This is a genomic window from Pontibacter sp. FD36 (assembly GCF_015686655.1).
Taxonomy (GTDB): domain Bacteria; phylum Bacteroidota; class Bacteroidia; order Cytophagales; family Hymenobacteraceae; genus Pontibacter.
Genome location: NZ_JADPMP010000005.1, coordinates 1 through 347,124, shown reverse-complemented (window position 1 = coordinate 347,124; position 347,124 = coordinate 1). Strand labels below are relative to the sequence as shown.

General features: G+C 49.3%; 296 protein-coding genes, 2 tRNA genes and 1 riboswitch. Of the genes, 166 read left to right on the top strand and 132 right to left on the bottom strand.

The window, feature by feature from the left end:
* Positions 1-102: 102 nt before the first annotated feature.
* The 3 genes from I0P70_RS09365 to I0P70_RS09355 form a co-directional block, all read right to left on the bottom strand.
* A complete protein-coding gene (locus tag I0P70_RS09365; protein ID WP_196116997.1) occupies positions 103-729 on the bottom strand; it encodes a DUF4274 domain-containing protein in 627 nt (208 codons plus the stop codon).
* 5 nt (positions 730-734) lie between these two features.
* Positions 735-1,322, bottom strand: a complete 588-nt coding sequence (locus I0P70_RS09360; protein WP_196116995.1) for a hypothetical protein — start codon at positions 1,320-1,322, stop codon at positions 735-737.
* An 80-nt stretch (positions 1,323-1,402) separates the two neighbouring features.
* Positions 1,403-2,050, bottom strand: a complete 648-nt coding sequence (locus I0P70_RS09355) for a hypothetical protein (RefSeq protein ID WP_196116992.1) — start codon at positions 2,048-2,050, stop codon at positions 1,403-1,405.
* Positions 2,051-2,276: 226 nt separating this feature from the next.
* On the opposite strand from I0P70_RS09355, the gene I0P70_RS09350 reads away from it, so the two are divergent.
* The 4 genes from I0P70_RS09350 (at position 2,277) to I0P70_RS09335 (ending at position 8,632) form a co-directional block, all read left to right on the top strand.
* Positions 2,277-3,482, top strand: a complete 1,206-nt coding sequence (locus I0P70_RS09350; RefSeq protein ID WP_196116990.1) for an NADH-quinone oxidoreductase subunit D — start codon at positions 2,277-2,279, stop codon at positions 3,480-3,482.
* 146 nt (positions 3,483-3,628) lie between these two features.
* The gene (locus I0P70_RS09345; RefSeq protein WP_196116988.1) at positions 3,629-4,486 is read left to right on the top strand and encodes a phosphatase PAP2 family protein; all 858 of its coding nucleotides are present in this window, start codon (positions 3,629-3,631) and stop codon (positions 4,484-4,486) included.
* A 78-nt stretch (positions 4,487-4,564) separates the two neighbouring features.
* Positions 4,565-6,979 (top strand): DUF5686 and carboxypeptidase-like regulatory domain-containing protein, encoded by a 2,415-nt coding sequence (locus I0P70_RS09340; protein WP_196116986.1) that lies wholly within the window; start codon positions 4,565-4,567, stop codon positions 6,977-6,979.
* 141 nt (positions 6,980-7,120) lie between these two features.
* Entirely contained in the window at positions 7,121-8,632 is a 1,512-nt protein-coding gene (locus I0P70_RS09335; RefSeq protein ID WP_196116984.1) for an NAD(P)H-hydrate dehydratase, read from the top strand.
* Here I0P70_RS09335 and I0P70_RS09330 read toward each other — a convergent pair.
* The 11 genes from I0P70_RS09330 to I0P70_RS09280 form a co-directional block, all read right to left on the bottom strand.
* The gene (locus tag I0P70_RS09330) at positions 8,629-9,513 is read right to left on the bottom strand and encodes a UbiA family prenyltransferase (RefSeq protein WP_196116982.1); all 885 of its coding nucleotides are present in this window, start codon (positions 9,511-9,513) and stop codon (positions 8,629-8,631) included. The two genes, I0P70_RS09335 and I0P70_RS09330, sit on opposite strands and share 4 nt — an antisense overlap.
* A 113-nt stretch (positions 9,514-9,626) precedes the next feature.
* The gene (locus I0P70_RS09325) at positions 9,627-10,199 is read right to left on the bottom strand and encodes an inorganic diphosphatase (RefSeq protein ID WP_007653328.1); all 573 of its coding nucleotides are present in this window, start codon (positions 10,197-10,199) and stop codon (positions 9,627-9,629) included.
* Positions 10,200-10,246: 47 nt separating this feature from the next.
* Complete coding sequence (gene pafA, locus I0P70_RS09320) at positions 10,247-11,950, bottom strand: alkaline phosphatase PafA (protein ID WP_196116980.1); 1,704 nt, start codon at positions 11,948-11,950, stop codon at positions 10,247-10,249.
* Positions 11,951-12,119: 169 nt separating this feature from the next.
* Complete coding sequence (atpG, locus tag I0P70_RS09315) at positions 12,120-13,007, bottom strand: ATP synthase F1 subunit gamma (protein ID WP_007653332.1); 888 nt, start codon at positions 13,005-13,007, stop codon at positions 12,120-12,122.
* Between the two features lie 68 nt (positions 13,008-13,075).
* The gene (gene atpA / locus I0P70_RS09310; protein WP_196116978.1) at positions 13,076-14,656 is read right to left on the bottom strand and encodes a F0F1 ATP synthase subunit alpha; all 1,581 of its coding nucleotides are present in this window, start codon (positions 14,654-14,656) and stop codon (positions 13,076-13,078) included.
* Positions 14,657-14,658: 2 nt separating this feature from the next.
* Complete coding sequence (atpH, locus tag I0P70_RS09305; protein WP_196116976.1) at positions 14,659-15,216, bottom strand: ATP synthase F1 subunit delta; 558 nt, start codon at positions 15,214-15,216, stop codon at positions 14,659-14,661.
* Between the two features lie 52 nt (positions 15,217-15,268).
* Positions 15,269-15,763 (bottom strand): F0F1 ATP synthase subunit B, encoded by a 495-nt coding sequence (locus I0P70_RS09300; RefSeq protein WP_007653343.1) that lies wholly within the window; start codon positions 15,761-15,763, stop codon positions 15,269-15,271.
* Positions 15,764-15,896: 133 nt separating this feature from the next.
* Positions 15,897-16,160: an ATP synthase F0 subunit C gene (gene atpE, locus I0P70_RS09295; RefSeq protein WP_007653345.1), complete on the bottom strand. Its 264-nt coding sequence runs from the start codon at positions 16,158-16,160 to the stop codon at positions 15,897-15,899.
* Between the two features lie 37 nt (positions 16,161-16,197).
* Positions 16,198-17,211, bottom strand: a complete 1,014-nt coding sequence (gene atpB, locus I0P70_RS09290) for a F0F1 ATP synthase subunit A (RefSeq protein WP_196116974.1) — start codon at positions 17,209-17,211, stop codon at positions 16,198-16,200.
* Positions 17,212-17,255: 44 nt separating this feature from the next.
* The gene (locus I0P70_RS09285; RefSeq protein WP_196116972.1) at positions 17,256-17,639 is read right to left on the bottom strand and encodes a hypothetical protein; all 384 of its coding nucleotides are present in this window, start codon (positions 17,637-17,639) and stop codon (positions 17,256-17,258) included.
* Between the two features lie 4 nt (positions 17,640-17,643).
* Positions 17,644-17,874 (bottom strand): AtpZ/AtpI family protein, encoded by a 231-nt coding sequence (locus tag I0P70_RS09280; protein WP_007653348.1) that lies wholly within the window; start codon positions 17,872-17,874, stop codon positions 17,644-17,646.
* Positions 17,875-18,170: 296 nt separating this feature from the next.
* Here I0P70_RS09280 and I0P70_RS09275 point away from each other — a divergent pair, with 296 nt between their 5' ends.
* Genes I0P70_RS09275 through uvrC form a run of 3 tightly spaced genes read left to right on the top strand, consistent with a single transcriptional unit; the run spans position 18,171 to position 25,212 of the window.
* On the top strand, positions 18,171-21,071 hold the full coding sequence (locus tag I0P70_RS09275; RefSeq protein WP_196116970.1) for a tetratricopeptide repeat protein: 2,901 nt from the start codon (positions 18,171-18,173) through the stop codon (positions 21,069-21,071).
* Position 21,072: 1 nt separating this feature from the next.
* The gene (locus I0P70_RS09270) at positions 21,073-23,379 is read left to right on the top strand and encodes a penicillin-binding protein 1A (protein ID WP_196116968.1); all 2,307 of its coding nucleotides are present in this window, start codon (positions 21,073-21,075) and stop codon (positions 23,377-23,379) included.
* A gap of 12 nt (positions 23,380-23,391) precedes the next feature.
* On the top strand, positions 23,392-25,212 hold the full coding sequence (gene uvrC, locus I0P70_RS09265) for an excinuclease ABC subunit UvrC (RefSeq protein ID WP_196116957.1): 1,821 nt from the start codon (positions 23,392-23,394) through the stop codon (positions 25,210-25,212).
* 216 nt (positions 25,213-25,428) lie between these two features.
* Here the strand turns inward: uvrC and gldN are convergent, their stop codons facing one another.
* The 9 genes from gldN to lipB form a co-directional block, all read right to left on the bottom strand.
* A complete protein-coding gene (gene gldN / locus I0P70_RS09260; RefSeq protein ID WP_007658785.1) occupies positions 25,429-26,286 on the bottom strand; it encodes a gliding motility protein GldN in 858 nt (285 codons plus the stop codon).
* A gap of 25 nt (positions 26,287-26,311) precedes the next feature.
* Entirely contained in the window at positions 26,312-27,910 is a 1,599-nt protein-coding gene (gldM, locus tag I0P70_RS09255; protein WP_196116955.1) for a gliding motility protein GldM, read from the bottom strand.
* Between the two features lie 51 nt (positions 27,911-27,961).
* Positions 27,962-28,762: a gliding motility protein GldL gene (gene gldL, locus I0P70_RS09250; RefSeq protein ID WP_196116953.1), complete on the bottom strand. Its 801-nt coding sequence runs from the start codon at positions 28,760-28,762 to the stop codon at positions 27,962-27,964.
* A 77-nt stretch (positions 28,763-28,839) separates the two neighbouring features.
* On the bottom strand, positions 28,840-29,859 hold the full coding sequence (locus I0P70_RS09245) for an SUMF1/EgtB/PvdO family nonheme iron enzyme (protein WP_007658788.1): 1,020 nt from the start codon (positions 29,857-29,859) through the stop codon (positions 28,840-28,842).
* A gap of 224 nt (positions 29,860-30,083) precedes the next feature.
* Positions 30,084-31,043: a type IX secretion system membrane protein PorP/SprF gene (locus tag I0P70_RS09240; protein ID WP_196116950.1), complete on the bottom strand. Its 960-nt coding sequence runs from the start codon at positions 31,041-31,043 to the stop codon at positions 30,084-30,086.
* A 156-nt stretch (positions 31,044-31,199) separates the two neighbouring features.
* A complete protein-coding gene (locus tag I0P70_RS09235) occupies positions 31,200-31,991 on the bottom strand; it encodes a uroporphyrinogen-III synthase (protein ID WP_007656327.1) in 792 nt (263 codons plus the stop codon).
* A gap of 60 nt (positions 31,992-32,051) precedes the next feature.
* Positions 32,052-33,179, bottom strand: coding sequence for a DUF4271 domain-containing protein (locus tag I0P70_RS09230; protein ID WP_370583194.1), 1,128 nt, complete (start codon positions 33,177-33,179; stop codon positions 32,052-32,054).
* Positions 33,180-33,250: 71 nt separating this feature from the next.
* Positions 33,251-33,655, bottom strand: coding sequence for a hypothetical protein (locus tag I0P70_RS09225; RefSeq protein WP_196116949.1), 405 nt, complete (start codon positions 33,653-33,655; stop codon positions 33,251-33,253).
* Positions 33,656-34,393: a lipoyl(octanoyl) transferase LipB gene (gene lipB / locus I0P70_RS09220; protein ID WP_230392087.1), complete on the bottom strand. Its 738-nt coding sequence runs from the start codon at positions 34,391-34,393 to the stop codon at positions 33,656-33,658.
* Between the two features lie 147 nt (positions 34,394-34,540).
* On the opposite strand from lipB, the gene I0P70_RS09215 reads away from it, so the two are divergent.
* Positions 34,541-34,903 (top strand): YraN family protein, encoded by a 363-nt coding sequence (locus tag I0P70_RS09215; RefSeq protein ID WP_196116947.1) that lies wholly within the window; start codon positions 34,541-34,543, stop codon positions 34,901-34,903.
* Here the strand turns inward: I0P70_RS09215 and I0P70_RS09210 are convergent.
* Entirely contained in the window at positions 34,900-35,802 is a 903-nt protein-coding gene (locus I0P70_RS09210; RefSeq protein ID WP_196116945.1) for a toxin-antitoxin system YwqK family antitoxin, read from the bottom strand. The genes I0P70_RS09215 and I0P70_RS09210 overlap by 4 nt on opposite strands.
* Before the next feature lie 225 nt (positions 35,803-36,027).
* Positions 36,028-37,851: a molecular chaperone HtpG gene (gene htpG, locus I0P70_RS09205; protein WP_196116943.1), complete on the bottom strand. Its 1,824-nt coding sequence runs from the start codon at positions 37,849-37,851 to the stop codon at positions 36,028-36,030.
* A 298-nt stretch (positions 37,852-38,149) separates the two neighbouring features.
* Between htpG and I0P70_RS09200 the strand changes: the two genes are divergently transcribed.
* From I0P70_RS09200 to I0P70_RS09185, 4 genes are all read left to right on the top strand, one after another.
* On the top strand, positions 38,150-38,476 hold the full coding sequence (locus I0P70_RS09200; protein WP_196116941.1) for a hypothetical protein: 327 nt from the start codon (positions 38,150-38,152) through the stop codon (positions 38,474-38,476).
* Positions 38,477-38,713: 237 nt separating this feature from the next.
* Positions 38,714-41,083, top strand: a complete 2,370-nt coding sequence (locus tag I0P70_RS09195; RefSeq protein WP_196116940.1) for a TonB-dependent receptor — start codon at positions 38,714-38,716, stop codon at positions 41,081-41,083.
* A gap of 57 nt (positions 41,084-41,140) precedes the next feature.
* On the top strand, positions 41,141-41,707 hold the full coding sequence (locus I0P70_RS09190) for a hypothetical protein (RefSeq protein ID WP_196116938.1): 567 nt from the start codon (positions 41,141-41,143) through the stop codon (positions 41,705-41,707).
* 271 nt (positions 41,708-41,978) lie between these two features.
* The gene (locus tag I0P70_RS09185) at positions 41,979-42,506 is read left to right on the top strand and encodes a hypothetical protein (protein ID WP_230392086.1); all 528 of its coding nucleotides are present in this window, start codon (positions 41,979-41,981) and stop codon (positions 42,504-42,506) included.
* A gap of 140 nt (positions 42,507-42,646) precedes the next feature.
* Here the strand turns inward: I0P70_RS09185 and I0P70_RS09180 are convergent, their stop codons facing one another.
* On the bottom strand, positions 42,647-43,279 hold the full coding sequence (locus I0P70_RS09180) for a YdeI/OmpD-associated family protein (protein WP_196116937.1): 633 nt from the start codon (positions 43,277-43,279) through the stop codon (positions 42,647-42,649).
* A 126-nt stretch (positions 43,280-43,405) separates the two neighbouring features.
* Between I0P70_RS09180 and I0P70_RS09175 the strand changes: the two genes are divergently transcribed.
* Both I0P70_RS09175 and I0P70_RS09170 read left to right on the top strand, forming a co-directional pair.
* Positions 43,406-44,647: an MFS transporter gene (locus I0P70_RS09175; RefSeq protein ID WP_196116935.1), complete on the top strand. Its 1,242-nt coding sequence runs from the start codon at positions 43,406-43,408 to the stop codon at positions 44,645-44,647.
* A 162-nt stretch (positions 44,648-44,809) separates the two neighbouring features.
* The gene (locus I0P70_RS09170; RefSeq protein WP_196116933.1) at positions 44,810-45,136 is read left to right on the top strand and encodes a DUF4286 family protein; all 327 of its coding nucleotides are present in this window, start codon (positions 44,810-44,812) and stop codon (positions 45,134-45,136) included.
* A 152-nt stretch (positions 45,137-45,288) separates the two neighbouring features.
* Here the strand turns inward: I0P70_RS09170 and I0P70_RS09165 are convergent, their stop codons facing one another.
* From I0P70_RS09165 to I0P70_RS09150, 4 genes are all read right to left on the bottom strand, one after another.
* Positions 45,289-45,762, bottom strand: coding sequence for a GNAT family N-acetyltransferase (locus I0P70_RS09165; RefSeq protein ID WP_196116931.1), 474 nt, complete (start codon positions 45,760-45,762; stop codon positions 45,289-45,291).
* 299 nt (positions 45,763-46,061) lie between these two features.
* Complete coding sequence (locus tag I0P70_RS09160; protein ID WP_196116929.1) at positions 46,062-46,805, bottom strand: acyl-[acyl-carrier-protein] thioesterase; 744 nt, start codon at positions 46,803-46,805, stop codon at positions 46,062-46,064.
* A 119-nt stretch (positions 46,806-46,924) separates the two neighbouring features.
* On the bottom strand, positions 46,925-47,368 hold the full coding sequence (locus I0P70_RS09155) for a DUF5362 family protein (RefSeq protein ID WP_196116926.1): 444 nt from the start codon (positions 47,366-47,368) through the stop codon (positions 46,925-46,927).
* 148 nt (positions 47,369-47,516) lie between these two features.
* A complete protein-coding gene (locus tag I0P70_RS09150; RefSeq protein ID WP_196116925.1) occupies positions 47,517-49,706 on the bottom strand; it encodes a prolyl oligopeptidase family protein in 2,190 nt (729 codons plus the stop codon).
* Between the two features lie 436 nt (positions 49,707-50,142).
* Between I0P70_RS09150 and I0P70_RS09145 the strand changes: the two genes are divergently transcribed.
* A complete protein-coding gene (locus tag I0P70_RS09145; RefSeq protein ID WP_196116923.1) occupies positions 50,143-50,799 on the top strand; it encodes a 2OG-Fe(II) oxygenase in 657 nt (218 codons plus the stop codon).
* A 100-nt stretch (positions 50,800-50,899) separates the two neighbouring features.
* Here I0P70_RS09145 and I0P70_RS09140 read toward each other — a convergent pair whose 3' ends face one another.
* A complete protein-coding gene (locus I0P70_RS09140) occupies positions 50,900-51,901 on the bottom strand; it encodes a sugar phosphate nucleotidyltransferase (RefSeq protein WP_196116921.1) in 1,002 nt (333 codons plus the stop codon).
* Positions 51,902-52,065: 164 nt separating this feature from the next.
* On the opposite strand from I0P70_RS09140, the gene I0P70_RS09135 reads away from it, so the two are divergent.
* From I0P70_RS09135 to I0P70_RS09120, 4 genes are all read left to right on the top strand, one after another.
* Positions 52,066-52,644 (top strand): LemA family protein, encoded by a 579-nt coding sequence (locus tag I0P70_RS09135; RefSeq protein WP_196116919.1) that lies wholly within the window; start codon positions 52,066-52,068, stop codon positions 52,642-52,644.
* 91 nt (positions 52,645-52,735) lie between these two features.
* A complete protein-coding gene (locus I0P70_RS09130; protein ID WP_076421397.1) occupies positions 52,736-53,173 on the top strand; it encodes a TPM domain-containing protein in 438 nt (145 codons plus the stop codon).
* 6 nt (positions 53,174-53,179) lie between these two features.
* Entirely contained in the window at positions 53,180-53,962 is a 783-nt protein-coding gene (locus I0P70_RS09125) for a YgcG family protein (protein ID WP_196116917.1), read from the top strand.
* Between the two features lie 167 nt (positions 53,963-54,129).
* On the top strand, positions 54,130-56,862 hold the full coding sequence (locus I0P70_RS09120; RefSeq protein ID WP_196116915.1) for an ATP-binding protein: 2,733 nt from the start codon (positions 54,130-54,132) through the stop codon (positions 56,860-56,862).
* On the opposite strand, the gene I0P70_RS09115 is transcribed toward I0P70_RS09120, so the two are convergent.
* The 3 genes from I0P70_RS09115 to I0P70_RS09105 form a co-directional block, all read right to left on the bottom strand.
* Positions 56,859-58,238: a sigma-54 dependent transcriptional regulator gene (locus I0P70_RS09115; RefSeq protein ID WP_196116914.1), complete on the bottom strand. Its 1,380-nt coding sequence runs from the start codon at positions 58,236-58,238 to the stop codon at positions 56,859-56,861. The two genes, I0P70_RS09120 and I0P70_RS09115, sit on opposite strands and share 4 nt — an antisense overlap.
* Positions 58,239-58,422: 184 nt before the next feature.
* Positions 58,423-58,998 (bottom strand): hypothetical protein, encoded by a 576-nt coding sequence (locus tag I0P70_RS09110; RefSeq protein WP_196116912.1) that lies wholly within the window; start codon positions 58,996-58,998, stop codon positions 58,423-58,425.
* 205 nt (positions 58,999-59,203) lie between these two features.
* Entirely contained in the window at positions 59,204-59,830 is a 627-nt protein-coding gene (locus I0P70_RS09105; protein ID WP_230392085.1) for a hypothetical protein, read from the bottom strand.
* Between the two features lie 234 nt (positions 59,831-60,064).
* Here I0P70_RS09105 and polA point away from each other — a divergent pair, with 234 nt between their 5' ends.
* Positions 60,065-62,905: a DNA polymerase I gene (polA, locus tag I0P70_RS09100; RefSeq protein ID WP_196116908.1), complete on the top strand. Its 2,841-nt coding sequence runs from the start codon at positions 60,065-60,067 to the stop codon at positions 62,903-62,905.
* Between the two features lie 119 nt (positions 62,906-63,024).
* Here the strand turns inward: polA and I0P70_RS09095 are convergent, their stop codons facing one another.
* From I0P70_RS09095 to I0P70_RS09085, 3 genes are all read right to left on the bottom strand, one after another.
* Positions 63,025-64,659 carry an SGNH/GDSL hydrolase family protein gene (locus I0P70_RS09095; protein WP_196116907.1) on the bottom strand — a complete coding sequence of 545 codons (1,635 nt, stop codon included), beginning with the start codon at positions 64,657-64,659 and terminating at the stop codon, positions 63,025-63,027.
* A 164-nt stretch (positions 64,660-64,823) separates the two neighbouring features.
* Complete coding sequence (locus I0P70_RS09090; protein WP_196116906.1) at positions 64,824-66,185, bottom strand: SGNH/GDSL hydrolase family protein; 1,362 nt, start codon at positions 66,183-66,185, stop codon at positions 64,824-64,826.
* A gap of 18 nt (positions 66,186-66,203) precedes the next feature.
* Positions 66,204-67,442: an OmpP1/FadL family transporter gene (locus I0P70_RS09085; RefSeq protein ID WP_196116904.1), complete on the bottom strand. Its 1,239-nt coding sequence runs from the start codon at positions 67,440-67,442 to the stop codon at positions 66,204-66,206.
* A gap of 234 nt (positions 67,443-67,676) precedes the next feature.
* On the opposite strand from I0P70_RS09085, the gene I0P70_RS09080 reads away from it, so the two are divergent.
* Positions 67,677-68,585 carry an NAD(P)/FAD-dependent oxidoreductase gene (locus I0P70_RS09080; protein ID WP_196116901.1) on the top strand — a complete coding sequence of 303 codons (909 nt, stop codon included), beginning with the start codon at positions 67,677-67,679 and terminating at the stop codon, positions 68,583-68,585.
* Here the strand turns inward: I0P70_RS09080 and I0P70_RS09075 are convergent.
* The gene (locus I0P70_RS09075) at positions 68,582-69,427 is read right to left on the bottom strand and encodes a cyanophycinase (RefSeq protein WP_196116899.1); all 846 of its coding nucleotides are present in this window, start codon (positions 69,425-69,427) and stop codon (positions 68,582-68,584) included. The two genes, I0P70_RS09080 and I0P70_RS09075, sit on opposite strands and share 4 nt — an antisense overlap.
* Before the next feature lie 343 nt (positions 69,428-69,770).
* Here I0P70_RS09075 and I0P70_RS09070 point away from each other — a divergent pair, with 343 nt between their 5' ends.
* The 3 genes from I0P70_RS09070 to I0P70_RS09060 are packed head-to-tail and all read left to right on the top strand — an operon-like array spanning position 69,771 to position 70,393.
* The gene (locus tag I0P70_RS09070) at positions 69,771-69,947 is read left to right on the top strand and encodes a hypothetical protein (protein WP_196116897.1); all 177 of its coding nucleotides are present in this window, start codon (positions 69,771-69,773) and stop codon (positions 69,945-69,947) included.
* Positions 69,948-69,999: 52 nt separating this feature from the next.
* Positions 70,000-70,176, top strand: a complete 177-nt coding sequence (locus I0P70_RS09065; protein WP_196116896.1) for a hypothetical protein — start codon at positions 70,000-70,002, stop codon at positions 70,174-70,176.
* Between the two features lie 52 nt (positions 70,177-70,228).
* Positions 70,229-70,393 carry a hypothetical protein gene (locus tag I0P70_RS09060; RefSeq protein ID WP_196116894.1) on the top strand — a complete coding sequence of 55 codons (165 nt, stop codon included), beginning with the start codon at positions 70,229-70,231 and terminating at the stop codon, positions 70,391-70,393.
* Positions 70,394-70,571: 178 nt separating this feature from the next.
* Here I0P70_RS09060 and I0P70_RS09055 read toward each other — a convergent pair whose 3' ends face one another.
* Positions 70,572-71,219, bottom strand: coding sequence for a hypothetical protein (locus tag I0P70_RS09055; protein ID WP_196116892.1), 648 nt, complete (start codon positions 71,217-71,219; stop codon positions 70,572-70,574).
* A gap of 204 nt (positions 71,220-71,423) precedes the next feature.
* A complete protein-coding gene (gene arfB, locus I0P70_RS09050) occupies positions 71,424-71,840 on the bottom strand; it encodes an alternative ribosome rescue aminoacyl-tRNA hydrolase ArfB (protein WP_196116890.1) in 417 nt (138 codons plus the stop codon).
* A 134-nt stretch (positions 71,841-71,974) separates the two neighbouring features.
* Between arfB and I0P70_RS09045 the strand changes: the two genes are divergently transcribed.
* The 4 genes from I0P70_RS09045 (at position 71,975) to I0P70_RS09030 (ending at position 77,524) form a co-directional block, all read left to right on the top strand.
* The gene (locus I0P70_RS09045) at positions 71,975-72,886 is read left to right on the top strand and encodes an alpha/beta fold hydrolase (protein ID WP_196116888.1); all 912 of its coding nucleotides are present in this window, start codon (positions 71,975-71,977) and stop codon (positions 72,884-72,886) included.
* Between the two features lie 132 nt (positions 72,887-73,018).
* Positions 73,019-73,996, top strand: a complete 978-nt coding sequence (locus I0P70_RS09040) for a TIGR03885 family FMN-dependent LLM class oxidoreductase (RefSeq protein ID WP_196116886.1) — start codon at positions 73,019-73,021, stop codon at positions 73,994-73,996.
* Between the two features lie 88 nt (positions 73,997-74,084).
* On the top strand, positions 74,085-75,164 hold the full coding sequence (locus I0P70_RS09035; protein ID WP_196116884.1) for a site-2 protease family protein: 1,080 nt from the start codon (positions 74,085-74,087) through the stop codon (positions 75,162-75,164).
* 137 nt (positions 75,165-75,301) lie between these two features.
* On the top strand, positions 75,302-77,524 hold the full coding sequence (locus tag I0P70_RS09030; protein WP_230392084.1) for a T9SS type A sorting domain-containing protein: 2,223 nt from the start codon (positions 75,302-75,304) through the stop codon (positions 77,522-77,524).
* 49 nt (positions 77,525-77,573) lie between these two features.
* Here I0P70_RS09030 and I0P70_RS09025 read toward each other — a convergent pair whose 3' ends face one another.
* Positions 77,574-78,038 (bottom strand): Hsp20/alpha crystallin family protein, encoded by a 465-nt coding sequence (locus I0P70_RS09025; protein ID WP_196117046.1) that lies wholly within the window; start codon positions 78,036-78,038, stop codon positions 77,574-77,576.
* Between the two features lie 614 nt (positions 78,039-78,652).
* Between I0P70_RS09025 and I0P70_RS09020 the strand changes: the two genes are divergently transcribed.
* The 5 genes from I0P70_RS09020 to I0P70_RS09000 all read left to right on the top strand — a co-directional run bounded on the left by I0P70_RS09020 (position 78,653) and on the right by I0P70_RS09000 (position 85,918).
* Positions 78,653-79,570, top strand: a complete 918-nt coding sequence (locus I0P70_RS09020; protein WP_230392083.1) for a DUF3667 domain-containing protein — start codon at positions 78,653-78,655, stop codon at positions 79,568-79,570.
* An 18-nt stretch (positions 79,571-79,588) separates the two neighbouring features.
* Positions 79,589-80,974: a dGTP triphosphohydrolase gene (gene dgt, locus I0P70_RS09015; RefSeq protein WP_196116883.1), complete on the top strand. Its 1,386-nt coding sequence runs from the start codon at positions 79,589-79,591 to the stop codon at positions 80,972-80,974.
* A 9-nt stretch (positions 80,975-80,983) separates the two neighbouring features.
* A complete protein-coding gene (locus I0P70_RS09010) occupies positions 80,984-82,189 on the top strand; it encodes a hypothetical protein (protein WP_196116881.1) in 1,206 nt (401 codons plus the stop codon).
* Between the two features lie 295 nt (positions 82,190-82,484).
* The gene (locus tag I0P70_RS09005) at positions 82,485-83,822 is read left to right on the top strand and encodes a pitrilysin family protein (protein WP_196116879.1); all 1,338 of its coding nucleotides are present in this window, start codon (positions 82,485-82,487) and stop codon (positions 83,820-83,822) included.
* Between the two features lie 11 nt (positions 83,823-83,833).
* Positions 83,834-85,918 (top strand): insulinase family protein, encoded by a 2,085-nt coding sequence (locus tag I0P70_RS09000; RefSeq protein ID WP_196116878.1) that lies wholly within the window; start codon positions 83,834-83,836, stop codon positions 85,916-85,918.
* Between the two features lie 177 nt (positions 85,919-86,095).
* Here I0P70_RS09000 and I0P70_RS08995 read toward each other — a convergent pair whose 3' ends face one another.
* Positions 86,096-87,016: a DUF72 domain-containing protein gene (locus I0P70_RS08995; RefSeq protein WP_196116876.1), complete on the bottom strand. Its 921-nt coding sequence runs from the start codon at positions 87,014-87,016 to the stop codon at positions 86,096-86,098.
* A gap of 320 nt (positions 87,017-87,336) precedes the next feature.
* On the opposite strand from I0P70_RS08995, the gene I0P70_RS08990 reads away from it, so the two are divergent.
* Positions 87,337-87,981, top strand: a complete 645-nt coding sequence (locus tag I0P70_RS08990) for a septal ring lytic transglycosylase RlpA family protein (protein ID WP_196116874.1) — start codon at positions 87,337-87,339, stop codon at positions 87,979-87,981.
* Positions 87,982-88,090: 109 nt separating this feature from the next.
* Here I0P70_RS08990 and I0P70_RS08985 read toward each other — a convergent pair whose 3' ends face one another.
* The 5 genes from I0P70_RS08985 to I0P70_RS08965 all read right to left on the bottom strand — a co-directional run bounded on the left by I0P70_RS08985 (position 88,091) and on the right by I0P70_RS08965 (position 92,820).
* On the bottom strand, positions 88,091-88,798 hold the full coding sequence (locus I0P70_RS08985; protein ID WP_196116872.1) for a hypothetical protein: 708 nt from the start codon (positions 88,796-88,798) through the stop codon (positions 88,091-88,093).
* Positions 88,799-88,824: 26 nt separating this feature from the next.
* Positions 88,825-89,682, bottom strand: a complete 858-nt coding sequence (locus I0P70_RS08980; RefSeq protein ID WP_230392082.1) for a DUF4097 family beta strand repeat-containing protein — start codon at positions 89,680-89,682, stop codon at positions 88,825-88,827.
* A gap of 50 nt (positions 89,683-89,732) precedes the next feature.
* A complete protein-coding gene (locus tag I0P70_RS08975) occupies positions 89,733-90,521 on the bottom strand; it encodes a HEAT repeat domain-containing protein (protein WP_196116869.1) in 789 nt (262 codons plus the stop codon).
* Positions 90,508-91,020, bottom strand: coding sequence for an RNA polymerase sigma factor (locus I0P70_RS08970; RefSeq protein ID WP_196116867.1), 513 nt, complete (start codon positions 91,018-91,020; stop codon positions 90,508-90,510). Before I0P70_RS08970 ends, I0P70_RS08975 begins: the two co-directional genes overlap by 14 nt.
* Before the next feature lie 114 nt (positions 91,021-91,134).
* Entirely contained in the window at positions 91,135-92,820 is a 1,686-nt protein-coding gene (locus tag I0P70_RS08965) for a S41 family peptidase (RefSeq protein WP_196116865.1), read from the bottom strand.
* 332 nt (positions 92,821-93,152) lie between these two features.
* Here I0P70_RS08965 and I0P70_RS08960 point away from each other — a divergent pair, with 332 nt between their 5' ends.
* The 10 genes from I0P70_RS08960 to I0P70_RS08915 all read left to right on the top strand — a co-directional run bounded on the left by I0P70_RS08960 (position 93,153) and on the right by I0P70_RS08915 (position 106,103).
* Entirely contained in the window at positions 93,153-94,799 is a 1,647-nt protein-coding gene (locus tag I0P70_RS08960; RefSeq protein WP_196116863.1) for a TldD/PmbA family protein, read from the top strand.
* Positions 94,800-94,939: 140 nt separating this feature from the next.
* Positions 94,940-96,256, top strand: coding sequence for a TldD/PmbA family protein (locus tag I0P70_RS08955; protein ID WP_007652633.1), 1,317 nt, complete (start codon positions 94,940-94,942; stop codon positions 96,254-96,256).
* Positions 96,257-96,383: 127 nt separating this feature from the next.
* Complete coding sequence (locus tag I0P70_RS08950) at positions 96,384-97,001, top strand: DUF4159 domain-containing protein (protein WP_196116861.1); 618 nt, start codon at positions 96,384-96,386, stop codon at positions 96,999-97,001.
* Between the two features lie 144 nt (positions 97,002-97,145).
* Positions 97,146-98,141, top strand: coding sequence for a MoxR family ATPase (locus I0P70_RS08945; RefSeq protein WP_196116859.1), 996 nt, complete (start codon positions 97,146-97,148; stop codon positions 98,139-98,141).
* Positions 98,142-98,231: 90 nt separating this feature from the next.
* Positions 98,232-98,771, top strand: coding sequence for a hypothetical protein (locus I0P70_RS08940; RefSeq protein ID WP_196116857.1), 540 nt, complete (start codon positions 98,232-98,234; stop codon positions 98,769-98,771).
* Between the two features lie 11 nt (positions 98,772-98,782).
* Positions 98,783-99,682: a DUF58 domain-containing protein gene (locus tag I0P70_RS08935; RefSeq protein ID WP_196116855.1), complete on the top strand. Its 900-nt coding sequence runs from the start codon at positions 98,783-98,785 to the stop codon at positions 99,680-99,682.
* 47 nt (positions 99,683-99,729) lie between these two features.
* Entirely contained in the window at positions 99,730-100,470 is a 741-nt protein-coding gene (locus tag I0P70_RS08930) for a class I SAM-dependent methyltransferase (protein WP_196116853.1), read from the top strand.
* 30 nt (positions 100,471-100,500) lie between these two features.
* Positions 100,501-102,015 (top strand): BatA domain-containing protein, encoded by a 1,515-nt coding sequence (locus I0P70_RS08925; protein ID WP_196116850.1) that lies wholly within the window; start codon positions 100,501-100,503, stop codon positions 102,013-102,015.
* The gene (locus tag I0P70_RS08920) at positions 102,015-104,204 is read left to right on the top strand and encodes a DUF4175 family protein (RefSeq protein ID WP_196116849.1); all 2,190 of its coding nucleotides are present in this window, start codon (positions 102,015-102,017) and stop codon (positions 104,202-104,204) included. Before I0P70_RS08925 ends, I0P70_RS08920 begins: the two co-directional genes overlap by 1 nt.
* Before the next feature lie 84 nt (positions 104,205-104,288).
* Positions 104,289-106,103 carry a hypothetical protein gene (locus I0P70_RS08915; RefSeq protein WP_196116847.1) on the top strand — a complete coding sequence of 605 codons (1,815 nt, stop codon included), beginning with the start codon at positions 104,289-104,291 and terminating at the stop codon, positions 106,101-106,103.
* Positions 106,104-106,200: 97 nt separating this feature from the next.
* Here I0P70_RS08915 and I0P70_RS08910 read toward each other — a convergent pair whose 3' ends face one another.
* Positions 106,201-107,025 carry an alpha/beta fold hydrolase gene (locus I0P70_RS08910; protein WP_196116845.1) on the bottom strand — a complete coding sequence of 275 codons (825 nt, stop codon included), beginning with the start codon at positions 107,023-107,025 and terminating at the stop codon, positions 106,201-106,203.
* A gap of 359 nt (positions 107,026-107,384) precedes the next feature.
* On the bottom strand, positions 107,385-109,523 hold the full coding sequence (locus tag I0P70_RS08905) for a sensor histidine kinase (protein ID WP_230392081.1): 2,139 nt from the start codon (positions 109,521-109,523) through the stop codon (positions 107,385-107,387).
* Between the two features lie 147 nt (positions 109,524-109,670).
* Here I0P70_RS08905 and I0P70_RS08900 point away from each other — a divergent pair, with 147 nt between their 5' ends.
* The 5 genes from I0P70_RS08900 (at position 109,671) to I0P70_RS08880 (ending at position 116,660) form a co-directional block, all read left to right on the top strand.
* Positions 109,671-110,435, top strand: a complete 765-nt coding sequence (locus I0P70_RS08900) for a LytTR family DNA-binding domain-containing protein (RefSeq protein WP_196116841.1) — start codon at positions 109,671-109,673, stop codon at positions 110,433-110,435.
* Between the two features lie 248 nt (positions 110,436-110,683).
* A complete protein-coding gene (locus tag I0P70_RS08895; protein WP_196116839.1) occupies positions 110,684-112,240 on the top strand; it encodes a sodium:solute symporter in 1,557 nt (518 codons plus the stop codon).
* Positions 112,218-113,270: an alpha/beta fold hydrolase gene (locus I0P70_RS08890; RefSeq protein ID WP_196116837.1), complete on the top strand. Its 1,053-nt coding sequence runs from the start codon at positions 112,218-112,220 to the stop codon at positions 113,268-113,270. The genes I0P70_RS08895 and I0P70_RS08890 overlap by 23 nt, the downstream gene beginning before the upstream one ends.
* Positions 113,271-113,309: 39 nt before the next feature.
* Positions 113,310-115,811, top strand: a complete 2,502-nt coding sequence (locus I0P70_RS08885; RefSeq protein ID WP_196116835.1) for a TonB-dependent receptor — start codon at positions 113,310-113,312, stop codon at positions 115,809-115,811.
* 81 nt (positions 115,812-115,892) lie between these two features.
* Complete coding sequence (locus I0P70_RS08880; protein WP_196116833.1) at positions 115,893-116,660, top strand: 3-hydroxybutyrate dehydrogenase; 768 nt, start codon at positions 115,893-115,895, stop codon at positions 116,658-116,660.
* A 90-nt stretch (positions 116,661-116,750) separates the two neighbouring features.
* Here the strand turns inward: I0P70_RS08880 and I0P70_RS08875 are convergent, their stop codons facing one another.
* The 7 genes from I0P70_RS08875 to I0P70_RS08845 form a co-directional block, all read right to left on the bottom strand.
* On the bottom strand, positions 116,751-118,745 hold the full coding sequence (locus tag I0P70_RS08875; protein ID WP_230392080.1) for an OmpA family protein: 1,995 nt from the start codon (positions 118,743-118,745) through the stop codon (positions 116,751-116,753).
* Positions 118,746-118,764: 19 nt separating this feature from the next.
* Positions 118,765-119,718, bottom strand: coding sequence for a type IX secretion system membrane protein PorP/SprF (locus tag I0P70_RS08870; protein WP_196116832.1), 954 nt, complete (start codon positions 119,716-119,718; stop codon positions 118,765-118,767).
* Between the two features lie 26 nt (positions 119,719-119,744).
* Positions 119,745-123,941 (bottom strand): ice-binding family protein, encoded by a 4,197-nt coding sequence (locus I0P70_RS08865; RefSeq protein WP_196116830.1) that lies wholly within the window; start codon positions 123,939-123,941, stop codon positions 119,745-119,747.
* A gap of 464 nt (positions 123,942-124,405) precedes the next feature.
* Positions 124,406-125,365: a type IX secretion system membrane protein PorP/SprF gene (locus I0P70_RS08860; protein ID WP_196116828.1), complete on the bottom strand. Its 960-nt coding sequence runs from the start codon at positions 125,363-125,365 to the stop codon at positions 124,406-124,408.
* Positions 125,366-125,370: 5 nt separating this feature from the next.
* On the bottom strand, positions 125,371-129,126 hold the full coding sequence (locus tag I0P70_RS08855; protein ID WP_196116826.1) for a gliding motility-associated C-terminal domain-containing protein: 3,756 nt from the start codon (positions 129,124-129,126) through the stop codon (positions 125,371-125,373).
* Positions 129,127-129,762: 636 nt separating this feature from the next.
* A tRNA-Met gene (locus tag I0P70_RS08850) sits at positions 129,763-129,839 on the bottom strand.
* 85 nt (positions 129,840-129,924) lie between these two features.
* Positions 129,925-131,727 carry a POTRA domain-containing protein gene (locus tag I0P70_RS08845; RefSeq protein ID WP_230392079.1) on the bottom strand — a complete coding sequence of 601 codons (1,803 nt, stop codon included), beginning with the start codon at positions 131,725-131,727 and terminating at the stop codon, positions 129,925-129,927.
* Positions 131,728-131,905: 178 nt separating this feature from the next.
* On the opposite strand from I0P70_RS08845, the gene hemW reads away from it, so the two are divergent.
* The 3 genes from hemW (at position 131,906) to I0P70_RS08830 (ending at position 134,298) form a co-directional block, all read left to right on the top strand.
* A complete protein-coding gene (gene hemW, locus I0P70_RS08840; RefSeq protein WP_196116823.1) occupies positions 131,906-133,033 on the top strand; it encodes a radical SAM family heme chaperone HemW in 1,128 nt (375 codons plus the stop codon).
* A gap of 70 nt (positions 133,034-133,103) precedes the next feature.
* Positions 133,104-133,514, top strand: a complete 411-nt coding sequence (locus I0P70_RS08835) for a hypothetical protein (RefSeq protein WP_007655133.1) — start codon at positions 133,104-133,106, stop codon at positions 133,512-133,514.
* A gap of 13 nt (positions 133,515-133,527) precedes the next feature.
* On the top strand, positions 133,528-134,298 hold the full coding sequence (locus I0P70_RS08830) for a cyclase family protein (protein ID WP_196116812.1): 771 nt from the start codon (positions 133,528-133,530) through the stop codon (positions 134,296-134,298).
* A gap of 181 nt (positions 134,299-134,479) precedes the next feature.
* Here I0P70_RS08830 and metF read toward each other — a convergent pair whose 3' ends face one another.
* The 4 genes from metF to rplU all read right to left on the bottom strand — a co-directional run bounded on the left by metF (position 134,480) and on the right by rplU (position 140,340).
* Positions 134,480-135,436: a methylenetetrahydrofolate reductase [NAD(P)H] gene (gene metF / locus I0P70_RS08825; RefSeq protein WP_196116810.1), complete on the bottom strand. Its 957-nt coding sequence runs from the start codon at positions 135,434-135,436 to the stop codon at positions 134,480-134,482.
* A gap of 48 nt (positions 135,437-135,484) precedes the next feature.
* Positions 135,485-139,192, bottom strand: a complete 3,708-nt coding sequence (gene metH / locus I0P70_RS08820; RefSeq protein ID WP_196116801.1) for a methionine synthase — start codon at positions 139,190-139,192, stop codon at positions 135,485-135,487.
* Positions 139,193-139,263: 71 nt separating this feature from the next.
* Positions 139,264-139,373: riboswitch (SAM riboswitch) on the bottom strand.
* A gap of 320 nt (positions 139,374-139,693) precedes the next feature.
* Positions 139,694-139,963 (bottom strand): 50S ribosomal protein L27, encoded by a 270-nt coding sequence (rpmA, locus tag I0P70_RS08815; RefSeq protein ID WP_076421363.1) that lies wholly within the window; start codon positions 139,961-139,963, stop codon positions 139,694-139,696.
* A 68-nt stretch (positions 139,964-140,031) separates the two neighbouring features.
* Positions 140,032-140,340 (bottom strand): 50S ribosomal protein L21, encoded by a 309-nt coding sequence (gene rplU / locus I0P70_RS08810; protein WP_007657183.1) that lies wholly within the window; start codon positions 140,338-140,340, stop codon positions 140,032-140,034.
* A gap of 660 nt (positions 140,341-141,000) precedes the next feature.
* Between rplU and I0P70_RS08805 the strand changes: the two genes are divergently transcribed.
* The 4 genes from I0P70_RS08805 to I0P70_RS08790 all read left to right on the top strand — a co-directional run bounded on the left by I0P70_RS08805 (position 141,001) and on the right by I0P70_RS08790 (position 147,585).
* The gene (locus I0P70_RS08805) at positions 141,001-141,960 is read left to right on the top strand and encodes a ribonucleoside-diphosphate reductase small subunit (RefSeq protein ID WP_196116792.1); all 960 of its coding nucleotides are present in this window, start codon (positions 141,001-141,003) and stop codon (positions 141,958-141,960) included.
* Positions 141,961-142,309: 349 nt separating this feature from the next.
* Complete coding sequence (locus tag I0P70_RS08800; RefSeq protein WP_196116789.1) at positions 142,310-144,691, top strand: ribonucleoside-diphosphate reductase subunit alpha; 2,382 nt, start codon at positions 142,310-142,312, stop codon at positions 144,689-144,691.
* 173 nt (positions 144,692-144,864) lie between these two features.
* Positions 144,865-145,743, top strand: a complete 879-nt coding sequence (locus tag I0P70_RS08795; protein ID WP_196116779.1) for a hypothetical protein — start codon at positions 144,865-144,867, stop codon at positions 145,741-145,743.
* A gap of 405 nt (positions 145,744-146,148) precedes the next feature.
* Complete coding sequence (locus tag I0P70_RS08790; RefSeq protein WP_196116777.1) at positions 146,149-147,585, top strand: amidohydrolase family protein; 1,437 nt, start codon at positions 146,149-146,151, stop codon at positions 147,583-147,585.
* 12 nt (positions 147,586-147,597) lie between these two features.
* On the opposite strand, the gene I0P70_RS08785 is transcribed toward I0P70_RS08790, so the two are convergent.
* From I0P70_RS08785 to I0P70_RS08770, 4 genes are all read right to left on the bottom strand, one after another.
* Positions 147,598-148,041, bottom strand: coding sequence for a hypothetical protein (locus I0P70_RS08785; RefSeq protein ID WP_196117036.1), 444 nt, complete (start codon positions 148,039-148,041; stop codon positions 147,598-147,600).
* A gap of 89 nt (positions 148,042-148,130) precedes the next feature.
* Positions 148,131-148,487 (bottom strand): hypothetical protein, encoded by a 357-nt coding sequence (locus I0P70_RS08780; protein ID WP_196116766.1) that lies wholly within the window; start codon positions 148,485-148,487, stop codon positions 148,131-148,133.
* Between the two features lie 305 nt (positions 148,488-148,792).
* Complete coding sequence (locus I0P70_RS08775; RefSeq protein ID WP_196116764.1) at positions 148,793-149,455, bottom strand: OmpA family protein; 663 nt, start codon at positions 149,453-149,455, stop codon at positions 148,793-148,795.
* A gap of 150 nt (positions 149,456-149,605) precedes the next feature.
* Positions 149,606-151,294 carry a T9SS type A sorting domain-containing protein gene (locus I0P70_RS08770; protein WP_196116762.1) on the bottom strand — a complete coding sequence of 563 codons (1,689 nt, stop codon included), beginning with the start codon at positions 151,292-151,294 and terminating at the stop codon, positions 149,606-149,608.
* A 413-nt stretch (positions 151,295-151,707) separates the two neighbouring features.
* Between I0P70_RS08770 and I0P70_RS08765 the strand changes: the two genes are divergently transcribed.
* From I0P70_RS08765 to I0P70_RS08740, 6 genes are all read left to right on the top strand, one after another.
* A complete protein-coding gene (locus I0P70_RS08765; RefSeq protein WP_370583195.1) occupies positions 151,708-152,154 on the top strand; it encodes an Hsp20/alpha crystallin family protein in 447 nt (148 codons plus the stop codon).
* Between the two features lie 849 nt (positions 152,155-153,003).
* Positions 153,004-153,309: a hypothetical protein gene (locus tag I0P70_RS08760; RefSeq protein WP_196116750.1), complete on the top strand. Its 306-nt coding sequence runs from the start codon at positions 153,004-153,006 to the stop codon at positions 153,307-153,309.
* 40 nt (positions 153,310-153,349) lie between these two features.
* The gene (locus I0P70_RS08755) at positions 153,350-154,099 is read left to right on the top strand and encodes a hypothetical protein (RefSeq protein ID WP_196116748.1); all 750 of its coding nucleotides are present in this window, start codon (positions 153,350-153,352) and stop codon (positions 154,097-154,099) included.
* Positions 154,100-154,107: 8 nt separating this feature from the next.
* A complete protein-coding gene (locus I0P70_RS08750) occupies positions 154,108-154,806 on the top strand; it encodes an alpha/beta fold hydrolase (RefSeq protein WP_196116746.1) in 699 nt (232 codons plus the stop codon).
* A gap of 39 nt (positions 154,807-154,845) precedes the next feature.
* Positions 154,846-155,247 (top strand): septal ring lytic transglycosylase RlpA family protein, encoded by a 402-nt coding sequence (locus I0P70_RS08745; RefSeq protein ID WP_196116745.1) that lies wholly within the window; start codon positions 154,846-154,848, stop codon positions 155,245-155,247.
* A gap of 112 nt (positions 155,248-155,359) precedes the next feature.
* The gene (locus tag I0P70_RS08740; RefSeq protein WP_196116743.1) at positions 155,360-155,722 is read left to right on the top strand and encodes a hypothetical protein; all 363 of its coding nucleotides are present in this window, start codon (positions 155,360-155,362) and stop codon (positions 155,720-155,722) included.
* 145 nt (positions 155,723-155,867) lie between these two features.
* Here I0P70_RS08740 and I0P70_RS08735 read toward each other — a convergent pair whose 3' ends face one another.
* From I0P70_RS08735 to I0P70_RS08710, 6 genes are all read right to left on the bottom strand, one after another.
* Positions 155,868-156,623: a ZIP family metal transporter gene (locus tag I0P70_RS08735; RefSeq protein ID WP_196116741.1), complete on the bottom strand. Its 756-nt coding sequence runs from the start codon at positions 156,621-156,623 to the stop codon at positions 155,868-155,870.
* A 6-nt stretch (positions 156,624-156,629) separates the two neighbouring features.
* The gene (locus tag I0P70_RS08730) at positions 156,630-157,364 is read right to left on the bottom strand and encodes a bifunctional 2-polyprenyl-6-hydroxyphenol methylase/3-demethylubiquinol 3-O-methyltransferase UbiG (protein ID WP_196116730.1); all 735 of its coding nucleotides are present in this window, start codon (positions 157,362-157,364) and stop codon (positions 156,630-156,632) included.
* Between the two features lie 174 nt (positions 157,365-157,538).
* Complete coding sequence (locus I0P70_RS08725; protein WP_196116728.1) at positions 157,539-157,838, bottom strand: hypothetical protein; 300 nt, start codon at positions 157,836-157,838, stop codon at positions 157,539-157,541.
* A 101-nt stretch (positions 157,839-157,939) separates the two neighbouring features.
* Positions 157,940-158,497 carry a hypothetical protein gene (locus I0P70_RS08720; RefSeq protein WP_196116726.1) on the bottom strand — a complete coding sequence of 186 codons (558 nt, stop codon included), beginning with the start codon at positions 158,495-158,497 and terminating at the stop codon, positions 157,940-157,942.
* Positions 158,498-158,572: 75 nt separating this feature from the next.
* Positions 158,573-159,430 (bottom strand): carboxylating nicotinate-nucleotide diphosphorylase, encoded by an 858-nt coding sequence (gene nadC, locus I0P70_RS08715; RefSeq protein WP_196116724.1) that lies wholly within the window; start codon positions 159,428-159,430, stop codon positions 158,573-158,575.
* 66 nt (positions 159,431-159,496) lie between these two features.
* Positions 159,497-159,919 (bottom strand): DUF4783 domain-containing protein, encoded by a 423-nt coding sequence (locus I0P70_RS08710; protein ID WP_196116722.1) that lies wholly within the window; start codon positions 159,917-159,919, stop codon positions 159,497-159,499.
* Between the two features lie 317 nt (positions 159,920-160,236).
* Between I0P70_RS08710 and gpmI the strand changes: the two genes are divergently transcribed.
* The 3 genes from gpmI (at position 160,237) to I0P70_RS08695 (ending at position 163,976) form a co-directional block, all read left to right on the top strand.
* Positions 160,237-161,769: a 2,3-bisphosphoglycerate-independent phosphoglycerate mutase gene (gene gpmI, locus I0P70_RS08705; RefSeq protein WP_196116720.1), complete on the top strand. Its 1,533-nt coding sequence runs from the start codon at positions 160,237-160,239 to the stop codon at positions 161,767-161,769.
* Complete coding sequence (locus I0P70_RS08700) at positions 161,753-162,346, top strand: hypothetical protein (RefSeq protein WP_196116718.1); 594 nt, start codon at positions 161,753-161,755, stop codon at positions 162,344-162,346. Before gpmI ends, I0P70_RS08700 begins: the two co-directional genes overlap by 17 nt.
* Positions 162,347-162,482: 136 nt before the next feature.
* Positions 162,483-163,976 (top strand): M43 family zinc metalloprotease, encoded by a 1,494-nt coding sequence (locus I0P70_RS08695; protein WP_196116716.1) that lies wholly within the window; start codon positions 162,483-162,485, stop codon positions 163,974-163,976.
* Between the two features lie 13 nt (positions 163,977-163,989).
* Here I0P70_RS08695 and I0P70_RS08690 read toward each other — a convergent pair whose 3' ends face one another.
* The 4 genes from I0P70_RS08690 to prfA form a co-directional block, all read right to left on the bottom strand.
* A complete protein-coding gene (locus tag I0P70_RS08690) occupies positions 163,990-164,415 on the bottom strand; it encodes a secondary thiamine-phosphate synthase enzyme YjbQ (protein ID WP_196116706.1) in 426 nt (141 codons plus the stop codon).
* 356 nt (positions 164,416-164,771) lie between these two features.
* Entirely contained in the window at positions 164,772-166,142 is a 1,371-nt protein-coding gene (locus I0P70_RS08685) for a hypothetical protein (RefSeq protein WP_196116703.1), read from the bottom strand.
* 33 nt (positions 166,143-166,175) lie between these two features.
* A complete protein-coding gene (locus I0P70_RS08680) occupies positions 166,176-166,571 on the bottom strand; it encodes a hypothetical protein (RefSeq protein ID WP_196116701.1) in 396 nt (131 codons plus the stop codon).
* Positions 166,572-166,687: 116 nt separating this feature from the next.
* Complete coding sequence (gene prfA, locus I0P70_RS08675; RefSeq protein WP_196116699.1) at positions 166,688-167,764, bottom strand: peptide chain release factor 1; 1,077 nt, start codon at positions 167,762-167,764, stop codon at positions 166,688-166,690.
* A gap of 186 nt (positions 167,765-167,950) precedes the next feature.
* On the opposite strand from prfA, the gene I0P70_RS08670 reads away from it, so the two are divergent.
* The 3 genes from I0P70_RS08670 to I0P70_RS08660 all read left to right on the top strand — a co-directional run bounded on the left by I0P70_RS08670 (position 167,951) and on the right by I0P70_RS08660 (position 169,287).
* Positions 167,951-168,574 (top strand): DUF3365 domain-containing protein, encoded by a 624-nt coding sequence (locus I0P70_RS08670; RefSeq protein ID WP_196116697.1) that lies wholly within the window; start codon positions 167,951-167,953, stop codon positions 168,572-168,574.
* Positions 168,575-168,720: 146 nt separating this feature from the next.
* Complete coding sequence (locus I0P70_RS08665; protein ID WP_196116695.1) at positions 168,721-169,041, top strand: co-chaperone YbbN; 321 nt, start codon at positions 168,721-168,723, stop codon at positions 169,039-169,041.
* A gap of 3 nt (positions 169,042-169,044) precedes the next feature.
* Positions 169,045-169,287, top strand: a complete 243-nt coding sequence (locus I0P70_RS08660; RefSeq protein WP_007659864.1) for a hypothetical protein — start codon at positions 169,045-169,047, stop codon at positions 169,285-169,287.
* Positions 169,288-169,373: 86 nt separating this feature from the next.
* Here the strand turns inward: I0P70_RS08660 and I0P70_RS08655 are convergent, their stop codons facing one another.
* The 9 genes from I0P70_RS08655 to rbfA form a co-directional block, all read right to left on the bottom strand.
* Entirely contained in the window at positions 169,374-169,982 is a 609-nt protein-coding gene (locus I0P70_RS08655; protein WP_196117034.1) for a TetR/AcrR family transcriptional regulator, read from the bottom strand.
* Between the two features lie 157 nt (positions 169,983-170,139).
* Positions 170,140-170,823 (bottom strand): carotenoid biosynthesis protein, encoded by a 684-nt coding sequence (locus I0P70_RS08650; protein ID WP_196116693.1) that lies wholly within the window; start codon positions 170,821-170,823, stop codon positions 170,140-170,142.
* Positions 170,816-172,312, bottom strand: a complete 1,497-nt coding sequence (gene crtD, locus I0P70_RS08645; RefSeq protein WP_196116691.1) for a 1-hydroxycarotenoid 3,4-desaturase CrtD — start codon at positions 172,310-172,312, stop codon at positions 170,816-170,818. Before crtD ends, I0P70_RS08650 begins: the two co-directional genes overlap by 8 nt.
* Positions 172,313-172,448: 136 nt before the next feature.
* Positions 172,449-172,859, bottom strand: coding sequence for a hypothetical protein (locus I0P70_RS08640; protein WP_230392078.1), 411 nt, complete (start codon positions 172,857-172,859; stop codon positions 172,449-172,451).
* Positions 172,860-173,238: 379 nt separating this feature from the next.
* The gene (locus tag I0P70_RS08635) at positions 173,239-176,172 is read right to left on the bottom strand and encodes a DEAD/DEAH box helicase (RefSeq protein ID WP_196116687.1); all 2,934 of its coding nucleotides are present in this window, start codon (positions 176,170-176,172) and stop codon (positions 173,239-173,241) included.
* Positions 176,173-176,340: 168 nt separating this feature from the next.
* Positions 176,341-177,030: a hypothetical protein gene (locus I0P70_RS08630; RefSeq protein WP_196116685.1), complete on the bottom strand. Its 690-nt coding sequence runs from the start codon at positions 177,028-177,030 to the stop codon at positions 176,341-176,343.
* Positions 177,031-177,071: 41 nt separating this feature from the next.
* A complete protein-coding gene (locus I0P70_RS08625; RefSeq protein WP_196116683.1) occupies positions 177,072-178,295 on the bottom strand; it encodes an FtsX-like permease family protein in 1,224 nt (407 codons plus the stop codon).
* Between the two features lie 219 nt (positions 178,296-178,514).
* Positions 178,515-179,324: a bifunctional 2-polyprenyl-6-hydroxyphenol methylase/3-demethylubiquinol 3-O-methyltransferase UbiG gene (locus tag I0P70_RS08620; protein ID WP_196116681.1), complete on the bottom strand. Its 810-nt coding sequence runs from the start codon at positions 179,322-179,324 to the stop codon at positions 178,515-178,517.
* A gap of 17 nt (positions 179,325-179,341) precedes the next feature.
* Positions 179,342-179,737, bottom strand: coding sequence for a 30S ribosome-binding factor RbfA (gene rbfA, locus I0P70_RS08615; RefSeq protein ID WP_196116679.1), 396 nt, complete (start codon positions 179,735-179,737; stop codon positions 179,342-179,344).
* Positions 179,738-179,882: 145 nt separating this feature from the next.
* On the opposite strand from rbfA, the gene I0P70_RS08610 reads away from it, so the two are divergent.
* Positions 179,883-181,247: a hypothetical protein gene (locus I0P70_RS08610; RefSeq protein WP_196116677.1), complete on the top strand. Its 1,365-nt coding sequence runs from the start codon at positions 179,883-179,885 to the stop codon at positions 181,245-181,247.
* Positions 181,248-181,262: 15 nt separating this feature from the next.
* On the opposite strand, the gene rpiB is transcribed toward I0P70_RS08610, so the two are convergent.
* From rpiB to I0P70_RS08565, 9 genes are all read right to left on the bottom strand, one after another.
* The gene (gene rpiB / locus I0P70_RS08605; protein WP_196116675.1) at positions 181,263-181,700 is read right to left on the bottom strand and encodes a ribose 5-phosphate isomerase B; all 438 of its coding nucleotides are present in this window, start codon (positions 181,698-181,700) and stop codon (positions 181,263-181,265) included.
* A gap of 4 nt (positions 181,701-181,704) precedes the next feature.
* Positions 181,705-182,547, bottom strand: a complete 843-nt coding sequence (gene tatC, locus I0P70_RS08600; protein WP_196116673.1) for a twin-arginine translocase subunit TatC — start codon at positions 182,545-182,547, stop codon at positions 181,705-181,707.
* A 35-nt stretch (positions 182,548-182,582) separates the two neighbouring features.
* Positions 182,583-183,857 (bottom strand): serine hydroxymethyltransferase, encoded by a 1,275-nt coding sequence (glyA, locus tag I0P70_RS08595; RefSeq protein WP_196116671.1) that lies wholly within the window; start codon positions 183,855-183,857, stop codon positions 182,583-182,585.
* Between the two features lie 217 nt (positions 183,858-184,074).
* Positions 184,075-189,954 (bottom strand): IPT/TIG domain-containing protein, encoded by a 5,880-nt coding sequence (locus tag I0P70_RS08590; RefSeq protein WP_196116669.1) that lies wholly within the window; start codon positions 189,952-189,954, stop codon positions 184,075-184,077.
* 1,070 nt (positions 189,955-191,024) lie between these two features.
* A complete protein-coding gene (locus I0P70_RS21340) occupies positions 191,025-193,595 on the bottom strand; it encodes a T9SS type A sorting domain-containing protein (protein ID WP_230392077.1) in 2,571 nt (856 codons plus the stop codon).
* 400 nt (positions 193,596-193,995) lie between these two features.
* A complete protein-coding gene (locus tag I0P70_RS08580; RefSeq protein WP_196116656.1) occupies positions 193,996-194,691 on the bottom strand; it encodes a metallophosphoesterase family protein in 696 nt (231 codons plus the stop codon).
* A gap of 95 nt (positions 194,692-194,786) precedes the next feature.
* Complete coding sequence (locus I0P70_RS08575) at positions 194,787-195,026, bottom strand: hypothetical protein (RefSeq protein WP_196116654.1); 240 nt, start codon at positions 195,024-195,026, stop codon at positions 194,787-194,789.
* Positions 195,027-195,123: 97 nt separating this feature from the next.
* Entirely contained in the window at positions 195,124-195,360 is a 237-nt protein-coding gene (locus tag I0P70_RS08570; RefSeq protein WP_196116652.1) for a hypothetical protein, read from the bottom strand.
* Positions 195,361-195,511: 151 nt separating this feature from the next.
* A complete protein-coding gene (locus tag I0P70_RS08565; RefSeq protein ID WP_196116649.1) occupies positions 195,512-196,372 on the bottom strand; it encodes an SDR family oxidoreductase in 861 nt (286 codons plus the stop codon).
* Positions 196,373-196,496: 124 nt separating this feature from the next.
* On the opposite strand from I0P70_RS08565, the gene I0P70_RS08560 reads away from it, so the two are divergent.
* From I0P70_RS08560 to I0P70_RS08535, 6 genes are all read left to right on the top strand, one after another.
* Positions 196,497-196,742: a 4a-hydroxytetrahydrobiopterin dehydratase gene (locus tag I0P70_RS08560; protein ID WP_196116647.1), complete on the top strand. Its 246-nt coding sequence runs from the start codon at positions 196,497-196,499 to the stop codon at positions 196,740-196,742.
* Between the two features lie 94 nt (positions 196,743-196,836).
* Positions 196,837-197,529, top strand: coding sequence for a 16S rRNA (cytidine(1402)-2'-O)-methyltransferase (gene rsmI / locus I0P70_RS08555; protein ID WP_007659189.1), 693 nt, complete (start codon positions 196,837-196,839; stop codon positions 197,527-197,529).
* 153 nt (positions 197,530-197,682) lie between these two features.
* Positions 197,683-198,921 carry a DUF4105 domain-containing protein gene (locus I0P70_RS08550; protein WP_196116645.1) on the top strand — a complete coding sequence of 413 codons (1,239 nt, stop codon included), beginning with the start codon at positions 197,683-197,685 and terminating at the stop codon, positions 198,919-198,921.
* Positions 198,918-199,721 carry an inositol monophosphatase family protein gene (locus tag I0P70_RS08545; protein ID WP_196116643.1) on the top strand — a complete coding sequence of 268 codons (804 nt, stop codon included), beginning with the start codon at positions 198,918-198,920 and terminating at the stop codon, positions 199,719-199,721. Before I0P70_RS08550 ends, I0P70_RS08545 begins: the two co-directional genes overlap by 4 nt.
* A 122-nt stretch (positions 199,722-199,843) precedes the next feature.
* Entirely contained in the window at positions 199,844-200,020 is a 177-nt protein-coding gene (locus I0P70_RS08540; RefSeq protein ID WP_196116641.1) for a FeoB-associated Cys-rich membrane protein, read from the top strand.
* Positions 200,021-200,237: 217 nt separating this feature from the next.
* Complete coding sequence (locus I0P70_RS08535; protein ID WP_196116639.1) at positions 200,238-200,576, top strand: hypothetical protein; 339 nt, start codon at positions 200,238-200,240, stop codon at positions 200,574-200,576.
* 56 nt (positions 200,577-200,632) lie between these two features.
* Here I0P70_RS08535 and I0P70_RS08530 read toward each other — a convergent pair whose 3' ends face one another.
* The 6 genes from I0P70_RS08530 to I0P70_RS08505 form a co-directional block, all read right to left on the bottom strand.
* Positions 200,633-201,559, bottom strand: coding sequence for a mechanosensitive ion channel family protein (locus I0P70_RS08530; RefSeq protein ID WP_196116637.1), 927 nt, complete (start codon positions 201,557-201,559; stop codon positions 200,633-200,635).
* Positions 201,560-201,598: 39 nt separating this feature from the next.
* Positions 201,599-202,621, bottom strand: coding sequence for an SPASM domain-containing protein (locus I0P70_RS08525; protein ID WP_196116624.1), 1,023 nt, complete (start codon positions 202,619-202,621; stop codon positions 201,599-201,601).
* A gap of 88 nt (positions 202,622-202,709) precedes the next feature.
* A complete protein-coding gene (locus I0P70_RS08520; RefSeq protein ID WP_196116622.1) occupies positions 202,710-203,897 on the bottom strand; it encodes a hypothetical protein in 1,188 nt (395 codons plus the stop codon).
* A gap of 204 nt (positions 203,898-204,101) precedes the next feature.
* On the bottom strand, positions 204,102-205,517 hold the full coding sequence (locus tag I0P70_RS08515) for a TlpA disulfide reductase family protein (protein WP_230392076.1): 1,416 nt from the start codon (positions 205,515-205,517) through the stop codon (positions 204,102-204,104).
* A gap of 194 nt (positions 205,518-205,711) precedes the next feature.
* Positions 205,712-207,097, bottom strand: coding sequence for a DNA repair protein RadA (radA, locus tag I0P70_RS08510; RefSeq protein ID WP_196116620.1), 1,386 nt, complete (start codon positions 207,095-207,097; stop codon positions 205,712-205,714).
* A 64-nt stretch (positions 207,098-207,161) separates the two neighbouring features.
* On the bottom strand, positions 207,162-210,098 hold the full coding sequence (locus tag I0P70_RS08505; RefSeq protein ID WP_196116618.1) for a CHASE domain-containing protein: 2,937 nt from the start codon (positions 210,096-210,098) through the stop codon (positions 207,162-207,164).
* A 267-nt stretch (positions 210,099-210,365) separates the two neighbouring features.
* Here I0P70_RS08505 and I0P70_RS08500 point away from each other — a divergent pair, with 267 nt between their 5' ends.
* From I0P70_RS08500 to I0P70_RS08425, 16 genes are all read left to right on the top strand, one after another.
* Complete coding sequence (locus I0P70_RS08500; protein ID WP_196116606.1) at positions 210,366-211,082, top strand: hypothetical protein; 717 nt, start codon at positions 210,366-210,368, stop codon at positions 211,080-211,082.
* Positions 211,083-211,193: 111 nt separating this feature from the next.
* Entirely contained in the window at positions 211,194-212,591 is a 1,398-nt protein-coding gene (fumC, locus tag I0P70_RS08495) for a class II fumarate hydratase (RefSeq protein ID WP_196116604.1), read from the top strand.
* Positions 212,592-213,010: 419 nt separating this feature from the next.
* Positions 213,011-214,033: a hypothetical protein gene (locus I0P70_RS08490; protein ID WP_196116603.1), complete on the top strand. Its 1,023-nt coding sequence runs from the start codon at positions 213,011-213,013 to the stop codon at positions 214,031-214,033.
* 167 nt (positions 214,034-214,200) lie between these two features.
* The gene (locus I0P70_RS08485; RefSeq protein ID WP_196116601.1) at positions 214,201-214,701 is read left to right on the top strand and encodes a GbsR/MarR family transcriptional regulator; all 501 of its coding nucleotides are present in this window, start codon (positions 214,201-214,203) and stop codon (positions 214,699-214,701) included.
* A gap of 47 nt (positions 214,702-214,748) precedes the next feature.
* Positions 214,749-215,114: a hypothetical protein gene (locus I0P70_RS08480; RefSeq protein ID WP_196116599.1), complete on the top strand. Its 366-nt coding sequence runs from the start codon at positions 214,749-214,751 to the stop codon at positions 215,112-215,114.
* Between the two features lie 19 nt (positions 215,115-215,133).
* The gene (locus I0P70_RS08475) at positions 215,134-215,511 is read left to right on the top strand and encodes a hypothetical protein (RefSeq protein WP_196116597.1); all 378 of its coding nucleotides are present in this window, start codon (positions 215,134-215,136) and stop codon (positions 215,509-215,511) included.
* Positions 215,512-215,606: 95 nt separating this feature from the next.
* Positions 215,607-216,569, top strand: coding sequence for a hypothetical protein (locus tag I0P70_RS08470; protein ID WP_196116595.1), 963 nt, complete (start codon positions 215,607-215,609; stop codon positions 216,567-216,569).
* 21 nt (positions 216,570-216,590) lie between these two features.
* Positions 216,591-217,049, top strand: coding sequence for a hypothetical protein (locus I0P70_RS08465; RefSeq protein WP_196116593.1), 459 nt, complete (start codon positions 216,591-216,593; stop codon positions 217,047-217,049).
* Positions 217,050-217,108: 59 nt separating this feature from the next.
* Complete coding sequence (locus I0P70_RS08460; protein ID WP_196116591.1) at positions 217,109-217,588, top strand: YdeI/OmpD-associated family protein; 480 nt, start codon at positions 217,109-217,111, stop codon at positions 217,586-217,588.
* Positions 217,589-217,638: 50 nt separating this feature from the next.
* Positions 217,639-218,169: a GNAT family N-acetyltransferase gene (locus tag I0P70_RS08455; RefSeq protein ID WP_196116589.1), complete on the top strand. Its 531-nt coding sequence runs from the start codon at positions 217,639-217,641 to the stop codon at positions 218,167-218,169.
* Between the two features lie 138 nt (positions 218,170-218,307).
* A complete protein-coding gene (locus I0P70_RS08450; protein ID WP_196116586.1) occupies positions 218,308-219,084 on the top strand; it encodes an SDR family NAD(P)-dependent oxidoreductase in 777 nt (258 codons plus the stop codon).
* A gap of 105 nt (positions 219,085-219,189) precedes the next feature.
* Positions 219,190-219,585, top strand: a complete 396-nt coding sequence (locus I0P70_RS08445) for a methionine-R-sulfoxide reductase (RefSeq protein WP_196116584.1) — start codon at positions 219,190-219,192, stop codon at positions 219,583-219,585.
* Positions 219,586-219,608: 23 nt separating this feature from the next.
* A complete protein-coding gene (locus tag I0P70_RS08440; RefSeq protein ID WP_196116582.1) occupies positions 219,609-219,920 on the top strand; it encodes a peptide-methionine (R)-S-oxide reductase in 312 nt (103 codons plus the stop codon).
* Positions 219,921-220,007: 87 nt separating this feature from the next.
* Complete coding sequence (locus I0P70_RS08435) at positions 220,008-220,394, top strand: diacylglycerol kinase family protein (protein WP_196116580.1); 387 nt, start codon at positions 220,008-220,010, stop codon at positions 220,392-220,394.
* A gap of 200 nt (positions 220,395-220,594) precedes the next feature.
* Positions 220,595-220,996: a hypothetical protein gene (locus I0P70_RS08430; protein WP_196116578.1), complete on the top strand. Its 402-nt coding sequence runs from the start codon at positions 220,595-220,597 to the stop codon at positions 220,994-220,996.
* A 2-nt stretch (positions 220,997-220,998) separates the two neighbouring features.
* The gene (locus I0P70_RS08425) at positions 220,999-221,475 is read left to right on the top strand and encodes a DinB family protein (protein WP_196116576.1); all 477 of its coding nucleotides are present in this window, start codon (positions 220,999-221,001) and stop codon (positions 221,473-221,475) included.
* A 122-nt stretch (positions 221,476-221,597) separates the two neighbouring features.
* Here the strand turns inward: I0P70_RS08425 and I0P70_RS08420 are convergent, their stop codons facing one another.
* Positions 221,598-222,389 carry a DUF4382 domain-containing protein gene (locus I0P70_RS08420; RefSeq protein ID WP_196116574.1) on the bottom strand — a complete coding sequence of 264 codons (792 nt, stop codon included), beginning with the start codon at positions 222,387-222,389 and terminating at the stop codon, positions 221,598-221,600.
* Between the two features lie 146 nt (positions 222,390-222,535).
* The gene (locus I0P70_RS08415) at positions 222,536-225,562 is read right to left on the bottom strand and encodes an AsmA-like C-terminal region-containing protein (protein ID WP_196116573.1); all 3,027 of its coding nucleotides are present in this window, start codon (positions 225,560-225,562) and stop codon (positions 222,536-222,538) included.
* Positions 225,563-225,669: 107 nt separating this feature from the next.
* On the opposite strand from I0P70_RS08415, the gene I0P70_RS08410 reads away from it, so the two are divergent.
* Positions 225,670-226,686: a PorP/SprF family type IX secretion system membrane protein gene (locus tag I0P70_RS08410; protein ID WP_196116563.1), complete on the top strand. Its 1,017-nt coding sequence runs from the start codon at positions 225,670-225,672 to the stop codon at positions 226,684-226,686.
* Positions 226,687-226,749: 63 nt separating this feature from the next.
* Positions 226,750-227,985, top strand: a complete 1,236-nt coding sequence (gene gldJ, locus I0P70_RS08405; RefSeq protein WP_196116553.1) for a gliding motility lipoprotein GldJ — start codon at positions 226,750-226,752, stop codon at positions 227,983-227,985.
* 74 nt (positions 227,986-228,059) lie between these two features.
* On the opposite strand, the gene I0P70_RS08400 is transcribed toward gldJ, so the two are convergent.
* Positions 228,060-228,653: a ComF family protein gene (locus I0P70_RS08400; protein WP_370583192.1), complete on the bottom strand. Its 594-nt coding sequence runs from the start codon at positions 228,651-228,653 to the stop codon at positions 228,060-228,062.
* A gap of 194 nt (positions 228,654-228,847) precedes the next feature.
* Between I0P70_RS08400 and I0P70_RS08395 the strand changes: the two genes are divergently transcribed.
* The 12 genes from I0P70_RS08395 to I0P70_RS08340 all read left to right on the top strand — a co-directional run bounded on the left by I0P70_RS08395 (position 228,848) and on the right by I0P70_RS08340 (position 244,047).
* On the top strand, positions 228,848-229,201 hold the full coding sequence (locus I0P70_RS08395) for a carboxymuconolactone decarboxylase family protein (RefSeq protein ID WP_196116551.1): 354 nt from the start codon (positions 228,848-228,850) through the stop codon (positions 229,199-229,201).
* A 105-nt stretch (positions 229,202-229,306) separates the two neighbouring features.
* The gene (locus I0P70_RS08390) at positions 229,307-229,657 is read left to right on the top strand and encodes a hypothetical protein (RefSeq protein WP_007656657.1); all 351 of its coding nucleotides are present in this window, start codon (positions 229,307-229,309) and stop codon (positions 229,655-229,657) included.
* Positions 229,658-229,754: 97 nt separating this feature from the next.
* Complete coding sequence (locus I0P70_RS08385; RefSeq protein ID WP_196116550.1) at positions 229,755-230,516, top strand: exodeoxyribonuclease III; 762 nt, start codon at positions 229,755-229,757, stop codon at positions 230,514-230,516.
* Between the two features lie 157 nt (positions 230,517-230,673).
* Positions 230,674-233,982: a DUF4175 family protein gene (locus I0P70_RS08380; RefSeq protein WP_196116548.1), complete on the top strand. Its 3,309-nt coding sequence runs from the start codon at positions 230,674-230,676 to the stop codon at positions 233,980-233,982.
* Between the two features lie 31 nt (positions 233,983-234,013).
* The gene (locus I0P70_RS08375) at positions 234,014-234,439 is read left to right on the top strand and encodes an ATP-binding protein (protein ID WP_007656655.1); all 426 of its coding nucleotides are present in this window, start codon (positions 234,014-234,016) and stop codon (positions 234,437-234,439) included.
* Entirely contained in the window at positions 234,423-234,851 is a 429-nt protein-coding gene (gene ybeY, locus I0P70_RS08370; RefSeq protein WP_196116546.1) for an rRNA maturation RNase YbeY, read from the top strand. Before I0P70_RS08375 ends, ybeY begins: the two co-directional genes overlap by 17 nt.
* Before the next feature lie 67 nt (positions 234,852-234,918).
* Positions 234,919-236,781 (top strand): tRNA uridine-5-carboxymethylaminomethyl(34) synthesis enzyme MnmG, encoded by a 1,863-nt coding sequence (gene mnmG, locus I0P70_RS08365; RefSeq protein ID WP_196116532.1) that lies wholly within the window; start codon positions 234,919-234,921, stop codon positions 236,779-236,781.
* Positions 236,782-237,669 (top strand): bifunctional 2-polyprenyl-6-hydroxyphenol methylase/3-demethylubiquinol 3-O-methyltransferase UbiG, encoded by an 888-nt coding sequence (locus I0P70_RS08360; RefSeq protein ID WP_196116531.1) that lies wholly within the window; start codon positions 236,782-236,784, stop codon positions 237,667-237,669.
* Between the two features lie 76 nt (positions 237,670-237,745).
* On the top strand, positions 237,746-239,356 hold the full coding sequence (locus I0P70_RS08355) for an Ig-like domain-containing domain (RefSeq protein ID WP_196116528.1): 1,611 nt from the start codon (positions 237,746-237,748) through the stop codon (positions 239,354-239,356).
* Positions 239,357-240,939: 1,583 nt separating this feature from the next.
* Complete coding sequence (locus I0P70_RS08350) at positions 240,940-243,018, top strand: cation:proton antiporter (protein WP_196116526.1); 2,079 nt, start codon at positions 240,940-240,942, stop codon at positions 243,016-243,018.
* The gene (locus tag I0P70_RS08345; protein ID WP_196116523.1) at positions 242,990-243,496 is read left to right on the top strand and encodes a DUF4385 domain-containing protein; all 507 of its coding nucleotides are present in this window, start codon (positions 242,990-242,992) and stop codon (positions 243,494-243,496) included. The genes I0P70_RS08350 and I0P70_RS08345 overlap by 29 nt, the downstream gene beginning before the upstream one ends.
* Before the next feature lie 92 nt (positions 243,497-243,588).
* Positions 243,589-244,047 carry a hypothetical protein gene (locus I0P70_RS08340; RefSeq protein WP_196116521.1) on the top strand — a complete coding sequence of 153 codons (459 nt, stop codon included), beginning with the start codon at positions 243,589-243,591 and terminating at the stop codon, positions 244,045-244,047.
* Between the two features lie 308 nt (positions 244,048-244,355).
* On the opposite strand, the gene I0P70_RS08335 is transcribed toward I0P70_RS08340, so the two are convergent.
* Positions 244,356-245,492, bottom strand: a complete 1,137-nt coding sequence (locus tag I0P70_RS08335; protein ID WP_196116519.1) for a hypothetical protein — start codon at positions 245,490-245,492, stop codon at positions 244,356-244,358.
* A 228-nt stretch (positions 245,493-245,720) separates the two neighbouring features.
* On the opposite strand from I0P70_RS08335, the gene I0P70_RS08330 reads away from it, so the two are divergent.
* The 5 genes from I0P70_RS08330 (at position 245,721) to I0P70_RS08310 (ending at position 254,919) form a co-directional block, all read left to right on the top strand.
* Positions 245,721-247,223, top strand: coding sequence for a glycine--tRNA ligase (locus I0P70_RS08330; protein WP_196116517.1), 1,503 nt, complete (start codon positions 245,721-245,723; stop codon positions 247,221-247,223).
* Between the two features lie 448 nt (positions 247,224-247,671).
* Complete coding sequence (locus I0P70_RS08325; RefSeq protein ID WP_196116515.1) at positions 247,672-247,833, top strand: hypothetical protein; 162 nt, start codon at positions 247,672-247,674, stop codon at positions 247,831-247,833.
* A 601-nt stretch (positions 247,834-248,434) separates the two neighbouring features.
* On the top strand, positions 248,435-250,849 hold the full coding sequence (locus tag I0P70_RS08320) for an RND family transporter (protein ID WP_230392074.1): 2,415 nt from the start codon (positions 248,435-248,437) through the stop codon (positions 250,847-250,849).
* A 1-nt stretch (position 250,850) separates the two neighbouring features.
* A complete protein-coding gene (ileS, locus tag I0P70_RS08315) occupies positions 250,851-254,204 on the top strand; it encodes an isoleucine--tRNA ligase (RefSeq protein WP_196116512.1) in 3,354 nt (1,117 codons plus the stop codon).
* A 94-nt stretch (positions 254,205-254,298) separates the two neighbouring features.
* Complete coding sequence (locus I0P70_RS08310) at positions 254,299-254,919, top strand: lipoprotein signal peptidase (RefSeq protein ID WP_196116499.1); 621 nt, start codon at positions 254,299-254,301, stop codon at positions 254,917-254,919.
* A 79-nt stretch (positions 254,920-254,998) separates the two neighbouring features.
* Here the strand turns inward: I0P70_RS08310 and I0P70_RS08305 are convergent, their stop codons facing one another.
* Positions 254,999-255,661: an HAD family phosphatase gene (locus I0P70_RS08305; protein WP_196116497.1), complete on the bottom strand. Its 663-nt coding sequence runs from the start codon at positions 255,659-255,661 to the stop codon at positions 254,999-255,001.
* Between the two features lie 107 nt (positions 255,662-255,768).
* Here I0P70_RS08305 and I0P70_RS08300 point away from each other — a divergent pair, with 107 nt between their 5' ends.
* From I0P70_RS08300 to I0P70_RS08265, 8 genes are all read left to right on the top strand, one after another.
* Positions 255,769-257,604: an ABC transporter ATP-binding protein gene (locus tag I0P70_RS08300; RefSeq protein WP_196116494.1), complete on the top strand. Its 1,836-nt coding sequence runs from the start codon at positions 255,769-255,771 to the stop codon at positions 257,602-257,604.
* Positions 257,605-257,792: 188 nt separating this feature from the next.
* Positions 257,793-260,051, top strand: a complete 2,259-nt coding sequence (gene rnr / locus I0P70_RS08295) for a ribonuclease R (protein WP_196116492.1) — start codon at positions 257,793-257,795, stop codon at positions 260,049-260,051.
* Between the two features lie 7 nt (positions 260,052-260,058).
* On the top strand, positions 260,059-261,033 hold the full coding sequence (locus I0P70_RS08290) for a polyprenyl synthetase family protein (RefSeq protein WP_196116480.1): 975 nt from the start codon (positions 260,059-260,061) through the stop codon (positions 261,031-261,033).
* A gap of 215 nt (positions 261,034-261,248) precedes the next feature.
* A complete protein-coding gene (locus I0P70_RS08285) occupies positions 261,249-261,878 on the top strand; it encodes a rhomboid family intramembrane serine protease (RefSeq protein ID WP_196116478.1) in 630 nt (209 codons plus the stop codon).
* A 101-nt stretch (positions 261,879-261,979) separates the two neighbouring features.
* Positions 261,980-262,453: a fasciclin domain-containing protein gene (locus tag I0P70_RS08280; protein ID WP_196116461.1), complete on the top strand. Its 474-nt coding sequence runs from the start codon at positions 261,980-261,982 to the stop codon at positions 262,451-262,453.
* 121 nt (positions 262,454-262,574) lie between these two features.
* Positions 262,575-263,006, top strand: coding sequence for a hypothetical protein (locus I0P70_RS08275; protein WP_196116459.1), 432 nt, complete (start codon positions 262,575-262,577; stop codon positions 263,004-263,006).
* 190 nt (positions 263,007-263,196) lie between these two features.
* Positions 263,197-264,975 carry an SLC13 family permease gene (locus I0P70_RS08270; RefSeq protein ID WP_196116457.1) on the top strand — a complete coding sequence of 593 codons (1,779 nt, stop codon included), beginning with the start codon at positions 263,197-263,199 and terminating at the stop codon, positions 264,973-264,975.
* Positions 264,976-265,143: 168 nt separating this feature from the next.
* Positions 265,144-265,932, top strand: a complete 789-nt coding sequence (locus I0P70_RS08265; protein ID WP_196116454.1) for a DUF2490 domain-containing protein — start codon at positions 265,144-265,146, stop codon at positions 265,930-265,932.
* Between the two features lie 50 nt (positions 265,933-265,982).
* Here I0P70_RS08265 and I0P70_RS08260 read toward each other — a convergent pair whose 3' ends face one another.
* Positions 265,983-267,839: an ABC transporter ATP-binding protein gene (locus tag I0P70_RS08260; RefSeq protein ID WP_196116452.1), complete on the bottom strand. Its 1,857-nt coding sequence runs from the start codon at positions 267,837-267,839 to the stop codon at positions 265,983-265,985.
* A gap of 305 nt (positions 267,840-268,144) precedes the next feature.
* On the opposite strand from I0P70_RS08260, the gene I0P70_RS08255 reads away from it, so the two are divergent.
* From I0P70_RS08255 to I0P70_RS08245, 3 genes are all read left to right on the top strand, one after another.
* Positions 268,145-270,658, top strand: a complete 2,514-nt coding sequence (locus I0P70_RS08255; protein ID WP_196116450.1) for a DUF3857 domain-containing protein — start codon at positions 268,145-268,147, stop codon at positions 270,656-270,658.
* A gap of 141 nt (positions 270,659-270,799) precedes the next feature.
* The gene (locus I0P70_RS08250; RefSeq protein WP_196116448.1) at positions 270,800-271,732 is read left to right on the top strand and encodes a hypothetical protein; all 933 of its coding nucleotides are present in this window, start codon (positions 270,800-270,802) and stop codon (positions 271,730-271,732) included.
* A gap of 27 nt (positions 271,733-271,759) precedes the next feature.
* Positions 271,760-272,212: a hypothetical protein gene (locus tag I0P70_RS08245; protein WP_196116446.1), complete on the top strand. Its 453-nt coding sequence runs from the start codon at positions 271,760-271,762 to the stop codon at positions 272,210-272,212.
* 610 nt (positions 272,213-272,822) lie between these two features.
* Here I0P70_RS08245 and I0P70_RS08240 read toward each other — a convergent pair.
* Genes I0P70_RS08240 through I0P70_RS08230 form a run of 3 tightly spaced genes read right to left on the bottom strand, consistent with a single transcriptional unit; the run spans position 272,823 to position 276,566 of the window.
* Positions 272,823-273,872 carry a glutathione synthetase gene (locus I0P70_RS08240; protein ID WP_196116444.1) on the bottom strand — a complete coding sequence of 350 codons (1,050 nt, stop codon included), beginning with the start codon at positions 273,870-273,872 and terminating at the stop codon, positions 272,823-272,825.
* 25 nt (positions 273,873-273,897) lie between these two features.
* The gene (locus I0P70_RS08235; protein ID WP_196116442.1) at positions 273,898-275,772 is read right to left on the bottom strand and encodes a flavohemoglobin expression-modulating QEGLA motif protein; all 1,875 of its coding nucleotides are present in this window, start codon (positions 275,770-275,772) and stop codon (positions 273,898-273,900) included.
* Positions 275,757-276,566, bottom strand: a complete 810-nt coding sequence (locus I0P70_RS08230; RefSeq protein WP_196116440.1) for an N-formylglutamate amidohydrolase — start codon at positions 276,564-276,566, stop codon at positions 275,757-275,759. Before I0P70_RS08230 ends, I0P70_RS08235 begins: the two co-directional genes overlap by 16 nt.
* Before the next feature lie 232 nt (positions 276,567-276,798).
* Between I0P70_RS08230 and I0P70_RS08225 the strand changes: the two genes are divergently transcribed.
* The 5 genes from I0P70_RS08225 to I0P70_RS08205 all read left to right on the top strand — a co-directional run bounded on the left by I0P70_RS08225 (position 276,799) and on the right by I0P70_RS08205 (position 280,202).
* Positions 276,799-276,981 (top strand): hypothetical protein, encoded by a 183-nt coding sequence (locus I0P70_RS08225; protein ID WP_196116437.1) that lies wholly within the window; start codon positions 276,799-276,801, stop codon positions 276,979-276,981.
* Positions 276,982-277,043: 62 nt separating this feature from the next.
* Positions 277,044-278,621 (top strand): rhomboid family intramembrane serine protease, encoded by a 1,578-nt coding sequence (locus I0P70_RS08220; protein ID WP_230392073.1) that lies wholly within the window; start codon positions 277,044-277,046, stop codon positions 278,619-278,621.
* A gap of 83 nt (positions 278,622-278,704) precedes the next feature.
* Positions 278,705-278,914: a hypothetical protein gene (locus I0P70_RS08215; protein ID WP_196116435.1), complete on the top strand. Its 210-nt coding sequence runs from the start codon at positions 278,705-278,707 to the stop codon at positions 278,912-278,914.
* Between the two features lie 6 nt (positions 278,915-278,920).
* Positions 278,921-279,292: a hypothetical protein gene (locus tag I0P70_RS08210; protein ID WP_196116433.1), complete on the top strand. Its 372-nt coding sequence runs from the start codon at positions 278,921-278,923 to the stop codon at positions 279,290-279,292.
* A 178-nt stretch (positions 279,293-279,470) separates the two neighbouring features.
* Positions 279,471-280,202 (top strand): head GIN domain-containing protein, encoded by a 732-nt coding sequence (locus I0P70_RS08205; protein ID WP_196116426.1) that lies wholly within the window; start codon positions 279,471-279,473, stop codon positions 280,200-280,202.
* A gap of 71 nt (positions 280,203-280,273) precedes the next feature.
* Here the strand turns inward: I0P70_RS08205 and I0P70_RS08200 are convergent, their stop codons facing one another.
* The 4 genes from I0P70_RS08200 to recF all read right to left on the bottom strand — a co-directional run bounded on the left by I0P70_RS08200 (position 280,274) and on the right by recF (position 283,943).
* Positions 280,274-281,653, bottom strand: a complete 1,380-nt coding sequence (locus I0P70_RS08200) for a M28 family metallopeptidase (protein ID WP_196116425.1) — start codon at positions 281,651-281,653, stop codon at positions 280,274-280,276.
* Between the two features lie 147 nt (positions 281,654-281,800).
* Positions 281,801-282,361, bottom strand: a complete 561-nt coding sequence (locus I0P70_RS08195) for an acyl-CoA thioesterase (RefSeq protein ID WP_196116424.1) — start codon at positions 282,359-282,361, stop codon at positions 281,801-281,803.
* A 97-nt stretch (positions 282,362-282,458) separates the two neighbouring features.
* Complete coding sequence (locus tag I0P70_RS08190) at positions 282,459-282,782, bottom strand: DUF721 domain-containing protein (protein WP_196116423.1); 324 nt, start codon at positions 282,780-282,782, stop codon at positions 282,459-282,461.
* A 54-nt stretch (positions 282,783-282,836) separates the two neighbouring features.
* A complete protein-coding gene (recF, locus tag I0P70_RS08185) occupies positions 282,837-283,943 on the bottom strand; it encodes a DNA replication/repair protein RecF (protein ID WP_196116422.1) in 1,107 nt (368 codons plus the stop codon).
* A 132-nt stretch (positions 283,944-284,075) separates the two neighbouring features.
* Between recF and pdhA the strand changes: the two genes are divergently transcribed.
* The 3 genes from pdhA to ribH all read left to right on the top strand — a co-directional run bounded on the left by pdhA (position 284,076) and on the right by ribH (position 286,616).
* On the top strand, positions 284,076-285,122 hold the full coding sequence (gene pdhA, locus I0P70_RS08180) for a pyruvate dehydrogenase (acetyl-transferring) E1 component subunit alpha (protein ID WP_007658325.1): 1,047 nt from the start codon (positions 284,076-284,078) through the stop codon (positions 285,120-285,122).
* 118 nt (positions 285,123-285,240) lie between these two features.
* On the top strand, positions 285,241-285,960 hold the full coding sequence (locus I0P70_RS08175; RefSeq protein ID WP_196116420.1) for a tol-pal system YbgF family protein: 720 nt from the start codon (positions 285,241-285,243) through the stop codon (positions 285,958-285,960).
* A 179-nt stretch (positions 285,961-286,139) separates the two neighbouring features.
* Positions 286,140-286,616, top strand: a complete 477-nt coding sequence (ribH, locus tag I0P70_RS08170) for a 6,7-dimethyl-8-ribityllumazine synthase (RefSeq protein WP_196116418.1) — start codon at positions 286,140-286,142, stop codon at positions 286,614-286,616.
* 90 nt (positions 286,617-286,706) lie between these two features.
* Here ribH and I0P70_RS08165 read toward each other — a convergent pair whose 3' ends face one another.
* On the bottom strand, positions 286,707-287,303 hold the full coding sequence (locus tag I0P70_RS08165) for a DUF3575 domain-containing protein (protein ID WP_196116416.1): 597 nt from the start codon (positions 287,301-287,303) through the stop codon (positions 286,707-286,709).
* A gap of 347 nt (positions 287,304-287,650) precedes the next feature.
* Here I0P70_RS08165 and I0P70_RS08160 point away from each other — a divergent pair, with 347 nt between their 5' ends.
* The 11 genes from I0P70_RS08160 (at position 287,651) to recJ (ending at position 300,831) form a co-directional block, all read left to right on the top strand.
* Positions 287,651-288,040, top strand: a complete 390-nt coding sequence (locus I0P70_RS08160) for a TraR/DksA C4-type zinc finger protein (RefSeq protein WP_007658330.1) — start codon at positions 287,651-287,653, stop codon at positions 288,038-288,040.
* Positions 288,041-288,052: 12 nt separating this feature from the next.
* Positions 288,053-288,613, top strand: a complete 561-nt coding sequence (gene scpB / locus I0P70_RS08155) for an SMC-Scp complex subunit ScpB (RefSeq protein WP_196116414.1) — start codon at positions 288,053-288,055, stop codon at positions 288,611-288,613.
* A 90-nt stretch (positions 288,614-288,703) separates the two neighbouring features.
* Positions 288,704-290,518, top strand: a complete 1,815-nt coding sequence (locus tag I0P70_RS08150) for a pseudouridine synthase (RefSeq protein WP_196116412.1) — start codon at positions 288,704-288,706, stop codon at positions 290,516-290,518.
* A 3-nt stretch (positions 290,519-290,521) separates the two neighbouring features.
* A complete protein-coding gene (locus I0P70_RS08145; RefSeq protein ID WP_196116410.1) occupies positions 290,522-291,241 on the top strand; it encodes a type III pantothenate kinase in 720 nt (239 codons plus the stop codon).
* Positions 291,234-292,529: a hypothetical protein gene (locus I0P70_RS08140; protein ID WP_196116408.1), complete on the top strand. Its 1,296-nt coding sequence runs from the start codon at positions 291,234-291,236 to the stop codon at positions 292,527-292,529. Before I0P70_RS08145 ends, I0P70_RS08140 begins: the two co-directional genes overlap by 8 nt.
* A gap of 94 nt (positions 292,530-292,623) precedes the next feature.
* Positions 292,624-293,160 carry an LPS export ABC transporter periplasmic protein LptC gene (lptC, locus tag I0P70_RS08135; protein WP_196116406.1) on the top strand — a complete coding sequence of 179 codons (537 nt, stop codon included), beginning with the start codon at positions 292,624-292,626 and terminating at the stop codon, positions 293,158-293,160.
* Entirely contained in the window at positions 293,160-293,333 is a 174-nt protein-coding gene (locus I0P70_RS08130) for a hypothetical protein (RefSeq protein WP_155800937.1), read from the top strand. The genes lptC and I0P70_RS08130 overlap by 1 nt, the downstream gene beginning before the upstream one ends.
* 13 nt (positions 293,334-293,346) lie before the next feature.
* Positions 293,347-294,645 carry a hemolysin family protein gene (locus tag I0P70_RS08125; protein ID WP_196116404.1) on the top strand — a complete coding sequence of 433 codons (1,299 nt, stop codon included), beginning with the start codon at positions 293,347-293,349 and terminating at the stop codon, positions 294,643-294,645.
* 74 nt (positions 294,646-294,719) lie between these two features.
* The gene (locus I0P70_RS08120) at positions 294,720-296,825 is read left to right on the top strand and encodes a peptidylprolyl isomerase (RefSeq protein ID WP_196116401.1); all 2,106 of its coding nucleotides are present in this window, start codon (positions 294,720-294,722) and stop codon (positions 296,823-296,825) included.
* 140 nt (positions 296,826-296,965) lie between these two features.
* Complete coding sequence (locus I0P70_RS08115; protein ID WP_230392072.1) at positions 296,966-298,801, top strand: tetratricopeptide repeat protein; 1,836 nt, start codon at positions 296,966-296,968, stop codon at positions 298,799-298,801.
* 275 nt (positions 298,802-299,076) lie between these two features.
* Complete coding sequence (gene recJ / locus I0P70_RS08110; protein WP_196116399.1) at positions 299,077-300,831, top strand: single-stranded-DNA-specific exonuclease RecJ; 1,755 nt, start codon at positions 299,077-299,079, stop codon at positions 300,829-300,831.
* Positions 300,832-300,883: 52 nt separating this feature from the next.
* Here the strand turns inward: recJ and I0P70_RS08105 are convergent, their stop codons facing one another.
* Entirely contained in the window at positions 300,884-301,168 is a 285-nt protein-coding gene (locus I0P70_RS08105) for a hypothetical protein (protein WP_196116397.1), read from the bottom strand.
* A gap of 73 nt (positions 301,169-301,241) precedes the next feature.
* Positions 301,242-302,105 carry a glycoside hydrolase family 25 protein gene (locus I0P70_RS08100; protein WP_196116395.1) on the bottom strand — a complete coding sequence of 288 codons (864 nt, stop codon included), beginning with the start codon at positions 302,103-302,105 and terminating at the stop codon, positions 301,242-301,244.
* 200 nt (positions 302,106-302,305) lie between these two features.
* Here I0P70_RS08100 and lptB point away from each other — a divergent pair, with 200 nt between their 5' ends.
* Complete coding sequence (gene lptB / locus I0P70_RS08095; RefSeq protein WP_196116392.1) at positions 302,306-303,037, top strand: LPS export ABC transporter ATP-binding protein; 732 nt, start codon at positions 302,306-302,308, stop codon at positions 303,035-303,037.
* Positions 303,038-303,150: 113 nt separating this feature from the next.
* Complete coding sequence (locus I0P70_RS08090; RefSeq protein WP_196117014.1) at positions 303,151-304,650, top strand: GH3 auxin-responsive promoter family protein; 1,500 nt, start codon at positions 303,151-303,153, stop codon at positions 304,648-304,650.
* Positions 304,651-304,998: 348 nt separating this feature from the next.
* Here I0P70_RS08090 and I0P70_RS08085 read toward each other — a convergent pair whose 3' ends face one another.
* From I0P70_RS08085 to gltX, 4 genes are all read right to left on the bottom strand, one after another.
* On the bottom strand, positions 304,999-305,373 hold the full coding sequence (locus I0P70_RS08085; RefSeq protein WP_196116389.1) for a hypothetical protein: 375 nt from the start codon (positions 305,371-305,373) through the stop codon (positions 304,999-305,001).
* 54 nt (positions 305,374-305,427) lie between these two features.
* Positions 305,428-306,195, bottom strand: a complete 768-nt coding sequence (locus I0P70_RS08080; RefSeq protein ID WP_196116387.1) for a TIGR00266 family protein — start codon at positions 306,193-306,195, stop codon at positions 305,428-305,430.
* A 44-nt stretch (positions 306,196-306,239) separates the two neighbouring features.
* Positions 306,240-306,608 (bottom strand): hypothetical protein, encoded by a 369-nt coding sequence (locus tag I0P70_RS08075; protein ID WP_007658382.1) that lies wholly within the window; start codon positions 306,606-306,608, stop codon positions 306,240-306,242.
* Positions 306,609-306,743: 135 nt separating this feature from the next.
* A complete protein-coding gene (gene gltX, locus I0P70_RS08070; RefSeq protein ID WP_196116385.1) occupies positions 306,744-308,285 on the bottom strand; it encodes a glutamate--tRNA ligase in 1,542 nt (513 codons plus the stop codon).
* 165 nt (positions 308,286-308,450) lie between these two features.
* Between gltX and I0P70_RS08065 the strand changes: the two genes are divergently transcribed.
* Positions 308,451-309,473: a YihY/virulence factor BrkB family protein gene (locus I0P70_RS08065; protein WP_196116383.1), complete on the top strand. Its 1,023-nt coding sequence runs from the start codon at positions 308,451-308,453 to the stop codon at positions 309,471-309,473.
* Between the two features lie 118 nt (positions 309,474-309,591).
* Here I0P70_RS08065 and I0P70_RS08060 read toward each other — a convergent pair whose 3' ends face one another.
* Positions 309,592-310,275, bottom strand: a complete 684-nt coding sequence (locus I0P70_RS08060; protein ID WP_230392071.1) for a CbrC family protein — start codon at positions 310,273-310,275, stop codon at positions 309,592-309,594.
* Positions 310,276-310,447: 172 nt separating this feature from the next.
* Positions 310,448-310,828, bottom strand: a complete 381-nt coding sequence (locus I0P70_RS08055; RefSeq protein ID WP_076421295.1) for a RidA family protein — start codon at positions 310,826-310,828, stop codon at positions 310,448-310,450.
* A gap of 49 nt (positions 310,829-310,877) precedes the next feature.
* Here I0P70_RS08055 and I0P70_RS08050 point away from each other — a divergent pair, with 49 nt between their 5' ends.
* Entirely contained in the window at positions 310,878-311,561 is a 684-nt protein-coding gene (locus tag I0P70_RS08050) for a 3-hydroxyacyl-CoA dehydrogenase family protein (protein ID WP_196116381.1), read from the top strand.
* Positions 311,562-311,632: 71 nt separating this feature from the next.
* On the opposite strand, the gene glmS is transcribed toward I0P70_RS08050, so the two are convergent.
* The 3 genes from glmS to I0P70_RS08035 all read right to left on the bottom strand — a co-directional run bounded on the left by glmS (position 311,633) and on the right by I0P70_RS08035 (position 315,741).
* Positions 311,633-313,468 carry a glutamine--fructose-6-phosphate transaminase (isomerizing) gene (gene glmS, locus I0P70_RS08045; RefSeq protein ID WP_196116379.1) on the bottom strand — a complete coding sequence of 612 codons (1,836 nt, stop codon included), beginning with the start codon at positions 313,466-313,468 and terminating at the stop codon, positions 311,633-311,635.
* A gap of 94 nt (positions 313,469-313,562) precedes the next feature.
* Complete coding sequence (locus tag I0P70_RS08040; RefSeq protein ID WP_196116377.1) at positions 313,563-314,942, bottom strand: DUF4270 domain-containing protein; 1,380 nt, start codon at positions 314,940-314,942, stop codon at positions 313,563-313,565.
* Positions 314,926-315,741: a glycogen/starch synthase gene (locus I0P70_RS08035; RefSeq protein WP_076421293.1), complete on the bottom strand. Its 816-nt coding sequence runs from the start codon at positions 315,739-315,741 to the stop codon at positions 314,926-314,928. The genes I0P70_RS08040 and I0P70_RS08035 overlap by 17 nt, the downstream gene beginning before the upstream one ends.
* Before the next feature lie 136 nt (positions 315,742-315,877).
* On the opposite strand from I0P70_RS08035, the gene panC reads away from it, so the two are divergent.
* The 7 genes from panC (at position 315,878) to I0P70_RS08000 (ending at position 321,809) form a co-directional block, all read left to right on the top strand.
* The gene (gene panC / locus I0P70_RS08030; RefSeq protein WP_196116375.1) at positions 315,878-316,732 is read left to right on the top strand and encodes a pantoate--beta-alanine ligase; all 855 of its coding nucleotides are present in this window, start codon (positions 315,878-315,880) and stop codon (positions 316,730-316,732) included.
* A gap of 97 nt (positions 316,733-316,829) precedes the next feature.
* Positions 316,830-317,177, top strand: coding sequence for an aspartate 1-decarboxylase (gene panD / locus I0P70_RS08025; protein ID WP_007655433.1), 348 nt, complete (start codon positions 316,830-316,832; stop codon positions 317,175-317,177).
* A gap of 9 nt (positions 317,178-317,186) precedes the next feature.
* Positions 317,187-318,230 carry a lysylphosphatidylglycerol synthase transmembrane domain-containing protein gene (locus tag I0P70_RS08020; protein WP_196116373.1) on the top strand — a complete coding sequence of 348 codons (1,044 nt, stop codon included), beginning with the start codon at positions 317,187-317,189 and terminating at the stop codon, positions 318,228-318,230.
* Positions 318,214-318,702, top strand: coding sequence for a D-glycero-beta-D-manno-heptose 1-phosphate adenylyltransferase (gene rfaE2, locus I0P70_RS08015; RefSeq protein WP_196116362.1), 489 nt, complete (start codon positions 318,214-318,216; stop codon positions 318,700-318,702). Before I0P70_RS08020 ends, rfaE2 begins: the two co-directional genes overlap by 17 nt.
* Positions 318,703-318,717: 15 nt before the next feature.
* Entirely contained in the window at positions 318,718-319,395 is a 678-nt protein-coding gene (locus tag I0P70_RS08010) for a zinc metallopeptidase (protein WP_007655427.1), read from the top strand.
* 192 nt (positions 319,396-319,587) lie between these two features.
* A complete protein-coding gene (locus tag I0P70_RS08005) occupies positions 319,588-320,727 on the top strand; it encodes an acyl-CoA dehydrogenase (protein ID WP_196116360.1) in 1,140 nt (379 codons plus the stop codon).
* Positions 320,728-320,885: 158 nt separating this feature from the next.
* Positions 320,886-321,809 (top strand): helix-turn-helix domain-containing protein, encoded by a 924-nt coding sequence (locus tag I0P70_RS08000; protein ID WP_076421288.1) that lies wholly within the window; start codon positions 320,886-320,888, stop codon positions 321,807-321,809.
* Here the strand turns inward: I0P70_RS08000 and I0P70_RS07995 are convergent.
* The 3 genes from I0P70_RS07995 to I0P70_RS07985 are packed head-to-tail and all read right to left on the bottom strand — an operon-like array spanning position 321,792 to position 323,540.
* Positions 321,792-322,556 (bottom strand): geranylgeranylglyceryl/heptaprenylglyceryl phosphate synthase, encoded by a 765-nt coding sequence (locus I0P70_RS07995; RefSeq protein ID WP_196116357.1) that lies wholly within the window; start codon positions 322,554-322,556, stop codon positions 321,792-321,794. The genes I0P70_RS08000 and I0P70_RS07995 overlap by 18 nt on opposite strands.
* Entirely contained in the window at positions 322,534-323,169 is a 636-nt protein-coding gene (locus I0P70_RS07990) for a hypothetical protein (RefSeq protein WP_196116355.1), read from the bottom strand. The genes I0P70_RS07995 and I0P70_RS07990 overlap by 23 nt, the downstream gene beginning before the upstream one ends.
* A complete protein-coding gene (locus I0P70_RS07985; RefSeq protein WP_007653047.1) occupies positions 323,166-323,540 on the bottom strand; it encodes a phage holin family protein in 375 nt (124 codons plus the stop codon). The genes I0P70_RS07990 and I0P70_RS07985 overlap by 4 nt, the downstream gene beginning before the upstream one ends.
* A gap of 152 nt (positions 323,541-323,692) precedes the next feature.
* Between I0P70_RS07985 and I0P70_RS07980 the strand changes: the two genes are divergently transcribed.
* Positions 323,693-324,790 carry a tetratricopeptide repeat protein gene (locus I0P70_RS07980; RefSeq protein WP_196116352.1) on the top strand — a complete coding sequence of 366 codons (1,098 nt, stop codon included), beginning with the start codon at positions 323,693-323,695 and terminating at the stop codon, positions 324,788-324,790.
* On the opposite strand, the gene I0P70_RS07975 is transcribed toward I0P70_RS07980, so the two are convergent.
* Both I0P70_RS07975 and I0P70_RS07970 read right to left on the bottom strand, forming a co-directional pair.
* Positions 324,787-325,293 (bottom strand): TlpA disulfide reductase family protein, encoded by a 507-nt coding sequence (locus I0P70_RS07975; RefSeq protein ID WP_196116351.1) that lies wholly within the window; start codon positions 325,291-325,293, stop codon positions 324,787-324,789. The two genes, I0P70_RS07980 and I0P70_RS07975, sit on opposite strands and share 4 nt — an antisense overlap.
* A gap of 279 nt (positions 325,294-325,572) precedes the next feature.
* Positions 325,573-325,648: transfer RNA gene (locus tag I0P70_RS07970), tRNA-Phe, on the bottom strand.
* Positions 325,649-325,816: 168 nt separating this feature from the next.
* Here I0P70_RS07970 and I0P70_RS07965 point away from each other — a divergent pair.
* From I0P70_RS07965 to I0P70_RS07950, 4 genes are all read left to right on the top strand, one after another.
* Positions 325,817-327,190, top strand: a complete 1,374-nt coding sequence (locus tag I0P70_RS07965) for a (Fe-S)-binding protein (RefSeq protein WP_196116348.1) — start codon at positions 325,817-325,819, stop codon at positions 327,188-327,190.
* A gap of 48 nt (positions 327,191-327,238) precedes the next feature.
* Positions 327,239-328,057 carry a (Fe-S)-binding protein gene (locus I0P70_RS07960; protein ID WP_230392070.1) on the top strand — a complete coding sequence of 273 codons (819 nt, stop codon included), beginning with the start codon at positions 327,239-327,241 and terminating at the stop codon, positions 328,055-328,057.
* Between the two features lie 168 nt (positions 328,058-328,225).
* Positions 328,226-328,708 carry a hypothetical protein gene (locus tag I0P70_RS07955; RefSeq protein WP_196116346.1) on the top strand — a complete coding sequence of 161 codons (483 nt, stop codon included), beginning with the start codon at positions 328,226-328,228 and terminating at the stop codon, positions 328,706-328,708.
* A gap of 25 nt (positions 328,709-328,733) precedes the next feature.
* Positions 328,734-330,683 (top strand): OmpA family protein, encoded by a 1,950-nt coding sequence (locus I0P70_RS07950; protein ID WP_196116344.1) that lies wholly within the window; start codon positions 328,734-328,736, stop codon positions 330,681-330,683.
* 93 nt (positions 330,684-330,776) lie between these two features.
* Here the strand turns inward: I0P70_RS07950 and I0P70_RS07945 are convergent, their stop codons facing one another.
* A complete protein-coding gene (locus I0P70_RS07945) occupies positions 330,777-331,319 on the bottom strand; it encodes an outer membrane beta-barrel protein (RefSeq protein WP_196116341.1) in 543 nt (180 codons plus the stop codon).
* A gap of 62 nt (positions 331,320-331,381) precedes the next feature.
* Positions 331,382-331,930, bottom strand: coding sequence for an outer membrane beta-barrel protein (locus I0P70_RS07940; protein ID WP_196116339.1), 549 nt, complete (start codon positions 331,928-331,930; stop codon positions 331,382-331,384).
* 225 nt (positions 331,931-332,155) lie between these two features.
* Between I0P70_RS07940 and I0P70_RS07935 the strand changes: the two genes are divergently transcribed.
* Together I0P70_RS07935 and I0P70_RS07930 are read left to right on the top strand one after the other, a co-directional pair.
* Positions 332,156-333,325 (top strand): AIR synthase related protein, encoded by a 1,170-nt coding sequence (locus tag I0P70_RS07935; protein WP_196116336.1) that lies wholly within the window; start codon positions 332,156-332,158, stop codon positions 333,323-333,325.
* Between the two features lie 171 nt (positions 333,326-333,496).
* A complete protein-coding gene (locus I0P70_RS07930) occupies positions 333,497-334,237 on the top strand; it encodes a DUF4476 domain-containing protein (protein ID WP_196116333.1) in 741 nt (246 codons plus the stop codon).
* 241 nt (positions 334,238-334,478) lie between these two features.
* On the opposite strand, the gene I0P70_RS07925 is transcribed toward I0P70_RS07930, so the two are convergent.
* Positions 334,479-335,471 (bottom strand): AraC family transcriptional regulator, encoded by a 993-nt coding sequence (locus I0P70_RS07925; protein WP_196116331.1) that lies wholly within the window; start codon positions 335,469-335,471, stop codon positions 334,479-334,481.
* Positions 335,472-335,665: 194 nt separating this feature from the next.
* Between I0P70_RS07925 and I0P70_RS07920 the strand changes: the two genes are divergently transcribed.
* The 3 genes from I0P70_RS07920 to I0P70_RS07910 all read left to right on the top strand — a co-directional run bounded on the left by I0P70_RS07920 (position 335,666) and on the right by I0P70_RS07910 (position 341,680).
* Positions 335,666-338,701 carry a SusC/RagA family TonB-linked outer membrane protein gene (locus tag I0P70_RS07920; protein ID WP_230392069.1) on the top strand — a complete coding sequence of 1,012 codons (3,036 nt, stop codon included), beginning with the start codon at positions 335,666-335,668 and terminating at the stop codon, positions 338,699-338,701.
* Positions 338,702-338,728: 27 nt separating this feature from the next.
* A complete protein-coding gene (locus I0P70_RS07915) occupies positions 338,729-340,246 on the top strand; it encodes a SusD/RagB family nutrient-binding outer membrane lipoprotein (RefSeq protein WP_196116329.1) in 1,518 nt (505 codons plus the stop codon).
* Positions 340,247-340,321: 75 nt separating this feature from the next.
* Positions 340,322-341,680, top strand: coding sequence for a PepSY domain-containing protein (locus I0P70_RS07910; RefSeq protein WP_196116327.1), 1,359 nt, complete (start codon positions 340,322-340,324; stop codon positions 341,678-341,680).
* Positions 341,681-341,882: 202 nt separating this feature from the next.
* Here I0P70_RS07910 and I0P70_RS07905 read toward each other — a convergent pair whose 3' ends face one another.
* Positions 341,883-342,380 (bottom strand): DUF4293 domain-containing protein, encoded by a 498-nt coding sequence (locus I0P70_RS07905; protein WP_196116325.1) that lies wholly within the window; start codon positions 342,378-342,380, stop codon positions 341,883-341,885.
* A 64-nt stretch (positions 342,381-342,444) separates the two neighbouring features.
* Between I0P70_RS07905 and I0P70_RS07900 the strand changes: the two genes are divergently transcribed.
* The 5 genes from I0P70_RS07900 to I0P70_RS21460 all read left to right on the top strand — a co-directional run bounded on the left by I0P70_RS07900 (position 342,445) and on the right by I0P70_RS21460 (position 347,112).
* A complete protein-coding gene (locus I0P70_RS07900; RefSeq protein WP_196116323.1) occupies positions 342,445-343,644 on the top strand; it encodes an acetyl-CoA C-acyltransferase in 1,200 nt (399 codons plus the stop codon).
* Between the two features lie 173 nt (positions 343,645-343,817).
* Positions 343,818-344,363 carry a GAF domain-containing protein gene (locus I0P70_RS07895; protein WP_196116321.1) on the top strand — a complete coding sequence of 182 codons (546 nt, stop codon included), beginning with the start codon at positions 343,818-343,820 and terminating at the stop codon, positions 344,361-344,363.
* A 68-nt stretch (positions 344,364-344,431) separates the two neighbouring features.
* On the top strand, positions 344,432-345,199 hold the full coding sequence (gene truA, locus I0P70_RS07890; protein WP_196116319.1) for a tRNA pseudouridine(38-40) synthase TruA: 768 nt from the start codon (positions 344,432-344,434) through the stop codon (positions 345,197-345,199).
* 1 nt (position 345,200) lies between these two features.
* A complete protein-coding gene (locus I0P70_RS07885; protein ID WP_196116316.1) occupies positions 345,201-346,508 on the top strand; it encodes a cystathionine gamma-synthase family protein in 1,308 nt (435 codons plus the stop codon).
* Between the two features lie 472 nt (positions 346,509-346,980).
* Positions 346,981-347,112: a hypothetical protein gene (locus I0P70_RS21460; protein WP_255530949.1), complete on the top strand. Its 132-nt coding sequence runs from the start codon at positions 346,981-346,983 to the stop codon at positions 347,110-347,112.
* The last annotated feature ends 12 nt before the right edge of the window (positions 347,113-347,124 follow it).

The following is a 347,124-nucleotide window of genomic DNA, read 5'->3' as shown; positions in this document are numbered from 1 at the left end:
ACTTCTTCCAACTTAAAACCCATAACGCGTCGCACGGTCAGTGCAACCACGGCTTCATTGTGGGCACTTCGTACCCAACGAAGCCTTAGTTGTTATATGCTGTTATTTTTTCCGTTTCAACCTTTTGGCTGCACGTTTGGCTTCTTTGCGTTTACGTTGCCATTGCCAAATTTTATGTTGAATTATCCCTAAGCTAATTATATTAAAACCAGTTGTTGGCATTTTGAGTTCTTCAGGGATATTCCACTCAACATTTTGTTTACTCCAATCTACATTTTGTACTTTCTCCGTTGGGTCATACTTCAAATTTGACCTTCTAAATTCCTTGTTATTAAATTTTTCAACAATTCTTTTTAGAAGCAAAAATATATCCTTTTCAGATTCAGCAATTTCCTTTTCAGATTTATCAAAATAAGAGTCAGGTTCTGCTGACCAAAATATTAAAGATGCAGTTCCTTTGTCACATTTATGACTTTCTATTATCCACTTTAGAATTTCACCATTATTATCCCAGTTGTAGTTTTGAGCAAGATAATATTGTTCAGTTGAGTTGAGCTTTTCAAAAAGTTTATAATCGGGCAAGAAATCTTCATCTTCATTATTGAAAGAAAATTCAATAAAGTTTTCGTGTATAAGTCTTTCTTTGTTAGGCAAGATTATCATTAAATTCTTATTTGTAATTGCATACAGCGTTCTGGTATAACGGATGGCAAGGCGTAGCCGAAGCATACCTGCTATACTTTGTTGTGGTTTGGCATTTTTATTTCAACTAGTTTGTCAGCTTTTGGCAGGAAGCGCTTTCCGTTAAAGGTTGGCACATTCATTTCTATTGCAGCTCCCCCACGTGTTTTGATTTCTTCCTGTACAATCTGGTGCAGTCGCTCTGCTCCCAAGGGGTCCATACCTGTAACATCATAGATAATACAGCTACTATGTTCAAGTGCCATCAATGTAGCCAATATCCGCCTTGGATTTCCTGCCAAACCCCTAATTCTCCAGTCAGCACTTACCTGCGCCTTTTCCATGATAGATTCTACCGTTTGATTGGAGTCTTTGAATTCTTTTTGAACTAAATGACGCACCAAGTCCCTTCCCAACAATCTATCAATTAGTGTCACCTTAAATGAAGTATGCTCAACAAAGACGAAGGACTTTAAAAGCTCCACATTGGGATTTTGCTTTTTTCCAGTCAGGTAGTCTTTCAGGATTAGCTCGAACTCCAAAGACTCTACCAACAGTGACATAAGCTCTCCCTGATTCAGTTCAAATTCTGGAAGATGTCTGCCTTCTATTAGAGCTTCTTTTGTCCTTAATACTACCATCTTTTCTTAATCCTGCTATGCCACAACGGTTTTACTATGGTGCGTTTATGCACTATAGGTTTGGTTAGCTCTATTAGCTTTTAAGTAAATGAGATATAATACCAGTTACCTTTAACCTTGGACAAACCTGTTATTTGGTACCCATTCAGTCTGTAGTTCTCCTGTTTGTAGAGTTCTTCTAAACCTGAAGGAGTAATATAGGCTAATCCGTACCCATTGTCGATGAAGCGACTAAAAATAAAGAGTGTAATAAATTTATCTTTTTCTATTTCTCTTACTCCAGTGTTTTCACTCAAAGATATCAAAGAGCTTTGAAAGGTGTCCGAGTTGAGGGGGCTGATTTGCCTGTCTGTCCCCCTTCTGTATGCAACTGAATCCTGAAACAGGCCCAAAGAAAGATTGGTTGTATCATTATGAAGTGTTGCCACAATTCCTGAGAAGAACTTGTCCTTCTCTTCTAGATAATTCCTAGTTGCAGTCTTCCACAATTCTAAGTGGCTTAAAGCAATTGTTAGAGCTATATATCCTAGCACAATCACGCCCTTATATTTTAATCTGTAGGTTAAATTTAGAATAAGTATGGTGGATGCAATGAAAACAACAGTTCTTTGAAGTCCATTTGTAAAAGAGCTTGGAAAGTCCTGTGAAGCCAGCAATAACTTGTAAGCCAACAACATCAATGTTATCAGAACAATACTAATATTCCTTATACTTGGCTTAATCTTCATTATTACCTATTGGAGCTAACTTGTAGCTAAACGGAATTAACATCCGGTTTTTTGTCGTTTTTGACAGATAACCGGAACCGGATTACCGAATATACTATATATGAAGCTTTATATACAATTTTGGCTTCAGTATTTCCACACAAAACTCCTTCTCCATAATTCCCCCATTTTTCCGAACTTTGCTTAACTTTCTACTTTTCTAACTTTTTAACTTTCTACCTCTCCCTTGTCTACCACGCACAAAGAGTACTTGCTGCAATCGGAGCCGAACAAGTTCAGCCTGGATAATCTGCGGGCGGGCGAAATGATCGTGAACATGGGGCCGCAGCACCCGAGCACGCACGGTGTCCTGCGCCTCGAGGTGGTTACAGACGGGGAGATCATTACCAATGTAGCGCCACACATCGGCTACCTGCATCGCTGCTTCGAGAAGCACGCCGAGAGCATGGCCTACAACCAGACCATCCCCTACGTGGACCGCATGGATTACCTGGCCGCTATGAACTCCGAGCATGTGTGGTGCATGGGCGTGGAGAAGTTATTGGGTATAACCGATCAGATTCCGAAGCGGGTAGAGTACATCCGGGTGCTGGTAGCAGAGCTCAACCGATTGGCTTCGCACTTTCTGGCGATTGGTACCTATGCCATTGATATTGGAGCTTTCACACCGTTTTTGTGGCTGCTGCGCGACCGGGAGCACATCCAGCGCCTTCTTGAGTGGACAAGTGGAGCCCGCATGCTCTATAACTACATTTGGGTAGGTGGCCTGTACTATGACCTGCCTATCGGCTTTGAAGAGCGCTGCCGTGAGTTTATCAACTACCTGCAACCCAAGCTCGACGAACTCGATACCATCCTGCTCACTAATAAGATTTTCATTGACCGCACTGCCAACGTAGGCGTGCTGCCGCTGGATGTAGCCATTAACTACGGCTGTTCCGGCCCGATGCTGCGCGGCTCCGGCCTGCGCCACGACCTGCGCCGCGTCGATGGGTATAGCGTATACCCTGAGCTGGAATTTGAAGTGCCAATCGGCGAAGGCATCATGGGCAGCACCGGCGACTGCTGGGACCGCAACTATGTGCGGGCACTCGAATGCCGCGAGTCTGTTAAGATCATCAGCCAATGCCTTGATGTACTGCTCGGCGAGCACAAGCGCACCCCAGACTTTGATCCGCAGGCGGCCTGCCCCAAGAAAATGCGCATGACCGGCACACAGGAACTTTACTTCCGGGGCGAAACGCCTCGTGGCGAGCTGGGTTACTTTTTCCGCACCACCGATCGCAGCGACGTGCCTTTCCGCTGCCATGGCCGTGCTCCAAGCTTTGTGAACCTATCTGTACTGCCCGAAATAAGCCGCGGCTGCATGGTAGCCGACCTGATCGCTATTGTAGGCTCCGTGGATATCGTGCTGGGCGAAGTGGACAGGTAAACTACTTGCTGCTTCGGGCAAAAGTACATGTTACGGCATGCTATGTGGACCCCTCTTAAAACTCATGCTACTCTTAATCGTTAAAAATTAGGGAGGTGTTGATTGATGCACTTCAGAATGCCAGATGAATTTCCTATAGCAAGTATATGAGACTAAACCAGCTATTCACTGTACACTTACTTTGGCTCACAATCCTGCTAGGTCCTACCATGGCAACTGCCCAGGTAAAACCTTCCAAAAAGCCCGGTCCTGACACGCTCCGGGCTATTTCCGTAGACCCACGTTTCTTCGTACCCCCTGGCGACACGGTACTCCCCGGTCAGAAAAAGCCTTTCACAGAATCGCAGCGACTGGAGGGTGACAACAAGCGTTACCTCAAGCGAGCCGTTATACCTGCCGTCGCATTGATAGGTGCCGGTATCTATACCATGGGAGGAGATGGTATCCTGAACAGCGATGATGTCTTTAACTACCGTCACAGAGTATTCCCTAAGTTTGCAACCAACGCTGATGATTTTGCCATGCTGGCCCCTTTGGTAGGTCTCTATGGCTTCAACATTATTTCGTCTCAGAACAGGCACGAACTCGGGCGCCAAACATTGCTGCTCCTTTCTTCAGGAGCATTGGCATCGGCTATTGTGTGGCCCACCAAGAAACTTACTGACAGAGACAGACCTAACGGCAAGCCCTATGCCTTCCCCTCCGGTCACACGGCCTACGCCTTCACGATCGCTACTTTTATGGATAAGGAGTTCCGGCACAAGAGCCCTTGGGTAAGTGTGGTGAGCTATGGTATAGCTGGTGGCACTGGTGTGCTGCGTGTGCTGAACGATGCCCATTGGTTATCTGATGTGCTGGCTGGTGCAGGTGTAGGCATTATATCCGTGAACACGGTTTACTGGGTACAGGCCAAACTCACCAAGGGCGGCGGTCTGAACACAGCCATGTACCCTACTGTGCTGCCAAACGGGCAGATGGGCATGGCCATGTCGGTGACTTTCTAAACATTCATCCTGTACATCAGGTATAGTTTGGCGTCTCTCTGTCTATGGGGAGGCGCCAATTCTTTTTATATTTACTGCATGCCAACACTTCGACTGCTCCTGCTACTGCAACTTCTGCTCTGTACCGCCACCTCTCTGGCGCAGGTATACAATGTGCAGGGCACAGTGCGCGATGCCAACACCCGGGAGCGGCTACCTTTTGTAAGCATCGTGGTAAACGAAGGTGAAACAGGCACTACCTCTAACCTGGACGGCCAGTACCAGCTCCGGCACAACCGCCCCATCACCAGCCTGCGCTTCAGCTATGTGGGCTATACCCCGCAAGTGGTGCCGGTTGATTCGATGTCGCAGCTTGACATCGCCTTGCGGCCTTCGGCGGCCCAGTTGCAGGAAGTCGTTATCCGGTCAGGTATAAACCCGGCGCACCGCATTATCCAACTGGCCAACCAAAACCGTGACCGCCACCGCCTCGAAAACATTCCGGCTTATACCTACCGCACTTACAACAAGTTTATCCTGACTGCCAACGCACCGGATGATCTCGACCTGAGCGATACGCTGCGCCTGGCAGAGCAGGACTCTTCTTTTTTGCGCATGCGCAACCTACTGACCAGACAGCACCTCTTCCTGATGGAGAGCATCACCGATTATGCGCAGCTAGGCAAAAATCTTTCAAAAGAGACCATCCTGGCAACACGGGTGTCCGGGCTGCAGCAACCTAGCTTTGGCGTAGTGGCTGCTGAGGCGCGGGAGTTCTCGGTGTATGATGATATGCCGGTGTTCTTCGGGAAGCGCTACCTGAGTCCCCTGAGCAATGGCAGCATCAGGCGCTATGACTTTGTGCTACAGGAAACGGCAGTAGTCGGAGCTGACACGGTCTTCATCATCTCCTATGCACCCCAACCCGGCAAAAATTTCAATGGCCTGAAAGGATTGCTCTACATCAACAGCGATGGTTGGGCCGTGCAGAACGTGCTGGCTGAGTCGCACGCTGATGACAAAAGAGGCCTAAAGCTGCAACAGCAATTTGTGAAAGTCGATAACCGGCAGTGGTTTCCTGCTGAGTTGGATGTGGAGATAACTGTGCAGCAGATCTACATGCGAGGGCACCAGCCGTACGGACACATTCGTACCTACATCACAAACGTAAACCTGGACCCGCCCCTGCGCCGTAGCGATTTTGGCGTGATCGCCCTGCAGCAGCGCTCCGATGCCTGGCGACAGCCGGAGCAACTCTGGCAGCAGTACCGCCCCGACTCTCTTTCAGCAAAAGAGCAAACTACTTACCAGCGCCTCGACAGTGTGGGACAGGCCCAAAAGCTGGACCGCACCATCCGCACGATGGAGTACCTCATGGCCAAACAACTGCCCATCGGCCCCATCAGTCTGGACCTGAACCGCCTGCTTAAAGTAAGTCGGTTTGAAGGACTGCGACTAGGTATAGGCGCCCATACTAACAACCTGCTTTCGGAGCGCTTTACGGTTGGTGGCTACTGGGGCTACGGCCTGCGCGACAAGGAACATAAATACGGGACTGATGCCGCTGTCAAGCTGCACAAACCTTCTGAACTCACGCTTTCGGTCGCTTATACCGAGGACGTAGAGGAGCCAGGAGGGCGTCGCCTGCCATTTCAGGAGCGTGCACTGCTCCGCGACCTGCGCCCGGCATTGCTGCCTCACCTGGACTACACCACCCAGCGAAGTGCCGGCCTGAGTGGGCGCATGCTGCGCTATGTGCAGTGGCAGGCAGGTATACGACAGGAGCAACGCCGCCCTACACTGCCGCTTTACACGCCCGAGTCAGGTATAGCAATGCCGGAATTCAACCTGGCTGAAACGACAGCAGGTATACGCTTTGCCTATGGTGAGCAGTATATGCAGCTATTTAACCGCACGATGCCCATGCCGAGCCGCTACCCTGTGCTCTGGTTGCAGTACACGCAAGGCATAGACGCTTTGGAGAGTGACGGCTATACCTACAACAAAATCGACTTGCGTGCTGAAGGAGCTTTCCGGCAGCGCAGCTTAGGAGAGACCAGCTTTGTGTTGGCAAGCGGCTTAATACAGGGCGATGCGCCTTTTGTGAGTCTGTACAATGGCTACGGCAGCTACAGCTCCAACTACAACGTGTATGCAGGTGAAGGATTTGAGACGATGCGCCCATACGAGTTTTTTTCTGATCGCTACGTGGCCCTGTTCCTGCGCCAAGACCTGGGTAAGCGCCTGCTCAACACCAAGCTCTTCAAGCCTGACCTGGTACTCGTGCAGAACATGGGCATCGGCGATCTACGTCAGTCTATACCTGATTTAGAACCGCTCGAGTACAGCAACATGCGCAAAGGCTTTTTCGAATCCGGCCTGATGCTCAACAACATCATCAGTTCTGCCTTCTCTGGTGTTGGAGTAGGCGCATTTTACCGCTACGGCCCCTACGCGCTGCCACAAGCTAAAGACAACCTCAAAATCAAACTGACGGCAACACTGGCTTTTTAGGTATGGGCTTAATTAGAGCAAGATAGATCATGGTCTTAACATGGTGGCTTACGCTTCTATACCTTGTAGTAGCGAACTGATAAATGTGAGCTTACAAAATGCGTATAACTATCTTCAGGTTCAGAAGTATAAAAATAACGTATGAAAATCCTATCCGCCCAACAAACCCGTGAAGCTGACGCCCAGACCATCAGCGAGGAAGGTATTGCTTCAGAAGAATTGATGGAACGGGCGGCGCGTGCCTTTACGGGCTGGTTAGAAAACAAATTTACACCGGAACGCCCTGTGTACATTTTTTGCGGCCCCGGAAACAATGGCGGCGATGGACTGGTGGCAGCCCGGCTCCTGCACCAGCGCCTCTACGATGTAAAGCTCTACCTGGTAAACGACGGCGGCCAGACGTCCACGGATTTTCAGATCAACCTGGAGCGACTGCCCCACGAAGTGCCTCCACACCAGATCAGCAGCAAAGATGACCTGCCTGCTATACTTGACAAAGCCTGTGTGATCGATGCCTTATTCGGCACCGGTCTTTCCAGACCTGTCACCGGACTCTATGCCGATGCGATCAATTGGCTAAATGAGTACAGCAACTGCACCGTCTCCATTGATATACCTTCGGGTTTGTACACCGATAAGCAAACGCCAGTAGAAGGAGCGATTGTGCAGGCGGATCATACGGTAAGCTTCGAGTTGCCGAAGCTCGCTTTTTTTCTGCCACAGCATGAGCAGTACGTAGGAGAATGGCACATCGTCAGTATTGGCCTGAGTCCGATATACCTGGCGAAGGCGGAGTCGAACTTCCATTATGTGACCCAAAAAGAGATTCAGCAGCTGCTAAAGCCTCGCACCAAATTCTCACACAAAGGTACCCACGGACATGCCCTGCTGCTTTGCGGAGGCTATGGCAAAATAGGAGCGGCTGTGCTAGCGGCCAGGGCCTGCCTGCGTAGCGGCGTTGGACTACTCACTGTGCAGACTCCTGCCATTGGCTATGATGTGCTGCAAACGGCTGTGCCGGAGGCCATGCTTTTACCTGACAACAACCGCAGGCGTTTATCCGGGCTGCCGGAGTCTATAGAAAAATTTGATGCTATCGGTATAGGCCCGGGAATAGGAACTGAGCGCGTCACCAAAACCATGCTGGGCCAATTGCTGGCTACCTCTGAGCTGCCCCTGGTCATCGACGCTGACGCCATCAACCTGATCGCCAGCAGCGACAAACTCAAGGTGCAGCTTCCAAAAGAGAAGGTTATCTTCACGCCGCACCCCAAAGAGTTTGAACGGCTAGTCTGCAAAAGCAACAATGAATATGAAAGGCTGGAGGAATTGCGTGAATTCTGCAGGGTATACCAATGCTACATGGTGCTCAAAGGAAGTCATTCGGCCATCGCTACACCGGATGGGGACATTTACTTCAACACTTCAGGCAATGCAGGTATGGCCACAGGCGGAACCGGCGATGTGTTGACCGGCATTCTGACAGCCCTGGTAGCGCAGGGCTATACCCTAAAAGAGGCTTGTCTACTGGGCGTATACCTGCACGGGCTGGCCGGTGATCTGGCCAAAGGAACGGTAGGAGAGATCGCTATGATCGCGTCGGATGTGATACAACATTTGCCTCAGGCTTACCAGCACCTGAGCCGTTCTTAGCTCACGGCCAGGTATACGAAAGCAAAATGCACCAGCATAGCACCATCGGCTAATAAGGCATAGTAGATTCTGGGTTTTTCTTCGGAAGCATTCCATACGATCAGTCCGGCTACCAGGGCAGCACTCATTAAGCTGATCAAGATTGCTCCTTGCTCCGTCAACAGTACCAGCAGCAGGTATAGCAATAGAAGCCCGAGGGACAAATACCGTGTATAGTGCTCGCCTAGCAAACCGGGAAAGGTGAGGGTGCGGGTGCGGCGGTCGTAGGTATAGTCGCGGATGTCGAACAGCAGGGCCAGTGCCAATATAAAGAGGAAACGCCGCACCCAGATCAGTATTACTTGACTGTCTAACTGCACTGCTGCATCAATTAAAGGAAAAAGCACTGTTACGGCAGACCAGACCAGCGCAATCAAAAACACCTTCAACAGCGGCACACTCCGGAAAGGTTTGATGCGGCCTCTTCCCAAAGGCACGGTATAACCTACTGAGATAAGCGCCAGTGCCAGCACAAACCACAGGTTAATCCGGAGTTCGTACAGGAAGAACAGGACTACCGCCCCTGCCAAACTAAGCAATGCCAGCACGGTCAATTCCCGCTGATGCCGTATGCTCCAGGATTGCCCCGCTATACTTGTACCCCACCCGCGCCAGGTGCGCTGCAGGCTGCTGGTGTTGTAGGTAAAGAGTGTTGCCAGAAACACAAAGCCCGCCATTGGGAGCGATACTTCATTGCCCGTCAGCAGATAGGTCTCTACTGTCAACCCGAAAGCGCAGAGCGAAATGAACACACTGCTGTAGAGAAAGGCTTCTATACCTGCTCTAAGCCAACTTGCCAGTGGCTGTTGGCGCCTTATCCCGCTGTGTTCTTTTTCTGGCATTCTTCTCTGCAAGTTCGCAATTCAGGTACGGCTTTCAAATGCTGAACGGCTGTAAATAAAAAAGCCTGACACAGGTTTTACCCCACATCAGGCTTTACAGGAAAAGTAAAAGTTTAGATTGTGCTCTTTGGTGCAGCTTCACCGAAGGTAGCGTCATACAGTCTGATGCTCTCTTTGATGATCTCGTAAGCTGGCTCACGACCCAGGAACTGCTCTACAATCACTTCTTTGTGCTCCAGCTTCTTATAGTCTTCGAAGAAACGGCGCATCTCCAGCAGGGTGTGCGGAGGAAGTTCTGAGATATCGTTGATGTGACGTACAGACATGTCGTTGTTAGCCACTGCGATGATCTTGTCGTCTTCTTCGTTGTTATCGATCATACGCATCACACCGATCACCTTCGCATCGATCAGGCACATGGGTACTACGTCAAGCGAACAGATCACCAGGATATCCAACGGGTCTTTATCGTCGCAGTAAGTTTTAGGTATAAAGCCATAGTTGGCTGGGTAGTTCACCGAAGAGAAAAGTACGCGGTCCAATTTCAGCATGCCACTCTCTTTGTCCAGCTCGTACTTTGCTTTCGAACCTTTCGGGATTTCAATAATAGCAGTAACGACTGCCGGGGCCTCTTCACCATAGCTCACACTATGCCATGGGTTATTTTTTTCTAAATTCTCCATCATATATTCTTTCTTAAAAGCTGTCGTCTACTTCGTCCCGACAGGTATTGTTACTTCATTAATTCTTGCAAGGGGCGCCCCACACTTCCATTCGGTTCCTGTATGTACAGCCACGACGCAATAGTAGGGGCAATATCTGCTACCGCTGTTTCAACGGAGCTTTCGCCCGGCTTTACTTTCCAACCGTACCATACCAGCGGCACGTGGGTGTCATAGTTACCGTAAGAGCCATGTGTCGTGCCTTTCTGAGGTCCGCTGCCATAGCCTTCGAACCAACCTGGCTGGAGTACCACGATCACGTCGCCGGAGCGCTGTGCATTGTAGCCGCTCTCCAGGCGCGACATCATACCGCCAGCCCAACCGGATCGCTGTATAGCTTCGCCCGTTATGGCTCTCGCCACACCATCAAAACGCATCACATAGTTGGCGGCCGCTTCCTGTACTTCTATTCTCGTTAGCTTCTTGCCTTCTATTGTCTTACGGTCCAGGTATACCTGCTGGTTGGTGTAGCGTTCCACCCAGCGGCCTTTGCCAAACCGTTTGTTCAAATGCTGCTCCAGTGAGTCGCGCATGATGCCGGAGGTAGCTATACCTGCCGGGATGTTAAGCGACTTCATGTAAGCCGGCACATGGGCTGCGCCATGGTCTGCTGTTAGGAAAATCAGAACATTATCTTTCCCGATTTCTTTTTCAAGCAGGTTGATCAGCTCTTCGATCTCACGGTCAAGGCGCAGGTATATATCCTGAGCCTCTATTGAATTCGGCCCAAATGAGTGTCCGACATAGTCTGGTGTGGAGTAGCTCAGCGCCAGAAAATCGGTGAAATTGCCTTTTCCTAAATTCTCGCCACGTAAGGCTGCTTTGGCAAACTCGGTTGTCAATGTATTGCCTGCAGGTATAGAACGGATCAGCTCGTAATCCTTCCCACGAATGGCCGGGATGTTATGCGGGAATACAGGTCTTTCTTCACCTGGCAATGCACGCTCCCAGTCCATATCATCTGCTGTGCTCTCGGTATACTGCTCAATTGGCAGCAGCGTATTCCATACCTCACTTAGGAGCTTATCCGGATGCTTTTGATTATTAAACTCCTGTACCCAGCTTGGTAAGGTGTTCGCATAAAATGTACTCGTGATCCAGTTGCCGGAAGGAGAGTCAAACCAGTAAGCTCCATTTGCGGTATGGCCAGCCGGCAGAATAGATCCTCTGTCTTTCAGCGCTACACCAATAACTTTTGACTGCATATTGTTTGATAGTCGCAGTTCGTCGGTGATGGTGGTAGTCAACAGATTTCGAGGTGACATCAGACCAGCATCTGAAGTACTCCCTACGGTTTTGACGCTGGTATCCTCCACGCAGTACATGGATTTACCTGTTGTTCTATCATACCAGGAGTTACCAACAATACCATTAAGGGCAGGTACACTACCGGTATACACCGAAGCATGGCCTGGTCCCGTGTAAGTGGGCACGTAGCTGTATTGGTTGTTCTTGAAGTTAAAGCCTTGTCTTACCAGTCTTTTAAAACCGCCTTCGCTGTACTTATCCCAGTAGCGATACAGAAAATCGTAACGCATCTGATCCACCACAATACCAACGATCAGTTTTGGACGGCCTTCAACGCCTATCACAGGCTGCTTTCCCTGCTCTCTTGCTACACTTGGGCTATTAGTGGTCGTGCAAGCCTGCACAGTAATTAAAAGTACTGCTGCTACTATTGTCTGTATGCCGGATCTAAAACCGCTTAACTTCATGTGTATGTTGTTGAGTTTCTCAAATATAGGGAACACTTTCCAACTAATCGGCTAGCATACATTCCTGTATTCGATGTTTTAACAAAAATATAACACACTGTATTATATCCCCAAAAAAAGAACGCCCACCTGGTGTGATGGGCGTTGCTTCAATATTTGGTATTTGCTTTTATTTTGCTGCAAGCGCCTCTGCACCACCCACGATCTCGAGAATCTCCTTCGTGATGGCCGCCTGACGCGTCCTGTTATAGGTCAGCTTCAGCTCTTTCAGCAGTTCGCCTGCGTTTTCCGTCGCTTTGTCCATGGCAGTCATACGGGCACCGTGCTCGGAGGCGTTAGACTCCAGAACCGCTTTGTATACCTGAATCTTGAGTGACTTAGGGATAAGCTCCTCAATGATCTGCTCTTTAGATGGCTCAAAGGTATAGTCAGATACCATGCTGCTGGCGGTTTCCTCTACAGGCTTGTCTTCAATAGGCAGGAACTGCTCGTTGCGCACGATTTGTGTCGCTACGTTTTTGAATTCATTGTAGATGATGTCCACCTGATCAAACTCACGGGCAACAAAACCATCCATGGCACGTTCCGCAGCAAGGCGTACAGTGTCAAAGGACAGGTTAGCGAAAGTGCCTGTGAAGTCACCAATCACTTTGTAACCACGCTTGCTCAGTGCTTCAGCACCTTTACGGCCAATCGTCAGGAAAGTAAGGTTACCTGACTCCAGCTGGCTACGGTATTTGCCTTGGGCCAGTGTATTGGCTGCCTTGATAATGTTCGAGTTAAAAGCGCCAGCCAAACCACGGTCAGATGTTACCACGATTACAAGTACTCTGTTCGCTTCACGCTTTTCAGAGTAGATGTTCGATACAGAACCTTCTGTCAGCTGAGAAAGATTGGTCAGGATACCGCTCAAACGCTGCGCATAAGGGCGCATACGCAGGATGTTGTCCTGAGCACGTCTCAACTTGGCAGCCGCCACCATTTTCATGGCTTTGGTGATCTGCTGTGTTGACTGTACCGATGTGATGCGGCTTCTAACCTCTTTTAAACTTGCCATATTATGTATGTTATGAGCATAAAGTTAGAGACCGCTTTCATCAGCAGTCTCTAACTCATAACCAACTATTACTTTTTGTAACGGGCAGAAAGCTCTCTGGCTACCTGCTTGATAACACCTGTTGTCTCGTCGTCCAGCTTTCCAGCCAGCAGCGCGTTCAGAGTGTCCTGGTGCTGAGCACGCATTGTGCGCAGGAAGTCTTTCTCGAAAGTTCTAACTTCATTCACAGGCACGTTGTCCAACAGACCGTTTGTAGCGCAGTAGATAATAGCTACCTGCTCAGAAACTGATACTGGAGAGAACTGTGGCTGCTTCAGGATCTCGAGGTTACGACGACCACGCTCAATTGTCAGCTTAGTCGCAGCATCCAGGTCAGAACCGAATTTTGCAAACGCTTCCAGTTCACGGAACTGCGCCTGGTCCAGCTTCAGGGTACCAGATACTTTCTTCATCGCCTTGATCTGAGCGTTACCACCCACACGCGATACAGAGATACCTACGTTGATCGCAGGACGGATACCTGAGTTGAAGAGGTTAGTCTCCAGGAAGATCTGACCGTCAGTGATCGAAATTACGTTCGTCGGGATATAAGCAGAAACGTCACCAGCCTGCGTCTCGATGATTGGAAGAGCGGTCAATGAACCACCACCTTTCACGAGGTGCTTGATAGACTCTGGCAAGTCGTTCATGTTACGAGCGATCTCGTCAGATGCGTTTACCTTAGCGGCACGCTCCAGAAGGCGAGAGTGCAGATAGAATACGTCACCAGGATAAGCTTCACGCCCTGGAGGACGACGCAGCAGAAGAGACACTTCACGGTAAGCAACGGCCTGCTTAGAAAGGTCGTCATAAACAACCAGTGCAGGACGGCCGGTATCACGGAAGAACTCACCGATAGCGGCACCAGTAAATGGCGCAAAGAACTGCATTGGAGCTGGATCAGAAGCAGAAGCCGAAACAACTACTGTGTAATCCATCGCACCACCTTCAGTCAAAGACTTCACTACCTGTGCTACAGTAGAAGCTTTCTGACCTACGGCCACATATATACAGAATACAGGCTGTCCTTTTTCGAAGAACTCGCGCTGGTTCAGGATTGTGTCAATCGCTACGGCAGACTTACCTGTCTGACGGTCACCGATGATCAGCTCACGCTGGCCACGGCCGATTGGAATCATGGAGTCGATCGCCTTGATACCAGTCTGCATTGGCTCGTTTACCGGCTGACGGAATACCACACCTGGTGCTTTACGCTCCAGTGGCATTTCGTACAGGTCACCAGCAATCGGACCTCTACCGTCGATTGGCTGACCCAGTGTGTTTACCACACGGCCAATGATGCCATCACCTACTTTTACAGAGGCGATACGGTTCGTTCTTCTTACAGTGGCGCCCTCTTTGATTTCGCTGTAGTCGCCAAGCATTACGGCACCTACGTTGTCTTCTTCCAGGTTCAGAACAAGCGCCTGAAGTCCGTTCTCAAACTCTAATAGCTCACCAGACTGTGCTTTGGAAAGGCCATAGATACGAGCGACACCGTCACCCACTTGCAGTACTGTACCTACTTCTTCCAATTCTGCCTCAGAACGGAAGCCAGATAGCTGCTCTCTTAGTATGGCTGATACTTCGTCAGGTCTTACTTCTGCCATGATTATAATTTATTGATATAGGGGTTGTCTTTAAATTTATTTCTCAGCTTGTTCAGGTTATACTTCACAGAGCTGTCAATCTGCTGATCGCCAACACGCAGTACGAAACCACCGATGAGTGACGGATCAATTTTTTCTTCTAATTCTACGCGTTGGCCTGTCTGGGCTACCAGACGCTGACCTAGTTCGTTGCGAAGCTCTTCTGACAATGGTACCGCTGTCGTTACGCTGGCAGTGGTGATACCTTTGTACAGGTTGTACTGGCTAACAAACTCCGGCGCAATAAACTCCAGCACCGACTCACGGCCTTTGCGGGCTACAATGCTGAAGAAAGCTAGGGTCAGGTCATTTACCTTGCCTTTGAACAGTGCGTTGATCACTGCCAGCTTCTTGTCTGATTTCACAACCGGGTTGCGCATCAGGAGTCTCAAGTCTCTGCTTTGGTCAAGCACTTTGGCGAACATGTCCATGTCCCCCTTCACTTGCTCCAGAACACCTTTCTCCTGTGCCAGTTCAATCAGTGACTTTGCGTATCTCGAAGCAACTCTTATTTCTGACATATTGCTTTATTATGGCCTTTACACGTAAACGGTGGCAGGCTATGTGATACGATTAGTTAAGCGTTACTTCGTTGATATAATCTTTAGCCAGCTCTTGCTGTGCCTGTGGATTGCTTAGTTCCTTGCGCAGGATACGCTCAGCGATGTCCACTGAAAGAGCAGCAGCCATGTTCTTCACTTCTGTGATAGCAGCGCGCTTCTCATTCTCGATAGACTCACGTGCTTGGGCGATCATGCGAGAGCCTTCTTCGTTAGCCTTCTGTCTTGCAGTTTCTACTAGGGCGTTACCAGCATCAGAAGCTTCTTTCAGGATCTTGTCACGCTCCATACGGGCTTCTGCCAACAGCTTCTCGTTCTCTGCTTTCAGACCCTGCATCTCCAGCTTTGCTTTTTCAGCAGCGCTCAGTGCATTTTCAATAGAAGTCTCACGCTCGTGCAGGGCGTTCATGATCGGCTTCCAGGCGAACTTGGAAAGCAGGAACAGCACGATGATGAACGTCACCGTCTGCCAGAAAATTAAACCTATACCTGGGGTTACTAATTCCATTGTGTATGAATTTGAATAATTAGGTTCTAATCAGTTCACCGGCTCTTCACCGGCATTGCTTTTAACTATTTAACTATTTTGGATCTCTCCGTCCGGACCATGCGTCCGGACGAGAGACCAATTACAAAGGATATTAGCCTTTGAAAGAGATTAGCAAGCAAACTACCACACCGAACAGTGCAACACCTTCGATAAGGGCAGCCGCGATAATCATAGCAGTCTGGATCTTACCACCAGCTTCTGGCTGACGCGCGATAGACTCCATGGCTGAACCACCGATTCTACCGATACCCAAACCAGCGCCAAGGGCAACCAGACCAGCACCGATACCGGCACCCATGATAGCCAAACCGAAATCGGTTGTAGCTGCTACTGCTTGAAGCAAAATTGCTAACATAATTATAGTTATATATAGTTAAAAAATAAAAAACAGATTAATGATGCTCGTCACCGTGATGCTCTTCTACCGCGCCACCGAAATACATCGCTGAAAGCAGGGTGAAGATATAAGCCTGAAGCAGGGCCACGAACAGCTCAAGGAAGTTCATGAAGGTAGCAAACGCCACGCTCAAAGGACCTACTGCAATGCTCTGGAAAATAAAGATCAAGCTAAACAGGGACAGGATGATAATGTGACCTGCTGTGATGTTGGCAAAAAGACGAACCATCAGGGAGAATGGCTTGGTAATGATACCAATCAATTCAACCGGGATCATGATCGGAGCTAGCCACACCGGAACACCTGGCGTAGCGAAGATGTGCTTCCAGTAGTTTTTGTTGCCGCTAAATACGGTGATCAAAAGTGTCAGTGTAGCCAGTACCAATGTAACAGCGATGTTACCAGTCAGGTTAGCGCCACCTGGCATCAAACCAAGCAGGTTGTTGAACCAGATAAAGAAGAACACTGTCAGCAGGTATGGCATGTAGCGCTCATACTTCGGACCGATGTTCGCCTTGGCAATCTCGTCACGGATAAAGATAATGATCGGCTCAAAGAAAGACTGAATGCCTCTTGGCGCTTTGCCGTTGTTTTTCTTGTAGCTTCCGGCGATTGTGAAGAACACTGCAAAAAGCAGAGCCACACTAAGGAAAAGAGAAGCAACGTTTTTAGTAATAGAGATGTCAATCAGAGAAGACTGGTCAGCGGCTGGCTGTCCGTTGGCATCAGCACGATAGATGTGACCGTGGCTCACCATGTAGCCTTCATAAGGCACCAGCTCGTGATTCTCGTCATAGAAGTTACTTGATGAAAACACCTTTGGAGTACCGTTATCGATCAGGATAACAGGCAGGTATAGCGTTACGCCATCGGCAAAATGCCAGTTGTAATCATCCGCGATGTGATGGGTGATCATATCGCCTGGCTTGAACTCGCCGCCTTCAACCGGAGCCTCTGCAGAAGCAGTGATCGTCAGGAAGGAAAACAGTAAAATAAATAACTTCTTCATTAAGAGAGATTTAGAAGCAAATTTAAAATCCGCAAATGCTATTCTTAGTTTTGCTTTTTCAATTGCGGTGCGAAGTTAGTTATTAAGCTGTAGATTTCAAACCCGGTAAATAGAAAATATAAGGCAAAGAAGTTGAAAACGAACTGTAGCTCATTTTCAGAGTACATGAACACATAAATAAAAATGACGGCAATGCTGAGGATCATCCGGAAACCCATAGAGCCAAAGTAGTACAACTGAAAGTTATCGGGGTCGTAGCCAACTCCCAGTCGTGACACATAAAAGGCCAGCGCCGTGACTACCACCATAAAGCCTAAAGTATACCAGATCAGTGGGTGCAATAGCGCTGTGCCGGTATAAAAGGAGAGTAAGCCAATACCGATGCTCACGACACCTGTAAAAATGAGGAGGTTTTTGAAGAATTTCACTGCTTTACTTTTTACTTAATGAGATAATTACCAATACCATAGAGGCTACTACGGCCACTACCAGCAGCACAATCGTCATCCAGGGGTTCTCGTTGCCCATATAGTCGTCCAGCTTGGAACCTGCCCAGGCGGCCAGCACCATCGCCCCGATCATCTGAAAGGCCAGCCCTGAGTACTTCAGGTACGACTTAAACGATTCTTCACCCTTTGGCTTTTGATCATCTGCCTGTGACATGCGCTGCTTTGTTTTTCAAGGATTTGCAAAAATACGCTTTTTTCATGGGCTTCTCTGCAAATCAGTTTTATTTCGCCAGCTTTTTAAGGTGCCTCAAATGCCTTCTGAGGGCTGAAACCATTTCTTATTTTCTATAGTTCAATACCGGGCTTCAGGCTTTATCCACAGCCCCTTACATAATTGGCATATTATTGTATTTTTGTAGATGGCTTGAGGCTTGCGCCTTATCCTGGCCCGGATACTTTCAGGTATAGCCAGGCCGTTATAATGAAATAGGCGGCCCGGCCGCCTTATATATGCTGCACACGATCGATACTTTGAGCAAAAACCCATCATATATTCTCTTCTTGCTGTCCTGCCTTATACTGGCTGGCTGTTCTGCTGAGCGCAACAATCCGCTTAGCAAGGCTTATCATAACACGACAGCCCGCTACAATGGCTATTTTCTGGCGAAAGAGAAGCTTGAGGCGATCGAAAAGAGCATACAGGACCAGACGGTTTATGACTACAACCGCCCACTGCCTATTTTCCCGCCCATTGACTCTGCGACATTTAAAGCACACGCAGCCGATTTGGAGGATGTAATCAAAAAGGCCTCTTTCCCGATTCAGTACCACCCGAACAGCAAGTGGATCGACGACAGCTACCTGGTCATCGGCAAGGTGCGCTTTTACGAGCTTAATTTCCCGGAAGCCGCCCAGACTTTCCGGTATGTGAACTCCACAGGCAAAGACCGCCATGTGAAACACGAAGCGCTAGTATGGCTGATGCGTTCTTTCCTGAAGCTTGGCGAGACAGACAATGCCTGGCAGGTGTCGGAGTTTTTGCGCAAAGAGCGCCTGAATCGCGACAATGCCCGCGAGCTATACCTGGCCCGCGCCCAATACCACCTGATGCAGGGCGATACCGCCGCCGTGATCGAAAACCTGGACCTGTCGCTGCCGAACTTTACGGATCGGGATGACCAGTCGCGCGTGCGTTTCTCACTGGCCCGGCTATACCAGGATCGTGGCCAAAGCAAGGAAGCCTATCAGCAGTACAGCCGCATCCTGCGTCGCAACCCGCCTTACGACCTGGGTTTTTTTAGCCGTCTATACCTGGGCCAGGTATCGGAGCTTGACGATGCGCAGGACCTGAACCGTATTGCGGGTTATTACCAGAAGATGCTGCGCGACGAGAAAAACACCGAGTACCGCGACAAGATCTACTATGAAATGGCCGTGTTTGAGCGCCGCCAGCAGCACTACGACAAAGCGCTACAGAACATTGAGCAATCTCTGAAAACTCCGGGCTCTATACCTAACCAGAAAGCCTATACCTACCTGCTGGCCGGTGAGATCTATTTTGAGAACCTGAACAAGTACGATCTGGCGCAAGCCTATTACGACAGCGCCGTGCAGGTATACCCGCAGCAGGCAATAGAGTATGAGCAAGTGCTCGAGCGACGCAATGTGCTGGCAGATTTCACGAAGCAGTTTAACACGATACAGCTACAGGACAGCTTGCAGCAGTTAGCCGCTATGAGCGAAGGCGAGCGCCTGGCCTTTGTGCAAAACATAGTGCAGCAGGAAGAGGAAATGCGGCAGCAGGAGCAGGCTCGCCAGTTGGAACAGGATAAGCAACGCAAGGCCCGACGCGCACAGGAGCAGCAGGCAGCCGTAACAGTCGGAGGCCGCAATAATCCGAACGCAGCCTTAGGCGCCGGCAATACAGGCGGTGTATTCTATTTCGACAACCCGGCGGCAATGGCCACTGCCCGATCTGAATTCGTGAGGCGCTGGGGCGACCGTCCGTTGCAGGACAACTGGCGACTCCTGAGCCGTGGCGAAACCGTGGGGGGCCAGGAAGAAGCCGTAGCGATGGAGCAACCTGCTGAAGCTGCAGAAGCTGAAACAGAAGAAAACCGCTCTGCCCGCTTGCAGACGCAGGTGGAAACATACCTGCAAAATATCCCGACCACGACACTGGCCATACAGCAGTCAGAGAAACTGCTGGAGGACGCTATGTTCCGCCTGGCCAACATCTATGCTCAAAAGCTCAATTCTCCGGAACAGGCCACTGCTACATACGAGAAGTTCTTGCAGCGTTTCCCGCAATCCGAATATGCAGCCGAGGCGCACTACAGCCTATACCTGATCTACAGCCGAGCCGGCAACGAACAGAAGGACACCTATTACGCTAAGATCAAGCAGCAGTTCCCAAACACGATCTACGCGAAGCTGGTAGACGACCCGAACTACATGAGCCAGAACGCCCTGGACAATATCAAGGCACATGCGCTCTATGATTCTGCTTATGCACAGTATGAGCGAGCCGAATACCAGCAAGCGACTGCTTTGCTCAAGGAATTGAGCCAGGTATACCCGCTTAATGACATTCCTGACAAAGTAGCCTTCCTACATGTGATGATCACTGCCCGCTCTGAAAGACCCGAATTGCTTCAACAGCAACTGCTGGCCTTTAAGCAGCAGCACCCATCTAGTCCGCTAACCCCGCGTGCAGACGAGTTGCTAAAGCGCTACCAGGACCTGGAGAGCAAGCAACAGCTCCGTCAGGAAGCTCCCGCTCCCCCTACAGCACAGCTAACCGACGAGCGCACACCGGAGCAGCGGGTCAACAATAGCATCGCACTGGCATCTGCACGTGAGCGCAATGCGGCCCTGCAACAGCAGCGTTCTGCCAAGGCGCTTCCTATACCTGATACAACGGCTACCGATCGCTCTGACACGACGGCCACTGCTCAGGTTGGCACGCCTTTGGATGTACCAGCGGTGACTCTGGATACAGCGACGGCACAAGCACCCGAGGCACAGCCTCCTGCCGCTGATCCGCTGGCTTATACCAGTGCTCCCGATTCGGCATACTATTTTGTGATGCTGTACCCGACAGAGCATGCTGCTTTTAAAGATATTGAGGCAAAGTATGAGAAGTATAACAACACCTATTTCCGCAACCAGAAGCTAACGTTGGCTCAGCAGCCATTCGACGGCAACAGAGGGGTGCTGCTGCTGCGCGCTTTCCCTAACATGAAAGAGGCACAGGCTTATAACATCAAACAAAAAGCACCTCAATCCCCGATTGGCAGAATTAGAGGCGTAGAATTCATTACCTTTGCAATATCATCCGACAACTGGCAGAAGTTGCTTCAGAAGAAGGATGTAGAAGAATATCTGAATTACTTCAGAACGAATAATTAACATGGCAACAACCACCCGCCCAAAACCAAAAACGGTATTCCCTAAGGTCATTTCCACACTGTGGCTTCTCTTCCTGAGTGGCCTGGCTGTGTTCATCCTGTATATTTATGCGGTCAGCGTCAATTTCCTGAACCTGTTCGGTGACCTGCCCAACATGCGTACGCTCGAAAACCCGAAGAGCGCCCTTTCCTCTGTGCTTTATTCTGCCGATAACAAAGAGCTGGGCAAGTACTTCCGTGAAAACCGCACCCCGATCGAGTATGCTGACCTGCCCGAAAACTTTGTGCATGCCTTGATGGCAACAGAGGACATCCGGTTTGAGGAACATTCAGGTATAGACCCTGAGGCCATGGCCCGTGTTGCCGGAGGTATACTAATAGGCAGCTCCAAGGGAGGGGGTAGTACCCTGACGCAGCAGCTCGCCAAAAACCTGTTCCGTACCCGTGGCGAAGAGCTAAACAATGGTTACCTGAATGACAAGCCAGGCTTCCGTATGCTTATTCACAAAACAAAAGAGTGGATCATGTCGGTGAAGCTGGAGCAGTCTTATACCAAGCAGGAAATCATGATCATGTACCTGAACATTTTCGAGTTCGGGAGTAATGCCTTTGGTTTGCAGTCTGCCGCCAAGACCTTCTTTGGTAAAGATGCGAAGGACCTGGAAGTGCAGGAGTCAGCGGTGCTGGTTGGCTTATTTAAGAACCCGAACCACTATAGTCCGAAGTTTAATCCGGAAAATTCGAAGCATCGCCGCAACGTGGTGCTGTCACAGATGGTGAAGTACGGCTACATGACACAGGCCGAGTACGACAGCCTGAAAGAAACTGATATCAAGCTTAAATACCGTGTCGAGAACCAAAACATCGGTCTTGCACCCTATTTCCGTACCGAAGCCAGTAAGTTTTTGCTGAAGTGGTGCCGCGAGAATGGCTACGACCTCTATGCCGACGGACTGAAGATCTACACCACTATTGACTCCCGCATGCAGACTTATGCGGAGCAGGCAGTAGAGGAGCATATGAAAGATCGCCAAAAAGAGTTCTTTGCACACTGGAAAGGCCGCAACCCCTGGATTGACCGCCAGGGCAAGGAAATCCCGAACTACCTGGAGAATGCCATTAAGCGTACCGACCGCTACCGCAATCTGAACAGACGCTTCGATGGCAACCAGGATTCTATTAACTACTACCTGAATAAGAAAATCCCGATGACCATCTTTACTTATGATGGAGAAAAGGAAGTTCAGATGAGTCCGCTTGACTCGCTCAAGCATTACAAGCATTATCTGCAAACTGGTTTCATGGCTATGGAACCACAAACAGGTCATATCAAGGCCTGGGTAGGCGGCATCAATTACAAGCACTTCAAATATGACCACGTGAAGCAGGGTGCTCGCCAGCCTGGTTCTACGTTCAAACCGTTCCTGTACACTGCCGCTATCGAGAATGGCTATTATCCTTGCTACGAGGTGCTCGATACGCAGGTATGTATACCGCTGGGTGACGGTACAATGTGGTGCCCTAATAATGCCGACAACAAGTTCTCTGGTGAGAAGTTCACGCTGCGCAAAGCGATGGCGCAGTCTGTTAACTCTATCTCTGCCTTCCTTGTAAACAAACTTGGAGCCGAAACACTGGTTAAGACCGCTAAGCGTATGGGCATCTCAACACCACTGGAAGCTAATCCTTCGTTGGCGCTTGGTGTGAATGATGTGACACTTTATGACATGGTTGGTGCGTATGGCACCTTCGTGAACAGTGGAACCTGGGTAGAGCCAAACTTCATCACTCGCATTGAAGATAAGCATGGCAATGTGCTGCACGAATTTGTGCCGAAGACGGTAGACGCCCTGAGTGAAGAAACTGCTTACATGATGGTGCACATGCTCAAGGCTGCAGCAGAGCCGGGCGGTACTGCTTACTATGGCCTGCGTCACCGCAACGGACTTAAGAATGAGATTGGCGGTAAAACGGGTACAACCCAAAACTACTCTGATGCCTGGTTCATGGGTATAACGCCTGACCTGGTAGCAGGTGCCTGGGTTGGTGGTGACGACCGTTCTATTCACTTCCGTACCATTGCACTGGGTCAGGGCAATAAACTGGCCATGCCGATCTACGGAAACTTCCTCCAGAAGGTATACGCCGACAAGACTTTAGAAGCTACAAGAGATCCTTTCCCTAAACCTTCTACGCCTTTATCGGTAGAATTAGATTGTTCTAAGTATAACAACGGCATGTCAGTAGACTCCGTTCAGCAGGATCAGTTCTATCAAACACCTGCCCCGATCGACTTAGATGCTTTCTAATGAAATTTGAGCATGGCTGCAAACGAGAAGTTGCGGGAGAAGATTTCCCATTTACCACATAAACCGGGCATTTATAAGTTCTTTGATGATGAAGGCATCATCTATGTAGGCAAAGCGATTGATATCAGGAAGCGTGTCAGCTCCTATTTCAATCGCTCTGCCCAGCATAACAAAAAGACGCTAAAGCTGATCTCCAAGATCAAGGACATAGAGTTCACGATTGTGGATACAGAAGCTGATGCTTTTCTGCTCGAGAACAACCTGATCAAGCAGTACCAGCCCAAGTACAACATCTTGCTGAAAGACGGGAAGACGTATCCGTACATCTGCATTGTAAATGAGCGGTTCCCCAGAGTAATCAGCACCCGCAACAAGATCAATGACGGTTCCCGTTATTTTGGTCCTTATCCGAGCGGCACTACTATGCACATCGTGCTCGACCTGATCCGTACCTTATACCCCCTGCGTACCTGCACCTACAACCTGTCTCCCGAAAATATTGCTGCTGGCAAGTTCAAGGTATGCCTGGAGTATCATATCGGTAACTGTAAGGGCCCGTGCGAAGATCTTATAGATGAAACTACTTATAACCAGTACATTGCTCAGATCAAGAATATACTTTCAGGCAACCTCTCGATAGCAAAGAATTTTTTTAAGGAGCGGATGGCGATTGCAGCGGCTGACTATCAGTATGAGCAGGCACATCGTTACAAGCAAAAGCTTGATCTGCTGGAAGACTATCAGGCTAAGTCCACTGTTGTAAGCAACACACTTTCCAACATCGATGTCTTTTCGATTACATCAAACGAGAAGTGTGCTTTTGTGAATTACCTGAAAGTAATGAATGGCTCAATTATACAGACACAGTCACTGGAGCTACACAAAAAACTGGATGAGTCAGATGAAGAGCTGCTGGCTTCTGTGATTGTACAACTGCGCCATGAGTTTGAAAGCACTTCCCGTGAGATCATCACGAATATTGAGCTTTCCTTGCCGCTCGATAACATCACCATCACGCAGCCACAGATAGGTGATAAGCGCAAGCTCCTGAACCTTTCGATGAAGAATGCCATGTACCTTCGCAAAGAGCGTGAAGGACGTCAGGAGCAGAATAAGAGCCTAGGAGAGCAGCGTGAACTCCGTGTACTGGAAACATTGAAAAAAGACCTCCGGTTAACTGAGCTTCCCCGACAAATCGAGTGTTTCGACAACTCCAACTTTCAGGGTGACAACCCGGTTGCGTCGATGGTCTGCTTTAAAAATGGCAAGCCAAGCAAAAAAGACTATCGCCACTTCCATATCAAATCTGTTGTTGGCCCGAATGACTTTGAGTCGATGTATGAAGTGGTGACACGTCGTTATCGCCGTCTAATTGAAGAGAAGCAGCCTCTGCCGCAGCTAATTATCATCGATGGTGGCAAAGGCCAGCTGAGTTTTGCTGTGCAGGCTTTGAAAGACTTAAATCTGTGGGGTCAGATTGCGATTGTAGGTATAGCCAAGCGCCTAGAGGAGATTTTCTACCCGGGTGATAAGCTTCCACTTTACATCGATAAAAAGTCTGAGTCATTGAAGCTTATTCAACGATTACGCAACGAGGCACACCGATTTGCGATTACTTTTCACCGTTCCCGCCGAGATGCTGGCACCTTGAAGACCGAATTGACGGATGTGAAAGGTATAGGTCCGAGTACCGCTGATGCACTACTTCAGAAATTCAGGTCAGTAAAGAAACTAAAGGAACTTACACTTACAGAATTAACTGCTGAGGTAGGTCAGCGTAAGGCGCAGATACTTTACGATTACTTTCATAATGCTGAAGGTACTTCTTCTTAATCAGGTTTTTCGACCTTATTATCACTACTCTATTAATCTCTCAGTTATACTGTACTGTATTCTTTAGATAGAAACTGCGTACTGCTCCTGTTAGATAATTTTGCTATTGGTACTAAGGTCTGTCAGCTATACCTGTTCTTCCAACACCCATCAAGTTTTCTAAATAAAAAAGGGGAGATCTTTTCAGATCTCCCCTTTTTTATGATTGCCTTACAATTAGTAGCTCCACAGGCTGTATTCGTACTCGATCAACGCTTCAAGCGCTTCCTGAGCAGCTAATAGTCCTTTCTTACCACCACCGTAGATATCACCCAGTGCTCTGTCGTTCGGGTTAGATATTTTGGTGATGTAAGAGCTAAACAGCCACAGATCAAAAGCATCAGCCAGGTTCTTGTGCTGTGCATCGTTCTGTGCGTTGTACCAGATAGCAGTTTCAGGATTGTTTCTGAAAACCTTTACCAGATCACTCATTTTAAAGCTACCTACTGTTTGCTCAAAACCAAGTGGGTTAAGCGTAGATGGCACTTTAATGCTGATCGTCTGTATATCGTGGTACATACGAGAACGCTTCTTGTCGAACACTACGTTCTCTTTCAGCTCCAGCAAGTATAGCTGCTTTGCAAAGTACTCGTTGCTTACAGGACCAGTCTCTTGGGTAGCAGTTGTGCCCAGGGCAGCTCCCCATGCGTCATCGTCTTCCTCTTCCTGACCGAAACCAGCTGCGATTTCTTCCTCTGTTAACCCACCGCCCATATCTTTGGCAGTCATGTTAGCCAGGAATTCCTCTCTGGTAAGTGGTACATTTACAGAATCTGTCTTATAGGCCACCAACTCTCCGCTTTTTACAGCGTCGATCAAAACTTTGGTGATCTCTCTGTTTTCAGAAAACAAAGGTCTGTTTTGCTTTTCGCGCAAGTCGATCTTACGCCAAACCGTTTTCTTAAACAACACATCAGACTCCGGAATAGGTCTTGCTGATGGATTACTGGACTGCGTGGTAGACACTTGCTGTGCTACTGCTCCGTAAGAGAGCATCATACCAGCTGCTACACCTATTACTTTGATAAGTTTCATACTCCTTGTAAGCTTCTAATCTTAATTAGTTAAGTGGGATAGTGAAGATACCGTCGCCTGTTGGTTTCGCGTCTACAGGATTGCCCTGATAGTTCAGACGCTTCACTTCCATTACTTCGATCGTAACACGGTCACCTTTGGCAGCTTTAGAGGCAAAACGGCTCAGGTCACCTGTTGGGCTAGAGAACTCAGCCTGATCAACTGGGTTAGAACCTCTTACCAGGAATGCTCTCCACTTCGTTACTCTATAACGTGCTTCCTGTGGCAAAAATTGCTTAAAGCCTTCGTCAGCGATCGCCTGTATTTCTACTGCTCTGATGCCTTGTGCTGGCAAACCTCTCTTCTGGTCTACTGGTCTTCCGTTCACTACAGTCTGCAGTGATGGTCTTGGCACTGGACGAACTTTGAAAGTTTCTGTACCAATGGCGTTACCACCGCTGCTCACGTTAAGCTTCACTTCAGTAGTAGTTGGGATTACTGTTACCTGACCTTTCTTAGCACCTTTGATGGCAGAGCCACCCGCTGCTGAGAAACTAGGATCGTAAACCGCACCAAGTGCTGGTACCTGTACGTTCAGTTCGTTAGCACAACCCAGGTATAAGGCCTGCACTGCTGCAGATTGTACCTGAATTACTGGCTTCGCTACGATGTACTCTTCTGTTACGTCCAGTACTTCCTGCTCACCATTCTTGTCAATGATAACCTGACCTTTCCAAGTCTGCTTTGAGTTACCATCAGCATCGTAGTTAGAGGCAGCGGCCGTGAATTCAATCTGACCTTTACCGTCTACTACATTAATCGGCTTACCCTGGAACGTCATCTTTGGCGTGATCGCATCAGAAGAAGCGGCGATAAACATGTCAGCTTTGTACTTAGTACCAGCAGCTACTGTCTTAGACTCAGCACGAGCCATCGCAAAGATTTTCTCGAACTTGATGATGTCAGCACCTACTTTTTGAGCAAGGTTCTGCAGGGCATCCGCCTCGTACTTCAAGATCTCTGCTTCTTTCTGAGAAAGTGTTGCAAGCGCAGCTACCAGTGGAGTAGCCTCGAAGTTCAACTGAGCAAAGTCTTTGTTACGCTGGCTACGGTCTTTTGCAGCCATTGGGTCAGTTTTGCCGTCACGTGCCAGGATGTCCGGCATGCTTGGGTTGTACTGCTTCATGAACTTTGCATAGTTGTTCAAACGCTGCTCTAGCTCGTAAGCGGCACCGTTCTTAGCACTTGCAGGTCCAATCATAGTCATAGCAACCTGATCTTCTGCACTAGGGTTTGAGTATCCGGTTTTCTCCTCGTTCTCTCCACCAGTTCTTTCGATCAGTGTCGCGCGCAGACCACGGATATACTCTACCAGTTCACCTGTTTCTTTTCTAACAGCATTGGCGCTCTCGAGTACAGTTTTGTCTTTGTCTCGGTTACCACCTTCGCTGACCTTGGATTTAATATTCGTTACAACTCCGCTATTGTCAGTCTGCGTTTTATTGTTGACGTCCATAAGACTCTCATCAATAAACTGAAACTTTAACAGGATAGCAGAGTTCACTTGCAGGGCGAGAAGTGCGGTCAGTACCAGGTACATCATACCGATCATCTTCTGCCGTGGTGTCTCTTTTCCTCCAGCCATTTTCTACTTAGTTACTGTTGTTTTCTTGTTGATTTAGGAAATGATGCGCAATTAGCCTTTCATAGCTGTCAGCATGTTACCGTACACTGTGTTCAGTGAGTGTAGGTTATGCGTCAGTTTAGAAACCTCTTGCTTGAACTGCTCAGTGTCTTTGCTGGCATCGGTCAGGTTTTCCATGGCCATGCTCAGGTTACCGTAGAACTTGTTCATTGCTTTCAGGTGGTTGTTAGCATCCTGAAGCTCCATTTCGTAAACAGCATTTAAAGCACCTAAGTTTCTTGTCATGCTCTGTACTTGCGTATGATACTCCTGCGCATCATTAGTAGCAACAGCCATTTTAGACAGTGCATCCGCTGTTGTAGCATAAGCTTCAGTAATGCGACCCAGTTGGTCACCGGCAGCTTTCACGCGTACACCGTACTCGTTAGTAGCAGCAGTAGCCTGGCTCAGGTCAGCCATTTGAGCAGCTGTCTCGCTCAGTCTGTTCAGACCAAGACCCAGTGAATTGATTGTAGCAGGCGTAATGTCTGCTTCACGCATCATTTTGTCAAGCTCCTTTGTTGCAGAAGGACCATTGTTTGAAGCTGTGGTTGGGATAAGCGCCTCACCAGCGTAGTCATCAGCCAGTTGTGGGTATACTCTTGCCCAGTCTGGATCGTGTGGCTGTGGTTGGAATGCACTCAGGGCAAAGATTACGGCCTCTGTACCAAGACCTACAATCAGCATGATGTCGGCACCTGGCCAGTGCTGAATTTTAAACAATGCTCCGATAATTACGACTGCGGCACCAAGACCATACACTTTGGGCATCAACACGTCGTACAAGAAACTGCGACCTCTAGCTTTGCTCATTTTGTTTTCAAAAATTAAATGTGAACGATTGGGTATTAAATTGTTTAGTTTTTAACTGTAAAGAACACTTCTATTGACTATCTGAACTCTCTTCCTGAAGAACGTCCCAGGTAGATCATCGCGTTACGGAAACCGATATACGATCTGGCTGAGTCCTGATATTCGAAGTTACGGGTGCCAGTTTCAAGGAAGTATGCAATATCTTTCCAAGAGCCGCCTCTTACTACTTTGCGAGGCTCGTTATCATCATAGTAAACCGGGTTCAAGTCCCAGGTAATCGGAACAGTAGCATCAGCGTAGGCATCTTCGCACCACTCCGCTACGTTACCGGCCATGTCATACAGACCAAAGTCGTTCGGGAAGAACTGAGCTACAGGAGCTGTATAGGTAAAGCCATCGCTGTAGTAATCACCACGACCTGGCTTAAAGTTAGCTAGCAAACAGCCTTTGGCATTGCGCAGGTATGGACCACCCCAAGGGTAAGTTGCCATATCGCGACCGCCTCTGGCAGCGTATTCCCACTCAGCCTCAGATGGCAGACGGAATTTCGGCATTGGGGCCATTCCGTTATCAGCGTTGGCCTGGTTCTTATGCTTCGTTCTCCAATCAGAGAAATACTTGGCAGCAAACCAGTTCACACCTACCACCGGATATTCATCAAATGCAGGGTGAGAAAAATAGTATTCCATCAAGGGGTCACCCATGTGGTAAGTGAAGTCACGCACCCAAACAGTTGTGTCCGGATACAGGCTTGTCATCACAAAGTCTTCGCCCAGAATATCGATCGAGTCATTGACCATTACTTCAATGAACTGACGGTATTCGTTGTTCGTAATCTCGGTTTCGTCCATATAGAAGCCGCCTATTGTTACCTGCTTGTTCAGGTTCGCCATAGTTGCCGCTATATCCTGATCAGCCTGGCCCATATGGAAGGTTCCGCCCGGGCAGGCAACCATGCCGTAAGGTACAGCTTGTGGATTGTAGTCTGGTCGATCCTCTGCGCCTACTAGGTCGCCTTGCGGTCCTCTTCTTAACCCACAACTCGCAAGCAGTACCACCGCCAAAGCGAAGGAAGACAGCTTTAATAGTTTGTTCATGATGACTTTGGAAAAAGTAAATTTTTTAGCAATTATTTATGCACACTATTTCTGGTGTAGCAAATATATTGAGAATTAGAAATAAAACAAAAACAATTAAATTTCTCACTATTAATAATTTTTTAACGGTACTATATCAAGATTTATTGTACCATATTAAAATTATTTAACTGTATTTTTTCAAGAATACAGCTTTTCAGTGATAAATACAATATCATGAAAATTTATTTAGTGAAATTATAGCGAGGGGTTCGCACTGGCGGCCTGAACCGAACAACAGGCTCAGGTAATCGATAGGAAACCATCACTTCATGTGATGTTGGGGCTTTGGCCACTTTATTAAATGTTGTGAGATCTAATGCATATCCTACCCGCAGCGCGTTATCCTGTAACATCGCTATACCCACAAGCGCACTAACAGCTTCCTGATGCCGAAAATTCAATCCGCCCCAATATTTTTCATCAAATGTTATGCGGGCGCCTGCATCAAACGAAAATGTCTCTGTATCATGCTTTAAGAGGGCTGTAGGAGTAAGTACCAGCTGGTTGGTAAGCGGCAAATGGTAGCCTCCTGTCAGGTAGATATGGTTTTCGCCTACTACGCGGCCGCCTCCTGTGTTATCAACGTCCATAAACTGGTAGCTGGAGCGCAGCAGATTGGTGACGCCAGCGCCTGCGTAGAAGCGTTCTGACTCATACCAAAGGCCGCCTCCCATGTCAAATTTGGAATCGGAGCTGTTGAATGGGATGTTCGGGTCGCCTTCGTCAATGAACCGGTAGCTGCCTTTTCTTATATTATTTATATTACCCTGCACACCTATACCCAACTTGCCTTCGCCCACATTCAGGTGGAAGGAGTAGGAGATGGCGGCTTGCTGGATGCGGGTGTTTGCGATCTGATCTTGAACGAGTGTGAGACCTACGCCGCCCTTCAAAAGCCGCACCGGGGTATGGGCGGTCAGGAGCAATGTGCGCGGCGAACCGCCATCATCGAAGGAGGCGTCGTAATTCAGCCACTGGTAGCGGTAGATCGATTGTATTTCAGGGCGGTTGGTTATACCTGCGTAAGCCGGACTGATATACATGCCGTTGAATCCGTAATGGGTAAACTGAGGCTGCTGCTGAGCCCAGGAGTTCAGGTGGCAGATAAACAGCAACAAAACGGCAGGTATAATCTTTTTCATAGAATGTTGCAGCTAAGCATGCGTTAACTGGACGTTAAAGAGCCAGAGTTGAACCAAATATATATATTAAACAGTAAAACGCAAAAGCAAGCAGATGGTTGATTCTACTTGCTTTTGCGTTTTACTGTTTTAATCCTGCCTGTTTAAAAGCCTGATTTATTTCTTTTGGTTCTGGATGTACACCTCGATCGCTCCCGTCATGGATGGTGCGTTCGGCATTGGTGCCTCAATGTCAAGCTCCAGACCGGCATCGCGCACTGCCTTGGCCGTGGTTGGCCCAAAAGCTGCTATGCGGGTATTGTTCTGCTTAAAGTCAGGGAAGTTGATAAACAGCGAGCTGATGCCTGAAGGACTAAAGAAGGCGATGCAATCATAGGTCACATCGTCCAGATCCGACAGGTCGGCTGCTACTGTCTTGTAGATAACCGCCTCTGTGTGCTTGATCTTATTTGTTTTCAGGAAGCCCGGGATATCGTCTTTGCGTATGTTAGAGCAAGGGTACAGGAACTTCTCGTTCTTGTGCTTCTTGATCACCTCAAAGAGATCCTTGGCCGTTTTCTCGCCTACAAACAACTTACGCTTGCGCAGAGTGATGTATTTCTGCAGGTAGTAGGCCGTCTGGTCAGAGATACAGAAGTACTTCATATCTGCCGGCATTTCGATCTTGCTCTCCTGGCAAATTCTGAAAAAGTGGTCTACTGCGTTGCGGCTGGTGAAAATTACAGCCGTGTGCGACAGAATGTCCACCTTATCCTTGCGAAACTCTTTGTAGGAAACAGGCTCTACCTCAATAAACGCCCTGAAATCAACCTTGATGCCGTACTTTTCTGCTATCGAGAGATAAGGAGAGTTGTCGGTAGTAGGCTGTGGTTGCGTTACGAGTATACTCTTGATCGGAATACTGTGTCTTTCAGGATTTGCCCAAGCCTTTTCTTTACTTTCAGCCATAGAGTATGGAAGTCTGTTTTTATAATTTAAGCCGTACACTGAAGCCCTCAATTTGTGTTTTTAAAAGTTAAACACGATAAACTTCAGCATGATGGCCAACGGAATCACTTCTGTGGCGCAAAGGTAAGAAAATAAATGCAAATTTATCACAGAAGTCTGCTTATTTACTGTCACAAACACACGAATAATCGTGATTACCAGCAACAAGAGTACCGCCATACTCGAAACCGTGAGCACGGTGTCAGGAGCCACTTGGTTAAGCGAAAGGTATAGCAGCATGACCACCGGTAGAAAAAGGCCCAAAAACAACAGAGAACGCAGAAACTCACTGAATTGAACCTGCACAATCTGCTCCAACCCAAAAATATAACCCATCACTTTCAGGAAAAGGTACTTTAGCAGGATGACAGCGAAAATTAGGAAGGTATAGAACAGGATTTTGGTCGTGATATCGGACTCAGACACCGGAAAAAGACGGTTAAAGATGCGCACATGCTGCACATTGGTATGAATAGCCGCTATTAGCAACGCCATGGACATCGAAAAAGCAACAATAAACAACACTCCTGACCAGGTACCAAGCGGCTTGGTCAGAATCCCTTCATCCAGAGACCTTGTGCGCCAGAAGGATTGCACCCCGAATACGGCTTGGAAGTCAGAAGGGAAAGTAGTTTTAAGGCTACCGTACAGCAAGCCGATCAGCAGCATGAAAATGATAAATGCATTCTGATTGACATACTCCCGCAGCCGCACCGAGAAGCTCCCCTGCATTGTTTCGTTATCGTTTCGCTCTGCCTGCACCCGGTTGCGGAACGACCCTACATTGGGGTGCTGCGACGGATGCCACACTGACAAAAGATAGCGGCCATTCACAGGCTTCACCCGCTTGTTCCACGTGGCCAGGTCAAAGGTATAGTTGGAAGTGGAATCCGCCGTGAAGATCAACTGGTTGTTCAAAAACAGACACAGGTCCTTTTGGGCAGTAAATTCTATCACAAATGGCTTAGAGGGCGCCATGGTCACCCACTGGTGCACCGCACTGTATCCGCCATGCAGAGTGGTGGCATAGGGCACCAGGTCACTGGATCCGGCATCGTATACCTGCCAGTTCCCGTTCAGGGTGTTCTTCTGCTCCAGCGGCAGCACCTGCGCCTGCAATGGCCAGGTCAGCGCCATTAACAGCAGCACAAGCCCGAAGCTATATCTTATGCGGTTTGTGAAATACACGGTCTGGGTGAAAAAATTGGAGAAGCTATACCTTAAGAATGCAGCACACCCTGCATTTGTAGCATGCTGATGTCAATCAGGTGCTCGTCGGTAATGGAATCGGGCACGAACACAAAGCGCTTGTCATAGATCTTGCCGTCGATGTAGTAGCTTACCCAATACTCGTTGTTGAGCTTGAACACGGACGGGTCGATCACCTCCACCTGTACAAAGCTCTTGGCCTCTACACGCTCAAACATGTGTCGCAGCACGGAAGTCTTTACTTCTTCGTCTTCTATAGTGCCATAGCCTTTGGATGTGACAAACACATTTTCGAGTGCCACACTGTTGTTGTTGATCAGGTACACGTTCCAGGTGCGCTCTTCTGGCAACTCGCCTGTGAAAGCAATGGCCACAGCCACACCCTGAACCGGAGTAAAATCAATATCTTTCTTCATTTAATCTTTTGTAATGCCTGCCTCGAACAGAGTAGCCAGGTGGCCCAGTAGCTTTTCCTCTACCTCTGCCATCGGCAATTCGCGGCCCAGCTCTTTTGCCAGCGACGTTACCTGCTTGTCAGTAATACCGCAAGGTACGATGTTATTAAAATAATCTAAATCGGTGTTGATGTTAAAAGCGAAACCGTGCATGGTTACCCATCGGCTGCACTTCACACCCATGGCGCAGATCTTGCGCGGATTCTTCTGCTCCACATGGTCCAGCCACACGCCGGTGAGGCCAGGTATACGGCCCGCTTCTATCCCGTAATCCTTCAAAGTCAGGATAATCGCCTCTTCCAAGAAGCGCAGGTATTTGTGAATATCGGTAAAGAAGTTGTCGAGGTCCAGAATAGGATAGCCCACGATCTGCCCCGGGCCATGGTAAGTAATATCGCCGCCACGGTTGATCTTATAGAAAGTAGCACCTTTCGCCTTCAGCCCTTCTTCATTTATAAGCAAATTGGACTCGTGCCCGCTCTTGCCCAAGGTATAGACATGCGGATGTGAGCAGAAAAGCAGATAGTTAGGCGTTACCTCCTGCGCTTCGGGAGCGGCCGTGCGGTTACGGGCCTTCATCTCCAGTATACCTGTAAAGAGCTTATCCTGGTAGTCCCAGGCCTCTTTGTAGTCAATCAGCCCCAGGTGCTCAAATTGTATGGTTTTGTTCTGTGACACGTCTTTTCTCCCTTCTTTCAAGGTATAGCTCAAAGCCAAATATGATGCTGGCGGGTACGCTATACCTCTAGTTTTAGACAAAGATACGGCCGTCTGGGGGTATACGCAAACGGCAACTTGGGCAGTACCTGTAAAACCACCTGCCGCTATTATAAGTTTAAAGCTCTTATGACGACCCCGCAAGCACCTCATCTCTCTACCGGGGCCAACGGCGAAGACCTGGCCTGTGACCTGCTGCACCAGAAAGGCTATCGCATCCTGCAGCGCAACCTACGTATGGGCAAAGCCGAGATTGACATCATTGCCCGCCAAAACGATACATTGGTGTTTGTAGAAGTGAAAACCCGGACGAATGATGATTTTGGTTATCCGGAGGAGTTTGTGAACCGGCGAAAGCAGCGGATGATTCTCAACGCAGCTGACTCATACATCTTAAAAACAGGCTGGCAGGAAGACATTCGCTTCGATATCATTGCGATCACGATGAGCAACCCGCCGGAGCTGTTCCACATTGAAGATGCCTTTCACTAACGCGCTGAAGCCCGCTTGTCCAGCTTATCTTTCTCAAATATAAGTGTGCCATGGCGATCGTATTGCTTGACCAGGTATGGCTCTGACTGCGGTTCGTAAGGCGTTTTGGGGTACTGGTACTCGTATTGGCGGCGGGCTCTAAAATCGAAGTGCTTCACCCAGAGGCCTACTTTGCGCCCCTTCTGGTACTGCCCCATCCATTCCAGCTGACCATTTTCGTAGAAGCGGTAATAAGTCCCCTGCACCTCACCATAGGCATAAGGAATCACTTCTTTTATCTTCTTAGTTCCTTCGTAGTATTTCACCACGGCATCACGCAGGAAGCCTTTCTCAAAGTGCTCTTTTGCTAATAATATACCGTCACGGTTGTAGCGCTCCCAGCGCAGGTGCTTGGTACCTGCATAAAAGTAGCCCTCTTCCACGACTTCACCGCCCTGCTCTTTTTTGTAAGGTCCGTGGAGTACTTTGTGCTGCTCAGGATTTAATTCGCCGCGTGTCTTGTAGAGTTTTCGTCGCTTGGTATCGTAGTAGTATTTTTCGGGTGCATAAGGGTCTGGCTGCTGAAACTCAACCAAGTAGCTGAAAGACTCGACCACCTCCCGGTCGCCACGTCCACCTGACTTCACAAAGCCACGAGCTACTCTATCGCCCATAAAATAGCGTTTGTCAGCTTTCTTCTTGCGCTTTTTGGGTTGCTTTTCCTCTTCGTTTGCCAGGGAATCGCCTATCTGCACAGAAGGCCTGGCGGTATCGGCCAGAGCGATGGCTTCGGCTTTGGCACTCTGCTTCAGGGCGGCACGGCTCAGGTTATAGTCGCTGTTATAGGCCTTTGGCTTACAGCCTGCAAGCCCCACAATCAGCAAAAAACCAAGCCAGACAAGATGAAGAAGGTGCTTCATGGTATAAGTTTGAATCAAAGCGCTTTGAATGGTGAGTTGACAGAACCTTATCTAAGCAACGTAAATATGCTTAAAAATCATATACCGGCCAACTCGCCAATGAGTTTAGCCCCTATAACTTTTCGCCGGGCGGCTTAGTTCACAAATTAAGCTACTACAAAACAAAAGCGGCGCCCAGTTGGGTGCCGCTTTTATACTGTTAAGTGTAATTATGAAAAGGTAATCTTACTCTTTGTCGATCAGGTCCACGCTGCGTTTCACGAAGGCAGTCAGGGCCGAGCCGGAAAGCATGTTCTGAGACAGCAGGGCCAGGTCAAAGGCCTGACGGGCAATGCGCTCCTTGTTGTCGTCCTTCGCTTTCAGGATGCGCTGGTTGATGCTGTGGTTCGCGTTGATGGTCACGTTGTAAGTATCTGGCATGTTACCCATGAACATCATACCGCCCCCGCCGCTCTTGCTCATATCCTTCATGCGGCGCATGAACTCTGGCAAGGTAATGATCACCGGTGCATCATCTGTAGCCATCGGTGCTACTTCTACCTGCATGTTCTGGTTGTTGATAGCCGTTTCGTAGATCTTCTTCAGGTCTTCCTTCTCAGTATCGCTCAGCACGCTATCATTCGCTTCGTCTTTCTCAATCAGCTTGCCGATTGTCTCAGAGTCTACACGCTTGAGCGAGGTTTTCTCCAGCTTCTGCTCCAACATACCGATAAAGTGACTGTCGATGATGGAGTCCAGCTTGAGTACGTCGTAGCTACGGTTCTGAGCGGCTTCTACAAAGGCGTGCTGCTTGTCGGAATCAGTGGTATAGAGCATCACCAGCTGGCCATTCTTGTCGGTCTGGTTTGCCTGCGTAAGGGCTTTGTACTCTTCCAGGGTATAGTACTTGCCTTCGGTGTTCTGGAGCAGCACAAAGTCCTTGGCTTTCTCATAGAACTTATCGTCGCTCAGCATGCCGTACTTGATGAATACGTTGATGTCGTCCCAGTTCTTCTCAAAGGTCTCGCGATCTTTCTTGAAGATCTCGTTCAGCTTGTCGGCTACCTTCTTCGTGATGTAAGTGTTGATCTTCTTCACGTTGGAGTCGGCCTGCAGGAAAGAGCGGCTCACGTTCAGCGGAATGTCCGGCGAGTCGATCACACCGTGCAGCAGCATCAGAAACTCCGGCACTACGTCTTTTACCTCGTCGGTAATGAACACCTGCTTGGAGTAAAGCTGAATCTTGTTGCGCTGAATCTCAAAATCGTTCTTCAGTTTCGGGAAGTAAAGGATACCGGTCAGGTTAAACGGATAGTCCACGTTCAGATGAATCCAGAACAGTGGCGCCTCCGAGAACGGGTATAGCTCCTTGTAGAAGTTCTTGTAGTCCTCGTCTGTCAGTTCCGATGGTTGTTTTGTCCAGATCGGATTTGGGTTGTTGATGATCTCACCCTCAAACTCCACCGGTACCGGCAGGAACTTGCAGTATTTATCGAGAATGGTACGAATGCGGGCTGTCTCCAAGAATTCTTCTGAATCGGAAGCCACATTTAGGATCACGTTTGTACCGCGGTCTTCTTTGTGTGCTGGGGCAATGGCAAACTCGGTACTACCGTCGCAGGTCCAGTGTGCTGACTCAGTTTCGTCTTTGTAAGACTTGGTAACGATCTCTACACGGTCGGCCACCATAAAGGCGGAGTAGAAGCCCAGACCGAACTGACCGATAATCTGGTTCTGCTCGCCGGCGTCTTTGTAGCGCTCCACAAACTCGGTAGCGCCTGAGAAGGCGATCTGGTTGATGTACTTCTTGATCTCCTCTGCCGTCATACCGATACCGTTGTCGGAGATAGTGATGGTGCGGGCGTCTTTGTCCACTTTCACGACTACTTTCAGCTCGCCCAGGTCGCCTTTGTACTCGCCGATGGCGGACAAGCGCTTCATTTTTTGGGTGGCGTCCACGGCATTACTCACCAGCTCACGCAGAAATATCTCGTGGTCAGAGTAAAGGAACTTCTTGATGATCGGGAAAATGTTTTCGGTGTGAATCGAAATATTACCTCTTTCTTCCATGTGCTATACTTTTAAAATCTATATTTTAATAAGTGATGTCTTCTGAATCGGTGCCTTTAAAAAAGGAAACCGGTATTCCTGCTCAAGCGCTTTCAAATCCTGTTCCACAGAAAACTTCGCCGCTCAATTGTGACATGATGGCAGAAAACTGGCTCTGTGCGACTATTTCGGGTATAGCCTTGGGCTGTTTTGGCATATTTTTAGTGATAGCCCAGGCATAACTTAACTAGCAGCGCATTTGTGCGTACATGCAACATTGGCAAAAAAGTCCTATCTTTGTTTTAAAGCCATGCTTTAGGTGTACCGTTTCACGACATATATCGCCCTCTTTCTGTTGCTGCTGTTCACGCGCGCCATGGTGCCGGATCAGTTGCTGCTTAGCCTGCACAGCCATGCCCACACCGAGCATGCGCATCCAGGCGACCAGAAAAATGCGCATGTTGAGAAAAAGCACAGCCACTGTCCGGTAGAAGATCTATTTGGGGCGCCTTACCAGAGCGCTGCCATCGTCTATACCTTCAGGGCTCCTATTATGCTGCCGGAGTATACAGCTCGGTATACCCACCATTCGGCTTTTGATTCTTTTGCCCGCCTCAAACTTCGCGGCCCGCCCGCACTTGGCTAAACCTTCCGCTCTCTTTCCAGTCTTACGGCATGTCGCCTCTCCCGACATCTGTTTTCAGACTGGCTTATCAGTATAGCATACCTGCTGTTTTCTTATCGGCATCAGGTACTGTCTTCTGGTATTCCTGTTATTTATTTTTCTGGCATTATGGCTGTACCTATACCTGTGGCTGCTTTTCAGTTGGCGGGTTAGCGGCAGGCTGTAGCCAACACCTTATACCTAAACTTTACACAAACTGTGTATAGATCCAAATTCATAATCGTGCTCTTGTGGCAGCTACTCCTCATGGCTCCTATGGCGGTGGCGCAGGGGCAGCTATACCTGGACGGCGAAAACCCGGAGCAGGACTGCGGCCTTACCCTCTCAGGTAAGGTGCTGGACCATGACACCCGGGAGCCACTCATTGGCGCTACTATTTATATAGAAGAGCTGCAGCGTGGCACTTTGTCGGACGAATACGGCAATTACCATTTTCATCACCTGTGCCGGGGTAGCTATACCCTCAAGGTCACTTATATCGGCTATGTGATGGAGCGGCCTACGCTCCGCATGACCACCTCTACGGTACGCAACCTCACACTGCACATCGATGCGCGGCAGCTCAATCAAGTGTTGATCACGGGAGAGCGCCTGACTGAGGAGGCGCAGTCTACGGGAACGCTTTCCGGGCGGGAACTGGAGACGACACGCGGCCTTTCGCTGGCGGAGTCGTTGCAAAACCTCTCGGGAGTGTCTACTATGCAGACCGGCCCAACCATCTCGAAGCCTGTTATCCACGGCTTGCACAGCAACCGCATTCTGATGCTCAACAATGGCGTACGCCACGAAGGACAGCAATGGGGGGCTGAGCATGCACCGGAGATCGACCCTTTTGTGGCTTCTGAGCTGAAGGTGGTGAAAGGAGCTGCCGGCGTGCGCTACGGTGCCGACGCCATTGGCGGAGTGGTGCTCGTGGAGCCAAAGGCGCTGCCCGACACAGCTGGCGTGAGCGGTGAGCTAAACCTACTGGGGTCTACCAACAATCGCCAGGGAGCTGTTTCGGCTACTGTAGAAGGCAAGCCTGCCAGAATACCTGCTTTGAGCTGGCGCCTGCAGGGTACGGCAAAGCGTGCCGGCAATGCCCGCACAGCCGACTATTACATGCAGAACACAGGCTTTCAGGAGCTGAATTTCTCGGGAGCACTTGGGTATAAGAAGGAAAACTATGGAGCGGAGGTTTATTACAGCCAGTTCAACACGAAGCTGGGTATTCTCAAGGCATCGCACATCGGGAATCTGACAGATCTGGAGAATGCTATCGGGCGGGAGCGGCCCGAGCAGACCAGTTACGACTTTACCTATACCATCGATCGCCCATACCAGGACGTGAGTCACCATTTGCTCAAAACCAAAGCCTACTGGGATACGGGCAATGCGGGCAGACTGGAATTCGTGTATGGCTTGCAGCGTAACGTCCGCCAGGAGTACGACCTGCACCGTGCATCGAGCGCCGCCCCGGAGCTGACACTGGATATTACTACCCATACGACCGAGGCCGTGTGGGAGCACGCGCCGGTAGGTAACTTTACAGGTGCTATGGGCATTAATACGATTTACCAGAACAATACCTACAAGGGGCGCTACTTCATTCCTTTCTTCCGCAATTTCACGGCGGGAGCTTTTGTAACGGAGAAGTGGCGCAAAGACAGGTTGCAACTCGAAGGCGGGCTGCGTTACGATTACAAGAAACTCAATATCACGAAGCGGGAGCGAAACTCTGACATTATCCGGCCGGAGTACCAGTTCCACAACGTTTCGGGTACCTTGGGTGCTTTGTATGACGTAGGCTACCACCTCACATTCGGCTTGAGTGCTACCTCAGCCTGGCGGGCGCCGGGGGCAAACGAGCTGTTCAGTGACGGGGTACACCATGGCTCTGCCAGTTACGAGCGCGGCAACCGCGACCTGAACTCCGAGCAGGCCTACAACTTTGAGGCTTCCGTGACCTACTATGGCAACCAGCGCCTGAACGGCAAGCTGAGCGTGTACAACAACTTCATCAACGACTATATCTACCTGGCACCGGTGCAGCCGCCGACACTCACCATTCGCGGGGCCTTCCCGACGTTTGAGTACAAGCAGGCGGATGCCATCTTCAGAGGTATAGATCTGGACCTGGAGTATCGCTTCACACCGCAGCTATACCTGGAGTCGCGCACTTCTATAGTACGTGCCCGAAACCTGGACCTGAACGACCACCTGGTGGGTGTGCCAGCGGACAGGTATAACAACATGCTACGCTTCGACACGGATCGCTTGGCAGGTATAGGCAATACCAGCGATACTTATTTTGCGCTGGGTGGCACCTATGTGGCCGAGCAAACCCGCGTGCCTACCGTGGCCGAGCAGGATTACATGGCCCCGCCAGCGGGCTACTTCCTGCTCAACCTGGAGGCAGGCACTACGGTACACTTCGGGCGACAGCCTGTGGAGCTGGGTATTACGGGCAGCAACCTGCTCAATACCGCTTACCGCGACTACCTGAACCGCTTCAGGTACTTTACTGACGATATGGGGCGCATGCTGCTGTTCCGCGTGAAACTTCCGCTCAACTTCAGTGGCCGCTAGCCTATTTCGGCTTTATCGTTCAACTTTTCATTTCAAACCCAAAAAAGACTTTTTATCATGAACAAAATATTCAGACCATACTTGACACTAGCACTTTTCGGATCACTTGTAGCTTTCACCTCTTGCGACGACCACGACCATGAACCGCATGACCACGAAGAAGAGCTGATCACGACTGTGATGCTCACCATGACACCGCAGGATGGCGGCCAGGCCGTAACAGCCACTTACCGTGACCTGGATGGTGATGGTGGACAAGCTCCTGTGTATACTCCGGAAAACGTGATGTTACAGGCAGGCAAGGTGTATAACACCACCATCACGCTGATGGATGAGTCGCATCACGAAGAAGATCTGACAGCAGAGATCAGGGAGAAGGGTAGCGAGCACCAGTTCTTCTTTGAGCCATCACCAGCCACACTGCTTACCGTGACGACTACAGACCGCGACAGCAATGGCCGCCCAATTGGCCTGGAGAACACTATCCAGACATCTTCAAATCCGCAAGCAGGTAAACTGCGGGTAGTGCTCAAGCACCAACCGGGCGGCTTAAAGACAGATAACAGCAACATCAGCACAGGCGGCACCGATGCGGATGTGCAATTCAACATTACACTACAGTAAGAAGAACCTACTTAGAACAGGCATTCAGATGGGTGCCTGTTCTTATTTACTCTTGATTCGCCACGATTTTTTACCATAAGTGCACAGGCAATAACAAGCTGAGCTGAATTGGCGTAATCGGGATATTAGGCATAGACCAACAAGGCTATTCTTACAAAACTGTCGTATATTTGGCCAAAAGGCTATATATTTAAGTTCTAATTTATATCTATTACAACGAAATTCATTACTTATGAACAAGCTATTGAGGCCGTATATGGCTTTTCTGTTAATGGGAACCTTATTGTTTACCACTTCATGCAAAGACGATGACCAACCAGGTCCGGATGAAGAAGAAGAGGTAATCACTGCTGTCACGATCTCGCTAACACCAACAGGTAAAGGCCAGGATGCAGAAGCTACTATCAGCACGATAACAGGTACCCAGGTTCAGAATGCTCCCCTCACGCTAAGACCGGGCACAGAGTATACTGCCGTGGTGACATTAGCCGATGAAAGCAAGACGCCAGTAGCTGATATGACTGCCGAAATCCGCAATGAGCGTGACGAGCACTTGCTTGTATATACCTTTACGCCTGATGCAGGCAGCAATGCCACTGTGAACGTAGCCATCACAGACATGGACCAGAACAACCGTCCTGTAGGGCTGGAGTCGACTGTGACAACCGGCGCAGGTACTGGCAACGGCAAACTGAAAGTGGTGCTGAAGCACCAGCCGGGCGGCTTGAAGACAGGCACTAACACCACTGCTGGCAGCACAGACATTGATGTTGATTTTAATGTGATCGTGGCAAACTAAGTTGCTGCGATAAAAAAGCATAAAAAAGACCGCAACAGGTGTATCCTGCTGCGGTCTTTTGTTTTTTGACTCTTCTTAAGCTACGCAGCTAATCCGCAGCGAGGCTCCGCATTGTCGTGCACAGGACTACTATACCTGCTTTAACGGCCGAGCAGTTGTTGTCCCATCAGCATCTGAATGGTTTTGCCGATACGGTTGGCTCTTGTCTCGGGGCGCTTGGCTTCCTGTATGGCCAGCACATGCTCCTTGCGGTGCGTAAAGGCCAGCTTTTCGAAAGTCTCCAGCAACCCGGCTGACTCCAGTGCCTCACGCAGGTCCTGCGGAACTTCCACTGTTCTGCTCTTGCGGTCTATACCTGGGGCATCTACTCCAAATTTAGAAGGAGCACTTCGCTCCGACTCGTGCTTAAAACGCAGTGAAGACCAGGTATCGTCCACCGCTACCTGCCGGACAGGAGCGTAGCCCAGTTCTGACACTGACTCCCAGCCATTGTCTCGGTTCAGGTCCGACTTTATTCCTGATGATTTCTTTGGATAAGCTACCCACAGCATGCCATTGTGCTTGAGCGACGGCACAGCCAAAGGTATATAGTAGCTTAGCTCCTTGCTATTAGTGGCAAACACCTGCACCGCATCGTACTCCACGCCTTTTTCGGGAGAAGTATGGGTGGTCATGCCCTGGCTCTGCAGTGCTTCAACTATACCTGCCTGCGCATTGAGCACCAGCACCTGCCATCCTACTTTTAAATTTAATTTCCTGGCTATATCCTGCATGCTAGTTTCTGATTAGATCGAACACACTAATCTAAGGGAAATCGTCAAAAGATTATACCTCCACGGCCAGGTCTTTCACAATTATCAGCAAAACGCTATATTTAAAGCTGTCATAACCTGAACCTTATGCCCACCCTGAAATCATCTCCTCAAAAACACTACCTTTTCAACACGGCTGTTATTGTAGCGGCCCTGGGCTACTTTGTCGACATATACGACCTCGTGCTTTTCAGCATTGTGCGTATACCCAGCTTGCAGTCGCTGGGTGTAACGGACCCTACCGCCCTACTGGAAGACGGCGTGATGCTACTGAACATGCAAATGGCCGGTATGCTGCTGGGCGGTATAGCCTGGGGTGTGCTGGGCGATAAGAAGGGAAGGCTATCGGTGCTTTTCGGCTCAATCTTTCTCTATTCCATCGCCAATATCCTCAACGGCTTTGTAACCACTATACCCATGTATGCGGTGCTGCGCTTTGTCGCGGGCGTGGGACTGGCCGGAGAGTTGGGCGCAGGTATTACGCTGGTATCAGAGGTGCTGCCGAAGGAGAAGCGCGGCTATGGCACCATGGTAGTAGCCACCATTGGGATATCAGGAGCCATACTGGCAGGTATAGTCGGCGAATACTTTGGATGGCGCACGGCTTATTTCATCGGTGGTGGACTAGGCATGCTGTTGCTTCTGCTGCGTGTTGGGGTATACGAGTCGGGCATGTTCAACAACCTGAAGCAGACCAATGTGACACGCGGCAATTTTCTGTCGCTCTTTACCAATGCCAAACGTTTCTGGAAGTACCTCAAGTGTATCCTGATCGGGGTGCCGATCTGGTATGTGGTAGGCATCCTCATTACCTTCTCGCCTGAGTTTGGGGTGGCCTTGGGTGTGAAAGACACAGTGTCGGCGGCGCGGGCTGTTTCCTTCTGCTATCTCGGCCTCGTGTTCGGCGATTTTGCCAGCGGCTTCCTGAGCCAGCGCTTCCAGAGCCGACGAAACATTGTGCTGGCATTCCTGCTGCTCACCGGCATTTTCATTGGCGTGTACCTTTTGGGCAGGGAGTTCAGCCTGACAGCCTTCTATACCTTGTGTGTGGCGTTAGGCTTTGCCGGGGGATACTGGGCCGTGTTTGTGACCATAGCAGCAGAGCAGTTCGGCACCAATATCCGGGCTACGGTAACTACCACGGTGCCTAACTTTGTACGGGGAGCAGTCGTGCCACTCACCATTGCCTTTACTTATCTCAAAGACGGTGTCGGACTGGTACCGGGCGCCATACTACTGGCCGTGCTCTGCCTGGTCATTGCCATCTACTCTATCCTGACGCTGGATGAAACCTATGGCAAAGACCTGAATTACATGGAGCCGCTGTAATCGCTGGCATTATCAAGCATTAAGCTGAAGAGTATTTGAGGCTGCAGGTATACCTTGCCACATGTGTTACTGTCTGCCTTTTGCTGCTCTCACAGGTTAAGCATTTCAGCAAATTTTCAGCGCTATACCTTACAAAAAGCTGCCGAAATCGTAATTTTGAGTATGATTATATACAACGTAACTATCAACATCGACAACAGTGTGGCCGAAGAGTGGCTAGACTGGATGAAGAGCACGCACATACCGGAAGTAATGGCAACAGGCTATTTCCTTAACAATCAAATTGCCCGCCTGCTGCACGAGGAAGACAATGGCGGCACTACCTATGCCGTACAGTACACCTGCCGCAACCTGGAAGACTTGGAGGAGTACCAGCGCGACCATGCCCCGGGGTTGCAAGCCAAGGTGCTGAATCGCTATCCGGAAAAATTTGTGGCTTTCCGCTCTTTGCTGGAGATTGTAGGCCAGGATGTGGAGAAAGATCAGTAAATCAATCCATCTTATCAGCAAACAGGCCCGTGCTATACCTGAGCGCGGGCCTGTTCTTATTTAGCTGAGTTGGTAAGTGTTCGCGCAGGGCATAATCATTGCCGGCCTTGCTGCATTTATGCTTTTGCAGGTCGCCTGAGTCACGCTATACCTTAGTCCGCGGTGTAAGCTTTGATCTGCTCTTCGGTCATGTTGCAGTTTATCCACTCGCCGTCGAGGTTGGCACCTATTTTCCTATAGAAAGCTATTGCTGGTTCGTTCCAGTCCAGTACCTGCCACTTCATGCGCTTGGCATCTATCTCCTTCGCCTCACGGGCTACGGCGTTGAACAGCATCTTGCCAATGCCACTGCGGCGCTGGCGTTCGGTCACAATCAGGTCTTCCAGAAACAGCATCTTTCCTTTCCACGTGGAATAGGCGATGTAGTAAAGCGCTATACCTACGATGCCCTCTTCTGTTTCAGCCACAAAGAATTTAAAGATCGGATTCTCCCCAAAGCCATCCCAATGCATATCCTCCAGTGTGTTGGTCACTTCGTCTGGCGCTTTTTCATATACCGCCAACTCTTTAATTAAATTGTGTACCTGTGGCAGGTCATCTATGGTTCCTTTTCTGATGTTTAGCATTTGTCTGAATCAGGATTTTGAGTATTAGTGAAGATTTTCAGGATTGATTATGCTGTAGTTAAGCGCTGACCTCACAGTGTCTTTCAGACCTATGAGTGTTTTGTTGCTACGAAGCGCTTCCGTTCGAAACAAGTATACCAGACTGCCATACTTGGGCAGCACAAGACATAAACCCAGGTATAGCGCTGCAGTTAGCACAGACGCTCACAGGTTTGGGAAACACTGTGAGGTATGTTGCGTAACGGCTGTTGCAATTTAGTCGAAATTTTAACTTTAAACCTCCTCACCCCTCAAACTCCTCAACTCCCAAACTTAGTTCTCGCCTGAACCAGTTCTTTGCCTGAATCGATGCTCGTGAGTTTGTGCAGAAACGTATCGGCCTCCTCCGCTGGTCCTGCTGTGGCGAGCACAGTATCGCCGAGCGTACTTTCCGCTTTGAAGATAATGTCGATTTCCTGTAGCTGCTGCGTTGTGAGTATTTCAGTTGATAAGGTTTCCAGCACCCATTGCAGGTAGCGGGTGTTGGTGACGTGGCGGTTCAGGTCGATGTCGTGCCAGCGGACAGGCATTTGCTCCTCATACCTGATCTGATCCAGCTGCGGCAGTTTCCCTTTGGCAAAAGGCAATGGCTCCTCACCAGGCACTACTTCCACAGCTGTTATGAAATCGGGCACAGACACCATTTGGCGCTTCACCACATCCATCACCAGCCACACACTCGTCGCCTGCCCCAGCAGCTCGCGGTCGGCGCTGTATACCCTGAAGTCGCGGTGCAGAAACACGCGCTCCCGGCCAGAGGCCCAGGTTTCGACCGTAATCTTTTCACGGTGCCGGGGGTAGCGGAACATCTCGACGCGCATGCGCTGCAGCACCCAGGTCAGGCCTTGTTCCAGCAGCTCGTACATGGAGATGCCCATGGTCGCTGTGTTGTCCCAAGCAGCTTCCTGCATGTACCCGACCAGCGCTGGTAAGGTCGCCTGTCCGTTTTGATCGGTTTCGGTGGAGCGCACGGTAAACTCGCTTTGCCCGGTTACTGATTTCATAGCGTGTAGGATAGTTCGTGTTGCAAGGTACGCAAGAATCAGGGAGGGGGCCAGGAGGTAGCGGTATAAAAAAAGCACATCGGAGGGATGTGCTTTTCTGTTTTAGTATAAAGGCTGATTTAAATGGAAGAGCCAATAGCGACACCAAAGAACATGGCCAGCAGCGCCAGCGCATAAAATCCAAGGAAGACGATTGTAAGAACGCCCATAAATTTAAAGAGGGACTTTAAATTCTTGAATGACGCTGCAATTGTCTCTTCGTCTTCAGTCATAAGGCCAGTCTGCATGTTGCTCGAAAACCTGTACAGGTATAAAACCGGCAACAAATAAAGCGCAGCAAACAGAAGATAGAACAGGCTCAGGAAGGTGCCACTAATGGCTCCACCGCCAAGGCTGGCTCCCATAGTTAAGGCTATAACCCCGAACAGGACCATGATGCCAACGCCTACAAAACCAACTATAGCTAAGAACTTGCCCCACCTCGCCGTGTTCTGCAAGAAATCTCTTGACGCTAAATTAATGCTTAACCCTTGAGGCTGCTCGTTGTAAAATTCTGTATCCATTCAATTATTGTTTAAGGTTGGTTGATTATCTAAATATAAGAATACAGCCATATAAATCAAATGGAACAGAGGTAGGTCACAAAACAAAAAGCCAGCACCACATTTCTGCAGCACTGGCTTTTCGTGATTCAGTTATCAGTTATGCCTGTTATGGCTGCTGCTGCTTCGCATATGGGTTCACACCCATGTTCTTATACAGGAAGGCCCAAGTATCCGCCCACTCCTGGATAACGAGTGAAGTCGGCTTACCAGCACCGTGACCTGCACGCACATCGATGCGAATCAGGTATGGGTTGCCCGGGGCGCCTTTGTCCTGCAGTTCAGAGATGAACTTGAAGGAGTGCGCTGGCACTACACGGTCGTCATGGTCAGCTGTTTTCACCAGCGTGGCTGGGTACTTCACGCCTTCTTTGAGGTTGTGCAGCGGCGAGAAGGTATACAGGTTTTTGAACTGTGCCTCGTCTTCTGATGAGCCGTATTCCGGTACCCAAGCCCAACCGATGGTGAACTTGTGGAAACGCAGCATATCCATTACACCCACAGCAGGAACAGCTACTTTGGCCAGCTCGGGGCGTTGCGTCATAAAGGCACCTACCAGCAAACCACCATTTGAGCCACCGCCTACGGCCAGTTTCTCACTGGAGGTATACTTGTTGTCGATCAGGTATTCGGCTGCGGCAATGAAGTCGTCAAATACGTTCTGCTTGTTCGGCGTCATACCTGCCTTGTGCCAGTCTTCGCCGTACTCACCGCCACCGCGCAGGTTTGGCATGGCGTATACACCGCCGTTCTCGAGCCATAGCATGTTGGCAATGCTAAAGCTTGGGGTCAGGGAGATGTTAAAGCCACCGTAAGCGTACAGATAGGTCGGGTTGTTGCCGTCCAGCTTCAGACCTTTTTTGTGCACGATGAACATCGGCACTTTAGTACCGTCCTTAGAGGTATAGAACACCTGCTTCGTTTCATAGGCTTCGGTATCCACGTCTACTTCGGTTTTGCGGAACAGCGTTACTTTGTTGCTAGCCACTTCGTAACGGAAGATAGTTGGCGGGTACGTGAATGACGTGAAGGTAAAGAAGGTTTCTTTATCGTCTTTCTCACCGCTGAAGCCACCTACTGTACCAATGGCTGGCAGTTCTACTTTGTTCATCTGCTTGCCGTTGGTGTCGTATACCACCACTTCGCTAGCAGCATCTTTCATATAAGAGGTAATGATGCGACCGCCTACTAATGACACGCCTGTCATCACGTTCTCGTTCTGCGGCACCACTACTTTCCAGTTTTGCTCCTGCGGCTTTTTCGGATCAATCAGCACCAAACGGTAGCGTGGGGCATTCTTGTTGGTGCGCACCAACAGCTTGTCACCTACGTTGTCCACCACATTGTATTCCGACTCAAAGCTATCTACAATCGGTTTGATAGTAGACTTCGCATCTGTCAGGTCGCGGTAGTACAGGGCGTTGGCGCCAGCGGCACCTTCCGACACGTTCAGAATCAGGAAGCGCTCGTCGTCGGTGGTCTGACCATAGTAGTTGCGGAGCGGCTTGGTTTTGTCTTCATACACCAGTTGGTCTTGGCTCTGTGGCGTACCTATTTTGTGGTAGTACACCTTGTGGTACTCGTTCTTGTTGGCCAGTTTGTTGCCTTCAGTCGGGGCGTCGTAGCGGCTGTAGAAGAAGCCGTCTTTGTGCCAGCTAGGGCCCGAGAACTTCACCCACTCTACTTTGTCGTCGAGCTTCTTGCCTGTGGCCACTTCCATCACTTCGTAGGTGTTCCAGTCAGAACCGCCACTTGACGTACCGTACGCCACATACTTGGCATCTTTGTCGAAAGATAATGCCGTAAGGGCTACTGTACCGTCGTTAGAGAATTTGTTCGGATCGAGGAACACTTTCGGCTCGCTCTCCAGGGAATTCTGCACGTATAGCACGCTCTGGTTCTGCAAACCGTCGTTCTTATAGAAATAGTATTTGCCACCTTTCTTGAATGGTGCGCCATACTTTGGATAGTTCCAGATCTTGGTCAGACGTTCTTTGATCTGGTCGCGGAACTCGATGCCGTCGAGGTAATCAAAGGTCACTTTGTTTTGCGCCTCTACCCACTGGTCCACTTCTTCGTTGTGGGTTTCGAGCCAGCGATACGGGTCGGCTACCTTCGTGCCGAAATAATCGTCTACATGGTCTACTTTCTTGGTTTCAGGGTAATTGAGTTGCGTTGCAGGGGCTGTAGTCGTGGTTTCGGTATTCATGCCAGTGGCGGTATTCTCGGTTTGGGTGGATTTGCAGGCCGAGACAGCGGTCAGGCCGCCTGCCAGCAATAGAACAGTTGATTTTTTCATTGTTTAGTACCGTCGATTTTAAGGTTGAGTTACGGAAAAGCTAAGATAGGCAATTAACCTGAATCAGGCTATACCTGTCGTTTAACAGCGCTTATACCTATAAAGTTGCCTTAGTAGACGTAGCAGCTTTTGAGTTTCGGATCAGTACCACATCTGACAGGCCTGTGTTATGGTTAGGTTCGCAGCGTCGGGCGCTACACCCTGATCTTGCATGGATGCTGCCACAAGTAGCTGCCAAAAGGCTGAAACAGCACCAGTATAAAAGCGATTATGCCTCCTGAAAACAATGCCTGCGCCACAGCGAAGGGGCACTTTCCTTTTTGCTTTATTCTCAGCCGGTTCCAGCCAAAAAATCTTTGTGGGCACCGTATACAAGCGATGTCGCTGCGCATTACATTTGCTGGCTTTTTATACAAAGGTTTTTATTCAGATTTAGATGATAGAAGAAGTAGAAGAGGAGAAGTTGTTACAGAAGTTCGAACAGATAGCCGATCGCTTGTCTGACAAGGGATATGCGATCATTGACAATTTTCTGGAGCCCGAAGAGGTACGCAATCTGCTGGAGGTACTGCAACACCATCAGGAGCAGGGCACTTTCAAAAAAGCAGGTATAGGCACCGCCGATCAGTTTACGGTGGACAAGCAGGTACGCGGCGACTTTATCCGCTGGATAGAACCATCGCAGGCGCTGCCGCCAACACAGGTATTTCTGGACCGCATGCACGAGGTGATGCGCTACATCAACCGCACCTGCTTTCTGGGACTAAAGGATTTTGAGTTTCACTTCACAGTGTACCCGCCGGGCACTGTATACCAACGTCACCTTGACCAGTTCCAGACCAATGACCACCGGCGTCTGTCGTTTATCTGCTACCTGAACGAAGATTGGCAACCTGAGAACGGCGGTAATCTGCGCTTATACCTGCCTAAAGAAGATGGCTCGGAAGAAGAAGTGAATGTGCTGCCCATTGCCGGTCGTCTGGCCTGTTTTCGTGCTGACATCATCCCGCACGAGGTACTCGCCGCTAACCGTCACCGCTACAGCCTGACTGGCTGGATGCTGGACCAGTTGAACGAACTGACGTTTTTGTAGGATCGGGATTTTAAGGCAGACAAAGGCCAGTCAGCGAAGGACAAAGTATGATTGAAAGCTTTTTGTCCTTTGCTACACGGTCTTTTATGAGGCAGCGCGACTACTGCGCAAAGTTAATTTCTGTACTGTCCCCAATGTTGAGGCTATGGCTTAGCCCTTTAAAACTGGCGTCGGAACCAATGATGGAGTCGTGCATCACGGCGTTTTGCAGTTCGGAGTAAGCCCCAATGATAGAGTTGCTCAGTGAGGAGCGGGAGATTGTGGTATTGTCGCCGATCGCTACATTAGGTCCGATGATGGAATGTGTGATGTTGCAGTTGGAACCGATACTCACGGGCGGAATGATGATATTGCCGGGATACTCGCCTGAGTAATCCAGCTCCCGGAAGCGGGGGTGCCGCAGCAGTTTGGCGTTGGCTTCCAGCAGCGTCTCCTTGCGGCCGCAGTCAAACCAGTTGTCCACGTTCCAGGTCACCATTCTCTCCCCCTGCCGGATCATGTGCATAAGCGCATCGGTGAGGTGATATTCGTTGTGGGTGCGTATGTTTTCGGTGATGATGTGCTCGAGCGAGCGCACCAGTTTTTCAGGCTGCATGATCTTGTAGAGCCCCACCAGCGCAAAATTTGACTTCGGAATCTTCGGCTTTTCAACCACCTTCACGATATACTCGTCCATACCCACTTCTGTCACTCCAAACAGCGAGGGCTTAGCCACTTTCTTGACACCGAGCACTGACTTAGGAGAAGCAATAATGGCGGGCAGATCCGCCTCTACAATGTTGTCGCCCAGCATGATGAGCACACTGTCTTCGTGGCGATACGTTTCACGGGCGATCCAAAGCGCATGCCCCAAACCCTCACGCGGCTCCTGCACCACAAACTCTGCCCTGATCTGAGGATACTTCTGACGCACGTAGTTTTCGACCTTGTCGCCGAGGTAGCCGATGATGAACACATAGTCCTGTACACCCGCTTGTATCAGTCGCTCCACGATGTGCCCCAGTATCGTATTGTCCGCCACCGGCACCAGCGATTTAGGCTGTGTGTGCGTGTGCGGACGGAGTTTAGAACCAACACCAGCAACAGGAATAACGACTTTCATATACTACACTTTTTCAGCAATATAGTAATTTTTGATTAGAGTTTTGAGGATTAAGGGGAGTAGTATAGTGTTTTAGCAATTTCACAACGTCATACTATGTTTTCCGTAATCATATCGCTTAGCTTTGTACTTATATCGTATACAAACTATACCCTTCCATAGACATGAAAAAAATATTCTTTTACCTGATCGGCTTTATTATTCTGGCCTCTCAATCTTCTTGCGGTTACAACACCATGGTGCAGAAAGATGAGACCGTAGAAACTGCATGGGCTAACGTGCAGAACGCCTACCAGCGCCGTGCTGACCTGATACCAAACCTGGTGAATACTGTAAAGGGTGCTGCCAATTTTGAGCGCGAAACCCTCGAGAGCGTGATCAATGCCCGCGCCAAAGCAACCAGCGTACAGCTCAGCGCCGACGACCTGACGCCAGAGAACCTGCAGCGTTTCCAGGCTGCCCAGAACGAACTGGGTGGTGCCCTGAGCCGCTTGCTCGTGTCTGTGGAGCGCTATCCGGAACTGAAGGCAAACCAGAACTTCCTGGAGCTGCAGGCGCAGCTGGAAGGCACCGAAAACCGCATTTCGGTGGAGAGGCGCAAGTTCAACGAGGCAGTACAGGACTACAATACCACAGTGCGTTCCTTCCCTAACAACCTGATGGCAGGCATTTTCGGCTTTGAGCGCAAAGGTCACTTCCAGGCCGACCCTGGTGCTGAACGAGCTCCTACGGTGCAGTTCTAAAGTATAAATTGCTACATGGTTAAATTGTTAAATGGTTGACTCTATCACGATTTTAACAATTTAACCATGCAACCATCTAGCCATCAACAATATGCCTAAAGATACCATAACCGAAGCGGACGAAAAGGTCATCATGGAGGCCATTCAGGAGGCGGAGCGTAATACGTCCGGGGAAATCCGTGTGCACATAGAGAACAACTGCGAAGGCGATGTGCTCGACCGTGCCACAGAAGTGTTTGCCCAGCTCCACATGCACCTGACCAAGCAGCGCAATGGCGTACTGTTTTATGTGGCCATCAAAGACCATCAGTTTGCCGTATTGGGCGATGCAGGCATCAATGCCATCGTACCCGACCACTTCTGGGAAGACATTACCGCCGAAGTGATCTCCCACTTCAAAAAGCAGGAATATGCCGCCGGTCTTGCCAAAGGCGTTATCATGGCGGGTGAGCAACTCAAATCACACTTCCCGTACGACGACAAAGGCGACCTAAACGAACTGAGCGACGACATATCGTTCGGAAAATAACGCACCATGAAACGATCCATTTTGTTCCTATACCTTACTTTGTTAAGTACCCTGGCGGTAGCCCAAAGCGAGGATTTTCCGCCAAGGCCCACCCCACCTCGATTGGTAAACGACCTGGCCGGTATCCTGAGCCAGGGCGAAATACAGTCACTGGAACAGAAACTGGTCAACTACAACGACACCACCTCTACCCAAATCGCGATTGTCACTATCAAATCCATAGGCGACTATGACGCAAACCAGTACGCGGCCGAACTGGGTGAGCGATGGGGCGTGGGCGGCAGCAAAAACGACAATGGCTTAGTTATACTTGTAGCTCTCAATGAACGCAAAGTGGCCATTCAGACAGGCTATGGCATGGAGCACATCATACCTGACGCCATTGCCAAACGCATTACCGAGCGCACGCTCAAACCAAATTTTCAGCAGGGAGAGTTTTACAAAGGATTGAATGAAGCGACGAACCTGATCATTAGCCTGGCCAGCGGTGAGTACCAGGCCGATCCGCAGGCCAGCCAGGGCGAAGGCGAAGGGCCGTCGCTGATAGCCATTATCCTGATCGTGATTGTGCTGGTATTCGTTATGTCGCGCTTTAAAGGTGGCGGAGGCAGAGGAGGCCGCGGTGTGCGCACACTTGGAGGACCTATCCTGGGACCAGGCTCCTTTGGCACTTTCCGTACTGGCGGCGGCATGTTTGGCGGAGGAGGCGGATTTGGCGGCGGGGGCGGTGGCTTCGGTGGTTTCGGTGGCGGCTCTTTCGGCGGAGGCGGTGCCAGCAGCAGCTGGTAAGCCGCTATACCCACAGGTTTCCGTCAGGGTAATTACCTCAACACTGTAAGCAGCATACTCGTACAAGCGGTGTTGCCACGAACATATGATTCTGGCTTTCTTATCGTTACAGAAAGTATAGCTCCCCAAAAATTAGTACCTTTGCAAGTGGAGGGGCATCTGCGCGTATGAAAATAAACAACGGAAACATAAAATCGAAGGTCGTTATCGGCTTTACGCTGGCGCTTTCGGTGGTGGTTTTTGCCATATACCTTACATATAACAGCTTCACCCAACTGCTCAGCTCCGTCAATGTGCTGGCGGAGCCAAATGCCAAACTAGCCAAGCTACAGCACACCCTCGCTGACATTGCCACGGCAGAAAGTGCCATCCGGGCTTATACCCTCACTACCGAAGACAAGCACTTCCGGGAGTACCTCGACAACCTGGGCAACATCAACAGCCAGCTCGACTCGCTCTGCTCGCTCATGCAGGACAATCCTGCTGAACTGGCTCAGATCGACTCAGTGTCTGCGCTGCTGCTGGCTCAGAGAAAGAGCCTGGAGGAGCACGTGAACAATAAAAAACAGCAGCGCGGCAACAACGCCTATACCGATAAAGCGCTGAAACAGATTGCCTCAGCAGCTTCCCGGCAGCCTGCCACTACCACGATCAACCAGCGCACCAAAACAATCATATCGGATAGGCTGACCTACAACACGGACTCCATCACCAGCAGACCTGCCCAGAGCGAGAGTAAAAAAGGTATTTTACATAAGCTCTTTGGCAAACGCAACGAATCCAAACAACAGGACCCGCCACAGCCTGTCGTGGTTCCACAACTGAATGTAAAGCAGGAGTACACCGCCGACACCAGCAAAGCAGTCCCAACCAACATGGCGTCCATAGCTAAAGTGCGCGTTGTGCTCAAGGATGTGGAGCGTGAGCTACAGCAGCAGCAGGATGCCATGGTAGCTAAAGAGCTTGCACTCCTGCAGCAGGATAAGCAGATCATGGATCAGGTTCGCCGCATGGTATATGACCTGGAACGCTACGAGCTGCAGCAGGCTCGCCTTAATGCAGCACAGGCACAGGAAGTTGCCAAAGAAACATCGCTTGTGCTCTTGCTCGTCGGGATATTCGGTTTGGCCAGCGGCATTGCCTTTATCCTCATCATCCTGCGTGACTTAACCCGAAGCAGCAAGTATAAAGCCGAACTGAAGCGTTCCCGCAAAGAGGCTATTCAACTGGCACGTGCCAAAGAGGCCTTCGTAGCCAACATCAGTCATGAGATCCGTACGCCGCTCAACGTAGTGCTCGGCTTCTCGGAACAACTGGGCCATACACAGTTGCAGGAGCAGCAACAGGATCACCTGCAGGCCATACACGGCGCAGGGCAACACCTGCTGCACATCGTAAACGACGTGCTGGACCTCTCCAAACTAGAAGCCGGCAAGCTGCACCTGCACATGGCTCCTTTCGAGATGAAACAGCTCCTGACTGAGGTGGAGCGCACATTCCGGCTCAAGGCCAGCACCAAAGGTATAGGATTCACCTGCACCATAGATAACCAGCTGAGTGGCCACCTGCTGGGCGACTCGCTGCGACTGCGGCAAGTGCTTTTCAACTTAGTGGATAATGCCATTAAGTTTACCCACGATGGCGAGGTACAGGTGCGCTGCAGGCTTAAATCACAGCGTCGCAACCGAGTTGTGGTGCTGATCGAGGTAAGCGACACAGGTATAGGTATTCCGATGGAACAGACCGCGCATGTGTTCGGGGAATTTAACCAGGCAGATGACTCGATCATCCGGAAGTATGGCGGCACCGGGCTGGGACTGTCTATCAGCAAGAAGCTGGTGGAGATGCAGGAAGGCTCACTTACCCTCCGCAGTGTACCGAACGAAGGCACCACGTTCAGCATTGTACTGCCAATGCAGCGGGTAGCTGCCCCTGAACTCGAGGCTATACCTGAACCTCAGCTCTCAGCCACCAATGTACTGGCTGGCAAAGCCGTGCTGGTGATTGACGATGACGCCTACAGCCGTACCCTCTGCCAGCTGATACTGGGCCGCAAAGGTATGCACGTCACGCTGGCCAACGATGGCCAGGAGGCGCTACAGCTGATCAAGGAGAAGAGCTTTGACATTGTGCTGACCGACATCCAGCTACCGGGCATGAGCGGAAAGGCCGTGGCCAGAGCGATCCGAAAAGAGAACGCTACTATACCTATCATGGCGCTTACGGCCAACATCATGAGCAGTAACAAGCGCTTCTTTGCCAAAACAGGTATATCAGAACACTTGCTCAAGCCTTTCACTGAACAGGACCTATACCTGAAGCTCAGCAAAGCCCTATCTGCTCAGGCTATACCTGATGCATCAGCTGCACATACGACCTCAGTAAGTAATGAAGAAAAAGAAGAAACAGCAGGTCTATCAGATGCTCAGACTATACCTACACCCTCAGGTATAGCTGAGACGCAAAGCACAGCTGCTGGAGTTGAACCAGAGGTTGAAGCCGAAACTCAACAGGCAAATGAAGCTATACCTGCTGCCTATACCCTGGATGAGCTGCGGGCTTTTGTGGGAGATGATCAAGAGGCACTGTGGGATATTGCAGAGGTACTGGTAGCGGATAACCGTAGCTCGCTGGCACAGCTGGAAAGCGCAGCGGCCATTGCGGACTGGCAACAGGCAGGTGAACTGGCGCATAAGATGAAAACAGCTTTCCGGCATCTGCAGGCGCACAACGTACTGCCAGCCATTGATGCGCTTGAGCAAATGCTGCACCAGCCAGGCTTGCCAACCTACAGCTTGCCTGACACAGCTGCAACATTGAAGTCCGAGGCTATTCTTGTACTCACAGCGCTCGAAACCGAACTTAGCAAGCATAAAAAGCCCGCAGGAGCTGCTGCTTAGGCCTCAATATTGTACTGCCGCATTTTGTTGTAAAGCGTCTTGCGGTCGATGTTGAGCAAACGGGCTGCTTTGGATTTGTTGTACTTCACGCGCTCCAGCATTTCGAGGATCAGTTCCTTCTCGCTGCGTTCGGTTGCTGTGCGCAGATCGGTCACAGGCATGGCTACTTGCGTGGCATCCGGCTGCGCCACGATGCTGGCTGGCTCCGGTATGTGATAGGCGATCTCGGGTGGCAGGTCGTCAAGGCTGATTTCGCTGCCCTTGGCTAATAACACGGCCCGCTTCACCACATTTTTCAACTCCCGCAAGTTTCCCGGCCAGCTATACCTTTCCAAAGCCATAGCTACGGCCGCGTCAAAACCTGTTATGTTACGCTCCAGTTCATGATTGGCCACCTGCAAAAAGTGATCGGCAAACTGCATGATATCAGCCGTGCGGTCGCGGAGCGGGGAGATGTTGATCTTGAACTCGTTGAGGCGATGGTACAAATCCTCCCGGAACTCACCCCGGCTCACAGCCTGCACCAGGTCTTCGTTAGTGGCCACAATAATGCGCACATCCACATCGAGGTCGGTGTTACTGCCGATCTTGCGCACTTTGCGCTCCTGTATGGCCCGTAACAGTTTCACCTGTATTTCATAGGATAAGTTGCCGATCTCATCCAGAAAGAGCGTGCCGCCATTGGCTGCTTCAAACTGGCCTTCCTTGTCGCCCATAGCGCCTGTAAACGAACCTTTCACATGCCCAAACAGCTCACTTCCGGCCAATTCTTTAGAAAGAGCACCGCAGTCGATGGCCACAAAAGGTTTGTCGTGCCGCTTGCTGCGCTGGTGTATCTTGCGGGCCACATACTCTTTGCCCGTGCCGCTCTCGCCTTCTATGATCACCGACATGCTGGTAGGGGCTATCAAAGCAATATACTCTTCTAACTGCGTCGACTGCGGACTGGCACCTTTCACAAAGGTAAAACCGCCCTGTGCAGGTATAACCGGCTTTGTCGCAACATTGCCTTCGCGCCCATAGGTCAGGGCCTTCCGGATGGTCAATAAGGTTTCGTCTGGATTGATAGGCTTGGCCAGATACTCAAAAGCACCCATTTTGATGGCTCTCACAGCTGTGCGTATGTCTGCATAGTGCGTCATCAGGATGACAGGCACTTGGGTGTTGAGCACGCGGATTTGCTCCAACAGTTCCAGACCATTCTTGTCGGGCAGCCTGAAGTCGGTCAGTATCAGATCAAAGGAATCGGCTTTGAGCTGACTGAGGCCTTCGCTTGCGGTATAGGCAGTTTTGACCTCATACTGCTGACGTTTCAGGAACGTGCTCAGCATCAGGCAAAAGGTAGGATCGTCGTCGATTAAGAGTATTCTGGGCATAATCTTTAGCAATATACACAACCGTGGGGCAGTGGGGAAATTTTGCCCTGAAATTTGTACTCCGGCGTGCATTCCGACTGTTTACCGAAAAGCAGCCGCTAAGGTTGGCATAAAACAGAAAAGCCCCCGCTGGGCGGAGGCTCGTTCCATGATATTAGGGTCGCTAATATCTAATCTATGTGGCTTATTTTTGGTCGCGGATAATGTTACCTTGTTCATCAATGCGAACTTTAGCGCTCTGCTGCTGCTCGTTGGTGAAGAAGATCTCATACATTGTTTTGGCACCCTGGCCCTGCGCATTTGCCTGTGCATTGGTATTCTGCGCATTTTGAGTCGCCTGCTCAGCACGGTTTTCCATACCCTGTGCGTTAGCACCAGCGGCATTTCCGTTAGGTGTTACGCGGAACACCTCTACAATCTGCCAGCTGCTGAAAGCCTCAGCCATCAGAGTTTGCTTTACGGGCTCTGGAAGCTCTTCCTGCGTGATTGCTTCACGCTTTACATTTTCTTCCTGTGTTGCAGTCTGAGTTTGGGTCTGTGTCTGTGTTTCAGTTGTTACCTGTGTCTCAGTCTGTACTTGCTCTTCATAGTTTACCTGATTTCCAGTTTCGGCCTGCGCTTCAGTTTCTGTCTCAGTAGTTTGTTCTACTTGCTGCTTCTTCTTCGACTTCTTTTTGTTCTTGTCAGTCTGTGCGTTCGCGTCAAGTGAGGCAAAGCCAAAGAAAGCAATGGCGGCTGCCAGGTAGGTTATTTTTTTCATAGTTTTATTCTGTCGCTCAAGTTTAATTTTTCCTAAAGCCTATTAGTCAAAACTGTGCCAAAACCATATATTTAATTCAAGTTGTTTAAAATCAACCTATTACATATTAAAACAAAAATCCCCAACCTGTGGAATTCGCCTGAAGGTGTAGCGAAAATTCCACAGATTGGGGAGTACAAACTGGGTAATCAGGTATAGATGGGGCTTATGCGCCTAACATAAGAGCCAACGCAATCAGTGAGCCGAAGCCTATTCCGAAACCAGTTGCGGCCTTGCCTACTTTACGCTTATGGGCCTGCTTCTTAAAAGCCTCCCGATAAACCGGCTCTTTCATCAACTGATAGTTCGGGTGAAACAGGTTGTCGACATTAGGTGGTACTGCTGCCGTTACAATACCAGTGACCAAACCGACAGGAGGAAGCAGGAAGGTCGCTCCGGCCGTACCCCAAAGTGGTCCTTGCCCTTTGTAGTACATCAGCGCATCATGACGGCCCTGGTACATCAGTTCTTCAGGGGTATAGTTACGTGACGCTCCGGTACCTGTTGGTATGGCGGAAGCGGTAGCATATTCGTCGTTGCTCTGCGGCAACTGGTTTAGCTGTCGCTGCGAGGGTTGAGTGGCAAACTGCATAGAGGACACATCGTTTCGGAGTACAAACCGCAGTGGGCCTTTCTCTTCGCTTACCATGCGATAATGGATGGTGTCTTCCCCCACTTTCACAATTTTTCCTACTACTTCCTCGCCGTTCTTCTTAACGATCAGATCCTGGCTGTGGCCAAGCATGGCGGTTAGTACGAAACATACACTTAGTACCGCTCTTTTCCATGTCATGAGGTGCATCATCCTGCTTTTCTAATTTTAATTTTGTTTATTTTCAGTCTTGGATTAGGAAAATACAAAGACTATTCCATTTATTGTTTAATCTCTATATTTTATTTCTGTAGCAAAAATTAATTTCCTGACATGTTGTAGCAATGTGGCGTATAAAGCCCCAATGGTACAAACTTAATACCCTGGCGCTACCAGAAATTTGCAAAGCAAGCCGTCAGCCTATACCTTTATAACATGAGCGAACCACGTAAAAAATTATTCCTGCTTGATGCAATGGCTCTGATTTACCGGGCGCACTTTGCCTTCAGCAAAAACCCGCGCATTAACTCCAAGGGCATGAATACGGGCGCTGTGCTCGGCTTCACCAACACCCTGGTAGAGGTACTTCAGAAAGAAAGACCCACTCATATTGGTGTAGCTTTTGACTCAGCGGCCAAGACCTTCCGCCACGACAACTTCGCTGCGTACAAGGCTAACCGACAGGCTATGCCCGAGGATATTTCACTGGCTATACCTTACTGCAAAAAGGTTGTAGAGGCCTTCAACATTCCAGTGCTCATCATGGACGGCTACGAGGCTGACGACATCATCGGCACCCTGGCCTGCCGCGCCGAAAAAGATGATTTTGACGTGTACATGATGACGCCCGACAAAGACTATTGCCAGTTGGTGACGGAGCACGTTTTCTTATACAAGCCGGCTTTCCTGGGTAATGCCGTAGAGGTGTGGGATGTGGCGCGGGTACTGGAGAAGTTTGAAATTGAACGGGTGGAGCAGGTGATCGACATACTCGGCCTGCAAGGTGACGCCGTGGATAACATACCAGGTATACCGGGTATCGGTGAGAAAACTGCCAAGTCTTTGATCCAGCGTTTTGGCTCCGTAGAAAACCTGATTGCTAATGCCGACCAGCTAAAAGGCAAGCAGAAAGAAAACGTGGTAAACTTTGCCGACCAGGGCATGATGTCCAAAGAGTTGGCCACCATCCACTGCGATGTACCCGTGCCGTTCAGTGCAGAGGCATTGCATTATGACGGTCCTAACGAAGAGCAACTGGCTGAGCTGTTTGCCGAGCTGGAGTTCCGTCAGCTGATGCAGCGTGTGCTGGGTATCTCCATGGCCGAGGCATCGCCCGCCAAAGTCGCAACCCGACGCGGCAAGCCCGCTAACCAGCAACAAACCTCTTTATTCGACTCGGCGGCTCCTGCAGCTGTAGCCGATGATGAAGTAGAAATAGCAACTGAACATGTTCCGTTTGAGCGGTTCAGCAACACTGTACAGGACTACCACCTGATCGACACCCCGGCCCTGCGCCAAAGCCTGATCCGCTACCTGCAGAAGCAGCAGGAGTTTTCCTTTGATACCGAAACCAGCAGCATCGATCCGATCACGGCCAAGCTAGTAGGTATGTCGTTCAGCTACCTCTCGGGTGAAGCTTATTATGTGCCGGTACCGCCCAATGAAGAAGAGGCAATGCGCCTCGCTGCTGAATTCAAAGACGTGCTCGAGAACCCCAACATCGCCAAGATCGGACAGAACATCAAGTACGATATCCTGGTGATGAAGAATTATGGTGTTGAGGTGAACGGGCCAATCTTTGATACCATGCTGGCGCACTACCTGCTGGAGCCCGAGATGCGTCATAACATGGATGTACTGGCCGAAACCTACCTCAACTACAGCCCTATACCTATCACCGACCTGATTGGGCCAAAAGGCAAGAATCAGATCACGATGGCTGACCTGAAACCGGAAGAGGTGAAGGACTATGCCTGTGAGGATGCCGATATCACGCTGCGCCTGAAGCGCTACTTTGAACCACTACTGCTGGAGCAGGGCCTGATGAAGCTGTTCAATGAAGTCGAAAACCCGCTGGTGCAAGTGCTGGCAGGTATAGAGAAAGAAGGTATATCGATCGACGCCAATGCGCTGGCCGACATTTCGCTGCTGCTGGAGCAGGAGATTAAAGGTATAGAGACCCGCATCTTCGAACTGGCTGACACAGAGTTTAACATCGGCTCCCCAAAACAACTCGGCGAAGTGCTCTTCGACAAAATGGGGCTGCACGGCAAAGCCAAGATCAAAAAGACGAAGACCGGGCAGTATGCCACCGGTGAGGAGATCCTCTCCAAACTGGCTGGCGAGCACGAGATCGTGCGCCTGATCCTGGATCACCGCGAACTTGCCAAACTCAAGTCGACCTACGTGGATGCCTTGCCGCAGCTCGTGTGCGAACTGGATAACCGCGTGCATACCTCGTTCAACCAGGCCGTGACGGCCACAGGCCGCTTGAGCTCCACTAACCCGAATCTGCAGAACATCCCGATCCGTACGGAGCGGGGCCGCGAGATCCGCAAGGCCTTTGTGCCCCGCGACAGCAAGCACCTGATCATCTCGGCGGACTACTCTCAGATCGAGCTACGCATCATGGCTGATTTCAGCGGCGACCCAACCATGAAGGAAGCCTTCAAAAATGGGCTGGACATTCACGCCTCCACAGCCAGCAAAGTATTCCATGTGCCGCTCGACCAGGTGGACAGTGAAATGCGCCGGAAAGCCAAGACGATCAACTTCGGCATCATTTACGGTATTTCGGCCTTTGGTCTGTCGGAGCGACTCGGTATACCACGCCGCGAAGCTGCTGACATCATTGAGGCTTATTTTGAGGAGTTCCCAGCCGTGAAGGAGTACATGGACAGCGCCATCGAGAAGGCCCGCGAGCATGAATATGTAGAAACTGTGCTGGGACGCCGCCGCTACCTGCGCGATATCAACTCCCGCAACGCCACGGTACGCGGGTTTGCCGAGCGCAACGCCGTAAATGCCCCGATACAAGGCACTGCTGCTGACATCATCAAGATCGCGATGATCAACATACACGAGTACCTGCGCCACGAAAACCTGAAGACCCGTATGATTCTGCAGGTGCATGACGAACTCCTCTTTGACGCTCCAAAAGAGGAAGTGGACATTGTGACGCCAAAAATCGTAGAACTAATGACCAACGCCCTGCCCCTGAGCGTGCCGATGGAGGTGGGCCTGGGTGTGGGTAAGAACTGGCTGGAAGCACACTAAGGTATAGCTGGCTATACCTGCCTACCGCTATACCTGACAAAAAAGAGAAAGGCGCCTTCCAATGCGGAAGGCGCCTTTCTGTGCTTACTGTGCTTAAATAGTCTTGTTAGTAAATAGAATTAGGGGTTCTTTACAGCATTATATCGCGTCTCGTCAGCTAAGTGAATTTTAGCATTATGTTTATTATTGATGGCTTTGATAATCTCGTTAGCAATTAAGGCATTGCCTCTAGGCGTTGGATGGATTTTATCTAATGAAAATACTTTCCCTGTAATAAAAGTAGATGAATAATTAAATCCGTTAACATTAAGACCAGTTTTTACAGAGTTAAAAAATGCACTTATGTCTACAATACCAATATTTGCAGTTGCTTTACCCGCAATGATTTGATTAAATTGATTAGTAGCTTGCTTTGCAATAATTATTTCATCCTTGTCGAGAACTTCATTATTTCTAAGAGGGCTAAGAGGGTTGAACCCACGTGGCATAATTGCACCACCAACATTTTCAGGTGTACCTGCTGTTGTTGTAGGTAACACATAGTCTTCAATGGTTGCAACACGTACAACACCATTGCTTTGCGTAATGTATAAATTCAATCCTAATGAAGTTCCTGTTTGTATGAGTGCAGTTGTAGTCTTATTAGTAAAGTGGGGCATTGTTGTTATATCTGGAATATTAATCACCATTCCTTTAGCCCCGGATTTTGTAAGGATTGCTATAAGAGCACTTAATTTAGACTCAAACATAGTAAGCTGTGTGATAGGTATTGTACCTCCCGAAGTAGCATAGCTCAGGACATCATTTGCACCTAACCATAAAGTAAAAAACGTTGGGTTCGAGGTCTCTACTAAGTTAACATACGAATATAAGTATGGATTTGGTTGACTATCAGGAATTAAACGCTCTAAATATGGATTGAACCCTGGTGTACTTTGGAAACCATAGCCAGGCATATTGATATTTTCTAGCTTCATGCCTGGAATGCCTAAATTCTGAATAGGGTTTTCATATTTCGTGTACAGAAGCTTATTATTACTTCCCGTTCCCCTAATAGCCAAATAATCAGTTACGGGCGACAATAAAGGATTACCAGCCGCATCAAAGCCTGTAAGCCTCAAATAGCCAGAACCGTTGCGTTGCGCTTCGGTAAACAATGGCTGCGTGAAAGTACCGCCTCCTACATTTCTAAACTGTTTGGCAAGTATGGCAGGAAAGGAATTCAATTGTCCCTCTCTATACAAGCCTCCATCAGCATACCCTGCCGTAAATGAGTCTCCAATGGAAATAAATCTAGTAAAATCTGCATTACCTGCGGAAGGTTGTTCCACATTAAGTGTCCGAACACTTCGAATTTCTAACTTCTCTCCATTATTTTTATCTAGCATTTCAAAGTTAAATTCATTCGAATTTAACTTTGAAATTGTAAGTTGATACTCATCATCTAATGTAATTACGTTATCGCTTACTAGTCTCCAAGGTATTAATTGGACCTCAGTATAATCAGAATTTCTAATATAATTAAGCTCCAAAGAAACGAGTCCCTCTCCACCATGTTCAAATCCAAAAACACTCTTCTCAGTATTAAATTCTATCTCACTATCAAGAGTTAATATGTTTGTTTCGTTTTTATAAATACCTACTACTATCCATTTGCCCATGAATGGGTAACTAGGTTCTATACTTTCTTTAGGGGAACAACCACCTATAATGCTTACTACAGCAAATAGAAAGCTAATAAGTCTTATTTTCATTGTATGTTATTAATTTGTAACACTCACATAAATTATGTGAGTGTTACAAATTAATAACATAGTCTGTATATTTAGTAATATATATGTATAAATATTAGGATTTGCATAAAAAAAGCGCACCAATTAATGGTGCGCTTTTTTTATGCAAATCCCAAGTCAATGATTTATGGGAGTCGTACAGTACGGTACTGCGTTTCGTCAACCTTAGGAATACGAGCATTGTATTTGTCATTAATGACTCTAATAAACTCATTCGCTACCAACGCTGCCCCTCTAGGCGTAAAGTGAATACCATCTAAGCTAAATGCATTACCAGTAACAAGTACCGAGTTATAGTTTACACCGTTCTGAGAAAAACCATCTGATAGCTTATTCAAATATGTATTGAAGTCAGCATATCCTAATCCTAACCTATCCGCCTCAGCTTTTAATATATTATTAAAGCTCGTCGTAGCATTTCTTACGTTCAGAACCTCTTCCTCAGACAATATATGTTTATCAGCAATAGGAAGTTGAGAACCTAATCCAAAACACTTTAACGAATCTTGGGGAATGGTAAGTGCTACATACTCTCCTGCTTTAAGCTGTCGGACTACACCATTTTCCTTAATCACAAATGGGTTGGGGCCTTCAGCAAACTTAAGTTCGTAAGGAATACCTGCTTGTTTATAAGCATCATTTAGAGGCTTATAAGCAGCAGTTAAGCCTTGTGCTTGTGCAGCGTTTAAGACTAAGCCATTATAAGGCACTGTTGTGAAGAATGGAATTTTTGAAACATCAGGGATATTTCCTACTACTCCTTTAGCACCATTGCTTGTCAGCTGGGCAAGCGTTGCTTTAATTGAACCTTCAAATGTTGCCTCTGGTGTAATCTGGTCGTCTACCCCACCAGCAGTTGCATAGCCTAACACATCATTGTTGCCAATCCAAAGGGTAAAGAAAGTAGGGTTTTGAGCCATTGCATCCGCAAGCACACTTGTTGTTGCTGACGTTGCAAATCTTGCAAAGAATGGATTACCTGCTGCACTCCCATAACCATTAGCTGGTAGATGAAAAGATCTTGCCCCAGGCACACCTAGGTTATTGTACTTTGTAGACCCAGTTAATGGGGCAAATACAGTTAAGTTCCCAACTGGACCTGATAGAACTGGACCAATGGATGTCTCATTTCTGCAGTCTGTTGATGGTCCTAAAACTAATCGAGGAGGTACAACAAATGTATTTGGTGCAATCATTCTCGGCGAACCTGCACTCACACCTTCAGCAAATAATGGCTGGTTAAACTCCCCTCCTCCTACATTTCTAAATTGTTCAGCTAGTATGGCAGGGTACGAGTTTAATTGACCCTCACGGTACAAAGCTCCATCTTGAAAACCTGCAGTCAAAGAGTTACCTAAAGCAACATAAGTACTAAAATCTGCTTCGCCTGAACTGGCTGCAGGGGTATCAATATCTGGATCGCAGCTTGTTAAGAATACACCCGCCATCAAGGCAAGCGCACTCGATTTAAAGAAAAACTTTTTCATATACTTAAATGAAGAAAATTAGAATTTGAAGTTAAGACCAATGCCAGGGATGTAGGCCACAGCCTTGAAAGTGCCTGGTACACCACCAGACAGGTTAGCAGCATCAGTTCTCTCTTTTCTGTTGATATAAAGGAAAGAAGCGTCGATGCTGAAGTTTTCAGAAACGGAATAGCCTATACCTGCAGAAAGACCGCGTGAGTCTGAATCCGGCGTTTCTGGTGTCAGGTAGCCGTCCTGTACAGGCGTCTTGTCAAGGTAAGCACCGGCACGAAGGGCCAAGGCGTCATTCACCATGTACTCACCACCAATGCGATAGATGAAAGCGTTCTCGTAATTACGGCCGGCCTCTGAGAAAGGACTGCCACCCACGTTCTGGCTAAAGTCGAAGCGTAGCTTCTCGTAAGCATCCCAGCCTACATGGCTCACATCAGCAGCTAATGTCAGGCGCTCGTTCGGCTTGAAGCCTATACCCACTGAAAGTGTTGAAGGCATTGGAAGTTCCGCGTTGAAAGTCGTGCCATCAGGGAAGTTGCCGCGTGCAGCCGCTGGAATGTTACTGAACATTACATCGCCACCTTCTACACTCAGGTCTACTTTGGAGCGGTAGTTCACACCGATAGAGAGTTTCTCAGTTGGCTGGAAGAAGATACCTGCGTTGAAGCCAAATGCCGACTCAGCGCTGCCATCCAGTTCAATACCGCCTTCAGTGCCGTCCTGGCTCTGCACAGGCAGCGAACGCTGCAGGTTTACACTTCCAATTACATACGAAAGACCTACACCTATACCCAGCTTGTCTGTAATAGCATAGCTAATAGTCGGCTGCACATAAATAGCCTGCAGTTTCAGCTGGTTCAATCCATAACGGCCGCTCCACTCATCGCCCCAGTTCACGGTGCTGCCAAAGGGAGTGTATACACCAAGGCCGGCAGAGAATTTCTCATTTATGTTGTACACGCCATATACCTGGAAGGGAGTACCCAGTGGGTTATCTGTACGAGCCGTAACACCTCCAGACTCAGGAGCAGAATAAGCGATTCTGGAGACAAGCGCACTGCCGCCTATCGTCACGCCACTGTAGCCGATGTGGCTCATGGCTCCAGGGTTAAAGAAGATGCTGGACGTACCTGTCAGAAGGCCTGTACCCGTGTGGCCCATACCGATCTGGCGCTGGCTCGCCAGGTTTACCTGGTATCCGCCAGCCATGGCCGTACCTGTGAGCAGGGCGCTACCTAATAAGGCTAAGATTTTGCTTTTCATAAAATGCGACTTGTTTAAATATAGGGTGTTAATAAGGTAAAACAAATATATAAAACATTCATACTTCCTAAAGCACATGTACCACCTTTTTTCAAATAAAATCAGTTTTTGGTCGAAAAATTATCTGTTCCTTCCGGACTGCTCTGAACAAAGCTTCCTAAAAGCAGTTTTTTTGATGCGAAAGCTATCCCAGATAGGGATTCTGCGTTTATAGAGTCTCAACTTAAAACCCAAATGAAGGAACAATACGACGTGATTATAATTGGAGGAGGGCCTGCTGGTCTGAATGCTGCCATGATACTGGGACGTTCGCGCCGCAAGGTGCTCTTGTTTGACAGTGGCAAGCCCCGCAATCGCTGGGCCACCAGCATGAATGGCTTTTTGTCCAGTGACGGGGTGAACCCGCGTGATTTTATAAAGAAGGGACGCGAAGAACTAGTAAAATACGGCGTGCAGATAATAGACCGTGCCGTGAAAACAGCTACCTATAGCAAAGGCCAGTATGTAGTAGACGACGAGGACGAAAATGTGTACCACTCACGCAAGATGCTGCTGGCTACCGGCCTCAGAGATGCTCTACCTAAAGTGGAAGGTATAGAAGAACTTTATGGTAAAAGTGTGCACCACTGCCCATACTGCGACGGCTGGGAAAATCGTGACAAAGCCATAGCTGTATACGGAAAAGACCGCAGCGGCATAGGCCAGGCCCTGGCCATGAAAAACTGGAGTGACGATGTGACCTTGTATACCGACGGCACCCAGAAACTAAACAACAAAGACATGGAATTGCTTAACCTAAACGGGGTAAAGGTATGCACGGAAGCTATTACCCACTTAGAGGGCGATGACGGCATACTACAGCGAATTGTTTTGCAGAGCGGCGAGTCGAAGCAACAGGGGGCGCTCTTCTTTTCGGGCGAAACCAGTCAGCAGTCGGATATCGGCCGGCAGTTGGGCTGTGAATTTACCGGCAAAGGCGTCATCAAGACACGTCGTCTCCAGCAAGCCAACATTCCGGGCCTTTATGTGGCCGGTGATGCGGCCCGTGATATGCAACTGGTGATTGTGGCCGCCGCCGAAGGCGCCAAAGCCGGGGTGGCCATCAACATGGAGTTGCAGCAGGAAGACAGAGTAAAACCTTAGGCCATGCTGGCAGTAGCATCGCTGGCCTCCTGGGCGGGGCTTGGCAGATGCTGCTCCACAGGCTGAAAAAGGTGCTCCTTCAGGCAGTAGCGGTATCCCTCTACCAGCATGTGCATGATCAGGTGCTCTACGGCAATGGGCTGGTTTTCTGACACCTGCCTTGTGTTAGTGAACCGGATCTTGCTGGCGTCAATGATTGTCACGACTCCCGTGCCGAACACTTCTATTTTATTCCCCTCTTTGATAATAATACCCGTTTCCTCGCTCAAACCCACGCCAACATATGCCGGATCGTGCGCCACAGCATGGGCTAGTCGCCCAAAGCGGCCACGCTCCACAAAGTGCGTGTCGATGTACACATGGCTGATAAACCCGAAGCCGATCGTGGTTTTCATCTCTCCTTTGATAAGCGAGTAGTGACCGTAGCCATCGTAGATCATACGGTCTGACATGATGGCGGCCCCTGCGCTGGTGCCGGCTATGATGATGGGCTCTTGGTGATAACGGCGACGCATGATCTCGAGCAGCTGTGTTCCGTTCAGAAACTCAATTAAACGAACCTGGTCCCCTCCCGTAAAGAAGATAACGTCAGCCTGCTGAATGCGGCTGATATACTCTGGCTGGTCAGCGGCGTGGTTTTCGTCGATGAGCATGAACTGCACGCAGTCACAGCCTAGCTCTTCAAAGGCTTCTTTGTACGCCTTACCAGACTCTTCTGGATCACTGGTAGCAGTTGCTATTACTTCGATACGGGAATGTATCGGACATATCTCAGACCTGATCAACTTAATTAAGTCATCATCATACCCACCTCCGAGCGCTATTAAAGTGCCTTTATACATAAGTGCTCCTGTTTGCTTGATTTTTCACGTTCTCTTCACGATAAACGCCTGTATACTTTACAATTGAGTGCCCGAAAAGATCTGAACAGCACGACAGTCTGTTAAAATCCTGTTCGTTTTCGAACAAACACCTGTACGCTATTGGACGATTTAAGTAGACAAACCATTAATCTAAATTCATAAACTGCTTATTATCAGCGTTTTATCCGATTGGCACATAAAATGTAATATGCTAATCAGAAATAAAAAAAAATTTAGGAACACCAAGCAACCTTTTACCTAACTCCTCTATCTATTAAGTACTTACAACATGAAACGAAAAACCTTTTAAATATCAACTATTATGAAAATCATCATCTTATTATTCGCCATAGTACTCGGCTTCGGAGCCACCTGCAAAAAGAAAGCAGACGATATCAGAGTAACAGCCGCTAAGTACAAACTGCAGCAAGAGCAAAAAGAGCTACGCAGCTACCCTAACCTGTTGCCAGAAGTGCTGATCGTAGCACCAAAGGCCTAACATCTTGACAGATCTCAACCCAACATACACCATCATCTTAACCTGAATTACTATGAAAATCCTAATTCTTTTGTTTGGACTTACAGCCGCCTTCGGCGCTGCTGGCAAAAAAACTACCAGCGACTTGAAAGAAATGAAGCACCGCCAGGAACTCAAGGAGCTGGAGCGTTATCCTAACCTGCTTCCTGAGGTAGTGATTACCATTTCGCGTGACTCCCTGATAAAGTAGCGTACCTGATTATACCTGTTTCCTAACTCCGCCATTAGTACTAAATAAAACCATGAAAATCATCATTCTTTTGTTAGCCCTGGTAGCCGCCTTTGGCTTCGCCTTGAAAAAAACCGTTGACGAGCGTGTGCTGCTGGCTGATCGCTTGCAACAGGAGCGCCTCACATTGCTTTACAGCACTGAAGCTCCTGCTTCTCAGCCCGTGGCCATGCTGTAGTACCGCACCTTTTTCAGGGCCTTTGCCAAACCGTATAACAAAGCTTATACCTAGGCCCAGCATTTACAAAGCCTTTTCCTGCATTACCGTTACGCTCCTGCACAGACAGGGCGAACAGAAAGACATTGCCCTTATAAAACAGCAATCGCCCGACCTGAATGGGGTCGGGCGATTGTTGCTAATTTTCCTTTTTCTTGAATATCTTGTTCAGGTCTATGCGCTTCTCGGGTTCAGGCTCAGGAACAGGCTCCTCTTTCTTTCCAAATGGCCATACCTTCTTTTTAGGCGGCTCCGGCTCTTTCTTCTTGCCAAAAGGCCAACCTGATTTCTCCTCTTCCACCTCTTGCTTGCCAAAAGGCCAAATCTTCTTTTTCTCTTTCTTCTCCGGCACGATCACATATCGGATCGAAATGCCTGTGGCCAGGTTTACCCAGTCTTCGTGGTTGAAGTGCAGGGCTGGTTTTACGTCGGCTGAGAGCAGTATGGGCAAGCCGTTTATCTTGTACTCCACTCCCACAATGGCATCCAAACCAGTGAATACGCCCTGGTCTTTCAGATTTCCGATGTGGCCGCCGCCGCCCAGGTAATAGTTGAAGCGCTTGCCTAGCATGGGCCAGTGCCGCTGATAAAGCAAGGTGCCGCTGTACTCCCGCGACCCCACCAGCGCTATACCTTCCAGTGTGGTTTTCTCTGCAATGCGCTGCTGTACGGTAGCCCCAAACTGGTCGCCACCGAGTCGTATACCTGCTGCTGTTCTGTATTTCTGCGCCTGGCTGGCCGTAGCCGCACCCGCCACCAATAGTATCGTAATAAAAATCTTCTTCATGAAATTGTATTCGGAGTTTGCATCCTGCCGCTGCAAATATCTTACCTATTCTGCACAAGTGAGGCAGTGTAATGCCATCTCGCCGATGTTTTTTTGAAAAGAGCCCTGGCCACAATAGCGTAGCATTAATGGAGCTGAATTATGGAAACGGCCGCATTGGCCGGACTTGTATACCTAAGTAGGAAAATTGACCTTCGCTATACCTTAGTAGTCGCCTTTAAAACCACCGCGACTGGCTTTTTTGTCGGATTGGCGGCGCTTCCCTTCCAGGCGTTTGCGCACAGATGCGCGTGTGGGCTTGGTGGCTTTCCGCTTTTTCTGTCGGGTAAGTGCCTGCCGGAGCAGCTCATAGAAGCGCTCGATGCACTGCTCCTTGTTCTGCAGCTGACTGCGCTCTGCCTGGCACACCACCTGCAGCACGCCCTCGCTGTTGATGCGGCTGCCCAGTTTCTCCTGTATCAGTGCCTTCTCCTCGTCCGTCAGCAATTCCGAGTCGCCCACATGGAAGCGCAGTTCTACTTTGCTGGCTACCTTATTCACATTTTGCCCGCCGGCTCCCCCACTGCGCGAAGCCTGAAAGCTCAGCTCCCGCTCAAAGTCACGTTCTCTAATATCTGTCATACCGATGCTATACCTTCCAAATCAATCTTGTAGCCAGCTCTTTATACCTGTTCACCAATAATATGCCGCAAATATGCGTCTTTTCATCTTTTTGAGCGTCTTTTGTGAAATTTTTGATCTCCTAATACGGCTTCATGATAAAGTTACGCTTTGTTTGCCTGCTACTCACACTCTTGGTGCTTCCGCAAATCACGCAGGCAGTCAGCAAGTCATTTTACTTCACTACCTCTGACGGTGTGCAGCTATACGTGCGCATGGCAGGCGAGGGCAAGCCCTGCCTCTTTATCCACGGCGGCCCCGGCTCCTGGACTAAGTATTTCTATGCCTTGGGCGGCGATGTGGTGGAACAGGACATGACCATGATCTACGTGGACCAGCGTGGCTGCGGCCGTTCCTCCAGCTCCCAATCCAAAGACTACTCACTGGCCCGCATGGTGCAGGACTTTGAGGAGCTGCGCGAGCACTTGGGTTACGACAAATGGATGATCATGCCGCACTCCTTTGGTGGCACTATCGCGACCGAGTATGCTTACCAACACCCGAAGCGTGTCAGCGCTGCTATTTTCGTAAACTCCACGCTATACCTGAACGATGCCCTGGAAAGTTACATCAAAAACGGCGCTCACCTGCTGGGCAAACCCGAGTCCGACTTCCGCAAAACAGGCGGCTCAATCGGTGAAGCCCTCAATGGAGTAGCCTATCAGCTGAACCAGCAGGATGTAATGTACAAGATGATGTATCCTGAAAAGGAAATGTTTGACCAGATGAACGCCGTGATGGACACCATCCTCAACTGGGACTTTGGCAGCAAGGTATGGGACTTTCCGGAATACACGCAGGACTTCACTATTAAGAGCGCATCGCTTAAAATGCCGGTACTGGTCATTTCGGGCAACAATGATTTATCAGTAGGGCCTGAACATTACCGGCTGTTTAAGTTCAGTAACGCCACTTACCGCCCTATGGCAACGGGCCATTGCCCTTATCAGGAACAGACGGCTCTTTTCCACGAGCATGTGAAAACCTTTCTGGCGAAGGTAAAATAACCCGGACTATCTACCTGGACAAGAAAGGGGCAGGCCATATCGGTTTGCTCCTTTTTTTGTGTCTGTAGCCTCCCGCGAAACCAAAGCGCGAAGCATCGCCGTATGCCATAGAATAAATTTGTGGCTATACCTATGAACGAAAACAACACGCTCCGAATCGGCTACCATGCCTCGCACGAACAGTTTAAGCCAAGTGAGCTCCTCCAGTATGTACAACAGGCCGAGCAAGCGGGCTTCAATGCCTCCATGTCATCTGATCACTATGCACCCTGGAGCCTCGACCAAGGCGAAAGCGGCTTTGCCTGGTCCTGGCTTGGAGCGGCCATGCAGGCTACCAAACTGCCATTTGGTATAGTCAATGCGCCAGGCCAGCGCTACCACCCTGCCATCATCGCGCAGGCCGCCGCTACGCTTGCCGAGATGTTTCCGGAGCGCTTCTGGGTAGCCATGGGCAGCGGACAATACATCAACGAGCAAATTACCGGTGATCCCTGGCCCGTGAAGCAAGACCGCAACAACCGGCTTAAGGAATGCGTCGACATTATACGGGCGCTTTGGGACGGCGAGACTGTCACCCACCACGGTCTGGTGAAAGTGGAGCAGGCCAAGCTCTATACCCGCGCCAAGGTAGCTCCTAAAATAATCGGGGCGGCCATCACTGAAGAGACAGCAGAGTGGGTCGGAAGCTGGGCCGACGGCATGATCACCGTATCAAAGCCGCCAAAAGAACTCAAGAAAATGGTGGACGCTTTCCACAGAGGCGGCGGCGAGAGCAAACCCATGTACCTGAAAGTACAGCTCTCTTACGATAAAGACGAGAAAGCGGCCCTGCAGGGAGCCCATGACCAGTGGCGATCCAACATCTTCCCGAGTGCTGTGCTCTCTGACATGCGCACGGCCAAGCAATTGGAGCAGGCGGCCATGTTTGTGCGAGAAGAAGACCTTCGGGAGCATGTTCGGGTTTCAGCCGATCCAAGCCAGCACCTCGAGTGGCTGCAGCAGGACATCGATTTGGGCTTTAGTCAGCTGATTCTGCATAATGTGAACCTGGAGCAGGAGCGCTTTATCGATGTGTTTGGCGACAAGGTTGTGCCGCAGCTTTTAAGATAAGGTATAGCACTGCCACAAAGCATGTTTGGCTATTAACTTATAGCGTATAAGCACGTTACAGGTATAACACGTCACGTATCGACACCCTATGAAATGGTCCCTTAACCTTGGCAGAATAGCGGGCATCAAGATTCTGGTGCACTGGACATTCCTGATCCTGATCGGTTGGATCGTGTTTTCGGAAATGCAGCGGGGTTCCGACATGACCACCACTCTTTTGTCGGTGGCTTTTGTGATGACCATTTTTTTGTGCGTGGTGCTGCACGAGCTTGGGCACGCCCTCACAGCAAGACGCTATGGCGTCAGCACCAAAATGATCACGCTACTACCCATAGGCGGTGTGGCCAGCCTGGAGCGTATACCTGAGAACCCGAAACAGGAACTCCTGATCGCCATCGCCGGCCCTGCCGTGAATGTGGTCATCGCCTTTGTGCTCTGGCTGATACTGCCTTCTCTGAATGAGATACCCGGTGAAGAGTTTTTTACACGCATCACACCGGCTAACTTTCTATACCTGCTATTCTTTGTAAACCTGATGCTTGTCATCTTCAATGCTATACCTGCATTTCCGATGGATGGCGGGCGTGTACTGCGGGCTTTGCTGGCTTTTAAGCTAGGCCGGGTGCGGGCTACTCAGATAGCGGCAAACCTGGGGCAGATGCTGGCTATCTTCTTTGTGTTTATCGGCTTTTTCTACAACCCTTTTCTGATCCTGATCGGCATCTTCGTTTTCTTTGGCGCCTGGTCCGAGAACATGATCGTGCAGCACCTTGACTTCCTGCGCGGCCATCTGGTGCGCGAAGGCATGATGACCAATTTCTTGACACTGGCCCCCACCGAAACCGTGCGCGACGCCCTTGGCAAACTCCTCAAAGGCTCGGAGCATGACTTCGTGGTGGAACAGGACGGACTGGTGGTTGGTACGCTCACCCGGATGCAGCTGATACAAGCCGTAAAGGAAGAAAAAATAGAGAGCCCGGTATCGGATATTATGACACAGGAGGTTAAAGCTTTCAATGTACAGGATAAGCTAGCTGAGGCCTACACGGAACTACAGAAAACAAAGGCGCCACTCTACCCGGTACTCGAGAATGGTCGTCTTGCCGGTGTGATCAACACGGATAACATCAATGAATTTATTCTGATAAAATCTGCCCTGGCACATTAACTTCTAAAACTATGGCTGCCTGGCAAAAGCTATACTTGATTTACTGCTCCTGACACACAATTTTATTATATTTGGCATTAAACCACGCATACCTCTGCACATCCTTTTGCGTAATAGAACGTTATGGCCGCTTAGGAATGCGACATCCTGATTTTATCGATAGCAAAACTGACAATCCGCACCAGTCTATGACCACCATACTCCCAACACCTGACCGCCTGTGGTCACGAAGCGCTGCCATCATGTTGGCATTACTTCTTTCGGTGATTTCCTTTGCGGCACAAGCCTCCGAAGACCTGCACATGGTCCCTATTCCACTTGAAGAGCGCATAAAAGCGGCTGACATCATTGTGGAGGGCGAAGTAGTAGCTCAAAGATCATTCTGGGATGCCAAACAGGAGCTTATCTATACAGCACATACTGTCCGGCTTTTCAAAATATTCAAGGGAGAAGTAAAGGAGCGTCAGGTAGAGGTGATCACGGATGGTGGTACCGTTGGCCTGGCGATGCATACCGTTTCATCAGCACTTCAGCTGCAAAAAGGGCAGCAGGGCATGTTTTTTCTGAGCAGAGGTGCTCCTACAGGTATAGTTGCCAGTGCAGCTTCAGTTATTGCCAGACCATACGCCAGCCGGCAGGGTTTTGTGCGCTATGATGTAGAACGGGGTACTGCTGCCGATCCGTTCAGGCAGTACAAGTCGGTGCAGGAGGTATACCAGACGGTGGCTTCCCGCATGGGGCAGCAATATAAAACTGTTGTAGCGAATGACAGGCTGGACTCAGGTCTGAAGGCACAGTTGCAGCAGCAGAGCACGCAGGCGACGCAGGCTGTCGTGGTAACCAGTTTTAGCCCTGCCCGCACCAGTGCCGGTACTAGCGCCATCCTCACCATTAACGGCACAGGCTTCGGCAGTTCACGGGGCAACGGATTTGTAGAGTTCCCCAATGCCGACGACGGAGGCACTACTATGGTCCGCCCCTATGCCTCTGACTACATATCATGGAGCAATAACCAGATTAGATTAAGGGTGCCTTCTTATACCCAAACAGGCGGTACGGCTGGCACGGGTCAGATACAAGTCACGGCTAATGACGGAACTTCTGGGATGAGTGCCGGTACGCTGATAATCGAATTCGCTTATTCCAATGTAGTGGCTGAGGGTGGCAACACACCCTTCCAGCCTTTGCTGATTGATGCAAACAGGAGCGGCGGCTACACCATACAATTTGCTCCCAGCATGCAAAACAGAGCAGCTGCGCAGGAAGGCTTCAGACGCGCTGTGAACAATTGGGTGTGCACCACAAATGTAAACTGGATAATCGGAGCCGCTACCACAACGGAGAGTTCAGCTGACGATAGCCGTAGCGTCATTCGCTTTGCATCCTCAGCTGTGACTGGTCAGGGTGTGCTGGCCCGCACGATAAGCAAGTATAGAGGCTGCGTGGCCATTAGCGGTACGCGCCGCGATACGACCTTCTGGCTCACGGAATTTGACATGGAGATCAACAGCAACATCACCTGGCAGTACGGTCCGGGTGCTCCGGCCACCAATCAATTCGACTTCGAAACGGTGATTCTGCACGAGTTGGGTCATGCGCACCAGCTTGGCCATGTTATTTTGCCAAACACCCTGATGCACTATAATATAGGCCGCAGGACGCAGATCCGTGACCTGACTCCTCCCGATATAGCAGGAGCCAACCTGGTACTGAACCGGAGCCTTACCCCTCCTGCCTGCGGAGGGCGCTCTGCCATGACACCTAAGCTGGATGGCGAGTGCAACCTGGCTTCCGAGATCTTTACCTTCGACGCTGCCTTTACAAATGCTGGTGCCGTAGAGGTGATATGGACAACCAGCACGGAGCAGGGTATAGCCCGCTTTGTGGTTCAGCGCAGCCAGGACGGACAAACCTGGGAAGACGTAGGTCAGGTTCCGGCCTCCGGACAAGCCCGCGACTATACCTTTACTGACAGCAGTCCGCTGCCGCGCCGTAGCTATTATCGCTTGCGTGTGGTCTATAGCAATAACTCAGAGGCGTTCTCAGGCAGAGTGCTGGTGCTTAACCCAAGCGACCTTCGCGTCTTCAGGGTATACCCTAATCCAATTGGGCTGACCACCAATGCCAATGGTTCGCCAGGCGAAACGCTGCGGATCGAGTACCTGGTACGCAGCACCTCTACCTTGCAGATGCAGCTATATGACATACAGGGACGACAGGTGCGCAGTCTGGAAGCTACCGTAACCGATGGCACCGACATCATCGAAGTCAATGTATCTGACCTGGCGTCGGGCACATACGTGCTGCGCTGGAGCGAGGGCAACAACAGTGGCGTCACGAAAGTGGTTAAAGTGCAATAAACTGAAAAAGGGGGCTGTAGAGCCCCCTTTTTCAGTTTAGCTAGGCACCTTACTCGATGCTTACGCGCTTGCGATTGCCGGTATTTGTCTGCTCTTGTTTTGGTACCGTTATTTTCAGCACACCCTCTTCATAACGCGCTTTTATTTCTTCTGCTTTCACGGCGTCCGGCAGCTTAAATGAACGGCTGAATGAGCTGTAGTTATATTCGCGGCGGGTATAGTTATCCTCTTCTGTTGTAGCATCGTGCTCTTTTTGGCTGCTGATGGTCAGCATCCCTTCATCCACGTTTACTTCGAAATCATCTTTCGCCATACCTGGGGCAGCCAATTCAATGGTGTATTCTCTTTCATTCTCACGAATGTTGGTGGCAGGCATGTTCCGCATAATCTGTCGTCCGATCTGCGCCGGCATTCTTAGCAGGTCGTTCTCAAAAAAACGATCTACATCGCTGAAAAAGTCTGTAAAGAAAGACCTGGGAGTGAGACTCTCACCTCCTGTGCGTTCTTTTTTCATTGGCTTCATAGTGGTACCTCCTTTTGTTATGGTTAAACATTTGGAGTCATCTGGCTCACTGGGATAGAGTGACTCCACTATTTTTTACGCCTTGATTTTTTTATAGTTTACCTCTGAATAAAAATAAAAAAAGCGGCCAGAAACAATAATCTGTTTCTGGCCGCTTTTCAGGGTTAAGGTTTGTTTTCAGATGTCAGGGCATACACTCCAGGAGCATAAGCGCATACCCGACGCAGGGTTTAGTCAGTGGCTCGCATGTTGTTTTCACAGCTTGGAAAGGGACAGTCTGTTTTTCATTGCTCGGAATAGGCTCGAGTAACTATACAAATGTTGCGAAACATCAGCAGCACAAAAAGGAGAGTTTACCTTAAAAGGTAACTTTGACAATAGCTGTATAAATCTTAATTTTCAAACTATAAAGATACTTATCAGCCTGATAACACACATAAATGTTTTAAAAACACTTATAAAAAGTAACATTCCAAATTACATTTACATTGTTACAACAACAGATTATTATACATACCTAAAGCCCTTAGGATGAAAGCTATGGTAGTTTTATTATAGTGAGTATGCTATATTTGACTTTCAAGTATGTTACTTGACGCATACCTATGGCCAAAAAGAGACGAAAATTTGTACAATGCCCCAATTGCGGCTATACCTTCGAAGAGGTTAACAATTACTGCCCTAACTGCGGACAAGAAAACCACGACCTGAATGTTCCTGTTAAGCATCTGGTAGAAGAGTTTTTTGAGAGCACCCTGCACTATGATACAAAATTCTGGCTCACTTTCAAGTACCTGATTACCCGCCCCGGCTATCTGACAGAGAAATTCAATCTGGGCAAGCGAGTATCCTACGTACCCCCTTTCAGGCTTTATGTATTTGTAAGCATCTTTTTCTTTACCGCCGTTGCCTTGTTTGCTTCAGATGGTCTTGTGATCAGTGACGCTCAAAGTGCAAAGAATCAATTGGAAGCAACTAACCCGGAAGCTGCCGCTCAGATATTGCAAGCAGATTCGCTGGCCAGAGCCAAGGCTGGTCTTCTGGCCAATGACACCTCGTCTTTCATTGCAGGTGACACGTCATCTGTTATCATCAATGAAGAGGTGGATAATAAGTTTAGGAATTTCCTCAAAAATGAGGAGCAGTCGAGGCAAAAGCTGCTAAAAAACATCTCTTTTATGATGTTTGTACTAATGCCGTTCTTCGGGTTTATCCTATACCTGTTTTACAGATCACAGCGTCGCAATTATGTGGAGCACCTGATGTTCTCTGTTCATTTCCATACCTTTGTTTTCCTGCTGATCATGTTTGCCATAGTGGTAGAGGTGATTTTCAGTAATATTGATACCAATGGATGGGTCTTTCTGATCAGTATGGCATACTTGTTCTTTGCTTTGCGCTATGTATACAAAGAATCTTACCTGCGCACAGCACTTAAACTGCTACCGATCGGCTTGACTTATTTGGTGTCACTGGCCACATTGTTTTTAGCTACTGTTGGCATTAGCGTGCTGCTCAGTTAACTTATACCCTATTATTACATGACTCCTACTATCTCCTGGGAACGCTTAATTTCTAAGAAACGCTTCGAGACGACCGATAACAGGTATAGCTCAGATGAATCGGTGCGCGGTGAGTTTCAGCGCGACTACGATCGCATTGTATTCTCCTCAGCTTTCCGCCGCCTGCAGAACAAGACGCAGGTCATGCCGATGCCAGAGAGCGACTTTGTGCATACCCGACTCACACATAGTTTGGAGGCATCTGTAGTGGGCCGATCTTTAGGGCGTATTGTGGGCAAAAGCATATTGGAGCGCTACCCAGAGTTAACCGGTGACAAAAACATACAGGAGGCCGACTTTGGCGATATAGTTGCGGCTGCCTGCCTGTCGCACGACATTGGCAACCCGCCATTTGGCCATTCCGGTGAAGACGCCATTTCGGCTTATTTCCTGAGCGAAGAGGCCCAGCCTTTTTTAACAAACCTGACAGATGCGCAGAAAGCCGACCTGCAGCGTTTTGAGGGCAATGCGGCTGGTTTCAGAGTGCTCACCTATACCTACCCGGCACATTGCAAGCTACCTGATGGCGTCAGTCACAGTGGTCTAGCCCTGACCTTTACGACGCTGGCAACATTCACCAAGTACCCCAAGGAGTCGCTGCCAGAAGTGAAAGGCACAAAAAATACAAGCGAAAAGAAGTACGGCTTCTTCCAGACCGAAAAGACGTGGTTCGACACCATTGCACAGGAATTAGGTCTTTTGGGGAAAGGAGCTGACGACCAGGTATTTTATCATCGTCATCCGCTGGCATTTCTGGTGGAAGCTGCTGACGACATTTGCTACCGCATCATCGATTTTGAAGATGGGCTACGGCTTGGCTTGGTACCGCACCAGCAAGGTATAGCGCTGCTGCGCCAGATCCTCAACGATGACCCTAACCGTGTTTCCAGCCTTACTTTTTATGATTGGCGTGAAGAGATCGGTTATCTGCGGGCTCGCATTATCGGAAAGCTGATACAAGAAACCTCGCAAATCTTTTTGCAGCATGAAGATGCTATACTAGCGGGCACATATGACAAGTCGCTGATCAACGAGCTCGCCTGCAAGCCCGTTCTGGACGAAATTAAAAGCCTGTCTATAGAACTGATCTACCGGAATAAACCAGTACTGGAGATTGAAGCAGCGGGCTTCGAAGTGCTGGGTGGCTTGCTGGATGCCTGCATGAAAGCTGCTTTCCGGCAGGAGTCAAAGCACCACCGTAAAATAGCTGACCTCATACCACAGCACTACCTCAAGCTCCCCGAAGGCGCCTCCGACTATGAACGCATCATCCACATCACCGACTATGTGACCAGCCTCACCGACCAGGCCGCATTGGGGCTGTACAGGAAGATAAAGGGGATTGAATTGCCGAGGATGTATTAGGGTTTGAGGATGTTGGATGGTCGTTTCTTTAAGGCAGACTTATATTTATTACTGCTTTACCTGCTTACTGCTGCAGTTATTCTTTTTAGAGTGAATGTTGAAGGCACTGGATATACCACACCTGATTCATTGGCATACCTAGATGCTGCCCAGAATTTTAAAGATGGGTATGGCTTTTATGAAACAGACGCAGCAGGCAATAAAGATCAACTTTTTACCAAGTGGCCTATTGGATACCCAATTCTAATTTTTCTGACATCAGTTATGAGTGGCCTAGATGTCTTCTGGGCTTCAAAATTGCTCAATCTGCTTTTGTTGGCTGGTATCTTTTTGTTTCTCCGGAGTATTTGCCTTAGCTACTCTTTTGTGCTTGCCTCTATATGCTCAAGCTATACTTTATTGGAAATTTATAGTTCTACCTGGTCTGAGGCACCTTTTCTATTCATACTCCTCCTTGTTGCTTATTTAGTGTTACGCACCTATAATGGTGTTTCAATTCTAAGTAACGCAATGCTTATCTTCTTTGCTTGCATTGGTTTATTTCTATTACGGTATGCAGGCATTTTTTCATTGAGCATACCGGCCATATTATGTTTATATTTTTACCTCAATGGAAATTATAAGAGTGCTTCCTTATTCTTCTTTGTTTCAGCACTGACGGCGCTTTCATTCACTAGCTACCTTTTTATTAATTATCAACTTAGCGGGTATGCAACTGGCCTTGACAGATTAGAGACTGAAACAGAATCAGGGATTCACTTTCTGCTTATGTCTCTTAAAGGTCTCATCAATGAATTCCTAATCATCCGCGAATACAGACCCCAGAATCAACCTGATTACTTGCTATACATAACAGCGATCATCCAATTGGTCGTATTTACCTTTATCACGATTAAAGTAAATAGGCATTATAACTTCTGGAAGGAGCTCAAGCAAAATAGCTTCTCGATCATATGCATTGGTATAGCGCTCTTGTACCTGGCTGCTATTTTAGCACTCCGCTTTGTCTCTCACTTTGATGCACTCGACTATAGACTACTGGCTCCATTCAGCTTTCCGTTGTTTGTTGGGATAGTTTATACCTTGGTCTCTCTTCCTGATAAACACCGAGATATTATCCAGGCGAAGTATGCACTCTTTGCTTTCTTTCTGTTATCGCTCTTTCTTAACCTACCTAAAAAATTCATCTTGCAGCAGTTGGAGCAGATCTTATAAATCGAGCTTTATACTAGCCAATAAGAGCATTTACAGTACGAAGCGCTTCCAAATCCTATAATCTAACTCCAAGCAAGGGGCTTCGATTTAAACACTAACACATAAGGTATAAGCCACTCTCAGCACTCCTCTTCATCCCACAAATTTCCTTATTCATCTACCTCTCCTCCCTATTTGTAGAGCAATCTCCTGTGTTCAGCTATTTGTGGAAAACCCCTCTAAGTTTTAGATTAATTTTATAGTTTCTATAACACATGTTGTGTATAGAGCTTTACTATTCCTAAACAATCATTTTATGAAACGTAAGCTTATCCTTTGCCTTATGTGGTGCGCTACGGGCTTTGCGGCCTTCGCCCAAACTAAGAGCAATAAGATCGAATTCACGGAGTATACGCTCCCGAACGGGCTGCATGTGATCCTGCACAAGGACAATTCCACACCAAACGTGGCGGTGTCTGTGCTGTATCATGTGGGTTCAAAAAACGAGGTGAAAGGCCGCACAGGCTTTGCTCACTTTTTCGAGCACTTAATGTTCGAAGGCACCGAGAACATTGAGCGTGGCCAGTACATGAACATGGTGCAGGCTGCCGGTGGCTCCCTCAATGCCAATACCTCTTTTGACCGCACTTACTACTACGAATTACTGCCTTCTAACCAACTGGCACTAGGCCTTTGGATGGAAGCGGAGCGTATGGTAGGCGCTAAGGTAGACGAAGTAGGTGTAGAGACGCAGCGTAAAGTAGTGCAGGAAGAGAAGCGTATGCGCGTGGACAACCAGCCTTACGGCACGATCCTGGAGAATACCTTCGGTCTTGCTTATACCGAACACCCGTACAAAATCACGCCGATCGGTACCTTCGAAGATCTGAACAATGCGAAAATCGAGGAATTCCGCGATTTCTATAAGACCTTCTATGTGCCTAACAATGCTACGCTTTCTATCGCCGGCGACATCAACATCGACGAGACCAAGAAGTTGATCGAGCAGTATTTTGCGAAGATCCCGAAAGGCACGCAGGAGATTCCAAGACCAAAGGTTGTAGAGCCTGCACAGACAGAAGAGCGCCGCAAAATCGTGTATGACAACATCCAGTTGCCAGCCGTTATTCAGGCATACCACATTCCTGCACAGGGCACAGAAGATCATTACGCACTTTCTATGCTGACTACTTTGCTTTCTGGTGGTAAAAGTGCCCGTATGCCGAAAGCTATCGTGGACAAGCAGCAGAAGGCGGTTGCAGCCCTTTCTATCCCTTTCCCAACTGAAGACCCAGGCTTGTTCCTGACCTATGCCATTGCCAACATGGGCGTGGATGTGAAGGATCTTGAAGCTGCTGTGGATGCGGAGATTGAGCTTGTGAAAAAAGAGCTGATTAGCGAGCGTGAGTTCCAGAAACTGCGCAACCAAATGGAAAGCCAGTTTGTGCAGCAGAACAGCACTGTGGCTGGTCGTGCCGAGAACCTGGCTAACTACCATGTGTACTATGGCGATGCGAACCTGATCAACAACGAGATCGATCGTTACATGAAGGTGACGAAAGAAGACATCCAGCGTGTGGCTAACAAGTACCTCACCAAAAACAACCGCGTGGTGTTGCACTACCTGCCTAAGTCAGCTCAACAAAGCAATTAATTTAGATGATCATGAAGAGAATATATAACATACTCCTTTTGATGCTGGCGCTTACAACGGTAGCCACAGCTCAAACAAAACAAACGCCTCCTCCTGCTGGTCCAGCTCCTAAAATTGAGCTGGGTAAGTACGAGCACTTCACCCTGAAAAACGGTCTGAAGGTATACGTGGTAGAAAACCACAAATTACCAGTAGTAAACATGTCGTTGGTTTTGGACCGCGACCCGATTTTGGAAGGTGACAAAGCAGGCTATGTAGCCATGGCAGGCCAGATGATGCGTACAGGTACCAAGTCGCGCACAAAAGACCAGCTCGACGAGCAGGTTGACTTTATCGGTGCTAATCTTTCTTTCAGCTCTACTGGCTTCAGCGCTTCTTCCCTTAAGAAGAACCTGCCTACTTTGCTTGACCTCACTGCTGATGCGCTTCTGAACCCGAACTTCACTCAGGAAGAACTGGACAAGGTGAAAAAGCAGATGGCCGCTAACCTTGCTTCTGAGAAAGACAACCCGGACGCTATCGCGGGTAAAATCCGTAACACGCTGCTTTTCGGTAAGAATCACCCGAATGGCGAACTGATGACCGAGAAGTCGATTGAAAGCGTAACGCTGGCCGATGTACAGAACTACTACAACACATATTACCGCCCGAACATTGGCTACCTGGCTGTAGTTGGTGACGTGACGCCAAAAGAGATGAAGAAGCTGCTGAACAAATCGTTTGGCAAGTGGAAAAAAGGCAATGTACCAACACACAACTACGACCTGCCTAAGCACGATGGCAAAACGCAGGTAGTGATTGTGGATCGTCCGAGCGCAGTACAGAGTGTGCTTTCTTTCACAAACCCAGCTGAGCTTAAGCCAGGCGCTGACGATTTTGTTGCTACTCAGGTTATGAATACCATTTTAGGTGGTGGCAGCACAGCCCGTCTGTTTATGAACCTACGCGAGAAGAATGGCTATACCTATGGCGCTTATTCTACGCTTTCGTCTGACAAGATCCTCGGACGCTTCAATGCCTCTGCGAGTGTGCGCAACGCCGTCACTGATAGTGCCGCTGCAGAATTCATGAAAGAATTCACTGACATCAGAACAAAGCAGGTAACCGACAAAGAGCTTGCTTATGCGAAGGCTTACATCACGGGTAACTTTGCACGTGGCTTGGAAAACCCAGGCACTGTGGCGATGTATGCCATCTCTACTGCCCGCTACAAACTGCCTGCTGACTACTATGCCAACTACCTGAAGAAAGTAGAATCTATTACTGCAGCTGATGTGCAGCGTGTAGCACAGAAGTATGTGCGTCCTGACCAGCTGTACATCCTGGCCGTAGGTAACGCCGCCGATATCGCTGATAAGCTGGTGGCGTTCGACAAAGACGACAACGCCATTACGTACTTTGACGCTACTGGCGAAAAGGTAGACAGAGCAGCTGCCAAAGCGGTACCAACTGATGTGACAGCTGATCAGCTTATCGCTAAGTACATTCAGGCGATTGGTGGCAAAGCGAACATCGAGAAGGTGAAAGATGTGACAGTAACTATGAATGCCAGTGTACAGGGCATGCCGCTTGTTTTCAAGCAGCAGCAGAAAGGTGCTGACAAAATGCTAATCCAGATCTTGATGAACAACAACCCAATGCAGCGTGTGATCATCAACGGTGACAAAGGCAAAATGGAAGCTCCAATGCAAGGTGTGAACAAAGATATGACTGCCGAGGAACTTGCTTCTTCTAAAGCGGAATCTGACATGTTCTCCATGACCCGTTTCGAGAAGTTCGGCATCAAGACAGCTGTATCCGGTCAGGAGAAAGTGGATGGCGCTGACGCCTATATTGTGGAAGCAACAGCCTCAAACGGTCAGAAGACGCTTCATTACTTCGACAAAGCAACAGGTTTGCTTTTGAAAGATGTAAAAAGCATGCAGACGCCACAGGGCGCTATCACGCAGACCAAGAGCTACAAGAACTACAAAGAAGTAGACGGTGTGAAATACCCGCACGTGATCGAGACCGTTGTTGGCCCTCAGGTGATTAAAGCCGAGGTACAGAGCGTGGAAGTGAACAAAGGCATCAGCGACGACGCCTTCAAAATCTAATTACCTTTACCCAATAACCCAAAGCAAAGCGGCGTGTCCATCTGGACACGCCGCTTTTTTTGTTGTAGCTATACCTATAAATGATGTCTTCGAGCAATCGCTATACCTTGGGTAGAAGCCAGGTATAGCGGGAATTAAACTCAGGAAGCGTAGATATAGGCATTGCCTCAGTAACCATCATTCTTTAAACAGCTCGCCTTGAACCGCCTGCACGAACTTTTTAGGCGGCTTTACATCCAGCCCGCATACCTTGTTCAGCTTTTCGATCAGATAAGTAGCCAGCTCAGGCGAAGTGATGTTGTCAGGCTCGTGCACAAAAAAGTAAAGTTCTTGCAGGCCAGCTTCCAGCCATACCTTGATTCTTTCCACCCAATCATCAATGCGGGTATAGTCAGAGGGGTGCAGGCCGTTTCCCACAAAGCGCACCATAGCCATCGGCGTGGTCAGGCGGATGTGCAGCACGTCGCGGCGACCGGCCACATCGGTGAGCACTGTGCCTACACGGAATTTCTCCAGCACCTCAAACAGCTCCAGCGACGCCACATTGTCTACGAACCAGTCGGGATGGCGGAGCTCTACCGCCAGCGGCACGCTCTCAGGTATGTACTGCACAAATTTTTCCAGATCGGGCAACTGTTTCGGGCCGAAGTAGGGCGGTAGCTGCAAAAAAGAACAGCCCAGTTTATCTTCCAACCCAGCAATAGCCTCGCAGAATGTAGCCGTGAGGTCGAGGGAACTCACAAGCGGCCCTTCATGGCTGATCAGTTGCGGAAACTTGGGACAGAAGGTAAAGCCTTGCGGCACGGTATGACGCCAGCGGTCTATCGTGTCCGGGCCAGGTATGTGGTAGTGCGTGCTGTTGAGCTCGATGGTATTGAACTGCTTGCCGTACCACAGCAGCGACTCCTTCTCTTTCATACCAGCCGGATAGTACTCGCCTATCCAGGGTTTATTCACCCAAACCGGTAGCCCGATGTATACCTTTGGCTTCTGCGGCAGGTCTTGCTTATACCTGTTGAGCAGGTTCAAAGTATCCGGATGGTCAGGCGGCAATGTGAAATCTACACGGCTTATATCTGAGAGTTTTCCAAAGTCCATGGTACTATGCTTTTATAAAGTATACGCTTTGGCAGAAGTTGCGGCTTAAACAAAATATACACACAAAAGTTCCCGTTTACCCTACAGCTAAGTCATAAAATGAAAAATTTTTTTAGGCTTCAAGCGGTTTGTTCATCGCCATAAAATATATAAAAAAGCGCCTATATCAGCTTGAGAAAGGGCTTTTTGTCATTATAAGACTTATAGCGATTTTGCGAGGCAGCGTGTATCCCCCTACAACCAGGACCACAATCGCACGTATAAGGCCTCGTTTGAAAATATTTCCGTATCTTTGCGGATTCACCAACTAAAAAAACTATATGAAGAACGATAGAAAGTGCTTTATCTTAACAGTAATCATTTTTCTATTTATCGGAGTTAGTCAACCAACTTTCGCACAAAAGAACGACAAAACCCAAATTGGTTCTGCCTCTTGGTATGGCAGTAAATACCACGGCAGAAAAACCAGCAGCGGCGAGCGCTATAACAAGAACGAGATGACCGCCGCGCACAAAACCCTGCCTTTCGGCACGATGGTCAAGGTGACCAACCCAGCCAACGACAAATCTGTAGTATTGCGCATTAACGACCGCGGACCTTTTGTAGGCAAACGCATTATTGATGTGTCAGAAGCAGCCGCCCGCAAACTGGGCATACACGCTACAGGTGTGGCAAAGGTAGAGGTAGAGGTACTTGATAAGAACGAAGTAGCTGCAGCCAATGCAGAGACAAAGCCAAGTGCCTTTACGATCCAGACAGCTGCCAACCACCAGCAGGCTGAAGAGTTAAGCCGCAAACTGAAAGCCTTTGACAAGCACCTTCCGCTGGAGTTAGCAGAAGAGCAGGTAAACGGCAGAAAAGTGGTGCTGGTAAAAGCCGGCAAATTCAGCAGCAAGAACGAAGCTGAGGCCTTCAACGAGTTACTCGACGAAGAAGGCCTGGCAGGAAAGGTTAGCGAAGCCTAAAAGACTAAAAGACTAAAAGATTACTGATAAACAAAAAAGCGGAAGGCCTGTAGAGGCCTTCCGCTTTTTTGTTTATTTACTTGGTGCTGATTGAAATTCGCCGCTATACCTATTCCTTCTTGCGTAGGTAGATGTCGTTGCTGATGCTCTCTAACTTAATAGCGGATCCGCCGCCGCTTACGTTGCCTTTCAGCTCATACCCTACCATAGGGGCTTTTTGTTTACTACCGCCCAGGTCGATGGCCAGATCTGAGTAAACTTCGCCTGTTATAGTTTTCAGAGCCACAGCAGCGCCCTTGTTCGAAGCCCAGTTCATATCCACAAATCCACTGATGGATTTGGCGCTTACCGGACCTGTTAAGCCTCTTATCTCAATGTTGCCATTAATGGTTTCCACGGTCAAGTCAGCGTTGGCCGGGAGGAAGATCTCGTAATTGATCTTCGCACAGACAAAATTTCGGTTGCCGTTCTTGCTGACGTTGTACTGGCTGTAGTTGTTGTCCGGGCAATCCCCTGCCTGTCCATTCTTAGTTAGCTCCTTATCCAGATCCACATTTACGCGGGCACTGGCATTATCGCTCTCAAAACCCAGCTGCAGCGCTTCGTTCAGCTTGCCGCTGTTTATCTCGTAGGTTACTTTGATGTAGGCTTCTTTCTTGTTCCAAACGCTGATTTTGATGTCTTCACCGAATTTGAGGTTCAGCTCCACTTTGTTATTTGCGGGGATGGACAGCGTACGTTCCACCGTCTTGCTCTGGGCCCAAACGGTGGTTGTAAAACCAAACCATAGTAGAGCGAGGATAAATGACTTTTTCATAGTCTTAGAAGGTTAAGTTTGATGAGTTACTTGCTTTTGCGGATGTACATGTCGCCGCTGATAGTATACAGGTTCATCTCCACGCCACCACCATTGGTTTTGCCGTCGATATTATTGCCGCCAGTCACACGTGGCAGATTGCTCTTGGAGTCACGGGCAATGTTCATGTCGAAGTCTGAGTAGATTTCACCCTGTATAGTCTTCAGCTTAAAGTTCGCCTTCGTGCTCGCTGGCAGGTGGATGTCAACAGTGCCTGCCACAGTGGAGATGGCGCTCGGCTTGGACTGGTTCAGGCTGGAAAACTTGATCACCATGTCACTGCTGGTAGCGTTTGCCACAACTGGCCCCGTGATATTGGAGAGGTTCGCATTTCCATTATTTAACTTAAGCTCGATCTCACCTTCTACATCGGCGATGCTCAGGTCACCTCCCATCCAGTTGGTCTCTTCGTACATGACAGATGCATTCTTAGGTACCCGGATGGTATACTTGCCATCTTGTCTGGATGCTTTTGTAACGGTTAATGTGTTTCCTTCTTTTTTCACAGACAACCCCATTCCTGTGTTATCCTCGGCCTGGTTGTACAGTGGTTTCAGTCCGGCAGCACGGGCAGGAGGAGCCTGGTGGCTGGCAGCTTCTATTACGACCTCGTCTGAGTTATGCCCAATGACCTTTACATCACTGTTGTGCATCATAATGACCACCTTGTTGCCTTTGCTGTTGCCCAGCTTGTTTTTGTAGACAAGTGGTTTGTCCTGCAAGGTCTCCTCCGGATCGATACTTCCGGCTACTGTCGTGGTATGGGTTTCATTCCGTTCATGCGCATTTACTGGCGCTGCGGAGAGCAGAAGACAGGCAACTGCTACTAGTGTTAATCTTTTCATATGGCTCTAATCGCTCTAGTGGTAAGTAAAATCTCTTATGTTGTGTTCTGTTATATCAGTATGCCCAGCCCTTCTGCGGCCTTGCTTTTCACGATAGGAAGCAGGTCTTTCCGGTTCGCCATCTCCTCCAGCTCGCTAACCGCTTCTTTCTCTTTGATGTTGACCAGCATGTCGATCAGTGTGAGCTGCATGAGCGGGTCTGTCTGCAGTTTCAGCGACTCAACCAAAGCCTGGCGTACTACTTTTTTGTTGCTGAACTTATAAAGCGCTTCTGAGGCGGCCACCCGCACATTCACGTTCGGGTCTTGGTTCATGGTCCTGATCAGTACCTGTATAATCTCGTCAGGCTGCTCTGTATCGAATTCCTGGCTAACCAGCTGGATGCGCTCACTCGCAGAGGCTCCTGTAGTCATGGCCAGCTTCATCTCTTCTACTTCCTCTCGCAAAGCGGCTATCTCGGCTTCCTGTTCGGGTGCTATACCTTGGTTATAGTTCCGGCCTAACCAGAAGGCTCCCAGGATGAAGATGATGCCAGCGGCTATACGCCAGTAAGTGGCATATTCCTGCAGGATCGGGAAGAACACCTGTTTCCCTTTTGGCTCCTGTTGCTTCACTTCCTCCTGCTCAATCTTCTCAAACAACCAGTCATCGGACAGTGCTCTGATTGATTGTTGCTGTTGCTGTTTGGTGTAGTACTGAAATGGGGCAGCATGGGCCTTCAAGTGCTCGGGTACGTCTGCTGTTTTGTTAAAGAATGCCTGCAGCTCCTTTTCTTCGGCTACTGTCGTTTCACCTTCGTAATACTTCTGCAGCAGTTCTTCTATGTTATCCAACTTCATAATTCTCTAGTTTTAGAAAGCCATCCCGTACGCTCTTGCGGGCTCTTGATAAGATCACCCGCAGGTTGTTCACAGTCAGGCTTGTAATCTGCTCTATTTCTTCAAAGGAGTATCCTTCCACATCCCGGAGGTGCAGCACCAATTTCTGCTGTTCGGGCAAGGCTGCGAGCAGCTTCTGCACATTGCCCATGCTGTCTGTCAGTTCCGAGTGCTGGTAGGGGTTCATATCTCCTGAACTTAGGTCTATACCTGTCACATCGACCATCTGCTTTCGCTTGCCTGCTTTCAGCTTGTCCAGGCAGAGGTTTTTGGTGATGCGCATGGCGAAAGCCTCAATGCTATCGTAAGCGTGCAGCTTGTCTTTCTGGGTCCAGAGTTTGAGGAATACATCCTGCAGGATATCCTCTGCTTCATCTTTGTCGTGAAGCAGGAACAGCGCAAGCCGGTAGAGCTTTTGCTTCGCAGGAAGTACCTTTATTTTAAACTCTTGCAGATCCATTCAATTACAAAGACGACTCGGGGTGGGAAACATTACAGCATATTATCAAAATTTTGCCTGCTCAAGGTATAGCAGCATCTTCTTTATTTACAGAACACTGCCTGCCAGCGTGTTTCACCCTTTTGCTGGCATTTTTTTGATGGTCGCTAACAGTTCTTTTGCCTGTTTATTGGCAGGTTGCAGTTGAATCGCCTTTTCCAGCGTGACGGTGGCCTTCTGTGGTTCCTCGCTCAGCAAGAGCGCTTTTGCCAGCCCAACCAATGGCCAGGCCTCTTCTTTGTGCCGGTTACTGATGTGGCTATACCAAGCGATGGCTTCGGGTGATTTTTTAGTCTGTAATAAGTATTCACCGAACTTCTCCTCTGCCTGTATGATCTCTTCGCTATTGGCACGGGCATCCTGTACGGCACGGAAGTAGACCCAGGTAGCCGACCGGAAGTCTGCCTGTTCGTATACCTGCTGCATGGTGCTAGCCACAGTGCCTGTTGTCGGCATGGCCAGTACAGTCTCCAGCACGGGGTCTCTGCCTTGCAGGTAGTCTGTCGAGGTATAACCGACAGGTATATCAGGCGCTGTCCAGGGTCGCTTTTCGTCCCCATCCCAATCGCGCCAGTAAATAGTGGACACACGTATCGTCAGTTTACTGTTAGGCAACTGCATTTTTCTGGAGTCACCGTAGGCGCTGGGCGAGGAACCTGAGGGCTCACCTACGAACAGGGTATTGGTATAATATTCCAGGTCATTGGCCAGCATCTGTGCCGCCGAGAAAGTCTCTCGTCCGATCAAGGTATAGAGTCTCCCAAACCGGTTGATCTGCTCCGACCGAGCCAGGGCGAGGACCAGGGAGCGATTGAGATGATTATTCCCGCCAGGGTTATACCTGAGATCGAGCACCAGCTTCTCTACTGGAAATCCGGTGACGATGCGCTCTATCTTCGCTACAAAAGCGGCTAGCGATTCATTGTCTTTGTCGTTGCTTTCATTCAGCTGCACGTACAGGGTCTTCTCTTTTTCCAGCATGTGGAGCCAGAATTTTTCCTTCCTGTTCCATTGGCACATAGGTGCTGCTATACCTAGCGCTTCACTTGCCCCAACAAAGTACACCTGTCTGAATTGCGGGATTGGAGAAAGCGCTATAGTTGTCGTTTTTCCATCGCGTGTTTTTACCTTAAGCAGTACCTCCTGCACATCATCGGCTATACCTAGCGCCGCCAGAAATTCAGGCACTACCAAAAAGGTGGGAGCGAGTTGCTTGAAGCCCATTTCATTATCGTAATGCACCACCGGCCTTACTTTTTCCAGTGCCTCGTTCGCGGTGCTTTTTCCGATTTGCAACACCTCAGCACCCACCAGATGCATCAGTTCAGGCGTTGCTTCCCGGATGAACAAGCCATCATCAAATAAGGCAAGCTTCACAGGCAGATGGTTCAGGAATAAACTGGAGTCAGCGGGCGGAGGTGTAGAGGAGTGCGCCCGACTGTAAGCCACTGCCATATCCTGCGGTAGCGTTAGGCGGGTATGGCCATCGCCGATCATAGCGACCAGACGCGTGAGGCCCACTACTATTTCATGATCCTGCAGCTTGGGTACCTGTGCGTGCAATACGGCTACGGCACTGTCAAACTCCTGCTGCGATACCTTATTATAAGGAGATCGGTGCATTTTGGGCATTTGCTCAGCCAGGGCTTTGACATCCTCTTGCCATTTGGCTACGCTCAGCACGCTGGGCTGGGCCTGAACCAAGCTATGCGCAAGCAGCACCAACAGAAGACAGCAACCTGTTAAAAATCGATTTTTCATAGCAACGAAGTCAGGTATAAAGATAATGCACAGGAACCGCGGCTGCCCCTCCAGTAACAGAGACGACACAGGCCTGGAAACATTACACATTCGGTTGCCATACCTGTCAAATTCTTTCTCTGCTGACTATGCGCAGCGTAGCGCGATTAAACCATCACCACTATTCTCCTTCTAAGAACCTAGTAAAGCTTTCATAGAGATATACACCTGCTTTATCGATTAAAATGCCAGCTCAAGCTTATAACTCGTGCCAGCACTTTGATTTAAGCCTGTAAATGCCTAAACTTAATTACCTAAAACTATACTTCTCTAAACCTTAACCTTAAAAGAACTTGAAAAGACGTCATTTTATCGAGCTATCGGCGCTCGGGTTTGGTGGGCTCATGCTGCCTTCCATACCTGTTTTCGGCGATATCATCTCACCCGAGAGAGCGCTGGAACAGGTAGACCCGGCCCTGAAAAAGCGTCTGGCTGATGTAGCCCTGAACGCAGCCAAGTCAAGCGGCGCTTCTTATGCCGACGTGCGCATAGGCCGCTACCTGCAGCAATATGTTTTCACCCGCGAGCAACAAGTACAGAACATCGTGAACGCCGAGTCTTACGGTGTAGGTGTGCGCGTACTAGCCAACGGTACCTGGGGCTTTTCTGCCACATCTGATGTAACAGACAAAGGTATAGCCAAAGCAGCCCAGGAGGCGGTAGCCATTGCCAAAGCTAACTCGAAGCTGCAGAAAGAGCCAGTTAGGCTGGCTCCTGTAAAGAGCTATGGTGAAGTAAGCTGGAAAACTCCGATCGAGAAAAACTCCTTTGAAGTGCCTGTAAGTGAGAAAGCTGACCTGCTGTTGGCTGCCAATGCCAAGGCAATGGAAAACGGTGCCAGCTTCGTGAACTCTGCGCTTTTCCAAGTGAACGAGCAGAAGTATTTTGCTTCGACCGAAGGTTCTTACATCGACCAGGACATCCACCGCATCTGGCCAAACTTCACGGTGACAGCCGTGGATAAAGCAAGCGGTAAATTCAGAACCCGTGAGGCCCTGAGTGCGCCAATGGGTATGGGCTGGGAGTATATGGTGCCGAAAGCGGGTGAGAAAATCAAAGGACCGGAAGGTACTGGCCTGGTGGGTTATCGCTACGCTTACGATATGCTCGAAGATGCCGCCCTGGCTGCCAAGCAAGCAAAAGAGAAACTAACGGCTAAGTCAGTAGCAGCAGGCAAGTATGACCTCATACTGGATCCGAATCACCTGGGCCTGACCATTCACGAGTCAGTGGGTCACCCGCTGGAGTTGGACCGCGTACTGGGCTACGAAGCCAACTACGCCGGCACCTCTTTCGCCACCCTCGACAAATGGAAATCTAAAAATTTCAAATACGGTTCTGATAAAGTACACATCTTCGCAGACAAGACCCAGAAGGGCTCACTTGGCCTCGTAGGCTGGGACGACGAAGGCGTGAAGACCAAGCAGTGGGATCTGATCAAAGACGGTATACTGGTGAACTACCAGGCCATCCGTGACCAGGCGCACATCATCAACGAACCGGAGTCGCATGGCTGCTGCTACGCCGACAACTGGAGTTCGGTGCAGTTCCAGCGTATGCCAAACGTATCGCTGGCGCCAGGCAAGCAGAAGATGAACGTGGACCAGCTAATCAGCGGTGTCGACAAGGGCATCTACATTGCCGGACGCGGTTCTTACTCCATCGACCAGCAGCGCTACAACTTCCAGTTTGGCGGCACGGCGTTCTATGAGATCAGCAAGGGCAAGATCGTAGGTATGCTGGAGGACGTGGCTTACCAGAGCAACACACAGGAGTTCTGGAACTCCTGCGCAGGTTCTTGCGATGAGAGCGATTACCGTCTGTTCGGTTCGTTCTTCGATGGCAAAGGCCAGCCAAGCCAGGTAAGCGCTGTATCGCACGGCTCAGCCCACACCCGCTTCAACGGGGTGAATGTGATCAATACAGCTCGTAAAATCTAAATCAGTAAAGAGTTAAAAGTTAAGAGTTCCTATTTGGACTCTTACCCTGGATAAGCCTAGATGATCGGTATAGCTGATTTATACCGGCTCCGGATTTTTAGCTTTTAACTCTAAACTCATAACTCTTAACTAAGATTAAAATGGCAATATATACAAGAGAACAAGCAGAGGCTTTGCTGAAAAAGGCTCTGGCTTACTCAAAAGCCGATGAGTGTGAGGTCACGCTGAGCGGCTACAATGGCGGTAACATCCGCTACGCCCGTAACGAAGTGTCTACCAGCGGTGCCGAAGAGAACGTGGCTATGTCGGTAGAGTCTCGTTTTGGAAAACGATCCGGGGTGGCAACGATCAACGAGTTTGACGATGCCTCTCTGGAGAAAGTAATACGTCGTGCTGAGGAGATCGCACGCATTGCACCGGAGAGCCCGGAGTACATGCCAATGCTGGGTCCTCAGAAGTACATCACTACCAAAGCCCACTTTGACTCCACCGCTAAAATAGACCCGGCCTATCGCGCCGACGCAGCCGCCAAGAGCATTAAAGCTGCCGCCGACAAAGGTTTGACTGCCGCTGGCTTTCTGGAGCACTCGACCAGCTTTATGGCGCGCCTAAACTCCAAAGGCTTGTTTGCTTACCACCCATCTACTGTCGTAGACTTCTCGGTGACCATGCGTACAGAAGATGGCACAGGTTCTGGTTACGTGACGCAGGACTTTAGCGACGTGAGTAAACTCGACACGGCTAGCGCCTCCCAGATCGCAGCCAGCAAAGCAGTAAACTCCCGCAATGCCAAAGCACTGGAACCAGGCAAGTATACTGTTATTCTAGAACCGGCTGCTTCCATTGACCTGCTGCGCAACATGTTCGGCAACATGGATCAGCGTAACGCCGAAGAAGGCCGCAGCTTCCTGAGCAAGCCTGGTGGCAAGACCAAACTGGGCGAGAAACTGGTGGACGAGCGCATCACGGTTTACTCTGACCCGATGCACCCGGAGATTCCGTCTGCTCCGTTTGCCGGCGATGGCCGTCCGCGCGAAAAGACAACCTGGATCGAAAAAGGCGTAATCAAGAACCTATATAACTCCCGTTTCTGGGCTGAAAAAACTGGTGCCAAGTCGGTGCCAAACCCAGGCGGAGTGGTGATGGAAGGCGGTAACCAGACGCTGGAAGACATGATCAAGAGTACCAAACGCGGCATCCTGGTAACACGCCTGTGGTACATCCGCTCCGTGGATCCGCAGACACTGCTCTACACCGGCCTTACCCGCGATGGTACTTTTTACATCGAGAACGGCAAGATCCAGTATCCGGTGAAGAACTTCCGCTTCAACGAGAGCCCGATCATCATGCTCAACAACCTGGAGGCTTTGGGACGTCCGCAACGCATCAACGGCAACCTGGTGCCCCCAATGAAGATCCGCGACTTCACGTTCACCAGCTTGTCTGACGCGGTGTAGTCACTGACTTAGTACATACTTAATTTCCTGTCATCTCGACGATAGGAGAGATCTGATAAAGTTGATTGCTGCAGATTTCTCAAGTCGCTCGAGATGACAGTTAGTTTAAAACCTACTCATTTTTCCTGTGCAACCTTTCACCTTCGTCCGACTGCAATACCTCTCCGGCAACTGGGATACCGATCCGCGTATGCCAAGCAATCTGTTGCATTCGCTCATCGAGTATACCACGGTCAAGGTGAACGAGCAGGAGAAAATTATTCCTTTAGATAGTGCTGAGCTTTTTAACTATCCCTTCAGCTACATGAGCGGCCACCGGCTGGTGCAGTTCAACCAAAAGGAGCGGCAGAACTTCGAGACCTATGTGCGCAATGGCGGTTTTGTGTTTGTAGACGACTGCAATCACGACATCGACGGGCTTTTTGCACGGTCTTTCGAAGAGCAGATGAAGCAGATATTCGGGCAAAGTGCTTTGAAGAAAATCCCAAACGACCACAAGATCTACAGTAGTTTCTTCACTTTCGACGATGGCCCACCCACAACTTCATTCGAGCTCAACGGCTGGGGCGATGATCTGGTGCATGATTACCTGAAAGCGATTGAGGTAAATGGTAGAATTGGGGTGCTCTACAGCAACAAAGACTACGGCTGCGAATGGGATTACGACTTCCGGAACAAACGTTGGCTGGCAGAGGACAATACCAAGTTTGGTGTGAATATAATAATGTACGCCTTGACTAGTTAATGAATAATTGTGAATGAGTAATGACTAATATCCCTGTTAAGGATTCTTCACACGACTATTCTTCAGTAATCCTCTTGATTAATTATTAATTATTAATTATTAATTATTAATTATTATTCATTCGTCATTAATAATTAGAAACCCGTGACTGAACAAGATATAAACCAACTCCTTAGCAAGCTGCCGCAGCTCAAACAGGAGATTCAGAAAGTGATCGTGGGGCAGGAGGAGGTGCTCGACGAGGTACTGATTACGCTTTTGGCGGGCGGCCATGGCTTGCTGGAGGGCGTACCGGGTCTGGCGAAGACTTTGCTGGTACGCACCTTGTCCAACGCCATGGACCTGAGCTTCCGTCGCATTCAGTTTACCCCGGACCTGATGCCGACTGACATACTCGGTACCGAGGTGCTGGAAGAGGATCATGCCACGGGCAAGCGCTTCTTCAAGTTCAACGAAGGGCCGATCTTCGCTAACATTGTGCTCGCCGATGAGATCAACCGCACACCGCCCAAAACGCAGGCGGCACTGCTGGAGGCCATGCAGGAGTACGAGGTGACCTACGCAGGTACTACCTATACCTTGCCGAAGCCCTTTTTCCTGCTTGCTACTCAAAACCCGATCGAACAGGCCGGTACTTATCCGTTGCCTGAGGCGCAGCTGGACCGCTTTCTGCTGTACATCAAAATAAAATACCCAACAGAGCTGGAGGAGCTCAACATACTGACCAGTACCACGGGTACCCGGCAGGCACAGGTACACCCGGCCATTTCGGGCGAGGAGGTACTGCAACTGCGCCAGCTGGTACGGGAAGTAAGCATCAGCGACGATCTGCTGACTTATGTGAACCAACTCGTGCGGGCTACACGCCCTGATACGACATCAAGCGATCACATCAAGAGCTATGTGCGCTGGGGAGCGGGTCCGCGGGCAGGGCAGGCGCTTATTCTGACATCCAAGGCCAGGGCTTTGCTCCAAGGTCGCTTTGCCGTGACTGCCGCCGACGTACAGACCATGGCCTATCCGGTGCTGCGCCACCGCATACTGGTCAACTTTACGGCCGAGGCGGAGCGCATCACACCGGATAGGGTTGTAGAAGAATTATTGCAGCATATCAAGCTACCCCAAACTGTACTGGTATAGGCTGCTGTATGAGAGTAAAGTCGCTCGTTGCGAATTAGCAGAAGTACCTGATACAGCAGATCGACAGGGCAATCAGAAACTGAAAAACAGATGGAAGAAATAGAGAACATAAAGTTGACTGACACAGGCATGCAACTCCTGAAAAGGATTGTAGGGGAGAGAATCTGTTATTTCTTTACTGATAATATAAAAGTACAGGCGACAGGTGGAAAAGTCACCTACTGGGCACCTGAGTTTGCCATTGGCTTGACCAAAAACAAGCAGGACCAGCGCTTTATCAACGTCAGTGCTGACTATAAGCTGACATCCCGTTCTTCTACCACATTTTATGAATTTGAGATCGGGGAAAGCCGAACTCCACTCCGTTGCGAAAAGCTCCTGCAGTCGGGTCAGCACTCTGAAATACGGGTCTTATCAGCCCCTGTACTGATGATTGAGGTATACCAAGACTGGAATCAGGAGTTTGACGAAGCTATTGCATACGATGCGGCTATTGTAATGTACACTGAATCTCAGAAGTACATGCTGAAAGTGCGCGAAGAACTGATCGGCGGCGTGGATATCATACTGAATGAAGCAACGATCGAAGCAGAGCTGGTTGACTTGAAGCTACGCCAGAGTTTGGTTTAAAGTATTACAGCATGTCACAAACAGGGCACAAGTTTATCGATCCGAAAGTGCTGGCCACGATCAAGGATCTGCCACTGCTGGCCAAAACGGTAGTGGAAGGATTTCTGAGCGGCCAGAACCAGAGCATCAGGCGGGGAGCCGGACTGGAGTTCAGCCAGTACCGCAGCTACCAGCCTGGCGACGACCTGCGCCAGTTGGATTGGAAGATGTTTGCCCGATCCGACCGCTACTACATCCGGGAAGCCGAAGTAGACACCAACATCACTGTACGCTTCATAGTAGATGGCAGCGCTTCAATGGCACACGAGGACGAGAATGGCCTGACCAAGATGGACTATGCCCGCTTTCTGGTGGCTTCGCTCGCTTACCTGGCAACTACGCAAGGCGATGCTGTGGGTTTGTATGTGCTGCATGAGCAACAGCTGATCAACCTGACGCCCCGCAGTGACAACATGCACCTACAGCGCTTCTGGCACCAGCTTGCGGAGATCAAGCCCTCCGGACGATTCCCTGACGCTGAAACAGCCGCTAACCTGTTTTCAGGCCGTCGCCAGAAGGAGCTGACCGTGTTTGTAACCGACCTGTACGAACACGAGCATGAAATAAAGGATCTGCTTTATAAACTGGGCGCACAGCGGCACGAGTTACTTTTGTGCCACCTGATGAGCCGCAACGAACTGGATTTTAAGTTTGAGGGCACACTTACGTTCGAGGATCTGGAAACTGGCCAGACCATGCAGGTAGGCACCGCTGAGCAACGCAAAACCTACCTGACCAAGCTGCAGGACTGGCTTCAGCAAACCGAAAAGTCCATGCGTAACCGCCAGATCACTTATGACCGTTTCGTCACCGACGAGCCACTGGACAAAGCCTTGCGGGCCTTTTTGAAGAACCGACTGGTGTTGAGTTAATGGGTGATTGAGCGAATGAGTGATTTAGTGAGTGAATGTTAAAAACGATGAAAGATAACTTTTCCGGACACGCTGCTGATTACGCCAGGTTTAGGCCCACGTACCCGCGCGAGCTAATTGCCCAACTGGCAGGTATGGCGCCAGCCCGGCAACTGGCCTGGGACTGTGCGACTGGCAATGGCCAGGTAGCCGGTATGCTTACCTCGCTTTTTGACCAGGTGGTTGCTACTGACATCAGCGAGAACCAGTTAAAGAATGCCGTACAGCTGCCCAACATCAGCTACAGAGTAGAGCAGGCCGAGCAGGCTTCGCTCCCAGATCATGCCGTGGATCTGGTTGTGGTGGCACAAGCTGTGCACTGGTTTGATTTTGATCGCTTTTATCAGGAAGTGAAGCGGGTACTTAAGTCCGATGGCCTGTTTGCCGTGATCGGCTATGGCCTGCTTAGCACGAACTCATCACTGGATAAAGTAATCAGATACTTCTACAGCGAAGTGCTCGACGGCTACTGGGATCCGGAGCGCAACTACCTCGACGAAGGCTACCGTACCATTCCATTTCCTTTTCAGGAAATAGAGTTGCCGCAGTTCAGCAGTAGCTATACCTGGTCACCCGAAGACCTGATTGGTTACCTGAATACCTGGTCGGCCGTGAAACACTACGAAAAGCAGCAAGGCCATAACCCGGTGCAGTTGGTCGAAAAACAAATCCGGGAGGCTTTCGAAGGAGAAACCACCACGGTTACGTTCAACATTTTAACCAGAGTAGGTATAGTACATCATTCTTAAACTCTTTAATTCCTAAACGCTCAAACTTCCTTGACTTTCCTCTCTCCATACTGGCTTTTTGCGGCGACGGCGATACTGGTCCCGATCGCGATCCACCTGTGGAACAGGCGGCAGGGGAAGACTGTGAAGGTAGGAAGCCTACGTTGGCTTGAGCCGTCGGCAAGCAGACGTTGGAGCAGTATCCGGTTAAGCGACGTTTGGCTTTTGGTGTTGCGATGCCTTATCCTGCTACTTTTGTCTGTTGCGCTGGCAAAACCTGTTTGGGAAGGCACTCCTACAGCCCAAGCAGCACAGAAAGTGGTGTTCATCAGCCCTGAGCTGTTGCATAGCGTTGCCCTTCGCAACATCAAACCAACAGTTGACAAGCTATTGCAGCGCGGCTATACCTTGCACCGCTATACTTTAGGTTTTGAGTCTATACCCGCCGAATCCTGGCAAGCGATAAGCAGTGATCCGACTGACTCTGTTGTGAGCAGCGGCAACCACTGGGGCTTGCTGCCCGCGCTGGCCCAACGGTATGACCAGGCACAGGATAGCGTTTGGCTCTTTACATCAGACCAGCTGCGCCATTTTAAAGGTGCGCCAGTTCCACTGCAGGAGAACATCCGATGGGTGCCGGTAGCACTAGAAAGCACCACAAACTGGGTGCAGGCTGCTTATACCTTGAGCGCTGATAGTATTTTGCTAATTATAGGCCAAAGTAACCGCGAAGGCGCCAGGTATAGCCATACCCGAATTGCCAACGCTAACCAGACACTAAACCTAAACGGCAGTCAGGTAAGGTTGATGCTGCAGGATGACCAACTACTTGCGCAAGGCCCTGAAAACACCTCGCAACAGATTACAATTCGCAAAGAACCGTTCCGCATAGGTATAGTCCATGATGAACCACAGCAGTCGGAAGTACAATACCTGCAGGCATCCATGCAGGCAATCAGTCACTATACAGGTATACCGATGGAGACACGTGAGTTCCAGATCACCACACAACCTGACACTTCCGCTAACTGGTTATTCTGGCTGAGCAATGAAGAAGTTCCAGCAAGCTGGCTGGAACAGGTAAAGCAAAACGGTGCCAATCTTTGGGTGCAATCAGCGGCTGAACCTGAAGCCACGACTACGCACCTTGCTGCGGCAGGTATAGAGAAAATCAGGATTCATCAGCTTGCAACAGGTATAGTCCAGCCTGAGTCTAACCCGGTTTGGCAGACAACAAACGGAGAGAATTTGCTCACAGTGCAGCCCTTGGGCATTAGCAAGGTTTATCATTTCAGAAGCGGTTTTGGTCCGGCCTGGAGTCAGTTGGGGCAGAGTGCGCAACTACCGGAGCTTTTGCTGCCACTGCTTTTAACACACCCATCCAACAATCAGTACGATGTTCGTGCTTTGGATGAAAGCCAATTGAAGCCAGCCGTGGTGCAACCTGTCAGCAAGCTGGATAAGCAGGAAAGACAACAGTATAGCCTGATCCCTTGGCTGGTACTGTTCACATTTCTGTTATTTTTAGCAGAGCGATTAATTACCAGTAAACGAAAAACCGCCTGATGCAGGACAGCCTCCATACCTTACAGCATATCCGCCGGGATTATATCCGGGCTAAGGGATGGCTGTATACATGGCAAGCCCTCGCCGTAGGGTTAGTGGGTGCTGCCATCCTGTACAAATGGCGACTGGAGATGCCTTTGCTGGCCGGTCTGGCTATCTTGATGATGTTAGGTGCTTTGCTTTACCTTAGCTGGGCCTGGAGCCAGCTCCGTAAAATCAGTTTAGAGCAGGTAGCCCGCCATCTGAACCGTACCTATCCGCAACTCGAAGAAAGCGCCCAGCTGCTGCTTCGGCCTACTCCTGAGCTCAACCTATTAGAACGACTCCAACAGCAGCGGGTAGCCAATCAGTTACAGACCGCTATACCTGAAAAGCAGTCTGTTTTTCAGCTTCACAAAAAGCCTACTTACACGGCATTAGGTATAGCCGTACTGATAGCGGCAGGTATAGCGGCGTTGCCAGCCGACTCAGTTGCCGATGCTACCACGGCTGCCCCCCTGCAACTCGACTTCCCCGAAACACCCGCAGCAGTAGCCGATACCGCTGTGACCATCCAGAAGATTGAGATCACCATCACACCGCCTGCCTATACCGGCCGCAAAGCCTACCAGGCCGAGCAGCCTAATTTGCATGTAGAACAGGGAGCCCGGGTGACCTGGCGGATTGCGACCAACCGGCCGACCCGCACTATGGAGCTTATTCTCAATGAAGGAAAGCCCATTTCGCTATCAGCTCAAAACGGCAGCTATACCTTATCGCAGACTTTCACAGAACCTGCGCTGTACCATATCGCTGTAAACGGACAGAAGTCCGCTTACTATACCCTGGAGATCATCCCGGATGAAGCCCCGACGATACAGATCACAAAGCCGGAGCAGTACACTGAAATCCTGTTCGGTGACCCGCAGCGTGTAACCATCCGGGCAGAACTATCCGATGACTATGCCCTGCGTGACGCCAACATGATTGCCACTGTGGCCAAGGGCACGGGTGAAGCCGTAAAGTTCAGGGAAGAGAAAATCAGCATCGGCTTCAGCGGACAACGCCGCAACTTCAGCGTGAACAAGACCATTGACCTGCAAAAGCTGGGCATGACTTACGGCGACGAACTTTACTTCTACGTGCAGGCATGGGACAACCATCGCGGCTATACCCGCTCCGAAACGTACTTTGTGCAGATCGAGGACACCACCATCGTGGAGAGCATGGACGACCTGACCATGGGGGTAAACCCGGTACCCGAGTATTTCCGCAGTCAGCGCCAGATCATCATCGACACTGAGAAACTGATCAAAGAGCAAAAGTCGCTGAGTAGGGCTGTGTTTGAAGAGCGCGGCAATAACCTAGGTGTGGACCAGAAGCTGCTGCGACTTCGCTATGGCAAATTTTTGGGTGAGGAGTTTGAGTCAGGTATAGGGCCGGGCGGTGGAATACCCGAAGGAGAAGAAGGCCACGAAGAAGAGCATTTCGCAGGCGACGGCCACGACCACCCCGAATTTGAAGATGAGACCAGCGTAGAAGCCTTGCTTGATCCTTACCTCCACAAACACGATCAGGAAGAAGCTGCCACCTTTTTTGAACCCGCCGTGAAAGCCAAACTAAAAGGGGCACTGGCCCAGATGTGGGAAGCAGAATTGCGCTTACGTACCCATCGTCCGAAAGAGGCCTTGCCTTACGAGTACAAAGCCTTGCGCATGCTCAAGGAGGTACAGCAAAGCACCCGTGCCTACGCCGCCAAAACAGGCTTTGATCCGCCTCCGCTAAAGGAGCCTGAGAAGCGTCTGACAGGGGACCTCAGCAAAATAAAAGCCCCAACAGAGCGACGGACCATCGAAGCCGAGTCCAAGCTACCGCATACCCGTGAGGCATTGCAATGGCTCGAACGGCAAAAACAGAGCGGCAGGTATAGGCAGTCCGATGTAACGCTGTTGGAGCAGGCTGGGCAGGAATTGGCGCAGGAAGCACTGTCCAAGCCGGGTCGCTACCTCCGCGCCATGCAGGACCTCCGCACCCTTATCGCTGACATTAATGCTAATCAGGCTCTTTGCAAAGAGTGTCTGGTAACAGTGGAGCGAACATGGCACGAGCTGTTGCCACCTGTCGCCCCATCGCCTCAGAAGCAGGGTACGACGCGGAGCAAACTGGCAAAGGGGTATTTTAAACAGTTATCAGAGAACAGTAACCAGTAAACAGTTAGCAGTTAATCTTATATGCAGAGCAACATTATCAATCCTAAAAATCTTTTTTAATCCTGAAAATCCTGATTCGGACAAATGCTAGCCGCACCTCCATACCTCCCATACCTCCTCGCTGCCTTAGCTGTGCTCTTACTCAGCTGGCTGGCTTGGCGGCGCCCTGACCGCAGGCGGCTGGTATGGCGATTATTGGCCAGTGCAGTGGCAGGTATAAGTCTGGTGCTGCTACTTTTCCCGCCAACCTACCAACGTGCACTCGACCCAAGTACCGCTATCCTGCTGACTGAAGGGTATGCGCCAGATTCGCTTCACTCACTATTGCAAAATCTGGAACCTAGACCACTGATCTATACCTACCAAACCGAAGCTCCAGACGCAGTTGCTATACCTGACCTGTACACCTTCCGGGGTGAGCAACCACAAATACAGACGGTGCATGTGTTAGGCTATGGCCTAGGAGAGCAGGAACTACAGGCTATGCAGGGTGTCAACCTGATACCGCACTTATCAGGTATACCAACAGGTATAGCTTCCGTTACCTGGCCAGAAATTATTTCATTGGGAGAGGCGGTGACAATGGCCGGGCAGTATACCTTACCTTCTGCGAAAGAAACAACCCTATACCTTCGGGCCGCTGGACAGGCGCACGACTCCATCACCTTAAAAGAAGCTGGCCGGCATACTTTCCAATTGCGCTACACCCCAAAGCAGGCAGGCCGCTATACCTATACCTTGGTTACTAGGTCAGACAACAACACTGATACGTTGGGTCAGGTGCCTGTGCAGGTATATCCTGCCAGTAAGCCGGCTGTATTGTTGGTTTCATCATTTCCGCTTTTCGAGTTCAAGTTCCTGAAAAACCACCTCGGAGAATTGCATCACAAAGTTGCCCTGCGTAGCACGGTCAGCAAGGGCATGTACCAAAGCGAATGGCTCAACATGTCACAAACAGACTTGAGCCGCATTACACCTAAGCTGCTGCGGCAATTTGATGTGGTGATCACGGAGCCCCAGGCGTTGCAGGAATTGAGCAGCACGGAAAGAGCAGTACTCCAACGAGCGGTTACAGAAGATGGGCTAGGGGTGCTTACCATTGCAGGTGAACAGCTGGGCAGCCGTACGACAGCTTTCTTCACCAACTTCCAAAGCAAACGACTCTCGCAACAAGATACCCGCACGGCACGGGCCAATTGGATAAGCAATTCAATAGCCGCCGCTATACCTGCATCGCCTTATACCTTGGTGAACAGCGAGGCCGTGTCAGGGCTGATAGAAGAGCAAAGCAATAATCTGTTAGCCGCAGGCCGAAAGGCCGGCTGGGGCAACGTGGCCATGACCGTGGTTCCGCAGACTTTCAGCTGGCAGTTGGAAGGCAAACAGAATACCTATGCCAGTTACTGGGCGCATTTGCTTTCGTCAGTGGCCAAGCGGGAAGTAAAGGAGAAGTTCTGGCAACTGGCAAAACCGCAGATTCCACAACTGCACCAGCCTGTCACTCTAAAGCTCACCGATTATACCTTAGACAATCCTGTTGACGCTCCTAAAGCCACAGTGCGGAGCATAGTCGACACAACACTAACAGGTATAGCGCTGCAACAAGGCGTTCACCAGCCAGAGGTATATGAAGGCACTTTCTGGCCGCAGCGTAAGGGCTGGCATGTGATAGAGTCGCAGGGGGTGGAACCGTTTTATTTTCTGGTGCAGGACAGTTCCGCATGGACTCATCAGGGCATACAAGCAAAACGAGAGGCTACTCTAAAGTTTGCCACACAGCAGCAGCGAAAACAAACAACAAGCTCGACGGCCTATGCAGAAGAGCAGGTTCCAGTGATCTGGTTTTTCTTACTGTTTGTGCTGAGCAGCGGGTTTTTGTGGCTGGAGGAGAAGTTATGATAAGGGAAAACGCAATACTGCTAACAGAATCAGGGCAGGATTCAGCCTGATTGTGACTGGAGGTGCTTACCGTATTTTGCAGTTATCGGAACAAACCCTATCGTTGATTGACGGGTAAAGCCTTTGCTGCAAAGGTATCGAGCAATTGGATCAGGTCAGGTATACACTCAAGGTTAAGCGTATGCCCTACGTTAGGGAGAATCTCCAACTCGGCATACGGCAGCGACTGGTACATGGCGCGGCCCATCTCCGGGGTGCAGAGCATATCCTCCTGGCCATGCACCACCAGCACCGGCACCGGCACTTTCCTTAACTCTTCGAGGTAGTTGCCGCTTTCCTCTGTAGCACGTACCAACTTGAGCAGTCGCTCCGGCGTCGGGCTTTGACTCGTTTTACTGTTCTTGAGATTCTCGATCGTAATGATTGGATTGAGAAAATAGCTCCTACCCAGCACAAAAGGCAACATCACATCAAGCATCAGCGGATAGCCGCCCGCTAGCAGAGCCTGTTTCCAGCTAGCCCCGATAGCGTCAAAATAGGCATCTTTATAAGGGAAAGTAGAAAGCAGCACACCCCGTTGCACTAGCTCCGGATGATGTACCAGAAACCGCTGCGCCACTGCACCACCATAGGATATGCCGACCAGTATTGTCTCAGTGGGCAGCTCTAAAGCCTTGAGCAAATCAGCCAGATCAGCCGCGTGGTCCTCAAAACTGCGGTGCTCCGGCGCTTCATCCGATTGCCCTTGAAATATTAAATCCACCAGCACCAACCGGTATTTTTTGCCCAAATTATGCACCAGTCCCGCCCAGGCTGCGGTTGATTGCGAGAGCCCGTTCAGGAACACCATTGCTTGAGAAGCTTCAGCGTTTCCGTGCAGTTCGTAGTGCAGTTCCAATCCGTCGGGTAGGCGATGTCTCATGGCGTTGTCTGTTTAGGTTGAAAGGTTGATGCCTAATCTAAAGGAAAATTCTTAAAGGCAGGAGGTGAGGTATGGTCAAACAGGACGGGCTTCAGGTGTAAGCGCAGATTTTCGTGGTGAACTGCTTGTGAAAAACCGACTGTCTATACTCACGCTCATTGTAGCGCCTGTGTAACTTGTCGGCTTTTGCAATGCTAGTTTGCAAGCGACCTATGACCTATACCTTAAGCTACCTGATTTGTCTATTAACAACATGAGCCTCTATGCTTAAACAGAAGAAGGTATAAGTATAAATTTTGACAGCAGCCCTCAAGCCATATTTAACGGCATGCAAACGTCGGTTTCAGGGATAGATGTGTTTAGCAAATTTCGCTTTCCAGTTGCAGTTGTTTATCGGTAGACTGTTCAGGTATAACCAGTGGTACAGTAAAATAGAACCGACTGCCCTGCCCCAGCTCGGTTTCTACCTGAATCTTACCGCCATGGCGCTCCACAAAATCGCGGCAAAGCAGCAGGCCCAGGCCAGTTCCTTTTTCATTGATGGTGCCTTTGGTAGCTTTGGCGGGTGTCTCCAGCTTAAAGAGCGTAGCCAATACATCGGGGCTTATACCGGTGCCCTGGTCGGTTACGGCGATTGTCACCATGTTGCCGGGACCTTCTGCAGCGGTTACTTGGATAAGGCCACTTGGGTAAGAGAATTTAATGGCGTTGTGCAGCAAATTTCGGATCACAAAGTCGAGCATGTGGGCGTCGGCGCGAACCTGCAACGCAGCTGGCACCTCTACCTGCCAACTGATCTGCTTGGTGTCAGCAGTGTCTTTAAGCAAGGTCACGTTGCGGTTCACTAGTTCTTCTACCGCCAGTACCTCTGGCTCGAAGCGCACATGATGCCCCGAGGCTGTTTGCGCCGTAGACCACTGCAACAGATTCTCCAGCAAGGCCTGCAGGTTGCGCACCGACACTTGGGTATGCGTGGCCAGTTTCTGCATCTGGTCCGGCTTCATCTTATCCGAGAAGTTGACCAGTATGTTAAGGAAAGACTCCAGCGTGGCCAATGGCGTACGGATGTCGTGCGAGATGATGGAGAAGAAGCGATCCTTAAAATAGTTGAGCCGGCGTAGCTTGTGCTCTGAGGCCTTTAGTTTGCGTACCGTGTCTTTGAGCTCCTGCGTGCGGTGACGTAGTGCGGCCGTACGATTGGCGACCATTACTTCGAGCTCGTTTTTCTGTTGCTCGATCAGCAGCTTTCGCTCCGTTTCTTTCTCGCGCTCCAGTCGCTCCTTCTCGAGCACTTTGGCATTGAGTTCACTCGTCACAGTGTTGAGCCTATAGGCCAAACCGAGCGAGAACAGCACTACCTGTGCTACCATACCTACCTGCGCGGCATACACCGTTACGATGGCATCAGGCACCAAGTGATTCTCCTTCAGGATAAACAGCAAAGCGCCCACCACAAAAAATATGTTGGCGATCAGGAAGTAAAGTGCCGGCCTATATCCTTGTCGCAGCGACTGTATACTTGTCAGCACCATGGCTACCAGCACCAGACCACCAATGATGCCAATCAGGCTTACGCAGGCCTGCAGCAGGTCCAATGGTGTGAGGTACGACAGCAGGCCCATCCCAACCGGCAGAATATAGAGCAGGGCCAATAGCGTGAGCGCCTTGTCCCAAAGCGGCATGGTGCGCTGGGTGTTGAGGTAGTGTCGCGTGAAGAGCACCCGGAACAGGCCGTTGAAGGTGACGATGAACGGAAAACTGTGCGCATTCCAGAGCGGGGCGTTCGGCCAGAGCAGCTCAATGGCAAAACCGTGGTAGAACATAAAGTACAGTCCCGTGCCCAGCAGCGCCAATACATAGTAGAGGTAACTGCGATCGCGCACCGAGGCGAAGAGCACCAGGTTATAGAGCGTCATCACGAGGATGATACCAATGAAGATGCCCTGCCCAAACAACCTGTTGCTGTTCGCGACGCTCACCTGCTTTGGCAACAGCAGCTGTATCCGCAGCGCCTGCGGCTTATACAAGTTGATGTCACCCTGCAGCCGCAGGTATAGTGTGGTGGTGCTGTTGGGTAGGAGCTCTAATAGAATATAAGATTTGTATGAAGGCACATCGCGTTCGCCTATAGGCAGGAGTTGGCCAGTGCGCTTCATGGTATAGCCTGTTTCATTTTGTTGATAAAGCTCGAGATGACTCCAATCGCCGGCGTAGAGCAGGCGTGTTAGCTCACGGTTGCTCGGGTTTCGCAACACCACCCGTACCCAATGCACCGTTTTACCCGGTTCTAGCACGGCATCGGGATTGTTAGTCACAAAAGACCGATCCTCCAGCTGATCCACTTTCAGTCTGGCGCTCGGATCGTGGTATACCTGCAGGGCATCCGCCACTACTTGTTCTGAAGCCGTTACATCCACTGAGTTTGGTGCCTGGGCTCGTGCGTGCAATGCTGCTAAGAGAAACAGCAGCAAAGCGAGCACCTTGAGCAGGTGTCGCAAACAACAGGTATAGCGGAGCAAGTGCATACGTCAATTTACAAAATAATCTCAGTTATACTATACTTCTGGAAGTGGAGCATTTCACCTATAGAATCATTTTGCTATATTTAGCTGACGTACCTGACCGATTTCACTTATACCCTACCTATGGCTCGCCTGAAGTTAATGATTGCAGAAGATGATGTGGTGATTGCCCAGAACCTGTCGCTCTCACTTGAGTCAATGGGCTACGAAGTGTGTCAGGCGGTAAGCTCAGGCGAAGAGTTGCTCTTGCAGGTGCACCAGCATCAGCCAGACTTAATCATTCTCGATATCACGCTCGACGGCAAACTCGACGGCATCGAAACAGCCGCTATGCTGGCCAAAGCGACAAAGGTGCCTTTTATCTTCATGACGGCTTTCTCGGATAAGGAAACCATCGACCGTGCCAAGCAGACCAATCCGCACGCCTACCTGGTGAAACCTTTCGATGCCCGCACCCTGCAAAGCAGCATCGAACTGGCCATTCACAATGCCGGTACCCGCCAGTTGCAACCGGACCAAGCTGCGGCTATACCTGCCCAGCCTTCCGACACCGTGGAGGCCGACAATTTCTTGGTACACGACGCCCTGTTCGTGAAGGTGCGCAACCGCCTCGAAAAGGTCATGCTTGAAGACATCGTCTGGGCCGAAGCGCAGGACATCTACTGCAATATCAAGACCCGCACGCACCTGCATTTAGTGAGCCAGAGTCTCAAAAACCTGGAACAACGTCTGCCTGCCAATCAGTTTATGCGCGTACACCGCTCCTACATCGTGCAGCTCACCGCCATCGAGGCCATTGAAGACAACAACATCCTGATCGGCGGCAAGCAAATTCCCATCGGCAACACCCACCGCGATGCCTTGCTGAAGCGACTGCAGATTCTGTAGAGTCAGAGGCTTTAAAAGCTAAAAGGTTGGAAAGGTATAGCCTGTAGGAATAACGACCTGTCTGAATCGTGCATCTAACAGGAAGCAGTCAACAATTCAACCATTTGAAGACTAACAATTAAATATCCCACCTTAGCCCTTGCCGATTTCACCTCAAATTATTCCCGTTTGGCAAGTATAGGCTTCTGTTAATGTTTATTATTAGCTAAATTAATTCAAGATTTCCTTAGCAATAATACCATTCGCACATGAATAGTCTGGCATCATCGGAGCTTGTGACAGCTGGTTGGGTACTTGTACTCGCCTACGCAGGCATTATCCTGTTTTTTGTGATACGGGGTGCGCTGCGCATACGCTCCATCTCTGACTATGCCCTCGGCAATGTGGCTTTCTCGCCAGTGGCAGTCGGTTTAGCACTAGCCGCCTCTATGACGAGTGCCGCTACTTTTATCATCAACCCGGGTTTTGTGGCCCTTTATGGTATAAGCGGTGTTATCTCCATGGCTATCGCTTTGCCTCTGGCGGCACTGGCGTCGCTGGTAGTACTCACCAAGGGCTTCCGCAAGATGGGCACTGCCGTGAAGGCACAGACCATGGCCCAGTGGATGGGGCTTGTTTACAAAAGTCGTGGTTATGCCATGTTCTTCGCTTTTCTGTCGCTCTTACTGATCACCTTTATTGTGTTGATTTGCGTGGGTCTCACTAAAGTATTGGCCAGCGTGCTCAACCTCAACGAACTGCATGTATGCGTGGGCATCGTGGTGTTTGTGTTTGGCTACATGATGTTCGGGGGCGCCAACTCCATGGTCTACACCAACATGATCCAAGCGACGCTTATGCTGATTGTGGCCTTTATACTTTTAGGCTCCGGCTATCAGCATTTCAGCGACGGCGTACACGGCTTTCTGGATAAACTCGCGGCCATCGACCCGCTGCTGGTCTCGACTACCAATCCGCAGAGTTTCCTTTTCCGCGATAATTTCGAGATTATATTTTGCCAGATGATCATTGGGGTGGCCATCGTTTGCCAACCGCACATCATCACTAAGTCGCTCTTGCTTAAAAACGATAAGGACGTCAACCTGTACCTGCTGACGGGTGTACTAGTGGAGGCGCTGTTCTTCTTAGTCGTGTTTGCCGGCCTCTATGCCCGCCTTTCCTTCCCGGACCTGATGGTTAACGGACAGCCATTGCCTGTCGATGGCATCATGTCGGCTTATGTGGTGCGGGAGTTTCCGGTGTACGTAGGGCTATTGCTGGTGCTCGGTCTGATTTCAGCAGGACTCTCTACTTTAGAAGGCCTGATCCAATCACTCTCCATAACCATTACTTCTGATATCCTGACCCCAATAGTAGGCAACAGCATCAAAGAACGTGGTGTAGTGGTAAACCGACTCGTGATCGTGGTACTGGCTGCCGTTACCATCTGGCTGACTTTTGACCAATTGCAGAACCCGAATCTGAGTGTGGGCATTTTCGCGCAGAACGGGGTATACGCTTACTTCTCGGCGGCTTTTGTGCCCGTGCTCTTTGGTATGTTCCTAAAGCGTGTCCCGCTCATTGCACCGGTAGCTGCTTCTCTTACATCTGTTATCGTGCACTTTGGCGTGTACTACGGCGGCCTTACTACCTACATGCAGGCGCCCGTGCGCAACCCAGGTATAGCTGCCGCACTGGCCATACTCGCATCCGTGGTGGTGGGTCTTATCTTTTATTATGTGTTCCGAAAGCCTGCCTTAGAACCAGCAACCGAAGAACCTTCACTTCTAACAGAACCGACTTATGAAAGTGAACTCAAAAACTAAGCTTGTACTAGCCGCTTGTGGCTTGCTATACCTGCACACGGCCTGCAAGTCAACACAGCCTGCCGCAGCTTCAACAGGTATGGACAACACCACCAGTACAGAAACAGCCAGCACGCAAGCGACTGCCAGCACATCAGCCACTGCCCTTGCACCAACTGCTGACCCTGTATTCGAGGGCCTGAACTACAAGTATGCGGTCAATAAAGTGACGCTACTTGGTGGCACACGAATCGCCTATACCGACGAAGGCAAGGGCCCTGAGACGCTTATTTTCATCCACGGACTGGGCAGCTACCTACCCGCCTGGGACAAGAACGTGGCTGAGCTCAGCCAGCACTACCGTTGCATTGCCATCGACCTGCCCGGCTATGGTAAGTCCGACAAAACAGGTATAACAGCAGGTATGGCGACCTATGCAGAGGATGTGTTAGCCCTGATGGATGCCCTGCAACTGGAGCAAGCCACGCTGGTCGGTCACTCCATGGGCGGACAGATTGCCATTACCGCCGCCCTGAAAGAACCACAGCGCATCAAGCACCTGGTGCTGGCCGCGCCCGCAGGTATAGAGACGTTCACAGAGCAACAGAAACAGCTCTTTAAGATGACCGTGACGCCCGAGAGTGTGCAGAAGACCTCTCCTGAACAAGTAGCGGCCAACTTCAAAGTGAATTTTCACCAGATGCCTGCTGATGTGCAGTACATGATCGACGACCGTCTGAAGATGACCGAATCAGCTGAGTTTGGAGACTACAGCACAGCTGTGGCAGGCAGCGTGGCAGGTATGGTCGATGAGCCGGTGTACGAGCAACTACCGCAGGTGCAGGTGCCGACACTCATCATATTCGGAGCGCAGGACGCCCTTATACCTAATCGTTACCTCAATCCAAACCTGACAACCCAAGCCGTAGCCGAAACCGCTCGACAGCGCATACCTAACAGCCAGTTGGTGATGTTGCCCGAAGCAGGACATTTTCTGCAGTACGAGCAAGCCGATGCATTTAACAAAGCTATCCGGGACTTCCTGAAATAGCACCTAAACGATAACCTTAAACATCTAACCTACATTGCCATGAAAAAATTTTACACTCTCCTGTTTGCACTCCTTGCAGTGACGCAGGTAGCACTCGCCCAAAGCGGCAGTGTCAAAGGCCGCGTGCTCGGGGCCGACACCGGGGAGCCCCTGACCGGGGCCACTGTCTTGCTCGAAGGGACAACCAAAGGGGCTTCCACCAATGCTGCCGGTGAGTTCAGCATCATGGACGTGCCTACCGGTACCTATAATCTGCGCATTTCCTATGTAGGGTATAATTTCCCAAGGCAGTCTATTACCGTAACTTCAGGCGGGATCACCGACATCGGCACTGTCACCATGAACATGACCAATATGGTAGGTGAAGAGATTGTAGTAACCGCTTCCCGCAGGCCTGAGAAACTGACCGAAGCCCCTGCAGCCATTAGCGTGATCTCCTCCCGCGACTTGACGGAGCTGCCTTCTTTCAACGTGGGTGAGTTGCTCAACAAGGTACAGGGGGTAGAAGTGGTGCGATCTGGTGTGGCCGGTATCGGCATCAATGCCCGTGGCTTCAACAATGCCTTCAACGTAAAGATGTTCCAGCTGACCGATGGTCGTAACTCGATGTTGCCAGGTGGCACCGGCCTTCCGGCTGGCCTTTATAACACCGTGATAAAGGAAGACATTGAGCGTGTGGAAGTAATTCTGGGTCCATCTTCAGCACTGTATGGCCCGAATGCGCACAACGGTATCATCAATACCATCACCAAAGATCCGCGGCGCTATCCAGGCACAACCGTAACATTGGGTGCCGGCAACCAAAGCGTGCTCACAGCCCGCGCACGCCATGCAGGGGTCATCAACAGCAAGTTCGCTTATAAGGTGAATGCAGAGTATACCGAAGGCAAGGATTTTGAGTTCATTGACACTGTTTACAATGCCACACTGGGTGCATTGCCTGAGTACGACGTGGATTTCAACTTCAACTTTAAACGTGCCAATGCCGCCGTCTACTACACTCCCAGACAGAACATGGACATCATTCTGGACTATGGCATCGGGCAGGGTTCTAACATTGGCGTGACGAACAACGGTCGCAACCAGATCAACGGCTGGACCTTCCAGTACCTGCACGGCCGCATCGTGACGCCACGCATCTTCGCGCAGGTATACAACACCTGGAACGATGCCGGTGATACTTACCAGATTAATGCCCGCACAACCAACTACCATACCTTGCGTGCCTTGGGCCAGTCACAGGACGTAGCACACGAAAAGTCGAAAACCGGTGCTCCGGCAGGTTCGCTATACCCTGGCTCTCCAGCCATCGCTTTCCCAGGATTCATCGACAAGAGTCACCGCCTGAACGGGGAAGTGCAGTACAACAACAGCTACGCCGGTTTTGATGTGATCACAGGTTTGAGCTTCCAGCGTGACGTGGCTTACAGCCGCCAGACCTACCTCGATGACCGCAACGGCAACATCATCCTGAACCAGTATGGTGCCGTAGCCCAAATTGAGCGTAGCCTAGGTGACAGAGTGCGTGCTGTCGTAGGTGCCCGACTGGATCGCCATGACAACTATGGTACACAGTTCAGCCCCAAAGCTGCCCTAACCCTGAATGCGCTGGCAGGTACTTTCAGAGCTACCTATGGCCGTGCTTATGCAGCCCCCTCTATTCAATTCCAGGAGTTTTATCTGAACAATGGCGCACTGGCTATTTTGGGTAGCGGCGCAGGCCTGACAATTCAGAATACGGAGACAGGTGTCACTCGCGAGATCCCGAAGCTAGAGCCAGAGCGTGTGCAGACCTTCGAACTTGGCTATAAAGGCACTCCTACCGACAAGTTTTATGTTGACCTGAGCACCTGGTACTCTATGTCACAGGATTTTATTTCTCCCCTAACAGGCATCACCCCGATCATGGGCAAAGAGAAAGTGATCCGTAAGGGCTCAGAAGATGTAACAGAAGCTGCTTCTAACGCCCTTAACTACTACCTCACCTACCTGAACTATGGTAATGTGAACTCTTGGGGAACAGACCTTGGCCTGAACTATTACCTGAGCAACAACTTCAGCATTGGCGCCAAGTACTCTTATTTCAACTCCGATATTACGGACCGTGATAACCTGGACAATGACGCAAACGGTGACGGCAAAGTAACGCCGGCCGAGAGCAGCCTGAATGCACCAAAGCACCGCTACAACTTCAACTTCACTGCCCGCGACCTTTTCAACAACAAGTTCTTTGGCTCTGTGAACGTGCGTATCCTGCCGGAGTATGACTTCTTCTCGGGTTCACAGGTGGCATCCCGCGAAAACCGCGAGCAGCGTGTGGCACCGCTCCTTTACAACTACGGTCCGCTGGGCGGCTTCACCTCGGTGGACGTGAGTGCTGGCTACCGCTTCACACAAATGATCACACTAGGTGCCAGCGTATCCAACCTGTTTGATGCTGAGCAGCGCGAGTTTGTAGGCTCACCGGTGATCGGTCGTCTGTACTCAGTTGAGCTTCGCTTCGACTTCGGTGGCAAGAAAAATAAAAACGACGTTAGGTAGATAGATTAAGGTGAGAACAGGGCGTCCCGCAAGGGCGCTCTGTTTTTTGTTTGTCAACTTTCCACTTATAAGATCTTACAAATGAAAAATGCAATCATCACAGGCGGCACCAGTGGCATTGGCTTAGGTATAGCCCGCTTATTTGCGGCCCAAGGCTACAACCTGCTACTAAACGGGCTGGAGAAAAATGGCCAGCAGATTGCCGATGAACTGGCCCAGGAGCACAATGTAAAAGTAATGTTCTCATCCGCTAACATGCAGTACCCAGAACAGATCCGGGAGATGGTGCAGCAGGCCGAGCAGGCCTTTGGGCAAATTGATGTCCTCATCAACAATGCAGGTATACAGTATGTCGCTCCTGTAGACGAGTTCCCAGAAGATCGTTGGGATGCGATTATTGCCATTAATATGTCTGCTACCTTCCATGCTTCCAAGGCAGTGTGGCCAGGTATGAAAACACGTGGCTTTGGCCGCATTATCAATATCGCTTCGGCGCATGCCCTTCGTGCATCTGAGTTTAAGGTGGCCTATGTAGCCGCCAAGCACGGCGTAGCAGGTATAACCAAAGTGCTGGCACTGGAAGGAGCCCCTTATGGTATTACCTGCAATGCCATCTGTCCGGGTTATGTGCGCACCCCACTTGTGGAGGCGCAGATAAGTAATCAGGCACTAGCTCATCAGATGTCAGAGGCAGAGGTCATCGAAAAGGTGATGCTGAAAAAACAGCCTATCAAGCAATTTGTAGAAGTTGAAGCGCTCGGTAACCTAGCGCTATACCTGGCATCCGATGCGGCTAGTCAGTTGACAGGTGCCATGCTGCCCGTAGATGGTGGCTGGTCAGCGCAATAAGCTATACCTTAGTTCAGTCCCCAGCTGATCTTAATATAAAAGCCCCGGCTCTCCTGAGAGAGCCGGGGCTTTTATATTAACCTTAATTTATTACTTACTAATGATCTTGAATTCTGTACGTCGGTTCACCTGATGGTCTTCTTCTGAACATTCCACATAGTCGGCGCATTTGTTACGCAGCCTGGTTTCGCCGTAGCCTTTCGCTACCAGTCGGTTGCGTTCTATACCTTTCGATACAATGTAATCCACGGCAGCCTGTGCTCTGCGGTCTGACAGATCCTGGTTATACTTGCGGGTCTGGCGGCTGTCGGTGTGTGAGCTCAGCTCGATGCGGATCGTTGGGTTGGCCTTAAGTATACGCACCAGCTTATCAAGCTCAATGGCAGCATCCGGACGGATATCATGCTTGTCGAGATCGTAGAAGATGTTCTCCAGCACAATAGGCACGTTCGGTGTATCGCGGTACATGATCATCTCTACCAACAGCGAGTCTATGCTGAAACGGCAATCCGGTGTGAAGAGGATCGTCTGCGTCAGGTAGCCTTTCTTGCTGCCACGGATCGTGTACTGCATACCTGCCTCCACTTTATAGTTGAAGTTACCAGTCGAGTCAGAGTGCGTTTCAACCATGGAACCTACGTTCTCTTCAAACAACTGAAGCAACACATTGTCCACCATCACACGTTTTTTGATGTGCGTTCCTGGCTGATCTACCATCTCGTACGTCTGTCCAACCAGCGTACATTCCACGTTCACTTCTCTGAATTTGTAGATATTGTCGTAGCCGGTCTCGCTTGTTCTGCCGGATGACAGCCAGCCTTTGGTGCCTGAGCTGTCTACTACGATACCCAAGTCATCGCGGGAGGTGTTGAGTGGATACATTAGGTTCTGCACGCGTGTCCAGTTACCGTGCTCTCCCTCTGCTCTAAATATGTCCAGACCGCCTAGGCCTACATGTCCGTCAGAAGAGAAATAGAGTTTGCCATCAGCACCAATGCTCGGGAAGCTTTCACGGCCACTCGTGTTGATCACTTCGCCTGCGTTTACAGGCTCACCCCAGCTGCCGTCCGGCTGACGCTCACTGTAGTATATGTCGGTTTCACCTGCCCCTCCTGGCATATCAGACACAAAATAAAGCACCTTCCCGTCTGGTGTAATGGCAGGATGCCCTACAGAATACTCTTGTGGCTTATTGTATTTGAAAGGCTTCACATCTACCCACTCATCGCCATTGCGACGAGCCATAAATATCTCATGACGATTAATGTTACCGGTGCCTTTGCCATCTCCTCTGTTCACCCAACTGGTCGGGTCAGTGTTTACTTTGGCATGGCTACGCTTCACACTGTTGGTACGCGTAAAGTAAAGGGTGTTTTCCTGCGGCAGGAAAGACGCCGGACCGTTATGAAAATCAGTGTTGATCTCTTTGCTAAGCGGGCTCGGCTCGTTCCAGGTAGAGTCTTCGTTCATGCTGGCGTAGTAGAGCTGCACAAAGCCATTGCCGGTCCAGTTGAAGCGTTCTTTTTTCTTTCCATTCTCTGCCACCAATCTGTCGGATGCGAATACCATATCGCCGTTTGGTAACTGAATAGGGCTGAAGTCAACCCCAGAGGAGCTGAGGCTTTGCTCGGTAGAAATTTCGTAGGAAAGTGGTCTGTTCGTCCAGAATATAGCTGAGTCGCACGAGGCCACCAGTGCCATGGCTTTGTTGGCCTGCTCCGGCACACGACGGGCGTAGCTGGTATACAGTTCCTTGGCCTTCTCATAGTTACCGTTGCGCTTGGCTGCTTCGGCATAATAGTAAATGCTGGCTGGCGTTACGTTCTCAAAGCCGGCAGCCTGTGCATACCAGAATTCTGCCTCCTTGCTGTTGTTCATCAGGCGGTAGCTGTCTGCTATGCGCTCGAGCAAATAGGCGTCAGGCTCTTTGCGCTCCATCAATTTTTTGTAAGCGTCGAGCGCCAGGGCATACTCAAAACTATTGAAGTGTTTGTCAGCCTCCTTTATCTCTTTTTTCTGCGCAGCAAGTGGCTGCGCACACACTGTCGCCAGAAGAATCAGTAGGTATAGGAATCGTAATCTCATGTCTGCTTTCTGGGTGAATTTAGAAGTAACGTGGTGTCAGCATTCGGTTATCCTGCTTTTTGAAGAAGGAGTAACCCAATGAAATTTCGTGACTGGCATGCTGGCGCAGTGCATTTAAGCTCACATCGTAAGAGTAGCCCAGTCGCAGCTTAGGTGTTACATAGAGCTGTGCGATGGCAGCCCAGGCATTGCGGCGGTCCAGTTCGTATTCGTCAGAGTAGTTGCTGTGCACTTTCACAGCCGTGCGGTATGAGCCTCCCAGCCAGATGCGCTCTCCTAGCAGGAAAAAGGCGTTCAGGTCCAAACTGGTCGGGCTGTTAAAATCCTCCTTTACCAGGAAGCTAGGCTTGAAGATAAGCGTCGACGAAAGGTCCATCACATAACCTGCCGACAGAAAGTAATGGCGGTTCGGCATGGTCACTTCCAGATTGTCACCTCCTGTGTTAATCAGGTTCGCTACTGAAAGTCCGGTATAGAAGCGCTCCGTATTGAAGAAGGCTCCGATACGAAAATCAGGCATCAGTTCTGAAACGCGACCGGGATTCAGGGCCTGATCAGGTCTTGTGTTACCGGTGTTGAGCTTGGTGCCATCGAGGGTATACTGCGCCAAACCTGCCGCAAAGCCTAGCGCCAGTTTGGATGTCTCGCTCATCTGCAGTCGCACGGCCAGGTTGCCATGAAGTCCCATCTGGCGCTGTGCTCCCAGCTCATCATTCATCGCATTGAGACCAAAGCCCAGCAGACCGCTGCGCGAAGAACCATCCACACTGAAAGTCTGTGTAGTGGGAGCCCCCTCTATACCTACCCACTGGCTACGGTGTGTCAGGTTCGCATTGATAATCTCTTTGCTACCCGCATAGGCCGGGTTGATGATCAGCTCGTTGAAGATGTACTGTGTGTATTGCGGTGCCTGCTGCGCATAGCCCTCCCAGGACAGCAGCAGTAACACCAGAAGTACCCCTATTTTTCGCATGGTAATCACTTAATTCGTTTGTTTTCTTATCGGACGATCATCACATAACCCTTGTAGGTCTTCTCAGAGCCATCGCACAGCGTGAGACGAATCAGGTAGTAATAAGTACCTTCCGCTAATTTGTCTCCATTCCAGTTGTTCTGATAAGCTTTGCTTCTGTACACTTCATTGCCCCAACGGTTCACGACTACTACCTCATTATCTGGATAGTTTGTCAGGTTTCCGATCACCCAGGTATCATTCTCTCCATCGTTGTTAGGCGTAAACACGTTTGGCATATTCAGAGCCGCTTCGCGCATGCTTGGGTCTGAGATCATAGTCACCGGGTCACTCTTACACTCGCCGTTGTCAGCCACTACAGTAATCTCTCCTCTGGCATTGCCCTGCATCACGGTGATTACGCTGGTACCCTGCCCTGACATAATCTCCCAGCCTGCCGGCACTTCCCAGGTAAAGAGAGCAGACGGGTTGTTGGACTCGAGCTCGAAAGTAGCGATATCTGAACAAGCCAGTGTGCGGTCTACAATGCGGCTAATCACAGGGAGCGGTCTTGTCGTTACAGCCAGTGTTGTGGCATCACTCTTATCGCAGTCGTTCATGGCCTCTACACTAATGACACCTGAGCTTGTGCCCATCTGTACTGTGATTTGCGTCGTACCCTGACCTGAAGAAATGATCCATCCGGCTGGCACTTTCCACGAATAAGAAGATGCATGCGCAACTGGTTCTATAGAGTAAGTGGTTATGCGAGTTGCACATGTCAGCGTTTCGCCGAGTATGGCAGCAGGCGCCAGCGGTGGTGATGTAACTACTTCTACTGTCAGTATCGCCTCAGCTGTCGCACCACAGGCGTTCTGTGCTTTCACCTTCACATCTCCTCTGCCTGTAATTTTTACTGTTATGCTGTTAGTGCCTTCCCCTTTCAGTATTTCCCAGCCGGCAGGCAGTGTCCACAGGTATGTTTCAGCACCACTGATGGCAGGTATAGAATATACAGCGTCAGTTCTGCCCACACATGCCAGTTCCGGTCCTTTTATAGCTTCCGGGTTCATAAGTGGACGCTGAGGCTCTGTCAGGAGCTTCACACTCTGACTCTTTCCGCAGGAGTTAACAGCCACGACTGTTACTTCTCCTCCGCTTGTGCCGGCAGTTGCTTTAATTTCTGTTGTTCCTTGTCCTGCTGTGATTGTCCAGCCTTGTGGCACGACCCACTCATAGCTGATTGCCGTTGGAACAGCTGCGATGCGGAAGGTAAGACCAGCTGCATTGCCGCAGTAGGTTTCATTGTCAGCTATGATAGCGGATGGTGAAGGCGGCACTGAACCAACTGACTGTACTGTCAAACCAGTGGCAGTGCTTCTGGTTCCGCAATTGTTTACAGTAGCTACACTCACTTTACCTTGCGTTGTTCCGGCCTTCACCGTCACACGTGTAGTTCCCTGTCCCTCTACGATCACCCAGTCTTCGCCAGGGAAGCTCCAGAAGTAAGAGCTTGCACCTTGCACCGGATCGATAGAGTAAGTTTGGTTTAGTCCGGCGCAGTACTGAGCGTTTCCGGTTATTGGTCCCGCTTGCGGAGCTGGTACGTCGGCTACTGGCGCAACACGCAGTCTGGCAGGCATACTGTTACCGCATGGGTTAGAAGCCGTCACAGTGATATCGCCAGCCAGTGTACCTACTTTCACTACCACTCGCGTCGTACCCTGGCCTGACAAGATAGTCCAGCCAGACGGCACGGCCCAGATGTACTCCAAGGTATGGTCAACCGGCTCCAGCATATAAACTACCTCACTCTGGCCTATACATACTTCGTTAGGACCTTTAATGGCAAATGGAGTCGCAGGCACTGTTGGGAATGGTCTCACGGCCTTGGTAGCAGGGCTACTCTGACCGCATGAGTTCACCGCGATTACACTTACGTTGCCCGATTGGCTACCGATCGTTACGGTGATGCGAGTAGTACCTTGGCCGCTGGTGATGGTCCAGGTAGCAGGTAGTGTCCAGGTATAGCTCTGAGCTCCTGCAACCGGGTCTATTTCATATACTGTCGTTTTAGCTGTACAGCCAAACTCTTCTCCTCTTATCGTGACAGGAGCTGATGGTGCACCTGTTGCAGTCGTTACATCTTTACGGGTGATGCCGCTTGCGCCGCAGTCATTGACAGCCTGCACACGTAGCTGGCCACCGCTGGCGTTCTCGCTCAATGACACGGTGATTTCATTTGTACCCTGGCCGGCAGTAATCGTCCAGCCGTCCGGCACATACCAGGTATAGCTGGTTGCTCCTGGCACTGGTGCTACAGAGTATTTTGTACCTACACTGTTCTGGCAAACCGGGAAAGCTCCTAAGATGTCACCCGGGTTAACCGGTGGACCAGGAATAGGCACCACATTAAATGTCCTGGATGGACTCTGTCCGCAGGCATTTATACCTTTAACTGTTACTGTACCACCAACGCCATTCGGATTAAAGACAACGGTGTTGGTCCCCTGTCCCTCAATAAGTGTCCACTCAGCCGGATACTCCCATACATACTCTGCCACGTCGCCGCTGGCTGTCACACTGAATGTCACACGATCTGTTGTAACACAGAAAGGCAGCGTACCTGATCCAGAGATGTTAGAAGGCTGGTTCGGCGCCTGCAGGAATGGCTTCACGTCGATCTCTGAAGCATTCGGGCTTTCGCCGCAGACGTTCTTTGCTTTTACAGTTACTTTTCCGGCTGTTTCACCTACACTTACTGTAATTTGTGTGGTACCCTGGCCCGATACAATTCCCCAGCCTTCAGGCACTGCCCATACATAGGAAGTGGCATCTTTAACTGGCTCTATGGAATATGTTGCACCTTCACCTGCGCACACACCTTCATTAGCCGTAATTGGCCCCGGTGTGGCTGGTGGATCAGGGTAGTTGTTTACTTTTAGGCGGCTTGGAGGGCTGGCGCCGCAGCTGTTGTTCACCGAAACCTGAATAAAGGCTTCGTCGTTTCGCGATGTCGCTCTTACAATAATCTTCGTCGAGTTTCTGGGACCGATGATCTCCCATCCGCTGGGCACGTTCCAGGTATAGCCCGTGGCACCTACCACTGGCTCTATACTGTACTCTGCGTCTGTCCCCACACACAGTTCTACCGGACCAGTAATAACCCCTGCATCTGGCAGTACCGCGCAAAAGTTAATGTCAACCGTGTTGTTCTGCTGGATTTCATCTTCAGCTGCACCTGAAATAGTACCCCGTACAAAGCCTGGCCCTGTTTCATTGATGGTTGCCGTGAGCGTGAGGGTATAGGTCTGTCCTACTTTCAGACTCCCGATGTTCCATACCCAGTTGCTGTTCACAAGCGAGAAGGTAGAATTGGGCGCATCAGTAGTGAAGCTGTGGTTAGCTCCGGAAAAAAGAATAGGAGTTACCCGTACGTTTTCGTCGTCTACAGGTCCTTTGTTCGTGACAGTGAAGGTATAAGTGATTGTCTGACCTACAATGTAGCGGTCAACACCGGCGTTGCCTTCCGATTTCTGTATTTTGATTTCCAGGTCAGTTGGCAGGAAGAAGTTGTTGTTGTTCAGCCTCACTTCACTTTGCAGGGAAGCAACCCGGCCCCTTACAATCGTACCATCACCTATTGTAACAGCTTGCTTTGCCAGGTATTGACCTTTAATCTCTGCGCCATTACCCACTGTAATCGCGTTTTCTGCCACCCAGAATACATTCCCTATTTTAGCATCCCGAATGAGCTCAATGTCTACTCCAGCGCTTATACCAAGATTTCCCTTGATGATAAAGATGAAAACTGCATTAGGGTTATTACCACCGTCTAATGTAATATCACTTGCGACAGTGACGTCGCCATTGAACAGGTATACACCTGGGGCGTAGGTACGGCCGCCAAGTTCAGGATTGGGAAGTGTAGCAGTGGGGGTAGTGGTGGCGGCCGTATTATAGACTGCAGTGGCTGCGGCGAGGGCTTCGCTGGCGGCGGCGTTCGTGTTCTCGATGCCACGCCATACTGAACCGTTCGTAAAGCCTTCGGCAGGTCTGCTAACAGAGGCTACTTTTGCGCGAACAACCGTATTTGTGTTGTTTTGGTTTACAACCCTATCGCCACTTACTACGTTATAGCCGTAAAAGGCCCCCAGTGTGGGCGCTTGTTGCGCATTTACGCCAAACGTAACCAGCCATAAGCCCAGCACTAAGAGCAAGGCTCTACTTAAAAAGCTTGTCATGAAATCAATGAGTATAAGTTTGTTATAGAACTTGGCGTTTAAATATTCAACAATTTGCAGCTACGGACAGCCATTTCCGAAGCTCTCTTCTTTTCATCTCTCTCAGCCAAATAAGCCGCAAGTATATACTTAAAAAAGTACATTAAGAAGCTTCAAAAGTATATTGCATATATTTGGGGCTATATTAACCTCTAAAATTTAACAAAATTTGTTAAGCACCAAATTTTAAGTTAAAGTTTAAACTTAATTACGGCAGAGTCCTATATTATTTCTTTCACTTTTCAAGTGCGCCCAGCTCCTAATCACAAACTGTCTGATCACATCTCACAAGCTATTGTACAATAGTATTTTTAGGCTCGGGTGCAAAAGTAGGCACAATCGGGCACACTCTGTATCAGCGATATAAAAAAGTATCCCCGCACAGATTCTTTCTGAATTGCACTAAATCAAAAAGTGCTCTCGCGCTACCATACCCATTGCGGGCAGATAATGCGGCGGTCATTGAACAGCTTAAAACCTACTACTACCTCGTGGGTTCCGGCGCTTACCCGGTTGAGGCCTGATGTAGTGGCGTCGTATGAATAGGAGATGTCAATCAGCGGGCTAACGTATACGCCCACCATACCTACTATGGCATCGTTGTGGCGGTAGGAAGCACCTACCCAGAAGCGCTCATCATAAAGCGCACGCAGGTTTACGTCCACTGAGAGCGGACTAGGCGAAGCCAGTTTGAACATTACAGACGGAATCAGGTCAATGCGACCTCCAGGAGCAAAGCGGTAGCTACCCGTCAGGAAGTAATGACGCTGCAGGTCAAGTGATACATTGTTATCCTCAGCAGAACGGAAAGTGCCGGCATTCTCAAGCAACTGCGCACCTGCAAGGCCAACCGAGAAGTTACGGGAGTACACCCACAGTCCCAGCGACAGGTCCAGCACATTCTGGTTCACACGACCTCCACCTATAAGCGGCTCCGCTGGGTTGGTAAACTCCAGTTCTGAACTGTTGATGGTGTTGCGCACCAGGCCCGCTGCCACGCCTGCTGACACATTGATGGTGCGCGTAACGGGTAAGTGGTAAGCATAAGTGCCTGATAGCCCTGTTCTGCGCAAGGGCCCTGTTTTATCGGTATGAAGAATAATACCTGCCCCGTGGTGGGCAAGCGCCTTGGCATACTTGGTACTGGCCGCACCTTTATTCAGCGGCATGTGGGCGGAGGCATAGTAGGTAACAGGCGCTCCGTCTAACCCCACCCACTGCTGCCGGTTGCTTATGCGTATATCGGCGTAGTCTTCTATGCCTGACAGGGCAGGGTTGAGCAGAAAGTTATTGACCATGTACTGGCTATACTGCGGACGCTGCTGTGCGAAAGCCTGCGTGACAACACCTACCAATACAACCAACAGGAGAGACAGCTTTTTCATAGTCATTATCTAATAATAGTCACATGCCCTGAAATTGGTTTTTCGGAGCTGTTGAGATAAATGATGTAGTAATAAGTCGCCACTGGCAGGGACTCGCCATTATAGGTACCGTCCCAAGGTGTAGCATAGCCAGTTGAATTGAAAATCTGGTTACCCCAGCGGTTGAAGATCTCGACGCGGGCATCCGGATAGTTCTGAATGTTCTCAATCTCCCACACATCATTCACCCGGTCACCGTTTGGCGAGAAAGCGTTAGGCGCTGTGATCGCAGGTATAACCGTTACGGTCACTTCATCAGTTGCCGTACAGCCTTCTTCAGTCGTAATGGTCACCGTATAAGTGGTGGTCACATCGGGTCTGGCCACCGGGTTGGATACATTGGCATTGCTGAGGCTGGCAGCGGGCTCCCATTGGTAAGATACTCCGCCTGAAGCACGCAGCTCTGCAGGACGTCCCTGAATGATCTCAACATCCGGGCCGGCATCAGCCACAGGCTCTACCACAGTCACGTTTACTGTTGTGCGGGTGGCGTTGGTACAATTGTTATTGTTTCTGGCCTGCACATAGAAAGTAGTATTGCCGTTGAGCTCTGGTGTAACGAAAGTAGTGCCGACAAAAAGCGGAGAGCCGCCAGTCGGGGTATCAAACCACTCAATGGTGTTGCCGTTGGCATTAGCGACCGTGAGCGTGGCGGAGCCTCCAACACAGGCACGGGCATCCTGTACCGTCAGGATAGGGGCACTTGGTATGGCCTGCACTTGCAGCTGCACCACCTCCGAAGCATTTTCACAAGAGCCAACTATGGCGACTCTGCGGAACCAGGTATCGCGGGTGAGAGCAGGCGGTGTATAGTTCTGTCCTGAATTCGTGCCCGGGGCCGGATTGAAGCCTGCCGTTGGCCCACTGATGCTGCTTTCCCAACGGTAGGTAACTCCGCTGATCTGCGTGCCCGTCAGTTGGCCGGGAACCGAACCGGCACATACCTGCGGCTGTGCGGCCTGTATGCTGTTATCCTGCGCGGTTACCGTTATCACTCTTATTTCTACTACATTACTCTCATCTTCGGGACAGTTGCCGGAGCGCACGATGCGCTTGAACCAGCTCGTCTGGGTTAAGGTGCCTGGTGTATAGTCTCTGCCCGTGGCATTCGTCACTAAGGTATAGGGGCCATCACTGCCTGTGACACTTACTTGCCATTCGTAGGTATAGGTACCGGTGCCACCTGTGGGGGCGCTTCCTATAATAGCGCCTGGAGTTGTGCCCGTGCATACTTCCTGCTGAGTGGCGGTTAGGTCGTTGCGCTCAATTTCGGGCACAACTGTTACCACTACCGGTTCTGACACAACCGTACAGCCGCCCGATGTTACGGAGCGTCTAAACCAGGTTGTGGTGCTTATGGGCTGGGTGAAAACATAATTAGCGCCACTGTTGTTGCCGCTTGCTGGTGCATAATCTGTGGCAGTGGCCCCCGTGGTGCTAAACTGCCACTCAATTGTTAGATTGCCGTTTCCGCCCTCTGGCGTAGCCCCCGTAAGCTGGTTAGGTATAGCGCCCGCGCAAACATCCTGGTTGCCCTGCACCGTGGCATTGCCCGTAATACGAGGTACGGCCTGCACTTCTACTACATTGCTAATGCTCGGATCGCAGTTGTTCAAGCGCACCACGCGGCGGAACCAGGTAGTTTCGCTCAGGGCGTTTGGTCTGTAGTTCTGGCCGTTGCTAGGGTTGTCGCTGCCGCTCGGCGCTGTGGCAAAAGAGCCAGTCGGGCCTGTCGTGCTAAATTCCCAGGTATATAGATAACCTGTGCCACCCTGCTCAGATGGATCATTGCCAGTAATTTCAGCTGGACGATCGCCTCCGCAAACACCGTCGATATTTTCGATGATGTTGACAATTTCAGGCACTACTGTTACGGTTACGCGGGCACGGGGACTTTCGCAAACTTCATTGTAGGCCTCTACAAAGTAATCGCGGTTAGATGGCGGAGCCGGTATTTCGAAGCGGCCGCTCTCGTCAGCTTCGGCAACCAGGTTTCCATCTATTTGAGCGTCGAATAAACGGTAGCGCACGCCAGCCGCTGGTCCGGTTGCTCTGAAGCTGACAGTGCCGCCCGGGCAAGATACCGGAGGAGTTGTTACAGTTGGTTCAGAATCGAGGGGTGGGTATACCGTTACGGTTTGGGTAATTGGTCCCTGAAAATCAGAGTTACCGCATTCGTTCTCTGCGTATATGCGCACAGTGTAAGTACCAATCTGACCGAAAGTATACGAGAAGCTTTCATTATTTCCGGTTGCCACCTCTGTTCCACCAAATGTTACCGTCCAGCGGATTAGGGAGATTGTGCCGAAATTTGGATCGATTGACACAGGCTCGGCACCCTCACCACCTCCAGTGCCTCCAGAACTATAGCTAACCTGCTGCCCAGGACCACAAATGCTCTTTTCTGGGTTTAGCGACAGCAATGGATAGCCGATTACTACTGTCTGCTCTGTTTCGTCAGGCTCACCGCACTCATTGTCAACAGTGAGTTTAACTAGATATATGCCTGTTTTGTTGAATTTTATCTCCAGAGACTCTTCTTCCAGACCGCCAGAGTATACCTCCCAGCTGTCGGGGCCGAGGCCTTGTGGCTGCTGTGGGGTTACCTCCCAGGCATAGGTAAGGCCGCCACCCGTAGACTCGCTCTTAAAAGGTACGATTATAGGCTCACAGTCAATTTCATCATCCTCACCTTCATCGGGTACAGGCCTTCTTTTTTTCCCTCCTGGTTCAGGGTCTGGTCCATCAGGATCGGTTTGTACGCCTTCTTCTGTGATTACGGCCTCTGGCTCATCGCCCACAGAAAATGTTGTTTCGAAGGTGTTCTCGCAGCCGTTGGCTCCCACTGCTCTCACCTTAATGTCGTAGTCGCCAATTTCTGCGTATACCGGACCTGTTTCTGGGAAGCTGCTTATTGGCTGCTCTCCGTTTCCATCACCCCAATCGACAAAGTACTGCCGCACGTTGCTGTGCGGCTGGTCGGCAGGTATAGTAAGTATAGGCCTGATGTTAATGTCTTCAACTTCCTCGTCTTCTGCAAGGCAGTAGTTGTTCCCTGCGCCAGTTTCCCCGCCTTCTTTTTCCCAGCTTACCGTGAAAGGGATGCGAGGAATTCGCTGAACAGATACGCTTCTTGTTACTAGTTCACTTTGGCATCCTCCTCTTGTTCCTCTAACAGACACATTTGTTGAGGCCAGGCCATCTCCCTGCTCACTGAAAGTTTTCTCCACTCTAGTCCCTGTCTGAGTAGAGCCGTCCTCAAAGGTCCAGGTATAGTTTACGTCGTTTTCTGGTGTTTCAATAATAAATGCCACAGGCGTTACTCCATCGGCGCAAATAGGTGTTGTGGGCTCAATGCGAAAAGTAGGTCGATTGGGCGTGGGTGTTATTGTAACAGGAATAACACCCAGGTAGCGTGCTGTACAGTCTCCGCCAGTCGCCACCACATAATAATCGCCTGCTATGGTTGCTTCCAGAACGGGGGCATTTATACCTAGCGCTGTTTCCACGCCATTCACCACCCTGTACCATTCCCAACTTGTCGCATCAAAATTGCTGGTGCTTTCTAAACGTACACTCTCACCCTGGCAAACGGTTGTACTGCCTGTGGTTGTAATACCTACAACACAATCGTCAACTAAACTCGCACTGACTTCCTGACTCAGGAAGAGCACCAGCACCAGGAAACACAGGTTAAAGGCCTTAAGAAATATGGAACGCATCAGGAAAGCTTTATAAGGGTGAATTTGGGCCGTGCCTAAACTATAACGATATAACCTTTAGTTATGATTTATCAGAGCATGATTTTAAAGCAAATATTGCTTAAATATAAGTAAAACAATTAAAAAACAGCACATATACCTTAATCCGTGAACGATAAATTCTCTTTTAGAATTGGCTTACAATCGAAGCGCAATATTGTTTGGGCTTTACTCTTACAATTGCTCCCAGCAGAAGACCCTTTTCTACGGCAACAGGTATAATTCTGTTTAAATATAGTAACAACAATATTTATTGGGGAATTGTGTGTTGAACCGCTTTGGACTAAATTGAAGAAGCGATGAAGGGAGGTAGAATCCAGTCAGCGTCCACACTTAGTAGATGGGGCAGTCTGTTTGCAGGTATAGCTCAAGGTCTGCGTGCTTACGTATGCGCAAATGCAGTACTGCTAATGGACAGTAACAGCATAATGCATCACCTAGAGACATGGCAGCTTGGCAACAGCTGGATAAAGAGGATCCATTTTTTATTGATAGAACGGTAGGTGACTCGCTCCCCATAGCAACTGAGCTGCCAGGCCGATCAGTACAGCCCAAAAACAAAGAAGCCTGACTCATTTCTGAATCAGGCTTCTTTCTTGGGTAGCGGGAACAGGACTCGAACCTGTGACCTTTGGGTTATGAGCCCAACGAGCTACCAACTGCTCCATCCCGCACTGTTATTGTGTTACAAAAGTAGTATAAACATACTTACAATGCAAGTATAGGTTACTAAAAACCTCAAAAAAAAATTGCGCTTCTTTAGAATTTACTTGTGATCCCAAAGTGTATCTTCGAGGCTCTCAGTGACATAGGCTGCTGTTCCGATTTTCCGACAGAATACACTAATTGAAAAATTCCGGCGCCGGTACTGAAACTTATACCTCCGCCAACACCAAGTGGCAGGCCTTCGGCTTTGGATTGCTCCAGGTCGCTGCGGTAGTAGCCTTGATCATAGAAGAGCAGTACGTAGGAATCTTCTGCTGTGAACAGGCGGTACTCCAGCGTGCCGATGCCGTAGGTGGAGGCAAAGAAGAAGTACTCGTCAAAACCCCGCAGGGATGCCAGTCCGCCTATGCGGTACATGTCATTCAGGAAGATCTGATCATTGAGCAGCGCCTCTCCTCGCACTCTTGCCAATAAGGCGCTGTTTTTGCCAACCCTGAAGAAATTCTCCAGACGCACGCCAAGGCTAAGCTGGGTTGTATTCATCTCCAGCGTATCGTAAAACTCCTTCTCCAAGCTTGGGTTGCGTAGCAGCTTCTTGCGCCCTGCTGCCAGTTGCAACTCCACCAAACGACCTTTACGGGGGAAATAGAAGTCATCCAAGTTGTTCCAAAGGTAGTTCAGACCATAGGTATTGGTGCGGGCATCGGCTAAGTCGAGCGCCCGCAGGCTTTGCGGGCTAGCCGTGGAGAGAATGCGGGAGTTGCGCCACTCCGTGAACACACTGAAGCGGCCATACCGCATGGTGTTATAGGCCAGTTGCACCCGCGGCTGTATAGTGATAAAGCTGGAATCCTGCTTGAGCAGCCCGAAGCGGGTACCTAGCTCAAAGGGAGTGCCGAAAAGATTGGGATGTAGGTACTCGCCATTCAGGATCACAGAACCCTTATTCACCCGACGCCACTGCAAGCCGAGCTGCTTGCCGCTGCCTTTGATGTTGCGGATGTTCATATTGGCCTCGCCCGTAATAAGCAGTTTGTTGCCGGAGCGACTCGGATCAGGCAAAAAACCGACCACGCCGTCTATCTGATTTGTCTGGCGATCTTCCAGGAAATAAACCACCCGCGCTTTGTCCCGATAGAACTGTACCTGCGGGGGCCGCACCACCTTCAGGTATGGTAGGGTAGTGAGCATCCGCTGCGAAGCCTCTACCTGATCCTGATTATAGGGCTGCCCAGGGTATAGCTGCAGGTAGCGCATCAGAAACTTTGGCTGTGTTTTGCTGCCACCCATCACTTGCAGGGAGTCGTAAGTGACGATAAAAGCCTTTTCGACCATTAAGGCCGCTTTTATTTTATTGTCTGCTATCTGAATGGAGTCGAGCCAGACAGAAGCGAAGGGGTAACCGTTGCGCTCGGCATAATCGAGGATGCGCTGCTGCAAACGGGCGTATTCGGCTGGCTTGAAGGGTGTATTGCGGTAAAACTTCTCCCGGAAGCCAGACTCAATCAGTATACCTTCGCTCAGGTTGCCGTTGCGGAGCTCAGCCCAGTCGAAGCGACTGCCGATGTGCAGTTTCACGTGGAGCGTATCGCCGTGCTTGTACGAGCTGTCAGCCGAGGCCAGCAGGTAGGCATCCTGATGCAGCCGGTGTACCAGTGCCGTGACTTCTTTGCGGGCCTCTACGGTATCGGCATGCTGGGTGCGGTAGTTGTACTGTCGCAGTACGGGCCGCTCTGCACTTGCCGTGTGTACCTTTAGCGTTGCTTTTGTCTGGTTTACCAACTTAGGCGTTGGCGGCTGCACCTGCTGCTGTGGCACAGGCGGCTTGTCCTGCGCCTGCACCAGCAGGGGCAGCCATAGGAATAAGCACCAGACTAAGACAGCGATTTTGTACATTTGTACGCTAAATGGTTGAATTGTTTAAGGGCTAAATTGTTTCTCTATTAACAAGAAGCATCTGCTCAACAGCTTGCCTGCAAAGGTAAGGCCGCCTGAACGGATTACCACATGCTATTTTCACATATAGCACAGGCTGAACAACAATTTAACCATCAACAATTTAACAATTAAAAAATTGTCCGGCATCTACCTCCATATACCTTTCTGCAAGCAGGCCTGCCACTACTGTGATTTCCACTTCAGCACCTCCATGGGGCACAAGGAGGCTACCATACAAGCCATTGCCCGGGAACTGGAGCTGCGCCGTGAGTACCTGCAGGGGCAGGAGGTCGGCACGATCTACTTCGGTGGCGGCACACCCTCGTTGCTCACCCAGCAAGAGCTGCAACTTCTACTGCAAACCATCAAAGACTTGTTTATAGTTTCGGAGGAGGCAGAAATAACGCTGGAGGCCAATCCGGATGACCTTTCGCCAGAGAAGCTGCGTGAGTTGAAAGCGGCAGGTATAAACCGCCTGAGCATTGGTCTGCAGTCCTTTCACGAGCTGCACCTGCGCATGATGAACCGCGCCCACAATGCGACGGAGAGCCTGCAGAGTGTACGCGACGCCCAGGCCGCTGGCTTTGATAACATCACCGTGGACCTGATCTACGGTATACCTGCTCCGGATCATAGCATCTGGCTCGAGGACCTAAAAACGCTCTTCTCGCTCAATGTGCAGCATGTTTCCTGCTATGCCCTTACCATCGAGCCTGACACAGCCTTGGGGCGATGGAGCAAGAAGGGGACCTTCAAACCTTCAGAGGACGAGTTTACAGCGGAGCAGTTTGAGATTCTGTTGGAGCAGATGAAAGTGCACGGCTTTGTGCAGTACGAGGTGTCAAACTTCAGTAAACCCGGCCACGAGTCGCGGCACAACAGCAATTACTGGCGTGGGGTTCACTACCTGGGGGTGGGCCCGAGTGCGCATTCCTTCAACGGGCATAGCCGGCAGTACAATGTGGCCAACAACCGCAAGTATACCGCCGCCATCAGCGAAGGCACTATACCTGCCGAGGTAGAAGAACTCACACTCGCCGACCAGGCCAACGACTTCCTGCTTACCACACTCCGCACCATCTGGGGTTGTGACCTGAAAGTGATGCGCGACAGGTATGGCTATGACTTGCAGTCACAACACCAGCTATACCTGCAGCAGCTTCACAATAAAGGCCTGGCCTGGATCGAAGCGGATGTGCTCTACCTAACTGATCAGGGCAAGCTGCTTGCCGACCAGATCACCCTGGACCTGATGGTGGAATAGCTTTCGCAGTTTATTTCAGATTTATTCGTAGATTTGGTAGCAGGCGGATATAGCTCCGCGCCACACCACCATGCAGCTACTGGAAACACTTTACTTGAATGACATCAGCCGAATTGCCACGGACCGCCAGCACGGTATTCTGGCCAATACCTGGCTACGCCCTGTGGAGCACAGCGAGATGCTTGAAACAGCAGAAAGGATAAGCCAGCTGCTGCAGGAGTCCAACATTGACAAGCTGCTCCTGAATGCCATGGCCATCGGCAAGCTACTGCCCTACACCAAGGAGTGGCTGTCTACAACTTATTACAAGTCGCTTTCCGACCTGGGCCTGAAAAAACTGGCCCGTGTGCTGCCCGAAAATGTGTTTAACAGACTTTCGTTTGAGGCTGTTGTTACGAGGGCTGAAGCCTTGGGCTGCGTGAATTTCGAAGTCAAAAACTTTACCAGCGACGAAGCCGCCTTGCGGTGGCTTCGGGATTAAAAGCCTCAGTTCCATGGAAGCCTCCATCACTTACCGTGACCAGCCCTATACCTTCGACCCAATACAGCCGCTCGACATTTCGATGCCCCTGCACGACGGTCAGCTACAACCAGAATGTTTTTGGGCTGAGCCGGTGGCTTTTGATGTGATCCGGGTGGGAGATTTTGTGGGAAGTGTAGCAGAAGGGGGCAGCACCAATTACAAGCGCATACATGTAACACCACACGGCAACGGCACTCACACTGAGTGCTATGGCCACATCTCCTCCGACGAGCATGCCACTATTCACAACTGTCTGAAGCGCTTCCTTTTTGTAGCGCAATTAATTACGGTGCAACCGCAAAAGCAGGAAAATGGTGACGAAGTGGTAATGCTGGAGGATGTAAAGGAGAAGCTGCAAGGTATAAAATGTGAAGCGCTCATCATCCGCACCCTGCCTAACTCAGATGACAAACTTACCCGCCATTACTCCGGTACCAATCCACCCTACCTGGAGCACACCATCGGACAGTACCTGGCTGAGAAAGGTATACAGCACCTACTCCTCGACCTGCCCTCCGTAGACCGTGAACTGGACGAAGGCAAACTGCTCTGCCACCATGCTTTCTGGCAGTATCCCAAAAACACCCGTTGTGGCGCCACCATTACAGAGCTGATCTATGTACCGGATCAGGTAGACGATGGGCTATACCTGCTCAATCTCCAAATTGCTAGCCTGCAACTCGACGCCAGCCCCAGCAAGCCAGTACTGTACAAGCTGTCACCTGTCTTCCCGACTTTATAAAAACTCACATTTTGTGTCAGCTCTCGTGAGCGCCTGAAACTTGTTTCATAGCCGGCTAGACGCTCACAGGTCTGGGAGACACTGTGAGGTCGTGCAGTAGGTATAGGTATACCTATAAAAAAGAAAAGCTGGCGCCAAAAGCCCCAGCCTTAAGGTTAGGTTTAGTTTAGTTGAGGTTTCTTTAAAATAAGGCTTCAGCGACTTTCCGCACCGACTCCGATTTACCCATGGAGTAGTAGTGCAGACAAGGCACGCCAAATTCCATCAGCTCTTTCGATTGCTGTATGGCCCACTCCACACCTACCTGTACAGCGGCCTTGTTGTCCGCACAGGCCTCGATGGCATCTGCTAGTGGGCAAGGAATCTCGATGTGAAACAGGCTCGGCAAAAGTGTCAGCTGCGTCTTGGTGGTCATCGGCTTCAGACCCGGAATGATCGGCACGTTTATACCTTCTTCACGGCAGCGCTTCACAAAGTCGAAGTACTTCTGGTTATCGAAAAACATTTGCGTCACAATGTACTCTGCACCCAGCTCCACTTTCTTTTTAAGCCAGCGCAAATCTGACGTTATATTAGGTGCCTCGAAGTGCTTTTCCGGATAGCCCGCCACACCGATGCAGAAATCAGTACCATTGTGGTAAGCCTGCTCCTCATCCAGGTAACAGCCCTTGTTCATGTTCACGACCTGCCCAATCAGCTCTGTTGCATAGGTGTGTCCATCCGGCTCCGGCACAAAGCGCTGCTCGCTCTTCACGCAGTCGCCACGCAATACCAGCACATTGTCTATACCTAAGAAGTGCAGGTCGATCAGGGCATTTTCTGTCTCCTCTCTGCTGAAGCCGCCGCAGATCAGGTGCGGCACCGTGTCTACCTTATAGTGGTTCTGGATGGCCGCACAAATCCCTACCGTACCCGGTCGCTTGCGCGTGCTACGCTTCTCTAACAGCCCATTTTCCCGCTGCTTGTACACGTACTCTTCGCGGTGGTAGGTTACGTCGATAAAGGGTGGCTTAAACTCCATTAGCGGATCGATGTGGCTGAACAGGGTTTTCATGTTCTCGCCCTTGAGTGGCGGCAAGATTTCAAAGGTGAACAGCGTCTTGCCATTGGCATTCTGGAAGTGCTCGGTTACTTTCAATTTATATTGATGGTTAAATTGCTGTATTGTTAAATGGTTGGTGGGGTTCTACACCGCCTGCTGCGCTACTGGTTTCGGCTCGTAGTTCAGGTTTGACGAGAGCCAGCGCTCCAACTCCTCTTTAGCCATACCTTTGCGCTGGGCAATGTCAGCCACCTGGTCTTCGCCTATTTTGCCGAGGCCAAAGTAGCGTGAATCCGGATGAGAGAAGTAAAGTCCGCTCACGGACGATGCCGGATGCATAGCCAGGTTCTCCGTCAGGATCACACCCGTTTCTTCTGCCTTGAGTAAGTTGAACAGCGTGATCTTTTCGGTATGGTCCGGACAGCCGGGGTAGCCTGGGGCCGGGCGTATACCTTTGTATTGCTCCTTGATCAGGCCCTCGTTATCCAATTGCTCTTCCGGTGAGTAGCCCCACAGCTCTTTGCGCACCTGCTCGTGCATGTGCTCAGCAAAAGCCTCAGCCAGACGGTCAGCCAGCGCCTTGACCATAATAGACTTATAATCGTCATGCTCCGCCTCATACTGCTCCAACAGCTTCTCGATGCCAAAACCCGCCGACACCACAAAACCGCCAATGTAGTCTGCTATACCTGTTTCTTTCGGGGCCAGGAAATCGGAGAAAGCAAGGTTAGGAACGTTGGCTCCTTTCTTGCCCTGTTGGCGCAAGGTATGGAACTCGGTGAGCACGTTTTCACGTGAATCATCGGTGTATACCTCAATGGTATCGTCGGCCGCCACGTTGGCCGGGTAGAAACCAACCACGGCACGGGCTTCAAGCAATTGCTTGTCTACGATCTCCTGCAGCATGGCCTGTGCATCAGCAAACAGCTTGGTGGCTTCCGCACCCAATTCCGGATCGTTCAGAATTTTCGGGTACTGTCGCTTGAGCTCCCAGGTATGGAAGAACGGCGTCCAGTCGATGTACGGGATGATCTTTTCTAAAGGATAGTTGGTGTATACCTTGTTGCCCGTGAAGCTTGGCTTGGTTACTTCTGTTGCCGTCCAGTCTACCTGATACTTGTTGGTGCGAGCTTCTTCTATGGTGGCGAAAGCGCGGTCATTGGTGCGGTTCAGGTGGTCTTCGCGCAGCTTCTTGTACTCGGCCCTGATCTCGGAAATGTAACTCTCGCGGTTGCCGCCCAACAGGTTACTCACTACTGTTACGCTGCGGGAGGCGTCGTGCACGTGCACGACCGGTCCGCTGTACTGGGGGGCGATCTTCACGGCTGTATGTACACGGGAAGTTGTCGCGCCTCCGATCAGCAGCGGAATTTTCATGCCGCGTCGCTCCATCTCCTGCGCCACGTAGACCATCTCGTCCAGCGACGGCGTGATCAGTCCGCTCAGGCCCAGTACGTCCACTTGCTGTGCTTCGGCCTCTGCCAGGATCTTATCCAATTGCACCATTACGCCGAGGTCTATCACCTCGTAGTTGTTGCAGGCCAATACTACCCCCACGATGTTTTTGCCGATGTCGTGCACGTCACCCTTCACCGTAGCCATCAGAATCTTGCCCTGTGCGGAGGAGGAGGAACCCGCTTTCTCAGCTTCCATGAACGGCAACAGGTAGGCAACGGATTTCTTCATCACACGAGCACTCTTCACCACCTGCGGCAGGAACATCTTACCAGCTCCGAACAGGTCACCCACCACCTGCATACCTGCCATCAGCGGACCTTCAATTACGTCCAGGGTTTTAGTGGCTTTCTGCCGGGCTTCTTCGGTGTCTTCTTCAATGTAATCGACTATACCTTTCACCAAGGCATGCTTAAGGCGTTCTTCTACAGGAGCCTCACGCCAGGCATTGTCAGCGGCAGTAGCTGTTTTGCCCTTGCCCTTGATGGTCTCGGCATAGTTCACGAGCTTCTCAGTGGCGTCTGGGTGTCGGTTGAAAATCACATCTTCGATTAAGTTGCGGAGTTCAAGCGGCACCTCTTCGTAGATCCCCAGCATACCAGCGTTCACAATGCCCATGTCCATACCTGCCTGCACAGCGTGGTATAGGAAAATCGTATGCATGGCCTCACGCACCAGATCGTTGCCACGGAAGGAGAAGGAGAGGTTACTCACCCCGCCACTTACCTGTGCATGGGGCAGATTGGCTTTTATCCATTTCACCGCTTCGATATAATCGACGGCATAGTTATTATGCTCCTCTATACCTGTGGCGATGGCGAGTATGTTCGGGTCAAAAATAATGTCCTGCGGCGGGAAGCCCACTTCGTCAACCAGAATGCGATAGGAGCGCTCACAGATCTCAATGCGACGAGGCAATGTATCTGCCTGCCCCTGTTCGTCAAAAGCCATCACAACTACAGCCGCACCATACTGGCGTACTTTGCGGGCAAGCTTCTTGAAAGCCTCTTCGCCTTCTTTTAATGAGATGGAGTTTACAATCGATTTGCCCTGCACACATTTTAAACCAGCCTCAATCACACTCCACTTAGAAGAGTCGATCATGATAGGCAGTTTGGCTATGTCGGGTTCGGAGGCAATCAGGTGAAGGAAGTCGGTCATGGTCTGCTCTGAGTCGAGCATGCCTTCGTCCATATTTACGTCAATGATCTGGGCACCTCCTTCTACCTGCTGTCGGGCAACGGAGAGCGCTTCTTCAAACTTGCCATCGACGATCAGGCGGGAGAATTTCTTAGAACCGGTTACGTTAGTGCGTTCGCCGACATTCACAAAAAGGGTATCTTGGGTAATGGTGAGGGGCTCGAGGCCGCTGTAGCGAGGGAGGGGAGCTACGGGAGTGGGAACGTGCGGTTTATACCTGCGCACAAGGTCTGCGATTACTCTGGTGTGTACTGGCGTCGTGCCACAACAACCACCCAGTACGTTCACTAAACCTTCCTTCAGATACTCCTCCACAATGGCGCCCATCTGCTGGGCTGTTTCGTCGTAGCCGCCAAAGGCGTTTGGCAGACCGGCATTCGGGTAGGCGCTGATGTAACAGTTGGATATGCGCGACAGCTCCTGGATGTGCGTCTTCAGTTGTCGGGCGCCCAGCGCACAGTTAAAGCCCACGCTCAGGACAGGCGCATGTGAAATCGAATTCCAGAAAGCTTCTACCGTCTGCCCGGACAAGGTACGGCCGCTGGCATCAGTGATTGTGCCGGACACCATGATCGGAAGCTCTTTGCCACCATCGTTCACGTGCTGCTGTATGGCAAAGAGGGCTGCTTTACAGTTAAGGGTATCAAACACGGTTTCCACTAACAGCAAATCAGCACCGCCGTCTACCAGGCCGCGCACCTGTTCGTAATAAGCCTCCACCAACTGGTCGAAAGTAATGGCTCGAAAGCCCGGGTTGTTTACATCGGGGGAGAGGGAAGCTGTGCGGTTCGTCGGGCCGATGGCACCTGCTACGAAGCGTTTGTGCGCCGGATCGTTGACCTCGGCTTCGTCCGCCGCCTCACGTGCGATCCTTGCCGACTCGTAGTTGAGTTCATACACTATGTGCTCCAGCTTATAATCCGCCATGGCAATGCTGGTACCGCTAAAGGTATTGGTTTCGATGATGTCGGCGCCGGCTTCGAGGTACTCGGTGTGGATAGCCTTGATAATATCGGGCCGGGTAATGGAGAGCAGATCGTTGTTGCCTTTCAGGTCGGACGGATGATCCTTGAAGCGCTCGCCACGAAAATCGGCTTCGGAGAGCTGATAGCGCTGGATCATGGTGCCCATGGCGCCATCGAGCACGAGAACGCGCTCCTGCAGCAAGGTATGGATCGGATGATGTGGTGTGGTCATGTTTGGTGTTCCCCTCTTGGTTAAGTCTACATACGCGCTTATCAAGAAGGACACCCAAGGAAGGATATACTCTCTTATCTTTTCCCGGCCAAGGTATGGCTGAGAAGGGAATTAGCACCAAGCTGGTACAAGGTTGCTAAGACGTCATCGGGCCCTGTCCCTCGGTCTTTCTTGATAAGAATGCTGTAAAGATACACACTTATCCGCAAAAGGCGAATTTTTGTTGCATTAGGATAGGATGAAATCGAGAACAGGTATGGAGCCAGGCTTTACAGCTGTGCACGAAAGGTATAAAAACAGAAAGGGACACCAAAAGTGTCCCTTTCCTAAAAGAGTTTAATTGTTTTCACTCTATAACTCTTTATACCTTCTTATACGGGGGCAAAATCTGATTGTTCTCCCCATAGGCGAGTATTTTCGTTAGGGTAAAACAAAAAGGGACCACCTTGCTGGTGATCCCTTTTTGTTTCAAAGCCCAGGGGCCTTTTGTATCGGTCAGAATTAAGCTTCTGCTTCTACTTTAGGTACTACAGAAACGAATGAACGGTTCTTAACACCTTTTTTGAATTGAACTACACCGTCAACCATAGCGAACAGTGTGTGGTCTTTGCCCATACCCACGTTCTTACCTGGGTGGTGTGCAGTACCTCTTTGTCTTACAATGATGTTACCAGCGATGATATCCTGGCCACCGTAAATCTTAACGCCAAGTCGTTTAGAATGCGACTCACGACCGTTGTTAGAACTACCAGCTCCTTTTTTGTGTGCCATTTTGTTTAACTATTTACTCAGGGCGATGAAACACCTGAAAAATTCAACGTTTAATTTCTTCTTACTGCTTAACCAATGCTCTCGATCAGGACCTTCGTGAAGTGCTGGCGGTGACCATTCTTCTTGCGGTATCCTTTTCTTCTCTTCTTTTTGAAAACGATCACTTTGTCGCCTTTCACGTTGCCAAGGATTTTACCAACCACTTTAACACCGCTAACGAAAGGAGCACCTAAAGTAACAGTGCCGTTATCATCAGTAAGAAGAACATTGGTGAACTCAACGGCGTCACCATCATTGCCGGAAAGCTTGTTAGCGTAGATGAACCTTCCGGCCTCTACTTTGGTCTGTTGACCTGCGATTTCTACAATTGCGTACATCAGCTTCAATGTATGATTTAAAAAATTTTAAGTCTGCAAAATTAGCAGTCTAAAAATTAATATGCAAATCATTGTTCCTTAATTCCTTCTGTTTTTCCAGGCCTTATGCACAACTATGTGGATAACGATGTTGAAATCCACACCACATAATTTTGCATCGTCCCAAAACTCCCATAACACACTAGTCTGCAAACCCTTATAAGCAGCCTCTCCGTTCCACGTTTTCCACAAACCGTAAAACCTTCCAGCACTGGACAACACATTTAGCCTGAACGCATGTCCTGATTTTGGATTTTACACCCCCAGGAATATACCTGCCGCCTCTTAATCCAGCCCACGCTTGCACTTTGCAGCACTCTACAACGATTTAATATTGAATTATATATATTTTACCAAAACTATATATTAACAAACACATGTTGATAAGCCTGTTGATTTCATGTCAATTTTCAGACAATCAAACACTTAACAAAGTGTGTATAAATTGAACAACTTTAGCCCTCCAATTCAAGTTCTTATCACTATATTTGAAGACCTGTTACCTGTTTATCAGGCGGCAGAGAGACGACTTAATAAACAGGTCTGACATCATCAAAAAGCTTTACAACAGCCTAACATGCTGTCATTCTGAATTTTAGATATCATTTAATGTTTACGCGTATGGAGCCAATACTACAAGAAAACCCGAATCGCTTTGTTTTATTCCCGATACAGCACGACGAGGTGTGGCAGATGTATAAGAAGGCAGAGGCCAGCTTCTGGACTGCCGAGGAGATCGACCTGTCGCAGGACCAGAAAGACTGGGAAAACCTGAACGACGGCGAACGCCACTTCATCAGCCACGTACTGGCATTCTTCGCCGCCTCTGACGGCATCGTAAACGAAAACCTCGCCATCAACTTCATGCAGGAAGTACAGCTACCGGAGGCGCGTTGCTTCTATGGCTTCCAGATCATGATGGAGAATATTCACTCTGAGACTTACTCACTCCTTATAGATACTTATATAAAGAAGCAGTCTGAGAAAGACTACCTCTTTAATGCGCTCGAGACAGTGCCTTGCGTGAAGAGAAAAGGCGAGTGGGCGCTGAAGTGGATCAACAGTGAGAAATTCGTAGAAAGACTGATCGCGTTTGCGGCTGTGGAGGGTATTTTCTTCTCCGGCTCTTTCTGCTCTATCTTCTGGCTTAAGAAGCGCGGCCTGATGCCGGGTCTGACCTTCTCGAACGAACTGATCAGCCGCGACGAAGGCCTGCACTGCGATTTCGCCTGCCTGCTTTACTCTATGCTGAACAACAAGCTGCCGGAGAGCCGTGTGCACGAGATTATCCGCGACGCCGTTGAAATTGAGCAGGAGTTCGTAACAGACGCCCTTCCGGTTGACCTGATTGGCATGAACGCCAAACTGATGAGCCAGTACATTGAGTTTGTGGCTGACCGCCTGCTCGTGTCACTTGGTTGCAGCAAAATTTATAACGCCGCCAACCCATTCGATTTCATGGAAATGATCTCCCTGCAGGGCAAGACCAACTTCTTTGAGAAGCGCGTGGGTGAGTACCAGAAAGCTGGCGTGATGGGCGACAAAGACAAAAACGTTTTTTCGCTCGACGAAGATTTTTAGCAAACAAAATTTGTCGTAAGTTTAGGAGATAAAGGGCGCCGGGCTTTTGTCCGGCCGCTTCCTAAATTACCTTATACCATCCGGATGCAGGTATAGCCAACCGCGCCAACACCCGCAACACCGGACCTTATACCTGGCAATGATCGCCAGACGGAGCATCCGCCTCCGAATTTGTGAAAGCAATTGGCTTTAGCTGTTAAACTATAGTATTTCAACGGATTACGTCTATATACACGTATTTCCTTATGAAAATATTAGCATGTATCAAACCGCTGCATTGGTAGCGGCTCTCTTATACCTATACCTTATAATTAACCCGGGCTTTTGACTCCCGCTAAATGTATACGCTATGTTAGTAGTTAAACGAGACGGCAGACGCGAATCCGTCAAATTCGACAAAATTACCGCACGCATCGAAAAGCTGTGCTATGGTCTGAACATGGACTATGTGTCGCCGATTGAGGTGGCCAAAAAAGTAATTGACGGCATTTACGACGGCGTAAGCACCATAGAGTTGGACAATCTGGCGGCAGAAACAGCTGCTTCGCTCACGACCAAGCATCCGGACTACGCGGTGCTGGCGGCACGTGTGGCAATCTCCAGCCTGCACAAGGTGACGAGCAAGTCATTCTCCAACACCATGAAGCGCCTCTATACCTACGAGGACCCGAAAACAGGGGAGAACGCGTCACTGCTGGCCAAGGATGTGTACGAGATCATCCGCAAGCATGCCGCTACGCTGGACTCGACCATCATTTACGACCGAGACTACAACTACGATTATTTTGGATACAAAACGCTGGAGCGCTCATACCTGCTTCGCCTGGATGGCAAGATCGTGGAGCGCCCGCAGCATATGTTGATGCGTGTGGCCGTGGGTATCCATAAGGAGGACATCGAATCTGCCATCGAGACTTATAATCTCATGTCTGAGAAGTGGTTTACGCACGCCACACCAACATTATTCAATGCCGGCACACCAAAGCCGCAGTTGTCTTCGTGCTTCCTGCTCACTATGCAGGACGACAGCATACCTGGCATCTACGACACCCTGAAGCAATGCGCCCAGATCTCGCAGAGCGCCGGTGGTATCGGCCTGAGCATCCACAACGTGCGTGCAACTGGTTCTTACATTAAAGGCACCAACGGTACTTCTAACGGTATCATCCCGATGCTGAAAGTTTTCAACGACACAGCTCGCTACGTGGATCAGGGTGGTGGCAAGCGCAAAGGCGCTTTCGCGATCTACCTGGAGCCATGGCATGCCGACATCTTCGAGTTCCTGGACCTGAAGAAGAACCACGGTAAAGAGGAAAACCGTGCCCGTGACCTGTTCTACGCTCTTTGGACACCAGACCTGTTCATGAAGCGTGTAGAACAAAACGGCGACTGGAGCCTGTTCTGCCCGAATGAAGCACCTGGACTCGGTGATAGCTGGGGACAGGAGTTTGAGCGCCTGTACGAGAAGTACGAGCGTGAAGGACGTGCCCGCAAGACGGTAAAAGCACAAGACCTGTGGTTTGCCGTGCTGGAGTCTCAGATCGAGACAGGTACGCCGTACATGCTTTATAAGGATGCCGCCAACAGCAAGAGCAATCAGCAAAACCTGGGTACGATCAAGAGCTCCAACCTCTGCACCGAGATCATGGAGTACACCAGCCAGGACGAGGTAGCGGTATGTAACCTGGCATCGCTTGCGTTGCCACGCTATATCAAAGAAGAAGGCGGTCATAAGACGTTCGACCACCAGAAGCTGTTCGACGTGACGTACCACGTGACGAAGAACCTGAACAAGGTGATCGATATTAACTACTACCCGGTGCCTGAGGCCCGCAACTCCAACATGCGCCACCGTCCGATCGGATTAGGCGTGCAGGGTTTAGCGGACACTTTCATTGCACTGCGTATGCCGTTTGAAAGCGACGAAGCCCGTGGCCTGAACAAAGACATCTTCGAGACCATCTACTTTGCCTCTATGACGGCGTCTAAGGACCTGGCGAAGAAAGACGGTGCTTACGAAACGTTCAAAGGATCACCTCTGTCAGAAGGTAAATTCCAGTTCGATATGTGGGGTGTAACACCAGACAGCGGTCGTTGGGATTGGGAAGAGCTGCGTAAGGAAGTAGTGAAGCACGGTGTGCGTAACTCCCTGCTGGTAGCGCCTATGCCTACTGCCTCAACAGCGCAGATTCTGGGCAACAACGAGTCGTTTGAGCCTTATACCTCTAACATCTATGTGCGCCGCGTGCTTTCAGGCGAGTTCATGGTTGTGAACAAACACCTGCTGAAGGACCTGATCAGCCTGGGTCTGTGGAATGACAAGATGAAGAATGCCATCATCGCAGCCAACGGCTCCGTGCAGGACATCCCGAACATCCCGCAGAACATCAAAGACCTGTATAAGACAGTGTGGGAGATCAGCCAGCGTACGGTAATCGACATGAGTGCTGACCGTGGTGCCTACATCTGCCAGAGCCAGTCGCTGAACCTCCACGTGATGAACGTAAACTTCGGCAAGCTGACTTCGATGCACTTCCACGCCTGGAAGAAAGGCTTGAAGACAGGTATGTACTACCTGCGCACCAAAGCCGCTGTAGACGCCATTAAGTTTACGGTAGAGAAACAAGCCGCCGAAACACTAGAGCCGGTTTACAACAGCCAAGACCAGAATCGCAACGACATGAGTTGCTCCCTGGATAACCCAGACGCTTGCGAAGCTTGCGGATCGTAAATAACTGAAGAAGGAGGGCTTATTGTCCTCCTTCTTTTTTGCCTACGCAAGTGCACCCTGTGTTACCACTGATTCCCCGTCAGTGGCTGGAATACTGTTGTTTATAATTTAAGTCTGCTTAAGATATATCTTTTAAAATAGTAGACAATCTAATCAAATAGAAAACATAGAAGATGACCTTCGATTCTCCTAGACTTGCCGAAAGAAGGCAAGGACAAAATATACTATCACACCTGCTACATCAGCGTTCCAAGGTTCGATTAATTCACTACGCATGTGAAGATTTCATGAATCCCTATGGAAGGACACCTAGAATTACATCGATATCAATTTATGATTTTGACACAAAACAAGTAGAATCATTTTCGTTACATCTTTCTGCTCAAGAAATGGGACTTACAGAGCGGAACTTGGATGAACAACAGCTAAACATCTTGGAAAAAGACTTACTAAAGAAATTTTATAAATATGTTAGAGCCAACAAGTCATGCAAGTGGGTTCATTGGAAAATGAAGGACTTAACCTATGGATTTCAAGTTTTAGAATTAAGATTTAAATCTATGAAAGGAAAACCTACTAAGATTCAACATGAAAACAAGTATGATCTTTCAGAAATATTAAAACAGGTTTACTCAAACAGCTATGAAACAAATGGTGATATAGGGAAATTACTAGCCCTTGCTAGGAGAAACGGTTTTAAAACGGAAAGAGCACTAACAGGAGTAGAAGAGGCTAAAGCATTTAGTAATAAAGAATATCAACTATTACATCACTCCACACAGAGAAAAGTTGATAGCTTAGCATTCATTCTGGAAGAAGCAGCCCATGGAAATTTAAAAGTAGCTGCACATTTCTATCACATTTACGGCTCCAATTTTTCAGGATTTGTAAGATATAGTATGGAGCATCCAATCTATTCTGCCTTAAGCATTATAGCTACCTTGCTCCCTTTCTATTCTAGCTTAGTTCCCACAAATAAACTACTAAGTTTAAGCATAAACCCTGTCTTTAGGATCTTCGAAGACCTATTTAAGTTTTTATTATCCGAATAATCAAAGTGTTGAGTTAAAAAGAATAAGTAAGACTTCTGACCACTTATTCTTTTTAACTCAACACTTTATCAAACTTAATTAGAGAACTAATGTAAAATTACTTTACCAACAGCTTACAAGATACAAAAACTTAATACATAAAATTTAAACCTTGTATCCATCAATGTGCTGCCGCTTTTTAACTTTTGAGTATTAAATATGATGCAGCACTGATTGTATTACTTTCAAATTAATTGTTTGTTAAAACGCTTCTCCTCAGCGTATGTGTGTCATACTTATTAGTGGAAACATTATTCTATAAACCAAAACACCTCCAACACCAAAACACTAAACAATTTGCTTCAGTAAAAGCTTTTATACCTTAAAAGCCGAAAGGGCTATACCTATCATACTGAAGCTATACCTGTGAGCGCACAACCTGACCAGAACGATAAAAACCGACACGGTATAAGCCGCCGCAGTTTTCTAGGCAGATCCATTTTGCTTGGTGCGGCTGGAGTCGCAGGCTATACCAACGCCTTTGCCGATACAATATCAGCACCCCTGCAGAATCAAGACCAAAACCTTCCACCTCAAGGCCACTACCTCATCAAAAACGCCTATGTCCTCACCATGGACGCAAAGTTGGGGGACTTGAAGCAAGGTGATGTGCTGGTGCAGAACGGCGAGATAAAGCAAGTGGGGAAGGGGTTAAGCGCTGCCGGCGCGGAAGTGATACAGGGAGAAGGCATGATCGTGATGCCGGGCCTGGTAGAAACGCACTGGCACCTCTGGACTTCCCTGTTGCGCAGTATGGCCGGTGACCGGGAGGGTAGGGGATATTTTGACATCACTCGGACGGTGGGTCAGCACTACACCCCAGAGAGCATGTATGCCGCTACACGTTTGGCGGTTGCAGAGGCCATTCATTCAGGTATAACCACTTTGCACGATTGGAGCCACAATGCCCGAAGCCCGGCCTTTGCGGAGGCTAGCCTGCAAGCCCTGCGCGAAGCAGGTATAAGGGGACGCTATTCGCTGGGTGTGCCGGCCGGAAAAGGTGGCGTAGTCGACCTGCAGCTGCTTGAAAGATTGAAGCAAGAATGGCCCAAGCTAGCCAGCGACACCTTGCACCTTGGCTTAGCCTGGCCTGGTATAAACGACAGAGAGGAACAAGGGATAAAAGAGTTGAAACTTGCCCAGCAGCTCGGTATACCTGTGTCTGTACATGCCAGTAGAGCAGGCGTGATCAGCGGACTGATGCGAGAGAACTTACTCGCTGAAGGTATGCAGCTCATCCATTGCAAAGACGCCACCCTAAGCGAAATACAAGGTATAGCAAAGGCAGGTGCGGTCGCCAGTTTATCGCCCTTCTCGGAGTTGCGCATTGGGTACGGCATACCTCCCGTAAAAGAGCTGCTGGATACAGGCGTTACCATCGGCATCTCTGCGGACACTACTACGTTAACCGGTAATGCTGACTTATTTGCGGCGCTCAAGATACTTCTGAACCTGGCCAATGCACTTAACAGAAGTGAGTTTGCTCTCAGTGCTAAACGCACGTTGGAGATCGGCACAATCGAAGGAGCCCGTTCTCTTGGGCTTTCAGACCATATAGGCTCCCTTACCCCAGGCAAGCGTGCAGACCTGATCATGCTCTCCACCAATGCCTTGAATCTGGGCTATGTTACGGAACCGTATCAGCTGATCGTAGAAGCTGCACAACCAGCCAATGTGCACACCGTCATGATTGATGGGAGGATCCTGAAAAGGAACCATACCTTTACTCACTTGAACAAAGATAAAATTATGGCAGAAGCCAAGGCTGAGTTCGAAAAGATAATGAAGAAGAGCGGCTGGTAAGAATACTTTACCTTATCCTAAATGGATCAGTTGGTGTTGCGGGACAACAGATTTGGGGATCTCCAGCAACCACTGCATCGCCTCGTGCTCGTTTTCAAAGTCTTTGAGTTCTAAAGGCTGCTCGAACGTATATCCTCTGTTAATCATTGTATCTACCGCCTCCCGGTTATGCTCAAATTTGGAAGGTATACGGGCTAGCCGCTTCAATGAGCTTTTAGCCATTTGAGGCACATGCACCTCCAGGCTCCATTTCAGGTCTGCAGGGGAAATAATACCCATCAGCCGATCATCAGCCAACCACCTTGTCAGAGAAAAACGGTTGATCATGTCATGGCAAAGCAGATAAGCCTCTCTAAGCTCGGCACCCTGCAAATGACCGCGCCATTCGGCTTTGCCTAGCTTTTGAACTTTGTCATACGAAAGCTTAACAAAGCTATTTTGAAAGTAGAGTTGCATCAAGAGAATTTCCTCTCAGGTAAAATTGTAAATAAGTTTTCGGAGTAGCTCAAGGATAAAGATGGTTGTGTGGCAAGGCCTGCTTAAAACTAAGCCTGGGCTTGCACAGGCAGTGGCTCTTGCAGCCATACCATCGCAGCTTCCAGTCTTTCAAAATCCCTAAACGCCATGTCTCCCAAATTATCAGCCCGTTTAATGATCTGCTCGACAGCCATCCTATTGAATAAATCTTCTGAAACGACTGATGCATTACGACGCAGTGTTCCGGCAGCAAGCCTGGGCATAACATACTCCACAAACCAGTCCTGATCAGCCTGCCGGATAGCCCTTAGCTTGCGGTTATCGCCAAGCCAACGCAGGAGCTTATGCTCCTCCATCAAATCAAGACAGATTTCCACTGCTTTCCTAAACTCCGCACTACTCAAAAACCCGTTCCAGACAGCCATACCAAGCTGCTTGTCCTAATCATAAGAGATCGTTACGACGTCGTTCTGAAAGTAGGTAATCATCATAAGGCTGTCCCTGCAACTACTTTGGGGTGCAAATATACTTTGTAACCGTATACGAGCAATACTTAGAATTGCACTTTTACTTTACAAAAAAATTTAAGGAGCCCATTGATTCCGTCATCATAAATATAGTCTGCTTTGCTGAAAAATTAATGGCACAACTACTAATTTATTTAAATAAAAGCGCTGGATTCCTGTTCTACAACAGAAACCCAGCGCTTTATCAGTATATTTATCAGCAACTATTGACGTTGCATATTCTGTCCGTTGTCAGTGCGCGTCGCCACCATAATAGCCACACGGCGGTTTTTCTGCCTTCCTTCAGGAGTCTCGTTTGTAGCAATCGGCCTTTCCTGACCAACAGCCTCAATTGACATGCGGGAGGCATTGATATCTGTGTTATTTTGCAACCAGTCCTTTACAGCATTAGCACGGTCTTCGGCGAGCTGCTTGTTATAGGAAGCGCTTGCAGTAGAGTCTGTGTGGCCTACTATGCGGATAGGACCGCGTGCGCTCATATCGTTGATTGACTCGGCAATACTGCGCAACTTGTCCTCTGCTCCATCACGGAGTGTAGCTTTGTCCAGGTCGAAGAGTACCTTATCTTCCATGGTATAAATAGTATAGCCTGGGTTGCTTCGCACTTCCACATCACGGTCTTGCACACGTCGGTCCGTTACAACTGGAGCATTATAGTCTACACTAGACCAGAAGCTTTCGTCTACGCTAATGATTTCGGCACCATCAGCCTCTACAACACCAGGTAAGTCTCCATACATGACAGCTGTGTCTGCCGAGGCAATCTCCTGCACGTCCTCTGCGGTATCTACTCTTTTATCTGTTTCACTGCAGGCGGTAAAAGAGGCTGCAGCTATCAAGCATGCAAATGTTATTACTTTTCTCATATCTATCATTGTGTTTAGTCCTATTAAATCCTACGGGGTTAAACCTGATTCGTTTAATATGGAGACACACAAGCCGCTTGAGCTGCTGGATAAAAGAAGGGGGCTAGCCTGTGCGGCTAGCCCCCTTCTTTTATGTATGTTGGTTACTGATTAACGCTTCATGAAACGGATTACTTCTTTCTGTGCACCTGTCGTCACCGTAACGAAGTATATGCCATTCTGCAGATGCTGCACTGGCAACACCACTTGACGCTCCGAAGGATTCTGAATCGCCAGCAGTTGCTTTCCAGTCATATCAGCCACTGAGATTCTCACTTGCTCGTCAGATGCTGCTAATCTTACTGTAACTTCATGCGAAGCCAGCGTTGGGTATACAGTAGAGGAAGCAACAGCGGCATTGTTAACAGCGACTACTTTAGAGTATTCAAATGCTCCGTCAAAGTCAACTTGCTTCAGGCGATAATAGTTGATTCCGGCAGCCGCTCTTGTGTCAAGGTAGCTATAGTTTTGCATAAGGGACGTGGTGCCGACCTTACTTCCAACAAAAGCTATCTTTCTGAAATTTTTGCCGTCCGCTGATACCTCTACTTCAAAGCCTTTGTTGTCTAGCTCGGATGCCGTTTTCCAGCTAAGCTGCACACCATCCTTCGTTGACTGGGCCTTGAAAGAAACCAATTCGACAGGGAGGGATACGATTTCCTGAGAAGTTACATCTAGTGATGATTCATCATAGCATACTGATGAAATGGGAGTTATAATAGCGCGAAAATAAGTATCTGCCCCTGGTACACTTGAAATGTCAAAAGTTGCAGGAGATGAAGCAGGAGCTTCAGTAATACCCAAAATTGTAGGTTCTCCGTTCTTAACGGATTGCCAAGTAATACTAATAGCATGTCCACTATCAATGACCTCTGAATTTAGTTTGATAGTACCTGGTTTGCCAACTTCCAAAGTTTGTCTGACGAACTCTGTATTGCCAAACTGTATGGGCCTTACAGTTGCTGTAATAGGCACTCTGGCACTTTCACAACCAGTTGCGTTAGTTACTATGCTGACATAATATGTTTTAATGCCAACAGAAAGTGATGAGGTTGTATAATCTTGACCAGTAGCCACAGACGTACCACCGGTAGAAGCTGTATACCAACGATAACCCTGTCCCGATACAGCACCAGATGCTGATAATACTAAACTTCCAACTCCGCAACGACTTCTGTTAGTAACTTTAGGACTAGTAGGCATTGCATTGATAGTGGCGGTAACAAGCCTCCTAGGACTTTCACAAGAACCTGGCACTGCCGTTGAAACATAATACTGACCAGCGCTAGCTGTTGTGTATGTTGCTCCTGTTGCTATTGCTATGCCACCAGTTGCCTGAGAATACCATTGGTAAACAGCTCCAGCAGGTGCGCCAAATGCACTAAGGGTAGCTTGCCCGCAACTCGCAATAGATGTAGCTGTTGGAGTACCTACCACTACTAAATTAATTGACGTAGGAGAAAACTTATTTGCTCTTGTTGTCTGTACTTCAATGACTCCTGCATTTGCTATAGAAGCAGCTGGAACTATCACACTGAATGTATTATCACTTCGTGTATAATTTGTAGCCATTACACCATTAAGCGTTACATAAGAACTTCCATTAAAATCATCTCCAACAACAGTAAGTATAAAGCTACCACCCCCTGCAACTACGCAGCTTGGCGAAATAGAAGTTATTTTTTGCCCATACCCATTGATGGTAGTTAATAATATAAAGCTAATAACTAATACTAGTCTAAAGCTAATATTTGCTTTCAGTGTATTAGAAGTAAGGGTAGATGTATAAATGTGTTTCATGGCTTGTCTCTTATACCGCTATATATGAAAGAAACATGCCAGCCTGCCATAACACCATTTTATTTCACTAAAATGCAACACTACATGGAAACCGAGTCTACCTGACGATACCGCAAAAAGCTGTTATTCAACAATTTGAAATAAACCTATCAATATCAAAATTTGCACAAGTACAACTACATTATAGCGCTATACCAAGAATTAAATCAATATATTTCCATGCCTGGGAAAAATTGCACCAATATGGGAAGCTTTTCCATGCTTACACCCTCTTCGTATTGTATCACATTTCAGGGCTCATAATGCTATCCACTTTCCACTTATTATCTGAATAGCTTATATACTACCCATATAAAAAGGTCATTTTGGCATAGCTTAAGCACTTTTACCATGGTTTAACGGTCAATTTGGCGGTGTTATCCCTTGGCATTTGTTTTGCATCATTATTCATTGAAAAACTAGAGGAGAAAGAGATGAAGATTATAAAAGATAAAGAGTTTTTAAGATCAATTGCACACCAGATTGACTTACTGAACACAGTAGGCGGTGGTGTGAGTGAAACATATACTGAGGTTAAGAAGAAAAAGAAAAGCGCTGTCATTAATGTATGGGCAGCTGGTGTCAACCCAGAGTCATTCAGGATAGTGCTGCACCAAAATCAACTTACTATATTCTCTGTTTTGCAGAGCCAGGAAGACCCACAGATGGCGGTTCCTATGTTTAACCGCATCTTTATGCTGCCACCGCAGGTAGATCAGGGTCGGATTGAGGCAATCTATAAGAATGGAGAGTTGCGGGTGAAGCTGCCCTATCATGACGCTACGTTGCATCCGCGCCAAATTGATATCCAGCAGCTGTAATAAACATTACCGGCGTGGATGTTCTTTGCGCCAACCCACTACGGCAGTGATGCCCCACACAGCATAAAAGGGAGTAAAGACTGAAGCCAAGTATGGATCTATAGCTAATGAGACGATCAACTGGGTTATAAACGTGAGAACAGCTCCCCAAAAGGCAATTTTGTAATACTTATTCCATTTACTCATAATAAGGTGTTAATAAAAATACCCGGCTTCAGGGCCGGGTATTCATTAATCTGAACGCTTCCGCGCGCGATATCTTTTTTTCTAGTATCAGCGGTGGATCGTCTTCTTTCGATATTACTAACGTATAGTTGTTGTTGTTATCCTGATAATAGATGAGCGTCGTCAGATCTTCATAGCCTATGCTAAAGATCTTTCGTGTCTTATCACCATAGTTAAAATAGTGATTGTCTAATTTAACATTCTTTAATAACCTCATATCCCTACATTCATCTGGTATTTTAACGGGTTGTGCCGCTAAAATTGTTTCACATTATTACTCATGTGCAACCATATTCTTTTTATCTTACCATAAATTGCACTAATCAGACACACTTGCACAATACTTGTAGCAATTAAATCTATATATGTGTCTGATAATAAAAAGCAAACAACATGCCAGGCCTGATATATATATCACCAACAATATAACCTATACTTGCTCAGCGTATCAAATTAAGTATACGAGCAATTTTGAAAATAAACCTGTGTAGCAAGATATTAGCATCCAGTCACTATATTTAAGGTATGTCAGGTGCTTATACTCGTAACAACATAGTTCACTTTACATAACAGACTGAGGGCGCTACTATCAGAGCTGTTTTTCTTACAAAATGATCCTGCAACATGGCTGAGCAAAAAAGCAACAGGCTTTATGGTTTGTTTTTCTTTATAGTTTTCGAAGTATTGGTCTTTTATTTGCTGAGCAATCTAGTGTCGGGTATGGGGATGGATAACCAGTATCAGGCAGAGAACACCATCGTGCCGAATTGGGTAAAAGCGGTTACTTTTATACTCTTATATATATTATGCGTACTGATAGCCGTTGTATTCGTGAGCAATGTTGTGCCCAGCAAGCACAGGGGCCAGCTGATGAGCTGGGTATACCTGGCGCTGGCAGGTATGCTCGTCATGCTCGCGCTTATCTTCTAAGTCTAAGCCTATTTTAAGTTTTAGCTGAAATCACCCACACATGAACAAGACAATATTTGCACTTTTTGTCTGCCTGCTGTTTAGCTTTGGTTTGCAAGCGCAGGAGTACTCTCAGGAAAACTACCAGCCACAACGCCAGAAAGGGCGTCACTTTCTGCAGCTCCGCAACGGCCAGGTGGTGTATGGCAACAGGGTCCAGTACAAGTCACCTCTCTTCAAGCAGGATTTCTTCCTGGTTGACGACACGTTGAAGTATGCTCCGGAGCTGGTAGATGTATACCAGAACAATGATGGATACTTTGCCAGAGTAGCTGCCGGCAACCGTTTTGATGCCTTTGCCAAGCGAATAATGGAAGGACCACGTATCTCTAAGTTCTTCACGACTACAATTGATTACGCAGCCATGGGGTATCACCCATATGGGTACGGTATGCCTCGCACTAGTCGTCGCCGCATTTACTTCTTCTCCAAGGACAATGGACCGCTGATGACTTTTAACCAGCAAAATTTGGAGCAGGCGCTTGCCGACAACTCTTCCAGTATGCTGCTGATTCAGCGTCATAAGCGTGAAAAGACGATCTCGACTGTGATGGGTATAGCAGGCGCGGGTCTGCTCACCTATGGCTTGCTTTCTTCTTCTCAAAGCTCTACCAATCCGAATTCTGTTAGTGTGTCGCCGGCGGTGTATGCCGGAGCTGGCCTCATAGCTGTGCCACTGGTTATTCAGCTCTTCCGAAAAGACAAGCTGACACAAGCCGTTGATGTGTACAACTACCAGGTAAAACAGTAACACAGCACATGTCTCATCTGCTCCTGCTACATGGCGCCCTGGGGGCTGCCAGCACCCTGCAGCCCTTACAGCAACTGCTAAAGACAGACTTTACAGTGCATACACTGAATTTTCAGGGTCATGGAGGTAATGGGCTGCCTGATAAACCATTTCGGATTGAGCAGTTTGCAGAGGATGTGCTCCGTTACCTTGACCAGCATCAGCTACAGCGTGTAGATATATTTGGGTATAGCATGGGAGGCTATGTAGCGCTATACCTGGCGCTTCAGCACCCTGATAGAGTAGGGAGCATCTTCACGTTAGCCACCAAATTTGCATGGAGCCCGGATACGGCGGCCAAAGAAGTGAAAATGCTGCAACCTGATAAGGTACAGGAGAAGGTCCCAGCTTTCGCCGCTACACTCGCCGAGCGTCACCAGCCCACTGACTGGCAGGAGGTTATGCGCTACACAGCGGATATGATGTTGCACTTAGGCAACGATCCACTGCTCACCGAGGAAGCCCTCTCGCGCATACAGCTGCCTGTCCGGGTCAGTGTTGGCGACCGCGACCATATGGTCAGTCTGCAGGAAACGGCCTGGGCGTACCAGCAGCTGCCAAACGCCAGCCTGCAGGTGTTTCCTAACACGCATCACCCACTAGAGAGGGTTGACCTAAACCAGCTGCAGCACCAGATACGACAATTCTTTGGCAAACCCATCGTTTAGGGCTATATTAGGCATTAACAATACCTATTGCGAGTACTTATGCGATTAAAACACATCTCTGGCACCTTACTGATAGCAGCTTTATTGACAACCAGTGCCTGCACCACCTCTAAGCCCGCGCCAGGACAGCGTGGCTATACCGAAGCAGGAAAAGCCTCTTACTACAGCAATAAGTTGCACGGACGCAAGATGGCCAATGGTGAAGCCTATAACCGCAGAAAGCTGACAGCTGCACACCGCACTCTTCCATTTGGCACTAAAGTGAAAGTCACCAATCTGCAGACGAACAAAACAGTAAAGGTAAGTATAACAGACCGGGGGCCTTTTGTAAAAGGGCGCGTGATTGATCTGAGTGAGGCCGCAGCCAAACGGCTTGACTACATCAGCGCAGGTATCGTGCCTGTAGAAGTGAAGGTTGTGAAGCCTGCCCCTGTACGCTAACACATGACTTGCTTACATCTACCACCTTTGAGATCACCCTTACCCTGATCTTGCTAAAAACCTATAAATATTCCAACTAAACATTTGGAATACTGTATTTTAAATTATAATTTTGAGCATGCTTAAAAAGTGGAAATCCCTTTCAGTGACAACTGGTTTAGCAACATTATTGTTGCTGGGTGTAACTGCTACGCCTAATGCCGCTCACCTGAACAATGGCAATTTCACTACTGAAGCCACCACTGTTGTTGCGCCTAACGCCACCAGCCCGGCTGCTACTAACGCCACAGAGCCCGCCACTCCTAAAAAGCAGAAATCGGTTCTGGATGCTGATGCACTCGATAGCCCTTTTTCTTTTTTCAAAGATCTTTCTGGCTCAGATGAGGACGACTCATCCGATGTAACGGTGAAGTCGAGCACGGTCATACTGGCTTTGAAGGCACTTGCTGCTACACTGCTTTCCACTATTATGTAACTGCCCTTTACTCGCTTTCTAAAAGACGTAAGGCTGACTTAGATCAGCCTTTTTTGTTTTTGCACCTTTGCCTACCTGCTATACCTTGGTCGCCACATCAGTAACGATCAGATAAGAGGCTTAAACTTCCTTGCCTATACCTGTGCTATAACAAGTCGGTGAGTAGCGCCAGCCCTAGCCCGAAAAGGGTTGCCAGCAGCTTGTTCCGGTTGAAACGGTGATCAGGGCTTGTCTCGAAGAGAATAGTAGTGGAAATATGCAGGAAGTTGCCAGCCACCAAACCTGTAAGCGCAGTGAAGACTGCCTCACCACCTATGTTGTCCTTTATAATGTAGTTGCTTACCAGTATACCTAGCGGAGAGCCTATGGCAAAGATAAGAAGCCACAAAAAGGCCTTACGGAAAGAGCCTATACGCGACATCAGCACCGACATCAGCGCAAAGGCAGCCGGCACGTGGTGTATGGCTATACCTAGCAGTACGGCGTAAAAGTTCTCGCCCGTGTGATGGTGCCCCACGTGGCGTTCGCCCCCCTCCACCAGTATACTTCCTTCCAGAAAAGAATGTATGAATAGTGAGCCTAGCAGCAGAAAGGGCATTGAACCTACATGCCCATGGCTGTGATGATTGGTATGCATGTGCCCATGCTCCACGCCGTGCGAAAACAGCTCTAGCACCAATTGCAGAAAGAAGCCGGCCAGCACCCAATACCCTACGCGATGGGGATTAGGATTGCCCAGCAGCACATCAGGCAGCAGGTGAACGATTGTGATCGTGAACAGGTATGCGCCGCTAAAAGCCAGCGCCATCTTTAGCCAGCGACTGTTATCTGGCGGAAACACCTTGACGAGGAAGCTCGAGAGCACCACCGTGAAGAAGAGCACAAGTATAGCTATGATCATACCGCGTTATTTTTTTAGCACGAAAATGATTCGCTCGCTTTTTTCCGGATCAAATGGATGCAGCTTGTAGTCACCAAATACCTCCCCCAAACGCAACTTGGCAATGCTGAAGTACTCCATGAAGTTCTCTTGCCGCAATGCGCGCACACGCTCTTCAAAGCAGTAATTCCGTCCTTTATCCTCAAACCGGATGGTCTTCACAATGAAGTCGTGCTCCACTTTGCGACTGATATCAAACAGAATACCCTGCACCTCCTTTTGCTCATGCGCAACTAAACGCTCAATGGTGCGGTCGGTGTTCATGAAGTCGATCACCAGCTTACCACCGTGCTTCAGGTTAGCTGCCGCAGCCTTCAAGGCCACCACGTTTTCTGTCTTACTCTCGAAATAGCCAAAGCTGGTGAACAGGTTCAGCACAAAATCGAAGCTTTCGGGCTTGTATACCTCTCGCATGTCGTGCACGTCGAAGTGCAGGTGCTCGTTTTCGTACTGCCGGGCATAGGCAATGCTTTTTTCAGACAGGTCTATACCTGTCACATCATAGCCGAGCTGGTTAAGATAAAGTGAATGACGGCCTTTGCCGCAGGCAAGGTCCAGTATTTTGTGCTGTGGCTTGGGATGCAGGTAGGCCAGCAGGTTATCCATGAACAGCCGGGCATCGCGGTCGTCGCGGTTGCTGTAGAGGATGTGATAGTAAGGGGAGTCAAACCAAGTGCTGAACCACTCTTCCTGTTGGGCCATAGGAGCAATGAAAATGCAATAAGGGTGCAAATATACCTTTTATTTTTGGAACATGGGTATACGGAACCAAGCAGGCCAGGTATAGCCAATTTACCTGTAAAGCAAAAGTCATAAAAAAACCTGCCGTCGCTGTTGATTATCAGTGACGGCAGGTCTTAGCTTTTTTGCGCAGAACTATCGCTTCGTAGCTCCGGCAGGAGAGTTCACTTCTTCTGTTTCACGGATGCTGTCGCCTGGCTGGATGGTGTTTCCACCCAAATCTCTGTCAGGCATAATGTTTTCACCTCCGTGTGTATCAGTATGCACAGTATGATCCTCACCGCCCATGTCAGACACATTATTGGTGCTGCGAGTGCCAGGCTGTACATAGTCTACAGAGGCCTTACCGCTTGGTCTGTTATCTTTTGGCGTGTCGCATGAAATCATCGCCAGGCCACAAACTGCTGAAAATACTGCAAGTACGTTCTTATTCATCTCTATTTTTAGGTTATAAGTCTTTATTATAAAGCACTACTACACAATGCAGTAGCAAATCTATTCTTACGGTAGGTATACAGGCGTAGGTTCTGTAGTAACTAAGCGATCAACTCCTTACGACGCAGCATCGACTCCAGCAACTTGATATCGTTCGGGTTGTTGAAGATGCGAAAAGGCAGCATCACAAACACCGGTGCCTGGAATATCTTAGCCAGCCAGCCTTTCCAGCCGCCTGGCAGCTGGGCCTCGGTTGGTGGCTTGAGCCACATTACATACGACTCGCCTTTGCGCTCCACCGAGCCAATCATATCCCAGGTCAGGGTCATACCCTCGCGCTCGTTACGCTTCAGGATGATCTGGCGGGAATCGATCTCATAGCTCAATTTCTCAAACAGCGGATTGCCCTGCTCCATTTGCGTTACACCCATCACCTGAGCGGAACGGAGCAGCACAAAAATAAGGGTAACCAGAATAGCACCCGCTACCCACCACCAGGAAAAGCTAAACACAGCCGGCAGCAGGAAAAGCACCAGCGGTATAAGCGCCATCCACCAATCTTTGCGCCATACCTTCGCAAGGGCTATACCTGTAAAAGTATTTTTCTCCAGTTGGTACTTCTTGGTGCGAATGGCATTCGGAGCAGCACTTGACTGCATCCGGTAACGTTGATTTTGTTGCATAAAAAAATAAAAAATAAGCGCCCGCTCCTCATGAAGCAGGTATAAGTTCAATTAATAAGCCTTCAGGCTGAGGTCCATGCTCTTGATAGAGTGCGTCAAAGCTCCTACCGATATAAAGTCAACACCGCACTTGGCTACTTCACCAATAGTCGCCTCTGTGATGCCGCCTGATGCTTCTGTTTCGAAACGGCCACCGATCAGGGCTACTGCCTCCTTCATCATCTCCGGTGTCATGTTATCAAGCATGATCCGATGAATACCGCCGGTCTCAAGCGCCTCTTTCACCTCCTTCAGGTTGCGGGTCTCCACCTCAATGCGCAGGTCCTTGCCTTTTTCTTTGAGATAGCGCTGCGTCGCTTCGATGGCTTCGCGTATACCTCCGGCATAATCCACGTGGTTGTCTTTCAGGATGATCATATCGAACAGGCCGAAGCGGTGATTCACGCCGCCGCCGATCAGTACCGCCCACTTCTCCATAATGCGGAAGTTCGGTGTGGTTTTGCGGGTATCCAGCAGCTTAGCCTTCGTGCCGACAATCAGCGAATTCAGGTAATGGGTATAGGTAGCAATGCCGCTCATGCGCTGCATGCAATTCAGCACCAGTCGCTCGGCTGTGAGGATGGACTGTGCCTTGCCTTTTACGGTCAGGGCCACATCGCCAAACTTCACTTCGGCACCGTCCTGCAGCAGTACTTCTACCTGCAGCTCCGAGTCTACTTGCTTAAAGATGTAACCAGCCAGCTCCACGCCAGCCAGTATGCCGTCACCCTTCACCAGCAGTCTTGCCTGGTTTTGGGCATCGTTCGGAATAGAGGCCAGCGACGAGTGGTCGCCATCGCCTATATCCTCGGCCAGGGCCCTGGATATAAACTCGGCTATGCTTTGTTCTGTCAGGTATGATGCTTTCACGGTGCAAAAATAAAAAAAGGCCCGGTATATATCCCGAGCCTTGCTAAAAATCTCACTATTATCTGCTTAATCTTTTATGAAATCGACAGAATGGATCAGGAATTTGCCTCCTGCGTCCTTCACACGGATCAAAACGGTATAAGAACCGTTGCGATGCGTATAGGTGCCGATCACATAACGCTTGTCTTTCCGAACAGACTCACTCGGAGTCGGAAAGTTGTAAGCAAAGCCTGTAGGCGGGTTTTTGCTGAAGAAGTTCTTCATTACAAACTCTGCCTGCGTCTTGCTGTAGTCAGTGGCCTTCTCGTCTGCAAACGACAAGCTTACCTTGCTGTCGAAGTGCCGGGCCAAATCTTTAGCCGATCCTGCACGCATGGCAGCCTCCACCCCGTCAAATACATCTTTCTGGGCAAGGGCCTGGCCAGATGCAAATAAGGAAGTGACAAAAGCTAAGAAAAGTACTACAGCAATGTTTTTAAAGTTTTTCATAAGGTGTGTAAGTAATCTCGTCCTCGTATCAGCTAAAACTATGCCAACAAAAGTCGTAAGCAAGGTCCCAAATTTATTAGGAATAATCAATATTTACCGATGTAACGGGATTAATATATCTGCCGTTACAGACGCATATCCGGTGTAGCTTTTATTCACCAGGTCGACAGCTGCCACGCTGTTCTCTACAGTCCTAAGCAGGACATGACTCCCGGCATCAGCTACAATTTAAGCATTTATGGCGAGGCGTCCCATTACCAATGCATAAATCAGCCATATAAGCCATAAGGCACCACAGATTATCTTATATTTGCACTATGGATAAAAAGGTAATGCTCATGATTCTGGATGGTTGGGGAATCGCCACCAACCTAGAAGTTTCAGCTATTCATAAGGCGCACACGCCCTTCTACGATCATATCATTCAGACCTACCAACACACGACGCTGCAGGCTTCTGGCGAGGCAGTAGGGCTTCCGGAGGGGCAGATGGGTAACTCAGAGGTAGGCCACATGAACCTGGGCGCTGGCCGTGTGGTGTACCAGGACCTGGTGCGCATCAATAAATCCATCGCAGAGCATAAACTGGCTGCCATGCCGGCACTTGCTGGCGCTTATACCTTTGCCAAGGAAAACAAGAAGGACGTACACCTGATCGGTCTGCTATCAGACGGTGGCGTGCACTCCCATATAAAGCATCTCAAGGCGCTCTGCACAACCGCCTTCGACTATGGCCTTGACAAGGTATACATCCACGCTTTTATGGATGGCCGCGACACAGATCCGAAAGGGGGCGTGAAGTACATTAATGACCTGGAGCAGCATCTCGAGAACACAACCGGCACCATTGCTTCGGTGATCGGGCGCTACTACGCCATGGACCGTGACAATCGCTGGGAGCGCGTGAAACTGGCTTACGACCTGCTGGTGCACGGCAAAGGCACAGCATCGCAAAACCTCATCAAGTCGGTGCTAGACTCTTACAATGCAGGCGTTACAGATGAGTTTATTCAGCCTATCGTAAAAGTAAACGACGAACAGCAGCCAATCGCCACCATCAAAGACGGCGATGTGGTGATCTGCTTTAACTTCCGCACCGACCGTGGTCGGGAGATCACACAGGCACTTACGCAGCAGGACTTCCCTGAGCAAAACATGCACAAGCTCAACCTGCAGTACATCACCATGACCAACTACGATGAGACATTCGTGGGTGTGGATGCCATATTTGAAAAAGACAACCTGAACAATACCCTCGGCGAAGTGGTGGCCAAAGCCGGCCGCAAACAAATCCGCATTGCCGAGACCGAGAAATACCCGCACGTCACCTTTTTCTTCTCAGGTGGTCGCGAACTCCCTTTTGATGGCGAAAAGCGCCTGCTGTGCCCATCACCAAAGGTAGCCACCTATGACCTGCAGCCTGAGATGAGCGCCTACGAGATCCGTGATGCGATTGTGCCGGAGCTCCAGCAGAGAACAGCTGACTTTATCTGTCTCAACTTTGCCAATCCGGACATGGTAGGCCATACCGGCGTATTTGAAGCCGCCGTGAAAGCCTGCGAAGCAGTAGACCGTTGCGCCGAAGCCGTAATCAATGCAGCACTAGAAAGCAACTACGACGTGATTGTGATAGCGGACCATGGCAACGCTGATTTCATGATCAACCCGGACGGCACACCGAACACGGCCCACACCACTAACCTGGTACCTTGCGTACTGGTAAGCAATGACTACAAAGGCACCTTAAGGCCAGGAAAACTGGGCGATATGGCCCCGACTATACTGGACCTGATGGGTATAGCGCAGCCAGCAGAAATGACCGGCGAATCACTTCTTGAGAAAGCGCAATAAGTTGAGCAGCTATCGCATCATCGGACTATTTGCCGTGCTACTTGGGCTAGTAGCCTGTGAGCGTCCTACGCCGCCGCTTGCGGATGGGAAAGAGCCTGCCTATGATCTGACTGGTTACCTGCAGGAGCAGACGGCCCGCCTGCAACAGGAACAGCCGCCCGTGCTGAAGTCGGTTATCACCAAAGGGCAGCCTACTGAAACCGCTCAGATGGAGGAGATGGACTGGGAGAAAGAACTTGCTATTTTTCAGGAGGTAGATCTGAGCCGACCTGCCCTACGCGATTTTTACAGAGAGGAGCGTCATACCTTGCCTAATGGCAGCACGGTAAGCATTTTCACAAAAGATGCCGAAGCAGCCGCCCCTGTAGAACGCCTCCAACTTACGGTGTCGCCGTTCCAGAAGCTGGAACGCCTTGAAGCGGTGGTGCTGGAAGAGAACTTACTGTTTTACTCTAAAAGAAACATCAGCCTGACTGCAGAGCCAGGCTCAGGTAATTTGTCTGGCTACCGGGTAGAGGGTGTGCAGAAGCTTATTTTCGGAGATTCACTTCGCTATCGTGTTGATGCCAACCTGTAAGCATACCTGTACAAGTAGCTTCCTCTTGCCTGATTTCATATTTAAGGGTTAAATTGCGTATATTGCTCTACTAAGCCGCTCAAGCTATGCACTTTATCTGCGCTTGTGCTCTTTGATGCCTGTTTGATCTGTGTGTATGCGTCTATTTACCCTGACCCTGTTTCTAAGTCTTGCCTTTGTTCGTTTAGCTTTTGCGCAAACAACCGAACAAGGCCGTGGCTGCAGCACAGAGGCATACCTGGAGATTTTAAAACGACAGGACCCTGGCTTTGAGGAACGGAGTTTAAGAATGCAGCAGGCTGTACAGCAGCTCATGCGCCAGCGCCCGGCCGGGCAGGCCATGCAGCAGGCCACCATCACCATACCGGTGGTATTCCATGTAGTCTATAAAACCGGAAGCGAAAACATCAGCGATGCACAGGTGCTCTCGCAACTTGCCGTCCTGAACGAGGACTTTCGTCGTCTGAATGCGGACACTACCAATACACCCGATTACTTCCGGCCTTTTGCCGCTGACACCCGCATCGAGTTCTGCCTGGCCATAGTAGACCCGAACGGCAATCCGACATCAGGCATCACCCGCACCCAAACTACCAAAGAGAGCTTCAGCTATTTTTCGGATCAGATCAAGTCCACGGCTAATGGCGGCCTCGATGCCTGGGATACAAAACAGTATATGAACATCTGGATAGGGAATCTGGGCACCAGCAGCATTGGATACGCTTCCTCACCCAGCGCCTTACCCGACCGTGATGGAGTGGTGCTGCACTATCGTACAGTGGGAGCGGCTCCATTCAACAACAGCCTGTGGGCCTATAATCGGGGACGCACCGCTACGCACGAAGTAGGACATTGGCTGGGCCTGAAGCACATCTGGGGGAATGGGATGACCTGCAACGACTCCGATGACATTGACGACACGCCCAACCAGTTCACACAGACTGATGGCTGCCCTGACGGGATAGAAGTATCCTGTAACAATGGCCCTTATGGCAACATGTGGCAAAACTACATGGATTACTCCGACGATGCCTGTATGAGCCTTTTCACCAAAGGCCAGGGCGCTTACATGCAAGGTATACTACAGTCAGCCCGCAGGTATATGTTCGAGTCCACGGCCTGCACCGGTGAGTTGCGCTCTCGCTTCAGCACCGCTCAGCCTCAGGATACCTTGTTGGCTCCCGGCGATCAGGTTCAGCTCCTGGGCTCCTTTGCCGGCTTTAAACCCACGCAATGGCAATGGGAATTCGAGGGCGGCACACCGGCCACTTCCACAGACCAGAACCCCACCGTCAGGTATAACCGGCCGGGCAGGTACCGCGTCACCCTCACCACCTCCAACGGAAACTCAAGTCATACCCTCACCAAAGAAGACTACATCTACGTGACGTCTGACGAAGTGAAGGTATATCCCAATCCGGCGAAAGGCTATATCATACTGGAGCAGACAGCCCGTCAGCAAATTCAAGTGGTCGAGCTAATGAACCGTCACGGGCAGGTACTATTGCGCGAACAGGTAGCAGAGAGAGTGATCAGACTGGATGTGCAACACCTGCCGGCCGGTATATACCTCCTGCGCACGACCAGCACCAACGGCATTGCGGTTACCAAAGTGAGTATTGTAAAGTAACTGTGGCTACACCTTAGTACCCTTCGCCCTGCAGCGTAACCACTACTGTGCGTTTAGAGGCATGGTTGCGATGCTCGCACAGGTATACGCCTTGCCAGGTTCCCAGATTGAATTCCCCATCAGAGATTGGCACTGTAACAGAACTACCCAGCAAGGCAGCCTTCAGGTGCGCCGGCATATCATCAGGGCCCTCCATGGTATGGCGGTAATAGGGAGCGTTTTCAGGCACCATGTGATTGAAGTGGCTTTCAAAATCCTGCCGCACAGTGGGGTCCGCATCTTCGTTGATGCAAAGGCTGGCAGATGTATGCTTGATGAAAATATGCGCCAGCCCCACTCTGTAGTTCTCCAACTCAGGCACTTGTGCTGTCAGTAGGTCGGTGATCAGGTGAAAACCTCGTTTTACGGCAGGTAAGCGTATCTCTTTCTGAAACCACATGGAGTTTGATTTTTGAATTGGTGAATGAGTGATTGATTTTTAAATAACTTTTTGAAATACTCGATCATTATGGTTCATACGCGAATATACCATCCAGGTGGATTTAAATACCCAAAGCCCGCCCCTTCAGTTAATCGTTATGGCATACATCAATTGATTCGCTTATTTAGAAATCAATAGCCCTCTTAGTTTCATTCAACTTTTTGTCATCCTCAAAGGATCTTGGTAAAGAGGCCCACTACCCCCGCGTGTAGCAAAGGCTTAATCTCCGGGGCTAGGGGGCTCCTTTCAAACAAGTTTATCTATAGAATGACAACAAGTTTTGAACTGTTTTCTTAGAATGAAACGATCCTGCCTCAATCAATAACTCGCTCAAAGGCACCAATATCAGGATTAGTTGCACTACGGTTCACACCTCTGAAATCCTTGCTTATACCTGGCAGCGGCAGGGCAGCGCTGCTGGCGGGGGAGAGCGTATCGAGCCTGAAGTCCTGTTTGCGGACATCTTTGAACTTAGGGTCAATGTTGAGCAGGTTTCCGTTGATATTGAGCGTGTTTTTATAAGCCTCTGTGCGCAGTATGTTGTGCGCTACCTCTGCGGATATGTCACCCTCCAGCAGCACCTCGTTTGCGTAGCTGGAGCCATCGCTATACACGATGCTGTTGACCAGACGCAGCTGCGTGGGCTGGTTCCGGATCTCGGTGCCAGGTATAAAGTCAGCAACTACAAAGGCAGGCGTTTCGCGCTGCAGCTGGTTCTGATAATTGACAATGGTAGAGTATAGTATTTCGTAGTTGCCTCCACCTAAACCTCCAAAACTATATTGTCCGCAGTTCTGGATCAGGGTGTTCACTACTTTTACATCGGAAGTGAAAGCTACAATACCGTCCAGAAAAGCATACTGTATGGCGCAGCCCTCTATTAACGTACCTCCCTTACCGGGATTGCCGATCTGGAGGCCACGTATCGTGTTGCGAATGTCTGCGTAGCGGATGGTGTTGTTCTGGCTGCCTGTGAGGATGCGTATACCTTCCCACTGGCCAGGCGCATTAGCATAGGCTGGCTCGCGTCGTATACCTGAAAACGTAACCCGCTCCTCCGGCGTGCCCTCGACCTGCAGCGTACCGTTAATCAGCAACACAGCTTTATTTGTGGCGAAAATGCGAGCCCCTTTCTCAATAGTCAATGTTGCTCCTTCGCGCAAAAGCACCGTGTCCAGCAGCACGTGCGGTTTGCCAGCTGCCCAGGTGGTATTTCCGATTGCCCCCTTCTGATGAAACACCGCATCCTGTCCATAGGCTACCAGTTTCACGTTTTGCTGGTTCCCGTTTGTGTGGAACAAGATAGAGTCAGCTACCAGGAAAGGTTGGTTCTGATCAGCCGGATTGATGTTCACCCGCACCAGCACGTAAAGACTGTCCTGTCCGCGCAACTCGAGGTTGTTTGCAATCGGGGTTTCCTGTCCGTTGATGATCAGTTTATAAGGAGAGGTATTAGCGCCCCCCAGACTGATATTGCTGATGCGCACGGCATTTTTTTGAGGGTTGTATACCTTGAGGCGCCGCGTGACGCTGCCTTGCGTTACAAATACCGTATCAAACAGCACTGTATCCGCCGAAAAGCGCAGCATCGCATCCGGGTCGTTGGTCACGACCTCCTCTTTCGGCTCGCAACCTACCATTGAGAGCAGGAATAGAAGGGGCAGTATGGCAAGCAGGTATCTCAAATGGGGTTGATAATTAAATCGTTGATGATTACTTTATTTTTTAAACCTTAAAGAAAATAAACCAATACCTGTTGCCAAGCACATGACAATGGTAATTGATGCTGTAAGCATATAGACTGCTTTATCATGTAGGTATAGCATTCCGCAGAAAATAACGGTTATCGCAATGAGATGATAAAAAAGCTTACCCTGCTCTCTTGAGTTTTTCTTCTTTAGGTTTCTAAAGGCAAATATTTCCCTGCCTAAAAATACAATCTCAAATAAAGTAAAAGCAGCGTAAAGAATGAACATAGTTAATATAGTCGCATACAAACCATATTTATAAACCCCAACAGGTATAGCAATTGCAACCAGGCAAAGCGTAACAATGTTATCGGCTTCACTTATACCTCTTAGCTTCTCTCTACTGTATAAGATTAAGCTTTTCATACCTCTTCTCCCTAAGAATGGTTCCTCTTGTAGTTACCACCAATTTAAAATAAAAAAAGGAATGCAGCGCAGCTTTCGGCTGCACCACATTCCTAAATATATCCTACACTGACAGATTACTCGGCAGTAGCACCTTCTTTCAGACGCTCGGAGTTCTCTGCTATACGCAGCTCTTCCACGAAATCTTCAATACCACCATCCATTACGCTTGGCAGGTTGTATACGGTATAGCCGATACGGTGATCTGTTACACGGCCCTGTGGGTAGTTGTAAGTACGAATCTTGTCGGAGCGATCGCCGCTACCTACCATGCTCTTGCGCTGAGCACCTTCAGCCTCCAGTTTCTTGGCCAGTTCCTGCTCATAGATACGGGAGCGCAATACAGCAAGCGCTTTATCAAAGTTCTTCAGCTGCGACTTCTGGTCCTGGCACTGGGCCACCAAACCTGTTGGTAAGTGCGTCAGACGAACGGCTGAGTACGTCGTGTTTACCGACTGACCACCCGGGCCTGAAGAACAGAACAGGTCCTTACGGATGTCGTTCATGTCGAGCTCGATGTCAAACTCCTCTACCTCTGGCAGCACTACTACCGAGGCAACTGAGGTATGGATACGGCCCTGCGTTTCAGTAGCCGGCACACGCTGCACACGGTGCACGCCCGACTCGAATTTGAGCTTGCCGTACACGTCCTCGCCGGACATACCCACGATAATTTCTTTGTAACCGCCTGACGTGCCTTCTGTAGCATCGATCAGTTCGGTGCGCCAGCCCATCTTCTCAGCGAAGCGGGTATACATACGGTACAGGTCACCAGCGAAGATAGAAGCCTCATCGCCACCGGCACCAGCACGAATCTCCATAATGATGTCCTTGCTGTCGTTCGGGTCTTTCGGAATAAGCAGTTCTTTCAGCAACTCTTCCATTTGCTCGCGCTGTGGAATCAGTTCATCCAGTTCCTCCTTGGCCATTTCACGGAACTCCTCGTCTTTCTCCGTCGCAATCACCTGCTTGGCGCTGTCGATGTTGCTCAGGATGTTGAGGTACTTCTTATACTCTACTACTATCTTGTCAAGGTCTTTATACTCTTTATTCAGCGCTTTGAATTTCTTCATATCGCTGGCCACATCAGGCTGGATAAGCAGCTGGCTTACCTCCTCAAACCGGTGATTAATGGCTTCTAATTTATCTAACATCGTTCTGTTATGGTTTTATAGCTGCAAAGATACTAAATTGGCGTTGAAGTAATAAAACATAAGTATCAAGCAATGGGTTTATCTCTAGCTTATCTTAATACAAATTTGCTCTGAAAGATGTTCAACAGCCGCTCTTTGTCTGCCATCATAACCCTAAGTATAGTCCTGTTAGTTTCAAGCTGCGATGTGAAAGTAAAACCCATAGAAGGGGGAAAGGAAATCGCGCAGGAACTGGAGCGTCACAAAATCAAGCGCCTCACCCAGCAGGATATCCTCAATGCCGCCCTGAAACATGGCGATTCTATTGTGGTAGTGGCGCAGCGCCTGCACGTCCAACGCATGACCGAACACCTTGCGCAGGGCGGAGTGGAGGCGGCCATACCCTATTGCCAACCTGAGAACTACGAGGAAGTAGAAGCGCTGCAGCACAAGTTTGGCGCCATCTCGCGCCGCTTCAGCGAGCAACCACGCAACCCCCAAAACCAAGCCAAAGGGGCCACAGCCCAGGTGCTGGCCAGGTATAGCAGTGGGCAGGAGCGTGCATCAAAGGTTGAGGCGCTGACCAATGACGAGATCCGCTATACCTCCCCGATCTACCTGCGCGACGAGAGCTGCCTCAGCTGCCATGGCACGGTGGGGCAGGATATCAGCGAATCCGATTATGCTCTGATCAAAGAAAAATACCCACAGGACCAAGCCGTTGGCTACAGGAGAGGTGATTTGATGGGCATGTGGGAGCTTACATTCGATAAAATGGACCTGGTGGCCTACCTCAACGACCAACCCAAGAAAAGCCGACGCCCCCGCTAAACAATCCTCCTGGGTTGCTGTTTTAGCCCGGACGACCGTGTAATGGTGACAAACATCACTGCATCTTTGGTCTGAAACATTTAACTTTGCACCTAGTATGATTAGGCAATACCTGATCTGATGTTTAATCTTATAAAAAGAATAACATGGCTGTAATAGTAGCAACCGATAACGATTTCAATAACGTACTCAACTCAAACCAAAACGTGGTAGTGAAATACTACGCGGACTGGTGCGGCAGCTGCCGTTTGTTTTCGCCTAAGTTCAAGCGCATGTCTGACGAAGAAGTTTTTGCCAATGTGGCCTTCGTAGACGTTAACGCTGAAACAAGCCCTGAGGCCCGCAAACTGGCTGGTGTGACCAACCTCCCTTTCTTTGCCGTTTTCAAGAGTGGCAAACTGGTTGACACAGTGGCTGCCAGCAAAGAAGAAGCTGTACGTGATCTGATCAACAAACTGACTGTTTAAGAAATGAAGATACCCGCAATCAAGAAACTGGTAGAAACTGAGTCGCTGGAAAACCTGACGGCAGCCGAAGAGGCCCTGATGGAGGAGCAGCCGCTTGCCATTGAAGTAGAAGGAGATGACGAAGGCGAACAGCTGACACACGTGATAGCTGCTGCCTGGATCCTGAACTACATGAACGATAATGGCGTCGATTTCAAGACGGCTCTGCGTGAGTACACGAAAAAGGTGCGCGTTTCTATCAGCTAAGCTTATAACTGATAATTTCTAAAAGCATCAGGCCCCGAAGCGCATTGTTTCGGGGCCTGATGCTTTTTTTGTAGTATACTTTCAGTTTACATGCTATTCTTTGCAAAATATGATTCTGCCAGTTTTCCACCTAGGTCCGTACAAATGCCACGCACATAGTACAGGTAGATGCTGCGGAACACTTCTGCCAAATCATACTTTTCAGGCGGAAATGATACCGGGTTGATCATCATGAAGAATTGCTCCAGAATGATCTTTGTAACCAATTGCAGATTAATGTCTTTGCGGAAGTAACCCTGCAGTATGCCCCTGTTTAGAATCTCAGCGTTCACATGCTGGTTATTCTCAATCACATTCTGCATGCTCAACTGCCAGGCTTCCGGATATCTTTGCAGATCTGCGATATAAATGGGGTTCACTTGCTTAATGGTTCTGATACCATCCTGCAGGATCAGCATAATTTCCTCTACAGGGTTCGTAGCCTTGGAGAGCATTTCCATCTGCCTCCTGTTTTCTACTTCCATATCGTACAGGATCACCTGCTTCACCATATTCTCACGGCTCGAGAAAAGCTCCTGAAAAGTTGACTGACGGATATCAAGTTTCCTGATCAGATCTGCATCTGAGTTCGCCTCTATACCTTCCTGCTTAAAGATCTGCAAGAGTTCACCTAATATGGTTTCTAAAAAAGTCATGGAGTAGGGTAAGTCATCAAGCTTGTGCATGGAATAGGTATGTACTCAATACGCAGTTAGATGCTTGATGTATATATTAACTTGTATTTTAAAGCTTGCAAATGTAATATAATGCAAGGCGCCTTACAAGCTATTCCCTAATCTGTTACGGGTAGGCCTACAGTAAGGTCCAGATGCTGATGAAGAACACCGCCTGTACCAAGTAAACGTAAGGCGCCAGCCGGTTATGCTTGTAGATAGGGGCTTTTTGGAAATAAACCTGAAACAGGAAAGACAACCCCAGCCACCCTGTGTAATTAGACCATGGAATATGCCCTCCATGCCAATCCCAGAAGTCAAAAGCCACAGCCACCGGCTCCAGAAAGAAATCGAGCCCAACCATAAGTAGCGCAGCCAGCGCAGCTCTGGCAAGCCAATGCAGCTGTACCGTATTGACCAAATGCCCCGAAGTGTAAACGAGCATCAGCCAATTAAGCCCGATCAATAGCGGCACGTCCAGCACTTTTATACCTAAAGACTCCCCATAAGCATAGTCCCCAAACAGTAAGCCAGTGTGTATACCTAACACCTCTGCAAAGAAACCAGCTGCCATGATTGTAACCGCAAAGAGTATAAAGGCGACATTCCAGCGCCTATGAAAGGAAAAAAGCAGGAAGTTAGTCAGGAGCAGGTTCATGGGCGTAAGCCGCTGAAACTTTTCGGGTTCGCCACTAAACATTAGCCCCCAGAAGCCTACTGCATGAAAAATAGCCAACACACCTAAAGCTATGCCAAAAGCATATGGTTTAAGCCGTTCTTGCAGAGGTATAGCCGGTTGGTATGTTTGAGTGGTATCAGGCATGCTGTTTAGATTTGTTAGCAGGTGTTACGACAGGCAAAAGATCTCCTACTATACGGGCAGAAAGCAGGCAGAGTGGTATGCCTCCCCCAGGATGCACGCTGCCCCCGCAGAAGTAAAGCCCCTTGAGTTTTGAGCTGAAGTTCGGGTGCCGCAGAAATGCCGCCATGCGGTTGTTGGAGCTGCTGCCGTAGAGCGCCCCCGCATACGATGAAGTCTGCTGCTCAATCAGCAGCGGGTCCAACACTTGTTCGCAGGCAATCACCTGTTGCAGATCTGTCTGTAACATGCGACTCAGCTTATTAGTCACGGCCTGGCGGGTAGTGTTGATGAGCTGCTCCCAGTCCTGCCCCTGGTGGTGCGGCACGTTCACCATCACAAACCAGTTCTCAGAACCTGCCGGGGCATCACTCTTTTCCATTTTGGAGGTGATGTTCACATACACGGTCGGGTCCGGGCTGATGGACTTGTGCCGGAAAATGTGCTCAAACTCTTGCTTATAGTCCTGGCTAAAGAAAATGTTGTGCAGGTGCAGCTCCGGAAACTCACGAGCTATACCCCAGTAGTAGATCAATGCAGAGCTGGAGCGCGGCTGCTGTAGCGTTTGCTCCGGAGCAGGCTGGTCGGGCAGCAAGCGGCGGTAAGTCGGCACCACATCCATGTTGCTCACTACCACCTCGGCGCTATACCTGCCCGAGCTGGTTTCTATACCTGTTGCTTTGCCATTTTGGGTGATAATCCGCTCCACCCGTTCGTTATACCTGAAGGTTACACCCAGCTCCTCTGCCAGCTTTACCAGACTAGCGGCGATGCTGTAAATGCCTCCTTTCGGATAGAAGGCACCGATGTTGTGCTCCAGATGCGGAATCAGATTGAGTGTACCCGGCGCCTGGTAGGGGTCAGAGCCGTTATAGGTGGCAAAGCGGTCGAGCAGCTGCACAAATCGAGAGTCATCAAATAGCCTGGCATTAGCGTCGTGCATAGTTGTCGTCAGCCCTAGGTCAGACAGACAACCCAGCGCCTTGAGCAAATCGGCGCTCAGATAGGTACTGGCCTTGTGAAGCGACTTGTGCAGAAAAGTATCAGCGGTCCCTTTATAAAGCCGGGCACTTTTGGCCAGCACATCCCGTACATCCTGCGCCTTTACACCCAGTTGTTGCTCTGCCTCACTCGCAAAGGTCTCGGCATCGGCGTAGGCTCTCAGACGGCTGCCATCAGGCCAGAAGTAGTGCGTGATCGGGTCGAGACGGGTATAGGTGAAGTAATCGGTAGGGTTGCGACCAGCCAAAGTGAAGAGTTCGTCGACCAGGTGCGGCAGCGTGAACAGCGAAGGCCCGGCATCAAAGCGATAGCCCTGCAGGTCGAACTGGTGCATTTTGCCCCCAAATGAAGCGTTGGCCTCAAACACCGTCACATCATAGCCTTTCACCGCCAGCCTGATAGCCGTGGCGATGCCCCCTATACCTGAACCGATGATGGCCGCTTTTGTCATACTCTAATTTAAGGAGATTATTTCTTCTCTGCACTTAACTGAAAGGGTATAGCAAAGGTTTTAATGATTTGACTCTTTACTATAGGGCTGATCCCGTTGTGGACCTATACCTCCGGCGCTTGTCTATACCTGAGGCTCAGCCAAGCTCTACCTGTCTGAATAGCCTTCTGTAAACCGGCCCGCGCATGCCAAAGCCAGCCAGCATGAGCGGGTAAAGCAACAAGTCGAGTGCTTTATACCCTGAGCTATAGTCGATGATGTCGTGTATCATGGCGCCACTGCCCAGCTCTGTTACCAAATGCTTGTGTCGCCAGCTGCGGAGGGGCGGGGGCACTTCCTGGCCTTCGTCCACAAACCAGGCAGCTGTATCCGTTATCTTCCGCTCCGTGATCAGGCTGGTCCAGCGAAAGGACTTTATACCTGTCTGCAGCTCTACCTCCACCACGTCACCAGGAGCACTGCCATCAAACCGCAGCAGCTTCAGCCGCGGGTAGGGCGGAGCCAACTCCCGAAACAGCTGCTCGTCAAAAGCATTAAAAACGCTCATAAAGTCTTGCTGTACTATCGTATTCAGGTGGAGGCGCATTTTTTAATTGTTGATGGTTAAATTGTTCGTTCTCTGGCTAACCTTTCTTTTTAGGGCAGAGTTATTTCATTTTAAAAAAGCATACTTTAAAATCATTGTCATTCAGAAAGAAACCTGGGCGGAGGGATGATAAGCCTTTAGTAAATGCGACCAAGATTCTTCCAGGATGACAGAAAGGATAAATTGCAACGACCCTAGGTGGTACAGGCATATCTTTCACTCAAACCCAGTTTTACCCCAAAGGTTTATACCTGTTCTAAAACAAAAGCCACAACACGGTTCATGCTGCGGCTTTGGCAAAATCATTCGCTATCGAACCAACAATTTAACAATCAATTGTTTAACTCAACAGATTGTCAATATCTTCTTTTGTCAGGCTCTTGATGATGTTTTCATCCGTACTGATCAGATCGGTTACGAGTTGAATCTTACGGTTCTGCAGGGCCAGGATCTTTTCCTCTACAGTGTCTTTGGTGATGAACTTGTAAGTAAATACCTTGTTCTGCTGCCCGATACGATGGGCACGGTCCACGGCTTGCGCCTCAACAGCCGGGTTCCACCACGGGTCCAGGATAAACACATAGTCAGCGGCGGTTAGATTTAGGCCCACACCACCGGCTTTCAGTGAGATCAGGAACACCTGTATGCTTGGATCATTCTGGAAAAGCTCTACCTGCTGCTGGCGGTTTTTGGTGTTGCCGTCCAGGTATGCGTAGGTGATCTCCTTTTCATTCAGTACCTGCCGTATGATTTCCAGATGTTTCACGAATTGACTGAAGATAAGCACTTTGTGTCCCTTGGCCACTATACTCTTGGTCATGCGCATCACCTCTTTCAGCTTACCCGACTCCCCTTCATAGCTTGGATCGGTCATGGAAGGGTGATTGGCAATCTGGCGGAGCTTCATCAGACCCTGCAAGAGCATAAACTGTGTATTGCCCGGCCCGTTTTCCTCCAGGTTAGTCAGGATTTTGTTGCGGTAATACGACTTTGTTTCTTCGTAGGCATGCTCCTGCTCCTCCGTCATTTTGCAGAAAGTGGTGTGCTCAATCTTCGGCGGCAGCTCACGGGCCACCTGCGACTTATGCCTGCGTAGAATAAAAGGCTTGATCAGCGCGTGCAGTCGGCGTGTCTTGTGCTCGTCCTTCTCCTTCTCGATCGGCTTCAGGAACTCATTTCGGAAGAAGTGCTGATTGCCCAGCAAGCCCGGGTTGATGAACGACATTTGCGACCACAGGTCCATGGTGCTATTCTCAACCGGCGTACCTGTCAGGATCAAGCGGTGACGCGATTTGAGTGAGCGTACTGCCTTAGAGGTATTAGAGTCAGGGTTTTTGATAGCCTGTGACTCGTCCAGTATAATGTAGTCGAAGTAATAGGTCTTGAGCAGTTCCGTATCGAGGCGCACTATGCCGTAGGAGGTCAGTATCAGGTCATAGTCCTTGAACTGCTCCACGTTTTTGTCGCGGTAAGTACCCGTGTAAGTCAGGATGCGCAATTCCGGCGTAAACTTCTGTGCCTCGTTCAGCCAGTTGTAGATCAGTGAAGTTGGCATCACCAGCAGGGAGGCCGATTCGGCGCCGTTCTCTTTGCGGTGCTGCAGCATAGCTAAGGTCTGCACGGTCTTACCCAAGCCCATGTCATCAGCCAGGCAACCACCAAACTTGTAGTCCTTTACAAAGTGCAGCCAGTTGTATCCTGCCTTCTGATAAGGACGCAGCTCACCCTGGAAGCCAGCTGGCAAAGGCTTGTCTTCTATTTCGCCAAACTCACGCAGCTTCTCCAACTTGCGCGTCATCGTTACCTGCGCCAGATTACCGTTCTGCAGGTCGTTTACTAGCGCCATGTGGTGCTTGCGCAGCGTAAGCTGGTGTTCGCCTTCCGAGAAGGCAAACAGCTCGATATACTGCGTGAACCACTCTTCAGGTATAATGGCCACCTGCCCGTTTGGCAACAGGTACTCGTTGTTGCGGGTCAGGATATGGTTTTTGAGCTTGATAAAAGGAATTTCGAATTCGCCGAAACGCACCGTTCCATAAATGTCGAACCAGTCGTTGTTTTCGGTTATACCTACATTTACAGAGATCTCACCTATAAAATAGTTTTTACCGCTTTTCTCAGACTGCTCCACCGTAAACCCTAGTTCCTCCAGCGCCTGCAGGTTGTTGTTGAGCCATGAGAAAGCAGCGCCTTTATCCAGCACAGCCTGTCCGTTCTTCACTTCCAACTCACGATTGGCAAGCTCTTTTACGTACTGCTTTTCGTGCACTGCATCACGTATCAGCTTATGGAAAATGTAGGAATCCTCCGTCTTTTCCATGCTCACACTGATGCGCTTGGCATCCTGGGCCTCTACCATGTGGTCGCCATACCTGAACGACAGGTTAAACAGTATCTTGTCGGCCGCGGCAGCCTTATCCACTTTGCTCGCCTCACTGCCTCCGTTGCTCAGCAGCGCAGACACCTCAGCCGACTTGATCTCAGAGAAGTTCAGATGAGGCTTAGGCCGAAACTCCTGCGGTTTGATCTCAAAGCCGTTTGGTTTCACGTCAAAGGACTCCACCAGGGAGGTCACGAACTTACGGTAGTAATTCTCCTCTACCGATCGTGGAATCAGAATAAACTTCTTATTCAGGAAGGGCTGTAGCTTTTTGCCATCAATGCCATTCTCAAAACTATAAACCACCCCATCCAGCATCAGCCACGCAGGCTCGTAGCAGATCAGGGCAGCATTGCGGTACTGGAAGTTCAGCTTTTCGCCTTTGTATTTGATGGTAGGGTAGTAGTGGGTATTGTCTTCGTTTCGGTGTAAGTGAAAGCGCACAGTCGCCTTGTCAGCCGCCACCTGAATCTCTTTCCAGGCAGGGTCACCGTCTTTACCCATGATGAACGTGCGCCGGTCCTCGAGCATTGCCAGAATTTTGCCCATGCGCACCTGTATGTAATGGCTGATCGCCTCCTGCATGTTTTTATCGCCCTTTTCTGGGTCGTATACCTTCAGGAAAAAATCAGCAGGAGATAGCTTCTTGGGAGAGAATTTTTTCAGTACAGCGTCCTGCTGGATCTGATCGATCAAAGCAATTAGCTTGAAATCTTTGTCATCGAGACGGGAAGCAAATTCATCGGCGTTTTTGGCAGAAATATTCTGGTGCTGTAAAGTCAGCTGCCCCTTGGTATTGATCTGCACCACAAAAGATTCGAACAGGTATCCCAGGTATTCGTGTTCAAACAACGAATAGATTACCTGAAACGGCTGTGTGGTGTATACTTTCATACAAGTACAATTTTAGGACTTCAAATTTACTCCCAAAACTCCTGATTTCCTACCTTGCACTCTTGAAATTACCGCCGCAAATCAAACTATTTTTATATTTTCAGTATATAATTACACGCAATAACACATTAAAGACTTTTAATCTCAATATATAGTGTTAAGCATATATTAGATAGCGCTCTGAAACTCCTCATCAGATTTAAGCTCGCTTCTGATCACCTGTGATTTGTCTGCTCTTACCAGGCTAATCGCATCATCCTGAGCCAGGAAAACATTTTCCTCCGTCCAATCCCAGGCAGCATTCATAGGCAGATTCACACCGCCTGCGCTGAACCACACTTTGATCGTATCGCCTTGGCTAGTCAGGTATATATAATTGAAAGATTGCTGGCTTGAAGCAGTAAAAGGTATACGGGGGCAGGAAGCCAACTGTGCCAGCACTTCCTGGTCGTTCCGGAACCAGTGCTGCAGAAAGCCCAGATGCTCATTGGAGCACTGGTAACCCAACTTCAATGCAGATAGGGCCTTGCATTTCAGGTTGCTGAATTCCGGGTTAGCTATGCCATCCCAGTCACACTCACTGCCGATAAAGGTGGCAACATAGCCTAACGCTGCCCGCTCGGCATCAGTCAGCTCCTCGGCCAGCTTCTGATCAATTGTGATGCTGCTAATAGAGTCCTGCAGGCTGACATCGTATACCTGCTCACGCCACAAAAAAGGGACTTTGCTTCGAGTTACGGTATGGGCCTCTGTTTCGGCCGGCGCTATACCTGCTGCAGTTTCCTCTGTCGAGGTATCGGTTTCGGTTGAAGAGCAGCCAAGCAGGAGGACTAAAGAAAACAGTGGAAGAGCTCTCAAGACAAGTAGCGTGAAGCGTGAAAAAGGGCGGAGTCTATACCTTACAGGTTGTCCCGCACGGACATGGCTGCAGCTTTGCGAGCCGGACGTATAGACACCAGCATGGTGATGATTATGATGGCGGCACCCGTCAGCACAAAGTCCATCAATTTAAGCTTAACAGGGTAGGAATCAACCACCGAAGTGGCCATACCCATCGAAACAATGCCGAAGGTCTGCTGCAGGTTGGCAATCAGCATCCCCAGCGACAGGCCATAGGACGCCCCGATAAAAGCCACCAAAGCGCCTTCAATCAAAAATATGTTGCGGATCTGCTCTTTAGTGGCGCCCATGGAAGCAAGCACTGCGATATCCTTCTTCTTATCAATGACAAGCATGGAGAGGGAGAAGAAGATATTGAGCGAGGCTATAAGCAAAATGAAGGCAAAGGTGATGAACACAAAAAGCTTCTCAACCTTCACAGCACGCAGCAGGCTGGTGTGCTGTTCGTCACTATTCTGCACCAGGAAGCTCTCGCCCAGTACTTTTTGCAAAGAGCGTTTCACTATTTCGATGCGGTAACCATCCTCTACCTTGATCTCAATGGCGGTTCGCCGCCGACCGTACTCCATTAACTCCTCCGCAAACTGGATGGGTACAAACACATAGGCGTCGTCATACTGCCGTTCGATGGCAAACACGCCGCCTGGGGTTATCTGTAGTGATTTAAAGGCCCCTTCGGGATTGAGTGGGTTAAATTTTGTATTGCGCGGATACAGGAACTGCATGTACGTGAACTGACTGCTCGTCCTGATGGAGAGCTGATACTGAACGCCCCGGCCTACCAGCGCGTAGTAATTGTCGTTGGTATACAGGTTGTAGTCACCCTCCACTACCGAAGAGCCGATACGGTTCTGCTCAAAGAAGTTTTCACTCACACCCTTGACCTTCACCACCATCTGGCGGTCATTGTAGCGCAGTAGCGCATTGTCCTCTATAACCTCAGTCACCAGCGCTACACCAGGAGTGCGGCGTATGCGGTTCATGAACTCGGTATCCGTTTCGAATGACTTGCCCTCTGCCGCAGATATTTTCAGGTTAGGGTCGAAGCTGGTGTAGATCGTGCGAATAAGGTCTTCGAGGCCATTGAACACCGACAGCACAATAATAAGGGCTGCCGTACCCACTGCCACCCCGATCATGGCAATGTTGGAGATAATGCTAATGATGTTCCTCTTCTTCTTAGAGAAAAAATAACGCTTCGCTATGAGATAAGGGACGTTCATTTAGCAGGTATGGGTGCTTGGGCTAAAGGTTGATTGTTCTTACAAAAATTAATTTCATTGACTGCCAACTCTCTTCTAATTGTCTAGGCTTTAGAATGAGCTAAGGTCTGCTATACCTTGTTGATGTGAAATCAGGTCTTTGGTCTCTTCCTGTCTTTCCAGCAATTTAATCATTTTGCGGGATCAACAATTTAACAATCTACAATTAACCTCTTTAATTTATTTCCAGGCCTTCACGATCAGGCCTGTGCCTGAGGCATGCTTGCCGTTTACATCAACCCAGTTCAGCACAAGGCTTATCGGGAAAGTAATCAGGTAGTAGAATGGCAGCAGGATAAAAAAGGCTTTGGACGTATTAAGCATCAAGAGCGGGTACTTCATAGACAGCCGCCATGAGATTTGCCCTGGCTTGCCATAGGAGTAGCGCGCTTCTACTTTGCTGAAGCCTGCAGAAAAGAGCTTATCCTGAATTTCCTGAATGTTATAGCCGTCACGCACGTGCTCTTCTATAAACGACGTTTCATCGTCACCATGCACATCAGAACCGCCCTGATCAGATGGGGTGGAAATAACCAGCATACCACCTGGTACCAGTGACGCCTGAAAGTTGCGGAATACTTCCACGTCTTCCAGGATATGCTCCATCACGTCTACTGAAAGAATCAGGTCGTAGGTGTTCTCTTCACGATATTTTACCAGGTCGCCTATGCGAAACAGCACGTTCTGCCGGCCTATGGCTCTGAAAAAACGATTGCTGTCAGATATCTGCTCCTCTTTTACGTCGACAGCCAGTATACTCCATTTGCTACTCTGACTGGAGAGCCAGTAAGTATACTGTCCGAAGCCAGAGCCTGCATCCAGTATGTGTTGCTCTTCGTTTTTGCGGTTGGCAGCCCACTCGCGCAATTCCTTGTGCACGTGCCAGGCACGCAGCAGGAGCAGGTCCAGCATGTTATAAAATACGCGGCGCAAAAATGGGGTCTTGTTAAACACATCGCCCAGCACGCGCTTGATCGGATCGTACTGCATAAGGGTGTTCCTGATTCTTAGCGGGTATAGGTATCGTCCTCCTCGTCTTCCTCGGGAGCAGGTGGTATGTCCAGGCCGGAAAACAGCTTGTCGATCTTGGCGGCATACTCAGCAGTATCGTCCAGAAAGAATACAAGCTCGGGTATAACACGCACCTGCTTCTTGATGCGCTGGGCTAGCAGATGACGAATGGTTTTGGTATTGACCCGCAGTTCCTGCAGGAGCATTTCAATGCCGTCTTTGGCGTTCATTACGCTCAGGTATACACGTGCCAAACCAAGGTCAGGCGACATACGCACGACGCTTACCGATATATAGGCTCCGCCGAACAAGTGTGGCACTTCCCGTTGGAATATCTCTGCCAACTCCCTCTGAATAAGGCGCGAAAACTTCTGTTGTCTTTTACTTTCCATATTGAAGATGCAAATATCATATTAATTTCGCATTTTTACCCCAATTGTGCCGTACTCATTTCGGCTCAGGCTGGTGTATAGTTCTTTCTAACTCCGTCTTCCTTTGATTAGTTACTTCCGAAGCATACTGCCTTCCCGCTTATTTTTGCTGGTCTTACTGTTCCTGGCTATCCGGTTGCCTCTTATCTTCTTGGGTATACCTGCTACCGTATCCGAGCTATTGTATATGCTGGTAGGGGAGCGTATGGCAGATGGCTTTGCCATGTACCGCGACATCTACGACACGACGGCTCCACTTTCCGCTTTCGTATATTGGACCATCGATGTGATAGCAGGGCGCTCATACCTGAGTTACAGACTCACTGCGACGTTTCTGCTCCTCTTTCAGGCGGTTATGCTTAACCTGACACTTAACCGGCATCAGGTATATGCAGGAAAAGGTTACATCCCTGCCTTGCTATACCTGCTCATGGGCAGCCTTACCTTTGAGTTTGACATGCTGACGCCACTGCTCATTGGCAATACCTTTGTTATCCTTTCACTCCCTTATATTATTACCATCTCAAGGGAGGGCTTCGAAAACAACCGCCTGTTTGTAGGGGGGTTTATGGTGGGTCTTGCAGCGCTGAGCTATTTGCCTTTAGCGCTTTTTCTGCTGGTAGCGGCCTTTGGAGTTGTTCTTTTTGCTTCCAATACCTTCCGCAGCTTTCTGTTAATGCTTTGCGGCTTTGCCTTTCCTTACGCCGTGCTGGTGACCTATTACCTTTACACTAATACTGCGTCTTATTTTGCAGAGATGCACTTGCTGCAACCCTGGCAGTTCGGCATCAACCCGCTGGTTCCGCCGGCTCACCTGGCGCTGGCACTGGCGCTGCCTGCAGGGCTTTTGTTGCTTTCGCTAATCAGCACTACCTCACTGCCCCAGCGCCTGGTATTCCAAGGCAAGTTTCAGCAACTCATGACAGTATGGCTCGTGGTGAGTATAATAGTGCTGATCACCCGCAACGAGTTATCTGTAGGCTCCTTCGTAATCATACTGCCGCCTATCGCCTATTTCGGCGAGTTCCTGTTTACAAGCCGCATGAAGAAATGGATACTGAACCTGCTGTTTTTTATCCTGCTAGGTGGAGTGGTGCTCATCCGATATCGGCAGCCACTAGGTTTAGCTTCTTTTGTGAAGATCGATGACTCACAGCTACTGTTGCCAAACAACAGTACTGGAGATGTGATCAGGGAGAGCTCGGTATTGGTGCTTGGGGATGACCTGAGCTATTATGAGCACAACAAACTGGCTACGCCATACCTGAACTGGCAACTTTCACAGCGTCACTTCGGCCGACTCGATGAGTACCAGGCCGTGTATGACCTCTATCAGAACTTCCGCCTTGAAACTCCTGACTACATTGTAGACCAGGCTGGCCTTATGCCACAGTTAAAACACAAACTGCCGTCCGTTTTCGAAGGATATGAACCTACTCAAACAGCGGCAGTTTATAGAAAAGCTCGTTAAGCAGCTATATCTGATTTAGCAAACCGGAATTTTATCTACACGATTCTGGTGGCGTCCACCTTCAAATTCTGTTTCTAAGAACACACGTGTCATATCAGCCGCTACGTCCTGCGACACAAAGCGGGCAGGTATGCAAAGGATGTTGGCATTGTTATGCTCCCGTGATAGCTTAGCCAATTCTGTCTGCCAGCATAGGGCAGCTCTTACTTCCTGGTACTTGTTAGCTGTCATGGCTACACCATTACCGCTTCCGCAGATCAGGATACCAAAATCAGCTTCTTTGTTTACCACAGCCTTCGCCAGCGGATGCACATGATCCGGATAGTCTACTGAGGCATCTGAACCAGGACCAAAGTCTGTCACTTCGTGCCCTGCCGTCTCCAGCTGCTCTTTCAGCAAGCTCTTGTATGTAAAGCCGGCGTGGTCGCCGCCTATTGCAATTTTATATCCCATCGTTTTAAGCGTTATTTTCGTTCAGTCTTTTCAGATCGCGCTGTATAATTCTTCTTGATACGCTGATACTAACTTCATACAGAATGATTAGCGGAAAGGATATCAGCAACTGGCTAATCACATCCGGAGGAGTGATTACCGCAGACACAATCAGGATAACGATAATGGCGTGTCGGCGGTACAGCTTCATGATCTCCGGTGAAAGCAGTCCTGCCTTGGTGAAGAAGTATACAATAACCGGCAACTCAAACATAAAGGCACAGGCCAAGCAAAGCGTGGTCAGTGTCGAGATGTAGGAGGAAAGGTCAAACTCATTTACAATAGACGGATCCACCTGATACCCTGCCAGGAAATTAATCGAGATAGGGGCTACCACGTAGTAGCCGAACAACAGCCCCATCGCAAACAGCACCGATACCCAGAACACCGCACCACGTGAGTTTTGCTGTTCCTGCGGGTATAGGCCAGGCTTCACAAAGCGCCAAATCTCCCAGAAGGCATACGGAAAAGCCAATGCCAAGCCAAGTACCAGCGACACCATGATGTGCATGGAGAACTGGCCGCTCATTTGCCGGCTTTGTATCGTAAAGCCCAGGTCTTCTATACAGAATGCGCTCGATCCAAAATATTGGCTGACTTTACACATCATCTGGTAGCTAAAGAAGTCCGTACGAGACGGAGCTAAGATGATATCGTGAAAAACGAAGCCTTTGGCAAGAAAGGCTGCAGTAGCAAACACCAGGATGGAGGCCACTGACCTTATAATGTGCCACCGCAACTCCTCTAAATGGTCCACAAAGGACATCTCCTGCTGCTGTTCCGCTCCCTCGAGGTGTGGTTGGTCCATTAATGATGGCTTATAAGTAAATTCTTATGATTGAATTAGTAAGCGAAAAGTGGATAGTCTTTCATCCAGCTGTTCACTTCTTTGCGCACAGCCTCTATTTTGCTTTCGTTGTCGTGGTTAGTAAGCACATTGTCCATCAGCTCAACTATGCGAGCCATGTCCGTCTCTTTCAAACCACGTGTCGTAATCGCAGCAGTACCTACGCGCATACCTGAGGTCACAAACGGCGACTTATCATCAAAAGGCACCATGTTTTTGTTGATGGTGATATCCGCCTTCACAAGCGTGTTCTCAGCCAGTTTGCCTGTTATACCTTTAGAACGCAGATCGATCAGCATCATGTGGTTATCTGTGCCTCCTGAAATGATATTATAGCCTCGCTCAACGAAAGCCGCAGCCATTGCTTGCGCATTCTGCTGCACTTGCTTGATATAGCCCATATAGTCATCAGAAAGTGCCTCATAGTAAGCAACCGCCTTTGCTGCGATCACGTGCTCCAGTGGCCCGCCTTGTGTACCCGGGAATACAGCACCATCCAGCAAAGACGACATCATGCGCGTTTCGCCTTTTGGTGTTTTCAGACCGAATGGATTTTCAAAGTCTTTACCCATCATGATCATACCACCTCTTGGTCCGCGCAGTGTTTTGTGCGTGGTAGTCGTAATGATATGGCAATGCTCGAACGGATTGTTCAACAGACCTTTTGCAATCAAGCCAGAAGGGTGGGAGATATCGGCTAACAGCAGAGCACCAACCTCATCAGCTGCTGCACGCAATTTTTTGTAGTCCCAATCGCGGCTATAAGCAGAAGCTCCGCAGATGATCAGTTTCGGCTTCTCGCGACGGGCTGTTTCTACTACTTTGTCAAAATTGATCAGGCCTGTTTCCTGCTCCACGCCATAAAAGCTTGGCTGGTACAGTTTACCTGAAAAGTTAACAGGCGAGCCATGTGTTAAGTGACCTCCATGCGACAGGTCAAAGCCAAGAATTTTATCACCTGGCTGCAGCACCGCCAGCATCACCGCTGAGTTAGCCTGTGCACCTGAGTGAGGCTGTACGTTCACCCAGGTAGCTCCAAAAAGCTCCTTTGCACGGTCGATCGCCAGCTGCTCAGACTGATCCACAATTTCGCAACCGCCATAGTAACGCTTACCCGGCAGGCCTTCGGCGTACTTGTTGGTCATCACACTACCCATGGCTTCCATCACCTGCTCCGAAACGAAATTCTCGGACGCGATCAGTTCGATGCCGTGGGTCTGGCGTGCTTTCTCTTTAGCAATCAGGTCAAATATAGCTGTGTCTTTCTGCATGGCTGCTTTGGTTTGTTAATCTTTCAAAATTAAAGCTTGCACCTGAATAAACCAATGTTTCAAAAGTTTATCTACGACGACGGCAAAACTGCCTGCGTTCTTATCTTTAATCTCTTTGGGCTTTTGGTACCATTTACCTGTTTATAAACAGCAACTGCTATAAAGCAAGCAGGCCCGCCATTGTTGGCGGGCCTGCTTTATGATGGTATTTCTCAGATTACTGCTTCAAGAGCTTCACCTGTTCTGTCTTACCGTTAAACTCTGTCATCAGGATATAGATACCTGTTGGCAGGTTATTGTTCAGGTTCAGAATGATTGTGTTCTCACCCTCTTCGATGTCGTAGCTCAGGTTCTGAACAGCCGAGCCGTTCATGTTCACGATGCGTACGTTCAACTTACCTGCTCTGTCTGCATTGAACACCAGCTTAGAGTCAGCATTAATTGGGTTAGGATATACTCTTGGGCCAACTGCCAGGTTCACTCCGTTAGACGATACGGCTACTACCTTGCTGTATTCAAATGTACCATCCAAGTCCACCTGCTTCAGTCTGTAGTAACGTGTGCCGTTGAAGTTTCCTTTGTGGTTGAACTGGTAGTCCTGACGAAGTGCAGTTGTGTTTACTTCACTGTTCACTTTGCCTACTGCCTTAAACTCACCTTTAAGGTCTTCCGTCATCTGCACCTCGAAGTAATCATTGTCAAGCTCAGAAGCCGTTGCCCATGTCAGCTGAACACCATTGCCTTGCTTCGTAGCATTGAAGGCGATGAGTTCTACTGGGAGTGGGGTGATTCTAGAATTTAGCGTAACATTTACTGACGCTGCGTCAAAAGCGCCATGGATGATTACACCATTCTGATCACTTTCTGCTTCCGCTGGTGGGTTGCTTCTTACGTAGATAGTGGTCGGAGCTAGTGTACCGTCTGTTGCACCAGTCAGCGTAATGCTTCTGCCCCAAGTTCCATCTTCCCCAGTAAGTGACATCTCAAAGTTGTTTGGAACATTACCCGCCGAGATAGCTGGTAAAGCCAAGTTTACATCCAGTTCACCTACAGCTAGGTAACTTGCGCTAACAGTGTACTCTTGCATTTCAGATGTTTCACCTGCTACTACGTCAAAAGTAAGGCTAGACTTAGAAACTGTAATCGTTGGCCTTGCAATATGCAGCTCTACAGGAGCACTTGTTTCTTCATAACCTAGTGATGTAATCACAACGGGGCCTGTTCTAGCACCTTGTCGCACCACCATGCGAACTGTAGTTGGGTCAACTTCGGTAAAGCTCAGTATGTTTCTATCACCTACTCTTACAACTCCGATGTCTTCCAACTGATAACCTCTTATTAGCACCGTTTCGTTGATCCGTGCTGGGTTAGCGCTTGTGATTTCGCTTCCATCCGCCTTCTCGAATCTTACGATTACAGGGCTGGTTACCGTGAATTCAGCCCAAGTTGTAGAACCCGCAGCATTTTGAACCTCGATAACACCTGTAATGGCATCTCTTGGCACTTCAACTGTTACCCAGTCTCCGTTCTCTTGGTCATACTCTACAACTCTTGCAGGAATTTTAGACCGGTTAGCAACAGCAGGTATCGCTGTTCCAGTACCGTGGCCTTCAAACCATACGCTGATATTTCCACTGTTATTGCCGAACAAATCCCACAGGTTAGCACCATTTAAGGTAATGGTCTGCAATGCCTGCTGCTCTGTTTCGTCGATGCTCGTAATAACAGGAGCTTTCACGATTCGGAATACATTTGCGCTGGTAGCGGTATTTCCTGATGTACGTGGCGTTGTTACCAGTATTCTTCCTGCTACCGCGTTGGCTGGCACATTCAGTGTAATTGCTTCACTTGTATTTGAGATAAAGGCATCCGAGTTTACAGTAATGTTATCCTCAGTATTATCGCTTCTACCCAGGAACGTCACGCTTGTAGCTTGGTCGAGGTTAGTACCTTTGATGGTAAGTGTGGTGTTTACTAAACTTGAAGTTGGGCTGAGTGAAGTAATGGTTGGTGCACCGATAACTGTAACCGTTGATGACACTCCTGTACCGCTGCGGCTTGTTACATGTACTGTACCTGTTTGAGCATCTGATGGCACTGCCACCACTAATACATCTGTACCTGTCTCAGTAGAGCTGTAAGTAGATTCATTCAGTATTGTACCAGCTATGCGTGCACTTCCCGTTCCTGCAAATGTTACAGTTGGAACAGCTGTGTTAACATCGTCTCCATCGTAATACTCATCAAATCGAGTTCCTGTAATAGTTACAGTACTTACGCCTGCATATACCCTATCATTAACTACGCTTGCAATAACTGGTTTGTAAACAGTCAACAGCGTTGATGTTACAGAGCCACTTTCTGTAGTTATAATTAGTCTATTGTTACTACCTGCAGGCATTTCAGGAGCTACAAACTCTATTGTAGTCTCATTTACCACGCGGTAACCAGTTACATCGTTTAGCGGTATCGAAACTCCACCATATGATAAACTTAAAACGTCAACGTAGTTTGTGCCAGTTACTGTTACACGCTGTTTTGCATATACTGCGGTTGGTGATACAGATGACACAGTTGGGGCAAGCACTTCGAAGTAGTAAGGTACGCTAGTTCCACTACCTGAACGCACTGTTATACCGCCTGAACGTGCATTAGGTGGTACTGTTACTGTTACTGAAGTGTTCGTATAGCCATCCTGAACAACTGCAGCTACTCTTTGATTTGAATTCAATCCTTGGAACTCAACTATTGGTCTTGCGTCATCTTCGCCGCCAGCTCCACCATTGAGTTCTTTATTCCAGAATTTCGTAAAGTTTATGCCTTCTATGGTGATGACTGTCCTATCAGCATATCCTTCCCGTAGGGTTGTTGATGTAATTACTGGCTCAATAACAGTATAGTTACCCGTACTTGTACCTGTTCCAGCTGGAGTTGTTATAGCAATTGGTCCAACCCCTGCATCAAACGGTGCTGCTACGATAATCTGCTGAATTCGCTCAGGATTATTGCTGTCTTCGTCTGGAGCATCAACTACGGTTATACCTTCTGTTATCTTCTTACCATTAAAGTCCACTTCAGTAGCACCAGTAAAGTACTTACCGCTGATTGTTACTAACTGGTCAGCGTAGCTTTCATTTGGAGTGAAAGTAATGTTAGCTGGTACTGGCACTACAAAGTCGTCTTCGCTCTCTACGGTACCTCCTCTGGCAATAATGGTAATTGGGCCAGTAGTAGCATCGGCAGGTACGTTTACCGTAAACTGCTGATAAGCTACCCCTCCAATCTCAACTGGATCAAGCACTATACTTGTCACGTCTTCTACCTCTGCCTCGTTGAATAGGATTCCTGTTATACCTTCAAAGTTTGTACCTATGATAGTCACCTCTGTTCCACCCACACCACTTGTTGGGTTAAAAGAGTAGATGCTTGGCTCAGGTATAACTGTGAATTCTTCGGTTGAACTATGACCTCTCTCACCATTTACTATCAACGTAAGTCGGCCTGTTTGAGCTCCTGTCGGAACTGTCACTGTCAGGGTACCGTCAGGGTTGTAAGTAGCGGCAGCCTCTGCTCCATTAAAATCTACTGCGGTAACTCCCTGATTCAGCAGCCAACCTGTAATAGTTACTACTGTAGCTGGTGTCGCTGCTTTTCCTTGGTTAGGTGTGAAGCTTATGATTTCTGGATTTCTTACCACTTCATAAGTACCAGTACTTGGCGCACTGTCGCCTGCCGTGTTCGTTACCATTAGCTTGCCTGTAACAGCATCAGATGGTACAGTAACAGTTATCTTTTGGTCTTGAACATTTACTGCAGTAGGAGCAACGTTTATGGTTACATCATCATCTTCATCGTTCTCATCGCCCAGGAATGTTACTACCATACCTTGCGCATAGAAGTTAGTGCCTGTAATCTCCACTTCGTTGCCCACTATACCTCTTGCTGGAGTGAAAGACGTAATGGTTGGTAGTTGGTAGATAAAGAACTCTCCGCTTGCATCTGAGCCAAAATTATTCGCTACCGTAATTACGCCTGTTATAGCACCTGCTGGCACGTTAAAGGTCATGGTAGAGTCGCTGGTAATTTGCAGGTTGGCAGCAGGTATAGCCGTTGCGTCCTCACCCACGAAAGTTACAGTTGTAGCACCACCGTCTTCTACTTCATTTAAGAAGTTATACCCAGTCATAGTAACTGCTGTACCTGCTGCTCCTTCGGTAGGAGTTATAGCCAGGACTTCTGGGCTGCGTACGATGGTAAACACAGCGGTTTCGGTTTCGTCAGCTGGGTTTATCACAAGCAGCTCACCTGTTTCAGCATTGGCAGGTATAACAAACTTCAGTTCAGTATCGCTTGCGTTTGGCGCTGCAAAGATTACACGTGCATCACCTTCATCTGGAGTACCACTCTCGCCAACGAAAACAACCTCTGACACATACTTCAGGTTGCTACCTGTTAGGGTAATTTTTCCTCCTCTTGGTCCTCGTAGTGGCTCAACTGCACTGATATCTGGTGCCAGAATCACATCGAATGTGCCATCCCATATTGCCTCACCACCCAAGGTGTTTACTTTCACAATACCCGTTGACTCTGTAATAGTGGCAGGTACAGTGAATACAATTTGAGTACCGTCATTGATTACAGCAAAACCTCCTACATTCTTATCATTTGCTCTTTCAACGGTGGCATTGCCAATCGTAACTGTTGTTGCTGTTTCAAAGTTGGTACCTGTGATGGTTACTTCATCGCCTACCAGCGCGAATGTCTGTCCGTCTTCTACAGAGAGATCTCCTGTTGTATTGGCAACGCTAGCAATGGTTGGAGCTGCTACGAATGTGAAGGTTTGCTCACTCTCTACAGATACGATAGTACCTGACAGACCTGGCGCATCAATACGAATACGGCCTGTTTTAGCATCTGCTGGAACCTGTACAACTAATCTTGTATTGCTGTTCCTTGTTAGTGGTCTCTCAATAGCTACTTCTCTATCATCATCTGTGTCGTTTTCGTCGCCTAAGAACACCACCTGACTGGCACTCGCCAGGTTAGTACCCCAAAGTACGATTTGCATACCTGGGCCTGCTGATGTCGGCTCGAACTGAATACCTTCTCCTTCATTGTAATCAGCAAAAGCAGGGGCAGGTAATGCAAATTCAGTTGAGGTTATACCTTCATCTGCAGCGCTCTTTACTGTTATAATACCTGTGCTGGCTCCCAGGGGAACAGTAGCTGTAATTTCGTTGTCGCTTACTATGTCGAATTCTGCAGGCACGCCATTGAAGAACACGTCTGTAGCTGCCAGGAAATACTTCCCGTAAATTGTTACTTCCGTATCTACTGCACCAGTAGCAGGTGTAAACTCCACTTCGCTTCCCTCTTCTTCAATTACTTGCCCAATCTGTGGGCCTAGCACCGTGAATTCAGTTGACGTTGCTGTGCCTGCTGGAGTAGTTACTGTTATCGGGCCTGATACGGCAGCGAGGGGGATGGTTATCGTTAATCGTGTATCTTTAGTGCCGTCTTCGAAGGTATAAGCTGCATCTACTCCACCAACCTTCACTCCTGTTACACCTGTAAAATAGCGGCCGTTCAATGTTACTTCATCGCCTGGGCCAGCGGATGTAGTGCTAAACGCTGGTTCTGCTGTAAATTCAGCATCGGCAAATTCTGGAGCTGGTACTTCAAAGTCCGTTGCGCTGCTAGCCTCTCCGTACGGAGTCACTACTTTGATAGATCCGCTTACAGCGCCAGTTGGCACGTTCACTACTATCTGGTCAGACGAAATATTATCTGGGTTTAGAGTAGCTGCTATTGCACCAAAGAAAACCTGGCTTGTTTCATCCAGATGCACACCCTTAATGGTCACCTCTGTGCCTGGCACCCCGAAGGCTGGCGAGAAACTTCCGAACTCTGGCTGTTGGGATACTTCAATAGCATCTAAGAACAAATAAGGTGTTGTACCTTCTCCTATACGCTGGAATCTTACGTTTGTAGCATTACTTGGCAGGTATACACTGTCGCGCGAAGGAACTGTTGTTGCAGAGAATACTCCTTCTTCAGTATACCCCGCAGCTCCTGCCACACTATAAGCAACGCGCATACTGGTGGGAGCTGTTGATCGCAAGCTGAAGCTCACCTTATAACCCGTTTGGCCTGTACCCGCTGCGTCTTGTAGCTTTACATCAACAAATGCAGTTGTTGCTCTAAGCTGAGCAGAGCCCCCAGAGTTGCTTGGAGTAATTTCTGCTCCATCTGAACTTAGGCCCCCTGATGTTACAATGCCACCTGCTGGTAGCCCTCGCCAAGGTCCATCATGAGTAAAAGGTGTTTGTGCCACCACTGTGGAAGCCAGACCCAGCATAATCACACACTGCAGGAGCAGTGAACGTATAAGCCGGCCTAATGGGGGAGTGTAGATTTGTGCCATAGCTAAAAGTTAAGAGTTAATAAATTTTTGTGCAGTTTTAATGCTAAGTTAATTATCACAAAATAAGATAATTTATCTTTTACTTTTGCAATATTAATCCCTGTTTTTTTGTCTGATTTTAACTTCTCTTTTCTAATATGCATTTCTGCTAATTTAAAGGCTATTTTCTAAAAGGCGCCTTTGTTATGTTATTTGAAAACTTTTCATGTTTATTTTCTATCAATAGAATTAAATAATGTTTACTCTTGACTTTTCAATGATTGCATAAAAATATTATATATAGTATTTTGGTATTATTTAATTTCTAGCTCTAATACAATCTCTGTTTTTTTCAAGCATTCAAACTCGTGCAATTAATGTTGGATTGCATACCCCTCTATGTATTTAAGCCAAAATATTAAAGGCTTTATTCAACCACTCTGATTTATGCATTAGTTATTTAATATTCAGCAAAAAACTGCATTATATATCATTTTTGGTCAGCAGTTTACGCATCAATTTGGATTAGAAGTAAGTTTTTATTTGATGATATAGTTTGAAGTAAAATACATTACTCACGAGGACGCTACATATCTAGAAATGTGTATATTATATTTAAATCAAAGTATATAGAAGTGTTTTAAAGCAAGTAGCGCTCTTCAGGTAGCATTCTCTTAGATGCTTAATCTATTAAGTTATTACCACAACAAAAAAGGGGCTGCAGAAATCTGCAGCCCCTTTTCTTTTTATAATGTAAGAACTTTCTATCGCTTCATAAGTTTGAAGGTATGCTTCGTATCATTGTCAAGCACACGGAGTACATACACGCCCTTGGTTGTAACACTTCTCATATCTACTGTAATAGAATTGCCCGAGGTTTCCTCAGTGCGCTGCTGCAATACTTTGCCCATCGCATCCATTAATACTACTTGCACATTACGAGATTCTGTACCATTAAGCGTCACAATAACAGCATCATCAAATGGGTTTGGATAGGCCGAAACTTTGCTATCACTCTGATTCAAAGCAACTGCTCTGATCGCTGAGTACTCAAACTTACCATCGAAGTCGATCTGCTTCAGGCGGTAGTAGCGAGTGCCAGATACAGCTTTAGTATCCAGAAAGCTGTAGTCTTGGCGTAGCGACGTAGTGCCAACTTTGCTTTCCACAAATCCAATTGCCGTAAAGTCTCTGGCATTGTTTGATACTTGTACCTCGAAACCTCTATTATCAAGTTCTGAAGCAGTAGCCCACGTCAGGTTCACTCCACGCGTGTCACGTCTCGCGTTAAAAGAGAGCAGCTCCACGGGGAGGGGGGCGATAGTTAATGTTCTCCACATTAAATCGTGTATGCCTATACCTTGCTGAGTTGAGCCACCTGCCCCAGAGTTCCTATATGTAATTACAACGCTACTTACTGGCTTATCAAATGTGACAGTCACATTTCCATCAGGCAGACCATCATCTGCAGCATTATATGTCGTTACAGCCTCAATACTACCAGTAGTAGTTATTGCATGCCTGTAGCTATGTATAATGTTTCTTTTAGTTAAACGAACTTCTTCGTCCCCATTGTAACCGATTATTTCAATATTATCTCTAAATTGATTCTGTTGTCTATCAATATCAAATAAACTGAACGTCAAATCATTAACTGGACTACTTAAGTTTAGAGTTATTTCTGTTCTGTTGTTATTATTTGCTCCTGTTTGTATGATTGCAAATGTAGGCGTGCCCTGAAATTCATTTGTAATATTAGCTGTTGTAGTTGTCGTACCAATACGATTTACACTCCATTCCATTCTCAAGCCTTCAACTGTATATTCATCATTGTCGGCTATTACTGACCTAACAAATGGCTGCTCATTATTTGGCCTACTACTCCAGCTAAACTTATCCAAGCCAACAGTTGGAGTACCGATTATAGTAATGTCATCTATACAATAAAAGCTAGTGTTCAAGTTAGGTGAATTGGTAATAGTCCACCTAAATTGAACATTACTTTTATTAGCAGCATCTTCTGGTAAAATAATATAGCTGCCTCCATTTACCCAATTCCATGCTGTGCTAGGAGTTAAATTACTTTGTACTTGCTGCCAAGTATTACCTTCATCAGTACTATAAGCCAATTGAGGTACATGATTTGTAGCATTCCCTCCAGATTTACGGTGCCTCCACATTATGCCAATATGCTGATAGCCGATAGTAGAAATGTTGTTGCTTAGAGAAAGGATTCTATCAGCTGTACCTGAAGCATTGTTCGTTCTAATATAATTTCCTCCTGACGCTTTTCCTGAATTCGTTACTGTACTCTGAGTTGTTGGAGTAAGGCTCCACCGTGCTGGAGAAGGTGTTGACAATCCTGTAACCTGACCATTGAAATTTTCATGGTAAAGTATAACGTGTGTTGTCAGGTCATCTGCGTTAGAAGGTGCAACGATTGTTGCTACTACTTCTGTCCTGTCACTTTCGCAACCTTGGGGAGTTTTTGTGGCTACATAATACTTCGTTGTTTGGCTAAGAGAGGGGGTGATAAATTCAGGAGTAGTGGTAGCGGTTGGCGATCCTCCCGTCAGAACAGTGTACCATAAGTAACTGGCTCCTGCGGGGGCTCCTCCTGCTATTAATGTAACCGAACCTGGGCCTACGCGCTCCGCGCCAGTAGCTGTAGGGGCAGTTTTCTCTACAACAGCTGTTACAGGCACCCTTTCGCTTTCGCAGCCATTAGACACAATAGACACTAAGTAAGTAGTAGTGGCTGTAATGTTTGGTGTTTGGTAAGTAGAATTAGTCTGATTACTTATTGGGGTGCCATTAGCATTATACCAGCGGTAGTTCCCGTTAGTAGAACCTTCTGCCCTTAAAGTAAATCTTCCACCCTCACAGCTTGTTGTTCCTGTTACAGTTGGAGCGTCTGGAGTCTGATTCACTGATAATGTTAATGCACTAGTCTCTTCAGTAAAATTGAATATAGCCCAATATGTATATCTTAGTCTGATTCTTTTTCCGTTGTCAGCAAACTTTGTTGATAAAGAGTAAGAATTGCCTGTCGCTCCAGGTATATCCTGAAAAGCACCCCCATTAACACTTTCTTGCCACTGCCTACTTAACGTGGTAAATGGCAAACCACTAGATGTAAACGTTACTTCCTGTCCAGAGCAGACAGTACCAGATGGTGTTCTTGATATGCTTTGGGCATCGGCTTCTGGAACTATCAGCAGGAAAAAGCTTAAGAACAGTAATGTTAAGATTTTGCCATTTAGAGCCGTTCCCAGGGCTTGCGTAGCAGACTGCAGGGTGGTCGCAGCCGAAGATTGGTTGTAGATGTGTTTCATGTGAAAAAAGGTTGGTTGTGTGTTTCTCTATGGTGAAATCCGCACGCGCGTGCGTAAAATTATAGGCAAAGGAATCCCATTATGCTTTTCTGAGCATTTCATTGCATTAAACCTGCAACAGAATAGGTATAAGCTAACTACTTAAAAGTCAAGAACTAGTTGTGCTTGATCTAAATTCTACTCACAGCCTATTAAAGATTCTGGAATTTTGCTTTGCCTTTCAACAAATAAGTGTAATTATTTATTTATATAAGGCAATATTAAGGATAAGGACGTGAAAAACCATACAATTGGTGTTATTTTTTTTATAACTTAAATGCAAATAGAACCAAATTTCACCTAAAAAAGCTGAATTTGTATATTTAAAAAAATCTATTATAACGATTCAAATAATTAATTATCAGCTCTTTCTACGAACATTATAAGGACGATCTAAATTGCACTGAATATTCAATAAATTAGTGTCTAAATCCAACGCAACCATGTTGCCATAAGCAGCATTTTTGTAGTAAACGCAACCGGCATCGAGGTTGATCCGAGCGTCTTGGTGTGCAACACTTTTCTTAATGGAGTGGAGGGCAGTGGGGGTATGACCGTGGAGGAGTCTCTTGTTATCGAGGCGGTCCCAGTCAACTTCGTAGTGCCTTATGTTAAGCATAGCTTCTTTATCACTAAAAAGGTCGGTTTGATGGAAGTCGAAACCTGCGTGTACCAGAAAGTAGTCGGGAAGTTCTAAGTAGAAGGGGAGAGATTCTATAAAGTTGGCATAGTTAAAGGGGAGCTTCTTGAAATCATGCATCCCGAAGTTGTGAAGCACCATCTCTTTTTCCTGATCTGACAGATTTAAAGCTGACTCACCTTTTGAGGCGGCTTTGAGCAGCATCTGGTCGTGGTTGCCGCGCAAGCAGTGCACCCGATATTGCTGTTTCTGGAGGTGGATGATAAAGTCCAGGACGCCTTTGCTGTCAGGACCTTTATTTACATAGTCACCCAGCAGGTATAGCTCATCTGTTTTCTTGAGTTGCAGTTGTTCGAGCACGAGCGCTTTGAAGGTGCGGGCGCAGCCGTGTATGTCACTGATCGCGTATCGGGCCATGGCGGGAGTACGTCTGGTCTGAACCGGTTTGAGACAGCTAAAAAAATAGCACCTGTTTCATAAGCAGGTGCTATTCTTTTCAGCTGTTTTTCTGATTAGTTGTATTTGTTGTTGTCCAAGCCTGGTTTATGATGATTGCGATTCGGGTTGTTCACGCGCACATTGGCTCCTGTTTCATCCGCATCGTCCACGGTATACTTATTTTCCAAGTCTTCATGTTCAGCTCTTGTGCTGTTTGGATCTACTGGCTTGCCGCCGGCAGCTTTGTCCTGACCGCGGCCAGTTGGCTTTCCTGAATCAGCCCCACCGGGCTGGGTATGCTTATATGATGGCATAATGTGTCTCCTTGTATTTAAGTTAAAAATAAAAGGCAAGCGACCTCGGTCTTTAGCCGAGTGAAGCTATACCTGTTTTAAAAATCAGTTATGATGATCAGGTACCGCGACCTTCGTCTTCGGTACGCATGTTGTCGGGCGGTGGAGTGCCGTCGTCGGCAAAGTCGTTGACGCCGGTGGCTGATGGACCTTCTGAGGCCGTGTCGCTACCGAAGCCTTCCTTGCCGTCGCGGTTACCAAAGCCACCACGCTGGTGTTCGTTCTTCGGCGGATCAGCACCTGGTATAATATGCCCCGCACGAAATTCCTGATCTGTCGTATCATCCTCTATCACGCGGACGGGCCTATTTTTGGCTGCATCGCTGTGCTGCGTTTCCCCTGCGTGTTTATCGTTTTCTTTATTTTCCATAGTTGTGACTTTATCTTGCTCCACTTGAGAGCCATACCTGTTTTTACTCCATTTCGGCCGCTATGGTTTAGCTTGATTAGCTGCCCACCAATTCGCCGCCGTTCACATGGATCACCTGTCCGGTTATATAGGACCCATCCTGAGAAGCCAGCAACACATAGGCTGGCGCGACTTCTGATGGCTGCCCTGGGCGCCCTAGCGGCACATCCTGGCCAAACTCTTTCACTTTCTTCTCATCAAATGAAGCAGGTATAAGCGGTGTCCAGATTGGGCCTGGAGCCACAGCATTCACCCGTATTTTCTTTTCCGCCAGGTTAGAGGACAGAGAACGGGTGAAGGAAGTGATCGCTCCTTTTGTGGAGGCATAATCCATGAGGTGATGGCTGCCACGGTATGAGGTAACGGAAGTAGAATTGACAATGGCACTGCCTTCTTTCATGTGCTCCAAAGCCGCTTTAGTCATGTAGAACATCGAGAAGATGTTTGTCTTAAAAGTGCGTTGTAACTGGTCTTTCGATATGTCTTTCAGATCTGTCTGCTCATGCTGCTCCGCGGCGTTGTTCACCAGTATGTCCAGTCCCCCAAGGTCATTTACAGCCTGCTGGACAGCTGTTTTGCAGAAGGCCTCATCACCGATATCACCTGAAATGATCACTCCTTTGCGGCCTTCCTTCTCAATGAGCTGCAAGGTGTCTTTGGCGTCCTTGTCCTCATTCAGGTATACGATGGCCACATCGGCGCCTTCACGGGCGAAGTGCACAGCCACGGCGCGACCTATACCGCTATCACCGCCGGTGATGAGCGCTTTCCTGCCTTTGAGTTTATCACTGCCTTTGTAGTTTTCACGTATGTACTCCGGCTGCGGAGTCATTTTGTGCTCCTTGCCTGGCTGTTGCTTCTGTTTCTGAGCAGGTACTTCTTCTGGTTTGTTTGCCATAGTTTTTTTAGTTTTAGTGTGCTTGCAGTCCATACCTATACGCCTGCATTTTTGGCCTAGTTACTGCAGCTTGGTATCTTGCGAGGTAGCCAGCCGTTTATACCTTAAAATATGTCCCTGGATTATGTGGAAAGAAACCGAAGATAAATTGACCCGCAGCTTTGAGTTCAAAGACTTTAGAGCGGCTATGGCTTTCATGAACCAAGTGGCCGATGTGGCCGAAGAGCTAAACCACCATCCGTGGTGGAGCAATGTATACAACAAAGTGGAGATCGAGCTGACTACACACGACGCCAGCAATACCGTTACTGACAAGGATGTAGAGCTGGCCCGGCGCATTGATCAGCTGTATGACGAGCTGATGGTCTGAGGCTCTGTCACCAGAGTTGCTGTCAGGAACTGGCTTATACCCCGGCATAGCAATCAGCCCTTAACAATCGACAATTAAGTAATACCTTTGCTGTATGCAGGAACCTGAAAAAACTAACTTATACTTGGTGCCGACTCCTATCGGCAACCTAGAGGATATTACGCTGCGGGCTATACGCATCCTAAAGGAAGTAGACGTTATACTGGCCGAAGACACGCGCACCAGCGGCAAACTGTTGCAACACCTGGGTATAGAAAAGCGCATGCACAGCCACCACTTGCACAACGAGCATAAGGCCAGTGCACATCTGGTAGATCGCATGAAGGCAGGCGAAGTAATGGCCCTTATTTCAGATGCTGGCACGCCCGGAATTTCTGACCCCGGCTTCCTGCTCGTGCGCGAATGCCTGAAGGCTGACCTCAAAGTAGAGTGCCTCCCTGGCGCAACTGCCTTTGTGCCAGCCTTGGTTAAATCAGGTTTCAGCACCGACCGCTTCACTTTTGAGGGTTTTCTGCCTTTGAAAAAAGGACGCCAGACACGCCTGATCAGCCTTGCAGAGGAGGAGCGCACCATGATTTTTTATGAATCTCCGCACCGCCTGCTCAAGACGCTCACACAGTTTAAAGAGTACTTCGGCGGTGAACGTATGGCTTCTGTTTCACGTGAAATCTCGAAGATGTTTGAAGAAACTGTAAACGGAACGCTCGACGAACTGATCGAAATTTTCACCACCAAGGCTATAAAAGGGGAATTTGTAGTGGTAGTTTCCGGAGCGGGGGCGAAGTAAACTGCTCATACAGCAGGGCGCTATACCTGTGTCAGGAGAGCAACCAATTTAGAAAATAGAAGATGCATGACCTTGAGATCCATTTTTCATCTAAACACAGATAAGAGTAGAAGGATGAGATTGTGATTTCTATTTTGTGATACGATTAAATTTATGAAGCTATACTTTAAAAAGCTTTCACTGATTTTGATGCTGCTGCTTTTTGCCGTGCAGGCGAAGGCGCAGTTTGAGGGCACCCGTTTGTCTCCTGAGGCCAAGATCAGTCTGATCACCTGTTCGCCGGGCGATGAGCTTTATGCCATCTTCGGGCACAGTGCCGTGCGTGTTAACGACCCTGCCACAGGTATGGACATTGTGTTCAACTACGGCACCTTCGATTTCAACGAGCCGGGCTTCTACATCAAGTTTATCCGGGGCAAGCTCAACTACAAGCTCTCCATTGCCTACTTCCAGGATTTCGCCTACAGCTATACCCTGGATAACCGCTCTATTTATGAGCAGGAGATGAACTTTACAGAAATGCAAAAACAGCAGTACTGGCAGTTTCTGACAAATAACTACCTGCCCGAAAACCGCTTTTACCTCTACGACTTCTTTTTCGACAACTGCGCCACGCGCATCCGCGATGGTATAGAAGCTACTTTCCCTAACCAGGTGGCCTTCAATGTAGCTCATCTGGATCAGGACATGAGTTTCCGCAACCTGATCGACCTATACCTGCCACCGCAACCCTGGTCCGACTTTGGCATCGACCTGGCCTTGGGAGCGCCTATCGACCGCAAAGCCACTCCTTATGAGTACATGTTCCTGCCCGATTATCTTTCAGAGGGATTTGCCAGCGCCACGCTCCAGCAGAACGGCCAGCAGGTGCCTTTGGTAGGTGAGCCAACAGTTATATTCCAAAATAGCCCAATGCCTGCCTCGGCTGGTAGCCTTTTTAACCCCGTGCTGGTGTGGTGGCTGTTTTTTGGCCTTGTACTGGCCCTCACGGTACTCGACTACAAGCGCCGCACACGCAGCCGCACGTTTGATGTGTTCCTGTTCCTGATCACAGGTCTGCTGGGTGTGCTGCTGTTCCTACTGTGGTTTGCCACAGACCACCAGGCAGCTGCGAATAACTTTAACCTGCTTTGGGCACTGCCTACCCATGTTGTAGCCGCTGCATTCCTGGCCAGGCCTGTACTACCGGGCTGGCTGCAGAAGTACATGCTGGCGACGGCTGCGCTGGCTTTCATCACATTGTTGTTATGGATGGTGTGGCCACAGCAGTTACATCCCGCAGTTTTTCCGATCACTTTAGCCCTCCTGGTAAGAGCCGCGTATACGGTTTGGGCTGCCAGACTCCCGGCAGTGATCAGCAACACAAACCCTAAAATCAAAGAGCGTATATGAACTTGCAGCAACTTTGCCATAATGCCAATATCATTGTCAAAAGAGTAGGCGCCTTCATCAAGCATGAAGCCGAGAACTTTGACAGGGGCAGGGTAGAGCTCAAGGGCTTTAATAACCTGGTGTCGTACGTGGACAAAGAGGCTGAACAGCAGCTGGTAGAGGCGCTGCGCAATCTGTTGCCAGAGGCGGGTTTTATAACGGAGGAGGAAACGGACAATACTCGTGGCGAACGCTTCAACTGGATCATCGACCCGCTTGACGGCACCACTAACTTCACCCACGGCCTACCACTGTACTCTGTTAGTGTAGCACTGCTGGACGGCGACGAGGTGGTGCTGGGCATTGTGTATGAGGTGAACAAAGACGAGTGCTTTTATGCTACAAAGGGCAACGGTGCGTTCTTAAATGACAACCCTATCCAGGTTTCGCCTGCCGAAGGCTTAAAAGATTCGCTCATTGCCACAGGATTTCCCTACTATGAGTTTGGACTCACGCAGCAGTACCTGCAGGTACTGGGTGCCTTTATGGGCAAGTCGCATGGGGTACGTCGGCTTGGCTCTGCCGCATTAGACTTGGCCTATGTGGCAGCAGGACGTTTTGAAGGATTCTTCGAATACAACCTGAATGCCTGGGATGTGGCAGGAGGTGCCATTATCGTGCAAGAGGCGGGTGGCCATGTTTCTAAATTCACGACCGGCGGCGACTATATTTTTGGCCGCGAAATTGTGGCCAGCAACAGCAACATCCACCAGGAAATGCTCGACATCATAGCTGAACACTGGAAAGAGCAACTGCCCTGATTTTTAAACTGAAGGAGCTTTAGAAAAAAGACCTTTTAGAGAGCTCCTTCTGTCTTTGGGTTAAAATCAAGAACGGACCCTAAACTTTTTGTATCTTTGCATAGTTGATAGAGCAGAACGATATGGTACAGCAAATCATCATTTTCCTGATATTCGCAGTAGCTGTAGGCTACATGGGCTGGGTAATTTACCGTAGTTTCATACCTAACAAAAATGCCGGCTGCGCCAAAGGCTGCGGCAGCTGCTCAGCCATCGACTTCAGCAAGATCCAGAAAGAGCTTGATAAGAAGGCGGTATAAGCGTCTTTATTCCCACTACTCGGTTTTTGGCTTAACGCCTCACCCGCATCCGTAGGCATAGCCCTCATACCTACTATGGTTTAGTTGGCTCTTTTTAAGCTGCTGTACATCAGCCAGAGCCTGCCCCCCTGAATAATTCCAGCCCCTTTTTCGTATCCATTGCCTGATTTTGCGTATAGTTCTATACTTAACAGAACATCCCTTAAAACTATACGCTATGCAAGATAAAGTAGAAGAAAGATCTCTGGTCAATGTGCTCAACCGCCTGCGCAAAGATGGCTATACCTATGACTTTAAAGTATCGGGTGAAGGCACGCTTTGCACAATGGAGGACAAGCACACTTTCGGGCCAGACCAGGTACGCATCGTGGACTTTTACCGCTTCGAAGGTGAAAGTGACCCGGATGACATGTCGATATTATATGCTGTAGAGACCAGCAATGGCTTGCGCGGCACGATTTCTAACTCTTACGGCCCATATGCCGACGAGAAGGTAGACAACTTCCTGAAGCAAGTAGAAGACCTTGGCAAGAACCTCGATAAAAAAGACAAATAAAACAGAAAGGGCCGATTGATCGGCCCTTTCTGTTTCAACTGCAGTGTTTGCTATACCTAATTATCTGACATCTTGCGGCCATTCTTCATCTGGGCCTGCAAGTCTTCCAAATGCTCGTTCAGCTTCTCGCCACCTTTTATGCCGAAGTCCAACGTCCTGATCGGGAATGGAATCATGATATCATTCGCATCAAATGCCTTCTTGATCTTGATAATTGCATCACTCTTAGCCGACACAAAATCTATTTGTCGGGAATAAGATATCCAAAAGCGGGCTTTAAAGTCGATCGAACTGTCATTAAACGCATCATACATCACTTCCACGTCGCGGGTCTTCACACGATTTTTCACATCCTGCAACGCTTCTGTCACAATTTGTTGTACCCTCTCTAAATCTTCGCCATAGGACACCCCTACATCCAGGTCGAGGCGCCGTGTGCCGCTACTCGAATAATTGGTCACCGGGTTCTCAAACACCATTTTGTTAGGCAGCTTCACCAGCTCACCTGAAGGCTTTCGGATATCCAGCGTGCGCAATGACACTCGCTCAATTACTCCAAAATAATCGTTGGTCTCGATCATATCACCTACTCCGAAGGGCTTTTGTACCGCGATGATGATGCCCGAGATGAAGTTAGCGGCAATATCCTGAAAGGCAAAACCCAGGGCCAGACCAATGATACCCACACCAGCCAGCAAAGAGATAACCACCCTGTCGAGCTGCAGCACACTGAGCACAAAGAAGAAGCCGACGGCTAGCAAAGCCAGGTATAGTATAGTAGATATCAGATTGTTGAGTGCTGCGCTGTGTGAGATGCGACCAATCACTTTATCGAGCCCATTACGGATAAAGCGAGCAACTATAAATGTGATTATCAGGAGGATAACTGCCACAACAATGTTCGGCAGCATCAAAATCAAATGCTCGCCCCAGCCTTCCAGCTTACTTAGCAGTAACTCAATCGCTTTGTTAATGTCGTTCATATACGGTATTTAATGTTCTACTTGATCGTCAGGTATAGCCTAGGCCCATACCCGTGTGCCCTCGGTGCAGTTGCGGCACATTTCTATTTCTTCCCGTGACTGTAACAGCGATCTCCGGAATTGGTTATACCCCGGGCTGCGCCATACCTGCCGGAAACTTTGCGCTTTCACGTCACCCATGCGGTATTCGGCATCCTTATCAAAGCAGCAGGGAACTACCAACCCATCCCAGGTGATGACGCAAGAGTGCCACATCTTCCAGCACTGGTTAAGCAGTTTGTTCTTGATGGAGTAGCTGCCATCGCTATTGTTCCTATACCTGGAGTAATAGTCGATGGTAGGTATAAGCGGCGAGCCCTGCTCATAATCGTAGATCTGCGCCGTCTTAAATACGACTTCGTCCACACCAAGTTCGTCGGCCAGTGCCTGCACCTCCGAAATCTGGTGCTCATTGGGTCGAACCACCAGGAACTGGAACATAATATGCGGTGTGCGTGACTTCAGTTCTTTTTTCCACTTCACGACCTGCCGCGTTCCTTCCAGCACCTTATCGAGTTTGCCTCCCACACGGTAGGCGGCATAAGTATCCTGTGTGGTGCCGTCTATGGACACAATCAGGCGGTCCAGTCCTGACTCCACGGTTTTGCGGGCGGTGTCGCTGTCGAGGAAGTGGGCATTGGTAGAGGTAGCGGTATAGATGCCACGATCCGATGCATATTTGACGAGCTCCAGAAACTGCTTGTGCAGGTAGGGTTCTCCCTGGAAATAGAAGATCAGGTATAACAGGCGCTTATGCAGCTGGTCTATGGTCTCTTTGAAAAGATCGGCCTGCAGCATACCTGTGGGCCTCGTGAATGAGCGGAGCCCACTCGGGCACTCAGGGCAGCGCAGGTTACAGGAAGTGGTCGGTTCAAACGAGATGCTGAGCGGATCACCCCAGTGCACGGCTTTGCGCGAAGCCCTTGCATACCAATAACTACCTGCCACCTGCAGGGCGTTTAGCATACGCAGTGGCGTTAGTTTCGACAGGAAATTGAGCTTATCAGAGAGGTGCAGCTTCATGTATAGGTATGCAAAAGAAAGGGCAGCCCATAAAGGCTGCCCCACTAAATTATACTTTATGGCGCTAACGGCCAAAAATAAGGTTCGCTTAGTAACGGAAGAGTGCTTTTACACTACCATTATCATCGCCTGCCTCCGACAAGCCATTGTAACTGCTCACGTATACCTTACCACCCTGCGCCAGCGTCTTGATGGCTGCCAGGTTAATCAGGTCATCGTCGCCACGCTGGTAGTCTTTGTGCACCTCTGCCACGGCGCTCTTGGCATCGTAGCGTCCCCATACCGGGCTGCTTGGCGCAATGAACAGCGTGTCTACACGGCCATGCACGGCCTCAGCAGCTACGGTGGCAATGTCCTCAGAGGTTACCCCTGTTCCGGCCACGTTTTCGTAGCGGCTTAGCGAGTCGGTGTGGCTCTGCTGCATCAGCGGTTTCATCACATCAAGCGCCTTCTCATGTATGGTCTGCGGACTCATACCTGCAGCTGTTTCATTCAGGTTGATATTCTGCGGCACGATGTGCTTATACTTGCTATACTTGCGGAACAAAGCGCAGTAGTGGTCCACACCTGCCAGCACCAGTGGTTCTGTGGCGTTGTGCAGAATTTCCTGCAGGCTGTTATCGATCTCGTGTATGAACTCACGCACTTCGTCATGCTCGTCGTCGCCTTTTACAGCACCGGCGCCATGTACGATGTTCGATCCGTTCACCGTCGTAGTGGAGTGGTGGAAGTCCTGATCGTTACCTTTGATCGTGAATTTCAGGGCCTCATTCATGCTCTCCGGTGCAAAGGCACTGATATCGATCTGGCGGATGCGGTCGATCGTAGCCTCATAGAATCCGATACGCTCACGGTAGAGCGACAGGATGAAGAAGCGACCGTTCTGGCTCAGGATCGGGAGCATAGGCGTGAAGTAGAACTGGTCGAGCACGTACACCACATCCGGCATCGTGATCGGCAGAGTATAGTGTGCCGAGAAGCCTTTGGTGATAAACACAGCCAAGCCTTCAGACTGATGACGCCAGAAACCAGTATCATTCAGCAGTTCTTCAGCAGGCTTCAGGTAAGCGTCAATTTCAGCATCGGCCACATCATGCCTTGCCAGTAGTGTGCGGGCTTCTTTCAGTTTGTTTTTGAATAGCGTGTGGTCCTGACCGTTCAGTGTTTCGTGGCCAGCTCGGTGCGTAGGTATGTAGATAGAGATGCAAAGTGCGCCTTTCGTGTTGTTCTGTACATTGAGAAGCTTCTCAATGTCGTTTTTGTTGATTAATGCCATATTTTTCTAGCTGTTAAATGAATAAGGATATCTCAAACAATCAATTCCTTTCTATCACCCCTTGCATAAAGGGGCTAGGCTTTAATTACGCACTAAACAAATACACGGTTATTGATGCTCCCATAAACGGTGGCGTTAGACCCAAAAAGAAAGCCGTCCATGCTCGTGCACATAGGCGGCTTTGTATATAGTCAGGTATAGCTATTACCTGCGTGAAGCTCTGTTGTTCATGACGTGCTGCAGGATTTCCTTTTCGGCTTCGCGGTCTATGGGGCGCCGCGGCTTCGTGCTCAGAATTGTGCCGTCTTCGTCTATCAGGAAATAAGCCGGCACATCTTTGAGGCCATATTGACGAGCCAGTTCGTGCCCTTGCCCCTTAAGGTATAGCTGCACCCCTCCAAAGCCTCTCGATTGCACCACACTGCGCCAGGACTGCTCTTGCTCATCTACGCCTATGTTGATTAGCACGACATCATGTGGCTGTAACTTTCGGGCCAGTTCCTGCGCATGCGGCTGCTCTACCATACACAGGCCACAGTCGGTACGCCAGAAGCTCAGGTACACAATCTTGCCTTTGAAATCGCTGAGCGATACCAACTGCCCGTTTATATCACGCAGACTAAAGTCTGGAGCTGTGCTGCCTATACCTAAGCCCGGGTGGCTTTCGTACTGTTGCAGCAAAGTGGCGTACACGTCAGCTACGGCTTTGTGTTGGCGAAAGTCCTGCAGCATAACAGGCACATGCAGCACATTGCCCTGCTGCAAAGACTGACGTATAAGGTAGGCCTGCGCCATTACCTTCGCCTGCCCCTGCAAAGTATGGCTCACCTGCTCGTATGCCTTTTTATAATAATGTATGTCGCCTACTTCCAGCTGGGCTTGCTCTCCTATAAACTTAATGTAATTGCGCAGGAAGGCAGGAAAACTGATGGCCTCCAGGCTTGAATGCTGCTCCATGTCCAGCTGCTGCAGGAAGTCGAAGTAGCCTGCAGAAGGGCTAAGCTGCACCGGCAGCCTCATCAGCTCGCGCATGTCAAAAAAGGTAAGGCGGTCATTGGCGTAGCTGTAGTCAATCTCAGCCAGTATGAGTTGCCTGAAATACTCACTCACTGGCTTTGCTGCTATCCTCTTCTCAAAAATGGCCAGCTGATCTTCTCTGCGATAATCCAGGAACCGCAGAAACTCCTTCTCTGAAAGCTTTACATTGTCGGGCAGGGTCTGGTAGTCTTCCTCTTCATCGAAACGATAGGCATGCAGGATCAGGTAGTTGTTTTCGTTCGCACCCTGTCCGCTGTATTTGAGTGACTTGAGCATTTTGCCAGCACTAAACGTTACCTGTAGCTCAAAGCCCGGCTCCAGGTATAGCGGAGCAGACTCGTTGCCGTACACCAGCTCCACCGTAAGGGGCTTGTTAACAGGCAGCTCAAGCCTGAAACGCCCGTTATTGATTTCAGCGAACGTGCGCTGTTCTTCCGGAAATAATAAAGAGGGGAGTGAGGCGATGAAGATATCGTCCTCCTGGCCTTTTTGAACTTTGCCCGTAATGGTAACGGTACCTTGAGCCAACAAGGAATGTGTTGCCAGCATATATGCCAGCAACAGTATAAGCATACGTTTCATAGGTACAGCGGGTAGAGGTGTCTTATAAAATCTAATTTTCAGTCCAACTTGCTTCTATTTTCGGCTTGCCGTTCATGGCCCGAAAATTTCAGTTAACGCACTGAACATTAATTTTATAGATTAAAATTCCAATTCCCAATACTGCCCTTGAAATTATACGAAAGATAGAACTACTTCCTGTTTAAAGCACAATTCTAACCAAAGAGTGAAGCAAACACTTCTTCTAATCGTCCAAAAGCATGCACGTTGATAGAGAATTTGCTCAGATCCATTCCCTTCTTGTTGTATTTGGAGATGTAAATATCCCGGAAGCCAAGCTTTTCTGCTTCGGTAATGCGGTTCTCAATACGGTTGACAGCTCTTACCTCACCACCAAGGCCTACTTCCGCTGCAAAACAGGACGTACTAGGTATGGCAATGTCTTCGAAAGAGGAGAGGATAGAGGCACATACGGCTAGGTCTAGTGCCGGGTCTTCTACTTTCAGGCCACCGGCTATGTTGAGGAACACGTCCTGCGTGCCCAGTCTATACCCACCGCGCTTCTCCAATACAGCCAGGAGCATGTTCAGGCGCTTGCCGTCAAAGCCTGTGCTGGTGCGTTGTGGCGTGCCGTAGGTGGCAGGCGTTACGAGGCTCTGCACCTCGATCAGTAGCGGTCGGTTACCTTCCAGCGTAGCACCAATGGCAATACCGCTGAAAGCATCCTCCCGTTGCGAGATCAGGATCTCGGATGGATTGCTCACTTCGCGCAGGCCTGTGCCCAGCATTTCGTATATGCCCAGCTCTGAGGTAGAGCCGAAGCGGTTTTTGGAGGTACGCAGGATACGGTAAGTCATGTGGCGGTCGCCTTCAAACGTCAGCACCGTGTCTACCATGTGCTCCAGTATTTTGGGGCCTGCCAGATTGCCTTCTTTGGTGATGTGGCCGATCAGGAAAACAGGCGTGCCGCTTTCTTTGGCAAACTTGAGCAGCTCAGCTGTACACTCCCGCACCTGGCTCACACTGCCGGCCCCGGCCTCTATAAATGAGGAGTGCAGCGTCTGGATGGAGTCAATGATGAGCACCTGCGGACGCAACTGCTCTATTTGCTTGAAGATGTTCTGCGTGCCTGTTTCGGTCAGAATAAAGCAGTCTGAAGTCTGTGCATTGAGGCGCTCAGCCCGCATCTTGATCTGGTGCTCGCTCTCCTCACCGCTCACGTACAGCACCCGCAGCCCCGTCAGGCTCAGGGCGATCTGCAGCATCAACGTAGATTTGCCTATACCTGGCTCGCCGCCTATAAGCACCATGGAGCCTGGCACAATGCCGCCGCCCAATACGCGATTTAGTTCCTGGTCCACCGTCTGGATGCGCTGCTGCTCCTGGTAGCTGATGTCAGCAATTGGCTTGGGCTTATTGGCCACCTGCGCTGAACTGCTGGTATTGCCTACTTTCCACACACTGGAAGGGGTGAGCTCTTCGCGCTGCACCACTTCCTCCACGTAGGTGTTCCACTCGCCGCAGGCAGGGCATTTGCCGATCCACTTGGCCGACTGCGCCCCGCAGTTCTGGCAGAAATATGAGGTTTTAATTTTAGCCATTCCGCTTTATACCTATGCAGCCCTTTTACTCAGAGCTGGCTTGTTCTTAAATTGATTCTGAAAGCTATACCTGCTGTGACTGCAAAGGCGCTTGTACCGGCACCTGCTTAAAGTATACCCGGAAGGTAGTGCCCTGGCCTAGCTCACTTTCTACTTCTATGCGGCCACCGTTGTTTTCGATAATACGCTTCACAATATACAAGCCTATACCTGTACCCTCTACATGGTTGTGCAGGCGCTTAAACATATCGAACAGCTTGTGCTCCTGGCCTTTTTTGATGCCTAGTCCATTATCCTGTACCTGCAGTACTACATAATCATCCTCCAGGTATGTGCTGATGCGCACCTCCGGAGTAACCTCGGCCTTGCGGTATTTTATCGCATTCGACACCAGGTTGTAGATGATGCTTCGCAGGTTTTTACGGGCATAGAGCAGATCTTTCATCTGAAAATCAACTTCTACCTTCGCATTGGATTCCTTTATCAGGCTGTCAATATCCAGCATCACGTCCTGTAGCACCTGCTCAAACGACAGCGGCTCTACTTTGGCGTGGAGGCCTTTCTGCACTTTGGTGATTTCAGCCAGGTCGGCAATTGTGCGCTTTAGCTTGTCGATCGCCTCAGCCAGCATATCCAGCAACTGCTTGTCTTCGCTTTCCAACTTGCCTTCCAGTATATCGCGCAGCATGTTCGAGAGCCCCTCCATGTTGGCGATAGGAGACTTCAAGTCATGCGAGGCAGTGTAGACGAAGTTATCCAGGTCATTGTTGGTGCGCAGCAGCTCCATGTTTTTGAGGCTAAGCTCCTCGTTTGTCGACACCAGTTTCGTGCGGGCCTTAACCAGCTCTGTTACCTCCACCGCAAAAATGAGCACCGCCTCTGGCTTACCTTTGGCGTCCATGAGCGGCTGTATCACCATGTTGAAGTAGCTCTGGGTAAGTTTGCCGTCGTTATGCCGGTCAATCATAAGCGGCACTTCCTTGCCCACGTAATGGGTGCCAGTACTGAATACCTTGTCTATCTCTTCCAGTATACCCTGGTATGCCAGCTCTGCATGGGCTTCATGCAGCGTTTTGCCTACTAATAAGCGGTTGCCGAAGAGCTTACGGTAAAGCGGGTTGGCCAACAGATATTGCTTGTCTGAAGCCCGTACCAGCCCCACCAATGCAGGTACTTCAACGAATAGCTTTTGCAGAAGCTCGGCATTCTGCTTCACCTTGCGGTCCGCTTCTTTTATATCCGTGATGTCGATGGTTGAGCTGATATATCCCAGGAAGTCGCCATCGGCACCGAAGCGCGGCGTGCAGGTCGCTACCATCCAACGGTACTGTCCGTCATGACGGCGCATGCGTATCTCAGCTCTGAAACCGGCCTCCGAAGCCTGCGCCTGGTTATACTGCTCCTCAAATGCAGCAACATCCTGTGGGTGAATAACCTGCTGCCAACCGAAGTTTATGCTGTCTTCGAAGGTGCGGCCTGTAAAGTCAAGCCACTGTTTGTTCACATACACACTCTGCTTCCAGATGTCAAGTATGCTGATGATCACCGGGGCATTGTCAGCCATAGTGCGGAAGCGGGCCTCGCTCTCGATAATAGCTTGCTGGGCTCTTTTCTCTTCTGTGATATCACGTACTTCAATAATGGCATAAGCATCCCTGCTTCCGTCCTCAATCGGATGCACCGAGCAAGACACATCAAAAAAACTTCCATCTTTCCGGATAAAAACTTCGTCGTATGCCTGCTTCAGCTTTCGGTTGCGGAGGGCGTTACGAAGCGGGCACTCAGCTGCTGGGTAATGTGAACCGTCCGGCCTGCTATGATGCACCATCTCATGCAATGATTTGTTTTGCACCTCCTTAAAATCGTAGCCGGTCATTTCCTCAGCGGCCGGATTCATGAAAGTACAGTTGCCGTTTGAGTCGATGATAAACAGTGCGGCGGTAGCATTGTCGGTAATAGTTTGCTTGAGGCTGTTGGAACGGCGTGTGTTGATGAGCGACCAGATAATGAAGAACATGAGCAAACTGATGATCGTACCGCCCAGCAAAATAAAGTAAGGCAGCTCCGTATCCGCAGAGCGCACAAACGACGGCTTGGCAGAGCAATACACGCGCCAGGTATGGTTGCCTATACTGAGTGTGCTGAGCATATCAAGCTCACGCTTTTTATTTGCATGAAAATACAGCTCCTCGCCTGTGCTGTAAAGCACGTCATTCTCCCCTAAGCGATTGCCATCGTATACCTCAATATCCAGGTCATTAAAGTTGCTCCCCCAGATGGCCATCATCAGGTCTTTGGCCCGGAAAGGGCTATACACAAAACCCTCGATCAGCCGCTGCCGCTCCTTTATAGCCTCGGGCTCGGCATTGTCCTGGTAGATGGGCAGGTAAATCAGAAATCCAGATTGCTCATCCACGCCTGTTTCCTGCACCAGCCTCACCTTGCCTGACATGGCAGGCTTGCGGGTGTCGCGGGCCATTTGCATAGCTGAGCGCCTCACCGAGTCACTAAACATATCGAAGCCAATGGCACGCTGATTACGCGTATCAAGGGGCTCCAGGTAAATAATGGAAGTGTAGATAGGCCGCTGCCCTTCCGGACGGATGGCAAAGTCTTTAAAGCCTTCTTTACGAAGGCGGGAAACATGAGCGGGCAGCTCATTGGGCTTTACAATATGGGCATAGCCTACTCCCTGAATGCCGGGGTAGTTTTCTTCAAGCTTCAGTGTGCTGTAGTACTGCTCCCAGTCTTCGCGGGTCACTGTGTCGGAGGCCACAAAAAGGGCCTTGGCACCCACCAGGATCTGCATATAGTCACGCATGCGCAATTCCAACGCCTGGGTGGCCTGGGTAGCTTTTAATTCAAAGAGTTTCTCGTTGCGCTCCAGTGCTTTCTTTTTCGTCTCAGAATAAATAAAAAGCGTGAGTAAAAAGATAAGCAGAAAAGATGAGATCGCGATCAGATACTCCCTGACAAACGCTACGAGATTGGAAAGTTTCATAGATAAATGAACAGGCTATTCAAAAAAACACCGGCCTTGCGCAAAACAACGGCCGGCAGAAGCACTTAGTTCAATGTTTAGGTCATCAAAAATAACTAAAATATTGTATCTCCTGCAACATTTCAGGGGCTTATTATCCGACCGCTGCAGTAAGTCATGCCATGTCATTCCTTTATGTCCGAACTATCACTTATTAAGTGGATACTGCTGTTTTTCTGCCGTAAATTGGGTATTGCGTGTTAATTTTACGCCAAATACCTTTTGACCATGATAGATATTCTGAAAAGCCTGCTGTTGAGTTTCATAGCCGTGGCCATATTGCTACCTGTGCTCCGTTATGCGCTACGCCGGCTGTCGCCGGCAGGGCAGCAGGCTCAATTAAGTGCTGACGAGTCCCGCTACCTGCAAAAGAAGGAGTGGCAGTTAACTTTAGCCTACTTTGTATTCGCTTCGGTGCTGTCCGTTTTTTTCTCTGGGGCGCTGGCCATGCTCTCCAGCATTCTGCACCTGTCTTCTGAGCAGATGTTCGTGATGACACCTAATTTCAAGGCTTTCTTTGCGCCAGGCCTGCTGTTAGGCCTCACCGTAGCGCTGCTACCGCTACGACTCTCACAAAGCACGCTGCTCAACCAGGATTATGACCTGTACAAGCAGTACCTGCGCCAGCAGGAGGGACTTCGTTCCATCCGCCTCTACAGCATCCTGTTTGGCGTCATGCTGGGTTTCTCGCTGGTTGTGCTTTGGTTTGCCATGCGTTGGCACGTGAACGTGGACGAAAACCAGGTGCAGGTGACCAACCTGCTCAATCAGGAACGCACTTACCCGCACGCCGCCATTGAGAGCATCCGCTACCTGGGCACAGAGGGAGAATACCTGATCACGTTTGAAGACCAGACGATGCTTAACACAGCTTACTTAAAGCCTGTTTCGCTGGATATGATCGCCCTGATGGCTGACCGCTCCGGCAAGCGTGTGATCCGCTAAACTTGCAGGTATGCGCTATACCTTGATTATACCTGCAAAGCGGCCTTAAAAGAATATTTTTCGTAGTTTTGCCACAGTTAAACTGATCCTTTAAACCTAAGTATAAACGATATGCAAGTTCGCGTAGAGAAAGACACGATGGGCCCGATTGAGGTGCCTGCCGACAAATACTGGGGCGCGCAGACACAGCGCTCAAAAGAAAACTTCACCATCGGTGGTCAGCAGATGCCGAAAGAGGTCATTGAAGCCTTCGCTATCCTGAAAAAATCGGCGGCGCAAGCCAATGCTGAGCTGGGTGTACTGGCGCAGGACAAAGCCGACATCATCTCGCAGGTATGTGACGAAATCCTGGAAGGCAAGCTGGATGACCAGTTCCCTCTGGTAGTATGGCAAACAGGTTCGGGCACACAGTCGAACATGAACGTGAACGAAGTGGTGGCCAACCGTGCGCACGTGGTGCTGGGCGGCAGCCTGATGGACGAGAAAAAGAAGATTCACCCGAACGATGACGTGAACAAGTCGCAGTCATCTAACGATACCTTCCCGACAGCCATGCACATCGCCGCTTACAAAAAAGTGGTGGAGCATACACTGCCCATGGTGAAGAAACTGCACGACACACTGAAGGCGAAGTCAGAGGAGTTTATGGACGTGGTGAAGATCGGCCGTACACACCTGATGGACGCTACGCCACTGACACTGGGCCAGGAACTGTCTGGCTACGTGAAGCAGCTGGAGTATGGCATGAAAGCGCTGGAAAACACGCTGGATCACCTGAAGGATCTGGCACTAGGCGGCTCAGCCGTAGGTACAGGCCTGAACACGCCAGCTGGTTACGCTGAGCTGGTTGCCGAGAAAATCTCGAAGTACGCCGGCCACGATTTCCGCACGGCTCCAAACAAGTTTGAGGCCCTTGCTGCACACGACGCGATGGTAGAGACTTCTGGTGCCCTGAAGCAACTGGCTGTTTCGCTGATGAAGATCGCCAACGACATCCGTTTGCTGGCTTCTGGTCCGCGCTCAGGTATAGCCGAGATCCTTATACCTGAAAATGAGCCAGGCTCTTCTATCATGCCAGGTAAGGTAAACCCAACACAGGCTGAGGCCATGACAATGGTTTGCGCACAGGTGATCGGTAACGATGTAGCCATTTCAGTAGGTGGCATGAACGGCCACTTCGAGCTGAACGTGTTCAAGCCGGTGATGATCTACAACCTGCTGATGAGCGCCCAGCTGATCGGTGACGCCTGCGACTCGTTTGACAAGCACTGCGCCGTAGGTATTGAGCCAAACAGAGAGCGCATCAAGCACAACTTGGAGAACTCCCTGATGCTGGTGACTGCCCTGAACCCGCACATCGGTTATGACAAAGCCGCAGCCATTGCGAAGAAAGCGCACAAAGAAGGCACTACGCTTCGTCAGGCAGCAATCGAACTCGGTCATCTTACAAACGAGCAGTTCGACGAGTGGGTGAAGCCAGAGGATATGATCGGCAGCTTGAAAAAATAAGCTATCCCTAACACGCAACATACGCACTAGCAAAAGGCAGCCTTTACAGGGCTGCCTTTTTTATTTGACATCAATTTCTGCACAAATTACCAATCTTTGCTGAATTTAAAGAATCCTTTTAGAAATCAACTTTAGGACAATTTTTAAGGCAGCCATCATAAAAAATTCAAATTTTAGCACAATTCCACAAACCGTTCTGAAAGATGTCACGTATTCCAATTCAGAAGCTTCAAATCAGTGGATTATCCCCTCGTATTATAAAAACAGACATTCCGGTCAGTCGGACCGCATTGCAAAAGGTTCGCCTTCGCTTAATATTAATTAAATCAATTAACAATATATAATACAATTTATATGTGTATACCTGTGATCGGTTCACAGGCTGCATTGTATTTATTTTTCACCCTAGTTTATTTCCTATGAAAGCATTCAGTACAAAAACCCTCGCCATGGCTTTTGCCAGTCTTTTTCTTTTTTCGTGTGAGCGCAATAATGAGCATGACTTTGCAGAGCCTATGGCTGTTACCCAGGATGATAATCTGATTGGCTACGATCCAACAACCTGCAACCTGGTGCAGTCTTTTGGCGAAGGCACACTGCCCCGCATTGCCGATGTAATAGAAGAGGACGGTGCCGTGATGATCGTAAAGGCTCAGAAAAGAGGACACAATGGCAAATACCTGCAAGAGACGCAGGCACTTTTGCTCGACGCGCACGATCCCGCCACTGACCTTGTAAACAGAATGGATGCCAACATGATGGCCATGACAGGTCTGCTGACGGTAGGCGATGGCTTTGGCAAGCAGGCTAACCGCAAAGGCGGTCGACTGATACTTGACTTCTCTCCTGTGAGCACTGTTACGATGAAGACCATGGTTTTCACAGATATTGCCGCCGAAGATAAAGGTTCTAAAGTAGATCTTTACAGCCGCAACGGTCAATTGCTAGAAAGTAAGGAGATTCCGACAGGAGAGAAGAACTCAACTGTGATCGTGTCTTTCAATAATATACCTAATGTGGCTAAAGCTATTGTTACCTTCGGGGATGAGCGTAGCAAAGTAGGCTCTGGGGCTGTTGCCCGTCTGCAGCTGTGCGTTGAAGGGCAGGGGCGCTACGATGATGCCCGCTACCAGGAGGTGCATACCCTGTGGCTGGAGTACACTGGTCAGCAGCCTGCCAACGTCACCGTTAAGTCAAAGCAAGATGGCCAGAGAGGCAACGTAATTTTTGATGCAAAGGGCATGAAGCCCGGCACCATGTTTAAGATCGCAGCCACGCAGGCCAATGCTTTAGGCGAGACGCTCCAGATCGAAACGCAGCGCCGCGAAAAGCAGCTTATACCAGTAAACGCAGACTCTACTGCTTCACTCAAGAAACAGTATGGCAACTTTAGAGTAGTAGAGGCCCGCTGCACGGATTACCCACTTAAATTAGAAGAGTAAGATTGGAATATAGTAAACTGGAAAGCAGCTCTGCAAAGGGCTGCTTTTCTTGTTTTCTGCAGATTTTATCTGTTTTGGGTAACCTTTATACCTATGGGCTGGTATGAGAAAGTAATTTTATTTTCAATAATATTTGAAAGTTATGAAATAGTTATTATCATTGTGTCATGGAATATAGCGAAGCAAAAGAGCGATACATAGAAGCATGGGGCAGCCTAGGATCAAGCTGGGGGGTGAACCGTACCATGGCCCAGATACACGCACTTTTAATGATCGCGACAGAGCCTCTCTCTACTGAGGAGATCATGGAGGATCTCAAAATTTCCAGAGGCAATGCCAACATGAACATCCGGGCGCTGCTCGACTGGGGACTGGCTAAGAAAGTACTGAAGCTGGGAGAACGGAAAGAGTATTTCGTTACGGACAAAGACCCGATGGTGCTGGCTGCCCAAGTGGCGAAAGAGCGCAAAAAGCGAGAGCTTGACCCGATCATCAGATTGTTGGACGAGGTATCTTCTGTAAAAGGAGAGAGCAAAGAGGTGCAGGAGTTCAAGAAAGTGACAACTGACCTGAAGGGATTTGCTAAACAGGCCGACTCGGTGATCAATACTTTTATTCAGTCTAACTCGAACTGGTTCTTCAAGATCTTGGGTAAGATTACACGCTAATTTTTTTACTCATATGTTTCAATAATTATTGAAAATACTGAATAATCATGAATACAGGCCTGACCATTCTCGCTTATTCTATTTACCTCCCGATTGGGGTGTTTGTAACATACTGGGTAGGGAAGAGTCTGTACAAAAACGGCCGGCTATACCTACAGCAGATCTTTCAGCAGAACGAACAGCTAATCGACCCTATCAACAAAGTGCTGCTCACAGGCTACTACCTGCTCAATGTAGGCTATGTGTTTGTGCTGATGGTGCAACAGTTGCCGATCTATACCTATGGGCAGCTGATCGAAGTGCTGAGCAGCCGGATCGGCATCATTTTAGTCTCACTGGGTGGCATTCACTTCTTCAATTTGACAGTGCTATACCTTATCAGCCGGAAAAATCAAATCACAAATAAACTATAAACCATAAATAGACAAAGCCATGGAAAATGCATTAATGGTAAAAGGGTACCTGATCTATCTGCCAATCGCTTTACTGATGACCGTGCTGGTTGCCCGCACACTCTTCAAAAACAGCCAGATCGTTATGCTGGATATTTTCAACGGCCGGGAGGAAATCGCCATGGCCACCAATAGACTCTTCGAGATCGGTTTTTATCTGATGAACATAGGAGCAGCCTTGCTCATTCTTAAAATGCACGGAATCTTCACGCCGCAAGACCTGATCGAGGCGCTGAGCCACAAGTTGGGAGGCTTCTCTATCTACCTCGGCATTATGCTGTTCCTGAACCTATACCTGTTCTTCCGGGGCAAGCGCAAGGCGAAAGAGAAAGTGCAGGTCAGCGAAGTGAAAGCTTAAGCATTTTAAGTCTGGAGCAGCTCCGGTTGGGGCTGCTTCCTTTTGAGCCATTACCAGCAAACTTATACCTGTAGCATCGCAAAAGCCTTTGTAAAATGAACAAGAGAAGTTTACGCACCACATTTATAGCAATCGGAATACCCACAGCTTATGCAGTCGTTCTGAGACTCCTGTTTGGGGTGGAGACCTGGGAAAAGCTGTTTTCTGTCATGACGGTCACATTCCTGTTTTGCCTGCCTACAATTGTCGGCGCTCTGACCGTATACCTATCCGACGCGAGCAAGGCAAGGAAAACCAGCTACAGAATACTCGCTCCCTGGATACCTGTCTTCTTGTTTTTTGTTATAACGCTTGCATTGGCACTGGAGGGCTGGGCATGCTGGCTGATGATACTGCCGGTATTTCTGATCGCCTCTTCCCTAGGTGGCCTATTAGGGGGTTACCTGAAAGCACGAAATATAAATAACAAACTCAGCATTTCTACCCTCGTGCTGCTTCCCCTGCTGCTGTCTCCCCTTGAGAGCATGATCGATTCTATACCTGGCACCTACAAAGCCTATACCTATATCGATATTGATGCGTCGGCAGATAAAATCTGGCGCAACGTAACTAGGGTAACGGAGATTCCTGAAGATGAAGACACTGGCTATCTGACCAGAACACTCGGTTTCCCGAGACCTGTAAAAGCAGAGCTGAATTACGAAGGGGTGGGCGCCTACCGAAAAGCCATCTTCACAAATGGCCTTGTCTTTCACGAAACGGTAACAGAATACCAGGACCAGCAGAAAATGATGTTCAACATCAAGGCACATCCACACGAAATACCTTCCACCACACTCGACGAGCACGTGGTAATAGGAGGGGACTACTTTGATGTGCTCAGCGGGACATACGAACTTGAAAAACTGCCCAACGGCATGCACCGCCTGCACCTGTACAGTTATTTTAAAATGAACACGACTTTTAATTTCTATGCAGGACTGTGGGGAAAATGGATCATGAAAGACATTCAGAACAATATTCTGAAAATTGAGAAGCAGCGTTCTGAGAGTATATAACTTAACCGCAGGAGTTACGAAATGAAAATCGTCTCTTATTTAGTATCATTGCTAGCAGCGGTGGCAACATACCTCCTCTTTTCAGTTTATTTGAGTGTATCTGCAGGACTTGACTCTATACTGCCTTTGATAAGCTTTTATAGCTCCATATTAGTGTTCGGCTTTTTCAGCTGCTTTCATTTCTTTCAACCTAAAATTGGAGCTGTACTGCTGACAATAGCCTTACTGATCATGTTTTTCAGCTGGCCTGCACTACTGTTTATAGAGCATTTTACCAGAGAATATAAACCGAGCCTTATAGAGTCATTGCTGCCATTTGCTTTGGTTGCTATCACCGTAGCCCTTGTAAGGCTCAGCTATAGTAAGCACAAGAAAGTTACCAGGTGGTTAGCTTATTCTTTGGCTATACCTCCAGCGTTATTAGCTACTTATGTCGGTGTTTATTTCACAGTAAGGTATTTTGACCTTGTTCCATTCTGATCAAAATCGTAAGTATTTTATTAGAACTAATAGCTATCATACCTCAAATCAACTCTATCATGCTCCAACCCCTCACTGATAAACTATACCTGCTCGAGAAATTCCCAGGCAAAGGCGGCTGGACCTATGCGGCTATACCTGAGATATTACCTGACAAGCACGCCTATTTCAACTGGGTCAGGGTTAGGGGCAGCATCGATAGCTACGAAATAAGAGGCTTCCACCTGATGCCGATGGGGAATGGGCAGCTTTTCCTGCCTGTGAAGGCTGAGATCCGGAAGAAGATAAAGAAGGAGGCGGGTGATTGGGTGCAGGTAACGCTATACGCTGACAACACACCGCAGGAAATACCCGAAGAGCTATTGCTATGTCTGAAGGACGAGCCTATTGCTTACCAAAAATTCCTGAAGTGTACCGATGGCGAGCAGAAAGCCATGGTGGACTGGGTATATGCTGCCAAAACCGACAAGACTAAAGTGGAACGCATTGTCCAGACGATCCAAAAACTGCTGAACAATCAAAGACTGAACCAGAAGTAGTACTTAGCTTTGCTGCAGTAGAAAAGGCTATCGTTTTACAGCTAATCCAGATGGAGCATCTCCGATTAATAAACGCATCACACCATCTCTTTGAAGAAGCTTGGGAGCTGTACGAACAGTCTTTTCCGCTGGAAGAGCGGCGCCCCTTGCACCGGCAACTCGACATTATGTCCCATGCGAGCTACCATTTTGAGTTGATACTACGGGAGGATGCGCTGGTAGGTATACTGCTGTGGTGGAGCTTTGAGGAGGTACGCTACATCGAGCACTTTGCCACGGTTCCGGCTTTGCGCGGCAGGGGCTATGGCAAACTTATATTGGAGGCCTTTGTAAGTCGCAATACAAGGCCTGTGCTTTTAGAAGTAGAGCCACCGCACGAAGAAATTCAGCAGCGCCGCATCCGGTTTTATGAACAAAGCGGTTTTATACTGAATGATCATACCTACCAACAACCTCCTTACCACCAGGGTCAACAGCCACTTACATTGCTACTTATGTCTTACCCAGCTGCCATTTCAGCCGAAACGGTTGCGCACTTTATAAACAATCGGCACCCGCTCATCTACCGGCTGCCGCAGTAGCTTTCGCCCATCTGGCTACTTCCGGTCACGTACCTGTTTAGACTCCCTTCAACTTGCTTTCCACAGCATCACAACCATCTGCCATTACCACAAGTATGATTACGTATGCTTTATACCCATACCTCTAAAACCTAAGCAATGGACAAACTAAAAAACAAAGTTGCCTTGATCACCGGCTCTGACTCAGGCATTGGAAAGGCCACCGCAATTGAATACGCCAAAGAAGGAGCTAACGTAGTGGTTACTTACCATACCGATAAGGAAGGCGCTGAAGAAACGTTGAGCGAAGTAAAGAAGCACGGTCGCAAAGGCCTGGTGCTGCAGGTGGATATCAGTGACGAGCAGGCTGTGGAAAAGCTCTTCGAGCAGATCCTGAAAGAGTTCGATTCTATCGATATACTTGTGAATAATGCAGCGGTAAACGGCTCTGGCATCAACGTAGCCGACATGGACACCGAAGTTTTCGACAGGACGATCAAGACCAATCTGTACGGCACCTTCTTCTGCTGCCGCACTTTTATCAGGCACCGCAAACAGAACGGTGGCAAAGGTAAGATCATCAATGTGTCGTCGGTGCACGAGGAGATCGTGTCTGCGGGCACGGCAGACTACTGTGCCTCTAAAGCCGGTGTGCGCAACTTAACCCGCACCCTGGCGCTGGAACTGGCAGAAGATGGCATCAACGTAAACAACATTTGCCCCGGCATGATCCTGACCCCCATGAACCAAGAGGCGGTAGATGACAAAGAGGCCCGTCAGGAAAGTGAACAGAACATCCCGATGAAGCGGGCAGGCAAACCTGAGGAGATCGCCAAGGTAGCACTGTTTCTGGCTTCTTCTGACTCAGATTATGTTACCGGATCGAGCTACTTTATGGATGGCGGTCTGTCGCAGCATGTAGGGCAAGGGGCATAGCAATTACCCGCCAGCACAACTTACCTCCGCCATCCTGTCATGGCAAGGTCTTACGGTGCGTTATTTGTATACCTTCGTATACACAACCTAATTACTAATAAGCTTATGAAAATCGCGAAAGACCCTTCTGAGTATAACCAACTGACACCGGACGAAGAGCGCATCATCGTGCGTAAGGGCACCGAATACCCGGGCACCGGGGAGTACAATAACTTCAAAGGGGAAGGCGTATACCTGTGTCGCCGCTGCAATGCGCCGCTCTATACCTCTGAGTACAAGTTTGAGTCGAACTGCGGCTGGCCAAGCTTTGATGACGAAATAACAGGCGCCGTGAAGCGCATACCTGACCCGGACGGGCATCGAACCGAGATCGTTTGCGCCAACTGCGGCGGTCACCTGGGACACGTGTTTGAAGGAGAATACCTTACCCCGAAAAATATCCGCCACTGCGTCAATTCCCTCTCCATGAAATTTGTACCAGTCGAAGACCTGGAGAAGTAAACCGCAGGTATAGCCCTAAGCAAATGTTCAGGCACAGGCAACAGGTATCGGCAGCGGATCGGGTGCATAAAACCGGCTCCTACGTCTGTGCCTGTTGCGGTCTTGCGCTGTTTGATGCCAGTAAGAAATTTGAGGTCGGTTCCGGCTTCCCAAGCTTCTGGGCGCAGATTGATGACCATGTTATCCACAAGGAGCTTCGCACGTATGACCGGGCTCGCACGCAACTGCTGTGCAGCAAATGCGGTCAGCACCTGGGCCACCTTTTTGAGGATGCACGCACTCCCACACAGCTTCGTTACTGTATTAATCAGGCAGCCATCCGTTTTGCAGAATAGCAAGGCGGGGCTGCCTCTTAACTTTATACCTGTATCTTCAGTATATTATAGCAAAAACTGAATATTCTCACCCTGATATATTCCCATATGAGCCGACCCTCGTTTATCAGAAGTCGCTATAACAGTTTCCGGTTTGCTTTTAATGGCATGACAGCCGTATTCCGCTCCGAGCCGAACATGCATCTGCACGTATTGGCCAGCATCATCGTGCTGGTCATGGCCTACCGATTTGAAGTCACGCGGGTGGAGTGGTGCCTGCTTATACTTTGTATCGGCCTGGTTTGGATGGCCGAGATCTTCAACACCTCCATCGAAACGCTTACCGACCTGGTGTCGCCGGAGAAAAATATATGGGCTGGCAAAACCAAGGACCTGGCTGCCGGTGGTGTGCTGATGGCTGCTATCACCTCCGTGGCTGTTGGGCTGTTCATCTTCATACCTTATTGGGTCGACTACGTAAACACTGAATTGTAATTGGCGCAAATAAAGGGACGAATCGGAAACACAGACCTGCTCTTAATACCAGGGCTTAGTTTGATATAAGCCTGCTGATCGTTTCGCTATACCTGGAGGGGTACTCTTTGTACTGACAGCATTAGGTATAATACCACAGCATGACCAGTGTTTAACCATAAATACCTACCTTTGCGCACCGTTTGAAAAAAGTGAACGCTATGCCTCTAATAAAAACCGTCAAGTGGGCGCTTGCCTTGTCTGTTATGATCGCTTCGGCAAGTTGCCGTACGACAGAGGAGCCAGCAGCAGTTGTTTCTGAAGCGGAGCAGGAGCGTGATACCCCTACGGGATGGCTAAGCGAGCTTATCAGAGAATTGGAGGAGGAAGAGGTGGCCAATCCGCCAGCCAAGGTATACCGCTATACCTATAATGAGCAGGAGGTTTACTACCTGACCAGCCGTTGCTGCGACATTCCTGCCAAAGTATACGACACCGATGGCAACCTGCTGTGTGAGCCTGAGGGCGGCATTACGGGTGAAGGCGACGGCCGCTGCCCGGACTTTGTAGATGCACGCACAAACGAGACCTTAATTTGGGAAGATAAAAGAGAATATAATTAAAGATGACTGGAAACGACGTACTAAAGAACCTTTCGGAATATAACATCTGGGCAAACCAGACGATGCTGGATGTATTCGACACGCTGCCAGAGGTGCCTTCTAACTCGGGCCGCCTATTCAGCCACGCCCTCAATGCGCAGGCCATCTGGATCGCCCGCATCACCGGCACCAAAAGCCCCGTGAAGGTATGGCAGGAACACACGCTGGAGGAGCTGCACAAGCTGCACCAGTATGCCTCTTATAAAATAGCCGAGCTGGTAGCCAACTCCAATGAAGACGAGTTCAACCGCCTGATCGACTATACCAACAGCCAGGGCCACAAGTATAGCACTCGTGTACTTGATATCCTGACCCATGCTTTTAATCACGCTACTTATCACCGTGCCCAGGTAGCTACCGACCTGCGTAAGAACGGCCATAACCCGCCCAACACTGATTACGTGACGTACGTGCGTGAGCTGATGGGTCAGGTTTACTAATTGGTCAACAGAAATTTTACGGCAGAAGAAATTAAAGGGAGCCCTTCGCTATGAAGGGCTCCCTTTTTATGTATGGGTGATTTTAATTTATTGGCTATTGCCAAATTGATTGTTGTCCAGGATTACTCGGCCATCAGATCGATCGTGCCAATGTTTTTAACCTGATCTTGCGCTACGGTCACGTTTTCGACTGTTTTATTATGCTCGCCGCTCTCGGTATAGAACTTAACGGTATAAGTGCCCGCTCTCACACCTTTAATCAGGAAGTCACCGTTTTCATTGGCAAATCCACCGATGGTGTCATTCTCAGCGGAGATAACATAGATGCCCGGCTTCAACTCGGCAGGTGTCACTCTGCCTTGTATGGCGCCTGCTATTGCTTGCGTCACAGTTCGGATAACCGGCTTCAGGTTATACTGCCCATTGCCTCTGGCCACAACCGATTTGGCTGCGTCGAAGTCCAGCAGTACCACGTAGGTCACGTCTTCTCTCAGATCGGCGTTCAGCTGCAACTTTACCCCTGAAGTCTGTCCACTTGGCGTCTTCAGATCGACCACAGTACCATTCTTCAGTTTCACGGAGTTATTCTCGCCTAGTACCAACCTGATCTGTGAAATAGTACCAGCCGGTAGGTTAGCAGAAGCCAGCAGTGTGTCACGTCCGTTGGCAAAGTCAAGCAGGTTGTATATACCTGGGTTGATCTCATCTAATGTGAGCCAGCCGCTTTCGCTGTCAGTATTCTCTTTGTGGATCTGCACGGAGCGTATGTCCACGTTCACCTCTTCATAGTCACCCGGCGCGTCCGTCATGCGCACCTCCATACGGGCGGTACCATTGCTGTCAGAGTCGCTGTCGCAGGAGCTAAACCATACCAGGCCACTCATCAAAAAAGGAATCAAGAATTTAGTTCTCATAGAAATTGGATTAAGTTTAAACCACTTCGGTGCTAAATAGCAACCATTATACGAATAAACGGGATAAAGTTGCACAAAAGTATATAGCTATAAAAAAATATAGGCCGCTAAGCTAAGCATAGCGGCCTATACAGTGTTACAAGGTATTACTGCTGAACTTTAGTAGTATCAGGCTTAGCTGGCTGAGTAGCTGGTTTAGTTCTCGGCTTCAGGAAATCGGTGATCTTGTCTGTTGCCTGCTTTTTGATTTGCTGCTCAGCTTCCTGTCGTTTCTTCTCCAGTTCCTGACGAGCTTTGTCTTCGGCTTCCGTCTTTCTTCTTTCAAGTTCGTTGCGTACGCTGTCTTGTACCTGCTGCTTCTTCTGCTCCAGCTGCATTTTAGCGTCATCTACCTTGCTCTTCACAACGCTTTCTACCAAATCTTTGGCCTGTCCCTTGGCACTGCCACCCGCCAAAGCCACACGGGGCTCAGAGAGTGTACCGCCAATGTTCAGGTTCAGTGTAATTCGATCAGAAGTCTTTAAGGCTTCATTGCCAATCAGGCTACCTAGTCGAGTATTGAGCTCACGGCCTATCTTGCCAGCCGGTACATTGAGTGCGGTGACATAGTCAATGTTGCCGTTCACGTTGTTGGAGCCACCCACGGTCATATCCACATCGCCCACTTTCAGGTCAAATGGACGAATTACCAAGCTACCGTCTATGATCTGGGCATCGATGCGCTTGTTTTCAACAACAAAGGTTCGCAACTCATCAAAGTTAGTCAGCCTACTGATCTGGTCCACAATCTTCACATCACGCACAGCAGCCTTCACCACATCGATTATACCTGAGCCGTCCAGCGTATTGAACACCGGCGTCATATCCTGCCCAATCTCGCCTGCAAAATTGAACTTGGTAGAAAAGGTACCGTCCAGCAGACCTGCGATAGGAGCAATCACTTTGATCGTGTTGAATGCATTGAAAGCTTCCTTGAAGTTCAGGTTCTGTACATCCAGTCGCATATCGAAAAGCGGCTGCTTCAAGTTCTGCGTGTTGTAGCTGCCACTGGTCACGAAGGTACCACCTAAGGTGTTGAACTTCACAGACTCCAGTCGGGCTACCTTGTCTTTTATCAGCACACGTCCGCCCACGTTGTTGAGCTTCAGGTTGTCATAGAGCACCTGCTTGGCATCCACGTTCAGCGTGATATCGAGGTTGTCCGGCACCTCTACCACGCCTTCGGCTTCGTTAGCAGCGGTAGTTGTCTGGCCGGTGTTCTCGTCCACCATCCACTCGTTCACATTAAAGGTGTTGGAGCTCAGGTTGAAATTGCCGCGCAGCGACTGGTTCTCAGCCATGGCATAGCCTATGTAGTTCGATACCGACCCACTAGCTCTGAAATCGCTCTTACCCAGGAAGCCGTTCATGTCATTCAGCTGAATACGCTCATTGTTGAACACGGCATCTGCTTTGCTGATTCTTATACCCTGCGGCATATCCGTGCTCACAAAGTTCAGGTTGCTGATACCCATGGTACCATTGGCCGTCACATTGTTATACCTTTCGGCTTCGATATCCGACATCTTACCTTTGGCAGCCACGTTGGCATTGATACGGCCTGTCACGGTCATACCTTCCTGCGGGAAGATCTTGGTAAGTTTCTCCAGGTCCAGTATACCTTTGATCTGGCCATCGAAAGCGGGATGTTCTATACCTTGAACCAGCATGCGGCCTTCCAGCGGCTCACCATCCAGCGTCATATTGAAGCGCTCTATGTTGATACGTGTATCGTTGGTGTTGCCGGTCTTGTTGAGGATGTTCACTACGGCGTTCAGGTTCTGGATAGGAGCAGGGAAGTCAGCTGACTTCACAAAGCCATTGGTCAGACGCATGTCAGCGTCTATCACCGGCATACTCTTCTCGCTGTAGGTGCCTTTGGCATCGGCGTCCACCTTCAGGAGGCCACGCAGTGTCATACCTTCTATCGGGAACACTTTGGTCATCTCGTCTAGGTCGATGCTGGCTTTCACGTTACCATCCACCTGCATTACTTCCATACCTTTCACCAGCACACGAGCATCTACCGGGTTCTTACCCATATCCATGTGGAAGCGGCGCACATCCACTACCGTGTTTTCCATGTCACCATCCGGATTGTCGACGCGCATGTCTACGTTGATGTTACGGGCAGCCTGTGGCAGGTCAGGGTACTTAAACATACCGTCTACGACTTTTAGCTCGGTTCCAAAGCCAGGCATCGAGGTTTCGTTATACCTGCCCTTCACATAGCCATCGAAACTCAGGTTGCCTTCTGTTTTGATATCCTTAAAGTCCTCTTTGAACATACCCGGCACCACTGATAGCACACTGCGAAAATCTGTGTTCACAGCCTTAAAAGTCAGATCCAGGTCAATATCGTCTTCCGGCATCAGGATAGTGCCGGCAAACTGCACAGGCAGCTCGTTGATGCGTATGTTATTGTCTTTGAAGGTATAGAGATACTGATCGAGGTCCATTGCCATGGTCACATCAGCGTCCAGCACAGCATTCTCTATATAATTCACGCCATCATAAGTCATCACAAAGCGCTCGGCCTGCGTACTGGACTCCATGTCAAATACACTTTTTTCAAAGTCGCCGCTACCGGTATGGCGCACGTTATAGGCAGCCAACCCGAAGGGAATGCTCAGATCATCATAATAAAGTGTACCATTGTTGATATCCCACCGTTTGATTGCCATGCGGAAATCACTGGCCGCTGTATCGGCCTCGGCGGTTGTAGTGGTATCCGTAATGAAGATATCCCAGTTCGCCTTGCCACTTTTGAGTACCAGCAGGCGGATAGTCGGGTCGTCAAGTTTGATGTTGTTAACCTTAACACGGTTGCCACTGATCACGCTCATTAGATCCAGACCCATCCGAAAAGAAGGAACCTTCGCCAGTGTGTCGGTCGCAAAAGAATCCTGGCCAACGACCAGCAGGTTCTCTACGCCCAGCGACATGTTCGGGAAATCTCTGAAAAGGGAAAGGCTTACATCATCTGTCGCGTATATGACAGATGCATTGATATTCTTGGCGATCTCTTTGTCCAGGGCCTCTTTAATTTTATCTTTGAAGAGCAGAGGCACCAGCGCCGCCGCTGCCAGCAGCACCGCCAGAAAGACGAAGAAACCAATAACTACTTTTTTCATATAGATGGTTGCGTTTAGTAAAAGCTAAGCTATATAATTTTATAGCTAAAACCATGCAGAATTTACACTAGCTCTAAAACTATAACCGTTTTAGGGTCTTATAAGGTATGCGTACAGCCCGGATAAAACATTTTTTTCTCTTTGCCCTATACCTGCTGAGCGCTGGCCTGGCTGCAGCACAGGATGCGCATTTCACACAGCAGTACGCGAACCGGCTATACCTGAATCCTGCCTTCAGCGGACTGGGCCGCGACTGGAGCGTATCTGTTGCCCACCGCAACCAATGGCCATCGCTCAACGGATCCTTCATTACCAATCAGGTCTCTGCCGACTATCGCTTTGAAGGCACCAAAAGTGCAATTGGGATAGTACTGCAGCAGGACCGCGCCGGTATTGGCGGATTACAAAAACTGCAGGCCGCACTGGCTTACGCCTATCATACCCGCCTTACCGACAACCTGGCTTTTGCAGGAGGCCTTCAAACATCTATCGCCTCACTGCGTGTAAATTACGATAACCTGGTCTTCGGTGATCAGCTAACTGATTTTGGACAAACCGCTCTTACTTCTGCCGAGGCCAATCATTTCGATCCAACCAACTATGTGAGCTTCGCTGTGGGCACGATCTTGTACAATAACAATTTCTGGGCCGGGCTGAATGTGTCGCACCTCAACCAACCGTCCTATGGATTTGACGAAACGACCAGGCTACCGCTGCGCTTTGTAGCAAATGCCGGTTACAAGTTCTACCTAGATACCGGTTTAAGACGCAGGAATGCTGAGTTTAGCATAAGTCCGGCGCTAAATTTTACACATCAGCAAAATTTTAATCGTATTGATTTAGCCTTGTATACTATCTATTCACCTTTGGCGTTAGGTTTAATATATAAAGGAGTACCTGCAACTGGCACAGACCAGGATCAGAGCTTAGGAGTGATAGCAGGCATCAGCCTGAACAGGCTCCGTATCGGCTTCAGCCACGACGTGGGAGTGAAGGGATTTGGCAGACAGGCGGGTGGCGCGAATGAAATTTCGCTCGTTTTTGAACAACTTAACTTAAATAATTTGTTCACAGGCCGTCGATCGTCCAAAATAAACCATAACATTGTTTGTCCGGCATTCTGAATTTAGTTATAATTGCACGTTAAATTACATTAAAAGAACCTTATCATTAGTAGGTCCTAATCTATGAAGCTTATTAAGTATGTATCAGCCGTTGTAGTAGGAGGAGCTCTCCTTGCATCATGCGGAAGAGGGGGCGGCTATCCAACTAGCACTGACCCAGGCGATTACAGCTCGGCCACGGGTATAGAATACAACGAGGACGAAACTGCGTTTCAGGTAAACGATTACGAAGACTTCCCTCAGGCTCCGGGTCTTGTATTTATTGAAGGTGGCCGTACCACACTGGGCTCTATGGAGGAGGACATCGCCATGACCCGTGACAATATCGAGCGCACGGTAACGGTAGCTTCATTTTACATGGACGAAACTGAGGTGGCTAACATCCACTGGCTGGAGTACCTGCACTACCTGAAGCGTGACTCTATACCTGAGGTATACGTAGCTGCCCTTCCGGATACGACTGTATGGTCGCGTCAGCTTTCTTTCAATGACCCTTACGTAACGTACTACCTGCGTTACCCTGGTTTCCGTTTCTTCCCGGTAGTAGGTGTTAGCTGGCTTCAAGCCAATGACTACTGCACCTGGCGTACAGCTAAGGTGAACGAAAACCTGGCTAAAGAAGCAACTGGCAGTTCTCAGAGAAGAGGTCTTTTCGGAAGAAATCGTGGAACTCAGGAAACGACAGAAGCAACAGCACTTTCAATCGAGTCTGGTTATGTATTACCGAACTACCGCCTCCCAACAGAGGCTGAGTGGGAGTATGCTGCCCAAGCCCTGATTGGCACGCAGTACAACGAAGACGAAAACCAGAACAACAGAAGACTTTACCCTTGGGATGGTCATCAGCTGCGTAACCCATATGGCAAGAAAATGGGCCAGTTCCTGGCTAACTTCAAGCGTGGCCGCGGTGACTACGCCGGTATTGCCGGTTCATTGAACGATGGAGCCATGATCACTGACTACATCTATGCTTATCCGCCAAACGACTTCGGCCTGTATAACATGGCTGGTAACGTAAACGAGTGGGTGCAGGATGTTTACCGTCCGCTTTCATTCCAGGACGTTGAAGACTTGAACCCGTTCCGTAGAGACGGTTACCTGGACGAAGCTGAAAACTATGACACAGTAGAAGGTTTCCACTCACTGATCAGCAATGAGGTTCGCGTTTACAAAGGTGGTTCATGGAAAGACGTAGCTTACTGGCTATCTCCAGGTACCAGAAGATTCATGGCGCAGGATTCATCTACAGCAACAATCGGTTTCCGTTGCGCGATGATCAACGCAGGATCTAACAGATAAGAACTAACAGTTAATACTATATTTTAAAGGGCCCGGGGTTTACCCGGGCTTTTTGCATTTTTAGCCTTGCCGACTTAAAGTTGCGCTGCCGCAATGGTCGTCACACTTATTTCATGACACCCACTTTGCAATAAGGTATGGGCACATGCTTCCAGTGTTGCTCCTGTTGTCAGGACATCGTCCACTAACAGTATCCGCTTCCCGCTTACTTCCTCAACCTTCTTCACAACAAATACCTGCTCTACATTTTGCCAGCGATCCAAGCGGCTTTTCTTTGTCTGAGAGTCCGTATCGATGGCACGCTCCAGCACTTTGTTACTCCACGGAATTTGCAGTGCCTCCGATAATCCCTTTGCAAAACCGTCTGACTGGTTATAACCACGCCGGCGTAGTTTCAACCGGTGCAGCGGCACAGGGATGATCAAGTCAAAGTGGGCTGCATACCCGTGGTCAAACAAGATGGAGCCGTAGCGTGTACCCAAGTGCTCGCCAACTTCCTCAGCTCCTTTATACTTAAGCTTGTGCAAGAGGCGCTGCACCCGCCCTTTGGGCCTGAAAAGCAGGTATGAGAATGCAAAACGCACTGGCACCTTACCCCAAAACCGCTGCTGCAGGTAGTTCAACTCTGAGGCACCATGCAGGTGCAGGTCGGTGTAAGGGAGTTTCACATTACACTCTGTGCAGATATAACGCTCGCCACGAGTCAGTGCCTGATCGCATGCATGGCATATTTCGGGAAAAAGTAAAGACAGAAAATCCTGTAACATAGCGGGACAGGCGTGATTAAGGTATTCTTGAGAATTTAGATTAACTTTAACTGTTATACTTTTAATAGCATAAAACAGTCACAGCACACACAACAATGAGTCAGATAGAAGAATTCAACGAATATCGTACGCGCATGAACGAGCGCATTATGTCTTACGATAACAAAGTAATCAAGCGATTTTTTAACCTCGACACCAACACCTACATGGAGGGTGCTTTGGACGTAAAAACGAAAGAAATGCTCGGTTTGATAGCCTCTATGGTGCTCCGTTGCGACGATTGCATCAAGTACCACCTGGGAAAGTGCTTTGAAGAAGGCGTTTCGGACGAGCAGGTGTTTGAGGTGTTCTCCATTGCCAATCTGGTGGGAGGATCCATCGTGATCCCGCACTTCCGCCGTGCAGTAGAGTACTGGGAGGAACTTAAAGCCCAGCAGAGCGCTTCTTAAACAAAGTATTTTCAAAGTTGATTTGTTCAACCTGCTGCCTTTTACTCAGAAGCGAGTTTTATGAAGTAGGCAGTCGAACAATTCAGCCAATTAACAATTAAACATATGGCCGACGAATCATCTAACCTGGATCACAGATGGACCAACCTGAGGGCTTCGATGATGAAGACTTTCGGGAAAAAGCCTGACCTGAATGCCATCCTGTTTCTGATAGGTATACAGGAATTGGGAAAGGGCATCTCGGATTTTACAAAAGAGGAGAAGCAGGACCTGATGCACATCGCTACCTGCAAGGTGTTCAGTCTGTCAGGTTTTTATGAACTGGAGCGGGTTGACGAAGAAGGTTGGCCCCATTACCGTTCTGTTAAGGCTATACCTTTCACTAATCTGAAAGATCAGGAGAGAATGCTGAAGTGGCATATCCTGGAGTACTTCGACAGAGCCGACGAAATATAAGATCTCAAAATTTTAAATTTTACCTGCACGGGTAGCATGTTTCTCCCTCCTATCGAAAGAGAGCATGCTACCTATATCAGGACGTGAAACAGTCAGTATGAAAATAATCACTTACAACGTAAATGGCATCCGTGCCGCCATTACCAAAGGATTTACGGATTGGGTAAAAGCTGCCAATCCGGATGTACTTTGCCTGCAAGAGATCAAAGCCTGCGAAGATAAATTTGACCGTGCCATATTCGAAGATATAGGCTACAACGTATACCTGCATCCTGCTGTAAAAAAGGGATACAGTGGTGTAGCCATCCTCAGCAAAGACAAGCCCAAGCATGTAGAGATCGGCTGTGGCATGGAATGCTACGACAATGAGGGACGAGTAATCCGTGCAGACTTCGACGATTATTCGGTAATGAGCGTATACATGCCTTCCGGATCCAGCGGCGATGAGCGGCAGGGTTTTAAGATGCAGTGGCTCGATGATTTTTATGGGTACATAGGTGACCTGAAGCAAACGTTGCCAGGTATGGTAATCAGTGGCGACTACAATATATGTCACCAAGCCATCGACATTCACAACCCAAAATCTAACGCGAACAGCTCGGGCTTCTTGCCTGAAGAGCGTAACTGGATGACCAATTTTATTGAGAGTGGCTTTGTGGACAGCTTCCGCCATTTTAATAAAGAACCGCACAATTACAGTTGGTGGAGCTACAGGGCAGGGGCACGTGCCAAGAACCTAGGCTGGCGTATCGATTACAACATGGTGACGGGCAATTTGCAGGATCGCATGCAACGGGCAGCCATATTACCAGAAGCCAAACACTCCGATCACTGCCCGGTTTTATTGGATATTATATAGTAGCACGCCCTGTACGTATACTAAATCGATCGTGCAGACAGTTTTATAACAGAGGCTTTAGGAGATTCTCTTAAATTTCTATATTTTAACAACTTATACCTCTCAGGTTAATCATTAGCTGTAAGCATGAGTTAGTAACGATTAAATAACTAGGCAGATGAATCAGCACGATGCGATGGACAAGCTGTTATACCAGCTGCAGGCCTTTAAGAAAAAGTTCTACCTCAACCTGTTGTTGCGAGGGAGCATTTTCGCGATAGGCTTGCTGATGTCCATTTACATCGTGTATAGTCTGCTGGAGTATATCTTTTACTTCCCGGTGTTCGTGCGGGCCTTTCTGCTGTTCTCTTTTGTAGGCCTTACAATCTACGCACTCATTCGCTGGATCATACTCCCAATCTCAGCGCTGACCAACCTCCGAAAATTGCTTTCTGATGAGCAGGCTGCTGCCAGGGTAGGGGATCACTATCCTGAAATAAAGGACAAGCTACTAAATGCCATTCAGCTAAAAGACCTTGATCGGACTAATGAACTGATTGCCGCCAGTATAGCTCAGCGTTCCTCACAGCTCGTCAATTATCCGTTCGAAGAGGCCGTTACCTACCGTGAAAACAAGCCCCTTCTAAAATACATTGCACTGCCGGCGGTTATTATGCTGCTGATCGCTTTGCTTTACCCTACCATATTTGTGCAGGGCACGGAGCGCATCATCAATTACAAGAAACACTATACTCCGCTAGCACCTTTCCGGTTTGTGGTAGAGAATGAGTCGCTGCAGACTTACAGAGGAGAGGACTTTGAACTGAAAGTGCAGTTGGAAGGCAAGACGATTCCGAGTGAGGTATACATCCATTACAACGGTAGACGTCAGCGACTGCAGAAGGGCAGCAACGGCTATACTTATACCTTCAAGCAGTTGCAACGCCCTGTGGAGTTTCAGTTGGAGGGCTCGGGCTTTATGTCTGATGATTATAACCTGAAGCTGCTCTCGAGACCAAATCTGAAAAACTTCCATATGGAAGTGGCTTATCCTGCCTACCTAAAGCGAAAGCCTGAACTGATTCAGAATACGGGGAATGCGACTATACCTGCAGGTAGTTCTATCACTTGGAATTTCGATGCAACCGAGACAGACCGTGTTGAAATCAATTTTGAAAACCCCTCTGAATCACTTGTAGCGCAATCTAAAGAGAACTTATTCACAGCCAGCAAGCAGTTTACCGAAAGCCAAAACTATGGTGTAAACCTTCGGAATGCACATAGCTCAAATAAAGAAGAGATCAATTATCAGATTACCACTATACCTGACCGGCACCCACTTATTTCTTTAGAACAGTACCACGACTCTGCCCTATACCGCTTTGTGGTATTGGCCGGCGAAATATCTGACGACTATGGGCTGACTCGACTTGTATTGAACTACAAGGTGACGAATGACAAGAATCCTCAAGCTAAGTATAAGAGCGTACTGATCGGCCTGAACCGACAGCAACTCAGCCAGACCTATTACCATCAGTGGAACACCGCCAGTCTGCAACTCAATCCTGGCGATAAGCTAGAGTACTTTGTGCAGGTATGGGACAATGATGGCTTGAACGGACCTAAGAGCGCCCGTACCCGCTCCTTCGAGCTGCGTGTGCCAAGCCGCCGTGATCTGGAGCAGGAACTGAACAGCAATGCCCAGTCGGTGGAAAGTCAGTTGAGCAAATCATTGGAAAGAAGCACGAAGCTGAAAGAAGAGCTGGCCCAGTCTGAGGAAAAAATGAAGACAAAGCGCGACCTGAACTGGCAGGACAAAAAGCAGCTGGAGGACCTGGCAGAGAAGCGTAAGCAGTTAGAGCAGGATATTTCTTCTATGAAAGAACTGTTTGACGAACTCAACAAGAAGCAAAACATGCTCTCGGAGCAGGACAAGCAGCTCGCCGAGAAAGCGCAGGAACTAAAAAAATTGATGGACAGCCTGCTCGACGAAGAAACCAAAAAACTTTACGAAGAACTGGAAAAGCTATTGCAAGAACAAAGCCCGAAAGATTCTGAACTGCAGAAGCTCTTAAGCAAACTGGATAACCGCGAGCGCAACCTCGAGCGTGAATTGGAAAGAGCATTGGAGTTGTTCAAGCAACTTCAGTTTGAGCAAAAGCTCGACAACATTACCAATAAGCTGGAGGAAATGGCCAAGGAGCAGGAAGAACTGGCCGATAAAACCGCCCAAAAGCAGGAAGACAACAAGCAGCTACAGCAGGAACAGGAAAGCATACAGAAAGAGTTTGAGCAGCTGAAGGAGGACATGAAAGACCTGAAGGAGCTTAACGACAAGCTTCAGAACCCGAACCAGATGGACGAGCAGCAAATGCAGCAGGAGCAACAGCAGATTGAGCAGGACATGGAGCAGGGACAGCAGCAGCTCGAAAAGAACCAGAATAAAAAAGCCAGCGAGTCGCAGCAGAAAGCAGGGGAGAAGATGAAACAGATGGCCCAACAAATGGAGCAGATGCAGAACAGCATGAGCATGGACGGCATGCAGCAGAACCTCGACAACCTACGCGACATCCTAGAGAACCTAATCAAGCTGTCATTTGATCAGGAAGGGCTGATGAAATCGTTCCGGGGTGTCAACCAAAGCGACCCGCGCTTTATTTCCTTATCTCAGCAACAGCTCTCACTCCGCGACAATGCCAAGGTAATAGAAGACAGTCTTTTTGCTCTTGCCAAGAAGGTTTTCCAACTCGAGTCTTTTGTAACACGTGAGGTGGCCCAGATGAACGAGAGCATGGACAACAGCATGAAAGAGCTGCGCGACCGTAACGTGGGTCGTGCTACCGCTCAGCAGCAACTCGCCATGACATCCATGAACAACCTGGCTTTGATGCTCAACGATGCGCTGAAGCAAATGCAGCAGGCCATGCAGCAAATGCAGGGCAGCATGGCCTCAAAACAGAAGGGAAGTAAGCCGCAGCCTGGTGATTTTGGCCAGATGCAGGATGCTTTGAACAAAAAAATCGAAGAATTAAAAAAAGGTGGCAAGTCAGGTAAGGCACTGTCTGAAGAATTAGCTAAATTAGCTGCGGAGCAAGAGGCTTTGCGTAACGCCCTTAAAGAAATGGAGAAACAGGGACAGAAACCTGGCGAAAAGGGCGGCAACGGTGAGTTGGGAAATATCAGCAAGATGATGGAACAAAGCGAGACTGATCTCGTTAATAAACGTTTGACTGAGCAGACCATCATGCGGCAGCGCGAAATTCTTACTCGTTTGCTGGAAGCAGAGAAGTCAATGAAGGAGCGGGAGCTGGATAATAAACGCGAGGCCAAGAGCGCTCAGGATGTTGCCAGAAGGGTTCCTCCATCATTCGAAAAGTATATAAGAACAAAAGAGAAACAAACGGAATTGCTGCAAACCGTATCATCGGCGCTTACGCCCTACTACAAACAGAAGGTTAGCGAGTATTTCCAAAATATGAATAACTAATACGCACCTTATAGCATCACTAACAAGTAATATGAATCAGGTTAAAATTCAGATTCCTTCCTTAATCGAGAACATCCGAGTTATAGAAAGCTTCATAGACAATTCAAAGGAAGAATTCGAGTTTGAAGACGATGTGTATGGCAACATTATGGTAGCCGTTACAGAGTCTGTGAACAATGCCATCCGCCACGGCAATAAATTCGACAAGGAAAAACTAGTATACCTTACGCTCCAGGTAGAGAATAATCAGCTTCTTTTTGAAATTGAAGATGAAGGACCTGGTTTTGATTATGACACCCTGCCCGATCCTACGGCTCCTGAGAACCTGGAGAACCCTGGCGGCCGTGGTATCTTCCTGATGCGTAACCTGTGTGACGAAGTAAACTTCCTCGACAACGGTAAAAAGGTGCAGTTAATATTTAACATCACACAATCACAGAATGGATCATCCAATTGAGTTCTTCAGCGAGGATCTTGATTTCTCGCTGGAAAACCCAGAGCAGATTTCCGACTGGATTGCAGACATCATAGAGCAACACGAGCATGAGCTGATAAGCCTGACTTACATTTTCTGTTCTGACGATTACCTGCACCAGATCAATGTAGAGTATCTCGATCACGACACACTCACAGATATCATCACCTTCGACAATGCCGACATAGAAGGCACTATCGAAGGTGATATTTTTATTAGCATTGACCGTGTGCGCGATAACGCCATGACACACGGCACCTCTTTTAATGACGAGCTTCACCGCGTTCTCATCCACGGCGTACTTCACTTGCTTGGTTTCAAAGATAAAACCCCTGAGCAGGAAGTAGCTATGCGCAAACTCGAAGATTCTTCCTTATCTTTGCGGAAATTTTAATCGCAAATAAGGGAATTACCAACCTCCCTTTGATGTTTCACGTGAAACATCTCTAAATCCTGAATACATGTTTCCAGAATACGATATCATAGTTGTAGGTGCGGGCCATGCAGGCTGTGAAGCCGCTGCCGCAGCTGCCAAAATGGGCTCTAAGGTTCTTTTGGCGACCATGAATATGAATACCATTGCACAGATGTCCTGCAACCCGGCTATGGGTGGCGTAGCAAAAGGACAGATTGTGCGTGAAGTAGATGCGCTGGGTGGTATGAGCGGTATCATTACCGACGAGACCATGATCCAGTTCCGCATGCTGAACAAATCTAAAGGCCCTGCCATGTGGAGCCCACGTGCACAAAGTGATCGCATGCGATTTGCTGAGGCCTGGCGTCTGACACTGGAGCAAACAGAGAACGTTGACTTCTGGCAGGAGATGGTAACAGGTATAGAAGTAGAGGATGGAAGAGCCGTTGGTGTACGTACCAGCTTGGGGATAACTATACGTGGAAAGGCCGTCATCTTAACGAACGGCACTTTTTTGAATGGTATTATCCACATCGGGGAGAAACAAATGGGAGGTGGCCGTTCTGCTGAAAAATCAGCAAAAGGTCTGACAGAACAACTGATCGAACTTGGCTTCGAGGCTGGTCGCATGAAGACAGGTACTCCGCCACGTGTAGATGGCCGCTCACTTGATTACAGCCGTATGGAAGAACAGTTCGGTGATGAGAAACCTTCTAAATTCTCTTATACTGAAACCACACCATTGGCTAAGCAGCGCAGTTGCTATATCACCTACACTAATTCAGATGTACACGAGATCCTGAAAACAGGCTTTGAAAAATCGCCTATGTTCCAGGGACGTATACAGGGATTAGGTCCTCGTTACTGTCCGTCTATAGAAGACAAGATCAACCGATTCGCTGATCGTGACCGTCATCAAATCTTTGTGGAGCCGGAAGGATGGAATACGGTAGAAGTTTACGTAAATGGTTTTTCCAGCTCACTGCCAGAAGATGTGCAGCTGAAAGCACTCCGTAAGATCGTGGGATTTGAGAACGCCAAGATGTTCCGCCCTGGATACGCGATAGAGTATGACTTCTTCCCACCGACACAGTTGAACTTAACACTGGAAACAAAGCTGGTGCAGAATCTATACTTTGCTGGCCAGATAAACGGTACTACAGGATACGAAGAAGCAGCTTGCCAGGGATTGATGGCAGGTATAAACGCGCATAACAAGATAAACGAAAAAGCACCGTTTATACTGAAGCGATCAGAAGCGTACATCGGAGTGTTGATCGATGATCTGGTAAACAAGGGTACCGACGAGCCATACCGTATGTTTACTTCCAGAGCAGAGCACCGTATCTTGCTACGCCAAGACAATGCTGATATTCGCCTTACAAAGCTCGGCTATGAGCTTGGATTGGCTGACGAAAGCCGTTTAGCAGCTGTGGATAAGAAGATCACAGAAACGGCTGAAATCATCGCTTACTTAAGTAACAAGCCGATTGAGCCGGGAGATATCAACAGCATGCTGGAGCAAATGGGCTCAGCCCCGATCGTTGAAAAGCAGCGGGCAGGTCAGTTGATCAAACGGCCAAACATCGAAATCAAACATATCGCAGAGGCCGTGCCTGCCGTAGCAGAATATCTGAGCAAGTTCAAGGCTGACAGTGTGGAGCAGGCTGAGATTGCCGTGAAGTACGAGAGCTATATCGAGAAAGAGCACACCATGGCTGCCAAAATGGGTGAACTCGAGAACTATAATATCAAAGAGAAAATAGACTACCGCAACATACCTGCATTGTCAGCAGAAGCGCGTGAGAAACTGCTACGTATACAGCCTGAGACAATCGGGCAGGCATCACGTATCAGTGGCGTTTCACCAGCTGACATATCTGTACTAATGGTATACCTTGGAAAATAAATGAGCTACGAAAGACTGGAGCATTGCCCGATATGTGGCAAAGAAGATTTTAAAAACTTTCTGGTAGTAACAGACAATGCAGTCTCAAAAGAGAGCTTCGTGATTGTGGAGTGTGAGAACTGCACATTCAAGTTCACGAACCCACGTCCTGATGCCGCCAGTATTGATAAGTATTACGAATCTGAGGAATACATATCGCATAGCAACATAAAGACAGGCATTATCAACAGAGCCTATCATGTGGTGCGCTCCATCACGACGAAGCAAAAGGTAGAGCTTATCAACAGACATGCTCCAGCTAAAGGATCTATACTGGATTATGGCTGCGGAACAGGCGTGTTCCTGAATGCCTGCAAAAACGACGGCTGGGAAATAAGAGGAGTGGAGCCCAATGCTCGTGCTCGTGAGGAGGCTTCAGGCCAGACAGGTGAAATAATAGCAAAAGAACTTAGTGAGATAGCAGGGGAGAAATTTGAGGTAATCACGCTCTGGCATGTGCTGGAACATATACATACCTTGAACGAGACACTTACAGAACTCATCAACCTACTGCAGGAAGACGGCGCCCTGATCATTGCTGTTCCCAATGCTGATTCGCATGACGCACAGCAATACAAAGCAGACTGGGCAGCTTATGATGTGCCACGTCACTTGTACCACTTTACACAACCAACCATGAAGCGCTTACTCAAGAAACATAAGATGAAACTAGAGGAAGTGTTGCCCATGAAGTTTGATGCCTATTACGTGAGCATGCTCAGCGAGAAACAGAAAGAAGGGAAGACAAAAGTCATCAGCAGTGTGGTCAATGGGTTTAAGTCTAACAGCTATGCAGAGAAAAACGGTAACGACTACTCGAGCCTGATCTTTGTAGCAAAGAGAAAATAGACACCACCAAACAGTGTTAATAAATAAGAACAAGGCAAGCGAAAGTTTGCCTGTTTTTCATTTAAACGAATATTAGATGAAAATTGTCAACAGCCTCTTACTCGCAGCTTCAGTCATTACTATCTCTTCTTGCGCCAGTATAAACAACCCGGAAGGAGGACCTAAAGATGAAGACGCACCGGAACTTCTGAATAGCAATCCAAAGTCGCAGGAACTGAATGTAAGTACCCGTACCATCACGCTTGATTTCAACGAGGAAGTCCAGCAAAACAACCTGCAGAAAGAACTCCTGATCACACCGTTTACCGACAACAAATATCAGGTGCGACCAAGCCGAACCAGAATGGAGTTAGTGTTTGAGCAACCATTTGAAGAAAACACAACCTATACTTTCAACTTCAGAAAAGGCATACAGGATATCACGGAAAAAAACATTGCAGAAGGATTAGTACTGACGTTTAGTACAGGCAGTTTCATAGACTCGAGCAGGGTAAGCGGGCAAGTAGTAAGACTGCTGACGCAGGAACCTGAGAACGAAGCCGTGGTGGCTTTATACCCTACAAGCGACACACTCAGTATCAGGAAAAGCAGACCATATTACCAGACCCAGACAAATGCTAATGGGGAGTTCACCTTCGAAAACATAAGAGATGGTGAGTATAGAATCTATGCATTGACTGATAAAAACAATAACTCCCTTTATGACACGGAAGAAGAGCGGATCGCTTATAAAGCAGAACCAATAAGAGTGACAAGCGAGGAACAGGAGATAGTATTGCAGACTGTTAGGATAGATACCAAACGTCCTATCCTGCAGCGCCGCGAAAGATATACAGATCGCTTTGTGGCCAATTATAATGAAGGTATAGAAAGCTTCGTGGCCAGGCCGGTAGACTTACCAAAAGACACTTTGATTCATAAAGTATCAACTGATGGGAAGATAGTGGATCTATTTGGCGACAGCCGCTTTACGGGAGGAAGAGCTATACTGACAGCCTTGGACTCAGCTGCAAACCGCACAGTAGATACCGTACAGATAGTCTTCGAAGGTAAGAGAGCACAGCGCGTGCAGGGAGCACGTCTGAAAGAAAACGGTAACACAAGCAATGGGGCAATTAGTGAAGGGCAACGTGTTATAATCGAATTGGAAACACCGGTTAGAATTCAATCAAAAACCCCAATACGCCTTTTAGCTGACAGCCTGGAGATAGCCAGACTAACGTATCCGGAACAAGTGGCACTCGATCGTACGGCAGCAGAGATAAGCTTTATTATGCCTAAATGGACAAACAGCAACCGTCAGGCAACCATCGTGCTGGATACTGTAGGTATAGTACCGGTACAGGGAGAACGTTTTACGATGCCGACCCTGCAGGTCACTGTGGCAGAAGCAAGAGGAGCAGGAAGTCTGAGAGGAGCTGTGAAAACAGAGCAAAAGAGCTACATCATCCAATTAGTGGACAACCAATACAAGGTGAAGCACCAGGTGCGAAATACAAGGACATACAATTTCCGAAGCATTGAACCGGGCACTTACTTTATACGCGTGATATTGGATGCCAACAACAATGGCAAATGGGATGGGGGAGACCCTGAACTGGTAAGAGAGCCTGAGCAGGTATACCTCCACGACAAGCCACTGGAGATAAGGGCCAACTGGGAGATGGAAGAGAATATTGAATTTTAGAGTAAAAAGGGAGCCAAGTTGGCTCCCTTTTTTTATATCCGATTCATACCGTTCAAATGATAACACGTGGATAAAACGCAAATAAAATGGGGTGAAATCAACTGCAGAACCTTAATCAAAAGAATTGTCCACAAGGACCTATCACGCCAAAAAGAGTAAAGAAGAGAAGCTGGTGAATGATAAACCAAACCGCTAATCAGAATAGGTAACAAAACACATATATGAATTCAGCTTTGTACTCCCGGTACGGAATAGGCAATAGCCATCTATCAATCAGATGTAAATTATGAACTGGGAAGAGAGAACTGTTAAGCAATGATATAGTATTCAAATATCGCATTTAAAAGAAAACCTCAAGAGCAAGCGCCCCAAGGCCATGAAGAATGACTTAGGTTTGTAATAAGATCCAACTAAACTTAGGCTATAGAGAGGCAAATAAAAGTCATATAAGATCTACTTAGCGAACGTTTGGAAGACATTAAAAAATGCCAGAATATTTCTAGCGTATGAATCCGTGCTAATTAGATACGAGCGCAACGCTAGAGGTGGAAACATATACCAGCTACTGGTATCATCAAAGCCCCATTTGTATCAAGGGAAAGCAAAAGAAAAGAGGTAGAAATATGCATGAAGGTAAGAGTGAAATTGGCGAAGAAAAGCAAACTCTTTGAATAGAGTGTGCCGATCCGAAACACAACTTACCTGTTGCATCACCAAGCAAATACATGACTCTCGATGTATCATAATTGAAAAGGGGCTAGCACTCTCCTAAAATTCGGATAGCCGAACTAAACATCTCCATTACATTTCGAGTTGTCTGGTAACAACCAACCTGCCCGCTACCAGATATAATTCAATGGATACATCATTCCGGTATTTATTTCAGGTTGAAATAGCCGTACCAGAGACCTGTGAAACATAATCACTAGCGACCACATCAGGACTTGCAAATAAACCTGCTCCTCTTCCGTAATAGGTAAAATCGATTACCGTCAATGGCGATAAAAGGCTTCAAAATACAGAATCAAAAAAGATGTTTAGAAATCCACAAAAAGGGTGGGTATAAATGTGGACAAGTGTGGATCAAATCTGATAACTCAAAGTGGGTATGTTCCACAGGTGGGGCCAAAGGACTGTGGAACACACAAAAAGTGGAAAGGGGTTGACAAAGGTACATAGAAAAAAGGCTTTTCCACGGCAGTGCATGTATGTGAAAAAAGTAATGCACACAAAATGGGTAAAAGTGGAAAAGACCTTTAAGTGACTGAAAGATAAAAATTAACAGAAAAATAAAATGTGGGTAGCCAGGTGCAAAGCAGAGGTATACAAAATCAAAATGAGGATAAATCAGAATGTTCCACAGTTATTAACTTATGAACAGCCTTAATGATGAAAGAAGATTTATTTAAAAATTTATCTAATTAAAATTAATAAGGTCAGGTAAGATGTGGAAAGCTGGATAAGTTGGCTCAAAAAGAGAGAGCGGAAGGCCAAAAAGAGAGGGAAAGAGAAGGCGCAAGAAAAGGCAAAAAAATAAAAGCGCTATATTTATAAGGAGAAAAAGAGAACACTAACATAAAACTATGACATTACTTCTAAAGCTGGTTCCTCCGTTTGAAGATCCAGTATTGATATTTACGATGGTGCTGCTGATAATCCTGATAGCGCCCATTATACTCAACAAACTGAAAATACCGGGTATAGTGGGACTAATATTGGCAGGTGTGATTGTAGGGCCAAACGGGTTTAACCTACTCCTTCGCGACGCCAGCATTATATTGTTCGGTACAGTGGGACTTTTATACATCATGTTCCTGGCAGGGCTGGAGATCGATATGATGGATTTTAAAAAGAACCGAAATCGAAGCTTAATATTCGGGGCGCTGACCTTCCTTATTCCGATCACCACAGGTACACTGATCTTCTATTACCTGATGGATTATCAACTGATCTCAGCGGTTCTACTATCAAGCATGTTTTCGTCACATACCCTGATCGCTTATCCGATAGCCAGCAGACTAGGTATAAGTAAAAACGAAGCAGTAACTGTCACGATTGGAGGTACGATCGTAACAGACACAGCGGTACTCTTAGTGCTGGCTGTGGTGGCTGGCAGTACGCAGGGCAACCTGGATGTATGGTACTGGGTGAAACTGGCTGGATCACTGGCCATCTTTGGCGGTATAGTCATGTTTTTGTTTCCACTCATAGCAAGCTGGTTCTTTAAGCAAATTGAAAGTGAGAAAGGAGCCCAATACATATTCGTACTGTCGATGGTGTTTGCAGCGGCTTTTCTGGCGGAGCTGGCAGGAGTAGAGGCTATTATCGGCGCCTTCCTGGCAGGATTGGCACTTAACCCGCTCATACCGCATGCCTCAGCGCTGATGAACAGAATTGAGTTCGTAGGCAACAATATCTTCATTCCCTTCTTCCTGATCAATGTAGGTATGATCGTGGACCTGAGCGTGCTGTTTAGAGGTCCTGAGGCATTGATAATAGCAGGTATTATTGTGGTGGTGGCGCTGGTGACCAAATTTGTGGCTGCTTGGCTCACTCAGAAGATATTCGGGTATAGCGGAACGCAGCGAAACCTGATCTTCGGACTTAGCAGCGCACATGCGGCAGCTACACTGGCAGTGATCCTGGTGGGTTACAACATCGGCATTATCAATGAGGATGCCCTGAATGGTACTATCGTACTGATTTTAGTGACCTGCCTGGTAAGTTCTTTTGTAACAGAAAAAGTAGGTAAACGACTGGCCATAATTGAGAGTCGTCGCAAGCCAAACCTGAGTGAGAAACCAGACCGTATCCTGGTTCCGATCGCTAATCCGCAGAACATAGAAAACCTGATCGACTTATCGATAATGCTGCGGAATCCTGATTACAGTGAGCCGATCTATCCGCTGGCAGTAGTGTTGGACAATGAGCAAGCCGAGGAAGAGATTTTTAGAAAGAACAAAATGCTGCAGGAGGCGATCACTTACGCATCGGCCACTGACAATGACGTGCAACTGGTAGCCAAAATCGACATTAACATTGCCAGCGGTATTCTGAGAGCGATAAAAGAGTTGATGATAACGGAAGTAGTCCTCGGCTGGAATGCCAAGATCACAACCCGTGACAGGATCTTCGGTACCATCCTGGACAACCTGCTTGAGAATACAGAGCAGATGATTCTGGTGTGCAAGATCATGCAGCCGCTGAATACGACAAGCCGCCTGGTCGTAATCGTGCCGGCCAATGCGGAGTTGGAGAGAGGTTTCCTGCGCTGGATGCGTGCCGTTCGCCTGTTGTCAACGCAACTGGGAGCCAAGGTCGTTTTTATGGCCGGTAGAAGAACAAACAACCAAATAAAAAATACTGTGAAGAGCAGCAAGCCTGCCATCGACGCTACCTACATGCCACGCCCAAGCATGCCTGAGTTCGAGAGCAACCAGACAGGTATAGGCAAAGACGATATGGTGGTTGTTATATCAGCCCGCAGAGGCACGTTGTCCTACAATGGTATACTAGACGATGTGCCGCGCGTGCTTTCGCGCAATTACAAAGACAACAGCTTTATCATCGTGTATCCGGAGCAGCACCCGAACCTATACCAGGATAATCAGTTCAAGACAACAGGCTATACCAATGAACCAAGAGAAATCGAAGGCTTTTAACTATGAACTGGATTTCAAGAAAACGGATTTTAGAAAAAATCCGGAGCTGTACCGTATAGGGAAAGGTGAGCAGGGTGTGTTGCTGGTGGAACCGTATAAGTCGGAGATATTACCACATTGGCGCTTTAAGACGCCCGAGATCGCACAAGAGTCATCGGAGTATATCTATGGGTTGTTTTTGGATTACCTTCGTCAGAACGACTTTGTAGGCGCTGATATGGCGCGCAAGTTTTTGCAGATGGGCTATACCCGCTCACGCCGCTATGCGAACCACCGCACGGGTCAGAAGTATAAGGGCCCCGTACCGGATGATAAAAAAGGACAGAGCGGCGCTCATGGCCGTGATCAGTTACCGCTGGACCCTGATCCGGTGAAGGCGGAGTCGGCACGCATTTTCAAAGAAAAATGGGATGAGGCAAAGGAAAATGATACGTATAAAAAGTTGATGGCCGAATTCAGGTCGAAATACGAATCTTAAAAAAATGAATTGTTCATTGTATCAATTAACCTTTTAATTCCGAAATTAGTAAATCACATATCTTTGCATACAAGATAAAACGAGAGAGCAACATGGTTAACAAAGAAATCAGGTTAGGCAAAGGGCTTGGGAAGATCAAGTTTGGCCTTACAATGGAAGAAGTAGAGCAACTACTAGGCGAACCTGAAGAGATTGAAGAGTCTGATGAAGAAGATGAGTTTGAGCATCAGGCCTGGAACTACTGGGAGGAGGGCTATTCGCTATACTTCGACAAAGAAGATGATTACAAACTAAGCTGTATCGAAACAGCCAACCGCGAGGTAAAGCTTTGGGAAGAGCGTATTTTCGAAATGAGCCAGGAGCAACTGAAACGGCTTTTCGCAGATCACGGGTACGAGGATATAGAAGAAGAAGAAATGGAGACAGGTGAGACCCGCATTTCTTACGAAAAGGAAATGATCGACCTGTACTTCGACGAAGACCAGCTGATCGCCGTGAACTTTGGGGTGTTCATCAACGACAACCTGGAAGTCGTTTGGCCAGAGAAATAAGGAAACAGTATTTCTACATAGATCCCGGTTTCTGCAAAGGAGCCGGGATTTTTTTTTGCTCTTTCTGCAAGAGAGGCTAAGCATAATGTATGATTAAACCATCAGTTTAAAGGGTAGCTCAGAGTGTAGCTATACCTGTTTTAACTTTCACGGCATCTACATAGCGACTGTGGAAAATGTGACAGACAACGGTCTCTGCAGGTATAGAAAGACTATTTTTGCAAAAGACCATCCACAAAACAGAACAGTTCTAAAACAGAAAGGGCCCGACTGATGCCGGGCCCTTTCTTTATCGAAATAGGTATAAACTATTCGAAGAAGAAATTCATGATCTCTTGTTGGATAACCGGGTTAATGGCGATTGCCATGATAACCGAGATAACCAAACCGATCGTTACAGAAAGGATGTCCTTGCCGATGAGGCTGAAAGTTTTGGCCAGTTTGGCGCCACCTTCCTGCGCCCTGATCCGCATACCCAGCTCACGGCCTGCCAGCAAACCGATGAACACCCAGGTGGTACTCATAGGCATGTTGTTGAGTTCTTTGAAGAAGTAAAGGATAATAGCGTAGATCAGGTCAATAATGGTGGCACTGCGCACATCACGCACATCCGATTTCTCGTTGATGATCTCCTGAATTTTCTCACCTTTCTTGAAGAAAAGGAAGCCCATACCCAGGAATATAAAACCAGCGAAAGCGACGAACTCCCAGATGTTGAGCGAGCGTGGCAGGTATACAGCCACGTTAGCCAAGTCTTGGGCCAGCCATGTGTGCCATAGGAAACCTGAAACAACCCACTGAGCCACCGTCCAGAAGCTATGGGCCTCGCCCTTAACAAAGCGCTTGATAACTTTTGAGAGTGCAAGGTATAGGAGAAGTGCCGTACCAAAGGCAGCCACATAACCCAGTAAACTTTTTTCTATCATGCCCACAATGGCACCTGAGCTAACAGTGAACACGCTCAGGAGCATGAAGGTGGTGGAGACAGGTATACGGAAGCGGGTAAGAAGCAAAAGGATGATTGGAGCAGCCAGCTGCAAGAACACGAAATTGTCCGGTGTCTGGTCAAAACCTTTGGAGGAGAGACGCTGATAGGTTACGTCGCCGTTGAACATGTACCAGCTATAGAATACAGTACCCAGGAATATAGTGCCCATAAAGAGCCACTGCCAGTACCAGGCCCGCTTTTCGTTGGATACGATAAAAGTACCGATGGTCTGGATACTGTCGTTCGCGATAGCTGAGTAAGCGGCAAACAGGAAGCCTACCCACATCGCAATGGATGCATACGGATAAACAATACCGGCAACAATGAAAGAGAAGGCAATGAAATAGAGGAATTTCTTCTCCTTTTGAAACAGAACGTCCAGCAAACTGAAGCGCTTTCTGAACTTGTAAGGCTGGGTGGGTACAACTGGTTTTTTACCCTTTTTAGTCTTAGCCATTTTAAAGAATTGGGTGAGTTTTTAAAAAACGACGCAAGTTACCATAAAATAGGCGAGTAGTCTGGTTATCCAATGTTAAGAAATTATTAACAGATGCACCCTTATACCTATTTGGCAGTGTAGAGTTGTAAATGGCTAAGCATGAATGGGTACAGTGCCAAATGGTATAGATAAAAAACTATAAATCCCGTATGGCATAATCACACCTGAATCTTCTATCTTTGCAGCATGGCGACACAAGAGAAAACCCCTGTAGAAAACGCACAATTAAAAGATATCATCTCGCACGCAAAGGAGTACGGTTTCGTATTTCCGTCAAGCGAGATTTACGATGGTCTGCAAGCCGTGTACGATTACGGCCAGATGGGCGTAGAGCTGAAGAACAACCTCAAAAACCTGTGGTGGAAGTCCATGACGCAGCTGCACCAGAACGTGGTAGGTATAGACGCCGCCATTTTCATGCACCCGCTCACCTGGAAAGCCTCGGGCCACATCGACAGCTTCAACGACCCGATGATTGACAACAAGGACTCGAAGAAGCGCTACCGCGCCGACGTGCTGATCGAAGAGAAAGCTGCCCAGTACGAAGCCGATGGCCACTACGACAAAGCCAGCGAACTGCTCGTGGAAATGGGCAAGCTGCTCGGTGCTGAAGAGCTTGACGCGGTACGTGAGTTGATCATCCGTGAAGACATTAAATGCCCGATCTCCGGTACTACCAACTGGACTGAGGTACGTCAGTTCAACCTGATGTTCTCGACGCAAGTAGGTTCTGTGGCCGAAGATTCAAGCACCATTTACCTGCGTCCTGAAACGGCACAGGGTATATTCGTGAACTTCCTCAATGTGCAGAAGACCGGCCGCATGAAGGTACCATTTGGTATCGCGCAGATCGGTAAGGCTTTCCGTAACGAGATTGTGGCGCGTCAGTTCATTTTCCGTATGCGGGAGTTTGAGCAGATGGAAATGCAGTTCTTCGTGCGCCCTGGCACGGAGATGGAGTGGTACAACACCTGGAAAGAGAACCGCAAGAAATGGCACCAAGCTATCGGTATACCTGCCGACAGCCTCCGTTACCACGACCACGAAAAGCTGGCCCACTACGCCAACGCCGCCGTGGACATCGAGTTCAAGTTTCCGTTCGGTTTCAAGGAAGTTGAGGGTATACACTCCCGTACCGACTTTGACCTGACGCAGCACCAAGAGCTGAGCCGTAAGAAAATGCAGTACTTCGACAACGACCTGAACGAGGACGGCAAACCATACGGCAACTACATCCCTTATGTGGTGGAGACATCGGTAGGCGCCGACCGCCTGTTCCTGATGACTCTGTGCAGTGCTTATACCGAAGAGGAAATCACCGAAGGCGACTCCACCAAGAGCCGTACCTTCCTGAAATTCCATCCGGCACTTGCTCCTGTGAAAGCCGCTATTTTGCCACTGACAAAGAAAGACGGTCTGCCAGAGAAAGCGACCGAGATCTTCAACTCGTTGCGCTATGACTTCAACATGATCTACGAAGAGCGTGACTCCATCGGCAAGCGCTATACCCGTCAGGACCTAATCGGTACCCCATTCTGTATCGCTGTAGACCACCAGACGCTGGAGGACAACACAGTAACCGTTCGAGACCGTGACTCACGTGAGCAAGTGCGCATGCCAATCAGTGAGTTGCATAGTTACATAGACAAAGCCGTTAACTTTAAGAGCATATTTGAGAAGCTTTCCTAAGGTATAGGTATAGCACTCAGTAATCAGAACAGCCTGTGACTTAAGTGTTACAGGCTGTTTTGTTTTGAAGATATACATATTTGGTATTTGTAATCTATATCTTGTTTTGGTCCATATTTGTCCTAAAATGCATGGAAGTGCTATTTTTATGTTAAACAAAGCCATGTTTCATGTGGAAAAATGGTCTTAAGAAAGTAAGAATTTTGAAATTAGTGAATTGATAATCAGCGAGAAGTATTCTAATGTGTTGCAATTTATGCACGCAGATATAGCTGAAAAGATTATTATGACTGGCTGCAAGGTTTTTTAGGTATAGCAGATGTGAAAATCTATAACTAATGAATGTGCAAAAGACAGCGTGTATAAACCTGTAGGAGACTAACGCTCAATACAAAACAAAGGAGGCAAACCAGGAGTTATACACGTATGTACCATTAAACCAAAAGCTATGGCAAATACATCAAAATCGAAGAACAGCTCTGAAAAAGACCCATGTTGGAAAGGCTACGAACAAGTGGGGATGAAGGAAAAGGATGGCAAACAGGTGCCGAATTGTGTACCTGAAAGCAAGTCTTCTAGCTCGTCATCAAGCTCCAGTAAAAAGAAATAATTTACATCTACATAAAGAATCAAAAGCCCCTGCCAGATAAGCAGGGGCTTTTGATTCTTTATGTATCCCCTTAAGGACAAGTGAGAACTGGAGTTCGAAACTTGCGTCCGTAGTCAATAGGGGTGCTGATTCGGTCTTTAAACGCGCTTAGTTGGCCTGTTTGCATTTCCCCATACTTGAAACACCACTCTGCGCTCCCCTCAAGGGTAGGGCTGTTTCATTCAAAAAAGCTTACTCATAAATCACTGTCATTCTGTTAAGAAACTTGGTTAGAGGGGTGATAAGCCTATGCTACCTGCGAAAAAGATTCTTTCAGAATGACAAAAATAGATTGAATGAAACGACCTTACCGTCAAGGGGAGGATTTGCTAGAGTGAAGCGAACTTTCTGTTTGGTCGTGATTTGCTTTTTATACCTGCACATGCTATTTAATCCTAACAATCAAGTACTAGGGGCCATACAGCCCTAATCGAAGTCCCCCGAAAAATTAAAATTCCGTACCTTTGCCGCATTATTGGGTACCATGTGGAATAAGATTGCCATTTTCATAATCAAAAACAGGCTGAGGCTCCTTATCCTGTTAGCGTTGCTTACTGCGTTTATGGGCTACAAGGCCAAAGACGCAGAGATGTCGTACGATTTCGCCAATGTCGTGTCGCCCGACGACCCCGACATGGTGTACTTCCAGCGATTCAAGGAGACCTTTGGTGAGGATGGCAACATTCTGGTAGTGGGCATGCAAAGCCCCAAGGCCTACAAACTCGATAACTTCCGCGAGCTCAAAAGCCTGTCAGACCAGCTGAACACGGTAGATGGTGTGAAAGCCGTTATCTCGCTGCCGAATCTGATTCAGGTTGTAAAAGACACCGCTGACCGCAAATTCACTACGGCGCCGATTTTCAACCCCATGCCCCAGACGCAGACACAACTCGACAGTATGCTGCGGGTGGTGCGAAATCAGGGCTTCTACGACGGGCAAATCATCAACAAGAAGACAGGCGCTACTTTGCTGGCCGTTACCGTTGGCCCTGACTATCTGAACTCGGCACGTCGGGTAAAGGTGATGGACGATGTGATGGCCCATACCGAGGCCTTTGCCAAGGATACAGGTATAAAGCTGCATTATGCGGGACTGCCATTCGTACGGGCGGTCATGACGACCAAGGTAGCCGCCGAGATGAAGATGTTCCTGATTCTGGCCTTGCTCGTGACAGGCATTACGCTCTTCATCTTTTTCCGCTCGTTCTACGCCGTAATCTTCCCGCTCCTGATGATTAGCATGGTGGTAGTGTGGGTGCTCGGCACACTGGCTATGCTTGATTACAAAATATCGCTTCTCACGGGGCTTATACCTGCCATTCTGGTCGTGATAGGTATACCGAATACGACCTACCTCCTTACCCGCTACCACTACGACTACCGCCGACATGGCAACAAAATCATGGCGTTGGCGCGGGTGATTAGCAAGATCGGTGTAGTGAACTTGGTGACGAACACCACCACGGCCATCGGCTTTATCGTGTTCACCTTCACACATGTGGCCATACTGTATGAATTCGGTGTTGTGGCGGGTATCAACATCTTCGTAACGTACATCATCAGCATTGTGCTAATACCGGTGGTATTCTCGTACCTGCCGCCGCCTACGCCACGGCAGCTGCGGCACCTCGACGCCAAGCCACTCAACAAGTTTCTGGAGTTTCTAGACCATCTGGTGCACCATAAGCGGCACCTAGTTTACTTCTTTACCATTGTGGCGCTGGCCGCTTCGTTCTGGGGTATCTACAAGGTGAAGACGGTTTCGTACATGGTCGATGACCTGCCCGAGGAGAGTAGCGTGAATGCGGACTTGGCTTTCTTTGAGCACCACTTCAGCGGGGTCATGCCACTCGAGATTATCGTGGACACAGGTATAAAGCAAGGCGTGATGCGGCTGCCGAACCTGAACAAACTCAACCAGCTCGAAGACTTCCTGCGCACGCAGCCTATCCTGTCAGCGCCCATCTCCATCGTGGGGCTGGTGAAGACAGCAACGCAGGCGTTCTACGAAGGGGACCCAGGCTCGTACCGCTTGCCTGACAACACGGAGCGCAACTTTGTGTTCAGCTACCTGGCCAAGCAAGATGGTGGCGACAACCAGCGACTCTTGCGCTCGTTCGTAGACAGCACTGGTCAGACGGCCCGTATCTCGCTGAAAGTAGCCGACGCGGGCTCCCGAGAGCTCGACACGCTTATCATCAGCAAAATAAAACCCGAACTGCGCGACATCTACGGTGGCGAGGGCGTGACCGTGACGGAGGAGGGCAACACCATGACCTTTACCCGCGACGAGACGGGCGCCGAAACCAAGGTGAGCCTGACGGGAACGACGCTCCTGTTCATCAAAGGAAACGAATACTTAATCAACAACCTGCGCTCGAGCCTAGTGCTGGCCTTTGTGTTGGTAACTATTGTCATCGCTTTGTTGTTTAAGTCGGCGAGGGTAGTGATTATTTCGGTGATTCCCAACATGATACCGCTTTTGATTGCAGGCGGACTGATGGGGGTTTTCAACATACCGCTAAAGCCGAGCACAGCGCTGATTTTCAGTATTGCGCTAGGTATAGCCATCGACGACTCGATTCACTTTCTGGCCAAGTACCGCAGCGAATTGCTGAGCAACGGGTTCCACGTAAGTCGCGCAATCACGACCAGTTTGACGGAAGCGGGCACGAGTATGATTTACACGTCCATCATCCTGTTCTTCGGTTTTGTGATCTTCGCTTTCTCCGAATTTGGCGGAACCAAGGCCCTAGGCGTGCTGATGTCGGTGAGTTTATTGATTGCATTATTCACAAACCTGATTATATTGCCAACTTTGCTGATGAGCTTTGATAGCGGCAAGTACAAGCGTGACCCATACGCCCTGATAGAGCACTACGACGAGTTCTATCTGGAGCACGAGGACGAGGAGCTTGACCTGAACCAGCTGAAGTTGAAATTACAAGACGAATTACCTGAAGAAGTAAGTGCTTAACATGGCAAAGTATAACGAATACAAAAATCTGAATTACGCCAAAGTAGGCGAAGATGTACTGGCATACTGGAAAGAACACAACATCTTCCAGCGGTCAGTTACGACAAGAGAGGGGCATAAGCCTTTCGTGTTTTATGAAGGACCGCCGTCGGCGAACGGTACGCCGGGCATACACCACGTGATGGCCCGCGCCGTGAAAGACATTTTCTGCCGCTACAAGACCCTGAAAGGCTTTCAGGTGAACCGCAAAGGCGGCTGGGATACGCACGGTCTGCCCGTAGAACTGCAGGTAGAAAAGGAGCTGGGTATCACGAAAGAGGATATCGGCAAGAAGATAACGGTAGAGGAGTACAACCAGCGCTGCCGCGAAACGGTGATGCGTTTCAAGAGCCAGTGGGACGACCTGACCGAGAAGATGGGCTACTGGGTGGACCTTGACAATCCGTACATCACCTTCGAGAACGAATACATCGAGTCGATATGGGCCCTTTTGAAGCGCCTGTACGACAAAGGCTTTTTATACAAGGGTTACACCATCCAGCCATACTCGCCGGGCGCAGGCACGGGTTTGAGCTCGCACGAACTCAACCAGCCGGGTTGCTACAAGATGGTGAAGGATACGACCATTGTGGCGCAGTTCGAGGTGAAGAAAATCACCCGCAACATGTTCCTGTTCGAGTACGAGGAGGAAAAAGTGTTCTTCTTAGCTTGGACGACCACCCCTTGGACGCTTCCTGCGAACACTGCCTTGGCGGTGGGCAAAGGCATTAAGTACGTGAAAGTGCGTACCTACAACCCCTATACCTACGAGCCGATTTCGGTGATTCTGGCCAAGGACCTCGTGAGCCGCTTCTTCAATCCGAAGGCAGACGGCATTCCGTTGACAGAGTATAGCTCGGGCGATAAGCTGATTCCTTACAAGATAGTTGAAGAGTTTATCGGTGCCGATTTGGCAGGGGTGGAGTATCACCAGCTGATGCCATACGTGCAGCCAGAAAAGCCCGCTTTCCGCGTAGTGGTAGGCGATTTCGTGACGACGGAAGACGGTACGGGTATCGTACACATCTCGCCAACGTTCGGTTCGGATGACTTTAGGGTAGCTGCCCAGAACGACATACCTGCACTGTTGGTAGAGGACGAGAACGGCAAGCCATCGCCGCTCGTGGACAAGCAAGGACGCTTCGTGAAGGAAGTAACCGACTTTGCGGGCATGTACGTGAAGAACTACACAGGCGAGGACGAGTCGGCCGCTGATTACAAGCCGACCGACGTCCTGATTGCCATCAAACTGAAAGAAGAGGGCAGAGCCTTTAAAGTAGAGAAATACGAGCACACCTACCCGCATTGCTGGAGAACTGATAAGCCGGTGCTTTACTATCCGCTGGATAGCTGGTTCATCAAGACCACTGCTGTAAAGGATAGACTGATTGAGCTCAACAAGACCATCAACTGGAAACCGGAGTCAACAGGTACAGGCCGTTTCGGTAACTGGCTCGAGAATCTGGTGGACTGGAACCTGTCGCGCTCGCGCTACTGGGGTACGCCGCTGCCTATCTGGAGAACAGAGGACGGCGAGGAGGAGATCTGCATTGGCTCTATCCAGCAACTAAGCGACGAGATAGACCGTGCCGTGGACGCTGGCTTTATGGAGGCTTCCGTGGAGATAAACGACCTGCACCGTCCGTATGTGGACAACATCGTGCTGGTGAGCCACTCCGGAAAGCCAATGCACAGAGAGACAGACCTGATCGACGTTTGGTTCGACTCGGGCGCCATGCCTTATGCACAGTGGCACTACCCGCTGGAGAACAAGGAAATATTCGAACAGAACTTCCCGGCCGACTACATTGCCGAGGGTGTTGACCAGACGCGCGGCTGGTTCTTTACGCTGCACGCACTGGCTGTAATGCTGGAAGACAGCGTGGCCTACAAGAACGTAATCGCCAACGGTCTGGTGCTCGACAAGAATGGCAACAAGATGAGCAAGCGCCTTGGCAATGCCATCGACCCGTTCGAGATGATCGGCAAGTACGGCCCGGACGCTGTGCGCTGGTACATGATTGCCAATGCGCCGCCTTGGGACAACCTGAAGTTCAACCCGGAGGGTGTGGTAGAGACACAGCGCCGTTTCTTCGGTACGCTGCAGAATACCTACTCTTTCTTCGCGCTATATGCCAACCTGGACAACTTCACGTTCGCCGAGGACGAAGTGCCATTGGAGCGCAGAACAGAAAGCGACCGCTGGATTATCTCGAAGCTGAACACATTAGTTGCCGACGTAGATACTTTCCTAGAAGACTACGACCCGACTCGTGCCGCTCGTGCGATACAAGATTTTGTGGTGGACGACCTGAGCAACTGGTACGTGCGCTTGAACCGCAAGCGTTTCTGGAAAGGCGAGTACAACGAAGACAAAATGGCCGCTTACCAGACACTCTATACCTGTTTGGAGACCATCGCCAAACTGGCGTCGCCTATCGCGCCGTTCTACGCCGAGCAACTCTACCGCGACCTGAATGCGGTGAGCGGCAAGCACAAAGAGGAATCGGTGCATTTGGCTTATTATCCAGAAGTAGAACACACGGCCATCGACAAGGATTTGGAAGAGCGTATGGCGCTGGCCCAAACCATCTCGTCGCTGGTACACTCGTTGCGCAAGAAGCACTTCATCAAGGTGCGTCAGCCGCTGCGGCGTATCCTGATACCTGTGCTTAATGATAAGACGCGTCAGCAAATTCAGGCGGTGGAAGACCTGATCATGAGTGAGGTGAACATCAAGCATGTGGAGTACATTGACGATACGTCGGGCATTCTCGTGAAGAAGATCAAGCCGAACTTCAAAAAACTGGGTCAGGTATTTGGTCCGAAGATGAAGCTGGTGGCTGCGGCCGTGCAGCAAATGAATCAGGACGACATCGCGCACCTGGAGCGTGAGGGAGGTATAGAACTGCAGATAAGCGACGAGGAAACCGCCGTATTGACGCCGGAAGACGTGGAAATCTCTTCGGAGGACATCCCGGGCTGGTTGGTAGCAAGCGAAGGCAAGCTGACCGTGGCGCTAGACGTGACTATCACTGAAGAGTTGAAACAGGAAGGCATCGCCCGCGAACTGGTAAACCGTATTCAGAATCTGCGCAAAGACAGCAACCTAGAGGTGCAGGACAAGATACACATCGTGCTGCAGGCCTCGGTACCAGAGGTAAACGCCGCTGTGGAAAACTTCCGCGACTACATTCAGGCCGAAACACAGGCATTGAGCCTTGAACTGGCTGACAATGTGGTAGATGGCACTATCTTGGAGGTGGATGATTACCAAGTGAATATCCGCATTCGCACCGAAGCGATAGTTGCATAAATCAAAAGCCCTAGCTGTATAAATGGCTAGGGCTATACCTTATACCTTTATCCTGCAGTGACGAATAAACTTACTGCAGCCTAATTGACGAAACATGAAATATTGGAAGTACTACCTGGTGGCCCTGATTGTCATCATCATCGACCAAGCTGTGAAGCTTATCGTGCATTACAACATGGAAATGGGTATGCCAGGCGAAATCGTGCTCCTGGGCGATTGGCTGAAACTGCACTATACCCTGAACCCAGGTATGGCTTTCGGCGTGCAGCTCGGCTCTGACTATGGCAAGCTGATTTTGTCATTATTCCGCTTGGTAGCGGTATTTGGTATTGCCTATTACATTTATCACCTTGTCCAGACGAAAGCACCGAAAGGTTTAATCTGGTGCATTGGCCTGATTCTGGGCGGCGCCATCGGCAACTTGATTGACAGTACTTTCTACGGTGTGTTGTTTGATAACCATCCTTATGGATCCCCAACGCCGTGGTTCCATGGGCAGGTAATCGATATGTTCTATTTTGATATCTGGGAAGGTATCGTTCCGAATTGGGTTCCGATTTTAGGCGGCAAACCTATGTCCTTATGGCCAATCTTTAATGTAGCAGACTCGGCTATCTTCATTGGTGTGCTGATCATCCTCTTTAACCAGAAGCGCTTCTTCGCACATTATGACGAGCCGGCTAAGCAACCAGCGGCTGAGCAACAGGGATTCTAAGGTATAGGTATAAGTAAACAGAGAGGCGGCTGTTCCATGTGGAGCAGCCGCCTCTTTTTATTGTTACAAAAAGAAGGTACTATAAGATACCCAACCGCTCCAGTCTTTCCCTTAAATCCTCCGGTGAGGTGAAATGGATCGACTCAATTCCTAATTGCTCGGCAGCTTTGATATTGCGCAGGTTGTCATCAATGAAAAGTGCTTCATTAGGCTGCACCTTATACCTGTTGAGCAAGGTATGGTAAAAGCTGTGATTGGGCTTGCGGTCTTTCTCAGCACCCGAAACAACAATCCCATCGAACCAACTTAGGAAGTCATAGCGCTCCAGCGCAATTGGGAAGAGCTCCGCTGACCAGTTGGTGAGGGCGTAAAACTTGTGTTCACCACGGTTCTTCATCTCTCGGAAAATCTCGACAGTGCCTTCAATCGGGCCACCCAGCATTTCTTCCCAGCGACCGTAGTAGGCTCTGATATACTCTTCGTGCTCTGGATGTTTTGCGATCAGGTATTCATCGGCTTCCTTTATGGTGCGGCCACCATCCTGTTCTTCGTTCCACTCAAACGTGCAGACATTCTCCAGGAAGTGCAGCATTTGTGCTTCGTCATCGAATATTTTGCGGTAGAGGTGATGGGGGTTCCAATCGATCAGCACAGCGCCAAGATCCCAAATGATGGTGCTTTTAGTATTTGTTTCAGTAGAGGTACTGTTACCTGTAAGCGTGTTTTCAGAAGTGTTTTTCATATGTTTTAGCGTCAATCTTAAATGTACTGCGAAAAACGAAAACAAGAAAGATATCGCAATCATTCAAAAAAGGTTATTTTTACCAGAAGCACCTTATTCCTATACCTTTGTCTATACCTACGCCTATACTGCAGGTCACGGATCTGAAAACTACTTTCACTACACGCCAAGGTATAGTGCACGCGGTGGAAGGAGTTTCTTTTACAGTATATGCAGGGGAGGCAGTAGCGATTGTTGGTGAATCGGGATCAGGAAAGACAGTGACGGCATTGTCGCTGATGCAACTGCTCGACTCGAATGCGCAGGTAGGAGGGAAGGCGGTTTTTCAGTCGCAGTGCCTTGGGGAGGTGGACTTGCTGCAGTTAGCCGAAAAGCAGTTGCAACAAATCCGAGGGCGTGAGATGGGGATGATTTTTCAGGACCCGATGTCGTCGCTCAACCCCGTCTATACCTGTGGACAACAGGTGGCGGAGGTACTCCTGTGGCACCTGAAAATTTCTAAAAAAGAGGCAAAGGAACGTGTATTACATCTTTTTGAGCAAGCTAAGCTTCCGAGGCCCGGGCAAATTTACGATAGTTATCCACATCAGATTTCGGGCGGGCAGAAGCAACGTGTCATGATTGCCATGGCCATGGCCTGTGAGCCCGCTATCCTGATAGCCGACGAGCCAACCACTGCGTTGGACGTAACAGTGCAGGCCCGCATGCTCTCCTTGATTGACGAACTGCGGGTGAAGCAAAACATGACAGTGCTATTCATTAGCCACGACTTAGGCGTAGTGGCCGAAGTAGCCGACCGGGTGCTGGTGATGTACAAAGGCCGTATTGTAGAGCAGGGCAAAGTGCTCGATATCTTTACCAACCCGCAGCACCCCTATACCAAAGGCCTGTTGGCCTGCCGCCCCACACTGCGCATCAAGTCGCAAGCCAAACTGCCGACGGTGGCTGATTTCATGGAGGAGGATGCGCAAGGTAACGTTCGCGAGAAGCAGCCGCAGGTATACGAACCGTCATTGGTGGATGTGGTGAATGCTTATGTAGGGACGGTCTCAGATATAAAACAACAGCGTGACAATAGCCAGAGACCCCCATTGCTGCAGGTGCAGGACCTGCAGGTGCATTTCCCGATAAAGAAAGGAATCTTTTCCCGCACCACAGGTCATGTAAAAGCCGTGGACGGGGTGAGCTTTGAAGTGAAGCACGGCGAAACGATTGCATTGGTTGGCGAGTCGGGGAGTGGCAAGACGACGCTAGGGCGGGCTATCTTGCGACTGGTGGAGCCTACGGCAGGGAGCGTGCTATTTGAGGAAACGGATATCGCCAGTATGAATGCGGAGACCCTGCGCCAAAACCGCCGCCATTTCCAGATGATTTTCCAGGACCCCTATACCTCGCTCAACCCCATGCATACCGTAGGCGAAGCTATCCTGGAGCCAATGCGTGTGCATAAACTGCACGGGAGCGACAAGGAACGCCGTTTGAAGATGGTGGAACTGCTTGAGAAAGTAGGTCTTATGGCCGAGCACGCGCAGCGTTATCCACAGGCCTTTTCGGGCGGGCAACGACAGCGCATCGCCATTGCACGGGCCCTGGCACTGCAACCCAAATTGTTGATTTGCGACGAATCAGTGTCGGCGCTGGATGTGTCAGTGCAGGCGCAGGTCCTCAATTTGCTCAACGAACTCAAGCGCGATTTCAACATGACCTACCTCTTCATCACCCATGACCTGGCCGTGGCCAAACACATGGCTGACCGCATATTGGTGATGCACGAGGGGCGCCTAGTGGAGCAGGGTATACCTACACAACTCTTCCAGAACCCGCAGCACGATTATACCCGAGCCTTGCTACAGGCTATACCTAGTGGTGAGCCCGAGGCCATTATGGCGGCGCAGGAGAAGCGAGCAACTCTGCAATCAGGTATAGCGCACTATCAGATATAGCCCCTATCAGGATTAATATACCTACCTATATAGCCCATATATAGACTTTTCTCTATAAATTCACCTGAAATTGAGTTGGGTTTAACCTTAGTCTGCCTTGTGGGCGTATAGAGGCTAAACTATTACAACCAATGATTGCAATGGCCTGAAGTGCGGTATACCTGTACCGGCCAATAGAAAGAAGATACATGAGAAGTAAAAGACCAAGCAAAAGCGGCAGAGATAAAGACAGCCGCAACGAAAAAGGCGGCTCCCGCAGAGGCGAGTCTTCGAGAAGAGAACCATCGGCCAGAAGCAATTCACGCAGAGGTGACGACCGCAGAGGTGGTGGTAAAGATAAGTCGGCCAAAGGCATCGTGCTGGAGATGTTCTCCAACAGCCCTGACACAGTGTTCACGCAGCGCCAGATTACCCGCAAGCTAGGCATCGTCGACAAAAAAGGACGTGACCAGTTGCAGGGAATACTAGTGAACTTGGTGCGCGAGAACAAACTGTTGCTGATAGACGGCGACAAGTACCAACTCAACCTGCGTGTCAACATTATCACAGGCCGCGTGGACCTGGCTAACAGCAAGTATGCCTACATTGTGTCAGAAGAGACAGAAGACGATGTGCGCGTGTTCCGCGAGCACCTAAAGTATGCCATGGACGGCGACGTCGTGAAAGTCGAAGTATTGCCGACCATGCAGGGAGGCCGTGCCGAAGGCATTGTGGTGGAAGTGCTCGAGCGCTCCCGCACCGAACTGGTAGGCATCATGGAGCTTTCCAAAAACTTCGGTTTCGTAGTCCCTGACTTCAAGAAGCTATACTTTGACGTGTTTGTAGGCGAACGCAACCTGAACGGGGCAGAGGCTGGCGACAAGGTACTGGTGAAGATCGTGGAATGGCCGAAGGAGCCGGGCAAGAACCCGACCGGCGAAGTGATTCGCGTGTTTGGTCCGGCTGGTGAGCATGAGGCGGAGATTCACTCAATCATGGCCGAGTTCGGACTACCGTTTGAATTCCCGGAGGCTGTGGAAGAAGAAGCCAATCAGATCTCAGACAAGATACCGGCAGGCGAAATTGCCAAGCGCCGCGACATGCGTGATGTCACTACCTTCACCATCGACCCTGCTGACGCCAAAGACTTTGATGATGCCCTCTCCATACAGAAACTAGAGAATGGCAACTGGGAAATCGGCGTACACATTGCCGACGTGACCCACTACGTGCACCCGCGCAGCCTACTTGAGAAGGAGGCTTTCCACAGAGCCACTTCGGTATACCTTGTGGATAGAACCATCCCGATGTTGCCTGAGAGGCTCTCAAACGGCCTTTGCTCACTCAGACCAAACGAAGAGAAATTCACGTTCTCGGTAGTGTTTGAAATCGACGACAACGGTAAACTGTACGATACCTGGTATGGTCGCACAGTAACCTACTCTGACCGCCGCTTTGCTTATGAAGAGGCGCAGGAACGTATTGAGACAGGCGAGGGAGACTTTGCTGAAGAGATCAATGTCCTGAACAACATTGCCAAAAAACTACAGGCCAAGCGCTTTAAAAATGGCGCCATTAGCTTTGAAACCACGGAGGTGAAGTTCAAGCTGGATGAGAACGGCAAGCCACTTTCCATTTATGTGAAGGAGCGCAAAGACGCCCACAAGCTGATCGAAGAGTTCATGCTGTTGGCAAACAAAAAGGTGGCTGAGTTTGTCTACAACAAAGGCAAAGGCAAGAAGCGCCCGACCATGGTATACCGTACGCACGGCTCCCCAGACCCCGACAAACTGAATACGTTCTCTGTTTTCGCCCGCAAGTTCGGCTATAAGGTGGACCCTGATGGAGATATCTCTGAGGAACTGAACAACCTGACACACGAAATCGAGGGCAAGCCGGAACAGAGCGTACTGCAGAACCTGGCGATCCGTACGATGGCCAAAGCCAAGTATAGCACCGAGCCCGAAGGGCACTTCGGTCTGGCGTTCGATCACTACTCGCACTTTACGTCGCCGATTCGCCGTTACCCGGATATGATGGCACATCGCCTGTTGCAGCATTATCTGGACGGTGGTCAGTCGGAGGACAAAGAGGCTTTTGAAGAGCGCTGCCGCCATTCTTCAGTAATGGAGAAACGTGCCGCCGATGCCGAGCGTGCTTCCATTAAGTACAAGCAAGTGGAGTTCATGAAGGACACCATTGGCAATCAGTACAAAGGAATTGTGTCTGGTGTGACAGAATGGGGTATATTTGTGGAGATTGAAGAGAACAAGTGCGAAGGTATGGTGCGCCTGTCGAGTCTGAACGACGACTACTACGAACTGGACGCCAACAACTACCGCATCATTGGTCGTCAGTCGAAACGTATTATCTCGTTTGGTGACGAGGTGATGGTCGAGATCGTAAGCGCCAACATGGCCGAGCGCACCATCGACATGGAACTGGTAGAAACCCTTAAAACACATTAACACCCCTGTGGATATCACGCAGCTTTCAACCCAGCTTAACCAAACTCTGAATACCCTCCGCTACGGCAACGAGCCTGCGGAATTGTACGAGCCTATCCGCTACATCATGTCCTTGGGCGGAAAGCGAATAAGGCCCTTACTGGTGCTTCTGGCTGCAAAAATGTATGATGATGATGTGGAAAACGTGCTATTGCCCGCTGCGGCAGTAGAGGTTTTCCACAACTTCACGCTCATGCACGACGACATCATGGACAAGGCCCCACTGCGCCGCGGCAACCCCACTGTGCATGAGAAGTGGGATGCCAACACGGCCATCCTGAGTGGCGACGTGATGCTGGTGCGCGCTTACGAAATGATGCTGGGTATAGCACCCGACAAACTGGGCAAGGTGCTGCAGCTCTTCAGCAAAACAGCCGCCGAGGTATGCGAAGGCCAGCAACTCGACATGAACTTTGAGCAGCGTGAGTTAGTAAGCATCGAAGAGTACATCCAGATGATTACGCTCAAAACAGCTGTGCTCCTGGGTTTCAGTCTGGAACTGGGTGCCATCCTGCAGGGAGCGCCCGACAGCGACGCTGAGCACCTGAAGCAATTCGGCGACAACGTAGGTATAGCCTTTCAGCTGCGCGACGATTTGCTTGACGTGTACGGCGACAAAGATAAGTTCGGCAAGCAGGTAGGCGGCGATATCCTCTCAGACAAAAAGACGTTCCTGATGCTCACGGCTTTGGAGCAGGCTAACAACGAGCAACTGCAAACCATCTTAGACTGGCGCGATAAAACCGATGCCGAGACGGCCGAAGAAAAGGTGCAAGCCATTACCGCTGTGTACGATCAGCTCAACATCCGCAAGCAAACCGAACAGCAAATCGACCACTATTTCCAACAGGCGCTGTATCACCTGGAGGCTGTGCAGGTGCCCATCGAGCGAAAAGCCACTATCCATGGCCTGGCTCTGCAGCTAATGGAAAGAGATAGTTAGGATTGTTAATTGTTAGATTGCTGGTTCGCAGCGAGCAGTTTTAGGTAAAGTAAGTCTTGCAAATAATGACCTTATACCTGAAAGCCTAATCGAAGACCCAAATCAATTTTTCGGCACACAACAAGAATTTGGTGCCGGCCAAAATCAAGCGTTTGAGCATATAAGGAATTCTTAATCCACTCAATCGCTAACTCACTCAATCACTCAATAGAAAAATGAGCGTTACCGTTATCCTGATCATCATTACAGTAGGTATATCCTGGTATGCCTGGAAGAATTACGAGCTGATGCAGAACTGGATCTTCCATCCTTATTCTGTAGCCAGTGACAATTCCTGGCACCGTTTCCTGACATCGGGTTTCCTGCATGCCGATTACACCCACCTGTTCTTCAACATGTTCACGCTGTTTTTCTTCGGCAATGCTGTTGAGATGACGTTTGGCGCTATTTTCGGAGATGTAACCGGTATCCTGATCTACATGCTGATCTACCTGGGCGGTATTATCGTGTCGGATATACCTACCTTTCTGAAGCATCGCCACGATCCATCTTACCGTGCCTTAGGTGCTTCTGGTGGAGTTGCTTCTGTCGTGTTTTCGAGCATCCTCTTTTACCCAACGCAGGATATCTGCCTTTATGCTATTCTCTGTATACCTGGTTTCATCCTGGGTATTCTATACCTGATGTACTCTTACTTCCAGGGCAAGCGAATGGGCGATAACATTAACCACGACGCACACTTTTACGGTGCGGTGTACGGTATGGTCATAAGCCTGGCCTTGGTACCAAAGGCAGGTCCTTTGTTTATTGAACAAATCAGCAACTGGCGTTTGCCTTTTTTATAGGGTAAGCTTAATTGCACTTTATTGGCCTGATTCTTAAAAATTAAAATCAGGCTGACAGGCGGTGAATTCCGTATAAATGCAAAAGACAAGCATTTGTACGGATGAAATCGAAACTATATTATATATACCTGGGAGTAGTACTTATTCTAGCCTTTCTTCTGGTTAGTAAGCCAGCCGCTGCGCAGAATGTCAGCCTGGAGCGTACTACTATTATGGAGTATGTTATTAACGAGCGGCCCTTGCTGGCCGAGCTTTTGACCACTGCAGGTATGGCGCCTGCTCTTTCTGGCAGCACCTCCTATACCTTATTGATGCCTCCTGAAGCACGCTTGCAAGAGCTGAAAGGCCAATCTGTTGAGAAAATACGCTCCATGATGGCCGTACACCTCGTCAAAGGGGCATTGGCAAGTACAGACTTCAAAGAGGGGAACTACTTACAGACTTATGGAGGAGAGAAGCTGTATGTGTGCCGTAAGAGAGACAATACCCTCCTGAACGGTGTGAAGTTGCGCACCACAGACACTGCCCTGCGAAATGGTATGGTGCACGAACTGGAAGGGATGTTACAACCTTAAAAACAGAAGATATCCTGTCTGAATTCTGGATTGCACCGTTTTACCCTTTATCAGCCTATTCATCCTTGAATAGGTATAAAGCATTTGGTAAGCGATTGCGTATGCTATACGAGAACTCTTCATGGATAGTAAGACGCACCATACCGACCCAACCACTAGGCAATATGTAGCTCGCAATAAGTGCTATGAGATAGCCTATGATGGCATCAGGAACCGAATATACTATAGTATATTGGGCTTTTGGAAGAACACAGACAGTATACCTGATTTCCTGAGTGATTGGGACAAGGCACTGCAACTGGTCTCCGAAGGCTTTACGCTCCTTATCGATATGCGTACCATGATCACCCACCCGCAGCAACTCAATAGTCTGCATGAAGAATCGCAGCGCAAAATGAAAGCAATTGGAGTGAGCAGGATTGCCAATGTTATGCCTGTTGACAAAATAGCCAATTTGCAGGTAAGCGATTTAGCAACTCGCAGCCATTTACCGCTTCACACCTTTGAGACCTGCGAAGCCGCAGAGCAGTGGCTAAATGAATCCGTGGTATAACACTGTGGTTCTCACTTAATTTTCTTTTCCTTCAGGTATTTTTTTCCTCTTCGCTTATCCTTACCTTTTGTAACCGTTTAGGTATAAATGTAGTTATAGCTACCAATTACCCCGTTTCGGTCAGGGTAGTATAGCCTATACCTTCTGTCTGGCAGCACATGCGGCTAGTCCTGTTCTTAACTTTTCTAGCATGACATACGAGATTGGAGTAGTTCTGTCTGTGATAGCGGTAGCTATAGTGCTTTTCGTCAGCGAGAAGCTCTCTATCGACACGACAGCCATTCTGGTCATGTCTCTTTTTATGGTGCTTGGCGTGCTTACGCCTGCCGAAGGCCTTGCTGGTTTCAGCAATCCCGCCACCATCACCGTTGCCTGCATGTTCGTTATCAGCACGGCCATCTTTAAATCGGGCGCACTAAGCAGCGTAGGAGTATTGCTCACGCGGGTGGGGCGTCGTAATTACCTGCTTTGTTTGCTGGCCGTGATGCTAGTGGCAGGTCTGCTTTCCGCGTTTATCAACGACACTGCTGTAGTAGCCCTGTTGATGCCCGTCGTGATACAGGTGGCACGGGACACGCGCATTAGCCCGGCCAAGTTGCTCATGCCGCTCTCGTTTGGAGCACTGCTAGGGGGCGTATGCACGCTCATCGGTACCTCCACTAACATTTTGGTAAGTGGTATAGCCGAGTCGCAGGGTGAGGCACCCATTGGCATGTTTGAGCTCACTGCAGCTGGCGTCTGGTTCCTGATTATTGGGGTGCTGTACATGCTTTTGGCGGGTCGTTTTTTGCTACCTAGCCGTAAGCTGGCTGATGACCTAACCGATGATTTTAATATGGGTGACTATCTGACCGAGATTGTTATCCAGCCTGAGTCTCCGTCGGCAGGTATGCCACTCAGCAGTTCCAGCCTGGTGCAGAACCTGGACATAGACGTGCTGCAGATCACACGCGACAAGTATTTGCTGAATGCCACACCCTACACCATGCTGCGTGTAGGCGATGTGCTGAAGGTGCGCTGCGATGTGGAGAAGCTCAAAAAGATGAAAGAGGAGAAGGGCATCAAGCTGAAATCAGAACGGAAGCTCAAAGAAGAAGACCTGAACAATACTTCTACAAAGCTTTACGAAGCGATTGTGACGCCTAATTCCTACATGGTAGATAAGTCCCTGAAGCAGCTTGACTTCAGAGCGCATAACCATGGCGCCACGGTGGTGGCAATACGACATCGCGACGAAATTCTGCATGAAAAACTGACCCACACCCGCCTATCGGCCGGTGACGTACTTTTGATTGCTGCCGACAAAGACCAGGCCCTGAACCTTCGCAACAATGAGGACATTCTGCTAATCTCGGAGACGGAGCGAAGCCAATACGATTACAGTAAGATCATACCGGTACTGCTGATAGGAGCTGGCGTTGTATTTACGGCCGCTACCGGACTGGCGCACATTGTGCTGAGTGCCCTGGTGGGTGTGGTGCTGCTGGTGCTGACCAAATGTATACGACTCGACGAACTCTACAAAGCCATTGAGTGGAAGGTGATCTTTATGTTGGCTGGAGTACTCTCCATGGGTACTGCGCTGGAAAAAACAGGAGCGGCCGGTCTGCTTTCAGGTTTTCTGGTGGACTCTATCGGCAGTTATGGGCCGCATGCTTTGCTATCTGCTTTTTTCTTTATCACGTTCATGTCTACCAACTTCATGTCGAACAATGCTACGGCGGCCTTGTTGGCACCAATCGCTATAGTGGCGGCTAAGGAGATGGGTGTAAGCGTACGACCTTTTCTGGTGGCGGTGACCTTCGCGGCCTCACTAAGCTTCATGACGCCTATGGGTTACCAGACCAATACCATGATTTACGGGCCTGGCAATTACAAATTTGTAGATTACCTGCGGGTAGGCACGCCCTTGAACATTCTTTTTTGGTTGCTGGCTTCGCTTATCATCCCGTTCTTCTTTCCGTTTTAAAACTGTTCCACGTGGGACAGAAGAGCAGGCTAATCGTATACATACTGTTTATACCATACCTTCGTAACTATGGGAGAAGACCTGTTCCTGATTTTTCTGGCAATTCTGAGTCTGGCCTGTGTGATACTGGTGTGGCATTTCATGGCGGAAGAAGAATAATCTAAAACTTTGCCCATCCTTACGCTCTATATGGCCTCACGCGTTTTATTCCTGGTTATTCTCCTGCTAATGATGGGTACATACGCCATGGCCCAGCCTAGTCAACGGCAGGTAACCCAGCAGCAGTTGATCTGGTACTCTTATAACAACACGCTCTTATTAAATTCCAACTGGTCATTTGGTACAGAATTGCATGAGCGACGGTTCCTCAATCCTGACAGGCATCATCAGTTCTTGGTACGTAACAGCATTCGCCGGAAAGTAGGGGAAGGCTGGGAAGCATCTGCAGGTTTCACCTATTTCCTCCAAAGTCCGAATGAGCCGGATGCCCTGGTGCGTCTTACCATCCCGGAGCTCCGGCCACACCTTCAACTTAACTACAACCAACCTCTAGGCAACTTGACCATTGCACACCGATACAGAGCAGAAAAGCGCTATTTCCGGAATGCCTCTGACGACAGGCTGACAAATGGCTATAATAGCAATTACAGATTTAGGTATAGGTTAGGGATAGAGTATAAGTTGGCAACGATTCGTGACCAACCGCTCAAGCTGAAAGTGAATAACGAAGTCTTTGTCAATGCAGGGAAAAGAATACTGTACAACAGATTTGACCAAAATCGCATCTATGCTGGCGTGAACTATGCTATCCTGGATAAGCTGGAGTTTGAGGCAGCTTATCAGCATTGGTACCAACAGCGCAGATCGGGTTATCAGTTCTACAACAGGCACATCATTAATCTGGCCATCTATCACAGAATCGATCTTAGCAAAAAAAGCGATAAAGAAGCGCAGTAGCTGTACCTATGCCAATTGGGAAGTAGCTACTCACACGGTAGTCCTATACCTTACAGATAACCCTTGGCTTGCAGTGTGAAGAGTTCAGCGTATTTACCATTCTGCGCCAACAACTCTTCATGCGAACCCAATTCTTTTAGTTGCCCTTGTTCCAGAAACAAAATACGGTCTGCCATGCGCACCGTAGAGAAACGGTGGGAGATAAGCACAGCCGTTTTGCCGGCAATCAGTTCTGAGAAGCGAAGGAACACCTCGTGCTCGGCGCGGGCATCAAGGGCGGAGGTAGGTTCATCGAGTATGAGCAGCTGCGCGTCGCGCATGTAAGCCCGGGCCAAAGCTACTTTTTGCCATTCCCCACCCGACAACTCCACACCTTTGTTGAATCGCTTGCCTAGTACCTGCTCATAGCCATCGGGCAGGCGTTGGATCACAGGATCAGCAAGGCTTTTCTGCGCCGAACCCTGTATGCGGTCGCGATCACTGATGTTACTGATCTGACCGATGGCAATGTTGTCGGAGGCGGTCATCTGAAAGCGCACATAATCCTGAAAGATGATGCCCACCTGGTGGCGGAGGTCGTTCAGGTCATACTCGCGCAGGTCAATGCCGTCGAGCAGGATACGGCCTTCGGTGGGTTCGTAGAGTCGGGCCAGGAGCTTGACCAAGGTTGTTTTACCAGCTCCGTTTTCACCCACCAGTGCCAGTTTTTCACCGGCCCGCAGGTGGAAGGAGAGGTGACGCACCGCCCATTTTTCGCTGTTGTGGTACTTAAATCCGACATCCTCAAAGGTGAAGCCCTGTTGGATAGGACGTGGTATCTGCAATGGATTGACAGGCGGTGTAATCTGTGGCTTGAGCTCCAGAAAATCAAAAAGGTCCTGCAGGTATAGCGCACTCTCGGCGATCTGTGAAAAGCGGGTCATGATACCCTGCAGCAGGCCGCGCATGTTGCTGAACGAACCAGCCAGGAAGGTCAGTGTACCCACTGTAATAGCTCCTGCCACCGTCTGGAACAGGATGAAAATATAGGCACCGTAATAGGCCAACGTACCCAAAGAGGAGAGGGCGCTTCCCCACACTGCACGTCGCACGATCAAGCTTTTATTTAGTGTATAGTAGCGGTCCGAGAGCTCTTTGAAGCGACTGGCCAGGAAGCCGGACAGGTTGAAGGTCTTGATCTCTTTGGCAGTTTCGTCGGAAGCCCCGATGTAGCGCAGGTAGTCAAGTTCGCGGCGCTCAGGCGTCCACGAGCGGGAGAGGGAGTAGGTACGCTCGTTAAAGTGCGTCTCGCCCAGAAAAGAAGGTATAACCGCCACCAGTAGGATCAGGATGAGCCAGGGATTAAAGGCGATCAGACCAACGGCCAGAAAGCCGATCGTCACCATATCCTGCAGCTGCGAGAGTACCTGCGACATCAGCACCACCCGCGTGATGGTTTGCCGCCTTGCACGCTCCAGTTTGTCATAGAAAGTAGCATCCTCGAACTGGGCCAGGTCCAGCCGGGCGGCATGTTCGATAAGTTGCACGGAGGTTCTGTTGGAGAAGAGGTCACCCAGCAGACTGTCGAGTAGCGTGATGCCCCGGTTAATGATATCGGAAAGCACAGCCAGGCCCAGTTCTGCCGCAACCAGTATCCAGAGAAAACTCAGGTCGCGCTCGCCCTGTACGTCTATCAGTCCGATCACCTCGTCAATGATCAGCTTGCCTACATAGAGCATAGCCAATGGTATAGCTGATTTGACAAGGCGCAGCAGCAGGTTGCCGATGGTCATACTGCGGCTCGTCTCCCAGATCAGGCGGAAGAATTTGGGCAGGTTCTTTAGGGCACCTACCTGCTCGCGGAAGCTTTTCTTGTCCTGGTTAGCTTTGCTGGAGGCTGCTCTTGCTCCTTTTTGGGGGGTATTCATGTATTTTAATTCAAATTATATTTTTGGTAATGGTCGCTCCTCATATACCTGTGGCATCACTTAATGTTCCGGCTTCCTTCTGCAAAATATATGTTGCCGGCTGGTTATTGCCTGATCATATTTTAAGAAATAGTTCTATATTTAGCTGAATATTCTTTTTGCGTATGGCCCACTTTTACAAACAAACTTTCCGTACATTTTGTCTGTCCGTCATCTTCCTGTTTTGCCAACTAGCGGCTAGTGCAGCTCCTAAAACAATCTCAACGGCTCCTATACCTTCCTGGACGAAGCAAATACCCCTGCGTTTGCAAACAAACGTTGCTCCCGAAGATGTGAACGATGGGTACCACTACCTGCAACGCTCCATTCAATGGGAAGTGGCGCGGGAGGAAGCCTATTTTCACAACACCTATAAGATTACGACAGAAGAAGGCGTGCAGAACAGCTCTGAACTGCAGCTCTCCTTCGACCCTAACCACGAAAAGCTATACCTGCACAAGGTAACAGTTTGGCGTAATGGAAAGTCCATCGACAAGCTGGATCTAAGCAAAGTGAAGGTCATTCAGCGGGAGCAGGGACTGGAGCAGCGCATTTTTGATGAAAGCCTTACCGCCCTTCTTGTTTTGGAGGATATTCGGGTTGGTGACTTAGTGGAGTATGCCTGGAGCATTAAAGGGCGTAACCCGGTTTTTGAAGGCAAATTCTTTACCTCCTTTTATCTGCAGTTTTACGACCCGGTGGATGAGCTACTGGTGCACATTCTGATGCCTGAACAGCGCAAGTTGCACTACAAACTTCATAAGACTGAACATAAACCGACTGTTGTTACGGCTAACGGTAACACTAGCTATACCTGGCATTTGACAAACTTGCCAGCCACCACCGTAGACAGCGACGTGCCTGGCTGGTATGATCCCTTTCCGGGCGCCATGGTCTCAGAATACAATTCCTGGAAAGAAGTAGTAGATTGGGCCCTACCCATGTACGAATTGAATGAGACACCCTCCAAAGCGCTGCAGGCTGTAATTGACAGCATCAGGACGACAGCCAGAACGAAGGAGGAATGGCTGGTCTCGGCCTTGCGCTTTGTGCAGGATGAGGTACGCTACCTGGGTATGGAAGCTGGTATAGGCGGTTATAAACCACGATCTCCCTCCCAGGTGTTCGCGCAGCGTTTCGGTGACTGCAAAGACAAGTCGCTGCTGTTGGCCACCATGCTCAAGCACCTCGGCATTGAGGCCTACCCGGCTCTGGTAAACTCCAACTCCAAAGGGCAGGTCAAAAACGGCTTGCCGTCGCCCTATGCCTTTAACCATTGCATTGTGCAGGTTAATCTGCGAGGCTCCAGGCTATGGTACGATCCTACCATCAGCAAACAGCGCGGCACTTCGCACTCCAACTACATTCCCGACTACCAACAGGCGCTTGTGCTCAGTCCTTCCTCAAAGGGTCTGACAGAAGTTGTACCCCCAATTGCGAACAATGGCGGTATAAAAGTGCTGGAAACGTTTCTGTTTAACGATGTAGGTGGAGCCGTCACGCTACAGGTGAAGACAGAATACACCGGTTGGGAGGCGGACATGCAGCGCAGCCGTTTTGCGACTACCAGCTTAAAGGAGATTCAAAAGGCTTATCTGAACTTTTACGCCAACAATTTTCCGGATATCGAAATGACCCAACCCGTGGACTTCATTGACTACGAGCAGGGTAATAAGTTCACGATACTGGAGGAATACAGCATTGAAAATCTTTGGGAGGAACTGGAAGGTATAAATGGGCAGGTACGGGCGACCTTCTTTCCAAAAGTGCTGCGTGATTACATTAACACGCCACGTACCAGCAAGCGCACCATGCCCATGGGCTTGTCCTACCCAGTAAACGTGGAACATGAGATACAGCTGTTCCTGCCGGAGCCCTGGCCGGTGAACCTAGAGGTCAAAGAAGTAAAAGACGATGCCTTTACTTACAAAAGTGTCGTTTCCTATGCCAGCACGGGCAACTTGCTTACGCTCCACTATACCTACAGCATACTCCAGGACCACGTATTGCCAGAGAACATGAGCGCCTTCATGCGCAACCAGAAGATCATGCTGGATGACATGGGTTACAGTCTGAACTACAATACCAGCACGGCAGTTGGGGGTGGTTCCGGGTTCAGTTGGATCATGCTGGTGGTGGCGCTACTGGCATTGGGAGCGGCGATTTATGGGGGCTATAGGCTGTACCACTACGACCCGAACCCGGCACCGGGTTTTAGCTTAGGGGAGGCAGAAACTATTGGTGGCTGGCTGCTAGTTCCACTTATCGTTCTTTTCGTAACGCCATTGGGAGGTTTAATCATAGTACTGCGCAGCAACTATTTCAACCAAACTATGTGGGAAAACCTGGTTCTGCCCTCCTCACAGACGTTCGCTCCCGAGTTGGCCGGCCTTGTACTGGTTGAGCTGATTCTGAACATAGGTTTTGTGGTATTCAGTGTACTGCTACTAATCCTTTTCCTGAAGAAGCGCAGTAGTGTACCTGAACTGATGAAAGCTTTCTATGTTGCGAATGCCTTGTTCGTAATAGGTGAATACGTGGCGCTTGAATCTATGCATTTGCCATTTGAGATGGATAAAACCAGTCCTTCCCAAGCTGTCCGTGCTGTTATACTGGCGGCAATCTGGGTACCATACTTTCACTTGTCCCATCGCGTGAAAGACACCTTCGTAAAAATGCTGCAACCACCTTTGGAAGTGGAACCTGATCAACCAGTAATAGATCAACCAGTAATAGAAATAGCGGACGAGGTGGAAGTGAGCAATAATAGTATGGTTTAGGCTTTTGCGAGGGGGGATAAGATTTATAAGCAGCATCCTCTCAATATAGATTTTTACTATATTTTTTAAGTACAGGTATATCCTGTGCAAATACAGCACGATGTTTGAGCAGAATAAGGTTAGAACATTAAGTTAAAACCTATGAAACGAACTTTACTATTAGCGCTGGCCTGGAGCGCCCTCTCACTCGCGGGCTGCACATCATCCCTGTATCCTGAAATAGACGAGCGACTAACCACCATTCCAACACAGCCGCATAATAACGAAATTGAAGTATTCTTCAGAGGGGAGTGGCCACAAGAGGAATACATTAAATTGGCAGCAATTGAGGTGCACGGAGGTGAAAACACAGCCTATATTGATATGATAAGGGGCCTGCAGATGAAAGCCAGGCGCTATGGTGCCGATGCGGTAATGGTGCAGGAGAATAATCTTACCGGGGATGTGTACTCTAACAGAGTAGGTAATATAGAAACTGCCAGGTGGTCTATATTATCAGCTGTAGCGATCAAGTATAGGAAGAATCTGGACACAGGCCTGATGCCCAAATACCAGCAGGTAGAGGTATACGATCCGGTTACAGATGCCTTCCAGCCAGTGCTCACACTCGCTTTTACCCCTGATGGAGAAATACAGGAAAAGGAAGAACTGCATGAGAATGCAGCCGTCATATATAACAATTACATTGGCAAGTACACCATGCAAAACCTGCGTCAGTCCGGAGCTGGCTGGTCGCATCGTACGCAGGAAGGCTATGTGGTAGAGCGGCAGCTCCATAGAGATGGTATGCTGCAAAAGAGTATGGAGTTCGACTACGATACTTTCAGACGCCTGAAGCGAATCCGTATCAAAAGCCTGAGAGACATGTCGGAAGAGATAAACTATGCTTATGACGAGGAAGGCAGGCTAAGCCAGCGTACCATCCTGCGAAGCGACAGACCTTACATACAGGAAGAATATACTTACGACGCTAGCGGCAAAGCCAATCAAGTACTAATCTATAATATTAACTTGCCTGTGAAATCACCGCTTCTGCGCAGTACCTATACCTATTATACCTTGGAGGAAATCTGAAAGCCGGCTTCTGCAGTATAGTAGCCTATGACGCGCTACTTGCTGCTTTTCCTGACGGGCTTTGCCCATGCACTCCTGATCCTGCTTTACACAGATCTGACAGGTGATGAAGCGTTGTTTTACAGGAAAATGGGGCTAATGGCGGCGGTTCCGCTTTTTGCCTTTGCCTCTTGGCTTACGCTGTTCAGTATGCGACTGGGGGCACTGGTGTCTTTGCCTTCGTTACTGGTGCTTATTTACTGGAACCTCCGTACTGCCGAGCATAGCATGGGACAGGATACGGTTTTTGATTCAGCGATCGCCATTACGCATCTGGTCGCTGGGTTGCTGGCTATGGTGACCCTGATGACCAGCCTGCGCTACGTTTTCAAGTCTAAGATACCATGGGGGAGGGGCACCCCCTCGCCAGGACTGGTGCTAAAACTGCTGCTGGCAGCTATACCTGCAACGCTGGGCGCAGCTTATGTGCTGTATGCCTAGTGGGAATGCTATAATCGGGAGCGAATAGGTAGAATGAAAAGGGATTTGAGTCAGAAAGGTACAGGGCTAAAATGAGAAAAGCCCCGTCAAAATGACCGGGGCCTTCTCTCACCTTAAAACAAACTAATCTAAACTTTAACTAACCTTATCTTTGTACCTGCCGTGGCAGAGTGTATATCATTTTTTCAAAACTGTGCTGGACACAGCTAATAAAATTCAAAAAAATCAGAGGGAGATTTGTGATTTTGGAAATTGCTTAACATATTAGCTTTCCGGTTATGTATCTCTCTCAAATCGGGTGCAAAATTATGATTTTGTTTTTCTAAAAAAAAGCAAAACGTATAAATATTTTTGCACTTTATGTATGTGGCTGACTGTCAGGTATATAATTTTCAATTCTCCTCTATTTTCTTTCCCGTTATCCCTGAGCAGTAGCTCATTGTAACCTAGGCGTTGGTTTGGGTATGCTCTTTCACTAACCATGAAATGCTTGAAGCAGGTGTGAAATATCTGCTGCGCTTTGCCAAATCCTGTGCATAAAAAAGGCAGGCAAAGATACAGCTGCTGACGCCGCTCTTTTGCCTGCCTCTTCCTTTGTCTTGGCTCAACTCTAAATCATAGCAACCGTCTTGTTGTCGATCTGAGTGCCGTAGGTGTTTTTGTAATGCACCTTACGTTCCAGGGCCTCAATGATAGGGGTAGAGAAGTCAACGCCTTCCAGTTCACTTACATCCGATAGGCCCCCGGGGCTAAACACATTTATTTCCATCAGTTTATTGCCCACTATATCCAGGCCCACCATGAACATACCATCCTGTATCAGTTTAGGACGCACCAGTTCTACGAGGTCCAGCATGGTCTGGTCTACTTTCACCGACTGCGCCGAACCACCTGCATGCAGGTTGCTTCGTATGTCGTCTTTGGCGCCTACACGGCGCAGGGCGCAGTATTTTCCTTTGTGCTGCAATGCCTCACCGTTTACCACAAACAGGCGCACATCGCCTTCAGTGGCCTGTGGCAGGTACTCCTGCGCAATCACGTAACCGTCGCGACTGATAGCCTCCACAATTTGGTTCAGGTTAGTAGAATCGTTCTTCTTTACCATAAACACACCTGAGCCACCCGAACCTTGTAGCGGCTTCAGGATGATGTTGTTTTTCTGCTCCTGGAAGAATTGCTTTATTTCCTCCTTGTCGCGGGTGATCAGAGTGCGGGGACGTACGGCCTCCGGGAAGTGCTGGAAGTACATCTTATTCACCGCATCGGAGAGCGAGGTGGGGTCGTTGAGCACGATCACACCGTGGCGCAGGGCCAGCTGCCCGAAAATAATACCTGCATTCTGTGCCCAGGCTCTGCCTTCTCCTTCAGCAGAAGGGTCGTTGCGCAGCATCAGCACATCCAGGTCTGGAGCTGTGACACGTACCTGAATGGCCTTCTCGCCCTGTATGGCATCCAGGTAAGTGGCAGGTGATTTATACTTATGCTTCGGGTCAGCCTGCACGGCAGTGGCCCCCATGTAGCCATCAGGGTAGTAGGCGAGGTCTCCCACACCCATCAAAAATACTGTATGGCCCAGATTGTGCATTCGCTGGGCTAAAAATATGGTGGCATAGCCCGGACTTTCTGTATGTATATCGTTAACTACGAATCCTATTGTCATGTCTATATATAAGTATTTGTTGGGATTAATTTTCCAGTAAGTTAAATACTGATATCCCTGCTTTTAGTTTTTGCAATTTGGGCTGTGCGGCCGGATCGGTGAGGTAGCGGGGCCGTATGGGAACGGGACGCAGCACCTGGCGGTAGATCAGTTCCTGCACAATGGGAATGTACTCCTGCCGGATCTTGCCGATCAGGAGCGGCTCCAGCTCGTGGCCTTCTTTGAGGTACTGCAAGAGGTGCACGAGCCCGCGCAGGTATACGGCGTCTTTGGTGAGCCCTCCGCCCCGATGCACTCGCATCGTTACGTTAAAAGCCGTTTCCTCATCAAAGTTATATTCCTCTTTGAGGCGGCAGAAGTTGTCGGTGAAGCTGCAGCCTTTGGTGAGGTGGTGCACGGCCACTACCCGGGCTGCCAGTATGCGCAGCCGGTCCTGGTCGAGACCGCCCACCAGGTACTCACTCAGCACAGCCAGTCCTTCCTGCAGCTCCTCGTAGCCCGGCACACCTACATAGAGCTGCTGCAGTGGCTGTGCCTTTCCGTTGAAGTAGGTGAGGATGTGCGTACCGACTTCGTGCTGAATGAGCGCCTGCGCCCTGTGCCTGGGGATTTTGGCATCGGTGCCGATGTTGAGCCTGCCTTTGGAAACGATCAACCCCACAATGTCTTTGCGAATGTCCACGCCTGAATCAAGCGCCGGATACTGATCCTTCAGAAAGGATATCTCCTGCTCAGCCAGTGCGGCGAACTCGTTTACAGGTATAAGTGGCACGTCCTGTTCACGCATTGGCTCAGGTATAGCGGCCAGTATACCTTCGGCCACTTTGAGCAGCTGCTCGTCCACACCGCCAAACAGCTGCAGACTACTGTACAGAAAGTCAGGGGTATTGCGGTCGGCGAGCATGGTCAGGGTCTTGTCTAACTCGTGGCGCTTGTCGCGGAACAGGAAAGCCAGCGTTGGGTCCTCTACCTTCTCGATGGGTATATTGTAAAGCTTGCGCTTGAGCAGGTCGGCATCCATGGGCATCAGGCGGTAGTGGAAGTTGGGCGCCTGCTTAAACTTCTTCTGGCGGAACTCCTCCCAGGCATCATCAGCGTTAACGGGTGTGACAAGCAACAGAAAACGGAACTGGTCGCTGATGGAAGTAAGCTGCTTGTCGATGCGCCAGACGGCGGGTACGACAGCTTGGCGGCCAAGCGCCTGAAAGTGCTTGGGCTGATGGGTAGTCTGGACCCGCACAAAGTCGAATACGGCCTTTTTGATAGCGCTCGATACATGGCCACGGAGCGTACGCTGCAGCATGGGGTATACCTGACCGGAGTTAGCCTGGCGATAGATTGGTTTCAGTTCCAGCCCGAGCATCAGGGTACTGTGCTGTTTCAGTTCTTCTTCGCTCATCAAGCTATTGGAGCCTTCCAGCAAAGCCTGGTTAGATGCCGTGGCCACTGTTACAGGCAGGCCGCTAATCTTGATGCTGGCCAATTCAGTTTTGAGTGTGCGGATGGTGGCGGGCAGCGCCTGTTCCGGCCCGAGCACTCTGAAAGTCGGGCTGTCAGCGGCACTTATATCCGGTGCGGCAAAGAGCTCGAGCACCATGAAAGCGCCAAACTCGTCGGCCATGGCTTTGGCAATCTCTCCTATCAACTGCCGCAGTTTGGGTGTCTGCTCTTCGCGGGCGATGATATAGGCAGCCTCGGCCTTTACAAAATCAGCGGTAGCATGGTCGGGCTGACCTGCCGGGTGGCGGTAAAGCACCAGAAAGGGCAGTGGTCTGTCGATGTGCAGCAAGCCGCCTTCAGGCAGCCGGCGCCTCACCCGACGACCCCGCTTCAAAGTCCGAACGATGCCTTTTATGAATATGTCAGAGATCGTGTCGGGCATCATTATAAGGTTTTGCATACCTGCTCACGCGCCTGCAGGACAGGTTCGGTCGTGCTTTGCAATGCGCTTTTGATTTCCTGCAATTGTGCCTCATCAGGTTTGCCAGTCCACTCGTCCATAAAGAACTTTTTGAACTCAATGGAGATGACACAGGCGCGGTCGGGGAAGGTATCGTGAATCCAGCGCATGAAGTGTCCGCCTTCGAATTTCACGTTCTCGCGCACATCCAGGTGGCGGCCCTGGTAATCGTATTGCTGCAGGCTTTGAGTAAAAGCTTCTACGACTGGAGCCCAGAGCTGGCGGTTCATGTTGCCGGTGCCGAGGTTTACTTCCGGGTTTTCCTGCGAATCAGCCTCGGGGCCATCGGCTCCTTCGCGGCGGTGGTTGTAGGTATGCAGGTCGTACACTACAAAGCAGCCGTGCCGGTCGGCTATACCTTGCAGCATCTGCTTCACATCGGCATAAAACTGGTCGTAGCGGGCCAGCGACTCCTGTGCCAGTTCCTCAGGCAGCTCATCTTTCCATACAGTGAGCCCCCAGGCATCTTCAGGTTTGCGGTAGATGGCTTTGTCGCGGGAGCGGTTCAGGTCCATCTCGAAGCGGGAGTTTAAACCAATGATCCGGTTGTCTGTTATACTTACCCAGCCCGCCGTAAAAGGGTCTTCCTCGCGAAGGCGTTCATCGGAGTTGAGCGAAAAAAGACTTTGGATATTTTCGCGCACTTGGTGCCCGTCGTGTATGGCTGTGGCAATGAGAGGGCTATGCCCGGTAGTGATAGAATAATATGATTGTGCTTGTGTTGGGTCAGGCATAAAATCTTTTTGAAAACTTTTACCCGATATGGATCCCTAAGGTTATTTGATAGACTTATTTGTTTAAACCTTGATATTCAGTTACGAACAAATCATAGTTATCATGTAAAAGCTTAGCGTGATATAGTTGGCAGATTGACTTGAAATGAATAGATTTAAAAGACTATAACAAATTAAGATATTACAAAGTATAGCTATATACCAATTGTTTCACCATAAATCGGAAGTGCCTATGCGTCAGATTTACAAGAATACGCTATTAGCTATTGTGATTTTCTTACTGATCCTGCTGATGCAGAGCCTTAGGAATAGTGGCCTATACCTGGCAGAAACACTCCCACTGGGTTTATGGTATGCCATTGGGCTGACCGGCGCTTTGGTGACAGGCAGGGCAATGCTTGCCTATACCCGTTAGACTTCCGGCTTGTATAATACGTCTGCTGCCTTATCTTTACAGAAAGAGAATAAGGTTTGCAGATGGAAAACAGCTATGCAGCAGTGGCCTCCGAAAAAGAGGACGGTCAACTGTTGGAAATACTAGGGGAACATGCAGCGTATGAGCCAGAAGCTATACTGGCTGTAATCGCTGAGATTGAAAGAAGAGGCATAGAAGCCCCAGACCTGGAGCAGATAAAGCAGGAAAGCCTGCAAGCACTGGAGTTGCGCGAAAAACAAGTCAACCCAAACCCCGCCGCTCCAACTTCCTTCACAGATAAACTCAAAGACTTCTGGACGCTCTTCGTGCCGCAGCGGCACTACTTTGTCACGCCCATCCTGATCAATACCAATATCGTCATTTTCGTGCTGCTGGCGCTGGCAGGTATGCATGTGCTCTCACCAGAAGGGGAAGACCTGGTAAATGCAGGAGCCAACTTTGGACCTTATACCCTGACGGGTGAGCCATGGCGACTATTTACCTCTATGTTCCTGCACATCGGCATCATTCACTTGCTCGTGAATATGTACGCACTGGCCAGTATAGGCGGTGCCTTAGAGCCGCTGGTAGGCCGCAGGCAGTTTATCATAGCCTATGTGCTCTGCGGACTTGCGGGCAGCTTAGCAAGTCTGTGGTGGGACCAGCAGCGCATCAGCGCCGGTGCCTCGGGGGCTATCTTTGGCATGTTCGGTATGTTCATGACCATGGTGCTGCTGGAGCGGCAAATGACCTGGACTGAGAAAAAAGGCATGGTGCTCAATTTGCTTGGTGTGATTGTAGTGAACCTGCTTTTCGGCCTGAAAGGCGGTATAGACAATGCAGCGCACACAGGCGGGCTGGTACTGGGTATTGTTTACGGGGCTGTACTGATGCTGCGATCCGGCAGGTTTTTTACGCAGCACTACGACTTGAGGGGTAGTATCGTAACGGCGGCGCTGGTGTTGGGCGGTTTTGTGGGCCTATACCTGCAGATACCAACTGAGAATGCTAAATACTTAACCATATTGGACCGCTTTGGTGAGCGGGAAACCGCGGCAATGGCTGTGATGCAGGAAATGGAGCAGAATGCCAGCCTGATCAATGGCGGAAAGTACCTGCAGGGCCTGGAGCAAGGTATAACTTTGTGGGACGAGAGTATCCAAGAACTGATGGCGCTTCAGGAATTGCCTGCTCTGGGTGAACAGCAGGCAAAGGAGGTCGAGATACTGCTTAACTACACGCAACTGCGCAAAACATCCTACTCGATGATGCGCGACGATATTCGTAACAACCGTCCCTGGATGCATCAGGAGCAACAACGGGTGCTGTGGGCCATCGGCACATTTGTGCAGGACCTAAACAACCTGCGCGAAGGCAAACCCGCTATGGCGCATGGAAACCTGAACCAAATGCCACTGCCAGATGCACTGGAAGAAGCCACAGGGCTTGACCTGGAGACAAAACCACTCATTGTGCTCGACGGTGAGGTGTTGGAAGGTATAGCTCCTGATGAGGTAGAAGATTATGTGAACCATGACGAAATTGAGGCAGTATCGGTACTGAAAGGGGAAGAAGCCGTAGCCAAGTATGGCCAGAAAGCTAAAAACGGTGTGATTGAGATAATCACAAAGGAGCAGTAGCCTGGCTGATAACCCAATAGGCTCATATCAGGTACTTATAAAGGCGCGCTTTCATTTGACCACTAACTCAAAAAGCTACCGCCGTGCCTTACAAAGACATTCCCGAAAACAACATGATTATCTGCCCCCACTGCGGGCAGGAAGTGCCGCATAAAAACCGCTGCCCTAACTGCGGACAGTATCTGCCCAGGCGCGAAAAGAAAAAGTGGAAGATCCCGAAAATGACCCCGACGGAGATTTTCCTGGCCATCCTGGGCTCTATTATGCTGATGGTGGGCCTGATAGCTTTTTAGCGTGCCATGCACACGTTGCTGCATCCGGTCTTTCTGGTTTGTGTGCTGCTTTTTGTCGGTAACCAGGCGCTGGAACTGGCTGGCTTTTATTTTCCCCTGCTCTTCAGCTACCTCGACGATCTGCTGGCCATGCCCATCGTGCTCACCATCATACTGGCAGCTGAGCGAAGCTACTTTCAGAATGACAAGTTTGTGTTGCCGCTTGCCTGGTTAGTGGTGGCAGTCGTGGCTTTCAGCATCTTCTTTGAGCTTCTGCTCCCGCCCATCTACTCGAAACACACCGCCGACTGGGTCGATGTACTGGCCTATTCTCTGGGGGCGCTGGTCTTTCAATTCACAATCAACAAGCCTTTATCGCAGTCTTCTCACAAATGTTAGCCTATGCCCAAAGAGGCTTTTTTGCAGAAGAGTATCAAAAAGTATGATTTTTTTCTGGGCTTCAGGCAACCTTTCGGGAATCTGTGCATCTATTAGGCAGTGAGAAGCTTCAGAGAAGGTATAGCCTGCTGCTGAGCCGCTAAACTCTTAACCAAAAATCATCAAGCAAAATAAAACTATGAACACTATCAACATCTACAAAACACTTGCCTCTATTCTTGTAATGGCCTTTGTGCTGACAAGCCTGACGGCAACGGCGCAAAATCGTCGTAACCTGAAGGGTGAAGGCGAACCCGTATCACAGAACAGAACGGTATCGGGCTTCAAAGGGATAAATGTTAGCGGCGGCTTTGCAGTAGAGGTAACGCAGAGTGGAAGTGAGGGCGTACGCATCGAAGCGCAGAAAAACCTGCTTAACAGTATTCGGACAGAAGTAAAAAACGGTGTGCTTCACATTTATACTTCCGACAACATCAGTACAACCAAAGGTTTGAAGGCTTATGTGTCAATCAAAGAGTTAAACATGATTGATATAAGCGGCGGCGTGAAAGTAATGGGTAATTCTACTTTTAAATCCGATGCATTTAGTATGGATCTGAGCGGCGGCTCCAAAGTAATACTGGCACTCAATACTAAGAAGCTGACAGCCAATATGAGCGGCGCTAGTAAAGTAGAGCTAAGCGGGCGTGCCGATGAAATGCGCATGGACATGTCAGGAGCATCCAAAGTAGATGCGTCTGAACTGGAGGCCAAGAACGTGAACATAGAAGCCAGCGGGGCCAGCAATGTGAAAGTGTTTGCCCAGAACAAACTGAACGTGAATGCTTCAGGTGCTACCAAAGTTGCTTACAAAGGTGACCCTAGCGTGTCGTCTAATGTGTCGGCCGCAGCCAAAATTTCTAAAATGTAAGAGAATACATCGCATATAAAGCAGAAAAGGGCAGCCCGCTGGGTTGCCCTTTTCTTTTGGTTATCTTATACCTACTGGCGTACCGGAACTGGCAGTACTGGCAGACTAGTATGACCCAGTTCGTCAGCAGCCTGTACGGCAAAGAAGTAATTGTCTTTCGAGTAAGGCAGCGTCACTTTCGTGTCTTTCACAAAAAACTTCTTATCCCAGGTCTGGCTGCTGGTTTCGCGCATCAGGATGTAATAGCCGGCTGGTTTTTTGCCTTTTGTCGGGGCTTCCCAATTTAGGTCTGTCTTATTGGTCAGGTTGGAGGTGAGCACGCCAACTTTCTCCGGAGCATGCGGTGCCCGGCCCAGGTTAGCCATGGTGGCCAGGTTCACGGCTGTGTTCTTGCGCAGGTATTCGAAGTCCATAAACTCTGTCAGGTCGCCGTACTGCTTGCCGTTCTCCTTGCGCACATCCTGGTGCTGGTGGTCAAAGTCTTCGTTCATCTCACTCATGCGCACCGCGGCATAGCCTTGCTGGTTAAACGGTGTATGGTCACCACCACGCAGAAAGCGGTCAGGGCGGTAACCGAGTACTACTTCGATCTGGTCGACGTAAGTCTCTCCGGTCATTTTCATGTAGCGGGCCAGGTTGCGGCTTGGGCCGTCGTTTTCAGAGCCTAGGGTGCGGCGAAGGCGAGCCTGCTCTTCGGTTTCGTTAGAAGGAGTAGCTTCGCTGAAGACACGCACACGGGTGTTGTCATGAATGCCCATCTCAGCAGAGTAGGAGTTACCCACGATGTCGTTGTTGAGCACAGCCACCAGGTTCCAACCTTCCTTCTTCACACGCTCAGCCATGTGACGGGAGCCGTACAGGCCCTGCTCTTCGCCCTGGAAAGCGACAAACACGAGTGTTGCCGGAAACTGACGCGAAGCCATCACGCGGGCCATCTCCATTACAATCGCCACACCAGAGGCGTCGTCGTTAGCACCAGGGGCTTTGCTTTTAGCGTCCATTACATCGGTAGCGCGAGAGTCAAGGTGCCCAGCCACAATGATCACACGGTCATCGTTCGGGTCAGTGCCCTTGAGCGTCGCAACTACGTTAGCCATCTCCACATCCTGCGGAATGCGGCGGCCGTCGCCCTTTACGTTATAGCGGTCCATGTCCACGGTCATGCGGCCGTTAGAGGCTTTGGCGTATTTCTCAAACTCCGATTTTACCCATTCGCGGGCAGCGCCTATACCTCTTTTCTTGTCAGTGGTGGAGCTCAGGGAGTGGCGGGTTTCAAACGAAACCATTTTCTCAACGAGTGCCCGCAGGTTGTCTGCCGATACTTCATTGACCATTTTCTGAATCTCTTCGTCGTGGGTAGCGGGTGCTTGTGCTGCCACAGTTTGGCTAAGGTATAGCCCTGCCAGCATGCAGAGCGCCAGCAGTCGGGTGAACTTTGTTTTGTAAGTCATTTGTGCTAGGTGAGGTCGATAAAGTGCTCGTTCGTTTAGTATTAGATTCTAAATATAAGCACCTTCAGGAAAGAATGAAAAGAATAGCTGCACCAATGCCTTAGTCAGCACAGGTATAGCAGAAAAATGAAAGTCACTCCAGCTAGCCTACAGCGTATAGGCTAACCGGCAACGCTCACCCTCGAGCTTATAAAGTTCTGCTTCCACGGCGATTCCGTGTTTGGCCTCTGCAAGCTCTGTTTGGTAGCGCTGTGCCAGTTCGCGGCGCTTGATGGCTTCCAGAAACCGGCGGGCATCCTCGCGGCTTTCCAAAGTGAGGCCGGGCACTTGGGTGGGTTTATCATCATCGCCTTTGGCTACCATCGTGAAATAAGAGGTATTGGTATGCTTGACTATACCTGTTTTCACGTTTTCAGCGATCACTTTTATACCTACCATCAGCGAGGTGTTGCCCACATAGTTTACAGAGGCCAGCAGCGACACCAGCTCACCTACCTCTACGGGCTGCAGAAAATGCACGCCGTCTACTGTTACGGTCACGCAGTAGTTGCCGGCATGTTTGGCAGAGCAGGCATAAGCCACCTTGTCCATGAGCGAGAGCAGGATGCCGCCATGGATTTTGCCGCCAAAGTTGGCGTAGCTCGGGATCATGAGCTCGGTGAGGGTGGTGCGGGAGTAGGAAACAGGTCGGAATGCAGGTATAGCCATACGTTTGTGGAGTGAGTTATGGCAGGGTATACGGGGCTATACCTCAAAAGGGATGCAGAGACTATAGCGTTGAAGGTATAGCCAGCAGGTATAGCGCTTATAAAAACACAACTTCTTTCACGACCTCATCGCCCATAGTACGGTTGAGCAGGTCGACTACCTTGCTTTTGCTCATGTTGAGTTCGTGCTTGAGTGGGGCAGAGGTGAGGCGCACAAACAGCTTCTGGTCTTTGAAGTAAAGCTCTTTCGTTTTCATGGCGATGGGTTTGCCCATAATCTGCTCCCAACGCTGCACCAGATCCACTTCATTGAGCTTGCCCTGCAGCCGGTAGGCCTTCAGCAACCCTTTGATGCTGTCGCCAATGGTCTGCACGTCAGCCTTTCGCTTCGCAATCTCCTCTTTCTTCTTGTAGTAGCGCACGGGTGGTTGGTTTTTGAATGAGTGGTGGAGTGAATGAGTATTAGAGATGCAAAATTAAGCAATCAACTTCACCGTTCCCTCCTTTACATCAAATCTACGGATACTTTCTGACAGGTTCTCAAGTATTTTATCTGTTCGGTCCAGATGCGTATCAGTTAGGAAGATCTGGCCGAAGGTATGGGCGGCGACCATTTGCATGAGCTTGGTGATGCGCTTCTCGTCGAGGCGGTCGAAGATGTCGTCGAGGAGGAGGAGGGGCTTGTGGTGCTGGCGCTCGTCCATCACCTCGAAGTGCGCTAGCTTTAGGGCAATCACATAGCTCTTCTGCTGACCCTGCGAACCAAAATTTTTCACGGGGTTGCCGTCCATCAGGAACACGAAGTCGTCTTTGTGCGTGCCCACGGTGGTACGCTGCAGGGCGCGATCCTTCTGCTCCGCTTGCTCCAGCAGTTGGGCAAAGTTAGCGCCGGGCAGCTGGCTTTTGTAAGTGAGTGTCACGGTTTCGCTGCTATCAGAAATGTGGCGGTAGTGCTTCTGAAACACCGGCTCAAAGGTCTCCAGGAAAGCCATACGCTCCTGCGCGAGTTGCTCACCTAACGGCACCAGCTGCTCGTTGAGGATGTGCAGGTAGTCGCGGTCGTAGTAGCGGCGCTCGGCAAACTGCTTGAGCAGCGAGTTGCGCTGCTTAAGGATATAGTTGTACTGGATCAGCTGCTCCAGATAGGTATGGTTGAGCTGTGAGATCAGACTGTCGAAGTACTTGCGACGTTCCTCGCTGCCTTCCCGGATCAGGTCGGTGTCGTAGGGAGATATGAGCACCACCGGAAAGCGACCGATGTGATCGCTCATCTTCTCATACGCCACCTTATTGTGTACGACTGTCTTCTTCTGGCCCTGCTTCAGGCTGCAGGTCACAGTGTGCTTTTCTTCATCGATCTTAAAACGTCCCTTCACCATAAAATACTCTTCGCCCTGCTTGATATTAAGGGCGTCGGAGCTGTTGAAGGCGCTGCGGGTCATGGAGAGGTAATGGATGGCGTCGAGCAGGTTAGTTTTGCCGCTGCCGTTGTCGCCGATAAAGCAATTGATGTGCGGCGAGAAACTAATGTTAGCTTCGTCGTAGTTCTTGAAAAACAGCAGACTTAGATTTTCGAGGAGCATTAGTTTCTTCTTTGATTACTTTTTCCTTAATTTCGCAAGCTAAAACCCGACAGTAGCCTGATTTGCCGTCCATTGAGGCCCGAATCTCGCTAAAAAAGCTGTACGGACAACAATAACGATACACAAATACCCATGGCTGATACGAAAGAAAAGGCAAAAGCGAAGTCGCAGAAAGCAAAGGTACAGGCTGAACCAACATTTTCAAAAGAGACTTACATGTGGTGGTACGAGTCGATGAAACTCATCCGCCGCTTCGAAGAAAAAACAGGCCAACTTTATGGCCAGCAGAAAATCAAAGGCTTTTGCCACCTTTACATCGGCCAGGAAGCCTGTGTGGCAGGTGCTGTAACGGCTCTTGAGAAAGGTGACAAATGGATCACAGCTTACCGTGACCACGCCCATCCACTGGCCCTCGGCACATCGCCAGGCGCTGTAATGGCTGAGATGTTTGCCAAGTCTACCGGTTGCTCTAAAGGCAAAGGTGGCTCGATGCACATGTTCGACAAAGAAGTAAACTTCGTAGGCGGTCACGGTATCGTGGGCGGTCAGGTGCCACTAGGCGCTGGTTTGGCCTTCGCTGAGAAGTATAACAAGACCGGCAAGCTGTGCATCTGCTACATGGGTGACGGTGCGGTACGCCAGGGTGCCTTCCACGAGGCCCTGAACATGGCCATGACTTGGAAGCTGCCGGTAATCTTCGTTATCGAGAACAACGGCTACGCGATGGGTACTTCGGTAACGCGTACCTCTAACGTAAACGACCTGTACAAACTGGGTCATGCTTACGAAATGCCATCTGAGCCAGTAGAGGCCATGAGCGTGGAAAACGTGCACAATGCCGTAGCGAAAGCTGCTGAGCGTGCCCGTGCCGGCGAAGGACCTACTTTGCTCGAGTTCAAGACTTACCGCTACAAAGGTCACTCTATGTCTGACCCTGCCAAATACAGAACCAAAGAAGAGCTGGAAGACTACAAAGGCCGCGACTCGATAGAATCTGTAAAAGCAACTATCCTAAAGAATGGCTGGGCGACAGAAGAGGAGCTGGACGAGATCGACGAGAAGCAGAAGCAGATCGTGGCCGAGGCGGTGAAGTTTGCCGAGGAGTCTCCATATCCGGATCCTTCTGAGCTGTACACCGACATTTATGTGGAGCCGGACTATCCATATATAATGGACTAAATTCTAAATATTTAAGGATTAGGAATTAAAAAACATAAATTTGATGTTCTGATCTTATATGAGATTTGGAACGAATCGCTTTTAATTTCTATTTTTGAGTTCTTATTTCAATAAACTAATGGCAAAAGAGACAGTACAGAAGCACAGCGAGTTTGAGGAGCTGGTAGAAAATCCGGATGCGTTGGCAGAGCGCCTGACAACAGGGTCTGAGGATTTCGTGAAGAAAAACAAAACCAAGCTGCTCGGTGTGTTTGCCGCCATTGCCGCTATCATTGTTGCAGGTTTCCTATATTATAACCACCGCACTACCCAGAACCAGGAGGCGCACGAAGCCATGTTCCAGGCAGTGTATTATTTCGAAGCAGACTCTTTGAACAAAGCGCTGAACGGCGACGGTCAGTATGATGGTTTGTTGAGTATTGCAGACGAGTACAGTGGAACTGAAGCAGGTAATCTGGCTAAATTCTATGCTGGTGTTGCATTGTTGAAGCAGGGTAACTTCGCAGATGCGCAGTCGCACCTGGAAGACTTCAAGTCTGATGACTACCTGATGCAGGCACGTGCTTACAGCTTAACAGGTGATGCACTTTCTGAGCAAGGCAAGTATAAGGAAGCAGCTGACCTGTATAACAAAGCCGCTAACCACAACAGCAACCCATACTTCTCGCCACAGTACCTGATGAAGGCTGCCGTAGCTTACGAAGCTGCCAACGACTTCCAGGCTGCTGCTAACACGTACGACAAGATCATCAAGGATTTTGTAACATCGGCTGAAGTAACAGACGCCAAGAAGTTTAAAGCACGCGCTGAGGCAATGTCTGGCGCAGCTGCCAACTAAGATCTGACAGGCTAACGCCTAGTTATAAAAAGCGCTTTTGTCTCTCCGGCAGAAGCGCTTCTTTTTTTAAGTTCATGGGCTAGTGCAGAGCGCTATAAAGGTGTATGAAACGGTACTATACCTAATAACTTGTATCTGCAGGCTCAACAATCAACCATTTAACCATCAACAATAATCATATGGCTACTTCTCTCAAAAACCTGAACGATTACAAGAAAGAAGGCTTCGGCGATATATCAGAAAAGAAGTTCGGTATTGTAGTGGCTGACTGGCACAGCGAAATCACGGATGTGCTGTGTGCAGGTGCCATCGAAACACTGCTGCAGCATGGTGCTAAGAAGGAGAACATTTTCCGGAACACAGTGCCGGGCAGCTTTGAATTGACACTGGGAGCACAATTCTTGGCCCTGCAGGAAGAGATCGATGCAGTGATTTGCATCGGGGTGGTTATCAAAGGCGACACAAAGCACGATGACTATATTAATCATGCCGTGGCCAATGGCCTGACTAATGTTTCGCTTAAGTTTAACAAGCCGGTTTCGTTTGGTCTGGTAACTACCAACAACCTGGAGCAGGCGCTGGACAGAGCCGGTGGCAAGCACGGCAACAAAGGCGTTGAGGCCGCCGCCGCAGTTATTCAAATGCTGAGCTTCTAATGGCTCCGGTATAGGTGAGTATAAAAGAGGCCCCCGCTTTTAATAAGCAGGGGCCTCTTTTATTTACTTGAATGGATAAAGGTATAGGGATTAAAAATTATAACCGATGGTTAAACCTGGCCGAACGCTGAATCCTCCTCCCAAAATCATATCGCCAATGATACCTGTGTCGAAGTCCTCTTCGGTGCCAACATTCACCTTCAGGTTGCCCCCGTTGTAGCCGGCGCCCAAAAACACATCGAAAGTAAAGCCACTGTTAAACACCCATTGATTTCCGATAGCCACGCCGGCACCTACTGGTTTATAAGTAGCGCTGTAGTCGCGGCCTTCTTCATCCTTTTTCTCTACTGTTAATTTAAAACTCCTGATACGGCCATAGCCAGCCACATAAGGGCCCATGGGTGCCACCTTGTTTTCAGAGAAATAATAGCGCAACTCAGGTGTAAAGCCATACCCCTTGAACTGAATGTTAGAAATAGAAACACCTGTAACAGAGGCTCCCAACTGTGCGCTCAGATTATCCGTGATAGCGTACTCCAGAAATCCGGAGCCAGTAAGCGCAAAGGCACTCAGAGGATTTACCTTGATAACAGCTCTCTTTGGCTGTTGTGCCTGAGCATAAGCTTGTTGCGTGCCGGTAAAAAAAAGAGCCGCAGCGGCAAAGGCGAGTATTATTTTGTTTTTCATATATTGAAGTGAGTAATCGAAAACTTAATTAGCCTGGGTGTATTTCAGGCTGCCTGCAAGTTCCATTCCAGTATTGGAGCAAATCAAATAAAAGAGCGGAAAGACAAAATTATAATTAAAATAAAGAAGGCAGGTAGCAAATTATAGATATAACTTCTATTTTTGCACGAAATTTAGCTTAAATAATAACCTGGACATCAGAGTGGTTCGGTTTTTGGACTTAAAATTTAAGCTTTAAACTTAATCACCTTTGTTGCTGTTGATAAGCACGAGAGCGTTGCTCTTGACAGGGAGAGGTTTTTTAGCTTACCAGACAAGAAACTACAACCTAGTTCTAAGATAGTATAATGAATACAAACGAAGAGAAACAGCGGTATTCCCGTGAGGAATTGGCAGAGTTTGAAGCAATCATTCTTGAGAAGCTAACCAATGCGCGTAAGGAAGTAACGTTTATCAAAGAGACCCTGAGTCGCAGAAACGACTCCGGCACTGATAACACGGCATCTCCAACCAAAGTATTGGAAGACGGAGCAGACACAGCGGAGAAGGAAAGCCTGAACCAGTTGGCGTCACGTCAGATGAAGTTCATCCAGCAGTTGGAGAATGCGCTTATCCGCATCAAAAACGGCACTTACGGTGTTTGTATCGTGACAGGCAAGCTGATCCCGAAAGAGAGACTGCGTGCCGTGCCACATACACAGCATACCATCGAAGCCAAGCTTCAGCGTAACGACTAGTACACTTATACCTTGAATATACTGCAAAACCACATTCAGGCACTGGTTTTTTGTGCCCAATCGCCAATAAGCATCGAAGAGATACAGCGCTGCCTTACGGAGTCGCTGCAAATGGAGGTGCTGGTGAGCGACGTGCTCGAAGCTGTTGAAAACATCAATGCGCAGCTGAACGATGCAGGTTTTGCTTTTCAGATATACGCTATCGGGGGCGGGTACCAGTTTCTGACCAAGCCGGAGTACCAGGAAACGGTGAGCACCTATCTGAAGCATAAGTCAAAAAAGAAATTGTCAGCGTCTTCTCTGGAGACGCTGGCAATTATTGCCTACAAGCAGCCAATTACCCGCTCGGCTGTAGAGCAGATTCGTGGCGTGGGCTGCGACTATGCGATCCACAAACTATTAGAAAAAGAGCTTATCGAGATCAAGGGTAAAGCCGATACCATAGGGAGACCCGTACTGTACGGCACGTCTCAAAAGTTCATGGATTACTTCGGTATTAACCACATCAAGGACCTTCCGCAGCTAAAGGATTTCGCCTCAGAAGAAAACATGATTGGCGAAATAGCCGATTAGCGAACCCCCATCATTCATTAGAGTATACTATTCTTATATATACTGCACACACAGGTACAGTAGCGATACTGCATCGATAATAATTATACAATGGCAACAGAAAACGAAAGACCATCCCGCAACAACGACGGAGAAGGCAGAAGATCGTCTGACAGAAACGAGTCAGGCAGGCCGTACAATGATCGCGGCGAAAAGAAAATCTTTAACAGAAGAGATAAAGGCGAAGGAAGAGATGGCGGAGAGCGCCGCTCCTACGGAAACGATAGAAGAGAAGACCGCGGAGACCGCAAACCATACGGCGACCGTCGCGAAGGCGGTGAGCGTCGCAGCTTCGGAGGCGACAGAGAGCGTCGCGAAGGTGGTGATCGCAAACCTTACGGAGATCGCAGAGAAGGCGGCGAAAGACGCTCCTTCGGCGGCGACCGCGAACGCAAGCCATACGGTGACAGAAGAGAGGGTGGCGAACGTCGCTCTTTTGGAGGAGACCGTGAGCGCAAGCCATATGGCGACCGCAATGAGGGTGGCGAACGCAGATCATACGGTGATCGCAAAGAAGGCGGAGAGCGTCGCTTTGACGCTGAACGTGGCGAAAGAAAATCCTTTGACCGCGACAACAGAGAAGAAAGAGGCGAGCGTCGTTCATTCGTTGAGAACCGTGAAGAGCGAGGTGAGCGTCGTTCATATGGCAACGACCGTCGTGAAGGCGGCGAACGCAGATCTTTCGGTGGTGACAGAGAGCGTAAACCATACGGCGATCGTCGCGAAGGCGGCGAAAGAAAGCCTTATGGGGATCGCAGAGAATCAGGTAAAGGCCGTTCATTTGGCGGAGATCGCGAGCGCAAGCCATACAGTGACCGTAGAGAAGGCGGAGAAAGAGAAGAGCGTGGTGAACGCCGTAGCTTCGGTGACCGCCGCGAAGGGGGTGACCGTGGTGAGAGACGTTCATTCGGAGGAGATCGCAGAGAAGGCGGCGAGCGCCGCAGCTTTGGTGATCGACGTGAAGGCGGTGATCGTGGCGAACGCAGATCATTCGACCGTAAAGATAAATTCAGTAAAGGGGACGGTGAGCGCCGTGGCCGCAGCTTTGACCGCAACTCCGACTCAGAGCACAACCCGGAGACGCCAAACTACGACCTGCGCCGCTACAAAGACAACCCACGCATCAAGAAAACCAACCGCAAAGGTGAGGAGGAAGATGGAAGCATCCGTTTGAACCGCTATATCGCTAATGCCGGGGTATGTTCTCGTCGTGAGGCAGATGAACTGATCCTATCAGGTGAGATTAAGGTGAATGGTGAAGTCGTGACGGAAATGGGCTTCAAAGTACAGCCTTCTGATACCGTGATGTACGGCAAGAAAGTGCTGAACCGTGAGAAGATGGTATACGTGCTGCTCAACAAGCCGAAAGACTTCATCACAACGACAGAAGATCCGGAGGGACGCAAGACAGTGATGAGCTTGGTGGAGAAAGCTTCAAAGGAGCGTATCTTCCCGGTTGGCCGCCTGGACCGTAACACGACAGGTCTGTTGCTGTTCACCAACGATGGTGAACTGGCACAGAAACTGACGCATCCTTCTAACGAGATCAAGAAAATCTATCAAGTAGAGCTGGATAAGCCGATCACCAAAGACGATTTCCAGAAAGTAGTGGAAGGCGTGGAGTTGGAAGATGGCAAAGCAATGGTAGACGACGTGGCTATGCTGGGTGACTCCAAGAAGTTCCTCGGACTGGAAATTCACATTGGTCGTAACCGTATCGTGCGCCGTATTTTCGAGCACCTGGGCTACGAAGTAGTGACCCTGGACCGTGTGCAGTATGCCGGCCTTACGAAGAAAGACCTGCCACGCAGTGAGTGGCGTTACCTCACCGAAAAAGAAGTGATCCGTCTGAAATACTTCATGTAATATATGCGCAGCATCGCTATTGACATCGGTAATACGGGGGGCAAATACGGCATTTTTGAAGATGATACCCTTGTCTCGCAAGGGAATTTCAAAGAGCAGGAAGGTTTACCGCATGAGGTAGCATCCCAGTCCTTTGACCATGCCATTATCGCCTCAGTAAGTGGTGACGCAGCAAAGATCCAAGCAGGGCTGTCAGTGTCCGGAAGCATCGTGTTGCTTTCGGCGCAGACAGCCCTGCCTGTTTCTAACGATTACAAAACACCGGAGACGCTTGGGGCAGACCGTATTGCAGCGGCTGTGGCGGCAAATTATTTCTTCCCGGGCCGCAATTGCCTGACCATTGATGCGGGTACGGCGATCACGTACGACTTCATTGATGAACGTGGTCATTACCAGGGCGGAGGTATAGCACCCGGCATCCAAATGAAATTCAAGGCGCTGCATAATTTTACAGGCCGCCTTCCGTTAGTACAAGGAATCCACGAAAACTTTCCTTTGATCGGGCAGACCACGCAGGAGTCACTGGAGAGCGGTGTGCTGGGCGGTACAGTGGCGGAAGTGGCAGGTATAATCAGCGCATATCGCCAAAAATCAGATAAACTGGTGGTTATACTTTGTGGAGGAGACGCAGGATTTTTTGAAAGTACCATAAAACGCCCCATCTTTGTAATTCCTGAACTGGTCCTGATTGGGCTTCAAAGAATATTAAGACATAATGTATAAAACGCTCCGTTTACTTATTTGCGCATCCGTGCTGTGCCTGGCGCAGGGCGTGCAGGCGCAAAGCATCGGTAACTCGCCTTATTCCCGTTACGGACTGGGAGAACTCAACACAAACTTAGGTAACTTAAGAACGGCAGGCATGGGCGATGTGGGCGTAAGCACAGGCAACAGCTTCCATTCCAACACGGCAAACCCGGCATTGCTATACTACAACAGCATTACTGTATTTGATGTCGGTATAGCTGGCAGGTATAAAACCCTCAGAAACTCGACCCAGTCACAGCGAGATGGCGATGCCAACTTGTCTTACCTGACACTGGGAGTGCCTATTACCAAGCGCTGGAGCTCAGCCGTTAGCCTGAGACCCTACAGCTCGGTTGACTATAACATCAGAAACATGGGCTCGCTGCCTAACCGGCAGGAAGCAGTTGTGATAAACGAGTACAGCGGCGAAGGCGGGATTTCAGAGATCTACTTCGGGCATGGTTTCCGGATCGTGAATGGACTGACAATCGGAGCAAGCGCCTCCTACCTGTTTGGTACTATTTCTCAGGAATCTTCTTCCATCGTAGCTGATACCTCCATCAGCAACACCTCGCTGGAGCGGGTTGCCTATGTAGAGCGTACCCGTTATACTGATTTCCTTTTCAGAGCCGGAGCCAACTACCGTAAGAAAGTCGCCGATAAGGCTTTTCTGAGCGCGGGTGCAGTTTATACCCTGGGCGTGGACATGAATGCGAAGCGGATGTCTGCTTACGAGCGCCGTGACCTGGGAGATGCCCTCAAGGGAAGTCCTATGCTGCCTGACAGTGTAGAAACTTCCGTGAATGTTCCACCAAGTCTGAACGCTTCCATCAGCTACGACAATGGATCTAACCTGACCATCGGTACGGAGTTTATGATGCAGGACTGGTCTGACTACCGCAACCTGGATGGGGAGCAGAGAATGGGCAACAGCTACAAAATCAGCCTGGGCGGAGAGTATACGCCTAACCCTACTGCCATCGACAGCTACCTGAAGCGCGTAACCTATCGTGCCGGTCTTCGCTATGGCCAGAGCCCGTATGTGATCAACGGAGAAAACATCAAGGACATGGCTGTTACAGGTGGTCTGACGCTCCCGATCGGGCGAGGCAATTATTTCGAACCGCCTTACCAGTTTAACATCATGATGGGCTACGGCAAGAGAGGCACAACAGACAACGGCCTGATCGCTGAGGACTACTTTCAGTTCGGTGCGGGCGTGACAGTTAATACACGCTGGTTTGTAAAACGCAGGATAGAGTAAACTATTCTGACCTTAAAAGCATTATTAAAACAGGCCGTTCTGACGACGGTCTTTTTTAATTTTTAGTATCTTCACTTTAGATAAGTAAAAAAGCATGCCGAGATCTATTTTTTCAGTGCTGATCGCTTTGCTAGTCATGTTGACAGCTGCTTGCGGTACAGACCTGAGAGACCCGGACCAGGAAAAGAAATATGATGGCCCGTTTAGGGAGACAGCCAATGTGCTGACGCTCTACAGCGACTCAGCCAAGGTACTCATCAGGCTGCAGGCACCCATGCAGGCAGACTACGAAAACGGCGATATGATTTTTCCGGACGGAATTGATGTCGAGTTTCTGGAAAAGGGAGAGAGCGTGACCTCTACGCTGCGGGCCAACTACGGCAAGCAGGAGCGAAACAAGGACCTATACCTGGTGCGGGGCAACGTGATTGTGCACAACCTGCAGAAGCAGGAAAAACTAGAGACAGAGGAGCTTTACTGGAACAAAGCCAAAGCCCAGATCTATACAGACAAGTTTGTTAAGATCACGACGCCTGAGGAAATTCTGATGGGTCACGGCCTGGAGGCGAACCAGGACTTTACAAATTATAGAATCAAAAAAGTGACGGGCGTATTCAGCCTGAAGGAATAATGAACCAAAAACTGGTTAATACTATTTTACTATCGTTAGCTTTTGTGGCCATGGTGATTGGCGTGCACAGAAGTATACAAGAGTCTGACATAGCAGGCAATTACTGGATCTACATGATCGGCTTTATGCTGTACATCGTGTACCATTACCGCAAGAAGAAACAGACCGAATAGTCTGCAGCATCTTATGATAGACCCCGACCAGATACTGTTGTTGTTTGTTGCGCTGCTGGCCTGTGCTTTTTTCTCAGGTATAGAGATCGCTTTTACGGCAGCCAATAAGCTGCAGATAGAGCTCGACGAGAAAAACAACGTACTCTCCGGCCGCATCCTGACGCACCTGCTCCGGCATCCTGCCAGGCTGATGGGTACCACACTGATCGGCTATGTGATCTCATTGGTGCTATATGGCTTCGTGATAGCAGGTATCCTCTATACCTTGTTTCAGGCCTTCTTGCCAAATGCAATGCAACTGGCACCCCTTATACTGCTGCTTCAGGTACTGGTAGCTTCGGTTATCGTACTGCTCACAGCTGAGTTTCTGCCGCGCAGCCTCTTTGCCATTAACCCAAACCGTATGCTGGATGTGCTGGCTATACCTATGCTGGTGCTGCACTATCTGCTATACCCTGTTGTGATCGTGCTGGTAAGTCTGAGCAAATGGATCGCTGAGCGGATACTGAAGATCGAGTTTTCAGACGAGCACCCGGTGTTTGGGGTAACGGACCTGAACGCCTACATCAAGAACAGGCTGTACAATCCGGTAGAGGAGGGAGCTCCTGAGGTAAACCAGGAGATATTTCATAATGCGCTTGAGTTTAAAAAAGTGCGGGTGAAAGAGTGCATGGTGCCCCGCACAGAGGTAGAAGCGGTCGAGGTGAACGAGTCGGTAGAATTGCTGCGCGACACATTTATCCAGACAGGGCATTCCAAGATATTGGTTTACGAAGACTCTATTGACAATATCATCGGTTACTGTCACCAGCTGGCCATGTTTCAGCAGCCACGCCAGATACGGGAGATCCTGTCGCCTGTGAGTCTGGTGCCGGAGAGTATGCTGGCCAGCGAGTTGTTTTTGCGCTTCGGCACCGAACACCGCACTGTGGCGGTGGTGGTGGACGAGTTTGGTGGCACGTCAGGCATTGTGACGGTGGAGGACGTGATCGAGGAGATCGTAGGGGAGATACAGGACGAGTACGACTACGAAGCCTTACTCGAGCAAGTATTCCCGGCGAAGCACCTCTACCTGCTGAGCGCCCGCCACGAGATCGACTACCTCAACGATAAATACGAGCTCAACCTGCCGGAAGGGGACTTTGAAACCCTGGGTGGACTTATCTTCTCTGTACTGGGTGAGATACCGAAGCCGGGCGATGTGGTGGAACTGCGACCTTTCACGATCACGATCCTGTCGATGGATGATAACCGCATCAATGCTGTGAAGCTCTTCAAAGATCCAGACTTACAGGCAGATGGCGTATTTTAAACAGTTGCACACAAAATTTTGAATTTTTGCACGATTAACCTTATTTTGCACATCCTTTATCATTCGTATAACACATGGCATTAATTAACAAGATTAGAGAAAAGTCGGGTTGGGCTGTTGGCGCTATCGCCATTGGACTTGGCGTATTTGTAGTAGGCGGCGACCTATTAGGGCCAAACTCCAGACTTTTAGGTAATGATACGACTACCGTAGGCGAAATAGCAGGTGAGAAAATCGACTACCAGCGCTTCGATATGGTGTTCCAGCAGATCAAGGCCCAATACGAAGGACAGGTACAGCGTGCTGCCACCGAGAGCGAAATGGCCATGATGCGTGAGCAAGCCTGGAACCAGCTAATCTTCCAGATCGCCTTGCAGAAAGAGTACGATCGCCTGGGCATTCAGGTATCGGAAGAAGAACTGGCCGATATGGTACAGGGTAACAACATCCACCCATCTGTTCGCCAGGCATTCACTAACCCACAAACCGGTGAGTTTGACCGTACTCAGGTGGTGCAGTACCTGCAGAACCTGGACCAGACCGGTGGTCGTCCGATGTGGGTTAACTTCGAGCAGAGCATTCTCAACGACCGCATCCAGACGAAGTACAGCAACTTGCTGTCCAAGTCGGTATATGTAACAACAGCTGAAGCGAAGAAGCACTTCGAGGCGCAGAACACGATCGCTAACATGAAAGTGTTGTATGTTCCTTACTTCTCGATCGCTGACTCTGCTGTAAGCGTGACAGACGCGCAGCTGAAAGACTACTACGAGCGCAACAAAGAGCTTTACAAAGTAGAAGATGGCCGTACGCTGGAGTTTGTGACCGTTCCGGTTGCTGCTTCTACCGAAGACATGAACTACTTCCAGGAGGAGTTAAAAGACCTGACAGCGCAGTTCACAGCCTCTACCAATGACTCGGCTTTCGTGAACACGCACTCAGACCTGCCATACGACGGCACTTACCTGCACACAGCAGAGCTGCCTGAGCAACTGCACGAAATCGCGCCGCTGGAAGAAGGCAAGGTATACGGACCATACAACAATGGCGATACCTATGCTTTGTACAAGATTATGGACATCAGAGACGGTAGCACAAACACTGCTCGTGCCAGCCACATCCTGATCAAGCCAGAGAACGACTCACCTGAGGCGAAGCAGGCAGCCCTTGCCAAGGCAAAAGACATCCAGACGCAGATCAGAAACGGTGCTGACTTCGCGGCTATGGCTGCTCAGCACGGTTCTGACGGAACTGCTGCAACTGGCGGTGACCTGGGTTACTTCACAGAAGGCCGCATGGTGCCAGCTTTTGAAAAAGCTGTGTTTGGCGCTACATCTGAAGGCCTGCTTCCAGCTCCGGTTGAAACAGAGTATGGCTACCACATCATTAAGATAACGGCTCCTAAGTCGAAGCGTACTTACAAAGTGGCTGCCGTACAGCGCTCACTTGATGCCAGCGACGCTACCCGTGACCAGGCGTATGCCATGGCTGACGAACTGGCTGGTACCAGTGGCTCAACGCAGGAGTTCAGAGAGAATGTGAAGAAAAACGAAGCCCTTTCTGTAGAAGAGGCTGCTAACGTAGGCAAAAACAACGTGTTGGTAGGTAACCTGAGCAATGCCAGAGAACTGGTGCGCTGGGCTTACTCAAAAGACACATCTGTAGGTGATGTATCACCTGTGTTCGAGATCAACGACCAGTACGTAATCGCTACTTTGACTGGCAAGCGCGAGAAAGGCTATGCCAAGATTGAGGATGTAAAAGAAGAGCTGACTGCCGCCGTTCGTAATGAGGTGAAAGCACAGCAGATCATCGCGAAGCTAAAAGGTGCGTCGGGTTCATTAGACCAGATTGCTGCTAACTACGGTCCGGATGCGATCATCAGAGACGCTGAGGAAGTATCGCTTGCTTCTGGTGCTATACCTGGCCTGGGCCTGGAGCCAGTAGCGATCGGTAGAGCGTTTGGCTTGAAGCCAGGCAGCCGTACCGCTCCTATCGAAGGACAAGGTGGTGTTGTAGTAGTTGAGTTGATCAACCTGACTAATGCTCCGGATGCACAGGATCTTTCCGGCGTGAAGACGCAGCTGGTAAACACCCGCACATCGCGCGTAGAAACCAACGCGTTTGAGGCGATCAAAGAGAAAGCTGACATCAAAGACAACCGTGTAAGATTCTTCTAAGACCTGCACGATAGGTATACGAAAAGGGCTGTTCCGGGAGGAGCGGCCCTTTTCTGTTTATGGCCAAACGAAAATTATTGGCTATCTTCATTTTCGGGTGATATGCCCATATCAAAAAGACCGCTTACACGTTGTAATAGATGATGCTTATACCTGTTCATACCTATTTGTCGCGCCTGCTGTTTATGCTCCTGTTCGTGGTGCTGGCAGTGCCCTTTTCTATGGCGCAGAACCAGGAACTGGCGCTGGCACGGGAGTACCTCAGCAAAGGAGAGTACCAGAAAGCCGAGACCATCTACAGTAAACTGATCAACGACGAACGCCTGTTCCACACGGTATACCCTGACTACCTGAAAACCCTGTTGGCGCAGAATAACCACAAAGAAGCTGAGAAGCTGGTGAAGCGCACCATCAAGCGCTATCCGGGGCAGGTGAACTACAACATAGACTTAGGCATCGTATACCAGGCGTCCGGCGACAAGGCGGCTGCGGAAAAGCACTTCGACAAACTGATCGCACAGCTCAAGCAAGAGGAGGTGGTAGCTGCAGCCAGCGTATTTGTGCAGCACGAGCTATTTGACTACGCAGAAAGAGCCTACCTGCGCGGCCGTGAGTTGAGTAAGAATCCTTATGAGCACAACCGTTCACTCATAGCGCTCTATACCTTCCGGCAGAAGCACGAGAACCTGATCGGAGAGGCGCTTAACCTGTTGCAGGAAAACGAAAGTGATCTGATTTATGTGCAGAACATGCTGCAGAACAGCATGCAGGACGAGAAGGCCTTTGATGCGCTGGAGAAAGAATTGATTACCCGGGTACAGCAAAATCCCGACCTGCTGGCTTACAACGAACTGCTGATCTGGCTCTACATCCAGCGTCGTGACTTCTACAGCGCCCTGCTGCAGGCCCGCTCCGTGGACAAGCGCACGCGCAGCGGCGGTACCCGTGTGATGGAGCTGGGAGCTATCAGTGCCCGCAACAATGACTACCAGGGTGCCATCGAAGCCTATGAGTACATCATCAAAGAATATCCGGACGGTCCTTACTACCTGATCGCCAGGCAGCGACTGATTAATGCCCGCGAAGAGCAGGTAGAAAATACTTTCCCGGTTGACCTGGACAAGATCAGGGCACTGATATCAGACTATGAAGCACTGCTGGTTGAAGTGGGACGCAATGCCCAGACAGTAGAAGTATTGCAGCACATGGCGAATTTGTATGCCTTTCACCTGGATGAAAAGGACAAAGCCATTGAGTTGCTGCACGAGGCTATCAAAACGCCACGGGCTAAGCCCGACTTTGTAGCTGAGAGTAAGCTCACGCTGGGCGATATATACCTGCTAAAAGGAGAGCCCTGGGAATCGACCCTGCTGTACTCGCAGGTAGAGAAATCGCACAAGGAGACGCCGATCGGGCACGAGGCGAAGCTGCGCAACGCCCGGCTTAACTATTACAAAGGCGACTTCGAACTGGCACAGGCTCACCTCGACATCCTGAAGCTGGCCACCAGCCGTGAGATCGCCAATGACGCCATGGACCTGAGCCTGCTCATTACCGATAACACGGGTCTGGACACCTCTACTGTGGCAATGGAAGAATATGCGGCCATCGAACTGCTCGTCTTCCAGAACAAGCTGGACGAGGCACAAAACAGGTTGGATGCCATGCTGCAGAAGTTCCCGGGGCACAGCCTGACCGACGAGATTCATTTTCGCAAAGCCAGCATCTACGAGCGCACGGGTGCATTTGACAAAGCCATTGCGAGCCTGGAGAAAGTGGTGAGTGCTCCCGCCGATATTCTGAGCGATGATGCCCTGTACCGTATGGCTTATATCTATGAAGAGAGCCTGAAAGACACGCAGAAGGCACAGGAGTTATACAACGAGTTTCTGGTGAAGCACCAGGGCAGCATTTATGTGGCTGAGGCACGCAAGCGCTTCCGGAAGCTTCGTGGCGATGCGCCGGTAGTGAACTAGCGAATACTGATTTGATTCTGGGCTATACCTGAGCTGGCCAGGTATACACTACAGGTAAGTGCGTATAGGCGCGTTGCTATGAAAAGAAAATAAACAGGATCAGGATAAAGAGGATAAAGAATCCATACATGATCAGGTCGAGCGAGTAATTCTTATACTGCTCATAAATTTCTCTGAGGCGTTTCATGATCTGGGGTATTGTGAAGCTGCAAATTACAAAAAATGGCGGAAAGGTGCTGTGCAATGGGTTGTGACGGACCCAAATCCTGTGTAAAATGACTACCTTTGCTTCGGGTTTATTTGTGAAGCAGCATATGGAGAAAAGGTGGGTATACAATAAAAGCGTAGCGCCGGAGGCAATCAATCAACTGGCCGAGTCGCTCCGGATCAGCACCACACTGGCCGATGTATTGTGCCAGCGCTCTATCTGTACATTCGAGGAAGCAAAAGCCTTTTTCCGCCCCAGTCTGCTTGATCTGCACGACCCTTTCCTGATGAAGGACATGCAACTTGCCGTCGACCGCATAGTGGAGGCACTGCACCGTTCCGAGCGCATACTAGTTTACGGCGACTACGACGTAGACGGCACCACCTCTGTGGCGCTTATGTATAGCTTCCTGCATTCACTTACCCAACCCGGCCAACTCGAATATTACATCCCCGACAGGTATAAGGAGGGCTACGGCGTATCCACGCAAGGTATAGACTATGCCGCTGAGCAAGGCTTTTCGCTTATCATCAGCCTCGACTGTGGCATTAAGTCGGCTGACAAAGTAGCTTATGCCAGATCGTTAGGTATAGACTTCATCATCTGTGACCACCACCTGCCCGACGAGGATATCCCGCAGGCGGTGGCCGTACTGGATCCGAAACAGATCGACTGTCCGTACCCTTATAAAGAACTCTCTGGCTGTGGCGTTGGCTTTAAACTGATACAAGCCTTTTGCTTTCAGCAGGGTATACCGCAGGAAGAGGCATTTAAACTGCTCGACCTGCTGGTGGTGAGTATCGCTGCCGACATTGTGCCGATCACGGGCGAGAACCGTATTCTGGCTTACTTTGGCCTGCAGCTGATCAACGGACCAGGCCCCCTGCGTCCGGGATTGGCAGCACTGAAGGAACTGGCAGGTATAACCGGGGATATGGACATTACGAGTGTCGTGTTCGGCTTTGCGCCACGCATCAATGCAGCTGGGCGTATGGGCGATGCGAAGCGATCTGTGCGGATGCTGCTGGCCCAGACCAAGGCAGAGGCCTTTGAGATGGCCGACATCATCAACGAATCCAACAAAGAGCGCCGCGACAAAGACTCGAATATCACCAAAGAGGCGCTGCAGATGATCGCCGAGGACGAGTTTCTGCGCAACGCCAATTCTACGGTACTCTACAAGGAAAACTGGCACAAAGGTGTGATCGGAATTGTGGCATCGCGCTGCATCGATCATTACTACCGCCCTACGATCATCCTGACGCAATCTAATGGCAAGGCTTCTGGCTCGGCCCGTTCGGTGCATGGCTTCAACGTGCACGATGCCATTGAGAGCTGCTCAGACCTGCTCGACCAGTTCGGAGGACATATGTATGCGGCAGGCCTTACACTGCCTGTAGAAAACGTGCCAGCCTTCAGGCAGCGCTTTGAAGAGGTCGTATCCCGCACCATTACCGAAGACCAAAAAATTCCGCAGATAGAAGTAGATGCGAAGATCAGACTCAATCAGATCACCCAGAACTTCTACAACATCGTGAAGCAGATGGAGCCTTTTGGACCGGGCAACATGAAGCCTGTGTTTGTGTCGGAATGTGTGTACGATACAGGCGCGGTGCGTGTAGTTGGTGACAGCCACCTGAAGCTGCGCCTGACACAGGACGGCTTCTACGACATCGATGCCATCGGCTTCGGCTTTGGCGACTACTTCAAGTTCATCTCGAAAGGTATACCCTTTGATGTGTGCTACACCATAGAAGAAAACGAGTTCAGAGGAAATGTGACGCTGCAGCTACGCATCAAGGACATCCGGATGTTAAAGTAGTAAAGAGGAGAATCGTACCTATCTCAGGTATAAGGAGAGGATTACCCAAACTCTAAAATGCGTACCCATAAAGGAGGATCAGGCAAAGCGCGCACAGCCCTATACCTGATAACCCCAGCTTGACATACCGGCTCCTGAAGGCGAAATAGCCAAGTATAACGCCCATTGCTTCCACTGCAAACAGCGACATTGCCATAGGGAAGCTCAAGGGATAGCTTACCACAGTGTGCTGCACATCACCTAGGTCTACCTGGCTTTCTTCAGCCTGATAGTAGAAATAGGTAATCAGAGCTAGCCCGATCACGCCGATCAACACAGAAGCAAATCCTGTTTTCATTAACTCAAGTTACAAAAGACCTATAAAACTTAAAACGGGCGCTGCAGTGTTATGGCAGCGCCCGTTTTACATGTTACGGTTCATCGATGTTGTTTGCCAGAAGCTTGACGGCAGGCAGTTGCTCAAGCTCAGTTAATATCACCTTCTCAGGGTATGGTATGAGCTTAGGTGGCACGCACATCAGGTTTAGGCTGTTCATATCGCCTGCAAAGTAGTTTAGATCGATAGCAGCATTTATGCCTGCCAGCTTGCCTGTGTCGGTATACTGCCAGAAAAGCCACTTGTCTTCGTGGTGAATGTCGGGCTCAATGGTGTTGTAGCGGGCAATCCAGAAATGATAGTCCTTGAAATGGCCCTGCAGCCAGCGGCGGTAGAAATTCTGATTGGTATAGATGATGGGTTTTACACCGTAGTGCGCTGTGACGGCTTCGAGCCAGATGCGCATGTTTTTTCGCATGTCTGCGGGAGAGGTATGCTTCTCAATTACTTCCACATCCAATACAGGAGGCAGGTCGCCTTCGTGCAGTTCCACCGTGTTGATGAACATCTCGATCTGGCCCTGCACCGGAGCGGCAGGTATAAAGAAGTGATAAGCACCGCGCTTGATGCCTACACGCTTCGTTTCCTCCCAGTTGCGGGCAAAGTATGGGTCCAACCTGTAGTCGTCCTGTGTTGCCTTTACAAACGCAAACGATACGCCCGCGTCCCGCACCTGGTCCCAGTCCACCTCTTTCTGCCACTTCGACACATCAATACCTTTCAGGCTTGAGGAGGTGATCAGCGTGGTTTTAGTGGTAGCCCCTGTGCTTTTGGCTGTGGCACCGTTGTTTTTTGTATTATCGGAATTTCCAGAAGGAAGACCGGTAAACAGCAACGAGAGCAATAAGCCAGAATAAGCCATCTTGTGGGCGGCCAGGTAAAGTAAAGAAAACATCATAAAGGCTGGTTAATCGGAATTCCAAACTAATAAGAAGACGCGACACTAACAACGGCTTGCTCAGAAAAATTTCATTTATAAAATTTAATTTTTTGAATATATCGGAAAGTGCATCTGCTGTTATACCTGCTCCGGACAGGTATAAAACTTGGCAGGATTACTGCATTGCAGGACGGGTCAAGAATGCTTAAATTAGCCCCATGATACTAAGAGCCGAAAATCTATATAAAAAATATAAGTCGCGCATGGTCGTGAATGACGTAAGCGTGGAAGTAAACCAAGGCGAGATCGTCGGGTTGCTGGGACCGAACGGTGCTGGTAAGACGACTTCGTTTTATATGATTGTAGGCCTTGTGAAGCCGAATGAAGGCCGGATATACCTGGACAAAGAAGATATCACTGACCTGCCGATGTACCAGCGTGCCAAGCGCGGCGTAGGCTATCTGGCGCAGGAGGCCTCAGTGTTCCGGCAACTGACAGTAGAGGAAAACATCCTGGCCCCACTGGAGATGACTAATCGCCCGAAGAAGGAGCAACTGGAGAAGGTGGAGGAACTGCTGGAAGAGTTCTCGCTGACGCACGTACGCAAGAACAAAGGCATTGTGCTATCGGGTGGTGAACGCCGCCGTACCGAAATCGCCCGTGCCCTTGCTGTAGATCCCAAGTTCGTACTGTTGGATGAACCCTTCGCCGGTGTAGACCCGATTGCGGTAGAGGAAATCCAGAGCATCGTAGCCAAGCTCAAGAGCAAAAACATCGGTATCCTTATCACGGACCACAACGTAAACGAAACCCTTTCCATCACCGACCGCGCTTACCTGCTGTTTGAGGGCAAAATCCTGAAGTCAGGCACTGCCGAAGAACTAGCCGCCGACGAACAAGTACGCCGCGTATACCTCGGAAAACACTTTGAATTAAAACGGAAGATTTAGTCTGGAATAAGTATATTACAAGGCTAATGTTTGCAAGTTCAGTGATAGGAAAAGCAGTTTAAACCTTTAGCCATTATACTTTGGAGATAATCAATTCTATCGTGACGTGGGTAATGAAGAAGCGGATTCATGACATTGATCTGTTTCGGAAATACCCGCATGAAGTGCAGAACGAACTCTTTCAGGACCTGATCAGTACGGCGAAAGGCACGGAGTTTGGCAAGAAGTATGGCTTCGGCGATACAAAGTCGGTGAAGACCTTTCAGGAGCGTGTGCCGATTGCGACTTACGAAGACCTATATCCATACATAGAGCGGGTGATGAAGGGCGAACAGAATATTCTGTGGCCAAGCAAGATTGAATGGTTCGCCAAATCCTCAGGCACTACCAACGCCCGAAGCAAGTTTATACCTGTCAGCCCGGAGTCGCTGGAAGACTGCCACTACAAGGGCGGCAAGGACATGCTTTCGCTCTACGTTAACAACTACCCTGATACCAAGCTTTTCACAGGCAAGGGCCTCTCTATCGGAGGCACGCATCATCCTAACGAGTTCAATGCCAAGACCTCCTGCGGCGACGTGTCGGCAGTGATCATGCAAAACCTGCCGATCTGGGCCGAGGCCATGCGCACACCACCGCTCAAAGTAGCCCTCATGGACAAGTGGGAGGAAAAGATCGAGAAGATGGTGGAGGTAACCGTACCGGAAAACGTGACCAGCCTGAGCGGTGTGCCGACTTGGACTTACGTGCTGTTGAAACGAATACTGGAGGTAACAGGCAAAAAGAACATCCTGGAGGTATGGCCTAACTTAGAACTCTTCACACACGGAGCTGTGGCTTTTGGGCCTTATCGCCAGTTGTTCAAAGAAATCATACCTTCTGCTCAGATGCACTACCTGGAAGTATACAATGCCTCCGAAGGCTTTTTTGGTATACAGGACCAGCGCGACACGGAAGACGAAATGCTACTCATGCTCGACTATGGCGTGTACTACGAGTTCATCCCGATGGACCAGTTCGAGGAGGAGAACCCCAAAACACTTACGCTGGATCAGGTAGAACTGGGTAAGAACTATGCCATCGTGATCTCGACCAATGCCGGCCTGTGGCGATACAAGATCGGTGATACGGTACGTTTCACCAACCTGAGCCCATACCGCATCAAGATATCAGGCCGCACGAAGCACTTCATCAACGCCTTTGGCGAAGAAGTGATCGTGGAGAATGCCGAAGTGGCCATTACAAAGGCCTGCGAAGCTACTGGAGCGATCATCTCCAACTTCACGGCCGCACCTGTGTACATGGAAAGCGGCAAGCGTGGCGGGCACGAATGGCTGATTGAGTTTGAGAAAGAGCCCGACAACCTGCCCCGCTTCACCCAGGTGCTGGACGAAACCCTGCGCGAGATCAACTCCGACTACGACGCCAAACGCCAGAACGACATCGCCCTGCAAGAACCTATCGTGCATGCCGCCCCAAAAGGCACGTTCATGAACTGGCTCAGCAAAAAAGGCAAGCTAGGTGGTCAGCACAAGGTGCCAAGGCTCAGCAATACGCGGGAGTATCTGGAGGAGATAATGGAAGTTAGTGGCTTAGCGAACGTGAAGAATTAAACGCTCCTACGATTTCTCAGCAGCGTTCGAAATGATAATAAAAATGCCCGATAGGTATAACCTGCCGGGCATTTTCACTTCTAGCCTATACCTCAGGTATAGCCGCTATCTAAGCAATCCGTAAATTGTCACTGATACAGTAAAGCCTAGCACCAACAGAAGTGCTACATTCAGGTATATGGGTACCGTTTTGCCTCTCACCTTTTTGTAGTCAAAGCCCTGCGCCGTTAACACCATTAATAAAACGAGGTTAATAATGGTCAACACACGGTTTAGGCTGTTCCAGGTATTCTTTATTTCTAAGGTCATCTTGTGTTTCTTTTCTGTCTGGATTAGTGAATCTAATAATTAAATTGACAACTTTCTGATATTTGTGATTGTCAATACAAGCCCCATAGCAAGCCCGCACAGTGAAAGTACAGAGCCAACTACTATCAGATGAATAGCACTTTGGGTAACAACTTCAAAATCATTAAACTCTGACAAAGTCGCTAAAAAAGCTACAAAGCTGACTGCTGAAGCGAATAAGCCCAGACAGGTGCCGGCGACTTTATTCTGCCACAATACCTGAATAGCAAGAGCGACCACAAGGCCAAGGGCAACAAAACTGAAGCGCTGTACGGCAATTAGGTCCCCGAAGAACCAGAATGCAGCTAACCCGATGAAGTAAGTATAAGGAAGTACTTTACCCCCTTGTTTTTTCAACTTATGATGTATTTCCATTTATAGAGGCTTCCAAAAATTACTTATTCATCATTACTCATTATTAATTACCCCTTACTCCAGAAAGCTACTCATAAAGCCGCCTTCCTTCTTGGCATTCTCACCATGTGGCATTAGTGCTTCAATCAGCTTCTTCACAGGCATAGACTGCAACCACACTCGACCAGTGCCGCGCAATGTGGCCAGGAAAATGCCTTCGCCGCCAAAGATCATGGACTTGAGTCCGCCGGCGCGCTGAATGCTAAAGTCTATACCTTGCTCAAAGGCTACCACACAGCCCGTATCCACGCGAAGGGTCTCGTTGTTTAGCTCTTTCTCTACGATGGTGCCACCCGCATGCAGAAAGGCTAAACCATCACCTGAGAGTCGCTGCAGAATGAAACCCTCACCACCGAAGAAGCCGGAGCCCAGCTTCTGGTTAAAGTGCATGGCTAGCTTTGTTCCTAAAGCCGCTGCCAGAAAAGCATCTTTTTGCGCAATGAGGGTGTTTCCGCTGAGTTGCTGCAGGTCGAGGGGGAGGATGGTGCCGGGGTAAGGGGCCGAAAAAGCCACCCGGCTCTTGCCATAGCCACGGTGTGTAAAGTGAGTCATAAACAGCGACTCACCCGTGATCAGGCGGCTGCCAGCCGAAACCAGTTTGCCCAAAAAGCCCTGGCTCGGATTAGAGTCGTCTCCCATTTTTGTTTGAAAGTCGATGCCTTCTTCCATGTATACCATGGCGCCGGCCTCGGCTATAACCGTTTCATTGGGATCGAGCTCGATTTCGAGTACCTGTATGTCATTACCGAAAATGCGGAAGTCGATTTCGTGTGCGTTTCTCATAGTTTTTAGGACTTGATGTTCAGATAGACAAGATAGTAAATTATCTAATCCTCTTCATCGTCCTCGTCCTCATCTCCGCGACCTTTTTTTCGACGGGCCTTCGGCAGGTCTTTGTCGTCCTCGTCGTCCGAAACGGAGCTGGTGCCTTTCACGAAGTCCTCGTCGGTTTCCTCTACTTCCTCGCCCTCCTCTATATGAAACTCTTCTTCCTCTTTTTTTGCTTTCTCGGCGGCATCCCGCTTTACCAGTTTTTTGTCCTCCACATTCTTGTTCAGAAATTCATTGATCTGGTCGATAGAGTAGTTCGACATGATCTCGCCCTGCTGGTTCACTTTAATCTCAAAACCCTCGAGGTCTTTATGCACCCGCGTTTTCTTCTTGGAGCTTTTGTTCTCTTTTTTATTCTTAGCCATAATCTGGTCTTCATAGTTCTCACTGAAGTATAAGGCGAAACGGCTAAATAGTTACAGGCAGGTATAGCGGGCAGGTATAAAAAAAGCGGCTATCCCCTTCGGAATAGCCGCTTATGTTCAGGTATACGATATAGCCTAAGCTGTTGCGTACTGACTCAGGGCACTGATGGCAGCGTCTATACGGTTCTGTGTTTCCTCACGGCCAATCACCTCAATGATCTGCATCAGGTCAGGACCAGCCTCAGCTCCTGTCACAGCCAGACGAAGCGCCTGCATCACCATACCGATCTTCATGCCGTGACGCTCCAGGATACTTACCAGCAAGTCCTTCACTGTGTCGGCATTGAAGTCGCTCAGGGTCGACAGCTCGTTGCGGAAATCAGTGAAAACGGCCACCGCCTGGCTGTTCCACTTCTTAGAAGCTACTTTCTCGCTGTACTCAGTAGGAGCCACGAAGAAGTAGGCCGCCTCGCGCCAGAACTCCTGCGGGAAGCTCACACGCTCTTTCATTAGACCGGCAATCTTCTCGGCTTTCTCAGGTGAGCACGTAATGCCATGCTCTTCCAATGCCTTCAGCAGGTAGCCTGCCAGTTCAGCGTCTGGTTTGGCGCGCAGGTATTGCTCGTTGAACCAACGTGCTTTCTGTATATCAAAACGGGTACCGGACTTACCGATACGCTCGATCGTGAATTCATTTGCCAGCTCCTCCATCGAGAAGATCTCCTGCTGCGTGCCCGGGTTCCAGCCCAGGAAAGCAAGGAAGTTAATGAACGCCTCCGGAATATAGCCCGCCTCACGGTATCCGGAAGAGATTTCGCCTGAGAACGGATCCTCCCAGCGAAGCGGGAACACCGGGAAGCCCAGCTTGTCGCCGTCACGCTTGCTCAGTTTGCCGTTGCCGTCAGGCTTGAGCAACAGCGGCAGGTGCGCAAACTCTGGCATGGTGTCTTCCCAGCCGAGGTAGCGGTATAGCAACACGTGCAGCGGCGCCGATGGCAACCACTCCTCGCCGCGAATCACGTGTGTGATCTGCATCAGGTGGTCATCCACGATGTTGGCCAGGTGGTATGTCGGCATACCGTCCGACTTCATCAATACTTTATCATCAATGGCAGAAGAGTGTACCATTACCCAGCCGCGAATAAGGTCTTTCAAGCGTACCTCTTCTTTGCGCGGCACTTTCAGTCGGATCACATACGGGTCACCTGACTCCAGACGACGCTTCACTTCATCCTCTGGTAGGGTGAGCGAGTTTTTCATCGTCATGCGGGTGATGGCGTTGTATTGCGGCGTAGCTACTTTGGCAGCTTTCAGGCGCTCACGCATTTCGTCCAGCTCCTCAGCCGTATCAAAAGCATAGTAAGCATGGCCGCTCTCGATCAGCTGCATGGCATACTGCATGTACATCGGCTTGCGCTCCGACTGGCGGTATGGGGCGTAAGGGCCACCGTTCCATGGGCTCTCGTCCAGCTCAATGCCGCACCACTCCAGCGACTCACGGATATAATCTTCAGCACCTGGCACAAAACGGTTCTGGTCTGTGTCCTCGATGCGCAGGATCATTTTGCCGCCGGTTTTCTTGGCGAGCAAAAAGTTGTAAAGGGCCGTGCGAACACCGCCGATATGGAGAGGCCCTGTCGGGCTCGGGGCAAAGCGTACTCTAACTTCTCTTTCCATGTATGGTTATTTCAAAAAGGCATTGCAAATGATGCCACAAAGGTACAAAATAAATTCTCGTTTCGGTAAGGTGTTGCTTTCTCTGCCCTGTAGCTTTGATAAGAGCCTGCACAAACATAACATTTGATTTGCGTATCAGTTTAAGACAAGGCCAAACACGACTCCATGCCCCGCCAAACGCTCAAAAATATCTGGTGCCTGCTTAAAGAAACCAGCCTTGAGTTTATTGAGAACAACTCCTTCCAGAAGGGGGCTGCTTTGGCTTATTATACCATCTTCGCGCTGCCGCCTATTCTGCTGATCATCATCAACGCCACCGGATACTTCTTTGGTGAACAAGCTGTTTCAGGGGAAATCTACTATCAAATCAGAGAGATGGTTGGCTCGGAGGCGGCTTTTGCGGTGCAGCGCATGGTCGAGAGCATCAACGATATCACCGATTTTAACCTCGCCACTGTTGTCATCGTTTTCACACTTTTCATAGCGGCTACGGGTGTGTTTGTTTCGTTGCAGGACTCGCTCAACGAGGTATGGTACGTGCGACCAGCCCCCAAGCGCGGCTACGTTAAGCTGATTCTTGACCGCTTCCTGTCCTTTGCCATGATTTTGGCCATTGCCATTCTGCTCATCGTATCGTTGCTGGCCAATACCATATTGGTGGCTATCGGCGATTTCCTGGCGGCGCGGCTGGCGGGCTGGTTTGTGTATGTGCTGCGGGGTGTCAATCTGGTGTCAGGCTTTCTGCTCATGACCTTTATGTTCGGCTGTATCTATCGCTTTCTGCCCGATGCCAAAATAAGGTGGCGCGATGTATGGGTGGGAGCGCTGGTTACCTCTTTGCTGTTCGCCATTGGTCGCGAAATCATCGGGCTATACCTGGGCACGAGCAACATTACGTCCATTTATGGAGCGGCCGGTTCGGTTATTGTGATTCTGCTGTGGGTGTTCTATACCTCTCAGATCATCTTTTTCGGGGCTGTGTTCACGTTTGTTTACTCCCGCAAATACGGCTTCAATATTTATCCCGCCGAGTATGCCGTGCGCTTTATCCGGCAGGAAATAGAAGTAGGCCATACGGCCGTGAATGCTGAGCCGGGTAAGTTTACCAAGGACATTTATGGGGAAGAGGAAGCGAAGGAAGCTGCCAAGTCAGATGAACATGATAAGTCAATGGGGGAGGGGATTTGAGAGGGCGGTATAATGTGTTGGTATAGCTGGTGGTGAGGCGTAACGGTAATCGTGCATAATGTGGGCGAGGCAAAGCCGAAGCCTATATTATTGAACTGTGTTGTATGACGTTGTTTTTTTAGTCTGTGTCAACTGTTATTCGATGTTTACCACAATGCAAACATTCGAATAGATAACCTTGCAAGCTTCCATTGTTGACTAAATACTTTTCAAGCTGTTCCTGTGTCAGATTATAGTCAGACTTGATTTCATCAAGGTCTTTAGTCAACTCGTCCTTCATGTATTTTATTTCTTGCCAGCCAACATAGCCCTTCAATGCACAAAAATCACCACAATGGCTAAGCCATCTTTCCTGTTGCCAACCTGAGTACCCTGGTGTTCTGGTGGTCAGTTCTACAAGGTATTCTTGCTTATCAACATCTTCGCAAGATTCAGCGTCTTGGAATGCCCCTTCATATTTGCTTGCAGCCGTCCCATCTTTAATACACCATGGACAAATACCTTTAACTTGGTCTTCTGAATAGAATGGCCCATTATAAACATATTCTCTTTTCCGTTCACAGGCAGGACAGCTGGTATTTTCCTTTTTAATAATTCCAAGCTTTTCAGCGTGAGGATTATATTTGAATAAGGGTAAGCTATTCATTTCTTTTATATCGCTGTTCGTTTCAATACTAAAGGTTTTGCTGTTATTCTTTGTGAAGGAGCTAACAAAATTAAATTTTTCTAGTACTAAGCTTCCAATATAAATCAGAGGTATTAGGAAGATTAAAGACAATAAAATATGTAGCGTTCTCTTCATGTAATAACTAACATCACATACAACTTGTAGCTAAACGGAATAGACATACGGTTATTTGTCGATTTCGACAGACAACCGTAACCGGATTGCCGAATATACTATATAATAATTAAGAGCTATACCCTTATCCATTGGCATGGCTAAAGGTATAGCTCTTAAAATTTGGTACTGCTTACAAAGCTGCAATACAGGAAATCTCTACATTCACATCTTTCGGCAAGCGGCTTACCTCTACCGTCTCACGGGCAGGCGGGTTAGAGCTGAAGTAGCTGCCGTATACCTCGTTTATTTTGGCGAAGTTGCCCAGGTCTTTTACGAAGATGGAGCACTTAAGCACATTGTCGAAGCCCATGCCGGCCTCCTGCAGAATAGCGGATAGGTTTTTCATCACCTGGTGCGTTTCCTCCTCAATAGTGCCGCTTACCAGCTCTCCGCTTTGCGGGTCTAGTGGGATTTGGCCCGAAACGTACATGATGCCGTTGTGAAGTGTTGCCTGGCTGTAGGGGCCGATAGCGGCTGGCGCGTTGGCCGACTTGATAATGGTATGGTTCATAGTCCGATTAGTTTTAATGTGTATCTTTACCCATCAAAAGTACAGAAATATGCACATACTTGTTTTGTCTGGCGATGAAATGGCCGCTGAGTTTAAACAGAAATTTCCGGAAGGAGTCAACGGCAATACCTATACCTTTCTGCATAGCCGCCACCTGACCGATGATCAGCTCAAGCCTGGCGATGTTGTTTTTGACTTCCTGCTGCACCAAGAGCCGGAGCGCCTGAGCGATTATGGCCCAGATCAAATCGTGTTCTGCCAGGCCGTGACGAAGCAGTTAGCTTCGCTGGTGCGTGAATCAGGTTTAGAAAGGATCTGCACCTTATTCGGTTTCAATGGACTGCCAACCCTCTTTAACCGCCCGGTGCTGGAGGTAAGCCTATACGAGCAAGAGGATGCCGAGAAACTGAAACAGGTATGCGAACAACTTGGCACGGAATATCAGTTAGTAGAAGACCGTGCAGGTATGGCCACACCGCGCATTCTATGTATGATCATTAACGAAGCCTGCTATACCTTGCAGGAAGGCACTGCCTCTATTCAGGATATCGATTTGGGTATGAAACTGGGTACTAACTATCCGCACGGACCATTTGAATGGGCGAATGCGATAGGTATAGACAATGTATACCAGGTGTTGGAGGCGATGTACGAAGACACCAGAGAAGAGCGCTATAAGATTTGCCCATTACTCAAGACAAAGTATTTGAGAGGAGAGAAGTTTAGTTTCTAAGATAGTTCATCATAAAGCAAAAGGGCCAGCAACTGATTAGTCGCTGGCCCTTTTTTATAACTATTAATCGATTACTCTACTGTCACAGACTTCGCCAAGTTACGAGGCTGGTCTACATTGCAACCGCGCATTACCGCGATGTGGTAAGACAGCAATTGCAGCGGAATAACAGACAACAATGGCACCAGGTGCTCGCTCGTTTCTGGAATCTCGATCACGTGATCCGCCATGGCAGGTATAGTCGTGTCGCCTTCGGTTACAACAGCGATGATCTTGCCTTTGCGGGCCTTCACCTCCTGTATGTTCGATACAATCTTCTCGTAAGAGCTGTCCTTGGTAGCGATTACCACCACCGGCATCTGCTCGTCGATCAAGGCGATCGGACCGTGCTTCATCTCAGCGGCAGGGTAGCCTTCGGCATGGATGTAAGAGATTTCTTTCAGCTTCAGGGCGCCTTCCAGTGCAACCGGGAAGTTATAGCCACGACCCAGGTATAGGAAGTTTGTAGCGTCTTTGTACTGCTCCGAAATCTTGATGATCTGGTCGTTTAGCTCCAGTGCTTTCTCTACTTTGGCCGGAATGCTCTCCAGCTCCACCATCAACTGGTGCAGTTTGGTTGTTTCCAGCGTGCCACGCTTGCTGCCAATGATCATGGCAATCAACGAAAGCACGGTAACCTGCGCAGTGAAGGCCTTTGTGGAGGCTACACCGATCTCAGGGCCAGCGTGGGTATAAGCACCCGCATCCGTAGCACGGGCGATAGAAGAACCTACCACGTTGCAGATACCGAATATTGTAGCACCTTTCGACTTGGCCAGCTCCAGTGCGGCCAGTGTGTCAGCTGTTTCGCCAGACTGTGAAATAGCCACTACAATGTCACGCTCGCTGATGATCGGGTTGCGGTAACGGAACTCTGATGCATACTCTACTTCCACAGGTATGCGAGCCAAGTCCTCGATCAGATACTCGGCCACCAGACCGGCATGCCAGGACGTGCCGCAAGCCACGATCAGGATACGGTCTGCATTCACAAATTTGTTCTCAAACTCACGGATGCCACCCATCATCAGGTGATTGCTCTCCGCGATCATACGACCACGCATGCTGTCGAGGATAGAGCGAGGTTGCTCAAATATCTCCTTCAGCATGAAGTGAGGGTAGCCGCCTTTCTCAATCGACTCCAGGGCCATTTCAAGGCGCTGAACGTAAGGTGTTTGCACCACGTCCTCTTTGGTACGGATCTCCAACTCACCGTTTTTGATCACTACCAGTTCGTAGTCGTTCACATACACCACATCGTTGGTATACTCAATGATTGGGGTAGCGTCAGAGGCAAGGAAGTACTCGCCTTCGCCTATACCTACTACCAACGGGCTACCCTTACGGGCAGCGATAAGTTGGTTCTGGTCTTCCTTAGAGAGCACCACAATAGCATAAGCTCCTACTACTTCGTGCAGGGCCAGGCGCACCGCCTCTGCCAGTGAGCAGTTACTGTTTTGCTTAATGTCTTCAATTAAGTTGATGAAAACCTCCGAATCCGTTTCGGACTGGAAGGTATGGCCTTTTTGGATCAGGAGCTGCTTCAGGGAAGCGTAGTTCTCGATGATGCCGTTGTGGATGATGGCAATGTTCTTGGAGCTAGAGTAGTGTGGGTGTGCATTGACATCGTTTGGCTCACCGTGGGTAGCCCAACGAGTATGGCCCATGCCGATGCTGCCGTGCACATCTTTATCTGCAATAAACTCCTCAAGGTCGCTTACCTTGCCTTTTCTTTTGAAGACGTTCAGGCCTCCGTTCATCAGGGCTATGCCTGCGCTGTCATAGCCTCTGTATTCAAGTCGTTTCAAGCCCTTAAGGACAATAGGGCAAGCATCTCTATGCCCTACGTACGCTACAATTCCGCACATATAGTATTAAGTTTCAGTAAAAAAAATAAAGGTACCTGCAAAGGTACCTTTTTCTTTATAATGTATAAAGTATCTGCTTAATATTTGCGCGATACTATTGTAGCTTCGAATAGTATATCAGGAGCCTTACTGGGTTTGCTTCATTGTTTGTCACAATGGCACGGTAAGGACGCGTTTCCGGACGAATAGATACGGTTCCGTCTGACTGCGAAGCAGCCGCGACAGCGCCCAGCATCAATCCGTTGTTTTGCTTCAGGCCCATCATCACACCCTGCAGGTAACTGGTCACATTCAGGGTATAATAATCGACGCCATTCTTGCGGCTACTAACCACCAAAGCTGGCACTCGGGTATCCAGTGGATTGACACCATCCTGCTGCACCGCACGTACAGTACCTGTTATGTCTCGCAAAAACTGGTTGGCATTGTTGGTTTCATACAAAGCCAATTGAGGAGGTCTCGGCAGGTTGTTCTCCGAAGAAGCCGCTTTCACAGGTATGATCAGCTCGGCCCGGTTGATGATCAGGGTGCCTGGGATATCCTTGAATTTTTCCAGGTGAGGGATTGTGATCTTACTAAGCAGTTGCGTGCCCGCCTGTATATAAGAATCTCCGCCTGTTTCGCTGGCAGGTACAAAGTCCCCATTCGACTGCAGCTCAGCAACGGCAGTGCCTGTGCGGTCAGATGATATCTGAGTAAAGTAATTGCCTGCGCCCAGCAAAAAGTTATGCTGTCTGGCAGTGCCTTCGGCTGTGGTATAGTGCAGTGTCAGGCTCGTATTAGTGCTACCCAGTGTCAGACCTACTATGCTTGCATTCTCGCCTTCAGGCACTGTTAGTGCAAGACCTCTGAAAAAGTTAGAGAAACCGGCCTGGTCTGCTAAACCCGCCTGGCCTGACTGGGCCATAAACTCGTTTGCCAGCTCGCTACTCAGTTTTATCTTCAGCAGTCTCGTCTTCTTTGTCGTCACATTCTCCGCCCTTTCTGTATCTATGCGAGGCAGAAAAGCTTTCGAACCAACGGGGTTAGAGTCGTAAGCAAAAGGAGTGTTGGTGAAGTAAGAGGTTCTCTCGTCAAAAGCACCTGTCACACGATGCACATTTACCTGCATCGTCTTCAGGGTGTCCGCATACTTAAACGAATAGTCAAGTGTAAGTACCAGCGAGTCTGCTCTGGCACCTGCGCCGAAGTTTAAGCCGGTACCGTTGATTGCCACCTCCGTGATTGTGCTGGCACGCACCTTACCCAACACCGGATCCACATACTGGCCTAGCAAAGGCGGCTGTGAACGGAACGAAAGGATCGAGTCCCCCTGAAACACAGTTCCGGTCCGGATAGTAAGGGTATCAGTAAACTCGGTACCTATCAGGTTTTCGTCCTGTAGTTCGAGTCCGATGTCTTTTGGGTCTTCGCAGGCTGTAAGAGCGGCAAATGAAAAGAAGAATAAGAGTAATCTCCTAACGGCTGAGTTCATTATATAGGTTGAAGTATGAATCACACAGGTTGTCGTCGGCACTAATGGTATTGATGTTCTTGTTTGTCTCAACAAATTCATTGAACAGGGCGCTGATGTTTTCGCCGAAGTTCTCATTTGTCTTGATCACAGAGTCAGCGTACTCCATGCCAACCTTGATAAAGCTGTCCAGGTCCGCTTCCTGCAAAGAGGCCAGCATGCTGTCATCGATATCAAGCATTTTTACTTTCTCGAGCAGGTCGCCGTTAAACTTGTGCTTGTACTCGTGGTTGTAAACCGTAAAGATAGACTTCGAATCCTTAAAGATCGGGTCTTTCTTGTAAGTAGTTTTCAGGTACATTGGAATCAGACCGGTCATCCAGTCGTTGCAATGTACGATATCCGGCTGCCAGCCCAGTTTCTTCACTGTTTCGAGTACACCCTTGCAGAAGAAGATGGCACGCTCGTCATTGTCCTGGTGGAAGTTGTTGTTCTTATCCACAAAAACGGACTTGCGCTGGAAATAGTCTTCGTTATCGATAAAATATACCTGCAGCTTGGCATTTGGGATAGAGGCTACCTTAATAACAAGCGGCTTCTCGTCATCACCCACGGCGATGTTGATGCCTGACAGGCGAACTACCTCATGCAAACGGTTTTTACGCTCGTTTATTATACCGAACTTGGGTACAAAGATGCGGATCTCCATACCTCTCTCCTGCATACTCTGCGGTAGCGTGTTCAGAAATTCTGCTACTTTAGTGGTTTGAAGGAAAGGAAGGATTTCGGTGGCGGCGTACAGGATTCGCAATTTAGACATGAGTATGTAATTAAAATTTAATAAGCAACAGTAATGGGACGTGCAAAATTAGTATTTTTTATTCTAATTTTCAATTTAATGTTCTATAACCTACTTTTGCCGGCTTTCAGCAATTGCATCATTTATACCTATTAATATGGAAGTTATAGAGCAGGTGTCAGCCCTTAGGGCCACTGTGGCGGCGCTGCGTTGCGGCGGCAAGCGCATTGGTTTTGTGCCTACCATGGGCGCCCTGCACGAAGGGCACCTGCAGCTGTTGCGCGCCTCGGCACGCGAGAATGACGTGACGATCTGTAGTGTGTTTGTGAATCCGACTCAATTCAATAGCGCCTCTGATTATAAGCTATACCCCCGCACACTCGAGCAGGATATCAGCCTGCTGCAAAGCGTTGGCTGCGACTACCTGTTCGCCCCCAGTGCGGAGGAGATATATCCACAACAGTCTGTGCTGCAGTTTAGTTTCGGAATACTCGAAGCGGTGATGGAGGGCGCACATCGCCCGGGGCACTTCAACGGAGTGGCGACTGTGGTAAGCAAACTTTTCCATATCGTGCAGCCACACAAGGCGTATTTCGGGCAAAAGGATTTGCAGCAGGTGGCCATTGTGCGACAGCTGGTGCGTGCCCTGAGCTTTGACCTGGAGCTGGTGTGCTATCCGACCGTGCGCGAAGCCGACGGATTGGCCATGTCCTCACGCAACAAGCGCCTGAGCGATACCCAACGCCAACAGGCACCGCAGCTTTACAAAGCACTGCAAATGGCCGCAGCCGATCTGAAGCAGAAGCCAGTGGCAGTCATCAGGAGCGAGGTAGCGCACCAGCTGCAGCAGGTAGAAGAGCTTGAGCTGGAGTACTTCGAAATAGTGGACAGTCTTACCCTGCAGCCGCTCCAGGACATAAGCGGTCAAGAAGAAGTGGCGCTTTGCATTGCCGCTTTTGTGGGGGAGGTGCGGCTGATCGACAACATGCTCGTGAATCTAAAGGAGGGCTGATTTGTTTGGGATTGTAAAGGCTTAAGAAGATGCTAAGACGCTGGTAGTTTATCTGCAGCTAAATGCATAACTTTGCGGCCTATTACAGAAATAAACCATGTATATTGAGGTTTTAAAATCCAAAATTCACCGTTGCCGGGTTACACAGGCTGAGTTGCACTATGTGGGAAGCATCACCATTGATGAAGACCTGATGGATGCCGCCAACGTGGTGGAGAATGAGAAAGTACAGATCGTCAACATCAACAACGGAGAGCGCTTCGAGACTTATGTAATTAAGGGTGAGCGCGGTACCGGCACGGTATGCCTGAACGGTCCGGCCGCTCGCAAAGTGCAGGTAGGTGACATCGTGATCGTGATCTCTTACTGCTCCATCAAGTTCGAAGACGCAAAGAACCACCAGCCGACGCTCGTGTTCCCGGATCAGCACAACCGACTGGTGTAACGCCATTGCATGAGAAAACTGCTCTCTTTACTGAAGTACAGCCTGCTTCTGGGGCTTTCTGCATTTCTGATGTGGTATGCCCTCAAAGAGCTTGACTTCGAAAAACTATGGGCAGAGTTGCAGAATATCAGTTATGGGTGGCTGGTGCTGTCAGTCCTGATGGGCATCGCAGCTTACCTGAGCCGGGCATACCGCTGGCACATGCAAATACGGCCGACAGGCTATACCCCCTCCTTTAAAAATACCTACAATGCCATGATGGTAGGCTACCTGGCTAACCTCGTGCTGCCCCGCATGGGAGAGGTAGTGCGCTGCAGCATGCTCCGTCGCAGCAATGGCATCCCTGTCAATACAGCCTTTGGCACAGTCATCGCAGAGCGCATCATCGACATGGTCATGCTGCTTCTGTTTCTGGGGCTCACCTTTATGCTGGAGGTAAACCGCCTCCGCGATTTTCTTTTTGGTCTTTTCACAGATAAGTACGCCAGCCTGGAGCAAAGCTTCGGGTCGCTATACCTGCTGGTTGTGCTGCTAATGGTAGTTGGCGCCGTGTTTCTGGTGCTGGTGTTGCTATACCTGAACAAGCTGCGTCAGAACGCCTTTTTCAAAAAAGCGGTGACCTTCGTGCGCGGGATGCTGCAGGGCGTATTCAGCATCACTAAAATTGAAAACCAGGCCGCCTTTTGGGGGCATACCCTGTTTGTGTGGGCCATGTACTATGGCATGAGCCTTGTGGTGTTCTATGCTATACCTGCCACTTCCGGCCTGACGCCAGTAGCCGGCCTGTCGGTGCTCGTGATCGGTACTTTAGGTATGGCGGCGCCTGTGCAGGGGGGAGTAGGGGTATACCACCTGCTGGTACAGACCGTGCTACTGCTCTACGGTATACCCAAAGAGGCTGGGATGGCCTACGCCTTAGTGGCCCATACTTCGCAAACGCTTTTGGTAGTTGCCATGGGAGTGTTTAGCTTTATAGCAGGAATGTTGCATAAGCCTGCCGCAGTGGAAGAGCACACGCAGGCAAACCCACCTATACATGAATTCGAAAGATAAAATCCTATCCTTGCCTGACCTGCAGGAGCTTGTGCAGGCATGGCGCAGTGAGGGGCAGCAGATTGTTTTTACCAACGGCTGCTTCGATATCCTGCATCTCGGACACGTCGACTACCTCGAAAAAGCACGACAACTTGGCGATAAATTGGTGCTTGGTCTTAACACAGATGCGTCAATAAGCCGTATAAAAGGTCCAAGCCGCCCACTTCAGGACGAAATGTCACGTGCTCGCGTCATGGCATCCCTTTTGTTTGTGGATGCCGTAGTATTCTTCGATGAAGATACACCGCTCGAACTGATCAAGGCTGTGCAGCCGGACATACTGGTGAAGGGCGATGATTACACCATCGAAAATATTGTGGGGCAGGATGTCGTTACAGCACGTGGGGGCGAGGTGAAAACCGTGCCGCTCGTGAAAGGCTACTCCACCACAAACATTGTTAGAAAAATAGAAAACCAACAAAGTTCATAAAGTTAAAATAGACCAATGGGAATATATGTGATTGTTATTCTCTTCATGGGCCTCAGCATGTGGGTAAGCTGGAGACTGAAGAGCAAGTTTAAGAAGTACTCCGAAATTCCGTTGCAATCTGGCTACACCGGCCGTGAGATTGCCGAAATGATGCTGGCCGATAACGGCATACATGATGTAAAAGTAATATCGGTAGCTGGCCGCCTGACGGACCACTACAACCCAGCTGACAAGACCGTAAACCTGAGCGAGTATGTGTACGAGGCACGCAGTGCGGCAGCGGCAGCTGTGGCAGCGCACGAATGCGGGCACGCCGTGCAGCACGCCAGAGCGTATAGCTTCCTAAAGTTCCGCTCGGCCATGGTGCCGGCGCTGAGCATTGCCTCACGCTACATGCAGTGGATCATCCTGATCGGTATTTTCATGCTGCAGACTACTCCTGTGCCGTTGGCGATTGGTGTGGCGCTGTTTGGCTTGACCACCATTTTCAGTTTTGTAACACTGCCTGTTGAGTTTGATGCGAGTAAGCGGGCGCTGGCCTGGATCAGCTCCAACAATATTGTAACACAGCAGGAGCTGGCCATGTCGAAAGACGCGTTGAAGTGGGCTGCCATGACCTATGTGGTCGCAGCACTTGGCTCGTTGGCTACACTGCTTTACTATGTGTCACTGCTTATGGGCCGTCGGGACTAAGCTGATCATGGTGCAACTTCGATAGCAGATAACACGCCATCCGTTCTTTCAGAGCAGATGGCGTTTCTGTTTTATTGCACTGAATTTATCTACTGCCTAACAAATATTAGTTAGGAGGGTTATACAAATATTACCAAATTTCATAGTTTTGTACTATAATCCATTAATTACAGTCCTTTTATATATAAAAGCATGAATTTTCAATTAACTGAAGAACATTTGGCAGTGCAGGCTGCCGCCCGTGAGTTTGCACAAACAGAGTTACTGCCCGGTGTAATTGAGCGCGATGAGCACCAGAAGTTCCCGGCTGAGCAGATCAAGAAGATGGGAGAGCTTGGCTTCCTGGGTATGATGGTTGATCCGAAGTACAACGGCGGTGGTATGGATACCATCTCTTATGTATTGGCTATGGAAGAGATCTCCAAAGTGGATGCTTCTGCTTCCGTAGTAATGTCGGTGAACAACTCACTTGTATGCTGGGGCCTTGAGAAATATGGTAACGAAGAGCAAAAGCAGAAATACCTGACGAAGCTTGCGACTGGCGAGATCATCGGCGCGTTCTGCCTTTCTGAGCCGGAGGCTGGTTCTGACGCTACGTCACAACGCACCACCGCTGAAGACAAAGGCGACTATTACCTGCTGAATGGCACTAAAAACTGGATCACAAACGGCAGCACAGCCTCCGTATACCTGGTGATTGCCCAGACAGATCCAGAGAAGAAGCACCGTGGTATCAACGCATTTATTGTTGAGCGTGGCATGGAAGGTTTCCAGATTGGTCCGAAAGAGAACAAGCTGGGTATCCGTGGCTCTGATACACACTCTTTGATGTTCACTGACGTAAAAGTACCTAAGGAGAACCGCATCGGTGAAGACGGCTTCGGCTTTAAGTTTGCGATGTCTACTCTGGCAGGTGGCCGTATAGGTATAGCTGCACAGGCGTTAGGTATAGCCTCTGGCGCATACGAGCTGGCGGTGAAGTACTCTAAGGAGCGTAAGGCATTTGGTGTGGAGATTGCGAAGCACCAGGCAATCCAGTTCAAGCTGGCTGACATGGCTACGAACATCGAAGCTGCCCGCATGCTGTGTTTGAAGGCCGCTTACCACAAAGACACGCATCAGGATTATGGCATGTCCGGTGCAATGGCGAAGCTTTTCGCTTCTAAAGTAGCCATGGACACAACGGTAGAAGCAGTGCAAGTACATGGCGGTTACGGTTTCGTGAAAGAGTACCATGTAGAGCGTTTGATGCGCGATGCCAAAATCACACAAATCTACGAAGGCACTTCTGAGATCCAGAAAATAGTAATTTCAAGAGAATTGTTAAAGTAATTTGGCACTTAAACCTTTGTTATTGTGTTATTTAGGCTAAGGATAGGGTTTATTGAATTAAAATTAAATATTTAAAATATTTTGAATTTTATAAAGATTAGCCTAGCTTTAGGACAAAATAAAAGGGTTTATAGTATAAAAGTTAGTTGGTAACACACATGGAAGATTACAATAAGATTATTGAGTCGCTTGGGGTGCGGTTCATTAAAGCGAAAAATCTGGTGTTGCAGCAGCCGTTCTCGGTACGCAACTACTACGACGTAGGCAACAACCTGATTCTGCTTCATAAAGGTACAATTTTCTTTGGTGAGGAGGAACAGATGGTAGAAGAGGGCGAACTGCTCTTTATACCGGGTGGACGTAGCACAAAGGTAACCTATGGTTCCGGCGATGGCAGATCCATTACAAACGATGACCTGATCACCAACAGAGAGAAGTTCTTTAAGAGCAACAACGACCTCGACCTGATCGGCGACGCGGAAGAGAGCCACAGCTATGTGAGCTTCGAAGCAAAAGTATTCGATTCAGTTAACTTCTTTGCATCACTTGACCTGCCTGCCTTCCTGATCTCAGGAAACAACAAGCTGGCTAACCTGGTGATCAAGGTAGTGGAAGAAAGCATGCAGGACCTGCCAGGCAAGGAGCGTCTGATCAGCATCTACACCGAGAACATCGTGGTAGAGATCGTGCGTCACATCCTGCGCAACAAGATGTTTGTAGAGCAGCTTGCTACGAACAGCACCTACTTCAAAGACCCTCGCCTCATCGACCTGTTCAACTACATCAAGGAGAACCTGGGCGGCGACCTGTCTAACAAAGTGCTTTCTAACGTGGCCAACGTATCTGAAGATTATGTAGGCCAGTATTTCAAAATGCTGACAGGCATCAACCCTCAGGATTACATTGAGTACCAGCGCATGGAGCGTGCTGTGTTCCTGCTTCGCACGACGAAGAAGAGCATTCGCGAAATCGGTAAGGATGTAGGCTACAAAGATACAGCTTACTTCTGCCGTCGCTTCAAGATGATGTTTGGTATACCTGCCGGTAAGATGCGCCGTCGTGAATCAGCGATGAACATCTAAGGCTAGATTATAAGAAGCAATAGTGTGAGAAACCTCGGCCAAAAAGCCGGGGTTTTTTTCTATGTGGTTACCTACCACAATGACGTCGGCGCCAGCCTCCAGTGCTGCTTTTGCCTTAGCCGCCGTATTGATGCCTCCTCCCACTATTATTGGAACCTCCACCGACTGGCGAACCGCCTTAATCATGTCTGCGCTGATAGGCTGCATAGCGCCGCTGCCTCCGTCGAGGTAGATGTAGCGCAGGCCCAGCAGCTCGCCGGCCATGGCAGTGCAGGCGGCAATAGCTGGCTTGTCATAAGGTATAGGGGTGGTGCCACTCATGTAAGAAGCAGTGGTTTGACGGCCAGTGTCTACGAGCATGTAGCCGGTGGGGTATACCTGTAGCTCGCTGGCTTTGAGAATGGGAGCCGAAAGCACATGCTGGCCGATCAAAAAGTCTGGGTTGCGGCCGGAAATAAGGGACAGTAGCAAAATGCCGTCGGCTTGCTTGTCGATGTGCAGGCTGTTGCTCGGGAAGAGAATGACAGGTATAGAACTGTTCTCTTTGATAAGTTTGATGATGGCGGCCTGATTATCGGTGGTGATGAGGCTGCCGCCTACAAAGAAAAAATCTACTTGGTGTGTTTCGCTCAGAGAGAGCAGGTTCAGGCAGGAAGCTTCGTCCAGGTTATCGGGGTCAATCAGGACGGCAAAGTGCTTTCTGCCTGACTCATGCTGCTGTCTGTTACAAAGGTTGTTGAATGGCATCCTCTTCTGGAATGGTATAAGCAATGGTTTCTACTTCAGTCACCTCAACAGGTGCTGCTGCAATATCGCTATTTTTAGAAACAGTGCTTAAGTATTCCTCCACCTTTTTAGTAAGGTATACAAGGAGCAGGGCCATAACCTGTTGACTGATCACCTGCATCAGTTCAGAGTTCACAAAGCTTTTGGACACGCCGGTTTGCTGCTGCGATTTGTGTGGCATGCGCTCTGATGACAAGGTATAGTCGTCCTCTTGTTCATGTACAAAGGAGTTGTAACCTGCCACATCTGCATTTCTTACGGTGTAGCTATCCTCCTGGTCGTGCGCATACTTGTTGAAGCCAAGCGCATCCGTCTCCTTGCTGTGGGACTTCGAACTCTTTAGAGCCTTCTTGTTCTTCAGCTTTTTAATTTTTTTTTTACCGCCGCTGAACATGCTCTTCAGCAGGAGTCCAGCTACCAGCACACCGCCTGCAATGGCGACTTTTTTGCCCATCTGCTGGCCCTGTGTCTTTATCTGATCCACATCACCCATAAGCGCATTTTTGTATTCTTCTTTTTGACGCTCAAGAAGTTCACGCTCGTTATCGAACAGGGGGTTGTTAGTCTCGCTCATACTTGTTTCTCTCTTTTGTCTGTTTTGTATATCGTATTATCAAAGGCTTTGTCAGCCATGCCTTGAAACACTTTCTTGTCGAGACCAACAAGCAGCACCACCAGCACGATCACATAGAATAGTGCGATAATGCCGAAGCCCCAGAAAGAGCTGTCAAGCAGGTGGTTGAGCAGAAGGCCCAGAAAGATGCTAACAAAAAGGAAGCTCATCAGGCCAAAAAAGGCCAGCAAGGCACCATGTACCGCGCTTACAAAAGCAGCTTTTAGCTTTTCCTGTATTTCCAGACGTATAATGTCTATGCGGGTATCAATATACCCCATTAAGTTATCAATGAGGTTATTACTTTTCTCTCTTGTGCCGTTGTCATTCATAGTGCCCAGCTTTTTTAGTGCTTTTTCTGTATACGCTATTAGATTAAAAAATTTGCGGAAGATATAACCAGTTAAAGTTGTAGTACGGAATTTGCTGTATCTTGTCCGTGTTTACTTAACTTAAGTATCACTTTTTTGTTACATTAGTCTCTTTGGAGCATAACCTATATAGCACATTAGGCGTGAGTCCTACGGCCTCGGCGCAGGAGATCAAGTTGGCTTACAAGCGGCTGGCTTTGAAGTATCATCCTGACCGTAACCCAGGCGACGCGCGAGCGGAGGAATTGTTCAAGGTCGTTAACGCTGCTTATCAGACCCTGTCCGATCCCCAAAAGCGCGTGCGCTATGATTTGCGTCTGCAGTACCTGCGCGAACAGCGGCAGGCCATACGGCAGCATCAGCCGCACCATAATCCCCGCTACCGGCAAACCCGGCCACCGGCCCCGGTTTCAGAGCGTCACTATCAAAATATACCTCGCCGCGAAGGTCGCCGTTTTGTACGCAAGGACCTGTACATCACACTCGGCTTTTTCGCTTTCATGTTCGTGTTCAGCGTGCTGCTGAAGTCTACCATGGACTACATCACGGGCGAAGACAGGTATAAGACCGCACTCAGCTACATTGAACACGGCAAGTATAGCAGTGCACATAGCTTGCTCACCGATGCGATCTATTTCCGGCCAAAGCACTCTGACGCCTATCTCACAAGAGCGAGTATCTCGATGAACGTGTATGAGAATTACCGCTCGGCTGTGGAGGACCTGAATCAGGTGATTGCTTTGCAGGACAGACCTTCTGGAGAAGTGTTTATGTTGCGGGGCAAGTGCCTGGCCAAGCTGGAGAAGTACCAGGAGGCCGAAAGGGATTTTGGTATAGCGCTCACGCTTGACAGCACATTGCACACTGCGCAGTTAGACAGGGGAGAGGTGCGCTTGTTTTACCTACAGAAGTTTGAGCCTGCCATAGCCGATTTTACCAGCTTTCTGCGTCATACATCCAAAGGTGAGTCCTGGGCAAATGCCTTGACTTTCCGGGGCTTCGGGTATTACAAAACAGGCGAATATGCCGCCTCGGAGGCAGACTACCGGCAGGTGCTGCAGGCTGATAACGCCAATGGTCGGGTATATTACCTGCTTGGCCGCACGGAACTCGAACAGGCACAGCCTGACTCTGCCTGTGCTCACTTCAGAGAAGCTTACCGTCTGGGCTACTCAGCTGCAGTGCTGGAGCTGCGGGCTAACTGTCGCTAAAAGTATTTGAGCAAGCGCTTCTGCATGCGATCACTGTCCCAAGACTGAGCACCCAGGTAAATTTCCTTCACATCGCCGCTCGGGTTCAGCACATAAGTAGTAGGGTATACTGTCAGTTGCTGGTTAGCCAGTGGGGTATTGGCTTTGAGGTAGGTGAAGCTATAGGGCTGGCGGCTTCTGAATTTCAGGATTTTCTCCAACTCCTCGTCTGATATCGTAACGACGGCTATCTTGTCAGGATGTAGCTGTTGCAGGCGATCCATGGCGGGCATCTCTTCGATGCAGGGCTTGCACCAGGTCGCCCACACGTTCAACACGACCACTCTTCCTTTATACTTGTCAATAGAAATGGGTTCGCCCTGCAGGCTTGTAAGTTGAAGTGCCTGCCAGTTCACACGCTGCGGAACCGTTTGGTTAAGCATATAAAAGGCAAACACGGCAATAACGCCCGCTACGGCAAAACCAACGGCATAAGCAGTCCAGAATATTTTTCGTCGGGTCATATGCTAAAACTGTATGTTTTGGATGAAAAACATATAGATAAGAGCCAATACAAGCACAGTACCGATACCGGCAGCCATGCCCGCAAAAATAGCGCTCCAGAAAATTCTTTTCATGATGGCAATAAGTGTTGTAACAGCTAAGGTACTAAAATGCAGGAAGAATTATAACCTGAAAATAATTTAGACAACCAGCGGCTTATTATGAAGTATAGTAGGGCAGCAGAAAGGAGAAGGGTATAAAAACAAAAAACCCTTACCGGTTAGGGTAAGGGTTTAAGCTGGTGGTGATGATTGGAATCGAACCAACGACACATGGATTTTCAGTCCATTGCTCTACCAACTGAGCTACATCACCAGCTCCATTGTGACCCCCTCTTCCGAAAGGGTATGCAAAAGTAGTAACCAAAATCGAAGACGCAAACTTTCAGGCAAAAATATTTTAAAAAAGTGGCCTTGTATACGTTTATTCTCACTATTCTGCTATCTTTATCTACGAATTGGTATGTATAACGAATAATTCACCGTGATTCAACTCGAGAACATTATCTTCCTGATTGTAGCAGGCCTGGGCATTGGCCTGTTTGTGTGGCAGATCCGCAAGATTCGCAAGAACATTCTGATGGGCCGTGACGTCGATCTGACGGATAACCCATCGGAGCGTATCAACAAAACCTTACTGGTGGCCTTCGGGCAGCAGAAGATGTTCAAGCGTATGCTACCGGCCGTGCTACACCTGTTCGTGTATGTGGGCTTTCTGGTGATCAACATTGAGGTGATCGAGATCCTGATCGATGGAGTGTTTGCCACGCACCGCGTACTGGCTTTCCTCGGACCTGTTTACAGCGCCTTGATGTTCATTAATGAAATACTGGCTGCGCTGGTGATCATCGCCTGCGTGATCTTCCTCTGGAGACGTAACGTGACTAATGTGCCGCGCCTGGCAAGTGGCGTAGAGATGCGCGCCTGGCCAAAGCTGGACGCCAACTTTATCCTGATCACCGAGATCGTGCTGATGTTTGCCTTGTTTGCTTTCAACATTGCTGGTCTGAAGCTGGTGCAGATGGAAGGCGGCGAAGTGGCCGGCAGCTATCCGGTCAGCCAGATGTTCGTGAATATCTTTGGCGACAACCCGACCAGCCTGCATATCATAGAGCGCGTAGGGTGGTGGTTCCACATTATCGGTATTCTGGCTTTCATGAACTACCTGCCGAGCTCGAAGCACTTCCATATCATCATGGCCTTCCCGAACGTGTATTACTCTAAGCTATTGCCGAAGGGTAAATTCACGACAAACCCGGCCATCACGCATGAAATCAAGGCCATGCTGGATCCAAGCTACCAGCCGCCGGCGCCGGAAATGGACGCTGAAGGTAACCCGATCGTGCAGCGCTTCGGTGCCAAAGATGTGGAAGACCTGACCTGGAAACAGCTGATGGACTCCTATACCTGTACCGAGTGCGGTCGTTGTACCTCTGTGTGCCCGGCCAACATCACAGGCAAGCTCCTGTCGCCACGTAAGATCGTGATGGACACCCGCGACCGCATGGAGGAGAAAGGGGAGCACCCAGCCATCTTTGCGCCGAACCATTACAAAGAGTTGGGCGTGGAGCGTGTGCAAACGACTGACGAGAAAACTCTGCTACGTGGCTACATCACCCCAGAAGAACTGTGGGCGTGTACTACCTGCAACGCCTGTGTAGAGTCCTGCCCTGTGAACATCGACCAGTTGTCTACAATCATGGACCTGCGCCGCTACCTGGTGCTCGAAGAGTCTGCAGCACCAGCCTCGGTAAACGCCATGTTCACCAACATCGAAAACAACGGCGCACCATGGGCCTTCTCGCCGTCCGACCGCTTCAACTGGGCCGAGGACCTGTATGTGCCGAGTAAAAATTAATAAAGTAGCATTAGCTACACTTTACAAGCCCTAGAATTACCTTACCAGATGGAAGAGAATAAAAGACTAGTGAAAGTGCCAACCATGGCAGAAATGGCAGCAAACGGTGAGGAGCCGGAAGTGCTGTTTTGGGTTGGCTGTGCTGGGTCGTTTGACGACCGATACAAACGTGTAACCCGTTCCTTTGTGCAGATACTTGAGCATGTGGGCGTGAAATATGCCGTGCTGGGCACAGAAGAAAGCTGCACCGGCGAGCCTGCCAAGCGTGCTGGTAATGAGTTTCTGTTCCAGATGCAGGCCATTACCAACATCGAAGTGCTGAATGCCTATAATATCAAGAAGATCGTGACGGCCTGTCCGCACTGCTTCAATACGCTTAAGAACGAATACCCGGACCTGGGCGGTAACTACGAAGTAATTCATCACTCCACGTTCCTGCAGCAGCTTATTAACGAAGGCAAAGTAAAGGTGCAAGGCGGTGAGGCCTTCAAAGGGCAGCGCATCACGTTCCACGACTCCTGCTACCTGGGCCGCGCCAACGACATCTACGAAGCTCCGCGCGACGTGCTGGCCGCTCTGGATGCTGACCTGGTAGAGATGAAGCGTAGCCGCGCCAACGGACTTTGCTGTGGTGCCGGTGGTGCCCAGATGTTTAAAGAGCCAGAGCCAGGCAACAAAGACATCAACATCGAACGTACGGAAGAAGCATTGGCCACACTGGGTGCCGGCAGTGGCGTGATCGCAACAGCCTGTCCGTTTTGCATGGTGATGATGAGCGACGGTGTGAAGAACAAGGAGCAGGAAGAAAGCGTAAAAGTTTTTGACATCGCTGAGCTGATCGCACAAGCGGAGGGGTTGAGTAAGTAATATCTAATTGTTGATTGTTAATTGATGATTGCTTAATCCTGAAACGTATTCAACTATACCTGCTTTTATTGCTAACGGTGAATACAGGTATGGCTCTTCAGGTATGAATTCATCAGTGAGTAACAAGTTAAAAACAACAATCAACAATTATCAATCGACAATTAAGAAATGTACATTCCTTTTGACCAATTGCCACCGCATGCCCGGCTCTGGATCTACCAGGCTGACAGGGCTTTGACGGCGGCTGAACAGGAAGAAATAAAACCAATGCTGGAGCGTTTTGCTACTGACTGGAGCAGTCATGGCAAGGGGCTGCAGGCATCGGCCAGCTTATTGCACGACCGCTTTTTGGTGCTGGCCAACAACGAAACTGTTACCTCAGCCAGTGGCTGTTCTATTGATAAGTCTGTGGCCTTTGTGCGGGAACTGGAGCAGCACTTCGGTGTTTCGTTTTTCGACCGTACCCGACTGACTTTTTTGAAGGACGGAGAGATGCAGGTGGTGGGTATGAACGAGTTAAAAAATAAAGTGGCAGCCGGCGAAATTGACGGACAGACCTTATATTTTGATACATTGGTAAATAATTACGGAGAGTTGCAGGATGCCTGGCCCCGGCCAGCACAGCAGAGTTGGCTTTCCAGGTATTTTTAGATTCGCTAATCCAAAACCTACCCTCATGCAGCAGACGCTATCGACCAAGTCAGTGGCCCATTACCTGAAGTTTACAGCAGCCATTCTGCTGCTGGCAGTGGTGCTTAGCTCCTGTGGGGCGGGCATGTACCTCAGCAAGGCCGACAAGCGCTTCGGAGAAGAGCAGTATGAGCGGGCCATCGAGTACTACAAGCAGGCGCTGAAAGGGGCGAATAATGTTGGTGAGATCAACTACCGCATAGCCGAGTCGTACCGCCTGTCCAACCGTCTGGCGGAGGCTGAGGCTTACTATAAGGCGGCTCTTGACAACAACTACCGCAAGGAGGAAGGATTTTTCTACTACGGGATGGCGCTGAAGGCCAATGGCAAGTATGAGGCAGCGCTAGGGCAGATGCAGGACTACGCCCGTATTGGCAGCAAACAGGAGCTCAAAACTCTGGCTCTGCGCGAAGTGGAAACACTCAGCCAACTAAGCGGCATCCTGAAAAAGAACACAGGCTTTGAGATCTACAACCTGGAAGCACTGAACACAGAAGGCTCTGACTTTGCACCTTTTGTGCGCGGCAACGAACTTGTTTTCTCGTCTACACGCGGACCGGGCAAAACGTACCAGGGCAATGGCGAAGGCTTCATCAACCTGTATGCTACTACGCTGAATGCCGACTCAGTCAACCTGGGAGCTGCCGTGCGCAAACTGGAAGGTATAAACACCGACGACCTGCACGAGGCACTGGCTACCTTTGCTGACGAGGACAACACGATGGTATTTGCCCGTGGCAACGAAGGCACCAAAAAAGGCCGCCGCAACGTGGACCTGTTCATCTCGTTCTACCGCTCCAACGCTTGGACCGAGCCGAAATTACTCAGCATAAGTGACCCGCGCGCCTGGGATTCTTCTCCAGCCTTCGCCCCTGATGGCAGAACGCTTTACTTCTCGTCTGACCGCCGTGGTGGCTTGGGAGGCAACGACATCTACAAAACCACCATCGACGACAATGGCCGCTTCTCGGCACCTGAGAACCTGGGGCCGGACATCAACACTCCGGGCAACGAAAGCTACGTGTATGTAGGACCTGATGGCACACTTTACATCGCGTCTGACGGTCTGCCAGGCTTGGGTGGACTCGATGTATTTAAGATAGAAGAAGGCAAGCCCGTGAATATGGGAGTACCGGTTAACTCCAGTGGCGACGATTTCGGTATTTTCTTCCAAGATGCTTTCACAGGGTATATCTCCTCTAACCGCGAAGGTGGCAAAGGGGGCGACGATATTTATGGGATCGCCAGATCAGCACGTAAGCTGGTCAATTTCTTTGTAGACGGCACGGTATACCAGCGTCGCGAGAAAGACAAGCAGCAGACGGTGGTGCCGAATATACCTGTGGTGTTGCAGGATAACCGAGGACAGAAAATAGCGGAAACCACTGCCGATGAAGAAGGGAAGTTCTCCTTTGCGCTTGATAGTGCCTCTACCTACTCGCTTTTGGCCGAGAAAGCCGGTTTCTTCGCGGCTCGCCAGCGTGTGAGCACTGTGGGTAAAATGCCGCCGCAGAACCAGCTGCCAAATGAAGTGAATGAGGTACGTCTCACCGCGGACCTGCTGCTGACCGAGATCGTGAAAGAGAAAGCCATCGTGCTCGAGAACATCTTCTACGACTTCGACAAAGCCGACATCAGACCAGACGCCGCTGAGGAACTGGACAAGTTGGTACAGATACTGATAGACAATCCGCGCATCTCCATCGAGCTGAGTTCGCACACGGACTCACGTGGTAATGACGCTTACAACGAAGATCTATCCCAGCGTCGTGCGCAGTCTGCCGTGAACTACATCATCTCGAAAGGTATAGACAAGTCGCGCATTACAGCCCGTGGTTATGGCGAGAGCCGCCCGGTAGTGCGCAATGCCAAGACAGAAGACGAGCACCAGCGTAACCGTCGCACCGAGTTTAAAGTAGTGCGTATTCAGGAATAACAGGTATAGGGTATAGCGCTATACCTTACACATAAAAGGACCGGCGATTTTAGCTTAATGCTATAATCGCCGGTTTTTTTATCTGTGTTATAACTAACGGAAGGTATACTTCGTCCCAACCCCAATATTGCTGACCTGACTCCTGTTGTTATACTGTAGTGCATGAAGTCCGGTGCTAAAAAGTTGGGTTCGATAGTCCACTGAAAGTGCTATTGGCAGCTTTTTAAATTGGTACTCTATACCGACCGTGCCAAAAGCAATTGGACTAGTATAGGTTCTATCTACTCGGGCATAGGGTGTACTTGTATGTCGCAGCACACCAGCTCCTACACCTGCATAGGGCCGGAAGCGGTCTGAGAAAGACAATTTCGGTTGCCAGACATAGCTGAGGGAAGCCAGATAATCATGAGAACTAGAAGGTAACATGACATAGGCCTCAAAGGCCGATTGGTCGGTAACAAAGTATTTGGCAGTTATGCCAAAGTCTGAATAGTTTGCGCCCGCTACAGTATAACGAAATCCGACAGCTGCTTTATAAGGTGCTGAAGCCTGTGGCTTTGCATTAGGCAAATCCTGCGTCTGAGCAGTTAGTAGGCTACAAGCGCCGAGTAGGGTAAGTATTGTTTTCTTGATCATGCGTGAAGTTTTTGAGATGTTAGATTCAGAAAGATGAAGAGACAGAGAGCTCGGAGCTATACCTAGCGGAAAGTATATTTTAAGCCTATACCTAAATTACTAGCCCTGTAATGGTTTACATAGGCAGGAGTTGAGCGCCCGTAGCGCAAAAAAGTGGACCGGTAATCGAGTGAGATAGCCAAGGGTAATTTTTTGAAAGCGTATTCAGCGCCGAAAGAAAAGACTCCTACAGGGTTGGTGTAAGAGGAGGGGCCGTCGAAATACATTGGTGCAGGGTTTTTGGTGTGGAGCAAGCCAATGCCTACACCGGCATATGGCCTAAGTCGACTGGATGTAGTGAGCTTAGGCTGCCAGACATAGCTAATCGAGGAAAGAAACTGGCGAGCCTCGGGATTCAGGTCAGAATAAGCTTCCAGGGCAGCCTGTTCCCGTATAAAATACTTCGCTGTGATGCCCAACGCTAAACCCGCTGGGCCGGTTGCATAACGCATCCCAACAGCCAATTTGTAAGGCGCCGATACTTGTTGCGGTTGTACCTGCAACGAATCCTGCGCTTGTGCTGCACCAACAAAGCTCAGGCTGAAGGTTAAAATCAAGAGTATCTTTTTCATAAGCTTTAAGTTTGTTTATATAGAGGAGTCAATATATTCTGGAATGGTTGCAAGGTATAGCGTCTGTTTTCTTTAATGGCCTGTAGCATATACCTGTTGCGTGCGGGGTAACAAAGAGCTCGTTCCTCCAGTATTTTGCCGCAACAACCTTTTTTAAAGCACTGCTTTTGGCGTATATACAAAGGCCTTTTCTTACATTTGTAAGAGCAAGTAAGACCAAGCACTATGGAAAATAGATACCTCCGGCGTGGCGTGTCCGCCTCTAAGGAAGACGTACACAACGCCATCAAGAACATCGACAAAGGGCTTTTCCCGAAAGCATTCTGCAAGATCATCCCCGACATCCTCACCGGCGATCAGGATTACTGCGCTATCATGCATGCTGATGGTGCGGGTACTAAGTCGGCCCTAGCCTACATGTACTGGAAAGAGACCGGCGACCTGAGCGTATGGAAAGGTATAGCACAGGACGCCGTGGTAATGAACACCGACGACCTGCTGTGCGTGGGTACAACGGATAACATTCTGCTCTCTTCCACCATAGGCCGCAACAAGAATCTTATACCTGGCGAAGTGATCGGAGCCATCATTAACGGTACCGAGGAAGTGCTGCAGATGCTCCGCGACAACGGTATCGGCATCTACAGCACTGGCGGTGAAACTGCCGACGTAGGCGACCTGGTGCGCACCATTATTGTAGACAGCACCGTGACCGCTCGCATGCGTCGCGATGAGGTAATTTCGAATGATAACATACAAGCCGGTGATGTGATCGTGGGATTTGCCTCGCATGGCCAAGCTACCTACGAAACCGAGTATAACGGCGGCATGGGCAGCAACGGCCTTACCTCCGCCCGCCACGATGTGTTCCACTCATACCTCTCGGCCTCTTACCCGGAGAGTTATGACCCCGAACTGCCAAAAGACCTGGTGTACTCTGGCAACTACCGCCTGACCGATGTAGAGCCAGAAACAGGTATGGAAGTAGGCAAGCTGGTTCTTTCACCGACCCGTACCTATGCGCCTATCGTGAAGGCCATTCTGGAGCAGCATCGCCAACATATACACGGCATGGTGCACTGCAGCGGTGGTGCCCAGACCAAAGTGCTGCACTTCACCGACAAGGTGCATATCATCAAAGACAACCTTTTCCCGGTGCCGCCGCTGTTCCGTATCATTCAGGAGCAGAGCCACACCGACTGGAAAGAGATGTACAAGGTCTTCAACATGGGCCACCGCCTCGAGATATACCTGCCGGAGCAACACGCCCAAAGCCTGATCGACATTTCAAAATCGTTTGGTGTTGACGCGCAGATTGTAGGTCGTGTAGAAGCCAGCGAGCGAAATGAACTTACCATCAAGAGCGATAAAGGGATGTTTTATTACGAAGGGTAGAAAATTAGATAAGCTTAATAAAGAGAAACCACAGGCTTAAAACCTGTGGTTTTTTCTTATACCTATACCTATAATCCACGAAATCCCCGCAGACAAACCCCTCCACACTTTAGTTCCACAAACTGGCACAATAATTGGCTTGGCGAAAGTATACGCTAAAATCTATGAGCCATGAAAAAGCTTCTACTTCCGCTCTTGTTTGTGCTGCTGGCGCTGCCGGCTTTCGCACAACCCACTGTTGTAACCTTTACCACTCAAAGAGGTGAACCTTTCCAGATGGCGCTGGACGGGCGCGTGATCAACCGCTCGGCTTCCAACTTTGTACGCATTACGCACCTGCGGCCCGGCAACCATTATGTGGAGTTCCGGATCAGAGGCCGCCATGGCATTTATAGAACAGGTATAAACGTGCTGGCCCGCGCCGGCTTTGAGACCAACTATGCCGTGCGGGTATCTGGCCGAAGAGTGAGTTTGCGTGTGATCAGCGAAATACCACTGGGTCCGCCGCCCGTAGTGGTCGTGCCACCGCCACCGCGCTACCCAGACAGGTATGAGCCCGTGCCACCACGCTACGAGCAGCCGGTGCCGCCGCGCTACGAAGAGCCAGGCGGTGCCTGCCGCAACCTCTTGGATCGATACGACGTGGACCGCCTCATTGACGCCATGAAAGGACGTGACTTCGAGAGCACCCGCCTAACCATCGCCCGCGAGGCCGTGCGCAACGGCAGCATCCTGTCAGAGGACCTGCGCAATGTGCTGTTGCAGTTCGAGTTTGAGAGCACCCGTCTGGAGTTTGCTAAGTTCGCCTACGACAATGTGTGCGACAAAGAGCGCTTCTACTACATCTACGACATCTTCAAGTTCGACCACCATGTGCGGGAACTGGAGGAGTATACCAGCCGGAGAAGGTGAAGCAAGTTTAGGAGTTAGCGATTTTAAGAGTTAGAGAGTTTAGAGTTTATGCGTGTTGTGAGAGCAGTGTGGGCAATGCCTGCGCTGCTCTTTTTCTGTTAAGGTATAGCTAGGGCAAAACAAGTGACACACTTGCTGAATGTATAGCAGAGATTCTTAACTTGAGGACAAACGAAAACGCGAGTTTGCGAGCGAAGCTTTCAGAGGGGTTTTCATAATGGCAGGTATAGCCAAAGCCAGATTAGCTTTTGAGCTGCTGTGGCAAATAGCCAAAGTGCTTTTTAAATGCCGATGTGAAGTGCGCAGCGTATTTATACCCCAGCATAGTCGCAATATCCCCAATCTTAAGATCGCCTTGCAAGATCAGCTGCTTCGCCTGCTCCATTCTATAGTCATTCAGGTATCCGAATACAGTAGTGCCAAACACCTGCTTGAAGTGTTTTTTGAGGTAATACTCGTTAGTGCCTACCAAGTGCGCCAGCTCTACCAGCGAGTGTGGATTTTCGAGGTTTTGTAGCAGAATGTCGCGGGCATGGTACATCTTTTCTACATCCGCGTCCTTCATTTTCAACTGTGCCGGAGTAGTACCCACCTGATCACACTGCTCCAGTTGCAGCATCAGGAGCTCTACGACTTTCGCTTCTAAGAACATGCGTTTATAGTGACCAGCGTAAGGGCAGTTGATCAATTCGTAAAGCAGTGTTCTGACTCTGGGGGTAATAGAGAGGTTCGTCTGGCATAGCTTTCCGGGGCTGAGGGCCGTGAGGCACTCGCGCAGCTGCAGTGCGGCGGGCGAACTGTCTTTGAGGTAACGCAACAGGAAGACTTTGGAGAGGTTAATAATAATGACTTCTAACTCCTCTTCCGGTGCTATCTTTTTCTGCACAGGCCTGTCGCCGAAGTAAAGCAGGTTGTGCTGCTGATGATCAAAGCGGGCAAAGATCCTGTTGTCGTTCAGGGAAGTAACGGCACAGCGGCAGCGCAGCGAAAAGTGCATCTGCACAAAGTCCTGGCAGTTTTGATAGGTGAGTACCTTTATACCTTTCAGTTCGCATTGGGTATAGCCGAAATAGATATCCTCAAAGTAAAATTCACGCAGCTGGCCGTTCCCTTCGCAACAGCTTCTATTAGAGAAAGCCTGCTCCTTTTCTATCAGAGTATCATCGGCACCACTAAATAGGGCATGATAGTAAGCCGCGTGCTCAGGTCCGGAAATGCTTAAATCTTGCTCCATAATTTTCCCTTATATGATATAAGTATTCCCCCACTTGTAAGCGGAAGTGCTCGGCAGGTTATACTTTTGCGCAAGTTAAATTTATTTAGACTATTTCTAAATAGCAAATATCAAAATATTACGGCTGAACCGGAAGAAAGGAAAAGATCTTTCGCAGAGCCTGTAACAAAACGTTAACCTCAGCACAATAAGACATGTTAAGAAATTTACTGCTATATATGCTCTTGCTAGCGACCACCATGGGAGCCAATGCCCAAGAGCTTCAGGTACTCGGGCAGGTAGTAGAACAAACCACAGGCACTGCGCTGCCAGGCGTGACAGTACGCGTAAAAGACACGAACCAGGCCACTACAACAAATAGTGAAGGCGAGTTTAAACTGAAGGCCGCCGAAGGGCAGGTGCTCGTGTTCTCATACATTGGCTTTGCTTCCCGTGAATTGTCTGTAAACGGAGACGCGGGCTCCATACAGGTGCAGCTTCAGTCCGGCAACACCCAGCTGTCAGAGGTCGTGGTAACAGGTGCATTGGGTATAAAGCGGCCCGCCCGTGAACTGGGCACGGCCAGTGCGCAAGTTAACTCCGCCGAACTGAACCAGGGCAAGATCGTGAACCCGATACTTGGATTGGCCAGCAAAGTGTCTGGACTGCGCGTCAACATGTTTGACAGCAAAGTAGACCCGGATGTACAGGTGAACCTGCGCGGGATACGCTCCCACACGGGCAATAATGCCCCGCTCTATGTAGTAGACGGCGTGCCTATACCTGACATCAACCGCCTGAACCCGAACGATATCGAGAGCATCAACGTGCTGAAGGGTGCAAACGCAGCCGCCGTGTACGGTTCCGATGGGGTGAATGGTGTACTGATGATCACCACTAAGAAGGGGCGTGCAGGCATGCAGCGCATCAACTTCTCCAATACCACCACTTTTGAGAAGATCTCCCGCCTGCCGGAGCAGCAGACAGAGTTCGGTCAGGGCCTGAATGGCATCTACGACCCACTGCAGTACCAGTCATGGGGGCCTCGTTTCGACGGGGAGATGCGACCAGTAGGACCTGTGCTGCCAGACGGTAGCCAGTGGCAACTGCCTTACAGCGCCAACCCAGACGGCAGAAAGGCTTTCTTCAATACCGGGATCACCACGCAGAACGACCTGTCCTTTTCAGGTGGCGACGAAAAGTCAACTTTCTATTTCTCGTTGCAGGATGTGCTGACCAAAGGCATCATAGAAGGCGACAAAAACAGACGCTCAGGCGCCCGCTTTAACGGATCGCGCTCGTTTGGTAAACTGAGCACCAGCTATAATGTCAACTATGTGTTCAATAAGAGCGACGTGACGCAGAGTGAACCATGGTCCACGGTATACCGCCTGCCGGCGAGCCTGCCTTTCGCCGACCTGAAAGACTGGGAAAACAACCTGTTTGTGAATCCGAACTATTGGTTCAGCACCAACCAGCCCAATCCATACTTCAACGCTGCCAACCAACGTACTGTAAACGAGCAGCAGACCCTGACCGGAAACATCGAGCTCAATTACGAGATCGCTCCCTGGATCAATGCCATTTACCGTTTGGGCCTTTACAACCGCAACAACGATATCCGCACTACGGTGGGCAAGTTTACTTACACCACCCCGGGCCGCACAAACATACCGGGCAGCGTGAATGATGCTTCCCAGACATTCAGAAGAATCAACAGCGATTTCATTCTTGACATGCACAAAGACTTCGGCAAGTTCAGTACCCGCTTGCTGTTGGGCAACAACGTGCGCACCGACGACAGCAAAGCCGTTAACCTGAGCGCCTCGGCGCTGGTAGTGCCTGGCCTGTTTAACCAGGACAACCGCCTAGGTCAACTGGGTGGCAAGTCCAGCATCAGCCAGAGAAGACAAGTGGCAGGCTTTGGAGAGTTTACGGCCGGCTACAACAACTACCTGTTCCTGACCTTTACAGGCCGCCAGGAAGCTGTGTCGGTTTTGAGTCCTGAAAACCGCAGCTATTTCTACCCAGGCGTGAGCTCGTCATTCGTGTTCAGCGATGCGATCTCTTCCCTGAAAAACAACAGCACCTTATCCTACGGCAAGGTATACGCCTCTTACAACAAGACCGGCAACGTGGTAGTGGACCCATACCAGTTGCAGAATGTGTATGCGCAAAGCAACGGTTTCCCTTACGGTAACCTGCCGGGCTTTAGCCTGGGCACCTCTGATGCCAACCCGAACCTGAAGCCGGAGTTTGTGACCTCCTTTGAGGTAGGTACGCAGCTGAGTTTTTTCCAGAACCGCCTGAACCTGGAAGCTGCCTATGTAGATGCCAAAACAACAGACGGTACCATTCTGGCTGATGTTTCCGCCGGATCTGGTTTCACTTCCGCTTGGGTGAATGCCTTTAAAGCCAGCAACAAGATCATTGAGCTCAACCTGAACGGTGACGTGATTCAGCGCGGCCACCTGGTGTGGAACGTAGGTGTCAACCTGACGTATATCAAGAGTGAAGTGCAGGAGATTTACGGCGGCATCGATCAGCTGTTCCACTTCCGTCAGAACTACCTGATCGTGGGCAAGCCATACAACAGCTACCTGTTCACTGATTACAAGCGTGATCCACAGGGAAGAGTGATCGTGGATCCGACCACTGGTAACCCGGTGAGTGGTTCTGAGCTTTACTACGGTGGCACCGGTACACCACCTTATCAGATCGGCCTCAATACCAACCTGCAGTACAAAGGCCTGCAGCTGGGAGCGCAGTTTGACTGGCGCATGGGTGCCGTGGTATACACCGAGGCAGCTGCCCGCATGATATCAGACGGTACCAGCCCACTCACGACGCAGTATGGCCGCGAACCATTCGTGATTCCGAACTCTGTGATTGAGACCTCTCCGGGCGTGTTCACACCAAACACCGAGATCCAAACCAAAGGCGACCGCAACTATTGGGCAAACCACTATGCGACGGTGCAGTCAAACTACGCCGTGAGTGCTGACTTCTTCAAAATGAGGGAGCTTAGCCTGAGCTATACCTTGCCTACTAACTGGCTGGACGGTCAGAATCTGGTAAAAGAAGCTACGATCGGTTTTGTAGGGCGTAACCTGTTCTCGATCTGGGCAAAAGACAACATCTACAACGATCCGGAGTTTGTGTATGCCGGCGGAAGCAGCGAAGGCTACATGAGCTGGCGACACCTGCCACCGGCCAGATCATTCGGCTTCAATGTAAATGTGTCATTCTAAATAACATCATCCTTCATACTTAGTGATATGAAAAAAGTATTATCCTTCCTCCTGATAGCCTTGGCAGGTACAAGCTTTACCGCCTGCGACAGCTTCCTGGATACGAACGTGAACCCTAATGCGCCGGTCGATGTGCCGGTAGAGCAAAAATTACCTAACGCACTTGTAAAGACAGTGAACCTCGAAACAGGTGCCTTAAACCAATTGGGTGCCGTGTGGGTGGGCTACTGGGCCAAAGCTACTGACGGACCTAGCAATACCTCTTTGTTCAGGCTGGAGGAGACTTACGGTGTGGAAGCCATGTCGTTTGACCGCGACGGCCGCCCGATCTGGGAAGATAGCTACACCACGCTGGTGAACTACAAAGACATCGAAAACAGTGCTGCTGCCACTGGCGACCTGGCGTATGTAGGTATAGCGAAGATCATGCAGGGCTGGCATTTTATGCGCCTCGTGGACCTCTACAACAACGTGCCATTCTCGGAAGCACTGCAGGGCAGCACCAACGTAACGCCAAAGTACGAAGACGGACAGGCGGTGTATGATGGAGCCATCAACCTGATCACAGCAGGTATACAGGATATAAAAGCTGCAACGGCTTTGTCTAAAAAGCCGGTAACCGACGATGTTATCTTCAAAGGCAACCTGACACTTTGGGTAAAGTTTGCCAATACGATCAAGCTGCGAGCCCTGTTGCGTCAGTCTGAGGCTGGTAGAGAAGGTTATATCAACGATGAGTTGGCCAAGATCAGGCAGGAGGGAAGCGGCTTCCTGGGTGCCGGCGAGAGTGCTATGGTGAACCCCGGCTACCAGATCACGGCAGGTATGCAGAACCCTTTCTGGGATGTTTACTACAGAAACCAGGCCGGAGCCCTTACGACAGGCTATAATACCCTGCGCCCAACAGCCTACCTGGTGCAGCAGTACAAAGAGCGCAACGACCCACGTCTGCCTAAACTCTACCGCAGCGTAGCAGGCGATTATGTGGGTGTGCCGCTGGGCGCAACCAGTGCCGACTTTACCATGGCGAAGACCTCTGCTTTGCTGGGGCCAAACGAAAACGGAAACCAGCCAGCGGGTTTGCTGAAGAGCGGCCAGCAGCCATCTGTGCTTCTATCTTCTTTTGAGAGCTTGTTCCTGCAGGCCGAAGCGGCCGAGAGAGGCTGGCTGACCGGTGCGCAGATGCTTTATGAAGAAGCCATCAAAGAGTCTTTTAAGTACATGAATGTGCCTGCCTCCGAATTTACTGTATACAATGCGCAGCCATCTGTTAACTTTGCTTTGGCATCGGATAGAATAGAACGCATCATGGAGCAGAAATGGCTGGCCCTGAACAGTATCAGCAGCATCGAAACCTGGAACGACTACAGAAGGCTGAACTACCTGAGCAAACTTCCGCAGTCGTTGCAAAGTCCGTCGGCCGACCCGGATTTCAGGCCGCGCAGACTGACCTACCGCCAGTCGGAGGTATACACCAACAGTGAGGAAATAGCGAAGCAGGGCACCATCGATCCTTTCCGCTCAAGAGTGTTTTGGAATAAGTAAGTAGATTGAAAATAGAATTAGTACCTACCCTCCTTCGCTCCAGAAGCGGAGGAGGTTTTTAGCTAAACTCTCATCATGAAAAAGAATCAACAACCATCGACCTGGCAAAAGGTGCGCAAGCTGTTCAATGACCTCCACTTGTGGATGGGTATAGCGAGCGGTATTATTCTATTTGTAGTCTGCCTGAGCGGCACGATCTATACCTTCAGCACAGAGATACAGGAAATGCTGGAGCCCGAAAAGTTTACGGTACAGGCAGCGGAAGGCGCAACGCCCCTGGCCGCTGAGGCGATCATTGCAAAAGTGGCGGCCGAAACAGGCGGGAAGGTAAGCGCTATTTCCATACCTGCCGATGCCAGCCGTAGCTATACCTTGAATGTGAAGAAAGAGGAAAAGAAAGAAGGCGAAGGCAGAGGTCGTGGTGAAGGAAAAGGTGGCGATAAAGCCAAAAACGATAAAGCTGCCGAAGGCAAAAAAGGCCCTGAAGGCGCTGTAGCGAAAGGCGGTCCTGCCGGCGGCGGACCCGGTGGCAAGGGTGGACCCGGAGGCAAGGGTGGACCCGGAGGCGGGCGTGGTACCAACTACTTAGTTAATCCTTATACTGGCGCAGTACTGGGCACAACTGACGGTCCTGCCTCAGAGTTTTTCATGTCGATGTTCCGCCTGCACCGCTGGTTGCTACTCGACACAGAAGTTGGTCGTCCGATCGTAGGCTGGGCAACCGTTATCTTCACGCTGATCATCATCAGCGGTCTGGTGATCTGGTTCCCACAGAAAGTGAAGAACTGGAGACAGGGACTTAAGATCAAGTGGAGCGGCAACTGGAAGCGCATCAACCACGACCTGCACAACTCGCTTGGTTTCTACTCGTCTTTCCTGCTGTTGATCATGTCGCTCACAGGCCTTACCTGGTCATTTGAGTGGTACAAGGAGGGCTTCTTCAAAGTATTAGGTGTAGAGCAGCCGAAAGACCGCAAAGAGGAGCCACTCTTCTCAAAAGTGCCAACTGACCTGTCGCAGGCTGCTACCCTGACGATTACGGATTACATAAAGTCGGCCGATCAGGTGCTGCCTTACGAAGGTGACTACCGCATTTCGTTTTCGACTGACTCAGCCGCTACAGTTTCAGTTAGCAAGAATAAAGTAGGTTTCTTCGCACCGGCGGCATCAGACAGATTGCAGCTTGACCAGTTTAACGGTGAAGTGCTCAAGGCTGATATATTCGCAGACAAGGCTTTCAACGAAAAGATCACATCGTCTATCAAGCCACTGCACGTAGGCAACGTATACGGCACCTTCTCGAAGATCCTCTACTTCATCGCCTGCCTGGTTGCTACCAGTTTGCCTGTAACCGGCACGATCATCTGGATCAACAAGCTGCGCAAGAAGTCGAAGCGTGGCACTGTGCCTGTTGCGAAGAAAGCAGCGGCCTAGTAAAGGATTAGCTTTGGGTATATACTCCCCTGTCATTTCGAACGCTAGTGAGAAATCTGAGTTATGTAATGGTTCCCAGACTATTCCAGATTTCTCACTAGCGTTCGAAATGACAACGGGTGTTACTACTTCATTCTTAACCTAAAAACAGAAAAGGCTTCTCCGATCAGGAGAAGCCTTTTCTGTTAGAGCTTGCTATACCTTAGCGTAATCTGTCTACGGAGCGAACCAGGTCTTCGTCTTTTTTAATAAAGCGGTTGGCCAGGGCATTGAGGAGCAGCGCCAGCACCGGCATGTAGAAACCAGCTTCGTAGTTACCTTCGTTACCAGAAACCATAACGTTGCCTACGTAGTTGGCATAGTAAAATGACGTGCCAAACAGCGCTACCAGCACCAGCGTGTTGATCAGGCCGAACTTCATCTGGGTGATGCGGCTCTTGTACTGGAAGATCTCATAAAGCGCTACACCTGCCGCCACGATGGCCAATATACCAATAGCAATTGTGCTCGTGCCAGTCTGTGCACCGGCTTGCACGGCTTCACCTTGCTCGTTCACTGACTGGAAAAACAGGTTCCAGGCGGTCAATACTACTTCTTCGCCAGATACGGCATCTACTTTAGACCAGAGCGGCAAAAACAGCAAAGAGATCATGGCAATCACGATGAGCGCCAGAAATACGGTTTGAATTCTTTGTATCATAAAGGGGTTAATTTAACTTGCAAAGAGATGCAAAATTAGACAAAGACCTGTAAAACAAAAATTGATGAGCACAGCTTATATAATTGATATAGTCAGAACACCCGTTGGCAAGTTTACCGGAGCACTCAGCAGCGTGCGTCCCGATGACATGGCTGCCTTTATTCTGAAGGAGTTAATGGCCCGCAATCCGCAGGTGGACCCGAGCCTGATTGAGGACGTGGTGATGGGCGCAGCTAACCAGGCCGGCGAAGACAATCGCAACGTGGCCCGCATGGCGCTTCTGTTAGCAGGCCTTCCGGCTGAGATTGGCGGCGTGACTGTGAACCGCCTTTGCGCTTCAGGGTTGCAGTCCATCATCGACGCGGGCCGCGCCATTACCTGCGGCGACGGCGATGTATACCTGGCCGGTGGCGTGGAGAGCATGACGCGTGCCCCTTTTGTGATGGCCAAAGCTGAGACTGCCTTCGCCCGTACGCCTGAAATCTATGACACGACTATTGGCTGGCGCTTTGTGAACAACCAACTATCATCGCTGCACTACCCTTACAGCATGGGCGAAACGGCCGAGAATGTGGCCGAGCGTTATGGTGTTTCACGTGAAGCGCAGGACGAGTTTGCCCACAGCTCGCAGCTCAAGTATAAAGCTGCAGCGGAGACCGGCAAGTTTAAGGACGAAATCATTCCCATACCTGTTCCGCAACGCAAAGGCGATCCGATTATCTTCGACACCGACGAGCACCCGCGTCTTTCTTCCGTGGAGAAATTAGGCACACTGGGCGCAGCTTTCAAAAAAGGCGGTACCGTAACGGCGGGCAATGCCTCAGGCATAAACGACGGTGCGGCTGCTTCGCTGGTCGTGAGTGAGGAAATTGTGAAGCGTTTCAACCTGAAGCCAATGGCCCGCATTGTGTCAGCGGCAGTGGCAGGCGTGGAACCCGCTTATATGGGCATGGGACCTGTGCCCGCTACTCAAAAAGCGCTGAAAAGAGCCGGACTTACCATCAACGATATCGGCTTAGCCGAGATAAATGAGGCTTTTGCGGCACAGGCTATACCTTGCGTGCAGGAGCTCGGCATCAATCCGGGCATCGTGAACGTAAACGGCGGCTCAATCGCTATTGGTCACCCGCTTGGAGCCAGTGGCACCCGTATCTCGGCTACCTTGTTGCACGAAATGCAGCGCCGCGACAATGTGCGCTACGGTCTGGCTACGATGTGTGTAGGTGTAGGGCAAGGCGCGGCTATTATTTACGAAAAGCTTTAAAGAATAATATTCCCAATAGCCTTGCTAATCTATTGGTGGTTAGTAAGGTATAGCAAATCAAAAATTGTGTAGGCCGATAGCCTCCATATTAAGCAAAGCAGCTGGAACGGTTAAGCATCTGGAAGGGTTGTAGTCTTACGCATTGCGTGCGCATAGACATTGACGAGAAAATTATGAAAAACACCTTCATTGGGGTGAACCTGATTCCTCAGAACGAAGAGGAAAGACTGCTGAAATTGCAGGAGTACGAAATATTGGACACGCCACCCGAGGGTGCTTTTAATCACATTGCAGCTATGGCTGCCCGCATGTTCAATGTGCCCATCGCCCTGGTTGCTTTGGTTGATTCGGAGCGTGTATGGTTTAAAGCCAACGTCGGTATGGAAGATGTGGAGAATGTGAGTCGGGGAGTTAGCTTGTGTTCACTTGCGATTCTGAATGATGGTCCTACTGTATTTCCAGATGCCGTAAACGAGCCTTGTTTACTCGCAAACCCATTGGTGACGGGAAACTTCGGCCTTCGCTTTTATGCCGGTGCTCCGCTAAGGACATCCGACGGGCATAATCTGGGTACGCTTTGCATCGTAGACAAGCAGTCGCGCGAGTTTTCGGAAGCCGACCAGAAAGTGCTTGGCCAACTGGCCTCCATTGTGATGGACGAAATAGAACTGCGCTACCTGAAACGTAACGCGCAGGTAGAAGCTACAGCGAAAGACTAGCTAAGAGTTACCTATTGAAACCCGCAAGTACTACAGTGCTTGCGGGTTTATTTTTTTACCTTTGTTTCATGCGCTACTTTCTGGAAATCGCTTACGACGGCACCCGTTTTCATGGCTGGCAAATACAGCCCAACGCACTCTCCGTACAGGAAGTGCTCGAAGATTGTCTGAGCAAAGTGCTGCGGCAGCCTATCAGCACGACAGGCAGCGGCCGCACCGATACGGGGGTGCACGCGAGTCAGCAGTTCGTGCATTTTGACGTGGAGCAGGAACTGGACTTAGAGCACATGGTCTACCGCTTCAACCGCCTCTTACCCGACGACATCGTAGCAAAGAGCTTATACCTGGTCACCGGCGAGGCCCACGCCCGCTTCGATGCCTTTGAGCGCACCTACCACTACCACATCACCTTAGCCAAAGACCCTTTCAAAAGATACTACGCCACTTACCTGCCGCGTTCCGTGGATGTGGAGAAGATGAATGAGGCGGCCGTGGTTTTGCTTCGTTACGAGGATTTTACGACCTTTAGCAAAGTGAAAGGCGATACCAAGCACTACCGCTGCAACATCTACGAAGCTGCGTGGCAACAGCAAGGCGACGAGCTGATGTTCACGATCCGGGCAAACCGCTTCCTGAGAGGTATGGTGCGACTGGTGGTAGGAACCTTACTGGATGTAGGTCGCGGCAAGCTTTCTGTGGCGGATTTTGAGCGGATTATCGCCAGTCAGGACCGCAGCAATGCGAGTGGAGCGGCTCCTTCCGAGGGGCTATACCTGGCCAAGGTGGCGTATCCGGAGCATATATTCAAGACATCACCCAAAACAAACCCTTTATAGCATGCAATTACCAGAAGACCAGAACGGTCCCCATCTAAACGGCAAGCACCTTCGCCCTGAAAGCTTAATGATGAGCTACGGGTACAACCCGGAGTGGTCAGAAATGGCCGTGAAGGCGCCTATTTACCAAACCTCTACCTTCGTTTTCAAAAACGCAGAAGAGGGCAAGGCTTTTTTTGAACTAGCGTACGGCCTGCGTGAGAAGCACGCGGAAGAGCAGCTGGGCCTCATCTACAGCCGCCTGAACAACCCCGACCTCGAAATCCTCGAGAACCGCCTCCGCTTCTGGGACGGCGCTGAAGAAGCAGCTGTGTTTGCCAGCGGTATGGCCGCTATCAGCACCACACTTTTGGCTCTACTCAAGCCGGGCGACCTGATTCTGCACAGCGAGCCCATCTACGGAGGCTCAGACTACTATATCAAAAACATCCTGCCGAAGTTTGGCGTGAAGAGCATGGGCTTCCGTGCCAATACCCCAATCGAGGAAGTAGAGCAAATGCTCGAAGAATCAGGTATGGCTGACAAACTAGCGATGGTTTACATCGAAACTCCAGCTAACCCGACTAACCACCTGGTAGACATTGAGGCATGTTCTGCCATGGCCAAGAAGCACTCAACTGCCGACAAAAAGGTAGTCGTAGCCGTGGACAATACCTTCCTGGGCCCGGTGTTCTCGCACCCACTTAAGCATGGTGCTGACCTGGTTTTATACTCTGCGACCAAATACATCGGCGGTCACTCCGACCTGATTGCAGGTGCCTGCGCCGGTCCAGCTGACCTGATGAAGCAAGTAAAAGGCATGCGTACCTTCATGGGATCCATGGCGAGTCCGTGGACTGGCTGGATGCTGATGCGCAGCTTAGAGACATTGAAAATACGCATGGAATGCCAGGCTCGTGGCGCCGAAGTAGTAGCGGCATACCTGCAAGAGCATCCGAAAGTGGATAAGATTTACTTCCTGGGCTACCTGCAGGACAACCCGCAGCAACAGGCGATCTATGACAAGCAATGCAAAGCGGCGGGCTCTATGATTTCCTTCGATATCAAAGGCGGTGAAAAAGAAGCCTTCACGTTCCTTAATAACCTGAAGCTGATCAAGCTGGCGGTAAGTCTGGGTGGCACCGAGTCGCTGGCCGAGCACCCGGCTTCTATGACGCACTCTGACATTTGCCTGGCCGACCGCGCCGTGATGGGTATAGGCGAAGGTATGATTCGCATTTCAGTAGGTGTGGAGCATCCGGAAGATATCATCTCCGATATTGCGCAGGCGCTGGAGAAAGTAGCTATACCTGTGGAAGCGGAGGTATAGGTATCAGTTATAACTTTTATTTAAGTCCTTCTCTGGTTTTCAGGGAAGGACTTTTTTGTAACATTGCCTCTATCTTGTTTTGACAATAGTGCGTGAGAAATCCCGAAAATCCTGATGCAAAAACCATTAACTTTGCAAGCGGTTACGATTAGGATTCGTAAGGGTATAGCTGGAGAATGTAATGGCTAGCGTGGGTATGGCGTGAGTGTCTTCGCTTGTGTCTATTATAGAAGGGCCTTTGGCCTAGGTATAGCAATTGCTTGCGCAGGTATAGCAATTGTGTTTTAGGATATAGAGGTTTTGTTTCATAGCATGGCTTAGCCAGCCGGGCACCTTTTCGCCTGTGCGGCGGGCACTCACTTTTTTCCTTGATGAAAAAAGTAAGCAAAAAAATCAAGACTATCCAAACTCGCTGAACGCTCGAACAGTGGATAGTCATTTAAGTGCACTTGGCACTGCTGCTTGTTTCATTGTGAGCGTGCAAGTTAGTCTTGCTATACCTGCCAATGGTTCATGTGGTCTGGGCTACAAAGCTTATACCCGTGAATTGGTAGCGGCAACAATCCCCTCTCGGGAGGGGAAGGGGTGGTTCGACAAGGTATAGCAAATTAAAAAA

Coding starts and splice junctions, on each gene's coding strand:
- I0P70_RS09135 (WP_196116919.1), top strand. CDS start 52,066: ATGAAAAAAATATTCTTTTACCTGATCGGCTTTATTATTCTGGCCTCT.
- I0P70_RS07935 (WP_196116336.1), top strand. CDS start 332,156: ATGGAAAATAGATACCTCCGGCGTGGCGTGTCCGCCTCTAAGGAAGAC.
- I0P70_RS08920 (WP_196116849.1), top strand. CDS start 102,015: ATGCAGGACAGCCTCCATACCTTACAGCATATCCGCCGGGATTATATC.
- I0P70_RS09140 (WP_196116921.1), bottom strand. CDS start 51,901: ATGAAAGTCGTTATTCCTGTTGCTGGTGTTGGTTCTAAACTCCGTCCG.
- I0P70_RS08035 (WP_076421293.1), bottom strand. CDS start 315,741: ATGTCTAAATTGCGAATCCTGTACGCCGCCACCGAAATCCTTCCTTTC.
- I0P70_RS09030 (WP_230392084.1), top strand. CDS start 75,302: ATGCGACATCCTGATTTTATCGATAGCAAAACTGACAATCCGCACCAG.
- I0P70_RS08435 (WP_196116580.1), top strand. CDS start 220,008: ATGAGCCGACCCTCGTTTATCAGAAGTCGCTATAACAGTTTCCGGTTT.
- I0P70_RS08140 (WP_196116408.1), top strand. CDS start 291,234: ATGTATAAAACGCTCCGTTTACTTATTTGCGCATCCGTGCTGTGCCTG.
- I0P70_RS08775 (WP_196116764.1), bottom strand. CDS start 149,455: ATGAGAAAAGTAATAACATTTGCATGCTTGATAGCTGCAGCCTCTTTT.
- I0P70_RS08275 (WP_196116459.1), top strand. CDS start 262,575: ATGGATAGTAAGACGCACCATACCGACCCAACCACTAGGCAATATGTA.
- I0P70_RS09360 (WP_196116995.1), bottom strand. CDS start 1,322: ATGGTAGTATTAAGGACAAAAGAAGCTCTAATAGAAGGCAGACATCTT.
- I0P70_RS09095 (WP_196116907.1), bottom strand. CDS start 64,659: ATGAAAATAAGACTTATTAGCTTTCTATTTGCTGTAGTAAGCATTATA.
- I0P70_RS08910 (WP_196116845.1), bottom strand. CDS start 107,025: ATGAGACATCGCCTACCCGACGGATTGGAACTGCACTACGAACTGCAC.
- I0P70_RS07905 (WP_196116325.1), bottom strand. CDS start 342,380: ATGATACAAAGAATTCAAACCGTATTTCTGGCGCTCATCGTGATTGCC.
- I0P70_RS09225 (WP_196116949.1), bottom strand. CDS start 33,655: ATGAAGAAAGATATTGATTTTACTCCGGTTCAGGGTGTGGCTGTGGCC.
- I0P70_RS08485 (WP_196116601.1), top strand. CDS start 214,201: ATGGAATATAGCGAAGCAAAAGAGCGATACATAGAAGCATGGGGCAGC.
- I0P70_RS08395 (WP_196116551.1), top strand. CDS start 228,848: ATGAGTCAGATAGAAGAATTCAACGAATATCGTACGCGCATGAACGAG.
- I0P70_RS08565 (WP_196116649.1), bottom strand. CDS start 196,372: ATGGCAAACAAACCAGAAGAAGTACCTGCTCAGAAACAGAAGCAACAG.
- recJ (WP_196116399.1), top strand. CDS start 299,077: ATGACTACCTTTGCTTCGGGTTTATTTGTGAAGCAGCATATGGAGAAA.
- I0P70_RS08660 (WP_007659864.1), top strand. CDS start 169,045: ATGAAGATACCCGCAATCAAGAAACTGGTAGAAACTGAGTCGCTGGAA.
- I0P70_RS08735 (WP_196116741.1), bottom strand. CDS start 156,623: ATGATCATAGCTATACTTGTGCTCTTCTTCACGGTGGTGCTCTCGAGC.
- I0P70_RS08390 (WP_007656657.1), top strand. CDS start 229,307: ATGGCCGACGAATCATCTAACCTGGATCACAGATGGACCAACCTGAGG.
- I0P70_RS09245 (WP_007658788.1), bottom strand. CDS start 29,859: ATGAACAAACTATTAAAGCTGTCTTCCTTCGCTTTGGCGGTGGTACTG.
- I0P70_RS08975 (WP_196116869.1), bottom strand. CDS start 90,521: ATGAAGTTGGATAACATAGAAGAACTGCTGCAGAAGTATTACGAAGGT.
- I0P70_RS08965 (WP_196116865.1), bottom strand. CDS start 92,820: ATGAAAAATCGATTTTTAACAGGTTGCTGTCTTCTGTTGGTGCTGCTT.
- I0P70_RS08130 (WP_155800937.1), top strand. CDS start 293,160: ATGAACCAAAAACTGGTTAATACTATTTTACTATCGTTAGCTTTTGTG.
- I0P70_RS07945 (WP_196116341.1), bottom strand. CDS start 331,319: ATGATCAAGAAAACAATACTTACCCTACTCGGCGCTTGTAGCCTACTA.
- I0P70_RS08760 (WP_196116750.1), top strand. CDS start 153,004: ATGGCTGAGCAAAAAAGCAACAGGCTTTATGGTTTGTTTTTCTTTATA.
- I0P70_RS08970 (WP_196116867.1), bottom strand. CDS start 91,020: ATGGATCTGCAAGAGTTTAAAATAAAGGTACTTCCTGCGAAGCAAAAG.
- I0P70_RS08525 (WP_196116624.1), bottom strand. CDS start 202,621: ATGAAGCTGCACCTCTCTGATAAGCTCAATTTCCTGTCGAAACTAACG.
- gldN (WP_007658785.1), bottom strand. CDS start 26,286: ATGAAACTTATCAAAGTAATAGGTGTAGCAGCTGGTATGATGCTCTCT.
- I0P70_RS09120 (WP_196116915.1), top strand. CDS start 54,130: ATGAAAATAAACAACGGAAACATAAAATCGAAGGTCGTTATCGGCTTT.
- I0P70_RS07885 (WP_196116316.1), top strand. CDS start 345,201: ATGCAATTACCAGAAGACCAGAACGGTCCCCATCTAAACGGCAAGCAC.
- I0P70_RS08075 (WP_007658382.1), bottom strand. CDS start 306,608: ATGGCTAAGAATAAAAAAGAGAACAAAAGCTCCAAGAAGAAAACGCGG.
- I0P70_RS08060 (WP_230392071.1), bottom strand. CDS start 310,275: ATGAAGAGAACGCTACATATTTTATTGTCTTTAATCTTCCTAATACCT.
- I0P70_RS08885 (WP_196116835.1), top strand. CDS start 113,310: ATGAAAAAATTTTACACTCTCCTGTTTGCACTCCTTGCAGTGACGCAG.
- I0P70_RS08835 (WP_007655133.1), top strand. CDS start 133,104: ATGCAGCTACTGGAAACACTTTACTTGAATGACATCAGCCGAATTGCC.
- ribH (WP_196116418.1), top strand. CDS start 286,140: ATGGCTACTTCTCTCAAAAACCTGAACGATTACAAGAAAGAAGGCTTC.
- I0P70_RS09185 (WP_230392086.1), top strand. CDS start 41,979: ATGGGAACCTTATTGTTTACCACTTCATGCAAAGACGATGACCAACCA.
- I0P70_RS08995 (WP_196116876.1), bottom strand. CDS start 87,016: ATGGACTTTGGAAAACTCTCAGATATAAGCCGTGTAGATTTCACATTG.
- I0P70_RS08805 (WP_196116792.1), top strand. CDS start 141,001: ATGGAGCCAATACTACAAGAAAACCCGAATCGCTTTGTTTTATTCCCG.
- I0P70_RS07985 (WP_007653047.1), bottom strand. CDS start 323,540: ATGAATGACAACGGCACAAGAGAGAAAAGTAATAACCTCATTGATAAC.
- I0P70_RS08305 (WP_196116497.1), bottom strand. CDS start 255,661: ATGAAAAACACTTCTGAAAACACGCTTACAGGTAACAGTACCTCTACT.
- I0P70_RS08930 (WP_196116853.1), top strand. CDS start 99,730: ATGAAAGATAACTTTTCCGGACACGCTGCTGATTACGCCAGGTTTAGG.
- I0P70_RS08090 (WP_196117014.1), top strand. CDS start 303,151: ATGAAGAAGCGGATTCATGACATTGATCTGTTTCGGAAATACCCGCAT.
- uvrC (WP_196116957.1), top strand. CDS start 23,392: ATGGCTGCAAACGAGAAGTTGCGGGAGAAGATTTCCCATTTACCACAT.
- I0P70_RS08345 (WP_196116523.1), top strand. CDS start 242,990: ATGAACCAAGAGAAATCGAAGGCTTTTAACTATGAACTGGATTTCAAG.
- I0P70_RS09060 (WP_196116894.1), top strand. CDS start 70,229: ATGAAAATCATCATTCTTTTGTTAGCCCTGGTAGCCGCCTTTGGCTTC.
- glyA (WP_196116671.1), bottom strand. CDS start 183,857: ATGCAGAAAGACACAGCTATATTTGACCTGATTGCTAAAGAGAAAGCA.
- truA (WP_196116319.1), top strand. CDS start 344,432: ATGCGCTACTTTCTGGAAATCGCTTACGACGGCACCCGTTTTCATGGC.
- I0P70_RS08655 (WP_196117034.1), bottom strand. CDS start 169,982: ATGACTTTTTTAGAAACCATATTAGGTGAACTCTTGCAGATCTTTAAG.
- I0P70_RS08240 (WP_196116444.1), bottom strand. CDS start 273,872: ATGACAATAGGATTCGTAGTTAACGATATACATACAGAAAGTCCGGGC.
- I0P70_RS09275 (WP_196116970.1), top strand. CDS start 18,171: ATGCTGCACACGATCGATACTTTGAGCAAAAACCCATCATATATTCTC.
- I0P70_RS08625 (WP_196116683.1), bottom strand. CDS start 178,295: ATGAACGTCCCTTATCTCATAGCGAAGCGTTATTTTTTCTCTAAGAAG.
- I0P70_RS08535 (WP_196116639.1), top strand. CDS start 200,238: ATGCAAGATAAAGTAGAAGAAAGATCTCTGGTCAATGTGCTCAACCGC.
- I0P70_RS08490 (WP_196116603.1), top strand. CDS start 213,011: ATGAAAGCATTCAGTACAAAAACCCTCGCCATGGCTTTTGCCAGTCTT.
- I0P70_RS08065 (WP_196116383.1), top strand. CDS start 308,451: ATGCCCCGCCAAACGCTCAAAAATATCTGGTGCCTGCTTAAAGAAACC.
- I0P70_RS08330 (WP_196116517.1), top strand. CDS start 245,721: ATGGCGACACAAGAGAAAACCCCTGTAGAAAACGCACAATTAAAAGAT.
- I0P70_RS08285 (WP_196116478.1), top strand. CDS start 261,249: ATGAGCGTTACCGTTATCCTGATCATCATTACAGTAGGTATATCCTGG.
- I0P70_RS08010 (WP_007655427.1), top strand. CDS start 318,718: ATGGGAATATATGTGATTGTTATTCTCTTCATGGGCCTCAGCATGTGG.
- rpmA (WP_076421363.1), bottom strand. CDS start 139,963: ATGGCACACAAAAAAGGAGCTGGTAGTTCTAACAACGGTCGTGAGTCG.
- I0P70_RS08695 (WP_196116716.1), top strand. CDS start 162,483: ATGCGTCTATTTACCCTGACCCTGTTTCTAAGTCTTGCCTTTGTTCGT.
- I0P70_RS08165 (WP_196116416.1), bottom strand. CDS start 287,303: ATGAAAAACAAAATAATACTCGCCTTTGCCGCTGCGGCTCTTTTTTTT.
- I0P70_RS08445 (WP_196116584.1), top strand. CDS start 219,190: ATGAAAATCGCGAAAGACCCTTCTGAGTATAACCAACTGACACCGGAC.
- I0P70_RS09330 (WP_196116982.1), bottom strand. CDS start 9,513: ATGCCAGAAAAAGAACACAGCGGGATAAGGCGCCAACAGCCACTGGCA.
- I0P70_RS08310 (WP_196116499.1), top strand. CDS start 254,299: ATGAAATATTGGAAGTACTACCTGGTGGCCCTGATTGTCATCATCATC.
- I0P70_RS08710 (WP_196116722.1), bottom strand. CDS start 159,919: ATGAAAAACTTTAAAAACATTGCTGTAGTACTTTTCTTAGCTTTTGTC.
- panC (WP_196116375.1), top strand. CDS start 315,878: ATGGAAGTTATAGAGCAGGTGTCAGCCCTTAGGGCCACTGTGGCGGCG.
- I0P70_RS08260 (WP_196116452.1), bottom strand. CDS start 267,839: ATGAATACCCCCCAAAAAGGAGCAAGAGCAGCCTCCAGCAAAGCTAAC.
- I0P70_RS09160 (WP_196116929.1), bottom strand. CDS start 46,805: ATGAAATCAGTAACCGGGCAAAGCGAGTTTACCGTGCGCTCCACCGAA.
- I0P70_RS08145 (WP_196116410.1), top strand. CDS start 290,522: ATGCGCAGCATCGCTATTGACATCGGTAATACGGGGGGCAAATACGGC.
- I0P70_RS09240 (WP_196116950.1), bottom strand. CDS start 31,043: ATGAAAAAGATTATACCTGCCGTTTTGTTGCTGTTTATCTGCCACCTG.
- I0P70_RS08750 (WP_196116746.1), top strand. CDS start 154,108: ATGTCTCATCTGCTCCTGCTACATGGCGCCCTGGGGGCTGCCAGCACC.
- I0P70_RS08580 (WP_196116656.1), bottom strand. CDS start 194,691: ATGGCCCGATACGCGATCAGTGACATACACGGCTGCGCCCGCACCTTC.
- glmS (WP_196116379.1), bottom strand. CDS start 313,468: ATGTGCGGAATTGTAGCGTACGTAGGGCATAGAGATGCTTGCCCTATT.
- I0P70_RS08150 (WP_196116412.1), top strand. CDS start 288,704: ATGGCAACAGAAAACGAAAGACCATCCCGCAACAACGACGGAGAAGGC.
- I0P70_RS08770 (WP_196116762.1), bottom strand. CDS start 151,294: ATGAAACACATTTATACATCTACCCTTACTTCTAATACACTGAAAGCA.
- I0P70_RS09055 (WP_196116892.1), bottom strand. CDS start 71,219: ATGAAGAAGATTTTTATTACGATACTATTGGTGGCGGGTGCGGCTACG.
- I0P70_RS08520 (WP_196116622.1), bottom strand. CDS start 203,897: ATGGCATTAATCAACAAAAACGACATTGAGAAGCTTCTCAATGTACAG.
- I0P70_RS07950 (WP_196116344.1), top strand. CDS start 328,734: ATGCAGCAGACGCTATCGACCAAGTCAGTGGCCCATTACCTGAAGTTT.
- I0P70_RS08575 (WP_196116654.1), bottom strand. CDS start 195,026: ATGCCATCATATAAGCATACCCAGCCCGGTGGGGCTGATTCAGGAAAG.
- atpG (WP_007653332.1), bottom strand. CDS start 13,007: ATGGCAAGTTTAAAAGAGGTTAGAAGCCGCATCACATCGGTACAGTCA.
- I0P70_RS08115 (WP_230392072.1), top strand. CDS start 296,966: ATGATGCTTATACCTGTTCATACCTATTTGTCGCGCCTGCTGTTTATG.
- atpH (WP_196116976.1), bottom strand. CDS start 15,216: ATGTCAGAAATAAGAGTTGCTTCGAGATACGCAAAGTCACTGATTGAA.
- I0P70_RS08120 (WP_196116401.1), top strand. CDS start 294,720: ATGGCATTAATTAACAAGATTAGAGAAAAGTCGGGTTGGGCTGTTGGC.
- I0P70_RS08725 (WP_196116728.1), bottom strand. CDS start 157,838: ATGAATAAGAACGTACTTGCAGTATTTTCAGCAGTTTGTGGCCTGGCG.
- I0P70_RS08020 (WP_196116373.1), top strand. CDS start 317,187: ATGAGAAAACTGCTCTCTTTACTGAAGTACAGCCTGCTTCTGGGGCTT.
- I0P70_RS08860 (WP_196116828.1), bottom strand. CDS start 125,365: ATGAAAAAGCTGTCTCTCCTGTTGGTTGTATTGGTAGGTGTTGTCACG.
- rpiB (WP_196116675.1), bottom strand. CDS start 181,700: ATGGGATATAAAATTGCAATAGGCGGCGACCACGCCGGCTTTACATAC.
- I0P70_RS07990 (WP_196116355.1), bottom strand. CDS start 323,169: ATGAGCGAGACTAACAACCCCCTGTTCGATAACGAGCGTGAACTTCTT.
- I0P70_RS08410 (WP_196116563.1), top strand. CDS start 225,670: ATGCGTACAGCCCGGATAAAACATTTTTTTCTCTTTGCCCTATACCTG.
- I0P70_RS08475 (WP_196116597.1), top strand. CDS start 215,134: ATGGAAAATGCATTAATGGTAAAAGGGTACCTGATCTATCTGCCAATC.
- I0P70_RS08420 (WP_196116574.1), bottom strand. CDS start 222,389: ATGAGAACTAAATTCTTGATTCCTTTTTTGATGAGTGGCCTGGTATGG.
- I0P70_RS08665 (WP_196116695.1), top strand. CDS start 168,721: ATGGCTGTAATAGTAGCAACCGATAACGATTTCAATAACGTACTCAAC.
- I0P70_RS09105 (WP_230392085.1), bottom strand. CDS start 59,830: ATGACATGGAAAAGAGCGGTACTAAGTGTATGTTTCGTACTAACCGCC.
- I0P70_RS08055 (WP_076421295.1), bottom strand. CDS start 310,828: ATGAACCATACCATTATCAAGTCGGCCAACGCGCCAGCCGCTATCGGC.
- rplU (WP_007657183.1), bottom strand. CDS start 140,340: ATGTACGCAATTGTAGAAATCGCAGGTCAACAGACCAAAGTAGAGGCC.
- I0P70_RS08000 (WP_076421288.1), top strand. CDS start 320,886: ATGGAAGATTACAATAAGATTATTGAGTCGCTTGGGGTGCGGTTCATT.
- I0P70_RS08785 (WP_196117036.1), bottom strand. CDS start 148,041: ATGCAACTCTACTTTCAAAATAGCTTTGTTAAGCTTTCGTATGACAAA.
- I0P70_RS08955 (WP_007652633.1), top strand. CDS start 94,940: ATGGCAATATATACAAGAGAACAAGCAGAGGCTTTGCTGAAAAAGGCT.
- I0P70_RS08380 (WP_196116548.1), top strand. CDS start 230,674: ATGAATCAGCACGATGCGATGGACAAGCTGTTATACCAGCTGCAGGCC.
- I0P70_RS09080 (WP_196116901.1), top strand. CDS start 67,677: ATGAAGGAACAATACGACGTGATTATAATTGGAGGAGGGCCTGCTGGT.
- I0P70_RS08325 (WP_196116515.1), top strand. CDS start 247,672: ATGGCAAATACATCAAAATCGAAGAACAGCTCTGAAAAAGACCCATGT.
- I0P70_RS09005 (WP_196116879.1), top strand. CDS start 82,485: ATGAAACGTAAGCTTATCCTTTGCCTTATGTGGTGCGCTACGGGCTTT.
- I0P70_RS08230 (WP_196116440.1), bottom strand. CDS start 276,566: ATGCCTGACCCAACACAAGCACAATCATATTATTCTATCACTACCGGG.
- I0P70_RS08745 (WP_196116745.1), top strand. CDS start 154,846: ATGCGATTAAAACACATCTCTGGCACCTTACTGATAGCAGCTTTATTG.
- I0P70_RS09065 (WP_196116896.1), top strand. CDS start 70,000: ATGAAAATCCTAATTCTTTTGTTTGGACTTACAGCCGCCTTCGGCGCT.
- pafA (WP_196116980.1), bottom strand. CDS start 11,950: ATGAAGTTAAGCGGTTTTAGATCCGGCATACAGACAATAGTAGCAGCA.
- radA (WP_196116620.1), bottom strand. CDS start 207,097: ATGGCTAAAATTAAAACCTCATATTTCTGCCAGAACTGCGGGGCGCAG.
- I0P70_RS08720 (WP_196116726.1), bottom strand. CDS start 158,497: ATGCAGTCAAGTGCTGCTCCGAATGCCATTCGCACCAAGAAGTACCAA.
- I0P70_RS08465 (WP_196116593.1), top strand. CDS start 216,591: ATGAAAATCGTCTCTTATTTAGTATCATTGCTAGCAGCGGTGGCAACA.
- rnr (WP_196116492.1), top strand. CDS start 257,793: ATGAGAAGTAAAAGACCAAGCAAAAGCGGCAGAGATAAAGACAGCCGC.
- I0P70_RS08635 (WP_196116687.1), bottom strand. CDS start 176,172: ATGAAAGTATACACCACACAGCCGTTTCAGGTAATCTATTCGTTGTTT.
- I0P70_RS08080 (WP_196116387.1), bottom strand. CDS start 306,195: ATGAGAAACGCACACGAAATCGACTTCCGCATTTTCGGTAATGACATA.
- I0P70_RS08100 (WP_196116395.1), bottom strand. CDS start 302,105: ATGATGTTTTCTTTACTTTACCTGGCCGCCCACAAGATGGCTTATTCT.
- metH (WP_196116801.1), bottom strand. CDS start 139,192: ATGACCACACCACATCATCCGATCCATACCTTGCTGCAGGAGCGCGTT.
- I0P70_RS08210 (WP_196116433.1), top strand. CDS start 278,921: ATGCACACGTTGCTGCATCCGGTCTTTCTGGTTTGTGTGCTGCTTTTT.
- I0P70_RS08350 (WP_196116526.1), top strand. CDS start 240,940: ATGACATTACTTCTAAAGCTGGTTCCTCCGTTTGAAGATCCAGTATTG.
- I0P70_RS08680 (WP_196116701.1), bottom strand. CDS start 166,571: ATGAAAAGCTTAATCTTATACAGTAGAGAGAAGCTAAGAGGTATAAGT.
- I0P70_RS08335 (WP_196116519.1), bottom strand. CDS start 245,492: ATGGCTAAGACTAAAAAGGGTAAAAAACCAGTTGTACCCACCCAGCCT.
- atpA (WP_196116978.1), bottom strand. CDS start 14,656: ATGGCAGAAGTAAGACCTGACGAAGTATCAGCCATACTAAGAGAGCAG.
- I0P70_RS07900 (WP_196116323.1), top strand. CDS start 342,445: ATGAGCACAGCTTATATAATTGATATAGTCAGAACACCCGTTGGCAAG.
- I0P70_RS08545 (WP_196116643.1), top strand. CDS start 198,918: ATGAACTTGCAGCAACTTTGCCATAATGCCAATATCATTGTCAAAAGA.
- I0P70_RS09365 (WP_196116997.1), bottom strand. CDS start 729: ATGCTTCGGCTACGCCTTGCCATCCGTTATACCAGAACGCTGTATGCA.
- I0P70_RS09270 (WP_196116968.1), top strand. CDS start 21,073: ATGGCAACAACCACCCGCCCAAAACCAAAAACGGTATTCCCTAAGGTC.
- I0P70_RS07960 (WP_230392070.1), top strand. CDS start 327,239: ATGGAAGAGAATAAAAGACTAGTGAAAGTGCCAACCATGGCAGAAATG.
- I0P70_RS08105 (WP_196116397.1), bottom strand. CDS start 301,168: ATGAAAACAGGATTTGCTTCTGTGTTGATCGGCGTGATCGGGCTAGCT.
- I0P70_RS08800 (WP_196116789.1), top strand. CDS start 142,310: ATGTTAGTAGTTAAACGAGACGGCAGACGCGAATCCGTCAAATTCGAC.
- I0P70_RS08895 (WP_196116839.1), top strand. CDS start 110,684: ATGAATAGTCTGGCATCATCGGAGCTTGTGACAGCTGGTTGGGTACTT.
- I0P70_RS08690 (WP_196116706.1), bottom strand. CDS start 164,415: ATGTGGTTTCAGAAAGAGATACGCTTACCTGCCGTAAAACGAGGTTTT.
- I0P70_RS08440 (WP_196116582.1), top strand. CDS start 219,609: ATGTTCAGGCACAGGCAACAGGTATCGGCAGCGGATCGGGTGCATAAA.
- I0P70_RS09010 (WP_196116881.1), top strand. CDS start 80,984: ATGTTGGATGGTCGTTTCTTTAAGGCAGACTTATATTTATTACTGCTT.
- I0P70_RS09345 (WP_196116988.1), top strand. CDS start 3,629: ATGAGACTAAACCAGCTATTCACTGTACACTTACTTTGGCTCACAATC.
- I0P70_RS08385 (WP_196116550.1), top strand. CDS start 229,755: ATGAAAATAATCACTTACAACGTAAATGGCATCCGTGCCGCCATTACC.
- I0P70_RS08320 (WP_230392074.1), top strand. CDS start 248,435: ATGGGCTACAAGGCCAAAGACGCAGAGATGTCGTACGATTTCGCCAAT.
- I0P70_RS09170 (WP_196116933.1), top strand. CDS start 44,810: ATGATTATATACAACGTAACTATCAACATCGACAACAGTGTGGCCGAA.
- I0P70_RS08270 (WP_196116457.1), top strand. CDS start 263,197: ATGACATACGAGATTGGAGTAGTTCTGTCTGTGATAGCGGTAGCTATA.
- I0P70_RS08900 (WP_196116841.1), top strand. CDS start 109,671: ATGGCTCGCCTGAAGTTAATGATTGCAGAAGATGATGTGGTGATTGCC.
- dgt (WP_196116883.1), top strand. CDS start 79,589: ATGACTCCTACTATCTCCTGGGAACGCTTAATTTCTAAGAAACGCTTC.
- I0P70_RS08500 (WP_196116606.1), top strand. CDS start 210,366: ATGATAGATATTCTGAAAAGCCTGCTGTTGAGTTTCATAGCCGTGGCC.
- lptB (WP_196116392.1), top strand. CDS start 302,306: ATGATACTAAGAGCCGAAAATCTATATAAAAAATATAAGTCGCGCATG.
- polA (WP_196116908.1), top strand. CDS start 60,065: ATGAGCGAACCACGTAAAAAATTATTCCTGCTTGATGCAATGGCTCTG.
- I0P70_RS08845 (WP_230392079.1), bottom strand. CDS start 131,727: ATGTACAAAATCGCTGTCTTAGTCTGGTGCTTATTCCTATGGCTGCCC.
- I0P70_RS09125 (WP_196116917.1), top strand. CDS start 53,180: ATGAAACGATCCATTTTGTTCCTATACCTTACTTTGTTAAGTACCCTG.
- I0P70_RS09145 (WP_196116923.1), top strand. CDS start 50,143: ATGATAGAAGAAGTAGAAGAGGAGAAGTTGTTACAGAAGTTCGAACAG.
- I0P70_RS08220 (WP_230392073.1), top strand. CDS start 277,044: ATGGAAAACAGCTATGCAGCAGTGGCCTCCGAAAAAGAGGACGGTCAA.
- I0P70_RS08195 (WP_196116424.1), bottom strand. CDS start 282,361: ATGGCTATACCTGCATTCCGACCTGTTTCCTACTCCCGCACCACCCTC.
- gldL (WP_196116953.1), bottom strand. CDS start 28,762: ATGAGCAAAGCTAGAGGTCGCAGTTTCTTGTACGACGTGTTGATGCCC.
- I0P70_RS09180 (WP_196116937.1), bottom strand. CDS start 43,279: ATGCAGGATATAGCCAGGAAATTAAATTTAAAAGTAGGATGGCAGGTG.
- I0P70_RS08005 (WP_196116360.1), top strand. CDS start 319,588: ATGAATTTTCAATTAACTGAAGAACATTTGGCAGTGCAGGCTGCCGCC.
- I0P70_RS08890 (WP_196116837.1), top strand. CDS start 112,218: ATGAAAGTGAACTCAAAAACTAAGCTTGTACTAGCCGCTTGTGGCTTG.
- I0P70_RS08640 (WP_230392078.1), bottom strand. CDS start 172,859: ATGAGCGTTTTTAATGCTTTTGACGAGCAGCTGTTTCGGGAGTTGGCT.
- I0P70_RS07975 (WP_196116351.1), bottom strand. CDS start 325,293: ATGACCCGACGAAAAATATTCTGGACTGCTTATGCCGTTGGTTTTGCC.
- I0P70_RS08415 (WP_196116573.1), bottom strand. CDS start 225,562: ATGAAAAAAGTAGTTATTGGTTTCTTCGTCTTTCTGGCGGTGCTGCTG.
- I0P70_RS08515 (WP_230392076.1), bottom strand. CDS start 205,517: ATGAAACGTATGCTTATACTGTTGCTGGCATATATGCTGGCAACACAT.
- I0P70_RS08755 (WP_196116748.1), top strand. CDS start 153,350: ATGAACAAGACAATATTTGCACTTTTTGTCTGCCTGCTGTTTAGCTTT.
- I0P70_RS08480 (WP_196116599.1), top strand. CDS start 214,749: ATGAATACAGGCCTGACCATTCTCGCTTATTCTATTTACCTCCCGATT.
- atpE (WP_007653345.1), bottom strand. CDS start 16,160: ATGTTAGCAATTTTGCTTCAAGCAGTAGCAGCTACAACCGATTTCGGT.
- I0P70_RS08340 (WP_196116521.1), top strand. CDS start 243,589: ATGGTTAACAAAGAAATCAGGTTAGGCAAAGGGCTTGGGAAGATCAAG.
- ileS (WP_196116512.1), top strand. CDS start 250,851: ATGGCAAAGTATAACGAATACAAAAATCTGAATTACGCCAAAGTAGGC.
- I0P70_RS08125 (WP_196116404.1), top strand. CDS start 293,347: ATGATAGACCCCGACCAGATACTGTTGTTGTTTGTTGCGCTGCTGGCC.
- rsmI (WP_007659189.1), top strand. CDS start 196,837: ATGCAGGAACCTGAAAAAACTAACTTATACTTGGTGCCGACTCCTATC.
- I0P70_RS09000 (WP_196116878.1), top strand. CDS start 83,834: ATGAAGAGAATATATAACATACTCCTTTTGATGCTGGCGCTTACAACG.
- I0P70_RS08865 (WP_196116830.1), bottom strand. CDS start 123,941: ATGACAAGCTTTTTAAGTAGAGCCTTGCTCTTAGTGCTGGGCTTATGG.
- I0P70_RS08505 (WP_196116618.1), bottom strand. CDS start 210,098: ATGAAACTTTCCAATCTCGTAGCGTTTGTCAGGGAGTATCTGATCGCG.
- I0P70_RS09155 (WP_196116926.1), bottom strand. CDS start 47,368: ATGGATACAGAATTTTACAACGAGCAGCCTCAAGGGTTAAGCATTAAT.
- I0P70_RS08375 (WP_007656655.1), top strand. CDS start 234,014: ATGAATCAGGTTAAAATTCAGATTCCTTCCTTAATCGAGAACATCCGA.
- I0P70_RS08940 (WP_196116857.1), top strand. CDS start 98,232: ATGGAAGAAATAGAGAACATAAAGTTGACTGACACAGGCATGCAACTC.
- I0P70_RS09040 (WP_196116886.1), top strand. CDS start 73,019: ATGAACGAAAACAACACGCTCCGAATCGGCTACCATGCCTCGCACGAA.
- I0P70_RS09045 (WP_196116888.1), top strand. CDS start 71,975: ATGATAAAGTTACGCTTTGTTTGCCTGCTACTCACACTCTTGGTGCTT.
- I0P70_RS09165 (WP_196116931.1), bottom strand. CDS start 45,762: ATGCTAAACATCAGAAAAGGAACCATAGATGACCTGCCACAGGTACAC.
- I0P70_RS09215 (WP_196116947.1), top strand. CDS start 34,541: ATGACGACCCCGCAAGCACCTCATCTCTCTACCGGGGCCAACGGCGAA.
- I0P70_RS08200 (WP_196116425.1), bottom strand. CDS start 281,653: ATGACTTACAAAACAAAGTTCACCCGACTGCTGGCGCTCTGCATGCTG.
- recF (WP_196116422.1), bottom strand. CDS start 283,943: ATGCTCCTCGAAAATCTAAGTCTGCTGTTTTTCAAGAACTACGACGAA.
- I0P70_RS07925 (WP_196116331.1), bottom strand. CDS start 335,471: ATGGAGCAAGATTTAAGCATTTCCGGACCTGAGCACGCGGCTTACTAT.
- I0P70_RS08160 (WP_007658330.1), top strand. CDS start 287,651: ATGAATACAAACGAAGAGAAACAGCGGTATTCCCGTGAGGAATTGGCA.
- I0P70_RS09020 (WP_230392083.1), top strand. CDS start 78,653: ATGGCCAAAAAGAGACGAAAATTTGTACAATGCCCCAATTGCGGCTAT.
- I0P70_RS09150 (WP_196116925.1), bottom strand. CDS start 49,706: ATGAAAAAATCAACTGTTCTATTGCTGGCAGGCGGCCTGACCGCTGTC.
- I0P70_RS09325 (WP_007653328.1), bottom strand. CDS start 10,199: ATGATGGAGAATTTAGAAAAAAATAACCCATGGCATAGTGTGAGCTAT.
- I0P70_RS08590 (WP_196116669.1), bottom strand. CDS start 189,954: ATGCGCGTTGCTTATAGTGTGGCAGGAGCTGCGGGGTATACTGAAGAA.
- gltX (WP_196116385.1), bottom strand. CDS start 308,285: ATGGAAAGAGAAGTTAGAGTACGCTTTGCCCCGAGCCCGACAGGGCCT.
- I0P70_RS08530 (WP_196116637.1), bottom strand. CDS start 201,559: ATGAACGACATTAACAAAGCGATTGAGTTACTGCTAAGTAAGCTGGAA.
- crtD (WP_196116691.1), bottom strand. CDS start 172,312: ATGACAAAAGCGGCCATCATCGGTTCAGGTATAGGGGGCATCGCCACG.
- I0P70_RS08425 (WP_196116576.1), top strand. CDS start 220,999: ATGACTGGAAACGACGTACTAAAGAACCTTTCGGAATATAACATCTGG.
- prfA (WP_196116699.1), bottom strand. CDS start 167,764: ATGTTAGATAAATTAGAAGCCATTAATCACCGGTTTGAGGAGGTAAGC.
- I0P70_RS09035 (WP_196116884.1), top strand. CDS start 74,085: ATGAAATGGTCCCTTAACCTTGGCAGAATAGCGGGCATCAAGATTCTG.
- I0P70_RS07910 (WP_196116327.1), top strand. CDS start 340,322: ATGAAAAAGAATCAACAACCATCGACCTGGCAAAAGGTGCGCAAGCTG.
- I0P70_RS07955 (WP_196116346.1), top strand. CDS start 328,226: ATGTACATTCCTTTTGACCAATTGCCACCGCATGCCCGGCTCTGGATC.
- I0P70_RS08430 (WP_196116578.1), top strand. CDS start 220,595: ATGCCTCTAATAAAAACCGTCAAGTGGGCGCTTGCCTTGTCTGTTATG.
- I0P70_RS08360 (WP_196116531.1), top strand. CDS start 236,782: ATGAGCTACGAAAGACTGGAGCATTGCCCGATATGTGGCAAAGAAGAT.
- I0P70_RS08280 (WP_196116461.1), top strand. CDS start 261,980: ATGAAATCGAAACTATATTATATATACCTGGGAGTAGTACTTATTCTA.
- fumC (WP_196116604.1), top strand. CDS start 211,194: ATGCAAGTTCGCGTAGAGAAAGACACGATGGGCCCGATTGAGGTGCCT.
- I0P70_RS08460 (WP_196116591.1), top strand. CDS start 217,109: ATGCTCCAACCCCTCACTGATAAACTATACCTGCTCGAGAAATTCCCA.
- I0P70_RS08985 (WP_196116872.1), bottom strand. CDS start 88,798: ATGAAAAAGTCATTTATCCTCGCTCTACTATGGTTTGGTTTTACAACC.
- I0P70_RS07995 (WP_196116357.1), bottom strand. CDS start 322,556: ATGCCATTCAACAACCTTTGTAACAGACAGCAGCATGAGTCAGGCAGA.
- I0P70_RS08870 (WP_196116832.1), bottom strand. CDS start 119,718: ATGCGAAAAATAGGGGTACTTCTGGTGTTACTGCTGCTGTCCTGGGAG.
- I0P70_RS08245 (WP_196116446.1), top strand. CDS start 271,760: ATGACGCGCTACTTGCTGCTTTTCCTGACGGGCTTTGCCCATGCACTC.
- arfB (WP_196116890.1), bottom strand. CDS start 71,840: ATGACAGATATTAGAGAACGTGACTTTGAGCGGGAGCTGAGCTTTCAG.
- mnmG (WP_196116532.1), top strand. CDS start 234,919: ATGTTTCCAGAATACGATATCATAGTTGTAGGTGCGGGCCATGCAGGC.
- I0P70_RS08225 (WP_196116437.1), top strand. CDS start 276,799: ATGCGTCAGATTTACAAGAATACGCTATTAGCTATTGTGATTTTCTTA.
- panD (WP_007655433.1), top strand. CDS start 316,830: ATGTATATTGAGGTTTTAAAATCCAAAATTCACCGTTGCCGGGTTACA.
- I0P70_RS07920 (WP_230392069.1), top strand. CDS start 335,666: ATGTTAAGAAATTTACTGCTATATATGCTCTTGCTAGCGACCACCATG.
- I0P70_RS08875 (WP_230392080.1), bottom strand. CDS start 118,745: ATGAGATTACGATTCCTATACCTACTGATTCTTCTGGCGACAGTGTGT.
- I0P70_RS09175 (WP_196116935.1), top strand. CDS start 43,406: ATGCCCACCCTGAAATCATCTCCTCAAAAACACTACCTTTTCAACACG.
- I0P70_RS08250 (WP_196116448.1), top strand. CDS start 270,800: ATGAAACGAACTTTACTATTAGCGCTGGCCTGGAGCGCCCTCTCACTC.
- I0P70_RS21340 (WP_230392077.1), bottom strand. CDS start 193,595: ATGAAACACATCTACAACCAATCTTCGGCTGCGACCACCCTGCAGTCT.
- I0P70_RS07895 (WP_196116321.1), top strand. CDS start 343,818: ATGAAAAACACCTTCATTGGGGTGAACCTGATTCCTCAGAACGAAGAG.
- I0P70_RS08560 (WP_196116647.1), top strand. CDS start 196,497: ATGTGGAAAGAAACCGAAGATAAATTGACCCGCAGCTTTGAGTTCAAA.
- rbfA (WP_196116679.1), bottom strand. CDS start 179,737: ATGGAAAGTAAAAGACAACAGAAGTTTTCGCGCCTTATTCAGAGGGAG.
- I0P70_RS08050 (WP_196116381.1), top strand. CDS start 310,878: ATGCACATACTTGTTTTGTCTGGCGATGAAATGGCCGCTGAGTTTAAA.
- gldJ (WP_196116553.1), top strand. CDS start 226,750: ATGAAGCTTATTAAGTATGTATCAGCCGTTGTAGTAGGAGGAGCTCTC.
- I0P70_RS09110 (WP_196116912.1), bottom strand. CDS start 58,998: ATGAAAAAAATAACCTACCTGGCAGCCGCCATTGCTTTCTTTGGCTTT.
- pdhA (WP_007658325.1), top strand. CDS start 284,076: ATGGCTGATACGAAAGAAAAGGCAAAAGCGAAGTCGCAGAAAGCAAAG.
- I0P70_RS08175 (WP_196116420.1), top strand. CDS start 285,241: ATGGCAAAAGAGACAGTACAGAAGCACAGCGAGTTTGAGGAGCTGGTA.
- gpmI (WP_196116720.1), top strand. CDS start 160,237: ATGGATAAAAAGGTAATGCTCATGATTCTGGATGGTTGGGGAATCGCC.
- I0P70_RS08040 (WP_196116377.1), bottom strand. CDS start 314,942: ATGAACTCAGCCGTTAGGAGATTACTCTTATTCTTCTTTTCATTTGCC.
- I0P70_RS09235 (WP_007656327.1), bottom strand. CDS start 31,991: ATGGCTGAAAGTAAAGAAAAGGCTTGGGCAAATCCTGAAAGACACAGT.
- I0P70_RS09085 (WP_196116904.1), bottom strand. CDS start 67,442: ATGAAAAGCAAAATCTTAGCCTTATTAGGTAGCGCCCTGCTCACAGGT.
- atpB (WP_196116974.1), bottom strand. CDS start 17,211: ATGAAGAAGTTATTTATTTTACTGTTTTCCTTCCTGACGATCACTGCT.
- htpG (WP_196116943.1), bottom strand. CDS start 37,851: ATGGAAGAAAGAGGTAATATTTCGATTCACACCGAAAACATTTTCCCG.
- I0P70_RS08980 (WP_230392082.1), bottom strand. CDS start 89,682: ATGAAAAGATTAACACTAGTAGCAGTTGCCTGTCTTCTGCTCTCCGCA.
- tatC (WP_196116673.1), bottom strand. CDS start 182,547: ATGGACCAACCACACCTCGAGGGAGCGGAACAGCAGCAGGAGATGTCC.
- I0P70_RS08235 (WP_196116442.1), bottom strand. CDS start 275,772: ATGCAAAACCTTATAATGATGCCCGACACGATCTCTGACATATTCATA.
- I0P70_RS08780 (WP_196116766.1), bottom strand. CDS start 148,487: ATGGCTGTCTGGAACGGGTTTTTGAGTAGTGCGGAGTTTAGGAAAGCA.
- I0P70_RS09090 (WP_196116906.1), bottom strand. CDS start 66,185: ATGAAAAAGTTTTTCTTTAAATCGAGTGCGCTTGCCTTGATGGCGGGT.
- I0P70_RS07940 (WP_196116339.1), bottom strand. CDS start 331,930: ATGAAAAAGATACTCTTGATTTTAACCTTCAGCCTGAGCTTTGTTGGT.
- I0P70_RS09280 (WP_007653348.1), bottom strand. CDS start 17,874: ATGTCACAGGCAGATGATCAAAAGCCAAAGGGTGAAGAATCGTTTAAG.
- I0P70_RS08855 (WP_196116826.1), bottom strand. CDS start 129,126: ATGCGTTCCATATTTCTTAAGGCCTTTAACCTGTGTTTCCTGGTGCTG.
- lptC (WP_196116406.1), top strand. CDS start 292,624: ATGCCGAGATCTATTTTTTCAGTGCTGATCGCTTTGCTAGTCATGTTG.
- I0P70_RS08620 (WP_196116681.1), bottom strand. CDS start 179,324: ATGCAGTACGATCCGATCAAGCGCGTGCTGGGCGATGTGTTTAACAAG.
- I0P70_RS08935 (WP_196116855.1), top strand. CDS start 98,783: ATGTCACAAACAGGGCACAAGTTTATCGATCCGAAAGTGCTGGCCACG.
- I0P70_RS08880 (WP_196116833.1), top strand. CDS start 115,893: ATGAAAAATGCAATCATCACAGGCGGCACCAGTGGCATTGGCTTAGGT.
- I0P70_RS07930 (WP_196116333.1), top strand. CDS start 333,497: ATGAAAAAGCTTCTACTTCCGCTCTTGTTTGTGCTGCTGGCGCTGCCG.
- I0P70_RS07915 (WP_196116329.1), top strand. CDS start 338,729: ATGAAAAAAGTATTATCCTTCCTCCTGATAGCCTTGGCAGGTACAAGC.
- I0P70_RS09210 (WP_196116945.1), bottom strand. CDS start 35,802: ATGAAGCACCTTCTTCATCTTGTCTGGCTTGGTTTTTTGCTGATTGTG.
- I0P70_RS09130 (WP_076421397.1), top strand. CDS start 52,736: ATGCCTAAAGATACCATAACCGAAGCGGACGAAAAGGTCATCATGGAG.
- I0P70_RS09115 (WP_196116914.1), bottom strand. CDS start 58,238: ATGCCCAGAATACTCTTAATCGACGACGATCCTACCTTTTGCCTGATG.
- I0P70_RS08455 (WP_196116589.1), top strand. CDS start 217,639: ATGGAGCATCTCCGATTAATAAACGCATCACACCATCTCTTTGAAGAA.
- I0P70_RS09075 (WP_196116899.1), bottom strand. CDS start 69,427: ATGTATAAAGGCACTTTAATAGCGCTCGGAGGTGGGTATGATGATGAC.
- rfaE2 (WP_196116362.1), top strand. CDS start 318,214: ATGAATTCGAAAGATAAAATCCTATCCTTGCCTGACCTGCAGGAGCTT.
- I0P70_RS08355 (WP_196116528.1), top strand. CDS start 237,746: ATGAAAATTGTCAACAGCCTCTTACTCGCAGCTTCAGTCATTACTATC.
- I0P70_RS08650 (WP_196116693.1), bottom strand. CDS start 170,823: ATGCCTGATACCACTCAAACATACCAACCGGCTATACCTCTGCAAGAA.
- I0P70_RS08915 (WP_196116847.1), top strand. CDS start 104,289: ATGCTAGCCGCACCTCCATACCTCCCATACCTCCTCGCTGCCTTAGCT.
- I0P70_RS09025 (WP_196117046.1), bottom strand. CDS start 78,038: ATGAAAAAAGAACGCACAGGAGGTGAGAGTCTCACTCCCAGGTCTTTC.
- I0P70_RS09340 (WP_196116986.1), top strand. CDS start 4,565: ATGCCAACACTTCGACTGCTCCTGCTACTGCAACTTCTGCTCTGTACC.
- I0P70_RS08730 (WP_196116730.1), bottom strand. CDS start 157,364: ATGGCCCAACAGGAAGAGTGGTTCAGCACTTGGTTTGACTCCCCTTAC.
- I0P70_RS08450 (WP_196116586.1), top strand. CDS start 218,308: ATGGACAAACTAAAAAACAAAGTTGCCTTGATCACCGGCTCTGACTCA.
- I0P70_RS09190 (WP_196116938.1), top strand. CDS start 41,141: ATGAACAAAATATTCAGACCATACTTGACACTAGCACTTTTCGGATCA.
- I0P70_RS09070 (WP_196116897.1), top strand. CDS start 69,771: ATGAAAATCATCATCTTATTATTCGCCATAGTACTCGGCTTCGGAGCC.
- I0P70_RS08795 (WP_196116779.1), top strand. CDS start 144,865: ATGACCTTCGATTCTCCTAGACTTGCCGAAAGAAGGCAAGGACAAAAT.
- I0P70_RS09300 (WP_007653343.1), bottom strand. CDS start 15,763: ATGGAATTAGTAACCCCAGGTATAGGTTTAATTTTCTGGCAGACGGTG.
- I0P70_RS09355 (WP_196116992.1), bottom strand. CDS start 2,050: ATGAAGATTAAGCCAAGTATAAGGAATATTAGTATTGTTCTGATAACA.
- I0P70_RS08990 (WP_196116874.1), top strand. CDS start 87,337: ATGAAGAACGATAGAAAGTGCTTTATCTTAACAGTAATCATTTTTCTA.
- I0P70_RS08550 (WP_196116645.1), top strand. CDS start 197,683: ATGAAGCTATACTTTAAAAAGCTTTCACTGATTTTGATGCTGCTGCTT.
- I0P70_RS08540 (WP_196116641.1), top strand. CDS start 199,844: ATGGTACAGCAAATCATCATTTTCCTGATATTCGCAGTAGCTGTAGGC.
- I0P70_RS09335 (WP_196116984.1), top strand. CDS start 7,121: ATGAAAATCCTATCCGCCCAACAAACCCGTGAAGCTGACGCCCAGACC.
- I0P70_RS08085 (WP_196116389.1), bottom strand. CDS start 305,373: ATGGAAATACATCATAAGTTGAAAAAACAAGGGGGTAAAGTACTTCCT.
- I0P70_RS08205 (WP_196116426.1), top strand. CDS start 279,471: ATGAACACTATCAACATCTACAAAACACTTGCCTCTATTCTTGTAATG.
- I0P70_RS08830 (WP_196116812.1), top strand. CDS start 133,528: ATGGAAGCCTCCATCACTTACCGTGACCAGCCCTATACCTTCGACCCA.
- I0P70_RS08470 (WP_196116595.1), top strand. CDS start 215,607: ATGAACAAGAGAAGTTTACGCACCACATTTATAGCAATCGGAATACCC.
- gldM (WP_196116955.1), bottom strand. CDS start 27,910: ATGGCTGGAGGAAAAGAGACACCACGGCAGAAGATGATCGGTATGATG.
- ybeY (WP_196116546.1), top strand. CDS start 234,423: ATGGATCATCCAATTGAGTTCTTCAGCGAGGATCTTGATTTCTCGCTG.